We start from the raw sequence: 457585 nt of genomic DNA, 5'->3' as shown, positions 1-457585 counted from the left end.
GGAGCGCGACGCCGTCACGCGCCAAGATCTCGTCGATGGCGGTGCGAGCACTCGATTGGTAGGCCGCGACGGATGCCTCCTCGGTGACGTCGAGCACGTCGAGGAGGTGATGCGGCACGCCCCGTCGTTGGGCTTCCGTGAGTTTCGCCGTGCCGATGTCCATGCCGCGATAGAGCTGCATCGCGTCGGCGTTCACGACTTCGGCGCCGCGGCCGACCCGGCCGAACGCCTCGGCGAGGTCGAGCGCGAAGTCGGACTTGCCGGTGCCCGTGGCTCCGACGATCGCGATGAGGGTCACGTCAGCGTTCGGCGTCGGTGGGGTCGTAGATGGGCATGGTGCCGACGCCGGGAGCCACGAGCGGCTCGGTGCCACGGGCGCGCAGCGTGGGGAGGCCGAGCGAGACGCGACCGGCGACGGATGACGCGGGGCTCGCCGGCACGCCGCAGCTCTCGGCTTGCGCGCGGTCCCACGCGTCGCCGGCTCGCGTGCGGCGGATGCGAAGCGGAGCATCGTCGACGGAGTCGGCGAGGAGGTGGAACGGCGCCGCTTGCGTGACGGTGACCGAGACCACGTCGCCGGGACGCGGAAGCTCGGAACCCGGGGGCACTTCGAAGTGCACGAGCCGACTGTCTTCGGCGCGGCCGCTCAAGCGATGCGTCTCTGCGTCTTTCTTGCCCTCGCCGTTGGCGATGAGCACCTCGACGGGGCGGCCGACGACGTGCAGGTTCTCCTCCCAGGAGATGCGCTCCTGCAGCGCGATGAGCCGCTCGTAGCGCTCTTGGACGACGGCCTTCGGCACCTGGTCGGGCATCGTCGCAGCCGGGAGTGCCGGGGCGGATGGAGTACTGGAAGGTGAACGCGGAGGCGAACCGCGCGGCTTCGACGACGCGAAGCGTCTCTTGGAAGTCCTCCTCGGTCTCTCCGGGAAAGCCGACGATGATGTCGGTGGAGATGGCCGCGTTCGGGATGCGGGCGCGAACGCGGTCGAGGATGCCGAGGAACTTCTCGGAGCGGTAGGAGCGGCGCATGGCCTTGAGGATGCGGTCGGAGCCCGACTGCAGCGGCATGTGCAGCTGGGGCATGACCGCGGGCGTGTCGGCCATCGCGTCGATGACGTCGTCGGTGAACGCAGCCGGATGCGGGCTCGTGAAGCGGATGCGCTCAAGGCCGTCGATCTCGCCGGCCGCGCGGAGCAGCTTGCCGAACGCCTGACGGTCGCCGAACTCGACGCCATAGGAGTTGACGTTCTGCCCGAGCAGCGTGACCTCGATCGCGCCGTCGTCGACGAGGGCCTGGATCTCGGCGAGGATGTCGCCGGGCCGCCGGTCTTTCTCCTTGCCCCGCAGCGCCGGGACGATGCAGAACGTGCAGGTGTTGTTGCAGCCGACGGAGATGGACACCCATCCGCTGTAGCTCGAATCGCGCTTCGTCGGCAGCGTGGAGGGGAAGACCTCGAGCGAGTCGAGGATCTCGAGTTGCGCCTCGTCGTTGTGGCGTGCACGCTCGAGCAGGCTCGGGAGCGACCCCATGTTGTGCGTGCCGAAGACGACGTCGACCCATGGCGCCTTCTCGAGGATGACGTTCTTGTCCTTCTGCGCGAGGCAGCCGCCCACCGCGATCTGCATGCCGGCGTGGCGGCGCTTGACGCTCGCGAGGTGACCCAAGTTGCCGTAGAGCTTGTTGTCAGCGTTCTCGCGGACGGCGCACGTGTTGATGACCACGATGTCGGCCTCGGCGCCGTCGGCAGGCACGTAGCCCGCGGCTTCGAGTGAGCCGCTGAGCCGCTCGGAGTCGTGCACGTTCATCTGGCATCCGAACGTGCGAACCTCATAGGTTCGCGGCGCGGGTGCCGACTCGGTGGCCTCGACGCGCGAGACCTCGTGAAGGGTGCTCATGATCGCACCAGTTTACGAGCCTGGGGCTGCGAGTGCGGACGACACCGCCTCACGCACGACATCGCCGGGGTACCCCCGCCGCTGGAGGAACGCCGACAGGCGGCGCTCGGCCGTCTTGCGATCGAGTCCGGTGAGCTGGCGAGCGCGTCGCTCGGCGACCGCGTGGGCGTTCTCACGCTCCACCTCGGGATCGAGCTCATCGACGGCTGCGCGCGCGGCCGACGGATCGACGCCGCGTCGTCCGAGTTCTTGCATGATGGCGCCGCTCCCCTTGCCGCGACGCGCACCGTGGCTGTGCACGACCTGCTCGGCGAGTCGGGCATCGTCGAGATAGCCGAGTCGCTCGTAGCGCTCGATCCACTCCTCGACCTCGACTTCGTCGAGGCCGTGCTCGACGAGCACCGATCGCACTTCGGTGATCGAAAGCGCGGACCGCCGGAGCCGCGACACGACGAGCCGGTCGATGCGCTCATCGCGCTCGGCACCGGACTCGGCGGACTCGTCGTCGTCATCGACGGCGGCAAGGCGTGATCGCCGACTGAGTCGACTCTGCCCACCGAACTCCCGACGCTGGGGGCGCTCCGCCGGCGCTTCGGTGGCCGACGACTCCACGGGCTCAGCTCGGGACTCGGGCGATGCTCGCTGTGCCTCCCCTGCCGGCGTCGCCCATGGCAGGTACGAGACCGGGGCGAGGTGCTCCGATGACTCATCACTCATGTGTCGCTCCTCTCCCCGGTCTTCGTGCAGAACAGTGTCAGGCGCCCTTGCGCCCGAGCTTGGGCGCGATCGGCTCGACATTCGACGGCTTCTCGGCCGCAGCGGCGCCGGCCTCACCGATGCCGAGCTTCGTGAGGATCTTGCGCTCGATATCGAGGGCGATGTCGGGATTCTGCAGGAGGAAGTTGCGCGAGTTCTCCTTGCCCTGGCCGAGCTGGTCTCCGTCGTACGTGTACCACGCACCCGACTTCTTCACGATGCCCTGGTCGACGCCGTAGTCGATGAGGCTGCCCTCACGCGAGATGCCGATGCCGTAGAGGATGTCGAACTCGGCCTGCTTGAAGGGCGGAGCCATCTTGTTCTTCACGACCTTGACGCGCGTGCGGTTGCCGACCGCCTCGGTGCCGTCTTTCAACGTCTCGATGCGTCGGATGTCGAGGCGCACCGAGGCGTAGAACTTGAGCGCCTTACCGCCGGCCGTCGTCTCGGGGCTTCCGAAGAAGACGCCGATCTTCTCGCGGAGCTGGTTGATGAAGATCATCGTGGTGTTGGTCTGGTTGAGACCACCTGTGAGCTTACGGAGTGCTTGCGACATGAGCCGGGCCTGGAGACCGACGTGCGAGTCGCCCATCTCACCCTCGATCTCGGCTCGAGGCACGAGGGCCGCAACCGAGTCGATGACGATCAGGTCGATCGAGCCGGAACGCACGAGCATGTCGGCGATCTCGAGCGCCTGCTCGCCCGTGTCGGGCTGGGAGACCAGGAGGGCGTCGATGTCGACGCCGAGCTTCTTGGCGTAGTCGGGGTCGAGCGCGTGCTCGGCGTCGACGAACGCCGCGATGCCGCCCGCGCGCTGTGCGTTGGCGATGGCGTGGAGCGTGAGCGTGGTCTTGCCCGACGACTCCGGTCCGTAGATCTCGATGATTCGGCCGCGAGGCAGGCCGCCGACGCCGAGTGCGACGTCGAGGGCGATCGATCCCGTTGGGATGACCTCCACAGGAGCCCGGTCTTCGCTGCCGAGCCGCATGACCGACCCCTTGCCGAACTGGCGGTCGATCTGTGCGAGCGCGGTCTCGAGTGCTTTCTCGCGATCTGCTGCTGATGGCATTGCTGGCTCCTTTGATGCTCGACGTTGCTGCCTCTAGGCTGTCGTTCCACGTTGCGGGCCGTGACCCGCGGCGTCTCGCGACAAGGCGGTTGCGGTGTGTTCCGACGCTTCGACCGTATGGCCGACCACCGACATCCGACGCCGTGTTCGACGGGGATGTGGAGGGAAACGCCGATCCTCCTGCTGTTGAGGAGCCTATCGCAGCAACCGAACGCATGTTCGAAGGATCGCCCGCGTGTCGAACACGTCTTCGGGCGGTTGTCGCGGCGGAAGAGGCCACCTGCAGCGAGAGTTCAGCCGGCACCGCGGGCGTCATGCGAGCCGGGCTGGCGCCGCCGGCCCACGCCGTGCCGGCGAGCAGGCGGCACGTCGGCGGCATCGCAGAGCGCGAGCCAGACCGCGCGCGGGTCGACGCCGTCGGCGAGCGCCTGGCGGGCCGTGCGCCCGTCGAACGTCGCGAGCACCAGGTCGTTCACGAGCACGCCGGCATAGCCGGGGCCGAACTCCTCTTCGACGGCGATCTGGAACTCGCTCAGTCTCAACGGGTGCCTCCGGGCATGCAATCGGCCGGTCCGAGGACCGGCCGATGCGTTGGAACGAACTGGGTCAGCGGACCATCATGTCTGCGTCGAACTCGGCAACGAGCTCGTCGGGCAGGCTGTCAGGCACCACCGAGAGGCCTTCGAGAACCGCGATGCGGTCTCCGACCTCGTGCATGATCACGGAGATGGGCGTGTCGAGGGCGTCGGCCACCGAAGCGAGAATCTCGGAGGAGGCCTCTTTCTGGCCGCGCTCCACCTCGCTCAGGTACCCGAGCGCGACGCTTGCCTTGCTCGCCACCTGCCGAAGGGTGCGGCCCTTCTGCAGACGGAAGTCCCTCAGCACATCGCCGATCTCTTGTCGAACCAGAACCATCGGAACCTCCTTCTCTCCGCCTTGCGACTCCGCCGGTATCAGAACGGGAAGCTCGTCACTTCGGACTTCCCGTGTCTTCTAATCTAGCGTCGCACACTGGGCCTTCCGTGTGAACCTGCCACATGTAACAGGGTGTTCACGAAGACTATTCCTCACGCCGGCCGTGCCCTGTTCGGCTCAGGATTTCTCGGGTTCGCGCTCATCGAGGGCGGCGATCGCGCCCGTTGGCACCAGAGTGGGGGTTGACTCCAGGCGCGCCTTGCGCCGCTTCAACCAGACACCCAGTCCGATGATGAGCGCGAGCGTTGCGTAGGCGACGATCGCGAACGGACTGTGCACGAGGTACAGGAGGTCGCCCTGGCTGATGGCCATGGACTTGCGCAACTGCTCTTCGGCCATCGGCCCCAGGATGCCGCCGACAACCATCGGCGCCACGGGATAGCCGTACCGCCGCATGAGGAAACCGATGAGTCCGATGACGAGCAGGATGAGCGTGTCGAACACGTTGAAGTGCAGTGCGTACGCACCGAGCGCGGCGAACGAGAGGATGCCCGCGTACAGGTACGGCCGCGGAATCCGGAGCACCTTCACCCACATGCCCACGAGCGGCAGGTTCAGCACGAGCAGCATGACGTTGCCGATGTAGAGGCTGGCGATGAGCGCCCAGACCAGCCCTGCTTGCGTCTCGAAGAGCTGCGGGCCCGGTCGGATGCCATAGGTCTGGAACGCGGACAGGATGATCGCCGCGGTCGCGGTCGTCGGCAGGCCGAGGGTGAGCAGCGGCACCAGGACGCCCGCTGCGGCCGCGTTGTTCGCCGCCTCGGGTCCGGCGACACCCTCGATCGCGCCGCGACCGAACTCGGCCTTCGCGCCGCCCTTGGCGAGCTTGCGCTCGGTCGCATAGGACAGGAACGTCGCGACATCCGCACCGCCTGCAGGGATCGTGCCGATCGGGAAGCCGATCGCCGTGCCTCGCAGCCATGGGCGCCAAGAGCGGGCCCAGTCGCGACGGGACAGCCAGTTGTGTCGTCCACGAGTCACCGGGATGACGGCTACCGCCCCGTGGCGCAAACGGGATGCGACGTAGAGCGCCTCGCCGAGCGCGAAGAGGCCGACCGCAATGAGGACGACATCGATGCCGTCGGAGAGGGTCGGGATGCCCAGGGTGTATCGCTGCTGGCCGCTCAGCACCTCGGTGCCGACGAGGCCGAGCATGAGGCCCAGGCCAAGGGAGACGAGCCCGCGCGGCACGCTCGAACCCAGCAGGGCACCCACCGTGAGGAAGGCGACCACGATGAGCGCGAAGTAGTCGGCGGGGCCGAGCTGGACCGCGAGTCTCGCGATGCCGGGGGCGAGGAACGTGAGCGCGACGGTCGCGATGGTGCCCGCGACGAAGGAACCGAGCGCGGCGGTCGCGAGCGCAGCGGCTCCGCGCCCGGCCTTGGCCATGCGATTGCCCTCGAGCGCGGTGGCGATCGACGAGGACTCCCCCGGCGTGTTCAGGAGGATCGACGTCGTCGAGCCGCCGTACATGCCGCCGTAGTAGATGCCCGCGAACACGATGAGCGCGCCGGTCGGGTCGAGCGTGTAGGTGAGCGGCAGGAGGAGCGCGACCGTCATGGCCGGCCCGATGCCGGGGAGCACGCCGACGGCGGTGCCGATGAACACTCCGAAGAGTGCGTAGAGGAGGTACTGGGGCTGGAGCGCGGTGGCGAAGCCCTCGAGCAGTGCGTTGAGGCTATCCATGGAAGATCGGGATCCAGTCGAGTAGGGGGCCGGCGGGCAGTGAGAGCCCCAGCCAGCCGCCGAAGACGAGTTGCGTCACGAGGCCGAGTCCGAGCCCGATGAGCAAGGCCACCCACCACCGCTTCGCACCGAGCGACCACGCCGCCCCGCCGAAGAGCACGGTGACGGCGATCGGCCACCCCGCGAGCTCGATGAGCACCAGTTGGGAGAGGAAGAACGCGATGAGCTTCGCGACGGTGAGCCAGTCGGTGGGGGCATCCGGATCGACGTCCTCCCCTTCGTCGGGGACTCCGCGGTGCCCGCGTACGACCTGGACGATGACCACCAAGGCCGCCGCGACGAGCAGTATTCCCACGCCGTAGGGGAATACGCGAGGACCGAGCACGCTCGCCGAACCGGGCGGCACCCGGATGAATCCGGCACCCACGATCGCGTATACGCCGAGCGCGGCGCAGACTGCCGCGAACGCGTACTCGCCGATGGGCGTGCGGGCGCTGCACGGCACGCGGGCTCCCCCCGACGCCGAGGCGTCGAGGGGAGCCGGTGCCTGACCGGTCATGATTCGACCAGGCCGATCGTCTTGAGCGTCTCCGTCACTTCGGCGATGTTGCCCTCGAGGAAGGCCTGGAACTCGTCGCCGACGAGGAACGCGTCAGCCCAGCCCCGCTCCTCGAGCGTCGCCGCCCAGCCTTCGGAGTCGTGCATCTCGGTGACGAGTGTGGTCAGCGCCTCGATGTCGGCCTCGGATGCCTCGCTGGGCGCCACGACGCCACGCCAGTTGGTGAGCTCGACGTCGTAGCCCTCTTCGATGAGGGTGGGCGTGTCAGGAAGCAGCTCGACCGGCTCGGGCGAGGAGACCGCGAGGGCGCGGAGCTCCCCCGCCTCGATCTGCTCGACGAACTCGCCGACGCCCGAGATGCCGGCCTGCACCGTGTTGCCGAGCAGCATCGTGACCGCCTCGCCGCCACCCGCGTTCGGGATGTAGTTGAGGGTCGACGGGATGTCGGCCGGATCCACGCCCGCCTCGGTGAGCAGCATGCCCGCGAGGATGTGGTCGGCGCCGCCCGCTGAACCGCCAGTGACCGAGATCGCCGCGCCGTCCTCGACGATCGCGTCGACGAGGTCCTCGGTGGTCTTGTAGGGCGAGGACGCCGGCACGACGAGCACGAGCGCCTCCTCCGTGAGCTTCGCGATCGGCGTGACATCCTCGATGCGCACGTCCGAGGCGTTCGTCTCGACGGCACCCACCATCACAAGACCCATGACCATGAGCGTCGCAGGATCCCGCTCATTCGCGAGCGACGCGAGGCCGACGGTGCCACCGGCACCGGGGATGTTCTCGACGGGGGCCGAGCCGACGAGGTCCTCGGAGGTGAGCACCTCCGACATGGCGCGTGCCGTCTGGTCCCAGCCGCCGCCGGGGTCGGCCGGCGCGATGAGGTTCACGGAGTCGAGCGAGACCGCCTCGCCCTCCGCATCACTGCCGCCCCCGGCATCCGGGGCAGCGCAGGCGGCGAGGCCCAGCATCGTGACGACGCCGATCGTCGCCAGCCCGCCACGGGTGGCCCGCTTGCGCGAGTTCGAGATTTCGGCCGAGGTACGCGGCCTGCTGTGTGATCGCAAAATTCTCCTCCTTGAGCGCCCGAGTCCATCCGCGGGCAGAACGATCGATGTGCGGATGACGCTAGAAGGATGTGCCCGCCCGTGGAAGGCTGCGGACATAAGGGTCGTACTGGTCATTTTAGTTCTTTACGGTCATATTGGTCACTCGCGCCGGTGCTGACGTGCGTATCGGTGGGGCACACTTGATGAGTGGGCCGGTCGATGACGCTTGGCATGCAGCTCTTGCTGCTGCAGGTCGCCATCGTGCTTATCACCGTGATCGGCACGGGGCTCACGGCGGTGTGGCTGCAGGAGCGACAACTGCGCGAGGCCTACCAGGACCGCATGATCGCGGTCGCGCAATCGGTCGCGGGATTGCCCGCGATCACCGATGCGTTCGACGACGACGACCCGTCCTCGACCATCCAGCCCGTCGCCGAGGTCATCCGGCGCGCCTCCAAGGTCACCTATGTCGTCGTCGCGAACGACCTCGGGATCCGCTATTCGCACCCGAACCCCGACCGCATCGGCGAGAAGGTGTCGACCGACCCCGCGATCCCGCTGTCGGGCGAGATCTACGTCGGCACGCAGACGGGCACCCTCGGCGAATCCTGGCGCGTGAAGGTGCCGATCTTCGACGATGAGGGCGAGGTGATGGGGCAGGTGTCGGTCGGCATCCTCGAGTCCGACCTGCGCGAGGACTTCCTCGGAGGCCTCAGCGAGCTCCTCATCGTGCTCGTCATCGCCGCAGTCGTCGGCGTGGTGGGCTCGGCCTGGATCGGTCGCCTCATCCGCCGCCGCATCTACGGACTCGAACCCGAGGAGATCCGCGCGATGCTCGAGACCCGCGAGGCGATGCTGCACGGGATCCGCGAGGGGCTCATCGCGGTCGACGACGCCGGACGGATCGTGCTCGTGAACGACGCCGCGGCCCGGCTGCTCGACCTCGAGGATCCGGAAGCCGTGCTCGGCGAACACGTGGAGTCGGCGCTCGATCGAGAGCTCGCCCGGTTCATCGCGTCAGGCGAGGATCGTGAGACCCCGGTGCTCTCCGGAGAGCGCATCCTGCTCGTGCACGGCGACCGGGTGCGGGTCGACGGTCGCGAGGTGGGGTCGATCGCGATCCTCCGCGACCGCACCGAACTCGAGACGATGCTGCGAGAGCTCGAGGGCGCCCAGGGCCTCGCCGACGGGCTGCGCGCCCAATCGCACGAGTTCTCGAACAAGCTGCACGTCGTGAGCGGCCTGCTCGAGCTCGGCCACGTCGAAGCCGCCGTCGCGTTCATCGAACGGGTCGGCAGCGGCGGGGCGCTCTCGGCGCTCGACGAACACGACGGCATCGGCGACGTCGAGACCGCCGCGCTCGTGCTCGCCAAGCGGAGTCGGGCGCAAGAGCTGGGGCTCGGCCTCGAACTCGATCCGGAGTCGCACCTCGACGCTGCCGGCGACGTCCTGCCGCGCACCGAGCTCCTGACCGTCGTCGGCAATCTGCTCGACAACGCCATCGAGGCGTGTGCGCTCGGCGGATCCATCACCCTCTCGATCCGCGACGACCTCGAGCCCGGCATCCTCGTGGTGCGAGTCGACGACGACGGACCCGGCGTGCCCGCCGGCCTCCGGAACCACATCTTCGAACCCGATGTGAGCGATAAGGCCGCCGCGCCCGGCAAGGCACGCCGCGGCATCGGGCTCACCATCGTGAAGCGGGTCGCCGCTCGCCTCGGTGGCTCGGCGGCGGTTCACGAGTCCCCCAGCGGAGGCGCTCGGTTCATCGTCCGCCTTCCGTGGAGGCCGGCCGCCCCCACCACGACGATCGAGCAGATCGGAGCGCGGCGATGAGCGGCATCCGGGCCGTCATCGTCGACGACGACTTCGCCGTCGCGCACGTGAATCGAGCGTTCGTCGACGCCCAGCCGGGATTCGTCGTCGTCGCCGAGGCGCACACCGGCGCCGAGGCGATCGCCGCGATCGAACTGCATCGACCGCAGCTCGTGTTGCTCGACGTCTACCTCCCCGACCTCGGCGGCCTCGACGTGCTGCGCCGGGTCCGTGCCGCCGGCGACGACGTCGAGGTCATCGCCGTGACCGCCGCACGTGACCTCGACACCGTGAGGAAGGCCCGGCTCCTCGGCGTGCGCCACTATCTCGTGAAGCCGTTCTCGGGTGCGAGCCTCGCTGAACGACTCGAAGAGGTGCGTCGCGGGATCGCCGCCGACCAGGCGGCGGCACCTCTCGCGACCCTCGACCAGCGCGGGGTCGACCAGTTCCTCGGCGCGGCATCCCGCCGCCACGCCGCCCTGCCGAAGGGACTCTCGCCCGTGAGCCTCGCCCGCGTCGCCGAGGGGCTCGCCGAGTGCGATGCGGATGTCTCGGCTGCCGAGCTCGCCGAATCGCTCGGCATGTCCCGCGTCAGCGCGAGGCGCTACCTCGAGCATCTCGTCGCGACCGGGGCAGCCGAGGTCGCGCCACGGTACGGTTCGGCGGGACGGCCCGAGCACCGGTACCGGGTACCGGCGTCGAAGACCCGCTGAGTCACCAGAGCCGAATTCTCAGAGTCGTCGGCATGCCGCCGACTCAGCTGCGCTCGACTCTCAACAGCACGGCATCGATCGCGGCGCGCACCGTCGCCGCGCGGATCTCGGCGCGATCGCCCGGGAGCTCGAGCGCGATCGACTCAACCTCCTCGCCGATCGCGATGCCGAGATACACCGTGCCGGCGCCCTTCCCGTCTTGCTCGGCCGGGCCCGCGACTCCCGTCGTCGCGACGCCGATGTCGGCGGCGCGGCCTTCGACGGCGAGGGCGGTGCGTATGCCGGTCGCCATCTGCCGCGCGACATCCGGGTGCACGGCACCCTCGCGGGCGAGGAGCTGGGGCGAGACCCCGAGCAGCGAGCGCTTGATCGCGGTGTCGTACGCGACGACGCCGCCGCTCACGACGAGCGAGGCGCCGGGGATGCGAGTGAGCTCGGCGACCACGAGACCGCCCGTGAGCGATTCGGCGACGGCGATGCGCAACTGCCGTCGCGTGAGCTCGGCGATGAGGCGAGCGGTCGGGTCGACGGACTCTGGATCGGCCTGCGGCATCCGCTCGCCCGCGGTCATCGCCCTGAGCGCGTCGAACGAGCCAGCACGACGGCGTCGCGGACGTAGAGCAGGCCCGACCACACCGTCAGAATCACGGCCGCGGTCATCAGGACGCCGTTCACCCAGTGCACCCAGTCGCCGAGGATCGTCCAGAGCGGCACGAGCGCGAACGAGATCGCGACCGACTGCACGATGGTCTTGAGCTTGCCGCCCGAGGATGCGGGCACGACATTGCCGTGTCGCAGCTCCACGAGGCGCCCACACGGTGATGCCGACTTCGCGCACGACGATGATCGCGGTCACCCACCACGGCAACTCGCCCAGGATGGACAGGCACACGAGGGCGCCGCTCGTGAGGAGTTTGTCTGCGATCGGGTCGAGGATCTTGCCGAGGTCGGTCACGATGCCGCGCGATCGCGCGAGCCAGCCGTCGACCCAGTCGGTGGAGATCGCGACGATGAACAGCACCGCACTCCACCAGCGCAACGGGCCGTCGGCGCCGTCATCGGCGAACAGCATCCAGAAGACGAGCGGCGCCATCAAGATGCGCACGACCGTGATCGCATTCGGGAGGTTCCAGTTCGCCGATCGCCCGGGGGTGCCGGCGGAAGAGGTCATACGCCCAAGGATAGCGGTCGGCTGTGGGCCGCCTTCCAGCGACCACGGCCCTGTGGAGAGCCCGCGGACGGCGAGCGGTCAATCGCGACCCGTGAGCCCCCAGGCGTCATCGTCGGACTCCGCCTCGACCTCGGGCAGGCCCTCGGCCGACCGGGCCACGGCATCGTCGTAGCGATCGTCTGGGGCGCCGTACGCCTCTTCGCGATAGCCGCCCCCGGCGCCGGACCCTGCGCCCTGTGAAGACGGAGCAGGAGCCGCCGCCGGCTCCTCGCCGCGCAGACGCGCGAGCACGCCCGGCAGCTGTTCGACCGTCACGAGCACGTCTCGAGCCTTCGATCCCTCGGAAGGGCCCACGATCTCGCGCGACTCCAGCAGGTCCATGAGACGGCCGGCCTTCGCGAAGCCCACGCGGAGCTTGCGCTGCAGCATCGACGTCGACCCGAACTGCGTCGAGACCACGAGCTCAGCTGCCGCGAGGAGGAGCTCGAGGTCGTCGCCGATGTCGGAGTCGATCTCCTTGCGCGCGGCGACGGCCGCGACATCGGGTCGGTAGTCGGGCCGCGCCTGCCGGGTGACGTGCTTGACGACCTTCTCGATCTCGGCCTCGGTCACCCAGGCGCCCTGCACGCGGATGGGCTTCGACGCGCCCATCGGCAGGAACAGTCCGTCGCCCTGGCCGATGAGCTTGTCGGCGCCGGGCTGGTCGAGGATGACGCGGGAGTCGGTGACGCTCGTCACCGCGAACGCGAGTCGCGACGGCACGTTGGCCTTGATGAGCCCCGTGACGACATCGACCGACGGCCGCTGCGTCGCGAGCACGAGGTGGATGCCCGAGGCGCGCGCGAGCTGGGTGATGCGCACGATCGAGTCCTCGACGTCGCGTGGGGCGACCATCATGAGGTCGGCGAGCTCGTCGACGACCACGAGGAGGTATGGGTAGGGCTTGAGCTTCCGCTCGCTGCCGGCCGGCAGCACGATCTCGTCGTTGACGACGGCCTTGTTGAAGTCGTCGATGTGGCGGAACCCGAACGACGCGAGGTCGTCGTAGCGCATGTCCATCTCCTTCACGACCCACTGCAGCGCTTCTGCCGCCTTCTTCGGGTTCGTGATGATGGGCGTGATGAGGTGCGGCACCCCGCCATAGGGTGCGAGCTCGACGCGCTTCGGGTCGATGAGCACCATCCGCACGTCGGCGGGCGTGGCGCGCATGAGGAGGCTCGTGATCATCGAGTTGACGAAGCTCGACTTTCCGGAGCCGGTGGAGCCCGCGACGAGGAGGTGCGGCATCTTCGCGAGGTTGGCGACGACATAGCCGCCGCCGACGTCTTTGCCGACGCCGATCGTCATCGGATGCTTCGCGTTCGCCGCCGCGCCGGAGCGCAGCACGTCGCCGAGCGTGACGATCTCACGGTCGGCGTTCGGGATCTCGACGCCGATGGCGCTCTTGCCGGGGATCGGCGAGAGGATGCGCACCTCGTTCGACGCGACCGAGTACGCGAGGTTCTTCGAGAGCGCCGTGACGCGCTCGACCTTGACGCCGGGGCCGAGCTCGATCTCGTATTGCGTGACGGTTGGCCCGCGTGAGAACCCGGTGACCTTCGCGTCGACCTGGAACTGGTCGAGCACTCCCGTGATCGAACGCACGACGTCGTCGTTCGCGGCCGACCGCGACTTGGCCGGCGCACCGGCCCCGAGGGTCGAGGCGGCGGGCAGATGGTAAGGACGATCGGGCTCGGATGCCGCGACGGGCGGGACCTCGGCCAATGCGCCGCCCCCGGCGTCGGCCGAGCCCGTGCCGCCGGCTTCGGCCTCGTCGAACACGGCGAGCGCAGAGGTCGCGCCGCCGTCGTCGCCACGGAGGCCCGTGCCGCCGCGCGGAACGTCGCCGGTGAAATGCTGCAAGGCGGATTCCGCGCGCTCGAGGTCGCCGAGCACCTCTGAGCCGTAGGACGCCGGTCCGCCCTCGCCCTCGAGCGGCGACTCGAAGCTCCCGGCAGCGGATCCCGCGCCGAACACCTCGGTGAGCTCGTCGATGGCAGGGGCCGCGAACGCCGGGTCTTCTTCACGATTGGAATCGTTGCGACGCCACCACGGCAGGAGTCCAGCGGGTTCGGCCCCGTCGGTGGAGGCGTCGATGCCGTCGAGCTCGGGCTGCGCCGACTCCCTGCGCTTGCGCCGCGAGGGCCGCTCGGCGGCATCCGCCTCGCCCGGCTCGGCCACCGGGGCCCCGAAGAGCCACACGTAGAGCTCGCGGAAGCGCGAGGGAATGCGGTTCGGCGGGGTCTTCGTGATGATGAGGAGTGCGAGCACGAGCAGGACGATGACGACGATCGTCGCGCCGATCGTAGTGATGAGCAGCGTGAGCGGCGCCGCGAGCATCCAGCCGAGGATGCCGCCGGCACGCGCGAGCACGGTCATGCCGTCGCGCGGTTCGGGCGCACCGCCGAAGAGATGGCAGAGCGCCGAGACGGTGAGCAGCAGCAACCCGAGCCCGATGCCGATGCGCGTGTTGTCGTGCACGGAACTGGGGTGTCGGAACAACCAGACGGCGAACAGCAGCATGATGACGGGCAGCGCGAACGCGACCCGGCCGAAGAGCCCGCCGAAGGTCCAGGAGTCGAGCGCCTGGGCCACCGGATCGTTGATGAAGAACCACTCGACGACGGCCCCCGCGATGGCGAGCACGATGATGAAGAACGGCAGGCCGTCGCGGCGTTCCTCTTTCTGGAGCGTCTCGGGGCCGAGCGCGCGGGCTGCACCACCGGCGACGTGCGCGAGGCCCATCCAGGCGCGAACGAGGATGCTCGGGCGCTCGGGCGTCGACGCCGCCTTCGCAGTGGCCCGCGCGCGGGTCGCCGGAAGCTTCTTCGTGGGCGCGGTGCGAGAGCCCGAGCCGCGGGCAGACGTGCCCGAAGCACGACCGTTCGACTTGGTGCTCGTAGCCATTCCCCCACGTTAAGGCCGACCGCCGACTCGCGTCGACAGGATGCCGCGAGTGTCTGCGATCGGGGTTCAGAACCGGATCGCGTCGATCACCCGAACGCGCACCGCGGCGAGCGCCGGCAGGAGCCCAGCGAGGGCGCCGACGGCGGTCGCCGACACGATGCCGATCACGGCCGCCTCGATCGGGAAGCCCGGCGTGTCATCGAGCTCGACCCCGCTGAGCAGGAGCGTCATCAGCGGGCTCTGCACGAGCGCGATCGAGACCGCGACACCCACGATTCCGGCGACGAACGTGCCGACCACGCTCTCCATGAGCACCGAGAAGAACACGCGGCTGCGCGTCGCGCCGAAGCTGCGCCGGATGCCGATCTCGCGGATTCTCGCGCGCACGGTGACGAGCGCGATGTTCAGGAGGCCGAGCGCCCCGAGCAGCAGGATCACGACGGCGATCCCAACGATGAGGAGCTTCAGGATGAGGAACGGGTCTTCAGACCACGCGCCGTAGTCGTTGCGCCAGCCCTCGGCGTAGCCGCCCTCGCCGACGGCGGCCGAGAGGTCTCGCTTCACGGCTTCGGTGAGCGGGTCGGCGAGCTCGTCGGGAACCCACATCTCGTAGGTGGGCGGCTGCTGCATCCCGGGCACGGTGGCCGGGGCGATCGCCGCGTAGGCGTCGTTCAGCACGAACGCGGTCGGCTCGGTGTCCCACTCCCCCTGCGATGGGGTGACTCCAGTGATGACCCCCGTCGCCGGCGCTTCCCCGAGCAGCTCGACGGTCGGGTGCGTCGAGACCGGCGGCCGGCCGAGCCGATCCCAGAAGACCTCGTTCACGATGAGCGCGGGTGCGAGGCGATCCGCGTCGCGCGGGCCGAACCACTCGCCGTCGAGGAGGCGCACACGATGCATCTGCCCGAAGGTCTGATCGACCGCCTGCACCTGTACGGCGGCCGCTCCGCCGGCGAACTGCACGGTGAGCGAGCCATAGGTGTTCCGACTGCCGTACGCGATGTCGTAGCGCTCGAGCACGCTCGCCCACGCCGCGTCGATCGTGGCGGCGTCGACGGCCTCGCCGCCCTCGCTGCCGACGTTGAACTGGATCGTCGCCGGGCGACCCGACTGTCGCTCGCTGACCTCGCGGTTCGCCTGCTCGGCGATCGCACCGGCGCCGACGACGGTCGTCAGTGCGCACACGGCGATCGCGACGCCGATGAGCGAGAGCAGCACCCGGCCCCGGTGGATGCGCAGCTCCTCGAGCGCCTCGACCACGGTGCTCACGGCGCCCGTGACGGCGCGCATCGGGCCGTTCACACGCTCACGCCGACGTCGGTGCCGACGTCGCCCACACCCACGCCGACCTCGCCGCCCACGCCGACCCCGGCGTCGGACGGCACGAGCCGCCCCGACTCGAGGCGGAAGTGCCGGGTCGACCGGCTCGCGATCGCTGGATCGTGGGTGATCGTGACGAGCGCGGCATCCGTCTGGCCTGCCACTTCCTCGATGAGGCCCATCACGGAGCCGCCGGTCTCGAGGTCGAGCGCCCCGGTCGGCTCGTCGGCGAGGATGAGACGCGGACGGCGCACGAGGGCGCGCGCGATCGCCACGCGCTGCTGCTCGCCGCCCGAGAGGCGCTCGGGCCGCGTGTGCAGCCGGTCGCCGAGCCCGACGAGGTCGAGGATCTCGCGTGCGATCCGCTCGCGACGCCAGAACTCGCGCCCGTTCGAGTAGAGCAGCGGGGTCTGCACGTTCTCGAGCGCCGTGCGGCCGGGCAGCAGGTTGAACTGCTGGAAGACGAAGCCGATCTCGCGTCCGCGCAGCCGATCTCTCGTGCTGCCGCGAAGCGCCCGTGTGTCGTGGCCGAGGAAGCGCAGCTCGCCCGCCGTCGGCGAGTCCATGAGGCCGAGCAGGTTCAGGAGCGTCGACTTGCCGGAGCCCGACCGGCCGACGATCGAGAGCCGGTCGCCCTCATGGACCGTGAGGTCGACGCCGGAGAGGATCGTGAGCGGCGGGCCGTCGGGCAGCTCGACCGTGCGGCCGACACCGGTGGCCTCGAGAAGCGCGGTCACGGCGCGCTGCAGACCATCGCGCCGTCGGGCATCGCCATGCACTCTTCCATGCCGGGTTGCGGTGCCACCTGGCCGGGGACGAATTCGAGCACCGAGTCGCCCTCGGCGAGCCCCTCGACGACCTCGACGTTCATGCCGTCGCTGAGTCCCAGCTTCACGGGCGCCTCGACGTGCGAGCCGTCGGTCGCGACGAGCCATACGATGCCCGAATCGGCGCCGCCCTCGACCGCCGTCGTCGGCACGACGAGCACGTCGTCGGCGGCGCCCGCCGAGATGGTGACTTGCGCCGACAGTCCCGGGAAGACCCGCACGTCGCCGGGCACACGGCATTGCACGGTGGTTCCGGATGCCGCGGCGCCGCCCGGTCCTGCCTCGCCGCCGTCGCCCGTGGGTCCGGAGCCCTGCCCGCTCAGGGCGGTCGTGATCGAGAGTCCCGTGCACAGGAACGGCGCGGGGCCGCCGGCGATCGTCACGAGCGCCTCGCTCGGCTGCGTGGTCAGTCGGTACTGCTGCTCGGGAGCGAGCGTGGCGGAGATGTTGAAGGTCGGCGGCGCCACCTGGCCCGAGATCTCGCCGATCGCGACGACCTGGCCGGGGATCACCGAGAGCGACGACAGCACGCCGTCGACCGGAGCGACGACCTTCTCGAACCGGTAGGTCGGCGTCGGCATCGTCACGAAGGGCATCCCATCGGGTCCGACGCTCTCGACCGGCGGTGCCGTAGGGTTCTCCACCTTGATGTCGAACACGACGTCGCCGGCGCGGACCGTGGCGCCCTGCTGCACGAACACCTCGTCGACCGCGCCGGCGCCGGTGGCCTTGACCGCCACCGCGGCATCCGCGTTCACGGTGCCGGTGAGCACCACGTCGTTCGCGATCGAGCCGCGTGCGACCTGCACCTGCGGCTCGGTGATGTTGCCCGTGGGCCGGGCGGAATCCTCGGCTTCGGCGCGATCGGGGAAGAATGCCAGCTTCACGAGGGCGACCGCGACGACGGCGACGAGCAGCGTCTTCAGGATCGGGAACACCCATCTGCGCCACACCGTCACGGACACTCCAATCGCCGACGAGCCACCAGACTATGGACTGCAGGCATCGTTGGGAACCGCTTTCAGGGGCGATTCGGGGTTTCCCCTGAGTGTTTCGCGTGTCCGCGCGGCTCGCGCCTTCGGCAGCGGTTGCGATCAGGCCAGCGAGCGCACCATCGTGTCCCTGCCGTTGCCGGATGCCACGACGATGAACCCTTCGGAGCGATAGAGCAGGTGCGCGAAGTTGCCGTGCTCGACGCTCAGGGTGAGCCGGGCGAATCCGGCCGAGCGCGCGGCATCCGTGAGCCCGCGGATGAGTGCGCGGCCGATGCCCTGTGCCCGCCAGAGCGGGCGGACGCCGATGATGAGCTCGGGTACGCCCGAGGCGACGAAGCCGTACGCCCGATCGGGTTCCGCGAAGAGCCGGTACCAGGCGGCGCCGATCGGCCGTTCGTCGGCGTCGAGCGCGACGATGCCGGCGTCGGCCGGTCGCTGCCAGCCCGCGATGTACCCGCGGTAGACGGGATCGGCGAGCACAGTCGGCCTCGGCCGGGGATTCCCCGTCCGCCAGTTCGCCGCCTCGACCACCATGTCGGCGAGGAAGGTGCCGTCGCTCGAGCTGGCCGGGCGGATCGAGAACTCCGCCATGCGCGGAGGCTACGCCTCACGTGTTTCGGCAGCGTTTCGCGATGCCCGACCGACCGCCGCGCCGACCGGCGCGGCCCCGCCGCGCGACCCGCCGCTACGCCTCGATGACGAGCGGCACGAGCATCGGGCGACGACGCAAGCGCCGGTTCACCCAGCCGCCCAGCACTCGGCGCACGACCTGCGAGAGGGCATGCGAGTCGCGCACGCCGCTGTGTGCGGCATCGGCGAGGGCGGCGATGATCTTCGGCTTGACGTCATCGAATACGGCGTCGTCTTCGGCGAAGCCGCGCGCGTGGATCTCGGGGCCGGTGATGACCCGGCCGGTCGAGGCGTCGACGACGACGATGACCGAGATGAAGCCCTCTTCGGCGAGGATGCGGCGGTCCTTCAGGTCGGCGTCGGTGATCTCGCCGACCGTGGAGCCGTCGACGTACACGAATCCGAGGTCGAGCTGGCCGGCCACTTTCACGACACCGTCGCGGAGGTCGTAGACCGAGCCGTTCTCGCCGATGAAGGTGTTCGCCGCGGGAATGCCCGTGTCGCGAGCGAGTTTCGCGTTCGCGAAGAGGTGCCGGAACTCGCCGTGGATCGGCAGCACGTTCTTGGGCTTCAGGATGTTGTAGCAGTAGAGCAACTCGCCGGCCGCGGCGTGGCCCGAGACGTGCACCTTGGCGTTGCCCTTGTGCACGACGTTCGCGCCGAGCTTCGTGAGCCCGTCGATCACGCGGTACACGGCGTTCTCGTTTCCGGGGATGAGGCTCGAGGCGAGGATGACCGTGTCGCCCTCACCGACCTCGATCTGATGTTCGCGGTTCGCCATGCGGGAGAGCACGGCCATCGGCTCGCCCTGCGATCCGGTCGACATGTAGACGATCTCGTCGTCGGGGACGTCGCCGGCCTTCTTGTAGTCGATGAGCACTCCCGGCGGCACCTTGAGGTAGCCGAGCTCGGCGGCGATCGTCATGTTGCGCACCATGCTGCGGCCGAGGAGCGCGACGCGACGGTCGTTCTCCCATGCGGCGTCGAGCACTTGCTGCACGCGGTGCACATGGCTCGAGAAGCTCGCCACGATGACCCGGCGCGGGGCCCGCGCGAAGACCTCGTCGAGCACGGGGCCGATGGAGCGCTCGAGCGGAGTGAAGCCCGGGACATCCGCATTCGTGGAATCGACCATGAACAGGTCGACGCCTTCTTGGCCGAGCCGCGCGAACTCGCGAAGGTCGGTGAGCCGGCCGTCGAGCGGCAGCTGGTCCATCTTGAAGTCGCCCGTGGCGAGCACGGTGCCCGCGGTCGTCTTGATCGCCACGGCGAGTGCGTCGGGGATCGAGTGGTTCACCGCGATGAACTCGAGACGGAACGGGCCGATCTGCTCGTGCTGGCCCTCTTTGACGTTCAGGGTGTACGGCTGGATGCGGTGCTCCTTGAGCTTCGCCTCCACGAGCGCGAGGGTGAGCGTCGAACCGATGAGGGGGATGTCGGCGCGCGCCTTCAGCAGGTAGGGCACGGCGCCGATGTGGTCTTCGTGACCGTGCGTGAGCACGACGCCCACGACGTCGTCGAGCCGCTCCTTCATGAACCCGAAGTCGGGCAGGATCAGGTCGACGCCCGGCTGGTGCTCTTCGGGGAAGAGCACGCCGCAGTCGACGATGAGGATCTTGCCGTCGATCTCGTAGCTCGTCATGTTCCGGCCGACCTCGCCGAGGCCCCCGATGGGGATGATGCGGAGCGTGCCGGGTTCGATCGGGGCAGGTTCGATGACGACGTCGGGCATAAGCCCTCCTTACGTTGCGGTGTTCAGTTCAGTGCGGCCGTACCGGCGGATGCCTCGGCTCGCGATCAGCGTGTGGTGCCCGCGACCTTCGGCAACGCGCCGCCGGCGGCGGCATTGCGGTCGGGGCGGAAGTTGTGGAAGTCGACGCCGGGGATGTCGCGGACGAGATCGATCTCGTCTTCGATCTGCGCGGCCTCCCACTCTTCGGGGCCGACGAGCGGAAGGCGCACGCGAGGACTGCCGATGCGACCGAGTCCGTGCAGGATGTACTTGGTCGCGACCGTGCCCGGAACGTGGGTCATCACGGCGCGCACGAGCGGCTCGAGCTTGCGGTGCGCTTCGGTCGCGGCGGCCAGGTCGCCGCGGTTCACGGCGTCGACGATCGTGCGGTACGGCCGCGCCGCGATGTTGGCGGTGACGCCGATGAGCCCGGTGGCGCCGATCGCGAGCTCGGGCAGCACGTTCGCGTCGTCGCCGCAGAAGTACATGAGGTCGGTCTGGTTCAGCACGCGGCTGACCTCGGAGAAGTCGCCCTTGGCATCTTTCATGGCCACGATGTTCGGGTGCTTCGAGGCGCGCAGGATCGTCTCGTACTTGATCGGCACGCCCGTGCGGCCGGGGATGTCGTAGAGGATGACCGGGAGGTCGGTGGCGTCGGCGACCATGCGGAAGTGCGTGAGGATGCCGGCCTGCGTGGGCTTGTTGTAGTACGGCGTGACGATCATGATGCCGTCGGCGCCGGCCTGCTCGCTGTGCTTGTAGAGCTCGATCGCGTGGGCCGTCTCGTTCGAGCCGCCGCCCGTGATGATCTTCGCGCGGCCGCCGGCGACCTCTTTGCCGACCTCGACCAGCCGGATCTTCTCGGGGTCGGTGAGCGTGGAGGTCTCGCCGGTCGTGCCCGTGACGACGATGCCGTCGGCGCCGTCGTTGATCACGTCGTCGATGTGCTTCTCGACCCCGGGCCAATCGACCTCGCCGTCAGCCGTGAACGGCGTGACGAGCGCGACGAGCACTTGTCCGAAGGGGTTGTCTGAAGTCACGCACTCCAGCGTATCGGTTCGAGCGGGCCCGGCGAGGCACGCCGTCAGCGGCGCTCGAACCTGAGGAAGCGGTACGCGAGGCCCGACGCCGAGACGTGCGCCCCATCGACGGGGTCGGCGGCGGTGAGTCGCCACGAGGTGTCGACCGAAGGCGCGACGGTGTCGCCGGCGACCACGGCGTCGAGGCGCGTGACCTCGAGCCGGTCGGCGACGCCGATCGTCTGCCGGTAGAGCTCTGCGCCTCCGATGATCCACACGAACTCGTCGTCGGCGCGGCCCTGCGCGGCGAGGTCGAGCGCTGCCTCGACGGATGCCGCGGCCTCGGCTCCCTCGAACACCGCGTCGGGCTTCCGCGTGACCACGAGGTTGCGCCGGCCTGGCAGCGGACGAAATCGCGGCGGCAGGGACTCCCACGTCTTGCGACCCATGATCACGGGCGCGCCGAGCGTCACCGCCTTGAAGTGGGCGAGATCTTCGGGCAGGTGCCAGGGCATGACGCCGCCCGCGCCGATCACGCCGTCGTCGGCCTCGGCCCAGATGAGCCCGATGCGGGCCACGACTCAGACCGCCACGGCGGCGCGGATCGCCGGGTGGTGCTGGTATCCCTCGACGACGAAGTCGTCGTACTCGTAGTCGAAGATCGAGTCGGGCGTGCGCGCGAAGCGGAGCCTCGGGGCGGGGAACGGTGCTCGAGTGAGCTGCTCGGTCACCTGCTCGACGTGGTTGTCGTAGATGTGGCAGTCGCCGCCCGTCCACACGAAGTCGCCGACCTCGAGGCCCGTCTGGGCCGCGATCATGTGAGTGAGCAGCGCATAGGACGCGATGTTGAAAGGCACGCCGAGGAAGAGATCGGCGCTGCGCTGGTAGAGCTGGCACGAGAGCTTTCCATCGGCCACGTAGAACTGGAACAGCGCGTGACACGGCGCGAGCGCCATGCGGGGGATGTCGGCGGGGTTCCACGCGGAGACGATGAGGCGGCGCGAGTCGGGATTCGTGCGGATCTGGTCGATGACCTGCGAGATCTGGTCGATGGTCTCGCCCGACGGCGTCGGCCAGGAGCGCCACTGCACGCCGTAGACGGGACCGAGCTCGCCCGCAGCATCCGCCCATTCGTCCCAGATGGTGACACCGTGATCGCGGAGCCAGCCGACGTTCGACTCGCCGCGCAGGAACCAGAGGAGCTCATAGGCGATCGACTTGAAGTGCACCCGCTTCGTGGTGACGAGCGGGAACCCCTGCGAGAGGTCGAAGCGGAGCTGGCGCCCGAACACGCTGCTGGTGCCGGTGCCCGTGCGATCGGTCTTGTGCGTGCCGTGCTCGAGCACGTCGCGCAGCAGGTCTTCGTATGGGGTGGGAGTCGTCTCGGCCATCGCCTCGATGCTAACCCCGCCCGGCGACAGCGGGCGGATGCCGCGGGCGTGCCGCGCACCGCGCGGATCGTGCGCACCGCTCGTGTCATCCTCTGTCACACGCGCCCTGGCACGCGCGGCCCGACGTAGCATCGCGACATGGACTGGCTTGCGGCGCTCATCACGGGCCTCGCCCTGCCCGCGGCCGCCACGGCGCTGGGGTTCGCGTGGAAGGCGCGCACCGGGCGGTTGCACGCCGTTCGTGCTGCCGGTGCCGCCGGCGCCCCGAGCGCACACGACGAGACCGTCGAGTCGCTCGAACTCGGGCGTGCAGCCCTCGGCTCCGCTGCCACGCTCGTGCAGTTCTCGACCGAGTACTGCAGCCGCTGCCCCTCGACCGCGCGGCAGCTCACGGGGCTCGCCGCCGAGTACCGCGGCGTGCGCCACGTCGAGGTCGACCTCACCCACCGGGGCGACCTCGCCGAGCGGTTCAACGTGTTGCAGACTCCGACCACCCTCATCCTCGACGCCGACGGCGTGCCGACCGCTCGCATCGGCGGCGTACCGCGTCTCGACGCGGTGCGCGACCACCTCGACTCACTCACCGGGAGAACTCGTGTCACATCCTGAACCCACCACAGGTATCGACCCGCGCGGCCCGCGCTTCACCGCCGCCGTCACGGCGACGCTCCTGCTCATCACGGCCGTGCTCGGCTTCGGCGGCGCGACCCTCGCGGCGTGGATCCTGCTCGCGGCGATCACGCTCGTGTTCGCGTGGAGCGCCGTCGCCGGGGTCCGGCGAAACCCGTTCTCGATCGTGTTCCGGCGATTCGTGCGCCCGCGACTCGCGCCGCCCACCGAGCTCGAGGACCCCCGCCCGCCGACCTTCGCGCAGGGCGTGGGCTTCGTGGTGACGGTCGCGGGCGTCGTGCTGGGCCTCTTCGGCGCGACCTACGCCGTGCCGATCGCCGCCTCCCTCGCGTTCATCGCGGCCTTCCTCAACGCCGTGTTCGGGTACTGCCTCGGATGCCAGATCTACCTGCTGCTCGTACGCGCTCGCGTCATCCCCCGCACCTGACATCCGCGGCATCCGCCCGGCTAGGCTGGAGCCCCGGATCGAGCAGGAGGACCCACATGGCTGTCACGAGTGAATCGACCACCGTCTGGACGGGAACGCTGAACGAGGGCTCAGGCACCGTCTCCCTCGACTCGTCGAAGACGGGCGAGTTCGCCGTCAACTGGAAGGCGAGATCCGAGGGGGTCTCGAACACGACGAACCCCGAAGAGCTCCTCGGCGCCGCCCACTCGGCGTGCTTCTCGATGGCGCTCTCGGGCGCGCTCACTCGCGCCGGACATCCGCCCGAGAGCATTCAGACGACGGCGGCCGTGACCTTCGAGGCCGGCCGCGGCGTGCTCGGCAGCCACTTGCTCGTGAGCGCCCGGGTGCCCGGCCTCACCGAGGAGGAGTTCGAGGCCTTCGCCGAGGACGCGAAGCAGAACTGCCCCATCTCGCAAGCACTCACGGGCATCCCGATCACGATCGAAGCCGAACTCGCCTGATCGATGCGGGTCCTCGTCGCCGGCGCGTCCGGCTTCATCGGAACCCCCCTCGTCGAACGACTGGGCGCCGATGGCCACGAAGTCGTGCGACTCGTACGACGCCGGGCGCACGGCGCGGATGAGGTGGCGTGGTCGCCGGCCGCGGGCATCATCGACTTCACCGTCATGGACCGCGTCGACGCGGTCGTGAATCTCTCGGGCGCCTCACTCGCCCGATTGCCATGGACGAAGGCGTACCGTGGCGAGCTCCTCGAGTCCCGCATCACCGCCACGCGCACCCTCACCGACGCGATGCGCAAGGCGCGCCGGCCGCCCGCCGTGTTCCTCAGCGCGTCGGCGTCGGGTTACTACGGCGACCGGCCCGGCGAGCTGCTGACCGAGTCGTCGGGTGCGGGCACCGGGTTCCTCGCCGAACTCGCCGGCCGCTGGGAGGCGACCGCCGCACTGGCTCCCGAAGAGACCCGCACGGTGATGTTCCGCAGCGGCATCGTGGTCGGCCGCGGCGGCGCGATGCGGCCGATCGGCACACTCACGCGACTCGGGGTGTCGGGCCGGCTCGGAACGGGCGGGCAGCATTGGCCCTGGATCGCGCTCGACGACGAGGTTGGCGCGCTCCTCCACTTGCTCGACTCGCAGCTCGCCGGACCGGTGAACCTCGTCGGTCCCACGCCCGCCACCGCCGACCGCGTGATGACGGCCATGGCCGAACGGATGCACCGCCCCTACTCGTTCGTCGTGCCCGAGCGCGTGCTCGAGCTCGCGCTCGGTGTCGCCGCCGACGAGCTGCTGCTGGCGAGCCAGAAGATGAGCGCACAGCGCCTCATCGACGATGGCTACCCCTTCCGGCGCCCGACCGTCGAGTCGGCGATCGACGCGATGCTCAGCGCTCCGCGCGCTCGAGTTCGATAGCACGCCGCACGGCCTGGCGCGCACGGCGGCGATCGCCGGCCGCATCGTACGCGAGGCCGAGTCGGAGCCAGGCGTGCCACGAGCCGGGCTCGAGGGCGACGGCCTCGCGGAACCGCGGGAACGCGGCATCCGCCGACGCCCGGTCTGGTCGCCCGCTCGGCAGGGCCGCGATGCCGAGGTCGAGGCCGCCCTCGGCCTCGAGCCGCCGCACGAGCGCCTGAGAGCGGATGCCGAACGCGAGTTCGCGCCACAACGCCCATGCGCCGATGAAGGGCAGCACCGCGAGCGCGATGCCCATCGCGACCGCGACGGGCTCGCCGGTGCCGATGAACTGCACCGCCCGCCAGCCCACGAGGGCGACGTAGAGGGCGAGCAGCACGGCCATGATGACCGCGCCGGTCTTCGCGGTCATCGAGGAGCGCCGGGCAGGCCGAGCTCGAGCAGCGCGTCGAGGCCGACGGTGACCCCGGTCGCCTCGGGGGCGCGGCGCAACGCGAGCAGGATGCCGGCCTCGTACGAGCTCGGTGACAGCGTGGAGTGGGTGATCGTGAGGGTCTCGCCCTGGCCGCCGAGCACGACCCGCTGCTCGGCCAGCAGTCCCGACATCCGGAGGCTGTGCACGGGCACCCCGGAGACGAGCTGGCCTCGAGCACGCTGATCGGCGTGCGGTGCCGCGACGGGCCCGTTGAGCCGGCGAGCCTCGCCGATGAGCTCGGCGGTGCGCACGGCGGTGCCCGAGGGAGAGTCGACCTTACCGGCGTGGTGCGCCTCGACGATCTCGATCGAGTCGAAGTACTCCGCAGCCAGGGCCGCGAAGGCGGTGCCGAGCACGCTGCCGATCGAGAAGTTCGGCACGAAGAGCACTGCGCCGGCCTCGGCGTGGCCGCGTACCAACGCCGTGATGTCGGCGATGCGGTCGTTCGACCAGCCGGACGTGCCGACGACGATCGGGATGCCGGCGCCCGTGGCGAACTCGACGATCTCAGCGCTCGCACCGGGATGCGTGACATCGAGTGCGACATCGGCGCCGAGCATCTCGTCGAGGCTTGATCGCGAGTTGAGGGCGGCGTGCAACTCGAGGTCGTCGGCCTCCTCGATGAGCCGGATCGCCAAACGTCCCATGTTGCCCGTGGCACCGGCCACGGCGACCCGTATCGTCACGTCGTTCACCCTAGCAAGGCGTGGTTCGCACGGCCGAATAGGCTGATCGCATGCTGCGATTCCGTGAGGCGGACGTGACCGATGCCGACGCGCACGCGCTGCTCGAGGCGTACTTCGCTGAACGCGCGGCGGGCTTCCCGCCCGAGCAGGGCGAGTACCGGCCGACGTGGCCCGACGCGGCGCAGTTCACCCCGCCCGCGGGGGTGTTCCTCGTCGCGATCGACGACAATGGCGAGGCCGTCGGCTGCGGCGGCGTTCGGCGAATCCAGCGATCGCCGATCGACGAGGTGCGCTTCGAGGTGAAGCACGTCTGGCTTGCGCCTGCCGGGCGCGGACACGGCGAGGGCCGTCGCCTGCTCGACGAGCTCGAGCGGCGGGCCGGCGAGCTCGGTGCCGAGGAGATCGTGCTCGACACGAACGCGAACCTCGAAGCTGCGGGCGGCCTCTACCGCTCGAGCGGCTACACCGAGATCGAGCCCTACAACGCGAACCCGAACGCGACGCACTGGTTCGGCAAACGACTCCCCCGCTGATCCGGCCGCGGCGGCCGGGGGCTGTCGGCGCTCAGAGCGAGTACGGCTCGGGCAGCCCGGTGCGCAGCTCGGGTGGCAGGTGCGCGAGGTCGTTGTGCGTCACGAGGCTCCACGGCCGGCCCGACTTCTGCGTGAGCACCGTGAGACCGCAATTGGCCTGGTTGATCGAGACCCAGCGCCACGCGGGCGCACCGAGCACCTCGCGCACGAACCACGCGATCACGAAGTTGTGGGTGATGAGCAAGTCGTGCCGATCCTCGCGATGCGAACGGAGGAACTCGACGACGGCGTCGGCCATCTGGGCGCTGCCGGCCTCGATCTCGGCCTCGGTCACCGACCCGAAGAAAGGGTCGTAGACCTTCGGGGTCTCGGGAGCCGGCCCCGATGGGACGCAATCGAACAGCAGCGCCGACGGCTCGGGATTCAGTGCCGGCATCTTCGCCGCGATGATCTTCGCCGTCTCCGCGGCCCGCTGCAGCGGAGAGTGCCACGCATTGTCGAACGGAATGCCGCCGAGGCGCTCGGCGAGAAGCTCGGCCTGGCGCCGGCCGCGCGGCGAGAGGGGTCCGTCGGGCATGCCGTGCTCAGCGTCGAGCTGTTCGCCATGGCGGACCAGGTAGAGATGGTGGGGCACTGGTATCGGTTCCTGTACTGCTCGTGGGTGTCGGGTCAGGCGACGTCGGTGCTCGGCGCGGCCGCTTCGACCGCACCACGAAGGGCCGACTCCTCGGTGGCGCCGACGGCGACCAGCGAGAACGGCCGGGCGGCGAGCTCGGCGGCGAGTTCCTGCACGTCGTCGGCGGTGACGAGTGCGATGCGCCGCAGGGCTTCGTCGAGGTCGGCGAACTCGCCGAGCGTGAGCTCGGAGCGGCCGAGCCGGGACATCCGCGTGTCGGAGTCTTCGAGGGCGAGCGCCGACGCGCCCGCGAGCTGGCCGGAGGCGCGCCGCAGCTCGTCGGCGGTCACGCCGTGCTCGGCGAGCCGATCAAGCTCGGTGCGCATGAGCGCCGCGACGGTGCTCGCCTTCGAAGGTGAGCACCCCGCGTACATGCCGAATAGCCCGGCGTCGGAGTAGCCGGGGGCGAACGAGTACACCGAGTAGGCGAGGCCGCGGCGCTCGCGCACCCGCTGGAAGAGTCGCGACGACATGCCCGAGCCGAAGATCGCGTTCAAGACGCTCATCGTCGGTCGTCGTTCGTCGGTGGCGACGATCCCGGGCACGCCGAGCAGGAGGTTGACCTGCTCGGTCGGCCTTTGGACGACGGTGAGCGGCCGAGCGACCTCGAGCACGGCCGGCCCGACGGGCCGCCGCTCGACCGGCGCGGCCTCGACGGCCAGATCCCAGCCGGCACCGGTGAGCGCTCGCTCGAGCTCGGTGACGAGCGCCTCATGGTCGACCGCGCCCGCGACCGTGACGACGAGGTCGCTCGGCCGGTAGTTGGCCCGGTAGTGCTCCCACACGGCATCGCGCACGGCGGCGCGGATCGTGTCGGGGTTGCCGCCGATCGGGCGGCCGAGCGGATGCGCGCCGAGCACGGCCTCGAAGAACCGCTCGTTCGCGACATCCGCCGGATCGTCGCCCGCCATCGAGAGCTCTTCGAGGATGACGCCGCGCTCGTTCTCGAACTCCTCAGCGTCGAGACGCGACGAGGTGAACATGTCGGCGAGCACGGCGACGGCCATCGGCAGGTCGCGATCCTGCACCTTCGCGTAGTAGCACGTGTACTCCTTGGCGGTGAGCGCGTTGTGCTCGCCGCCGACCGCGTCGAAGGAGATCGCGATGTCGAGCGCCGTGCGCGTCGTCGTGCCCTTGAAGAGCAGGTGCTCGAGGAAGTGGGTCGAGCCGTAGGTGGCCGGATGCCCCGACGCCGACGGCTGCTCGTCACGCGAGCCGACGGCGACCCAGAAGCCGATCGTGACGCTGCGGCTGCCGGGCACCTGTTCGCTCAGTACGCGGACCCCCGAGGGAAGCACGCTGCGACGCACTCGAGCATCGCCGGCCGCGTCGAACGAGAGTTCGGCCAAGCCGAGAGGGAGGTCGACGGCGCCGTTCACCCGTCCACCCTATGCCACCCGCGGCGGGACCGCTCGGTTGACTCGGCCTTCGGCCGGGGCGGGCGATGCCTCAGGCGGAGACGCGATCGAGTTCCACGAGCTCCGAGCGGTGCAGTTCGACGGATGCCGCGGCGATGAGTGCATCGACCTGCTCGGGCTTGCTCGCACTCGCCACCGGCGCGACCACCGTCGGCTTCGCGAGGAGCCACGCGATCGCGATCGTCGCGGGCTGGACACCGCGGGCGAAGGCGATCTCGTCGAGGGCGGCGAGCACGCGATGCCCGCGGCGCCCGAGGTGGCCGGCCTGGCGCGCGCCGCGCGCGTCATGGCGCACGTCGGAACGGCGTCGCACGGCGCCCCCGAGGAAGCCGTTCGCCAGGGCGAAGTACGGCAGCACGGCGAGCCCCTGAGCGTGGGCGACGAGTTCGGGCGCTCCCTCGAACGACCTGCGTTCCATGAGGTTGTACCCGGTCGTGAGGGCCTGGAAGCGAGGAAGTCCGTTCGCGGCGAGCACGCGAGCCTCGATGAGCCGCTCGGGCGGGAAGTCAGACGCCCCGATCGCCCCGACCTTGCCGGCGGCGATGAGCGCGTCGACGGAACCGAGGCTCTCCTCGAGTGGAACGGCCGGGTCGTCGCCGTGGAAGAACAGCAGGTCGATGCGGTCGGTGCCGAGTCGCGTGAGCGAGTCGTCGACCGCCGCCGTGATCTCATCGGGCGCGAGGCCGCGGTGATCGGGGTGTCGCCCGATCTTCGTCATGATGCGCATGCGGTCGCGGGTGCCGCGCGAGGCCATCCACTTGCCGATGATGGACTCGCTGCGGCCTGCGGCGTAGCTGTCGGCGGTGTCGATCAGGCTTCCGCCGACGCCGGCGAACCGATCGAGCACGTCGAACGAATCGTCGACGCCGAGCGTCCATCCGAAGGTGCTGCCGCCGAGCGCGAGCGGATGCTCCGTGATGCCGGTCTCGCCGATCGTCCGCTTCTGCGGCACCGTGATCGGACCCGAGAGGGGGTTCGTGGCGACGGATTCGGAGTGGAAGCCGGGGCTCGCGTCGGCCCTCGTCGTCGAGATCGGCCCGGTGTCCGTCGCGATCGCCCCGGTGCCGAGCATGACGTCGGCGACCGCTGCCCTCGCAGCGTTCGCCGATGGTGCGCGATTCGTGTGCCGTCGTGCCACGCGCTCCTCCTCCCCAGGATTGGTCCGAGGATATGTGCTCGGGGTATTCGATCCGCGCAAGGACGGGCGACCGTTACCGAATCGTTCACTCCTCAGGTGCCGGCGCGCCGCACGAGCGCCGCGGCCTGCCTGAGCACCGGGGCATCGACCATTCCGCCCCGGAACGCGAAGACGCCGGGCTCGTCGGCCGCCGCGGCGATGACGGCACGCGCCCACTCGAGGCTCTCGGCGTCGGGACGGTAGGCGGCGCGCACGATGTGCACCTGCCCCGGGTGCACGCACGCGGTCGCGGCGAATCCGAGCGCGGCGGCGTCTTCGGCTTCGGCGCGGAGCCCCGGCGAGTCGTCGAGCTCGAGGTGCACGGCGTCGATCGCGGCGATCCCGTGCGCTCCGGCCGCGAGCAGCACCTGGGACCTGGCGTGCGTCGCGACGTCGCGATAGTGACCATCGGCATGGCGGCTCGACGAGCCACCGAGGGAGGCGACGAGGTCTTCGGCCCCCCACATGAGCGCCGAGACGTTCGGGATCGCCGCGACCTCCGCCGCCGCGAGCACGCCACGAGCCGTCTCGCAGAGCGCGATGACCTCGACCTCGACGAGGTCGACGAGATCGGCGGTGCCCTCGCACTTGGCGAGCATGACCGTGGTGTACGGCGTCTCGGCGAGCGCGGCGAGGTCGGCCGCGAAATGCGGGCTCGACGCGGGGTTCACGCGCACGATGACGCGCTCGGGGTCGAGCGGCGTGCCCACGATCGCCGCACGGGCGGCGGCCTTCGCGTCGTCGGCGACCGCGTCCTCGAGGTCGAGGATCACGGCGTCGGCGCGATCGAGGGCCTTCGCATAGCGGTCGGGGCGATCGGCCGGGCAGAAGAGCAGCGCGGGGCCGAAGCGGAACGGCGGATGCGTCCATCCGTTCGCCTTCTCTCCCTCGGTCGTCGTCACGGCTCGCGTCGCAGCGGGTTGGCCCTCCCCTGCTTCGCGGAACCAGACGAGCACCGACCGGGTCGCCCTCGCGACCTCGACTCCGTGCTGGTTTCGACCGAGGTGCAGGAGGGTGACGACACCCTGGCCCGGCCGCGAGGCCGAAGGGCGGGTGTCGACGACGAGGCTCTCGCTGTAGAGGGTGTCGCCGTGGAAGAGGGGTGCCGGGAAGGCGACCTCGGTGAAGCCGAGATTCGCGACGATCGTGCCTTGCGTGAGCTGGGCGACGGATGCCCCGACGATCGTCGCGAGCGTGAACATCGAATTGACGAGCCGCTGCCCGAACGGCTGCGTCTCCGACCACGCCGCGTCGAGGTGCAGGGCCTGCGTGTTCATCGTGAGGGTCGTGAAGAGCACGTTGTCGGCTTCGGTGACCGTGCGGCCGGGCCGGTGCAGGTAGCGGGTCCCCGGTTCGAACTCCTCGAACCAGAGGCCGCGCTGCAGCACCTCGCGGTGCACCTCGGGCACCGCATCGGTGTCGTCGCTGGCGTGCATGTCGCTCCTTCGCGTGCTGGCCGTTCGCGGCATCCGCTCGGCGCCGTCAGGCGGTGAGGCCGAGTTCCCTGGTGATGATCATGAGCTGCACTTCGGTCGTGCCCTCGCCGATCTCGAGGATCTTCGAGTCGCGGTAGTGCCGGGCGACGGGATTCTCGTTCATGAACCCGTAGCCGCCGAAGATCTGCGTGGCATCGCGCGCGTTGTCCATCGCCGCCTCTCCAGAGACCATCTTGGCAATGGACGCCTCGAGTTTGAAGGGCTTGCCGGCCACGAGCTTGCGCGCTGCGTCGTGCCACGCGAGCCGCGCTTGGTGCACGCGCGCCTGCATCTTCGCGATCTTGAACGCGATGTGCTGGTTCGAGCCGATCGGGGTGCCGAACACCACGCGCGTCTTCGCGTAGCGCAGCGCCTCTTCGAGGCACCCCTGCGCGGCGCCGGTTGCGAGTGCCGCGAAGGCGACGCGGCCCTCGTCGAGGGTCTGCAGGAAGTTCGCGTAGCCGCGACCGCGAGCGCCGAGGAGGTTCGACTCCGGCACCCGCACGTCGGTGAGCGTGAGCGGATGCGTGTCGGAGGTGTGCCAGCCCACCTTGTCGTAGCTCTCCCCCACGGTGAAGCCCGGCGTGCCGTTCGGCACGATGATGCACGACAGCTCCTTCTTCACGCTGCCGTCGGGTGCCGTCTTCTCGCCCGTGACGGCGGTGATGGTGACGAACTTCGTGATGGGGGTGCCCGAGTTCGTGATGAACTGCTTCGAGCCGTTGACGACCCACTCGTCGCCGTCGAGCACGGCCGTCGTCTGGGTGGCTCCGGCATCCGAGCCCGCCTTCGCCTCGGTGAGGCCGAAGCCCGCGAGCGCGCGGCCGGCGACGAGGTCGGGCAGCAGCTCGGCGCGCTGCTCGTCGGTGCCGTTGCGGTAGATCGGCATCATGCCGAGGCCGACGCCCGCCTCGAGGGTCACGCCGATCGACTGGTCGACGCGGCCGAGCGCCTCGACGGCGAGGCAGAGCTGGAAGTAATCCTTGCCGCCGCCGCCGAGCTCCTCGGGGAACGGCAGGCCGAACAGGCCCATCTCGCCCATCTGGGCGATGATCTCCATCGGGAGACGCCGCTTCGTGTCGTACTCGTAGGCGGCGGGGGCGACGACGGTGTCGGCGAAGTCGGCGACGCGGTCGGAGAGCTCCTGCTCCTCGGGGCTCAGGTCGTACTGCATGCTGCTGCTCCTCATTCGTGGTGGGGTGTCTCGGGGTGCGGCTCGATGCGTGCCACGGCCTGATCGCGGGCGACGAGGTCGCCCATCGCCGCGGCGAGCCGCACGGTGCCGTCGAGGGTCGCGATGACGCGGTGCTCCATCTTCATGGCCTCGATGGCCACGACGGCGTCGCCCGCCTCGACGGCGTCGCCGTCTTCGACGAACACGGCCGTCACGGTGCCGGGCATCGGCGCGCGGAGCTCGGGGTCGGCGGCGAGCGCGCCTCGCTCGACGCCCGCGCGGCGCAGTTCCGCGTGGTCGCGCCGGTCGACTCGCAGGAACGCGGCCGTCTGACCGGCGCGGTGCACCCACACCGCTCCGTCGGCATCCTCGGCCACGATCGCCCGCTGTTCGCCCTGTTCGTCGGTGTGCACTGAGTCGACGGGCCGGGGCTCCCGTGGGTGGTCGCGCGGGGCGAGGAGCACCATCGGCGCGCGAACGACGCCCGGGCGCCAGCCGGTGGCCACGTGCCAGGCGGTGGGACCGTCGGTGGCGGCCTCGGCGCGCTCGAGTTCGTCACGTCGGGCGACCCAGCTCGCGGCGGGCTCGAGGAGCGCGGGCGACGGGTCGGACACGCTCGCCTCCGGCATCCGGTCGATGAGCCCCGTGTCGAGGTGGCCCTCGCGCACGGCGGGCTCGGCGAGCAGCCGTCGGAGGAAGCCGATGTTGGTGTCGACGCCGAGCACGACGGTGTCGGCGAGCGCGTGGTCGAGCCGCTCGATCGCCTGGGCGCGATCGACGCCGTGCGCGATGACCTTGGCGAGCATCGGGTCGTAGTGGGCGGTGACCTCCTGGCCCTCTCGCACACCACTATCGACGCGGATGCCGTCGCCCTCGGGCTCGCCCCAGACGAGCACCTCGCCCGTCGACGGGAGGAAGCCGCGGTGCGGCGACTCGGCGTAGAGCCTCGCCTCGATCGCGTGGCCGGTGAGGCGCACCTCGTGTTGCGCGAGCTCGAGCGGCTCCCCCGCAGCGATGCGCAGCTGCTGCTCGACGAGGTCGACGCCGGTGACGAGCTCGGTCACGGGGTGCTCGACCTGGAGGCGCGTGTTCATCTCGATGAAGAAGAACTCGTCGGGGGCGGCATCCGAGACCAGGAACTCGACGGTGCCGGCCCCGAGGTAGCCGACGCTCCGAGCCGCGTCGCACGCCGCCGCGCCGATGCGGCTGCGGGTCGTCTCGTCGAGCAGCGCGGACGGTGCCTCCTCGATGACCTTCTGGTGGCGGCGTTGCAGTGAGCACTCGCGCTCTCCGAGGTGGATCACGGAGCCCGCGGAATCGGCGAGCACCTGCACCTCGATGTGCCGGGGGCGCTCGATGAGCCGCTCGAGCAGCAGCGTGTCGTCGCCGAATGCCGCCGTCGCGACCCGCCGGGCAGCCGGGATCGCCGCAGCGAGCTCTGCCGCGTCTCTGGCCACCTGCATGCCCTTGCCGCCGCCGCCCGCCGACGGCTTCACGAGCAGCGGAAAGCCGACCGCCTCACCTGCCGTGAGCAGGGCCGCGTCATCAAGGGCCGCGTCGGCGACACCTGGCACGATGGGGACTCCGGATGCCTCGACGTGCCGCTTCGCGCTGATCTTGTCGCCCATGATCTCGAGGGCCTCGTCGCCGGGACCCACGAAGACGATGCCGGCGTCGCGGCAGGCACGGGCGAACCCCGCATGCTCGGAGAGGAACCCGTAGCCGGGATGCACGGCCTGTGCGCCGGTTGCGATGGCGGCTGCGACGATGCGGTCGGGGTCGAGATAGCTCTGCGCGGCCGGCGCCGGGCCGATGCGCACTGCTTCGTCGGCGAGTCGTACGTGCGGCGCATCTGCGTCGGCGTCGGAGTACACGGCGATCGCGCGGATCCCAAGGCGGCGCAACGTGCGGATGACGCGCACGGCGATCTCGCCGCGGTTCGCGACGAGCACTCGTTCGAACGGACGCGACGCCTGGGCCATGCTGTGCATCCGCCTCTCTGCGGGGATCGACGTGCGCCACCACCAGTTAACGCACACTAACTGGAATCGATGTTAGTGCTCGCTAACTGGAATGACAAGGGCAGGGGTGCGTGCCTGCAGAGTGACGAGTCGATTCAGCCGGCGGCCGGGCTCGCCACCGCGTCCGCGATACGCTCGACGCCGTACTCGAAGGCGTGCTCGACGTCGCCCCCGAGCCGGAAGGCGCCGGCGAGCTCCATGCTCACGAATCCGTTCAGCCAGGCCGTGAAGGTTCGCGCGGCCTGGAGGGCATCGCGCTCCCCCGCGAGCGCGGCGGCCACTCGTAGCACCGGTGCGCTCGAGGCTGCGAGCGACGCCTCGTCGAGACGCACCTCGGCGCCGAAGATGAGGCGGAAGCCCGCCGGCCGCTCGTGCGCGAAGGCGCGAGCGACGCCGGCGAGCTGCCGGAGCTCGGTTCGAGGATCGTCGGCCGCCCCGTTCACGGCCCCTTCGAGGCGCGTCGCGAGCTCGCGGAGCGTGGCATGGGCGATCAGGCGGATGAGCTCGTCACGGTTTCGCACCCGCTTGTAGAGCGAGGGCGCGCGAACCCCGACTCGCGCTGCGACGGCCTGCATGGTGAGCCCGTCGAGCCCGTCGGACTCGAGCAGGGCGCGCCCGGCGCTCACGATTCCGTCGAGCGAGGTGCGTTCCGGTGTCGGCATGGGTGCTCCGTTCCTCGATCCACTCTAGGCTATTGACCGTAGCCATGATAGCTATGTAGCATAGCCATCACTCCACGCTGAATCGAGAACACACCTGATGAAGATCGGCCCCTCCCTCCACCGCATCGGCAACGACATCGTCGCCGTCTATCTCGTCGACACGCCCGGCGGCGTCACCGTCATCGACGCCGGGATGGCCGGTCAGTGGAAGGAGCTGACCGCCGAACTCGCCGCGATGGGCCGCTCGCTCGACGATGTGCGCGGTGTCGTGCTCACCCATGGCGACAGCGACCACATCGGCTTCGCCGAACGCCTCCGCCGCGACCACGGCGTGCCGGTGTACGTGCACGAGGCCGACGCCGCCCGTGCGCGCGGCGAGGTCTCGACGAAGCCCGGGTGGGGCCACGTGAAGCTCGGTGCCACGACGCGATTCCTCTGGTACGCCATCACGAAGAACGGGTTGCGAACCACGCCGCTCGCCGCGGTCGTCGAGGTCCACGACGGCGACGTGCTCGAGCTGCCAGGGGCTCCGCGGGTGATCTCGATGCCCGGCCACTCGCCAGGCAGCATCGCGATCCACGTTCCCGTGGCCGACGCCGTCTTCGTCGGCGATGCGCTCACCACGCTTCACGTGCTGACGGGCGCCGACGGGCCGCAGCCTGCGCCGTTCACCGACGATCCCGATACCGCGATCGCCTCGCTTCGGCGCCTCCAGGACCTCGATGTCACGTGGGTGCTGCCCGGCCACGGCACGCCATGGAACGGCGGCGTCGAGGAAGCCGTACGCCGGGTCAGGCGCGCCGCAGCGGCGTCGGGATCGTGAGCCGCGTCACATCCTGAAGAGGCCGAACGCGGGCTCGGGCAGTGGCGTGCGGCTCGCGAGCTCGAGCGCGAGGGCGAGCACTGTGCGGGTGTCGGCGGGGTCGATGATGCCGTCGTCCCAGAGCCTCGCCGTCGAATGGTACGGACTGCCCTGCGTCTCGTACTGGTCGCGGATGGGCGCCATGAACTCCTCGGCCGTGGCATCCGTCCACTCCTCGCCGCGCACCGCGAGCTGGTCGCGCTTCACGGTCGAGAGCACGGATGCCGCCTGCTCGCCGCCCATCACCGAGATGCGCGCGTTCGGCCACATCCACAGGAACCGCGGCGAGTAGGCCCGGCCGCACATCGAGTAGTTGCCGGCTCCGAACGAGCCGCCGATCACGACGGTGAGCTTGGGAACCCGCGTCGTGGCGACCGCGGTGACCATTTTCGCGCCGTGCTTGGCGATGCCGCCCGCCTCGGCATCGCGGCCGACCATGAAGCCCGAGATGTTCTGCAGGAAGAGCAACGGGATGCCGCGCTGGTCGCAGAGCTCGATGAAGTGCGCGCCCTTCATGGCCGACTCGCTGAAGAGCACGCCGTTGTTCGCGACGATGCCGACCGGGTGGCCGTCGAGGTGCGCGAACCCGGTCACGAGCGTGTCGCCGTACTCGGGCTTGAACTCGGTGAACTCGCTCGCGTCGACGAGCCTCGCGATGACCTCTCGCACGTCGTACGGCTGCTGCACGTCGACCGGGACCGCCGCAGTGAGCCCCGCCGGGTCGACCGCGGGCGGCCTGGACTCGCGCACGCTCCACGCCCGGGCCGCGGGCGCCGGGAGCGTCGCGATCATGTCGCGCACGAGTTCGAGCGCATGCTCGTCGTCGTCGGCGAGATGATCGGTGACGCCCGAGACCCGCGAGTGCAGGTCGCCGCCGCCGAGCTCCTCGGGTGTCACGACCTCGCCGATCGCGGCCTTCACGAGCGGGGGTCCACCGAGGAAGATCGTGCCCTGATTGCGCACGATGACGCTCTCGTCGCTCATCGCCGGCACGTAGGCGCCGCCCGCGGTGCACGAGCCGAGCACCGCGGCGAGTTGCGGGATGCGGAGGGAGGAGAGCTGCGCCTGGTTGAAGAAGATGCGGCCGAAGTGCTCGCGGTCGGGGAACACCTCGTCTTGCAGCGGCAGGAACGCGCCGCCCGAGTCGACGAGGTAGGCGCACGGCAAGCGGTGCTCCTTCGCCACCTCCTGCGCACGCAAGTGCTTCTTCACGGTCATCGGGTAGTACGTGCCGCCCTTGACGGTCGCGTCGTTGCACACGACCATGACGGCGCGGCCGTGCACGAGGCCGACGCCCGTGATGATGCCGGCACCCGGCGAGTCGCCGCCGTAGAGGCCGTCGGCCGCGAGCGGTGAGAGCTCGAGGAAGGGGCTGCCCTCGTCGAGGAGGCGATCGACCCGGTCGCGCGGAAGCAGCTTTCCGCGAGCGACGTGCCGTTCGCGGGAGGATTCGGGGCCGCCGAGTGCAGCGACGGCGAGCTTCTCACGCAGCTCACGCACGAGGCCGGCGTGATCGTCGGCGTTGCGCCGAGCGGACTCGCTCGTGGGCTCGATGCCCGTATTGAGAATCAAATCCGCTCCGCCTGTCTCCGTCGATGACGTGCCCCTTGTGGCCGGCACGCCATTTCGGTTAGTGTGCACTAACTCGATTCCCGATGTTAGCGAGCACTCACCGCAATGGCAAGCACCCTCGAACCGTACGACGCGGTGGCCCACGCCGAGCTGCCCCGCACCGAGCGGAGCCGCCAGAAGGCCGATCGGCGCGCGGCGATCCTCGCCGCCGCGGCGATCCTCTTCGCCGAGCGGGGCTACGCGGGCGTCACGATCGAAGACCTCGGCGCCGCCGTCGGCGTGAGCGGACCGGCCGTGTACCGGCACTTCCCCGGCAAGGCCGCGGTGCTCGCCGCGATCCTCCAGGGGGCGAGCCAGTCGCTCCTCGACGGGGCCGAGCGCGTGCTCGGCGAGGCGCCCGACGCCGCTGACGCGCTCCGCTCGCTCATTCGTTTCCACGTCGAGTTCGCGCTCCGCGAGGCCGATGTCATCGTCGTGCAGGACCGCGAGCTCGAGCAGCTCGACCGTGGCGCCCGGCACGAGGTGCGGCTCCTCCAGCGCCGCTATGTCGAGCACTGGGTCGACACCCTCTCCAGACTCCGGCCCGATCGGGCCGAGACGGAGCTCAGGTTCCGGGCACACGCCGCCTTCGGACTCCTGAACTCCACTCCGCACAGCGCCCGCATCCCTGGGCGCCGACCGGCCGACGGCACCATCCGCGGCATCCTGGAGGAGATGGCATGGGCGAGCCTCATGTCGTGACCCTGCGCGCGACCCGCGCCGGGGATCTCGATGCACTGTTCGTGTTCGGGCAGCACGAGGAGGCGGTACGCATGGCCGCGTTCACCGCTCCCGACCCGACGGATCGCGCGATGTTCGACGCGCACTGGCGACGCCTCATCGACGATCCCGGCGTCGACGCGCGCACCATTCGCGCCGACGGAGCGATCGTGGGCAGCGCCGCCCGCTGGTTCGAGGACGGCACGCCCGAGATCACCGTCTGGATCGACCCCGAACACTGGGGTGAGGGCATCGCCACGCGGGCGATCCGGCTCTTCCTCGAAGCGCTCGGCGAGCGGCCGGTGCGAGCTCGCGTCGCGGCCGACAATGCGGGTTCGATCGCCGTGCTCGAGAAGCTCGGATTCCGCCACGTCGGCAACGAGGTGGGCTTCGCGAACGCACGCGGCACCGAGGTCGAGGAACGGATCTACCGGCTCGACTGAACCGAGGGCCGACGGACTCGACGGCGCCGGCACGCAGTGCTACTCGGTCGTTGCGCCGAGCTGATCGGCGATCTCCCCGATGCGGAGCGCCAGTTCGACGTCGCGTGGAGTGACTCCGCCGACGTCGTGCGAGGTCAGTGCGAACTCGACGCGCCCCCACCCCAGCCGCACGTCGGGGTGGTGGTTCAACTCGTCGGCCACCACGGCGACCGCATCGAGCAGTCGCACCGCGCTGCGGAAGTCCGCCGTCGTGAACGCACCGACGAGGTGATTCTGGGCGTGCCGGAACGCGGTGCCGTCGAGATCTTCGGTCGTGTCCGTCGGCGAGAGGATGCTGGGTCCGTCCATGCATCCATCCTCCCGCCGATCGGCGGCTCACGCCATGGTGAGCGCGAGACCCGGCTCGCGCAGGATCGATCCGATGTCGGCGAGGAACCGGGAGCCCTGCGCCCCGTCGACGAGCCGGTGGTCGAACGAAAGGCTCAGCGTCATGATCTCGCGCAGCGCGACCTCGCCGCGGTGTTCCCACGGTTGCCGGCGCACGGCGCCCATCGCGAGGATCGCAGCCTCCCCCGGGTTCAGGATCGGCGTGCCCGCATCGATGCCGAACACCCCGATGTTCGTGATCGAGATCGTGCCGCCACTGAGGTCTGCCGGACCGGTGCGGCCCGCGCGGGCGGTCTCGGCGAGGGCGGTGACGGCGTCGGCGAGCTCGATGAGGGTCATCCGCTCGGCGCCCTTGATGTTCGGAACGACGAGTCCCCGCTCGGTCGCCGCCGCGATGCCCAGGTTGACGGCACTGAACTGCACGATCTCCTGCGCCTGCTCATCCCAGCGCGCATTGACCTCGGGCGTGCGACGAGCGGCGATGCAGAGCGCCTTCGCGACGACGGCGAGCGGCGTGACCTTGTGTCCTGCGAATGCGCGGTCGTCACGGATGCCTCGGAGCAGCTCCATCGTGCCCGTCACGTCGACCGTGAGGAATTCGGTGACGTGCGGTGCCGTGAAGGCGCTCCGCACCATCGCGGCCGCGGTGTGCTTGCGGACGCCCCGGATGGGGATCCTCGTCTCCGCCGGCCGAGCCGATGCGGCGTCCTGCGGCGCTTCGGTGGGCGGCGAGGAGGGGTGGCCGCCGGATGCCGCGAGCTCGACGTCGGCACGCGTGATCAGCCCGCGCTCCCCCGTACCCGTCACCCGCTCGAGCTCGATGCCGAGGTCGCGGGCGAGCTTGCGCACCGGCGGCGTGGACCGCGGACGCTCCGCCCGCCGCGTCTCCGACGCGATGACCTCGACCGGCGCAGCACCGATGGCGGCGTGGCCGGTGTCGGGCACCGACGGCACGAGATCGTCGACGAGCGCCGCGCGGCGGGGGCGGCGCTTGGGCCCGCCCTCATCGCGTGCCCCGTAGCCGACGAGGTTCGGCTCGGGAGCGGCATCCGACTCGCGTTCGGCCGGCGCGGCGGCGGTCGCGGCGGTCGCTGCCTCGGCCGTGCCGTCGGCCTGAGCCGCGGCGGCCTCGTCGACCGGTTCGGAGGCCGTGCCGTCGCCCGTGTCGCACGAGAACAGCGGCGCGCCGACGTTCACCGTCTCGCCCTCGGCCGCGTGCAGCGCGGTCACCGTGCCGGTGAACGGCGACGGCAGCTCGACGACCGCCTTGGCGGTCTCGATGTCGGCGATGATCTGGTTGAGCTCGACGTGGTCGCCGACGGCGACCCGCCAGGCGACGATCTCGGACTCCGTGAGTCCCTCGCCGAGGTCGGGCAGCGCGAAGTCCCGGATCATCGCGCTCACGCCTCGACGCCGCTCAGCGAGTTGGGTCGGCCGAGCGCACGATCGACCCCGTCGAGGATGCGGTCGAGGTCGGGCAGGTGGTGCCGCTCGAGCTTCGCGGGCGGATACGGGATGTCATGACCGGTGACGCGCACCGGCGCCGCCTCGAGGAACTCGAAGCACCGCTCGGTGATACTCGCCGCAAGCTCGGCGCCGACCCCGCCCTGCTGGCCCGCCTCGTGCGTGATGACGAGCCGGCCGGTGCGGCGAACGGATGCCTCGATCGTGGCGTAGTCGACGGGCGCGAGCGAGCGCAGGTCGATGACCTCGATCGACACGCCGTCCTCCTCGGCCGCGATCGCCGCGTCGCGCGCGGTCTGCACAAGCGCCCCGTACGCGACGAGGGTGACGTCATCGCCCGGCGTGACGACCGTCGCGACCCCCATGGGGCGCGCGTCGGCGAGGCTCGCCTGCTCGTCGACCTCGCCCTTCACGTGGTAGCGCCGTTTCGGCTCGAAGAACAGCACCGGGTCGTCACTCGCGATCGCCTGCCGGATCATGATGAACGCGTCGGCCGGGTTCGAGCACGCAATCACCCGGAGGCCGGCGGTGTGCGCGAAGTACGCCTCGGGCGACTCCGAGTGATGCTCGGCGGCACCGATGCCGCCACCGAACGGCACCCGGATCGTGATCGGCATCCGCACCGTGCCGCGTGAGCGATAGTGCAGCTTCGCCACTTGCGCCACGATCTGGTCGAAGGCGGGATAGATGAACCCGTCGAACTGGATCTCGATGACCGGGCGGAAGCCGCGATAGGCGAGTCCGACGGCAGTGCCGACGATCCCCGCTTCAGAGAGCGGCGAGTCGACGACGCGCGTCGGGCCGAACTCGGCCTTCAAGCCATCGGTCACGCGGAACACTCCGCCGAGCGTGCCGATGTCCTCCCCGATCAGCACGACCTTCTCGTCGTCGGCGAGGGCACGCCGGAGCCCGGCGTTCAAGGACTTGGCCAGGGTGAGTGTGGTCATCGAGCGCCGCCTTCCGTGCCGGTGCCGGCATCGCCGGCGGGCGCGGCATCCGTCTCCTCGAAGGTCGCGAGGTAGCGCACGTAATGAGCGCGCTGCCGTTCGAGATGGCTGTTCGGCTCGGCGTAGACGTGGTCGAAGACGCTGAGGGGCTCGGGATCGGCGATCGCGATGCACGCGCTGCGGAGCTCGGCAGCCGCCCGGTCGGCCTCGACCGCGACCTCGCGCTCGAGCCCGGCGGAGTCGACGCCGGAGGCCTCGAGCAGGGCGAGCACGCGCGTGAGGGGATCGCGCTCGCGCCATTCGGCGAGCTCGACCTCGGTGCGGTAGCGCGTGGGGTCGTCGGCAGTCGTGTGCGGACCGATTCGGTAGGTCACGGCCTCGATGAACGTCGGCCCCTCTCCTCGCCGGGCGCGATCGAGTGCGATCCTCGTCGCGGCGAGCACGGCGAGCACGTCGTTGCCGTCGACCCTGATGCCGGGCATGCCGAAGCCGTCGGCGCGGCGAGCGAGCGGTTGCTTCGACTGGAGCCCCACGGGCTCGGAGATCGCCCACTGGTTGTTCTGGCAGAAGAACACGACCGGCGCGTTGAAGCTCGCCGCGAAGACGAGCGCCTCGTTCACGTCGCCCTCGCTCGTGGCGCCGTCGCCGAAGTAGGCGATGGCCGCGGCATCCGACCCCTCCCAGGCGGCGCCCATCGCCCAGCCCGTGGCGTGCAGCGACTGTGCGCCGATGATGATCTGCGGAACGGCGATGCCGCGCTCGAACGGGTTCCAGCCCGACGCGGCGGTGCCTCGCCACACCGTGAGCAGTTCGGCGGGGCCGACGCCGCGACACCACGCGACGCCGTGCTCGCGATAGCTCGTGAAGGCGAAGTCGTCGTCGCGCATCGCGCGCGCCGAGCCGATCTGGGCGGCCTCCTGGCCCGCGAGGGGCGGCCAGAGACCGAGTTCGCCCTGGCGTTGGAGCGCGGTGGCCTCGGTGTCGAGGCGTCGCACGATGACCATGTCGCGGTAGAGCCGGCCGAGGGCCGCGGTGTCGATGTCGCTCACCCACGGGTCGAAGTCGGCGTCGGCCCGGCGCTCGCCGGTGGGCGTGACGAGCTGCACGAATTCGTCGGGCCGCGTGAGGAGCCCGGTTGCGTCTCGGTCGGATGGGTTCATCGTCGATCCTCGCTGTCGGCGGGCTCGCTTCGTGGGATGCCCGAACCCGGCCACTCTGCCGGTTACTTCGATGCTACGTCCGCCGATCACACAGCTCAAGCATCAGCTCGCAGATTGAGCACATTGCCAATACGGACCCCGGATGTCGGTGCTATCGTGTGGCAACATGAGCGATTACGACGCAGTCGACCGGGCGCTCCTCGCTGCGCTCTCCGCCGACCCACGGGCCACCGTCGTCGCGCTCGCCGACCGGCTCGGCCTCTCGCGCAACACGGTGCAGGCGCGGATGTCGCGGCTCGAGGCATCCGGCGCATTCCTCTCGTTCGAGCGAAGCATCGACCCCGCGCCGCTCGGCTTCCCGCTCGAGGCGTTCATCTCGGTGCACGTGCGCCAGAAGCGCCTGAGAGAAGTCGTCGACGACATCGCCCGCATTCCCGAGGTGATCCAGGCGCACGGGCTCAGCGGGTCGATCGACCTGCTCGTTCGCGTGATCTGCCGCGACGCGCACGACCTGTTCCGCATCGACGGCGAGATCCTCGCGATCGACGGCGTCGAGCGCACCGAGACCTCGCTCGCGATGGGCGAGCTGATCCCGTATCGCCTGGGCCCGTTGCTCGAGCGCGAGGTGTGAGGCGCTCGTCAGGCAAAACGCCGATGCGCGCGGCGTGCTCCAGCGAAGAGACACCCCGCGATCACCCCGCACCACAGCGGAACGCCGACGAAGAACACGAGCATGAGCACGATCCACGCGACCTCGCCGACCGCCGACTCATCGCCGAGGGGCAACGACAGCAGCGGACCGACGAGCGAGAGGATCAGGACGATCGGCACAGGTGCGAGCACGAAGACCCACCCCGGCAGCATCCGTCGCCGAACGGCGATGATCATGATGCCGGCAATCCACACGGCGATCGCGAGCCGCGCTCCCGCACCTGCACCCTGGACGCCGACGAGATGCATCACGAGGTAGCCGGTGCGCCCCCACTCGACGTTCAGCTCGGCCGAGGTGGGAGAGCGTACCGGGGCTCGATACGCGCAATGCCCCAGTGAGCGTCAGGAGTCCCGCCCCGAGGTACGCCACGACCGCGATCGAGCGGATGCCGGAGGTCGTGCCGCCCGGCGTCTGCCGGGTGAGCAGCACCTCCAATGCCGCGGCCGCGACGACGAGGGCGCCGGCGACGAAAAGCACGGCAATACCCGACAGCACGACGACGACGCCCGAGCGTTCGACGAACTCGAGGCTCCCCGCGGGATCGTCGGTGTCGGCATAACGGTCCCCTCGAGTGAACTCGAGGAGTGGCGCGGCAAACCATGCCGGGATGAGCACGAGCAGGGCGGTCGCGGCGACCAGGCTCGGGCCACGGACCGACTCCGCACCGGCGGGCATAGCCGCAATGTATCACCGGTCACGTGGCGGGCACGCGATTGGAACGACCGGGATGACCCATGAACGACGGATGCCCGCCCTGCCGAAGCAGGACGGGCATCCGTTGCGAACGATTCGACTACGCGTCGACGCCCTCAGCGGGGTCGAGCGCGTGCTCGGCCTCGGCGCCGCGGCCGTCGGTGTCGGCGTCTTCGGCCACCACCGGGGCGAGCGAGAGCTTTCCGCGGTCGTCGATCTTCGTGATCTCGACGAGGATCTTCTGGCCCACGCCGAGCACGTCTTCGACGTTCTCGACGCGCTTGCCGCCGGCGAGCTTGCGCACCTCGGAGATGTGCAGCAGTCCGTCTTTTCCGGGCAGCAGCGAGACGAACGCGCCGAAGGCGGCGATCTTCACGACGGTGCCGAGGAACTGCTCGCCGACCTCGGGGTTGGTCGGGTTGGCGATCGCATTGACCTGGGCGCGGGCGGCCTCGGCCGAGGGGCCGTCGGTCGCGCCGATGTAGACGGTGCCGTCTTCCTCGATGGAGATGTCGGCGCCGGTCTCGTCTTGGATCGCGTTGATCGTCTTGCCCTTCGGGCCGATCAGCTCGCCGATCTTGTCGACGGGGATCTGCACCGAGATCACGCGAGGCGCCGTGGCGGCCATCTCGTCGGGACCGTCGATCGCGGCGTTGAGCACGGCGAGGATCGTCGTGCGGGCGTCTTTCGCCTGCGTGAGCGCGCCGGCCAGCACGGATGCCGGGATGCCGTCGAGCTTCGTGTCGAGCTGGATCGCCGTGACGAACTCCGCAGTGCCCGCGACCTTGAAGTCCATGTCGCCGAGCGCGTCTTCGGCACCGAGGATGTCGGTGAGCGCCGCGTAGCGGGTCTCCCCGTTCACGGTGTCGGAGATGAGGCCCATCGCGATGCCCGCGACCGGGGCGCGCAGCGGCACACCGGCGTTGAGGAGCGAGAGGGTCGAGGCGCAGACCGACCCCATCGACGTGGAGCCGTTGGAGCTGAGCGCCTCTGAGACCTGGCGGATCGCGTAGGGGAACTCCTCGCGCGTGGGCAGCACGGGCATGAGCGCGCGCTCGGCGAGTGCGCCGTGCCCGATCTCACGACGTTTCGGCGAACCGACACGACCCGTCTCACCCGTCGAGTACGGCGGGAAGTTGTAGTTGTGCATGTAGCGCTTCTTCGTGACCGGGCTCAGCGAGTCGATCTGCTGCTCGAGCTTCAGCATGTTGAGCGTCGTCACGCCGAGGATCTGCGTCTCTCCACGCTGGAAGATCGCCGAACCGTGCACGCGAGGCACGACCTGCACCTCAGCGTCGAGCGGGCGGATGTCGGCGAGGCCGCGACCATCGATGCGCACGCCCTCTTCGAGGACCCGCGAGCGCACGACGTGCTTCGTTACCGACTTGTACGCGGCGGAGACCTCGTCGTTCGCGGACTCGGGCAGCTCGCCGTTCGCGACCTTGGCGGCGACCTCGGCCTTGACGCGCGACTTCAGCGCGTCGTCGGCGTCTTGACGCTCGGACTTGCCGGCGATCTGGTAGATGCCCTTGAGCTCCTCGAGGGCGATCGCCTCGACGACCTCCTTCGTGCCGGCCTGGTAGGGCGGGAACGTCGGGTAGTCGGCGGTCGGCTTGGCCGCGGTGGCCGCGACACTCTGCTGCGCTTCGACGAGCTGCTTGATGAACGGCTTCGACGCCTCGATGCCCTGGGCGATGACGCCCTCGTCGGGCTTGACCGCACCGGCCTGGATGAGGTTCCAGGCGTTGTCGGTGGCCTCGGCCTCGATCATCATGATCGCGACATCCTGCGAGCCATCGGCCTCGGTGACCACGCGACCGGCGACGACCATGCTGAACACGGCGTCTTCGATCTGCGAGTACTTCGGGAACGCGACCCACTGGCCGTCGATCAGCGCGACGCGAACGCCGCCGACCGGGCCGGAGAAGGGCAGCCCCGAGAGCTGCGTCGAGAGGGATGCCGCGTTGATGGCGAGCACGTCGTAGAACTCGTCGGGCTCGATCGCAAGCACCGTGACGACGACCTGGACCTCATTGCGGAGGCCCTCGACGAACGAGGGGCGCAGGGGGCGGTCGATCAGGCGGCAGGTGAGGATCGCCTCGGTCGAGGGGCGGCCCTCACGACGGAAGAACGAGCCCGGGATGCGACCCGCGGCGTACATGCGCTCTTCGACGTCGATCGTGAGCGGGAAGAAGTCGAAGTGCTCCTTCGGCTGCTTGGAGACCGAGGTCGCCGAGAGCAGCATGGTCTCTTCGTCGATGTAGGCAGCGGCGGAACCCTGCGCCTGCTGGGCGAGACGGCCGGTCTCGAAGCGGATCGTGCGGGTGCCGAACTTGCCATTGTCGATGACGGCTTCGGCGAACGTGATTTCAGGACCTTCCAAGAGGTCTTCTCCTTTGTTTTACGTCGCTCCCCGTGTGGGCGCGACTCATACTCGGGAGCAGGGAACAGGCAGTACGAAAAACATCAGGTCGATGCGCTCACGCTGGCCACCAGTAGAAGTCCACCATCCGCGTCGGTTGGTGATCCACCACAGGGGACCAGCTTCCTGCCGGCCTGCTCCGTCGGTGCTCGATATTCAGTTGTGCGCCTGCATCCGAGCGGATGCGGCACCGCTTCGCGGCACCTCAGACGACGGCAACCCATCGGGTGACCGCTCCAACTCTAGCAGAGGAGGGTATTCCCGCCGTCGCGAGTCGGGACGCGGATGTCCGGCGCCGCGGCATCCGTGAAGCGGCTCGTGAAGTATTTCCATGGCAGACTCGAAGGCATGACTTCCGACGAGCAGACCAACACCGGCGCCTCCGAGGAGACGAAGCGCAAGTTCCGCGAGGCCCTCGATCGCAAGAAGAAGGCGGCCGAGAAGCGGTCCGGCGAATCGCACCTCGACGGTGGCTCAGCGGTGCAGAACACCCACGGCCCCGCTGAGAAGCAGCGCGAGTTCCGTCGCAAGAGCGGCTGAGCGGCCGGCTCACCGCGACACCGGCCCGCGCCGCGAGCGCGTATTCTGCCTCGCCTGCACCGCGACGGGCGTGATCGCCTCACGCTTGGGCGATCTCCCGTCGCCCGCCGTGCGCCCGGCCAGCCGCCGGAGCGCCCATGGCACGGCATGGCGGCGCAGCCATTCGAGGTCGCCGAGCTCTTGCGCCGGTGACTCGTCGGCGTCGTGCATCGCGAGTTCGAGGGCGCCGAGCTCGACCGCGTCGGGCACTCCGAGCACGCGTGCCGCGGCATACGCGAGACCGCGATGCCCCGCGGCGTTCAAGTGCACGCGGTCCTCGGACCAACGCGGGCGCTCGACGAGCTCGGGATGAGCGTCGACGTCGAGCAGCATCGCACCGTGCTCGTGTGCGACCTCGCGAAGCCGCGTGTTGAACGCCGCGAATCGTGCCTCGAAGAGGCGGGCGGCCGGCCGCCGCGGCATAAAGGCGGTGACGACAAGCACGTCGCATCCCGTCGCACGCAGTGCCTTGATGCCGGAGCCGAGACGATCGGCGAGGCGACGGGCATCGGCACGGCGCCCGACGAGGTCGTTGCCGCCGACGAGCACCGTCACGAGATCGGCGTCGAGCGCCGCCGCGATCGGTACCTGGCGATCGACGACATCGGCGACTTTGCGGCTTCGCACCGCGAGGTTGGCATAGTCGACGCGCTCGGCCGGGCTCGAGAGCGCGAGCAGCATTGCGAGCCGGTCGGCCCAGCCGCGGAACTCCCCCTCCGGCATCCGCGACGTGTCGCACAGTCCCTCGGTGAGCGAGTCGCCGACGGCCACGTACCGGCGCCAGCGCGGCGCAGCGGTCGGTACGGATGCCGCTCCGCCATCCTGCGCCCATTCGCTCGCCGCGACCGGGGTCGCCGCCGCCTTCGGGCGGGCCGGATGTTCGACCGGCCGGACGGCCGAGCGACCGGCCGAGTGCAACCGCCTCGCCTCGCCGTAGTGGCCGATGAGCTCGTCGCCGAGCCTGTCCCAGCCCCGACCGGCGACGGCACGGCGGGCCTCCACGCCGAACGCCCGGCGCTTCGCATCGTCACCGGTCAGGTCGCGCACGCGCTCGCGGAGCTCTTCGAGGTCGCCCGGCCGGTAGAGCCATCCGTTCACGCTGTTCTGCACGAGGTCGAGCGGCCCTCCGCGCCCGGTGGCGACGACCGGGACACCGCTCGCGAGCGCCTCCTGGATCGTCTGGCAGAAGGTCTCGCTCTCCCCCGGGTGTACGAAGACGTCGATGCTCGCCATGGCCTCGGCGAGCGCATCCCCTCCGAGGAACCCCGTGAACCGCGCAGCGGGCAGCATCCGCTCGAGTGCCGGCCTCGACGGACCGTCGCCGATGATGACGAGGCGGGTGCCGTCGAGGTCGGCGATCGCGCGGAGATCCTCCACTTGCTTCTCGGCGGCCAGTCGGCCGACGTAGCCGACGACGACCTCTCCACCGGGTGCGACGTCGCGTCGCCAGGCCTCGCTTCGGCGCGACGGAGCGAATCGTTCGGTGTCGACACCGCGGCGCCACAGTCGCAAGCTGTCGACGCCGAGACCGCCGAGGCGATCGAGCGCCGACGACGACGGCGCGAGCGTGAGCGTCGCCCTGCGGTGCAGGCGCCCGAGATGCCGAGTGAGCGCAGGGGCCGCGCCCGGCACGCCGTACCGTTCGGCGTACGAGGGGATGTCGGTCTGGTACACCGCGATCGTGGGGATACCCACCGCCTCGGCAGCGGCGAGCCCGCGCCAGCCGAGCACGAACGGCGACGCGAGGTGCATGACGTCGGCGCCGAAGTCGCGGATGACCGACGCGAGCCGAGGCACGCTCGCGAGGGTGACGCGCACGTCGGGATAGCTCGGCAACGGCATCGACGGCAGGAGCACGGTGCGGGCACCGAAGAGGGGCTCGTCGATCGGGCCGGAGCGCGGCGCGATGACGAGGGCCTCGTGGCCGCGTCGCTCGAGATGGCGCAGCGCCTGCAACAGCGAGTGCGTCACCCCGTTCATGTGCGGGAGGAACGATTCTGCGAGGAGGACGACCTTCACGCTTCCAGCGTGAGCGCACGACGGGATCGCCGCTCGCCGATTCGGGCGTGAGCGCCGAGGGTTCACCGAGCCGTCGGTTGCCGTTCGTCGGCCCGTCGACGGCGCGTCAGCGGGCGACCGCCGGCGGATGCCGTGGGCAGAGGTCGCTCGCTTTCGTCGACGGTCGGGCGGATGATGGGGGACGTACGCATGCACGTTTCATTCAAGGAGGAATGCCATGTCATCCGTCGCACGTGTCACCACCATCACGGTCCGATCCGATACGAGCTTCGAAGACGCCGTCGCGGCGGGCGTCGCCCGTGCCTCGCAGACGCTGCGCCACGTCAGCGGTGCGTGGATCAAGGAGCAGAAGGTCGAAGCGAAAGAGGGGAAGATCACCGCTTGGTCGGTGACGCTCGAGGTCACCTTCGTGCTCGACGACTGAGTCAGCGCGCAGCGAGCGATATGCCGGCACGTCGCCGGTTGTTCACCCAGTTCCGCTAGAACGGCCGGGTGGATGCTGCGTGGATCATCGGTCTCGCGGCCTCGCCGTGGCTGCTTCCGGCGCTGTTCGCGCTCGTCGTGGGCGACGCGTTCCTCGTCGTGCTGCCGAGCGAGACCGCCGTCGTCGCGCTGGGCGCGCTGGCCGCGACGACCGGCGATCCGGCGGTCGGCGCCACCATCGCGGTCGCTGCCGCCGGCGCGGTCGTCGGCGACGGGCTCTGCTACCTCATGGGCCGCCGCATCGGCGTCGACCGCTGGCGCTGGCAGCGCCGGGCACGAGTGGCCGCGGCGATCGACCGTGCGATGCTCGGCGTGCATCGTCGAACCGCGGTGCTCGTGTTCACGGCCAGGTACGTGCCGTTCGCAAGGATCGCGGTGAACATCGCGGCCGGCGCGGGTCGCGTGCCGCTCCGGCGGTACCTGCCGCTCTCCTTGGCAGCCGGTGTCGCGTGGGCGGGCTACAACGTCACCATCGGGGCCGTCGTGGGAAGCGCGCTCCCCGAGAGCCCGCTCCTCGCGGTGGTGATCTCGATCCCCATCGCGATCCTGCTCGGCCTCGTCGTCGACCGCGTGGTCGCTGGGTTCGGCGCCCGGATGGCTCCGCGCCCTGACGATGATCGCGGGCCGTAGGGAGCAACGATGCGGTGAGCTGGCGCCTGCACCCGACCGGCGCGCAGCGAGAAGCGGGAAGGGCACGCCCTTCCCGCTTCTCACTCCTTTCGATCTAGAATGTGCCCGGGATGTCGCGCTTCACGTTGTTGGTCGTGTCTGTGATCGAGACGTTCGTCCATTCGACCAGGAACGTTGTCGCGGTCTGTCCGGGCGGGCAGCTCAGCACCTCGGACGCTGTAGGTGCACTGAGCGTGATCGACGCAGTGATTTGGCCGTTCTTCCCCGAGCTGAACGTGTCAGTCTCGGTAACGTCCTGTTCGATGTGGGTCTTCTTCGGATCGCTCGGCCTGTTGCCGCCCTTGTTGACGCATCCGTAGTCCGCGTTGAGCGTCGCCTTGGCTTCGTAGACGATTTCCTGATTTGCCCCGAGCCCGGCCTCCTTGAACTTGACTGTCAGCGTCGCGCCCGTCGCGGACGCAGATGCCGAGACGAAGTGCGGGCTAGCGGCCAGAGCGGGACTTGCAGCGACGAGTGTGAGTGCGGCCGCCGTGGCGAGCACGGCGAGTGTTCGACGAATGGACATGAGTGTTTCCTTCGGGTTGCCAATTGTCAGTGCGGCCGGTGACCGGCCGACGGCACCACGAACACCCCCGTCTACACGCAGGCCGAACGAGTCTTCGGGCGGCATCCGCAGGCTCCCGACCGCGTCTCCGTCGGCCACGGTACTCGCGCCGCCAAAGAGCGGGAAGACCCAATATGACGTTTCCTCACATTAGCTGCGATCGCGCCAGCCGGTTTCGAAGAAGTTTGCGACCGTGCCATACGCCTGTGTCGTCTCGGCATCCTCGCTGTGGCCGGGTTCCTGCTCGACGCCGGCTACGGCGCGTCGCAGGGCGGTTCGGCCCCGCTGTGGACGCTCGGGCTCCTCCGCTTTAGGGCGCGCGACCTCGTGCAGGACTGAAGCAGAGATGCTCCCGGCAGCCTCGTCGTGCTGCCGGGAGCACCGCGCGTTCTACGCCGCCGCTATTCCCCCGCGAGGCCGCCGATGAGGTTCCCGAACGGGCGCTCGAGGGCGAACGGATCCCGTACCTTCGACGAGCGGTCGCTCGCGGCGACAAGCGCCGCGAGCTCGCGGGCCGCGCGGTCGATGCGATCGGGCAGTGTCTTCACGCTGTCGGCCGAGTCGCCCCAGTCCCCCGTCGCGGCGAAGACGCCGGTCGGCGCCACGACCGCGTGCAGGTAGGTGAACATCGGACGCAGCGCGTAGTCGAGCGCGAGCGAGTGGCGCGGCGTGCCGGCGGTCGCCCCGATGACGACCGGGAGATCGACGAGGGTGTCGGAGCCGACGACGTCGAAGAACGACTTGAAGAGGCCCGAGTAGCTCGTCGTGAAGATCGGCGTGACGGCGATGAGACCGTCGGCCCCGGTGACCGCGTCGATGACCGCCTCGAGCCTCGGACTCGGGAAGCCCGTCAGCAGGTGGTTCGTGATGTCGGTGGCGACGTCGCGCAGCTCGAAGGTCTCGACGATCGCCTCGACGTCTTGGGCGGCGAGCTTCGAGACCGTGGCGTCGGCGAGCTTGTCGGCGAGCATGCGCGTGGAGGAAGGCTGGCTGAGGCCTGCCGAGACGACGGCGATGGTTCGCGTGGTCATGGTCAAGCCCCCTTCACGGCTGCGGCGCCGAAGGCGGCACCCTGGGGCGCGGCGGCCGTGACCGATGCGGCGGCGTTGCGCGCCGCGACGAGCGAGGCGTGGGTCGGGGCATCCGGAACCGTGGCGGGCCGATCCTTCGCGAATTCGCGGCGCAGCACCGGCACGACCTCCTCGCCGAGCAGGTCGAGCTGCTCGAGCACCGTCTTCAGTGGGAGTCCGGCGTGATCCATGAGGAAGAGCTGGCGCTGGTAGTCGCCCACGTAGTCGCGGAAGCCGAGCGTCTTGTCGATGACCTCCTGCGGGCTGCCGACCGTGAGCGGGGTCTGCGAGGTGAACTCCTCGAGGCTCGGCCCATGCCCGTACACCGGCGCGTTGTCGAAGTACGGGCGGAATTCCCGCACTGCGTCTTGCGAGTTCTTGCGCATGAACACCTGTCCGCCGAGTCCGACGATCGCCTGTTCGGCGGTGCCGTGCTCGTAGTGCTCGAAGCGCTGGCGGTAGAGGGCGATCATGCGCTGGGTGTGGGATGCCGGCCAGAAGATGTGGTTCGCGAAGAACCCATCGCCGTAATAGGCGGCCTGCTCCGCGATCTCGGGGCTGCGGATCGAGCCGTGCCAGACGAACGGCGGCACGTCGTCGAGCGGGCGCGGCGTCGACTGGAAGCCCTGGAGCGGCGTACGGAACTGGCCCTCCCAGTCGACGAAGTCCTCACGCCACAAGCGGTGCAGGAGGCTGTAGTTCTCGAGCGCGAGGTTGATGCCCTGGCGGATGTCCTTGCCGAACCACGGGTATACGGGACCGGTGTTGCCACGGCCGAGCATGAGGTCGATGCGACCGTCGGCGACATGCTGCAGCATCGCGAAGTCCTCGGCGATCTTCACCGGGTCGTTGGTCGTGATCAGGGTCGTCGCGGTCGACAGCTGCAGGGTCGAGGTCTGCGCGGCGATGTAGGCGAGCGTCGTCGTGGGCGAGGAGGACCAGAACGGCGGGTTGTGGTGCTCGCCGAGGGCGAAGACATCGAGGCCGACCTCCTCCGCGTGCTTCGCGATGGCCAGGGTCGCCTTGATGCGCTCATTCTCGGTCGGAGTTCGACCCGTCGTGGGGTCTTGGGTGATGTCGCTGACGGTGAAGATTCCGAACTGCATCTCGCCCTCCTGGGCTCTCATTTCTCTTTCATGCATTCGCATGTAATTATCCGAACGGATGTCTCGCCCGAACTATTCCCGCGTCCGTCACGCCAGTTCCAGAACCGCCTCGGCTGCCTCCGCGAGCGCGACGCCGTACCCGCGACCGTGTCCGGCCGCGTGCACCGCGAGCGGATGCAGCTGATGCAGCGGAACGCGCTCACGCCATCCCGGCCGGAGCGGCGCGGCACGGTCGTACGCCGCGAGCACGTCGCCGAGGAACGGGCAGCCGAACAGCGCGAGCATCGCGAGGTCGGTCTCGCGGTGGCCGCCGTGCGCCGCGGGATCGATGAGCACCACTCTGTCGGCCGACCACAGCACGTTGCCGTTCCAGAGGTCGCCGTGGACTCGGGCCGGCGGCTCGTCGTCGTCGAACGCACCGGCCGCGATCGCCTCGGCCGCCAGCCGGACGAGCCGGCCCTCCGCGGCGGTCGTGTTCCCGACCTCCTCGGCGATCTGGAGATAGGGCAGCACGCGGTCACGCGCGTAGAAGGCGCCCCACGTGGGCTCCTCTGCCGCGGGCAACCGGCGACGGCCGATGAAGAGCGGTCCGGTCCATCCGTCGGGCGGTGCGCCGAACGCGGCAGCCCCAGCTGCATGCGTCCGGGCGAGGGCTGCACCGAACGCCACGGCGGCCCCGCGGTTCGGAGCTGCCTGTTCGACCCGCTCGAGCTCGATCCGGCCCGGTGAGACCGCCACGACCTCGACCGTGCGTGCGCCGCCGGCCGCGGCGAGCCATCCCAAGCCGGCCGCCTCGGCTTCGAAGAAGCCTTCGGGGGCGTCGTCGCGTCGCTTGACGAGGGTCTGCATACGCCCAGAATACGGAGGGCGGGGGTACCGTCTCCGGCGCCCCCGCCCCGCTTCCGATCAGGCCGACTCAGTCGAGGTCGGTCGGCTCGTGGTCGTGGTCGTGTTCGAGACCGCCGCCACCAGCACTCCACGTCATCTCGGGTCCGGCGGGCGCCGGGAGCACGAGACCGTCGGGCACGGGCACGCCCGGCACGCCGTTGACGGATTCCGTCGAGTACGCGTACGCCAGCACGGCGAGCGCGATCGCGTCGACGTTCACGTCGAGCGCTTCGAGGTTGACGTTGGCGATAGTGTCGCACGCCTGGTGATAGCACGGGTCGAACGAAACCCCGGCCGTGCCGCCCCAGACCGCCTGCTGCTCGGCGCTCTTCACGACCTCGGCACCGGTGAACAGGCCGCCGGCTGGGATGCCGGCGTTGATGAACGCCTGGTAGTCGCTGCGGCCGCTGAACTCGGCGTCGTCGTAGGGCAGGCCCACGCTCGTGAAGTAGCTCTCGAACAGGTCCTCGATCTGCACCGAGCCCTCGGGCACGACCACCGGGGCCTCGAAGCCCGACTCGTCACCGTCGTAGATCATGTAGATGAAGTTCGGCGAGGCCACCATGTCGAAGTTCAGGTAGAGCGCGATGCGGTCGCGTTCCTCCTGGCTCAGCTCGGCGACGTACTCGCGCGATCCGATCAGGCCGCTCTCCTCGGCACCCCACCATGCGAGGCGCACCGTGTTCTGCGGCTTGACCTTCGACATCTGCTCGGCGATCTCGAGGAGGGCCCCCGAACCACTGCCGTTGTCGTTGATGCCCGGACCGGCCTGCACCGAGTCGAGGTGCGCACCGGCCATCACGACGTTCTCGTCGTTCACGCCGGGGAGCTCCGCGATGACGTTCTTCTGCGGACGCGACTCCGGCTGCGGCACCATGACGCGGGCGGTGGACCCGGCCGCGGAGAGTGCGACGCCCTGCGCGAAGCTCGCGCCGACGACGGGGATCGCGACGATGTCGTTGCCGCCGAGCGTTCCGGTGACCAGACCCTCGCGGTCGGGGCTGTTGCCCTGGTTGAAGATGACCACTGCCTCGGCGCCGGCTGCCTCTGCGTTGAGTGCCTTGACCGAGAAGTTGCAGAAGCCACGCTGGATGAGAGCGATGTCGGCCGTGCCCGAGAAGTCGAGCCCGGTGAAGTCGGCTGCCTCGCAGCCACTGGTCGTCGCCCGGTCGCCCTCGAGGTTGATGTCGACGGGAATCACCGTGCCGACGAGCTCACCGTAGCCGGTGCCCGTGAACGGGCCGGTCGCGTAGGTCTCGTTGACCGGCGTGAGCTGTTCGAGCTCCGACGGCCCCACGAAGGTGAACGGGAACTCGTCGATCGACACGTTCCACCCGGCAGCTTCGAGCGTCTCGACGATGTAGTCGACGCTCGCCTCGTAGCCGGGCAGTCCGGCCGCGCGAGTGCCATCGTGGTCGTCGGCGATCGCCTGCAGCGCGTCGAGGTGCTCGACCACTCCGTCGGCGTCGACACACTGGAGCAGCTTCGCCACGGTGTTGTTCGTGCGGTTGTCGCACTTCCCGGCCGGCGCGGCGAAGGCCGCCCCTGCGGGCACGAGTGCGATCGTGAATGCCGCAGCCGTCGCGATCGCGACGGCTCTGGCACGCTTGGAAAGTGGTGCAGATGGGTACATCGTCTTCCTTCCACTCTGGGCGCCGTCCATGTTGACGCCCGACATTGCCAGAGCCTAGGGGCAAGGTCGGCGCGAGCGACAGACCTCCCACCGTCTCGGCGCGTCACGACGCAGGATTCGTGCGTGACTGCGACCACCCGTGGCTAGACTCGCCGTGATGGGCACCATTTCGGTCATAGTTCCGAGTTACAACGACGCGGGATTCCTCGCCGAGTGCCTCGAAGCGCTCGCCCGGCAGTCCCGCCCCGCCGACGAGGTCATCGTGGTCGACAACGGATCGACGGATGCCACGGCCGCCGTCGCCAGTGCCGCCGGCGCCCGGCTCGTCCACGAGCCGTTGCGGGGCATCTGGCCCGCGACGGCTGCGGGATTCGACGCAGCATCCGGCGACCTCCTCGCCCGACTCGACGCGGACTCGCTGCCTGCGGCCGACTGGATCGCCGAGATCGAGCGGCGGATGGCGGCGGATGACCGGCCGACGGCCGTCACGGACTCGGGCCGGTTCTACGGCGGCAATATCGTCGTGCGCTGGATCGCCCGCAACATCTACCTCGGCGGCTACTTCACGGTCATCGGCGTGCTGCTCGGGCATCCACCGCTGTTCGGATCGAACGACGCGATCCGCGCGGATGCCTGGGCGGAGCTGCGCGACATCGTGCACCGCGATCGCGGCGACCTGCACGACGACCTCGACCTGTCGTGGTGGCTGCAGCCGGGCATGACCGTCGTGCGCGATCGCCGGCTCATCGTCGGCGTCTCGTCGCGGCCGTTCGACACCGTCGCGCAGCTCGCCCGGCGCCTTCGCATGGCGTTCCATACGATCGCGCTGGAGTGGCGTGAGTGGCCGCCGCTCGAGCGACGGGCCGACCGTCGGACCCATCGGACCCAGAAGAGAACGCCCAGCACCCACTGAGCGCGTGAGGCGCTACGGCGGGCTGTCGCTCGCCTCGAAGAGCGAGAGCATGTCGCGCGCCAATTGGTGCGGCGCCGTCTCGCACGGGCTGTGACCGGTGGCATAGATCGCGAGGGTCGCGTTGAGCTCGCGGGCTGAGCGCTTGTGCAGCTCGCGCGGCCACAAGTCGTGCTCGCCGACGGCGACGAGTTTCGGCACAGTTGCGAGGGCGATCCGGGCCCTGAGGTCGGGAGTGTCCATCATGAGCGCGATGATGTCGTCGACGCTGTCGCGCCGCGTGAGTGCGAAGCGCTCGCGTACGAAGGAGAGCCGGCTGGCCGGCACCCGGTTGAGGTTGTTGCGGATGCCCCACAGCATGAGGGCCGCTCCCTGTCGCGGCGACGTGAAGGCGCTGATCGGTCCGATGCGCTTGACCCCGCGGAATGCCTGGCCGGGTTCGGGTGGTGCGCTGAGCAGCGTGAGACTCGCGAAGCGGTCGGGTCGTTCGAGCAGCGCGAGCTCGGCGAGCGTGCCCGCGAAGCTGTAGCCGAGCACGTGGGCGTGCCCGATGCCGTCGTCGAGCACGGCGAGCAGGTCGTCGAGGAAGAGCCGCTCGTCGTACCTCGCCCGGGGCGGATCGAGATTCCACGGGCCGGCGTGTGCCGACTCGTACTGGCCGGCGAGGTCGAACGACTCCACCCGGAAACCGGCCGCGGCGAAGAGCGGGAACATGAGCACGAAGTCCTCTTTCGACCCCGTGGCGCCCGGCACGAGCACGACTCGTGGCGCGTCGGAAGGACCGAGGGCAACGCGGGCGAGCTGGCCGCTCGGGGCTTCGAACCGGGTGAACTCCGTGCCGGGCGGGAACGCCCGCCAGTCGACGTCGTGGATGACCGCGTCAAGGAGGAACGCCTCGTCGACGGCGACGGCTGCCGCTGTGGCGCCGTTCGCCTCGGTGGCGGCGCGGCGACGGAACGACCCGAGCACCCCTCCGAATGCGACCACGCGTTCACGATATCGAACCCGGTGACGTGACACCTGAAGCGCGCGCACGCCGTTCACAGCGAATACCGGGCGGACGGACAGATCTGGACCCTAGGCTGGAGCGATGGCTACCGTTGCACTCACTCTGGACACCTTCGAGAAGACCATCCTCCAAGAGGGCACGGTATTCGTCGACTTCTGGGCCGGGTGGTGCGGCCCGTGCATGCAGTTCGCGCCGAACTACGAGGCCGCATCCGAAGCGAATCCCGACCTCGTCTTCGCGAAGGTCGACACCGAAGACCAGCAGCAGCTCGCAGCCGCGATGAACATCACGTCGATTCCCACGATCATGGCCTTCAAAGACGGCATCGGCGTGTTCGCCCAGGCCGGTGCGCTCCCCCGGCCGATGCTCGACGAGCTCGTCTCGCAAGTGCGCGCGCTCGACATGGACGAGGTGCGCTCCGATCTCGCGCGCCGAGAGGCCGAGGCGGCCGGCGCCGAGCGCGCGGAGGCCTGAGCGCCGACGTCATGAGCTCGCGAGGTCCGACGGCGATCGGATGCCGCCGCGCTCGCGGATCCGTCAGAACGGCGCCGTGCCGTCCTCGAGGTGCGGCAGGCCGCTGAGGTCGAGCTCGACGCCGTAGGGGCGTGACGCACCCGTCACGAGCGCGGGCACGCGCACGTACTCGCCCCGGGCACGGAACCCGTCGAGCAACTCGACCCAGCGCTCCTCGGCGCCGCTGCCGAGGAACCCAGCGTGCCGTGGGCGGTTGCCGCCCACGAGCTGCACGCCGATGCGATACCGGCGAGAGAGCCAGCGGCTCGCGCGCGGCACGAGCACGGCCTGCTGCTCGGCACCGCCGTGGAGGCGGGCGAGCTCGATCGACGGCTGGTGCCGCTCGACGTCGGCAACGGGCACGACGGTGCGCACCTTCCGGTCGACGTGCGGCGCGTCGACGAGCGTGATCCCCTCGAGGCTCGTCAGGTCGCCCCATTGGTCGGGGTTCGCCGGACGGCTGCTGCGCACGAGCGACCTGACGAGCAGGGCCGCAGCGGCTGCGGTCAGCGCGACGAGTGGCCAGAAGGCCCACGGCGTGGCATCCGGCCGCACGACCGTCGTCGCGAGGAGCAGCACCAACAGCACGAGGAACGGGAACGGCTCCCACGCGAGCAACGGCTTCGAACGCGGAGCAGGAATCGACTTCGTCATCAGCGGAAATCCTCGCCGTGCGTCGCCGTCGTGCTGCCCTGCGCTGTCGTCATGCCTCAACGCTATGGCAGGCGATGCGGCTGTGACGCCCATCGACGAGCGCGCAGGTCACACCGTCTGCCCGGCGTGCTCGCCTTCGCCGATCTCCTCGATCGTCTTCGCGATGAACGCCGGCAGGTCGTCGGGCCCGCGGCTCGTCACGAGACCCTGGTCGACGACGACCTCCTCATCGCTCCAGTTCGCGCCGGCGTTGACGAGGTCGGTCTTCAGGCTCCGGTAGGAGGTGACGCTGCGACCTCGCGCCACTCCCGCCTCGGCGAGGAGCCACGGCGCGTGGCAGATCGCGGCGACGGGCTTGTGCTGCTCGAAGAAGGAGCGCACGAAGGCGACGGATGCCTCGTCCATGCGCAGGTGGTCGGCGTTCACGACTCCGCCGGGGAGCACGAGCGCGTCGAACGTCTCGGCATCGGCATCGGCGACGGTCAGGTCGACGTCGAAGGTGTCGCCCTTCTCACGGTGGTTGAACCCGAGCACCGTGCCCGCCGTCGGCGCGACGAGGCTCACGATCGCGCCGGCAGCGCGCAGCGCGTTCCAGGGCTCGGTGAACTCGACCTGCTCGACCCCGTCGGTCATGAGGAACGCGACCTTCTTGCCTGCGATCTGCTCGGCCATGGGATCTCCTTCGTTCTCAGCGGACGTTCCACGCTACGAATCAGGTGATCGGGCCGACAACGGGTTGACACGAGTGGTGGGGCACTACGGAACGTCGCCCTGCCGGGGGCTGCCGGCGGCGACAGCGCCGGGAACCCGCACGAGGTCGAGATCGGGGGCGGGCGTCGGCTGGTCGGGCGTGCGGCGCTCGAGACGCACGAGCACGATGCCCGCGAGGATGAGCAGCCCGCCGATCGCCTGCACCGGCCCGATCGCCTCGCCGATGAGCACCCAGGAGACGATCGCGGCGAACACGACCTCCGAGAGGCCGAGGAAGGACGAGAGCCGGGTGCCGAGCATGCGGATCGCCTGGATTCCGGCGGCGTAGGCGAATGCGGTCGAGATCGCGCCGACCATGAGCACCGGCAGCCACCACGGGGCGACACCGCCGAAGAACTCGATGTCGGTGAATTCGGCCTCGAAGGGCACGAGTCCCGTGAGCGCCGCGGCGCCGAGCACGAGGCATCCGATCACGCATCCGGCAGCGGCGAGGGCGATCGGTGGCACGCCGGTGTCGCTGCGCTCGCCGAGCAGATAGTAGACGGCGACGCCGATCATCGCGATGCCGGCGATCACGACGCCGAAGGGATCGAGGGCGCCACCGGCCGGACCGATCACGAGCACGAGACCGGCGATCGCGACGACCGACCCGGCGAGCACGACGAACTGGGGTACACGACGACTGGTGACCCACGCGAAGGCCACGAGTGCAACCGGGGCGAGGTACTCGATGAGCAGTGCGGTGCTCACGGGAATGCGGGCGATCGCGGTATAGAAGGCGAGCTGAACGCCGGCGATGGCGATCACGGAGTAGATCAGCACCGTCCACTTCGCGCGCCAGAGCGGCCGCAGGTCGAATCGCAGCGCGAAGAGGCCCGGCACCGCAAGCAGCGCGGCCGCGACGGTGATGCGGAAGAACACGGCCGCGCCTGGTGACCATCCCGACTCGAGCAGGGGCTTGACGATCGCGCCGCCCGCTCCGAAGGCGAGGCCGGACGCGAGCCCGAGCAGGATTCCGATCCCGATCCTGCGTGACCCGTGCATCTGGTGCCCTTCCGTCGTTGCGCGGAGCCGGGTCAAATGCTCCCGTCATGCCCGAAACCCGTTATGCTCATGACGATAGTGGAACCGCGCGTCAGGAGTCAAATGATTTTCACCCATGACACCGAGGTGGCCCTCGGCTTCGTCGCCGCCCTCACCGAGACGTCGCCCGAGGCATCCGATTCGGGCGAAGACGAGCTGGCGACACCAGGACAACTCGACGCTCTGCTCGACGCGTGGGACTACTCCGGCCGCAGGGACGGCGACGAGCGCGAGCTCGCCGAGGTGCGCGACGCCCGCACCCGACTTCGAGCGATCTGGCTGCAGGACCGCGACGATGCGGCCGTCTCGGTCAACGAACTGCTCGCCGAGGCGCGCGCACTCCCCCGCCTCGTGCGTCACGACGGTGCGGACTGGCACATCCACGCGACCGAGACCGAAGCCCCTCTCGCCCGCCGGATCCTCGTCGAGGCAGCCATGGCGCTCGTCGATGTCATCCGTGCCGACCAGATGGAACGGCTTCGCGTGTGCGACGCCGATGATTGCGAGGGCCTCTACGTGGACCTCTCGAAGAACACCTCGCGCCGGTTCTGCAGCACGCGTTGCGGCAATCGCATGGCCGTTCGCGCGTACCGGGCGCGGGCGAGCTGATCAAGGTGAAACGAAAACGGGCCGCCGCCCGAAGGCGACGACCCGTTCCGAAGAAGTTCGCGGTATCAGCGAAAGCCGCGCAGAATGCGCTTAGCGGCGCAGACCGAGACGCTCGATGAGCTTGCGGTAGCGGTTGATGTCCACATCGGCGAGGTAGCCGAGCAGACGACGACGCTGACCGACGAGGAGGAGCAGGCCACGACGCGAGTGGTGGTCGTGCTTGTGCTCCTTCAGGTGCTCGGTGAGGTCTTTGATTCGCTTCGTGAGGAGCGCGATCTGAACCTCAGGGGATCCAGTGTCACCGGGGTGCGTCGCGTACTCTTCGATGATCGCCTTCTTGACATCAGCTTCAAGTGCCATAGATGGGATCCCCTTTCTCTCGTTGCGCGCTGCCCGTGGCCTGATGCCTGGGCTCTCTTTATGCGCGGCCGTTCTGACGGCAACCTGAAGAGTCTACCAGAGCGGATGACTGAGGGCCGACCTCGTGTTCGGGTCACAGCACTTGTCCTCCACAGGTGGGCTCTGGCAGCAGTTATCCACAGGTAATTCGCCATCTGATCAGCCATTCGGTTGTCGTTGGAATGTCGGTGGGTGGTGGTTGGGTTGTCTCATGACCACCTCTTCGGCGCCCTCACCGCAGGCGGCGCTTGATGCTGAGTTGTCGCGGATCGTGGAGCTCGATCGGGTGATCCGGGCGGCGCAGGCCGAGCAGTTCCGGCGCATCGAGTCGGCGCGGACGCTTGCCGCTGAGGTCGAGGGGGTGACGGATGCCTCCCCGTTCGTCGATCGGGAGCTCGCGACGCGCGCGTTCGTCGCCGAGCTCGGAACGGCCCTGGTGGTGCACGAGGCCACGGCGGGGCGGCTGATCGCCGACGCGCGCCTGTTGACCGGCCGGTTCCCGGCGACGCTTGCTGCACTTGCGGGCGGGGTGATCTGCGTGGGCCGGGTGCGGTCGTTGCTCGAGATCGTGAGCACCATCCCCGCCGAGCGGGCCGGGCAGTTCGAGGCGGCCGCGCTCGAGCGGGCACCGCAGGAGACGCCGTCGGCGTTCCGCCGCCGGATCCGCCGACTCCGCGAGCGGATCCACCCCGAGCCGCTCGCCGACCGGCAGCGCCGTGCCCGAGACGAGCGGCGGGTGTGTTTCGAACCGGCCGAAGACGGCATGGGCTGGCTCAGCCTGTTCCTCGAGGCCGAGCGCGGCATCGCGATCATGGCCCACCTCGACGCCCTCGCCGACGCACAACAGCGCGCCGATGCCGCAGGCAGGGCACCCGCCTCTGGCCCTGGCCCCGGCTCCGCTTCCGATTCCGATCCCGGGGCATCCGATCCGCGCACCCGCGCCCAGCTCAGCCTCGACCTCGCCGCCGACCTGCTCCTGGGCCGCGCCACAACAGACGCACCGCCGCTCGGGGTGGTCACCCCGAAGATCTACGTCACCGTCCCGGCGCTCACCCTCCTCGGCCACACCGACCAGCCCGCCGAACTCGACGGACACGGCCCGATCGACGACGACACCGCCCGCCGGCTCGCCGCACACGCACCCTCATTCCACCGCATCCTCACCCACCCCGAGACCGGCGCATACCTCTCCTACGGCCGCACCACCTACCGGGTCCCCGCCGACCTCGCCGGCTACCTCCGGATCCGCGACGGCAGCTGCCGCTTCCCGGGCTGTTCCCGCCACGCCAACCGCGCCGACCTCGACCACACCACCGACTGGGCCACCGGCGGACCCACCCGCCACGACAACCTCGCCCACCTCTGCCGAAAACACCACCGCCTCAAACACCACACCAGCTGGAAAATGACCCAAATACCCGGCGGCGACATCCGCTGGACCTCACCAGCCGGCCGCGAACACCACACCACCCCCACCCACCCATTCGCGCCGATAAGCGGATCACCCTCCGGCGCGCCAGCAAGCCCACCTGCAATCGAGTCACGCGAGCGGCAGTTCGCCCGGTGACAAAGCTCGCGCACCCAGGCAGACTGGCCACCATGGGCTTCACGATGAAGCGCGTGTACGAGCCGCCCGACGCATCCGACGGCTACCGGGTGCTCGTCGACCGGCTGTGGCCGCGCGGCGTGCGCAAGGAACGCGCCGAGCTCGACGAGTGGGTCAAGGATGTCGCCCCGTCCCCCGGGCTCCGCACGGAGTGGCATCAGAACCGCGAACGGTTCGACGAGTTCGCCGAGCGGTATCGCGAAGAGCTCGATGCCAACCCCGCTGCCGAAGCGCTCCTCGCCACGGGCCGCGAGCAGAAGCGCGTGACCCTGCTGTTCGGCGCTCGCGACGAGCAGGTCAACCACGCGGCCGTGCTGCTTGCGTGGCTTGCGGCGCACGGGGCATCCGTCGAAGCCTGACTCGGCCTTGTGCGCCTCGCGGGGTCGGCGTAGCGTGCCGAATTACCCGAGGAAGCGAGATTCACCATGACAATGACCAGTCGAACTCGATCCACCGCTCTGGCGATCGCAGCCATCGCCGCCCTCGCCTTCACCGGCGCCGGAGCCGCCGCCGCCGCACCACCCGATTCTCCTCAGATCCCCCTCAACACCGGCCAGGAGGCGCCGGCACCCACCGTCGGCAGCGCACACGGCACCTTCTCCTACGAGATCGAGGGCGACCAGCTGTGCTGGGAGCTCTCCGTGACCGGGCTTTCTTCAGGCGCGGTCGCCGCGCACATCCACATCGGGGAACGCAACGCTCCTGGACCCGTGGTCGTGCCGCTGACCGTCGACGTGGGCGAGACGAGCTTTGAAACCTCCGGCTGCGCAACGCCCGATGCCGACCTGCTCGCCGCCATCGAAGAGGACCCGCGCGCCTACTACGTCAACGTGCACACGACGACGAACTCTCCCGGGGAGATCCGCGGGCAGCTGAAGTAGGCGCAGCGACCTCCACGCCCCCTGTTATCGGGCTTCTGCTGCCACTCTGATCGGGCATATGCTCAGATCGGATCGGCGGCCATGGCAGCAGACGACGACATCGATGCGCGTTCCGAGCTCGAATCGCGGGTGTACTCGCGGTCCGGCTCTGATGAGCCGCGCATCGCGCGCTACGACCACGCGTCAGACCGAGTGCTGGAGCTCACCGAGAGCGAGTGGCAGCTGCTCGAGATCGAACGCGAGCGCGCCGGCAGGAAAGAGGCACCCTCGCCCGCTCCGGAGGGCGCACTGCCCTTCGCCGAGCCGCCTGAGCTGCCCATCGGGGGTGTCCCGTCACCGCAGCGGCGTCGATTGACGCCGCTGTCGGCCGGCGTGATCGGGGTCATCGTCGGCGCCGCGTTGTGCGCCACCTGGATCGGACTCGGCGAGGCGGTCAACCGGCCACCGGGGTTCGACATCACGATCACCCCCACGCCGACGGCCGATCCCGACTCGGCACTGCCGGCCGGTGCGGCGCTCGACTTCTTCCGCGACCCTCGGCGGGGTAACGGCATGCTCCCCGGCGAAGGGTTCGTCCCGGGCTGGCTGAACTCGAGGTTCGAGAGATCAGACGTCGCTCGCATCATCGGTCCCGACGGGCCCGCGGCCGGCCTCACGGTCTACGCAGCGGTTGTGGCGAGTCCTGCGAACTCGGACAATCCCGAGCTCTCGAGAAACGGCCTCACCTGTCTCATCGTCGAACTTGAAACGACCGGCATGGTGTTGAACTGCGCCTCGCTGGAACGCGTGCTCGAGCGGGGCATGACGATGCACGCAGCAATCCCCAGGGGTGTCGGAACCCGTCTCGATCAGGATGGCGACGGCGTCATGGGAAGGGCATCGGAGACCGACGTGCTCACCGTGGAATGGCGACCGGACGGAAGCTTCGTCGTAACACGGCACGCGCAATGAGGCGCATCGCCCGCGAGGCGCATGATCCCGAGGCCGTCACGGCGGCGCGAGCAGGAAGATCGGCGGCACCCCGGTGTGCGCGTACACGATGACGAGGAACACCACGAGATCGAACAACAGGTGCACCGTGATCACGAACGAGAGCGACTTCGTGAGCGTGAACGTGTAGCCCTGCAGCAGCGCGAACGGGATCGTCAGGAGCGGTCCCCAGCTCTGGTAGCCGAGCTCCCAGAGGAATGACACGAACACGATCGACTGCAGCAGGTTCGCCTGCCACACCGGGAAGTGCCGGCGGAGCAGGGCGAACACCGTGCAGACGAAGAACAGCTCGTCCCAGATGCCCACGGCGTTCACGCCCACGAACAACCGGGCGATCTCGTCGGGCAGCGTCACCGTCGGCCAGTTCGTGTAGACGCCAGAGGTGATGAAGTAGAACGGCAGGATCAGCCAGCCGAGCACCGCGATCAGCACCAGGTACGACCATTGCACCGGCGACCAGCGATGGCCGGTGCGCCAGGGGAACCGGATGACGCGGTCGCCGAACACGAATCGCGAGATCACGAACGGCACGACGACCGCGAGGGAGAGTACGACGCCCATCAGGAGCATGTTCCAGTAGCTGATGTCGGCCGCGACCGAGATCGTGGAGACGATCACCTGGCCGAGCGCGACGAGGGCGAGGTCTGGCAGGAGCCGGCTCGTGCGCCCCGAGCTGTCGGCGAGCCATGCGCCCGCGAGGCCGAGCGCGAGCATCGCGTAGCCCACGACCGGGACTTCGACGCCGAAGAGGAACACCGCAGCGGCGCACACGATCGCGGCCGGCACGAGGCCGATCGGATGGGTTCGCACCTCGGGCTGAGCGACGACAGCGGCAACTTGCACGAGCCCAGCTTCGCAACCCGGATGCCTCGCGGCAAGTCGACACGGGCGCCGAGCGGATGTCGGGCGTGCGCCTCACGCCTCTGGCGGATGTCGGCGCGCCGAGCGAAACCGGCATCCCGCCTGTCGGCGGCGCATGCCACGATCGAATCATGACGCGGACGCACAGGCCCTACCCCTACTCGACACCGCACCAGGCGATCGTGCCGCCATACCTGCTCGCCCGCATCGCGGCGATCGACGATCCCCGCTTCGACGTCGCGGCCGACGCCGCCCGCCGGTCGCTGCTCCGAGACGCACCCATGCGCGAGTGGCGGCGCGAGGGCGAGCCCCCATCGTTCATCGCGCATGAGCGACCGGCGCGCGACGAGAGGCCCGCCGCCCTGCCGGGCATGGCGCCCTCGCCCGATCGCCGCATCTCCGACGCCGAGAACGCCGAGCGGCTGCCCGGGCGCCTCGTGCGTCGCGAGGGCCAGCCGATCGCGGGCGATCCGGCCGTCGACGCCGCGTACGACGGCCTCGGCGAGACCTTCGAGCTCTTCGCCCGCGTGTTCGGTCGCGACTCCATCGACGGCGCGGGCATTCCCCTCGAAGCCACCGTGCACTTCGGCGACCGCTACGACAACGCCTTCTGGGACGGCGAGCGCATGGTCTTCGGAGACGGCGACGGCGAGGTCTTCCGGGGATTCACGAACTCGCTCAGCGTCATCGGCCACGAACTCACCCATGGCGTCACCGAGCGCACGGCGAAGCTTCGCTACCAGGGTCAGTCGGGAGCGCTCAACGAGCACATCTCCGATGTGTTCGGTGCACTCGTGGAGCAATACGCCATGGGGCAGGATGCCGCGTCGGCGACCTGGCTCATCGGCGAGGGCGTGTTCACCGACCTCGTCGAGGGGCGCGCCATCCGTTCGATGAAAGAGCCCGGCACGGCGTACGACGACGACGTGCTCGGTCGCGACCCGCAGCCCGACCATTTCGACCGGTACATCGAGACCGACGACGACAACGGCGGCGTGCACCTGAACTCCGGCATTCCCAATCGCGCGTTCGCCCTCGCGGCAATCGAACTGGGCGGGTTCGCCTGGGAGCACGTCGGGCGCATCTGGTACGACGTGCTCACGTCGGGCAGGCTCCGCCCAGACGACGGATTCCACACGTTCGCCGCCGAGACGGTGCGCGCAGCGGATGAGCGCTTCGGCACCGACTCCCCCGAGTCGCGCGCCGTGACGAGCGGCTGGAGCGCGGTCGGCATCGAGGAGCTCCCCTCGCCGGATCCGGCTCCGGAGCGCGCCGCGAGCGACGCCGGGAGTACGATGCCGACATGGACGTCATCGTCTCGCGGAGCGGGGGCATTGCCGGACTTCGACTGACGTGGGAAGTCCACGTCGAGGAGCAGCCCGACCCCGACGAGTGGTACGTGCTCATCCGCGAGATCCCGTGGAGCAAGCCGCCGCCGGCGCCGCCCGAGCCCGACCGCTTCATCTACCGCATCCGCTGCGAGCCGCATGAGGCGACGCTCGCCGAGCGTCAGCTCACCGGACCATGGCGTGAGCTCGTCGAACGAGTGCAGGAGCGAACGGAACCCGAGCGGAGTCCGCGCAGAACCGGGCCGCGGCGTCCCGCGCGATGAGCCGTACGGCCGCGAGCGCGTCGCCATGACCGGCCGGGCATGACGAAGGCCGGCAGGCTCATACCCACCGGCCTTCGAGGTCAGGCGATCGTGCTCAGCTGACGCCGAGCAGGTCGATCACGAAGATCAGGGTCTTTCCCGAGAGCTGGTGGCCGCCGCCGGCCGGGCCGTAGGCCTGGTGCGGGGGAACCGTGAGCTTGCGTCGACCGCCGACCTTCATGCCGGGGATCCCCTCCTGCCATCCGGCGATGAGCGCCTGCAGCGGGAAGTTGATCGACTGCCCGCGGCTCCACGATGAGTCGAACTCATCGCCCGACTCGTACTCGACGCCGAGGTAGTGCACGTCGACGGTCGAGCCGGGCGTCGCCTCGGCGCCGTCGCCCACGACGATGTCCTCGACCACGAGTTCGGTGGGAGCCGGGCCCTCGGGGAAGTCGATTTCGGGCTTGCTGTTCGTATCGGTCATGCATCCAGCCAAACAGATCGAGGGGTGCGGGGCAAACGCGGACGACCGTCCATTCCCCTCTTGCGCTCCGTGCGAACACGTTGCACGCTGGTATTCGAGAACTCGTCGTCCTGTAGCGCTGTCGGCAGTGCCACACCACAGGGCGGCGAGTTTCCTCGTGTGCGAGGGGTGATCGCGACATCCGATTCAGCGCAGCAGTGCCGCCCGATCGAGTGCGACGGCGTCGAGCAGCAGACGCTCGTCGGTGACGTGCCGCACGTCGCCGCGGCCGGAGACGAGCACGTGCCGATTGAACGCGAGGTGCGTGGCATCGGCGATGAGCCGCCGTATGAGGGCGGTTCGCGGCGGCGTCAGCGAACGCGCCCACGCCCTGGCGCGCCGGCGGCCGGCCGGGGTCGCGAGCATCTCGACCTCGGCGGCGCTGAACCATCCGACGGCGGCGTATTCGCCGAGACGAGCGCGCGTCACGCGCATCTCCTGGCGGCGAAGGAAGAACGTGAGCAGCACCGCGCCGATGAAGATCGGCACCTGCACGGTGAAGTAGAGCCCGATCGCGTCGTCGGCGAAGGTGAGCGATCCGTTCCAGAGGGCGTGCAGGAGCACGGCTGCGCCGAGCCCGAGCAGGAACCAGCCCACGACCCCTGCTCCTCCGCCGCGTCGGGCGCCGATGCCGATGAGGAGCCCGGTGCACACGGTGAACAGCACGTGCGCGAACGGGGAGAAGAGTCCGCGCACCACGAACACCGCGCCGAGCTCGCCGACACCGCCCTCGGCGAGTGCCGCCCCGAAGTAGAGGATGTTCTCGGTGAAGGCGAAGCCCGCTGCGACCGTGGCCGCGTACACGAGTCCGTCGACCGGCCCGTCGAAGTGCGAGCGCGAGAACGCGTAGAGGAGAAGCACGCCGACGCCCTTCGCGGTCTCCTCGACGATCGGCGCCTGAACCACGGCGGCCATCGCCTCGTTCGGGCTGCCACCCGGCCCGGCGAATGCGAGGAGGAGCTGCACGCCGAGGTCGACGATGAGCGCGACGGCGACCGACACCGCAGCGCCCCAGAGGAATGCGAACCAGAGCGCCCATCGCGGCTCGGGTTCCCAGCGGTCGACCCATCGCACCGTGAGCAACACGATCGCGAGCGGGATGAGCGCGAGGAGCGAGGCGATCGCGAGGGCCGACACGCCGAGGGCGACCGCGAGATAGGCGAGCACGAGCAGGCCGGCGACGACGCCGAGCAGGATGCCGACGATCGCGAACGCGACACCGCCGCTGCGGGCCTGCGGCGGCGGCGTGGCCCAGAGCGGTGGCGACGGGGTCGGATTCTGCGCCGGCCTCGGATGCTGGGCCGGCTTCGGATTCTGGGCTGGCCTCGGATTCTGGGCTGGCACGGGTGCGTGGCTCACCCGGGCAGCCTATCGACCGGGCGGCGCGGATGCCTCGAACATCACACCCGGGTTCAGGATGCCCCTCGGGTCGAACAACGCCTTGATGCCCCGCTGCAGTTCGAACGAGTCCTCGCCGAGCTCGTCGGCGAGCCAGCGTCGCTTGAGGATGCCGACGCCGTGCTCACCCGTGAGCGTGCCGCCGAGCGCCACGGCGGCGCGGAACAGCTCGTCGGCCGCGGCCCACACGTGCTCGGGCACCTCGTCGCCCGTGAACACGAAGTTCGGGTGGAGATTGCCGTCGCCCGCGTGGGCGATGGTTGGAATCTCGAGGCCGTGCCGCGCCCCGATCTCCTCGATCGCGCGGAACATCTCGGGCAAGCGGGAGCGCGGCACCGCGACGTCTTCGATGAGCACCTGCCCGGTCGCCGCGAAGGCCGGATGCACCGCGCGGCGGATGTCGAGGAGCCGCTCGCCGGTTGCGGCATCCGTCGACATCGTGACCCGGCCACCGGCCTCGGCGAAGACCGCGGCGATCGCCGCCGCCTCGACGGCCGCCCCCGCTGTGTCGCTCTGGGCGAGCAGGAACGTCTCACCTTGTGCGATCGACTCGAGCGGCGTGCCGGCGAGCGCCGCCGCGCCGAGGAACGTCGCGACGCGGGCGAGGCCCGCCGCGTCGATGAGCTCGAGCACGGCCGGCCGGATGCGCGCGGCCGTGACGCCGGCCGAGGCGCGCGCTGCGGCTTCGACGTCGGGGAACGCCGCGGCGACCGTGACGACGTCGCCGTCGATGAGCGGCCGAAGCCGCACGGTGGCCTCGACGATGACGCCGAGCGTGCCCTCCGAGCCCGTGAACAGGGCCGTGAGATCGTAGCCAGTGACGCCCTTGACTGTGCGGTGGCCGGTGCGGAGCAACCGCCCGTCGGCGAGCACCACGGCGAGGCCGAGCACCGCCTCGCGCGTGACGCCGTACTTCGCGCACAGCAGCCCGCCGGCGTTCGTGGCGATGTTGCCGCCGATCGAGGAGATCGCGCGGCTCGCAGGATCTGGCGCGAACCAGAGGCCGAGCGGGGCGAGCACGTCGTTGAGGTCGCCGTTGAGCACACCCGGCTCGACGACGGCGAGCTCGTCGGCCTGGGAGACCTCGAGGATGCGATTCATGCGCGACAGGTCGAGCACGATCGCACCCGGGCTCGCGATCGCGCCGCCCGCGAGGCCCGTTCCGGCGCCGCGCGGCACGACGGGCGTTCCGGTCGAGTGGGCGATGCGCATCACGGCCTGCACCTCGGAGAGGGATGCCGCGTGCACGACGGCGATCGGCGGCGTGGCGCTGCGCCAGCCGGAGCGATCCTCGCGCGTCGCCTCGAGCGCTGCGGCGTCGGTGGAGACGGATGCCCCGAGGGCGTCGTGCAGCAGGGAGATGACGGCATGCGGCATCCCTCCACACTAGCGGCGGCGCCGATGTCCGATTTCCGCCGGTCGATGTCGTCGGGTCGTGCGAGGCTGGGGTCATGACCTCGACGATCAGCGCACCCGAGCGGCCCTCGACTGAAGCGGCCTCGAGCGCCACGCAAGCCGGCCGGAGGCGCGTCGACCCGCTCGCCGACCCGGTGTTCGCCGAGCGGTACCGCGCGATGCAGGCGCGCGATGCGCGCTTCGACGGGCAGTTCATCACGGGCGTGCACTCGACCGGCATCTACTGCCGGCCGAGCTGCCCCGCCGTGCTGCCGAAGGCCACGAACGTGAGCTTCTACCTCACGGCGGCGGCAGCCCACGAGGCGGGCCTGCGGGCGTGCAAGCGCTGCCTGCCCGACGCGGTCCCCGGCTCCCCCCAGTGGGACCTGCGCGACGACCTCGCCGCCCGGGCGATGCGCCTCATCGCCGACGGCGTCGTCGAGCGCGAGGGCGTGCCCGGCTTGGCCGCCCGGCTCGGCTATACGAGTCGTCACCTCACCCGCGTGCTCACCGCAGAGCTCGGCGCCGGCCCGCTGGCCCTCGCCCGCGCACACCGCGCGCAGACCGCTCGAGCCCTGCTCACCTCCACCGCACTGCCCGCTGCCGATGTCGCGTTCGCCTCGGGTTTCGGCAGCATTCGCCAGTTCAACGACACGATTCGAGCGGTGTACGAGCGCAGCCCGCTCGAGCTGCGGCTCGCAGCACGCGTGCGCCAGCGCCAGCGCGAGCGCGACCGCGGCTCCGAGCGGCAGCAGCTCGACACCGAGCGGCTCGACATCGAGCAGCTCGACACCGAGGCGGGAGTCGTGCACCTGCGGCTGCCGGCCCGGCCGCCGTTCGACGCCGCGGGCGTCTTCGAGTGGCTCGCCGCTCGCGCCGTCGATGGCGTCGAGGTGGCGGGCCCCGATCGGTTCGAACGCACGCTGCGCCTGCCCGGCGGGCCTGCGCTCGTGCGCTTCGCCGCGACCGGGGGCGACGCCGTGCCCGCGATCGACGTCGAGGCGAAGCTCTCGAGCCTCGCCGACCTGCCGCCGCTCGTCGCGCGAGTGCGCCGCTTGTTCGATCTCGATGCCGATGCGGTCGCGATCGACGCCGCCCTCGCGGCCGACCCGGCGCTCGCCGCATCGGTCGCCGCGACTCCCGGCATGCGAGTGCCCGGATGCCTCGACCCGCACGAGCTGGTCTTCCGTGCCCTCATCGGGCAGCAGGTCTCGGTGAAGTCCGCCCGCACCACCCTCTCGCGAGTGGCCGCCGAGCTCGGCGAGCGCGTCGCCTCGACCGCAGCGGGCGTGCTCTTCCCGACGGCGGCGGCGATCGCCGAAAGCGGTGCAGAGGTGCTCCGCGGGCCGGCCACGCGCGTGCGCACGATTCTCGACGTCGCCCGCCGGCTCGACTCGGGCGAGCTCGTCGTGGCGCCCGAGCGCGAGCGCGACGAGTTGCAGGCCGACCTCCTGGCGGTGCCGGGCATCGGCCCATGGACGGCCGGCTACCTCGCGATGCGGGTCACTCGAGCGCCCGACGTGCTGCTCACCGGCGACCTCGCGCTGCGCAACGGCGCCGCCCGGCTCGGGCTCCCGTCGACACCCTCCGCTCTCGAGGCGATCGGCGCGCCCTGGGCCCCGTGGCGCAGCTATGCGAGCATGCATCTCTGGCGCGCCGCCGGCGCAAAGATCTGATGTCTGGCCTGATGCGAGGTACTATGCCCGCATGGCGGTCACCGACGAAGCGATCCTGCGCATCAAAGAGATGATCCTCGCCGGCGAGCTCGCTCCCGGCGACCGGCTCCCTCCCGAGAAGGAGCTGAGCGAGCGCCTCGGCCTGTCGCGCTCGTCGCTCCGCGAAGCCGTCAAGGCACTCGAGGTCATCCGCGTGCTCGACGTGCGGCGCGGCGACGGCACCTATGTCACGAGCCTCGAGCCGCGACTGCTGCTCGAGGCCATGTCGTTCGTCGTCGACCTGCACGACGACCAATCGGTGCTCGAGATCTTCGCCGTGCGTCGCATCCTCGAGCCCGCGGCATCCGCCCTGGCCGCTCGCAACGCCGACGAAGACGACCTCGCTCGCCTTCGCGAGGTGATCGAGAGCGTCGACCACGCGACCGACGTCGAAGGTCTCGTCGCCCACGACCTCGAGTTCCACCGCGGCATCGCGGATGCCACCGGCAACAGTTACCTCGCGGGTCTCATCGACTCCCTGTCGAGCCACACCGTGCGAGCGCGCATCTGGCGCGGCATCACACAGGAGGACGCGGTCGGCCGCACTCTCGCAGAGCACCACGCCATCCTCGAGGCGATCACCACGGGCGACGGCGAGCTCGCCTCGGCGCTCACGGTCGCCCACGTGAGCGGTGTGGAGCAGTGGCTCCGCTCGGCGCTCTGAGCATCCGCACGGAGGGTACCGGCATGACAGAGGGGGTGCCGGCCTGAGCGTCACCCCCTCCGCGACATCCGGTCCTACTCGTAGAGCACGGCCTGGATTTCAGGGTCTTCGATGTTGGTCTCGTCGTACCAGAAGAAGCCCGTGTCGATGCTCTTCGGCAGTTCCTTGCCGTCGAGCGCCTCGACCGCGGCCTTCACGGTCTCGTAGCCGATGCCGACCGGGTTCTGCGTGATCGCGCCGGCCATCAGGCCGCTGGTGATCGCATCGATCTGCGCCTGGCCCGAGTCGAAGCCGATGACGGTGAGCTGGCCCTCGAGACCGAGCTCGGTGACGGCGTTGACGACGCCGATCGCCGAACCCTCGTTGGAGCCGTAGATGCCCTTCAGGTCGGGGTTCGCCTGCAGGATCGCCTTGGCGAGGTCGGTGGACTTCAGCTGGTCGCCGCCGCCGTACTGGATGTCGACGATCTCGATGTCGGGTGCGTTCTCCTCGATGTACTCGACGAAACCGTCACGACGATCGACGCCCGTGACCGAGGTCTGGTCGTGCACGACGAGCGCGATCTTGCCCGTGCCTCCGACGAGCTCGACCATGTGCTTGGCGGCCTCTGCCGCAGCGGCCTTGTTGTCGGTCGCGGCGGTCGTCACGGGGATGTCGCTGTCCACACCCGAGTCGAACGCGATGACGGGGATGCCGGCATCCTGTGCCTGCTGCAGGTAGGGACCGGCCGCCTGGCTGTCGAGCGCGGCGAAGCCGATCGCGTCGGGACCCTTGTCGAGTGCCGTCTGCAGCTGCTGCAACTGCTGGTCGACGTCGGCCTCGGTGTCAGGGCCCTCAAAGGTGATCTCGACGTCGAACTCCTCGGCAGCCTGCTCGGCGCCTTCCTTGACGGCCTGCCAGAACTGGTGCTGGAAGCCCTTCGAGACGAGGGCGATGTACGGCTTGTCGCCGTCGCCGCCGCCGGCACCGTCGCCGCCGTCGCCGCCACCGGCGCAGCCGCTGAGAACGAGCGCAGCGGTGACGAGCCCCGCCGCGACGCCGAATGAACGCTTTCGCATGATCGAACTCCTTTGTTGTGTGTTGGTGCAATCGTTCCGGCCCGCGAGGGCCGGACGTCTAGGCGTTCTTCCGCCGGAGGATGTCGAGGTAGACGGCGATGAGGATGACGGCGCCGACCGCGACCGACTGCCACTCCTGCGGGATCGACATGATGCGCAGGCCGTTCGTGAGCACCGCCATGATGAGCGCGCCGATGACGGTGCCGACGATCGAGCCCTTGCCGCCCTGCAACGAGGTGCCGCCGATCACGACCGCGGCGATCGCCTCGAGCTCGTAGCCCATGCCCAGTGCGGGCTGAGCCGACGACAGACGGGAGGCGAGCAGCACGCCGGCGAGTCCGGTGAAGAGGCCAGCGAAGGTGTAGATCGCGATCTTCCACTTCGTCACGTTCACGCCAGAGAGCTCCGTGGCCTCCTCGTTCGATCCGATGGAGAACGTGTAGCGCCCGAGGAGCGTCTTCTTCAAGATGACGCCCGCGACGATCGCGACGATGATGAAGATGAGCACGCCGTTCGGGAACCGGATGCCGGGAATGAGCGACCCCGTCGCGAGCCGCACGAAGTCGGGCGTCTCCTTGAAGTAGATCGGCGCCGTGCCCGAGATGACGAGCGAGAGCCCAGCGGCGACGAGCATCATCGCGAGTGTCGCGATGAACGGTGGGATCTTGAGCACCGCGACGTTGACGCCGTTGATCAAGCCGAGCAGGCCGCCGAACAGGATCGCGAGGATGACGCCGAGCCACAGCGGCATTCCCAGGTAGGTGAGGAACACGCCCGTCATCACCGCGGACAGCGTCATGCCGGTGCCGATCGACAGGTCGATGCCGCCGGTGATGATGACGAACGTCGTGCCGAGGGCCAGCAGGCCGACCACGGTCGCGGCGAGCAGGATGCCGGTCACATTCGCCCACGTGAGGAATCGGTCGTTGGCGATCGAGAAGAACACGACGATCGCGATGAGGCTCGCGAAGGCGAGGAGCTGCTGGATCTGGCCGCGGAGCCGAGCGCGCACGGCGCTCGTCGCAGCATCCTTGGTTGCTGGTTGTTGTGGGGCCGTCGTGGTCAATTCAACTCACCGTTCCTTCAGCGCTGAAGCGCGTTGCGTAGTCCATGACGATCTCCTGGGTCGCCTCGGCGTTGTCGAGCACCGCGTTGAGCCGCCCTTCGCACATGACCGCGATGCGGTGGCTCATCCGAAGCACCTCGGGAAGCTCGGAGGAGATCATGATGATCGACTTGCCCTGTCTCGCGAGCTCCTCGAGGAGCGCGTAGATCTCGTCTTTCGCGCCGACGTCGATGCCGCGAGTGGGCTCATCGAAGATGAGGATGTCGCAGTCCTTCGCGAGCCACTTGGCGATGACGACCTTCTGCTGGTTGCCGCCCGAGAGGTTCTTCACGAGCTGGTTCGCCGAGGGCGTCTTGATGCGGAGCCGCCCGATGAATTCGCGTGCAGTGCGGATGATCGCGCCGTCTCGCATGAACCCGGCCTTCGAGGTGAACGCCGGCAGGGTGCTCAGCACGATGTTCGTGGCGACATCCTGTTCGAGCACGACGCCGAGTCGCTTGCGGTCTTCGGAGAGATAGCCGATGCCGAGCCGGGCGGCCTCCGCCGGATTTCCGATCTGCACTTCGCGACCGTCGACCGTGATGCGCCCGGACTCGATGGGATCGGCGCCGACGATGGCCCTCGCGAGCTCGGTGCGGCCGGCGCCCATGAGTCCCGCGAAACCGAGGATCTCGCCGCGGTGCAACTCGAATCCGACGTTCTTCAACAGCTTCTTCGTGGAGAGCCCCGCGACGCTGAGCACGACGTCGGGCGAGCGCTGCACCTGCCCCGGGCGCTGCTCACCCGTGATCGTGCGGCCGACCATGAGGGAGATGACCTCGCCGACGGTCGAGGTCGCCGTCTCGAGGGTGTCGATGTAGCGGCCGTCTCGCAGCACGGTGATGCGGTCGGAGATGCGGGCGAGCTCGTCCATGCGGTGCGAGATGTAGATCACGCCGGTGTCGGGCGTGCGGAATCGCTGAATGAGCTCGAAGAGCACTTCGACCTCGGCGTCGTTGAGGGCCGCCGTCGGCTCATCCATGATGAGCACCTTCGCGTTGAACGACAGGGCCTTGGCGATCTCGACCATCTGCTGGCGCGCCACCGTGAGGTGCTCGACGCGCTCGGCCGGATCGATCGTGAGCCCGAGCCGGTCGAACAGCTCCTGTGCGCTGCGATTGAGCGCCCGGTCGTCGAGGAACACGCCGCCCGAGCGCGGTTCACGCCCGATGAAGATGTTCTGCGCTACCGTGAGGTCGGGCATGAGGTTGAACTCCTGGTGGATGATCGCGATGCCGAGCTCCTGCGCATGGCGGGGGCCTTCGATCGAGAACTCCTCGCCGTTCAGGCGGAACGTGCCGGCGTCGGGCGTGTAGATGCCCGCGAGCAGCTTCATGAGGGTCGACTTGCCCGCACCGTTCTCGCCGACGAGAGCGAGCACCTCGCCGCGCCGCAGCTCGAGTCGCACATCGTCGAGGGCCTGCACTCCCGGGAAGCCCTTGCTGACGCCCGAGAGGTCGAGCAGCGCCGTCGTCGTGGTGGTTGCCGGGATCATCGCGCCGCTCCTCGGGACTCGTAGGCGTTCACGACGCCCTTGCGGAGGATGAGGTTGCCGTAGGGCCGCAACTCCCCTGTGCGCACGACGAGCTGTGCGCCGATGGCCCGTTCGTAGAACTCGAAGCGCTCGAGCTCGTCGACGCGGTCGGGCGTGGCATCCGCAGCGGTCACGAGCTCGTGCTGCACCGGCAGTATCTCGCCGCCCTCTGCCTCCATCAGCAGCACGGACGCGCCTTCGTAGCCGTCGAGCGGCACGACCGTGCGGATGGCCGCGACGACCTCAGCGGCCGCGAGTGCCGGCGTTTCGACGACGACCTCGCCGACCCGGTGCGCCGGGAAGTTCGCGTCGGCGACGACGAGTTCATCGCCGTGGCCGAGTCGATCGAGCGCGGCGAGCAGCTCGCCGTGGAGGATCGGGTGGATTCCACTCAACACGTGTGCCTCTCTTCATTGAGATTCAGATACGACCAGTCAACGACCTGAAATCGATTTCGTCAAGCCGTGGATCAATCAAGCTGTGGAGCAATTGCGAGTGTACTACTCATCGGATGTTTAGTGGATAGTCAACGGCAATTGAGTCTGTTTCGTGTCTTTGCGGCCACAGAGGTCGGACTATTTGCGAGCGATAGACCGAGTCCGCCGTGCCGCCGAGCACGGCAGCTCGCTCGGTTTCGCCCAGTTCAGACAAACAATCGCGCATCACCTCCCACGTCGTCTGGTACCCGCCGTGCGGCACGGTCATCGGCCAATCACCGCCGTACATCAGACGGTCGGCTCCGAAGGCGTCGAGCCCGATCTCCCACAGCGGGCGCACGGTCTCGGGGCCGAACGGCGCACCGGGAAGGTGCAGTCCCGAGAACTTGGCGATCGTGTTGGGAACGGCCGCTGCCCGCCCCAATGCCCGACGCCACGCGTCGAAGTCTGGTCTGCCCACCGGCGGCTTGGCGAGATGGTCGATCACGACGGTCAGCTCGGGAATGGCCCGGGCGACGCGCGCAGCGGCATCGAGATGCCGTGGCCACGCATCGGGAACGTCGAGCGCGAGCCCTCTCGACGCCACTTCGCGCAGCGATGCCCGGACCTCGGGGAGGTCGAGGAAGTCGTCACGGGGGTCATCGTGCACGAGGTGACGGATGCCGCGGAGGGCCGGCTCTCCCACGAGCGCGTCGAGCGCCGCGCGCGCCGCTTCGGGGTGGTCGAGCGGAATCCATCCGACGACTCCGGCGATCCAGTCGTGTTCGCGGGCCACCCCGAGCAGGAACCACGTGTCGGCGAGCGAGTCCTCGGCTTGCACGAGGATGGCCGCGTCGATGCCGGCGACGTCGAGCTCGAGGCGCGCCTCAGCGGCGCTGAAGTCGCGATCGAGCGGGCCGCCGCGCGGAATCCACTCGTATCGGCCGGCGGCACGGCTCCAGAGGTGCACGTGCGCGTCGATCGTGCGCGTCGCCCCGCTCACGGGATCAGCCCCGCAGACCTCAAGCCGTCCCAGAAGCCGGCTGGGAGGGCGGCGTGCACGCGTGCGATGTTCTGGCGGATGTCGGCCGCTCGCGCGGAACCGGCGACGACCGAGCGCACCGCGGGGTGCTGCAGCGGATACTGCATCGCGGCCTCGGGCAGCGAGACGCCGGCCGCGCGACACGCGTCGGCGAGTCGCCGGGCATGGCCCAGCACGTCGTCGGGAACCGGGCCGTAGTTGTAGCGCGCGTTCTCGTCGGGGGTATCGGTGGCGAGGAGCCCCGAATTGAACACCGCGGCGACGACCACGCCGACGCCGCGCCGCTCGCAGAGTGGGAGGAGCTCGTCGAGCGCGGGCTGCTCGAGGAGCGTGTAGCGGCCGGCGATCATCACGAGGTCGACGTCGCCCTCGCGCACGGCCCGCGCCGCGGCATCCGCGTCGTTCGTGCCGATGCCTATGGCGCCGACGACGCCCTCGTCGCGGAGCCTCACGAGCGCCGGCAGCCCCTCGGCGATGCCGCGATCGAGGTCGTAGACGTCGGGGTCGTGGAGGTAGGCGATGTCGATGCGGTCGAGGCCGAGCCGCTCGAGCGATTCCTCGATACTGCGGCGAACACCCGATTCGCTCGGGTCGAAGCGGCGCACGGTGGTGTTCGGCACGGCGAAGTCGAACGCGAGGTCGTCGCCGCCGTTGAAGTCGGGATTCGGGTCGAGCATGCGGCCGACCTTCGTGGAGATCACGTACTCCTCACGCGGGCGCGAGCGGAGGAAGGTGCCGAGGCGGTGCTCGGAGAGGCCGAGGCCGTAGTGGGGCGCGGTGTCGAAGTACCGGATGCCGCCGTGCCACGCCGCTTCGAGCGCGGCATCCGACTGCTCATCGGTCACTTCGCGGTAGAGGTTGCCGATCGACGCGGCGCCGTAGCCGAGCGGACCGAGGCGCTCGGCGGTCACCACGCCCGCGTTCATACGGGCACTGCGCGGTGACGACCGCGCCAGGTGTAGTCGTCGACGGATGCCGCGAGCATCTCGGTGCCGGCGCCCGGAGCGGTCGGCGCGAGGTAACGGCCTCGCTCGATCACGACGGGCGTGACGAAGTGCTCGTGGAGGTGGTCGACGAACTCGATCATGCGGCCCTCCATCGTGCCCGAAAGCGCGACGTAGTCGAACATCGACAGGTGCTGCACGGCTTCGCAGAGGCCGACGCCGCCCGCGTGCGGGCACACCGGCACGCCGAACTTCGCCGCGAGCAGCAGGTTGGCGATGTTCTCGTTGACGCCTCCGACGCGAGTGGCGTCGATCTGCATGACGTCCATGCCGCCCGCTTGCAGCAGTTGCTTGAAGACGATGCGGTTCTGCACGTGCTCGCCGGTCGCGACCCGGATCGGGGCGATGCCGCGGGCGATCGCGGCGTGTCCGAGGACGTCGTCGGGACTCGTCGGCTCCTCGACCCAGGCGGGGTCGAACTCGGCGAGGGCGCGGATCCACTCGATCGCCGGGCCCACGTCCCAGCGCTGGTTGGCGTCGATCGCGATCGGGTAGTCCGGACCGACGGCGGCGCGGGCGATGCCGAGCCGGCGCACGTCGTCGGCGAGGTTCGCGCCGACCTTGAGCTTGATCTGCGGGAATCCGTCGGCCACGGCCTCGCGACAGAGCCGGTCGAGCTTCTCGTCGGAGTACCCGAGCCAACCGGGCGTGGTGGTGTACGCCGGATACCCCGTCGCGAGGAGTTCGGCGGCGCGCTCGGCGCGCCCGGGCTCGGAGGCGCGAAACAGCTCGAGCGCCTCATCGGGCGTGATCGCGTCGCTGAGGTAGCGGAAGTCGACGAGGCTCACGAGCTCTTCGGACGTGAGGCTCGCGAGCAGCTGCCAGAGCGGCAGCCCCGCGCGCTTCGCCTTCAGGTCCCAGAGCGCGTTGACGACCGCGCCGATCGCCATGTGCATGACGCCCTTCTCGGGCCCGAGCCAGCGCAACTGCGAGTCGTGGGTGAGCAGGCGCCAGGTCGCGCCCATGTCGGCGAGGGCGGCTTCGACGTCGAGTCCGCGCACGTGTTCGCGCAACGCCTCGATGGCGGCGACCTGCACGTCGTTGCCCCGGCCGATTGTGAACACGAACGCGTGGCCCTCATGCCCGTCTGCGGCATCCGTTCGAATGGTGACGTACGCGGCCGAGTAGTCGGGATCGGGGTTCATCGCATCGGAGCCGTCGAGCTCGAGGGAAGTCGGGAAGCGGATGTCTCGGGTGTCAACGCTGACGATTGTGTTCATGGCGTCCTTTCGTGGCGCACCCGAGCATAAACATCCGATGTCTAAATGTCAACTGGGCGGAAATGTGGCAGAATACCCCTGACTACCACCCCGCCCTGCGTCGAGACTTCCGATGTTCGTGTGGCGGCCCCCAATCGAGAGGACCAGTATGAGATTCGCCCGGCTCGGACCCGTCGGCATCGAGATCCCCGTCGTGTTCGATGGTGATCGCGCGCTCGACCTGCGCCCGATCACGCTCGACCTCGACGGCCCCTTCCTCTCCGGCGGCGGCATCGAGCGCACGCGCTCGGCACTCGCCACAGGCGCCCTCCCCGAACTCGCGGAGGCCGCCTCCCTGCGCATCGGCGCCCCGATCACGCGCCCGTCGGCCGTGTACTGCATCGGCATGAACTACGCGGCGCACGCTGCGGAATCGGGTTCGGCACCGCCCGAGCAGCTCGTGATGTTCATGAAGTCGCCGAACACCGTCGTCGGTCCGTTCGACGACGTGCCGATCCCCCGCGGAAGCGAGAAGACCGATTGGGAGGTCGAACTCGGCGTCGTCATCGGCCGGCGGGCGAGCTACCTCGCCGCTCCCGCCGAGGCTGCAGCGCACATCGCCGGGTACGTCATCGCGAACGATCTCTCCGAGCGCGACTGGCAGCTCACCCAGTCGGGCGGGCAGTGGAGCAAGGGGAAGAGCGCCCCCGGATTCTGCCCCACGGGCCCCTGGCTCGTCACGGGCGATGAGGTCGACGCATCCGACGTGCGACTCCAGAGCTTCGTCAATGGAGAACCGCGACAGGACTCGCGAACGAGCGATCTCATCTTCGGAATCGACACGATCGTCTGGCAGCTCAGCCAGTTCCTGGCACTCGAACCGGGCGACCTCGTGCTCACCGGGACGCCCGAGGGCGTCGCGCTCTCAGGACGATTCCGCTATCTCGCCGTCGACGACGTCGTCGAGCTCGAGATCGAGAGCCTCGGCCGCCAACGCCAGCGCTACGTCGCAGCCTGAACCGGCCGGCATCCTCCTCATCTGAAGGGACCACCAATGGGAACCGAATTCTCCGGCCTCGTCGCCGTCGTCACGGGCGGGGCGTCGGGCATCGGCGCGGCGATCGCGCGGCGCCTGCGCGACGGCGGCGCTCGCGTCGCCGTCTTCGACCTGCGCCCCGACGATGCTGAGCACGCCGACCTCGCCGTCGCGGTCGACGTCGCCGACGACGCGAGCGTTCGCGCGGGCATCGAACAGGTCGCGGCCTCGCTCGGGCGCATCGACATCGTCGTGAACAACGCGGGCATCGGCGCACAGGGCACGATCGAGGCGAACGCCGACGACGAGTGGCACCGCGTGCTCGACATCAACGTGCTCGGCATGGTGCGCGTCGCGCGCGCCGCGCTGCCGTACCTGCGCCGTTCGCCCGCCGCGGCGATCGTGAACACCTCGTCGATCGCGGCCACGGCGGGCCTGCCGGAACGGGCGCTCTACAGCGCGAGCAAGGGTGCGGTCGCGGCGCTCACCCGCGCCATGGCCGCCGACCACCTGCGCGAGGGAATCCGGGTGAATGCCGTGAACCCGGGCACCGCCGACACTCCATGGATCGGGCGCCTGCTCGCCTCCGCGGCCGATCCGGCCGCCGAACGAGCGGCGCTCGAGGCGAGGCAGCCGCACGGCCGCCTGGTCTCGGCCGACGAGGTCGCCGAGGCGGTCGCGTACCTCGCCGGGCCCGGCGCGGGTTCGACGACCGGCATCGCGCTCGCCGTCGACGGCGGCATGCAGGAGCTGCGTCTCCGGCCCGCGGCACGCTGAATCGTCGCGGATCCCCTGCGATTGTCGAAGCCAGGGCGCCTCGAGGCCCGTTCATTGTGCGTCTCGCACAACCGAGCGCCGAGGGCGGCCGATAGCCTAGACGAGTGAGATTCGCACACCTCAGAGTCGAAGGCCAGACGACCCCTCGGCTCGCGGTGGTGGTGAACGACGCGGCACTCTTCCTCGATGAGGTCATGAGCACGCCGCCGCGCGACCTCCAAGACCTCATCGAACGCGGCCACGATGGCCTCGCCGAGGTACGCGAGGTCGTCGACATCGCACTGGCCGCCGACGCCGAAGCCGGCCTCGTGCCCGTCGCCGACCTGCGTCACTCGTCGGCGGTGCTTCGGCCCGCGCAGGTCGTCGCGATCGGAGCGAACTACGCGGCGCATGCCTCGGAACTGAAGCTCCGCTCCGAAACCGCCATGACGATCTTCTCGCTCTGGCCGAACTCGCTCAGCGGCCACGGCGCCACCACCTCCTGGCCCGAAGACCTCACGACCCAGGTCGACTACGAGGCGGAGCTCGGCGTCATCATGGGCAGGCCGGCCCGCAACGTCCACGTGCACGACGCCCTCGACTACGTGTGGGGCTACACCGTCGTGAACGACATCACGGCTCGCGACCTGCAGTTCAGCGAGGCGCAATGGTCGCGGTGCAAGTCGTTCGACGGGTTCACGCCGACGGGGCCCGTCGTCGTGACCGCCGACGAGATCGCCGACCCGCAAGACCTCTGGCTCACCACGAACGTCGACGGCCGGATGCTGCAAGACGCCTCGACGAGCGAGATGGTGCGCAGCGTCGCCGACATCATCGCTTACCTCTCGCGGTCGGCGACCATTCCGCCCGGCACGCTCATCTCCACGGGCAGCCCCGGCGGCGCCGGCTATTCGCGCAACCCGCAGGTCTTCCTCCACGACGGCGCGACGGTCACCGTCTCCATCGGCGGCATCGGTTCACTGACCACCCACTGCCGCGTGGTGTAGCCGGGCGGGTGGCGCGCGATGCCACCACCCGCCGGTCGGCTACTCCGACGGCTCGCCCTGCACGTCCACCACGGGGATCGCCTGCGTGATCGTGTGCATGCCCGAGAGCCGCGACGGCGCGAGCTGCCGTTCGACGTCGGGCCGAGTCATGAGTCCGGATTCGACGACGAGATCGGCGACCGGCCGGCCCGATCGCAGCGCCTCTTTGGCGATCGACGACGCTGCCGAGTAGCCGATGAACGGGATGAGTGCGGTGATGACGCCCACGCTCGAGGCCACCATCGCGTCGAGGCGCTCGACGTTCGCCGTGATGCCGTCGACGCAATTGACGCGAAGCGTCCAGCAGGCCTGGCGCATCCAGGTGATCGACTGCAGCAGGGAGTGCGCGATGACAGGCTCGAACGCATTGAGCTGCAGCTGGCCGCTCTCGGCCGCCATGGTGACCGTGACATCCGCCCCCGCGACGGCGTAGGCGACCTGGCTGACCGCCTCGGGGATGACCGGGTTCACCTTTCCCGGCATGATGCTCGACCCCGCCTGCTTCGGAGGAAGGTTGATCTCGCCGAAGCCTGCCTGCGGGCCCGACGAGAGCAGTCGCAGATCGTTGCAGATCTTCGAGAGCTTGATCGCACTGCGCTTGAGCGCGCTCGAGAACGTCATGAACACGCCGGTGTCACTGGTCGCCTCGATGAGGTCGGGCGCGGGCTCGAGGTGGAGCCCGGTGATCGCGCGGAGATGGCGAACGACCGCTTCGGCATAGCCCGGGTCGGCGGTGATGCCGGTGCCGATGGCGGTCGCGCCGAGGTTCACCTCCAGCAGCAGCTTGATCGTCTCGCGGAGACGCTCGATGTCCTCGCCGAGCGTCGTCGCGAACCCATGGAACTCCTGGCCGAGCGTCATCGGCACCGCATCCTGCAGCTGCGTGCGGCCGACCTTCAAGATCTCGTGGAACTCGCGGCCCTTGCGCCCGAATGCGATCCGCAGCTTGTCGAGTTCCGTGAGCATCGTCGTGAGCGAGAAGGTCATGGCCAGCTTGACCGCCGTGGGGTACGTGTCGTTCGTGGACTGGCTGCGGTTCACGTCGTCGATGGGGTGCAGGATGTCGTAGCGACCCTTCGGGTATCCCGCGATCTCGAGGGCGAGGTTCACGATGACCTCGTTCGCGTTCATGTTGGTCGACGTGCCGGCGCCGCCCTGGATCACCCCGACCACGAACTGGTCGTGGTGCTCGCCGTCGATGATGCGCTGGCACGCCTCGTCGATCCAGGCGGCCTTCTGCGCGGTGAGCACGCCGACCTCGCGGTTCGCGCGGGCGGCTGCCTGCTTCACCGACGCGAGCGCGACGACGAGCTCGGGATAGACGGAGATCGGCCGCTTCGTGATCGGGAAGTTCTCGAGGGCGCGCATCGTGTGCACGCCCCAGTAGGCATCGGCCGGCACCTCGACGCTCCCGAGCGAATCGGTCTCGGTTCGCGTCGGCACGTCTCGATCGGGAAGGTGCATGCTCGCCTCCATGGCCTCGACGTTCTCCGGGGTGGACGGGTGTGCGGTCGGTGTCGACACAGGGCTCCATTGCCTCTCGTTGCGCTTCATTGCGCTCGGTCACTTCTGACATCGAGCCTATCGCCCGGGCGCACGCGACGTTCGATCGCCGGCCGCAGCCTTCCTGCGCCACGCTCTCGCTCGGCGCACGATTTGTGCCACGGATGACGCGGGCGCTGGGAACGCGTAATCGGTTTCGTGCTCTCCAGCCGCCAAAGCAACGGTCTCGGCACACAATTGCCCACACGCTTGACGAAATCGATTTCATGCCCTTTACTGGTCGCTATTCACTCGCCGACGAGAGGGAGCACGTGCCTGATGTGCGAAAGCGGATGGTTGCGACAGCGGTGCTCATGGCGAGCGCCGCATTCCTCGTCGCCTGCGCGAACGATGTCGGAGCGATGACGGGCGGCGCGGCGGATGCCGAGTTCGTGATCACTGGCGTCGCCGGCGTCGAGCGGATCAGCCAGCTCACCGGCCCCGACTCCGCGAACGACACGGGGAGCGCCATGGTCGCCGGCACCGACCTCGGATCGATGTTCGAGGCCGACGGCCGCACCTGGTTCGTCTTCGGCGACACGTTCGGCGAACGACCCGGCGATGCCTTCGGCGGCACCGGCGGAATCTGGCGTTCGAACGTGCTGGCCCACTCGACCGACGACGATCCGAGCGACGGCATCTCGCTCGACGGGTTCGTCACCGACGACCTCGGCTGGGCGACCGAGGCGTTGCCGTCGAAGAAGGTCGACGGCGACGAGATGACCGTCATCCCGACGTATGGCTTCGAGGCGAACGGCGACCTCTACCTGCACTCGATGTCGGTGCGCCGCTGGGGTGAGCCCGGCGAGTGGGAGACGAATCACGCTGGGCTCGCGCGCTCCGACGACGACGGCACGACCTGGCGGTCGCTCGACGACATGGTGTGGCCCGGTGGCGGAGGATTCCAGCAGGTGAGCGTCGCGCACGTCGGTGACGATCTCTACTTCTGGGGCATCCCAGCCGGGCGGCTCGGCAGCGTGCAACTCATGAAGGTGGCCGAGCGCGAGGTCGAGACGGCGAGCGCCTACCGGTACTTCTCGGGCACCGACGCCGCAGGTCGACCTTTCTGGTCGGATGCCGCGGAAGACGCCGCCACCGTCATCGACCGCGCCACCGGCGAGCTGTCGGTGCAGTGGAACCCGGGCCTCGAGCGGTGGGTGATGACGACGATGATCGACAACTCCGACGCCGCGCTCTACGAGGGCATCACCCCATGGGGCCCATGGAGCGAACCCACGACGCTCATCACGCAATCGGAGCTGCCCGGACTCTACGCGCCCTTCCTCTCCCCCCGGTTCATCTCCGACGACGGCCGCACGATGTACTTCACGCTCTCGCAGTGGGGCCCCTACAACGTCTTCTGGTACAAGCTCGACCTCGCCACAGCCGGCTAGGTCACCCACGAGGCCCGACAGGGTCTCCGTTCAAGGAGGAACACATGCACAAGAGTCGAAAGCGCTGGGCAGCACCGGCCGCCGTGCTCACCGCCGCTGTACTCGCCCTCACCGGGTGCGGTGCGAACAGCGCGCCGGCGACGGAGGACGGCAAGTCCGTCGTCACCTTCTGGCAGCAGAAGTTCGAGGACTACCAGCAGGCCTGGTTCAAGGAGCAGGTCGAGGAGTACAACGCCTCGCAAGACGACGTGGTCGTCAAGCTCCAGGTCGTGCCCGCCGACACGTGGGACCAGAAGCTCAAGGCCGCGCAAGCCGCGGGAAAGCAACCCGACGTACGCACGACGAGCTACGGCAACATCAAGCCGGGCGTCGCGAACGGCCACTTCGCCGAGCTCGGTGAGCTCATGGACGCCGAGGCGTTCGACGACATCCAGCCGAACGTGCAGGACTTCGTCACCTCGGAGGGCGGCTACTACGCCTACCCGCTGCTCGTGGAGCCGTCGACGGTGCTGTTCTACCGCACCGACCTCTTCGAGGCGGCCGGGCTCGACCCGGACACTCCCCCGACCTCGTGGGCCGAGCTCGTCGAGGCGTCGCGCGCGCTCACCAAGGACGGCGTCTACGGCATGAACATCGGCCAGGTCGCGCTCGACCTCGCCTGGTCGAGCTGGGGCCTCCAGTACAACGCCGCCGGCGACCTGCCGATCGCCGAGGACTGGTCGGAGGCGAACGCCACCGACCCCGCCTACCTCGAGCTCGCCGACTTCTACGGCACGCTCTACCAGGAGAAGCTCATGCCGCAGGAGGCGACGTATCCGTACGCGGATTGCTCGTTCTACGGCGAGGGCACGGTCGCGATGAGCGCGTGCGGTTCATGGGCGATCGGACAGCTCTCCGGCAACCCCGACTGGAAGGAGGTGCTCGCGAACACCGCGGTCGCCGCCTTCCCCTCGGCCGACGGCGACCAGACGACGCCCACCTCGACGCTCGGCGGCTGGACCCTCACGGTCGACGCCAAGTCGAAGGCGAAGGAGGGGGCCGCCGACTTCATCTCGTGGCTCGTCGCTGGAGAGCCGGAGCGCATGGTCGACTTCTTCAAGGCGAGCGGGTACTCGAAGTACCCCGCCCGCATCAGCGTGGGCGAGGCGCTTGCCGCCGACCCCGAGGCATCCGGCAACCCGTTCCTGACCGTCGTCTCGGAGACGATCCTCCCGTATGCCAAGGCGGAGCCCGCCTACCCGTGGGACATCAGCGTCGCCTTCGGCACCGCGCTCGAGAAGGCCATGAAGGGCGGTGATGCGGCCGCCGCGTTCGAGGAGGCGCAGGTCGCCATCGACGGCGTGATCGAGAAGCAGAAGCTCGCCGGCACCAACCCCCAGTAGTCCTCGCAGTCCGGCCGGCGGCATCCGTTCACGAGACGGATGCCGCCGCCCCGGCCCGAACGGAGCACCGATATGACCTCCCTGCAGACCCTTCGCGACACCGTCGTGACCGCCGAGGCGAGCGCCGTCGTCAACCTGACGCGGCGCCGACGCGGTTCCCACCTCCGTGACAACCGCACCGCCTACCTGATGCTCGCGCCGATGGTGGTGCTGCTCGCCATCTTCGTCTTCTGGCCGCTCGTGTACTCGATCTACCTCAGCGCCTTCGAGGTCAGCTTCTACGAGGAGCCGGTGTTCGTCGGCATGCAGTTCTACCAGTACGTGCTCGAGAGCCCGGGGTTCTGGAACGCGATCGGCGTCGGCCTCCGGTTCGCGCTCATCGTCGTTCCACTGCAGATGATCTTCGGCTTCGTCATCGCGAGCGTCATCAAGGGCCTCGGCCGGCGGCTCGCCGGATTCATGAAGACGACCGTGTACGTGCCGACCGTGGTGTCGGCGGTCATCGCATCGATCGTCTTCGTCTTCATGTACCGCGCCGACGGCGGCCTCATCAACTGGCTGCTCAGCCTCGTCGGCACGGGGCCGTTCGCCTTCATCTCGGATCCGCTCCTCGCCCTGCCCGCGATCGCGGTGCCGGCGATCTGGCTCGTCACGGGTATCACGGCACTCATCATGCTCGCCGGCATGCTCGACATCCCCGAGAGCTACTACGAGGCGGCAGAACTCGAAGGTGCTCGATTCCTCCAGAAGACCTTCTACATCACGATCCCGCTCATGAAGAACGTGCTGCTCTTCCTGCTCGTCACGGGATTCGTCGGCGCGCTCCAGCAGTTCGAGCTGCCGCTCGTCATGACCCAGGGCGGCCCCGTGAACGCGACGATGACGCCGAACCTCTTCATCTTCAACCAGTTCAAAGACCCGACCCCGTACGCAACGAGCTTCTCGATCACCGCCGCGCTCCTGCTGTTCGTCGTGCTCGGCACGATCAGCGCGCTCATCTTCCGGCTCGTGAAGTCCGACAAGGCGATCGACGGATAAGGAACCGCCATGACCTCCACTCCCCTCTTCCGCGCCGCGCGGCTCGCGCTCGTCGCGCTCATCGCGATCTCCGCCCTCCTCCCGCTGGCCTGGATGCTCATCGCCGGCTTCAAGGGCAAGAACGAGGTGCTCCGCTCGCCCTTCCAGTTCTTCCCCGAGATCTGGATCGTCGACAACTACGCGAGCATCCTGCAGGACCCGCAGTTCCTGATGGCGATGGGCGTCACGTTCCTCGGCGCCGTCATCTTCACAGTGCTGAGCCTCACCGTGAACTCGTTCGCGGCCTACGCGTTCGCGCGCCTCGACTTCCGTGGCAAGCGCTTCTGGTGGCTGTACTGCATCACGCCGATGTTCATCCCGGCGATGGCGATCCTGCTCACGTCGTTCGTCGTGGTCTCGAACCTCGGCATGCTGAACACGCTCGCCGTGCTCATCATCCCCGGAGTCGCCGCGGCCGCCCAGATGTTCTTCATCCGGCAGTTCTACCTGAACATGCCCGTCGCGATCGAGGAGGCCGCGCTCATCGACGGTGCGAGCCGCTGGAAGATCTTCACGACGATCTTCCTGCCGCAGTCGCAGGGGCCGTTCGTGGTCGTCGGCGTCGCGTCGTACCTCGCGTACTGGAACGCCTATGTCTGGCCGATCCTCACGATCCAGGACCCGAACCTGTTCCAGATCATGCAGTACCTCGGCAACTTCCGCTCCGACCGAGGCAACGAGTGGGGACTGCTCATGGCCGGCTCGACCCTCGCCGCACTGCCGACGATCGCGCTCCTGCTCGTGTTCCAGCGCTACATCGTGAACGGCGTGCGCCTCGCTGGCATGAAGTAGGAGTGGTAATGCGGATGCCCCGGGGCGGGCGCCCCGGGGCATCCGTCGTCGTCGTGCTCAGCCCTGCGGGGCCCGCGGCGGCTCGGAGCCGAGGTCGGGAACGGGCGCGCTGCCGAGGTGGATCTCCATCGCATCGGCGTCGGGCGCGGGCGGACGGTTCGCGACCGGCCGGTCGAGGTAGAAGACGGCGGTCGAGGCGATGTCGTCCTGGAGGGGCAGGTAGCGCCAGCCGCTGCGCCAGCCGAGCGCCTGCACATCGACCTTCGACATCCGCTCGTGGAAGACGATGGGGTCGGGCAGGTGCCAGCGGTACATCCCGAAGCGCTGCTGGCTCACGTAGAGTCCGTCGGGTCTGATCACCTGCGGCATGCCGAGGTAGGGCGTGGTGAATTCGGTGTACCCGCGGCCCGGTACGTCGAAGTTCCAGGCGCCGCCGAAGTAGTCCTCAGTGCCGGTGCCGCAGATGGTCGGGTACTCTTCGTCGGCGTCGAGGTAGAACTTGAGCTCGCCCTCGCCCCACCAGCCGTTGCTGTTCACACCCCAGGCGAGATAGGTGCCGACGTAGTGGCCGCGCCCTTCGATGCCCTCGAGGATCGTGTGGGTCGCCGCGTGCGCGAGCACGTTGCTGCGGCGCCACTGCGCGTGGAAGTAGCCATCGTCGGCGACGTCGCCGCCCTGCTCGTACGTCACCTGGTAGTACACGACGACGTCGACGACCGAGGTGTTCTCGATCGTGAGTCGTGCGCCGGTGCGAAACGGCATCGGCCAGTAGGAGTTGAAGCCGCCGAAGGGGTTGGCGGCGATCACCTGCGAGGAGACCTGCGCGAACTCGCCCCAGCCATGGCAGAAGAAGTCGCCATAGGGCACTTCGACGGCCGGTTCCTCTGCGCCGTCCCAGTAGGCCCGCAGCACGAGCGTGCGCCAGTTGTCCTTGTGGGTGGTGATCCAGATGTGCGTGATCCTGCCGGCGCCCCCGATGCGCGCGAGGTCGAAGGTCTGGCCCGCCTTCACGACGACACTCGGCGAGACCTTCCAGCCGACGCCGAGGTCGCGCGAGGCAGCGGCGCCGGTTCCGTCGACGGCGCGGCCGCCACCGCCGATCGCGCCGTCGAAGTTCTCAGGGCTGATCGAGCGGGTCTGCGCCCGGCGGAGGCCGGCGATGTTGGAGTGGTGCACAGTGGGTCTCTCTCCGCGCAGCGGAGGGAGGAGCTTTCGACGACACCGTCCTGCTGCACTGTTGGAATCGATTTCAGGCAAGTAGTGTTCACTGTAGGGATCGCGTCCGAGACTGTCAACAGACCGGCGTCCCGTTCGATTGGAGGAGTTGTGGCCACCATCTACGAGGTCGCAAAGCTCGCCGGCGTTTCGCCCGCGACGGTCTCGCGCGTCTTCAACAGCAACAACGTGTCGGAGGAGAAGGCCGTCCTCGTGCGCGCGGCCGCGGCCCAGCTCGCCTACACGCCGAACCGCACGGCGCGCACCCTCCGGCGTCGGCACAGCGAGATCATCGCACTCATCATCCCCGACATCGAGAACCCGTTCTTCACCTCGCTCGCCCGGGGCGTCGAGGATGCCGCCCGCTCAGCCGGGTTCTCCGTCGTGCTCTGCAACTCCGACGAGGACGTCGCGAAGGAAGCGCAGTACATCGACATCGCGGTGCTCGAGAATATGGCCGGCATCATCATCGCGGCGGCGAGCGACGACAGCGACCTGCATCCGCTGCTCTCCCGGTCCCGACCCGTCGTCGCCGTCGACCGCGGCCCGCACGGACTCGACATCGATGCGGTCATGGTCGACAACCGTGCCGGCGGCATGGCCGCCACGAGCGCCCTCGTCACGCACGGCTTCAAGCGGATCGGCTGCATCACAGGCCCGAGTGACGTCGAGACGGCGCAGCACCGAGCCGACGGATGGCGCGACGCCGTGCGCTCGGCCGGCCTCACGCCCGACGAGGCGCTCCTCGAGCACGCGAACTACCGCGTCGACGGCGGGCGCGCGGCGATGCAGCGACTCCTGGCGCTGCCCGAGCCGCCCGACGCCGTCTTCGTTGCGAACAACCTCATGAGCGTTGGCGCCCTCCAGGTGCTCTACGGCGCCGGGAGCTCGCCCGAGACGTTCGGCTTCGCCGCGTTCGGCGACCTTCCGTTCGCCGCCCTCGCTCCCGCGGGCATGACCGTCGTGCACGTGCCCGCGCGCGCCATGGGCAGAACCGCCGCAACGATGCTGCTCGACCGCATCAACGGCGACGACCGGCCGCCGCGCACGGTCGTGCTGCGCAACGAGGTGTCGACCAATCCCGAGAACGCCCTCGCGCACGTGCGGTGACGCCGCGCACGCGGAACGCGATCAGGCAACCTGCTTGCGCGTGAAATCGATTTCTGCAACGCTGTCCTCTATCCGGATCGAGGAGGATCGCGAATGGCCGTACGGGCAGTGCTGGGAGTCGACATCGCCAGATGGACCCATGAACACGACCGAGAACGAGTAGGAAGAGAACCATGATGCAGTACACCCTTCCGGCCAGGCGCCATCCGCGCACCGCCGCGCCCGGCACCGTCTACACCGTGGCATCCGGCGACCTCAGGCTGAGTGCCAACACGAAGTGCTGGCCGACGCAGGAGCACCTCGAAGCCGACTTCGCCGCGGCGGTCGAACGACTCGGCTGGTCGGTCGAACGCGGTCACGGCGTCGACGAGCTCACCGGGCACGGCTTCATCGACAGCCAGCGCGCCGGCATCGAGGTCTTCAAGACACTCCCGCCCGAAGCGCCGCTCGTCGTCGTCGAAGCGGTCTGGCAGTACAGCCACCACGTGCTCGCGGGCCTTCGCACGCACCGCGGCCCGATCCTCGTCGTCGCGAACTGGGCGGGCGACTTCCCAGGCCTCGTCGGGCTCCTGAACCTCACCGCGAGCCTCACGAAGGCAGGGGTCGAGCACTCCGCGCTCTGGAGCACGGACTTCACCGACGACTGGGCGGTCGACAAGCTCGGCGAATGGCTCGAGACCGGGCGCATCGAGCACGACCTGAGCCACGTGCGCGATCTCCCCGCGCTCGACGACGCCGCACCCGAGGTCGCGCTCGGCCGTGCACTCGCCGACGAGCTCCGCGTCGAGAAGGCCATCATCGGCGTCTTCGACGAGGGCTGCATGGGCATGTACAACGCGATCATCGACGACGAGCTGCTGAATCCGCTCGGCATCTACAAGGAGCGCCTCTCGCAGAGCGCGCTCCTCGCCGAGATGGCGCGCGTGAGCGACGCCGAGGCCGACGAGGTGATGGCCTGGCTCGAGAACGCAGGGCTCACGTTCCATTTCGGCACGGATGACGCGACCGAGCTCACTCGCGCCCAGGTGCAGAGCCAGCTGAAGATGTACATCGCCGCCGTGCGCATCTCCGACGACTTCGGTCTCGACGCCGTCGGGATCCAGTACCAGCAGGGCCTGAAGGACATGGTTCCGGCATCCGACCTCGCCGAGGGCCTGCTCAACAACGTCGAGCGGCCGCCCGTGCGCTCGCGCGGCGGCGAGCGGGAGCTCTACCCCGGCGCCGCACTCCCCCACTTCAACGAGGTCGACGAGGGCGTCGCCGTCGACGCACTCATCACGAACCGCATCTGGAACGCCATGGGCTTCGACCCCGCCACGACCCTGCACGACGTGCGCTGGGGCGAGGAGTACGACGGCGAGTTCGTCTGGGTGTTCGAGATCTCGGGATCGGTGCCCGCGAGCCACAACGGCGGCTACGACAAGTCGTACAGCATGCGCCAGCCGCCGATGTTCTTCCCGCTCGGCGGCGGCACCCTCTCGGGCGTCTCGAAGCCCGGCGAGATCGTCTGGTCGCGCGTCTTCCTGATGGACGGCCGCCTGCACGTCGACCTCGGCCGCGGCTCGGTGCGAGAGCTGCCCGAGGCCGAGACGCAGCGACGCCTCGACGCGACCGACCCGCAGTGGCCGATCATGCACGCGGTGCTGCACGGCGTGAGCCGCGACCAGTTGATGGCCAGGCACAAGGCGAATCACGTGCAAGTGGCGTATGCGCCGGATGCCGCAGCCGCCGATCGCGCGCTCCTCGCCAAGGCGGCACTCTTCGCCGAACTCGGGCTCGACGTGCACCTCTGCGGCGCCGTCGCGCTCTGACGCAGAGCGGGAGGCGGGGCGCCACTGCGCCCCGCCTCCCGCTCGAGTGACTCAGACCCGGTCGGGCTCGTCGATCACGTCGGGCTCGTCGACGCCGTCGGAGGCGAGCAGCTCGCTCTCGACCGCTCCGCCGTAGCCCTCGGCCTGCGGGTCGCCGTGCAGGCCGCCCGACACCGCGTACTCCTCTTCGGGCGAGAGGATGAGGCGGTGTCGGCCCCAGAGCGCGAAGATCGCGAGCATCACGACGTACACCACGAGGATCGCGATGATCGCCGGGAGGAACGCCGGATTGATGAGGGTGCCCACGAAGATGAGCGCGGCGATCACTCCCGCGACCACGGCACCCGGCACGCCCCACGGACTGAGGAACGGGCGCTTCGCGTTCGGGAACCTGCGCCGCAGGATGACGAAGGCGACCATCTGCATGAGGTACGCGAGCACCGCGCCCCAGACCGCGATGTTCAGCACGATCGCACCGGCCACTCCCGTCGACCCACCGGCGGCGTCGACGATGACGAGTGCCACGAACCCGATGATGCCGCCCGCGACGAGCGCGACCCACGGCGTCTGCCGCGTGCCGGTCAGCGAGAGGAACTTCGGGTAGTAGCCCGCCCGCGAGAGCGAGTACATGTTGCGTCCGTAGGCGAACATGATGCCCTGCAGCGATGCCAGCAGCCCGATGAGGGCGAAGAGCGCCAGGACCGCCGCCGCGCCGTCGCCCACGATCGCGCGGAAGCCGTCGAGCAGCGGTTCGCCGGCGACACCGGTCGCCTCGGCGCCGACGACGCCCGTGTTGAGGAACAGCACGAGCAGGCCCGTCACGATGAGCGTGCCGCGGGCCCAGAGACCGGCGCGCGGGATGTCGCGCACCGGGTCGTGCGACTCCTCGGCCGCGAGCGGCAGTTCCTCGATGCCGAGGAAGAACCACATCGCGAACGGCAGGGCGAAGAGGATCGGGAACACGCCGTGCGGCAGGAATGCGGTCTGGCCGGCGTCGGGGGCGATGTCGAAGAGGTTGTCCCACGAGAACAGGCCCGACGTGGCCGCCATGACCGAGAACACGAGGAGGATCCCGATCGAGATGATCGACACGACGATAGCGAACTTGAATGAGATGCTCGCCCCGGCGGTGTTGAGCCCGATGAACAGGAGGTAGAGGATGACCCACCACACCCACGCGGGCATCGAGAACCCGAGCAGCTCGGAGGTGATGCTGTCGGCGTAGGCGGCCGAGAAGTAGACGATGACGGCCGTCGTGGCCACGTACTCGATCGTCTCGGCGAGTCCCGTCACGAATCCGCCCCATGGGCCCATCGCAGCGCGCGAGAACGAGTAGGCGCCGCCCGTGTGCGGCATCGCCGACGCCATCTCACCGATGGAGAAGATGAGGCCGTAGTACATGACGACGAGGATCGCGAAGGCGATCAGCATGCCACCGAAGCCCGCGAAGTCGATGCCGAAGTTCCAGCCCGAGAAGTCGCCGGAGATGACCGCGGCGACCGCGAGGCCCCAGAGGCCCCAGACGCCCGCAGTACGGGTGAGCTTGCGTTTGTCGAAGTATCCGGACTCGGCGGTCGAGTACTTCACTCCCGAGACGTTCAGGGTGTCCTTGGCCATGACGGCTCCCTCGTGCTCATCGCGCAGCCGTGGGGGCGGCGCGGGTGCGATGCGTTGGGCCCGACTATAGGGTGCGCAATGGTCGCTCGTACAGACCTTTCTCGAGGCGTATCCGACGACCTCTCGTCGAAACGGGCAGGCACGCGCCTATCCAGCCCGTGCCGCCTGTGATGTAATGGTCGGCGTTACCGACCTTTCGACCACGTTCTGAGGAGTTGCGGATGACGGCACCGACCGGGTACCTCTCGCTCGACCAATTGCGCAGCGCCATCGCCGAGGGCGAGGTCGACACGGTCATCGTGGCCTTCACCGACATGCAGGGCCGACTGATCGGCAAGCGCGTTTCGGCGAGGCTCTTCCTCGAGGACGCCGCAGCGCACGGCGTCGAGGCCTGCAACTACCTGCTCGCCGTCGACGTCGAGATGAACACGGTCGACGGGTACGCGATGTCGAGCTGGGAGCGCGGCTACGGCGACATGGCCCTCATCCCCGACTTCACGACGCTGCGCGCGGCCCCGTGGCTCGAGGCGACCGCCCTCGTCACGGCCGACCTGCTCTGGCTCGACGGCACGCCCGTCGAACCCTCGCCACGGCGCATCCTGCAGCGCCAGCTCGAGCGGCTCGCCGAACGCGGCCTCACCGCGTTCGTGGGCACCGAGCTCGAGTTCATCGTCTTCGACGACTCGTTCCGCGACGCCTGGCGCAAGGGCTACCAGGGCCTCACGCCAGCGAGCGACTACAACATCGACTACGCGCTGCTCGCGTCGACGCGAATGGAGCCCCTGCTGCGCGACATCCGCAACTCCATGGACGGCGCCGGCATGTACTGCGAGGGCGTGAAGGGCGAGTGCAACCTCGGCCAGCAGGAGATCGCGTTCCGCTACACCGATGCGCTCGGCACGTGCGACAACCACTCGATCTACAAGAACGGCGCGAAGGAGATCGCCGACAAGCACGGCAAGTCGCTCACTTTCATGGCGAAGTTCAACGAGCGCGAGGGCAACAGCTGCCACATCCACATCTCCTTGCGCGGCGAGAACGGCGAGGCGGTCTTCAGCGACCCGGATGCCCCGCACGGCATGTCGAAGCTCTTCACCCACTTCCTCGCCGGCCAGCTCGCGGCGATGCGCGAGCTCACGCTCTTCTCGGCGCCGAACATCAACTCCTACAAGCGTTTCGTCGCGGGCAGCTTCGCACCGACCGCGATCGCGTGGGGACTCGACAACCGCACGTGCGCGCTCCGCGTCGTGGGGCACGGGCTCGGCATGCGCGTCGAGAACCGAGTTCCGGGCGGCGACGTCAACCAGTACCTCGCGGTCGCCGCGCTCATCGCCGCGGGCCTGCACGGCATCGACCAGGAGCTCGAGCTCGACGAGCTCTTCGCCGGCAACGCCTACGAGAGCGACATCGCGCGGGTTCCAGCCACGCTCCGGGAGTCGGCAGAGCTGTTCGCCGGCTCCGCGATCGCTATGGAGGCCTTCGGTCACGAGGTCGTCGAGCACTACCTCAACAACGCGCGCATCGAGCTCGCCGCCTATGACGCGGCCGTCACGGATTGGGAGCGGGTGCGTGGCTTCGAACGGCTCTGAGCCAACCTCGCCGCTCATCGGCGTGACCACCTACCTCGAGCAGTCGCAGACCGGCGTCTGGAACGTGCGCGCCTCGTTCCTGCCGAAGGTCTACATCGACGCCGTCACCGATGCCGGCGGCGTCGCGGTGCTGCTGCCGCCCCAGCCGGTCTCGCCTGACATCGCGCGCGCGGTGCTCGGCGCGCTCGACGGCCTCATCGTCTCGGGCGGGGCCGACGTCGACCCGTCGCGTTACGGGCAGTCGCCGCACGAGCGCACCGGCGCCCCGCGCACCGATCGCGACGACTGGGAGGACGCACTGCTCACGGCCGCCGTCGAGCTCGAACTGCCGTTCCTCGGCATCTGCCGCGGCGTGCAGCTGATGAACGTCGCACTCGGCGGCACGCTCGTGCAGCACCTGCCCGATGTCCTCGGCACCGAGGCGTACCAGCCCGCGCCCGCGGTGTTCGGCGAGCAGGAGGTCTCGATCGAGCCGGGTTCCCGGCTCGGCGCGCTGCTCGGCCAGGGCGACGCGCCGCTGCCCGTGCACGTGTACCACCACCAGGCCCTCGACCAGGTCGCCCCGGGTCTCACGGTGACGGCGCGCACCGCCGACGGCGTCGTCGAGGCTGTCGAGCTCGACTCGGTGCCGTTCGGCATCGGGGTGCAGTGGCATCCCGAGGAGAACGCCGCCGATCGACGGCTCTTCGCGGGCCTCGTCGACGCCGCGCGCACGCACCGAGAGACCCGAGCACACCCGAGGAGCCAATCGTGACCCATACGATCGTGAACCCAGCCGACGAGACCGTCGTCACCACGGTCGCCTCCGCGACGATCGAGGAGACGGATGCCGCGATCGCCCGCGCCGCGCAGGCGCAACGCGCCTGGGCGCTCGTCGCTCCGGCCGACCGTGCGCGACTGCTCCGGCGCTTCGCCGACGCGGTCGACGACGCGGTCGAGGAGCTCGCGCGCATCGAGGTGCGCAACTCGGGCCATCCGGTCGGCCAGGCCCGCTGGGAGGCGGGGCACGTGCGCGACGTGCTCGAGTACTACTCCGCCGCGCCCGAGCGGCTCTTCGGCCGGCAGATCCCGGTCGCCGGCGGCCTCGACGTCACGTTCCAGGAGCCGCTCGGCGTCGTCGGCGTGATCACGCCGTGGAACTTCCCGATGACGATCGCGGCGTGGGGCTTCGCTCCGGCACTCGCGGCGGGCAACGCCGTCGTGCTGAAGCCCGCGGAGTGGACCCCGCTCACGAGCCTACGGCTCGCCGAGCTCGGGCTCGAGGCCGGCCTCCCCGACGGGCTCTTCCAGGTCATGGCGGGCAAGGGATCGGTGGTCGGCGAGCGCCTCGTCACGAACGAGACGGTGCGCAAGATCGTCTTCACGGGCTCGACCGAGGTCGGCAAGCACATCATGGCCGGGTGCGCCGCCCAGGTGAAGCGGGTCACCCTCGAACTCGGCGGCAAGAGCGCGAACATCGTCTTCGCCGACGCCGACCTCGAGCGCGCGGCGGCCACGGCGCCCTACGGCGTGTTCGAGAACGCCGGGCAGGACTGCTGCGCCCGCAGCCGCATCCTCGTCGAGCGCAACGTCTACGAGCGGTTCATGGAGCTGCTCGAGCCCGCCGTCGCCGGTGTCGCCGTCGGCGATCCCGCCGACGAGCGCACCGAGATGGGGCCCCTCGTCGCCGGCGCGCATCTCGACCAGGTGCGCTCGTTCGTGCCCGACGACGCCGATGTCGCGTTCCGCGGCAGCGCGCCCTCCGGTCCCGGCTATTGGTTCCCGCCGACGGTGCTCACCCCCGCTCGCGACTCACGCGCGGCCCGCGAGGAGATCTTCGGACCCGTCGTCTCGGTGTTCCCGTTCGATGACGAGGCCGACCGCCGTGGCATTCGCGAACGCGGGCGACTACGGCCTCTCGGGCTCGATCTGGACGAGGGACCTCAGCCGCGGCATCCGCGTGGCCCGAGGTGTGGAGTCGGGCAACCTCTCGGTGAACTCGCACTCCTCGGTGCGCTACTCGACGCCGTTCGGCGGCTTCAAGCAATCCGGCCTGGGCCGTGAGCTCGGGCCCGACGCCCCGCTCGCCTTCACCGAGACCAAGAACGTCTTCATCGCCGTCGACCCCCTAGGAGCACCATGACCGCCATCCCGCGCATCGATCTCACCCAGCGGCTCGCCGGCCGTGTCGCCGTCATCACCGGCGGTGCGTCGGGCATCGGCCTCGCGACCGCGAAGCGGCTCGCCGCCGAGGGTGCCACGGTGGTCATCGGCGATATGGATGCCACGGCGGGCCCCGCTGCCGCCGAGCTCGTGGGCGGTCTCTTCGTGCAGGTCGACGTGACCGACGAGGCGCAGGTGAACACGCTCTTCGACCGCGCCGCCGAGACATACGGCTCGGTCGACATCGCGTTCAACAACGCCGGGATCTCGCCGCCCGACGACGACTCGATCGAGACGACCGAGCTGCCGGCGTGGCAGAAGGTGCAGGACGTCAACCTGAAGTCGGTCTACCTCTGCTCACGTGCCGCCCTGCGGCACATGGTCGCGCAGGGACGCGGATCGATCATCAACACGGCGTCGTTCGTCGCGGTGCTCGGCTCCGCCACGTCGCAGATCTCGTACACGGCGTCGAAGGGCGGCGTGCTCGCGATGAGCCGCGAGCTCGGCGTGCAGTTCGCGCGTCAGGGCATTCGCGTGAACGCCCTGTGCCCCGGCCCAGTGAACACGCCGCTGCTGCAGGAGCTCTTCGCGAGCGATCCCGAACGCGCGCAGCGCCGGCTCGTGCACGTGCCGGTCGGCCGCTTCGCCGAGCCCGAGGAGCTCGCGGCGGCGGTCGCGTTCCTCGCGAGCGACGACGCCTCGTTCATCACCGGATCGACCTTCCTGGTCGACGGCGGCATCAGCTCGGCGTACGTCACTCCGCTCTAGGCTCGAGTCATGGCCATTCGGGAGCGGGGCGACGACGCGGGCGACCCGGCCGCGGGCGTACCTGAGCCCGCGCCGCCGACGGCACCGACGGCGCCGCCCGAGGTCGTCGCCGACGTGCTGCGGCCCGGGCTCCTGCTCACCCCGGCCCGCCCGGCGAACGCCTTCGAGGAGACCGTGCAGCGACTTCTGCAGTCGATCCGGCTCGGACTCATCGGGCCGGGCGAGCAGCTGCCGCCCGAGCGAGAGCTCGCGGGAATGCTCGAGGTGAGCCGCGACACGCTTCGCGAGGCGATCGCCTCGCTCGGCGAAGCGGGCTGGATCGTCTCCCGTCGCGGCCGCTACGGCGGCACCTTCGTCTCCGACGAGCTCCCCTCCACGTCGTCTTCAGCGCCTGGTGCCGGCGGAGACCCGGCGACCCGGGCGATCCGGCTCGAGGACACCCTCGCGCTGCGCGCCGTGATCGAGGTCGGTGCGGCTCGTCGTGCGGCCGAGAGCGAGCTCGCGGCCACCGACCGCGAACGGCTCTGGCAGGCCTATGAGGAGTGCCGGGTCGCGACCTCCGCCCAGTACCGCATGGCCGACTCGAGGCTGCACCTGCTCATCGCCGAGGTGCTCGGCGCGCCGAGCGTCATCCCGCTCGTCGCCGACGTGCGGATGCGGGTCAACGAGCTGCTCGACGGCATTCCGCTCCTCGCGCCGAACATCGCGCACTCCGACGAGCAGCACCGCGCCATCGTCGGCGCGATCCTCCGAGGCAGTCCCGACGAGGCGGCGAGCGCGATGGCCGAGCACCTCGAGGGCACCGAGGCGCTGTTGCGCGGCTTCTTCGCGTGAGCGGATGCCGCGCGCGGCCGGGCATGAGAACGGGCCGCGCCCCGAAGCCGGGGACGCGGCCCGTTTCGGCCGGTGCCGTTCAGCCGAAGACGGCGAACGGCAGCATCGCGAGGCCGAAGGCCAGTGCGCCGAGGCTCACGAGCACCGCGCCGCCGAGCATCACGGCGTTCAGCACGATGCCCCAGATGGCCATGGTGCGCGCTGCGGGCTCACGCTTCAGTGCCAGGATGCCGAGCACGAGGCCGATGGCGGGCACGACGAAGGTGTAGCTCGCGACGATCGAGACGAGCCCGAGCACGAGGCTCGAGACGCTGAACCCACGCGTCTCCGCCCCAGGGGCGGCGTAGGGGTTCTGCTCGGCGAACGGCGCCTGCTGGTCGGTCGGGGTGACGGTGGTCATGTCGATCTCTCCTGTTCGTGGGGTGTGATTCCACGCTACGGACGCCGCGGGCGCGGTGACATGGGGCTATCCCCCCGATCCCGGGGCGGCGTGCCCGCGCCGGGGCTCGGCCCGCCGATCGCTCAGACGACGCCGTGGAGCGCGGGCACGATGAGGTAGACGCCCACGAGCACGGCGATGCCGCTCACGCCGAAGCAGGCCCACGCGCCGACGAGCGCCGCGCGCTTCTGGGCCTCGGTGAGCGGACTCTTCCTCGCGGCTTTCGCCGCCTTCTTCTCGGCCGCGCGGGCCTCGGCCGGAGTGACGACCGTGATCGCGTCGGTGAACTCCGCGGGGGTCACGATGGGCGTGCGGCCCGAGATGGTGATCAGCCGGATGCCGAGCGAGAAGGCGCTCACGACGATGCCGGCGCCGAGGAGCGCCGAGAAGAGCACGATGAGGAACGCGATCCAGTCGATCACAGCTTCACCTTCTTCTTCGGCTTCGGATTGCGCTTGATCTTCACGGCCCGACCGGAGTCGGCGACTTCGCTGACGACGTTGTGGTGCGAGATCTGGTTGCGGCGCGACCAGAGGAAGATGGCCGCGATGACCGCGACGCCGATGACGGCGTCGATGAGGATGCCGACCATGCCGAGGCCGGCGATGACGGCCGCGAGCGCGCCGACACCACCGGCCGCCGGCAGCGTCATGAGCCAGCCGATGCCGATGCGTCCGGCGGTACGCCACCGCACCTTCGAGCCGCGCCGCCCGAGGCCGGAGCCGATGACGGAGCCCGACGCGACCTGCGTCGTCGAGAGGGCGAAGCCGAGGTGGCTCGAGGCGAGGATCGTCGCGGCCGTGGAGGTCTCTGCCGCGAATCCCTGAGCGGGCTTCACGTCGGTCAGTCCCGTGCCGAGGGTCTTGATGATGCGCCATCCGCCCATGTAGGTTCCGAGCGCGATCGCGACCGCGCACGTCACGACGACCCAGCCCTCAGGACCCGTGCCCACGTCTTGCATGCCGACGGCGATGAGGGTGAGCGTGATCACGCCCATCGTCTTCTGCGCGTCGTTCGTGCCGTGGGCGAGCGCGACGAGTGAGCTCGAGAAGATCTGCGCGTAGCGGAAGCCGTCGCGGCCGTCGGGCTTGCCGTCGTAGCGCCGCGTGATCGCGTACGCCAGCTTCGTCGCGGCGAACGCAATGAGCCCGGCCGTGAGCGGGGCGAGCACCGCGGGGAGGATGATCTTCGAGAGCACGACGGCGAAGTCGATCGCCCCGATGCCGGCTCCGACGAGGGCGGCGCCGATGAGCCCGCCGAAGAGGGCATGGCTCGATGACGACGGCAGGCCGAGCAGCCACGTGACCATGTTCCACACGATTGCGCCGATGAGCCCCGCGAAGATGAGCTCCGGGGTGATGAGCACCCCCCCGTCACCCTCGCGGATGATGCCGCCCGAAACGGTCTTGGCCACCTCGGTCGAGAGGAACGCACCGATCAGGTTCAGGATCGCGGCGAGCCCGACCGCCACCTTCGGACGCAGGGCCCCGGTCGCGATGGGGGTGGCCATCGCGTTCGCCGTGTCGTGGAAGCCGTTCGTGAAGTCGAAGAAGAGCGCCAGTGCGATGACCAGCACGACGATGAGGGTGAGATCCACCGGCGACTTTCTCTGGAATCGGTGAGGTTGTTCACCACAAGTTCAGGGGGCGTGTATTGCGGAACCGGCGAGAGCCGTGCGACGACTCGATACTCGCACCCTGCGCCCCCGAAATCAAACCACCGGATCGACGACGGAGGCGAGATCCGCTCCGAACGTGAAAGATCGCCGCACGGCCCCGCCCGCGAGCACGCCGGGCAGCCAGAACCGTGCGTCGTCCCACATCTCGTCGAGCGGAAGCTCCCCGATCTCGAACCACTCGGGATCGAGCTCGTCGGATGGCGCCGGCTCGCCGATCCAGCGACGGCACACGAACACGTTCGACTCCTGGCTCCACGCCTCGCGGTGCGGGAACCGATAGCTGAGCAGTCCGCGCGGCTCGAGATCTGCAGCCGCGACGATGACGCCGGACTCCTCAGCCACCTCGCGCACCGCGGCCTCGACCGGGGACTCGCCCGGCTCGAGCTTGCCGCCGAGGCCGACGTAGTAGCCCTCGCCGAGGCCGTGCTTCTTGCGGCCGAGGAGCACCTCGGTGGTGCCGTCCCGCTCGCGCAGGAGGTAGCAGACGCAGACCTGTGGGAGCGGCATCCGTCAGCCGAAGAGGATCTTCGCCTCGTCGTAGCGCGCCTGCGGCACGCGATTGAGGCTGCCGACGGCCTCGGCGATCGAGACGGTCTTGATGTCGGTGCCGCGCAGCGTCACCATCGAACCCCAGGCGTTCTCGTAGACCGCGTCGACCGCATGCATGCCGAGTCGCGTCGCGAGCACCCGGTCGTACGCGCTCGGGGCGCCGCCGCGCTGGATGTGGCCCAGCACGGTGTCTCGCGACTCGATGCCGGTGCGCTCCTCGATCATGGGTGCGAGCCGCTCGGCGATGCCGCCGAGCCGCGGGCGGTTGAACGCGTCGAGGCCCTTGTGGGAGTGCGCACCCTCCATGTCTTCGAGGTGGAAGCCCTCGGCGACGACGACGAGCGGCGCCCGGCCGCGGTCGCGCACCGACTCGACCCACTCGCAGATCTGGTCGATGGTCTTGGGCTGCTCGGGGATGAGGATGGCGTGCGCGCCGCCGGCCATGCCGGAGTGCAGCGCGATCCAGCCGACGTGCCGGCCCATGACCTCGACGACGAGACAGCGCCCGTGCGACTCGGCGGTCGTGCGGAGCCGGTCGATCGCCTCGGTGGCGATCTCGACGGCGGTATCGAAGCCGAAGGAGTAATCGGTCGCCGCGAGATCGTTGTCGATCGTCTTCGGAACCCCGACGATCTTCAGGCCGGCGTCGGTGAGTCGCCTCGCCGCGGTGAGCGTGCCCTCGCCGCCGATCGCGATGATCGCGTCGATGCCGTTCTCGTCGAGCATGCGCTGGATGTTCTCCGGGCCGCCGCCCTCGCCCTCGAAGGGGTTGGTGCGGCTCGAGCCGAGGATCGTGCCGCCCTGCTTCGAGAGGCCGCGCACGTCGTGGCGCTCGATCGGCATGAGGTCGCCCTCGACGACGCCCTTCCAGCCCCAGCGGAAGCCGACGAACTCGGCATCATGCGAGATGACACCCTTCAGCACGGCGCCGCGGATCACGGCGTTCAGCCCGGGGCAGTCTCCGCCGCTCGTGAGGATACCGATCTTCATGCCTCGTGTGACTCCAGTTGCGTGAAGAGACCTGTCGCGATCTCAGAGGAACCTGTGATGGTGCCGGAGGCCGCTTCGTCGGGGCGTTTCGACTGCCGCAGTCTATAGCCTTCCCACGAAGGGCGATCCCGCGCGCCCTGCCGAGCGAGCGTCAGAGTGCCCCGTCGAGCGCCTGTCGCAGCAGGTGCACGAGCGCATCGAGCTGCACCGAGTCGGCCGAACCGGGCTCCACGTCGCTGCCGTCGAGGGCGCGGGCCGCGAGGCCCTGCTTCGAGTCGATGAGCTCCGCGATGCGCGCGTCGATCGTGCCCGCGGCGATGATGCGCCATGCCGTGACGGGCTCGTCTTGGCCGATGCGGTGCACGCGGTCGATCGCCTGCGTCTGCTCGGCTGCGGTCCAGCTGAGCTCGGCGAGCACGACGTTCGACGCGGCCTGGAGGTTCACGCCGACGCCCGCCGCCGTGAGCGAGCACACCGCGACGGCGACCTCGGGGTCGTTGTTGAACGCGTCGATCGCCGCTTGCCGCTGGAAGGCGGTCTGGTCGCCGCGGAGCGACACGGTGCGGAGCTCCCGCGCCGCGAACGCCGCTTCGGCCTGGTCCATGACGTCGATGTGCTTTGCGAAGAACACGACTTTGCCGACCGATCGGGCCAGCTGGGCGGCGTAGTCGGCGGCGAGGCCGGCCTTCGCCTGGCCGATGCGGCGCACCATCGTGAAGACGTTCTCGCCCGACTTCGACGCCTTGGACTCTTCGAGTTCGGCATGCGCGACCGCGCGGATGAACTGCTCGCGCTGATCGTCGTCGAGATCGCCGATGCGCAGATTGCGCGCTTCGACGAGTGCACGGAAGCGGCCGGTGAGGCGGTTTCCGAGCTCGCGTTCGGCGGCGCGCACCGAACGGCCGAGCTCGTCGTCGAGTTCGACGGGAAGGTCGGCGATGCGCTTCGCGGGCAGGTCGGCGGCGACGTCGACCTTGCGGCGACGCACGATGCCGAGGTCGATGACGGCGCGGCGGGCCTCGGGGTAGAAGCCGTGCTCGGCCGGAGTGAGCCCCGTCAGCTCGAGCTTGCCGAGCAACTCGGGCGACGGCCGGTCGCCCTCGATCCAGCCGAGGAACTTCCAGATGGCACGGAAGTCGTCGACATCGTTGATGAGCGGGGTGCCCGTGAGGGCGAGGAGCAGCGGGTCGCCGCCCGGTGCGCTTCGTCGGATCTGCTCGGCGAGCGTGAGCACGTTGCGCGACCGCTGCGACTGCAGGTTCTTGATGAAGTGCGCCTCGTCGACGACCATGCCCTTGAAGCCGAGGGTCGACAGCCACGCCATGTGCCGGTCGAGCACGTCGTAGTTCACGATGACGACATCGGCGAACGCGTCGAGGGTCTCGCCGTCGCCGTGGATGACGGTGGCGCGACGATGCGGGGTCCAGCGCTCAACCTCGCGAGCCCAGTTCATCTTCACGACGTTCGGCACGACGGCCAGCAGCGGGTAGGCGTCGGCGACGGATGCCGCGAGCACTGATTGCGCCGTCTTTCCGAGGCCCGGCTCATCGGCGAGCAGGAAAGTGCGGTGTCCTTCGCGCACGCTCTCGATGAATCGGATCTGGTGCATCATGAGCTCGAGACCGCGCGGCGAGAGGCGGTCGACCTTGGGCGCCTCCGGCAGCTCCATCGAGGCGGCCTGGCCGCCCGAGCCGGTCTCGAACGACTTGAACAACGGGCCGAGGAGCTCCCAGTTGGCGAGGCGACGCACCGGCACGGGCGCCGGGGCGGCCTTCGAGAAGTCGGGGGCGAGGAAGGGGTTCGCGAGCTGCCTCGAGCGCACGGATGCCGGGATCACCTGGTTCTCGGCGAGCATGGGCTTCAGCTCGGGCTCGCGCGTGATGATGAGCTCGTCGGGCGAGAGCTCGGCGCCGGACTCGAGCAGCCAGTCGCGGCGGAACCGCTGCGCGACCGTGGAGATCGAGGCGTCGGGCTCGAGCAGGGCGATGAGGCTCGTGTCGCGCCCGGCCGTCTTGGCCAGGATCTGCGCGATGCCGTCGAGTCGCTTGAGCAGCTCGGCACGTGCGGCATCGGTCACCTCGGGGTCTGCCTTCACACGGGCACGCTCTTCGCGCATGAGCAACGCGATGACCTGGTACTTCGTGCGGTTCGTAGGCCCGAGCTTGCCCTTCTGCGCCTTCGTCTCGACTTCGCGCACCTTGCGCGCGAGGATCGGGATGATGGGTGCGTCATCGTCGCGCGAGCGCGTACGCTGTCGCTGCCTCGTCTGGGCCAATGGTCCTCCAGTTTCTGGGCCGCATCCGGCATGCCCCCTCGACATCGGTCGTGATGGTCGAGGCCGGTTCGGCACATCACCCGATGTCGCCGATCGCGGTACGCCGAATCCCGAACCGAGCAGCACGCGAGCTGGGCTCACGCGGTCGGCCGAAGAACGGATTCGTCGGGCGCAGCGCCATTCTACCCGGATTTCGGCGCAGGATGCGACGAAGCGATGCCGCGGGTCGCGAGACGCATCCGCAGGCCCGTGCGGGAACTTCCTCTGCGGCCTACTCTTGGACCATGGACGATCTCGCGAGGGCGGGTGCAGGCGTCTCGCCCGATGACGACGAATTCACGGTGGCGCAAGACACGGAGTTCGACGAGCCCGACACGGCCGCCGAGCCCGCCGACGGCGATGAACGCACGATCGACGACAGTCTCGACGACGAGGTGCCAGGCCTCGACACGGAACGTCGCGTCGACCTGAGTGACGAGGCCGTCGCGGACTGACCGCGCGAATCAGACCCCGCCGCCGCCGCCTCCGCCGCCCCCGCCGCCCGACGAGCCGCCGCCGCCCGAGCCGCTGCTCGACGAGCTCGAGCTCGAACCCGACCACGAGGCGCTCGACGCCGACGAGAACGAGTGCACGGCCCCGCTGAAGACCCCGGCATTGAAGGCGCTTCGGCCGGCGTACCAGTCGGGCGCGGTACCGGTCTGCTCGTAGAGCGACGCGAGCTCGCGGCTCCATTCGCGTTCGAGACCGAACAGCACCGCGTACGGCAGCAGTCGCTCGTTGAGCTTCAGCACGACGACGGGGTCGAGCGGTGCGAGCGGGGCGGCGGGCCCAGGCGCCGGGGCCGCGCCACCCGTCGAGACCGGCACGGCCGGCACACCCGCCGCAGCCGGACGCTCGACCCGCAGTGCCCCGTGGGGACTCTGCAGCACGCGGAGCCGGTCGGCCTCGGCGAGCCGGATGTAGAGGCGGAGTCCCTCGAGGTGGTCGCGTGCCGCTCGCCCCGCTTGGGTGAGCGGGCGCACATCCATGACCACGACGAACGTCCCGAGCTCGGCGAGGATCGCCGCGACGAACCAGATCGCCGGCCAGGGCCCGCCCATCTGCGCGTCGAGCGCGATGACACCGAAGACCACGCTCAGCACCGAGCCGATCATGCCCACGACGGCGAACAGCGTGCGGCGGCCGAGGTCGGGCCTGCGCCGCAGGCCCGTCTTCGCGACGCGCTTCGTGACGGCGTGGCGCACCGCAAGGAGCCGCTTGCCGAGCGCCGTGTCGCGGGACCTCAGCTCGCGCCGCTCCCCCGGGGTCGGAACGCCGTAGAGCGCGGACACCACGGAGCGGGCGTCGGCGTCGCCCGCCTCGCCGCCGACGTACTCGACCGCGTAGCGTTTGCGACCCGTCTCGACGATGCGCAGCTCGCCCGCCACCGCGCGCTCGAGGATCGTCGCCGTGATGCCCTTGCCGGATCGGCCCACGAGGTCGGCGGCGACCATGGCGCTCACCCCGGCCGGTGGCTCGTACTCGGCGATGATGGTGCCGCGGCCGGGGTGATTGCGCCACCGCACCACGCGCGTGACGATCGCCGCGAGCATCGAGAGGATCGCCACGATGGTCGCGAGCGCGCCGGCGATCGCCGCGGGCGAGGACATGAACGCATCGTCGCGCGGCTCGAACGTGCCGGGCGCGAAGCCGACGGCGATCGTGAGGTTCTCGTAGGGACCGAGGGTCGACGCCTCGGCGACGACGACCGGCGGGAGCGAGTCTCCGACGGAGATCGTCTCGCACGGCGTGTCGGAGCCCGTCCAGCCGCGATAGCACGCGACGTCGCCCGTGAACGCCTCGGCGAGGTCGGCGCTCAGGCGCAGCTCCGCCCGCACTCGTCCGAAGGGCTGCGCCCAGCCGGTGCCGTTGACGTCCCAGTAGAACTCGTCGATCGCGGCGTCGTCGGGCGTGAACGTCACGTTGTGCTGTCGATAGCTGATGACGTAGGTCTGCTCGCCGTGCACGAAGTCGTCGGCCCGGATCGTGACGAGGAGGAACTCCCCGTTCTCGTCGCGCTCGGCCTCGAATGCGCGCGGGCTGCCGGCGGCATCCGTCACCGACTCGATCTGGATGTCGGTCGGGTGGCCGTCGTAGTGCAGCGGGATGGCCCGGCGGATGCCCCGGTTCTGGTCGAACTGGGGGAACACGGCGACGAGCGTCTCGGTCGTGTCGAGCACCGAGCGGCCGTCGGCGTCGCGGGAGAGCTCGTAGACCGCGTCGAACGACGCGAACGTGAAGTCGTCGACGCCGGCTCGAGCACGCGCGTCGACGGATGCCGCCTCCCCGGGTTGCTCCGCCGCGAACGCGACGGCCGCCGGCGACGCCGCGAGGCCGAGCGCGAGGGCGAGGACCGACGCTGCGAGCGTGCAGGCGAGGCGGAGGCGCGTCATGCCCCAACGTTAGTGCCATCCGGCCTGAATGTACCCCCGGGGGTATATCCCTCCGGGCGATAGGATGGGACCGTGATCGACGACATCAAGAAGCGCGCCCTGCACCGGACCAAGATCATCGAGGGCCAGCTCCGCGGCATCGAGAAGATGATCGAGAACGACGACTACTGCGTCGACATCATCACGCTCTCGCTCGCGGTGCAGAAGTCGCTCGCCTCGCTCAACAAGCTGCTCGTCGAGAACCACCTGCGTACGCACGTCACCGACATGTACGAGACGGGCGGCGACCAGCGCGAGGCAGCTGTCTCCGAGCTCGTGCGCATCTTCGAGCTCTCCAACAACCGCGGCTGACCGTGTCGGGTCCGAGCCTGATCGATGCCCTCGCCGATCGCGCGCTCGTCGTCGACGGCGGCCTCGGCACACGACTCGAGGAGCGCGGAGCGGATGTCTCCTCCGAGCTGTGGAGCGCGCGAGTGCTCGCCGATTCGCCCCACGAGGTCCTCGACGTGCACCGCGACTACTTCGCCGCCGGCGCCGACGTGGCGATCACCGCCTCGTACCAGGTGACGTACGAAGGATGTGCTCGCGCCGGATTCGACGCCGACGCGACGACCGGGATCCTGCGCCGCAGTGTGGAGCTGGCCCGCCGCGCGCGCGACGAGGCCGGGCACGGTTGGGTGGCGGCATCCGTCGGCCCATACGGGGCCATGCTCGCCGACGGGTCCGAGTACCGCGGCGACCTCGGGCTGGGTGTCAGAGAGCTCCGCGATTGGCATCGGCAGCGCATCGACGTGCTCGCCGGCGCCGGCGCCGACCTCATCGCGGTCGAGACCATGCCCTCGCTCGTCGAGGTGGAGGCGATCCTCGCCGAGCTCGCCGGCACCGGCACTCCCGCCTGGATCTCGGTGACTCCACTCGCCGGCCGGCTTCGCAGCGGCGAGCCGCTCGCCGAGGCGTTCGCGCTCGCCGCCGCCGTCGACGAGGTCGTCGCCGTGGGCGTGAACTGCTGCGCACCCGGTGAGGTGCTCGGCGCCATCGAGGCGGCACGCGAGGTCACGACGAAGCCGATCGTCGTCTATCCGAACAGCGGTGAGACGTGGGATGCCGCAGCGCGGCGCTGGAGCGGACGCGCCGCGTTCCCGACCGAGGCGGTGCGGTCGTGGCGGGCGGCCGGCGCCGGACTCATCGGCGGCTGCTGCCGCACCGGCCCCGGCCAGATCGCGGCCATCGACCGGGCTCTCGCGTGACCGAAGGGAAGCGATCGTGCCCCGCATCGAGCTGATCACCGGCGATCTCACCGCCGAACGCGTCGACGCGATCGTCAACGCCGCCAACTCGAGCCTCATGGGCGGCGGCGGCGTCGACGGGGCGATCCATCGCGCCGGCGGACCATCGATCCTCGAGGAGTGCCGCGCACTGCGCGCGACCACGCTGCTGCGGTCGGGCCTGCCCACCGGCGAGGCCGTCGCCACGACGGCCGGCCGCCTGCCCGCGCGCTGGGTGATCCACACCGTCGGTCCCGTCTGGCCGGGGCCCGGCCCCGACGCCGACGCGAGGCGGGAGCTGCTCGCTGCGGCGTACCGTAACTCGCTACGTGTCGCGACCGGCCTCGGAGCGGCCTCCGTCGCCTTCCCGGCGATCTCCGCAGGGGTCTACGGATGGCCCGCCGATGACGCCGCGCTCGTCGCCCTCGGCACCACGGCCGAGGCTGCCGACGCCCCTCCGCTCGTGCGCTTCGTGCTCTTCTCCGAGCGCATGTACGACGAGTTCCGTGCGGCCGCCGACCGGCTCGGGCTCAGCGTCGGCTGACGAGCCGCCTCATGTGCCGGGCGCCGTGGTGGCCAGCCATTGGTCGAGCTCGCTCGGCTGGTCGGTGATGATGCCGTCGACGCCGAGCTCGCTCACCTCCTGCCAGCTCTCGTGGGTGTTCAGGGTGTAGCAGAGCACCGCGATCTCCGCCGCGTGCAGCGCCTCGAGCGCGCCAGGTACGGCGGTGACCGATGCGGCCGTCGTGCCGAAGCCGATCACCCCGAGTCGCTCGGCGAGCGCCACGGGCTCAGCGGGCAGCTCGCGGATGAGCATGATGCGAGGGGTCGTGGGCGACACCTGCTGCACGGCGAAGAGGGTCTCGAGACTGAAGCTCTGCAACACGATTCGGCCTCGAAGGCCGTGCCGCTCGATGAGATCGACGACCGTGCGAACCTCCTCGGGAGTCCAGTCGGCCTTCAACTCGACGAGGGCACGCGCCGTCTCACGGCTCGCGAGGGCTTCGAGGAACTCGTCGAGCGTCGGGATGCGCTCCCCCGCGTATTCGGCGCCGTACCACGCACCGACGTCGAGGCGGCGGAGCTCGTCGAAGTCGAGCTCGTCGACACTGTGCCGCGACCCGGCGACGCGCTCGAGACTCGTGTCGTGGAAGAGCACGGGCACGCCATCGCGGCTCAACCGCACGTCGGTCTCGACGAAATCGAGGGCCTCCATCGCGCGTTCGAGCGAGGCCATCGTGTTCTCCGGCGCCTCAGCTCGATCGCCCCGATGCCCGACGATGAACGCCGCCGCACCGGGCACCCGGAGTGCACCGAACACGTCGACTGCCGACGCGGTGGTCGGCGTGGCGGCGAGCAGGAGCGCGGTCGCCGTCGCCGTGACCGCGATCGATGCGAGCAGGACGCGGACGGCGCGGCGTGGTGGATGCGCGAGTGGGGTCACGGGTAGGGCCTTTCCACCGGTCGCGCGCCATTGCGCGACGGTGCATTCACCCTAGCAACTTCGTTACCGTTTCGTTACCTCCCCCGTTCGCGGGACGCCGCCGCCCGGCGCCCGGCGCCGCTCACGCGAGTGAGAGGTAGGGGTACTCGGCCGATCGACGCTGGAACTCCAGGATCGCGGGATTCCGGATGCGGCCGCCGGCGATCTCCGTGGCGCGATCGATCGTGTCGGACTCGGTCCACGCCTCTGGGCCCTCCATCACCGTGCGCAGGAACGGCATGAGCGCTTCGCTGATCTCCCAGGTCGCCGAGTTCCAGAGGTAGGAGGGGCTGTGGTCGACGGCGTAGTAGTTCGTCGACTCCCCCACCGTGAAGATCGGCTCGGCGAACGAGGTGGGGCGGGCCCAGCTGAATCCCATTCCGGCGTCGACGGACACGTCGACGATGAGGCTGCCCGGACGGAAGGCACCCAGATCCTCCGTGCGCAGGTACGTGAGCGGCGCGTTGGGATCCTGGAGCGTGCAGTTGACCACGATGTCCCGTTCGGCCAGGAACGGGGCGAGCGGCACCGGGCCGTCGTCCGTGTTCACGGTGCTCAGGAACGGCGCCTCGGGATTGTGCTCGAACTGGATGATGTCGACGGAGGGGATCGGCGAGCCGACCGCAGCCGTGTCGCGGTTGGTGAGCACGCGCACGTCGTGGATGCCGTGGGCGTTCAGCGCGGTCACGGCACCACGAGCGGTAGCACCGAATCCGATGACGACCGCGCTCAGGCGACGGCCGTAGTCTCCAGTCGACCCGCACAGCTGCAGGGCGTGCAGCACGGAACAGTAGCCGGCGAGCTCGTTGTTCTTGTGGAACACGTGGAGCCCGAAGCCGCCGCTCGCCGTCCAGTGGTTCATGGCCTCCCACGCGATGAGGGTGAGCCCCTTGTCGATCGCGAGCTGGGTGATCGCGCGATCCTGTACGCAGTGGGGCCAGCCCCAGAGCACTTGGCCGTCGTGCAGGTCTTCAAGATCGGAGGCCTGCGGCTTGGGCAGCAGGACGACGTCGCTCCGGGCGATGATCTCCTCCCGGGAGCCGAGTCCGGCGACCAACGGCTCGAGTTGCCCATCCGCGATGCCGAAGCGCTCGCCGTATCCCCGCTCGAGGAGCATGTTCTCGCGAAGGTCGGGATCGATCCGCTCGAGGTGCGACGGATGCAACGGCAGTCGCTTCTCGTCGGGCTTCCTGGAGTGCGCTAGGACCCCGAGTTGCAAGAGACGAGGGCTGGTGGTGTTGGCCATAGCGTGAGGCTACGCCATGCCGCGACCGGCGCAGGACCCCCTGCTCGGATGCCCGCGCCGTGCGGTGCGACTAGAGCAGGCTCTTCGTGTGCCACACCGTCTTGGTCTCGGTGAACGCCGTGATGCGGCCGAGCGCGGGTGCCGCGGCATCGGGGCCGGACTCGGGCCGGAGCACTCGCTTGAGCGTGTCGGCGGCGTCGACCTCGAGCGAGATCCAGTCGAGCGCGCCTGCACCGACGAGGTCGATCGCGTTGACGTCGGAATGGCTCGCGAGCCACGGGGCGATCTCGGCAGGAGAACCCGTCAGCACGTTGACGACGCCCTTCGGCACGTCGCTCGTGGCGAGCACCTCGGCGAGGCTGATCGCCGAGAGCGGGAATCGCTCGCTCGCGACGACGACGACCGAGTTGCCGGCCACGAGCGCCGGGGCTATCGCCGAGACGAGACCGAGGAGCGACGAGTCCTGCGGCGCGATGATCGCGACGACTCCCGTGGCCTCGGGCACCGAGATGTTGAAGTAGGGACCCGCCACCGGGTTGGCGTTGCCGGCGACCTGCGCGAACTTGTCGGCCCAGCCCGCGTACCAGACCCAGCGGTCGATGGACTCGTCGACCTGGGCGGATGCCACGGCGCGCGACACGCCCTCGGCCTCCTCGATCTCGGCGACGAACTGGGCCCTGCGGCCTTCGAGCAGCTCGGCGATGCGGTAGAGCACCTGGCCGCGGTTGTAGGCGGTGGCACCCGACCAGCCGGCCACCGCTGCACGAGCGGCGACGATGGCGTCGCGTGCGTCTTTGCGTGAGGCCTTCGCCGCGTTCGCGAGGAACGCCCCGTCGGCGGCGACGATCTCATAGGTGCGCCCCGACTCGCTGCGCGGGAAGGCTCCGCCGATGTAGAGCTTGTACGTCTTCGGCACGGCGAGGCGGGTCATCGCTTCGATCCCTTCGTCGCGGAGCCCGTTTGTCGGCGCTGCGCGGTTCGGCGCGTGCGCTTGGGCTCGGCATCCGCAGTCTCGATCGGCTTGGCCGTGGCGGGCGCCACGAGGTTCGCCTGTGCGGCTCCCCGGCCGACGGCGCTCGGGGCGAGGTACGCCGCAAGGCCGTGGCGGCCGCCCTCGCGCCCGTAGCCGGACTCCTTGTATCCGCCGAACGGCGAGGCGGGGTCGAATCTGTTGAACGTGTTCGCCCAGATGACGCCCGCGCGCAGCTGGTCGGCGACGGCGAGGATACGGCTGCCCTTGTCGCTCCAGATGCCGGCGGAGAGGCCGTAGGGCGTGTTGTTCGCCTTCGCGATCGCCTCGGCGGGCGTGCGGAAGGTGAGCACCGAGAGCACCGGACCGAAGATCTCCTCACGAGCGATACGGCTCGACGTCTGCACGTTCGTGAAGATCGTGGGCGCGTACCAGAACCCGTTCTCGGGGATCACGCACGGCGCGCTCCAGCGGTCGGCGCCCTCGGCGACGCCGACGTCGGAGAGCTCGCGGATGCGCTCGAGCTGTTCTTTCGAGTTGATCGCGCCGACGTCGGTGTTCTTGTCGAGCGGATCGCCGAGCCGCAACGTCGAGAGCCGCAGCTTCAGCCGCTCGACGACCTCGTCGTGGATGTTCTCCTGCACGAGCAGGCGACTTCCGGCGCAGCAGACGTGACCCTGGTTGAAGAAGATGCCGTTGACGATGCCCTCGATCGCCTGGTCGATCGGGGCGTCGTCGAAGACGATGTTCGCCGCCTTGCCGCCGAGCTCGAGGGTCGCCTTCTTGTCGGTGCCGGCGATCTGCTTCGCGATCGCGCGCCCGACGGCGGTGGAGCCCGTGAACGCCACCTTGTCGACGCCGTCGTGGGCGACGAGCGTGGCTCCGGTGTCGCCCGCGCCCGTGATGATGTTCACGACGCCGGCGGGGAGGTCGGCCTGCTGCAGGATCTCGGCGAAGATGAGCGCCGTGAGCGGCGTCGTCTCGGCGGGCTTCAGCACGACCGTGTTGCCGGCGGCCAGTGCCGGGGCGATCTTCCACGCGAGCATGAGCAGCGGGAAGTTCCACGGGATGACCTGGGCGGCGACGCCGAGCGAACGGGGGTTCGCGCCGAGCCCCGCGTGGTCGAGCTTGTCGGCCCACCCCGCGTAGTAGAAGAACCACGCGGCGACGAGCGGCACATCGACGTCACGCGACTCCTTGATGGGCTTGCCGTTGTCGAGCGACTCGGCCACCGCGAGCTCGCGAGCGCGCTCCTGCACGAGACGGGCGATGCGGAACAGGTACTTGCCGCGGTCACGGCCGCTCATGCGCGACCAGACGCGGTCGTAGGCGCGACGGGCGGCGGCGACCGCGTCGGCGACATCCGCTTCGTTCGCGTTCGAGATGGTCGCGATGCGCTCTTCACTCGCGGGCGAGATGGTCTGGAACGGAGTGCCACGGCCGTCGACGAACTCGCCGTCGATGAAGAGGCCGTAGTTGTCGCGGAGCGAGAGGATCGCCCGCGACTCGGGGGCGGGTGCGTACTCGAGGAAACTCATGTCGTGCTCCAACTCAGTCGATCGTCACGTAGTCTGCGCCGGAGTAATGACCGGTCGCGAGCTTCTGGCGCTGCAGCAGCACGTCGTTCAGGAGGCTCGACGCGCCGAAGCGGAACAAGTGCGGCCGGAGCCACTCCTCACCGACGGTCTCGGCCACGGTGACGAGGTACTTGATGGCGTCTTTCGATGAGCGGATGCCGCCCGCGGGCTTCACGCCGATGCGCTGGCCGGTGGCCAGGTGCCAGTCGCGCACGACCTCGAGCATGAGCAGCGTGACCGGGAGTGTGGCTGCGGGCGACACCTTGCCCGTCGACGTCTTGATGAAGTCGCCGCCGGCGAGGATCGAGAGCCACGAGGCGCGCCGCACGTTGTCGTACGTGTTCAGCTCGCCCGTCTCGAGGATGACCTTGAGGCTCGCGGCACTGCCGTCGGGCCTGCGGCATGCCGCTTTCACCTGCACGATCTGGTCGAACACCTCGCCGTACCTGCCGGCGAGGAACGCGCCGCGATCGATCACCATGTCGATCTCGTCGGCGCCGGCGGCAACGGCGTCGGCCGTGTCAGCGAGCTTGATCGCGAGCGACGCACGGCCGCTCGGGAACGCCGTGGCGACGGCGGCGACCGACACGAGCCCGTCGTCGGGGTCGCCGTGCGCCGCGCCGAGCGCATCGACGGCGAACGGCACCATGTCGCCGTAGACGCAGACCGCGGCGACGCGCGGCGACGTCGGGTCGGCGGGGTCGGGGGTCATCGCCTTCGCGACGAGCGATCGCACCTTGCCGGGCGTGTCTGCGCCTTCGAGGGTCGTGAGGTCGATGAGCGAGATGATGCGGTCGAGCGCCCAGCGCTTCGAGGTCGTCTTGATCGAACGGGTGCCGAGGCCGGCCGCGCGCTGCTCGAGTCCGACCGCGTCGACGCCGGGGATGCCGTGCAGGTAGCGACGGAGCGTGGCGTCGTCGGGTTCGCCGCCGAGCACGGCGAGCGCGCGCTCGCGGGCGGAGACGATGGAAGTGCCTGACATGGTGATGACCTGCCGTTCAGTGAGTGCTGGTCGCGGACGTGCCGCGGAATCAGCCGTCGAGGAGGTGGAGGGCGGTGGCCTCGTCGGTGACGAGCACCGAGCAGAGGCGGCTGCGCACGACGGCGTCGGCCACGGCGTGCTTGGCGGGACCCGAGATCACGGCGATGCCGATCGGCGCGCGCCGCAATTCGTCGAGCGTGAGCCCGACCGTGCGCGCGTCGAGTGCCGGATCGACGATGTTGCCGTCGGAGTCGATGTAGCGGCCGACGACGTCGCCGACGGCGCCCTTGCGCACGAGCTCGTCGACATCGGCCTCAGCGAGGTAGCCGCTCTCGACGTGCACCGAGGTGCGGTCGGCGGCGCCGGCGCTGAAGAGGAAGACATCGGCGGAGCGCGCGAGCTCGATGACCCCGGCAACGACACGGTCGGCCTCGATCGCCTCTTTCGTGGCGAGCCGCTCGAGGATGGCGGGACTCGGCAGCAGGGTCGCACTGCCGCCGCCCTTCTGGGCGATGCCCACGGCGGTCGCCGCCGCGGTGCCGGGCCGGCGATTGAGGCTCACCCCGCCGTTGATCTGCACGACGTTCACGCCGACGGCCCAGCCGTTGCGCAACTGCTGCGAGATCTCGAAGAGGGTGCGGCCCCAGCTCACGCCGAGGGTGCGCGGCACCGGCCGCATGGCCGTGAGGTAGTCGGCCGCCGCTTGCGCGGTGCGCGCCTGCAGCTCTTCGGACGAGCCGACACCCGCCGAGGAGACGACGATCGCGTCGGCCAGACCACGCTCGTCGCGAAGACGGCGCTCGATGGGCAACCGGCGGGCTCGCGGATGCAGGATCTCGATGCGGATGAACCCGCGCTGCTTCGCTTGCGCGAGGAGACGACCGACCTTCCATCGGGTGAGGCGCAGGGCCTGGCCGATCTCGTCTTGGGTCTTGTTCTCTTCGTAATAGAGCTCGGCCGCGCGGATCGAGAGCAACTCGTCGATCTCGTCCATCAGGCCTCCTTCCGCATCCTCTCCAGCGTAGGCAGGGCGACGCGCATCGGCAACACTCGCGGGTGATCCTGCTCACATGAGCATCCGGCGAGCGGATGTCGCGCGCCTAAGCTGGTGCCATGCCACGCCCGCTCGCGCTCGCCGTCGACTTCGGCGGCACCAAGGTCGAGGCCGCGCTCGTCGATGATCGCGGCATCCTGCTGCCCGGTTCCCGGCATCGCCGCGCCACCGGCAACGCCGCCTCGAGCGACGAGCTCGACGCTGCCGTGAGCGAGGTCGTCCTCGCCGCACGCGCGGACCTGCCGGCAGGCGCCCCGCTCCTCGGCGTGGGCGTCGGCGCCGCCGGGCCGATCGACGTGGCCACCGGATCGGTCTCGCCCCTCAACGTGCCCGCCTGGCGCGATCACCCGCTCGCGGCATCCGTCGCCGCCCTCGTGCCCGACGACCCCGTCACCCTTCGCATCGACGGACTCTGCATCGCGCTCGCGGAGCACTGGGTCGGCGCGGGTCGCGGCGCGACGAACCTGCTCGGCATGATCGTCTCGACGGGCGTCGGCGGCGGCCTCGTGCTCGGCGGACGCGCTGCGCCCAACCCCACGGGCAACGGCGGGCACATCGGCCACGTCGAGGTCGGCGGGTTCGACGACGCCTGCGCGTGCGGCGGACGCGGATGCCTCGAAGCCGTCGCGTCGGGCCCCCGCACGGTCGCGTGGGCCAGAACGCAGGGATTCACCGGTTGAGACGGGCGAAGCACTCGCCGAGGCGCACGCCGCGGGAGACCCCATCGCGATCGCCGCAGTCGCCCGCGCGGGTGGGGCCATAGGGCACGCGATCGCCTCGGCCACCAACCTGCTCGACCTCGATGTCGTCGCGATCGGCGGCGGGTTCTCGCGGGTCTCCCCCGCGCTCTTCGAGCACGCACGTGAGGCGCTCACCGAACGCACGGCGTTCCCGTTCGTCTCGCGCGTTGCCGTCGTGCCCTCGGGGCTCTCCGACGAAGGTCCGCTGATCGGCGCCGCCGCCCTCGTGCACCGCCCCGAGCTACTCGCCTGAGGCCGGCCTCAGCGCGCGCGTTCGTCTTCGAAGAAGCGAGGCCGCACGACCACGGCGCCCGCGATCGCCGCCGGGAGCGCGGAACCGAGGAGCAGCACGAGCGGCCAGAACCATCCGCCCGTGGCATCGTGCAGCAAGCCGACCACGAGGGGACCGGCCGCGACGATCAGGTAGCCGACCGATTGCACGAACCCCGACAGGGCCACGGAACCCGAATGGGTGCGAGTCCGCAGGTTGATGAGCACGAGCGCGAGCGGGAAGAGGAGCGGGCCCGCGCCGATGAGGGCGACCCACAACCACGTCGCCCAGCCGGGCACGAGCAGGAGGCCGAGGTAGCCGGCCACGAATGCGACGATGGCGATCACGATGAGCAGCTGCACCTTGCCGTAGCGCGCGGCGAGCACGGGCACGATGAGCCCGGCGGGCAGCCCCATGGCCGCGTAGAGGGAGAGCAGCGCCCCGGCCTCGGCGGGTGCCACGCCCGCGATGTCGTGCAGCATCGACGGCAGCCACGCGAACGCCGCATAGGCGTTGAAGCCCGCGGCCGCGAACACGAGGGCGAGCGACCAGGCGAGCGGCGATCGAACCGCATGCCGCAGCATGCCGCGGTCGGCCTCCTCGAGCAGCGCCGCCGGAGCCTGCCGGCGCGGATGCACGAGCAACGCGATCCACGGCACGAGCGAGATCGCGGCGATCAGGCCCCACTCGCCGAGGGAGACTCGCCACCCCGCGGCCTCGGCGATCGGCACGGCGATGAGGGGCGGGATGAAGGCGCTCACCGACATCGCGGTGACGTAGACAGTGGTCAGCAGGCCGATGCGATCGGGGAAGTAGCGCTTCACGAGCGGCGGCAGCAGCACGTTGGCGACGCCCATCGCCGCGAACGTCAGCGTGCTCGTCGCGACGAGGGTGAGCGCCGAGCCGGAGAACCCCCGCCCGAGGAGGCCTGCGGAGAGCGCGAGGAGTGACCAGACGAGGGTGACCTCGAGCCCGAATCGCTTCGCGACCATCGGCGTGAGGATGCCGAACACGGCGTAGCAGATGGGCGGCAGCATGCCGAGGAAGCCGACGATCGCCGGGTTCAACGGGATCTCCGCCTCGACCTGGCCGAGGATCGGCGAGAGCGATGCCACGGCCGTGCGCAGGTTGAACGCGACGAGCACGATGCCGACGAGCGCGAGGGTTCGACCGGCCCACAATGCTCGGGGCGGGGTCGCTTCCATCACGTCGAGTCTAGGCTGGAAGGGTGGCCGACTTCGCCAGGTACCTGCCGCTCAGCCAGCACTCCGGGGCTGACGAGCGCGGCGTCACGAGCGACCGCCGCGCACCCACCGCGGTCGTGCTCCGCGGGCTCGCGACCGCACTCCGCGCGGCCGACGACGCCGCGTGGAACCGGGCAACCGAGCGTGAGGGTCGTACGGTCGCGCACGTCGTCGCCGAGCTCGTCGCCGGATTCGACCGGTCGCCTGCGCGCCGCGCGCTCGCCACGGCACGACGGGCGCTCGCCGTCGACGACGGGGCGGCCGTGATCGCCGACGATGCTCCGAAGGGGTGTGCGGATGCCGCTGCGGCTCTCGAGGCTCGCGCTGCCGTCATCACCACGCGACCGCAGCCGACCCGCATCGTCGAGCTCGACGACGCCGTGGTCGCCGCGCTCCTCATCGGCCGTGCGCTGGGGGTGGCCGTGCCGGTCCCACCACTCGCATCGGGCGCCGTCGCCCTCCGCCGCGCCGCCGCAGCGCCCACCGCGATCCGCGCCGTCATCTCGGGCCATAGCCTGCATGCCACGGATGCCGCGTGGAGCATCGGCCACGGAGCGCCGCTCGTGGGCACCGCCGACGAGCTCCTGCGGTTCCTGACCGGCATCGGCCTCACGGCACCCCGCCCGCCTCACGACGGCGACTTCCCGGCATCCGCTGACGGTCGCAGTCCTTCCCTCTGACGGCGACGGCTCCTGCCCCCTGAGGCGACGGCTCGTCGTCCAGTCAGGGGTCGAGGATGACGCGGACGCGCTCGACGTCGTCACGGATGCGGTCGATGAGGTCGTCGATGTTGGTGAACGCGACCATGCCGCGGATGCGGTCGACGAACTCCACGTCGACGACGTGGTCGTAGAGGTCGATCTCACGGTCGAGCACATAGGCCTCGACCTGCTTCTTCGGGACGCCCTCGAACGTGGGATTGTTGCCGACCGAGATCGCTGCGGGATAGCGGGTGCCAGCGTCGGTGAGCCAGCCGGCGTACACGCCGTCGGCGGGGATGAGCCCCTCGGACTCGGGCGTGAGGTTCGCCGTGGGGAATCCGAGTTCGCGGCCGCGCGCCGCGCCGTGCACGACCATTCCGGACACCGTGGGCGTGTGACCGAGCAGCTCGGCGGCATGCCGCACGTCGCCTTCGGCGAGGAGCTCTCGGATCCAGGTCGACGAGACGCGCCGCTCCCCCTCGGGCCGCACGTCGTCGACGACCTCGACGGTGAACCCGAACCGCTCGCCGAGCTCGGCGAGCAGGCGCACGTCGCCGGCGCCACGCGCGCCATAGCGGAAGTCGCTGCCGACGAGCACCGACGTGGCGTGCAGCGCGTTGACGAGCACGCGCTCGACGAACTCCTCGGCCGGCACCGCGGCGAGCGCACGGTCGAAGGCGAGCAGCACGGTCGCGTCGACGCCCGTGGTCGCGAGGAGCTCGAGCTTCTGCCGCACGCTGACGAGCGCCTCCGGGCACTTCTCAGGTGCCAGGAGGGCGAGCGGGTTGCGATCGAACGTGACGACGACCGCCTTCACGCCATCGGCATCGGCGATCGAGCGGAGCCTGCCGATGACCGCACGATGGCCCTGATGCACGCCGTCGAACTTGCCGATCGTGACCGCGGAGGGGCCGAAGCCGACGGGGACCCCGTCGACGCCCTTGAACGTCTTCACGCGGCATCCGCCTCGCCTCGAGCTGGGCGGTGCAGTGCGAGCCACCACATGCCGAGCAGCGGGAGCACGAGCGGGATGAACAGGTACCCTCGCCCGAACCACGACCAGACCGTGTCGTGCGGGAAGAGCTCGGGGAAGACGACGCTCAGGGTGCCGACGACGACCACGCCCGTGAACTCGAACGCGATCGTGGCCCACGCCACCCGGTACCAGCCGAGGCGCGGACGTACGAGCGCGATCGTCGCCAGCACGTAGACGACCGCGGCGAGCGCGGAGAGCGAATAGGCGAGAGGCGCCTCGTCGAACTTCGAGGCGATCTGGACGAACGAGCGGCCGACCGCGGCGAGTGCGAGCACACCGTAGACGGCCACGAGCACGCGCCCGATGCCGCTCATCCGCCGCCCGCGATCGGAGTCGGGCCGGGCATTCCGCACGTCAGTCATGTCGATTCGATTCTCTCAGACGCGCTCACGCCTGCTGCACGGTCCAGATCTGGAACATGCGATACACCATCACGGCGACGGCGAGCGCGGCGACGCCGAGCACCACCGTGCTCCAGCGGTTGCGCTCGAGGAGCGCCCAGAAGGCGGCAGCCGGCGGCAGCAACAGGGCGCCGACGAGGTAGGTGTAGAACTCGAGGACGCTGCCGGTCGCGTGGTTGCCGAAGGCGGGCGCGGCGATCGCCACGACCAGTTGTGCGAGGAGCAACAGCTCCACGAGCGCGAGGGCGCCGAGCGCGAGGTCGTTCGGCACCCGGCCCGCGAAGCCGAGCGCGAGGCAGAGCAGGCCCGCGGCGACCGCCACGCCGACCTGCCCCCACGTGAACCACTCGATCACTCCCCGACCTCCTCGGGAGGGAATCCCGTGACGACCTTGAGCTGGGTGCCGCGGCGCTCGACGATCGCGATGAGCCGGTCGCCCGGGGCGATGGCGGCGATCGCGGCGATCGCGGCGATCGCAGCTTCTTGATCATCGCCGGCGGATGACACGGGGTCGGTCGGGATCGCGCCGGAGGAGGCGATCGGCGGCGCCTCGATGCGCTTGCCGTGCCGGAGGTCGACGGCCTGCGCCTCGGTGACGTCGATGACGGGCAGTGCCCGCCGTGCGGCATCCGCCGGGCTCATGAGGTGCCGGCCGACGTCGAAGCCCTCGAGCGCGCCGGCTTCGTCGACGCCGAACCGGCCGACGCGCGTTCGGCGGAGGCCCGTGAGGTGGCCGCCCGTGCCGAGCGCGGCACCGAGATCGCGAGCGAGGGCGCGCACGTAGGTGCCCGAGGAGCACTCCACCCGCACGTCGAGGTCGATGAAGCCGTCACCGTCGCGCCGACCGACCGCCTCGAACGCCGAGACCGTCACTCGCCGCGGCGACAACTCGACGACCTCGCCGTCGCGAACGCGCTGGTAGGCGCGCTTGCCGTCAACCTTGATCGCGCTCACGGCGCTCGGGACCTGGTCTATCGCACCCGTGAGCGCCTCGATGCCGTGACCGATCGCCGCATCGGTGGCGGCGGCGACCGCGTCGGCGGATGCCGCGACGAGCGGCTCGCCCTCGGCGTCGTCGGTCGTGGTGTCCCACCCGAGCCGGATCGTCGCGAGGTATTCCTTGTCGAGCCCGACGAGATAGTGCAGGAGGCGCGTCGCGCTGTTCACCCCGAGCACGAGCAGGCCGGTGGCCATCGGATCGAGCGTGCCCGCGTGACCGATCTTGCGAGTGCCGGCGAGGCGGCGCATGCGCGAGACGACGTCGTGGCTCGTGATTCCCTGCGGCTTGTCGACGAGGAGGATGCCGCTGTTCACGCGGTACAGGCTAACAGTCGGCCACGCCGCGCGGCCTACGCTGGGTCGGTGAGGATCGGCATCATCGGCGCAGGTGCGCTCGGCGGGACATTCGCGGCACTGCTCGCCCGCGCAGGGCACGACGTCGAGGTGACGGCTCGCGGCTCTGGCCTCACCGCGATCCTGGCCGACGGGATCCGGCTGACCGGCGGATTCGGAACCGCCCACGCGCGAGTCGACGCCGGCGAAGTGCTCGGCACGCGTCCCGACCTCGTGCTCGTGTGCACGAAGGCGCAGGATGCCGAGGCCGCCATCTCGGCGAACGCGGCCGTCATCGACGGCGCGCCCGTCGTGGTCGTGCAGAACGGGCTCGACGGCGTCGCCATCGCCGAACGGCTCCTCCCCCGTTCCTCGTGCATGGGGGTGCTCTCGATCATCGCCGCGAACTACACGGAGCCCGGGGTGGTGCGGGTGACCACTCGAGCGACGAGCTACCTCGGCCGCGGCGACGGTCCGCCCGACGCCGAGTGCGCTCGCATCGCCGGGATCCTCTCCGACGCCGTACCGGTCGTCGCGATCGGCGGCTTCCGCGGTGCCCAGTGGTCGAAGCTCGTCGTCAACATGCTGAACGCGGTGCCCGCGATCGTCGGGCGGAGCGTGCAGGAGGTCGTCGATGATCGTCGGCTCCGCCGCGTGGTCACCGCGTCGATGCGCGAGACCGTGCGGGTCGGAATCGCCCGCGGCGTGCGATTCGGTGCGGTGCAGGGACTCGGCGACCGGCGTCTGCGCCTCTTCGCCCGCCTCCCGCTCGCAATCGGGCAAGTGCTGCCGTGGCTCATGCGCGTGCGGATGGGCGATGTGCCGAATCTCGGCTCGACGCAGCAGAGCACTCGGCGCGGGCAGCCCACCGAGATCGACTTCCTGAACGGGGCCGTCGTGCGCGAGGCATCCGTCGCCGGCATGGATGCCCCGGTGAACCGTGCGCTCACCGCGCTCGTGCACGAGGTCGAGCAACACGGGGTGATGCCCGTCAATCGGGTGCTCGAGCTCGCCCCCCGCTGAGACGAGTGCGACCCGCCGACGCCGAAGGGGCCCGGCGAACCGGACCCCTTCAGTGCGCGGACTGGGCTCAGCGACGTGCGCGTCGGACGCGCGTGATCACGAGCAGCGCGATGCCGGCCATGACGATCACTCCTGCCACGATCGCGATCGTCGTTCCGGCGAACCCGGTGCTCGCGAGCCCCGTGCCGGACGGCGCGCTGACCGCGCCACTTGCGACGACGTCGCGCGGCGGTGCCGCCACGCAATCGGGTGTGGCAACGGGATACGTGATCGCGACCTCGAGATCGGGGTTCACAACGAGCAGCACGCTCGTGACGTCGCGCGTCCATGCGAAGTTGCCCTCGGTCTCGACCCATTCGCCATCGACCTGCTCCCAGCCGGGCCATCCGATCGGGGTCACGCCGTCATCGGCGACGGATGCGCCGGGCCAGAGCACCTCGCCCTCGAGAGCGCCGCTCTCGTCGAGCTCGCCGAGCCCGATGGTCTCGATGTGCTCACCGTCGGAGAAGACGAGCGAGGCATCGCCGCTACTGGCCTGGCCGTCGGGGTCGGCGAGCACGATGTCGAAGACGATCCACGGGGCATCCGCCCGGCAGACGCCCGTCATCGTCGAGCCGGCGAGGCTCGGCTCGGCGCACTCCTGATCGTCGAGCAGGTACTCCCATTCGATCGTGGTGCCCTCGGGGAACGTGAAGCCCGAGTCGGCCGTCGCCGTGACGATCCACGTGCCGTCGACCTCCGCCTTGGTCCAGGCGATCGTGTCGGTGTCCGCGGGAAGGTCGAGCTTCTCGTTGTCGGGACCGCAGCTGTCCTCGAAGGTGGGCGTGCCGACGAGCTCGATCAGGCAGGGGGCGTCGTTGATCGTGAAGCTCCACGAGACCGAGGCGCCCTCGGGGAAGACCGAGCCGTCCTGTGCCGTCGCAGTGACGATCCACGTGCCGTCGACCTCCGCCTTGGTCCAGGCGATCGTGTCGGTGTCCGCGGGAAGCTCCACCTTCTCGTTGTCGGGACCGCAGGTGTCCGTGAAGGAGGGCGCACCCTCGACCAGGATCACGCACGGGACGTCATCGATCGGGAACTCCCAGGAGGTCTTCGCCTCGTCGGGGAAGACGTAACCCGACTTGGCCGTCGCCGTAACGACCCACTTGCCGTCGGCCTCGACCTGCTCCCAGTCGACGGTGTCGGTTTCCGCGGGAAGCTCGACCTTCTCGTTGTCGGGGCCGCAGGTGTCGGAGTAGGAGGGCGCACCGACCACCTCGATCACCTTGGGCGCGTTGACGTATCGCACCGAGTAGTGGCTGATCTGCTTACCGCTCGAGTGGGCGATGGTCGTCGTTGCGGAGGGCGTCGGAAGCGTCGTGTACTCGGGGCCGTTGCCCTGCTTCGTCGAGCCGGCCTTGACGCAGACTTCGGCGATGAGCTTGCCTTCGGGCGCCGTGATCGGGTACGACACGGCGTTGTCCGCCTTGAGGTGCCCGGTGTCGAGCGGGTCGCAGACCTTGTCGCCTCCGCCTCCACCGCCGCACAGGTCGCTAGACGGGGTGTACGAGAAGGAGTCGTTCTTCGTCTGGCCGTTCGACCACTCGGCCCAGAGTGTCAGCGTCTGAGCAATGCCGACCTTCGCGTTCTTCTGGACGAACGTCGAGGTCGCCTTCTCGCTGATCTTCGTGCCCTCGGGCACCACCTTCTCGAGCGACGACGCGGTGATCGTCTCCGTGCGGTTCTCGGAGTTCGTGACCGACCACGTGATGTCGGCCGTCTTCCCGTCGGTCGCGCACACGGCGTCGGCGGTGATCGTGTTGTGGTGCGCGCTGGCCGGCGCGGCCACACCGGCCACGGCGAGACCGGTGCCGAGCACGATCGTGGTCAGCGCCGCAGCGAAGCGGCGGAAGAAACGGGAACCCGGGCGCGGTCGCGCACCGAGGTCACCGGGGGCAGCGGGCGCCGAAGCGGCGCGGGGCGTGCTCATTCGGATGTACTCCATAGGTCGATCCGGTCGACGAACCGCTGGTGAGCGCACGAGCACATCCGTTCGGTGCGACGCGCCTCAGCGGCACGGCGCACCATGGCGTGACGACGCGCCGCAGGGCGCGTCGCACCTGGGATGCGACAGTGGTCGCGCGTGGAGCATGCGCGACCGAGAGAACTCGGGTGACTCGATGGTGCGGGTTCGCCGAGCCGGAGGCTGGCGTTCTCACCAGTATGGCGTGCCAAACGTCCCGCTGTCCCCCTTTTCGTGGACTTCGGGAAAAAATCCGTCCCCCACGTTCAGCGGCGGTCGAGGAAGCGTCGCCGCGGGTGCTCGGGATCATGGACATCGACGACGGCCGACGCGACGAGTCGGGGGTCGCTCTCCGCATACGCGAGCACATCGGCGGGGTCTACGGGTTCGCCGTCGAGGGTGATGCGGAAGTCCCAGAGCCCCGCCAACCGCTCGCGCAGCACGAACCTGCCGTCGAGCACGAGGATCGCGTCATGAGGGCCCGTCAGCCACTTCGGCTCCACCCACGCGTCGCGAGCGGGATCGTGCACGCGCGTCACGAAGGCCGTTGAACCGCCGAGGCGGAACGGCTCGACGAGCACCCGGCGCAGCGCCGACTCGTCGAAGCCGTGGGCGTAGTACCGGGCGGGCGTGTCATCGCCGAACGCGGCTTGAGCGGCGCGCGAGCGGTGGAAGCCCTCCATGCTCGCGCGGAACGCGGCGTGCTCGCGTTCCGCGAACACGGCTGCGAGGTCGTCGCCGAACGCGGTCTTGCCGCTGTGCAGCGGGCCGTCGATCGCCACGATCACTCGACCGCGCCCGTGGTGCTGGAGGATCTCGTCGGCCAGCGCCCGGAGGAACGTGACGCGAGGCGTGGTGACGAGGCGCATGAGCCGAGCCTATCCTCGCGACATCCGCGCTCGGCATAGGCTGGAGAGCATGCCGAGCGAGACCGCCACCTCGATCGCCGGCACCCTTCACGACTGGTTCGCGGATGCCGCGCGGCCGCTGCCGTGGCGTGCAGCCGACGTGTCGCCGTGGGCGGTGCTCGTGAGCGAGTTCATGCTGCAGCAGACCCAGGTCGCCAGGGTGATCCCCCGCTGGGAGGCGTGGATCGCCCGCTGGCCCACGCCCGCGAACCTCGCCGCCGAGCCGCCCGCCGAGGCAGTGCGGGCATGGGACCGACTCGGCTATCCGCGGCGTGCGCTGTGGCTGCATCGCGCAGCCGCCGAGATCGTCGAGCGGCATGGCGGCGAGGTTCCGCACGACCTCGACGCACTGCTCGCGTTGCAGGGCGTCGGCCCCTACACGGCTCGCGCCGTCGCCGCGTTCGCCTTCGGCCTGCGGCATCCGGTCGTCGACACCAACACCAGGCGGGTGATCGCGCGTGCCATCGCCGGTCAGGCGGAGGCCGCTCCCCCTTCGATCGCGCGCGACCTCGCGGCGATGGGGGCGCTGTTGCCGGCGGAGGCAGGTGAGGCCCGTGTGTTCAACGCGGCGACGATGGAACTCGGCGCCACCGTGTGCACGGCGCGAACGCCACGGTGCGACGAGTGCCCCATCAATGCGCAATGCGCGTGGCGCGCCGCCGGATACCCGGCCTACACGGGCACCCGCAAAGCCGTGCAGGCACGGTTCGAGGGCTCAGACCGCCAGGTGCGTGGCCTCGTGATGCGCGAGCTGCGAGCAGCGCACCGACCGGTGTCGCGCGCCGAGCTCGAGCACACTTGGACGGATGCCGCGCAGCTCGATCGTGCGATCGCCGGACTCCTCGCCGACGGGCTCGCGGTCCCCGACGGCGACGACGCATTCGGTCTGCCCCAGTCGTGAGCTCGCGCACGAGCCGCGCGCAGATGCCCCGGCCGTGTGGCCGGGGCATCCGCCGCCTCAGGAGGCGTTCGACTGAAGCGCGGCCATGCGTTCCCGGTCGGATGCGTCGACATCGCGCAGGTCGAGCCCGCGTGTCTCCCGGGCCGCGGCGACCGCGACGAGGGTGATGGCGCACGCGATGAGCACGTAGACGGCGACGGGCACACTCGAACCGAACTGCGACAGCAGCGTCGTCGCGATGATCGGCGCGAGCGAGCCGGCGAAGATCGACGTGACCTGGTAGCCGAGTGAGACGCCGGAGTAGCGCATCCTGGTCGGGAACATCTCGGCCATGATCGCCGGCTGGCCCGCGTACATCGCGGCGTGGAAGACGAGGCCGATCGAGATCGCCGCCCAGATGATCACCGGCTGTGCCGTGCTCATGAGCGGGAAGGCGAAGAACGCCCACGTCGCACCGAGGGCTGCGCCCGCCGCATAGACCGGCCGTCGACCGACGCGGTCGGCGAGCCGCCCGAAGACCGGGATCACGATGAAGTGCACGAAGTGCGCGCCGACGAGCAGCAGCAGGGTGTTCGTCGTGCCCTCCTTCACCACTTGCGTCAGGTAGACGATCGAGAACGTCACGACGACGTAGTAGAGGATGTTCTCGCCCACTCGCAGGCCCATCGCCGTGATGACGCCCCTCGGATAGCGGCGAAGCACCTCGAAGACGCCGTACGACACGGCCTTCGCGGCTTCACGTTCGGCTTGCATCTCGAGGAAGATGGGCGCATCCGTGATCTTCGTCCGGATGTACCAGCCGATCAGCACGATGACGGCCGAGAGCCAGAAGGCGACGCGCCAGCCCCAGCCGAGGAAGGCCTCCTGCGTGAGCGTCGCCGAGAGCACGAAGAGCACGAGGGTCGCGAGCAGGTTGCCGACGGGCACCGCGGCCTGCGGCCAGCTCGCCCAGAATCCGCGCGACCGCGCCGGGCTGTGCTCGGCGACGAGCAGTACCGCCCCGCCCCATTCGCCGCCGATGGCGAAGCCCTGCAGGAACCGCAGGAACACGAGGAGCGCGGGCGCGGCGACGCCGATCTGCGCGTAGGTCGGCAGGCAGCCCATGAGGAACGTCGCGACACCCACGAGGATGATGCTGAACTGCAGCAGGCGCTTGCGACCGTACTTGTCGCCGAAGTGGCCGAAGACGATGCCGCCGAGCGGGCGTGCGATGAAACCGACGGCGTACGTGAGGAAGGCGGCGATGATCCCGCTCAGCGGATCGTCGGACGGCGGGAAGAACGCGGTGCCGAAGACGAGCGTGGCCGCCGAGGCGTAGAGGAAGAACTCGTACCACTCGACGACGGTGCCCGCCATCGAGGCGGTGACGACTCGCCTGAGTCCTGAGGGCGGCGCGGCGGGCGTCTGCGCCTCGCCGACACGGGTCTGGGTCATCCGATGCTCCTTTGCATAGATCGACGCATTCGCGTCATCGCCTGAGTATGGCTGCATCGATCCGCACATCCAATGACGAAAGTCGCACGTGGAATGTGCAAGTATGCAGAAGTGCCAGCACTCACCCAACACGGTCCCCCGGCGAGTCCCGACGACCTGCTCGTGCTGCTCGCCGTCGCCCGCGCAGGTCGCTTCACGACGGCTGGCGCCGAGCTCGGCCTCAATCACACGACCATCGCACGGCGCATCGGCGCCCTCGAGGCCGCGCTCGGCGGCCGCGTGCTCGCTCGAGGCGTGGCGGGCTGGGTGCTCACCCCCCTCGGCGAGCATGCGGTCTCCGCGGCCGAGGGCGTCGAGCGCGCGCTCGGCTCGCTCTCGCCTGACGCGCCGAGCCTCTCCGGCGTCGTGCGGCTCTCCGCCACCGACGGCTTCAGCGGCTTCATCGCGTCGCCGGCGATCGTCGAGGTGCGCCGCGCCCATCCGGATGTCTCGCTCGAGATCGTCGCGGCAACGCGCAGAGCCGCCCAGCAGCGCGTGGGCGTCGATCTCGAGGTCGTCGTGGGCCGCCCGCACGTGCACCGCGCCGAGGCGATCCACCTCGCGGACTACGCGCTCGGGCTCTACGCGAGCCGCGAGTTCCTCGAGCGCCGCGGCATCCCCCGGTCGCTCGACGAACTGAACGGCGCCCCGCTCGTGTACTTCATCGAGTCGATGCTGCAGGTCGACGCCCTCGACGAGGCGCGACGTTCGACTCTCGGCATGCTCGATGCGGTGTCGAGCACGAACGTCTACGTGCACGTCGACGCGACTCGCGCGGGTGCGGGATTCGGCCTCCTGCCGGCGTTCCTCGCCGATCAGCACGACGACCTCGTGCGGCTGTTCACCGACGAGATCGACGAGCGGCTCCCCTACTGGCTCGTCTGCCGTCCAGAGGCGCTCCGCCAGCCGACAGTGCTGGCGTTCATCGGTGCCCTCCACGCGCGGATCGCCGCCGTCTCCGAGGAGCTCCTCGGCAACGGCCGTCGTCACTGAAGCGCGGTCAGCGGGGCCCGCCGAGCTCGGCGTGGTCGCCGAGGTCTTCGCCGTCGTCTTCAGAACCCTCGAGGTCTTCGAGGGCCTCGTCGTCGAAGTCGTCGTCATCGTCGAGATCGCGCGGCTTGACGTAGGGGTCGGGTTCGCCTGCGAACTCGGCATTGCTCGCGAGCACCGTGACCTCGGCGTCGCGCGTGCGCGCCTCGCGGAGCAACGACTCGATGTGCTCGGCGTTCTCGGGGATCGCGTCGGGGATGAACTCGAGCGACGGCGTGAGGCGCGCCGTGATGTTGCGACCAACCTCGCTGCGCAGCATCCCGGTCGCGGCCGTCAGTGCGCGCGCCGAGTCCTTGCGCTCGGCTTCCGAGCCGTAGACCGTGTAGAAGATGCTCGCGTGCTGCAGGTCGCCCGTGACGCGAACGTCGGTGATCGTCACGAACCCGAGGCGGGGGTCGCGCAGGCCCTTGTCGAGTCGCTTCGCAACGATCTCCTTGATGCGATCGGCCATTTTCCTGGCCCGTGCCGGATCCGCCATGTTCCTAGCCCTTCCTCGCCCCAGGGATGTCGCGTCCTTGGGGTCCCTGATTCTTCACTCCGGTGAATCGGGGTAGGGGCCCCCGCTCTTCACCGGAGTGAAGAATCAGGGACCCCATCCACGAGCTACACGCGGGGCTTCTCCCGCATCTCGATGGTCTCGATCTCGTCGCCGACCTGGATGTCGTTGAACTTGCCGAGGCCGATACCGGCTTCGAAGTCCGTACGCACCTCGGTGACGTCGTCTTTGAAGCGACGCAGCGACTCGATCGCCAGGCTGTCGCCGACCACGACGCCGTCGCGGATGACGCGTGCCTTGGCGTTTCGCGTGATCGTTCCCGACCGCACGATGACACCGGCGATGTTGCCGAACTTCGAGGAGCGGAACACCTCGCGGATCTCGGCGACACCCGACTGCACCTCTTCGAACTCGGGCTTCAGCATGCCCTTCAGCGAGTTCTCGATGTCGTCGATGGCGTTGTAGATGACCGAGTAGAAGCGCACGTCGACGCCCTCACGGGCGGCGCGCTCGCGCGCCTTCACGTCGGGGCGCACGTTGAACCCGATGACGATCGCGTTGTCGATCGTCGCCAGGTCGATGTCGCTCTCGGTGACGGCACCGACACCGCGGTGGAGGATGCGCAGCTGCACCGAGTCGTCGACCTCGATCTTCATGAGGGACTCCTCGAGCGCCTCGACGGCACCCGAAACGTCACCCTTGATGATGAGGTTGAGCGCCTCGACCTTGCCCTCTTCGAGCGCACGAGTGAAGTCCTCGAGCGAGATGCGCTTGCGTGCCTTCGCGAGCTGGGCGTTGCGCTGGGCGGCTTCACGCTTCTCAGCGATCTGGCGCGCAGTGCGGTCGTCTTCCGTCACGAGGAAGGTGTCACCGGCGCGCGGGACACTCGAGAGGCCCTGCACCTGCACGGGGCGTGCCGGCGTGGCCTCGAGCACGGCGTCGCCGTTCTCGTCGGCCATCGCACGCACTCGGCCATAGGCCGTGCCCGCGACGATCGCGTCGCCGACGCGCAGCGTTCCCGACTGGATGAGCACGGTCGCAACCGCACCGCGGCCCTTGTCGAGCTTCGCCTCGATGGCGACGCCTCGCGCATCCTTGTTGGGGTTCGCGCGCAGGTCGAGACCGGCGTCGGCGGTGAGGAGCACCGCGTCGAGCAGGTCTTGGATGCCGATGTTCTCGCGAGCCGACACGTCGACGAACATGACGTCGCCGCCGTACTCCTCGGCCACGAGGCCGAACTCGGTGAGCTGCTGGCGCACCTTGCCGGGGTTGGCGTCGGGCTTGTCGATCTTGTTCACCGCGACGACGATCGGCACGTTGGCCGACTGTGCGTGGTTCAGGGCCTCGACCGTCTGCGGCATGATGCCGTCGTCGGCCGCGACCACGAGGATCGCGATGTCGGTCACCTGCGCACCGCGGGCGCGCATGGCGGTGAACGCCTCGTGGCCCGGGGTGTCGATGAAGGTGATCGCACGCTCGCGGCTCTCGTGCTCGGTGCGCACCTGGTAGGCACCGATGTGCTGGGTGATGCCGCCGGCCTCGCCCGCGACGACGTTCGCATTGCGAATGGCGTCGAGGAGTCGGGTCTTACCGTGATCGACGTGACCCATGACGGTGACCACGGGGGGCCGCTGCTCGAGCTCTTCGTCGGTCTCGTCTTCGAGCTCTTGGTCGAGGTCGATGTCGAAGCCCTCGAGGAGTTCGCGGTCTTCGTCTTCGGGCGAGACGACTTGAATCTTGTAGCCGAGCTCTTCACCGAGCACCTGGAAGGTGGCCTCGTCGAGCGACTCGGTCGCCGTCGCCATCTCACCGAGGTGGAACAGCACCGTGACGAGTGAACCGGGGTTCGCGTCGATCTTGTCGGCGAAGTCGGAGATCGACGCGCCACGACGGAGTCGGATGACGGTGTTGCCATCGCCGCGGGGAACGCTCACGCCGCCGAGCGACGGGGCCTCCCGCATCTCGAACTCTTGCCGCTTCGTACGCTTCGACTTGCGAGCCTTGCTCTTGCCGCCACCGCGACCGAATGCACCGGCCGTGCCGCCGCCGGGGCCGCGACCACGACCGCCGCCTCCGCCTGCGGGACGCGGAGGACCGAAGCCCGTGCCGCCACCGGGGCGCTGGAAGCCGCCACCGGCACCGCCGGGACGTGCGCCGGCACCGGCGCCTGCGCCTGCACCGCCCGGACGCTGGAATCCGCCGCCGCCGCCGGGGCGGCCGCCTGCACCTGCCGGACGCGGAGCGCCGGGTCGCGGCGAACCGGGACGCGGAGCCTGCGGACGCGGGATGTTGCCGGGGCTGGGGCTCGGGCGCTGGCCCATGCCCTGCGAGCTCGAGAACGGGTTGTTGCCCGGTCGGGGCTGTGCCGGGCGCGAGCCCATGCCCTGCGAGCTCGAGAACGGATTGTTGCCGGGACGCGCGGATGCAGGACGCGGTGCCGGACGCGGAACCACGCCCGCAGGCTTCGGGGTCGCCGGCTTCACGGCATCGGAGGCTTCAGGGGCCTCAGGCGCGGCAGGTGCTGCCGGCGTCTCGGAGGCCTTCTCGGCTGCCGCTTGCGCGGCCTTCTGCTCGGCCTGCGCCTGGCGCTCCGCCACCGTCATGGGGACGTCGACGACCGGGGCCTCGACGACCTCTTCGGGCGCGGGCTTGGGTGCCGGCTTCGGACCGGGCTTGACCGCAGGGGCGGGCGCCGGTGCCGGTGCCGCCTTCGCGGGGGTGCCGGCCTTGCCGGCTCCTTCGAGCGCAGCCTTCAGGCGGCGCGCGACGGGAGGTTCGATCGAGGACGACGGTCCCTTGACGTACTCGCCCATCTCCTTGAGCTTCTCAAGGGCGATCTTGCTATCGACACCGAGTTCGCTTGCGATCTCGTGTACGCGTGGTTTGGCAGCCACTTCTCTCCTGTTCCGGGTCCGCCCCGAAACAGGGGGACCATCAATGACGGACGGGTCTCATTTCGAGCCGCTCATGAGTTGTCCATTAGCCGTTCAGCCTGTTCTCTACATTGCTGGTGTCCACTTCGCCGGTCATGCGGAGCGCACGCCCGAAGGCGCGTCGCCGCACGGCGAGGTGGTAGCACTCGAGTGTCGGATGCAGCCACGCACCCCTGCCCGGAAGCACGGCCGAAGCATCTGCGACGACGTGGGAATCTTGGACGACGACCCTCAACAGGGAGGACCGCGGGGAGCGCGAACGGCATCCGATGCACGTTCTGACGGGTTCCATCCTACACCTCTGCGCTGTGCGCCCGCCGACGACGGCGGGCCGCGTCAGTTCGACTCGAGGATCGAGTCCGGCTGGATGTCGATCTTCGCACCGGTGAGCTTCGCGGCGAGACGGGCGTTCTGGCCCTCCTTGCCGATCGCGAGCGAGAGCTGGTAGTCGGGCACGAGCGCACGGACGGCTCGCATCGACTCGTCGATGACGAACGCGCGGGTGACCTTCGCCGGCGACAGCGCACTCGCGACGAACGTCGCCAGGTCGTCGGAGTAGTCGACGATGTCGATCTTCTCGTTGCCGAGCTCTGCCGTGACCGCTCGCACGCGCTGGCCGAGCTCGCCGATCGCAGCGCCCTTCGCGTTGACGCCGGGCTGGTTCGCACGCACCGCGATCTTCGTGCGGTGGCCCGCCTCGCGTGCGAGCGAGACGATCTCGACGACGCCGGAGGCGATCTCGGGAACCTCGAGCGCGAACAGCTTGCGCACGAGAGCGGGGTGCGTGCGCGACACGGTGATCGACGGGCCCTTGTGGCCCTTCGACACGCTCGTCACGTAGACGCGGATGCGCTGACCGTGCGGGTACTCCTCGCCGGGCACCTGCTCCTCGGGCGGGAGGATCGCCTCGACGGTGCCGAGGTCGATGTGCACCATGCGGGGATTGGGACCCTGCTGGATGATGCCGGCGACGATGTCGCCCTCGCGGCCGCGGAACTCGCCGAGCACGGCGTCGTCGGCGAGATCGCGCAGGCGCTGGTTGATGACCTGCTTCGCAGCGAACGCGGCGATGCGACCGAAGTCGCTGGGGCTGTCTTCAGCCTCGCCGATGACGTTGCCCTCTTCGTCGTGCTCGGGAACGTACACCGAGACGTGACCCGTCTTGCGGTCGATGTGTGCACGGGCGCCGTTGGGGTTCGCGTGGCCGTGCTGGCCGGGATTCGTGTGCTTCAGGTAGGCCATCAGGATCGCCTGTTCGATGATCTCAACCAGTTCGTCGAACGGGATTTCCTTCTCGCGCTCCATCATGCGAAGCACGCTGAGGTCGATATCCATTGCCGGCCTCCTCTATTCAGCTCTTTCGCCGCTTCCCCTCGGAGCGGACACGTCTCTACGGTACCGGATGTCGCAGGGCCCGTCATCCACGTCCGAGGGCCGGCGACCGGCTGCAGCGCCGAATGACGGATGCCGCGGCGCCCGGGTTGGGTCGCCGCGGCATCCGCCACAGCTTGTCGCTCGCGCTCAGCCGCGCCAGACCTGCACGACCGACGGGCGCGGGGCGGCCACGAGGCCGGTCTCGGGGCGATGCGTCGGCACGTAGTCGGGGAAGTAGGAGTTCGGTGCGGCGACCGTGCCCTCCTCTCCCGGGTGCTGGACGGCGACGAAGACCATGCCCTCCTTGTCATGGATGACCGGGCCACAGGTCTCGCCGTCGCGCGGAACGGAGAGGAACTGCTGCACGCGGCCGCGGTCGGGTCCCTCGAGCGGCACCTTGAACAGGCCGTCGTTGAAGCCGATCTTGCTCGGAGCGCCGTCGGTCGAGATCCAGAGGTTGCCGTCGGAGTCGAACGCGACGTTGTCGGGGCAGGAGACCGGGGAGACGAGCTCCTTCGGGAAGCCCGCGAAGTAGGTGTTCGTGTCGACCGCCGGGTTGCCGCACAGGAGGAGGATGCTCCAGCCGAACGTGGTGCCGGACTGCCCTGCCGTCTCCGTCATCTCGATGACGTGGCCGTTGCGGTTGCCCGTGATGGGATTCGCCTCGTCGACCGTCGCGAGCGTGCGCGCCGAGTTGTTCGTGAGCGCGAGATAGACCTTGCCGGTCTTCGGGTTGGGCTCGACGTCTTCGGGGCGGTCCATCTTCGTCGCGCCGACGGTGTCCGCCGCGAGGCGGGCGAAGACGAGCACCTCCTCGGTCGTCATGCCGGGGATGACGCTCTCGCCGTTCTGCGTGAGCGGGATCCACTCGCCGGAGCCGTCGAACCGGCCGTCCGACGGGAGGGTTCCCGTGCCGTTGATCTCAGCGACGGGCGAGTTGCCCGTGAACTTCGCGACGTAGAGGTCGCCCTCGCTGAGCAGTCCGAGGTTGTTCCGGCGCGCGACCGGGGTGTGGCGGGGGTCGAACGTGCCCTTCGAGACGAACTTGTAGAGGTAGTCGTTCGTCTGGTCGTCCCCCATGTACGCGACCGCACGGCCGTCTTCGGCGATGATCACGTTGGCGCCCTCGTGCTTGAACCGGCCCATCGCGGTGTGCTTGCGCGGCGTCGACGTCGGGTCCTGCGGGTCGATCTCGACGATCCAGCCGAAGCGGTTGGGCTCGTTCACGAAGCCGGCGTCGTGGGCGTTGAAGCGGGGGTCGATCCGCTCGAACGTGTAGGTCGACTTCGTCGACGGCGTCGCGCGGTAGCGCTTCTGGCCGGCCGTGTCGGCCGCCCAGACGAAGTAGCCGTCGAAGTTCTCCTCGCCCGAGAGCACCGTGCCCCAGGGCGTCGTGCCGCCGGCGCAGTTGCCGAGCGTTCCCTTGATCCACCGGCCTTCGGGGTCCTCTGCGGTCTTCAGGAGGTCGCTTCCCGCAGCGGGGCCGGTCGCCTCGAACACGGTGTCGGCGGTGATGCGGCGGTTGCGGCCACCGTCGACGAGGTAGCGCCACGGCTGCCCGATCTTGCTGCGGCGGAGTTCGACGACCGAGAAGCCGTGGGCGGCCTTGTAGACCGCGGCACGGCGGTCCAGCTCTGCGGCGTCCTCAGAAGGCGGGAACATGATGCCCGGGTTCACGTACTCGTGGTTGCTCGCGAGCACGGCGGTGCGGCCGCTCTTGTCGGCGATGATGTCGATGTAGTCGCAGTTGTAGCCGAACTGGCCGGCCTGCGCCTCGGGCGTCTGGTTCTGGAAGTCGAGGGCCGGCACGCTCGAGAAGAGCGGGTCGCCCCATCGGATGATGGGCGCCCAGGTGTATCCGGCCGGAACGTTGAAGTCGTCGACGATTTTCGGCACCGGGGCGATCGCGTCGAACGCCAGGCCGCCCTGGCCGCCGGATGCTCCGACCCCGGGCACCGCGACCGCCGAGCCGCCCGGGACCGCGGCGGCGAGTGCGATGCCGAAGGCGCCCGCTGCACCGAGGCCGAGCACGGCCCGCCGTGTCAGCGCGGCCGAGGCGATGTCACGGAAGTGCGGATTGGCGGACGTGTTGCACTCTGGGCCGAGGCAGGCGTTCCCGCACTTGAAGTGGCAGGTCACGGGCGAGCGCTTGCCTCGCACGTGGTCGGCCATGGGAAACAACTGGATGTCGGTGATCGTCACGGATCGGTCCTCACGCTCGTGGTCGGGGTTCCACCTGCACAGTGCTCGGGGAATCCGTCGCGACTCATGATGAGGCGTGAACGCGGGGTGAACGCGACGCGAACGGTCGCCCTCGTCAGGCGAGCGCGGTGACGACCTCGTCGATGGGCACCTGCGTGCGCTCACCCGTGGCGCGATCCCACACCTCGACGATGCCGTCGACGACACCGCGCCCCGCGATCACGATCTTCGGGATGCCGATGAGCTCGGCGTCGCCGAACTTCACGCCGGGCGAGACCTTCGGTCGATCGTCGTAGAGCACGTCGTATCCGGATGCCTCGAGGTTGGCCACGACCGTCTCAGCCGCGTCGAACACCGCCGCATCCTTGCCTGCGGCGAGCACGTGCACGTCGAACGGGGCGACCGAGGCCGGCCAGATGAGGCCCTTGCCGTCGTTGTTGTCCTCGGCGATGATCGCGAGGATCCGAGTCACGCCGATGCCGTAGGAGCCCATGGTGACGGTGACGAGCTTGCCGTTCTCGTCGAGCACCTTGAGGCCGAGCACATCGGCGAAGAAGCGACCGAGTTGGAAGACGTGGCCGATCTCCATACCCCGGGCGAGCTCGACCGGTCCGGAGCCATCGGGCGCGAGGTCGCCCGGTCGGACGTTCGACGCCTCGACCGTGCCGTCGGCCACGAAGTCACGACCGGCGACGAGCCCGAACACGTGCTGCTCGTCGACGTTGGCCCCGGTGATCCATTCGGTGCCATCGACGACGCGAGGGTCGACGAGATAGCGGATGCCGGTGGCCGACTCCGCGCCGAGCACGACGCCATCGGCCGACCAGGGTCCGATGTAGCCCTTCACGAGGCCGGGGTGCTTCGCGAAATCCGCCTCGGTCGCGGGCCCGACCTCGCCCGGCGCGAACGCAACCTCGACGCGCTTCATCTCGACATCACGGTCGCCTGGCAGGCCGATGACGACGACCTCGCGGGTACCGTCGGGATGTGCCACGGCGAGCACGACGTTCTTCAGCGTGTCGGCCGCGGTCCAAGGGCGCCCGTCTGGGCGCGGGTACTCGGCGTTCGCGAGGTCGACGAGCGTCGCGATGGTCGGTGTGTTCGGCGAATCGAGCACGACCGGTGCGGGCAGACCGTCGAAGGGAACGGAGTGCGGCACCACGGTCTCGAACGCCTCGACGTTCGCGGCGTATCCGCCTGCCGAGCGCACGAATGTGTCTTCACCGATGGGCGTCGGGTGCAAGAACTCCTCGCTCCGCGCGCCGCCCATGAGCCCGTTGTCGGCGTTCACGATGACGTACTCGAGCCCGAGACGCGTGAAGATGCGCTCGTAGGCGTCGCGCTGCGCCTGGTAGCTCGCGTCGAGCCCCTCGTCCGAGACGTCGAAGGAGTACGCATCCTTCATCGTGAACTCGCGACCGCGCAGGAGACCGGCGCGGGGGCGCGCCTCGTCGCGATACTTGTCCTGGATCTGGTAGATCGCGAGCGGGAGGTCCTTGTACGAGTTGTAGAGGTCCTTCACGAGCAGCGTGAAGACCTCTTCGTGCGTGGGGGCAAGCAGGTAGTCGGCACCCTTGCGATCATGGAGACGGAAGATGCCGTCTCCATAGGTCTCCCACCGGCCGGAGGCCTCGTAGGGCTCGCGAGGCAGCAGCGCCGGGAAATGCACCTCGTGAGCACCGGCATTCGTCATCTCTTCACGGATGATCGCCTCGATCTTCGCCTTGACCTTCAGCCCCAACGGCAGCCACGCGAACACGCCCGGCGCCTGGCGCCGGATGTAGCCGGCGCGCACGAGCAGCCGGTGACTCGTGACCTCGGCCTCGGCCGGGTCTTCGCGGAGCGTGCGGAGGAAATAGTTCGTCAGGCGTGTGGGCACCCGACGATTCTAGTTGCGCGCTCGACGGCACTTCACAGCACGGCTGCCCGAGCGAACGGAAGCGCGTACTCGTCGCGCTTGCTCGTGCCGACCCCCATGCGCACCATGCCGGTGACGAGACCGACGGATGCCGCGACACCGTCGATCACCGGCACGCCGACGCGCTCCGAGAGCGCCGCGCAGAGGTCGGTCATGCCGGCGCAGCCGAGCACGATGGAGTCCGCGGCATCCGCTCGCACCGCTCGCTCGCACACGGCTGCGATCGTCTCGAACGCCTCGGCCGTGGAATCCTCGAGGTCGAGCACCGGGATGCCGGTCGCGTAGCTCGAGACGCAGGCCTCCGTGAACCCGTAGCGGCGCACGAGGTCGTGCGCTCGGCCGAGCGTGCGGGAGAGCGTCGTGACGATGCTGAAGGTGCGACCCGCCAGCGTCGCGACGTGCATCGCGGCCTCCGCGATGCCGACCACGGGGCCGGTCGCGAGTTCGCGTGCTGCGTCGAGGCCCGGGTCGCCGAAGCACGCGATGACGAACGCGTCGACGCCGGCCGCCTGACCCGCCTCGACCTCCCGCAGCACCGCCGCCGCGGCGGCGACCTCGTCGGTGTGGCTCTCGATCGCGGCGGGCCCGAACTCCGGGCAGACCGCCGCGATCTCCACTCCCGGCCCCGCGACCTCCCGGGCGGACCGGCCGATCTTGTCGGTCATCGCCCGGGAGGTGTTCGGGTTGATGAGGGTGACGCGCATCGCTACTTCACCGCGGTGACGGATGCCACGTCGATGGTGCCGCCGGCCACGTCGACCGTGCCGTCCGAGACGCCCTCACTCAGGTCGGCGAGGTTCGGCACGCGGGGGTTGCGCCGCTCGAGGATCACGAAGATCACGTAGCCGAGGCCGCAGCCGATGAACCACGTGAAGTTGCCGATCCACGAGATGTCGAACCCGCCCAGGTCGGCGATGAGCTTCGGCAGCACTCCGAGCGCGATGGTCGGGACGCCCGCGAGGAGCAGCGCGTTGACCGCGTTCGTGTTGTATCCCTTCGTGTACCAGTACTTGCCCTGCTCCGACATCGTGAACATGTCGTCGACGAGCACGCGCTGGCGCGCCGCGACGTAGTAGCCGGCGATCAGGATGCCGAACAGCGGGCCGATCATCGCACCGAGCACGCCGAGGGTGTAGTGGATGGCGTCGGCGTTGTTGTACCAGTTCCACGGCAGGAGGATCACCGAGCCCACCGCCGCGATCATGCCGCCCATCCGCCAGCTGATCCGGTGCGGCGCCACGTTCGAGAAGTCGAACGCGGGCGAGATGAAGTTCGCGACGATGTTGATGCCGACCGTGGCGATGACGAACGTCAGTCCGCCGAGGAGGATCGCGAACGGCGTGTCGATGCGCTCGACCGTGTGGATGGGGTCGGTGATGAGCTCGCCGAACACGGGCACGGTCGCCGACGCGGTGATCACGGTGAGCAGCGAGAAGAACAGGAAGTTGATCGGCAGGCCGAGGAAGTTGCCGCGCTTGACCGCCTCGAACGACTTGCCGTAACGCGCGAAGTCGCCGAAGTTCAGCATCGGGCCAGAGAAGTACGACACGACGATCGCGATGGCGGTGAGCATGACGGGGATCGATGCCCAGAACTCGAGCGGCGCGCCCGCCGAGAGGTCGAGGCTGATGTTCTCCCAGCCCGCCTCCGAGACGAGGTAGATCGCGAGGACGATCATCACGACGTAGACCGCCGGCCCGGCCCAGTCGATGAAGTGACGGATCGTCTCCATGCCGTTCCAGAAGAGCGCGGCCTGCGCGACCCACAGGATCGCGTAGGAGATCCAGCCGAGGGTCGAGAGCCCGAGGAAGCTCGACTCGAGCAGCGCCGCGCTGCCCGGGATGAACTTCAGGAAGACGATGTTCAGCGACGCGGCCGCGAGGTAGGTCTGCACGCCGTACCACGCGATCGCGATGAGGCCGCGGATGATGGCGGGGATGTTCGCGCCCTTGACGCCGAAGATCGCACGGTTGATGACCGGATAGGGCACGCCCGTCTTCTGGCTCGGCTTCGCGACGAGGTTGGCGAACACCTGCACGATGACGATGCCGATGACGAGCGCGAGCAGCACCTGCCAGCTCGCGATGCCGAGTGCGAAGAGGCTGCCGGCCGTGATGTACCCGCCGACCGAGTGCACGTCCGACATCCAGAACGCGAAGATGTTGTAGGAGGTCCACTTCTGCTTCCGGAGCGGAGCGAGGTCCTCGTTGGCGAGGCGGTGGTCGTACCCGGGCTTCACGAGGCCCGATCCGACGGGCATGCCCGCGGCCTCGACGACGTCGTACGGCCCGGTCGGCGGAGCCGGCGCGGCTGACACGGGTGCGACGGGCGCACCCTCGAGTTGTTCGGTCATGAGCGGAAGCCTTTCGAGTGCCGGATGGGGGATGTGAATGAAGTTATAGATTCACGTCCAGTGCGAGGTTTCCGCCGTGTAACAGCCTTGTGAAGAAGAAGTTCAGCATTCACTTCACTTCTGGTTTCGCCGATCGAATTGGACGGCGCTCTAGGATCGAGTCATGACGTCACTGGCCGCGCGACGCGACCCGATGGACTCCGCCGAGGTGCGGAGCCTCGGCGGGCGCCTCCGCGCGCTCCGCACGGCGCGAGGAATCTCGGCTCGCACCCTCGCGAAGTCCCTCGGCATCTCGGCGAGCGCCGTCTCCCAGATCGAACGCGGAGTGATGCAGCCGTCGGTCTCCCGTCTCATCGCGATCACCGACGCCCTCGGCGTGCCGCTCGCCGACGTGTTCGACGACGCGGACGACACCCAAGACGAGCGCCACGCGTCATCCGCCGAGGGACACGACGGCTACACGCTCGTCCGTGCCCACCAGGCGACGCCCGTCGCGCTCGAGAGCGGCGTCACCTTCCGCCGGCTCTCGCCGCGAAGCACGAGCGAACTCGACCTCTTCGAATCGGTCTACCCGCCCGGCAGCACGGCGACCGGCGACAACGCGCTCTTCCGGCACGAGGGCTACGAGATCGGCAGCGTGGTGTCGGGCGAGCTCACGATCGAGTTCGACGACGAGACGGTCGTGCTCGCGCCCGGCGACTCGATCAGCTACCCGTGCTCGAAGCCGCACCGCATCCGCAATACTTCGAGCCGGCCTGCCGTGGCGACCTGGCTCATCGTCCATCCCTGACGAGCGGATGTCGGCGTGCTCGAGCACGCCGACATCCGCTCGGTGCGATGGATCAGGCCTGACGCATGCGTGTGCGCGCGACGGCGATTGCCACGCCACCCAGGACGAGCGCTGCCAAGGCGATCCACGCGACGCTCGACGCGTCGACGCCCGTCGAAGCGAGCGACGGGGCGCTCCCGATCGACGCTGCCGCTCCCGCGGCGGCGGTCGTCACCACCGCTGGTGCCGGCGCGGTCGGCGGTGTCGTCGGCGTGTCCGCCGGGAAGATCGGTGCACCGCCGATCTTGCCGAAGGCGAAGATGAACGTGTTGGGCGCGCCTCCCGCCGGGTCGTCGGCCGTCTGGCCGAACGAGTAGGCCTCTGCGCCGACCGCGGCGAGCGCTGCGTTCGCCTCGGCCTCGCTCGCGGCTGCCCCGTAGAAGATGACGAAGCTGATCGAACCGCCGGGTCCGATCGGACCGAATGCGAAGTCGAACAGCGCACCGATGTCGTCAGGCCCGGCATCGGTGGCGTTGCCCGAGAACAGGATCTGGGAGGGCCCCGTCAGCGGATTCGGGCTGGCGAACCCGTCGTCGCTCGAGAAGAACAGCGCGCTCGCAGTGCCACCGTCGATCGTGACGAACTCGTCGAACGCCGTGGGCTCGATGTCCCAGTCCATGACCCGTCGGTACTGCACGGTCGCGATCGCTGCTCCCGAGAGGTTCTCGATCGTCACGTTGACCTGATAGAGGTTCGGCGTGGCCGCTGACGGCACGTACTCGTGGGTGACCCGGAAGACCGGTTCATCTGCAGCATCCTCGATGACCACGACGGATGTCGCGGTCGATCCGGTGTACTCGAAGGACTCGACGACGAGATTCGTGCCGCCCGCTCCCTCGGTGTCGAGGTTCGCTCCGCCCCAGACGCCGCTCGCCGGATCAGCGACGCCCCAGCCTTCGCAGAGGCATCCGGGCGAGGTCCCATCGTTGCCCGTCGGCACATACGTGAGCCCGGCGTCCCCCGGACCAGCGGCAGAACCGGTCGCGTCACTCGTGTTGAGCTCCCCGGTCGGATTGACCGCAAGGAGGACCGTGCCGTTCGTGATGCAGACGGCCGGGTAGCAGGGGTCTCCCGGTGCCGGGACCGCAGCGACGGCTGGATCGTCGGCCGCCGCGAAGAGGGTGACGGTTGGCTCGCCGACCGGCTCGGCGAGCGTCTCCTCGACGCTCGCGCCGGGTTCGGCGACGACGACCTCCGCCGCCACTGGGACGGGATCCGGCAGGGTGGATTCGGCCGGGACGGGTTCGGCCGGGACCGATGTCTCCTCCGGCGGTTCCGCCACGGGCTCTGCCGCCTCAGGGGCGGGTTCGGCCTCCGCCTCGGGCACGGCCGGCTCGACGACCGCAGTCTCGACCACCGGTTCGGCGGGCGATTCCTCCGCATGCGCGGTCAAGGGGACGAGCACCAGGCTCAACGTCGCAATCACGACGCCGGTGCTCAGGCCGAGCCCCAGTCGCGTGCGCGACCTTGTTCGTATGTTCATTGGATCGCTCCGTTCGTGAGTCCGACGTCGACGGATGTCGGATCGTCGATGCCCGAGGACGGGCGGCTGACGTCGCTCGGAGCGCCCCCGCGCACGGCCTCACGCTAGGGGAACGTGTGCGCGGGGCGCGTCAGTGAGTACCCCGAAATGGCCTCAGGGCTGACACGACCAAGAGCCCCGGTCTGGGGGTAGGCAGGGCCAGAGGTCGTTCTGGCGCGTCACGGCTCACGTGCCGAGAAAAGGACGAACCGGCTCTCAGACGTCCTCGTCGTCGTCTTCCTCGTCTTCCATAGCGAAGTGCTCGAGCTCGTCCTCGGTCGCCGTCGCGGCATCCTCCTCGGCGCCCTCGTGCAGCGTGCCCATGCCGTCGGGGTACCCAGCCTGGTCGGGGTACTCGAACTCGGTGCCGTTTCCGCTCATCACGGGCCCCTCTCGTGCATGGATGCGTCGTGGCATCCGATGCGGCCCACGATACTCGCGGACGAGCCGGCCGACTACGGGGTAAGGACCTCGGGCGAGCCCACCGGGGCATCCGTGCCCATCTCATCGGCGATGCGGTTCGCCTCTTCGATGAGCGTCGCGACGATCTCGGACTCGGGCACGGTCTTGATGACCTCGCCCTTCACGAAGATCTGGCCCTTGCCGTTGCCGGATGCCACGCCGAGGTCGGCCTCGCGAGCCTCGCCCGGCCCGTTGACGACGCAACCCATGACGGCGACGCGGAGCGGCACGGTCATGCCCTCGAGCCCGTCGGTGACGTCGTTGGCGAGCTTGTACACGTCGACCTGAGCGCGCCCGCACGACGGGCACGAGACGATCTCGAGCTTCCGCTCGCGGAGATTCAGCGACTGCAGGATCTGCAGGCCCACCTTCACCTCTTCGACCGGTGGCGCCGAGAGGGAGACGCGGATCGTGTCGCCGATGCCCTCGCCGAGGAGGATGCCGAACGCGGTCGCCGACTTGATCGTGCCCTGGAACGCGGGGCCGGCCTCGGTCACGCCGAGGTGCAGCGGCCAATCGCCGCGCTCGGCGAGCATGCGATACGCCTTCACCATGATGATGGGGTCGTTGTGCTTCACCGAGATCTTGAAGTCGTGGAAGTCGTGCTCCTCGAAGAGGCTCGCCTCCCAGACCGCCGACTCGACGAGCGCCTCGGGCGTCGCCTTGCCGTACTTCTGGAGCAGGCGCGGGTCGAGCGAGCCGGCGTTCACGCCGATGCGGATCGAGACGTCGGCCTCTTTCGCGCGTCGCGCGATCTCGGCGACCTGGTCGTCGAACTTGCGGATGTTGCCGGGGTTCACGCGCACCGCGGCGCATCCGGCGTCGATTGCCGCATAGACGTAGTTCGGCTGAAAGTGGATGTCGGCGATGACCGGGATCTGGCTCTTCTTCGCGATGATCGGCAGCGCCTCGGCGTCGTCGCGGCTCGGCACGGCGACGCGCACGATGTCGCAACCGGAAGCCGTGAGCTCGGCGATCTGCTGGAGGGTCGCGTTGATGTTCGTGGTCGGCGTCGTCGTCATCGACTGCACGCTCACTTGCGCGTCGCCGCCGACGAGGACCTTGCCCACCTTGATCTGGCGCGACTTGCGTCGGGGGGCCAGTACCTCAGGGACTTTGGGCATTCCGAGATTCACAGCAGGCACGGGTTCAGTCTACGGCGCACGGCCTCCGCGCAGGCCGCGAGCGATACCCCGCCCAACCGGCCCTCGGACACCGGCTGCTACGCGCAGCCGTCCGCGATCATCTCGGGCGCACCGACGGCACCGACCGTACCGTCGTCACCACTTCTGACGACCACGGTCGCCGTCCGGGTATCGCCGTCGGCTGGCTCGAGCTCAAGTGTTTCGACCGGCGTGCCGTAACAGGTCCACAGGTCGGCATCGAACACCGGATCGCCGCTCAGGCTCGACCAGTCGTCGCCCGCGCGGAAGCCCTGCTCGGAGGTGAGATCGATACCCTGCGCCGACGGCCCCTCTAAGTGCACCGCGAGGCGTGGCCAGATGTAGTCGAGACGCCCCTCAGCGCGGCGCTCCTCGTCGTAGTGACGCTCATCCAGAACGAACTCGTCCCAGACGTGGTAGATACCCGGCGGCGTGTGGTTGGTGCCTTGGTATGGCTCCTCGACCGGCGGTGCGCCGAAGACCGTCGTCAGCGCGGAGATCGCAGCAGCCGGCGACGACATGTAGTCGAGCGATGCGATCACCGTTCCATCCCCGCTCCGCAGTTCGAGTGCAGTGGGGCGCGCGACCAGCGACGTGACGGAATCGAGCGGATCGGCCACCGGCGTCGGCGTCGGCGTCGGCGTCGCGGTCGGTGCCGTGGTCTGGGGAGCCGGTGTGGCGGCCGGTGCCGCGCTCGCGCACGCCGACAATGTCACGGCGATCACAGCCGCAGCAAGGATCCGCACGGTGAACTCGACTCTGTTGGATGTGCGCATCTTCCCCCATGCCTGCCTGGGAATCTCTTTCCCGTCGGACAGATTCTGCGGCATGCATGCACGCATCGAGCTCGTGACTCGATAACGATCGGATGACGAGACGACTGACGCTCGTGGTCATCGCTCTTCGTCGCGCTCGGCATCGTCCTGGCCTGAGTGCTCCAGACGAATGCGGCGGCCGAGCTCGACGTCCTTCTTCTCCTTCGCCGCGGCCTTCTCGCTCCTGCGGGTGTCACGCGGCGGGAGCTGGATGTCCACCTCCGCCTCGATACCCGCCTGCAACTGGCGACCACGCTCGAGCTCGGCGTCGAACTCCGCACCGAAGAGCAGTGCACAGTTCGAGATCCAGAGCCAGAGCAGGAAGATGACCACCCCCGCGAACGAGCCATATGTGCGGTCGTAGTTCGAGAAGTTCACGACGTAGAGCGCGAATCCCGCCGAGGCGATGAGGAGCACCAGGATCGCCAGGACCGCGCCGATGCTGATCCAGCGGAATCTCGGCTGCTTCGCGTTCGGCGTCGCGTAGTAGAGGAGCGCGATGACGAACACCACGGCGAGCGCGAGCACGGGCCACTTGACGATCTCCCACGCGACCTGCACCGTCTCACCGAGGTTGAGGGCGTTGCCGATGGCATCGACGACCGGTCCCGACACGACGAGGATGATCGCGATCACGACGACGAGCACGAGGGTGACGATGGTGACGAACAACTGCATGGGCCGCAGCTTCCAGAACGGCCGGCCCTCGTCGATCTCGTAGATGCGGTTCATCGCCCGGCTGAAGGCGCCGACGTATCCCGACGCCGACCAGATGGCGAGCACGAGGCCCGTGACGAACCCGAATCCTGCGGCGGGCGAGGAGCTGAAGTCCTCGAGCGGCTCCCGCACGACGTCGAGCGCATCGGCGGGCGCGACCTGTTCGACGATGCCGAACAGGGCATCGATCGCCCTGTCGCCCTGCCCGGCGATCGCGAGCAGCGAGGCGAGGGCGAGCAGCCCGGGAAAGAGCGCGAGCACGCCGAAGTACGTGAGGGCACCGGCACGATCGGTGCACTCGTCGTCGAGGAACTCCCGGAAGCTCTTCCGCAGCACGTACGTCCACGAACGCTTCGTGATCTCGCGCGGCGACTCGGGCTTGCGCTCGTCATCGGGCGCCGGAGCGTCGGCCAGGTCCCGGCTGGCCCCGTCGTCGCTCATCATGCCCTCCTCGATCCACGGATGCCTCGAGGTGGATGCCACAGATCCGGCCGGTCATCGACCTCGCCCGACCTCCTCCGGTCAGGGCCACCAGTCTCCGCCTCGGACGGCCCCCGTGCAGCCCCCTCGCATTTCCGGGGATGGCGGGTTATAGTCCCCCGGTCAGCGCCGCATCAGTCGGTGAAGAGCGCCGGCTCGGTGGCGGCGACGACCTCATCGACGGTCACGCCGGGTGCGAGCTCGACGAGGCGGAGGCCCTCGGGCGTGACGTCGATGACGGCGAGGTCGGTGATGATGCGGTCGACGACGCCCCTGCCGGTGAGGGGCAGTGAGCACTCGTTCACGATCTTCGGCGATCCGTCTTTCGCGACGTGCTCCATGAGCACGATGCGACGGCGTGCGCCGTGCACGAGGTCCATGGCGCCGCCCGGACCCTTCACCATCTTGCCGGGGATCATCCAATTGGCGAGGTCGCCCGTTGCCGAGACCTGCATCGCCCCGAGGATGGCCGCGTCGATCTTGCCTCCGCGGATCATGCCGAAGCTCGTGGCCGAGTCGAAGAACGCGGCGCCGGGGAGCACCGTCACGGTCTCCTTGCCGGCGTTGATGAGGTCGGGATCGACGTCGGCCTCGGTCGGATACGGCCCGACGCCGAGGATGCCGTTCTCGGACTGCAGGAGGATCGTGATGCCCTCTGGCACGTAGTTCGGCACGAGCGTCGGCAGCCCGATGCCGAGGTTGACGTAGGAGCCGTCGGGCAGCTCGCGAGCCGCTCTCGCGGCCATCTCGAATCGCGTGAGTGCCATCTCAGTCCTCCCTGACGGTGCGGCGCTCGATGCGCTTCTCGATGTCGGCGCCGACCACGATGATGCGGTCGACGTAGATGCCGGGCAGGTGCACTGCGTCGGGGTCGAGCGCGCCCACCTCGACGATCTCCTCGACCTGCGCGATGCAGACCCGCCCCGCCATCGCCGCGAGCGGCGAGAAGTTGCGCGCCGACTTGTCGAAGACGAGGTTGCCGTAGCGATCGCCCCGCAGCGCGTGCACGAGCGCGAAGTCGGTGGTGATCGCCTCCTCGAGCACGAACTCACGAGCGGCCCCCGCGAACTCGAACGACTGCACGGGCTTGGCTGCGCTCGCGACGGCGATCGAACCGTCGCCGTTGTACCGCTGCGGCAACCCGCCCTCGGCGACCTGCGTGCCGACGCCGGTCTGCGTGAAGAACGCCGCGATGCCGCTGCCGCCCGCGCGGAGCTTCTCGGCGAGCGTGCCCTGCGGGGTGAGCTCGAGCTCGAGCTCGCCCGAGAGGTACTGCCGCTCGAACTCCTTGTTCTCACCCACGTACGACGACGTCATCTTCGCGATGCGCCGCTCGGCGAGCAGCACGCCGAGCCCCCAGTCATCGACGCCGCAGTTGTTCGAGACGATCGAGAGACCGTCGACGCCCGCGTCGAGCAGGGCCTGGATGAGCACCATCGGGATGCCGCAGAGGCCGAAGCCGCCGACGGCGAGGCTCGCGCCCGAAGGGATGTCGGCGACCGCTTCTCGAGCGGACCCGACGACTTTGTCGAGTGTCACGATGTACCTTTCTGTGATTCCGGGGCCGCGAGGCGGGAGCGGAGCACAGGCATCACGCTACTCGCGCTGCGGCTCATCTCGCGCTCCATCCGCCGTCCATGGTGTAGCTCGCCCCGGTCACCATGCGCGCGTCATCACCGGCGAGCCAGAGCGCGAGGCTCGCGACCTCATGCGGCTCCACGAGCCGTGGGATCGCCGACTCGGTGAGCATGATCTTCGGCAGCACCTCCTCCTCGGGGATGCCGTGCGCGCGCGCCTGATCGGCGATCTGGCGCTCGACGAGCGGCGTGCGCACATAACCCGGGTTGATGCAGTTCGACGTGATGCCGTGCTCGCCGCCCTCGAGCGCGGCGACCTTCGAGAGCCCCTCGAGACCGTGCTTGGCGGCCACGTACGCCGACTTGTACGGCGACGCGCGCAGGCCGTGCACGCTCGACACGTTGATGATCCGGCCGAACCCGCGCTCGGACATGCCGGGCAGTGCGGCCCGGATCAGCAGGAACGGCGACTCGAGCATGATGCGCAGCATGAGCGCGAACTGCGCCGGCTCGAACTCGACGATGGGCCGTACATGTTGCACGCCGGCGTTGTTGACGAGGATGTCGGTGTCGAGCACGAGGTCGGCGAGTGGGCTCGTGTCGCCGAGGTCGACTCGCCACGCCGTACCGCCGATGCGCTTCGCGGCAGCCTCAGCGGCGGTGCCGTCGATGTCGGCGATCGTCACCTCGGCGCCGGCCGCCGCGAGGGCCTCGGCGCACGCGAGGCCGATGCCGCTCGCACCGCCCGTGACGACGGCCCGTCGTCCGGTGAGCTTGGTCATGTTCCTCCTCGTCGAGTCATGGCCCGCCCCCGCGCGAATCAACCGGAGGGTGCCGGCAGTCCGAGTATGACTGCGCGAATTCGCATCGCAAATGGTGAGAATTGCAGCACGCATCTGCGGTTTCGCACACCCTGCTCACCGCCCTCGCACCCCGATCCGGAACATAGACTGGAGGAATCCACTCATCCTCGACGAAGGAGTCACCCGGCATGAGCACCCCCGACGTCGTCATCATCGGCGGAGCGCGCACCCCGTTCACGCGCATCAACAGCAAGCTCGCGGGGCAGACCGCGGTGGAGCTCGGCGCCACGGCCATCCGTGGGGCGCTCGGTCGCGCGGGCGTCTCCGCCGACGACATCGACGCCGTCATCATGGGCCAGGTGCTGCAGGCCGGCGCCGGCCAGAACCCCGCGAAGCAAGCGGCGGTCGCCGCCGGCATCCCGTGGCGCGTTCCGGCGACGACCCTCAACAAGGTGTGCCTGTCGGGCCTCGCCGCCATCACGGATGCCGCTCGGCTGATCCGCCTCGGCGAGGCATCCGTTGTCGTCGCCGGCGGCCAGGAGTCGATGACGAACGCACCGCACGTGCTGCCGGGCTCACGGCGCGGCTTCACCTACGGCGCCACCTCCATGCTCGACAGCGCCGCCCATGACGGCCTCACCGACGCGTTCGACCATGACTCGATGGGCGCCTCGACCGAGCGCTTCAACGGGCGCTACGGCCTCACCCGCACGGAGCAGGACGAGATCGCCGCCGAGTCTCACCGCCGCGCGGGCGCCGCCCAGTCGGGCGGGGTGTTCGACGACGAGATCGTGCCCGTCGAGGTGCCGCAGCGCAAGGGCGACCCGGTCGTCGTCGACACCGACGAGGGCGTGCGTCCCGACTCCACCGTCGAGGTGCTCGCGAAGCTCCGGCCGGCGTTCGCCGCCGAGGGATCGATCACCGCCGGCAACTCCTCGCCGCTCTCCGATGGCGCAGCCGCCGTGGTGGTCGCGAGCCGCGAGTGGGCCGAGGAGCGCGGTCTTCCCTGGCTCGCACTCGTCGGTGTCGCCGGGCAGGTCGCCGGCCCCGACAACTCCCTGCACTCGCAGCCCGCCAACGCGATCGCCGCGGCCCTCGAGAAGACGGGCGACTCCGCCGCCGACCTCGACCTCGTCGAGATCAACGAGGCGTTCGCCGCCGTGTCGCTGCAGTCCATGCGCGAGCTCGGCATCGAGCCCGACGTCGTCAACGTGCACGGTGGCGCGATCGCGCTCGGGCACCCGATCGGCGCGTCGGGCGCGCGACTCGCCCTCCACGCGGCGCTCGAGCTGTCGCGTCGCGGCAGCGGCCGAGCGGCCGTCGCACTCTGCGGCGGCGGCGGCCAGGGAGAGGCACTGCTGCTCTCGCGCTGACGGCGTCTGGTGGGCGACCCGGTGGCGGTGCAGTCGTGCGGCGGCTGTGGCAGCATGATGCCACGGTGCCGAACGCGCGCCACGGAGGGAACGCACGATGAGTGATCGGCCGACGAGCGACGTGCAGTCCGCAGCATCCGCTCGGCCTCCGCTCGATCATCGCCTGCGCCGCATGACGGGACGCGACCCTGACGAAGCGCATCGGAGCTCGACGCCGCTCGAGCTGTTGTTCGACCTGGTCTTCGTCGTCGCATTCAGCCAGGCCGGCGCGCAGACGGCGCACTTGCTCGAGCTCGGCCACTGGACGCCCGCGATCGGCGCGTTCGCCTTCGCCGTCTTCGCGATCTGGTGGGCCTGGATCAACTACTCCTGGCTCGCCTCCGCCTACGACAACGACGACATCTTCTTCCGCGTCGCCACCATGGTGGCGATGCTCGGCGTGCTCGTGCTCGCGCTCGGCCTGCCGGACCTGTTCCACTCGCTCGACGAAGGGCACCACGTCGACAACACGGTCGTCGTCGCCGGCTACGTCGTGATGCGCGTCGCGACGATCGCCCTCTGGCTGCGCGCCGCGAAGCATGACCCGGCTCGACGGGCGAGCGCACTCACGTACGTCGGCTTCGTGTCGATCGCGCAAGTCGGCTGGGTGCTGCTCGCCATCGTCGATCTTCCGCTCTCCGTGACGGTCGCGGTCATGGTGCCGCTCATCATCCTCGAGCTCGTCGGCCCGTACGTCGCCGAGCACCGGCGGCAGGGAGGCACCCCGTGGCATCCGCATCACATCGCCGAACGCTACGGATTGCTCGTCATCATCACGCTCGGTGAGATCGTGCTCGGCACGATCCTCGCGATCTCGGCCGTGATCGAGAAGCAGGACTGGTCGGTCGAGGCCGTGCTCCTCGCGTTCGGCGGCACGGCGCTCGCGTTCGGACTCTGGTGGGCGTACTTCACGATGCCGTCGGGAAAGGTGCTCGCGCGCTTCCGCGAACGCGGCTTCATGTGGGGCTACGGGCACTACTTCATCTTCTTCGCGCTCGCCGCGACCGGGGCCGGCCTGCACGTCGCGGCGTACGAGATCGAGGGCGTCGCGCACATCGACATGGTCCAGGCGTTGCTCGCGGTCGTCATTCCCGTGGCGATCTTCATGGTCGCGCTGTTCACGGTCTACTCGCTGCTGCTTCGGGAGTTCGACCCGTTCCACATCTGGCTGTTCATCGGCAGCATGATCGTGCTCGCGCTCGCGGTGCTCGCGGTGATGGCGGGAGCGAGCTTCGGCACCGGCATCCTGATCACCGCTGCGTCGCCATTCGTCGTGGTCGTCGGCTACGAGACCATCGGCTACCGGCATCAGGCCGCGGCACTCGAGCGCGCACTCGCCTGAGCCGATCGGGTTCACGGATGCCGCGGCAGCCGTGCACGCGCGAGGGGCGGATGCCGCGCGGCATCCGCCCCTCGCACGTCGTCGTCAGGCGTTCGGCCGGTTCGTGCGCAGCACCTCGAGCCGGGCACGGTACTCGGTCTCGTCGATGTCGCCCTTGGCGAACCGCTCGGCGAGCGTGGACTCGGCGCTCGCGCCCCGCATCCACGGCGGACCGTAGCCGCCGTTCGGGCCGGCGTGGGCCCACTCGCGGCGCCGGCGGCTCACGAGGAAGACGATGAGGCCGATGACGAGGATCCAGAAGATCGGGATGAGGAGAAAGGCCCATCCGAAGCCGGCGCCCCAGGCGCCGGTGTGGGTGACCACCGCGGTGGTCGCGAGGGTGGCGAGCATGTGAGTTTCCCTTGATCGGTTGCGGCCCCGGATCGGGCCGTCGATGAGAGTCTCGCCGGGTCGCGGCATCCGCGAATCCCACCCGCGGAGTCACTTGGCCTGCTCCCCCGGGAGCATGCTGCCGACCGGCGCGTCGGCTACTGCCAGCCCGGCGCCACGAGCCCCGACTCGTAGGCGACGACGACGAGGTGCACCCGGTCGCGCGCGTGCAACTTGGCCATGATGCGCGACACGTGCGTCTTCGATGTCAGCGGGCTCAGCACGAGCCGGGTCGCGATCTCGTCGTTCGTGAGTCCGAGGCCAACGAGCCGGAGCACCTCGCGCTCCCGGTCGGTGAGTGCGGAGAGGCGCTGCTCGTCGGGTGCGTCGCGCAGGCCCACCGCCATCCGCTCGAGCAGGCGCTTCGTCACGCCCGGAGAGAGCAGGGCATCGCCGGCCGCGACGACGCGAACCGCACGGATGAGGTCGACCGGCTCGGTGTCCTTCACGAGGAACCCCGCCGCGCCCGCACGCACCGCGCGGGCGACGTACTCGTCGAGCTCGAACGTCGTGACGATCACGACGTGCACGCCCGCGAGCGCCGGGTCGGCCGCGATCTGCTCCGTCGCCCAGAGGCCATCGCCGCCCGGCATCCGGATGTCCATGAGCACGACGTCGACGGACTCACGGCGAACGAGGGCGAGCAGCTCTTCCCCGCCGGATGCCTCGCCGACGACGATGACATCGTCTTCGGCCTCGAGGAGCGCGCGGAATCCCGCCCGCACGAGGTGCTGGTCGTCGGCGAGCGCGACGCGGATCATTCGACGCCTCCCCACGGCAGGCGCGCGGTGACTCTCGTGCCGCCGATCGGCGACGCGCCGATCTCGACGGAGCCGCCGAGGAGCGCGGCGCGCTCGCGCATGCCGAGGATGCCGCTGCCCTCGTGGTCGTCGAAGCCCGCGCCGTCGTCGTCGACCGTGAGCACGAGGTCGTCGCCCGCCCGGTCGAGGGTCACGATCGCCCGCGCGGCGCCGGCATGCCGCACGACGTTCGTGAGCGCCTCCTGCGCAATGCGGTAGGCGGCGAACTGCACCGCTCGTCGCGGCGGCGACTCGAGGCGGTCGAGGAGCTCGGGCTGGAGCGCGGGCGAGCGCACGCCCGCGATGAGTCGAGGCAGCTCGGCGAGCTCCGCTTGCGGGGCCAGCGGGGCCTCCCCGTCGCGGATGACGCCGAGCACGCTACGCACCTCGTCGAGGGCGGTCTTCGAGGTCTCCTTGATGCTGCCGAGCGCGGTGCGCGCCTGCTCGGGATCGCGGTCCATGAGGTGCAGGCCCACGCTCGCCTGCACGTTGATCTGCGACAGCGCATGCCCGATGACGTCGTGGAGCTCGCGGGCGATGCGCACGCGCTCGCGTTGCTCGGCGGCCTTCCGGCGGCGCTGGGCTTCGGCACGGAACTCCGCGAATCGCGCCCGGCGCGTGCGGACGAACGAGCCGATGCCGAAGCTCGCGGCGAGTGCGAGCGTCGCCAGGGCGATGCGGAACGGATGCCACGTCTCACCGAGCACTGCGCCGATCGAGAGCGCGGCGGCCCACGCGATCACGACCGACGCGGTGGCCCAGACGACGGCACCGCGGGCGACGGCGAGGACGATCGCGAACACGAGCGCCACGTACGGCGGACCGAGGTCGGGCCCGATCAACAGGTCGGCGAGCGCCGCGGCCGCGACCACGACGACGGTCGGCCCCGGGAAGCGGACCGATGCGAGGAGCGCGATCGGTCCGAGTGCAGCGAGGGCGACGTGCAGTGCGCCCGCGAGCCAGCCCGCGTGGGTCCAGGCCGCGATGACGATGGCCGCCGGCACCTGCACGAGGAGGCTGATGATGACGGGCGCGAACAGCACGAAGCCGGGCGGCGGCCGGAATCGCTCGGGGCGTCCGTCCCACTGGGGCACGGGCATTCCTCGATCGTAGTCCTGCGCCCGCTTGCGCGGATCGGCCCGCCGGATGATCCTGGCCTACTCCCTCGGGAGTAACGCATCAGGAGCACATCCTCAGCGCATCAGGAACGCATCAGCAGCGCATCAGAACAGTGCGACCGGCTTCACGATGTCGGCGTAGATGAGGAGCGCGCTCATGCCGCCGAGGATCACGACGACCGCGAGCGTGAGCGGCATGAGCTTGGCCATGTCGACGGGCCCGGGGTCGGGTCGGTGGAAGAGCTTGGCGAACGTGCGACGGATGCCCTCCCACAGGGCGCCGGCGATGTGCCCGCCGTCGAGTGGCAGCAGCGGGATGAGGTTGAAGACGAAGAGCGCGATGTTCAGCGAGCCGACGATGCCCACGAGGCCGGCGGCTTTCGACGCGAGCGGGATCTCGTCGAGGCTCGCGATCTCGCCGGCGACCCGGCCGACGCCGACGACGCTCATCGGCCCGTTCGGATCGCGCTCGTCGGGCCCGAACGCCGCATTCGCGACGTCGACCATGCGTTGCGGCAGGTTCAGGATGATGCCGGCAACGCCCGCCACGTTCTCGCCGACGGCCGGGAGCACGGCGGTCACCGGCTGCTGCACGGTCTCGGTCGCCGCCCCGATGCCGACGAAGCCCGCTTGCACGGTGACCGGATCGCCTGCGGCATCCGTCACGACACGGCCCTGCTCGTCGGTGGCGTAGCGCTCGCTCAGCATCGGCGTGACGGTGAGGGTGACCTCGGAGCCGTCGCGTTCGACGACGAGGTCGATGGGCTCGTCGGGGTGGTCGCGGATGATGGCGGTCGACTGCACCCAGCTGTCGATGGGCGTGCCGTCGACCGAGACGATGCGGTCGCCCGGTTCGATGCCGGCTGCAGCACCTGGAGCCGCCGGGTCGCCGGGCTCGCAGGTCTGCCGCTCGCTCGTGGCGGGCAGTGCGCACGCCGAGACGGACCCGACGGTGGTCGATGCCTGGGCGACGCCGAAGCCCATGAGCAGCACCGCGAAGAGCAGTACGGCGAGCACGAGGTTCATGAACGGACCGCCGAACATGACGATGATGCGCTTCCACACGGGAAGCAGGTAGAAGGCGCGATGCTCGTCGCCGGCCGTGATCGACTCGCTGCTCGAGTCACGGGCGTCTTGGACGAGTCCGCGGAAGAAGCTCGTGCTGTCGGCGCCCGCGCGCTCGCCCTTCGCGGGCGGGAACATGCCGATCATCGAGATGTACCCGCCGAGCGGGATGGCCTTCACGCCGTACTCGGTCTCGCCCTTGCGCTTGGACCAGAGCGTCGGCCCGAAGCCGATCATGTACTGCGTCACCTTCACCCCGAAGAGCTTGGCGGGCACGAGGTGCCCGATCTCATGCAGGCCGATCGACACGGCGAGGCCGATCACGATGATGACGACGCCGATCACGAACGCGAGTACGGAATCCACCCAGCCAGCGTAGTGCCGGAGCCTCCGCGCGCGCTGTCCGCCGGCTGTGAACGACGGATGCCGCGATCAGCGCGTGACGCGGCCGATCCGCTCGTTCGCCACCCGGCGGGCGTGCAGCTCGGCGTCGGCGAGCGAGGCGACCGAGAGCTCCGATCCGGATGCCTCGTGCGACTCGACGACCGCACGCACCGTGTCGACGATGTCGAGGAACCCGATGCGATCGGCGTGGAACGCCGTGACCGCCTCCTCGTTCGCCGCGTTGAACACCGCGGGGTACTCGCCGCCGGCGCGGCCGACCTGCTTGGCGAGCGCCACCGCCGGGAAGGCGTCGACGTCGAGCGGCTCGAACGTCCAGCTCGTCGCGGTCGTCCAGTCGAGCGGCCTGCCGGCGGCCGCGACGCGGTGCGGCCAGTCGAGCCCGAGCGAGATGGGCAGGCGCATGTCGGGCGGCGACGCCTGCGCGATCGTCGACCCGTCGACGAACTCGACCATCGAATGCACGATCGACTGCGGGTGCACCACGACGTCGATGCGGTCGTACTCGACGTCGAAGAGCAAGTGCGCCTCGATCACCTCGAGTCCCTTGTTCACGAGCGTCGCCGAGTTCGTCGTGACGACGAGGCCCATGTCCCACGTCGGATGGGCGAGCGCCTCGGCAGGCGTGACGTCGGCGAGCTCGGCGCGGGTCCGGCCGCGGAACGGGCCGCCGGAGGCGGTGAGCACGAGCCGGCGGACCTCGTCGTCGGTTCCCGACCGCAGGGCCTGCGCGATCGCGGAGTGCTCGGAGTCGACGGGCACGATCTGCCCCGGCTGCGCGAGTCGGGTCACGAGGTCGCCGCCGACGATGAGCGACTCCTTGTTGGCGAGGGCGAGCGTCGCGCCGCGCTCGAGGGCCGCGATCGTGGGGGCGAGCCCCACCGACCCCGTGATGCCGTTCAGCACCACGTCGGCGTGCACGTCGCGCACGAGCTGCACGGCCTCGTCGACGCCGACCGCGGTGTGCTCGACGTGGAACTCCGCGGCCTGCGCCTCGAGCAATGCCCGATTCGAGCCGACCGCGAGTCCGACGACATCGAATCGGCGCGGGTTCGCCCTGATGACCTCGAGAGCCTGGGTGCCGATCGAGCCTGACGAGCCGAGGATGATGACGCTGCGCACGCCTCCACTGTAGGCCGGTGGTCGAATAGGCGTCAGCCGAGGGTCGCGACAGATGCCGCGCGGTTGCCGGGCACCGCCACATCGTGGAACCGCACCTCGCGCCATCCCCCGCCGAACTCGGGCACGCTCCGCACGATGCGCCCGACGCCGCCGTCGGCGCCGGGGATCGAGAGCTCGAGCCGCGACGGCTCGATGAACTCGGTGTGGCCGACCGCGCGGAGCAAGGCGGTCTTGCGGGCCCACAGCGCGGCCCGCACGAGCGGTCGGCGCGCGGGATCGAGCTCGTCGAGCGCCTCGCGCTCATTCGCGTGGAATGCCGCCTCGTCGATCACGGCACCGGCGTCGAGCGCCGCCGTCTCGATGCCGACGCCGAGCGGATGCCTCGTGGCCGCCGCTGCGACGACCGCGTCGCCCGCGATCGCGACATCGGCGAACCACTGCGCGCCCGACGGTGTCGCCGGATACGCCACGTGAGGGCGGCCGTGACGCGCCCCGCACTCCGCGCACGCGTGCACGAGTTCGACGTCGTCGGCGGGAACACCCGCCGATCTCGCGAGGAGACCGCGAAGCACTGCGTCGGCGCCTGGCGTGCGGCGGCCCCCGGCGAGCACGAGTACGTGCGCACCCGAGCCCTCGAGCTCGAGGAGCTCGCCGTCGGCCGTGGCATCCATGGTCCTATCCTCGCGTACTCGCGCATTCGCGGGGGCGAAGTGCTCATGTGAGCAGCACTCGGGCCTGCCACGCGAGCGCGCGGCGAACGGCATATTCCGTTCGGCGCATCCCTTCGCCCCTAGGGTCGGAAGGTGACTGAGATCGAAGCCGAGGCCGTCCCCGCCGCGCCGGCGGTCCAGCAGGGACCGCTCTATCGCGTCGTGCGCGGAGTGCTCCGGCCTGTCGTCCGCACCGTCTACCGGCCCACGATCACCGGGGCCGAGCACGTGCCGATGCGCGGGCCCGTCATCCTCGCGAGCAACCACCTCTCATTCGTCGACAGCATCGTGATCCCCCTGGCATCGCCCCGGCCGGTGCAGTTCCTCGCGAAGTCGCACTACTTCACCGGCACCGGAGTGAAGGGAGCGATCTCGCGCACCTTCTTCGGAGCCATCGGTGCCGTGAGCGTCGAGCGCGGCGCCGGCGCCCAGGCGCAGGAGGCGCTCGACCAGGGGCGGCGCATCCTCGACGCCGGCAACGCGTTCGCCATCTACCCCGAAGGCACCCGCTCGCTCGACGGCCGCCTTTACCGGGGTCGCACGGGCGTGGCCTGGCTCGCGCTCACGACCGGCGCGATCGTCGTGCCCGTCGGCCTCATCGGCACCGAGGAGATCCAGCCCGTCGGCTCCAAGCTGCCGCGAGTGCGTCCGGTCACCGTGCGCTTCGGTGAATCGCTCGACCTGAGTCGGCACGGCACCGCGACCTCCGGTCGTGCCCGCCGCGCCGCCACCGACGAGGTGATGGGCGCCATCCACGCCCTCAGCGGGCAGGAGCTCGCCGGACGCTACAACGAGACGCCGCCGCAGGGGACGTTCGCGAAGATCGCCGATCGCGTGGTGCCGCGCGAGCGCATCTGACGTGATTCCCAGCCTCGACTCGGAGTGGGCGGGTATCGTCGCTTCGATGAGCATCGCGAAGGCCGCAGCCCGCGTCGCCGCCGCATCGCTCGTGGTGGTCACGCTGGCTGCGTGCACCTCGCCGGCAGAGGCACCACGGGTCGCGACCTCGTCGCCGAACGCGAGCGTGGTCGACCTGCCGGTGCCGCCGGCATCACGGTTCGACCCCGGCTACATCGTGAGCGACGACGCGTTCTACGACAGCGGCGCGCTGAGTGAACGCGAGATCCAGTCGTTCCTCGAGGGGGTCTCCTGCCGGCCGGAGCCCGGGGTGAAATGCCTCGCCGACTTCTCGCAGAGCACGGAGACGAAGCCCCCTGCCGGACCCGGACACTGCACCGAGTACCGCGGCGGCATCCGTGAACGCGCGAGCCGCATCATCTCGAAGGTCGCCGAAGCGTGCGGCGTGAGCCCGCGCACGCTGCTCGTGCTGCTGCAGAAGGAACAGTCGCTGCTCACACGGCCGACCGCCTCGGGGTACCTGAGGGCCACCGGGTACGGCTGCCCCGACACCGCCGATTGCGACACGAAGTACTTCGGCTTCTTCAACCAGGTGTACAACGCAGCCTGGCAGTTCCGGCAGTACACCGAGGAGCCCGACCGCAAGTTCCACGTCGGCACGGTCGACGTGCAGTTCCATCCCGATGCCGCATGCGGTGCATCATCGGTGACCATCCGCAACCAGGCCACCGCGAACCTCTACAACTACACGCCGTATCAGCCCAACGACGCGACGATCGACGACTCGCGAGCCGACGACGCATGCTCGGCGTTCGGCAACCTCAACTTCTGGCGCATCTGGCATCGGTGGTTCGGCGATCCCGAAGCCGAGCGCTTCCCGGCGTTCTTCCCGCCCTGCACGAGGCTCGTGGGTGGCGACGTGTGTCCTGGGCCGGTGCCCACACTGCCGGCGGTCGATAGCCGTCCCGCAGTGGAGAGCCGCTGAATCGCCTGCTCAGGCGATCACGGGCGTGACGACCGCGACTGGCTCGTGGTGCACCGGGAATGCCACGGAAGCCGCGATGAAGCATTTCTCGGCGGCCTCGGCGTGAATCCGCTGGGCCGCCTCGACCATCGACTCGTCGGCCACGATGACACGCGGGTGCAGGGTCACCTCGGTGAACACCCCGCCGCCGAATCCGTCTTCGACCATCGTGCCGCTCGCGGCATCCGTGTATCCGTGCACGATCACGCCGTGCTGGGTCGCGACGTGCAGGTACGAGAGCATGTGGCACTGGCTGAGCGCCGCGATCAGCAGTTCCTCGGGATTCCAGCGCTCCCGGTCGCCGTGGAACACCCGGTCGCTCGATCCGTCGATGTCGTGCGACTTGCCGGCCGCCCGCACGACGTGCTGGCGGCCGTAGGCGCGGTATCCCGAGGTTCCCTCGCCGCGATCGCCCTGCCATTCGACCTCGATCGAGTAGTGGTGTTCGCCGAGCATGTGGCCTCCGATCGATGGCGAGTGAGCTGCATCCGATTCTGCCCCTTGGACGGCCGCGGCGCAGCACGAGCGGCGGCGATAGGGTGGGAGAACCATGACTGACACCCAGATTTCCGCGCAGACCGCGCCCGCGCCGGTGTACTCCGTGCCGCAGGAGCGCAAGGTCGTGACCGCGATTCCCGGTCCCAAGTCCGAACAGCTGCACGCGAGGCGCGCCAAGGTCGTCTCGGCCGGCGTCTCCTCTGCCCTGCCCGTCTACATCGAACGCGCGAACGGCGCGATCCTCGTCGATGTCGACGGCAACCGGTTCGTCGACTTCGGCGCCGGCATCGGCGTGACCACCGTCGGACACACCGAGCAACGTGTCGTGGCGGCGGCGGCGAGCCAGCTCCAAGATGTGATCCACACCCTCTTCACGATCACCCCCTACGAGGAGTACGTGCGCGTCGCCGAGCTCCTCGCCGAGCACACGCCCGGCGCCTGGGAGAAGAAGTCGGTGCTCGTCAACTCCGGCGCCGAGGCGGTCGAGAACGGCGTGAAGATCGCCCGCAAGTTCACCGGACGGCGAGCCGTTGCCGTGCTCGACCACGCGTACCACGGTCGCACGAACCTCACGATGGCGATGAACTACAAGGCGCACCCGTACGCGACCGGGTACGGCCCGCTCGCCGGCGACGTGTACCACGCGCCGAGTTCCTATCCCTATCGCGACGGATTGAGCGGTGCGGATGCCGCGGCGCACACGATCGCCTACCTCGAGAAGGTCGTCGGCGCGGCCGACCTCGCCTGCCTCGTGGTCGAGCCGATCCAGGGCGAGGGCGGCTTCATGGTGCCGGCCGACGGCTACCTTCCGATCCTGCAGCGGTGGTGCACCGAGCACGGCGTCGTGATGATCGCCGATGAGATCCAGAGCGGCATGGCGCGCACCGGTCACTACTACGCGAGCGAGCACTTCGGCTGGGAGCCCGACCTCGTGCTCTCCGCGAAGGGCATCGCCGGCGGCCTTCCGCTCGCGGCGGTCACCGGCCGCGCCGAGATCATGGACGCCTCCCAGCCCGGCGGGCTCGGCGGCACCTTCGGCGGCAACCCCGTCGCGTGCGCAGCGGCGATCGCGGTGTTCGAGGCGATCGAGGAGAACCACCTCCTCGAGGCGGCGACGCGCATCGAAGCCCGCTTGAAGGCCGAACTCGAGCGACTGCAGCAGCGCTACGACATCATCGGCGACATCCGTGGCAAGGGCGCGATGGTGGCCATCGAGCTCGTGCAACCCGGCACCGCCGCGACCACGAAGACGCCGAACCCCGAAGCCGTCACCGCCATCGTCGCCTATGCGGCGCAGCACGGCGTACTGTTCCTGAACGCGGGCACGTGGGGCAATGTGCTGCGCTTCCTGCCGAGCCTCGCCGTGAGCGATGCCCTGATCGAAGACGGGCTCAGCGTGCTCGACGACGCCCTCGCCTCGCTCGGGTAGCGCGGTGACCGGCACGTTCAGCATCACTGACTCCGTCGAACTCGCTGTAGTCGAACGAGGTGGTTTCATCGAGTCCCGTCATGCCGGCTCGGCCGTCGTGCTCTCGCCCGACGGCGAGGTCGTGCGCGCGCTCGGAGACGTGCAATCGCCGATCTTCCCGCGTTCTTGCCTGAAGCCGTTCCAGGCCGTGGCGGTGATGACCTCCGGAGTCAACCTTCGGGGTGAAGACGCGGCCATCTCGACGGCGAGCCACTCGGGAACGGCGGCGCATGTCGCCCTCGTGCGCGGGCTCCTCGACCGCGCATCGCTGCCGGTCTCGGCGCTCGGCTGCCCGCCGGCAGCGCCATCCGACCAGGCCGCTCGCGATCAGCTCGTGCGTTCGGGCGGCGCACGTGAGCGCGTCTACATGAACTGCTCCGGCAAGCACGCCGCCATGCTCCTCGCGTGCGTCGCGAACGAGTGGCCGCTGGAGGGCTACCTCGACCCCGGGCATTCGCTCCAGAAGCGCGTCCTCGACGTCATCGAACGGTTCACGGGCGAGCGGCCCGCCGCTACCGCGGTCGACGGTTGCGGCGCACCCGTGCACGCCATCAGCCTGAACGCGCTGGCACGCGGCATCCAGAAGATCACCACCGCAGCCACGGCATCCCCCTTCGCGCTCTATCGCGAGGCGGCCGCGCTCACCGAGGCGGCTCGAGCGAATCCGTGGGCGGTCGGCGGCCCGGGCCAGCCCGACACCATCGCGATGGAACGCCTCGGCGTGTTCGCGAAGGTCGGGGCCGAGGGCATCATGGTGATGACGGCGCCGAACGGCACGACCACGGCGCTCAAGGTGCTCGACGGCTCGTCACGCGCGTCGACGATCATCGCGCTCCGTCTTCTCGCCGACGCCGGCGCGGTCGAGCATGACGCGGTCGACGCGGTGCAGACCGAGCTCGACCTGTGGGTCATGGGTGGCGAGCGCCGGGTCGGACAGATCCGCGCCAACTTCTGACGCCGACTCGCGGACGCCGCCGCCCACCTGGATGCGGCGGCATCCGTCGTGTCAACCGAGCTGTGCGAGCCGTTTCGCGCGAGCCGTGCGCGAGACCTGCGCCGCGACCACGAGCACGAGGGCGAACAGGAACACCGCCGACGCGATGACGTTGGCCTCGGCGGGGATGCCCCGCGACGCCGAGATGTACACGTACTTCGGGAACGTCGACACCGATCCGGAGTTGAAGTTCGTGATGATGAAGTCGTCGAAGCTCAACGCGAACGAGAGCAGCGCCGCGGCGAGGATGCCAGGGGTCAGGAGCGGGAACGTGACCCGCCAGAACACCTGGGCCGGCGAGCCGTAGAGGTCGCGGCCCGCTTCCTCGAGCGCCGGATCGAGACTCGAGATGCGCGCCTTGACCGTGACCACGACGAAGCTGATGCAGAACATCGTGTGCGCCAGGATGATCGTCGTCATGTCCTTCGGCACGCCGACGGCGAGGAACTGCGCGGCGAGCCCGGCGCCCAGCACGACCTCGGGCGTCGCCATCGGGAGGAACAGCAGCAGGCTGATCGCCGACCGCGCGCGGAAGCGATAGCGGACGAGCGCGAGGGCGATCATCGTGCCGAGCGTGGTCGCGATGACCGTGGCGGCGATGCCGATCACGATGCTGTTGCCGAACGCCTGGCAGACCGCGCCGCCCTCGACGTTGCAGACGTTCAGCCACTTGTCGAAGGTGAACCCTCGCCACGAGATGTTGGACTTGAGCGAGTCGTTGAACGAGAACACGAACGTGTACACGATCGGGATCAGCAGGAACACGAACGCGATGATCGTGTAGGCCGGGAGCAGCCAGTCGCCGAGTCCGATGCGCCGCCGGCGCGGGGTGCGCCGCCCGGGGTCGCGGGCCTCGCTCTCGGCCAGCTCGCCGAGGACCGCCGCCGCCTGGACTTCGCCGCTCACAGGAGCTCCTCCGTTCCGGATCGCTTCACGTACACCCCGACGAGCACGAGGATCACCGCCATGAGGATGATCGAGAGCGCCGCGGCCGCCGGATAGTTCAGCAGCACGAGGAAGTTCGCCTCGATCACATTGCCCATCATCTGCGTCTCGGTGCCGCCGAGGAAGTCGCGGCTCGCATTGATGTAGTCGCCGGCGGCCGGGATGAAGGTGAGCAGGGTGCCGGCGACGATGCCGGGCATCGACAACGGGATCGTCACCTTGCGGAAGACCGTGAACGGACTCGCGTAGAGGTCGCTGCCGGCCTCGAGGTAGCGCGTGTCGAGCCGCTCGAGCGTCGTGTACAGCGGCAGCGTCATGAACGGGATGAAGTTGTAGGTCAGGCCGAAGATCACGGCGAACGGTGTGCCCGTGAAGTGCGCGTCGGGCGCCATGAGCGACAGTGCCTTCAGCGAGGTGATGACGAACGACTCATCTGACAGGAGCTGCTTCCACGCAAGGGTGCGCAGCAGGAAGCTGATGAAGAACGGGGCGATCACGAGCACGAGCATGAGCCCTTGGAGCATCGGCCAGCGCCTTGCTTTCACGCCGATGAAGTACGCGAGCGGATAGCTGATGGCGAGCGCGAGCAGCGTGGCCGCGAGGGCGTACCCGAAGGAACGCAGGATGTGCGGCAGGTAGCTCTCGACGACGGCCGTGTAGTTCTGCCAGTTGAACGCGTAGTCGAACTGGCCGATGTCGCCGAACTCTCGCGGCGCCTGCAGCGAGGTCAGCAGCAGCGAGATGAGCGGGGCGAGGAAGAAGAGCACGAGGTAGGCGATGCCGGGCAGGAGCAGGAAGAGCGCGATGCGGCTCTTCCGCTTCGGTGCCTGCGTCTGTGCCTCCGCGGTCGTGAATGCTGCGAAGGCCATGGTCAGTGCTCCTCGAGCTCCGCGACGAGCGCCTCACGACGGTGCACGGCGATCGACTCGGTGTCGTCGTCGGCAGCGAATCGCGGCGCCGATTCGGCGTCGTCGTCGAGGCCGAATCCGTGCGCGACGTCCCAGCTCACCCACACCTCGGCGCCCTCGGCCGCGACGGGACCCGAGCCGATGTTCTGGGCGAACACCGTGAGCGTTCCGACGCCCGGAACGGTCACCAGGTATTGCGTGCTCACCCCCGAGAACGAGACGTCGATCACATGACCTGGGCCGAGCACGTTGCGCTCGGCGGACTCGACTGGCGCCTCACGATGCAGGGCCACCTTCTCGGGTCGAACGCCGATCGTGACGCTGCCCTGGTGACGCCTCGCACGCGCGGTCGGCACCACGAGGCGTGCTCCGGCTGCATCGACCGTGATCGCCGTGCCCGTGGAGCCGACGATGTCGCCGGAGAACAGGTTGGACTGGCCGAGGAAGTTCGCCACGAACACCGTGCGCGGCGACTCGTAGAGCTCCGCCGGCGGGCCCATCTGCTCGATCGCGCCCTTGTTCATGACCGCGACGGTGTCGGCCATGGTCATGGCCTCCTCCTGGTCGTGCGTCACGTGCAGGAAGGTGAGGCCCACCTCTTCTTGAATGGTCTTCAGCTCGAGCTGCATCTGGCGGCGCAGCTTCAGGTCGAGCGCGCCGAGCGGCTCGTCGAGGAGCAGGAGAGCCGGGCGGTTCACGATCGCGCGAGCGAGCGCGACGCGCTGCTGCTGACCGCCCGACAGTTGCTGGGGCCTGCGTTGCGCGAGGTGGTCGAGTTCGACGAGCCGGAGCGCCTCGTGGGCCCGCCCGGCGGCATCCGCGATACGTCGCCGCTTGAGCCCGAACGAGACGTTCTCGATGATCGACATGTGCGGGAAGAGCGCATAGCTCTGGAACACCGTGTTGACCGGTCGCTCGTGCGCCTTCGTGTCGGTGACGTCGACACCGCCGACGAGGATGCGGCCTCGGGTGGGCTCCTCGAGGCCGGCGACGAGCCGGAGCGTCGTCGTCTTGCCGCAGCCGGATGGTCCGAGCAACGCGAAGAACGATCCGGCGGGGATCGTGAGGTCGAGCTCGTCGATCGCCGTGAAGCCCGGGAACCGCTTCTGGATGCCCACGAGCTCGAGGTCGGCGCCCCGTTCGGCGAACGCTCCTGCCGGCATGCTCACGAACCCAGCAGGATGCTCTGGAACTCGGCCTGGTACTTCTGCTCCTCTGCGCCGTCGAGCGCGCGGAACACGTAGGCGTTCGAGAGCGTCTCCTCGTTCGGGAAGATGAGCTGGTTCTCGGCCAGTTCGGGATCGATTGCGGCTGCGGCCTCCTGGGCGCCGACGACCGGCGTGATGAAGTTCACCCACGCGGCGACCTCTGCGGCGACCTCGGGCTCGTAGTAGTAGTTGATGAGCGCCTCGGCGTTGGCCTTGCGCGGCGAGCCGATCGGCACGAGGAAGTTGTCGTTCCAGAGCGTGCCGCCCGCGGTGGGGATGGCGAACTCCCACTTGTCGCCCGCCTCGGCGTTGATGACGGTGATGTCACCCGACCAGCAGATCGCCGCGAGGGTGTCTTCGCTCTTCAGGTCTTCGAGGTAGGAGTTGCCCTTGATGTTGCGGACCTGGCCGTCGGCGACCTGCTGGCGCAGGAGGTCGATCGCCTGGGAGTATTCATCGTCGCCCCACGTGCCCGAGATGTCGACGCCGTTCTCGAGCATGAGGAGCCCCATGGTGTCACGCATCTCGGAGAGCACGCCGACGCGGCCCTTGAGGTCGGCGTGCCACAGGTCGGACACCGAGGCGAGACCGCCGGGCACGGCCTCCTTGTTCCAGCAGATGCCGGCGAAGCCGCCCTGCCACGGGAGCGACATCGTGCGGCCGGGATCGAAGTCGACGTCGCGAAGCGAAGGCGTGAGGTTCGCGATGTTCAGCATGTTGCCGTGGTCGAGCTCCTGGGCGTAGCCGAACCGGATCCACCGGGCGATCATCCAGTCGGTGAGGCAGACCAGGTCGGCGCCGATGTCCTGGCCGAGCGCGAGCTGGTCTTTGACCTTGCCGTAGTAGGTGTTGTTGTCGTCGACGGCGACCTCGTAGTTGACCGCGATGCCGGTCTCCTCCTGGAAGGCCTCGAGCGTGGGGTACTTGCCGTCGTCATCTTCGTCGATGTACGCAGCCCAGTTCGCCCAGTTGAGGGACTTGTCGGAGGCCGATTCGTCGGCCGCGGGCGTGGGCTTGGCCTGTGAGCCGCCCGTCGAGCACGCTGCGAGGGCGAGCGCCGACGCACCTGCACCGGCGCCGGTGAGGAGCGTGCGACGATTCAGTTGCGCCTGGCGCGCCTGGGTGATGATGGCGCGGATCATCGGGTCCTGGGGAAGGGGCCGTGTGGTCACGGATACTCCTATCGGGTCGCAAGCTCATGCGTGGTGGGAAGATACTGCCACACTGCAGGACCAATTTCATCGGATCATGTCCGAATCGTTAAGAATTTCGAACATTCGGCACGGAATCAGTGCTCGCTGGAGGGTTTGAGCATCGGTTTCAGTTGCCAAGCGCAATCGGCCACGTCGCCCTGACCGCCGGGCCTGCGCCCGCCGCACCCGCCGCGCCCGCCCCGCCGATGACCCAGCACTGCGGCGCGCCATCGTCGAGCAGCGGCGGCAGGGTGCGGTCACGCACGAGCGCCCGGTACTCGGCGGAACCGCCCTGTGCGACGATGACGGCGTCCTCGCGAATCGCCGACGCGAGGCTCCAGTTCATCGCCCACGCGTCGGCGTCGCCGATGAACACGGGTCGCCCGCCGTGAGGCGCCGCTGTGAGTGCGGCGTGGATCGCCGCTTCGGCACCCGGCGACAGCACGATCACCGTGCTCGCGTGTGCGGCGAGCACCTCGGCAGCGGCCCGAGGCGTCGGCGTCACGACGGCATGCACGCGGGCGGGGTCGATCGTCAGCGGCCGAACGGGCTGCGGCACGGCCGGAGGTAGCCCGACGTCGTCGACGAGTTGGACGCGCCGGCCACGCCATTGGCCCGAGCCGGGCGGGTCGCCGGCGCGCCAGAGTTCCCCGGCTCCCCCGGCCTGCACCAGGTCGGAACGGCTCGGGTACCGGAGCCGCACCACCTCGCCGAAGCTCTCGCGCACACCTGGACCGAGCGAATGCTGCTGCGCAGCGCTCGCGACGACCGCAAGTCCTCGCGAACGGCCCTCGCGGAGCAGAGCGGCGACAGCTTCCGAAGCCGCTTGCCGGTACTCGTCGGGCCACCCGCGGAATCGCGAGTCGAGATCGTCGATGACGAGGAGCCGGGGAGGTTCACCGCCTCGTCGCACGGCGACGAGCAGCGTCTGGATCGTGTCCCACACGACGCTGCGCGGACCCTCGAGCCTCACCACCGCCGCCGGGCCGTGCTGCTCGGCGATCGCGCGCGCCACCAGCGACAGCGCCGTGCTGCGCCCGCTTCCCGGAGCGCCGAGCACGAGCAGGTGGCCGTGGTCGTCGGGCGTCCAGGTCGCGATGGCGCGTCGCTGGAGCTCGGGTTCGTCGACGAGGCCGAGCGCGACGCAGCCCGACGAGCCGGCGTGCGGCTCGCCGAGCGGCCTGCCGAGCAACTGATCCTGCGCCGAGGCGGGCATGGGCCTCGAGGGCGTCACGAGCCGATCGAGCTCATCCGGTGCGATGCGGTGCGGCAGCGGATCGAGCCACGGTCGTCGAGCGCGCGGCATGGTTGCGGTCATGGCGCGAGTGGCCGCGAGCAGCGCGGGGTCGGCGACGGCCGAATGGAACGGCACGGGGCATCCGTCGCCCGGATCGATCACGCCGTGGCCCGGAGCATCCGGCGGGATCGAAGCGGCCGTGTCGGTGCCGACGACCGCGACGCTGTCGGAACGCTGCATGACGCGAAGTGAGACGCGGATCGCACAATTCGCCGTCACCTGCTCGCGCACCACCCCGTTCGGACGCTGGGAGGCGAGCACGAGGTGCACGCCGAGCGACCGGCCGCGAGCGGCGATGTCGCCGATCACCGCGCCGAGGCCGGGGAACCGCTCGATCATCGCCTGGAACTCGTCGACCACGATCACGAGGCGCGCGAGGGACACCACGGGTGCGAGGTCGGCGATATCGCGTGCACTCGCCGCGGCGAGCACCGACTCGCGGTGCCGGAGCTCGGCGCGGAGGCTCAGCACGGCGCGCTCGGCTTCGGCTTCATCGAGATCGGTGACGATGCCCGCGACGTGCGGAAGGCTGCGAATCGGTTCGAATGCGGCGCCGCCCTTGAAGTCGATGAGGAGGAACGACACGCGGTCGGGCCGGTGGGCTCGTGCCAACGCCGTGAGCCATGCGAGCAGGAACTCGCTCTTGCCGCTGCCCGTCGTGCCGGCGACGAGCGCATGCGGTCCGCCGCGCACGAGGTCGAGCTCGAGCGTTCCGGAGGACGTGACGCCGACCGCGACGGCGAGTGTCGCACGGCTGCCGGCCGGGGCGGCCGGGGGCCCGAGGCTGTCGAGCGGCACGCGCTTCGGCAGCCCGTGCGCACCGCCGATACCCGCCCGCTTCGCCGCTGCCGCGAGCTTGCCGGCCCACGCGAGCGCTTCGGAGCCGCCGATGAGTCCCGGCACGATCGGGCGATCGGCGGCCGCGCCCGTGCGCCGGTGCACGATCGCGAGGCCCGGCCCCTCGATCTCGACGACCGTCTCGATGCCGGGAGGCAGGCTCGCGGCATCGGCACCCACGGCGATGATCGACACGGGCACGGATGCGCCCACGCCGACGCGCTCGGCCGTGACCTGTCGCGCGTGCGGTGACGCCCCGTCGACGACCCGGACCCGCCACTGGCTCCCACCGCCGTGGTGCGGGAGTCGTCGCGCCCAGGCCCAGTGCTCGCCGGCGGGCACCTCGATCGCGAGCCCGCCGGGCACACCGTGATGGGCGACCTGGAGGAGCGCCGCCCGGGCCGCCGCGCTGACCAGGTGCTGCGTGCCGACGAACCCGATGCCCGCCTCGGGATCGGCCGTCACGGGCGCATCGGCGAGGAGTGCCGCGTGCTCGAGGACGGCACGATCGGCGTCGTCTGCCGGCGACCCGTCGATGCGCAGCGTGCTCGAGGAACTCCCCCGCCCCAGCACCACCGGCCCGGGCCTGCCGTCGTTCCAGCTCGGCGCCGCGTCGCCGTCGACGAGGTGTCGCGGGTGAGATGACCGCCGCCACGCCGCGTGGCGCTCGTACTCGTGGCGCTCGTCGATCGCGGCGTGGAGCGCGTCGAGACGACGGGCGCGCTCGGCCTCGGCTCGCCGCCGCTGCCGCCGTGCCTGTCGACGGGAGTCGAAGAGCGAGGCGATCGCGACGACCGGACCGAGGGCCGCGAACACGAGTGCGAACGTCGATCCGGTGACGGCCCACAGCCCGAGTGCCCCGACGACGGGCGCGAGCGTGGCGAGGAGTGGGAACCCGGCTCGAGTCGCCTCTGGCGGCACGGGCGGGAGGGCGAGCGGAAGGTCGAGCGGATGCGGCGAGGCGAGGTCGAGACGGTCCACTCAGCCATCCGAGCAGCATCGGAGCCGCGCGGACGAGACGCCCGCGAGGACGCCCGTCATCCACGCGCCCGCGCGCCTGTCGAGGACGAGTCGAAGCGCGTAGCCGGGCACAGCGTGCCACCCGGGTGGTCCCGGCGCCGCGCCGACCGGATCAGTCGATCACGAAGAAGTGCTCGGCGAGCTCGACGCGGCTTCCGCGCGGAACGAGATAGCGACGCCCGGGCTCGCAGCGCAGCGCCCCGTCGTCGGGGCGTCGCACGATCGTGCCGTTGCCCGAGAAGCGATCGGCGATCCAGAGCACGCCGTCGTGCTCGCCGAACTCGAGGTGGGTCTTGGAGACCGAGAGGCCGGGGTCGGTGATCTGCACGAGCTGGTCGAACACCTCGCCCGGTTGCGGCAGCGGGCGCCGACCGATGAGCCCGGTGCCGAACACCGTGCGGGTCTCACCGGTGCTGAACCGCAAGACGAACCGCGTGGCCGTCGGCGGTGCCACGGGGGCCGAGACGGGAGCCTCCACGAAGGACGGGATCGCCGTTGCCGCACGGAAGCCGTCGAGCGGGATGCTGATCACTCCGCTATTGCGGCGTGCCGGTCGCTCGATCGCCGTCGTGTCGCCCGGTCGAGGGTCGGGCTTTCGTCTCGACTCGGGTGTCGCGCTCGTCGAGCTGCCGCACTCGCCGCAGAACATCGCCCCTGGGGGAAGGTCGGCCCCGCAGATCCGACACGTCACGACCGCGCTCCTCTCCGGGTGACAGCGTACCCGCCGAGCGAGGTGAGGGAGACCGCAGCCCGCCACCGCTCGCGGCGAGTGCGCGGGGCCCCGAGGCGCTCTTGGAGCTCGTCGACCGACTCCCAGACCCGCCGGTCGACGTCGTCGGATGGTCCGTCGGGAGCGAACACTGCGCGGTCTACCACGGATGCGAGCACGAGCGGCGCGAGTCCGCCCACCGTCGCGGCTTGCTCAGCACGGGTCGCGTTCGGGCTGATCGGATAGCCGAAGTCGGCTGCGGAGTCGGCGAACTCCTGCCACCCTCCCTCGATCCGCTCGACCACCGTCGCTGCGCCGCGGCGCAGTCGGCGCCGTCGGAGCTTCGCCGCGATGATCGCGAGGAACGGGCTCGCGATGAGGACGAGCACGAGGACCACGATGCCGGTCACCCCGAGCACGCCCAGCAGCACCTGCAACCAGGCGGCGGCGTCGTCGTCCTGATCGTCGGGCGAGAGGTCGGGCTCGGGGTCGAGGTCGTCGACCGGTGTGCGCTCCGCGGGCGGCGGCAGGGCCGTTTGCGGCCTCGACACGACCGTCGGCTCATCGGGCTGGGGCTTGGGGATCTCACGTGGATCCGGGTTCGGATCGACCGACAGCCAGTCGCCTTCGGCCGTCTGCACCTCGATCCACGCCTGCAGGTCGGCGCTCTCGAACACCGTGATGTCATCGGATTCCGCCGGAGCCGTGGCATCCGTCTCGGACGGCTCTGCACCGGGCAGGTAGCCCACGACGACCCGCGCCGGGAAGCCGATCTGCCGCGCCATCAGGGCCGCTGCAACGGCGTACTGCTCGCCGTCGCCGACCATCGGGATCTCGGTGGCGAGTTCGGCGAGCCGGTCGAGCGAATGCCCCGAGCGACTCCGCCGCTGCTCGCCGAGGCCGTGACTGACATACCCCTGATCGTGGAATCCCTCGATGAGCTGGGCGAGTCGTTGGCCGGGATCACCGGTTGCCGGCGCCCATTCGTCGAGCAGCTGCGCGAGCTCGGCCGGCAGGTCGGGCGACGGCGGAAGCACGCTCGTTCCCGGGCGCAACCCCACGAGTGAACCAGGATCGGCCGGAGTCACCGAGAACGCGGTGTAGAAATCGCCCGAGTCGAGTCCCTCCTGCACGGCGCCCGTGCCCGTCACGTCGTTGTAGACGAATCCCTCGGCGAGCTGCTCCGCACGCGGACCTTCGAACGCGATGCGCTCGAGGCGACCGAGCCCTGGCACCCACACGTCGGCGTACCCGAGCACCGAGACCTCGATGCGCACGTCGACCGCGCCCGATTGGTCGAGTCGATACGGCAAGCGCGTGAACCGGCCAGAGAGCGCCGTGCCGTCGACGCCTCCGACCGAGTAGATGATGCCGTCGTACGTGTCGAGCGTCGCGATCCGGATGCCGGCGCCTTCCGGCAGGCCACGAACGCTGAGCATGGCCCGCTCACTCGATTCGGGGTCGAACGCCGCCCGGAAGCCTGCCAACGGGCTCTCATGCTCGCGTGGCTCGAACGGGGGCTGCAGCTCGGCGCGCAACACGTTCCGCTGCGGCACCGGCAGGGCGACGGATGCCGCGGTGGCGCCGACGAGCGCGATCGCCACGAGCGCCGACGCACCGAACACACGGCGCGCGTCGGCGAGCGCCGCCTCGACCGGCCGGCCGCTCGTGATCGCCCGTCGCTTCGAGATCGCGATCCGCACGAGCCAGGCCACCGCGGCGACGAGAAAAGCGAGGCCCGCCTCGACCGCGAAGGCGGTGTGGACGACGCCGAACGTGATGCCGCCGACGAGGAGGAAGGCCGGAGGCACCGCGGCTGCTGCGGGCCGGCGGCTGCGCAGCGCGATCGTCACTGCAGCGGTCGCCGCGACGAGCGCCGAGAGGAAGGGGGGCACGAGCAGCGCCTGGTACGAGCCGACCGGCACCGCGATCGTGACGAGCTGCTTCCACGAGAGCGCCGCCGCGGCGAGCAGGTCGGCGACCCCGACGGGAGTCGGCAGGATCCCGGCGAGCGCTCGCCCGGGCACCGCGGCCGGAACGCCGAGCACGAGGTATGCCGCGAACACGGCGACGACGACCATCCACGCGGGCCAGCGCCGGCGTGCGCCGACGACGCCGATGCCCGCACCGGCGACGATCGCGACGGCGCCTGCGACGATGAACGCCGTGCTCTCGTAGATCGGCCACCACGGAATCAAGGCCGCGGCGAGCATCGCGACGATGAGCAGCGTGCTGACCGCGGTCGCCCAGAACCGGTCGGCACCTGCCTGCGAGCGGGTCGGCGTCATGCCACCGACGCCGATCTCGCGAGCATCGCGCGCAAGTCGTCGAGATACCCGATCCGGAACACGGTGAGCCCCGCGATGGAGCGCACCGATGGCTCCCCCTCGGGTGCGCACTGCACCGCGACGGCTTCGACCCCGACGGGGAACCGGGTCGCGGCGGACCGCAGCGGGGCGATCCCGCGCGCCGTGCCGGTGACGAGGAAGGCGAGGGAGATTCCCGTGAGCGCCTCGGCGGCGGCGTGCGCGACATCGGGAAGCATCGCCGCGCGCTCCTCGGTCTCCACGACGCAGAGGGCATCGAGCAGCCGATCGCGCGAGACGGTCGGCAGCTCGCGCATCGAGCCGCGAGCGGCGCCGTTGCCCCCGGCCGGCCCCGACACGACGAACGACACGGTACGGGCGTCGCGGATGGCTCGAGCACCCACGGACGCCGCCGCGCCGACGGCGAGCTCGAACTCCGCGGCATCCGTGTAGGCGGTCGCGTCGAGGTCGAGCACGATCATGAGCCGGCTGCGCCTGGTCTCCTCGAACTGGCGCACCATGAAGGTGCCGGTCTTCGCGGAGCTGCGCCAGTGGATGTGGCGCCGATCGTCACCAGGGAGGTACTCGCGCAGGGCGTGGAAGGCGATGTCGCTCGCGGTGAGATCACGCGTCGGCGCCCCTTCGAGGTCGCGGATGAATCCCGTGCTGAGCGCGGTGATCGGCACGGTGCGCGGATGCACGTGCAGGTCGACGACCTGCGACCAGACGATCTCGCGGCGCATGAGGCCGATCGGGTCGGCGCGAACCGTGCGGGCGGGCCCGACCGGCACGACCCCGCGTCGCTCGGTCGGAATGGGGAACTGCTCGTCGAAGGCGCCGCCGCGCGGAAGCCCGGGCAGCACGCGCTCGACGACGCGCCTGCCGACGGGCACCTCGAGCTGCACGCCGCCGAATCGCCGGCGACCGGGGTTGGCCGCGATGAGCCGCGCCTCGGCCGCCTCGCCCACGACGACGCGCGGCGTCGGGAGCACGAGTTCGATCGTCGAGGCGCCGCGACCGATGAGCCACACGGATGCCGCCGCCACGAGCAGCCCGAACCCCCACCCGAGCACGATGACCTCGAGCCATCCCCAGGCGTAGCCCGCCGCGAGTGCCGCGATCGCCGCGACGATCACGGCCCAGCCGAGCGACGTGACGACGCCGCGCACGGCGCGCGCCCATTCGGCCACGACGGCGCCGGCGGCGGCCCCGATTCCCACGGCACGCCCGATGACGACGGCGAGCAGGCCGGTCTTCCTGGCCTCCTCGGGAATCGTCGAGCGAGTCTGGACGAGGGTCACACGGCCTGCCTGGAGGACGGCGGCGGGGTCTCGATGAGCACCTGGGCGATGATGTTCGACGCGGTCGCGCCGTCGAACTCCGCCTCGGGATCGAGAATCAGACGGTGCGCGAGCACGGGATCGGCGAGCGCCTTCACATCGTCGGGCACGACGTAGTGCCGGCCACGCCCTGCGGCGTGGGTCTTCGCAGCGCGGATGAGCGCGAGGGCTCCGCGCACGCTCACGCCCAGTCGCACCTCGCGAGCGGTGCGCGTGGCGTCGACGAGCCGCGAGACGTAGTCGTGGATCGTCGGATCGACATACACGGTCCGCGCGAGCGCGGCGAGCTCGACGACCTCGTCGGCGCGAAGCTGCGGTTCGATGCGATGACCGTGGGCGCGCTGGTCGGCGCCCTCGAGGATGCGAATCGTCGAGGCGTGATCGGGGTAGCCGATCGACGTGCGCATGAGGAACCGGTCGAGCTGCGCCTCGGGCAGGCGGTAGGTGCCGGCCTGCTCGACGGGGTTCTGGGTGGCGATGACCATGAACGGATGTCCCACGGCGTGAGTCACCCCGTCGACGGTGATCTGTCCCTCCTCCATGACCTCGAGGAGCGCCGACTGCGTCTTGGGGCTCGCCCGGTTGATCTCGTCGGCGAGCACGATGTTCGCGAAGACCGGCCCGGGATGGAACTCGAACAGCCCTGAGCGCTGGTCGTAGACGGTGACTCCGGTGATGTCGCCGGGAAGCAGGTCGGGGGTGAACTGCACGCGGTTGCTCGTGCCCGCCACAGATTGCGCCATGGCACGCGCGAGGGAGGTCTTGCCGGTCCCCGGCACGTCGTCGAGCAGGAGGTGGCCTTCACTCAGGAGCGCCGTGAACGCCAGTCGCACGACCCGGTTCTTGCCGAGCAGCACCTCTTCGACCGCGCCGACGAGTCGGTCGAGGTTCGCGGAGAACCGCGTGGCCTCCTCGGGGGTCATGGTCATCGTTGCTCCTTCGATCAGAAGTTCTGGTAGCGGGCCTTCACGCCGGCGACTTCAACATCCAACCAGACCCGTTCCCCTGGTTTCGCGTCGGGGATCTCGCACGTCGTCGCCGACTGTGACAAGCGCCCGTCCTTCTCGCCGTCCACACCGCACCAGAAGACCGCCGGCAGGCCGGAGTTCTCCGGGGCAGCGGTCCACGACCACGTCTTCGTCGTCTCGTTCCACACGCGGCTCGGCAGGGCGAAGGTGAGCGAGGGCTCGGCATCGGTCGGCTGGGTCTGCGACCACGGCCCGCAACTTCCCCACAAGGTGCACGCCCGCACCTGGAACCGCGCCGCCTCGCCGAACGGACGGTTGAGGAGCTGGCGGAGCCATCCCGATCCGCTGAAGTCCCTCACCGTTCCCGGGATGTGGGCGCCGTTGGCGTCGACCGCGACGATCTCGTATCGCCACGCGTTCCCCTCGACCTTCTCGATGTATCGGTCCCAGGTCTCGATGTTCATCCAGGCCATCGCGCTCTGCACGGGGCCCGCGCCGCCCGGCGCGGGGCGCACGACCGTGCTCCCGACCTCGGTGTTGACGCAGGCGGCTCGGTTGAATCCCCACACGAGGAACGAGTACGTGGCGGCCTCGGTGGCCGTTCCGGCGAACTGCACGCTCGTGGCTTCGGGGCCAACGTGCACGACCTCGGCGACGCTGCCGCCGGTAGCCGGTGCGACGACTGTTCCCGGCGCCGGGCTCGTCACTCCGCACGCCTGCGGCCCTGTCGGCACGCTCGACTCGCCCTCGACGAGCCGCTGCACGAAGTACCCGCCGATCGCGTCGCCGTTGCCCGAGAAGGGCGACCACGACACCGTCACCGAGCCGGCGAGCGCGTCGCCGTTCACCGCGATGCCACCCGCGACAGGCGCCCCGAACGGAGTGCCGGAGCCGCCTGCCTCGTTCCATACGGTGAGCGCGGCGTAGGCCTGGTTGCGTGCGCTCACGGTGAACGGCACCTGGCTGCCGTTCTCGAGGAACTGCGACTCCACGCCGCAGACGGTCGCCGTGCAGGCGCTCGCCACCGACACCTCGGTCGAGACGCCGGCGACGGTCACGACGTAGGAGCCGACGCTGCTGCCCGCCCCGGTCGACACGGGCGTCCACTCGATGCGGAGTTGACGGTTGAGCGGCAACGCGCGGAGGTCTGTCGGCGGCGGCGGCACGACGTCGGACCAGATCGGGCCGGGTGCTTCGACGGGGTCGGAGAGTCCGATGCCGTTGCGTGCCTGGATCTGCACGATGACGGCGTTCGCCTCGCCGTTGCCCGGCGTCGCGATCGTGCAGGTCGTCGCTGCGCAGGTGGAGGTCTGCACGACGTCGCGTCCGCTCGGGGCGAGCAGCGCGATCTCGTATCCGCTGATCGGTGAGTTGTTGAATCCGCCGGCGCCGAAGGTCACGTCGAGGGTGCCGTCGCCGTATCCGGTCACCAGTGGGCCGGTGACGGGATCGGGCCGGTCCTGCACCGAGATCGTGACCGTTCCCCACGCGTACCGGCTGGGGTCGTCGGTGGCGTCGGCGACCTGGTACTGCAGGGTCGTGTTCACGGGCGCGGCCGCCGGGTCGACCGACACCGCGAGGGTGGAGCGGTCGGAGCTGGGTTCGATCGTGACCCCCGCGGGGAGGCTCTCGTCGTCGAGGCCACGCACGCCGACCACCCGCACCGGGGTCTGCGGGAACGGGTTCGTGGCGCGATCGTTCGCGAGCACATCGATCGACGTCGTCTGGCCACGAGCTGCGATCGCGCTGTCGGCCGCCGGTTGCGCGATCGGCCTGGTCGACGGCACGACGCGCAGGTCGATCCGGCCTGCCCGCCCGGCGCCTGCCGGATCGGTGACGCCGACCGCCACCGATGCGCTCGTTCCCTTCACCGTCGATTCCGAGGCCTCGATCGTGAGCTCGTCGCCCGACAATGCGACGTCGAAGCCGTCGGCGAACGGCGGAAGCACCTCGAACTCGAGCTTGTCGACCTCGTCGGGATAGGGGTAGTTCGTGAGCTTCACGAGCTCGATCGTCTTCGACTGTCCCGGCTCGAAGTCGATGACCCCGCCGGTGAACACCGGAGGCTGGTTCTCGGTCGGCAACACGTTGATCGGGATCACGATCGTGCCGGTGCGGCCGGTCGGGTCCGCGGCGGACTCGCCGTCGGTCACGGTGAACGAGAGCGACGCCGGGCCGAAGTAGCCGTTCTCGCTCTGATAGCGGAGCGAGTCGTGGTCGACCACAAGGTCGGTGCCGTCATCATGCGAGGCGCGCACGGTCGCGGCATCCGTCAACCGAACCGGACGACCGGATGCCGCGATCACGAACTCATCGAGCTCGATCCGCACCTCTTCGCCGCTCACGACCTGCACCCGTGGTGCATCGCGGCGCAACTGCGGCAGTGCGTCGTCTCGGCCGGGCATCCAGATGAAGGCATACGCCGTGAGGTCTGGGTCTTCGGGATGGCCGACCGAGAAGGGGATGATGCGTCGATGATCCTGGATCTCGACGCGGATGCTGCCGTCTCGGCGCACCTCCACGCCGCGCGTGTAGCCATCGACGAGACCGACGGTGAGGTCGGCGGCGGCACCGTCGGCGAGGAACACGTTGCGGAGCACCGGGACGTCGATCCGCTCCTTGTCGAGGATGTCGCTGAGGCTCAGCACCATGTCGGACGCCTCAGGTCGTGCAAGCGGGGCGTCGTGCCGGGCCTCGACGGTGAGGTAGCTCGACGCCTCGCCGAGATGCTCGTTCTCGACGGTGTAGATGAATCCGTGCACCTGCTCGCCGTCGGGCAAGGTGACCTCGATGCGGTCGCCGTCGACGATCGCGGTGGCTCGCCCCGTCGTGGGCTCGACCGAGCGGAGGGTGAGCGCTCCCCCGTCGGGATCCGAGTCGTTCTCGAGCACTCGCACGGAGATGGTCCGCCCTGGGCGCACGGTGACCTTGTCCTCGACGGCGATCGGAGCTCGGGCGCCATCGAGCCTCGGCGCGATGCCGACGCGCACGGTGCCGGTGGCGCGAGCGCCGAGCGCGTCGACGACGGCGTACTGGAACGTGTCCGTTCCTGCGGAGTACTCGCCCGCCTGGTACTCGAGCCAATCGCCGCCCCGGTCGACCACCGTGCCGCGCTCGGGATTCGATTCCTGGCCGAGCAGTTGCACCGAGTCGCCGTCGGGGTCCGCGCCGCCGAGCGGGATGGGGATGCGCACCGTCTCGCCGGTGAGCACCCGCGCGGTGACCGTCGCCGGCACGGGCGGGGTGTTCGTCTCGGGGTCGGCGACCCGCACCGAGATCGCCACGCTCGCGGTGGCGTATTGCCCGTCTGGGGCGAGCACCCGGTAGACGGCCTCGAATTCGCCCGGCTCCTCGGGCGCGAAGTACCGGAGGCGGTCGCCGTCGACGAACAGCAGACCGGCGGCGGGCTTCTGGTCGAGGTCGGCGGCGAGTGTGAGCGGGAGCGCATCGGGATGTTCGTCGTTGTCGAGCACGGCGATGTCGATGACATCGCCGGTGCGCGAGGAGATCGTGTCGGCGGCGGCGACGGGCGGTTGGGTTCGCTCGGGTTCCGGGACCTCGACGAGCGTCACCTCGCCCTCGGCGTCGGCGAGCCCGTTGCTCACGCGATAGCCGAACGTCGTCGATCCGGTGTCGAGGGGTCGTGAGAGCGTGACCCGCAGGATGCGGTGATCGATGACCTCGACTCGCACGCCCTCGTCCTCGGCGGTGTCGGTGAGGCCCGTCACGATGAGCACACCGCCCGTCGGGTCGATGTCGGTCGCGAGCACGTCGACGTCGACGGGCTGGTTCGCGCGGACGAACGCGGTGTGCGGCACGGTGATCGGCGTCGTGTCGCGCTGGGGCGGCGCCGAGACCTCGACGCGCACGAGACCGGTCGCCATCTGGGACCCGTCGGTCGCCGTGTACTCGAGATAGTGGGTGCCCTCCACCGCGCTCGTGAAGCGGAAGGTACCCCCGTCGAAGTCGGGCGTGAGCTGCACATCGGGCTTCGCGGGCACCGCACTCAGCCGCACCTGGCCCGAGCCGCCGCGAACGTAGCGCAACGGTTCGACGCGGATCTCCTGCCCGGCGGTCGCGAGCGCCACGAAGGGGTCGGCGACGAGCTCGACGTCGCCCGGCGCCCGCACCGAGATCTCGAGGGTGCCGGCGGCCTCGGCGGGGCCGTCGGACACGACGAGCGAGACCGTGCGCATCGCAGCGGGAGCGCCCTTCTCGTCGAACACGACGATGCCGTCGGCCGTCGACGAGATCGCGTCGGGCGCCTCCACCGCTGCCTGAAGGAGGAAGAACGGATCGCCGTCGGGGTCGACCCAGTCGCCGAGCACCGGCGTGGTCACCCGCCCCTGCGACGCGACCGATGCGCGCGACTGGCGCTTCTGCTCGGGCGGCGCGTTCTCATCGGGCTCGCGTACGGCGATCTGCACGGTGGCATGCGCGGCGCCGCCCCGGCCGTCGCCGACGGTGTAGCCGAAGGCGAGGGTGCCGGATGCCGCGTCGTCGAGCGTGAGCTGCAGCTGCTGGTTGTTCGCGATGAGATCGAGCCGGGCGCCGGGCGGCAGCTCGCCGTCGATCGAGTCCACGACGAGCACGTCGCCGTTCGCGTCGTAGTCGTTCAGGAGTATCGGCAGCACGGTCGATCGGCCCGGCCGTGCTCCGAACTCGTCGGCCTCCGCCACGGGCGGAACCTGACTCTTCTCGATCGTGGGCTTCTTGTCGGGGTCGTTCTGCTCGACGGTCTCCTCGTCTCGCTCCGCGGCGAGCAGCAGGTCCCAGTTGTCGATGAGTCCGTAGTCGGCCGATGCGGCCCACGTCTTGCCGGAGTCCCGGTCGTTCAGCACGAGCGCGCCCCCGTTGGCGAGGTATGAGAGCTCGGCGCCGGCCGCGCCGTCGAGGTCGATGAGCCGTTCGTTGCTCGGAGCGCACGATCGCCATGCCGAGCCGAGCGCCCACGCGGCGTGCAGGCATCCCTCGTGGACGAAGGGCGCCGCCGGCGTGCCCGAGCGGCCGCCGACGAGCTCGCGCGGCTCCGCGCCGTCGAGACCCACGGCGATGAGGCCGCGGCGGGACGCGATCGCCACTTCGTCGCCCGTGAGCGAAGCCGCTTGCAGCTTGGGGGCGTCGTTGGGTGAGAGCATCCCGGAGAGGTCGAGCGGGGAGCGGCCCTCGAGGTGCAGCATGCGCCCGCTGACATCGAGCACCGCCCAACGTCCTCCGACGGATGTGATCTGCACCTCGGGGCTTCCGGAGATCGGCTCCAACTGCCAGCGCGTGGCCACCGTCTCCGCCTCGGCTGCGTCGACGCGGGCGACGACGCCCGTCGACGGCGTGTACGCGAAGAGCGTTCCCGCCTCGTCGACCGAGGTGACAGATCCGGCGCCGAAGGTGAGCACGGGCTCTGCGTCGCTGTCGAACTCGGCGAGCTCGGCCACGGGCACCGACCAGACGTCGCCCGCGGCGGCGATCACGACGCGTGAGCCGGCGATGGCGAGCGACGTCTCGCCGGGCGGCACCGCGACGGTGTCGATCATCGTCGACGTCGTGGGGTCGACGATGCCGACGCTCGCCCGCTCGTGGTCGAGCACGAGCACCGTCGAGTCGGCCTGCACGACGTCGAGATCCGAACCGCCCGCGTCGACGACCGAATTGAGCTCGAGCACCGCGGTGTTCGCCCGGCCGACCGACTGCCGGTTCTCGCTCGCGACCCAGACCGACGCGTCGCCCAGGTCGACGCGCTGTGCAGCGTATCCCCCGGATGCCACCGCCACTCCGGCGACGAGCGCGACGATCGCCGTCACGGCACCGGCCGTCGCGAGTGCAGACCGGTGGGCGCTGAGACGGGGCAGGCGCATCAACCCGCCGCCCCGTCGAGATCGATGCAGCGTTCGGCGCTCGGCTGTCCGGATTTGCCGTCGCGAGTGACCGTGACGCTCGCGCAGACCCGATTCTGGCCATCGATCTCGACGAGGAAGCGGGGTTCCCGTTGCATCGGCGAGGCCTCGCCGTCGACCGTGACGATATACGCGTCGCCGGGCTCGATCCCCGGGTCGTCCCATGAGAAGATGACCGCGGCTTCCTCGACGACCGCTTCCACGTCGCTGACGACGGGGATCGATCGTGTGCCCTGCACGATGGCGAGCACGCCGGCACCCACGATCGCGACGAGCAACGCCGCGACGATCGAGACGCCCCAGGCGAGACGCCCCGTGCTGGGGGGCGTCCTGCGACGGCTTCGGCCGGAACTGGATTCGGGAGAGCGGGACTCGAGGCCCTGCACCGTGCCCGAGACCTGGGCAGCGCGGCGCCGTTTCCGGCGGGAATCCACGGCACCGGCGGCATTCCCACCCGTGATCCGTGTGCGGTCGTCGAGGTCGACGGCGGTTGCGAGCGCCCAATCGTCCATTGCGACCTCGAGCGGTGTCTGCGGAAGGCCGAGCTCCTCCTCCACCGATTGGAGGTCGCGGATGAACTCGAGTGCGCTCGCCTGCCGCATCGCGGGACGTCGCGACATCGAGCGAGCGAGCACCGCCTCGAGCGACCTCGGCACATCCACTCGACCGGTCGGGGATGGTTTCGCCTTGTCGATGCGTGCCATCAGCGCGCTCGACCCGTTGTCGCCGCCAAGGACCTCGAAGGGACTCCGCCCCGCGAGCAACGAGTACACCGTGGCACCGAGCGACCAGACCTCGCTCGCGACGGAGCCGGAGACCTCGTCATGGAGCACCTCGGGTGCCGACCACGGGATCGAGAGGCCGATCGCCTCGACCGACTCGGCCTCGCCGAGGGTCGCCGCGATGCCGAAGTCGGACAGCACCGGATGCCCGTAGGCCGTCGTCAGGATGTTCGAGGGCTTGATGTCGCGATGCAGCACCCCCTGCCGATGCGCCGTCTCGACGGCGCTCGCGATGCGCACGCCGATCGAGAGCACTTCGGCGATCGGCAACTGGACCGCGCGGTAGCGCTGGCCGAGCGTCGCCGAGCAGTACTCCATCACGAGGTACGGGCGGCCGTCGGCGGCGACGCTCGCCTGGTACACGGTGAGGATCGACGGATGCGAGCTCAGTTGGGCCATGAGATTGGCCTCGGCCTGGAACATCTGGCGGAGCCCGTCGTTCACGACCTCCGCGAGGAGCACCTTGACGGCCACGAGGCGCCTCGGCATGTTCTGCTCATACAGGAACACGTCGGCGAAGCCGCCGGAGCCGAGCACGCGGATGAATGCGAAGCCGGGGAGGCTGGGCGGAGTGGACGGCAGTCGCCTCGACAACGGTCCTCCCAGTGGTCTTCGGGCCGATCCACGCCGACCGGAGCCGGCGGCGCCGGGTGTCCATCATTGTAGATGCGCGACACTCGGCGTCGCGAAAATACCGAGGCGGTCAGTCAGCTCTGCGCGGTCTCCGGGCGAACGACGCTCAGCACGTCGACGACGATGACGGTCACGTTGTCGCGCCCGCCGTTGCCGAGTGCCGCATCGAGCAACTGTCGACCCGCCTTCTCCGCTTTCGAGTTGGCGACGAGGAAATGCCGGATGCCATAGGAGGTGAGCTCCTTCGTGAGCCCGTCGGAGCAGATGAGGAGCCGCATCCCCTCCTCGACCGCGATCGCGCGGTAGTCGGGAATCGGCGCCTCATGGAAGCCGACGGCACGCGTGATGACGTTCGAGTGCGGATGCGTGTCGGCCTCTTCGCGCGTGATCTGGCCGGCGTCGACGAGCTCCTGCACGATCGAGTGGTCGACCGTCAACTGCTCGAGCGTTCCGCTCACGAGCCGGTACACACGCGAGTCGCCGATGTTGAAGACGATCCAGGCGGGCTCGTCGGCGATCGCCCCCAGGGCCGCTCCCGTGACCGTCGTGCCGCTGCCCTCGTCGGTGACGCCTGCGCCCCGGCCCATGTCCTGCACGGCCAGACGCAGCGCTGCGTCGACCTCTGGAGTTCCGATCAGGATCTTGCCACCGTGCTCGGCGAGTCTCGTGACGACGGCCGCACTCGCGAAGTCGCCCGCGGCATGGCCGCCCATTCCATCGGCGACGGCGAAGATCGGAGCCTGGGCGATGTAGCTGTCTTCGTTGACCTCACGACGAAGACCGGTGTCGGTCATCGCCGCCCACGCGAGGGTGATCTCGGTGCCGTCTGGCAGGGTGACCCGATGGCGGGCGTTGCCATTGCCTATCTGCGTCACCGGTGCGGCCTGCTGTCTGTTCGGTTCACTGGGGGAACGGAGCTCCGTGGGCGGGGAGGATCTCGACGATCGTATCGTCTCCGAGGTCGAGGGTGGTGCCGGGAGTCACGACGATGGACTCGCCGGCCCGCATCCGACGAGATCCTCTCGCCGTTCGGACGATCGTGCCGTTCGTCGAGCGGAGGTCGGTCGCGACGAGGCGCTCCCCTTCGAGCCGCAATTCGAGGTGGGTTCCGGACACGGTTGCAGTGGGCGAGTCGACCGCCACGAGCTCGGGAGCCGCGCCGGCCCTGCCGATCGGCGGCGGAAGGGGGCGCCGCCCGATGAGCACCGGTCCCGTGAGGGTGCGCGGCGGCTCACCCGCGATGCGAAATCGCGGGCCGGTCGGCACTGGATCCGTTTCCTTCGGCGGAGCGGATGAGGCGGATGAAGCGGATGGCGCGTCCGCCGGCTGGCGCGACGGTACCGGGTGCGCCGTGGGCGCCCTCGGCACGGCGGGCCGGAGACCGTCGAGCTGGACATCGATCGGCACCGTCGGGGTGGGTATCGGCTCGGGCTTCGCGGCCGGTCTCGGCGTGAGCGCGGTGTCGGCATCGATCGCGGACGGGCGCGGGCGCAGCACCGTGTCGGCGGCGAATTCATCGAAGGAGTGGGGTTTCAGGGCGGGCGCCACGACAGCGCTTGCGACATCCGTGGCAGATCGCCTCCTCGGCACCGACGACCACTCGACGGCGGAGGCGCGGAGGCTCGCCCGCGCGTGCTCGACATCATGCGCCGCCACGCCGAGCGGCCCGAGTGGGGTGTCCGAGCCGGTGAGCCGCAACGCCACGACGTCACGGAAGTCGGCGAGGTGCCATGGCCGGATGCCTCGCGAGTCGAAGCGCCGGCTTCCGCCCGGCGAGTCGAGGTCGACGACGGCTTCACCGCGCACCACCGCGGTGACGGTCGTCACGTCGTCGTCGGCCCACCAGACGAGCGCGAACGACTCGACCGCATGCTCGCGACCGATCGGGATCAGCCCGACGAGCGCTTCGATGCTCGGCGAGGGGTCGCTCGCGCGCTCCGCGAGCGCTGAGAGAACCGCATCGGGCGCGGGCGCGGCGAGCGCTGCGATGAAGCGGTCGCCCACGATCACGTCCCACGCCGGCGCGCCGGTCGTCGCGGAACTGGAGAACGTGCCGGCGACCATGCCGTCCAGTCTGGCACCTTCCGATCGCGTCATGAGATCGCAACTGCTTCAGTGTGAGACCATGGAATCAGTTGCTGAAACGCTCGATATCAACGGAATCGCTTGCCTGCGGCATCCGTCACTGTCACAATCGACCCATGACGAACCCGGCTCGCCCTACAGCGCATCGCCCGGTGCAACTCGACGACGTGTCGAAGGCGATCATCGAGCAGCTCCAGGTCGACGGTCGGCGCTCGTATGCCGACATCGGCAAGGCGGTCGGCCTCTCGGAGGCCGCCGTGCGCCAGCGCGTGCAGCGGCTCACCGAGTCGGGCGTGATGCAGATCGTCGCCGTGACCGACCCGATGCAACTCGGCTTCACCAGGCAGGCCATGATCGGCATCCGCGTCGCGGGCGACACCCGGGTGGTCGCCGAGCAGCTCGCCGAGATCCCCGAGATCGACTACGTCGTGCTCACCGCGGGCAGCTTCGACCTGCTCGCCGAGGTCGTGTGCGAGAACGACGAGGAGCTCATCTCCCTGCTCAATTCGCGCATCCGCATTCTCGAGGGCGTGCAGACGACCGAGACGTTCGTGTACTTGAAGCTCCAGAAGCAGTTCTACAACTGGGGCACTCGCTGAGAAGGGAACACCATGACCGACACGGTCGCTGACACCGCCGCGCTGACCGACACGGGCTACGACAATGCCGCGCTGCAGCAAAAGGCGAAAGACCACCTCTGGATGCACTTCGCGCGGCAATCGACCATGGAGACGTCGGGCGTGCCGATCATCACCCGCGGCGAGGGCCACCACATCTTCGACATCGAGGGGCGCAAGTACTTCGACGGCCTGTCCGGCCTCTTCGTCGTCAACGCCGGCCACGGCCGCGCTCGTCTCGCCGAGGTCGCCGCGAAGCAAGCGGAGCAGCTCGCGTTCTTCCCGATCTGGTCGTACGCACATCCCGCTGCCATCGAGCTCGCCGACCGACTCGCCGGCTATGCGCCCGGCGACCTCAACCGGGTGTTCTTCTCCACCGGCGGAGGTGAGGCCGTGGAGACGGCCTTCAAGCTCGCGAAGCACTACTGGAAGCTGAAGGGCCGTCCGACCAAGCACAAGGTCATCTCGCGCTCGGTCGCCTATCACGGCACGCCCCAGGGTGCGCTCGCGATCACGGGCATCCCGGCGATGAAGGAGATGTTCGAACCGATCACGCCGGGCGGGTTCCGCGTGCCGAACACCAACTTCTATCGCGCGGCCGAGGTCGGAGCGCCCACCGACGACCTCGAGGCGTTCGGCCTCTGGGCCGCGAACCGCATCGAGGAGATGATCCTCTTCGAAGGACCCGAGACGGTGGCCGCGGTCTTCCTCGAGCCGGTGCAGAACTCGGGCGGATGCTTCCCGCCGCCGCCCGGCTACTTCGCGCGTGTTCGCGAGATCTGCGACCAGTACGACGTGCTGCTCGTCTCCGACGAGGTCATCTGCGCATTCGGCCGCATCGGACACATGTTCGCGTGCGACGCCTACGGCTACGTTCCCGACATGATCACGTGCGCGAAGGCCATGACGTCGGGCTACTCCCCCATCGGCGCGACGATCATCTCCGAGAAGCTCTACGAGCCGTTCTCGAAGGGCACGACGTCGTTCTACCACGGGTACACGTTCGGCGGGCATCCCGTCTCGGCCGCGGTCGCGCTCGAGAACCTCGACATCTTCGAGGAGGAGGGCCTCAACGAACGAGTGCGCGAGAACTCGCCGCTCTTCCGCGCCGAGCTCGAGAAGCTGCTCGACCTGCCCATCGTCGGCGACGTTCGCGGCGACGGCTACTTCTTCGGAATCGAGCTCGTGAAGGACACGGCCACCCGCGAGACCTTCGACGACGACGAGTCCGAGCGCCTGCTGCGCGGGTTCCTGTCGAAGGCACTCTTCGACGCCGGCCTGTACTGCCGTGCCGACGATCGCGGCGACCCCGTCATCCAGCTCGCGCCGCCGCTCACGATCGGCGTGCCCGAATTCCAGGAGATCGAGCAGATCCTCCGCAGCGTGCTCACCGAAGCCTCGAACCGGCTCTGATGCACCGGCCGGGCGATGCGGTGTCGGATGCCTCACCCGACGCCTACCGTCAGGTGAGCTTCTGGCTCGACGATCTCGCCGCCTCGGGCATCGACGACCTGCGTCCGCGCGCGCCGCTCACGGCAAGCGCGCGATTCGACGTCTGCCTCATCGGCGGCGGCCTCACGGCGCTCTGGACCGCGTACTCGCTCGCGAAGGCCGACCCCGACCTGCGGATCGCCGTGCTCGAGCGCGACATCGCCGGATTCGGGGCATCCGGCCGCAACGGCGGGTGGTGCTCGGCGCTCTTCCCACGTTCTGCCTCCTCGCTCGAACGCGAGCACGGCTACGATGCCGCGATCGCGATGCGCAGGGCGATGATCGACACGGTCGGCGAGGTCGGCCGGGTGACCGAGCTCGAGGGGATCGAGTGCGACTTCGCCCAGGGCGGCACGCTCGTGTTCGCGCGCAGCGACGCCCAGCGTGAACTCGCTCGGGCGGAGGTCGACGAGGGCATGCGCTTCGGCGTCGACCGGCTCGAGTACTGGGACGAGCGCACGATCACGTCGCGCTTCGGCGTGCCGGGATCCGGCGATCGCGGCACGTCGGCGATGTTCGACCCCTCGTGTGCGCGAGTGCATCCGGGCAAGCTCGTGCGCGGGCTCGCCCGAGTCGTGGAGTCGCTCGGGGTGGCGGTCTTCGAGCGCACCGAGGTCATCGACTGGTCCGCAGGGCGAGTGCGCTTCCGCGCGCTCGACGGCGGAGGTGAGGGCTCGGTCGCTGCACGCCATGTCATCGTGGCCACCGAGGGATACGGCGCCCGACTGCCACGCGTGCGCCGCCGCATCCTTCCTCTCTACTCGCTCATGATCGCAACCGAGCCGCTGCCCGAGGCGACGTGGGACGAGATCGGTCTCGAACACGGCCAGACCTTCAGCGACTACCGGCACCTCCTCGTCTACGGGCAGCGCACCGCCGACAACCGGTTCGCGTTCGGGGGCCGCGGCGCCCGCTACCACTGGGGCAGCGCCGTCGATCCGGCGTTCGAACGGGTCGACGAGGTGTTCGGTCGCTTGCACGAGACGCTGCGGGAGTTCTTCCCGGCGATGGGCGACGCTCCGGTCACCCACCGATGGGGCGGCCCGCTCGGCGTCGCCCGCGACTGGCACCCGACCGCGAGCTACAACCCGAAGACCGGCGTCGGCCTCGCCGGCGGGTTCGTCGGCGACGGGCTCTCCACGACGAACCTGGCCGGCCGCACGCTCGCCGACCTCGTGCTCGGGCGCGACACGGAGCTCACGCACCTGCCATGGGTGAACCACCGCTCGCCGCTCTGGGAGCCCGAGCCCTTGCGATTCGTCGGCGCCAACCTCGGGATCCTCGGCATGCGGCTCGCCGACGCCGAGGAGCGCTACACCGGCCGGCCGTCGCTCGCGGCACGGATGCTCGCGCCGCTCACGGGCCACTGAGCCTGCGGCGTGCAGATCGTGATCCGCCACGGCGATCCGCGCTGCCATCGGAGCGATCGGGGGCACTGAACGCCCAATCGGGCAGCGCACCGCTGCCGATGAACGAATGGAGCAAGCTCGCCATCGAGTGCTCGGGTTCCGCCTCGAGCGCGAGGTCGATGAACGCGCCCGCGGCGGATCCGCGACCGAGTGACCAGGCGAGCCACGCGGCGATGCACAACGGCCCCGTGCGCAGCTCCGGCGGCGCATTCGCGATCAGGGGACGGAGCAGCGCGAGCGCCCGCTCGACTCGGCGACGATCGGGGCGGAGCGTCGACTGCCCGAGCATGAGTCGCATCAACAGCTCGGAGACCTCGTCGGTCTCGCCCTCGGCGATCTCACGTCGAACGAGCTCGTCCATGGTCTCGCCGCTCCGATCGGCACGCTCGGCGCTCGACATCGCGTCGTCGTAGGCCGCCTCGCCGACCACGACGCCGAACGCGAACTGCAGCATCATGACGTCGCGCAGGGGTGGCCGCGACGCCAGGTGGAGGAACCACGCGAGTCGGAGCGCCGGGTGCTTCACCCCGGCGCGCGCGACGAGCGTCTCGACGAGTTCGACGGGGTCGGCGTTGTTCCCGAGCCGTTCGATCGCCGCCTCGGCGCGCTCGTCCGCCTCGAACGCCGTGATCGCCGCGGCGATCGCCGCGACCATCTCGGGGTCGGCTTCCGGCAGTTCACCGGTCGCTCCGGGCGAAGCCAGCACCTCGACCTCGTGCGGCGCCAGTCGCGTGACCGGACTCTCGTCGATGAGAGCGAGCGGATGCCCCGCCGCGGGAGCGTTCGGATCGAGAACCGACGCCCACGCATCGGCCGCTCGGCACAGCGCATCCCGCACGAGGAATCCGGCCTCCTCGGCCCGCTTCACGAGGAGACCGAGGAGCGCGCGTTCGGGAACGCCGCGAGAACCCTCGAACGTCGCGTCGGTATAGACGACCGGCACGACCGCATCGACGCCCGGCATCCGGCACAGCGTGCCGACGATCGCGGCCACGAGGGCCGAGCGGTCGCGGGCCCGCCTCGGCAGGTCATGGCGAAGCACGCCGATCGTGCGATTGCCGCGGAACGCGACGCAGACGATCGAGCGCTCAGGGCGGAAGCCCGCGAGCGTGGGAACGAGGGCCAGGAAGTCGTGCGCCGCTTCGGCGCGGATGATCGTCGTCATGGCCACAGCGTGGCGGTGCGGCATCCGCCCGGTGCCGACGTTCCGTTCAGACGGCGACGGATACGGCGGCAGGCGGCATGTAGAGGAGGAGTCAGCGAACCGCGAAGAGCTCCGACACCTCGGCCACGTCGCGTTCGCTCGGCTGCCATGCCCCGCCGGCCGCGGCGTTCTGCCGCACCTGCTCCGGAGCGGTCGCGCCGGCGATCACGCTCGACAGCGCGGGCTGGGCGAGCAGCCAGCCGAACGTGGCCTCCAGCATGGAGAGCCCACGCTCGTCGGCGAAGGCGCGGTATCGGTCGAGCACGTCCCACGGCGCCTGCTCGACGAGGTGCGGTCGCTGGCGCATGATGCGCGTGTCGGCGGGGCGGTCGTCTCGGCGGAACTTGCCGGTGAGCAGCCCGTTCTGCAGCGGGAAGTACGGGAGGAATCCGACGCCGAACCGTTCGGAGGCCGGCAGGATCTCGGCCTCCGCGCCCCTGGAGAGGAGGTTGTACTCGTTCTGCGCCGAGACGAAGCGCGTCGTGCCGAGCTCGCGCGCCACGAACTCGGCCTCCGCGAGCTGCCAGGCAGCGAGATTCGAGTGTCCGATATAGCGCACCTTTCCGTCGCGCACGAGGTCATCGAGAGCTGCGAGTGTCTCGTCGATCGGCGTCAGCGGGTCAGGGGTGTGCAATTGGTAGAGATCGATCCAGTCGGTGCCGAGTCGGCGCAGCGAGCCCTCGATCGCGAGACGCACGTACCGCCGCGACCCGCGCGCGCCCCACGATGGCAGCGGCGACCCGATCGAGGAGTGCCCGAACTTCGTCGCGATCACGACCTCGTCGCGACGCCCGCGCAGGGCATTGCCGAGGAGCGTCTCGCTGAGCCCGTACTCCTTGCCGTAGACATCGGCGGTGTCGATGAAGTTCACGCCTGCGTCGAGCGCAGCGTGCACGACGGCGTCGGTGCCGCTCTGCGATTCGGTCGCCGTGCCTGTTCGACCGAAGTTGTTGCCGCCGAGCCCCACGGCCGAGACGCGGAGGCCGGAGCGGCCGAGGGAACGGTAGGCGAGGTCGGTCATCCCTCCACACTAGGCCGCGAGAGCCGCGCGTTCTCACTCGCGGAAGCCTGGTCGGGGCACTCGACTCGTCCTCCCCAATCGGCCTTTCGTGGCGGCTCACGCGATGTCTGATTTCCGCGAGCTGGTGTCGGATGCCGCGGCTACGCTCGAATCATGACCAACGTGTTCCTCATCCGCCTCGACAGCCCGATCGGCCGCATCGAGCTCGTCGCCGACGCCGACACCGTGATCGGGCTCTCGATCGAACGCGCCGGCGTGCTTCCCCACGAAGACGAGCCCGAACGCTCCAATTCCGTGCTCGAGTCCGCTCGTGCGCAGCTGCTGGAGTACTTCGCCGGCCAGCGCACCGACTTCGACATCCCGATCCGACTCAGCGGCACCCCGTTCCAAGAGGCCGTCTGGGCCGAGCTCGAGCGGCTTGGCTGGGGCGAGGCGATCTCATACGGCGCGCTCGCGGCCGCGGTCGGCAGGCCCGGCGCCGCTCGCGCCATCGGCGGCGCGGTCGGCGCGAATCCCGTGCCGATCATCGTCGGGTGCCACCGTGTGCTCGCCTCCGACGGCCGCATCACCGGCTACTCGGGCGGCAACGGCGTGCCCACCAAGCTCTGGCTGCTCGGGCATGAGCGCATCGGCTTCGCGGCGTGAGCGTCATTCCACGCCCTGAGCTCGTGCTCGGCGACGACGGGCTCACCCGATGCGGCTGGGGTGCGTTCGACTCCGAGTACCGCAGGTATCACGATGAGGAGTGGGGTACACCGCAGCACGACGACGTGCGGCTCTTCGAGAAGGTGTGCCTCGAGGGCTTCCAGGCCGGTCTCTCCTGGATCACGATCCTTCGCCGGCGCCCGGCCTTCCGCGAGGTGTTCCACGGCTTCGATGTCGAACGGATCGCCGCGATGGATGAATCCGATGTCGAGCGCCTCCTCGGCGACGCCCGCATCATCCGGCACCGCGGCAAGATCGAAGCAACGATCCAGAATGCGCGAGCCACCCTCGCCCTCGACCAGCCGCTCGACGAGTTGCTCTGGAGCTTCGCGCCTCCCCCGCGTGCGACGCCGCCCACGACGTTCGCCGAGGTGCCGGCAACCACACCCGAGTCCGTGGCGCTCAGCAAAGAGCTGCGCAAGCGCGGCTATCGGTTCGTGGGCCCCACCACGATGTATGCGCTCATGCAGGCCACCGGCATCGTCGACGACCACCTCGGCGGGTGCTTCCGCGCGTCGGTGCCGCTCGAAGTCGGGCGGTGAACCGCGCCCGGTTGGTGAGGTTCGCCGCCCGCGACAGCACGGGTCAGGCGACGAGCTCGAGCTCGAGCGGCGCTCCGAGCCGGTCCGACCCGAGGTCGAGGCGGAACCCCGCGCCACGCGCCCATTCGAGCAAACCGTCGACCGAGCGGAGCCGAGGCCGCTGCTCGAGGTAGGCCCTCGTGAAACGGCCCTTGGCGTGCTTGTTGAAATGGTTGAGGGCGCGTCGTCGCCCACCGTCATCGACCGAGACGACGCGCACGTACACGCTGCCGGAGCGCACCGGCGCGGGCCCGAGCTCGGTGTACCCCTCGGAGCGGAGGTCGACGATAAGTCCCGGTCTCGCGGCCAGCACCTCGCCGAGGCACTCGCTCCACACGTGCTTCAACCGGATGCCCGGCAGCCGGGAATCGTGCGAGAGGCGATACGCCGGAATCCGGTCGAGGGCACCTACGAGGCCGAACATCGCCGAATGCACCGCGAGGTGCGACGCGGCGAACCTGCGCGCTCGAGCATCGAGGCTGGCAGCGTCGAGCGCGTCGAAGAGCACCCCGGTGTAACGGTCGATCGCGGGCATCGTGGGCGCCGACCACAGCGCTCGATTCCGCTCGACCTCCGCCGCTTGGCGTGGCCCGAGCTTGAGAGCGCGCATCGTCGCCTCGACATCGGACGCGAGAGCGACTGCGGCGTCGACGAGGTGAGCGCGCGCGGGCGTGAGCTCAGCGAACGACAGGGCCGCCAGATCGAGCGGCCGAACGGTCCCACCGTCGCGTTTGGACTCCGACGGGGGCAGGATCAGCAGCACTACGACCCGATGAAGGCGAGTGCGGCGTCGACGTTCGATCCGAGCGATTCGATGCTGTCGATCGTGACGCGCGGCAGGGCCGAAGACGGTCCGGTCCATGCCGCGTAGCCCTCGAGGCTCTGCTCGACCGCGCGCCAGGTGGTCTCTTCGAGGTGCGGCAGACCACGTTCCCGCTTCTCGAGTCGCGCGCGATGCAGCGACTCGTCGGAACACACCACTTCGATGACACGCAACCGCACCTCGGCACGTTCGGCCAGGTCACGCCACTGCAGGCGTGCCGCCTCGGCGGCGTTCACGGCATCGACGATCACCGTGCGGCCGGAGTCGAGCTCCTTCTCGGCGATCTCCTCGGCTACGAGGTAGGCAGCGAGCCCGGTCGGCTGGTCGGCGTCGATGCCAGCTCGCAGGATTGCCGACTCGATCGGGTCGACGGACACGACCGTGGCGCCGAGCCGGGCTCCGACGATCTCAGCGATCGTCGACTTCCCGGCGCCCGGCAACCCGGCCATGACGATGAGTTGGGTGACGCTCAGGTCACCGAACTGGCGGTCGATCGGCTGCTCGCCCTGCATCCGTCACCTCTCAGGCGAGCTCGGCGCGCGATGCGACAACTTGCACGGCATTCGAATGCACCGAGAGGAAGCCGTCTTCGGCGTTCGCGGTGATCTTCTCGCCTCCGGGCAGGGTGACCCGCACCTCGCCGCCGGCAAGGATCGCGAGCATCGGCTCGTGACCCGGCAGAATGCCGATCTCACCTTCGACGGTGCGTGCCACCACCATGGTCGCCTCGCCCGACCAGACTTCCTGGTCGGCCGAGACGACACTCACGTTGAGGGCGGCCATGCTCAGCCGTTCTCCTTCTGGATCGTCGCCCACTTCTCTTCGACGTCGGAGATCGATCCGACGTTGAAGAAGGCCTGCTCGGCGACGTGGTCGTACTCACCCTTGGCAATCGCGTCGAACGACTCGATCGTGTCCTTCAGCGGCACGGTCGAGCCCTCGACACCGGTGAACTTCTTCGCCATGTAGGTGTTCTGCGACAGGAACTGCTGGATGCGGCGCGCACGCGACACCGTGATCTTGTCTTCCTCGGAGAGCTCGTCGACACCGAGGATGGCGATGATCTCCTGCAGTTCCTTGTTCTTCTGGAGGATCTGCTTGACCGTCGTCGCAACGCGGTAGTGGTCTTCACCCAGGTAACGGGGGTCGAGGATTCGCGACGTGGAGGTCAGCGGATCGACGGCCGGGTAGAGGCCCTTCGACGCGATCTCACGGGAGAGCTCGGTCGTGGCGTCGAGGTGGGCGAACGTGGTCGCCGGTGCCGGGTCGGTGTAGTCGTCGGCCGGCACGTAGATCGCCTGCAGCGAGGTGATCGAGTGACCACGCGTTGAGGTGATGCGCTCCTGGAGCACACCCATCTCGTCGGCGAGGTTCGGCTGGTAGCCCACCGCGGAGGGCATGCGGCCGAGGAGCGTCGACACCTCGGAGCCCGCCTGCGTGAAGCGGAAGATGTTGTCGATGAAGAGCAGCACGTCCTGCTTCTGCACGTCGCGGAAGTACTCCGCCATCGTGAGCGCGGAGAGCGCGACGCGAAGACGCGTTCCCGGCGGCTCGTCCATCTGGCCGAAGACGAGGGCGGTCTTGTCGAAAACGCCCGCCTCTTCCATCTCGTGGATGAGGTCGTTGCCCTCACGGGTGCGCTCGCCGACACCCGCGAACACCGACACACCACCGTGGTCCTGCGCGACACGCTGGATCATCTCCTGGATGAGCACGGTCTTGCCGACGCCGGCACCGCCGAAGAGACCGATCTTGCCACCCTGCACGTACGGCGTGAGCAGGTCGATGACCTTGATGCCGGTCTCGAAGAGCTGCGTCTTCGACTCGAGCTGGTCGAAGCGCGGGGGCTTGCGGTGGATCGGCCAGCGCTCGGTGATCTCGATGGTCTCACCGGGCTCGGCGTTGAGCACCTCGCCGATGACGTTGAAGACCTTGCCCTTGGTGACGTCGCCGACGGGCACGGAGATGGCCTCGCCGGTGTCGGTGACCTCCTGGCCGCGGACGAGGCCGTCGGTCGGCTTCAACGCGATGGCGCGCACGAGGTCGTCACCGAGGTGCTGCGCGACCTCGAGCGTGATCTCGTTGCTCTGGTCGCCGATCGTGATCGTCGTCTTCAGCGCGTTGTAGATCTCGGGGATCGAGTCGTGCGGGAACTCGATGTCGACGACGGGGCCCGTGACCCGGGCGACGCGGCCGACGGCGCCGGCCACGGGCGTTACCGCGGCCGGGGCGGTAGCGGTGTCAGTCATGTGTTCTCTCTCTTCTGAATGGCTACTTGGCGGACGACAGTGCGTCGGCGCCGCCCACGATCTCGGAAATCTGCTGGGTGATCTCGGACTGGCGCGCGTTGTTGGCAAGGCGCGTGTAGTCGGTGATGAGCTTGTCGGCATTGTCGCTGGCCGACTTCATGGCCTTCTGCGTCGCGGCGTGCTTCGCCGCGGACGACTGCAGCATGGCGTTGTAGATACGGCTCTCGATGTAGACCGGGAGCAGTCCGTCGAGGACGGTCTCCGCATCGGGCTCGAACTCGTAGAGCGGGAACACCTCGTGCTTGTCGCTCGGCGCCTCGTCGCTCTCGACGACCTCGAGCGGGAGCAGTCGCGTGACGACCGGCACCTGGGTCATGCGGCTCACCATGCGGTTGTAGACGATGTGGATCTCGTCGACGCCGCCGTCGGCTGCATCGCGGAGGAACGCCTCGAGCACCGCGTCGCTGATCTCCTTGGCGGTCTCGAAGACGGGGCTGTCGGTGCCGCCGATCCAGCTGCGCTCGTAGTCACGACGACGGAACGAGAAGTACCCGACCGACTTGCGCCCGACCAGGAAGTAGTCGACCGACTTGCCCTGGCTCTTCAGCAGCTCGGTGAGCTCCTCGGCTTCGCGAAGCACCTGCGAGTTGAACGCACCGGCGAGGCCGCGGTCGGAGGTGAAGATCACGATCGCTGCGCGGTCGACGCGCTCGGGCTCGGTGGTGAGCACGTGCGCGACGTTCGAGTAGCTCGCGACGGCCGAGACCGCTCGGGTGATCGCGTTGGAGTACGGCGTCGATGCGGCGACCCGCGCCTGCGCCCTCTGGATCCGCGACGCGGAGATCAGCTCCATGGCTCGGGTGATCTTCTTGGTCGTCTGGGCAGTCTTGATCTTCTGCCGGTAGACCCGAAGTTGCGCTCCCATGTTTCTCCTGTGTCCTGTGTTCCGGTACCTGCGGTTCTCGAGTCGACCCCGAGGGGTTCGTTCCCGAGAACCCCAGGGAACGAGGCATCCGACTAGCGGCGGCCCTTCACGATCTTCTCCTGGACGACCTCTTCTTCAGCGATCGCTTCGAACTGCTCCGACCCGACGGAGGCGAGGGGTTTGCCCTCACCCGTCTGGAACTCGAGCTTGAACTTGTCGATCTCCGCCTCGAGCGTCGCGGCGGTCTCGTCGCTCAGCACGTTCGTGTCGCGCAGCGTCGAGAGCACCTCGGTGTTGCGGCCGAGGTAGTCGAGCAGCTCGCGCTCGAAGCGGAGGATGTCTTCGACCGGCACCTCGTCGAGCTTGCCGTTCGTGCCGGCCCAGATCGAGACGACCTGCTCCTCGACGGGGTACGGCGAGTACTGCGGCTGCTTGAGCAGCTCGGTGAGGCGCGCGCCGCGGGCGAGCTGGCGACGGCTCGCGGCGTCGAGGTCGCTCGCGAACATCGCGAACGCCTCGAGCGAGCGGTACTGCGCGAGCTCGAGCTTCAGCGTGCCCGAGACCTTCTTGATCGACTTGACCTGCGCGTCGCCGCCGACTCGCGACACCGAGATGCCGACGTCGACCGCGGGGCGCTGGTTCGAGTTGAAGAGGTCGGACTGCAGGAAGATCTGGCCGTCGGTGATCGAGATCACGTTGGTCGGGATGTACGCCGACACGTCGTTGGCCTTGGTCTCGATGATCGGCAGGCCGGTCATCGAGCCGGCGCCGAGCTCGTCGGAGAGCTTCGCGCAACGCTCGAGCAGTCGCGAGTGCAGGTAGAAGACGTCGCCCGGGTAGGCTTCGCGTCCGGGCGGGCGACGCAGGAGGAGCGACACGGCACGGTAGGCCTCGGCCTGCTTCGACAGGTCGTCGAAGATGATCAGCACGTGCTTCGAGTCGTACATCCAGTGCTGGCCGATGGCCGAGCCCGTGTACGGCGCGAGGTACTTGAAGCCGGCCGGGTCGGAAGCGGGGGCCGCGACGATCGTCGTGTACTCCATGGCTCCGGCGTCTTCGAGCGCGCCCTTCACGCCCGCGATCGTCGAGCCCTTCTGGCCGATCGCGACGTAGATGCAGCGAACCTGCTTCGACGGGTCGCCGGACTGCCAGTTGGCCTTCTGGTTGATGATCGTGTCGATCGCGATGGCCGTCTTGCCGGTCTGGCGGTCGCCGATGATGAGCTGGCGCTGGCCGCGGCCGACGGGGATCATCGCGTCGATCGCCTTGATGCCGGTCTGCAGCGGCTCGTGCACCGACTTGCGCTGCATGACGCCCGGAGCCTGGAGCTCGAGCGCACGGCGGCCGTCGGTCGCGATGTCGCCGAGTCCGTCGATCGGGTTGCCGAGCGGGTCGACGACGCGGCCGAGGTAGCCCTCACCGACGGGAACCGAGAGGACCTCGCCCGTGCGGGTCACCTCCATGCCCTCTTCGATGCCGGTGAACTCGCCGAGCACGACGACGCCGATCTCGTCTTCGTCGAGGTTCAGCGCGAGGCCGAGCGTGCCGTCGGCGAAGCGTACGAGCTCGTTCGCCATGACCGAGGGCAGGCCCTCGACGTGCGCGATGCCGTCACCGGCGTCGGTGACGTGTCCGACCTCGGTCTTCTGCGCCTGGCCCGGCTCGTACGACGAGACGAACTCCGAGAGAGCCGAACGGATCTCGTCGGGGCTGATGGTGAGTTCTGCCATTGTCTTTCCCTTTTCTGTACCGGTTGTACAGCTACTGGTCTGTCACGGCGCGGACGCCGGTCGTTTCTCCGGCGTCAGCCGGCAAGTTTCTGCCTCAGCGAGCTGAGGCGTGCGGCGACGCTGCCGTCGATGACGTCGTCGCCGATCTGCACGCGAACCCCGCCGACCACGGCCGGGTCGACGATGGTGTCGAACCGCACCCGACGGCCGGCGCGGGCCGTGAGGCCCTGCTCGAGTCGCGAGAGCTGCGCGGGCGTGAGCGGTACGGCGGTCGTGACGGTCGCGATGTCGAATCCGCGCTGGTCGGCGACGATGGATGCCGCGTGCCGCAGCAGTTCGCCGATGCGTCGGCCGCGGGGCTGCTGCACGAGGTGGCGCACGATCACGACGGTCTGCGGGGTCGCCTTGCCGGCGAGCAACCGGTCGACGATCTTCGTCTTCTCGTCGCGCGGGCTCAGCTTGCTGCCGAGTGCGAGCTCGAGCTCGTCGTCGGAAGTGACCGCGCGTTCGAACGTGAAGAGCTCGGCCGCGAGGTCGACGTCGTCTGGCGCGGAATCCGCGGCGACGCGGATGCCGATCTCTTCGATGCCGGCCAGGAAGTCATCACCTGACGACCACGGGCGAGCCGCGGCGCTCAGCAGGAGCGAGACGGCGCCGGCGGAGAGGCGGGAACCGAAGACCGCCTCGACGAGCGCGCGCCGCTGAGCGGCATCCGCTTCGATGTCGGTGAGCGCCGAGCGCAATTGCGACGACGAGCCGATGACTCGCCCCGCGGAGAGCAGGTCTTCGGCGACCGACAGGTCGGCCCGGCCGAGTTCGGCGAGCGCGGCTCGCGAATCGGCCAGAGCACCTCTGGTAGCGCTACCCATGGGCTAGCTCTTCCCCCCGGCGGCGGCCTGCTCGGACGCCTCGAGTTCGGCGAGGAAACGGTCGACGACGCTCTGCGCCTTCGCGTCGTCGGCGAGGCTCTCACCGATGACGCCCGACGCGAGGTCGATCGCGAGGGTGCCGACATCGGAGCGAAGCGATACGAGCGCCGCCTGGCGCTCCGCCTCGATCTGCGCCTGTGCGCTCGCGGCGATGCGTGCGGCTTCGCTGAGAGCCTGCTCGCGCGCCTCGGCGACGATCGTCTTGCTGTCGTCGCGGGCGGACTCGCGGATGCGGCCCGCCTCGATGCGCGCGTCGGCGAGCTGGGCGGTGTACTGCTCGAGCGCCGCCTCGGCCTTGCGCTGCGCCTCGTCGGCTTTCGCGATATTGCCTTCGATCGCCTCGCCGCGCTCATCGAGCAGCTTCTGCACGCGCGGCAGCACGTACTTCCAGAAGAAGGCGAGGATGATGACGAAGCAGACCGCCGACCAGAGGATGTCGTAGACCTCGGGAAGTACCGGGTTGGGGGTCGCCTCGTGGCCCTCCTCTGCAGCCCTGAGTACTGCGTGAAGCACGGTGGCCTCCTAAATCGCTGCGGAATGCGGACTAAGCGGTGAAGATGAAGTACGTGGCGATGCCGATGAAGGCGAGCGCCTCGGTGAAGGCGATGCCGATCCACATCAGCACCTGCAGGCGGCCGGCGAGCTCAGGCTGACGGGCAACGCCCTCGATCGTCTTGCCGACGACGATGCCGACGCCGATTGCCGGGCCGATCGCCGCGAGGCCGTAACCGACCGTCGCGATGTTGCCGTTGATCTCAGCGAGAACGGTAGTTGCGTCCACGTTGGGTTTTCCTTTCCTAGGGATGTGCTGGGCGGGTGCCCGAGCTCAGTGCTCTTCTGCGACCGCGAGCTGGATGTAGACCGCGGTGAGGAGGGCGAAGACGTAGGCCTGCAGTACGGCGACGAGGATCTCGAAGAGCGTGAAGACGAACCCGAAGGCCAGGCTCCCGACACCGAGCGCAGCCCAGCCGCCGCCTGCCGTGAAGAAGAAGAACTGCGTCGCCGCGAAGAAGAGCACGAGCAGCAGGTGCCCGACGATCATGTTCATCATGAGTCGCAGGGTGAGCGTGATCGGCCGGATGATGAAGGTCGAGATGAACTCGATCGGCGTGACGATGATGTAGACCGGCCACGGCACGCCCGAGGGGAAGAGCGAGTTCTTGAAGAAGTTCTTGGGGTTCTTCCTGATGCCCGCGTAGATGAACGAGACGTAGGCGACGATCGCGAGCACCAGCGGCACGCCGATGACCGACGTGCCGGCGATGTTCAGGAACGGGATGACACCCGTGAGGTTCATGAACAGCACCATGAAGAAGATCGTGGTGAGCAGCGGCAGGAACCGCTTGCCGTCTTTCTTGCCGAGGAGGTCGTCGGCGATGTTCACGCGAACGAGGTCGAGCCCCATCTCGACGAGGCTCTGGAACCGGCCGGGAACGACCTGCATGCGGCGGGTGCCGAGCCAGAACACGAGAATGAGCGCAGCGACGGCGACGAAGCGGACGAGGATGATGCGGTTGATCTCGAAGCCGGTGCCCTCGAAGAGCAGCGCGCCGGGGAAGAACTCGAGAATCGACGGCCCGTGAAACTCACCATCATCGGTAGACATCGGAACCAGAAGGTTCAGGGCGTTAGCTAGCAGCGCTATCTCCTGTTTCGGGGCGTGGAGCTCGGCTCTCGCGACGACGAACATCGGAACGGAATTCCGCACAGGCCGAAGCCGCGCAGAAACCGTGGGGGATCGTCAATACTCTAGCAATACTTCGCGCGGCGGACGAATCGCCCGAGGCCGCTCAGTCGTCGGCAGGAGGCTTCGGCAGCTGCACGTCGCTCGCATACGGCATGCGCGACTTCGCGACCACCAGCACGTCGACGACGAGCGAAGCGATGACCCCCGCGACGAGGCTGAGGAACAGCACCGTGGGATTCAGCCACGCGGCGTCGCGCAACAGCACGACGAGCACGATGAAGGCGATGAACTTCAGGAGCCAGCCGCCCAGCACGATGCCGAAGAACGCGCCGACGAACAGGTCGCTGCCGGCGAACCGGTTGGCGACGAGGATGCTCGCGGCGGTGATGCCCATGAAGACCACCGCCATGAGCGTGCCGATGAGGCCGCTCACGAGGCCCGATGTGCCGTCGACGACGAACCCGAGTGAGGCGCTCACGATCGCGATGACGCCGGCGAGCACGCCGCCCCATGTGAGTGCCTTGCGGAGCACCGGGTTCGAGGTGGGCGTGCGGTCGGCGGGTTCAGGACGCGGGTCGGTCATCATGCTCCAGTTCGGGATTGCCGGATGCCGCCGGCTGGATGTGCGTGACAGGTGCGTCGGGCGTGGTGGCCGGCGTCTCGAGCGCATCGGGCGTCGTCGGCGGCGCCTCGAGCTCGTCAGGCGCCGGCGGCGGCGCCCTCGAGCTCGTCGAGCGCCGCGGCCGGCCCCTCGGGCCCATCCGCCTCGGCGGCGACGGTAAGGCGCTTGCGACGGCCGAGCGGCGCGAGCGTGAACGCAGCGCAGACGATGAATCCGATGCCGAGGAGGAGGAACGCCCAGATCGACGAGATGCGGTAGTAAACCGGGAAGACGAAGCTCAGGAGGCATCCGATCGATGCGACCGCCGTCCAGGCGTAGAAGATGAGCACCGCGTGCAGGTGCGAGTGGCCCATGTCGAGGAGGCGGTGGTGCAAGTGCTTGCGATCCGCAGCGAACGGCGACTTGCCGGCCCTGAGGCGCCGGATCACCGCGAGCCCGAAGTCGAGGAGCGGGATGAGCAGCACCGCGAACGGCAGGATGATCGGGATGAACGCCGGGAAGAGCTCGCCGCCGCCGATCGAGAACGGGTCGATCTGGCCCGTGACGGCGATCGCAGAAGTGGCCATCAGGAGGCCGATGAGGAGGGCCCCTGCATCGCCCATGAAGAGCTTCGCGGGGTGCCAGTTGAGCGGCAGGAACCCGATGCAGGCCCCGACGAGCACGACCGCGAGCAGTGACGCGATGTTGAAGTAGTTCTGCGGCGACGTCTTCTGCACGAGGAGGTACGTGTAGAGGAAGAAGGTGCCGCTCGCGATGAGCGCGACGCCGGCGACGAGCCCGTCGAGCCCGTCGATGAAGTTGATGGCGTTCATGACGAGCACGATCGCGAACACCGTGATCGCCGCGCTCATCCACGACGATCCCACCGTGATGCCGCCGATCGGGAGCGACACGATCGTCACGCCCTGCCACGCGATGAGGCCCGCGGCGATGAACTGGCCGGCGAGCTTGGTGGTCCAGTCGAGGTCCCAGATGTCGTCGGCGACGCCGATGAGCACGATGAGCAGCGCGGCACCCAGGATCGCGAGCATCTGGCCCGGATTCTGGAAGACGATCGAGAGGATCGAGAAGCGCGAGGAGCCGAGCGTCGACATGAACGCGGCCGCAGCGATCGCGATCACGATGCCGACGAACATCGCGATGCCGCCGAGTCGCGGCGTCGGGCGCGTGTGCACGTCTCGGTCGCGGATCTTCGGGTACAGCCGGTACTTGAGGCTGAGCTTCCAGACGAGGATCGACCCGCCGAAGGTCACGAGCGCGGCCACGAGGGCGAGCGCGAGGTAGAGGGTCATGAGATGGCGGCATCCGCTCCGTCGTCGCCGGGGGCAGGAGTGGGCGATTCGGATGCCGCGTCATCGGCACGCGGCCCGCCGGGGGCGGGGGCGAGCAGCTCCTCGCCGACGACCGCGGCGATCTGCTCACGTGAGATCACGCCGGCGCGCACGATGCGGAGGGTTCCGCCGTCTTCCGCGAGGCCGGTCGCGTCGATGATGGTCGACGAGGTGTCGCCCGGCCGTTCGCCGATCGGCGCATAGGCCTCGCCCGCCGCTCCCCCGTCGAGGTAGACGGTGACCGAATCGCCGAGCATTTCGGCGGCGGCCGCTGCCGTCGTGGCCGACGGCATGCCCGACAGGTTGGCGGACGACACGGCGAGCGGTCCAGTCTCGGAAAGGAGCTCGAGGGCGATCGGGTTCGCCGGCATGCGCAGCGCCACGGTGCCGCGCGTCTCGCCGAGGTCCCACTGCAGGGACGGCTGCGCGTGCAGGATCACCGTGAGACCGCCGGGCCAGAACTCGGCCACCAGTTCGCGCACCGGGCCGGGCACCTCGCTCGCGAGCGCGTCGAGCGTGGGGATCCCGGGGATCAGCACAGGCGGCGGCGAGGTGCGGTCGCGGCCCTTCGCGTCGAGGAGCCTCGCGACCGCTTCGGCGTTGAAGGCATCGGCGGCGACGCCGTAGACGGTGTCGGTCGGTATCACGACGAGCTCGCCCCTCGCGATGGCGCCGCGCGCGAGTCGCATTCCGGCGAGCAGCTGGGAATCGACCGAACAGTCGTAGGTGGCAGTCATGACCGCTCGATTCTAGACCAGCGCCCGATGAGGCCGATGGCAGCTGAAAGCGCGACGGATGCCGCGACACATGCGCGCCGCGGCATCCGCCGGTCTCATCCCGTCGTCAGCGGCGCCCGGCCTTGCGACGGAACAACCACGCGCCCCACACGACCGACACGGTGGTGATGCCGACGCACCAGACGACGGCCAGCCACGCCGAGTCGCCGAGGGGCGTGTGCATGAGGAGCCCGCGGATGGTCTCGATCACGGGCGTGATCGGCTGGTTGTCAGCCACCCACTGCAACCACTCGGGCATCGTGTCGACCGGCACGAACGCGCTCGAGATGTACGGCAGGAACAACAGGATGAACCCGTAGCCGCTCGCCGCGTCGGGCGTCGAGGCGGCGATGCCGATGGCCGCGAACAGGTAGGTGATCGCGAGGATGTAGAGCCCCACGATGGCGACCACGCCGAGCCACTCGAGCGGCGAGGCCACCGGACGGAATCCGACGAGCAGCGCGACCGCGATCACGACGCCCGTCGCGAGGAGGTTGCGTGCGAGGCTCGCGACGACGTGTCCGGTGAGCACGGCTCCGCTGCGCAGCGGCATCGTGCGGAAGCGGTCGATGATGCCCGTCGTCATGTCGCGCGAGACCGCGATCGCCGTCGAGGACGCCCCGAATCCGGCGCAGAGCAGGATGATGCCGGGCACGACGTAGTCGACGTAGCCTCCCGACGGGTCGATCGCGTTGCCGAAGATGAACGTGAACATCAGCATGAGCATGACCGGCAGCACGACGGCCATGAGGAGCGCCTCGACGTCGCGCACCGAGTGGATGAGGCTGCGGTTGATGAAGGTCGCCTCGGCGGTGAAGGGGCTGAGGCGGGGGCGGGTCTGCGTGAGCGTGGTCATGGTCGTCACTTCGATTCGATGAGTTCGGGGCGGGCGAGCCCGTGGGCGGCTGGATCGGCAGGCGATCCGCCCGCCGTGATCGCGAGGAACACGTCGTCGAGGCTCGGGCGGCGGATCGCGACACTGACGCCCGGTGCGCCGGATGCCGCGCGCCGATCGAGCTCGTCGATCGCTGCGCGCAGCCCGTGCACGGTGCCGTCGGTGGGCAGCTCGACGAGGAGTTCCCCGTCGATGTCACGGAGCTCGACGACGTCGCCGCCGATCCGCGCCTTGAGCTCGTCGGCGGTGCCCTCGGCAGCGATGCGGCCGTGGTCGAGCACGGCGATCCGGTCAGCGAGCCGATCGGCCTCCTCGAGGTACTGCGTCGTGAGGAAGACCGTCGTGCCGGCTTCGGCAAGCGAGCGGATGACGCCCCAGAGCTCCTGGCGGCTGCGGGTGTCGAGCCCCGTGGTCGGCTCGTCGAGGAACACGACCGGCAGGGCGAGGATCAGGCTGAGCGCGAGGTCGAGTCGGCGGCGCATGCCGCCGGAGTACGTGCCCACGCGGCGGGTTGCGGCATCCGTGAGCCCGAATCGTTCGAGCAGTTCGGCCGCCCGCGAGCGCGCCTCCGTTCGGCCGAGGCCGGAGAGGCGGCCCATCATCACGAGATTCTCCGTGCCGTTCAGCACCTCGTCGACGGCGGCCGACTGACCCGTGAGGCTGATGCGCCGCTTGACCTCCCCGGGTTCGGCGGAGACGTCGAAACCTGCCACGCGGACAGTGCCCGCGTCGGCTTGGACGAGAGTTGTGAGGATGTTGATGGTCGTCGTCTTGCCCGCGCCGTTCGGCCCGAGCAGGGCGAAGACGGTGCCGGTCGGCACGGCGAGGTCGAGGCCTGCAAGCACGTCGGTGCGTCCGAATCGCTTGCGGAGGCCTCGCACGTCGATGGCGAGAGTCATGTCCCGGTCCTTTCGAGGTGAATCGTCTGCGTATGTCGCAAACTGTTTATGTGGTGCACTGTTGTTTAACTAATACACAGTTCTAGACTGTGGGTCAACAGGAAATCGAGAACGGGAGCCGATGTGAGCCGAGTGCGACCCGACCCCGAGCTCCCCCGCGGTGTCGCGCTCGCGTGGGGCGTCGCGACGCATCCGCAACGCGGCCCGAAACGCGAGCTCTCCATCGAACGCATCGTCGACGCGGCGATCGAGATCGCCGACGCCGAGGGGCTCTCGGCGGTGTCGATGAGCCGGGTCGCCGCCTCCCTCGGCTTCACGACGATGTCGCTCTACCGCTACGTGACGAGCAAGGACGACCTGATCCTGCTCATGCAGGAGGGCGCGATCGACGTGTCGGTGCCCGACGACGCGCTCGAGCGCACGTGGCGCGAGGGGGTGACGGCGTGGGTGCTCGCGATCCGGGATGCGTACCGCACGCACCCTTGGATCGTCGACATCCCGATCTCAGGGGCCCCGATCACGCCGAAGAACCTCATGCTCGTCGACTGGTTCCTGCGTGAGGTGCGGTCTCTCCCCCTGAGCGACGGCGAGAAGATGTCGGCGCTCCTGCTCGTCACGAGCTACGCACGTGCCACGAGCGCGCAGGAACGCGACCTCGTCGCCGCCGCGGCCGCCGCGCGCGACGCCGGTGACGTCACGGGCGAGAACTTCCTCGAGGCGCTCATCGAGCTCGTGACCCCCGAGCGATTCCCCTACCTGAGTCCGTTGATGACCACGGGCGGATACACCGGGGGCCCCGAAGCGGCCGACGACGAGGCCGACGCGGACTTCTCGTTCGGCCTCGAGCGCATCCTCGACGGCATCGAGTACCACGTCGGCCGACTCGAATCGGGAGCGCCCACGACGGCGAGGGGGCCCGAGCCCGAGCCGGCGCTGCTCCTCCCCCGCGACAAGGCCGTGCGCGAGGCCGCGAAGGCTCGCCGCGAGGCGGAGAAGGCCCTGCGCGAGGCGCAGAAGCGCGAACGCGAGGCCGTCAAGCACGCGCTCGAGCGCGAGAAGCACGAACGGGAGAAGATCGCGCGACGCGAGCGGGAACAGCTCGAGCGCAACAGCCGACCGTGATTCAGCGCAGCGCGGTCGTCGCCCGGTCGCGGGTGGTCAGGTCGCGGTGATGGGCGATGGCCCGCCAGCCGTCGGATGCCAGCAGCGCGGCGATGCCCGCCGACTGCCGCTCCCCGTGCTCGATCACGAGCACTCCGCCGGGCCGGAGCAGCCCTAGCGCGCGCTTCGAGAGCGCCCGCACCACGTCGAGCCCGTCGGCGCCGCCGTAGAGCGCGTGCACGGGATCGTAGAGTCGCACCTCGGGGTCGCGCGGAATCTCGGCGAGCGGCACGTACGGCGGATTCGACACGACCACGGCGACTCGGCCGTCGAGCTCCGGCAGCGCGAGCGCGAGATCGCCGAACACGAGGTCGAGGTTCGGCGCGCCGATCGCCTCGACGTTGCGGCGCGTCCACGGGAACGCCTCGGGCGAGTTCTCGACCGCCCAGACGCGCGCGTGCGGCACCTCGGTCGCGAGGGCGAGCGCGATCGCACCCGTGCCCGAACCGAGATCGACCGCGATCGGCTCGGGCTCGGCCACCGCCCGCAGGGCATCGATCGCGAGCTGGGCGACCTCCTCGGTCTCGGGCCGCGGCACGAAGACTCCAGGACCGACGAAGAGGTCGAGCGAACGGAAGGCGGCCCGGCCGGTGAGGTGCTGCAGGGGCTCACGGCGGACACGACGGGCGACGAGCGCGTCGAGCGACGCGGCATCCGACTCCTCCAGCTCGCCGTCCATGACGAGCTTCGCCTGCACTCCGCCGCGCGAGAGGCCGAGCACGTGGCCGATGAGCAGCTCGGCGTCGACCTCGGGATCGGGCACGCCCGCAGCGGCCAGACGGGCGACGACGCCGTCGCGAATCGCCCGAAGGGGGTGCGCGCCGGGCCCCGGCATCCGTTGATCCACGCAATGGAATGTAACGCACGAGCCGGTGAGTGCACCCCGACCATAGGCTGAGCGCGGCACACGCCGTCACGAGAGGGATCATCATGGCACAGGTCTTCGACAACATCACCGAGGTATTCGGGCGCACCCCGCTCGTGCGTCTCAACCGAGTGACCGACGGCGCAGACGCCACGGTGCTCGCAAAGCTCGAGTTCTACAACCCGTCGGCGAGCGTGAAAGACCGCCTGGGCGTCGCGATCGTCGACGCCGCAGAGGCCTCGGGCGAGCTCGCACCCGGCGGCACGATCGTCGAGGGCACGAGCGGCAACACCGGCATCGCACTCGCGATGGTCGGCGCAGCACGCGGCTACCGCGTCATCATCGCGATGCCCGAGACGATGAGCAAGGAGCGCCGCGGCCTCCTCCGAGCCTATGGCGCTGAGCTCGTGCTGACTCCCGGCAGCGAGGGCATGAAGGGCGCCGTCGCCCGCGCCGAGCAGCTCGTCGCGGAGACCCCCGGAGCAGTGCTCGCGAAGCAGTTCGAGAACGAGGCGAACGTCGAGATCCACCGCCGTACGACGGCCGAGGAGGTCTGGAACGACACCGACGGCGAAGTCGACATCTTCGTGTCGGGCATCGGCACCGGCGGCACGATCTCGGGCGTCGGCCAGGTGCTCAAGGAGCGCAAGCCCGACGTGAAGATCGTGGGCGTCGAGCCCGCCGAGTCGCCGATCCTCAACGGCGGCGCGCCCGGCCCCCACAAGATCCAGGGCATCGGAGCGAACTTCGTGCCGGCGATCCTCGACCGCGACATCTACGACGAGATCATCGACGTGAACATCGACCAGGCCATCGCGACCGCTCGCCGCCTCGGCGTCGAGGAGGGCATCCTCGGCGGCATCTCCTCGGGCGCAACGATCTACGCGGCGGCGCAGCTTGCGAATCGACCCGAGAACGCCGGCAAGACCATCGTGGTGATCGCAGCGAGCTACGGCGAGCGGTACCTGTCGACGGTGCTGTACGAAGGTCTGCTTGACTGAGCGGGTGGGACTCCTCGCCAAGCTTCGTGAAGACATCTCGACCGCACGCGCCCACGATCCCGCCTCACGCGGATCGCTCGAGGTGTTCCTCGCCTACTCGGGGTTGCATGCGATCTGGGGTCATCGCGTCGCGCACCGGCTCTGGGTGAGCGGACTCTTCCTGCCCGCTCGGATCCTGTCGCAACTGGTGCGATTCCTCACGGGCGTCGAGATCCACCCGGGCGCGACCATCGGCCGGCGCTTCTTCATCGACCACGGCATGGGTGTCGTGATCGGCGAGACGGCAGTGCTCGGCGACGACGTCATGCTCTACCACGGGGTCACTCTCGGCGGGAAGGCGCGGCGCGGCGCCGGGCGCGGCGCCAAGCGGCATCCGACGCTCGAAGACGGCGTCACCGTCGGGGCGGGCGCGAAGGTGCTCGGCCCCGTCACGATCGGAGCGTGGAGTGCGATCGGTGCGAACGCCGTCGTGACGAAGGACGCTCCCTCGCACTCGCTCATCGTCGGCATTCCCGCGACGGTCAAGCCGCTCTCGCACGAGACGGCCGACGCCGCCCGCGGCGTGCACGACTGGCACATCTGAGATGAAGGCGCGAGCGGATGCCGCGGCATCCGCTCGCGGCTACTCGTCGCCGAGGTTGGCGAGCTGCGCCTCTTCGTCGGCCTGGATGGCCGACTCGACGATCGGATCGAGCGCGCCGTTCATGACGGCGTCGAGGTTGTAGGCCTTGTAGCCGGTGCGGTGGTCGGCGACGCGATTCTCGGGGAAGTTGTAGGTGCGGATGCGCTCGGAGCGGTCCATCGAGCGGATCTGCGACTTGCGGGCATCGGATGCCGCAGCCGCGAGCTCCTCCTGCTGGCGGGCGAGGATGCGGGCGCGAAGCACTCGCATCGCCGCCTCACGGTTCTGCAGCTGAGACTTCTCGTTCTGCATCGACACGACGATGCCGGTCGGGAGGTGGGTGATGCGCACCGCGGAGTCGGTGGTGTTCACCGACTGACCGCCGGGACCCGACGAACGATAGACGTCGATCTTCAGGTCGTTCTGGCTGATGGCGACCTCTTCGGGCTCGTCGACCTCGGGGAAGACGAGCACGCCCGTCGTGGAGGTGTGGATGCGGCCCTGCGTCTCGGTGACGGGCACGCGTTGCACGCGGTGCACGCCGCCCTCGTACTTGAGGTGCGCCCACACGCCCTGCGACGGGTCGGTCGCGTTCGACTTGATCGCGACCTGCACGTCTTTGTAGCCCCCGAGGTCGGACTCGTTCTGGTCGAGGAGCTCGACCTTCCAGCCCTTGGCCTGCGCGTACTGCATGTACATGCGCAGGAGATCGCCCGCGAAGAGGGCGCTCTCCGCGCCCCCCTCGCCGCCCTTGATCTCCATGATCACGTCGCGTCCGTCGTCGGGGTCGCGCGGAATGAGCAGCCGCCGCAGGCGCTCCTGCGCCGTGGCGAGCGCCTCCTCGAGCGCGGGCACCTCCTCGGCGAAGGCGGTGTCGTCTTTGGCGAGCTCACGCGCGGCGGCGAGGTCGTCTTGCGCCTCGAGCCACGTCGTGTGCGCGTGGACGATCCGGCTCAGCTCGGCATAACGCCGATTGACCTTCTTCGCGCGCGCTGCGTCGGCATGGAGCGCAGGGTCGGCGAGCTCCTCCTGGAGCTGCGCATGCTCGGCGAGGAGGTTGCTGACGGACTCGAACACAGCCTTACCGGTGGTCGATCTCGTGCCCGTGCGAGGCCGCCGTGCCGCCCGCGACGGGCATCGACTTCTGCATGAGCATCAGGAACTCGACGTTCGACTGGGTCTCCTTCAGGCGACCCAGCACGGCCTCGAGCGCCGGCTGCGGGTCGAGGCCCGCGAGGGCGCGTCGGAGCTTCCAGGTGATCTTCACCTCGTCGGGCGAGAGCAGCATCTCCTCACGACGCGTCGACGAGGCGTTCACGTCGACGGCCGGGAAGATGCGCTTGTCGGCGAGCTGGCGCGAGAGCCGGAGCTCGGAGTTGCCGGTGCCCTTGAACTCCTCGAAGATCACCTCGTCCATCTTCGAACCGGTCTCGACGAGCGCGGTGGCGAGGATGGTGAGCGATCCGCCGTTCTCGATGTTGCGCGCCGCCCCGAAGAACCGCTTCGGCGGGTAGAGCGCCGAGGCGTCGACGCCGCCGGAGAGGATGCGACCGGATGCCGGCGCGGCGAGGTTGTACGCACGCCCGAGCCGGGTGATCGAGTCGAGCAGCACGACGACGTCGTGACCGAGCTCGACGAGCCGCTTCGCGCGCTCGATGGCGAGCTCGGCGACCGTCGTGTGGTCTTCGGCGGGACGGTCGAAGGTCGAGGCGATGACCTCGCCCTTCACCGTGCGCTGCATGTCGGTGACCTCTTCGGGGCGCTCGTCGACGAGCACGACCATGAGGTGGACCTCGGGGTTGTTCGTCGAGATGGCGTTGGCGATCTGCTGCAGCACGATCGTCTTGCCGGCCTTGGGCGGCGCGACGATGAGGCCGCGCTGGCCCTTGCCGATCGGGGCGACGAGGTCGATGATGCGCTGCGTGAGCTTCGTGGGCTCGGTCTCGAGCCGCAGGCGCTCCTGCGGGTAGAGCGGCGTGAGCTTCTGGAAGTCGACGCGCGCCGCCGACTCCTCGGGCGTCTGCCCGTTCACGGAGTCGACCTTGACCAGGGCGTTGTACTTCTGGCGGCTGTTCGACTCGCCGTCACGCGGCTGCTTGATGGAGCCGACGACGGCGTCGCCCTTGCGCAGGTTGTACTTCTTCACCTGGCCGAGCGAGACGTAGACGTCGCTCGGTCCCGGGAGGTAGCCGGTCGTGCGCACGAACGCGTAGTTGTCGAGCACATCGAGGATGCCGGCGATCGGGATCAGCACGTCGTCGTCGAGGATCTCGGGCTCGAGCTCGTCGCCGCCGCCCTGGCCGCGACGCTTGCGGTCGCGGTAGCGATTGCGACGACCGCCCTCGCCCTCCTGCAGCTGGTCCTGCTGGCCGCGCTCGCGCTCCTGCTGGCCACGCTCCTGCTGGCCACGGCCCTGCTGGCCGCGTGCGCCGTCGTTCTGCTGCTTGCCGTTGTCGACGTCGACCTGGCGGGCGGTATCGGCCTTGGCGCCCTCGTCGGCCCTGCGGCCCTGCTCGGCCTGGCCGGCGTTCTGGCGGTCGCCACGGTCGCCGCGCTCGCCGTTCTGGCGCTCGCCGCGCTCGTCACGGTCGCCGTTCTGGCGGGGCTGCTGGCGGCTCTCGGTCTTCTGTGCGTCGTCGCCGCGCTCGGTGCGCTCGGTGCGCTCAGCACGGTCGCCACGCTCGCCGCCTCGGCGGCCACGGTTGCGGTTGCGGCCCTGGCGCGGCTCTTCGGCGGATGCCGCCTCGTCGTCGCCCTCGGCGGGCTGAGGGCTGCGTGCGCCCTCGCCGGTTGCCGCGGCGAGCTCCTCTCGCACGGCCGCGCGGGCCGCCTCGCGGGCGTCGACATCAGCCGGCACGAGGCCGAGTCCGGTGTCGCCGCCGTTCACGTGCTGCGTCGCGGCCGTGGCCGTGGTCGCGCTCGTGGCGCGTCGCGGCTGCCGACGTGCAGGACGGGTGACGGTGACTGCGGCGGCGAGCGCTTCGCTCGCGCCCTCGGTCGTGTCGGCGCCATCGGTCGACGGGTCTTCGGCCTGCTCGCTCGGAGCCTCGCCTCGGAAGGACTCGACGATGGTCGAGGACTCGACCGCCGCGGCGGTCTCCGCCTCGGCAGGCGTCTCAAAAGGCGTTTCGATGGACGACTCGGCGTCGGCGGCGGGAGCCGCGGTCTCGTCAGGCTCGACGACCGGAGCTTCGCCGGTCGACCCCTCCTGGTGGGCGGAGATCAACTCCACGAGTTCTCCTTTTCGGCGCTTCGAAGCACCCGCGATGCCGAGCGTGAGGGCGAGCTCCTGGAGCTCGGGGACCTTGAGGGTGCTCAGGCGGGTGCGGTTGGCCACGCTCTCGGCGTGGTGGGTTCCGTTGGTCACTGGGTATGTTCCTTTCCCCTGTCGCAGAGTTGCGACCCAGGAGAGCTGATCGCTGGCACGAGCGATGTCGAAGCGCGGTGGCGCAGACGTGCGCGAGAGCGAAAGCAATAGATTGCCGGGAATTGCACGATGCGGCCGGGAACGCGAACAGTGCGTTGCCTGCCGGGTGCGGATTCAGTCTAGCATCACCGAATCCTTGGTCCGGACAGCCGACACGCCTCTCGGGAACGGATGCCCCAGGGCGGTCGCCGCGCGCGACGGCACGCTAGGCGGGCTGGACCGTCGCGCCCATGAAGTCGACCGCGAGCGGCAGGGCCTGCCACACGGTGTCGGCCGACGCCTCGACGAGCCTGATCGCCTCGGCGCGCGCGCTCGGGTCGCTCGCGAGCACGAGGATCGAGGGGCCCGCTCCCGAGACGACCGCAGGATGCCCCGCCGCGCGGAGCGCCCGGATGAGCCGGTCGGTCTCGGGCATCGCCTGTGCGCGGTAGTGCTGGTGCAGCTTGTCTTCCGTGGCCTGCAGGAGCAGCTCGGGGCTCTGGATGAGGGCCGCGATGAGCAGGGCGGAGCGCGAGACGTTGAACACCGCGTCTTCGTGCGGCACCGACTCAGGCTGCAGCGACCGCGCGAGGGCCGTCGACATCTCGTGCTCGGGCACGAGCACGAGCGGCGAGACGCCGCGGTGCACGATGAGCTTCTTGTGTCGTGGCCCCTCGGGAGTGACCCACGCAATCGTGAGCCCGCCGAAGAGCGCCGGCGCGACGTTGTCGGGGTGCCCCTCGAGCTCGGTCGCGAGGGCGAGCAACTCGTCGGGATCGAACTCCACGATTCCCTCGAGGAGCCCCTTCGCGGCGATCACGCCCGCTACGATCGCGGCGCCCGACGAACCGAGTCCGCGGCCATGGGGGATGCTGTTGTGCGCCACGAGCTTGAGCGGCGGCAGCTCGACGCCGGCGCGGGCGAACGTGTGCGCGATCGCGCGCACCACGAGGTGCGACGCGTCGAGCGGCACCTCGCCGGCACCCACGCCGTGCACCTCGATGTCGAGCCCCGGGCCATCCTGCCCAGTCGATGCCGTCGGAACCGACACCTCGAGGTCGTCGTAACGAGCGAGTGCGAGGCCCAGCGTGTCGAAGCCCGGCCCGAGGTTGGCCGAGGTGGCCGGCACCTTCACGTGCACGCGACGACCCGTGAGGTCTGGGCGCACGTCCGCGGCGGGCGCAGCGGCCGCGCTGGTCATGACGCGAGTCCGAGCACTGCGGCGACGGCCGCGGTGTCGACGGGCACGATCGTCGGCTGCACATCGGAGCCATCGGCCGTGCGAAGCGCCCACTGCGGGTCTTTCAGGCCGTGGCCGGTCACGGTGAGCACGACGCGCGCACCCGCGGGGACGACGCCGGCGGCCGAGCGCTCGAGCAGCCCTGCGACGCTGATGGCCGACGCGGGCTCGACGAAGATGCCGACCTCGGCCGAGAGGATGCGCTGCGCCTCGAGGATCTTGTCATCGTCGATGGCGCCGAAGTAACCGTCGGACTCGTCGCGTGCCTCGAGGGCGAGCTCCCACGACGCCGGATTGCCGATGCGGATCGCGCTCGCGATCGTGTCGGGATCGCGAACGACCTCGCCGCGCACGATCGGCGCGGAGCCGGATGCCTGGAAGCCGAACATTCGCGGCAGCCGCGTGGCGTTGCCGGCGGCGATGTCCTCACGGTAGCCGCGCGTGTACGCCGTGTAGTTGCCCGCGTTGCCGACGGGGATGAAGTGGAAGTCGGGCGCGTCGCCGAGCACCTCGACGACCTCGAACGCGGCCGTCTTCTGGCCCTCGATGCGGTCGTTGTTGACCGAGTTGACGAGGTGCACGGGGTAGTTCTCGGCGAGGTCGCGTGCAATGTCGAGGCAGTCGTCGAAGTTGCCCTGCACCTGGATGAGGTTCGCGTTGTGCGCGATCGCCTGGCTGAGTTTGCCGAGGGCGATCTTGCCCTCGGGCACGAGCACGGCGGCGGAGATGCCCGCGTGCGTCGCGTACGCCGCGGCCGAGGCCGAGGTGTTGCCGGTCGACGCGCAGATGACGACCTTGGCGCCGCGCTCGACGGCCTTCGTCACGGCCATGGTCATGCCGCGGTCCTTGAAGGAGCCCGTGGGGTTCATTCCCTCGAACTTCACCCACACGTCGGCGCCCGTGCGGTGCGAGAGCGCCGGGGCGGGCAGGAGCGGAGTTCCGCCTTCACCGAGGGTGACGACGGGCGTGGCATCCGTCACGTCGAGGCGATCGGCGTACTCGCGGATCACGCCGCGCCATTGACGCGAATCAGCCTTGGGGGCGATGGGGTTGTTCACTTACGTTCCTTCGACTCGGAGAACGGATGCCACGGATGCGACGACGGGACTCTGGGCGAGGGCGGCGACGGTCTCGGCGAGCGCGGACTCCTTCGCCTCATGCGTCCCGATGACCAGCGTAGCCCGCTGGGAGTCGTCGCTCACCGTCTGCTGGAGCTGCTCGACCGACACTCCGTGGTCGGCGAAGACGTGCGCGATCGTCGCGAGCACGCCCGGCTCGTCGACGACCTCGAGGGTGATCGCGTAGCGCGTCGTGATGCGCCCGATGTCGAGCACGGGCATCTCGGCGTGGGTTGACTCGGCCGTGCCGGGGCCGCCGATGACGTGGCGCCGCGCGATCGCCACGAGGTCGCCGAGCACCGCGGAGGCGGTCTGCACTCCCCCGGCGCCGGCGCCGTAGAACATCAGCGGGCCGGCTGCGGCGGCTTCGACGAACACGGCGTTGTTCGCCCCGTGCACGGCGGCGAGCGGATGGATCCGGGGCACGAGTGCCGGATAGACGCGCGCCGACACGCCCTCCTCACCCGTCTCGGGGTCGACGAGCCGCTCGCAGATCGCGAGGAGCTTCACGACGAAGCCAGCGCGCTTGGCTGACTCGACCTGCTCGGCGGTGACGCCCGTGATGCCCTCGCGGTGCACGGCCTCGACCGGAACGCTCGTGTGGAAGGCGAGGCTCGCGAGGATCGCGGCCTTCTGCGCGGCATCGTAGCCGCCGATGTCGGCGGTGGGGTCGGCCTCGGCATAGCCGAGCTCGGTGGCGGTCGCGAGGGCGTCTTCGAGGCTCGCGCCGGTCGTGTCCATGCGATCGAGGATGAAGTTCGTCGTGCCGTTGACGATGCCGAGGATGCGCTCGACCCGATCGCCCGCGAGGCTGTCGCGCAGCGGCCGGATGATCGGGATCGCGCCTGCGACGGCGGCCTCGTAGGAGAGCTGCGCGCCGACCTGCTCGGCCGCCGCGAAGAGCTCGGGCCCGTGCAGGGCGAGGAGCGCCTTGTTGCCCGTGACGACGTCGGCGCCCGACGAGATGGCGCTCAGCACGAGCGTGCGCGCCGGCTCGATGCCGCCCATGAGCTCGATGACGATGTCGGAGCCGAGGATGAGGCTCTCGGCATCGGTCGTGAAGAGTTCGCGCGGCAGCGGGCTGTCTCGCTTCGCCTCGAGGTCGCGCACGGCGATGCCCACGAGCTCGATTCGCGCACCGCTGCGCTGCGCGAGCTCGTCGGAGTGCTCGAGCAGCAGTCGGGCGACCTGCGAGCCCACCGATCCCGCCCCGAGCAGGCCGACGCGGATGGAGCGGTACTCGATCATGCAGGATTCCCTTCGGAGCCGGCTTGGCTCTCGTGTCCGGATGCCGCGAGGCCCGCGTCTCGGGCGAGCAGGTCGGCCTCGGTCTCGCCGCGCACGATCACGCGGGCGACCCCGTCGCGGACGGCGATCACGGGGGGCCGCGGCACGTGGTTGTAGTTCGACGCGAGCGACCAGCAGTACGCGCCGGTCGCGGCGACGGCGAGCAGGTCGCCCGGTGCGACATCCGCCGGCAGGTACTCGGCGTCGACGATGATGTCGCCGGACTCGCAGTGCTTGCCGGCGACACGTGCGAGCGCGGGCTCTGCAGCCGAAGTGCGGGAGGCGATGCGGGCGGAGTAGTCGGCACCATACAGGGCCGTGCGGGCGTTGTCGCTCATGCCGCCGTCGACCGAGACGTAGTGGCGCGTGCCGCCGTCGATCGGCACGGGCTTCACGGTGCCGACCGAGTAGAGGGTGATGCCCGCGGGGCCGATGATGGAGCGACCGGGCTCGAAGGCGAGCTTCGGCACGGGCACGCCCGCGGCGCGGCATCCGTCGGCGACGGCGTTCGCGATGCCCCGGGCGATCTCCTCGATCGGCGTCGGCTCGTCGGCCGAGGTGTAGGCGATGCCGAAGCCGCCGCCGAGGTTCAGCTCGGGCACGGGAGCGATCCGCGCGAGCTCGGCGTGCGCCGCGAGCAGCCGTTCGGCCGACTCGGCGAACCCCGCGGAGTCGAAGATCTGGGAGCCGATGTGGCAGTGCAGGCCGAGGAGGTCGAGCGAGGGGTGCGAACGGATGCGCGTGCCGAGCTCGACGGCCCGCTCGAGCGAGACGCCGAACTTCTGGTCTTCGTGCGCGGTCGCGAGGAACTCGTGGGTCGAGGCGTGCACGCCGCTGTTCACCCGGAGCCGCACGGGCTGGACCCGGCCGGCGCGCGCCGCGGCATCCGCCACCCGCTCGATCTCGATCTCACTGTCGATGATGATCGCGCCGACGCCGGCGACGACCGCCCGGTCGATCTCGACGAGCGACTTGTTGTTGCCGTGGAAGCCCAGCTGCGCGGGATCGGCGCCGGCCGCGAGCGCGACGGCGAGCTCGCCCCCGGTGCACACGTCGACCGCGAGCCCCTCGTCGGTCACCCAGCGCACGATCGCGCCCGAGAGGAACGCCTTGCCCGCGTAATAGATCGTCACAGTCGTGCCGACGGATGCCGCGGCGGCCTCGAACGCCGCGCGGATGCGCGCCGCGCGAGCCCGGGCATCGGCCTCGTCGACGACGTAGAGCGGCGTGCCGTACTCGGCCGCGAGGGACTCCGCGTCGCGGCCCGCGATCACGATGCGCCCGGCGTCGTCGCGCACCGCACTCGACGGCCACACGAGCGGCGCGAGCGCGTTGGCATCGGCGGGCACGCGGAGCCATCCGGGGACAGGGGCGGTGGTAGCCACGGTGGAAACCTCACGGGACGGGCGTATCGACGGGTCGCTCGCGGCGAGCGAACCCGGATTGGTTCCTGAAGCCTGCTGCGATTCCGCTCGCGCGGAACACGGGTGAGTCTATCGAGGGCGCGTTGAGCGGCCGAATCGGGTTGTCGCCGCGCTCGTCGCGTCAGTCGCAGCGGCCGGTCTGCTCGAGGCTCGCCCGGTCGAGCGTGATCCGCTGCGCGTCGAGTTCGATGTGCGCGGTGCCGGGCGCGACCGTGATGCTCGACACGTCGACTCCCTCGGGCAGGTACTGCGCGACGCAGACGTCGAGCGGGTCGTCGCCGACGAGCCTGGTGACCAGCTCCGAGACATCGATCGCGGCGCCACCGGTTCCGACCGTGACGTCGACCGGCTCGAGCAGCACCGAGTCGCCCGCGGCGGTCGGCTTCGCGGCGACCGAGTAGTCGACGGTGACGCCGAGCAGGTCGGTCGTGCCCTCGTAGCCGATCGTGCCCTCGCCGAACGTGAGGCCCCCGTCGACCCCGGGCACCGTGACGAGCCGGTTGACGGCGTCCTGGCCGATCTCGATCGTGGCGTCGACCTTCGCGACGGGCGCCGCGAGGTCGATGGGGACGCCTTCGGCGACGACGTCGACGTCGAGCGGCACCCCCTCGACGAGGAGCTGCGGGGCGCTGAGCTCGACGTGGTCGATGGTGCCCGCGAGGAGCTGCGCGATCATCGAGAAGCCTCCTATCGACACGTCGACCTCGCCTTCGACGCCGGCGGGAAGGCTTGCCTGGATCTGCTCGCGCGTGCGCTGCTCGGTGATGTTGCGCGTGATCACGTCGGCGACCACGAGGAGGGCGACGACCACGATCAGGAACACGACGATCGCGATTCCGCACCCGGCACGCCTGCGCGGGCGGCGGCGCCTGGCGGCGGGCGCTGCCGCCGGTGCGAACACCTCGGCCGGCCGGCCGTCGTCGCGTTCCGACATGGTGGCTCCCGTGTTCGAGGTGCGTTACATCCGCTCGGGCGCCGAGACGCCGAGCAGCTCGAGGCCGTTGCGGATCACCTGGCCCGTCGCGTCGTTCAGCCAGAGCCGGGTGCGGTGCAGGTCGCCGATCGGCTCGTCGCCGAGGGGCAGCACGCGGCAGTTGTCGTACCAGCGGTGGTAGAGGCCGGCGAGCTCCTCGATGTACCGCGCGACGCGATGGGGTTCGCGCAGCTCAGCCGCCTGGGCGACGATGCGCGGGAACTCCTGCAGCGCGCCGAGCAACGCCGACTCGGTCTCGTGGGTGAGCAGCTCTGGGGCGAACGACGAGCGGTCGAGGCCGACGGATGCCGCATTCCGGTCGACCGCGCACGTGCGGGCGTGCGCGTACTGCACGTAGAAGACGGGATTGTCGTTCGTGCGGCGGCGGAGGATCTCGGGATCGATCGTGAGCGGCGAGTCGGCCGGATAGCGCGCGAGCGTGTAGCGCAGCGCGTCGGTGCCGAGCCACGCCTGCAGGTCGTCGAGTTCGATGATGTTGCCCGCGCGCTTGGAGAGCTTCGCGCCGTTGATGCTCACGAGCTGGCCGATGAGCACCTCGATGTCGCGCTGCGGGTCGTCGCCGGCGGCCCCCGCGAGCGCCTTCAGGCGGTGCACGTATCCGTGGTGGTCGGCGCCGAGCAGGTAGATCTTGTGCGCGAAGCCGCGATCGCCCTTGTCGAGGTAGTACGCGGCATCCGCGGCGAAGTAGGTGTAGATGCCGTTGCCGCGGCGTATGACGCGATCTTTGTCGTCGCCGAAGTCGGTCGTGCGCACCCACACCGCATCATCGTCGTCGAAGACGTGTCCTTGGGCGCGAAGTCGCTCGACGGCGGTGTCGACATCGGAGAGCCCGTCGTCGCTCTTCGCGTGCAGTCGGCGTTCGCTCGTCCACACGTCGAAGTGCACGTTGAATCGTGCGAGGGAGTCGCGGATCTCGCCGAGCTGCAGCTCGTAGGCGATCTCGGTGGCCGTGTGCAGGGCGACGTCATCGGCGAGCGAGAGCAGGTTCGGCTCTCGCTCGAGCACGCGCGTGGCGAGGTCGGCGATGTAGCTGCCCGGGTAGCCGCCCTCGGGAGTGGGCTCACCCTTGGCGGCGGCGAGCACCGACAGGCCGAACGTGTCCATCTGGTTGCCCGCGTCGTTGATGTAGTACTCGTTCGCCACCTCGGCGCCCGCGGCGCGGAGGACTCGACCGATCGAGTCGCCGAGCGCGGCCCAGCGGGTGTGGCCGATGTGCAGCGGCCCGGTGGGGTTCGCCGAGACGAACTCGAGGTTGATGCGGCTGCCCGCGAGCGTGTCGCTGTGCCCGTATGCCGCGCCGGCTTCGACGATCCTCTTCGCGAGGGCGCCGGCCGCGGCCGCGTCGAGGCGGATGTTGATGAACCCGGGGCCGGCCACCTCGGTGCTCGCGACGCCGTCGACGTCGGCGAGTCCCGCCGCGAGCACGGTGGCGATCTCGCGCGGGTTCGCTCCGAGCGGCTTGGCCACCCGGAGTGCGATGCTCGACGCCCAGTCGCCGTGCTCGCGGAGCTTCGGTCGCTCGAGCGTGACCGCCTCGGGTGCGAGCTCGAGCGCGACCTCGGCACCGGCCGCGCGACGACGCTCGATGAGCGCGGTCACGAGGTCGAAGAGGGCACGCGAGAGTTCGGCGGGAGTCACCCGCAAATCCTACCCGCGCGATTGATAGGGTTCGTGACATGCCGCCGTCGATCCGCCTCCACCGCACCCGCCCTGCCGGCCTCGCGATCATCGCGGCGGCATCCGTCGTCTTCCTCGGCGGATGCACCGGGGAGGCACCAGAGCCCACCGCCACGGCAGCGCCCACGGCATCCGAGACCCCTGCAGCCACCGAGCCCGTGCCCACCGAGACGGCCGAGCCGCCGGTTCCCTTCGCGATCGAGTGCGACGCGTTGCTCACGCCGCAGAACGTCTACGACTTCAATCCCAACTTCGGCGTCGACCCCGAGTACGCGCCGTCGGCCGAGGGCGTCAGGGGAGTCGTCGACGAGGCCGGCACCGCGTGCGGATGGCTGAACCAGACGAGCGGGGAGGTCATCGAGGTGGGCGTCGCCACTCCCCCGCCGTCGGCCCTCGACGCTCGCAAGAATGCCGCGGCGCTCGCCAGCAAGCCCGTGCCCACCTATGGCACGCCGCCCGACGTCGAAGGCTACTTCCTCCAGTCCGGCGGCAGCGGCGCGGCCCAGGTCTTCCACGGTCCGTACTGGATCGTCATCGACTCGCCCTCGCTCTTCGAGCCCGGCGACGCGCAACTGCTCGTGACCGCGGTGCTCGGCAACCTGCCCGACGCCTGAGGCGGTTCGACACCATGCCGTCGAACTCCGCAACGGGCACCCCGTCGTGGCTCGGGGCGGTCAACGACCGTGCCGGCCTGTCGGTGCTGCTCGACCACGGACCGCTCACGCGGAACCGCATCTGCGAACTCGTGGGGGTCTCGAAGCCGACCGCCTCGCAGATGATGTCGAGGCTCCTCGCTGCCGGGGTCATCGAGGAGCACGGCCGCACCTCGGGTTCGGCCGGTCGCACGGCCGTGCTGTACGCGCCGCGCACCGACCGGCCGCTCGGCGTCGCGCTCGACCTCGACGCCTTCGAGTTGCGAGCCACGGTGGTCGACGCGGCGGGCGGAGACCGGCCGATCGTGCGCCTGCCGCTGCCTCGCGACGCCACCGAGCGGTCGGCCGTCGATGAGGTCTCCTGGGCGATCGCCGAAGCCAGCGCCGCCGCCGGCACCGACCCCGACGCCGTGCACTCGGTGTGCATCGGCATTCCGGGCTACGTCGACCCCGGACCGTCGGGCGAGCTGTTCAGCGAGACATTGCCCGGCTGGCCCGCCCGTCGCCTGCGGCCCATCCTCGAGGCCGAGCTCGGCCGCGCCGTGGCCATCGAGAACGACGTGAACCTCGCCGCGCTCGCCGAGCGCGAGTACGGCGCGGGGGCCGACAACGACGTGTTCGTGCTGCTCTGGCTCGGCAACGGCATCGGGGCGTCGTTCGACGTCGCCGGCGACCTGCACCGCGGCAGCTTCGGCGGCGCAGGCGAGATCGGGTTCCTGCCGCTCTCGGCCGAGGCGAACGCGGCCGATCCCTCGGCGCGGAGCATGCAGGATCTCGTCGGCGGCCGGGCGGTGGCACACCTCGCCAAGTCTCACGGTCTCGACGTCGGCGGATACCACGCGACGCGCGCCGCGCTCGCAGCGCCCGAGGCGAGCGCCGTGCGCGATCTCGTCTTCGCCGACCTCGCCGAGCGCGTCGCGCACGTTGCCCTTCCGCTGCTCGCCACGCTCGACCCCGGTCGAGTGGTGCTCGCGGGCCCCACGGCGAGCATCGGCGGCGAGGCGTTCGCGAACGACGTCGCGCGCGCCATCCGCCGGCTGAGCCGATGGTCGCCAGAGGTCGTGGCGACGGGCGTCGGCAGTGACCCCGTGCTGCACGGCGCGAAACTGCTGCTCACCGGAAAGGTGAGGGAAGAGCTGCTCGACACGGTCGCCCGCCTCGACCTCGCGACCTGAGCCGGGCGTCGTCGCGGCGCGGTCGCGGCGTCGTCGCGGCGTCCGGCGCGATCTGGCACCCCGCCGCGAAGTGGTAGTCTTTTCAGCTGTGCGCCTCCGTAGCTCAGGGGATAGAGCGCCGGTTTCCGGTACCGTAGGTCGGGGGTTCGAATCCCTCCGGGGGCACAACTGACAACGCGAGATCAGCTCGGCTGATCGAGCGGAGTCACCATCGCGGCACGAGAGCCCTGGCCACAAGCCGGGGCTTTTTCGCGTCGGTCGTGCCGGGTACGCCGCCGCTTCCTCACCCCGCGACGACGGCGGCGCTACGCTGACGGCGACGACGATCCGTGCGCTCCCCCAACGAAACGGGCCGCTCGTTCGTCTCAAGAGGTGACGGGGGAATCCGCCGCCGTCGGGAGGAGTCGGGGTGGCCCGGTCGTGGGATGCGGTGGCGACGAAGCTCGTCGTCGAGCGCGGCGATGCGCTCAGCCGCTACGCCTACCTGCTCACGGGCAGCGTCGACGACGCCGCCGACCTCGTGCAGGACGCGCTTGTGCGCACCTTCGGCACGCCGAGGTTCGGCCTCACGCTGCCCAGGGCCGAGGCCTACGTGCGCCGCGCCATCCTGAACGCGGTGATCGATCGCTCGAGACGCGACGGCACCTGGCGAAAGGTGCGGCATCTCACGCTGGCTCCCACCTCGGTGGAGCCGGCGGATGCCGCGAGCGATGAGCGACTCGACCTGCTCGAGCGCATTCGCGGGCTGGCACCTCGCCAGGCCGCCTGCATCGTGCTGCGCTACTACGACGACCTCACCGTCGACCGGGTCGCCCAGTCGCTCGGCATCAGCTCGGGTGCGGTGAAGCGCTACCTGAGCGACGGACTGCGCGCGCTCTCCTCGGCAATCGATCCGGCGGGCGAACGCTCGACGCGAACGGGAGGCGATCATGTCAGCAGATGACCCGAACGGCATCCGAGGCGGGCTCAAGCGAGCGGCGGATGGCGCGGCGCCCCGTGCGATCGACCTCGACGCGGTGCTCACGGCGAGCCGGGCCCGCCGTCGGGCGGGACGCACGGCCGTCGTCGGTGCCAGCAGCGCGGCGGCGACGCTCCTCGCGGTGGGCGGCCTCGTGATGGGACTCCAGGGCACCGGTCTGCTCACGACAACCGCCGACTCCGACCCCGACTCGGCGAGCATCGCCGAATCCCCGATGGAAGCGCGTGAGGAGTCGGCAGACGGGTTCGCGTCAGACGCCTCGCTCGCACCGCCCGAGGAGGTGAATCCCTGCGGTGCCCCGGTCGCCGAGGCGACGGATGCCGCGGGCGGCAGCCTCTCCGTCGCGGTCGAGCCCATTGCGGCGGTACCGACCGGCGGCGTCGGCAGCGCCCGGGTCACGGTGACGAACCCCGGTCCGGCGACCGTCGCGGGTGAGGTGCGGGTCGCTCCGGCCATGACGATCGCGGACGACGGCGTCACCGTCTGGCACTCGAACGGCGCGGTGTCGCCCGAGACGACTCCAGTCGCGCTCGCACCCGGCGAATCGATCCAGCTCGAAGGACTCGTCGACGCGGTCTCGTGCACGGCCACTGAGGAAACCGCTGAGGAGTTCCCGCCGGGCCTGCCCCCACTCACTCCGGGAACGTACGGCGTGACGGCCGTCGTGGTGTTCGTCGCGGACGGCACTGGCGCCCCCGAGTACCTCATCGCGCCGCTCGCGCCGCTCACCGTGGAGTGAGGACTCCGATCGGGTCGTGGACGACCTGATGCTCTCCCCCATAGACTCGGAATCGTCCGTCTCGGACGGGGGAAAGGCTCTGGTGCATGCGGTCCGTACGCAAGGCTTCCGTTCTCCTGGCCGTCATCGCAGGGGCGGCGATCGCCACCGGCATCCCCGGCACCGCGTGGGCTGAGGATCCGGTCTCGTTCGGCTCGGCATCGCCGATCGTCGACTCGGTGGGCGCACTCGGCGGCGAGGCCGACGAGGTCGTCGCCGCGATCGACGAGACCGCCGATGCCAACGGCAGGCAGCTCTTCGTGGCCTACGTCGACGAGTTCACGAACCCCGCTGCCGCCGACGCCTGGGCCGACGAGACGGCGCTCGCCAACAACATGGGAGCCGAAGACTACCTGCTCGCGGTCGCGATCGATGGACGTGCCTACTACCTGTCCGCGGCGAGCGACGCGTCGCTCTCGGCCGAGGAGCTCGACCGCATCAGCCTCGAGGTCATCGAACCGGAGCTCCGCGATGAGGACTGGGCCGGCGCTGCCATTGCGGCGGCCGAGGCGCTGCGCGGCGGATCCGGCGGGGCGGGCGGGGGCTGGGGATTCCTCTGGTTCATCGTGATCGCCGCGGCCGTCGTCGTGGTCATCGCCATCGTGCTCTCGCGGCGGAAGAAGCGGCAGTCTTCACAGGAGGGCGCGGAGCAGGCCCCGCAGCTCTCCGTCGAGGAGTTGCGCCGGCAGGCCGGCACCGCCCTCGTCCAGGCCGACGACGCCGTGAAGACGAGCGAGGAGGAGCTCGGCTTCGCGATCGCCTCCTACGGCGAGGATGCAACCGACGGCTTCCGCTCCGCGCTCGACGGGGCGAAGGAGAAGCTCGCCGAGGCCTTCACGCTGCAGCAGCGACTCGACGATGCGGAGCGCGACACCGACGACGAACGTCGCGAGTGGTACGGCGCCATCATCCGCCTGGCCGGCGAGGCCGACGTGCTCCTCGACGAGCAGGCCGAGCGCTTCGACGAATTGCGCGACCTCGAGCGCAACGCCCCCGCCGAGCTCGAGAGGGTCGCGGCCGCCGCCTCGGTCACCGAGTCGGCGATCGCCCCGGCGGCGGAGCGACTCGCAGCACTGCAGACGCAGTATGCAGCATCCGCTCTCACCGCCATCGCCGACAACACCGCCCAGGCCGAGTCGCGCATGGGCTTCGCCCGAGAGACGCTCGCCGCCGCCAGCTCCGCGATCACCGAGGGTGATCCGGCACGAGCCGCGGTCGGCATCCGCGCGGCGGAGGAGGCCGTCGACCAGGCGAAGCTCCTCACCGACGCCGTCGAGCGGCTCGCCAACGACCTCGTCGCGGCCGACCAGGCCGTCGCGGCCGGCGTCGCCGAACTCGACCGCGACGTGCAGGCTGCACGCGCCCTCGGCGACCCGGCGGCCGCGGCGCTCGCAGATCGCATCGCCGCCGAGGGGGCCGCGCTGCGAGCAGGTGTCACGCAGCCGGGTCGCGACCCGATCGCCCTGCAGGCTCGCCTCGAACAGGCCGACGCCGAGATCGACTCCGCCATCCAGGGGGTACGCGACGCCGCCGAGCAGGCGGCCCGCGCCCTGGCGCAGCTCGGCCGCTCGCTCGGGAGCGCTCGCGCGCGCGTGCAAGCCGCCGAGGACTACCTCGTCGCGAGGCGTGGCGCCGTCGGGGCGGAAGCGCGCACCCGGCTCGCGGAGGCCGGACGACTCATCGTCGAGGCCGAGGACGCCGCGCAGGCGCACCCTGAAGCGGCCCTCGTCGCAGCGCAGCGCGCCGAGCGGCTCGCGAGCGAGGCGATGTCGCTCGCGCAGCGCGACGTGGGCGGCTTCGGCGGCGGCATGGGCGGCTTGGGAGACCTCGGCGGATTCGGAGGACTCGGCGGCGGCGGCGCGGGACGCAGCTCGAGCGGCGGCGACCTCTTCGGCGCAGTGCTCGGCGGCATCCTCATCGACTCGGTGCTCGGCGGCGGCGGCCGCGGCCGCGGCGGCGGCTTCGGCGGGGGCGGTTTCGGCGGAGGTGGTTTCGGCGGCGGCGGGCGCAGTTCCGGCCGGTCGCCAGGCAGCTTCGGGGGCTCGGGCACGCGCTCCCGTCGCGGGAGTGGAGGCCGATTCTGACCTCCACCGCCCGCCGACCGGGCCCGCGATCGGCGCGCGAGGGCTGACGCCGGCAACACCGACACGACGAGACGACGATCACGACGAGACGACGACCACCACGAAAGGAACGACCATGGCAAAGCACTCCATCTTCGGACGGATCTCGCAGCTCCTGCGAGCCAACATCAACGCCCTCATCGATCAGGCGGAAGACCCGCAGCTCATGCTGGACCAGATCGTGCGCGACTTCACCAACAGCATCGCCGATGCCGAGGCCGCGATCGCCGAGACCATCGGAAACCTGCGTCTCCTCGAAGACGACCATCGTGAAGACGTCGAGGCAGCACGTGAGTGGGGCGACAAGGCCATCGCCGCGAGCCGCAAGGGCGATGAGCTGCGCAGCTCCGGCGACGCCGCCGGCGCCGACAAGTTCGACAACCTCGCGAAGGTCGCACTGAGCCGCCAGATCTCCGCCGAGAACGAGGCGAGGGCAGCCGAGCCGCAGATCGCCGCGCAGACCGAGGTCGTCGACAAGCTCAAGAGCGGCCTGAACGGCATGAAGGAGAAGCTCGTCCAGCTGCAGAACAAGCGCTCCGAGCTCGTCGCCCGTGCGAAGACCGCCCAAGCGCAGCGCCAGGTTCAGGACGCGGTGAAGTCGATCGACATCCTTGACCCCACGAGCGAGATCGGCCGCTTCGAGGACAAGATCCGTCGTGAGGAGGCGGTCGTGCGCGGACAGGCCGAGCTCACCGCCTCGAGCCTCGACGCGCAGTTCAACGAGCTCGACGACCTCGGCGAGCTCACCGAGGTCGACGCCCGACTGGCCGCGCTCAAGGCCGGCGGCCCCCCGCAGGGCGCCATCTCGCACTGAGCGGATGCCACGACGGCCGCGCCGTGCGATCGAATCGCGCGGCGCGGCCGTCGTCTGCCGGAGCGCCGCGGAATCGGCGGATCAGAACGGGCGCTGCTTCGAGAGCGTGAACTCGGGGCTCGCGAGCGACCCGCCCATGGGCCCGCTCGTGACGGGCGGAGGCCGGCCCGGAATCTCGTCGCGGTGCCGAGCTGCATCGTCTTCGGGCTCGAAGCCCAGGCGCCGTGCGGACTCGAGGTCGAACCAGCCGTCGCGATTGTCGGAGGTGGCGAACGCGGTCTCGAACCCGACCGGCTCGTGGCGCATCGCGGCGAGGAAGGCACGAGCGGCGTCGGCCGGACTCAGCCAGATGCTGAGATCGCGAGCACCGTCGGGCAGCTCCTTGAATCCGCCGATGCGAAGCGCGACGACCTCCATGCCGAACTTCTCCGCGTAGAGGCGGCCGATCTGCTCGGCGGCGACCTTCGTCACGGCATAGAGTCCGTCGGGCCTCGGCGGCATCGTCACGTCGACCTGCTGCCCCGCCTCGTACATGCCGACGACGCGCGCGGTGCTCGCGAGCACGACGCGCCGCACGCCCGCCTGCCGGGCGGCCTCGAACAGGTGCCACGTGCCGATGACGTTCGCCTCGACGAGGTCGTGGAAGTCGGCCTCGTCGGGAACCGCCGCGAGGTGCACGACGCCGTGGACTCCCGTGAGCGCCGACCGCAGTGCCGCCGGATCGGCGAGGTCGACCGTGAGTGCGCTCTCGCGCGGGGCGACGCCCTCGGGCGGCACCACGTCGATGAGCACGAGCCGGGACACCTCTGGCAGGAGGGCCGCGCGCAGGGTCGTGCCGATTCGCCCGGATGCCCCGGTGATGGCCCAGACCTCATCGCCGAGCCGCCTCGCGTTCGTCTCCATGCGGCAACGCTAGCGCCGACTCCCGACGGCCGCCCTCCCGAATCCGCGCGCACTGGCCGACGGGCTCCGCGCGGCGCGATACTTGGAGTCATGCCCGCTACTTTCGTCGTCGTGCCCATGTGGCAAGGTTCCGTCTCCGTCCGTGCCATGAGCCACGCCGACGGGGCCATCGCCATCCTGGGCGACCTTCCCTCTTCTGCCACGGAGCTCGTCGAGGTGCCGGTCGAAGCCGGTGAGGCGCTCGGCACGGGCGTGCTCAGGTACAGCACCGTCCTCCGGGTGCGCGAGCTCACGGCGAGGGCGCTCGGTCACGTGAGCGACCTGGCGATCACGATCGGCGGCGACTGCGGGTCATCCGTCGCGGCAGTGGCACATGCCTCGGCCCGCACCGGCGGCGATCTCGCGGTGCTCTGGCTCGACGCGCACCCCGATCTCAACACCCCCGAGTCGTCGCCCTCGGGTGGCTTCGGCGGCATGACCCTGCGCGCGATCACCGGTGAGGGCGCCGAAGGGCTCACCCTCGACGAGTCGACGCGCATCCCACCCGATCGGCTCGTGCTCGGCGGCATCCGCGCCATCGACGACGAGGAGCGCCGCTTCATCGACGAGCACGGCGTGAGCGTGCTCACCGTGGAAGACCTCTCCGACCCGACCGTCGTGATCGCCGCCCTCGAGGCGACCGGCGCGTCACGCGTCTTCGTCCACGTCGATCTCGACGTGCTCGACCCCTCCGCGCTCGCGGGCCTCTCGTACCCGATGCCGTTCGGCATCGCCTCCCCCGAGCTCACCGCGCTCCTGCGCGCGGTGGTGGCGCGATTCCCGCTCGCGGGCGGCGCGATCGCCGGGTTCGCACCCGGTTCACTCGAGGCTGCGACCGACGACCTGCCCACGATCCTCCGCCTCGTCGCCGCGCTCACGTCGGGGGTCAGCGCCGACGTCGACTGAATCGCGGATGCCCCGAGTCGTCCGGTCTGCCTAGGCTTGAGCCCAGGCGTGCTCGGCAGGTGCCGGGGGCCGGAAGGAGTCGGGATGGAGCGCGAGGTGGATGTCGTCGTCATCGGCGGCGGACCGGTCGGAGAGAACGTCGCTGATCGGGCGAGGGCGGCGGGGCTCGAGGTCGTGCTCGTCGAGCATGAGCTGCTCGGCGGTGAGTGCACGAACTGGGCGTGCGTGCCGTCGAAGACGCTACTGCGCAGCTCCGCTGTGCTCCGCGCCGCGAAGCGCGTTCCCGGGGCCGCGGAGGCGATCACCGGGGAGCTCGACGTGGCCGCCGTCCTACGCCGGCGCGACTACTGGGTCTCGGATTGGAAGGATGACGGCGACGTCGAGTGGCTGGCGGGCATCGGCGCCGAGCTCGAGCGCGGCCACGGTCGCCTCGACGGGCCGCGCCGCGTCACCGTTGAGCGGCCCGACGGCACCGAGCTCACGCTCGTCGCCCGCCGCGCGGTCGCGGTCGCGCCCGGCTCCGACCCGGTCGTGCCGCCGATCGACGGGCTCGCCGACGCCCGGCCATGGACGAGCCGCGACGCGACCAGCGTGAAGCACGTGCCCGCGCGACTCGCGATCATCGGCGGCGGCGTCGTCGCCGTCGAGATGGCGACCGCGTACGCGGGGCTCGGCGCCGACGTCACCTTGCTCGCCCGCAGCGGCCTGCTCGGCGCGATGGAGCCGTTCGCCGGCGAGGCCGTGGCGCGCGGACTCGAGGGGCTCGGGGCATCCGTTCGCCTCGGCGTCGAAACGGTGAAGGTCGAACGCAACGACGCCGACGAGGTCGTCGTGACGCTCGGCGACGGCTCCACGGTGACGGCCGACGAGGTGCTCGTCGCAACCGGGCGGAAGCCGCGCACCGAGTCGCTCGGCATCGAGACGGTGGGCCTCGAGCCCGGTGCCTGGCTCGAGGTCGACGACACGCTGCTGGTGCAGGGCCTCCCCGACAGCGAGGGGGCTGGCTGGCTCTACGCCGTGGGCGACGTCAACCACCGCGCGCTCCTCACCCACCAGGGCAAGTACCAGGCGCGCGCGGCCGGCGATGTGATCGCGGCGCGAGCGCTCGGCCGGCCGGTCGACGCGGCGCCGTGGGGCGCGCACGTCGCGACGGCCGATCACTCCGCGGTGCCGAGCGTCGTGTTCTCGGAGCCGGAGTGCGTCTCGGTCGGGCTCACCGCGAAGGGCGCCGAGCGAGCGGGCCGATCGGTGCGCGTCGCCGACGTCGATCTCGGCGCCGTGAGCGGTGCCGGCATTCTCGCCGACGGATACGACGGGCACGCGCGTCTCGTCGTCGACACCGACCTCGGCACGGTGGTCGGCGCGACCTTCGTCGGCCAAGACGTCGCCGAGCTGTTGCAGGCGGCGACCATCGCGATCGTCGGCGAGGTGTCGGTCGACCGGCTCTGGCACGCGGTCCCCGCCTTCCCCACCATGAGCGAGGTGTGGCTGCGACTGCTCGAGGCGCTCGGCCGGCCGGGTGCCGTCGAGGTGGAGTCGGCTGAAGAACCTGCCGAGACCGAAGAGACCGCGGCGTGAGCGGCCGGGTGCTGCGAGTGCGGCTCACCGACTCCCCCATCAGCCGCGCCGGCTACTGGTACGCGACGCTCGTGGGCTTCACCTGGGGGTTCCTCTGGAGCACGGGACCCATCGAGGTGAAGGACGGCCTCATCATCTTCACGGGCATGCCGAAGTGGACGTTCGGCCGGGGCGGTTCGTGCGTCGGCGGCTGCTACCTCACCGACCGCAACACGGGCGTGCACGTGCTCGGGCATGAGGCCGTGCACAAGGAGCAGTGGCAGCGCTACGGCATGCTCTTCCCGTTTCTCTACCTCATCGCGGGCCGCAACCCGCTGAAGAACCGGTTCGAGATCGAGGCCGGGCTCGAAGCGGGCGGCTACCTGCCGAGGCGACGCGCGGCGCGGTGAACCGCGAACGGCCCGGACCACCTGGGCGACCTGGCCGCGTGCCACGGCGGGCATCGCCTGGCGCTCGCGACATCCGTTCGGCCACCGGCTCAGTCGAGCTCGGCGCGGCCGTGCCGCCAATAGCCCATGAACGCCACCTGGCGGCGATCGAGGCCGGCCTCGCGCACGAGGAACCGGCGGAGGGTCGTGATGGCGGATGCCTCACCGGCGAGCCATGCGTAGCAGTCGCCGTCGAGGCTGTGCCCCTCGGGCACGTCCCACAGCGGCGCGTCGTCGGCGTCGGCGCGTTCGGCGGCCTCGAGTGCCGCTGCGGCATCCTCGCTCGGCACGAGGGCCGCACGGCTCACGAGGTGGCGCACGACCCAGTCGCGCACGGCGGGGATGAGCTCGCCGCCGTGGCCGGCGTCGGCGACGGCACGGGGCAGCCAGCGCACCTCGATCCCCGCCGGGTGGCGCAGTTCGAGCACATCGTCGGCGCTCGGCACCTCGATGAGCGCGACACCGGATGCGTCGGCGGGCAGCGCCTCGAGGATCGACGCGATCGCCGGGGCCGCCGTCTCGTCGCCGGCGAGCAGCACGGTGTCGACGACGCCGGGGCGCCAGTCGATGCCGGTGGCACGGCCCTCGCTCAGCTCGTCGGGGCCGATGAGCACGATCTCGTCGCCGGGCGCGGCGTTCATCGCCCACGCCGAGGCCGGGCCGCCGTCGCCGTGGCCGACGAAGTCGACGTCGACCTCGCGAAGCGCGGGGCGCACCGCTCGCGCCGTGTACGTGCGGAACGGGTTGCGCGACTCGGCCGGCAGCTCCCGCCAGGCGCCGTACCAGTCGTCGACGTCGGGGAACGCGGCGAAGCCCACCTCGGACAGGGGCAGCACGATCTTGATCCGCTGGTCGAGCCCGGCGGTGCCGAAGCCCCCGAGCTCCTCGCCCGCGAACGTCACTCGCGTGAAGTGCGGCGTCAGGCGTTCGACCCGCGACACGCTCGCCCGGTAGGTGCGGTAGGCGGGACGAGGGCGCGACTCGACGCCGGTAAGTGAGGTAAGCATTACCTAAGTCTGGCACAAGCGCCGCGCGCGCGTGAACCACCACGAGCACCCCGGAATCGGATGCCGCGGCTCGCGCCCAGGGACATCCGACCCCCTCGCTGCATCACGCCGCGCGCCGCGAACGCCAGAGCAGCCACACGAAGTACGGCGCGCCGACCACCGCGGTGAGCAGTCCGGCTGGCAATTGCGCCGGGGCGATGAACGTGCGGCCGAGCGTGTCGGCGACGCACACGAGCAGCGCGCCGAGGAGCGCCGCGAGCGGCAGCACGCGAGCGTGCTGCGACCCGACGAGCGCGCGTGCTGCGTGCGGCGCGACGAGTCCGACGAATCCGATCACGCCGACGGCGGCGACGGCCGTGGCGGTGAGCGCGACGCTCACGGCCAGGAGGCCGAATCGCGACCGCCCGATCGCGACGCCGAGCACGCGCGGAGTGTCGTCGTCGAACGCGAGCAGGTCGAGCTCGCGACGCGCCGAGAGCAGCACCGGGAGCGCGAGCAGCACGACGATGAGCAGCGGCACGAGCTGCGGCACGGTGCGACCGTAGGTCGAGCCCGACATCCAGGTGAGCGCCTTGGCGGCGTTGTACGGGTCGGTCGCGATGATCAGCATCGCCGTCGAGGCGGCGGTCGCCGCAGAGACGCCGAGGCCGATGAGGATGAGTCGGGTGCTCGCGAGCCCACCGGCCGCGGAGAGCCCGAAGACGATCGCCGCGGCGAACACCGCGCCCACGAGTCCGCCCGCTGTGACCCCCAGGAACGTCGCGAGCGGCCACACCGTGATGACGAGTACGGCGCCCACGCCCGCTCCCCCGGTGACGCCGAGGATCGCCGGCTCCGCGAGCGGGTTGCGGGCGACCGCCTGTACGACGGTGCCCGCGAGCGCGAGCGCAGCCCCGGCGAGGATCGCGGCCGCGACCCGCGGGGCACGCGTGTTCATGACGAACTCGACGAGCGGGCCCGCGCGGCCCGTGATCCAGTTGACGATGTCGCCGCCGAGCAGCTTGGCGTCGCCGAGGAGGAGCGAGGCGAACGCGACCGCGACGAGGAGCGCGGCCGCCCCGACGATGACGAGCAGCCGGGCACGCGGCGAGAGGGTCGCGCCGATGACGAAGCCGCTCGCGGCGCCGTCGGACGACGCCTTCGCGCGCAACGCGAGGGCGATCAGGAACACCGCACCGAAGATCGTCGTGACGACGCCGGTCGGCACCGCGACGGCGGCCTGACCGCCGAAGACGAGCCGCAACAGCACGTCGGCCCCGAGCACGACGACGACGCCCGTGACGGCCGCGGCAGGGATGAGCAGCACATGCCGCTGCATGCCCGGCACGCGCACGGCGACGAGCCGCACGATGGCGGGGGCCGCGAGCCCGACGAACCCGATCGGGCCGGCGATCGTCACGGCCGCCGCCGAGAGGAGCACAGCGATCAGGATGCCGCCGAGCCGCGTGCGGCGCACGCGCACGCCGAGCGTCGTCGCGGTGTCGTCGCCGAGCGAGACGATGTCGAGCGGCCGTGCGATCACGAACAGGGCGCCGACCGCGACGAGCACGACGGGGCCGAGCTGGAGCATCGGGTCCATGCCGGTCTGTGCGAGGGTGCCGTTGCCCCACGCGTAGAGGCCGGTCGTGCGCTCGGGGAAGAGCAGCAGCAGCATCGTCGTGAGCGCCGCGAGCGCCAGCGCGATCGCCGAACCGGCGAGCACGAGGCGCACCGTGCCGCCGCCGCGCGCACCGACCGACAGTGCGAGCACGAGGGTCGCCGCCGCGAGGCCGCCGACGAACGCGACCACGCCGCCGCCCACGACGGGCAGCACGACACCGAACGCCGTGACCGCCACGACCGCGAGGTACGCACCGGCGTTCACCGCGAGCGTGTCGGGCGAGGCGAGGATGTTGCGCGAGACCGTCTGCATGACGAGGCCCGCCACGCCGAGGGCGACCCCCACGAGCACGCCCGCGACGAGCCGCGGCATCCGCGAGGCGACGAGCACGGCGGCGGCCTGGTCGTCGGAGCCGCCGACGAGAAGGCCGAGCAATTCGGGCAGCCCGACGCTCGACGCACCCTGCGTCACGTGCGCGGCGGCGAGCAGGGCCGCCAGCACCGCACCCAGGGCGATGAGCGCGACGGCGCCGACGCGCCCGAAGCCGCCGGCGCCGGGCGCCGACGACGACACCGCGCCGGTCGCCGCCTCGTGCGGAGGCGCCGGCTCAGCCCGCGAGGGTGTCGACGACCGCGTCAATGTAGTCGTTCATCGACGAGGGGCCGCCGAACATCCAGATGCCGTCGGGAAGTCGGTGCACCTTGCCGGACTGCACGAACGGCAACGACTGCCAGACGGCGTTGCCGGCGAGCTCGTTGGTGTACGGATCCTGCTCGACCGAGGCGATGTAGAGGAACTCGACGTCGCCGAGCACGGTCAGGCCTTCGACGTCGGTCGACGCGAGGCCGTAGACGGCATCGCCCTCGCCGGTCCAGGCGTTCACGAGGCCGAGCTGCTCCGTGACATCCGACAGCAGCGAGCCCTTCGCGAACGGCCGGATCGACACCTCGCCGCCGCTCGCCCACGCGTCGCTCATGGCGAAATCGGCACCGGCGAGGCCGGCCGCCTCGAGTGCAGCGGCGCCGTCGGCGACCTTCTGCTCGAACTCGGTGATGAGCTCGGCCGCCTCGGCTTCGCGGCCCGTCGCCGTCGCGATGTTCTCGAGGTTCTTCTCCATCTGGCCGATGCCGTTCGAGGCGTCGGCGCCGTGCACGACGAGCACGGGCGCGAACTCCTCGATCTGCGAGATGGCGGACTCTGGGAGGTCGGTCGTCGTGACGACGAGGTCGGGCGCGAGACCGGCGATCGCGTCGATCGAGGGCTCCCCGCGCGTTCCGACGTCGGTCACGCTGTCGTCGAGCGGCTCCGACTTGACCCAGGTCGTGTAGCCCTCGACGTCGGCGACGCCCACGGGCGTCACCCCGAGCGCGACGAGGTTCTCCGCCGCGTTCCACTCGAGCGCCACGACGTCCTCAGCGGCAGCGGCGAGCTCGATCGTCTCGCCGCGGTCGTCGACGATCGAGATCGCGGCGCCGTCGGCGGCCTCTGCGCCGGCGTTCTCGGTCGTGCCGCATCCGGTGAGCAGCAGCACGGATGCCGCAGCGACCGCGGTCAGGGCGATGGCGGGTGTTCTCATGGTGTCCTTCGATCGGCGCGCAGGCATGGTCGTCTCGCGCGATGGGGGTGGTGGAGGGAGCCGCCGCCTAGGCGAGGGCGAGTCGTCCGGACGGGCGCCGGGTGTTGTATCGGCCGATGGGGCAGGTCGTGATGCATCCGCGTTCATCGATGTCGACCTCGACGCGGATGCCGTACGCCGAGCTCAGAACGTCGGTCACGAGCACCTCGGCGGGCGTGCCGACGGCCCGCACGCGCCCGGCCTCGAGCAGCACGATGCGATCGGCGATCGCGGCGGCCTGGTCGAGGTCGTGCAGCACGACGCCGATCGTCACGCCGTGCTCGTCGGCGAGTTCGCGGATGAGGTCGAGCAGCTCCACCTGGTAGCGGAGGTCGAGGTAGGTGGTCGGCTCGTCGAGGAGCAGCACCCCGGTGTCCTGCGCGAGGCACGCGGCGAGCCACACCCGCTGCAACTGGCCGCCCGAGAGCCGGTCGAGCGGGCTGTCGGCGAAGGCGTGGACGCCTGTCAGGTGCATGGCGCGCTCGACGATCGCGCGGCCTCCGGCGTCGCCGGCGATCCAGCGGCCGCGGTGCGGGTGGCGGCCGAACTCCACGAGCTCGCGCACCGAGAGTCCGCCCGGCGTCGGCCGGCTCTGGGCGAGCAGCGTGACCCGGCGGGCGAAGTCGCGGGCGCTGAGCGACGCGGCGTCGAGCCCTCCCGCGACGAGGTCAGCCGGCTCGCTGCCGACCGAGCCGGCGCTCATGGTGTGCGCGCGGCCCTCGGCGTCGGCGGCGAGCAGCACTCGGCCTGCGTCGGGCTGGTGCAGGCGGGCGAGCGCGCGGAGCAGCGTGGACTTGCCGCTGCCGTTCGGGCCGACGAGCGCGGTGACCCGGCCCGGTTCGAGGTGGATCTCGGCTTCGTGGACGACGGTCGTGCCGTTGTACGAGAGCGTGAGGTCGTGACCGAGCATGCCCACCACTATAGGTGAGGCTTACCTAATTTCGTCAACTCACCAGGTCGGCGGATGACGCCGCGAGCGCCGTGCCCTGCGCTCGAGCTGCGCGGCGAGGGCGAACAGCGTCGCCTCGCCGCCCGGCCGCCCGATGAGCTGCACTCCCATGGGCACGCCCGCCTCGGTCTCGTCGACGGGAACGGTGATGGCCGGAAGCCCTGCGACGTTCACGAACGACGTGAACGGCGTGAACTGCACCTGCTGGGCGAAGTTGCGCTCCCCGTCGCTCGCGTCGTACCAGCCGACCGGACGGGGCGTCAGCGCGAGCGCCGGCGTCAGCACGACGTCGAACGGCGCGAAGCGGCGGATCACGCGCTCCTCGAAGGCCGTGAGCCACGAGAGCGCCTCGGCGAGCTGCCTCGCGGGCACGGCACGCCCTCGCTCGAGCAGCCACCGCGTGAGCGGCTCGAGCAGTGCTTCGGCCTCGCCGTCGACGGGGATGGTGGCGGCGGCGGTCTGCCAGATCGTGCGGAACGCCTCGGGGTAGCCGGGTTCGGGAGCGGCCGGCATCGCCTCGATGCCGTGCCCGAGCCCTTCGGCGAGTTCGATCGCCCGCTCGAGCGCCGCGCGCGACGGCGCATCGATGGCGATCTCGTAGGCCTCGTCCCACGGCGAGTCCGTCATCACCCCGAGCTGGAATCGGCCCTCGCCGCGGATGGCCGCCCCGAGGAAGGGCCCGTCGTCACCGGGGGCGCGCACCGCGAAGCGATGGGCCGGCGGGTATCCGACGGGCGCGATGAGGCCGTCGAGCAGGAGCGCCGCGTCGGCGACATTGCGGGCGATCGGACCCGCAACGCCGAGGCCCGCGAGGCCCGCGAGCCCGGAGCCGGCCGGCACCCGGCCCCGCGAGGGCTTCACGCCGACGAGACCGCACGACGCCGCCGGGATGCGGATCGAGCCGCCGCCGTCGGAACCGGGCGCGAACGGAAGCATGCCGGCCGCCACCGCCGACGCCGCTCCCCCGCTCGACCCGCCGGCACCGAGCGAGAGATCCCACGGATTGCGCGCGGGAGGCGCGCTGAGCGCCTCGGTGTACGAGGGCAACCCGAACTCGGGTGTCGCGGACTTGCCGAGGCTCACGGCGCCCGCCTGGTCGACGGCCAGAACGAGCTCGTCGGAGTCATCGGGAACGAAGTCGGTGAACGCGCGAGAGCCGAACCGCGCCGGAACGCCGGCGCGCCGGTGCAGGTCTTTATCGGCGAGCGGGAGGCCCCAGAGCGGCGCCGCGGTCGGCACGTGATCGGTGACGAACCGGGCGCGCTCGAGCGCGAGCTCGGGAGTCACCGTCGCGAGGGCCCCGAGCAAGGGGTTCAGCCGCTCGATGCGGGCGAGGTAGTGCTCGGTGAGCTCGACGGGCGAGACGTCACGCCGTTGCAGCAACTGGTGGAGTTCGAGGGCGGTGTGCTCGTGGAGCTCCGTCATGACGCCGCGGCATCCGTCATTTCAGGGTCTTCTGCATGAGCACGGTGCCGAGCCAGCGCTCGAACTTGAAGCCGACGCGGCCCATGCGCCCGATCTCCACGAACCCGAACTTCTCGTGCAGGGCGATCGATGCCTCGGCGCCCTGGTCGGCGATCACGGCGATGATCTCCTTGAGGCCGGCCGCCTTCGATCGCTCGATGAGCTCGGCGAGCAGTGCCCGTCCGAGGCCCTTGCCGGCGGCGGCCGGGCCGAGGTAGATCGAGTTCTCGACCGTGTACCGGTAGGCGCGCTTCTGCTTCCACGGCGAGACGAGCGCGTAGCCGAGCAACTGCCCCGACGGCGACTCGGCGACGACGAACGGCATGCCGAGCTTGGAGAGGTAGGCGAACTTCGACTTCCACTCCTTCAGCGTCATTGCGTCTTCGTCGAACGTGACGGTGGAGTTCGCGACGTAGTAGTTGTAGATCTCCCGCACCGCGGGCAGGTCGCTCGGGCGGGCGGCGCGCAGGGAGTACTCGAAGGGTGTCTCTTCTGGTGCGGGCTTGCGCAGGTGCGGTGGCAGCACGCGGCGCTGCTGGTATTCCTCCTCGAGCATGACTCAAGGGTACCTCTGCGGCATCGCCGTCGGATGTCGCGAACCGTCGGGGCGGGCGCCGTCGCCGGCCCCGCGGTTCAGTCGGGCAACCGCCAGTCGACGGGCGCTGCGCCCTGCTCGACGAGCAGCGCGTTCGCCCGGCTGAACGGCTTCGAACCGAAGAAGCCCCGGTTCGCCGACAACGGGCTCGGGTGCACCGACTCGATCACCGGCGTCGAGCCGAGCAGCGGCCGCAGGTTCTGGGCGTCGCGCCCCCAGAGGATCGCCACGAGCGGCGTCCCGCGGGCGACGAGCGAGCGAATGGCATGGTCGGTCACCTCTTCCCAGCCCTTGCCGCGATGCGAGGCGGGCGCTCCGGGGCGCACGGTGAGCACTCGATTCAGCAGCATGATGCCGGCCCGGCTCCAGGCGCTCAGGTCGCCGTGCGCCGGCGGTTCGATGCCGAGGTCGTCGCGGAGCTCGCGGTAGATGTTCTGGAGGCTTCGCGGCACCGGCCGCACGTGCGGGTCGACCGCGAACGAGAGCCCGATCGGATGGCCGGGAGTGGGATACGGATCCTGCCCGACGACGAGCACGCGCACGTCGTCGAGCGGCATGCCGAAGGCGCGCAGCACACGGTCGCCGGCCGGCAGGTATCCGTGGCCGGCGGCCGTCTCGGCACGGAGGAAGTCGCCGAGATCGGCGATCCGCGGCGCCGTGGGCGCGAGGGCACTCGCCCACCCGGCGTCGATCAGCCCGTCGGCGGCGAGCTCGTGGAGGGTCTTCGGCACGTCAGGCGCCGATCGTGCTGACGAGCACGCCCTGCTCGGCGGGGAGCACCCGCCAGACGCTTCCCCGCCCGACGACCCGCAGGCCGCCCTCCCCCACGATCAGCGCCGTGCGCTCGTCGATGCCGAGCCCGCCGCCGATGAGCCCCGACTCGACGGCAGCGACCAGGCGGGAGAGCATGCCGCGCTCGGCCACGTGCACCTCGATGGCCACGTCGACCAGACCGATGCCGGCCTCGATCTCGAGTTCGGCCGCTGGCTCGTCGGGGTCCTCCGGTGCAACGAGCACGCCGCCGATGCGCGAGCCGCTCCCGAACGAGCCCTCCGCAGCGATCATCGCGCCGGCCGAGACGCCGAGGTACGGCACCCCGCCGGCGACCAGCCGACGCAGCTCGCCGAACACCGGCTCGAGTCCAGCGCGCACCTCTTCGACGAGGCCGCCGCCCACGGCGATGCCGTCGACGTCGGCGATCGCGGTGAGCCCGATCGGCTCGCCGGGTCGCCCTGCGGTCAGCTGCACCTCGAACTCGTCGCCGCTGCCTGCCGCGATCAGGAGATCGGCGAGTGCCGCGGCCTTCTCCTGAGCCTCGGGGTGCAGTGAGATCACGGCGATGCGCGGCCGCGTGCGACCTGCGGCGCCGCCCCGCAGGACGGCCTCGGCGACGAACGGCGCGTACAGCGCGGCATCCGTGCTGGTGGTCGCGCCGCCGCCCACGAGGTGCACGCTCACGCGGCGCCCTCGGCGAGTGCGACGGGAGGGAGCGCCGACCAGGGGAAGACGATCCAGTCATCGGTGCGGCGGTAGCTGAAGTCGGGCTCGAGCACGGTGTGCGACTTCGTGTAGAGCGTGGCCGACTGCACCTCGGCGCCTTCATCGGTGAGGAGCGCGAGCACCTTCGCGAGCGTGCGGCCGGAGTCCGAGACGTCGTCGACGAGGAGCACGCGCTTGCCGATGAGCGCCGGCGCGTCGAGCATGGGCGGGTGGAGCACGGGTTCGGGCAGCCGCTCGTCGATTCCCGAGTAGAACTCGACGTTGATCGAGCCGCACGCCTTCGTGCCGAGGGCGTACGCGATCGCGCCGGCGAGAAGGAGCCCGCCGCGTGCGATGGCGATCACGACATCGGGGGTGAACCCCGCCCGGAGCACGTCGCTTGCGAGGGACCGCGCGGCATCGCCGAACTCGTCCCAGGTGAGGATCTCGCGACGCGCTGCGTCGCTTCCGGTCGCGGCGTCATTCGCATCGAAGGTCATCCACTCAGGGTAGCCCGGGCAGGCGCGTGGCCGACCGCGGACCTCGTCAGTCGCCGCTCCCGGATCGCACCTCGAGCGCCCCCTTCGCCACGCGGTACGGCGCGGCCTGCGCCACGGGCTTGACGACGATGAGGTCGAGGTCGACGTGCCGCGGCTTCAGGACCGCGTCGACGATGACCGCCGCGATGTCGTCGGCGACGAGCGGGTCGGGCACGTCGTCGTAGACCGCGTCAGCCCGCTCGCGATCGCCGCCGAAGCGCACGAGGGCGAACTCCTCGGTCTTCACCATGCCGGGTGCCACCTCGATCACGCGGAGGGGCTCGCCGTTCAGCTCGAGGCGCAGCACCTCGGTGAGCGCGTGCGCCGCGAACTTCGCCGCGTTGTAGCCGCCACCGCCGACGTAGGCGACGTGCCCGGCGATCGAGGTGACGTTCACGATGTCGGCGACGCCTCGCCCCGCGACGCCGCGACGCAGAAGCGGCAGGAGCGCGCTCGTCACGCGCTTGAGCGCGAGCACGTTGACCTCGAACATCCACGCCCAATCGTCGAGGTCGGAGTCCTCGACGGAATCGAGGCCCTTCGCGCCGCCGGCGTTGTTCACGAGGGCGTGCACAGGCCCGGTCCGCTCGAGGTGGTCGCGCAGGGCGTCGACGTCGGCCTGCTGTGTCAGGTCGGCCACGAAGACGGATGCCCCGGTCTGCTCGGCGAGCGCACGCAATCGCTCCTCACGGCGGGCGACCCCGACGACGTCCCATCCGGCAGCGCGGAACGCTCGCACCGTCGCCTCCCCGATTCCGGAACTCGCACCCGTCACGACCGCCCGCAGCACACTCATGCGCCCATTCTGCCGTGCCGAGTGCGGTCGGGTTGTGCCGGGCCGCGGCATCCGAGGTCCTCGTGCGCTTGAATGGAGTGATGCATCCGAGGCCGCCGACGATCCAGACGAAGCGCCGCCGCGTTCCGCTGTGGGACAACGCACGCTGGATCGCGATCACCCTCGTGGTGGTGGGGCACGGCATCCTGCCGCTCATCGGCGAATCGAACTCCGCCTACAGCGTCTACCTGTTCATCTACTCGTTCCACGTCGCGGTCTTCGTCACGGTGAGCGGGTACTTCGCGAAGTCGAGTCCGCCGAACGCGCGAGCGATGCGGCAGATCCTCACCGACATCGTCTTCCCGTACTTCATCTTCGAGACGATCTGGAGCGTCATCCGCTGGGCGCTCGGCGGCGGGTTCGAGCTCGACTTCACGACCGCGTCGTGGACCCTCTGGTTCCTGATCGCGCTCGCCGTGTGGCGCATCGTGCTGCCGTTCCTCGTGATGCTGCGCTTCCCGTTGCTCATCGCGATCGCGATCTCGATCGGCGCCGGCTACACCGAGACGATCGACTCGACACTCGCCCTCTCGCGCACGCTCGGGATGCTCCCGTTCTTCGTGTTCGGCTGGAAGCTGCGCCAGTGGCAGCTCACGGGCGACTGGCTCGCACTGCCGGCGGCGGTCGCCTGGCGCTGGCGCGCGGGAGCGATCGCGCTCTTCCTCACGGTGCTCGCGGTCATGCCCGTCGCGATCGAGACCTGGCGCGATCTGAAGCTGCGCCGGTTCATGCTCTACGACGAGTCGTACGAGGCGATCGGCTACGACGAGCCATGGTCGGGTGCCATCCGGCTCACGCTGCTCCTGCTCGGGATGGTGCTCGCGGTCGCGTTCCTCGTGCTCATGCCGCGCAGGGCGCACTGGTTCACGTCGTTCGGCGCCGCGACGATGTACATCTACCTGCTGCACTCCTTCGTGCTGTTCCCGTTCCGCGAGACGAACGTGCTCGCCGGCGACCAGCCGTTCTGGGTGCTTCCCGCGATGATGGCGTTCTGCGTGGGCATCTCCGTCGTGCTGTCGCTGAAGCCCGTGCGGCGAGTGTTCCGCCCGCTCGTGCAGCCGCGCGCGCGGTGGCTGTTCCGGCCCGAGCCGTCCACTGCGACGGGCACCCTCGTGCTGCCGCCCGAGGCCGCGATCGTGCCGTTGCCGCCCGAGCCGGTCCTGCCGCCGGCACCCGGCGACGAACCGCCTGCCGACGACGCGGGTGCCCCGCCCCCGCCCTCGCGCCCGCCCCGCGCCTGAAGCCGGCCCTCCGAGGGGCGCCTGCCAGGGGTTACGTCGTGTGTCGGGTGCCGTTGCCGCCCCCTCGACGCGCTCGTAACGTGGCTCCCGGTTGCGGCGGGTCCGCACACCCGACCCCGAGAAGGAGATCTCCATGAGCGAGAACGCAGCCGACTGGCGCTTCGAGACCAAGCAGGTGCACTCCGGCGCAGCTCCCGACCCCACGACCAAGGCACGCGCCACGCCGATCTACCAGACGACGTCGTACGTGTTCGACAGCGCCCAGCACGCGCAGAACCTGTTCGCGCTCGCCGAGTTCGGCAACATCTACACGCGCATCATGAACCCGACGCAAGCCGTCGTCGAGGAGCGCCTCGCCGCGCTCGAGGGCGGCACCGGTGCCCTCCTCGTCTCGTCGGGCCAGGCGGCCGAGACCATCGCAGTGCTGAACATCGCCCAGGCCGGCGACCACATCGTCTCGTCGTCGTCGATCTACGGCGGCACGTACAACCTGTTCAAGTACACGCTCGCGAAGCTCGGCATCGAGACCACCTTCGTCGAGAACCAGGACGACGCCGACGAATGGCGCCGCGCGGTGCGCCCGAACACGAAGCTCTTCTTCGCCGAGACGATCGGCAACCCGAAGATCAACATCCTCGACATCGAGCTCGCCGCCGGCGTTGCACACGCCGCCGGCATCCCGCTCATCGTCGACAACACCATCGCAACGCCCTACCTCATCCGCCCGTTCGAGCACGGCGCCGACATCGTCGTCCACTCGGCCACGAAGTTCCTCGGCGGCCACGGCACGGTCATCGGCGGCATCATCGTCGACGGCGGCACGTTCGAGTGGTCGAAGAACGTCGAGAAGTTCCCCGGCCTGACCGAACCCGACCCGTCCTACCACGGCGCGAGCTACACGGCCGCGGTCGGCGACGGCATCGCCTACATCATCAAGGCGCGGGTGCAGCTGTTGCGCGACCTCGGCGCCTCGATCGCTCCGGCGAGCGCATGGCAGCTCATCCAGGGCATCGAGACGCTCTCCCTCCGCATCGAGCGGCACGTGCAGAACGCGCAGGAGATCGCGGAATGGCTCGACAACCACCCCGACGTCGCGAGCGTGAACTACTCGGGCCTGCCCTCGAGCCCGTGGTACGCCGCCGCCAACAAGTACGCGCCCAAGGGCGTCGGCGCGGTGCTGTCGTTCGAGCTCAAGGGCGGCGTCGACGCCGGCCGCGCGCTCGTCGACAACCTCGCGCTGTTCTCGCACCTCGCGAACATCGGCGACGTGCGCTCGCTCGTCATCCACCCGGCATCGACGACGCACTCGCAGCTCACCCCCGAGCAGCAGCTCACGACGGGCGTCACGCCCGGCCTCGTGCGCCTCTCGCTGGGAATCGAGAACATCGACGACCTGAAGGCCGACCTCGAAGCCGGCCTGGCCGCCGCGCGAGCGGCCACCGAGGCGGCACGGGCGGCCTGATCGCCCTGAACGACGACGGATGCCGCGACCCCACGGGCTCGCGGCATCCGTCGTTCACGACCCGCGGGGCGTAACAAACGCGTGCAGGGCGCTCGGGTTGGGGAGAATCGACAGATGGACTGGCAGACGACCGCCGACGCGGTGCCCGCGAGCGTGGTGTCCGAGACGCGCGCGCTCGCGCTGCTCGGCCGCGCGCCGGCGACGGGCGCCTGGCGCGAAGGCGACGCGGTCGGCGATCGGCGCTTCGTGCGCATCGGCGACGTGCCGCTCGAGTCCCAACGCGTCCTGCCCGAAGCGCGCATCGCCTACGAGCAGTGGGGCACGTTGTCGCCCGCGCGCGACAACGCGATCCTCGTGCTGCACGCCCTCACGGGCGACAGCCACGTCGTCGGGTCGGCCGGCCCCGCGCACCCGAGCGCCGGTTGGTGGCCGGGCGTCGTCGGCCCCGGCCTCGCGATCGACACCGATCGCTGGTTCGTGCTCGCGCCGAACGTACTGGGCGGATGCCAGGGCTCCACCGGCCCGGCCTCGCTGGCACCCGATCGCGCCGAGTGGGGAGCGCGGTTCCCGTTCCTCACCATCCGCGACCAGGTGCGCGCGCAGCTCGCCTTCGCCCGCGAGCTCGGGATCGAACGCTTTGCGGCGGTCGTCGGCGGCTCGATGGGCGCCATGCACGTGCTCGAGTGGGCGATCGAGGCCCCCGACGCCGTCGAGCGCATCGCCGTGCTCGCCGCGCCCGCTGCCACCACCGCCGACCAGATCGCGCTCAACTCGGTGCAGATCGAGGCCATCCGCGCCGATCCTGCCTTCCATGGCGGCGATTACTACGACTCCCCCGACGGCGAGGGCCCGACGAGGGGGCTCGCGCTCGCCCGGCGCATGGCCATGCTGAACTACCGCACCGCTGCCGAGCTCAACCTGCGATTCGAGCGTTCGTGGCAGAGCGACCTCGACCCGCTCGGGGGCGACGGCCGCTTCGCGGTCGAGTCCTACCTCGACTTCCACGGCAACAAGTTCACCCGGCGGTTCGACGCCAACAGCTACCTCGTGCTCACCGAGGCCATGAACTCCCACGACGTCGGCCGCGGTCGCGGCGGTGCCGCGGCGGCGCTCGCTCGAATCGAGGCGAAGAGCCTCGTGCTCGGCATCGACAGCGACCGCTATTTCCCGCTCGCCGACCAGGTCGAGATCGCCGCCTCGCTCCGGCACAGCGTGCACGGCGACGAGCCGGTGCTGCTCCACTCGGAGTACGGCCACGACGCGTTCCTCATCGAAGACGACGCCGTCGGCGACGCCCTCGCACGCCTGCTCGCAGCCTGACCACGGCCGCAACCCGCGGCGTTCCGGCGAGCATCCGCTATGTTCGTGAATGACGGGACCCGCGAGTCGGGTCGTCGACATTGCCGAGGGGGTGTATGAAACGCATCCACAAAGAGCGTGATCGGCTTCTGCGCCGGCTCGGGCGTATCGCCGGTCTGACCGGCGCGGGCGGCGCACTCGCCTGCCTCGTCATGCCGGTCCCGGCCGGGAGCCTCGAATTCGCCGTCGCCGCGGTGCTCAGCCTCGCGGTCGGTGCGCTCGTCGGCGTGCACACTGCGCGCGGAGCGTTGGCACCTGCCGTCGGCGTCGTCGCCGGGTCCATCGCGCTGCTCCTCTGGCTCGGCTCGGGCTCGGTGCCCGACCCGGCCACCACCACGGCACTCGAGATCACGGGCGGGCTCACCGCGGCATCCGTCGCCCTCTCGCTCGTCGTGCGACCCGGCGGCAGGCTCGTCGTCGCGGGATTGGCCACGGCAACCCTCCTCGCCGTCGGCTTCGTCGACCTCGCCGGGCCCGAGAAGGGCTCGCTCGCGATCATCACCGCGGCCGGCTGGGCCGCGGCGGCGGCGCTCGGACTCTGGCTCGACAAGGCGGTCGGCCGGGCATCGGAACGCATCGACGAGGTCGGGCGGGCCCACCGCGCCGAACGTCTCGCGAGCGAGTTCGAGGCGCAGCAGCGGCAGGATGCGCGAGTGCTGCACGACACGGTGCTCGCCACCCTCAGCCTGCTCGCCCATTCCGGCGTGGGTGTCGGTGCGTCGGCGTTGCGGCAGCAGGCGGGCGATGACGCACGGCTGCTCAAGCAGCTTCGCCTCGGTGCGCCGCTCGACAACGGATCGAATGCCATCTTCTCCCCCGAGTCCGACTCCGACGTGCTCAGCACGACGTTCGAGTCGGTTCGGCGGCGCTTCGCCCGCATGGGGCTCGATGTCAACTGGCACGGGGCAGGTCAGCTCGCCCTTCCGCGCGAGACGCTCGACGCGCTCGTCGGCGCGCTCGGCGAATGCCTCGAGAACGTGCGCCGGCATTCCGGTGTCAGTGAAGCGGATGTCACGGTCACCGACGACGATCGAACCGTGCGCGCCATGGTGACCGACGCGGGCAGCGGCTTCGAGACCGAGGCCGTCGACCGGGCTCGCCTCGGGTACGCCGAGTCGGTCGTCGGCCGGCTCAGCACCGTAGGCGGGCGGGCCCGGATCTTCTCCTCGCCCGGGTCGGGGACGACCGTGATGCTCGAGGTGCCGAAGCCATGATCGGCCCCGACCCGCAGCCTCCCACCGAGCGCAGGGAACACGCATTTCGGCGTCCCACGCGCTCAGCGCGGGCTGCGGGCGATGTACGGGAGAGCCACGGCGGCCGCAGGCTCGCGACCGGAATCACCATCGGGGCCGGCCTCATCATCCTCGCCCATCTCGCGCTCGCGTTCTCGTTCGCGCCGTACTACTTGAAGGGGTGGCCGGGTCCATGGGGCGCGTGGATCGCACTCGCCATGGTCGTCGCGGTCGGCGCCGTATCACGGGCGTTCTGGCGGAACCTGCCCGACTGGCTCTACGTCGCGCTCCTCGCCGGTCTCATCGCGCCGCTGTGGCTTGACGTCGTCGCGACGGCCGGGCTGCTCCAGTACGGTGTGACGCCGACCGCAGGCGCTGCAGCCGGAGCCGTGCTCATGCCGGTCGCGGCGATCCGGGGCACGCGGATCCCACTCGCCGCCGCAGCCGGCATCAGCCTCGTCCTTGCCATCTCGGCGCTCGTCCAGCTCGACTCGGCCGGCGCCTCGGTCGTCGCAGGCCTGTCCGTCGCCGCCTCGGCGCTGTTCCCCGTCGTGCTCGTGACCCTCGCCGTCAGCGGGTTCCGCCGGCTCGTCGGGCGCGAACTCGACCTCTCCCTCGTGCAGAGCACGGTCGGCACGCCGCACTCGGCCGTGGGAATGCGGGCATCTGAAGAGCTCGCACAACTCGACTTCGACGCGGAGGCCCTGCTCGACGACGTCGGCGCCGGACGCATCGCGATCCCGGTGCCTGCCGAGATCGCCGAGCGCGCCGGGTCGCTCGCCGCCCGGTTGCGTGTTCGGCTCATCGAGGGCCGCACCGACACTTGGCTGCGCCACGCCGTGACCGAATCCGCGTATTTGAGCAACCGCGTCACCGTCGACGATCCGAGCGGGGCAGCTGGGCTCCTCTCGCAATCGCAACGCGACGGGCTCCTGCTGGCACTCTGGCTCCTGGTCGGCGAGCGTCCGAGGAGCTCGGCGTCTCCCTTCGCGGTGCTCGTCGCGTGCCGCGAATCGGTGATCGGAACCGAGGCAGGAGCCCCCCGACTCACCATCGCCATCGACGTGAAAGGAGTCGCGCGGCGACGCGTCGATCCCGCGACATGGGAAGCACTCGGTAGTCTCGGAAGATACGAGGTGATCGTGGGAGCTGAGGGGTTCCGCATCGACATCGACTGCGGCGTCGAGAAGATCGACATCACACGTTCACCGGCGGCTCGCGCCGCCGTCCGATCTACGGGGGAGCTGAATGGCTGACACCGAGAGGGAGCCCCATGGCTGACACCGACACACCTATCCGACTCGCCATCGTCGATGATCACCGAATGCTGCTCGGTGCGCTCTCCGAATGGCTTCGGGGTGCAGCGCCCGACATAGATCTCGTCGCCGCGGTGCCAGCGTGGTCGGAACTGCTCGCCCACCGCGACTTCCCCGTCGACGTCGTGCTCCTCGACCTCGACCTGCGCGACAACATCCCGATCTCGCTGAAGCTCTCGATGCTGAAGTCCGCGGGCGTGCAGACGATGCTCATGAGCACGTACTCCGAGCCGGCCGTCGTGCGCGAGGCACTCAGCTCGGGGGCGCTCGGCTATCTCGTGAAATCGGAGCCCGTCGAGACGATCGTCGAGGCCATCCGCGCGGCGCATGACGGCAATTCGTACCTCACGCCCGAGCTCGAGGCCGCACTCATCGACGACGGCACGGTGCCGCGGCTGAGCGCGCAGGAGCGGCGGGTGATGGCGCTCTACGGCGCCGGCCAGCCGGTGAAGGCCGTCGCCTTCCAGCTCGGGATCTCCGAGGAGACCGCGAAGAGCTACCTCAAGCGCATCCGCGAGAAGTACCGTGTCGCGGGCTTCGACGTCGGCACGAAGGTGGCGTTGCGCAAGCGCGCGATCCTCGACGGCATCCTGCTCCAGTCCGACTGAGCGCTAGTACCCCTCGCCGACCACCTCGACGGCACCCGTCGCGTACGGCACGGCGATGCCGCGACGCCCGCGCGCCCGGTCGAGCGCGAACGAGGCGAGGGCGAGCAGGATGCCGGCGATCGTGAGCACGAGGCCGATCCAGACGGGCGCGACGTATCCGAGTCCGCCGGCGATCGCGAGCCCGCCGAGCACCGCGCCGAGGCTGTTGCCGATGTTCAGCGCGGAGTGGTTGAGGGCTGCGGCGATCGATTGGCTGTCGCGGGCGACATCCATGAGCCGCGCCTGGATCGTCGGCGACAGCGCCGCGGCCGACCCGCCGACGAGGAACAACCCGATGCAGAGGCCCACGGGGTTCGAGGCCGTCAACCCGAGCAGCACGAGCGACGCGGCGAGCAACACGAAGAAGCCGTACATCGAGCGCCGCACACTGCGATCGGCGAGTGCGCCGCCGACGAGATTGCCGACGGTCATGCCGAGTCCGATGACGATGAGCACGACGGGAACGAACGAGGGCGCAAGGCCGGTGACGTCGGTCGCGAGCGGCGCGACGTAGCTGTAGACGGCGAACAGGCCGCCGAAGCCGATGGCGCCGATCCCGAGGGCGAACCACACCTGCGCCCTGGCGAACGCGCGGAGCTCGCGTTTCATCGTGGCGTTCGGGTCGCCCGCCTGCCACGGCACCGCGAGGAGCACCGCCGCGAACGTCAGGGCGAAGATGGCGGCGACGGCGAGGTAGGCGATGCGCCAGCCGGCCGCCTGGCCGAGCCAGGTGATCGCCGGCACCCCGATGACGTTCGCGATGGTGAGCCCAGAGAGCACGAGCGCGACGCCGCGAGCGCGCTTGCCGGGGCCCATGAGGCTCGCAGCGACGAGCGAGGCGATGCCGAAGTAGGCACCGTGCGGCAGGGCGGCGATGAAGCGTGCGACGAGCACGAGCTCGAAGGTCGGGAGCAGGGCCGAGGCGATGGTGCCGAGCGTGAACGCCGTGAGCAACGCGAGCAGCAGGCGCCGTCGGGGCCAGCGCGCGGCAGCCGCGGCGATCGTGGGCGCCCCCACGACCACGCCGAGCGCATACGCCGAGATGATCCAGCCGGCCGAGGCGTTCGCGTCTTCGGGCGAGCGGGCATAGATGCCGGGAAGGAGGTCGCGCGCGATGTCCGGGAGCAGGCCCATCGCGACGAACTCGGTCGCGCCGATGCCGAAGCCGCCGAGCGCGAGCGCCAGGAGCGCAAAACGAATACGGGCCGGCGACAACGTCGTCGGCCCGTCTGAAGAGAGGGTCACCCGACGATTCTCGCATGGATCGAATCGATTCGACACCCGCGGCCATCGATCCGGCACGTGGATCTTCGAGTCGTGCTCAGAGTCCTGATCTGCGCGACGTACGGAGAACGCCCTGGACTAGGGGTTGTCCTGCCGATCGAGGGCTGCTTCGAGTCGATCCACCTTCGCATCGATCTCGCCAGTGCGGCCCGGCCGGATGTCTGCCTTCAGGACGAGGGACACCCGTGGGCCATACTCGCCGACGGCCTCCGTCGCCCGCCGGATCACGTCGAAGACTTCGTCCCACTCGCCTTCGATCTCGGTGAACATGGACGTCGTCCGGTTCGGAAGCCCGGACTCCCGCACGATCCGCACGGCTGCCGCCACGGCGTCATGGACGGACCCCTCTGGGCCCTCCAAGCCACTCGGTGCGACCGAGAATGCGACCAGCATGGTTCCTCCTCAGGGGCGCGAGACGGGCGGCGTCACGCGGCTGCGGGTGCTCGTTCACGCCTGCCTCCAGCCTGCCACATCGCCCTGATGCCCCACGCGAGCAACGCGATCAGGAGCCCCGCCTTCACGGTGAGCAGGAACACGAACGCCGGGTTCGCCACGAGGAGCCAGCCGTACCAGTACGGGTAGATGATGTGCGTGAAGAGCGCGACAGCCGCCACGAGGATCGCGGGCACCGAAAAGCGCGCCGGCCGGTAGACGAGTCCGAGCACGACGGGCGCCGCCAGCCACGTGACGAACTGCGGCGAGCCCACCTTGTTGACGAGCATGAGCACGACCACGAAGGAGAGCGCGAGCGAGGGCATGAGGACGCCGAACGCGGCTCCGCGGCGCGCCGCGCGAATTCCGATGAGCACGACGGCGAGCACTCCGATCGCCATGAGCGGTGTCGTGAGCGCCGCCGCGGCATCCGCCCCCGGTCCCGCGATCTGGAACGTCAGGATCTCACGGTCGTACTCGATCGTGACCGACGTCACGCCGCCGACGATCTGCCAGAGCCACCCGACGGCGAGCGGCGCCTCGATCTGCAGTCCCCGGTCGGCCTGCTCGGCGATGAAGCCGACGGCGTTGAGGCCCGATCCCGCGACGAGACTCACCCCGAGGATGCCCACGCTGAGCGCCGCCGCGACGTTGACCACGTCGCCGCGCTTGCGAGATGCGATGACGAGTGCGGCGACGAGTGCGGCCGGCCAGACCTTCACCCACGCGCCGATCGTGAGCAGCACGGCGGCCACGCGCGGCCGGCCTGCGGCCCAGAGCAGCCCGGCGATCGCGATCGGCACGGTGATCGCGTCGATGCGGCCGAGGGCGATGGGCCCGAGGAGGGCGAGGAACCCGAGCCACCACCACGCCGCGAGACGCCGGGGCCGCGAGAGCCGGGCGCGCCCGATGAGGATCGCGAAGACGATCGCATCGAGCACGGTGACGATCGCGAGCCACGTCTCGCCGTAGAGGGCCGAGCCGAATGCGAGCGCGGCCGACATGGGCGCGAACGCGAGGATCGGATAGACCCACGGCATGTCGATGCCCATGCGCAGCCAGCCGTTCGCAGCGTTCTCGGCCCACACGCGGTAGACGCCGGTCACGTCGCCGAGCGGATACCCGGGCGCAGCGAGATTGAGCCACACGAGCGCAAGGTGCACGACGGCGAAGCCCGTCCAGAGGGCGGCGCGGCCGGCGAGTGCGTGCGCGATGCCGGCGACGGATGCCGCACGCACGTCCGCCTCCGCCATCCCTGCAGCCTACCGGGGCGTCACATTCCGCCACGTGCTGACCGTGCAGCGGCGGCATCCGGAATGCTGGGGACACACCTGTCACCGGAGGCCACCCATGACCCGACGTTCACTCGCCGCGCTCCTCGCCGCGGCATCCGCGACCCTCGTGCTCGCCGCGTGCTCGGCCGGCGATGCCGGCGCCGCCTCGGGCTCCGGCGACGGCGGCGACGGCTACATCACGGCCGGCAAGCTCACGATCGGCACGGGTGAGCCCGCCTACTCGCCGTGGGTGCTCGATGACGCACCCGAGTCGGGCGAGGGGTTCGAGGCGGCCGTCGCCTACGCGGTCGCCGAAGAGCTCGGCTTGGCTGAAGACGACGTGGTGTGGGTGCGCACGACCTTCGACCAGGCGATCGCACCGGGTCCGAAGGACTTCGACTTCAACCTGCAGCAGTTCTCGATCACCGACGAGCGCAAGCAAGCGGTCGACTTCTCGTCGCCGTACTACGAGACGACGCAGGTCGTCATCACGGTCGACGGCTCCCCCGCGGCATCTGCGAGCTCGATCGCCGATCTCCAGGGCCTGCTCATCGGCGCCCAGACCGGCACCACCAGCTTCGACGCGATCGAGTCGATCATCGCGCCGACGGCCGGCGCGCAGGTGTTCAACACGAACGACGACGCGAAGCTCGCTCTCGAGAACGGCATCGTCGACGCGATCGTGGTCGACCTGCCGACGGCGTTCTACCTCACCGCGGCCGAACTCGACGGCGGCAAGATCATCGGCCAACTGCCCGCGACCAGCGGTGGCGACGCGTTCGGCCTCGTGCTCGCGAAGGACTCGGCACTCACTCCCGACGTCACGGCGGCGGTCGATGCGCTCCGCGAGAACGGCACGCTCGACGCACTCGCCACCGAATGGCTCGCCGGCGACGGCGCGGCACCAGTGCTCGAGTGACGGATGCCGCACCGGCTCGCCGGCGGGGCGTGCACCGCATGCTGGGCTAGCGTGGGCTCGTGACGGGCATCGGAGTGTCGACGGGCGCGAGCGGCGCGGGACCGGGCGGTGCCGTGCGCGAGCCGGCCTGGATGCCGAGCGACGTGGAGCTCGGGCGGCGGGCGTACCGTCGCCGGCAGACGCGCCGGTCCATCCTCGTCAGCGCACTCAGCACGCTCGTGTTCGCGGCGCTCCTCGCGGTGGCGCTCATCGGCTCACCAGGCTGGGCCAAGGTGCAGCAGTCGTTCTTCGACCCCGAGGTCGCGATCGCGGCGCTGCCGCGCGTGCTCCAGGGTCTCTGGCTGAACGTCCAGGTGCTCGTCTTCGCGAGCGTCGGCGTGCTCCTCTTCGCGTTGCTGCTCGCCACGATCCGCACGCTCCGCGGTCCGGTGTTCTTCCCGCTCCGCGCGCTCGCTGCGGGCTACACCGACCTCTTCCGCGGCATCCCGCTCATCATCGTGCTCTACCTCGTCGGGTTCGGCGTCCCCGGCCTCGACTTCTTCGGCCGCATGCCGGTCGCGTTCTGGGGCACGATCGCCCTCATCCTGACCTACTCCGCCTACGTGTCGGAGGTGTTCCGCGCGGGCATCGAGGCGGTGCATCCGTCGCAGCGGCTCGCCGCCCGTTCGCTCGGATTGAGCCACGGCCAGGCGATGCGCCGCGTCGTGCTGCCGCAGGCGATACGCAAGGTGACGCCGGCGCTCATGAATGACTTCGTCGCCATGCAGAAGGACGTCGGGCTCATCTCGGTGCTCGGCGCCATGGATGCCGTGCGTGCGGCGCAGATCGAGACGGCGCACTTCTTCAACTTCACGCCCTATGTCGTCGCGGGGCTCCTGTTCGTACTGCTCGCGTGGCCCATGATCCGGCTGACCGACTGGCTTTCGGCGCGCACGCGGGCGCGCGAGCAGGCCGGGAGCCTCGTATGAATGCGTCGCCGGCCGGACTCGAGGCGCCGCCGGTGCTCCGCCTCCGCGGCGTCCGGCGCGCATTCGGCGACCACGTGGTGCTCCGCGGCATCGACCTCGACGTCGCGGCACACGAGGTCGTCGCGCTCGTCGGGGCGAGCGGGTCGGGCAAGTCGACGCTCCTGCGCACCGTGAACCTGCTCGAACGCATCGATGACGGCGTGATCCTCCTCGCCGGTGAAGACGTGAGCGACCCGCGCACCGACGCCGACCGGGTGCGCGGTCGCATCGGCGTCGTCTTCCAGGCCTACAACCTGTTCCCCCACCTCAGCGTGCTCGACAACGTGACGCTCGCTTCGCGGCTCGTGCACCGCATCCCGCGTGCCGAGGCCGAGCGGCGCGCGCTCGAGCTCCTCGGTTCGATCGGTCTCGGCGACTTCGCGCGGTCGTTTCCCGACCGGCTCTCGGGCGGGCAGCAGCAGCGTGCCGCGATCGTGCGCGCGATCGCGACCGATCCTGAGCTGCTCCTGCTCGACGAGGTGACGAGCGCGCTCGACCCCGAGCTCGTCGGCGAGGTGCTCGAACTCGTGCGGGCACTCGCCGCCGGCGGCACCACGATCGTCATGGCGACGCACGAGATGGCATTCGCTCGCGACGTCGCCCATCGCGTGGTGTTCCTCGATGCCGGGCGCATCATCGAGGACGCCCCGGCTCGCGAGTTCTTCGCCGCGCCGCGCGAGGCCCGCTCGCGGGAGTTCCTCGCCCGCTTCCTGCCCGAGGCGTGAGTCCGAGGCGAGCCCACGGTGACCCCGCGGCTCCTGCCGCGTCAGTGCGCGAGCAATGAGCCGATGACGCCCGGCACGGCTTCTGCGATGTCGAGCGCGGTCACGGGTCCGCCGCTGACGTAGGCGCTGGCCAGTCTCGCGGCCTCGCCCTGCACGTACGCGGCCGTCGCGGCGAGTGACGTGAGCGCTTCGGCATCCGTCGCGAGCCGTTCATGGTGCGTGGCGACGAGCGCGCCGAGGATGCCGCCGAGCACGTCACCGGTGCCCGCGGTGGCGAGCCAGTGCGTCGGCGCGGTGATCGTGTAGCGGTCGCCGTCGGGGTCGCACACGTGCGTGACCGCACCCTTCAGCAGCACGGCGACGCCGAGTTCGCGGGCAGCGCGCTCGGCCCAGCCCGCGGGATCCTCGCGCACCTCCTGCTCGCTCGCGTCGATCTCGCGCTCGGTGAGCAGCGCGGCGAGTTCTCGGGCATGCGGCGTGATGATCGTGGGTGCGGTGTGCGTGCCCACGAGGTCGAGCCCGCCGGCGTCGAGCACGACCGGCACGCGAGAGGCGAGGGCGAGCTGCAGGTCGCCCTGGAGCAGGAACGAGCGGTGTTCGGGGTCGATGCCCGAGCCGACGAGCCACGCCTGCACACGACCGACCATGGTCACCGTCTCTGGGCGACGCGCCAGCACCGCCGCGCGAACCGCTCGCGGACCGGTGAACCGAACCATGCCCACGCCGGCGCGATGCGCCGCCTCGACGCCGAGCACGGCGGCTCCAGGATAATCTGGCGATCCCGTGATGACGCCGAGCACGCCGCGGCGGTACTTGTCGTCGCCGGCCACGGGCTCCATGATCCACCCGGCCGCATCCTCGGCGGTCCATTCCTGCCACGATGCATCCATGGTCCAACGATAGGTTGATGGAGATGCCTTCGACACTCGCCGCACCGATCAGCCTCTCCCCTCGCGTCGTCGTCTTCGACTACGGCGAGGTCATCTCCCGCGAGCCGACCTCGTCCGACCGCAGCGCGCTCCTCGCACGCGCGGGCGTCGCGCACGAGTCGTTCTGGGTCGCCTACTGGGCGCACCGAGACGGACTCGACCGCGGCACGACGTCGATCGCCGAGTACTGGGGAGCGATTGCGCGCGACACCGGCGCCGACTGGGGCCCGGTCGACATCCACGAACTCTGGGCGATCGACCACCGCGGCTGGCTGAGCGTCGATGCCGGCACGCTCGGCGTGCTGCACGCCCTCGCGGCCGGCGGAACCCGCCTCGCGCTGCTCTCGAACGCGGGCCGCGACTATGGCGGCTGGTTGCGCCACGGCTCCTTCGGGCCGCTCTTCGAGCGGGTCTTCGTGAGCGGGGAACTCGGCCTCGTGAAGCCCGACGCAGCGATCTACGAGCACGTGATCGGAGAGCTCGGCATCGAGGCATCCGAGTTCCTGTTCGTCGACAACAAGTCGGAGAACGTCGAGGGTGCCCGCGCCGTCGGCGGTGACGGACACGTGTTCACGGATGCCGTGGGCCTCGACTCGTGGCTGCGGGCCCTCGCATGAGCGACGACCTCAAGACCGCCCCGAGGCCGCGTCCCGCAACGCTCGACGCCCCCGGCGCCGGGGCTCTTCACCCCGATCACGATCCGCGGCCTGACGATCCGCAACCGGATCTGGGTGCCGCCGCTCTGCCAGTACTCGGTGACGGCGCGCGACGGCGTGCCGCACGACTGGCACCTCGTGCACCTCGGTGCGATGGCCGCGGGAGGTGCAGGGCTCGTCATCGCCGAGGCGACGGCGGTGAGCCCCGGGGGCCGGATCTCCGATCACGACACCGGGATCTGGAACGACGAGCAGGCCGCGGCGTGGGCCCGCATCACGCGATTCCTCCGGTCGCAGGGCGCCGCGTCGGGCCTCCAGCTCGCGCATGCCGGACGCAAGGCGTCGATCTGGCCCGAACCGATGCGGCGGCCCGGCTCGCAGCCACTCGACGAGGGCGGCTGGCCCACCGTCTCGGCTTCGGCGATCGCGTTCGACGGCTATCGCGAGCCGGTCGCACTCGACGAAGACGGCATCCTCGGCGTCGTCGAGGACTTCCGGCTCGCAGCGCGTCGAGCCGTCGCCGCCGGATTCGACGTCGTCGAGGTGCATGCCGCGCACGGCTACCTCGTGCACCAGTTCCTCTCGCCCCTCTCGAACGTGCGCACCGACCGGTGGGGCGGCAGCCTCGAGAACCGGGCGAGGCTCCTGCTCGAGATCGTGCGTGCAGTGCGTGCCGAGATCGGCGAGCGGATGCCGCTCTTCGTCCGGTTCTCGGCGACCGACTGGACCGCGGGCGGCTGGGACGAGGTGCAGACGGCGACCGTGGCCGGCTGGACCGAAGACGCCGGCGCCGACTTCTTCGACGTGTCGACCGGTGGGCTCGTCGCCTCGGCCGACATCCCCATCGGTCCGGGCTACCAGGCGCACTTCGCCGAGTACGTCGGCGAGCGGTCGGATGTCCCGGTGTCGGCCGTCGGCCGCATCACCAACGCGAGGCATGCCGACGACCTCGTCTCGTCGGGTCGCGCCGACGCGATCATGTTCGGCAAGGCCATGATGCGCGACCCGCATTTCGCCATGCGGGCCGCGCATGAGCTCGGCGCCGACACCTCGATGTGGCCGCGCCAGTACTTGCGGGCCCGGCCCGAGGTCAACGACGGCGAGTGGTGAGGGTGGTCAGCCGCCCGCCGCTGCAGACCTTCCCCTCATCACCACATCGCGCATCTCGGGCGACAATTCGCCGATCGCGATGATGTTGCCCTCACTGTCACTGAACCAGGCGCCTCGAGTGCCGGCGAACTCCGCGACGCCGTCGACCGTCTTCAACCCCGGCATGTCGTAGTCGTGGAACGTCACGCCGTGCGTGCGCAGCGCCGTCATGTCGCGGTCGAGGTTCTCGGTGACGAGGTTGAGCGCCGTGTTCTTCGCCGTGCCGGCGAACTGGGACTCGTAGACCATCACGATGGTGCCGCCGAAGTCGTAGAGGTCTCCGCCCTCGTCTGACGCGATCGGCTCGTGGCCGAGGACCTCTCGCCAGTAGTTGCGTGCGCGGACGAGGTCGGAGGCGGGCAGCACGGCCGTCGCCATGAGCTTTTCGAACATGATGTATCCTCGAATTCTTTGGGGTCGGCGTCAGTTTACGCGCGTGCCTGCCGGAGGTCATCACCCCTTTTCGGTCGCGTCAGGCGCGCTCGGTGATCGCGATGATGTTGCCCACCTCGATTTCAGACGGGGCCGCAGTCTACGCGGCACGAGCCGATGCGGACACCGCCCAATGCGGGGCACTCAGGATCGCCTGGTCGCGTCCTGTACCTCCCCCACGAGCTCCTCGATGATGTCTTCGAGGAAGAGCACGCCGGTCGTGCCGCCGTCGCCGTCGAACGCGCGCGCGACATGGATTCCGAGGCGCCGCATCGTGGCGAGCGCGTCTTCGAGGTCGGCACCGTCGTAGATCGACACCAGCCGGCGCACTCGCTTCGCAGGGATCGGGTCGTCGAACTCGTCGTCGTCGAGGTCGATCACGTCTTTCAGGTGCACGTAACCGACCGGCTCGCCCTGGACGTCGAGGATCGGATAGCGCGAGAAGCCGTGCCGTGCCACGCAGCGCTCCACGTCGCCCGGCGTCGCCGCGGGCGGCAGGCTCACGAGCCCGTCGAGCGGCAGCGCGACATCCTTCACCCGCTTGGTGGTGAACTCGAACGCGGCGGTGAGCGTTCCGCTCGCATCGAGGAGCACGCCCTCACGACGCGACTGGTTGACGATCGTCTGCACCTCCTCGAGCGTGAACGTGCTCGTCGCCTCGGTCTTCGGCTCGACGCCGAAGAGCCGGAGCACCCCGTTCGCCGTCGCGTTCAGCGCGACGATGATCGGGCGGAAGATGCGCGCGACCAGCACGAGCGGCGGGGCGAGCACGAGCACGGCGCGATCGGGCACCGAGAACGACAGGTTCTTCGGCACCATCTCACCGAGGACGACGTGCAGGTACGAGACGAGCACCAGGGCGACGATGAACGCGACCGTCGAGATGACCTCCTCCGACCAGCCCGTCAGGTGCAACGGCACCTCGAGCAGGTGATGGATCGCGGGCTCGGAGACGTTCAGGATGAGCAACGAGCAGACCGTGATCCCGAGCTGGCTCATCGCGAGCATCAGCGTGGCGTGCTCCATCGCCCAGAGGGCCGTCTTCGCGCTCCGGCTGCCGGCCTCGGCGAGCGGCTCGATCTGCGAGCGCCGCGCGGAGATCACCGCGAACTCGGCACCGACGAAGAAGGCATTGGCCGCGAGCAGCACGAACAGCCAGGCGATTCCGACCCAGTCGCTCATCGCACGCCCTTCCTGTTGATGTCGTCGACCGCGGGCGCAGGATCCGGCACGAAGCGCAACCGATCGATCCTGCGGCCGTCGAGGCGCTGCACGATAAGCATTCCCTCGTCGATCGGCACCTCGTCGCCGGCGACGGGCAAGCGGCCGAGCCGGCTCATGACGAAGCCGGCGACGGTCTCGTAGTCGCCGTTCTCGGGAACACGGATGCCGGTGCGCTCGATCAGCTCGTCGGGCCGCAGGATGCCGGGGAAGCTCACGACATCCCCGCGGCGGACGACGCCTGCACGCGTACGGTCGTGCTCGTCGGCGACCTCGCCCACGAGCTCCTCGACGAGGTCCTCGAGCGTGGCGACGCCCGCGGTGCCGCCGTACTCGTCGACGACGACCGCCATCTGGAACCCGCGGGCCCTGAGCTCGCCGAGGAGCGTGCCGAGCTTCATCGTCTCGGGCACTCGGAGCGCCTCGGACTGGAGCGCAGAGGTCGGGACATCCGACCGCTTCTCCCGCGGAACCGCGACCGCTTGCTTGACGTGCACGAGGCCGACGACGTCGTCGAGGTTCTCGTCGTACACGGGGAAGCGCGAGAACCCCGTCTGCCGGGCGAGCTCGAGCACGGCCTCGGCCGGCTCGAGCCGCTGCACCGCCGCGACGGCCGGACGCGCGGTCATGACATCGGATGCGTCATGGTCGGCGAACCGGAGTGTGCGGCCGAGCAGGGTCGCCGTGTCCTGCTCGAGGAGCCCGGCGCTCGCGGAACGCCGGACGAGCGACGAGAGCTCCTCGGCGGAGCGAGCGCCCGAGAGCTCCTCCTTCGGCTCGATGCCCACCGCGCGCAGCAGCGCGTTCGCACTGCCGTTCAGGAGCGAGACCGCTGGGCGGAACACCCACGTGAACGCCGCTTGGAACGGCAGCACGATGATCGCGGTCTGCCGCGGCAGCGCGAGCGCGAAGTTCTTCGGCACGAGCTCGCCGAGCACCATCGAGAGCAGCGTCGCGACGGTGACCGCGACGATCGTGCCGAACGGGCGGATGAGCCCCTCCGGCAGGCCGACCGCCGCGAGCGGCCCTGCGAGGAGCGAACTGATCGCCGGCTCCATCGTGTAGCCCGTGAGGAGCGTCGTGAGCGTGATGCCGAGCTGGGCGCTCGACAGGTGCGTCGACGTGATCTTGAGTGCGGCGATCGTGAGGCCGAGCCTCGTCTCGCCCTTCGCGCGCCTCGCCTCGAGTTCCGCACGGTCGAGGTTCACGAGCGCGAACTCGCTGGCGACGAACAAGCCCGTGCCGATCGTGAGGAGGAGTCCGATGCCGAGCAGGATCCACTCAGACATCCGCACCTCCCCTGACGGTCACGGGCGAGGGTCTATGGCCGGGTTCGGTCGCAGAGGGGGGGTCATCCATGGTCTCGCCAGTATATCGGCGGGGTCCGCGACCCTTCCGAGCTGTAACCCGGCCGTCACACGCGCGCTACCAGCTCACCGGCAGCGCCTTGCCCTCTTCGTAGCCTGCGGCCGATTGCACGCCGACGAGCGCACGCTCGCGGAACTCCTCGATCGACCGGGCGCCGGCGTAGGTGAACGAGCTGCGCACCCCAGAGGTGATCATGTCGAGCAGGTCTTCCACCGACGGGCGCAGCGGGTCGAGGTAGATCGACGACGACGAGATGCCCTCGGCGAAGAGCTCCTTGCGGGCGAGCTCGTACGGCGAGAGCCGGTCGAAGCGCTCGCGCACGGCCTTCGTCGACGCCATGCCCCAGCTCTCCTTGAAGAGGCGACCGGATGCGTCGCGCCGCAGCGTGCCCGGAGCCTCGATCGTGCCCGCGAACCACGAGCCGATCATGACGGATGCCGCACCGGCGGCGAGCGCGAGCGCCACGTCGCGCGGATACCGTACGCCGCCATCGGCCCACACAGCCGCGCCGTGCTCGCGCGCCGCCTCGGCGGTCTCGAGCACGGCGGAGAACTGCGGACGGCCGACGGCCGTCATCATGCGCGTCGTGCACATCGCGCCGGGGCCCACGCCGACCTTCAGCACGTCGGCACCGGCCTCGACGAGGTCGGCGACCGCATCGGCGGTCACGACGTTGCCGGCCACGATCGGCACGCCGAGGCCGAGGTCGCGCACGATGCGCACCGCGCGGATCATGCCGTCCTGGTGCCCGTGCGCGGTGTCGATGACGAGCATGTCGACGCCCGCGGCGGCGAGCGCCGTCGCCTTCGCGGCGACATCCCCGTTGATGCCGACCGCGGCGGCGACGCGAAGGCGGCCGTGGGCATCGACGTTGGGTTCGTAGATCGTGCCGCGCAACGCGCTCTTGCGGCTGAGGGTACCGACGACGCGGCCGTGCTCGAGCACCGGTGCGAAGTCGAGGTCGGCTTCGACCATCAGGTCGAACGCGCGCCGGGGCGAGTCGACGTCGTCGGCATCGAGCGAGGCGAGCCCGCCGTGCACCAGGTCGCCCAGTCGTGCGTCGGGCAGGGCGGTCGCGAGCCTCGTCGCGGCGATGCATCCGACGTACTCACCTCGCGAGTCGTGGAGCACGATGCCGTGACCCTCGACGGGAGGCAGGGAGGCGAGCGCGTCGGCGACCGTCGCGTCGGGCGCGAAATCGTGGGGGATGTCGAATCGCGGCGATTGCGCCTTCACCCAGCGGATCGCCTCATCGAGGTCTTGCAGGTGCAGGTCTTGGGGCAGCACCCCGAGACCGCCGCGACGGGCGAGGGTCGCTGCGAGACGCGGCCCGGTGATGGAGTTCATGTTCGCCGAGACGATGGGAACGGATGCCCCTGACCCGTCTTCTGGCGCGAGCGAGACGTCGAGTCGGCTCGTGACGGCGGAACGGCTCGGCACGAGGAACACGTCGGAATACGTGAGGTCGTGTCGCGGCGTGGTCCGGTAGAACTGCATGCCATCCACGCTACCGCCGCAATGGGGAACCCGAGTCCGGCAGAGGGGTTTAGGCTTGTGTGGGTGATCGCGCACGATGCGCCGGGCGTGCATCGTGAACGCCGCCAGCAGGTTATCCAGCATCAATGGAGAGAGTGGGCGAGAGGCTGTGTCGAGCCAATTGACCGGGTCAGGTTCCGACGAGACCACGTCGGCCGAGTACGGAGCCAACGAGTGGCTCGTCGACGAGATGTACGAGAAGTTCCTCGCAGACCCTGAATCGGTCGACAAGACGTGGTGGCCGGTGCTCGAGCACTACCGCCAGGTCCGCACCGGCGCCGGCGACGGCAACGGCAACGGCGACGGCACTGCGACGGCTGCGGCCCCGCCGCCCGAGCCGGCCGCGCCGGATTCCGCCGGGCCCGCTCCGCAAGCCCCCACACCCGTCGACGCCGCGCCCGCTGAGGCTGCGACATCCGAGGCGCCGCCGGCAGCCGCTGCACCGGCACCCGCGCCCGCCGCGCCGGCACCGACGCCCGCCGCGCCGGCCGCACCGGCACTCGCAGAGCCCGCACCCGCTGCAGGGGCTGCTGCACCGGCCGAGCCCGCACCGATCACCTCCGCCATACCCGTCATCACGCAAACCCCCGAGGCGCGCACCACCTCGGTCGCCCCTCGCACCCAGCCGGTCCCGGCAGACGTGCCGATCACGAGCCCGCAGCCCGTCGTCGAGTCGGAGCGCGAAGACGAGATCGTCCCGCTGAAGGGCCTGCCGAAGACCCTCGCGGCGAACATGGACCAGAGCCTCTCGGTGCCCACCGCGACGAGCGTGCGCACCATCCCGGCGAAGCTCATGATCGACAACCGCATCGTGATCAACAACCACCTCCGTCGCTCACGCGGCGGCAAGGTCTCGTTCACCCACCTCATCGGCTGGGCGATCATCCAGGCACTGAAGGAATTCCCGACCCAGAACGTCTACTACGCCGAACCCGACGGAAAGCCGAGCGTCGTCAAGCCGGCCCACATCGGCCTCGGCATCGCGATCGACCTCCCGAAACCCGACGGCAGCCGGGCCCTGCTCGTGCCCGCCGTCAAGCGCGCCGAGACGATGTCGTTCAACGAGTACCTCGCCGCCTACGAAGACCTCGTGCAGCGCGCACGCCAGAACAAGCTGAAGGCCGACGACTTCTCGGGCGGCACGATCTCGCTCACGAATCCCGGCGGCATCGGCACCGTGCACTCGGTGCCGCGCCTCATGAAGGGCCAGGGCTGCATCATCGGCGCCGGCGCGCTCGAGTACCCGGCCGAGTTCCAGGGCTCGTCCGAGAAGACCCTCGCGAACCTCGCGATCGGCAAGACGATCACGCTCACGTCCACGTACGACCACCGCGTCATCCAGGGCGCGGGCTCGGGCGAGTTCCTCAAGAAGGTGCACGAGCTCCTCATCGGGCAGCGCGGCTTCTACGAGAACATCTTCGCCGCGCTCCGCCTCCCCTACGAGCCGATCCGCTGGGCGCCCGACATCTCGGTCGACATCGCGAGCGCGATCGACAAGACGGCTCGCGTGCAGGAGCTCATCAACTCGTTCCGGGTGCGCGGCCACCTCATGGCCGACACCGACCCGCTCGAGTACGTGCAGCGCTCGCACCCCGACCTCGACATCGCGAGCCACGGGCTCACCTTCTGGGACCTCGACCGCGAGTTCGTCACGGGCGGGTTCGGCGAGAAGCGCACGGCGCTCCTGCGCGACATCCTCGGCGTGCTCCGCGACTCCTACTGCCGCACCATCGGCATCGAGTACATGCACATCCAAGACCCAGTGCAGCGCAAGTGGATCCAGGGCGAGGTCGAGCGCAGTTACGAGAAGCCCACCCACGATGAGCAGATGCGCATCCTCGGCAAGCTCAACGAGGCAGAGGCGTTCGAGACCTTCCTGCAGACGAAGTACGTCGGCCAGAAGCGCTTCAGCCTCGAGGGCGGCGAGTCCGTCATCCCGCTCCTCGATGAGATCCTCCAGGGCGCTGCCAAGGAGGGCCTCGACGAGGTCGCCATCGGCATGGCCCACCGCGGCCGCCTCAACGTGCTCACGAACATCGCCGGCAAGACCTACGGCCAGGTGTTCCGCGAGTTCGAGGGCACGCAAGAGCAGAAGTCGTTCTCGGGCTCGGGCGACGTGAAGTACCACCTCGGCACGTCGGGCACCTTCACGGCCGACGACGGCCACCAGATTCCGGTCTCACTCGCCGCGAACCCGTCACACCTCGAAGCCGTCGACGGCGTGCTCGAGGGAATCGTGCGCGCGAAGCAGGACCGCAAGCCCATCGGCACCTTCTCCACGCTGCCGATCCTCATCCACGGCGACGCCGCGATGGCCGCGCAGGGCGTCGTGTTCGAGACGATGCAGATGTCGCAGTTGCGGGGCTACCGCACCGGCGGCACGATCCACGTCGTCGTGAACAACCAGGTGGGCTTCACCACTGTGCCGGGCGACGCCCGCTCGTCGATCTACTCGACCGACGTCGCGAAGACCATCCAGGCGCCGATCTTCCACGTGAACGGCGACGATCCCGAGTCCGTCGTCCGCGTCGCCGAGCTCGCGTTCCGCTACCGCCAGGAGTTCAAGCGCGACGTCGTCGTCGACCTCGTCTGCTTCCGCCGTCGCGGCCACAACGAGGGCGACGACCCCTCGATGACGCAGCCGCTCATGTACAACCTGATCGAGGCGAAGCGCTCGGTGCGAAAGCTCTACACCGAGGCGCTCGTCGGCCGCGGCGACATCACTGAGGAGGAGTACGAGGAGGCGCACCGCGACTTCCAGGACCGCCTCGAACGCGCCTTCGCCGAGACGCATGCCGCCCAGACGGGTTCGATCCCGATCGTCGGCGCCACCGACTCCCGCCGCGAACCCGAGGTCGCGCCCACGGGCGAGCTCGAGACCACCGGCGTCTCCACCGATGTCGTGTACGCCGTCGGCGACGCGTTCAACAACAAGCCCGCGGGCTTCACGGTGCATCCGAAGATCCAGCAGTTGCTCACGAAGCGACTCGACATGAGCCGCAACGGCAACATCGACTGGAGCTTCGGCGAGCTCCTGGCGCTCGGCTCGCTCCTGCTCGAGGGCACGCCGGTGCGCTTCGCCGGCCAAGATGCACGACGCGGCACGTTCGTGCAGCGCCACGCGGTGCTCCACGACCGTGTCAACGGCCAGGAATGGCTGCCGCTGCAGAATCTCTCCGACAATCAGGCCAAGTTCTGGATCTACGACTCGCTGCTCAGCGAGTATGCCGCGATGGGCTTCGAATACGGCTACTCCGTCGAACGCGCCGATGCGCTCGTTCTCTGGGAGGCGCAGTTCGGCGACTTCGCCAACGGCGCGCAGACCATCATCGACGAGTTCATCTCTTCGGCCGAACAGAAGTGGGGCCAGCGCTCGAGCGTCGTGCTCCTGCTCCCCCACGGCTACGAGGGCCAGGGTCCCGACCACTCGAGCGCCCGCATCGAGCGGTACCTCCAGCTCTGCGCCGAGAACAACATGACGGTCGCACGCCCCTCGACTCCCGCGTCGTACTTCCACCTGTTGCGCCGCCAGGCCTACCAGCGTCCGCGGCGTCCGCTCGTGGTCTTCACGCCGAAGGCCATGCTCCGCCTCCGTGGTGCGACGAGCGAGGTCGCCGACTTCACGAGCGGCCGGTTCGAGCCCGTGATCGACGACGCTCGGATCACCGACAAGGCCGCGGTCAAGCGCGTCGTGTTCCTCTCGGGCAAGATCTACTACGACATCGTGGCCGAGCTCGAGAAGAAGCCGAACCCCGAGATCGCCGTCGTGCGCCTCGAGCAGCTCTACCCGCTTCCCGCGGTCGAGTTGAAGGCCGTCGCGAACGCCTACCCGAACGCCGAGCTCATGTGGGCGCAAGACGAGCCCGAGAACCAGGGTGCCTGGCCGTACTTCGTCATCGAGACGAACAAGCTCGGCGCGCGTCGGGTCTCGGTCGTCGCCCGCACCGCCGCCGCGTCACCCGCCACGGGATCCGCCAAGCGCCACGCGATCGAGCAGGCCGAGCTCGTGCGCCGCGCAACGACCCTCTAGCCCCGAAACGACGAACGAAGGCGAGCGGATGCCACGCGGCATCCGCTCGCCTTCGTCGTTCGTCGAAGCCTGCGTGAACGCGGCCCGTCAGTCGACGAGTACGCCGTGACCCGACTGGATGTCTCGGATACGGGTCAGCACGATGGTGCGCAGCTCTTCAGGCGCGCTCTCGCGGCACGCCCGCTGCACCACTTCGGTGATCGCGACGCCGACGCGAAGCTCTGCCCGGCAATCGAGGCAGTTCTCCACGTGCTCACGAATGTCGGCCGCATCCTCGCGGCGCAGTTCGTGGTGCAGGTACTCTTCGAGTTCGGCTCTCGCCTTCTCGCAACCGCAGTCGGTCATCGTTTGCTCCTGGTCGGTTGGGGCGCCGGCTGGTCGGCCGCGAATCCCTGTTCGCGGGCGTAGTCGGCGAGGGACTCGCGAAGCAGCCGGCGGCCACGGTGCAGGCGGCTCATCACGGTCCCGATGGGTGTGTTCATCATGTCGGCGATCTCCTGGTAGGAGAAGCCCTCGACGTCAGCGAAGTACACGGCGAGCCTGAAGTCCTCGGGAAGCGCCTGGAGGGCGTCTTTCACGGCGCTGTCGGGCAGGTGGTCGATCGCCTCGGCCTCGGCCGAACGGCTGGCCCGTGCCGTCGTCGACTCGGCGCCGCCGAGCTGCCAGTCCTCGAGCTCGTCGATCGTGCCCTGGTAGGGCTCGCGCTGCTTCTTGCGGTAGCTGTTGATGAAGGTGTTGGTGAGGATGCGGTACAGCCACGCCTTCAGGTTCGTGCCCTGCCGGAACTGCGCGAACGCGGCGAAGGCCTTCACGAAGGTCTCCTGCACGAGGTCCTGCGCGTCGGCGGGGTTCTTCGTCATGCGCAGCGCCGCGGCGTAGAGCTGGTCGATGAACGGCAGCGCCTGCTCTTCGAAGAGCTCGCCGAGCGGCCGGGTCTCGTCAGTCGGTGTGGGATCGGTCTCGTCGGCAGTCATCACCGGCAATCCTAGATCGTCGAACAGGGCGATCGTCGGGCGTTCGAGTACAGCAGGCGACACGCGCACCATCTCCTTCCGCGTCAGCTGACGCTACTGTTGATAACCGATGCAGATTTCGAGGTATTCCGCACCCGAGTTCGATCCGTACGGCGAAGCGAGGCAGACCGAGACGGATGACGGGTGGCGGGCGCCGGTCGCCGTGCGCCCGGTCTCCGCCGTGCTCGACCTTCCCGGGTCGAAGTCGCTCACGAATCGCGAGCTCGTGCTCGCCGCGCTCGCCGACGGGCCGTCGGTGCTGCGTGCTCCGCTCTGGTCCCGCGACAGCGAGCTCATGATCGAGGCGCTGCGGTCGCTCGGCACCGGGTTCGAGCGCCAGCCCGGATCCGGCGGGTTCGGCGACGACCTCCGGGTCATCCCCGCCGAAGAGCTCCTCGGCTCGACGACGATCGACTGCGGACTCGCCGGCACCGTCATGCGGTTCATGCCCCCCGTTGCGGCACTCGCGCTCGGGCCGACGACCTTCGATGGCGACGAGGGCGCGAGGCGCCGTCCGATGGCCGCCTCGATCCAGGCCCTTCGCGCGCTCGGCGTCGATCTCGACGACGACCGTCGCGGCACCCTGCCGTTCACCGTGCACGGCACCGGCCGCGTCGAGGGCGGCGCGCTCGAGATCGACGCCTCGGCGTCGAGCCAGTTCGTGTCGGGCCTCCTGCTCTCGGCCGCTCGGTTCGAGAAGGGACTCGACCTGCGGCACACGGGCGAGCGCCTGCCGAGCCTGCCGCACATCGAGATGACCATCGAGACGCTGCGCGTCCGCGGCGTCGAGGTGTCGAGCCCCGAGACCGGTCGCTGGGTCGTCGCGCCCGGCCCGATCGCGGCCGTCGACGTCGACATCGAACCCGATCTCTCGAACGCCGCACCGTTCCTCGTCGCTGCGCTCGTCGCCGGCGGTTCCGTCACGATCACGGGCTGGCCGTCCGAGACGACCCAGGTGGGCGCGCAACTCGTCGACCTCCTGCCTCGCTTCGGCGCACGCGTCGAGCGGGAGCCCGGCCGCGTCACGGTGCACGCGCCCGAGCGCACGGCAGACGGGGGCCGTGGCATCCGTGGGGTGGAGCTCGATCTCAGTGAGGCCGGGGAGCTCGCACCGAACCTCGTCGCCCTTGCGGCACTGGCCGACGAGCCGAGCACGATCACCGGCATCGGCCACATCCGCCATCACGAGACCGACCGCCTCGCCGCGCTCGCCGCCGAGCTGAACGGCCTCGGCGGCCGGGTCACCGAGCTCGACGATGGGTTGCGCATCGAGCCGGCACCGCTCCATGCGGGGCCGTGGCGGGCGTACGCCGATCACCGCATGGCCACGAGCGGGGCGATCATCGGCCTCGCCGTGCCGGGTGTCGTCGTCGACGACATCGCCTCCACCGGCAAGACCCTCCCCCAGTTCACGGAGCTCTGGGAGCGGATGCTCGCATGAGCTGGTGGAGCTCCGACGACGAGGAGGACGAGCCCGAGTACGACGAGTCCGACATCCGGGTGCGGCCGAGCCGGCGCGGGAGCCGGCCGCGCAGCAAGATCCGTCCCGAGCATGCCGACGCGATCACCGGATCGGTGCTCGGCGTCGATCGCGGTCGGTACGCGGTGCTCCTGAACGAGGATGAGCCCGACGAGCGCGAGATCACGGCAGCCCGGGCGAGCGAACTGCGTCGCAAATCGGTCGTCACCGGCGACCATGTGGATCTCGTCGGGGACACCACGGGTGAAGCCGGCACGCTCGCCCGGATCGTGCGCATCGGCGAGCGATCGACGCTCCTCCGCCGCAGCGCCGACGACACCGACGAGGTTGAGCGCGTCATCGTCGCGAACGCCGACCAGATGCTCATCGTCGTGGCCGCCGCGAATCCCGAGCCGCGCATCAGGCTCGTCGACCGCTACCTCGTCGCGGCATTCGACGCCCGCATCCAGCCCCTCCTCTGCATCACGAAGACCGACCTGGCCGACCCCGCCGTCTTCCTCGAGAACTTCGCCGGCCTCGACCTGCCGGTGTTCCTCAGCAGCACCGAGCGAATGCCGCTCGACGAGATCACCGAAGCACTCATCGGCCATCGCACGGTCTTCGTGGGGCACTCGGGCGTGGGCAAGTCGACCCTCGTCAACGCCCTCGTGCCGAGCGCCGAACGCGCCATCGGCCGGGTCAACGAGGTGACCGGCCGAGGCCGGCACACCTCGTCGTCGACGATCTCGTTCCGCGTCGTCACCGATCACGGTTCGGGCTGGGTCATCGACACCCCCGGCGTGCGATCGTTCGGGCTCGGCCACGTGAATCCCGAGAACATCCTCGGCGCCTTCACCGACCTCGCTCGCATCGCCGAGCAGTGCCCGCGAGGGTGCACGCATCTCCCCGACGCCCCCGACTGTGCGATGAACGAGGCCGTCGAGGCCGGCGGGCTCGGCGAGACCGGGCGGGCCCGTCTCGACTCGCTGCAGCGCCTGCTCGGCACCTTCGCCGCGGCGTGAGCCCCCGAGAAGGACCGGCAGCGTCATCCGGAGCCGACTGTCAGGCGGCCGTGCCTAGCATGGACGGATGACCGATGCTCGACTGACCACCGGGGACCTCGCGCCCGATTTCACACTCGACGACCAGGACGGCCGGCCGGTGACGCTCTCGTCGCTGCGTGGCTCGAAGGTCGTGCTCTACTTCTATCCCGAGGCGATGACCCCCGGGTGCACCACCGAGGCGTGCGACTTCCGCGACAGTCTGAACTCGTTCTCGAGTGCCGGAATCCGCGTGCTCGGCGTCTCGAAAGACGACGTCCCGAAGCTCAAGCGCTTCGCCGAGCGCGACCGGCTGAACTTCACGGTGCTCTCCGACGATGACCTCGCCGTGCAGCAGAGGTACGGCGTCTGGGGCCAGAAGGCGCTCTACGGCAAGATCGTGATCGGATCCATCCGCTCGACCTTCGTCATCGGCGAAGACGGCCGCATCGAGCGAGCGCTCTACAACGTGAAGGCCACCGGGCACGTCGCACGGTTGCGCCGCGAGCTCGGCCTCGACGCCTGAGCCTCACGAAGCGGGCAGGTCCTCGGGGCGCGTGTACGCGAGGCGTACGGGCGTCCACAACAGCAGCCCGATGACGGTGATCGCGGGCACGAGCAGCGGCCATCCGATATCAGGTCGTGCGAAGAGGCCCTGGAACGCGCCCACGGCGATCGAGAGCTGCAGGATCTGCCAGACGATGGCGGATGCGCGCGACCACGGTGCGCGCCGGAGTGAGGCGACGGCGACCGCACCGACCCAGATCGCACCGATCACGACGATCACGAGCAGCGCGATCGCCGTCGCGTACGACGACGGCCGCGCGACGACGAGATCGACGAGCAGCCACACGACGACGGCCACGAGTGCTGCCGCCTCGAGCAGCAGCAGCGTGCTGACGACGACCAGAGCTGCGCGCACCCCTCCGTCGGCAGGTGCCCCGCTTTCAGGTGTTGCTCCGGATGCCGCGGCGGCGGCGTCGTGTCCGTCGTCGTGATGCCCGTCAGCGCGTTGATTCACAGCGTTATCCCATACACGGCTATTGATTCGATCTCTCCGCTATGCGACCATTTATGAGGCCGAGTTGATGCTCACAGGGACGTGAGCTGATCAGTCCTGATCCTACTTCCCGTGATTCGGCCTTTCCCCCCTGCAGCACAGCCGGAGCCCCGGCAGCGCACGCATGCGCGTCTGCAATCGAAGTACGCAAGGAGCATCTCCATGGATTGGCGCGACAAAGCCGCCTGCCTCACGGCTGACCCGGAACTCTTCTTTCCGGTCGGCAACACTGGTCCCGCAGTCGACCAGATCGAGAAGGCGAAGGCTGTCTGCGCGCGGTGCACGGTCACGGAGATCTGCCTGCAATACGCACTCGAGACCGGCCAGGACTCCGGTGTGTGGGGTGGCCTGAGCGAAGACGAGCGTCGCGCGCTGAAGCGCCGCGCCGCTCGCGCCCGCAGGGCTTCCTGAGGCGCGATCGCGGTGTCGGCTACGCCGGCGTGATCCACCGCAGCGGCACGTCGATCGTCACCTCGGTGCCGCGTCCGACGACCGTATGCCAGTCGATCGTGCCGCCGAGCTCGCCCTGGATGAGGGTGCGCACGATCTGAGTGCCGAGCCCCTCGCCGACCTTGCCCTCCGGCAGGCCGGAGCCGGTGTCGCGCACCTGGACGGTGAGCGTCGTCGGTGAACGGTCGGCGGTGATCTCGACATCGCCCTCCTGCCCGGCCAGGCCGTGCTCGACCGCGTTGGTGACGAGCTCCGTGAGCGCGAGCGCGAGCGGAGTGGCGTACTCGCTCGGCAGGACGCCGAACGAGCCTGAACGCTTCGGGTGGGCCGTCGTGTTGTGCGCCGAGGCGACCTCGGCGACGAGGAGCAGCGCCCGGTCGAAGACCGCATCGAAGTCGACGTTCTGGTTGAGCCCCTCGGAGAGGGTGTCGTGCACCACTGCGATCGCTCCGACTCGCCGCATCGCCTGGGTCAGGGCTTCGCGAGCCTCATCCGAGTGGGTGCGGCGTGCCTGGATGCGCAAGAGCGAGGCGACCGTCTGCAGGTTGTTCTTGACGCGGTGGTGGATCTCCCGGATCGTCGCGTCCTTCGTGATGAGCTCCTGCTCCTGGTGGCGCAGCTCGGTGACGTCGCGGCTCAGGACGATGGCACCGATGCGCTCGCCCCGGTGTCGGATCGGGATCGCCCGCAACGAGACGGTGACGCCGCGGGACTCCACATCGGTGCGCCAGGGTGCGCGACCCGTGACGACGAGCGGCAACGACTCGTCGATCACGAGCTTGCCGCTCAGGATCTTCGTGCTGACCTCGGCGAGCGACTCGCCCTCGAGCTCGTCGTCGAAGCCCATGCGGTTGAACGCCGACAGTGCGTTCGGGCTCGCGAAGGTCGTGGTGCCGTCGACGTCGAGCCGGATGAGCCCGTCGGACGCTCGCGGCGCACCGCGTCGCGGGCCGGTCGGGGCGCCGAGGTCGGGGAAGTCGCCCGACGCGATCATCTGGAAGAGCTCCTCGGCGCACTCGTTGAACGTGAGCTCCTGACGGCTCGGCGTGCGCGTCGCCCCCAGGTTCGTATGCCTCGTGATCACGGCCACCGGCTCATCGGCGAGCTTCGTGCCGGTCGAGGTGAGCCGTCGCATGACCGGCACGGCCCGCACTCGAGTGGGCATCTCCTCGTACCAGTCGGGCGCCGACGAGTCGACGATCCGGGCGCTCCCGAACGCCTGGGTGGCGAGATCGTGCCACTGCGGCTTGATCTCCTGCCCGACGAAGTCGCGGTAGAACAACGTCGCCGCACTCGAAGGTCGCGCATGCGCGACGGCGACGAACCCGTCGGGTCCGGACGGCACCCATAGCACGATGTCGGCGAAGGCGAGGTCGGCGAGCAGCTGCAGGTCGCCGACGAGCATGTGCAGCCAATCGACATCGGCCTGACTGCTGCGGCCCTGGGCGAGAACGAGGTCACTGAGGGTCGACACAGATCCAGCGTAGTCGTGCTCGGGCGCCCGCCTGCTCAGCCCGTGGCGGGCCGCCTGACGGGTGGGAATGCGAACCCGCGGCGCCGTGCCGGCTCGGGGACCGGGAGCAGCGCGTCGAACGCGTAGTCGCGGATCGCTGCGCGCAGTGGCGAGCGAGGAGCAGCATCACGGAGGGTGCGAGCGGTGAGGATCGCTGCATCCGCTCCCTTGCCGTCGTGCGGGAGCAGCGTCGCGTCGTCGAGGCCGGCGAACCGGCGGAGCGTCTGCCGCACCTGGCTGTGCGCGTCGATACCGAGCGCACTCGTGCGCACCCGGTTGACGATGACGTCGACCCGCTCGGGCTCGACGAGGTCGATGAGCTCTCCGTGGCCGCGCAACAGGCGCGACAGTCCAACGGGGTCGGCGAGCCCCACCGCGACGACTCGATCGGCGGCGGCAAGCGTGGCGAAGGTGGCCGCATTGCGCCTCGGCGCGAACTGGTCGCTCGTGAGTTCCTCGTCGTGCTCGAGGCTGAATCCCGTGTCGACGACGACGTACTCGACCCACGCTCGAATGGCACCGAGCGCGGCCGTCACCCGGTCACGCGAGAGTTCGGGCCACCGGCTCGGCCCGACGAGGCCCGTGAAGACGTTGAATGACGCTCGCGGCGCCGAGTACCGCTGCACGATTCGTTCGAGCTCGGCGCGATCGAGCGCATCGGCCCCCGCGAGCCGGCAGGCGGATGCGAACCCCGGCGCCTCGTCGAGCAATCCGAGCGAGGGCGCCACCGCACCGCTGTACGGATCGGCGTCGACGAGGGCGACGGTGTGCCCCGCCGCCGCGATCTCCGCGGCGAGGTTCACGGCGACGGTCGTACGGCCGGGCGCGCCGGCGGGCCCCCAGACGGCGATGACGGATGCCGCCCGCGAGGGGCGCGCGCTCGTCTCGCCGAGCCGCGACGGCACCGGCACTCCCCCGCTCACGAGCACCTCGACCTCGGGCCAGGTGACCGAGCGGTCGAGCACCTCGTGCAAGCCGAGCTGCGCCGCGTGCGCCCGTTCGGCGTCGCCGGAAGCGAGCCCGATGATGCGGATGCCACGTTCGTCGCATGCCTGGAGCAGCTTGGCGCTCAGGGTGCCGCGGCCGGCGCCGACGATGACGACCTCGGGCGCGAGCACGTCGAGGCTCTCGAGGAGGTCTCGCCAGCCGACGAGGCGCGCGACGACGGTGTGGTCGTGCTCGACAAGGTCGGCCAGGAGCCGGTCTTCAGTGGTGGCGTCGAGCGCGAGGGCGAGCCGTGCCATCTCAGCGCCCGTTCGCGCGCGCCGGAACGAGATCGATCGCGTCGCCGGCGGCGAGCGCCTAGAGGAGGGCCGCCACCTTCTCGCGAGGGATGAGCAGCTCGACCGAGACGCCCTCGTCTGCCACCATGCCCTCGCTCTCGACGAGCCCCGCGATCTCGGCGCCCGACACGAGGACCGCCGGTGGCTCGAAAGCGCCGCGCTCGAGCTGCCGCGCCGTCCACACGTCGACGCTCGAGCCTGCTGCCAGCTCGGTGGGCAATGGCCCGCTGCTCGGTACGACGATCGTCGCCAGGCCGGTGCGATCCGCGTCGTCGACAGCGGAGCCGGGCACGAGCTCACCCGCCTGCACGGTGCGGGTCACGACGAGGCCGCCCTCGGGCACGTCGCCGAGCGCGAGGTACTGCGAGGCACTCGCCCCGAGTCGGACCGATTCGGAGGTGAGGTCGCCGGCGTCGATCCGGGTGCCCGGGGTGAGGGTCTCGCGTGCGACGTAGACCTCTGCCGCGTCGTCGAGCCCCGAGATGAGCGCCCACACGCCGAGCGTGGAGCCGGCGATGAGCACCATGCCGATGATGAGACGCGGATCGAGGCGGAGGGACCCCCGTTCACCGCGTTCCTGTCGACGTGCCATCGGCCTGCTCCCTTCACCGTGGCGCGCTCGCGCCGCACCCATCGTCACCCGAAGCAGGGAGGACGCCCAGAAGTTATCCACATTCGCTCCGCACCCGTGGCGACAGGTCGATAATCGAGACATGACCTCTCCAGGTTCGGGCGACGAGATCGGCCGGTTCCTCACCATCGCCGACGCGGCCGAGATCCTCGCCGTCGACGTCGCGACGGTCGACGAGCTGATCCGCTCGGGCGAATTGCCCGCGATCCGCGTGGGCACCTCGGGTCCGTGGCGCATCGAGCGCGTGCAGCTCGAGTTGTGGATCGAGGGGCAATACGAGGAGACGCGTCGGTACTCGCTCTGGAACCAGGGCGAGTTCGCGAACGTCGTCGAGTTGTCGGGCGCTCGCTCCGGCCGAATGCGCCCCGTCGACTGAGCACGCTCGTTCGCGGTCAGCGGAAGGCGACGAGCAGCACTCGCGCGAGCGGCACGACACGGTAGCCCTGCACCTCCCGCTCCCGCCGGGGTGAGCCCGCGTCGTGGAGGGCGAGGTCGATGTGGTCTCGTGCGACGCGGTCGATGGTGCCGTGCGATTCGCCGTCGACGGTCGTGAGCTGCACGTGCGTGCGCCGCCGGCACAGGTCACGCAGCACGAACGGGAGCCCGATGCGTTCGGCGAGCCTCGCAGCCGACTCGGGCAGCGGCTCGAGGCTCGGGTCGAGCTGCGCGCGTGTGGGCAGCAGCGCGGCGATCGCACCGAGGGGAACGATGCACTGTGCTCCGCCGCGCCTGGGCTCCTGGAGTTCGGCACTCATCCAGTCGCGCCCGAATGCGAGCGGGCGCAGTGCCAGGACGCGGCCGCCCTGCAGTTCCACCCGCACGCTCGCCGTGTGGTCGGAGCGGTCGCCGCCGTCGGCGCTGACGATCGCCGACAGCCGATCTCGCAGCGTGAGCCGCCCGAGACGCAAGCGCTCCTCTTCGATGGCGAGCGCGCGTTCCTCGTCGCGCTGCTCCTGGTCGAGCTGCGACTCGAGATCGTCGAACAGCAGGTCCCAGCGCATGCAGCGACGCTACCGCGCGACCGGAGATCGCCGGTTCGTTTTCCACAGGCGCCGAATTCCCTTGACAGTGCTCGGCGCCGTCAATACGGTTCAGTCAAGGATTTCCGAACGCCCCCCGATCGGGGGGCATTCTTTCCCCTTGGCCGAATGCCCCTTCCCCGCTGGAGCAACGATGACCGCACGCCATGCCGCCGCCGCTCGAACGGTGGTGGTTCGAGGATCCGCCGCGCGATTCCTCGACGACGAAGACGAATATTTCGGCCGCCAACCGGCCCGTCGCGAAGAGCTCCCCGACCCCGAGCCGGTGCTCCGGAATCTCACGCATTGCGTGATCGAGGCGCTCGCGGGCGCTCGCGACCTCGAGCAGCTCGCGCGGTGGGTGAACGACGACGTCTATCGCAACCTCTCGAAGCGCGTCGTGCTCGCCGCGCGCGCCCGCCGCGTGAAGGGTCAGGCGCCGCAGCGTCCGGCGTTCTCACTCGGCCGGCTCATCGTGTGCGAGCCCGCCGACGGCGTGGTCGAAGCGGTCGTCATGGTGCACCAGCGCGCGAGGTCCCGAGCGGTGGCCATCCGCCTCGAGGGCTTCGACCAGCGCTGGCGCGCGAGCGTCATCAGCGTGCTCTGAGTCGCGTGAGCTGAGTCGCACAGCGACGCAACGCACGGCCCCGTGAGCTGCGTCGGTCGGCGACGCAACGCACGGCCCCGCGTGTCAGCGTCCCTTGCGCTCCTGAGCGCGGCGCTCGGCGCGGTTCTGCGGCGCTTGTCCGTTGCCGCCGCCCTCGCCCGTGCGCTGGCCGAACGCGCCGCGAGCCGGCTCGACCTCTGGCGCCTGGCTCTCGGCCACGGCGCGACGCGCACGCTGCGTTGCCGCTTGCTGCACCTGGCCGCGCTGGTTGCGCACCTCGACGCCACCCGCGTCGCTCGGCGCGGAGTAGCTGAGCTTGTCGTCTGGTGCCCCTTGCCGACCGAGGCCCTTGGCTTCGATCCTGGCACCGCCGGCGCCCGCTTGGGGCGCCACCTCGACCTCGAGGTTGAACAGGAAGCCGACGGTCTCCTCGCGGATCGACCCCATCATCTGCTGGAACATCGCGAAGCCCTCGCGCTGGTACTCGACGAGCGGGTCGCGCTGTGCCATCGCCCGCAGGCCGATGCCGTCCTTCAGGTAGTCCATCTCGTAGAGGTGATCACGCCAGCGACGGTCGATGACCGAGAGCACGACACGACGTTCGAGCTCGCGCATCGCGGGCGAGCCGAGCTGCTCCTCGCGTCGCTGGTAGGCGAGCTTCGCGTCGGAGAGGATCTCGCGGCGAACGAAGTCCCGATTGACGCGACCCTTCTCGCCGGCCTCGGCCACGACCTCGTCGATCGTGATGCCGATCGGGTAGAGGGTCTTCAGCTCGGTCCAGAGCGCATCGAAGTCCCACTCGTCGGGGTTGCCCTCGGCGGTGTGCACGTCGAGCACCTCGTCGATGACGTCTTCGAGGAAGCGCTGGGTGCGCTCGTGCAGGTCGTCGCCCTCGAGGATATGACGGCGGTCGCTGTAGATCGCTTCGCGCTGACGGTTCAGCACGTCGTCGTACTTCAGCACGTTCTTGCGGATCTCGGCGTTGCGCGCCTCGACCTGGGACTGCGCGGAGCGGATGGCGCGAGTGACGACCTTCGACTCGATCGCGACGTCGTCGGGAACTCCTCGTGCCATCAGGCTCTCGGCCGCACCGGCGTTGAAGAGCCGCATGAGATCGTCGGTGAGCGAGAGGTAGAAGCGGCTCTCGCCAGGGTCGCCCTGTCGTCCGGAGCGGCCGCGAAGCTGGTTGTCGATGCGCCGCGACTCGTGGCGCTCGGTGCCGAGCACGTAGAGTCCGCCGGCCGCGAGCACCTTCTCGGCCTCGAGGGCAACGTCGGCCTTGACCTTCTCGAAGACCTCGTCCCACGCGGCCTCGTACTCTTCGGGCGTATCGACCGGGCTCAGTCCGCGTTCGTGCATGAGCTGCACCGCGAGGAACTCGGCGTTGCCGCCGAGCATGACGTCGGTGCCGCGACCCGCCATGTTCGTGGCGACCGTCACGGCGCCGTGGCGACCTGCCTGGGCGACGATCGCCGCCTCACGAGCGTGGTTCTTCGCGTTCAGCACCTCGTGCCGCACGCCCTTCTTCGCGAGCAGCCGCGAGAGATACTCGCTCTTCTCGACGCTCGTCGTTCCGACGAGCACGGGCTGCCCCATCTTGTGTCGCTCCACGATGTCCTCGACGACCTGCGCGAACTTCGACTCCTCGTTCTTGTAGACGAGGTCGGGCTGGTCCTTGCGCACCATCGGGCGGTTCGTGGGGATGGCCACGACGCCGAGCTTGTACGTCGCCATGAACTCGGCGGCCTCGGTCTCGGCCGTGCCGGTCATGCCCGAGAGCTTCGAGTAGAGGCGGAAGTAGTTCTGCAGCGTGACCGTGGCGAGCGTCTGGTTCTCGGCCTTGACCTGCACGCCCTCCTTGGCCTCGATCGCCTGGTGGATGCCCTCGTTGTAGCGCCGGCCGACGAGGATGCGGCCCGTGTGCTCGTCGACGATGAGCACCTCGCCGTTCATGACGACGTAGTCCTTGTCGCGCTTGAACAGGGCCTTCGCCTTGATCGAGTTGTTGAGGAAGGAGATGAGCGGGGTGTTCGCCGACTCGTAGAGGTTCTCGATGCCGAGGTAGTCCTCGACCTTCTCGATGCCGGACTCGAGCACGCCCACGGTGCGCTTCTTCTCGTCGACCTCGTAGTCCTCGCCGGAAACGAGCCGCTTCGCGAGGTTCGCGAACTCCGTGAACCAGCGGTTCGCCTCGCCGGATGCCGGCCCGGAGATGATGAGCGGCGTGCGCGCCTCGTCGATGAGGATCGAGTCGACCTCGTCGACGATCGCGAAGAAGTGCCCGCGCTGCACCATGTCGGACGATTGCCACGCCATGTTGTCGCGCAGGTAGTCGAAGCCGAACTCGTTGTTCGTGCCATACGTGATGTCGGCGGTGTACTGCTCGCGGCGCACGGTGGGGGTCTGGCCGGCCACGATGCATCCGGTCGTCATGCCGAGGGCGCGGAAGACGCGCCCCATGAGCTCGGACTGGTAGCTCGCGAGGAAGTCGTTGACGGTGACGATGTGCACCCCGCGGCTCGTGAGCGCGTTCAGGTAGGCGGCGGTGGTCGCCACGAGGGTCTTGCCCTCACCGGTCTTCATCTCGGCGATGTTGCCCAGGTGGAGCGCAGCGCCGCCCATGAGCTGCACGTCGAAGTGCCGGAGGCCGAGGGTGCGCCGGCTCGCCTCGCGCACTGCGGCGAAGGCCTCGGGCAACAGGTCGTCGAGCGACTCGCCGTTGGAATAGCGTTCGCGCAGCTCGACGGTCTCATGCTTCAGTTCCTCGTCGCTGAGGGCCTGGAAGTCGTCTTCGAGCGCATTGATCGCTGCAGCGTAGTTCTCCAGCCGCTTGAGTGTGCGACCCTCGCCGACGCGGAGGACCTTTTCCAGAATCGAAGCCACGAATGTTCTCCTGTAGTCGTCGGGCGCCGGGTTCGTCGGGTGGATCACCCGGGCACGCCCGATGCCGCCGTTCAGACGGTCATCATAGCCATGCTAGCGGGCAGTCGGCTGGGCGTCGCCCGAGCCTGCGCTTGCACGCAGCGGGCTGTCCGCATGAGTGAGCCCGTCGGTGGTTCGCCGGGTCGGCGGCCCTCCGACGGGCTCGAGCGGAGCGAACGGTCAGGCGCTGGCGCGCTGCAGTTCGGCAGGTAATTCCGCGGTCTCGTCATCGCTTCGGTCGTCGAGGCCGATGAGGCCGTAGTCCCAGCCCTTGCGGCGGTACACCACGCTCGGGCGCCCGCTTTCGGCGTCGACGAACAGGTAGAAGTCATGACCCACGAGCTCCATGAAGTAGAGCGCGTCGTCGACGGTCATCGGGGTCGAGGCGAACACCTTCCTGCGGATGACCACGGGCGAATACACATCGTCTTCTTCGATCGCCTGCGTCTCGTTCTCGGCGATCACGGGAATGCTCCCGGTGCGCACCCGCTCGAGCACCTCTGGCGCTGCAGCCTGGACACCGACTCCGGCGAAGCCCACGTCGGTCGCCTCGCGCAGCGACGTCGGGCGGCGCTGGCCGCGATGCACTTTCCGCCGATCCTTCGATCGGCGGACCCGCTCGAGCAACCTTCCGAGTGCGACGTCGAACGCCGCGTACTTGTCGGAGCCGTCTGCCTCAGCTCGCACGACCGGACCCTTGCCCACGAGCGTGAGCTCGATACGGTCGGGACCAGTGTTGCCGTTCTTCTCGTTGTGGCGCGTGAGCTTCACGTTGAGCGAAATGGCTCGTTCGGCGAGATGGGTGACTTTCTCGGACTTCTCGGCGGCATATGCCCGGAAGCGATCAGTGATTTCCAGGTTTCGTCCGACGATGTTCAGTTCCATGACGACCTCCATCTACCGGCGTGTCACCCGGGTCTGAAGGGTGGATCGACCACGCCTGTCCTGCCACCGTAGCCCCGATGTCAGGCAAAGTCACGGAGTGTTTCCGGTGACTTCGCTGCATGCCCGCCGTGTCGCAGTGGGGTCTCGGCGAGCACCGCGAACGCGCCCGCGGAACCGCCCGCCGCGATGATCGCACGGGCCGCTTCGGCGAGCGTCGACCCCGTCGTGAGCACGTCGTCGACGAGCAGGAAGCGGCGGCCGGTGAGCAGCCGCACGGCCACGAGACCCCCCGCGGAGTTGGCTCGCCTCGCCTCGGCACCGAGCCCCGCCTGGTCGACGCGGCCGCGGGCGAGCGCGAGCACCTTCGACGAGCGGATGCCGCACCGGGCGAGCAGCACCTCGACCGGTGCGTACCCGCGCGCACGGTGCGCGCTCGGCGCCGACGGGATCGTGCAGACCTCGAGCGCGCGCCCGGGCGGGGCCGCCTCGACCGCGCGGGCGATCGCGGATCGGAGGGCGAGCGCGAGCGCCGGCGAGGCATCCGTGCGCCCGCCGTCCTTGAACTCGCCGATGGCCGACGCGACGGGACCCGCGTACTCGAGCGCCGCCCACGCGCTGAGACCGGGCCGCTCGACGAGGTGCGGCGCCGCGGCGAGCGCGACGCGACACGCGTCGCAGACCGCGCGGTCGGGCTCACCGCAGCCTGCGCACCTGACGGGCAGCACCACGGCGAGCGCGTCGAGCACCGCTCGCTCGAGGCGGCCCGCGACGGCGCTGCGGGCGAGCGGTGGAAGTGACGGTCGCGACGGAAGAGGTGGCGGATGCTGCGGCATCCGCTCAGCCTGCGCCGCATCCGCCCCCTCGACGGCATGCCGCGGCATCGCCGATGACGGCGGCTGCGCCGGGCCGCATGTCGAGGAGAGGTCGCAGCTCAGTTCGGCTGTTGGACCGCCGTGAAGCGAATGTTGAGATTCGGCGCGCGCACCTGCCAGCCGACGCCGATCCGCACGTTCAGGGCACCGGCCGACGTGAGCACCCGGACGTCGTTGATGCTGTTGCCGCCGTCGAGCAGGACGCCGCCGTCGGGGCCCTGCCGATCGCTCGCGAAGCCGCCGATCTCCTGGGTGACGAGCCGCGTGGTTCCGTCGGGCAACGCCGTGAGCGAGGCGACATTGCTCGCGTCGAGCCACGCGACGTCGAGCGGCTTGCCGGGAGTGTCGTCGAGCTGGAGCGCCACCGGGCCGAGCGCGACGGGGCGACCCTCGGCGTCGCGCTCGATCGACGCGACGACGAATTGCGTGCGTGCGCCGTCGCCGAGCAGTGCGATCAGGCGCGTCGAGTCGCGCGACACCTCGATCGCGGCGATCGAGGACCCGCCCCAGGGCACGTCGAGCGGCAGGTCGGTTCCGTCAGGGGCGAACGCGACGAGCTGGTCGGGCGACCCCCGCGGCACCGACCAGACGTAGCCCGCGCCGTCCATCGCGGGCACGACGAGGTCGGCGCGCGGATCGAGGGGCACCGCTGCCTCCCCGGCGACGACGAGCGAGACTCCCCCTGCGGAACGCACGGCCGCCGACTCCGCATCGGGTCCGAGCGCCGCGCCGGTGGGTGCAAGCTCCTCGACCTCCGCCGAAAGGCCGGGAATCGGGTCGATGCTCTCGCCCGACGTGGCGAGGTAGCCGAACGAGGCCCCGTCGAAGACCACGGGCCGCTGGGCGACGCGAGGGTTCACCACCACCTGTCCAGGCAGGTCGGGCACGTCCTGCTCGAGGCCGTTGAGCGAGAGCGTGACCCTGGAGACGTTGCGCACCTTGCCGACGAGGCTCGCGTCGAGTTGCTCCCTGCATGCGCTGCACCGTGAGCAGGTCGTCGAAGGCGGCTCCCGAGAGGTCGACGCTCGCGACGGTGCCGTCGACCGGCACGGCGTCGGGGTCGAGGCGTACACCGTCGGGGAACGCCGAGACGACGCCGGGATCGAGCCACTCCGCCGGGCCCGTGAGCAGGGCCTTCACGATGCTCGTCTGCACCGAGTCGCGACCGGCGAACCATCGTAGGTCGGGAACGAGGTAGCGGTACTCGGGGTCGAAGAAGTAGAGGGCATGCTTGCGGAACACGCTCGCGAAGTTCGCCTCGTCGATCACCACGCCCGGCGGAGCCTCCGAGATGCGCCATTGCCCGTCGACCTGCTCGAGACGGTACGGCAGCGGGATGGCGGCACGCGACTCGCTCACGGCGTACTGGCCGCCGGCCGTGAGCGAGGCCACAGGTGTGACCTCGACGATCATCGACGACTCGTCGATCGCGATGGGCCTGCGGGCGCCGGCGTCGATCGTCGCGGCGGCGTCGGCCTGCCATTCGTCGGCGAAGGCCGGGGTGAGGAACTGACGCGCCACCCGGTAGTTGTTGCCAGGGCTGACCGCGGCGTCCATGAAGCCCTGCACGATCTGCTCTGGCGTGCCGTCGACCCTCGGGCCCGGCGCGATGATGTCGAACTCGGGGTTCTCGTCGACGACCGCCGAGTTCCCGGCGTTCACCGCACCGGAGTTCGGGATCGACACGCAGCCTGCAAGCATCACGGCAGACATCACGGCGACGGATGCCGCGAACAGGCGCCTACGCATCGTGCACCTCCTGCGCCACGCCGTCGGCGGGCTCGACCGCAGGGACCACGCCCGTCGGCGCCGGCCCGGTCGCCTCGATGTCGTCGGGCACGAGCGGAAGCGGCGACTCGACCGCGTCGGCATCCCTCGTTCGCGGCAACGTCAGCCGGAAGACCGTGCCGTGTCCGGGCTGCGACCACACGTCGAGTGCGCCGCCATGCGCCACCGCGTCTTCGAGCGCGATCGCGAGGCCGAGACCCGTGCCGCCGATCGTGCGCATGCGACTGGGGTCGGCACGCCAGAACCGGTCGAAGACGCGAGCCTGTGCCTCTTCGGTCATGCCCATGCCGTAGTCGCGCACCGAGAGGGCGATCGCTGACGCGTTGCTGTCGACGGCCACGACGATCGGACGGCCCTCTCCATGCTCGATGGCATTGCCGAGGAGGTTGCGCACGATGCGCCGGATGCGCCGCGGGTCGACGTCGGCATCGAGGTGTCCGCCGGGCGCGTCGAGCCGCAGCTCACTCCCCCGTTCGCGGGCGAGTTCGTGCATCGACTGGATCGCATCGCCCGCGAGGTGCACGAGGTTCGTGGGCTCGGTCGCGAGCTCCACTGAGCCGGCGTCGTACCGGCTGATCTCGAGCAGGTCGGCGAGCAGCGTCTCGAACCGATCAGTCTGCGTGTGCAGGAGCTCGACGGTGCGAGCCGTGGGACCGGGGAAGTCGTCGCGCTGGCCGTAGAGCACATCACCGGCGAGCCGGATCGTCGTGAGCGGAGTTCGGAGCTCGTGCGAGACATCCGAGACGAACCGCTGCTGCATCACCGAGAGCTCGGCGAGCTCCCGGATGCGCGCCTGCAGGCTGTCGGCCATGCCGTTGAACGACCCTGCGAGGGTCGCGAGCTCGTCTTCACCCTTGGACGGCATGCGCACGCCGAGGTCTCCGGCCGCCAGCCTGCGGCTCGTGGCCGCGACCGTGCGGATCGGCTCGATCACCCAGCGCACCACGAGGAAGGTCACCGAGCTGAGCAGGGCGAGCAGCGCGGCGGCGCCGACGATGCCGGTGAGCTGCATGAAGGCGAGGGTCTCTTGGGCATTCTCGAAGTTGTAGCCGATGTACAACTCGTATCGGCCGGCGCCGGGGACGACGAGATCTGAGCCCACGACCACGCCGGGGTCGCTGCTGCCGTCGTCTTCCGTGATGGCGACCGACTGCCAGAACTGCTGGTCGGGGTTCTGCTCGACCCGCTCGCGCAGCTCGCGGGTGATGACGCCGCCGAGGCTCGGTGCCACGATGTCGGGCGGGGCGTTCTGGCTGAACGCCTCGCTCGGTTCCCGGTACACGGCGACGGCCGGGCTTCCCGACACTCGGATGACCTGCTCGAGCGCGGAGCTCATCACGCTCTGCAGCGAGGCGCGGTCGGCCGCGTCGGATGAGTCGAGGATCCGCTGCGCGGCGGTCGTCGCCTGGTTCGAGCCGCCGAGCACCTGGTCGAGCTGCTGCCTGAACAGGTTGGAGGCGACGCTGAAGGAGATGTAGAGGCCGATCACGAAGATCGCGAGCGACGAGAGCGAGAGCGTGATGATGACGGTGCGGAACTGCAGCGAGCGCCGCCAGAGCGCCGCGAGCTGCCGCGGCAGCGCGCGCCACCTCGCCGCGGAGAAGATCGCCGGGGACTGGCCCGCACCCATCCGGTCTCCTAGGTGGTCGCGCCGGCCCGGTAGCCGACGCCGCGCACGGTCATGACGATGCGCGGGTTGTCGGGATCGTGCTCGACCTTCGCGCGGAGCCGCTGCACGTGCACGTTCACGAGCCGGGTGTCGGCCTTGTAGTGGTAGCCCCACACCTGCTCGAGGAGCATCTCGCGGGTGAACACCTGCTGCGGCTTCGACGCGAGCGTGTGGAGCAGGTCGAACTCGAGCGGCGTGAGGTTGATCTGCTCGTCGCCGCGTCGCACCTCGTGGCCGGCCGCGTCGATGATGAGGTCGCCGATGCCGAGGGTGTCGGTGGCGGGATCTGGTGCCGGCCGCAGGCGCGTGCGGATGCGGGCGACGAGCTCCTTCGGGTTGAACGGCTTCACCATGTAGTCGTCGGCGCCCGACTCGAGCCCCTTCACGACGTCGGTCGTGTCGGACTTCGCGGTGAGCATGATGATCGGCGTGCCGGACTCGGCGCGGATGCGACCGCACACCTCGATGCCGTCGATGCCCGGAAGCATGAGGTCGAGCAGCACGAGGTCGGGCTTCGTCTCCCGGAACGCGGCGAGCGCACCCGTGCCGTCGGCGCAGAACGCCGGCTCGAAGCCCTCGGTGCGCAGCACGATGCCGATCATCTCCGCGAGGGCCGTGTCGTCATCGACGACGAGTACGCGTGGGTTCATACGTTCGGTTTCCTTCGGGGCCGTGGTATTGCCCGGCCGACTGCAGTGGCTCAAGCGTAGTCGTTCGAGGCCGGAAGACGGCCGAACGTCCCGGTTGCGCGCGAATCCCGCCGGGCAGGCGAAATGTGACAGCATTGGGAGCATCCGCCGGAAGGAGCGCACGCACGTGTCAGATCAGGACTGGCAGGCACCCGGTGGGCCGCCCACCGGGGGTTCGGCACCGGATGCCGCGGGCACGCCGTATGGCGCTCCGGCGAACGTGCCTCCGGCACCCGGCACGCCCCCGCCGCTGCCACCGCAGCCGCCGACCGGAGCGTATGCCCCGCAGCCCGGCACCCCAGGGGGCTGGACGCCGCCCCCGAAGCCCGGCTTGCTCCCATTGCGTCCGCTGAGCTTCGGAACCCTGCTGTGGGCGCCGTTCCGCACCCTCCGGCGCAACCCGGCTGCGACGTTCGGCAGCGGCCTCGTCGTACAACTCGTCTCGGTGATCGCGACCGCGGCGGTCGTCGTACCGTTCCTGATGTTCGCGATCGGGCGCGTCGAGAGCGCGTCGGACGCGGATTTCGACACGGTCCTCGCCGGCACCGTCGGCGGATTCATCCTGCTCATGCTCGTCCCCGTCGCGATCACGCTCGTCGCGGGCGCGTTCCTCCAGGGCGTGATGGTGCTCGAGGTCGCGAGCGGCACCCTCGGCGAGCGGCTCGGATTCGGGGCGCTGTGGCGCCGCACGGCCAAGCGCATCTGGCCGCTCATCGGGTGGACCGCGCTCGTCGCCGCGGCGGTCCTCGCCGCCATCGCCGCGCTCGTCGGGATCATCGTGGTGGCCGCTGGGATCTCGCCGACGGCGCTCGGGGTCTCGATCCTCGTCGCCGTGCTGCTGGGCCTCGGCCTCGCCGTGCTCGGTGCGTGGATCGGCGTGAAACTCTCGCTCGTGCCGAGCGTCATCGTGCTCGAGCACGCCGGCCTCGGCGCCGCCATCCGTCGCTCGTGGCAACTCACCGACGGATACTACTGGCGCACCTTCGGCATCCTGCTGCTCGTCAGCGTCATCCTCAACGTCGCAGCCCAGGTCGTCGTGCAGCCGATCTCGCTCGTCGGCACGATCCTCGCCGTGATCATCGATCCCACCGGCGCCGGCACGGCGGTCACCATCACGATCATCACGACCGTCGTGACGATGATCCTCTCGATCCTCATCGGCGCGATCACGGCGGTCGTGCAGGCGGCGCTCGTCGCGGTCCTCTACATCGACCTGCGGATGCGCAAGGAGGGGCTCGACCTCGAGCTCGAACGCCACGTCGAGCTGCGTGACTCCGGCCAGCCGGTCACCGACCCCTACCTGGCTCCCTCGCCATCCGCGCCCGCCGGAAGCGAACCTGCCGCGACGTGGTCCTGACCTCGCTCGGCGCCACCCCACTCGATCCCGACGCGCCCGAGGCGCGCCGGTGGCTCCTCGACGAACTCTCGAAGACCGAGTACCTCAATGCCGAGCCGAACGCGTTCGACCTCGCGATGGAAGCCATTCGCGACTGGATCGCGAGCCTGTTCGAGGGAGCCGGCGGCCTGCCCGCTCCGATCCTGACGCTGCTGGCCGTGCTTCTCGTCATCGTGCTGGTCGTCGTCGGACTGCTCGTCTTCGGAGTTCCTCGACTGCGCCGCCGGCGTCGCACGCTCGCACCGCTGTTCGACGACCACGACCGCCGCGACCTCGCGACGCTGCGCCGATCCGCGCTCGCTGCCGCAGCGGCGGGCGATTGGCCGCTCGCGATCGAGGAACGGTTCCGCGCCATTGTGCGCGGCATCGTCGAGCGCGATCTCGTGCGCGTGCACCCGGGCACCACGGCACGCGGGTTCACGGATGCCGCGGCACTGCCCTTCCCCGAACACGCCGCGGCGCTCCACGCCGCGGCCGCCGAGTTCGACGGGGTTCGCTACCTCGGCCGTGACGGATCTCAAGGCGCCTACGAGCGCCTCACCGCGCTCGAGCGCGATCTCAGCGCGTCCGCCCCCGCCGACGAGTGGGCCGAGGCCGAGGAGGCGTCGCGGTGAGCGGCGGCCCATCGGCCGCGGCGGTCGCCGATCGCCCGGGCAGCGCCGGCAGCGCCGGAGCGCCCGCCGAACAGGCGACGGATGCCGCGACCGCCACGACGCCGACGTTCCGCGCGTTCGTACGACGTCGCCGCATCTGGATCGTCTTCGCCGCAGTGCTCGTGCTCGGCGCGGTCGTCGTGCTCGCAATCCAGGGCGGCGTGCGCCCTCCCGGAGTGGCGCTCGGCACCGACAACCCCGCCCCACTCGGAGCGATGGCGCTCGTCGAGGTGCTCCGCGACCACGGCGTCTCGGTCACCGAGTCTCGATCGCTGGACTCCGCCGTCGACGCCGCCGACCGGGGCGCCACCGTGGTGCTCTACGACGAGTTCGCCCTCCTCGACGAGTCGCGGCTCGATCGCCTCTCGCGCGCCGCGGAACGGCTCGTGGTCGTCGAGCCGGGCTTCTCGGCTCTCGAGGTGCTCGCCCCCGGCGTTCGCCTCGCGGGCGTCGCGAGCGGTCCGATCGACGACGTGGCGTGCGACCTACCCGCGGCCGAGCGCGCGCGCGGCCTGGGCGATGGCCAGCGCCTGCTCACGGTCGACGACGACGCTCGAGCGGCCGGCTGGCAGGGCTGCTTCCGAGACGAGGAGTTCGGGTTCGCCCTCGTGTCGGGCGAGGGCGACGACGGCGGGCAGGTCACGCTCGTCGCCGCGACGACGGTGTTCGCGAACGAGTCGATCGACGAAGCCGGCAATGCCGCGCTCGCGATCGGGCTCACCGGGGCATCCGACGAACTCGTCTGGTACCTGCCGGGGCCGGGCGACGCCGATGCAACCGAGGCGCCGACCATCGCCGAGCTCACTCCCGGCTGGGTGAGCCCCGTCATGGTGCTGCTCATCGCGGTCGTCATCGCCGCGGGCATCTCGCGCGGGCGCCGCTTCGGCCCGCTCGTCACCGAGAACCTGCCCGTGCATGTGCCGGCCGGCGAGACGAGCGAAGGCCGGGCGAGGCTGTACGCACGCAGCGCCGCCCGCGTCCGCGCCCTCGACCAGTTGCGCATCGGCGCCATCGGTCGCATCATCGAGGCGCTCAAGCTGCCGCGCTCGGCAGAGCTCGGCGCCGTGACGGATGCCGCGGCGCGGGCGACCGGCCGTGACGAGGCATCCGTGCGCCGACTGCTCGTCGACGCCGAGCCGGGCGATGATCGCGGCCTCGTGGAGCTCGCGGCCGAGCTCGACGTGCTCGAGCATGAGGTGCGCGACACGCTTCGGCCCCCCTCCGCAGGCCGGGCGGGCCACACAGACCCGGCAGACCCCGCAGACTCGACAGACCCCGCAGGAAGGCGACCATGACCGATACCACCGCGCTCACCGACGAGGAGCTCCGCGCCGCGCTGAATCGCGTGCGCACCGAGGTCGGCAAGGCCGTCGTCGGGCAGGACGGCGCCGTGACCGGCCTCATCATCGCCCTGCTCACCCGTGGCCACGTGCTGCTCGAGGGCGTGCCTGGCGTCGCCAAGACGCTGCTCGTGCGCACGCTCAGCCGAACGCTGCGGCTCGACACGCGCCGTTTGCAGTTCACCCCCGACCTCATGCCGGGAGACGTCACCGGATCGCTCGCCTACGACCCACGTTCGGGCGAGTTCGCGTTCCGAGAGGGGCCGGTGTTCACGAACATCCTGCTCGCCGACGAGATCAACCGCACGCCGCCGAAGACGCAGTCCGCGCTGCTCGAGGCGATGGAGGAGCGTCAGGTCTCCGCCGACGGCGTCACCCGGCCGCTCCCCGACACGTTCCTCGTCGCGGCCACGCAGAACCCGATCGAGTACGAGGGCACCTACACGCTCCCCGAGGCGCAGCTCGACCGCTTCCTGCTGAAGCTCGTGCTCGACGTGCCCGAGCGCGACGCCGAGGTGTCGCTCCTGCGCCGTCACGCCGACGGGTTCGATCCGCACGACCTCGCCGCGGCGGGGGTCCAGCCGGTGCTGGGAGCGGCCGAGCTCGCTGCGGCACGGGCTGCGGCATCCGCGGTGCGCGTCTCCGACGATGTGCTGGCCTACGTCGTCGACCTCGCGCGGGCGACCCGCCGGAGCCCGTCGATGCGGCTCGGCGTGAGCCCGCGCGGCGCGACGGGCCTGCTCGCTGCCGCGAAGGCGTGGGCCTGGCTCACCGGATACGACTCCGTCACCCCAGACCACGTGCAGGCGATGCTGCTGCCCGTGTGGCGGCACCGGGTGCAGTTGCGCCCCGAGGCGGAGCTCGAGGGCGTCTCGGTCGATGCCGTGCTCCGCAGCATCGTGCAGCAGGTGCAGGTGCCGCTCTGACATGACGATCTCCGGTCGGTTCGCGCTCCTCCTCGCGCTCGGCGTCGTACCTGTCGTCGCCGCGGGCGTCTCCGGCGCGGCCGAAGCATGGGTCGCACTCGCCGGATGGCTCACCCTCGCGCTCGGCGCAGGGGTGCTCGACGTCTCGCTCGCGGCGTCGCCCCGGCGCGTCGCGCTCGGCCGGGACCTGCCCGACCGGGTGCGGCTGGGCGAGACGGTCACCGCGGAACTCACGGTCCGCAATCTCGGGAGTCGGATGCTGCGTGCCACCGTGCGCGACGGGTGGGAACCTTCGGCGGGCCTCGCCGGGCCGAATCGCACCGTGCTGCAGGTGCCTCCGGGCGAACGTCGACGGATGGCGCTGCAGCTCACTCCGTGGCGCCGCGGGGACCGTCGCGTGGGGCAGGTGACCGTGCGCTCGGCGGGTCCCCTCGGCCTGTGGTCGCGGCAGGCGACGCTCGCGGCCCCCGGACGCATCCGCGTGCTGCCGCCGTTCCACTCCCGCGTGCACCTGCCGTCGCGGCTCACGCGGCTGCGCGAGCTCGAGGGGCGCACGCCCCTGCTGATCCGCGGCCAGGGCACGGAGTTCGACTCGATCCGCGAGTACGTGCGCGGCGACGACGTGCGATCGATCGACTGGCGTGCGACGGCGCGCCATGCCGACCCCGAGGTGCCCGGCGGCATGCGGCTCATGGTGCGCACCTGGCGGCCCGAACGCGACCGCCGCATCGTGATCGTCGCCGACACCTCGCGCACGGCGGCCGCCCGCATCGCCGACGAACCCCGTCTCGACACGGCGTTCGAGGCATCCCTCCTGCTCGCCGCCCTCGCCTCGCACGCCGGCGACCGGGTCGACTTCCTCGCGTGGGACCGCCGCCTCCGCGGACGCGTGCACGGCGCGAGCGGCCCAGAACTGCTCGCGCGCATGGTCGACACGATGGCCGGCATCGACGCCGAGCTCATCGAGGCCGACTGGTCGTCGGTACCCGGCCAGGTGCGGCGGGTGACGAGCCGACGTGCCCTCGTCGTGCTGCTCACCGCGGCCGACTCCCCCGGCAGCTCCCGCGGGCTGCTCTCGATGCTGCCGCAGCTCACCGCCCGGCACACGGTGATCGTCGCGTCCGTGACCGACCCTGCGCTCGTCGAGGCCGGTGGCGCTCGCGGCGATCTCGAGGAGGTCTACCGCGCGGCCGCCGCCGAGCGCGGCCTCATTGACACCGCGCGCGTGGCCGCCGCGATCCGGCGCCTCGGCGCCCTCACGGTCAGCGCCCCTCCGCACGAGCTGCCGCCGGCGCTCGCGGATCGCTACCTCGACCTGAAGGCCTCAGGACAGCTCTGACGCCTGTTCGGCTCTGGCGGCCGCTCGGCCCTGAGATCGCTCAGCCCGAGACGATGCGCGTCGCCCCGGAGTCGAACTCGACGAGGTCGCCGGTCTCACCGGCTCGCCACGCGCGGCGGCCGAGCACGAGCATGTAGGCGAGGAACCCGCCGAGGGCGAGCACGCCGATGCCGATCTTCACGGGCCATGGCCACCGCGCCGGCGTGACGAAGCCCTCGATGATGCCGGAGACGAAGAGGAAGAACACGAGCCCGATCGCGACGCTGAAGAGCGAGCGCGCGTCTTCGGCGAGTGCGACGCCGCGCGACCTCGGCCCGGGCGCGACCCACGCCCAGAAGATGCGGAGCCCGGCGGCCGCTGCGACGAAGACGCACGTGAGCTCGAGGAGCCCGTGCGGCGCGATGTAGAGGAAGAACGTGTCGGCCTCGTCGTAGGCGAACATGATGGCCGCTGTGATGCCGAGGCTCTGCGCGTTCTGCAGGATGATCCACGGGACCCACACGCCGAGGATGCCGAACGCGACGCATTGCGCGGCGATCCAGGCGTTGTTCGTCCAGACGGCGCCGGCGAACGACGCCGCGGGGTTCTCCGAGTAGTAGGCGACGAAGCCCTCCTCGGCGATGTGGCGGAATTCCTCTTCGGTGCCGAGCGTCGAGAGCACCCGCGGGTCGCCGCCGATCCACCATGCATAGAGCGCGGCGACGGCGAAGGTCGCGAGAGCGACGGCGAGGGTCAGCCACCGCAAGCGATAGAGGGCGGCAGGAAGGCTCATGAGGGCAAAACGCGTGAGCTGCCGCAGCGGGTTCTCGGGAACCCCGGTGAACTTCAGGCGCGCCCGCGCGAGCGAGATCGACAACCGGTCGCCGAGCGCGGTCGAGCCCGCCGTCGTCTGCACGAGCGAGAGATCGGATGCCGCGGCCTGATACCGCTCGATGAGCTCGTCGGCCTCGGCCCCGCCGAGCCGGCGCGACTTCGCGAGCGCGTCGAGCCGCTCCCAGTCGTCGTGACGGGCGGAGGCGAGCGCATCGAGGTCCATCTGCTTGAATACTACCCATGGCCGAAGCGACCGTCGCCGACCGCAGGGTCGCCCGATTCGACGACGAGGGCGTGCTCACGGGCGAGGCCGTCACGCTCGACGTGCGACCGGCGAGCGCCCTCATGCGAGCGGGGGGCACCGCAATCGACGTGCTCGTGTCGATGCTGCTCATCGTGGGCCTGCTGCTCGCGCTCGGGGAGCTCTCGGTCGACGAGGCGGCGTTCCGCGCGATCATGATCGCCGGCATCGTGACGTGCATCGTCGTGATTCCCACCGCCGTCGAGACGGCGACGCACGGGCGCTCGCTCGGCAAGCTCGCGCTCGGCCTCCGGGTCGTGCGAGACGACGGCGGCGCGGCGGGATTCCGGCACGCGTTCATCCGCGCACTCACGGGGGTCATCGAGATCTACATGACGGTCGGTGGACTCGCCGTGCTCATCGGCTTCCTGAACCCGTCGTCGAAGCGCCTCGGCGACCTGCTCGCGGGCACGCACGCGCAAGTCGAGCGAGTGCCCCACCTGCCGTCGACGGCGTTCGGGGTTCCCTCCGAGCTCGCGTCGTGGTCGACGATCGCCGATGTCGCTCGCCTGCCCGACCCGCTCGCTCGTCGCGTCGCCGCGTTCTTCCAGAACGCGGAGCACCTCGTGCCCGAGAGTCGTGCGCGCATCGCCGCCGCCCTCGCCGCCGAGGTCATGCCCTTCGTGTCGCCGGTGCCGAATGCCCCGGCCGAGCGCTTCCTCGCGGGTGTCGCTGCACTCCGTCGCGAACGCGACCTCACCGCGCTCGAGCTCGAGCGCGCGCGCATGTCGACGCTCGCGCCCGTGCTCGACGCGACGCCGAACGGGTTCCCGGAGCGCTGACGCTAGGGCGGCCCCTGGCTCAGTACCGGTAGTGGTCGACCTTGTACGGGCCCTCGACCGGCACGCCGATGTACGACGCCTGCTCGGGCGAGAGCTCGGTGAGCTCGACGCCGAGCGCGTCGAGATGCAGGCGCGCGACCTTCTCGTCGAGGTGCTTCGGCAGCACGTAGACGCCGATCGGGTACGCCTCGGGCCGCGTGTACAGCTCGATCTGCGCGAGCACCTGGTTCGTGAAGGAGTTCGACATCACGAACGACGGATGCCCAGTGGCGTTGCCGAGGTTCATGAGCCGCCCCTCGGAGAGCACGAGCACGCTGCGCCCTGTGGGCAGGCGCCACTCGTGCACCTGCGGCTTGATCTCGATGCGCTCGGCGCCCGGCAGCGACTCGAGAGCGGCCATGTCGATCTCGTTGTCGAAGTGGCCCACATTCGCCACGACGGCGAGGTGCTTGAGGCCGAGGAGGTGCTCGACACGCACGACGTCTTTGTTGCCGGTGCCCGTGACGAGGATGTCGATCTCGCCGATGACCGACTCGAGCCGGGAGACCTGGTAGCCGTCCATCGCGGCCTGCAGCGCGCAGATGGGGTCGACCTCGCTGACGATGACCCGGGCACCCTGGCCGCGGAGTGCCTCCGCCGCGCCCTTGCCGACGTCGCCGTACCCGGCGACGAATGCCACCTTGCCGCCGATGAGCACGTCGGTCGCGCGGTTGAGCCCATCGGGCAGCGAGTGGCGGATGCCGTACTTGTTGTCGAACTTCGACTTCGTGACCGAGTCGTTGACGTTGATGGCCGGGAAGAGGAGCGCGCCGTTCGCGTGCAGCTCGTAGAGGCGGTGGACGCCCGTCGTGGTCTCTTCAGTGACGCCCTTCAGCTCGGCGGCGATGCGGGTCCAGCGATCGGGGGTGAGTTCGAGCGAGCGGCGCAGGGCATCGAGCACGACGCGGTACTCGGCGCTCGCGTCATCCGTTGTCGCGGGCACGGCGCCGGCCGCCTCGAACTCGCGCCCATGGTGCACGAGCATGGTGGCGTCGCCGCCGTCGTCGAGGATCATGTTGGGGCCGATCCAGTCGGCTCCGGATGCCCCGGCCTCGGCGCTCCAGTCGAAGATGCGATCGGTGCACCACCAGTACTCCTCGAGCGACTCGCCCTTCCAGGCGAACACCGGAACTCCTGCAGGAGCGTCGACCGTTCCGGTCGGTCCGACGACGACCGCCGCCGCCGCCTCGTCTTGCGTCGAGAAGATGTTGCAGCTCGCCCAGCGCACCTGTGCGCCCAGCGCGACGAGGGTCTCGATGAGCACCGCCGTCTGCACCGTCATGTGCAGGCTGCCGGCGATGCGCGCTCCCGAGAGCGGCCTCGATGCGCCGAACTGCTCGCGCAGGGCCATCAGGCCGGGCATCTCGTTCTCTGCGAGGCGGAGCTGGTGGCGTCCGGCCTCGGCGAGCGAGAGGTCGGCGACCTTGAACGGGAGGGCGGTGGTGACGGCGGCATCCATGCGCCTATTCTCGCAGGCTCGCGCGGCCGTAGGTCACGGGCAAGCGTCACGTCCTCGAGTCTGCCGTCTACGCTTCGCGGCGCAGGCGCCGCGAGCGCTTCTACTGCCGCCTTTCGGGGTCTCGCGCGTCGCTACGCGCCGCGCGGGACCCCGCGGATGAGTTCCAACACCTCATCGCGGATGGCGGCCATCGTCGCGGCATCCGCCCCCTCGACGTTCAGCCGGAGCAGCGGCTCGGTGTTCGACGGCCGCACGTTGAACCACCAGAACGGTTCGCTCTCGTCGGTGAGGCCCTCGACGGTGAGCCCGTCGAACTCGTCGAAGTCGGCCCGGCCGGTGAACGCCTCGACGATGCGGGTGTATGCCGCGGGGACATCGGTGACGGTCGAGTTGATCTCGCCCGAGAGGGCATAGGGCGTGAAGCGGGCCGCGAGCGTGGAGAGCCGGCCGCCCTCTGCACCGAACTCCGCGAGCACGTGCATCGCGGCGAGCATGCCGTTGTCGGCGCCCCAGAAGTCGCGGAAGTAGTAGTGCGCCGAATGCTCGCCGCCGAAGACCGCCCCGGTGAGCCGCATCTGGTCTTTGATGAGCGAGTGGCCGACTCGGGTGCGCACGGGCGTCGCACCGGCCTCCTCGATCGTCTCGGGCACGAATCGCGAGGTGATCAGGTTGTGGATGACGCTCACGTCGTCTTCGCCGGCCGCGCGCACGCGATCGATCTCGCGAAGCGCGACGATGGCGGCGATGGCCGACGGGTCGACGGCGCCGCCGCGCTCGTCGATGACGAAGCACCGGTCGGCGTCGCCGTCGAAGGCGAGCCCGAGATTGGCACCGTGCTCGACGACCGCACGCTGCAGGTCGACGAGGTTCGCCGGGTCGAGCGGGTTCGCCTCGTGGTTCGGGAACGTGCCGTCGAGCTCGAAGTAGAGGGGAACGATCTCAAACGGCAGCACCGGAAGACCTGCGGCGTCGCCGAGGACGGCCGGCACCGTGAGGCCGCCCATGCCGTTACCCGCATCGACGACGATCTTCATCGGCCGCACGGAGCTCAGGTCGACGAGCGAGCGGAGGTAGGCGGCGTAATCGGCGAGCACGTCGGCGTGGACGACCGAGCCGCTCACCGAGGCATCCGCGATTCCCTGCTCGAGGTAGTCGCCGGCGCGGTCGCGGATCGCGGCGAGCCCGGTGTCGAGCGAGATGCCCTGGGCGCCGGCACGGGAGAACTTGATGCCGTTGTAGGCCGCCGGGTTGTGGCTCGCCGTGAACATGGCCGCGGGAGCGTTCATCGACCCCGATGCGAAGTAGGTCTCGTCGGTCGAGCACAGGCCGATCGCCACGACATCGGCGCCGCGCCGCGTGGCGCCGCGCGCGAAGGCCTCGGCGAAGGCGGGCGACGAGTCGCGCATGTCGTGGCCGACGACGACCCGGTCGCCGTCGGCTTCGACCTCGTCGACGAATGCCGCGCCGAGCGCCTCGACGGATGCCTCGGTGAGGCCCTCCCCCACGATTCCCCGCACGTCGTAGGCCTTCACGATGGCATTGAGGCGCGCTCGTGCCTCGGAGGGTGCAGCCGGACTCATGCCTTGAAACCTACCTCACCGAGCGAAACGTGCCGCACGACCTGCCAGCCCTTGGGGGCCGAGGTGCGGTCGGCATGGCGGGCGCAGAGGTCGTAGCCGTGCGGTTCGCGGGTGAGCGCCAACGGGCCGAGCACCGCCATCGAGTCGGCGTAGTCGAAGGTGAGTGTCGCCACCGCGTCTGCGGTGCATGCGGTGCGCGAACAACGTCTCATGGCACCACCAGAGTAGCGAGCGACGCGGACATTACGATGGAGGGTATGCCCCGACCCCGCCGTGTCGCCTCAGTGCCGCGTTCGCCGAGACGACTCGCCCGTGATCGACACGGGCGCGGCATGCGTTCCGCCGTGACGGGTCCGCACCTCGAGCCGATCCGCACCCGGCTCGACGAGTTCGATTTCACGATCGCCACGACGGCCGCCTACCTTCGCGGGCTGTGGCCCGAGCTCGAGGGCGTCGTGTTCGAGGTCGCACAGGGCCCCGCCGACGCGATCCACGGCGATCACGTCGATCGGTGGAAGGTCTTCCACGACGAGCGGCGCATCGTCTTCTTCCGGCTGCCGATCGTGCGATTCCTGCGGCTCCAAGAGGGCGAGGAACGGGAGGAGAAGCTCCTCATCGAGAGCTGCGTGTTCCGTGCGATCGCCGAACTGCTCGGTAAAGACCCCTGGGAGCTTGCGCCGGGGCGCTACCGGCACCTCTGAGGCTCAGCGCGGGTAGACGCGGATCGGCGCATCCTGCGCGCCCGGCGGTTGCACACCGAATGAGGCGAGCGCGGCAGCGCCCGCGAACGACACCGACGCGTGCAGGCCCTCGACGCCGGCGAGTCGCACCACCGCGCCGGGCGCGAGCGCGACGCTCGCCGCGCCGCCCGCCGGCACCGTCACCGCGCGCTCGGTGCCGTCGATGGTGACCGTCGTCTCCGTGGCGTCCGTGCCGGTGCTCGCGAAATGCAAGACGGGTGACGGGCCCTGCGGCACGACGACCACGCCGTCGTCGAGCAGGGGCGCCGTCGCGACGGTCCAGGCGAGGTCGACGGATGCCGCGGCATCCGCACCCCCGGATTCGGCCGGCACGCCCGTCGTCGCCCGCGCCGCCGCCACGATCGGGGCGTCGGCCTCGATCCGGAGCGTGTAGCTGCCGGCGGCGAGCACACCGAGCGGCACGTCGCTGACCCGTCCGGGCTGGAGCGTCACGTCGATCGTCGATCCGCCCGCACCCGTCTCGGAGACGATGCCGATCGACGCCTCCACGGCGTCGTCGCCCGGAGCGAAGAGTCGCACTGCAGGGAAGTCGTCGCCGAGGGCGTGGTCGTCGGCGGGGTCGACTCCGCCTGCTTTCGCCACGACGAAGCCTGGGATCACCTGGCGGGTCGACGGCATCGCCGTGGCGCCCGAGAGCTCGACGCCCGCGGGGGCGAGGCCTTGCACGACGGAGTGCTCCAGGCTCGCGACGATTGCGCCACCGGTGCTCTCGACGTGCACGACCGGCGATTCCAGGTTCGGTGCGAGCCCGGCGAGCGAGAGCACGCGCTGGTTGCCCGGCGGCACGATGATGCCGAGCGCCGACGCCGCCTCGACCGGGCCGGACTCACCCGACACACGCACGTCGACGGTTGCGGCGACCTCGGTCGGGTTCGACAGCAGCATGAGGCTCGTGCGGCCGAGGTTCGTGGCGCCCGCGACGAGCCAGGCGTCGGCGAGCGCCTCTGAGCACGCGGCCGCCGCGAAGCCCGCGACCGTCTCGGTCGCGGCCGTCTGCGATTGCGCCCCCGCGAGCAGTCCCACCGCGACGTCGCCGGGTTCCGCCGCGATCACGGTCGGCGTGCCGTCGCTATCGGCGCGGGGATTGTCGGGTGCCGTGACGGGTGACTGCTCGACGACCGCCCCCGCCGGTTCGGCGTCGGCGACGATCGCCGCCGACCCGATGGATGAGGCGGTGGTGGCCGCCGCCGCGTCGTCGGCGAGCGTCATCAGCGGACCGGGGCAGACGCGTTGCTGCCGACTCTCGGCCGGCTGCACGACGAGGGACGGCGCACTCGTGCGGTGTTCGGGCCAAGGGACGATCGCCGCGGCGGTGAGCGCGGCGGCGGCGAGCGCGGCCGCCACGAGGAAGGCGGCGGCGCGGCCGCCGATGCGGGCGATCGTGCGTCTAGCGAGCATCGTCGTCTCCCTCCGGGTCGGCGGGTTCCGTGGGCGGCGCGGAGGCGTTGGGATCGTCGGGAACCGCTTCGCCGCCCGGGGTCACGGGCACGGGCGCGGGCGCGTCGCCGTCGATGGGCGCGGCGTCGCCGGAGATGGGAGCCTCACGGGTGCCGAGCTCGTCGGCTCCGTCGACCTCGTCGGCCGCCGCACCGGCCTCTCCGTCGGCGGCCGCCTCGGTCGTCGTCTCGTCTGCCGTCGCGTCACCCGCAGCGGTTTCGTCTGCCGTCGCGTCGCCCGGAGCCGTCTCGTCTGCCCTCGAGTCATCCGCGGCCGCCTCAGCGGCAGTCGCGTCATCCGGACCCGCAGCCGCAGTCGCAGCCGCCGGAGGCGATCCGCGCCGACGACGAACCGGGCGGCGATCGGTCTCGCGACCGGCGCCGGTGGGGATCGAGAGCAGCAGCGCGGCGCCGATGACGACGAGCTGCACGAGCGTGATCACGCCGGTGAGCCAGCCGCCTGCACCCGACGGGATGCGTGCCGCCTCGGCGTCGGGTTCGGCCGCGGCGAACCGCCACAGGGTGCCGAAGTCGGTCTCGCCGACCGCCACGAGCGCGGCGTTGCCGTCGAGCGCCGTGCGGGCACGCTCCCCAGTGGCCAGGGCCTCTCGGTTCTCGTCGTCGGCAGGAGCGGCGAGGAGCACGAACGCGACGCCGAACTCACGGGTCGCGGCCGTCGGGTCGAAGCCGCTCCGGGAGGCCAGGTTGCCCGCGATGGTCGCGAGCTCCTCGTCGTCGGCGCTGAGTTCCTCACTCGTCTGGACCAGTGTCGACTGCTCGTCGAGGGTGGTTCCGGAGCCGTGCTCGATGGTCGCGCGGAGGCCGCCGTCGGCCTCGGGTTCGATGCGCAGCGTCGCGACGCGTGGATCGGCGTCGGCCTCTGCCGCCACGAAGGCCGGAAGCGTGCGCTCGGCAGCAGGAGAGATCGCGGCGCCGCCGGTGGCGATCGCGAATGCGGTCGGAAGCACCGCCGCGGCGGCGCACACCGTGACGAATCCGCCGGCGAGGGCACTGCCACGATGGAGGGCGCCGAGCGCGACGACGGCGGCGAGCGTGAGTCCGAGCCACTCGAGGCTGAGGCCGGCGCCGGCCCAGACGGGCACGGCCGCCGGGCCGACGACCGCGACCGCCAGCTGCGCGGCGGCGACGGCGGTGGCCAGGCCGAGCAGGGCGGTGCCGAGCGCGAGCAGTGAGGCGCGCGCTCCGGGGGCGAGCACGGCAGCGAGCGCTGCGAGGGCGAGCGGTGCGAGCAGTGCAGCCACGACGAGCCGCGGATCGACGGATGCGACGGCGCCGACGAGCTCGTTCCATGCGGCCGGCGGCGCACTCGGGAACCCGAGGGCGAGCTGCCACGCCGACGGCACGGCGCTCACGACGGGCGTGCCGGGATCGGCGAGGACCGCGAGCGGGGTGCCCCGTGCGAACTGCTCGAAGACCAGGGGCGCGGCGAGCATAACTGCTGGGATCGGGAGGCCGGCCAGTCGTGCGGCGGCGCGGCCGCTGACGGCGAGCCCCACGAGCCACGCGATGAGGAGCGCGGGTGCGAGGCTCGGTGCCGCGGCGACGACCGCGGCGAAGAGCAGTGACGCGGCACCCGCGGCGGCCCACGACGTCGCCGCGCCGAACACCGCGAACGCGAGCCAGCCGAGCAGCACGTGGGCGATGACGGCACCCGGCCGTCCATCGCCGAGTGCGGTGAGGAAGGTGGGCGAGATCGCCCAGATCAGGGCCGCCGCCGCGCGGACGGCTGCACGCTCCGTGAGCCGTGAGGCCGCGAACCAGGCGCCGATCGCGGCCGCCGGCAGGGCCACGATCCAGAGCAGCACGAGTCCGAACGAGGGTGCCCAGAACGTGAGGGATCCGATGACCGCGAGCAGTCCGGCGAACGGGTCGGGCGCGCCGACCAACCCGGCGCCGAGGTCGCGCCAACCGTAGGCGGCATTGCGCCAGAGCTCGCCGACCCCGCTCGAGAGCGGGAGCAAGGCGCCGCCGCCGATGCCGTTCGCGCCCATGAGCCACGAGAGGAGGGCGACGGATGCCACGGCCGACGTGAGCAGGACCCATCCGCCACCCGTGCTGAGGAACTGCAGTTCGTGCTTGCGGCCGCGTGCCCTCGCCCGGCGCGCTTCGGCGGCGAGCTGCGATCGCCGGCGCATCTCGTCGTGCTGCATGCGCAACGGGGAGACGACCGCCCAGCCGCTCGTGCGCCCCGACTTCAGCGTGCGCCGGGCGCGTGCGACGCGCATGCCGGAGAACATCGTGCGGATCGCGGCGGTGAGCTCACCGGGAATCGCGCCCGGGGTCTTCACGAGCAGCAGCCGGATGGAGCGCAGCAGGGCGAGCGGCAGCAGGGTGAGCCAGTGCAGCGGCACCGCGAGGGCCGGCGCGTACACGAGTCGGCGGTGCAGCTCCGCCGCGCGGGCCGCGCGCTCGCGTCGCCGAACGGTGCGCGGCCGGCGCGCGACCGGGGGTCCGGCCACCCCCGCACCCGCGAACGCGACGCGCGCATCGGGCACGACGGTGACGCGATGGCCGGCGAGCCGGGCACGGATCGAGAAGTCGAGCGCGTCGTCGGCGCTCGGGAGCCCGGGATCGAACCCGTCGAGGGCACGCCAGACGGTGTGCCGCACGAGGATCGCGGCGGGATCGAGTCCGAGCACGTCGCTCAGCCCGTCGTGCTGGCCCTGGTCGAGCTCGTCGGCGACGAGTGGCACGCTTCGCCCGAGGCGCGTGATCGAGCGGCCGAAGACGGCGATGCGGTCGGGGGCGTCCCAGTGCATGAGCTTCGGCCCGGCGATGCCGACGGATTTCGCGGTCTCGAGCGTCGCGAGCAGCTTCGCGAGCGCCTCGGGCTCTGGCGCGCTGTCCTCGGAGAGGAGCCACAGTGCGTCGGCATCCGTCGACGGCGGCCCGATCACTCGCTCGCCCGCTCGCACCGCATCGCCGAACGACAGATGCTGCGAGTGCTCGACGATATGGGTCGCCCCGGCCCCCTCGATGATCTCGCGCGCCCCGGCGTCGGCCTCCGTCAGCACGATGACGAGCGCGTCGGGGGTGCGACGCTGGGCCTGCAGCGCTTCGAGCGTGCGCCGCAAGTGGTCGCCGCCGTGCTGCACGACGAGGATGGCGGTGACTCTGGGGAACATCGGAATCAGCCTAGGCGGCTCTCCGCGCGGCATCCGGGATCAGGCAGGGCGTGCCACGAAACCGATCGGATCAGGCGACCCGCGCGCCGGCCGAAGTCGGTGCACGGGTCCCCGGATCAGACCGCTCGTTTGCGGAGTTTGCGACGCTCGCGTTCCGACAGCCCGCCCCAGATGCCGAAGCGCTCGTCGTTCGAGAGTGCGTATTCGAGACACTCGGATCGCACCTCGCAGCCCGTGCAGATCTTCTTCGCGTCGCGGGTCGATCCACCCTTCTCAGGGAAGAATGCCTCGGGGTCGGTCTGCGCACACAGCGCATCACTCTGCCAAGCCAGCGGATTCTCGTCATCGGCTCCCGGACGAACCCCTGGAACCCCGAGCCTTACCGGATCGATGAACCAATCGTCAGGTACTCCAGAACGATATTCAGGATTGCCCATATCGTCTCCCACCCAGTTGTACCGACCACCCAGAGGGTGTGTCACGACTAATTACACCGGTGTAGTTCGTGAGAGTCAAGTCGCGGATCGTAAACCCTCAATCGGCCGTCGAGGCTTCAGCCACGCCGCGACACGCCGGGGGTGTTCCGCAGACGTTACTTTTCGCACCGTCGAGGTGCGATTCACTCGGCGGATGCCGCGCGCCGGGCCTCCCAGGCGCTCTCGACCATCTCGGCGAGCGAGTGCCGCATACGCCATTCGAGGTCGCGAGCGGCGAGGTCGCCCGACGCCACGATTCGCGCGGGATCGCCCGCGCGGCGAGGCGCGATCTCGGGAGTGAACTCAATGCCCGTGACGTCGGCGACCGCGCGCATGATCTCGGCGACCGAGACGCCGGTGCCGGAGCCGAGGTTGTAGACGGGCTCGATCGGCTTGCCCGAGTCGAGTCGTTCCGCCGCAACGACATGCGCCTCGGCGAGGTCGGCGACGTGCAGGTAGTCGCGCACGTTCGTGCCGTCGGGCGTCGGGTAGTCGTCGCCGTTGATGCGGGGGGTGCGTCCGTCGAGCAGTGCGTCGAAGACGAGTGGGAAGAGATTGTGCGGGCTCACGTCGAAGACCTGCGGCGTGCCGGAGCCGACGACGTTGAAGTAGCGCAGCGACGTGTGACGGAGGCCGGTGGCGACGCCCTGGTCGGCGATGAGCCATTCGCCGACGAGCTTCGACTCCCCGTAGGGCGACTGCGGACGCTTCGGCGTGTCCTCGGTGACGAGGTCGACGTCGGGCGTGCCGTACACGGCCGCACTGGAGGAGAACACCATGCGGTCGACGCCGCGGGCCTCCATCGCGGCGAGGAGCGTGATCGTTCCCGTCACGTTCTGCCGGTAGGTGTGCAGCGGACGCTGCACCGAGACGCCCGCGTACTTGAAGCCGGCCAGGTGCACGACCCCCTGCACGTCGAAGCGCTCGAAGGTCATCTCGAGCTGTGATCCGTCGAGGATCGTGCCCTGCACGAACGCCGTGCCCTCGGGCAGGAAGCTCCGCCGTCCCGACGAGAGATCGTCGACGACGACGACGTCGATGCCTCGGGAGGCGAACGCGCGTACGACGTGCGACCCGATGTATCCGGCTCCCCCGGTGACCAGCCAGCTCATGATCCTGCCTTCCGGCCGCGGACCGTCCGCGCCCCGACCGATCGTATCGGCCCCGGGTGGGAACGGTCCGCGGCGTGAAGCGCGCAGGAACTGCCATCGGACCCGGCCGAGCGTGCCGGGAGCCGACGGTTCGTCAGATGCGGGTCGCGGTCAGGTTTTCGACGTGCCGGTTGCGGTCGCGGATCTCGGGGCGACCATAGCCGTCGTTGTCGAGCCGCAGCAGCGTGGCGAGCATGCCCCAGATGGCGAGCCCGAGGAGGACGAGGAAGATGATCGTGGTCATGGCAGAAAATCTACTGCTTGCCACATCCTGCCGACAGTGGCAGAGTAGCCACAGAACGATTCTTTTCTGCCATTCGGAGGCTCCCGTTGCTCCAGTCCATCGCCTGCATCGCCATCCCGCAGATGGCCCCGTTCGAATTCGGTGTGATCTGCGAGGTGTTCGGCATCGACCGCGCCGACACGGGCGGCCCCACCTTCGACTTCAAGGTCGTCGCCGCCGAGCCCGGGCCTGTCTCCACGAAGCTCGGCTTCGACATCGTCGTGCACGAGGGCCTCGAGTTCGCGCGGCACGCCGACCTCGTCGCGGTGCCGGCCGCGCTCATCGACGAGCCGGTCGATGAGCGCGTCTCCGCCGTGATCCGCGAGGCGGTCGAGCGCGGAGCCTGGGTGCTCTCCGTCTGCTCGGGCGCCTTCACGCTCGGTCACGCGGGCGTGCTCGAGGGCCGCCGCGCCACCACCCACTGGATGTACACCGACCGCATGGCCAAGATGTTCCCCGGCACCGACGTCGACCCCGACGTGCTCTTCGTGCAGGATGGCAAGGTCGTGACGGGGGCCGGCACCGCGGCGGGCATCGATGCCGCGCTGCACATCGTGCGCATGGAACTCGGAGCGGGCGCGGCCAACAACATCGCCCGGCGCATGGTCGTGCCGCCGCAGCGCGACGGCGGCCAGTCGCAGTTCATCCAGTCGCCCGTCGCGGAGTGCCGAAGCGACTCGTTCGCCAAGATCACCGAGTGGATGATCGAGCACCTCGACGAAGACCTCACCGTCGACCTGCTCGCCCGCAAGGCGCTCATGTCGCCGCGCACGTTCGCCCGCCGCTTCCGCGCCGAGACCGGCACGACGCCGAACGCCTGGCTCAACCGTCAGCGATTGCTGCGCGCCCAGCAGCTGCTCGAAGAGACCTCCGACACGCTCGAGGAGATCGCGCGCGAGACGGGCTTCGGCGCCGCCGCGGTCATGCGGCACCACTTCATCAAGGTGCTGCAGACGACCCCGACCGCGTATCGCCGCCTGTTCGGGGTCCGGGTGGCCAGCTGAGGCTCAGGATGCCGCGGCGGCACCCGTCGTCGCGACCCACGCGATCCCGTCGCCGGTGATCTCGAGCTCGCGCTCCTCAGGCGTGACGTAGAGCGTCTCGCCGAGCGCGAGCTCTGCTTCGCCGAGCGCCCCCGCGAGGTGCAGCGAGCCGCCCTCGGCGAGCACGATCGCGGGTCCGTCGATCGCGACGCGCGCGGCATCCGCACCGGCATGGGCACGGTAGAGCACGAAGTCGGGCACATCGGGCCGGAATGCCGTGACGCCGGGCGCCACGTCGAGCGGTGCGAGGCGCGGGGGCGCGATCGGCGTGAAGTCGAGCACGTCGAGCAGCTCCGTCACGTCGATGTGCTTGGGCGTGAGGCCGCCCCGCAGCACGTTGTCGCTCGCCGCCATGAGCTCGATGCCGAGCCCGTCGAGGTAGGCGTGGATGTTCCCGCGCCGCGAGGTAGAGGGCTTCGCCGCGCTGCAGTCGCACCCGGTTGAGCAGCAGCGAGATGACGACGCCGGGGTCGCCCGGGTACACGGCGGCGAGCGCGCCGACCGTCTCGAACGAACGCGCGAACGGCGACCGCCGGGCGATCTCGGAACCCGCGAGGGCCGTCACCCGTTCGATCAGCCACGTCGCCTCCCCCGTGTCGCCGCCGCGGCCGTCGCGGAGCAACCACTCGACCGAGTCGCGGAGCGGGTCGTCGCCGGCGAGCCGGTCGCCGAGGAGGTCGAGCGCGCCGGGCTCTGGCGTGCCGGACGCGGCATCCGCCTCGCGCAGCACCTCGAGCACGCCGTGCACCTCGTCGAGCGGGCGGAAGCCCGAGAGCGCGTCGAACGTCTCGCTCAGGGCGACGATGAGCTCGGGCTTGTGGAAGGGGTCGCGATAGTTGCGGTCGTACGCGCCGACCGGGATCCCCTCTGCCTCTTCACGGGCGAAGCCGGCTCGGGCCTGCTCGGGAGTCGGATGCGCCTGCAATGACAGCGGCTCGGCCGCCGCGAGCAGCTTCAGGAGGAACGGCAGGCGTGCGCCCTCGGCGGCGAGCCTCGGCCCGAGGGCCCGCTCGGGGTCCGCCTCGATCCACGCGGCGAGGTCGTCATGGCCGACGGATGCCGCGTCGACGATGCGTGCCGGGGAGCCCGCGTGCGCGCCGAGCCACAGCTCCGCTTGCGGTCCGCCCGACGGAGGCCTGCCCAGGAACTCGGCGATCGCCCGATGCGAACCCCATGCGTAGTCCCGGGGTGTGTTGCCGATCGCCACAAACATCCTCGATGGTTCCTCTCCGCCGTTGGGTCAAAACTACCAACGCCTTCGAGGGCGATTGCGCCCGCCATAGGCTTCACGGGTCCGACCACGCATTGGAGCACGCATGACCTTCGAGCCGCTCGCGAGCGACTTCTACGCCTACGAGTCCCTCCTCACCGAGCAGGAGAAGGAGGCGCTCGGCAACCTCCGGGCATGGCTCGAACGCGACGTCAGGCCGATCGTCGGCGACTACTGGGACCGCGCGGAGTTCCCCGTGCAGATCGTGAAGCCGCTCGCCGACCTCGGCGCCTTCTCGTTCGGCTGGGACGAGACCCGGCCGTTCGAGAACTCCGCCGTGTTCCGGGGCTTCGTCGCCCTCGAATGCGCTCGCGTCGACGCGGGCGTCGCGACCTTCGTCGGCGTGCAGAACGGGCTCGCGGCCGGCAGCATCAGCGTCTGCGGCTCCGCCGAGCAGCGAGCGGAGTGGATCCCGAGGCTCGCGAGCGGCGAGGTCGTCGGCGCGTTCGGCCTCACCGAGCCGGATTCGGGCTCGGACTCCGCGCAGGGCCTGCGCACCACCGCCGAGCGCGTCGGCGACAACTGGGTGATGAACGGTTCGAAGCGCTGGATCGGCAACGCCACCTTCTCCGACATCACCGTCATCTGGGCGAAGGACGTCGCAGACAGCCAGGTCAAGGGCTTCATCGTGCCGACTTCGACGCCGGGCTACACGGCCACGAAGATCGAGGGCAAGATCAGCCTCCGCTCCGTGCAGAACGCCGACATCACGCTCGAGAACGTGGTCGTGCCAGAGTCGCTCCGGCTCCAGAACGCGAACTCGTTCAAGGACACCGCGAGCGTGCTCCGCCTCACTCGCGCCGAAGTGGCGTGGGCTGCCGTGGGCACGTCGATCGGCGCGTACGAGGCCGCCGTGAAGTACGCGGGCGAGCGCGTGCAGTTCGGCAAGACGATCGGCTCGCACCAGCTGATCCAGGACCTGCTCGTCAAGTGCCTCGGCAACATCACCGCCTCGCTCGGCATGGTCGTGCGCGTCTCCGAGATGCTCGACCGCGGCGAGCAGCGCGACGAGCACTCGGCCCTCGCGAAGGCGTATACGACGTCGCGCATGCGCGAGACCGTCGCGTGGGCACGCGAGTCGGTCGGAGGCAACGGCATCGTGCTCGAGTACGACGTGGCCCGCTTCTTCGCCGACGCCGAGGCGCTCTACTCCTACGAGGGCACGCGCGAGATGAACACGCTCATCGTGGGCCGGAAGATCACCGGCAAGGCCGCGTTCGTCTGAGCGCGCGCGATAGCCTAGTTCGCATGACCACGCGCCGGCACCGCACGCTCACCGGCGCGTTCGCGACCTTCGCGCTCTTCACGGTGCTCGCGGGCCAGTTCTGGCGCAACCTGCTGGGCTGGTGGGGCTCCGGCATCGTCGACCTCCTCGTCGTCGCCGGTGCCGTCGCCCTCGTCGTCGCCGTGCGACCCCGATGGAACTGGCGCCGCATCCCGAAGTCGACCCTCGTCTTCGTGCTCATCGCCGTGCTCTCGGTCGGGTGGTCGTACTACCCGGGCGCGTCGGCCCTCGGCGTGCTCATCACGCTCGTCACGACGTTGGTCGCCGTCGCGCTCGCCCTCTGCCTCTCCTGGACCCAGCTCGTACGCGCCCTCGGCGGCGCGATCAAGTGGGTCCTGGGCCTCTCACTCGCCTTCGAACTCTGGATCGCCGTGTTCGTGCGCGAACCGGTGCTGCCGATTTTCCCTGACTTCGACCCGGGGGCAGAGCAGGTGCCCATGGCCTTCTACTGGTCGCGCGGACTGCTGTTCGACGGCGGACCGATTGAGGGCATCGTCGCCAATCGCAACCTGCTCGGCATGATCGCCCTCCTCGGACTCATCGTCTTCACCGCGCTCCTCGCCGCCGGCAGCATGCGCCGGGCGCAGGGCATCGGCTGGCTCGTCGTCGCGGGGCTCACCGTGCTGCTCACGCGCTCCGCCACCGTCGCGCTCGTCGCGGTCGTCGTGCTCGCGGCATTGGGCTTCGCGATCTGGGCGAGGCGGGTCGGGCCCGATCGGCGGCGACGCGTGTATGCGACCGCCGCAGGCGCCGTCGTTGCATCCGTCGTGCTGCTCGTTGCATTCTGGACGCGGTTGACCGACCTCTTCGGCAAAAGCGAAGACCTCACCGGCCGCTTCGACATCTGGAACGCCGTGGCCGGGCTCGCCGCCGAGCGGCCGTGGTTCGGGTGGGGATGGGTAAGTTACTGGGTGCCCTGGGTCGAGCCGTTCGACGGGCTCGCCGTGCGCAAGGGCGTCACGTACCTGCAGGCGCACAACGCCTGGCTCGACGTCTGGATGCAGCTCGGGGTGATCGGCATCATCGCGTTCGCCTCGATCGTCATCGGCGCGCTCTGGCGGTCGTGGTTCCTCGCGGTCGACCAGCCGATGGAGGTCACCGGGCGGCCGCTGCCGCATTCCGCCGCCGCACTCGTGCCGCTGCTCGTGCTCGTCGCCCTCATCGGCCAGAGCCTCGCCGAGAGCCGCATCCTCATCGAGGGCGGCTGGGTGCTGCTCATCGCGATCGCCTGGTCGACGAAGCAGCGCCAATGGGCGCCAGAGCCGTTGCCGGCCGAGCCGCCACCGGTCCGAGCATCGCGGATGCCGCCGGCAGAGGCGGCCCAATGAAGGTGCCCCGGCGAGCGGCGGGCCCGCGCCGATGAGCTCAGCCGCCGGCGGTGCCGCCGCTCGCTTCTGGCACGCCACGCGCGACTTCGCCGGGTCCGCGCGCTTCGCGCAGGCCGTCACCCTCACCGCCGTGGGGCTCGCCTTCAGCAGCCATGCCATCCGCAGTCTCATCGGCTGGCCGGGTCTTCTCGCCTCGCTCGCGGGCCTGCTCGTTTTGTGCGGAGCGTCGCTGGTCGCGCGGTGGCGCGCCGTCGAGTGGTACGGGATCCTGCCGCTGACGATCCTCGTGTTCGTCGGCTGGTGCGCGGCATCCGTGCTCTGGAGCAGTGCGCCCGGCTCGAACGCCCCAGCCTGGAGCGCCGTGCGAGCCGGCTACCTCATCGCCTTCGCGTTCGCCGGCGTCTACGTCGCACTCATGCGCGACACGATCCAGATCGTGCGCGCCTTCGGCGACGTGATGCGCCTTCTCCTCGGCGTCTCGATCGCGCTCGAGGTGCTCTCCGGCATCCTGCTGGACCTGCCGATCGCCTTCCTCGGCATCCAGGGCGACCTCACGAGATTCGGCCCGATCCAGGGGGTCTTCGGCTCGCGGAACATGCTCGGCTTCGTCGCACTCATCGCCCTGCTCACGTTCATCGTCGAATGGCGCACGCGCAGCGTGCAGCGCGTGCGGGCGATCGCCTCGATGTCGCTCGCCGCCGTGTGCCTCGTGTTCTCGGGCTCGCCGACGACGTGGGCGTCACTCGGCGCGGCGCTCGTGGCGCTCGTGGCGCTCTACGGGCTCCGCCGCACCGCCGCGGCGACCCGATGGCGCTGGCAGATCGGCCTGCTCGTCGGGGCCATCGCCGTGATCGTGACCGCGTGGATCTTCCGCGTGCGCATCATCGAACTGCTCGACGCTCGCGCTGAGTTCGACGTGCGGCTCGAGGTCTGGCGTGAGCTCTCCCGATACTTGAACCGAAACCCGCTCCAGGGCTGGGGCTGGGTCGGGAGCTGGCCCGATGCGGCGCCCTACCGGTGGATCGAGCTCGCCACCGGGAGACCGCACGCGTCAGCGCTCAGCGCCTACATCGACGTCTACTTCCAGGTGGGCGTCATCGGCGCGCTCCTCTTCGTGGCGCTCGTCGGCGTCGCCTTCGTGCGCGCGTGGCTGCTCGCGTCGGCGCGGCGCAGCGTCGTCTACCTCTGGCCGGCGCTCATGCTCGTCATCATCGCGACGACCTCGTTCGCCGAGAGCTTCGCACTCGTCGAAGGCGGGTGGATGCTGCTCGTGGTGTGCGCCGTGAAGGCCGCACGCGACATGAGCTGGCGCGACGCCCTCGCAGCAGGGCGACCTCCGGTGCCGGCGATCGAGCGGCTCGGCTGACGATCGCAACCCGCGCTCGAGTGCGGCCGGTCAGACCGGCTGGACGAGGTCGCGCAGCACGTCTTGCGCCCCGAGACCGAACCGGCCGTACCGCCCGGTGCGCCATTCGCGCACGACCGGGCCGAGTCGCGCGGCGCGGTGCGGCGGCAGGCTGCTGCGCACGCGCTCATGCGCGAGCTTGTCGAGCACGAGCTCCGCGACCATCGGATTCCGGGTCGCAATCTCGGGCAGTCGCTCACTGAGTGCACTCGCGCGCGCCAGCAGTCGCGCGTTGCGCTCGGTGCGCGGCGCGCGCAAGCGACCGAAGCGGCCCCCGAGCCCGAGCCGCGTGACGCCGATCTGGTTGGCGTCGTGCTGCCGATAGTCGATGAGCGGTTCGTCGACCACCGCGAGCCCGCCTCCCACGGCGGCGACGATGGCGAGCCATTCGTCGTGCACCCACGATCGCGGAAACGGCGCCGCGCGCAGCACGAGCTCGCGACGGACCATCATCGTCGCGCCCGTCAGCACGTTGCGCTTCAGGAGCTCGTCGAACGCGACGTCCGACGAGAGTCGCTCGCGCAGCGATGCACCGACGCCGAGCGTTTCCAGCAGGCCCCTCCGGAGGGGTGCACCCGCCTCGTCGACGAGCCGTGCCTCCGACGCCACGAGCTCCACCGACGGGCGCCCAGTGAACTCCTGGACGGCGCGGGCGATCCGATCGGATCGCCAGACGTCGTCCTGGTCGGAGAGGGCGATGAGATCGCCGGATGCTCCGCGCAGGGCCTGCTCGAAGTTCGCGGTCACGCCGAGCGGCGCGGTGTTCTGCAGCACGATGAGTGCCGGCGTCGCGGCATCCGTCTTCCGATGCCGCTCGAGGATCCGCTCGGCCAGTTGCACCGTGCCGTCGCTCGACGCGTCGTCGGAGAGCACGATCTCATCGACCGGATGCGACTGCGCGAGGATGCTTTCGAGCTGGGCTCCGAGATAGGCGGCGCCGTTGTGGGTGCCGAGGGCTACGGACACCGTCGCCGCCGAACGAGGCATCAGCGGTCCCGTTTGAGACCCACGTTGAGCACGCCGAGGAACATCCCGGCCATCACCGTCTGTGCGCCGAGCATCATCAGGAGCGCTGCCGGGATCGCGAGCCGCAGGGTCGCCCGCGTCTCGAGGTCACCGAAACCTGCACTCGCCCAGCCCACGAACTGCGCGATGGCGATGCCGAGCCCGACGAGGAACAGCACCACCCCGAGGAGCGCTCCGCTCTCAAGGCTGATGCGCCGCTCGAGCCGATCGAAGTTCCGGGATCTCGGGATGCGGAATCCCTCGTGCTGGGCATAGATCTTCGTGAGTATCGCGAAGAGCACCGATTGGTACCCGACGACGGTGAGCGCGGCGAGGTACACCTGGCTGGAGGTGTCGAAGCCGATATCGCCGAGGATGATCGGGCCGAAGCCGATGAAGAGGGTGCCGAGCAGGCCGAGGAAGAAGGCGGCGGCACCCGGGATCAGGAACAACCAGCGGGGGCTGAAGATCAGCAGGAAGCGCAAGTGCCGCCAGCCATCACGCCAGCTGCGGAGATGCGGCGGACGGCTGCGGCCGTCTTTGTCGAGCGTGGTCGGCACCTCGGAGACGCGAAGACCACCGAGCGTCGACTTCACCACCACCTCGCTCGCGAATTCCATGCCCGTGGTCTGCAGGTGCAGGTTCAGGATCGACCGCCGGTTGAACCCGCGCAGGCCGCAATGGAAGTCGCCGACCGGCGAACGGAACAGGACGCGCCCGACCCAGGTGAGGACGGGGTTGCCGAGATACTTGTGCAGCGGCGGCATGGCGCCATCGGCGATGCCACCCTTGAACCGATTGCCCATGACCAGTTCGTCGCCCGCCCTCAGCCGCTCGACGAACGGGTCGAGCTTCGAGAAGTCGTAACTGTCGTCGGCGTCGCCCATGATCACATAGTCGCCTCGGGCGGCGTCGATGCCGCCCATCAGCGCGCTGCCGTAGCCCTTGGCCGCGACGTCGACGACGCGCGCGCCGTGCGCCCGTGCGATGTCTTGAGACCCGTCGGTCGAGCCGTTGTCGGCGATGATCACCTCGCCGACCACGCCGCTGCGCTCGAGGTATCCCTGGGCCTTGTCGATGCAGACCGCCAGGGTTTCCGCCTCATTGAGGCAGGGCATGACGATCGAGAGCTCGATCGATTGTGTCGGAGCTGGCATCGCGAGGGGTCCTGTCATTACGGGGAGGGCTTCCTCATCGTACAGAATGAGGCATTGTGAAACTCGCGTTCGTGGTGTCGACACTCGGAAGGCCGGATCGGCTCAGGCGACTCCTCGATTCGCTCGAGGGGCGGCTGGTCCCCGGCGACGCGCTGATGATCGTCGCGCAGCGCAATCGCGCCGAGGTCGAGGAGCTCGTGGCGGCATTCGATGACAGTGGTTCCACGGTCATCGTCACGGACTCGGCACCGGGTGCCGCGCGCGGCCGCAACGCCGGCGTCGCAGAATTGCCGACCGGCGACCCCCTGCTCGTCTTCCCCAACGACTCGACATGGTTTCCCGACGGATCGGTCGAACGGCTGCGCGCGTTGCCCGACGACTTCCAGGCGGGCGCGATGACCGTCGTCGATGAGTACGGCCCGAAGTTCGTGCTGCCCCCGGCAGGCACGGCGCTCGACCGTTGGAACGTCTGGAGCGTCATCGAGATGGGCATCCTCATTCGCCGGAGCATCTTCGACGGCATCGGCGGTTTCGACGCCGAGCTCGGCACGGGGGCCGCCACTCCGTGGCAGGCCGGCGAGGCCACCGACCTGCTGCTCCGGCTCGCCGACCAGCGACCGCACCTCGCCGAGACGTTCGCATGGCAGCCCCCTGACGTCGCCGTCGGCGGCATCGCCGACCCCCACGGCCTCACGCGTGCGGCACGTCGGCACAAGGCCCGCGCCTACGGTCGCGGGATGGCCCTCGTCGTGACCCGCTGGCGGTATCCGCTGTGGTGGCGGATCGCATTCATCGGCGGCGGACTCGCATTCGGGGTGCGGCATCGCGCGACCAACGAGCTCCTCGACGGCTGGTGGGTGTTCCTCGGGCGCCTCGAGGGTGCGCTCGGGCGCACCCTCGGAAGAGCCATCCGGCCGACGGCGGTGACCCGATGACGAGCGACACCCCTGCGCCGATGCGCCTGCGTCGCGCCACGATGAGCGCCATCACCCTCCTCGGCGGCATCTCACTCGCCGTCATCCCGGCCGCGACCGTCTCGATCGCCTCGCGACTGTTCACTGAGACGGAGCAGGGTCTCATCGCCGTCGTAGTCCTCGTGGCGACGTTCGCGGGGCAGCTCACGTTCGCGGTGATCGTCGAATCCCGGTTGAGCTCGGCCGGAACCGAGCGTCGCGTCGTGTTCCCGCTGTGGCTCGCCGCGGCATCCGTCATCGCCGGCACGGTACTCCTGGTCGCCGGACCGAACGTCGTCGCGCTCTGCATCTGCCTGCCGGTGCTCGTCGCCGCGCTCGAAGTGGGCCGCGGCGTCTCGGTGGCGGAGCGACTCGACCGGCGGGAGATCTGGGCGTCCGCTCTCGTCGGCGTCGGCGCCCTCGCGGGCGTGCTCGCCGGATTCGCCGAGCAACCCTGGGCGCTCACTCCGCTCGTGGCGGGAATCGTCGCGGCGACGATCGTGCGGTGCCTGCCGGTCGAGCACCGAGCGAGCCGGCCCGAACCCCGCGTGATGGGCTGGGTCGTGGCTGACACCGCGATCACCGGTGCGGTCTACCCGCTGCTCAACACGATGATCCTCGCCTTCATCGGCCCCACCGACGCGGTGCTGTTCGCCGCGATCGCGACGGTCTCCGGACTGCTCGCCATTCCGCTCAACTTCCTCCGACTGCGACTCCTCAAGGAGCACTCGACCCTCGATGTCGTCGTCTCGGCCTCGGCCGTGCTCGCGGCCGTCGCCGCGCTGCTCGTGATGGAGACGACGGGCCTGTTCGGCTTCATCTTCGGCTCGGCCTGGACCGGGTCGGCGACGCTGTTCCCCCTCCTCGTCGCCTGCGCCTGGCGGGCCGCCTCGCTCGCCACGACGATCCCCTTTGCGGCGCTCCGCCGGCGCGGCGAGGTTCGCCTGCTCACCGGCCTCCGAGCGGTCGTCTCGGCACTGACCTTCGCGTTCGCGGCGATCGGGCTGCTCACCGAGAGCCTGACGGCCGTGTTCGTCGGCCTCCTCGTCGCCGAGCTCGTCTCAGCCGTCGTCTACGAGGCGGCACGCCGGCGACGCGTCGCCCGGACGGAAGCCGGCGCCACCGCCCTCTCCGAAGCCGACCTCACATGACCCGCCTCCTCGTCGACCTGCTCTTCTACACGGGCAAGAAGGGCGGCATGGAGTCGTCCGTGCGACAGGTGTACCCCCAGATCGCCGAACTCAGGCCCGGGCTCGAGATCATCGGCTTTGCCTCGCGCGAACTCGTCGAGCGCGGGGCACCATGGTTCCCCGGCGAGCTCGTGGCATCCGGGATCTCAGGCGACGATCGCGTCGCCTGGGCTCGTGGCGAGCTGCTCTCGGTCTCGCGCGCCGCGCGGCGGCTCGGTGCCGACCTCGTGCATGCGCCGGCGAATCTCGGGCCCGTGCACGCCCCCGTCCCCATGGTCGTCACGATCCACGACCTGCTCCCGTTCCGCCACCCCGAGTATCTGCCGGGCCCGTACGCCCCCGTGCTGCGATGGATGAATCGACGCGCCGCGCTCGCGGCCAGCCGCGTCCTCACCGTGAGCGAGGCGACTCGCGATGACATCGAACGGCTCCTCCACCTCGACCGCGACCACATCGACGTCGTCCCGCTCGCGGGCGGCGAGGTCGAGGCATCCGCCACTCGGGTCGCTCGACGAGACAACCTCCTGCTCTCGGTCGGGAACCGGATGCCGCACAAGAACTTCACCGGCCTGCTCGAGGCGATCGCGCTCATCGAGCCGGCCGGCCGGCCACGACTCGTGATCACCGGCAGCCACGGCGACGACCCGCTACGCGCGGACGTCGCACGCCTCGATCTCGGTCGCTCCGTCGAGCTCCGCGGCTGGCTCGATTCGAACGAGCTCGAGCAGCTGTACGCCTCGGCGACGGCATTCGTGTTCCCGACCCGGTTCGAGGGCTTCGGCCTGCCGCCGCTCGAGGCGATGGCGCGCGGATGTCCGGTGATCGCCTCGGATCTCCCGGTCATCCACGAGGTTGCCGGCGACGCGGCGCGGTACGTCGACTCGCGGTCCCCTGCTGCCATCGCGAATGCCATCGTCGAGGTGCTCGCCGATTCGATCGAACGGGAGCGGATGTCGCGGCGCGGCCTCGCTCGTGCGGCCGAGTTCTCGTGGCGCAGTACCGCCGCGGGAACGCTGCGCTCCTTCGATCGCGCGCTCGAGGGCTCGTAGCGATCGCCCCGGCCGGGGCAGCCTACCTACGACCTCTCAGCACCAAGACTCGCTCGAGGAGGACATCGACGCTGCGTCGCAGGCTCCGCTCCACCCGTTCGCGCTCGAACCAGTCGAGTGTTGACCGGCGCATGGCGTCACCCGCGAAAACGACGTCGACGATGGCGGAACCGAGTTCCTCGGCGCCGGCATCGGCGGCAAGGCGGCCGTTCACCCCGTCGTCGATGAGCTCAGCCGCAGCGTTGTCGGGCCCCGCCACGACGACGCTCGGAGTACCGGCCGCGGCGGCCTCGGCGACCACGAGGCCGAACCCCTCGCGAGCGGACGGATTGACGAGTACCGAGGACTCGATGAAGAGCCGCCTCAGCGTCTTCTCGTCGACCCTGCCGAGGATCTCGACGGCGTCGACCACGCCTGCGTCACGCGCCGCCGACCGCAGGCGATCCGTCTCCGGCCCCGAACCGGCGACCCGGAGCACGAGTCCGGGGGCCCTCTGCCGTGCGACGGCGAGCGCGGCCGGGAGCGTCTCCAGCCGCTTGTCGGCAATGTGCCGGCCGACGAAGAGTGCCGTCGGACTGGCGGGCGCACGGGTGGATGCCTCGGGTTCCTCGCCGACGAGGTCGATGAGGCCGAGCACGATCGGATCCGCTCGCCGGCGATACCGAACCAGCCGCTCCCCGGTGAACTCACTGTTGACGGTCACGATGTCGCCGATGCGCACGGCGATCGACTGCAGCACCCACGCGACTGAGCTGACGAGCGGGCCCGCATAGGAGCGCCACTTCCGGGCGTTCCACACCTCGAGCCAATCGACGATCAGCGTCGTGGGTCTCCCGAGCAGTGCGAGCCGCACGGCGAACACGTTGAGCACGGGCAGCGCCGAGACGAAGACGACATCGTAGTCGCGGCGGTGACGGAGGAAATGCCGGAAGAGCGCGAACCCGAACGCGAGGGCACTCCGAGAGGTGCGGGTGCCGCGGTCGTCGTAGATGTCTCCGCGCCAGACTCCGGCGATGTCGAAGGACGCGCGAGGAGCGGCATCGGGTGCCCAGTCGGCGCGGGTGACGTACGTCACCCGCGTGGCACGTTCGACGAGGAGTTCGGCCAGTCGTCGATAGACGCGCTCGCCTCCACCGTGGTGGACCGGGAAGAAGCAGTCGTATGCTATCGCGATGCGCGGCTCAGGCATCGGATCTCGACCTTTCGGGGGCGGCACTCATTCTTCGGTCGGCATGGAGCTCTTGCTGATTGATGTGCCGCGCGGTCAGGCCGAGGGCGACCACTCCGGCGACCGAGACGGCCACGTAGGCGAAGACGAGCGCCGGCCATCCGAGCGGTGGCTGCCACTGCGGCGCGGAGAGCATCTCGCCGAATGGCGCCCGACCGATGACGTACCGCACCATGACAAGACCGAACGCGATGATTCCGTAGACCCCGAGCAATGATGCGACCACCCACGTCAGCCTCGGCGCAAGGAAGGAGATCCGGGGGGCATCGCGGCTCAGCAACCAGGTTGCGGCGATGACGACGCCGAGATAGAGGAACAGGCCGTACCGGCCCTGCCAGATGAAGCCGGTCTGATGCACGCTGTAGGCCTGCACGAACGCCGGGACCAGGATCGCGGCAGCGAGCAGCAGCAGCATGACCATGACGCTTCGACGTCGGGTCGCCGCGGTCGCGAGCACGACGACCAGGGCGACGGCCGCCACGAAGAACCAGTAGACCCACAGAGGGAGCGGAGTATCGAACCATCCGAAGAAGCCGATGGCCTGCTGCACGATGTCCGGCGTCATGCGGATCATGTACGTGAAGCCCTGCAGGAAGGTGCCGTTCACGAGCGGGGCGTCCGATGCCTCGGCCTGGCTCGACAGGCTCCCACGCGAGAGCGTCCACCCGATCGAGAACAGACCGCCGAGCGCGACCCCGCCGATCCACCAGTAGCTCGCCGGAGTCGTGAAGAGTCGCTTCGTTCGTTCCCAACCGGCGGCGAGCAGGCAGGCTGCCAGGACGACCACGAGCCAGAGCGGGCCGGTCGCCCGGGCATTCACGAGCACGATCGCCGAAGCGGTCACGATCGCCCACAGCCACGGTCGTGGAATCGCCGGCCGCTCCGAACTCTCATCGAAGGACTCGAGCAGCCGCAGGAGGCTCGCCCACAGCGCCACCGCCGACGCGATCTCGGCACCGTTCGGATTCACCGAGCCGATCAGGTACAGGCTCATCGGGGCGGCCGCGAACGCGACGCCGAGCGGCATCCACCGCGACCGGGCACCTGACGTGGCCGCCTGGAATGCGAAAGCGAGCAGGACGGCACCGAGGAAGGCGCTTGCAATGCGCATGCCGTACACACTCGCATTTCCGTCGAGGATCAGGCTCGGCCATCCCACGAGGTAGTAATAGACCGGGTTGTACGCCCCGACCCAGGTATTGAACCAGAGCTGGCCCTTCGGGTCGCCGAGTTCGTTCCCGCAGTTCGCGGTGACGTCGGGATGCGTGACGAAGCACATGATGTTGCCGTGATAGGCGTCTTCAGGCCCGAGATCGACGACGATGTGCTTGACGTCGGGCAACGTGTAGCCGACCACCTGCCCCTGCAACTGGGCGATCGCCTTCAAGGCGTGCGCGTTCTCGTCTGGAACCGAGAAGATCGGGCTCGCGAGAGCCCACGTCGTCGAGAGGGCGAACGTCACGAGGAACGCGATCACCCATCCCCCCCAGCGACGGCCTGAAGCCCCTCCGCTCACTGCCGGCGCTCCGCGCGCTCGAACCACTCCGCCAAAATGGCTCTCAGGGGAGACGCCGCGACGGCGTCGAGGGCGTCGCCCGGGTCGAACTCGCCTCGATACACCGCGTCGAGGGAGCGTGCCGCCTCGTCTCCGTAACCGCTGCGATCCATGCCGACCGTGTTGGCTCCCTGGACGCGAGCCGGGTTCCCGTACGCCTTCGCGAACGGCGGAACGTCCCGAGTCACGACCGAGCCCATGCCGATCATCGCCCCCGCACCGATCCGCGAGCGCTGATGGACCACGGTGCCGAGACCGAGGTTGGCCCTCGCTTCGACGAGCACGTGACCGGCCAGGAGCACACTCGAAGCCAGCGTCACGCCGTCTCCGAGCTCGACGTCGTGTGCGAGGTAGGACTGGTTCATGATGAACGTGTCATCGGAGATCCGAGTCGGGTGTTCCCAACCCTGGTGGATCTGCGCGTACTCCCGCACGACGTTCCGGTCGCCGATGCGCACCCCGGCAGCGTCAACCGACCCATCGAGGTGGGTCGGATGAGCGAATCCGCGCACCTCGGGAGGCGCACCGATGACCACTCCGGAGCCGAACCAGTTGTCATCGCCGATCTCGACGGGCCCGGTGATCACGGCGAAGGCACCGATCGTGTTGCCGGAACCGAACCGGACGTCTCCGGTGAGCTGGGCAGTGGGGTGTATCGCGTTCACGTCGACCTTCCTGAGTCGATCGGCGCGCCTCTCGCGCGAGAAGGTAGGGTATCGGGGGCGGGATCCGCAGACAATCGCATCCTGCACATTGCAATCTAACCCACGAGGAACAATGATCCCCATCACACGCGTCCAGTTCGGAATCGAAGAAGAGGAACTGGTTCTCGAAGTGCTGCGGTCGGGTTCGATCGCGCAGGGCCCCAAGGTGAAGCAGCTCGAGGACGAGTTCGCGGCAACCTTCGGCCTCGACCACGTGATCGCCGTGAACAACGGCACCACGGCACTGGTCGGCGCACTCGAGGTGCTCGACCTCCAGCCAGGCGACGAAGTGCTGACGACTCCATTCACCTTCGTCGCGACCCTCAACGCGATTCTCGAGGCCGGCGCCACGGCGACCTTCGCAGACATCCGCGATGAGGACTTCAACCTCGATCCCGCCTCCGTACGGGAGCGCATCACGACCCGCACGAAGGTGCTCGCCCCCGTGCATCTCTACGGCCAGATGGCCGACATGCAGCCCATCGAGGCGCTGGCGCACGATCACGGATTGCGCATCCTCGAAGACGCGGCCCAGTCCCACGGCGCGACGTACCACGGGCGAGCGGCCGGCAGCTACGGCCTGGGCACGTTCTCGCTGTACGCCACGAAGAACCTCACCACAGGTGAAGGCGGCCTCATCGTGACTGATGATGCGGACCTCGCCGATCGACTCAGGGTCCTCCGAAACCAGGGGATGCGGGCTCGGTACGAGTACGAGGTGGCAGGCCACAACTACCGCCTCACCGATCTCCAGGCCGCGGTCGGCATCCCCCAACTCGCCCGATACGCATCGATCGTCGAGACGCGGCGGCGCAATGCCGCGCGACTGACCGAGGGGCTCGCGGATGCGCCCGGCATCGTGGTGCCCCGAGAGCTTGCCGGGCGCGAGCACGTCTGGCACCAGTACACGATCCGGGTCACCGAGGAGGCTCGCGTCGACAGGGCGGAGTTCGTGGAACAGCTGACCGAGCACGGCATCGGCAGCGGGGCGTACTACCCGCGACTCGTCACCGACTACGACGCATACCGCCGCCATCCTCGCGTCTCCATCGCCGACACTCCCGTGGCGGCCCGCGTCGCCCGCGAAGTGGTGTCACTCCCGGTTCATCACCATCTCGCCGATGACGAGGTCGACGCCGTCATCGCCGCCGTGCGCAAGATCTCAGGAGCCTCCCGATGAGCCACCGTCTGCGGATCGCGCTCATCGGCGCCGGAACCATGGGATCGCACCACGCCCGGGTCATCTCACAGTCGCAACGCGCGGATCTCGCCGTCCTCGTCGATCCGCGGAAGTCGGTCGGCGCCATGGTCGCGGAGCGATTCGGCACCGAATGGGCACCCGAGCTCCCCGATCTCAGCGACTTCGACGGCGTCGTGATCGCGGCGGCGACGGAAGCCCATCACGAGCTCGCGATGCAGGTGCTGAGCCAGGACACCGCGGTGCTCATCGAGAAGCCGGTCGCAGACAGCCTCCTCAAGACGCGTGAGATCATCGCACTGGCCGAGCAACGCGACCTGCCCCTGGTCTGCGGCCTGCTCGAACGGTACAACCCGGCCGTCATGACGGCGCGAGCGCTCGTCGACCGTCCATTGCACATCACCGCGACGAGGCACTCGCCGTACGCCCCGCGAATCCGAACCGGTGTCGCGTGGGATCTCCTCGTTCACGACGTCGATCTCGCCATCAATCTCATCGGCACGGAGCCGACCACGGTCGACGCTCGACTGGGCTTCTTCCATCCCGATTCCGCCGATGGTGCCGAGGATGTCGCCGAAACACTGCTCGGCTTCGGCGACGGTGCCATCGCGCACGTGTCGGCGAGTCGCATCGGCCAACGCAAGATCCGCCAGCTTTCGATCCACGAGGCGGATCGCCTGATCGAGGTCGACCTGCTGCGGCGGGATGTCACGGTCTACCACCACGTCTCCGAGAACGCGGTCGATGAGGGGCGCGGATATCGCCAGCAGACCGTCATCGAGATTCCCGAGCTCGTGAGCTCGCAGGAGCCGCTCACCACGCAGTTCTCGCACTTCGTCGATCTGGTCGAGGGCACCGGCGACGCCGCGGCCGAGCGTGCCACGATCCTCCCCTCCCACGAGGTCATCGACGCTGCGACCTCGAGCAGGGGTCGCAGCTGACGTGATCAGACGTGTGTTCGGCCACAGCGCCGTGCGGTACCTGATCGCGGGCGGCGCGGCGTTCCTCGTCGATCTCGGGCTTCTCGCGCTGTTCAAGAATGTGCTGGGCTGGCCGCTCTGGCTGGCGACCGCTGCAGCGTTCCTGTTGAGTTTCTTCTTCACCTACACGGTGCAGAAGATGTTCGCCTTCACCTCGATGGCGCCGCACGGGATCGCCATCTTGAAGTATGCGGTGCTCGTGGCGTTCAACACCGCCGCGAGCGTGGTGATCGTCGCTTCCGTCGATTGGACCGGCGCCGGCTGGGTGGCCGGGAAGGTCATCGCCACCGTCGTGATGACCGTATGGAACTATTTCGCGTACCGGTATTGGGTGTTCGCGGAGAATCCAAGAGAGAGCCGAGCATAGATGTACAAGGGTGCAGTAATCGCAGCGGTCGTCCCCGCCTACAAGGAGGAGGCGATGATCGGCACGGTCATCGAGACCATGCCCGACTTCGTCGATCACATCGTGATCGTCGATGATTGCAGTCCCGACGCGACGAGCGAGGTCGTCCGCTCGATCGATTCCTCGCGGGTGACACTGCTCCGGCACGAGGTGAACCAGGGCGTCGGTGGCGCCATCATCACCGGACACAAGGCGGCGATGGAGCTCGGCGCCGACGTCAATGTCGTCATGGCCGGCGACGCCCAGATGGATCCGGCCTACCTGCCCGATCTGCTCGACAAGGTCACGGCTTCCGGTTTCGGGTTCTCGAAGGCGAATCGATTCTTCGCGCCGGAGTCATTCGAGGGGATGCCGCGGCACCGCGTGTACGGCAACATCGTGCTCTCGTTCATGACGAAGCTCGCCTCGGGCTACTGGCACCTGTTCGATCCGCAGAACGGCTATACGGCCGTGCGGACGGAGGTGCTCAAGCGTGTACCGCTTGATTCCGTCGCACGCAGGTACAGCTTCGAGAACGACTTGCTCATCCACCTGAATATCCAGCAGGTTCCCGCCGTCGACGTGCCGATTCCGGCCGTCTACGGCAACGAGATCTCGAGCATCCGCCTGAGCAAGGTCGTCCCCGAGCTTCTCAATCTCCTCTTCGCGGGCTTCTGGCGCCGCATCTGGTACCGGTATGTGCTCTGGTCGTTCTCGCCGATCGCGCTCTTGCTCTTCGCGGGCCTGCTGTTGTTCACCGTGGGCATCGGCATCTCGATCTGGGTTGCGTTTCAAGTCCTCGGTTCGGTCGTCGCGACCGCGGCCACCGTGATGCTCGCGGCCCTGCCACTGATGATCGGCAGCCAGATGCTCATCTCAGCCCTCCAACTCGACATCCAGGCGAGCCCGGCGACTCCGTCCTTCAAACCCTTCGATACGACGGGACACTGACGCCGACGAAGGGCTGATGCCGCCGTTAGCGGTCGCTCGTCGCGAGCGACGGTGTCGTGGTCGACGATCTCGTGGTCGACGATGTCGTGCTCGAGGCGGCAACCGGGTCCGAGGACTCCGTCCGCAGGCCCCGCGATGCCACCCAGCCGACGATACCGAGGATCGCGAGGATCGCGACGACCGCGATCACCACCCAGGGCACGATGCCGAGCGGCGGAGCCCACACGGGATTGCGATACATCGCCAGCAGGTCCTCCTGCCCGACGCCCACCGCATATCGCGAGAGCGCGCCGGAGAACGTCAAATATTGACCGATCGCCACGAAGACCGCGACGACGACGTAAAGGCGCACGACTGGGACGCGCGCGCCGAGCCTATCGGCGATCGCCACGGCCGAGAACACCACGACGCTCACAAGTGGGACCAAGGCGTATCTGCCCTGCCAGATGTAGCCCGTCGACGTGATCGACATCGCCTGCACGACGGCCGGCACGAGGTACACGCCGAGGATCCCCACGACGATACCGGCGATCTTCCGTCCCCTGGCGACCCCCAACCCGAGGATGACCGTGCCGAAGAGGAGAGCCCACCACAATGCGTAGACGTACGGCGGCGCAAAGGTGTCGAGCCACCCGAACACGCCGATGAGCCCGGGATCGAATGCCCGGTCCGTCAGCATGGTGGCGAAAGCCGTCCCGGGAGACGTGTCGGCTCCGGGGAAATTGCCCATGGATCCGAGGGTTCCGGTCCAGAGGATCCAAGCGGCCGCGGCCGCGACCCCGGCGAAGATGACGCCCACGGTCGCGAGCACGCGCGGCATCCGGATCAGCTCCTGAAGACGAGCGGGCTTCGCATAGATGAGGGCCATCACCCCGATCATCGCAACCCACAACGGTGACATGGAGCGGCTGCTCGCGAGCACGATCCCGCTCAAGGCGAGAACGACGAGATCGGGGATCCTCGGCACGAGCGCGGCCCGCTCCTTCAGCACCGCAAGGAAGACGACGAGCAAGGCGAGCCCCGAAGCCACCTCGAGCGCGTTCGGGTTCACGGCGCCGGCGAGGAAGTACCACATCGGCGTGATCGCGGCGATGAAGCCGATGCCGACGATGAAGCGTCCGGACCAGCGCATGAGCGCCGTGAACGCCACTGCCAGGAATGCCGAGCAGATGAGTGCGCTCACGGTTCGCATCGCGAGCACGGCGACCTCGGTGTTCTCGATGAACAGCGATGGCCAGCCGACGAGGGCGTAGTACAACGGCTGGTAGAGCCCGGCCGACGTCGTCGACGGCTCGAGCCCTGAACTCTCCTCGGTGAAGTCCAGGCACGAGGCCGGAACGGTCGGGTTGAAGGCATAACACGTCCATCCCTTGGACTCCGCGATGCCTTCCGGAACGTCGACCCGGGTCACCGCGGGCTTGTCCGTGGCGTCCCCGATGAGCTCCCCGCGCACGACCGCGGATGCCTTGATCAGGTGCGACGGCTCATCGGGGCTCGCACCGAGCGGCGTCGCCACCGCCCAGGCCACCGTCAAGGCGGCGAACGAGAGCCAAGTGAAGAGGAAGACCCGCCACTCGGGCATGGAGCCATGGTTCGATTGCACGTGAGACCTGTTCGGAAGACGATCGGGAAGAGCGCCGGGGAGGCGACTCCGCACCCGCTGACGCATACTCCGATCGAGTTTAGTCGACGGCATGGTGCCGGAATGTCGCACGGCCGAGGGTGACGCCCGTGGCGGACGACGCTACGACGCGACCGCTCGGCATCCCAGCAGGGTGTGCGGGCCCGGACCCGTGTTGATTCCATAGACGCAGACGGTGTGCCGCCCGGGCGATGCGGCGAACGACTCCACGAAACCATGCGCGTCGCCGAGACCCGGATAGGCGCGGCCGACGTCGGCGCGCGGCGTGTCTGCGGCGTACGCGGCGCCCACTCCATCGACGTAGACGTGCACCTGAATCGATGACGCCGTGTCGGGGTCCAGCGCCCATCCGGATATCGAGATCGATCCGCCGGCAGCCGTCGCCGCCTCGAAGTTACCCAACGGGCTCCTGCCCGCCTCCACCGGAGCCGACTGCCCGACGGTGACATCCCAGCAACTGAGCAGCGTGTGGGGCCCGGGACCGGTATTGATCGCGAACACGCAGACCCTGTGCCTCCCGGCTGTGGCACTGAGCGTCTCGGCGAAGCCGTGCGCGTCGCCATAACCCGGATACGCCCTGCCGACATCGGGACGTGACTCGTCCGCCGTGAGTGCCACGCCGACACCGTCGACGTAGACGTGGATCGGAATGGAGTTCACGGTGTCCTGGTCGAGAGCCCATCCGGAGACGGTGATGCCGGACCCGGAGGCGGACACCGATTCGACGCGACCGATGGGCGACCTCCCCTGTTCGCGGATCGCGTTGGGTACGACGACGCTGCGGCATCCGAGGAGCGTGTGCGGCCCCGGGCCGCTGTTGATCGCAAAGGCACAGACGTTGCGAGCCCCCGACGCCGCGGGGATCGATGCGGCGAAACCATGCTGGTTGCCGTGAACGGGGTAGACCCGGCCGACGTCGGTGCGCGTCTGGTCGGCGCGGATCGCGTAGCCCACACCGTCGACGTAGACGTGCACCGCGATGGGCGGGACCGTGTCCGGGTCGAGCGCCCAGCCACCGACGCTGACTCCTTGCGCATCGCCGACGGCGGTCTCGAAGTTGCCGAACGGGGAACGGCCCTTCTCGCCGACGATGCTGACCGTGCGACAAGCCAGCTCCACGTGGGCTCCCGGGCCCGTATTGATCCCGTACACGCAGATCCGGTGATCTCCTGGGGCGACTGGGATCGTCTCTGAGAACCCGTGATTGTCCCCGTAGCCCGGATACGTCGCCGCCAGCCCGGCTCTCGCCTTGTTGGCCTGATACGCGACTCCGACGCCGTCGACGTAGATATGCACCGGGATCGGACCCGTGATATCCGGGTCGAGCGTCCACCCGGTCACCTTCACTGAGCCGACCCCGGCGACCATGGTGTCGACGGCACCGAGCGGCGAGCCGCCCATCAGCAGCATCCGCTTGCATCCGATGAGCGCATTGACGCCCTGCCCGACGTTGATGCCGTAGACGCAGACATCCTGTGTCCCCGAGGTCGGCACCTTGATGGTGGCATCGAACCCGTGGGCCCCTCCGTTGGCCGGGTACGCGGCTCCGACGTCAGGCCGGTTGCCGGCGGCCGTGAATGCGAACCCGGCCGTCCCCACGTACACGTGCACCGCGATCGACGCGGTCGTATTCGGGTCGAGAGCCCATCCGGCGACCCGGACGGTGCCGGGTTTCGCCTCGTACAGCTCGACGTTCCCGAAGGGGTTACCCGCACCCGTCGGGGATCCGAACCAATTATGGAAGAACACCCAGAAATTGCGGTTGCCATATGAGCTGCAGGAATTACCCGAACCGTTGAGATTCGCCAGCGCCGCTGCATTGGGCTGATAGGGCGTGTAGTTGTAGAGGTTCGCGGTCGCCTGGTTGCGGATGCTGACCGTGGTCGCCCCGCACGCCGTGTTGGGATGGAATCCGATGCTGACGGGACCGATCTTGAACCGACGGTCGGGGAAGTTCGTGTACTGGCGGAACTGCCACGCTGCTTTGTACACCTGGTTGTAGAAGCCGTAGAACTCGGCGTTGCACGGCGCGGTGTCGGGGCATCCGTAGCCCATCGAGACCTGATAATCGCCGGCGGTCGGCGACGTATCCGTGATGAGGCTGCGTTCCTTCTGCAGGGTGACGAGCAGGACCTGGGGATTGATCCCGCACGCTTGCGCGACCTTGACGATGATCCGGGCCGCCGGCTCGTTCTCGGCACCGGTGTATGCCGCGCAATGTCCCGGCCCTGCAGACGGTCTGGACCACGTGCTCACCGAATAGTTCTTCAGGCACGGATACCCGTTCGCTGCGACGCAATTCGGAACCTGCGCATTCAGAAATGCCTGGACTTGCGATTCGTTCATCGTCGAGGCGTTGAAGAACACCGAATCCGAGATGATGTGACCGGGATCCCAGTCGGCGGCACTCAGGGCCTTCGCGCTTCGATCGGCGCCGAACACCGCCAACACCGTCGCGACCAAGACCGTCACGACGACCACGACGACAGCTCGAAGTGCGCGTGTGGTCGAGCGCGATATTTGATCCCCAGCTGTACCGCTCACGCGAATCGACCCCCATGTCTACCTCCGTAGCACCGTACCGGAGGTCAACGGAGGTAGTCAGAGCCGCGCCGAATGAATCGACGATCAGTGCTGATTCACGCGATGGCGGGCGCCGCGTCTTCGGGATCGCACATATAGCCGTAGATGCCGCTCAGCGCGGCATCCCAGTCACTGTGGTTCGCGTCGATGCGCTCGAGTGCGCCCTTCGACAATCGCGCCCGCAGCTCCGAGTCCCGGACGAGTCGATCGAGCCGATCGACGATGTCGTCGTACGTGCGCATCGCCAGCAGCGAATTGTCGCCGTCCTGGAACAGCCAGCTGAACCAGGAACTGTCGGGTGCGACCATCGGAACTCCGCAGGCCATGAGTTCGAGCGGCAGGTAGGACGGGTGTCGCGAGATCTGGAGTGTGAGGCCGATGTCGGTCTCGCGGTAGATCGCACCCGTCGCACGGTAATCCAGCAGTCCGAGGTCGATGAAGTCGGCGGTCTGAGGCAGGTAGCGCGCACCGGCTGCCACAATACGGACGTTGTCGCCGTGGATGCGCTTGATCTCGCGCAACGCGGCGTACGCCAGCTCCCAGCAGTTGCGGAAGTGATCGCGTGCGTACACGAAGATCGTGACCGGCTCGTCGTCGCCCTTCTCCCGCCGACCCTCGGCGTGGTAGATCGTGCGATCCACCGCCGGATCGAAGTACATGGCCTTCCCACCGTAGAGACCCGAGTAGATCTCGTACATGCTCCTGGTGTTGCAGATCGCATACAGACCGAGGCGGTAGGTCTCCTCTGCCATCGCGTACAGCGTGCTCGCGGGGTAGAACCCCGGCTCGTAGTCCTGCATGAGGTAGAACTTGCGACGAACGCCGGGTGCCTTCGCGACATGGTCGGCGGTGAGCCACAGGGTCGCCACGGCCGCGTCCGCCTGCGGGAGAGCCGCGATGCTGTCGTCGGTGCCGTTGTAGAAGTGGATCTCGGCGTCGGCGAGGCCGGGGAACGCCGCGACGAGCGCGGAACGGAAGAACTGCTCGTTCGGCTCCGCCAGGAACACGAAGCGATTCTGCACGCCGTTCTGGAGCGCCAGCTTCTCCGCGATGCGGAACGCGGTGTTGAGCCCGCCGAAGAACGGCATGTCGATGTCGGGGATGAACCAGTTGATCGTCTCCACATGGTGGAATCCGTCGGCGGCGGTGTGGTCGGCGTGCACACGATCGACATCGGAGCGCGAGACGGACGCCTGGTGAATGAGCCCCGTCGCCTCCTCTGAGATCGACGAGCCCTGCTTCACCTGGATGTAGGCGCGGCCCATGACCTGCAGGGCGAGCTTCACCGGGCGCTCGTCGCGAGAACTCCGGAACCGCGGCACGGCCGACAGCTGGGAGACGTTCGGCGAGAGATACGGGTCACCTGCCGCCAGCCAGGGGTGGTAGCGCCAGTAGCTCGCGTAGAAGTCCTCGAGGGGAACCGACGTGCCGCGGGTGAGCGACTCGTAGTGTCTCACCGTGTCGAACGGGATCACTGCGTTCCGGCGGCCGCGCAGGATCTGGTCGAGTCCGAGGACGACATCGCTGCCGCAGAGGATGAAACGCTCATCGAGTCCGCCGACCGACTCGAAGTCCGACCGCCGGATCGCGACGCACGCTCCGGTGACCGCGAGGGTGTTGCGATACCAGCCGGTCGGCCCCACGAGCGAGTCGGATCCGGGTGTCATCCCCGTGAAGAGGTTGTCGGCGAACCCGCCGGGCCCCAGCATCACACCACCGTGCTGAATGAGGCCTTCGCCCTGGCGGAGCTGCAGCCCGACCGTCCCGATGCCATCGCGGAGGAGGAGTCCGACCATCTCCCGAAGCCAGTTCGGATCGACGATCTCCGTGTCGTCGTTCAGCATCACGAGGATCTCGCCCGTGCTGGCCCGTGCGGCCACGTTGTTCACCCGACTGTAGTTGAAGGGCTCCTCCGTCCACCAGAGGATGCGGAGGTCGAGGCCGCCCTTCGCGGTGACATACCACTCGTCGCGCTCGTCGCTCTGTCCTCCGTTGTCGATGACGACGACGTCGAACCCGGAATACTCCGTGCGCTCGAGCGATGGGAGGAGCCGGGAGAGGTTCGCACGGCCATGACGAGTGGGGATCACGATGGACACCGTCGGCCAGGTCTCGGGGATGAACCGGACCCGGACGACGCCGTGCTCGAGGCTCGTCTCAGCCCGCTCGCCCCGCTCCGAGAGCACCTCGCGAACCATCTCGGCATCCCGCGCCGTCGCGATGGCCCGGGTGCGACGCGGCTCTGACATGAGCACCTTCGGCACGCGGCCGACGGTGCGCTCGTTGAGCTCTGCAGAAAGCAGGAGCCGCCAGATTCCGTGGTCATCGAGCCCGATGCCGGCGATGCGGCGGGCCAGATCGACCCTGATCGCGAACGCGCGACCGAAGTAGTTGGCACCGAGGAGCATCTCGGGCGACCATTCCGGGCGGAAGTGCGGGTCGGTTCGACGCCCGTGGTCGAGCGTGTCGGTATCGAAGCCGATGGCCTCGAGCGAGGGATCGATGCGATGTGCGCGTGAGATCTCTTCGAGGGCCCCGGGTTCGAGCTGCGAACCCGCGGTGAGAAAGAGCACGAAGTCCGCATCGATCGGCTCGAGGAGCTCCGCCAGGTCGGTGCCCGAGTTCGCACGGAGCACGATGGGCGTCGCTCCGTCGAGCTCACCGATGGAGCGACGCGTGGCCTCGAACTCTTCGGGCTCCGCACCCGGCCGGGTCTCGACCACGACCGCGAACGTCGTCGTGGCGTCGGAGCGGACGGTCGTGGGCGTGTGCTCCTGATCGAGTTGCGCGCGCCATTCCTCATACGTGTCGAGGCCAGGACCGGGCGCGACCGGCGCGGAAAGCTCTATCACCGCAGAGAACTGCCGCCGTCCGGCACGGACGCCTTGCCTCGCCGCCGAGAGGACGCGTCGTGGAGGGGAGCCGATCGGGAAGATCCGTCGGGCGAGGCGTCCTAGGGTCGACTTCACGGATGTCACTCGCCCGAGTGTAGCCGAGCGGCCACGCCCCGCGGCCCGCGGCTCCCACTCAGGACGGGTGCGGTATTCTCGTGGGCGGATCACTCGGTCCGCCTGTTCGTATCTTCCGGAGGAGCCCCTGCATGTCTGACCCCGGGGCGCCAATGCATGAGCGCCGCACACGGTTGGCCGGGCTCGCCTGGCAGGATGCCGGCTCACCACCGAGCACATTGTCGGGAATCGTCTCCTCGCTGAAAGACATCTGGGATCGCCGAGAACTGCTCGGCATGCTCACCCGCAGGGAGCTGAAGTCCCGTTACAAAGACAGCGCACTCGGGTTCCTGTGGAGCCTTGCCAGGCCGCTGACGCAGCTCCTCATCTATTACGTCGTCGTCGGCCAGTTCCTCGGCGCGGCCCGTGCCATCGACAATTTCGCGATCTACGTCTTCGGCGGCCTCACGATCTACACGCTCTTCAGCGAGATCGTCGCGGGCGGAACCGGATCGATCATCGTCAACGCCGGCCTCGTGAAGAAGGTGTATCTCCCGCGCGAGGTGTTCCCGCTTGCGACCATCGGATCGTCGCTGTTCAACTTCCTCATCCAGCTCGGGATCCTGCTCGCTGCCGCACTGCTCGTGGGCACCATGCGTTGGGATGCCTCGCTGTTCTTCGCCTTCGGGTCGGTCGCGCTGATCCTCGTCTACGCCGCGGCCCTGGCACTCGTCCTCTCCGCCGTGAACGTGTACCTGCGGGATGTCCAGTACCTCGTCGAGGTCGTGCTGCTTCTCCTCATGTGGGCCTCGCCCATCGTCTACTCGATCGCACAGGTGGCGGGTGTGATGCCGAGTTGGGCATTGCAGATCTTCGTCGACAACCCCATCACGCTCGCCGTCCTCGGGTTCCACATGACATTCTGGTCGGCAGCGGATCTGGGCATCGCCGCTGCGGACCTCGCGGCACGCATGGTCGTCGCCGGTGTCATCGGACTCATTCTGCTGTTCCTGGCGCAGCGTGTCTTCGCGAAGCTTCAGGGTGACTTCGCTCAGGAGCTTTGACCATGACCACGACTGCATCCGTCCCCATCATCCGCGTCCAGAACGTCTCGAAGCGCTTCGTCATCCGCAAGGACAAGAGCATCAAGGAACGGATCACGAACTTCCGCCGCGGAGCACGTCACCGCGAGGATTTCTGGGCGCTCCGCGACATCGATCTCGAGATCGAGGCCGGCACCACGATCGGTCTGATCGGCCCGAACGGCTCCGGCAAGAGCACGCTGCTGAAGACCATCGGAGGCATCCTTCAGCCAACGCACGGCCGTGTGCAGCGCCGCGGTCAGCTGGCTGCGCTTCTCGAACTCGGCGCGGGATTCCATCCCGACCTGACGGGTCGAGAGAACGTCTATCTGAATGCGTCGATCCTCGGCCTGACGAAGGAGCAGACCGATCACCACTTCGACGCGATCGTCGAGTTCTCGGGAATCGGCGAGTTCATCGACACGCAGGTGAAGTTCTACTCGAGTGGCATGTACGTGCGACTCGCCTTCGCTGTGGCCATCCACGTCGACCCCGACATCCTGCTCGTCGACGAAGTCCTGGCTGTCGGCGATGAGGCATTCCAGAAGAAGTGCCTCGACAAGATCCGTTCCTTCCAGGAGGAGGGCCGCACGATCGTTCTCGTCACGCACACGCTCAGCCAGATCACGGCGCTGTGCAACCGAGCCATCGTGCTGGCCAAAGGCAGCGTCGTATTCGACGGCGATCCCGAGGATGCCGTGAGCATCCTCCGTTCGGGATTCGCCGCGACCACGCCGAAGGAAGCGGCGAAGATCGTCGAAGCCGGTGAGCGCGCCGAGGTCCGCTCCGTGCGCACGCTCGACGCCGACGGCAATCCATGCGAAGCGTTCGAGACGGGCGACGACATCACGATCGAGGTCGAGGTCGAGGCGGTACGACCGGTCGCCTCATGGGGCGTTGGCCTGCACGTGGACAACCCCTTCGGGCAGCTCGTCACCGGCGCGACCACCGGCAGCCTCCGCCAAGACCCGCTCGGCCCGCTCGAGGGCCGGCGACGGGTGCGATTCACGCTCCCCCAGGTGCCGATCGGATCCGGTGAGTACAACGTGACGATCGCGGTGATGGGCTCCGAGCGCCAGGAGATTGCACGCGCAAATCAGGCTGCCCAGTTCCGCGTTCGGAAGAACGCCCGATCCTGGGGGCCCGTCTTCACCGACGTGTCCTTCGACGCGGACCCCGCCCACCAGTGAGCCCTTCTCCTGCCCTTGCCGTCGTCACCGTGAGTTACCGCTCCGGATCGGTGCTTCCCGGCCTGATCTCCTCCTTGCGGGAGGCGACGAGCCGGCCGTACGAAGTGGTCATCGCCGACAACGCCCCCGACGACGGCGAGAAGAGGGTCGCCGTGGAGTCCGGCGCCCGTTACCTCCCGATGGATCGCAATGCCGGCTACGGCGGCGCCGTCAACGCCGCGATTCGGGTACTCGCCCCTGAGATCCAGTGGGTCCTGATCTGCAATCCCGACGTGCGCCTCCTCCCCGGCTCGCTCGACGTCCTCGTCGATCGCCTCGAAGCCGACCCCACCATCGGCGCCGTCGGGCCGCGAGTGCTCAACGAAGACGGGTCCACGTACCCGTCCGCACGCGCGGTCCCATCGCTGCGCACCGGCATCGGGCATGCACTCTTCGCGAACATCTGGAAGGGAAACCCCTGGACCCGCACCTATCGCACCCCGTCCGATCTCTCGGGTGAGGCTCGGATCGCAGGCTGGCTGTCGGGTTCATGCCTGCTCGTACGCCGAGCGGCATTCGATGCGATCGGCGGGTTCGACGAGGGGTACTTCATGTACTTCGAGGATGTCGATCTCGGAGTACGAATGGCTGAAGCGGGTCACCTCAATCTCTACGAGCCGTCCGCACGAGTCGTTCACACGGGCGCGCACTCTACTTCGGCCGAAGCGCCACGCATGGTCGCGGCCCATCACGCGAGCGCGCGCCGATTCGTGGGCCGCCGATATGCTGGACCGCTGCTCCTGCCAATACGATGGGCGATCTATGGCGCGCTCGGCGTCCGATCGCTCACCCTGCAACTGCAGGCGCGGGCACGGAAACCCGACAGCGGCCGGACGTCCGCATGACGCTCGCCCGCCCTACCTGAAGGTGATGCAATGAAGTTGGTCATGACCATGATGGTCCGCGACGAGGCGGACATCATCCGGGCGACGCTTGAACATCACCGCGCCCAAGGGGTCGACCGGATCATCGTCACCGACAACGGCTCGGTCGACGGTACGACAGAGATCCTCGAGGAGTACGCGAGCGACGGGCTCGTGGATCTTCACTTCGATCCCGTGCACCAGAAGCAGCAGAGCGAGGTCGTCACGGCCATGGCTCGCGATGCGTACACCGAATACGGGGCCGATTGGGTGATCAACGCCGATGCGGACGAGTTCTGGGTGGCACGGAACCCCGCGCGGACGATTCGAGACGTCTTGGAGAACACCCCACGTGTGTTCCAGACCTTCCTCGTGCCCGTGATCGACATGACGGGCATGCCCGCCCTCGAAGGCGCCGGACTCGATCGCCTGGTGTACCGCGACACTCGGACGGTCGACGAACTCCGCAGTCTCGGCCTGTTGGCTCACTCGACGCCCGATGCGGTTCACGTCGGCTCGCCCGAGATCGAGGTGGCGCAGGGCAACCACGCCGTGTCGCTCCCGAGCCGCGGCACACCGGCCCGCGACGACTCCCTCGAGGTGCTGCACCTGCCGTGGCGCTCGTGGGGACAGTATTCGCGGAAGGTCGAAGCGGCCGGTCGCGCCTACACGTCAGCGGGCGCAAAACGCCCCAGCCCGAACCACCACGGAATGATCGACTATGCCCGGATGCAAGCTGGGATGCTCGAGGGCTTCTACCTGATCCGGCACCCGGATGCCACACGGCTCGAGAGCGGACTCGCCGACGGCACGTTCGTCCTCGACGACCGGTTGACCTCACTCGCCCGCTACGGCCTGCCCGATGTGCCCTACGACGCGGATCGTCGCACCCGCGAGATCGCACGTGTCGCTCCGCTCGCCAGGGCCGAGGGACTGCTGTTCGAACGAGCACGACAGATCGAACAGCTCACGGAAGAGCTCACGGTACGGGCAGAGAAGGCCGAAGACCGCATCCGATCGCTAGAGGACGCCCTCGCGGATGCCCTGCGCGATCTCCACGAGGTCCGGTCGCGACGAGCCGTCCGGTTCCTCGATCGACTCGCGAACACCGCGCATGAGCTCACGTCTCCGATGCGCAGGGCAACGCACGCAGCCCGGAGCCGAGCCGGCACCGGGCGCGAAGGCGATTGAGCGATGGGCTACGAACTCGCCGCCGCGACCAGCGACCGCAGGTAGCGCCCGTATCCGCTCTTGATCAGGGGCTCAGCGAGCATATCGAGCTGTGAGAGGTCGATCCACCCAGCTCGCCAGGCGATCTCCTCGATGCAGCCGATCTTGAAGCCTTGGCGGTCCTCGATGACGCGCACGTACTCGGATGCCTGCATCATCGACTCGAAGGTGCCGGTGTCGAGCCAGGCCGTTCCCCGGTCGAGCACCTGGACCTTCAGCGATCCGTCCTGAAGGTACCGGTCGTTCACCGAGCTGATCTCGAGCTCGCCACGAGCGCTCGGCTCGATGGTCCTTGCGATCTCGATGACCCGATTGTCGTAGAAATAGAGTCCGGGGACTGCGAAGTCGCTCTTCGGCTTCACCGGCTTCTCCTCGATGGACACCGCCCGGAATTCGTCGTCGAACTCGACGACGCCGTAGGCGCTGGGATCGCTGACCTGGTAGGCGAAGATGAGCGCACCATCGACCTCTGTGTGCTGCCGGAGCGCGGAGCCGAGGCCCGAGCCATGGAAGATGTTGTCGCCGAGAACCAGCGCGACCGACTCGTCGCCGATGAATTCCTCGCCGATGATGAAGGCCTGGGCGAGTCCATCGGGCGACGGCTGAACTGCGTACTCGAGATGAATCCCGAGCTGCGACCCGTCGCCGAGAAGTGCCTTGAACTGCTCGTTGTACTCCGGCGTCGTGATGATGAGGATCTCGTTGATCCCGGCCATCATCAGCGTCGACAGCGGGTAGTAGATCATGGGCTTGTCGTAGATGGGCATGAGCTGCTTCGAGATGCCCTTGGTGATCGGCCACAGCCGAGTGCCGGATCCACCGGCCAAGATGATGCCGCGCATGCTCATCGCCCTTCGTTCAGCGAGTCGTAGAACGCTCGAGCGTTCTCCCACGTCGGCAGCAGGCCGGTGGCCTCGGCCTCGGCGAGCGTCGGTGCGTCGGTGTCTTTCGGCGAAAGCAGGAGGGCGTCGGATGCGATCGGGAAGTCGAGACCGACGGCGGGGTCCAATGGGTTGATCCCATGCTCTCGCTCCGCGTTGTACGGGGCGGAGACCAGGTAGCTGACGTTGGCGTCTTCGGTGAGCGCCACGAAGCAGTGGCCGAGTCCCTCCGCGATGTAGATGGCACGGTGATCGACATCATCGAGGAGCACGGAGTCCCATTGCCCGAAGGCCGGCGATCCGACGCGGAGGTCGATCACGAAGTCGAGCACGGCACCGCGCGGGGCGGTGACGTACTTCGCCTGGCTCGGCGGCACGTCGGCGAAGTGGATGCCTCGCACGACACCGCGACGTGAGACCGATTGGTTCCCCTGTGCGAGCGAGAGCGAATGTCCGATCACGGCCTCGAGCCGATCCGAGCGGTACCACTCGAAGAACACTCCGCGATCGTCGCCGAACGGCTTCGGGGTGATCTCGTAGCTGTCGGGGATCTTCAATTCGCGGATCTGCACCGGCCGAGTCTAACAAGTACGCGACCGGTTGCTGAGCTTGAAGCCGACGCTGCGCCCGGCGCCCTACGCTTCCTGAAGGCGGCGGATCGCAGATTCGGTATACGTCGCCGCGATGTGCGCGTCATTGGCGCCACCGAGGACGTTTAGATCCTGCAGCGCTTGTCCCTGCGTCTGTGGCACGGTCGGGAAGTTCTTCGCCTCCGCCTCGATCTGCCGCACGGTGTTGCCGGTGGTCACCGCGATCCAGTGAAGCCAGACGTCATCCTGCCTCGGGCACGTCGCAAGGAAACCGTCGCCGAACGACTTGACCTGTGCGAGGAACCGGGGCGGGTAGAGCGCCCCTGACACGCCGGTCGCAAAGTTCAGGTATGAGGGCTCCGTCGTACCGACCAGCGGCCACGTCAGATACGGCTCGAGTCGACCGTCGCGGAGCTACACGCGACGTGCGCGATAGCAGAGCACCTCGTCAGGGTGAACCTTGCTCGCGTCAGCAAGGCCGGCGAGCCACGTGAACGGATACAGCATGTCGTCGTCGGCGGTGACGAGTGGTCGATCGAACGAATCGTGGGCGAGCAGGTAGGGGTAGTACTTGGTGTGCGGGCCGAAGTTCTTCGACAGCCGCAAGGAGAGCCCGCGGCGCTGAAGCCGTTTGATGGTGCGAGGTGGCCGAGCGACGACCTCGGGCTCGTCCAGCCAGAGGAAGATCTCGGAAGGCTTGACGGTGCCGCGGCCGATCGTTTCGATCGTCAGATGCACCCGTCGCACGCGATCGCCGTGCGTGGTCAGGCTCACCACCGGACCGTCGCCAGTCAACGGCGCCCGACTGACCCGATTGAGGAGAGCCATCCGGCGGGAGCGTGCGTTCTCATCGTCGCCCCGGATGAACCCCCGTACTGCGTCGATGACCGTCAGCAGGCGTGTGAACGGCACATGTGCTCCGTAGGATCGGCGGACCCCCGAACCGGGCCCGCGTGGATGCGCTCAGCATAACAACGGCCGAGCAGCACGATCTCACGGGGAGAACGAGCGGACGGCGAAGCGCTTCCGAGCCGGCGGACCGAGGCACAGTCGCCCGAACCGGAAACGCTGAGAGAACCCACGCAATTCCAACTGGGTAGGATATCCGGGTGTCAAGACTTCTCGTGACCGGCGGAGCCGGTTTCATCGGATCCAACTTCGTCCACTACGTGCTCGCGAACACCGACCACTCGGTGACCGTGCTCGACAAGCTCACCTACGCGGGCAATCTCGCCTCGCTCGAGGGCCTCCCCGCCGACCGGTTCCGCTTCGTGCAGGGCGACATCTGCGATGCGGCGCTCGTCGATGAGCTCTTCGGCGAGCACGACGCGGTCGTGCACTACGCCGCCGAGAGCCACAACGACAACTCGCTCGAGAATCCCCGCCCGTTCCTCGACACCAACATCATCGGCACCTACACGCTGCTCGAGGCGGCACGCAAGCACGACATCCGCTTCCACCACATCTCGACCGACGAGGTCTATGGCGACCTCGAGCTCGACGACCCGGCGAAGTTCACCGAGCAGACGCCCTACAACCCCTCGAGTCCCTACTCGTCGACCAAGGCCGGCAGCGACCTGCTCGTGCGCGCGTGGGTGCGATCCTTCGGCGTCAAGGCGACGATCTCGAACTGCTCGAACAACTACGGTCCCTACCAGCACGTCGAGAAGTTCATCCCCCGGCAGATCACGAACGTGCTCCGCGGCGAACGCCCCAAGCTCTACGGCAAGGGAGAGAACGTCCGCGACTGGATTCACGCGAACGACCACTCCTCGGCCGTGCTCACGATCCTCGACAAGGGTGAGATCGGCGAGACGTATCTCATCGGTGCCGACGGCGAGAAGAACAACAAGGAGGTCGTCGAGCTGATCCTCACGGCGCTCGGCCAGCCCGCCGATGCGTACGACCACGTGACCGACCGCCCCGGACACGACCTCCGCTACGCGATCGACTCGACGCGGCTGCGCACGGAACTCGGCTGGGAGCCGAGGTTCTCCGACTTCGAGGCAGGCCTCGCCGACACGATCGCCTGGTACCGCGACAACGAGGCATGGTGGGCGCCGCAGAAGGACGCCACCGAGGCCCGGTACACCGCGCAGGGTCAGGGGTAGCGGCGAGGTGCGATATCTCATCACCGGCGCGAGCGGCATGCTCGGGCGCGATCTCCAGTCAACGCTCGAGGGTCGGGAGGTCACGGCTCTCGGCCGTGCCGATCTCGACGTGACGGATGCCGCGGCGGTTCTGGCCGCGGTGCGCGGCCACGATGTCGTCATCAACTGCGCCGCCTATACGAAGGTCGACGACGCCGAGACCCACGAGGCCGACGCCTACGCCGTGAACGCCACCGGAGCCGGCAACCTCGCCGAGGCGGCGGCCGCCGTCGGCGCGAAGATCGTGCAGGTCTCGACGGACTACGTGTTCGACGGCCATGCCACCGTTCCCTACGCCGAGGTCACGCCTCGCGCGCCGATCTCGGCCTACGGCCGCACCAAGGCCGCTGGCGAGGAACTCGTGCTCGAGCGCAACCCCGACGGCGCGTATGTCGTGCGCACCGCGTGGTTGTATGGCGCACACGGACCGAACTTCGCGAAGACGATGCTCGCCATCGCGGCGTCCCGCGACACGTGGTCAGTCGTCGACGACCAGCTCGGGCAGCCGACGTGGACGGCCGACCTCGCGGCGCACATCGTCGCACTGCTCGACGCCGACGCCCCTGCCGGCATCTATCACGGCACGAACTCAGGAGCGGCCACGTGGTTCGAGTTCGCGCGAGCCGTGCTCGAGGAGTCGGGTCTCGACCCCGAACGGATCACCCCGACCGACAGCTCCGCGTTCGTCCGTCCGGCACCGCGCCCCTCGTACTCGGTGCTCGGCCACGAAGCCTGGGCCGCGGCAGGCCTCTCCGAGATGCGACCGTGGCGCGAGGCACTCGCGGACGCTGTCCGGCACGGAGCGCTCACCACCGTGTGACCCCCACCGCGTTCGCGGCATCTGCTTCGTCGCGGCATCCATGCGTGTCGCGGCATCCGTGCGCCCGTCGCGGCATCCGATGGGATCAGAGGCTGTGCTCCTGCTCACGCGAGTATCGATCGCGCTCCACAAGCGCGCCCCATCGCGCCTGCAGGTGGTCGAGTTCGCTCTCGAGCACTCGAGCGTCGCGTGTCTTGGACTCGAAGTGGTAAAAGGCCGCGTCGCCCGTGCACAGGATCGTGTGTCCGCGCGTGCGCACCTTCATGCTCAGGTCGACGTCGTTGTAGTTGCCGGGGAATGAGAGCGAGAAGCCGCCGACCTCCCGGAACAGATCACGGGAGATGATCGCGCAGGCCGCGGTCACACCTGAGACCTCGCGAGTGATCGCAAGCGTCTCGATGGGTGCGCGCGCACCAGGGGTGATTCCGAATCCGACGTGGCCGGCGCCCCCGCCGTGGTAAAGATGACCGAGATGCTGGATAGAGCCGTCTTCGAAGTAGAGGAGCGCGCCGACGAGCCCGACGCCGGGCTGCTGCGCGATCGACAGCATCCGCTCGATCGACGCAGGCTCGACGAGCTCGATGTCGTCGTTCAGCAACAGCAGGTACTCGCCGCTCGCCGCCGCGGCACCGCGGTTCATCTTGGCGCTGAAGTCGAATGCGCCGCTCCAGCGCACGAGCTTCAGCCGGTCTCCGGCGACCGCCTCCAATTCGTCGATCACGCGCTGGGGCGTCGCATCATCGGCGACGACGACGATCTCGAGGTCGCGCGTCGTGCCGCGTTCCAGCAGTCCGCGGACCGCCTCGACCACGAAGGTTCGCTCGGACCCGGCAATGGATCCGGAGCCGCCACGGGTCGGGATGACGACCGAGATCGTCGACGCTTGCAGCGGCTCGTACGACACTCGCCGGCGGCCGAACCGCGTTGCTTCCACCTGCGCGGCCACCCCTTCGTCGGCAAGCGCCCTTCGCACGACGGCGACGGCCAGTTCTGCGGGTTCGCCCTCTCGCGTGTCGACGGCGGGTCCCCATCCGAGCACCGCTCGCAGACGGCGAGCCTCCCGCTCGGGCGTGCGGAGCGCGAAGTCCAGGATCTGGGCTCCGTCGGCATTCGGCGAGAAGCCGCCCCGCTCCCTAAGCGCGCGCACTGACACGGCGACGATCGGACCGAGGTAGTCCTCGGATCGCAATCGGAAGGGAGAGAAGGCCGGGGCCCTGACGCGCAGGCCGGAGGGCACACGACTGTCGCCGAAGATCAGCTGGGCCGAGGCATCACCATCGAGGGCGTCGTCGAGCGCGGCGGCCCCCGCCGGGGAGAGCACTCCCCCATTGCGGAGGAAGACGAGATATGGGGTCGTCGCGTCGGCCAGCAGTGCGTTGCCGGAGTGCGCGTCCGCCGGCTCGTCCACGACCTCGTAAAGGCGCCGCCTCGAACCCGGTCGAGCCAACACGACGTGCTCGAGCCGAGATCGCACGCGAATGGCTTCGCGCCCGGCGCGACGCTCCAGGCGCCGCAGGAACCGTCCGGGTCTGGAGGCGAGGATGCGGTGCGACGCGGAGCGAACGACCGAACGCGCCCGAGAGGGCACGGCGCCGGCCGTCGCGCGACCATACCGCTCGGCCGCCTCAGCGCCCACGCGTTCATCGTCACGACGGAATGCCGCCTCACTCGCACGCTCGTGCGGCGACAGGATGTACTCGCGCTGCGAGGCCCACGAAAGGCCGTCGGCAGTTTCCACGTCTACGTCCTCTCATTCGGCAACAGTGAACTACTCTAATGTGCGCAGGACGCCGCAGAGCGGCCTCGCGGAAGGACCCCCGTGCCACGTGTGATCGCCGTCGTGCCCACCTATCGACCCGATGAGGAAGCCCTCGGCCACCTACGGCAGATCGCCCCGCAGGTCGCAGCGGTCGTCGTCGTGGATGACGGAAGCGGCGAGGCCGCTTCAGTGATCCTGGATGCGGCGGAGGCCGAGGGCGCCCACGTCATCCGCCTCAGCTCGAACTCGGGGATCGCCGCAGCATTGAACGCCGGCATCACCTGGGCGCTCGACGATGGGGCCGACTTCGTCCTCACCGTCGACCAGGACACGCGCCTTCCCGACGAATACGTCACGACGGCTCTCGACGTCTTCCGCCGGGCCAATCCCGTCACCAGAGTGGGGATCGTGGTCGTCGACGCGGTGAACGGCGCGCCTGCCCTGCCGACCTGGGTGTCGCCCGAGGGTCTCGGGCTCGTGCCCGAAGCGATTCAGACCGGGTTCGTCATCAGCCGCGAGTGCCTCGAGTCGGCGGGGCTCTTCGACGAACGACTCGTCATCGACTGCGTCGACACCGAGTACTGCCTGCGCGTTCGTGACAGCGGGTTCAGGATCGCCGTCGCGAAGGGCACCGACATCCGCCACTCGATCGGGCGTCGCGCCGAGCTCCGGCCGTTCGGAGTCCCACTCCGACACGCGAGCGGCCACATCGCGACCTATCAGTACCACTCCCCATTCCGCCGCTACTACATCGCGCGAAACAACATCGACCTGATGCTGCGCAACGTGCGGAAGCGACCACGCTGGGTGCTCACCGTCCTGAAGCGCGAGATGGGCGGGATGATCATCTCGATGGTGAGCGGACCGCAGCGGATCGCACAGGTGCTCGCGATCGGCACCGGAACACTGCACGGCCTGGCACGCCGTCGCGGGATGATCCCCGACTGGCTCAAGCGCCTGGTGACGTGAGACTGCGCTGCTGACGCCGCTCCCATGAGCGGCGTGCGATCGCGTCCTCGTCACCCGGGTCCGCCCCCGCCTACGGTGGTACAGGCCGTTCCAGCGGGCGAGATGATAGGACGGATTCACCACGAGCCATCCCACCCGTTCACGATCGAGTAGTCTCCGCCGGGGAACCCCACTGCGGTTGTCGTGGAGCGAACCCGGCTAGGGTTGGCTGGGGGATCCGATGCCCGTCAGACCGCGAAAGGAAGCAGTGTGGCGACCACCACCCTCCGCGTCATCCTCGATCAGATCGTGGCACCCGTGCCCGGGCCGATCGGGCGATACACGCGTGATCTCGGTCGCGCCCTCGTCGCCGCCGCGCCGCGCGGCTGCGAGGTCGAGGCGATCGTCTCGTCGTCGCTTCCCGAGGACTACGATCGGGTGCTCCGCGAGGTTCCCGGGCTGTCGGGGCTGTACAAGACCACCCTCGCGCGGCGCGAGCTCGCCGCGGCGTGGCAGCTCGGCATCACGACGTCGCCCGGGGGCGGCATGATCCACGGCATGAGCCTGTTCGCGCCCCTGCGCAAGCACGATCGCGCCGACGGCAACCAGGTCGTGGCCACGGTGCACGACGTGCTCGCGTGGACCAACCCCGAAGCGCTGAGCGCGGCATCGGTCGCCTGGCAGAAGGGCACGCTGAAGCGCGCGCTCAAGCATGCCGACGCGATCGTCGTGCCGACGCACGCGCTCGCGGAGCGGCTCGGCATGATCGCCGACTTCGGAGATCGCGTGCGCGTCATCGGCACGGCGCCGCGCTCGGGCCTCACGATCGGGCCCGACGCCGACGAGCGCGCGGCACGCCTCGGGTTGCCGCGCGAGTACCTCGCCGTGCCGGGAACCCTCGAGCCCCGCAAGGGCGTCGTCGACGTGCTCGCGGCGCTGGGGCGCTCCGGCGTGCCGGAGGTGCCGGTGGTGGTCATCGGCCCCGAGAACTGGGGCGACCAGCACCTGGCCACCGTCGGCGAGGAGTACGGCGTCGATCCCGCCCGCATCCACCACCTCGACGATCTCGAGCCGGCCGACCTCGCAGTCGTGATCGGCCGGTCGCTCGCGTTCGTCGACCCGAGCCACGACGCGGGCTCCGGCACCTCGCTGATCGAAGCGTTCAGCCTCGGCGTTCCGGTCATCCACTCGGATGCCCCGGCGTTCCTCGAGGTCTCGGCCGGCGCCGGCCTCGCCGTTCCGGTGGGGGTCGGCGACGGCTACACCGACCGGCTGGCCGCCGCGATCACCTCGGTCATCGGCGACCGATCGTTCGCCGACCGGATGGCGCTCACGGGCAGCGATCGAAGCCGCGCCTTCAGCTGGCGGGATTCCGCCGAACGCGTCTGGCAGTTGCACGCCGACCTCTGAACCGGCAGCGCACGCCGGCCGGCAGATGCCGGACGGCCATCGACCGCTGCGGGCGTCGGCTACCCCTCGGCCGGCTCCTCCGTCGGCGGGAAGACCGCCTGCTGCACGAGCTGGCGTGCGTAGTCGTAGTCGGGATCCTCCGGGTCGATCCCGTTGTCGGGCACGAGCTCGACGTCGGTGATCGGCAGCGCCTTCGTCTTCGACGCGAGATCGACGAAGTAACCGAGCATCGACTGCGGGATGTCGGTCTTGACGACCTGCGAACCGGCAGCGGCGATCTCCTGGAACTTCGAGAGCACGTTCGCGGGGTTGAACTGCTCGAGCACCGCCTCCTGGATCTGGCGCTGCCGCGCCATCCGGTCGTAGTCGCTCGTGCCGTGGCGCGAACGGGCGTACCAGAGCGCGTGGTAGCCGTCGAGGTGCTGCTCGCCGGCCGGGATCCACTCGGCGACGGTCGTGAACGTCTCGTCGGCGTGGATCGGCACATCCTCGGGCACCGTCACGGTGACGCCGCCGAGTGCGTCGATGAGCTCGAGGAAGCCCTGCATGTCGATGAGCACGTAGTACTGGATCTGCAGTCCGGTGATCGCCTCGGCGGCGTCGCGCATCGCCTCGATGCCGGGCTCGCTGCCTTCGTTGACGGCGTTCGGGTACATCTCGGGGCTCATGAGCTCGACCTCGGTGTAGATCGAGTTCAGCATGCAGACGTCGACCTCGCAGCCGTCGATCGAGCCGTAGCCCTCGGGGTACACGGCGGCGAGCGGCGAGTCCTCGTTGAAGGGCACGTCCTCCATGTTGCGCGGCAGGCCGATCGTGACCGCCTGCCCCGTCTCGGCATCGACGCTCACGACCGTGATGCTGTCGGGCCGGAGGCCGTCGCGGTCGGGACCGGCGTCGCCGCCGAGCAGGAGGAAGTTGTACTTGCCGTCGATCGGTGGCTCAGTCGGGCCGGCCACGAAGACCGACGACAGGAAGCCGCTCGCGGTGGTGGCGACATAGGCGCCGTACGCGGCCGTGCCGGAGAGGCCGATCATGACGAGCGTCGTGAATCCGGCGAGCCAGGCACGAGCGGAGGGCGCGGTCTTCACGAGGCGCACGAGGCGCAGCGTGTCGAGCGTCAGAATGACCCACAGCACCGCGTAGAACGCCAGCACGAGCGCGACCACCCACAACGTGATGGTCGTCGAGAACACCGTGTAGAGCACCGCCGGCCAGAGGAACCACACCACGAGCGCAACGATCGCGACCAGCCAGAGCGTGATGGTGGCGCCGAGTCCGAACCGGCCGAGCTTTCGGTCTCCCGCGAGCACTTGCGACGAGCCGGGGATGAGGAAGTTGAGCACGACGAGCCACCAGGCGCGCCGGGTCATGACCGTGCGCGACGCGAGGTCGGGGTAGCGTATGGGGCTTGCTGCGAGACTCATCGGGTGGACTTGAGCCGTTCGTTCTTCTCCTCGACGAGGGCGGCGAGGGCGGTGGCGTAGTCGGCGAGCGCGGCGCTGAGCGCGGCATCCGACGTCGCGAGGATCTTCACAGCGAGCAGGCCCGCGTTCTTCGCGCCGCCGATCGAGACGGTCGCGACGGGAACCCCGGCGGGCATCTGCACGATGGAGAGCAGGGAGTCGAGCCCGTCGAGCCGGCCGAGCGGCACCGGCACGCCGACGACGGGAAGCGTGGTGACCGACGCGAGCATGCCGGGCAGGTGGGCCGCTCCGCCGGCGCCCGCGATGATCACCTTGAGGCCGCGCACGGCGGCCTGCTTGCCGTAGGCGATCATCTTCTCGGGAGTGCGGTGCGCGGAGACGACTTCCACCTCATGGGCGACGCCGAATTCGTCGAGGAGCTCGGATGCCTCGCGCATCACGTTCCAGTCGGAGTCGGATCCCATCACGACGCCGACGAGCGGGGTGGTGTTGCCTGCAGTCACCCGACGATCCTAAAGCCGCGGACTGTGAGAAGCCCGCAGGGCGCGCAGTGCGATCAGTCCTGGAAGACGGCGGCCGCCGCGCGGGCCTCGTAGACGGCGTCGTCGAGGTTGGATCCGATCGCCGTCACGTGGCCGACCTTGCGGCCGGGTCGCGGCACCTTGCCATAGTTGTGGATCTTCACGGTGGGGTGGCCCTCGAACGCCTCGGCGTAACGATCGGCGAGCGTGCCCTCGACCGGGCCGCCGAGCACGTTGACCATCACGGCCCATTCCTCGTGGCAGCCGGTGCCGCCGAGCGGCAGGTCGAGCACCGCTCGCAGGTGCTGCTCGAACTGGCTCGTGGTGGAGCCGTCCATCGACCAGTGCCCGCTGTTGTGCGGCCGCATCGCCAGCTCGTTGACGAGCACGCGGTCGTCGGTCGTCTCGAAGAGCTCGACGGCGAGCACTCCCGTGACGCCGAGCCCCTCGGCGATCGCGATCGCGACGTCAGCGGCGACATCCGCGAGCTTTCCGGCCGAGCGCGGAGCCGGGGCGATGACCTCGCTGCAGACGCCGCCGACCTGGACCGTCTCGACGAGCGGCCATGCGGCGATCTCGCCGCTCGGGCGGCGCGCGACGAGCTGGGCGAGCTCACGGCGGAACTCGACGAGCTCCTCGACGAGGAGCGCACCGGCGCGGCCGTCTTCGGCGATCGTCGCGAACCACTCGGCCACCTCTGCGGCACTGTGCACGACGCGCACGCCCTTGCCGTCGTAGCCGCCCCTCGGGGTCTTCACGACGGCAGCACCGCCGTGGTCGGCGATGAACACGTCGAGTTCGGCCGGCGTCTCGACGCGCGCCCAATCGGGCACGGGCAGGCCGAGCCGCGACAGCCCTTCGCGCATGAGCAGCTTGTCCTGCGCGTAACGCAGGGCATCGGGACCCGGATGCACCGGCACTCCTGCGTCGACGAGGGCGTGCAGCACGTCCTGTGGCACGTGCTCGTGGTCGAAGGTGACGACGTCGACCTCGCGCGCGAAGGCGAGCACGGTGTCGGCATCGGTGTAGTCGCCGACCCGCTCGGCGGCGATCGCCGCCGACATGCCCTCGGCCTCGGCGAGCACGCGCAGCTCGACGCCCAGTTCGATCGCCGCGGGGATCATCATCCTCGCCAGCTGGCCGCCGCCGATCACTCCGACTCGCACTCCGTGCACTCCATTCACCGCCGCCGTAGGGCCCCTACGGGGCGCCTCGTCCAGTCTAGGCGGAGCCTCACGGCATAGGATGTGGCGGTGTCCAACCAGGTCGTGACCGTCGCCCAGCGACTCTGGCACGGCCTCCTCGCCTACGCCGTGAAGTTCGGTGTCGTCGGCCTCATCGGCCTCGTCATCGACGTGACGCTCTTCAACCTCCTGCGGCTCGGCGTCTTCGGCGACGACCACTGGGCGCAGTCGGCGATCGGCGCGAAGACGATCTCGACGAGCGTCGCGATCGTCTTCAACTGGCTCGGCAACCGCTATTGGACCTTCCGGAGGCACCGCCGCCGCAACTACCTGCGCGAGTTCGCCGAGTACCTCGTGGTCTCGCTGGGCGGCATGGCGATCGCCCTCATCTGCCTCTGGGTGAGTCACCACGTGCTCGGCTTCACGAGCCTCGTCGCCGACAACATCGCGACGAACGTGGTCGGGCTCGCGCTCGGCACGGCGTTCCGGTTCCTGCTGTACCGCTTCTGGGTCTACGGGCACCACCGCGCCGACGGGCTCTCGAACCTCGAGCGCGTCGAGGAGGCCCAGCGCACCCTCTTCGAGGAGCCCGCGACGAGCACCCCCGAAACGCCCACCACGCCCCGGGAACGCACCTAGCGCGGCGAGCTGTTACTCGGCGTCGTCAGGGGTCGGCTGGAACCACGGCGGGTACACCGCAACCCGGGTGCGCAGGCCCGCTGCGGCGAGCGCGGATCGCACCCGATCGCGCACGGGGTCGTTGGCCACGGCGATGAGTGCGACGTTGTCGAGCGGCAGGCACTCGCGCACGAGCAACTCGGCCGTGTGCAGGCGCGCGCCCTCGTCGTCGCGGTGCAGGCGCTGCAGGGCTCGCTGGGTCTCGGGCCAGGCGGATGCCTCGAGCGTGCCGCCGGCCGCGGCATCCGCGTCGGTCACGACGATCGCGCCGGGCAGCTCGGCGTCGTCGCCGAGCGCTCCGGCGACCGAGCTCACGAGGATCACGAAGTCGGCAGGAGCGCGCTTCGTCGTCTCCGGCGCGAGTCGCGGGTCGGGCGTCGCGGTGCGCACGGCGTTCCAGACGTGGGCGTCGGTCGTCAGCAGGAACGGCACGTAGTCGGCCACGACCGCGTCGGTGCCGTCGATCGTCGCCGTACGGCGGAACTCACGGGCATCGGGGGCCGAGACGTCGACGACCGGCTTCGCGCCCGCGGCATCCGCGAGCAGGGCCCCCGCGTCGAGGATGGGGGCGAGGTTGTCGAAGTGCGTGACGTGGTAGATGCGCAGCGCCTTCGCGTCGATCTGCGGGGCATCGGCGAGGAGCGTGGGCCGCGAGGCACCGGGCACGCGGGCGGGTGGACGGCGCGGCCTGGTTCCCGTGACGCGGCCGCTCCGCGGCAGCGGCGCGGCCTTCGGGGCCGGCTCGAACTCCGGCGGTGGGAAGCAGATGGCGCACAGGCCGTCGTCGAAACCATGGATGCATTCGTCGGCCAAGTGGAACCCTTCATCGCGCGGCTCGCGCTCGGGGGGCGCACGAGACCACTTATCTACGTTACGTCCTCCGGAGGCCTCGTGGGGCACATCGGCGATTCAAGCTCAGCGCCCGCCCCATGCGACGGTGTCACCGTCGATGGTCGACTGGTCGGCGCGGCGGCGATCGCCGATGATCGTGTGCGCGTCCTCCATGAGCTCCTGGAGCGCCGCCTGCACGACCTGTGGCCGCGGCACGTCTTTCAACACGACCGGGCGATCGTGCCCGGTGTTAATGCGCACATCGCCAGAGCCGAAGGCGCTCTGCGCCCAGGTGCGGCGCACGCTCACGTCGTAGCCACGGCTGTGCAGCAGCTCCTGCCGTACGCGCACGAAGACACCGCTGCGAAGGATGATGCGCCTCGTCGTGACGGTGGTACGCCGGGTGAGCCAGGCGAGGAACGGCAGGAACGAGAAGACGAGCACCGCGAGCGTCGCGATTCCCGCGATGGCGAGCTGCTGCCAGGGTTCCCGCAGGGTTGCCGCGGCGTAGGTCGCAACCCCCGTCACGGCGATGAAGAGCACCGTCGGCAGCACGAGGATGCGCCCGTGCCGTCGGAGCCGTGCGACGACACGCTCGACCGGCAGTGCGGGCGGCGCGGCCGGCTCGTGGCTCGCGGCGGGGCTCATATGCCCATTAATACCGCAGGTGCGTCACGTCGCCGGCGGCGACAGACTGCGGCTCACCATTCTCACGGTCTCGCACCACGAGGCGGCCGTCGCGGTCGATCCGCTCGGCGACGCCGAGGAGCTCGCGGCCGCCCGGCAGCTCCACTCGCACCTCGGAGCCGATCGTGCCGCAGAGCGAGCTGACCCGATCGGCGATGCCGCTCGCCGCGGCATCCGCCCCGTGCTCGGCGAAGGCCCGGAACAGCGAGAGGAATCCGCTGAGGTAGTCGGCGAGCACGGCGTCGGCGTCGGGCTGCGTGCCCGTGACGAGCAGGAGCGACGTGGAGGTGAGGGTGGGCAGGTCGTGCTCGTCGAGCGTGAGGTTGAGGCCGGCGCCGACGACGACCGCGCCGGACTCGGGCAGCAGCTCGGAGAGGATGCCGCACACCTTGAAGCCCGAGATGAGCACGTCGTTCGGCCACTTGAGCTCGACCACGACCCCGCCGGTGCCGTCGGCATCGAGCGATTCATCGGCGCCCGCCGGCGGAGTGGATACCCCGTTCGCGGCCTCGTCGCCGGAGGCGGCTGCCGATCGTCCGGCCTCGACGGCCCGTTGCACGGCCTCGGTCATCGCCGCTCCCGCGATGAGCGGGATCCACCCGTAGCCGTCGGGCGGGAACGGTGCGCCGCCCGGCAGTTCGGGCCGCAGCAGCACCGAGATCGCGAGCGTCTTCCCCGTGGGCGCGAGCCAGGTGCGGCCGAGGCGCCCGCGGCCGCGGGTCTGGTTGTCGGTGACGATGACGGCGCCCGCCGGCCAGGCCGCGGCATCCGGTCCGATCGCCGCGGTGCGCAGCTCGTCATTCGTCGAGCCGGCTTCGGCGAGGAACTCGAAGCGCGGCACCGCCTTTCGGCTCCGCTCCCAATCCATCGGCACCTCCGGTTGCTCGTGTCGAGTTCAGGCTAGTGTCCGAACGGATGCCGGGCATGGCGATAGCCACGAGCGCCGTGAGGAGATTTGTAGGATTCCCTCAAGTAATGCGGCCGGATGGGCGCCGGTAGAGTGAACGGCGTGACCGAAGCGACTGACGGCCCCGACCTCTCCACGACTGCGGGCAAGCTCGCCGACCTCAAACTCCGCTACCACGAAGCCGTCACGGCGAGCGGCGAGGCGGCCATCGAGAAGCAGCACGCCAAGGGCAAGATGACGGCGCGCGAGCGCATCGCCGAACTGCTCGACGCGGGCTCGTTCGTCGAGCTCGACGAGTTCGTGCGCCACCGCACGCACGCGTTCGGCATGGACGTGAAGCGCCCCTACGGTGACGCGGTCGTCACGGGTACGGGCACGATCCACGGCCGACAGGTCGCTGTCTACTCGCAGGACTTCACGATCTTCGGCGGCTCGCTCGGCGAGGTCGCCGGCGAGAAGATCATCAAGGTCATGGAGCTCGCGTTGAAGACCGGCGTGCCGATCATCGGCATCCTCGACTCGGGCGGCGCCCGCATCCAGGAGGGCGTCGTCGCGCTCGGCAAGTACGGCGAGATCTTCCGTCGCAACACGGCGGCATCCGGGGTCATCCCGCAGATCTCGATCGTGTGCGGCCCGGCCGCCGGTGGCGCCGTCTACTCTCCCGCGCTCACCGACTTCGTGATCATGGTCGACAAGACGAGCCAGATGTTCGTCACCGGCCCCGACGTCATCAAGACCGTGACCGGTGAGGACGTCGGCATGGAGGAGCTCGGCGGCGCGCTCACCCACAACACCGTCTCGGGTGTCGCGCACTACCTCGCGAGCGACGAGTCCGACGCGCTCGACTATGCCCGCACGCTCATCTCGTTCCTGCCCGACAACAACATGTCGGATGCCCCGGTGTACGACGCCGAGCCCGAGCTCGAGATCACCGACGAGGACCGCCGACTGAACACGGTCATCCCCGACTCCCCCAACCAGCCCTACGACATGCACTCGGTCATCGAGGGCATCGTCGACCACGGCGACTTCCTCGAGGTGCAGCCGCTGTTCGCGCCGAACATCGTCGTCGGCTTCGCGCGCGTCGAAGGGCGCTCGGTCGGCATCATCGCGAACCAGCCGAACCAGATGGCGGGCACCCTCAACATCGCGGCCGGCGAGAAGGCCTCACGCTTCGTGCGGTTCTGCGACGCGTTCTCGATCCCCATCCTCACGCTCGTCGACGTGCCCGGCTATCTGCCCGGCACCGAACAGGAGTGGACCGGCGTCATCCGGCGTGGGGCGAAGCTGCTGTACGCCTACGCCGAGGCCACCGTGCCGCTCGTCACGATCATCACGCGCAAGGCCTACGGCGGCGCCTACATCGTCATGGGCTCCAAGCAGCTCGGCGCCGACATCAACCTCGCGTGGCCGACCGCCGAGATCGCGGTGATGGGCGGGCAGGGCGCGGTCAACATCCTCTACCGCGCCGAGATCAAGGCCGCCGAGATCGCCGGTGAGGATGTCGCGGCCGTGCGCACGAAGCTCGCCAACGAGTACACCTACAACGTGGCCAGCCCGTTCCTCGCCGCCGAGCGCGGCGAGCTCGACGGCATCATCGAGCCGGCCGCCACCCGTGTCTCGGTGGTCAAGGCGCTCCGCGCGCTCCGCACCAAGCGGGCGAGCCTGCCGCCGAAGAAGCACGGGAACATCCCGCTCTAGGGGGCACCATGGCCGACAACACTGCACACTCCGACGCCGAATCGGCAGCCGACATCCGATTCGTGACGCCCGACGTGAGCGCCGAGGAGGCTGCCGCGGTCACCGCGGTGCTGCTCGCGGCGATCGACGAACGCGAGGTCGAGGCATCCGCGCCCGAGCCCCTTCATGACCACTGGGTTCGCAGCGGCGGCGCGCTTCGGGCTCCATTCCAGACCGGCCACGGTCGCTGGCAGCGCGCGGGGCGATGACGCACGTCGTGTCCCCCGAACTGCCGTGAGCCGCGGGTGCGCTCCCGCCGATCGGCGGGCGATGGTCCCCGCCGTCGCACGAGGGGGACAACTCCTGTCCCCCGAAATGACGACTTTGCAGACGCCTGGCCGTGTACCACGATGGATATCGCAGGCTCCTCAGGAGTCGCCACGGACATCGGTCGGGTAACCGATGACCGTTTGGGGCGAGTCAGGGCGATATTCGGGTTGTCGCCGTGTCTCGGGCTTGATGGGGGGGTCGATCTCAGATCGGCCCCCCACTCTCTTGTCCGGCATCCACTCGCTTGTCCGGCGTCGACCGGCATGCCGGAGGTAGGTCCTCGCGCGGTCACAGTGCGCGCGGAATCTCCAGCCAGAGCTCGACCTCGAGATCGTCGGTGTCGACTCCGGATGACTCGACTCCCGAATCGCGCAGGCCCACGACGGTGACCGCCACGGGCGAGCCCTCTGCAGCGGTACGCGCGATGATGCGATCGGCGTTCGAGCCGGCGACGGCTTCGGCGAGCCGCGAGAGCACCCGATCGCGCGCCGCTTCGTCGAGATCGTCGATTCCACCCTCGTCGAGCAGGTTGACGGTGATGCCGCGCTCCCGGGCGCGCTGCACCTCGGCACGGACGCCGTCGGTCAGCAGCATCCGTCCGCGGATCTCGTCGCGGATCGCCGCCTCGAGCATGCGGCACTCGCGCCGCTGTTCCTCGGTGAGCGCGCCGTTGCGATCGGCGATACGGCGCAGCATCGGCGCGGCGATCCGGTTGGTCTGCGCGAGGCGCATCCGGCCCTCGAAGAGGTGCGCGTCCTGCGCCGCCTGCCAGGCCGCCGCCTCACGCTCGGCCTGCGCGTACCGCCGGGTCTCCCGCGCGGCGTTCGTGAGGGCCGTCGTGAGCATGTGCGCGGTCGCGACCCAGACGATGCTGCCGATGACACCCAGGCCGCCGAGCGAGAGCGGGCCGGCCCACACCACGCTCTGCATCGCGAGAGCGACCACCCCGATCCAGGCCACGATGAGCTGGCGCCTCGCAGCGGCGATGGTCATGAGCGTGCCCACAGCGGCGACGTACCACGTCGCATACCCGTTCTCGCCGCGAGGGTCCAGCTGGCTCGTCGCGAGGAGTGGCAGCACGATGCAGATGGCGAGGTCGAAGGCGGCGAGCCAGTCGGGCATCCGAAGCCGCTGGGCGGGCCAGAGGCTCAGCACGGTCGCGATCGAGTAGAGCATGAGCGCCGCCACCGCCGGCCACGGCGACTTCGGGGTGCCGAGCGAGTAGGCGCCGAGCACCACGTGGTACGTCGAGAACATGGCCCCGAGCACGAGGAGCAGCCAGCGAGGGACGGAGATCATGCGCGGTCCCCCTCGATACCCGCGGGCCAGGCGAGGGTCACGGTCGTGCCATGCCCGATGCGGGAGACGATCTCGGCCGTGCCGCCCGCGTTCGCGATGCGCTCCTCGATGGAGACGCGAAGTCCGAGCCGTTCGCCGGTCACGTGGGCGGGATCGAAGCCGCTTCCGTTGTCGGAGATCTCGATGACGCATCCGCTCGCCCGGACTCCGCGGATGCGGACCTCTCGACGAGTCGAGCGCCCCGGCTCATCGGCGTGCTGGAGGCTGTTGACCATGGCCTGCACCGAGGCGGTATAGAGGGCCTCGACGGCTTCGACCGGCAGCTCGACGCCGCCGGCGTTCACGACACGCACGGTGAACGGCGTCGAGAGCGTCGTGAGCGCCGCGCGAAGGCGCCGAACCAGGACCGGCAGCCCGATGCGGTCGAGTACCCGTGGTCGTGTGGCCCCCGCCTCGTCGAGGCGCTGCACGGCGTCGCGGGCCATTCGCGCGGCAAGCGCCTGCTCCTGGCTGGAATCGGCCGCCGCCGCGGAGAGCAGCGTCGTGAGCACGCTGTCGTGCACGAGCGCGTCGATCTTCACCCGCTCGCTCTCCGTCGCGTGCTGGCGCGCCGCGAGGTCGTAGCGCTGCAGCGCCGCCTCCTGCGCCGAGTCGACGGCCTCGGCGGCCTGCCGGAGCATCGTGACGATGATGAGCACCACGACGCCGAGGATCACGGCGTACATCGCGTCGAGCACGGCGAGCAGCGGGCCGGCCTCGCCGCCGGCGGGCAGGAGCCGGATGCCGCCGTAGATCGCCGGCACGAGGACGGTGTACACCGTGGCCCACACCGCGGGGACGGCGACGACGGCCGCGGTCGTCGCCACGGTGCACACGTAGTAGAGCCAGGGCGCGCTCTCCTCGATTACCCGGGGATCCGCGACGAGGAACGGCCACGCGAACAGCGCCGCCACGTAGAGGCCGGCGAAGGCCAGGCACGCGGTGCGCACCGCGACCTTCGTGACGGTCGCCACGGCGAGCGCCACGATGGCGCCGTACAGCACGGCCATGAGGGCGGGGCCGGCGCCCTCGACGAGCGCCGACGACTGCTGGATCGCGAGCGGCAGCGTCTGCGCTCCGAAGACGAGGCCCAACAGGCCGAGCGCACGCGACGAGATCGTCTCGACCTGCGCCCTCGTGACGGCGGCTCTGCGGCGCGGCGCGAGGCGCGTCACGCGCCAGTCAGCGGCGGGCATCCCCGCCTTCGATGTCGAGCCCTGGCAGGATGCCGTCTTCGACCGCGCGGCGCAGGAGGTCGACCTTCGTCGGCGCGGGCCGCCCGACCTCCACGTACTTCGCGCGGATCCGATCGAGGTATTCGCGCGCCGTGGAGTGCGCGATGCCGAGCTGCATGGCGACGAGCTTGAGCGGGAGCCCGGAGGCATAGAGATGCAGCACGTCGCGCTCACGGCGACCGAGCTGCGCCTTCGCGAAGTCACGGTCGGCCTCGATGGCGCTCGCCCACTCGACGTTGTTCAACACCTCGCCGCGGGCGACGACGGCGATCGAGGCGATGACCGACGACATCGGCGATGCCTTGGGGATGACCCCGGCCGCACCGGCCGCGAGCGACTCACGCACGGCGGCGACCCGGTCGGCGATGCTGTGCACGAGAACGCCGCTGCCGGTGGCGAGCACCGCGCGAACGTTCTCGGTGACTGACGAACCATCGCCGAGCGACAGGTCGAGCACCACGACATCGCAAGCGCTGCCGTCGAGTGCCTCGAGCAGTTCGGGCACGTTCGCCGTGTCGGCCACGACGTCGTAGCCCGCGGCCTGGCAGGCTGCACGGAGCCCGAGCCGCACCGCCTCATGATCGTCGACGATCGCGACCGTAGCCGTTTCCCCCGGTGCTCGCCCCACTCCGCCCGTCACGCGGCCCCCTTGTCCATGAGTCACACGATAGCGCCCAGTCGCGCGACCGACTCCACGTGGTGCGTATTCGGGAAAAGATCGAAGGCGCGAAGGGCCTGGAGCTCGTATCCGCGTTCACGGAGCAGTCCGACGTCACGCGCGAGCGCGACGGGGTCGCACGCGACGTAGACGAGCTGACGCGGCCGCAGGGCGGCGAGCCGGTCGACGACCGCTCGCCCCGCTCCCGATCGCGGCGGGTCGAGCACGATCGTCGCGTCGCGGAGCCGCGCGCGTTCCGCGGCGGACGCCTTCTCGTCGAGCTCGTCGAGGTAGCGGTCGACCCGAGCCGTGACCGCGCGGGCGCCGACCCAGTCGGCGAGGTTCGCGCCGGCGTGCTCGGTGGCACGCGCATCGGACTCGACCGTCGTGATGCGCACGGTCTCGCCGAACCGATCGCCGACCGCCGCGGCGAGCAGTCCCACGCCGCCGTAGAGGTCGTGGTTGGCCGCGCGGGGGTCGAACAGGTCGCCATCGATGAGCTCCTGCACCGCACGGGAGAGGGTCGCCGCGGCGCCCGTGTGCACCTGCCAGAAGCCGTCGCGGTCGAGGCGGAAGGCCCGGTCGCCGACACGTTCCTCGATGGTCGGGCGGTCGCCGCGCGGCATCCGCTCGTCGCCGACGACCACGAGGGACGGATCACCCACGCTCGGTGCGATGAGGTCGATCGCCCGCGCGCCTGGGAACCGCTCGCCGAGCGGCGCGAGGGCGGCGAACGCGGGCACGGCGAGCGGCAGTGACGCCACGGGCACCACGGTGTGGCTGCGCGCCGCGTAGGGGCCGACAGTGCCGTCTGGGGCCACATGCAGTCGCACGCGGGTGCGCCATCCCGTGCCCTCGTCGATCGAGACGACGGGCGCGAGCGCCGGGTCGACCGGCTCGACCTCGACCGCATGCTCGACGCCGCCCATGCGGGCGAGCGCGTCGCGCAGCACCTCGGCCTTGAGCGCGCGCTGCCGCGGCATCCGGATGTGCCCGAACTCGCCGCCGCCGGCGCGCTTCTCGGGAGCGCGGTCGACGGATGCCTCGGGCCACACGTGCTCGCGCCGATCGTCCGATGCCGTCAGCACCTCGACCGTCTCGGCGCGCCAGTACCGGTCGCGCCCCTGGTCGACGACGCGCGCCACGACCCGCTCGCCGGGGATCGCATCGGCGACGAACACCACGCGGCCCTCGTGGTGCGCCACGAACACTCCGCCGTGCGCGACCCGCTCGATCTCGAGCTCGATGACGGGTCCGTCGGTCACCGGCGCCTTCGGGGCAGGACGGGCGGACGTGGGCCGGCGGGCGCCGGGGCGTCGGGGGCGACGAGACTGAGCCATGCCTCGAGCATTTCACAGGGCGGCGGAGACCGGCAGGATGGGAGCATGCGCCTGTACCTCGCCTCGACGTCCCCCGCCCGGCTCCAGACGCTCCGATCGGCCGGCATCGAGCCGGTCGCGGTGCCGCCCGGTGTCGACGAGGAGGCGCTCGTCGAAGCCCACGAGGCGGCATCCGGCCCGCTCGACGCGCCCGAGATGGTGCAGCTCCTCGCGAGGGCGAAGGCCGAGGCGCTCATCGGAGCCGAGCCGGGTGGCGAGCCCCTCGACGGGCTCATCCTCGGCGGGGACTCGGCGTTCCTGACGGGCGGTCGAATCCACGGGAAGCCGCATCGTCCCGACGTCGCACGGGAGCGCTGGCACGCCCAGAACGGCGGGCACGGCCAGCTCTGGTCGGGGCATTGGCTCATCGACCACCGGGGCGGCGAGGTCCACGGCGCGGTCGGGAGAGCGGATGTCGCGACGGTGCGATTCGCCGCGCTCGACGACAGCGAGATCGACGCGTACGTCGACACGGGCGAGCCGCTCCTCGTCGCCGGCGCGTTCACGATCGACAGTCTCGGCGGGCCGTTCATCCGCTCGGTCGAGGGCGACCCGTCGACCGTCGTGGGACTCTCGCTCTCGACGCTCCGCGACCTCGTGCGAGAGCTGGGCTTCGCGTGGCCTGACCTGTGGAACCGCGGCTGACCCGGACCGCACTCGCGCAGCGGTGAGGCGGGGCTTGTCGACGCCCGCAAGGGTCGATGCTGTTTGTTGTGGAAGACATCCAAGATGCGCCATCTCCCCGAGCAATAGGCTTGGGCATTATGCCGCGCATCACCAAGGTCCTCATCGCCAACCGTGGCGAGATCGCCGTCCGCGTCATCCGAGCCGCCCGTGACGCCGGCATCGGATCGGTCGCCGTCTATGCCGACCAGGATCGCGACGCGCGGCACTCGAAGCTCGCCGACGAGGCGTACGCCCTCGACGGCACGACGAGTGCCGACACCTACCTCGTCATCGACAAGCTGCTCTCGATCGCCCGGCGGTCGGGCGCCGACGCCGTGCACCCGGGCTACGGCTTCCTCGCCGAGAACTCCGAGTTCGCTCGCGCCGTCATCGACGCCGGCCTCATCTGGATCGGCCCGTCGCCCGAGGCGATCGAGCGCCTCGGCGACAAGGTGTCGGCACGGCACGTCGCCGAGAAGGTTGGCGCGCCCCTCGCGCCGGGCACGCTGAACCCCGTGGCGGATGCCTCGGAGGTGCTCGACTTCGTCGACGTGCACGGCCTGCCCGTGGCCATCAAGGCGGCGTTCGGCGGCGGCGGCCGCGGCCTCAAGGTCGCCCGTACTCGCGAGGAGGTGCCCGAGCTCTTCGATTCGGCCACTCGCGAGGCCGTCGCGGCCTTCGGTCGCGGCGAGTGCTTCGTCGAGAAGTACCTCGACAAGCCCCGCCACGTCGAGACCCAGTGCCTCGCCGACGTGAACGGCAACGTCGTCGTCGTCTCCACTCGCGACTGCTCGCTGCAGCGCCGTCACCAGAAGCTCGTCGAGGAGGCCCCGGCGCCGTTCCTCACCGAGGAGCAGAACCGCGCCCTCTACGAATCGTCGAAGGCGATCCTCCGCGAGGTCGGATACGTCGGCGCCGGCACGTGCGAGTTCCTCATCGGGCAAGACGGAACGGTCTCCTTCCTCGAGGTCAACACGCGGCTGCAGGTGGAGCACCCGGTCTCCGAGGAGGTCACGGGCATCGACCTCGTTCGCGAGCAGTTCCGTCTCGCCGAGGGCGGCACGATCGACTACAGCGACCCGGTCCCGTCGGGGCACTCGATCGAGTTCCGCATCAATGGTGAAGACCCGGGGCGCAACTTCCTCCCCTCCCCCGGCCCCGTGCACGTGCTGCGCTTCCCCGGCGGCCCCGGCGTGCGCGTCGACTCCGGCGTCACGACCGGCGACGAGATCTCCGGCGCATTCGACTCGCTGCTCGCCAAGCTCATCGTCACGGGCTCGAGCCGCAGGGACGCGATCGAGCGCGCCCGCCGCGCCCTCGACGAGTTCGAGGTCGCCGGACTGCCGACCGTGCTGCCCTTCCACCGCGACATCGTGCGGAACCCGGCGTTCGCGCCCGAGGGCGACGAGCCGTTCACGGTGTACACGCGCTGGATCGAGACCGAGTACGACAACCGCATCGAGCCGTGGTCGGGTGAGCTCCACGAGTCGACCGGACCCGCGGCGCGCACGAGCGTCGTCGTCGAGGTCGGCGGTCGGCGCATCGAGGTCAGCCTGCCGAAGCGGCTCTCGGGCGGGGCATCCGTCACCCAGGCCGCCGGGCCCGCTCCCCGTCGACACACCGCCTCGCACGGGGTCGCCACGGCGACGGGCAACGCCGTGAAGGCGCCGATGCAGGCGACCATCGTGAAGGTCGCCGTCGCCGAGGGCGACAAGGTCGTCAAGGGCGACCTCGTGCTCGTACTCGAGGCGATGAAGATGGAACAGCCGATCCTCGCCCACAAAGACGGCGTCATCGGCGTCGTGAACGCCGAACCCGGTGCCACCGTCTCGAGTGGCCACCTGCTGCTCGCGATCAACGACGCCTGACCGAGCGCTGTTCCGACCACGCCGGACGGCAGGGAAGACGCACGGGCGTCCTAGACGTGCCCGATGCCGAAGTTCCAGGGGGCGAGGATGACACTCGTCACGGATGGGTCGGGGTCGCCGCCCCATTCGTGTACCGCGACGGCGTTCGCGTTGGCGTACTTCCAGTAGGTGTCGTCCCACTCGGAGTACATGCGTTCTCCGATCTCTGGCCCGGTCTCGGCGGGAAAACTGTTGTACCCGGTCTCGTGCCAGTCCTCGCCGAGCTCTTCGGCGAATGCCTGAAGGTCATCGCCGGGACGGAACCCCTGGACCGTGGAAACGCTGATCCCGTTCGCGATGACCGGGTGCGTGAAGCTGACGGTCACGTTCATGTCCGACGAGTACTCCTCGGGCTCATGGTCGTCCGCGACGGCGAGTCCTGGCCACGTGTATCTCGTCGAAGGAAACCATTCGTGACCGCCTGGCCGTTCCTCGACAGCGGGATCGCCACCGAGCACCTGACTCAGCGTGTCGACGAAGACCTCGGCGTCCGCATCGTAGGAAAGTGTCGCCACCACGTCGCCACGTGCGTTCTCGAGATCGAGCTGCTCGGGCCGCACCGTGAGGTGGACGACCGCGACGTCCACCGGCGCGGGGTCGGGCGCTGCGATCGGAGCGGCCGTTGCAGGCGGCGGGGTTGCGGGGCCGGCCGACACGGTCGGCCCGGGCGACTGAGTCGGCGGCGGCGTCGGGTCAGGTGCGGCCACGCACCCCGCAAGGAGCAGTGTTGCGACCGCGGTGACGACCGCAGTCAAGGTAGTGCGACCTCGCATGTTTGCCTTCTCGTCTTCGTCGCCCGGATACGGGTGAGACGACGGTAGCCCATGGAACGCCCTGGGACGGGCGCCTTCGCGCTCGGTATCACGTGTCGGCATGTACAGCCGCCCGGACGCCATCGAGAACGGCCCTTTCGAACGGTGGAGGAACCTCAGCGCACCACGTGCATCGCGCGCGCAGCATCGGTGAGCGAGCCGCTCAGCGACGGGTACACCGGGAACGCCTCGGCGAACTGGTCGACCGTGAGCCGGTGCTCGACGGCGAGGGCGAGCGGGAAGATGAGCTCGGAGGCCTTCGGGGCGACGATGACGCCGCCGATGATCGCACCCGAGCCGTTCGACGCGAAGAGCTTCACGAAGCCGTCACGGATGCCCATCATCTTCGCGCGCGGGTTCGACGAGAGCGGCAGCTTGTAGACGACACCGGGAACCACGCCCTCCTCGATGTCGTTCTGGGTCCAGCCGACCGTCGCGATCTCGGGCTGCGTGAAGATGTTCGAGGTGATGTTGCGCTCCTCGGGAGGGTCGACGATGTCGCCCATCGCGTGGAAGACCGCGGTGCGCCCCTGCATCGACGCCACCGAGGCGAGCGGAAGGAATGTCGTGCAGTCGCCCGCCGCGTAGATGTTGGGGATCGACGTGCGGGCGACGCGGTTCACCCGGATGTGACCGCTGTCGGACAGCTGCACGCCCGCCGCCTCGAGCCCGATGTCGGTCGTGTTCGGCACCGACCCGACGGCCATGAGGCAATGGCTGCCACGCACCTCGCGACCGTCGGAGAGCGTCGCGAGGACCCCGTCGCCATCGCGCACGACGGATGCCGCGCGCGTCTTGTTGAGCACCTTCATGCCGTTGCGCTTGAAGACCTTCTCGATGACGGTCGCTGCATCGGCATCCGAACCGGGCAGCACCTGATCGCGACTCGAGATGAGCGTGACCTTCGCGCCGAGCGCGCGGTAGGCGGAGGCGAACTCTGCGCCCGTGACGCCCGACCCCACGACGATGAGGTGCTCGGGAATCCGCTCCAGGTCGTAGAGCTGGGTCCAGGTCAGGATGCGCTCCCCGTCGGGCACCGCCGTCGGCAGGATGCGCGGCGTCGCGCCCACCGAGAGCACGAGCGTGTCGGCCTCGATGCGGTCGAAGTCGGTGCCGCCCTTCGCCGTCGAGACGATGATCGCATTCGTGCCGTCGAGCCGGCCCTCGCCCTGCACGAGGCGCACGCCCGCATCGATGAGGTTCGAACGCATGTCTTCGGACTGCTGGGCGGCGAGCCCGAGCAGGCGCTTGTTGACGGCCGCGAGGTTGATCGCGACCTCGGGTCGCACGGGCTTGTCGGCCGTGCCCTTGGCGTAGAACTGCACGCCGAGGTCGCCGGCCTCCTTCACCGCGTTCGAGGCCTCGGCGGTCGCGATGAGCGACTTCGAGGGCACGACGTCGGTGAGCACCGCAGAGCCGCCGACCCCCGCCCGTTCGACCAGGGTGACCTCCGCCCCGAGCTGGGCGGCCGCGAGGGCGGCCTCGTATCCGCCGGGTCCTCCACCGAGGACGGCGATTCGTTGGGTGCGCTCGAACTCGTAGGCCATGGTCACATTCTGTCGTGGGCGCGAAGGCCCGGCAAAACGAGCAGCGACGCGTTGCGGCATCCGTGCCTCATTAGAGTGGTGTGATGCACGATGCCAACCCGCTCGACGACCCGACCGCAGACCCCTTCGCCATCGCCGCCGAGGCGGCCGCGATGATCGCCGAACTGACCGGCGTCGAACGCCACGACGTCGCCCTCACGCTCGGCAGCGGCTGGGGCCGTGCGGCCGAGCTCATCGGCGAGACGACGCACACGATCGCGGCATCCGAGGTACCGGGCTTCTCGAAGCCAGCGCTCGAGGGCCACGTCGGCACCCTGCGTTCGGTACTGCTGCCGAATGGGAAGCGCGCCCTCGTCATCGGGGCACGCACGCACTACTACGAGGGCCACGGGGTGCGACGGGTCGTGCATTCGGTGCGCACCGCCGCGGCGACCGGCGCGTCGACGATGATCCTCACGAACGGCGCCGGCGGCATCAAGCCGCACTGGAAGCCCGGCACGCCCGTGCTCATCAGCGACCACATCAACCTCACGGGCGACTCTCCGCTCGAGGGCGCGACCTTCATCGACCTCACCGACCTGTACTCGACGCGGCTGCGCGACCTCGCGCGCACGATCGATCCGAGCCTCGACGAGGGCGTGTACTGCCAGTTCCGCGGGCCGCACTACGAGACGCCCGCCGAGGTGCAGATGGCGAAGGTGATCGGCGGCCACATCGTCGGCATGTCGACTGCGCTCGAGGCGATCGCAGCGAGACAGACTGGCATGGAGGTGCTCGGCATGTCGCTCATCACCAACCTCGCGGCCGGCATCCAGCTGACCCCGCTGAGCCATGAAGAGGTGCTCGAGGCGGGTCGCGACGCCGAGCCCGTGATCAGCCGGCTGCTCGCACAGATCGTTGCGGCACTGTAGGGCGAGCGGATGTCGCAGATGAACGCCGCCGACACGACACGCCTCGCCCTCGCCGAAGCGTGGATCGCCCAAGACCCCGACCCCGAGACCCGGGTCGAGCTCGCCGCACTCGTCGAGGGTGCCCGCGCGGGCGACGCCGAGGCATCCGCAGAGCTCGCGGACCGCTTCGACTCGAGGCTCGCGTTCGGCACCGCCGGCCTCCGCGGCGCGATCGCGGCCGGACCCAACCGCATGAACCGGGTGCTCGTGTCGCAAGCCGCCGCCGGGCTCGCCGCGTACCTCGTCGAGCACGCCGAACCGGGCACCTCGCCCTCGGTCGTCATCGGATACGACGGCCGCAAGAACTCCGACGTCTTCGCGCGCGACTCGGCGGAGATCATGGCGGGCGCGGGCGTGCGCGCGATCCTCCTGCCGAGGCTCCTGCCGACTCCCGTGCTCGCCTTCGCGGTGCGCCACCTGGGCGTCTCGGCGGGCGTCATGGTGACGGCATCGCACAACCCGCCGAACGACAACGGCTACAAGGTGTACCTCGGCGGCGAGCACCACGGTTCGCAGATCGTCGCACCGGCCGACGCCGAGATCGCCGCGCACATCCTGCAGGTCGCGGCGACGTCGCCCGTCGACACGCTGCCGCGCGCTGCATTCGCGACCGCCCCCGAGTCGATCGTCGACGAGTACGTCCGGCAGACGGCCGCCGTGGCTGTACGCCCCACGACGCAACCGCGCGTCGTGTACACGGCGCTGCACGGCGTCGGCTGGGAGACGATGTCGCGAGTGCTCGAGGTCGCCGGATTCGATGGCCCTGCACTCGTCGAGGCGCAGATCGACCCCGACGAGACGTTCCCCACCGTCTCGTTCCCGAACCCCGAAGAGCCCGGGGCGATGGACCTCAGCTTCGAGCGCGCGCGCGAGGTCGGCGCCGATCTCATCATCGCGAACGACCCCGACGCGGATCGCCTCGCGATCGCGATCCCCGATGCCGCAGAATCCCACGGCTATCGACGGCTCACCGGAAACGAGGTCGGCCTCATCCTAGGCTGGCAGGCCGCGGAGCGCGCTGCGGCGGTGGCGGGCGACTCCGGCCCGAACGGCGCGCTCGCGTGCTCGATCGTGTCCTCCCCCGGACTCGAGGCGATCGCCCGTGCGTTCGACCTCGACTTCGAGTCGACGCTCACCGGCTTCAAGTGGATCTCCCGCGCACCCGGCCTCGTCTTCGGGTTCGAGGAGGCACTCGGCTATCTCGTGAACCCAGAGACCGTGCGCGACAAAGACGGCATCTCCGCTGCCCTCGCGTTCCTCTCGCTCACCGCCGAGTTGCAAGCGGCCGGCCGCACGGTCGCCGACCACCTCGATGAGTTCATCGAGCGGTTCGGATGCTTCGCCTCATCGCAGCTCTCGCTGCGCGTCACCGACCTCGCTCGCATCGGGGAGATCATGGCTCGCCTCCGCGCAGCTCCGCCGGCATCGGTGGGGGGCATCCGCGTCGAGCGCATCGAGGACCTGAGCGACGGCTTCGGCGACCTCCCGCCCTCCGACGTGCTGCGCCTCGTGCTCGAGGGCGGAGCCCGGGTGATGGTGCGACCCAGCGGCACCGAGCCGAAGCTCAAGGTGTACATCGACGCCGTCTCCGATGTGGGGTCGGTCGGGGATCGCCGCGCCGCGGCATCCGCTGCCGTCGACCGTCTCGAGCACGGCATGCGGGAGCTCACGGCCTGACGGTCGCCGGGCTCAGCTGAGCTCGACTGCTCGGCCGAGCTCCACGGGCGAGAACGGGCTCAGCCGAGCGACTCCTCGAGCTTCGTGCCGATCTCGTCGACGTCGAAGTAGTTCTGCACCTCGATGATCTCGGCGAAGCTCCGGCCGATCGCCTTGCGCACCGCTGCGGCGAGCTCGGTCGACGTCAGGATGACCTGCGCGTCGGCAGCGGCATCGGCGACCCCCGCGAGGTCGCTCGCGCTGACGTCGGCCGTGAGCCCGAGCCGGGAGAGGGCGCGCTCGGCATTCACCTTGAGGATGGCCGACGTGCCGATGCCGACCCCGCAGACCGCGACGATCCTCACGAGCCGGCTCCTGCCTCGTCGTCGATGCCGAGGATCGAGCGCACCTCGGCCGCGGACGACGCCGCTGCCACGCGGGCGACGATTCCGCTGTCGTTGAAAGCGTTCGCGAGCTTGGCGACGGATGCCACGTGCTCGTCGGCGTTCGACACCGCAAGACCCACGACGACCGCGACGGGGTCGTTGTGCGGATGCCCGAACGGCACCGCCTCGGCGAGCGTCACGATGGCGAGTCCTTCCCGGCGCACGTCGGGGCCGGGACGTGCGTGCGCGAGGGCGAGCCCTGGCGCGATCACGACGTAGGCGCCGAACTCCTCGATGACCGCGATCATGCGGTCGGCGTACTCCTCCCGCGTGGCACCCGAGCGGGTGAGGGCTCGGCCCGCCTCGCGGACGGCCGCGCGCCAATCGTCGACACGCGCGCCGAGCACGACGGCCGTGTCGGGAAGCGACGGGATGGTCATGGTGGATCCGTTCGGAGGCGGAGGAGGAGGCACGTGCCGTGCCTCGGCGGGTCAGGCTTCGTCGAACCCGTCTTCGATGAGCTCGACGAGCTCTTCGCGGTCGTCGAGCGGCAGGAACGCGGATGCCGCGGCATTCAGCTGGAACGTCTCGAGGTCGTCGAGGTCGTACCCGAACGCGTCGCTGAGGAGCGCGAGCTCGCGGCTGAGCGAGGTGCCGCTCTGCAGCCGGTTGTCGGTGTTGACCGTGACGCGGAACCCGAGCTGGTAGAGCAGGTCGAACGGGTGGTCGACGAGTTCGTCGCCCCACGCGGCGATCGCGCCGGTCTGCAGGTTCGAGGACGGGCTCGTCTCGAGCGCGATCTCGCGATCACGCACCCATCGCGCGGTCGCGCCGAGCGAGACGTAGGTGTTGTCGTCGTCTTGCCGCTCGATCGTGAGGTCTTCGGCGATGCGAACGCCGTGACCGAGGCGGAGCGCTCGACCGTCGAAGAGCGCGCTGCGGATCGACTCGAGGCCGTCTGCCTCGCCTGCATGCACGGTGACCGGGAAGAACTGCGTCGCGAGGTAGTCGAAGGCAGTGCGGTGCCGGCTCGGCAGGAAGCCCGCTTCGGCGCCCGCGATGTCGAACCCGACCACGCCACGCTCGCGGTGGCGCACCGCGAGCTCGGCGATCTCGAGGCTGCGGTCGGCATGCCGCATGGCGGTGACGAGCTGGCCGGCCCGGATGACGTGGCCCTGGTGCAGCGCGTCGTCGATGCCCTGCTCGATGCCCGCCTGCACCGCCTCGACGACCTCGTCGAGGCTCAGGCCGCGCGTGAGGTGCTGCTCGGGCGCCCAGCGGATCTCGCCGTAGATCACGCCGTCGGCGGCAAGGTCTTGCACGAACTCGCGCGCCACGCGACTGAGACCGGCGCGCGTCTGCATCACGGCGGTCGTGAGGTCGAAGGTCTTCAGGTACTCGACGAGCGAGCCGGAGTTCGACTGTTCGGCGAACCACGCTCCGAGCGACTCGGCGTCGGTGGCCGGCACCTCGAGGCCGAGCTCGTCGGCGAGCTCGAGGAGGGTCTGCGGACGCAGTCCGCCATCGAGGTGGTCGTGCAGCGAGATCTTCGGCAGTGCCTGGATGCTCGTGCCATCGCCTTCGAGGCGGTACTCGGTCGGAATCGTGTTCACGAGTCAACGATAGCGGCGCGCTCGCCGCGAAGTCTCGGCAATCTCGAAGCTCGTCGGCCCCGATCGGCGCACATTCCGGCGCGGTTTCGACTATACGATCGGGGCCGCACGGCGACCATGCTCATCGGCCGATGCGGTCGGCGATGAGGGGTCCGCCATCGTCGATCGGGTCGCCGGCATCGCCGATCCGCCACGCGCCCTCGACCGCTTCGAGCGCCCGTGCAAACCGAGCGGGCTCGTCGGCGTACAGCGTGAACAGCGGCGCGCCGGCACGCACCTCGTCGCCGGGTTTGGCGTGCAGGTCGATGCCGGCGGCGTGATGCACCGGATCTTCCTTGCGGGCGCGGCCCGCGCCGAGGCGCCATGCGGCGATGCCGAACGGCAGGGCCACCTGGGCGACGAGCACGCCGTCGCGGTCGGCCGTCACGACGTGCTGTTCCCGAGCGACGGGAAGCGTTGCGCCGGGATCGCCGCCCTGCGCCTCGATCGCCCGGCGCCACGTGTCCATCGCCCGGCCGTCGTCGAGCGCTGCTTCGACGTCGGCGTCGGGCTGGCCGGCGAGCGCGAGCATCTCGCGCGCGAGCGCGACCGTGAGCTCGCGGACATCCGACGGTCCGCCGCCGGCGAGCACCTCGACCGATTCGCGCACCTCGTTGGCGTTGCCGATCGTGAGCCCGAGCGGCACGTTCATGTTCGTGATGAGCGCGGAGGTCGCGACGCCGGCGTCTTCGCCGAGCTCGACCATCGTGCGCGCCAGTTCGCGCGAACGCTCGATGTCTTGCAGGAAGGCACCCGAGCCGAACTTGACGTCGAGCACGAGCGCGCCCGTGCCCTCGGCGATCTTCTTCGACATGATCGACGACGCGATGAGCGGGATGGCCTCGACGGTGCCCGTGATGTCGCGCAGTGCGTAGAGCTTCTTGTCGGCGGGCGCGAGCCCGGGGCCCGCGGCGCAGATGACGCCGCCCACGTCGCGCAGCTGCGCGAACATCTCGTCGTTCGTGAGGTCGGCGCGCCAGCCGGGGATCGACTCGAGCTTGTCGAGTGTGCCGCCCGTGTGCCCGAGCCCTCGCCCGGACAGCTGCGGCACGGCGACGCCGAACGATGCCACGAGGGGCATGAGCGGCAGCGTGATCTTGTCGCCGACCCCGCCCGTGGAGTGCTTGTCGCTCGTCGGCTTGCCGAGGCCGGAGAAGTCCATGCGCTCGCCCGAGGCGATCATCGCCATGGTCATGTCCTTGATCTCGCGTCGGGACATGCCGTTCAGGAAGATCGCCATGGTCATCGCCGACATCTGCTCGTCGGCGACGTAGCCGCGGGTGTACGCGTCGATCAGCCAGTCGATCTCGACGGTGTCGAGCTCACGACCGTCGCGCTTCGCCCGAATGAGGTCGACGGCGTCGAACGCCTCGATCGCGCTCACGCGCCCGCTCCGCGGAACTCGGCGAGCTGGCGCGGCCCGAAGGCGTCGGGCAGCACCTCGTCGATCGTCTTGATGCCGGAGACGGTCTCGAGGAGCATCCCCTCGGCCGAGTGCTCGTAGAGCAGCTGGCGGCAGCGGCCGCACGGCATGAGCACCGAGCCGTGGCCGTCGACGCAGGTGAACGCCACGAGCTTGCCGCCGCCCGACATGACGAGCGCGGAGACGAGCGAGCACTCGGCGCACAGGGTCACGCCGTAGGAGGCGTTCTCGACATTGCATCCGCTCACGACCCGGCCGTCGTCGGCGATCGCCGCCGCACCGACGGGGAACTCCGAGTAGGGCACGTAGGCCTTCGCCATCGCTTCTCGGGCACGCGCGCGCAGCGCCTGCCAATCGATCGAATCCGTAGCGGTCATGGTGCTCCCCCGTTCAGGACTTGATATACGGTTTGCCGGCCGCAGCGGGGCCGCGCACCTTGCCGACGAGTCCGGCGACCGCGAAGATCGTGACGACGTACGGCAGCATGAGCATGAACTCGCTCGGCACCGGTGAGCCGATGACCGAGAGCGTGTTCTGCAGGTTGGAGGCGAACCCGAACAGCAACGCGGCGAGGGTGGCCTTGATCGGGTCCCATTGCCCGAAGATCACGGCCGCGAGCGCGATGAAGCCGGCGCCGGCGGTCATCTCCTTGTTGAAGGCGATGCCCGACCCGATCGTGAAGAAGGTGCCGCCGAGGCCGGCGATCGAACCGGCGAGGGCGACGTTCCAGAAGCGCGTGCGGTTGACCTTGATCCCGACGGTGTCGGCCGCCTGCGGGTGCTCGCCCACCGCGCGAAGCCGGAGGCCCCATCTCGTGTAGAAGAGCCCGAAGAAGACCAGGGCGACGGCGATGTACATGAGGTACACGACGAGCGTCTGGCGGAAGAGCACCGGCCCGATGATCGGGATCTCACTGAGCACCGGGATCGGGAGCCGATCGAAGCGCTGGGCGGTGCTGTTGAGCACGGCAGCGTTCGGCGTGAGCACTTGCGAATAGAAGAAGCTCGTGAGACCGATGATGAGCACGTTGAGCACGACACCGACGATGACCTGGTCGACGAAGTACTTGATCGCGAATACCGCGAGCACCATTCCGACGAGCATTCCGGCGATCATCGCGGCGACGAGCCCCAGCAGCACCTGGCCGGTCAGCGACGCGACGACCGCTGCGGTGAAGGCGCCGGCGAGCAACTGACCCTCGATCGCGATGTTGATGACGCCGACTCGTTCTCCGATCACGCCCGAGAGCGAGCCGAAGATGAGCGGAACCGCGAGGCTGAGGGTGCCGAAGAGGAGACCGATGACGGGGATGGTCGACCCGGCCGCCGCCCAGGTCAGGAACCCGACCATGAACAGGATGGCGAACACCACGATGAGCCAGAGCGGCACCCGGCGCTTCGTCGCCACGAGGCTGATCGAGTAGGCGGTCGCGAGCACGAGCAACGCGACGATGACCCACAGGGTCGCGAGCGAGGGCGCGGAGAGCTCGGGCAGTTGGATGACGTCGGACGGGGTCGAGAGCCGGAATGTCGTCACTCCCTCGCGAGGCGCGAAGACGGCGAGGGCGAGGGCGCCGAGGGTGAAGGCGGCGAAGGCGATCGGCGCCTTCCAGCTGGTGACGACCGTGGTCGGCAGGATGACGACCTCTGACGCCGGGGCGGGCTGCTGCACGGTCTGGCTCATTTCGCCTCCACCTCCTTCGAGACGAGCGGTCGCGGTCTGCGCGGACCACCCGGAGCCGGGAGGCGGAAGATCGTTCGCACGAGCGGCGGCGCCGCGATGAAGAGCACGATGAGCGACTGCACGACGAGCACGATCTCGATCGGCACGCCCTCGGCGGCCTGCATCGAGAACCCGCCGGCCTTGAACGCTCCGAACAGGATGCCGGCGATGAAGATGCCCCATGGCCGCGAACGGCCGAGCAGCGCCACGGTGATGGCATCGAAGCCGATTCCGGCGTCAATGCCCGCCGTGAATCCGGTGGTGACGGTGCCGAGCACCTGGCTCACGCCCGCGAGGCCGAGGAGCGCGCCGGCGATGAGCATCGCATAGACGTACATCGCCTTCACGTTGATGCCGGCGGCTCGCGCTGCATTCGGGTTCTCGCCGACGGCGCGGAACCGGAAGCCGAGGCTCGAGCGCGTGAGGATCCACCAGACGACGACCGTGGCGATGATGACGAGGATGAAGCCGAAGTGCAGGTTGTACTGCGGCCCCAGCAGCTCGGGGAAGATCGCCGTCTCCTTCATGGCCGGCGTCTTCGGATTGCTCGACCCCGGAGCCTGGAGCAGGCCGGGGGTACGCAGCATCCACGAGACGAGGTAGAAGGCGACGTAGTTGAGCATGATCGTGACGATCACCTCGTGTGCGCCGGTTCGCGCCTTCAGAAGCCCGGCGACGCCCGCCCAGAGCGCGCCCCCCACGAGGCCGCCGATGAGGGCGACGATCATGTGCAGGCCCCACGGCAGATCGAAGCCGAAGCCGATCCAGCCGGCCACGGATGCCGCGATGAGCATCTGGCCGCGCCCGCCGATGTTGAACATGCCCACGCGGAACGCGAGCCCCACGCCGAGACCACCGGCGATGAGCGGCGTCGCGAAGGTGAGGGTCTCGGTGAGCGGACGAATGCCCGCGATGAAGTCATCGCGGCGGAAGTTGTAGATCGAGCCCTGGAAGAGCGCCGCGTACGCTCCTGACACTGAGTCCCAGATCGCGAGCAGCATGTCGGACGGACGCGAGAAGAAGTACGCACTCGCCTCCTGCACCCGCTCGTCGGTGAAGGCGATCATGATCGCGCCGACGATGAGGGCCAGCACGACGGCGAGCACCGAGATGATCGCGTTGCCCGTGACGATCTGCTGGAACGTCGTGTGCCAGCGCGACGGCGGCTCGACGTCGGTCGGGCCGGCGGCCGGAGGGGCTGTGCCGCCCGGTCCCATCGCGGCGGCGCGTGCGCTCTCGCGCGCGGTTCCCGCCGTGGGCGACGACGCAGCCGGCTCTTCGATCGCGACATCGGCGTCGGTGTCGTGAGCGCCGGTCGCATCGCCGCGGGGCTCCTGGGGGTCGCTCATGCGGCGGCTCCTTCTGCGGGGACTTCCCCCGCCATCATGAGGCCGAGCACATCGCGGGGAGTGTTGCCCGGGACGATGCCGACGATGCTGCCGCGATACATGACCATGATCCGGTCGGCGAGCGCGGTGACCTCATCGAGCTCTGTGGAGACGACGACCACCGGCACCCCGGAGTCGCGCGCCTCGACGATGCGCTTGTGGATGAACTCGATGGAGCCGACGTCGACGCCGCGAGTCGGCTGGGCGGCGACGAGCAGGCGGAGCTCACGGCTGAGCTCACGCGCGAGCACCACCTTCTGCTGGTTGCCGCCGGAGAGCTGGCGCACCTTCTCGTCGATGCCCTGCGTGCGCACGTCGAACTCCGCGACCTTCTCGCGAGCGAAGTCGTCGAGCACGCCGCGCTGGATGCTGCCGGCCCTGATGAACGGTGCACCCTCGCTGCGATCGAGCATGAGGTTCTCGGCGATCGTGAACTCGCCGATGAGGCCGTCTTCGGTGCGGTCTTCGGGAACGAACCCGACACCCGCATCGAGGATCTTGCGGACGCTCGCGCTGCTGAGCTCGATGCCGTCGAGGTTGATCGAGCCGCGGACCCGCGGCTGGAGGCCGACGAGCGCCTCGGTGAGCTCGGTCTGGCCGTTGCCCTGCACGCCGGCGACGGCGAGGATCTCGCCACGGCGCACGGTGAAGCTCACGTCGTTCACGACGAGGTGCCCGACGGGGTCGATGACCGTGAGGCCTTCCACCACGAGCGCCGGATCGCCGAGCTTCGGCTCCTCTTTGTGCACCGTGAGCTCGACCGCGCGGCCGACCATGAGTGAGGCGAGCTCGGCGTTCGTCGCGGTGGGCGCGGCTTCGCCGACGACCTTGCCGAGCCGGATCACGGTGATGCGATCGGCGACCTCTCGCACCTCGCGGAGCTTGTGGGTGATGAAGACGATCGACGTGCCCGACTGCTTGAGCTGGCGCATGATGCCCATGAGCTCGTCGGTCTCCTGCGGTGTGAGCACCGCGGTCGGCTCGTCGAAGACGAGCACGCGCGCGTCTCGAGACAGCGCCTTGATGATCTCGACCCGCTGCTGCACGCCGACCGGCAGGTTGTCGACGAGCGCGTCGGGGTCGACGTGGAAGCCGAAGCGCTCGGAGATCTCGCGCACCTTGGCGCGTGCAGTGGGGAGGTCGAGCACGCCCCCGGCCTTGGTCGACTCGTTGCCGAGCATGACGTTCTCGGCGACGGTGAAGACCGGGATGAGCATGAAGTGCTGGTGCACCATGCCGATGCCGGCGGCCATGGCATCGCCGGGACCGGCGAAGTGCTGCACCTCGCCATCGAGGAGCACCTCGCCGGAGTCGGCCTGGTAGAGGCCGTAGAGCACGTTCATGAGCGTCGACTTGCCTGCGCCGTTCTCACCGAGGAGGGCGTGGATCTCTCCGGCCTCGACGGTGAGATCGATGTGGTCGTTGGCGACCAAGCTGCCGAATCGCTTCGTGATGCCGCGAAGTTCGAGCTTCATGTCACCGATCCTACTGAGGTGGCTGCATCCGCTGGAGATGCTGCGCGAATGTTGGTGGGCCACGGCTGCCGCATGCTCAGATGTTGTCGAGCCTGCAGGGATGCGCACCCGCGGGAGATGCAGTCGGGGAGGCCGGCGTGCGCCGACCTCCCCGACTCAGTGCGCCTGGCCGTTACTCGGCGAGGTAGGACGTGACCTCGATGTCGCCCGCGATGATCGCGGCCTTGAGGTCGTCGAGCTCGCCCTGGAGCTCGGCGGGGACCTTCGACTCGAAGTCGTGGAACGGCGCGATGCCGACGCCCTCGTTCTCGAGCGTTCCCACGAACGGCGTCGTGTCGAACTCGTCGTTGCCCGCGGCGAGCACGGCGTCGTAGGTGCCGACGTCGATGCCCTTGAGGATCGACGTGAGCATCAGGTCGGCGACCGAGGGATCGGTCTCGGTGAAGTCGGCGTCGACACCGATCATCGCGATCTCGCGACCGGCCTCACGAATCGCAGCGGCGGCCGATTGGTAGATCGGGCCACCGACGGGGAGCAACACGTCGACGTTCTGGTCGATGAGGCCCTGCGCCGTGTTGCGTGCGGTGTCGTTCGCCTCGAAGCCGCCCGTGAAGACGCCGTCCTGCGCAGCCGGGTCCCATCCGAGGACCTTGACGGCCGTGCCCTTCTCGGTGTTGTGGTACTCGACGCCCTGGGCGAAGCCGTCCATGAAGATCGAGACCGTCGGGAAGTTCATACCGCCGAAGGTGCCGACGACGCCGGTCTTCGAGTAGGCCGCCGCTGCGTAGCCGGCGAGGAATGCCGCCTGGGCGGTGTCGAAGATGATCGGCTTGATGTTCGGGGCGTCGATCTCACCGTCGAAGTCGTTGTCGGCGGCGTCGTCGATGATGACGAAGTTGATGTCGGGGTTGGCCGTCGCCGCCTCGACCGTCGCAGCGGAGAGCGCGAAGCCGACCGTGACGATGACGTTGCAGCCCTGGTCGACGAGGCTCGTGATGTTCGGCGCATAGTCGGTCTCGGACTCGGACTGCACTTCGGTGAGCTCGACGCCGAGTTCGTCGGCGGCCCTCGTCGCGCCCTCGAATCCGAGCTGGTTGAAGGACTTGTCGTCGAAGCCGCCGGCATCGGAGACCATGCAGGGCAGGAAGTCGAGCGCCTCACCCTCGTCGCCGCCATTCTCCTCAGGAGCGGCTGCGCATCCGGCGAGCAGCACGGCTGCGCCGAACATCGCGAGACCGCCGAGTGCGGCCTTCTTGATCGTGACCTTCACTGTGTCCTCCAAAGACTGCGCCCCGACCGTTGCGAGGCTCGTGCAGTCACGTTACCGAATGTTGCAACGGTCTCAGGGGGCGTTTGGCACCACGACATCCAATGGTTATGAAGACGCGATGTTCTGCTCATATGAGCAGTCGAGGCGACCCCCGAGCGGGGGTGACGCGACCATTCCGTGCCGTTTCGGAGCGATCCGAGGGTGGGAAGTCACGGAGCGCTCGGCGAATCGACGACGATGTCGCCCGCGATGATCGCCTGCCGCAGCCCCTCGATCTCGGCGTCGAGCGCGGTCGTGACGAGCGGAGCGAGATCGTGGTACGGCGCGATTTCCACGCCGCCGTTCTCGAGGGTTCCGATGTAGGGCTCGTTCGAGAACGTGCCATCCTGCACCTCGCCCACGATCTGCACCATGGCGTCCTGCGTGTTCTTCAGCACGCTCGTGAGGAGCACTGGTCGGAACTCGGGCGTGAGCGTGTCGTAGCCGTCGCTGTCGACCCAGATGATCGAGACGCCTCCGCGCTCGAGCGCGGCAGAGGCAGCCCCCTCGCCCACTTGCCCGGCGACGGGCAGGATGACGTCGGCGCCTTGGTCGATGAAGCCCTCGGAGAGCGCCTTGCCCTTGTTGATGTCCTCGAAGTCGCCAGTGAAGGCGCCGTCCTGCTTTTCCTTGTCCCAGCCGAGCGTGCGCACCGCCGCGCCGTGCACCGCGTTGTACTTGGCGACGCCGTCGACGAATCCGTCCATGAAGAGCGTGACGGGAGGCTGGTTGCCGCCGCCGAAGGTCGCGACGACGCCGGTCTTCGAGGCGCCGGCGGCGAGGTAGCCGGCGAGGAACGAGGCTTGCGCGGTGTCGAAGACGACCGGCTTCACGTTCTCGGCCTCGACCGTCTCGTCGACGATGGCGAATGCGAGGTCGGGGTTGTCCTCGGCCTGGGCGAGCGTCGCCTCGGCCAGCTCGAAGCCGACCGTGACGATGAGCCCGCACCCGGAGTCGACGGCCTGCTGCACGTTGGGGGCGAGGTCGGTCTCACCGGTCGAGACGATCGCCTCGGCCTGGACGCCGTGCTCCGCCTCGGCCAGCTGGAGACCCTGCCAGCTCGACTGGTTGAAGGAACGGTCCTCGAGGCCGCCGGAGTTCGTGACCATCCGCACGCACGTCTCGCTCTGCTCGGCGCCGTCGTCGGTCTCGGGCGCCGGCGCGCAGGCTGCCAGGGCGACGGATGCCACGGCGAACGCCGCTCCGAGCCCGATCCATCGACGAACCGACATCCTGAAACCCGCTCTCTCGTGCCCTAGAGCACGTCGTTCGACCCGCCGAGCCGGAGGGCGTCGACGACCGCTTTCACCCGCTGCGCGTGTTCGCTCGTGGTGACGAGCAACGCGTCGGGAGTGTCGACCACGACGATATCGTGCACGCCGATGAGGCTGATGACCCGCTTCGACCGACTCACGACGATCCCGCTCGACGCGTCGGAGAGCACGCGGGCGTTCTCGCCGAGGATGGCGAGCTCACCCGATCGCCCTGCGGTGTTGAGCTTCGCGAGCGAGGCGAAGTCGCCGACGTCGTCCCACGAGAAGTGCCCGCGGATGACGGCGAGGCGCCCGGCCGCGGCGGCCGGCTCGGCGATCGAGTAGTCGATCGCGATCTTCTCGAGCTTCGGCCAGATGCGGTCGACCGCCGGCCCTCGGGTGGCGGGGTCGTCCCACGCGGCGGCGAGCTCGATGAGGCCCGCGTGCAGTTCGGGCTTCGTGCGCGCGAGCTCCTCGAGCAGGCGATCGGCCCGGGCGATGTACATGCCCGCGTTCCAGAGGTGCACGCCGCCGGCGAGGTAGCGCTTGGCGGTCTCGAGGTCGGGCTTCTCGACGAAGCTCGACACGGCGGTCACCCGTTCGGCGCCCGGCACGTCGAGTACATCGCCGCACTCGATGTAGCCGAATCCGACGGCCGGCTCGGTTGGGGTGATGCCGATCGTGGCGATGTAGCCGGCGTCGGCGGCGGTCATCGCATCGGTGACCGCGGCCCGGAAGAGCGCCTCGCCCGAGATGACATGGTCGGCGGCGAACGAACCGATGATGACGCCGGGCTCGCGGCGCTCGAGGATCGCGGCGGCGAGACCGACCGCCGCCGTCGAGTCGCGCGGCTCGCTCTCGAGCACGATGTTCGCATCGGCGAGCGCCGGCAGCTGCGACTCGACCGCCGCGCGATGCGCCCGCCCGGTGACGACCATGATCCGCTGCTCGCCCGCGATCGGCACGAGCCGATCCCACGTGTCCTTCAGGAGGGTCTGGCCCGAGCCCGTGAGGTCGTGCAGGAACTTCGGCGCGTCGGCACGCGAGAGCGGCCACAAGCGGGAGCCGACGCCGCCGGCCGGGATGACCGCATAGAAGCGGTCGATGGGGAGCGAAGGTCCTGGCATGATTTCGAGAATAGCGCTCGACCTGTGGACCGGGCTGGGCCCGGCGCGGTCGCGGAGCAAGCACATGAGGACGACGGATGCCGCTGCGGCATCCGATCTCTCGACGTCGAGAGAGTTAGGCAGTCCTAAGCGGCACCGTCCCCAGACCCGGGGCTAGACTCGATTTCGGGCGCCTGCGCCCTCGAATGCCGCCTCGTTCGGGGCGACACCACCGCCAGGGAGGGTTGTTCATGCCAGAGACCTCGGCAGGAACCCTGACCGCACCCACGAAGCCCGAGAAGCAGCGGCCCGGAGGCACGCTGTACCGCGGCCGCGAGGGAATGTGGTCGTGGGTGCTGCACCGCATCACGGGTGTCGCGATCTTCTTCTTCCTCCTCGTGCACATCCTCGACACGGCGCTCGTGCGCGTGAGTCCCGAGGCGTACAACGCGGTCATCGGCACCTACCAGACGCCCATCATGGGCCTCGGCGAGGTCGCGCTCGTGGGCGCGATCGTGTTCCACGCCTTCAACGGCCTGCGCATCATCCTCGTCGACTTCTGGGCGTGGGCGACGAGACACCAGAAGGTGCTGTTCTACATCGTGGTGGGCCTCTGGGTCGTCACCATGATCGCCTTCGTGCCGCGCCACCTCATCAACGTCTTCAGCCACTAGAACGGGGAGCGACATGACCACCATCGAATCCCCCCGTGCTCCTGTGCGACTCGCCCCGAGGCGGGGTGTCAACCTGGAGAAGTGGGGCTGGATCTACATGCGGGCGTCGGGCGTCGTGCTCATCGTGCTGATCTTCGGCCACCTCTTCATGAACCTCATGGTCGGCGAGGGCGTGAAGGCGATCGACTTCGGCTTCGTCGGCGGCAAGTGGGCCGACCCGTTCTGGCAGTGGTGGGACGTGCTGATGCTCTGGCTCGCACTCATCCACGGCGCCAACGGCATGCGCACCCTCGTGAACGACTACACGAACCCCGGCACCATCCAGAAAGTGCTGAAGGGCGCCCTGTTCGCCTCGGCGGCGGTGCTCATCATCCTCGGCACCCTCGTCGTCTTCACCTTCGAGCCGTGCCCTGCCGGTGCCCCGGCCGACCTGCTTCCCTCGTTCTGCGCCGCCTAGGAGACCCGTGAATTCCGAGATCGCCGACGCCCCGACCATCGTCGACGGCGTGCATTACCACCAGTTCGACATCGTCATCGTGGGCGCGGGCGGCGCCGGCATGCGAGCGGCCATCGAGGCCGGTCCGGGTGCGAAGACCGCGGTCATCTCGAAGCTCTACCCCACCCGCTCTCACACGGGAGCGGCGCAGGGCGGCATGGCCGCGGCGCTCGCGAACGTCGAGGAAGACAGTTGGGAGTGGCACACCTTCGACACCGTCAAGGGCGGCGACTACCTCGTCGACCAAGACGCGGCCGAGATCCTCGCGCGGGAGGCCATCGACGCGGTCATCGACCTCGAGAACATGGGCCTGCCGTTCAACCGCACGCCCGAGGGCAAGATCGACCAGCGCCGCTTCGGCGGCCACACGCGCGACCACGGCAAGGCGCCCGTTCGGCGGGCGTGCTACGCCGCCGACCGCACGGGCCACATGATCCTCCAGACGCTGTTCCAGAACTGCGTGCGGCTCGGCATCAACTTCTTCAACGAGTACTACGTGCTCGACCTCGTGATGACCGAGGTCGACGGCGTCGAGCAACCGTCGGGCGTCGTGGCCTACGACCTCGCCTCGGGTGAGCTGCATGTCTTCCAGGCGAAGGCGGTCATCTTCGCCACCGGCGGGTTCGGCAAGATCTACAAGACCACGTCGAATGCGCACACCCTCACCGGCGACGGCGTCGGCATCATCTGGCGTAAGGGCCTGCCTCTTGAAGACATGGAGTTCTTCCAGTTCCACCCCACCGGCCTGGCCGGGCTCGGCATCCTCCTCACCGAGGGCGCCCGTGGCGAGGGCGCGATCCTCCGCAACGCGAGCGGCGAGCGCTTCATGGAGCGCTACGCGCCCACGATCAAAGACCTCGCGCCGCGTGACATCGTCTCGCGGTGCATGGTGCAGGAGGTCGCCGAGGGCCGGGGCGCCGGTCCGCACAAGGACTACGTGCTGCTCGACTGCACCCACCTCGGCGCCGAGGTGCTCGAGACGAAGCTCCCCGACATCACCGAGTTCGCGCGCACCTATCTGGGCGTCGATCCCGTGTACGAGCCCGTGCCCGTGATGCCGACCGCGCACTACGCGATGGGCGGCATCCCCACGAACGTCGCCGCCGAGGTGCTGAGCGACAACGCCACCGTCGTCCCCGGCCTCTACGCCGCAGGCGAGTGCGCGTGCGTCTCGGTGCACGGCTCCAACCGCCTCGGCACCAACTCGCTCCTCGACATCAACGTCTTCGGCAAGCGTGCGGGCCGCAACGCGGTCGAGTACGTCAAGACGGTCGACTTCACGCCGCTGCCCGACGACCCGGCCGCGGCGGTGCGCAGCATGCTCGAGCAGTTGCGCGACTCCAACGGCACCGAGCGCATCGCGGCCATCCGCAAGGAGCTGCAAGACGAGATGGACAGGAACGCCCAGGTGTTCCGCACCGACGAGTCGCTCGAGCACGTCACCGACGTCATCGCGGGACTGCGCGACCGCTACCGCAACGTCGCCGTGCAAGACAAGGGCAAGCGATTCAACACCGACCTGCTCGAGGCCGTCGAGCTCGGCTTCCTCCTCGACCTCGCCGAGGTCGTCGTCTACTCCGCGCGCAATCGCAAGGAGAGCCGCGGCGGCCACATGCGCGACGACTACCCGAAGCGCGACGACGCGAAGTACATGCAGCACACGATGGCCTACCTGTCGGGCGATCCGCATTCCTCGAAGGCCGATGACCACATCCGGCTCGATTGGAAACCGGTCACGATCACCCGTTACCAGCCGATGGAGAGGAAGTACTGACGTGAGCACAGCCACACTCGAGGCCAAGCAGGCGGATGCCACGATCCAGTCGTTCACCGTCACCTTCCTGATCCGGCGCTTCGATCCCGACATCGACACCGAGCCGCGCTGGCAGGACTTCGACGTCGAGATGTACGCGACCGATCGCGTGCTCGACGCGCTGCACAAGATCAAGTGGGAGCAGGACGGCTCGCTCACGTTCCGCCGTTCGTGCGCCCACGGCATCTGCGGATCCGACGCCATGCGCATCAACGGCCGCAACCGCCTCGCGTGCAAGACCCTCATCAAAGACCTCGACATCTCGAAGCCCATCTACGTCGAGGCCATCAAGGGTCTGCCGCTCGAAAAAGACCTCATCGTCGACATGGAGCCGTTCTTCGCGAGCTTCCGCGAAGTGCAGCCGTTCCTCATCGCGAACTCGAAGGCGGAGCCCGGCAAGGAGCGCGTGCAGTCGGTCGCCGAGCGCGAGCGTTTCGACGACACCACCAAGTGCATCCTCTGCGCGGCATGCACCTCGTCGTGCCCGGTGTTCTGGACCGACGGACAGTACTTCGGGCCTGCGGCGATCGTGAACGCGCACCGGTTCATCTTCGACTCGCGCGACGACGCGGCATCCGTGCGCCTCGACATCCTCAACGACAAGGAAGGCGTGTGGCGCTGCCGAACGACCTTCAACTGCACCGAGGCATGCCCCCGTGGCATCGAGGTGACGAAGGCGATCGCCGACGTCAAGCAGGCGATCATGCGGGGCAAGCCGTAACGAGCCCGAGATCGGCGTGAAGCCCGCATGGAGTCGAACTCCATGCGGGCTTCACCCGTCACTGCCCAGGGGCGAGCACCGGGCTGTTGTGATAGGCGGCGATCAGCCACCGGCCGTCGCGCTTCTCGAAGACCCAGGTGGCGTTCACCTTCGCCGCGTCGGGAATCTCGCTCTGGCCGGGGAACAGGATGCCGGATTCGCTCACGACGATCGCGCCGTCGCTCCCGACGAAGCGGAGGCTGAGCTGCTTGTTGTAGGTGGAGGTTCCCTTGAGCGGCCCCTCGAAGGCGAGGGCCATGTTCTCGCGGACCGCGTCACGGCTGTCGCGGAACGAGCCGGTCATGATGGCGGTCGCGTCCGCGGTGTAGTTGGCGACCATACCCTCGGCGTCGCCGGCCTCCCATGCTGTGTACGAGTCGACCAGTACGGCCTGGATGGCGGTCTCGTCTTCCGAACGAATGTCTGACATCGGCTTCTCTCCTCTGTGATCGGTTCGCCCGGGGTGTTCCGGCGAACTCGTCAGTACATACCGGCGACGGGGTCGAAACTCATCGCGGCAACGGAGAAAAGGTGCTACCCGACGTTGACGAGACCCTCATCGTCGAGTTCGGTCGCCAGGCCGAACGACGCGAAGACCTCGGATTCCTGGAACACCGAATTCCGGCTGATGCCCTCGGTGGTGACGGTGAAGAGCTGGAGCGTGTGCAGCTCGAATCCGCCGCCGACCCTCCGATAGGCGGCGAACCCGGGCTGGCCATTGGCCGCGACCGCCTTCAGGCGCCAGTCGGTTCCGGCCTTCTCGAAGACCCACTCCATGAACAGCCCGTAGTTGCCGCGGCCGACGAACCAGTTGGTCATCGGCGGCATCTCCATGAGCACGTCCTCGGTGAGCAGTCGCTTGAGCGCCTCGACGTCGGCGCGCTCGAATGCCCTCATGTAGCGATCGACCCAGGCCCGCTGCTCGGCTGCAGACGGCTCGCTGACACGTTCCTGCCGAACCCCGACGTCTTTCAGACGGGTCCGCGCCCGCTGCAGGGAACTGTTCACCGACCCGACAGTCGTGCCGAGGATCTCCCCGGCCTCGGACGCGGAGAAGCCGAGCACGTCACTCAGGATCAGCGCACCACGCTGACCAGCCGACAGGAGTTGCAGGGCGGCGACCAACGCCAGGCGCAGGCTGCTGCGGTCGATGGCGGCTCTCGCCGGATCGCCCGCGTCGAGCAACGAGTCGGGCAGCGGCTGCAGCCAGGCGACGTGCTCTCCTTGAACGAGCGGCCCCAGTGGATCGGACTCGGCCACCAGCCCCGACGGCAGCGGGCGGCGGGCGCGAGCCTTCAAGGCGGTCAGGCAGGCGTTGGTCGCGATGCGGTAGAGCCAGGTGCGCAGTGAGCTGCGAGTCGCGTCGTACTGGTCGCGCGCCCGCCACGCCCTGAGGTAGGTGTCCTGGACGAGGTCTTCGGCGTCGTGAGCCGAGCCGAGCATCCGGTAGCAATACGCCAACAGCTCCGCACGGAACGGTTCGACCAGTTGATCGAAGCCTTCCCCCTTCGTCGCCACGCCACGCCCCTCTCTCTACCGGAATCACCATACGCGGGACGCGACATTCGTGGGGGGGAGTCCCAGCAGGCGAGGGCACTCCGAGCGGCCGACGGGCGGCGATTCGACGTCGGAGGGCTCCCGTAGGATTTGAGGCATGCCCTCCGCCAAGCCGCTCCGGATCGCCACTGTCAACGTCAACGGGGTGCGCGCCGCGTTCCGCAAGGGCATGGGCGACTGGCTCGCCGGTCGCAACGTCGACATCCTCGCGCTGCAAGAGGTGCGCGCTTCCACCGAAGACCTGGAGGCGCTGCTCGGCGACGAGTGGGACCTGCTCCACGACCCCGCCACCTCCAAGGGGCGCGCAGGAGTCGCAATCGCGAGTCGCAACCGCGCGAGCATCCACCGCGTCGAGCTCGGCGCCCCCGACTTCGACAGCGCGGGCCGTTGGCTCGAGGCCGACTATGAGGTCGGCGACCGCGTGGTCACCGTCGTGAGCGCCTACGTGCACTCGGGCGTGGCAGACGAGAGCCCCAAGATGGTCGAGAAGTACCGCTTCCTCGACGCGATGGAGGCCCGGCTGCCCGAGCTTGCGGCCCACTCCGAACTCGCCCTCGTCGTCGGCGACCTCAACGTCGGCCATCGCACCCTCGACATCCGCAACTGGAAGGGCAACGTGAAGCGTGCCGGCTTCCTGCCCGAGGAGCGCGCCTACTTCGATCGCTTCGTGGGCGCCGAGGGCGACGAGCACTACAACGCGGGCGCTGGCTTCGGCTGGATCGACGTCGGCCGCCGCGTGGCCGGCGAGGTGCCCGGTCCGTACACGTGGTGGTCGCAGCGGGGCAAGGCGTTCGACACCGACACCGGGTGGCGCATCGACTACCACCTCGCCACCACGGCACTCGCCGACACGGTCGTCGACTACCAGATCGACCGCGCCGCAGCGTGGGACGCGCGATGGTCCGACCACGCACCCGTGGTCGTCGACTACGCCATCTGACGTTCCCGACCGACAGCAAGGATCCGCAGCACATGAGCACGTCCCGTCCGATCATCTTCTCCGGCATGCAGCCGTCGAGCGACTCCCTCCATCTCGGCAACTACCTGGGTGCGCTCGTCAACTGGGTCGCCCTGCAGGATGCGTACGATCCCATCTACTGCGTCGTCGACCTGCACGCCATCACGGTGCAGCAAGACCCCGAGGCCCTCAGGCAGAACGTGCGGCGCACCGCAGCGCAGTACCTCGCCGCCGGCATCGACCTCGACCGGTCGACGCTCTTCGTGCAATCGCACGTGCCCGCGCACTCCGAGCTCGCGTGGGTGCTCGGCAGCATGACGGGCTTCGGCGAGGCGAGCCGCATGACGCAGTTCAAAGACAAATCGGCCCGGCAGGGCTCGGATGCCACGACGGTGGGCCTCTTCACGTACCCGGTGCTCATGGCGGCCGACATCCTGCTCTACGGCACCCATCTCGTGCCCGTCGGCGACGACCAGCGCCAGCACCTCGAGCTCACCCGCGACCTCGCCACTCGCTTCAACGCGCGGTACGGCGAGACGTTCGTCGTGCCCGAGGCGCTCATCGGCAAGGAGTCGGCGCGCATCTACGACCTGCAGGAGCCGACTGCGAAGATGTCGAAGTCGGCCGGCTCAGAGGCGGGCCTCGTCAAGCTGCTCGACGAGCCTTCCGTCACTGCGAAGAAGTTCCGCAGCGCTGTCACCGACACCGAACGCGAGATCCGGTTCGACCCGGCGTCGAAGCCCGGCATCTCGAACCTGCTCGGCATCTTTGCGGCCATCACCGGAAAGTCGATCGACGCCCTCGAGCGCGAGTACGCCGGCCGCGGCTACGGCGACCTCAAGAAGGAGCTCGCCGAGATCGTGGTCGACACGATCACGCCGATCCGCGCCCGCACCCTCGAGCTCATGCAAGACCCCGCCGAGCTCGACCGGTTGCTCGCGATCGGCGCCGAGAAGGCGACTGATCGGGCCGAGCGGATGCTGCGCGAGGTGTACGACCGCATCGGCTTCGTTCGCCGAGGCTGAGCATGCGTCCCGCCACGCTCACGACGCCGAGACTCGTGCTCGACCTGCCGACGATCGACGACGCCGACGCCGTGACCCGCTATTGTCAAGACCCGCTCTTCGAGCGGTATCTCACGACGCCCTGGCCGTACACCCGGGCCGACGCCGAGTCGTTCCTCGCGGCGCATGTGCCGCAGGCGTGGGCGAGCGGCTATGTGGCCACCTGGGCGGTCCGGCTCGCCGCGGGCGGCCCCTTGGCCGGCATGATCTCGGTGCGCGCCGAGACCACCGAGATGGGGTTCTGGCTGGGCTCCGACCACCGGGGCGCGGGCCTCATGAGCGAGGCGGCCATCGCCGTCGTCGAATGGACGCTCGCCGGCGGCCTGCCCTGTGCCGACACGGTGTTGTGGCGCGCAGTGCAGGGCAACGTCGGTTCGGCCAAGGTGGCGCGAGCTGCGGGGTTCCGGCGCATCGAGCCGCCGCACGCGACGGTTCCCACCCGCGACGGGTCGACACTGCCCGCGTGGCACGCGGTGCGCGAGGCATCCGTCTCCCCCGACGCCACCACGAGCTGGGCGACGATCCTGGGGCCGCTCCCGTGACGTCGCGCGCCGCATCGCCCGTCGTGCTGTTCGATCTCGACGACACGCTCATGGCACACCGCGAAGCGGTGGCGGCGGGCATCGTGCTCCAGATGCAGGAGCGCGCATACGACGGCGATCATGCCGCTGCGCAGCAACTGTGGCACGAGCTCGAGGAACACCACTACCACGCCTATCTCGCCGGCGAGGTGAGTTTCGTGGGGCAGCGCCTGGCACGGGTGACGGCCTTCGCGCTCGCCCACGGCGAGGAACTCGACGAACCCGCCGCCGGTGTGTGGTTCGAGCACTACTTCGAGCGGTACCGCGAATCGTGGACCCTGCACGACGACGCGCTCGAAGCGCTCGACGCGGTCGCGACGGCGCTCCCCGGCGTGCGCTTCGGCGTCATCACGAACGGGGAGCTCGACCAGCAGTCGATGAAGCTCGAGCGACTGGAACTCCTCCCGCGCATGGCCCATGTGATCGCCTCGAGCGAGGTCGGCGTCGTCAAACCGGGTGCCGAGATCTTCCGGGCGGCGCGAGATCGCTTCGCGACCGACGCACCGGTCTCCGCGTGCGCCTACGTCGGCGATCGCTTGCGCACCGACGCCATCGGCGCTGCCTCAGCGGGACTGCTCGGGGTCTGGCTCAACCGGCGAGGCGAGTCGCTCGGCGCCGACGATGGCGCAGCCGCCGCAGCATCCGGCGTCGTCGAGATCCGCTCCCTGCGCGAGCTCGCCGGTGCGCTCACCGACCGCTTCGCCTGACCCGCGTCGAATTTGCGCCCTCCCGAAATGGGAGTCGTCATTCCCTCGATCAGCCAGCTAGCGTGATCTGTCAGCGCGCGGCAGTCGCGCCCCAGTGAACAGGACGTCGATGACCGCACCGTACGATGCACCTCGCGATGATGCACCACGCGAGGACGCACCACGCGACGATGCACCGCCCAACGACGCTCCGGTGCAGCGGGTTGAGCGATCGTTGCTTCGGGGCACGATCATCGCCGCTGCGACCGCGGCGGCGATCTTCGGTGCCTACGTCGCGCACGACGCCGCTGCGACCGCGCTCTACGAGAGCGCGTATGAGCGGTTCGCCGATGCCGACGAACTCGCGACGACTGCGGCCGATGAGCTCTGGCTCCTCACCGGTCGGGCCGAGCACGCGATCGCGCAATCCGACGTGCTCGAGGCGGTGCTCGTCGAGGGCCACGTGCGACCCGAGGACGTCACGACGCTCGTGGAGGCATCCGATGGGCTTGCAGCTGCTCTTGCCGACGCCGACGACGACCCGCTCTCGCACCTGCTGGCCTTCCCGGCCCCCGACGCGCTCGACTCTCCCGCGTGGATCCGCTATGCCGACGCAGTGCGAATGCTCGAGCAGGCCCAGATGCGCAGTGCCGAGACCCTGGCGATCGAGGCTGCACTCGACGAGATCGCCGATGCGCGCGAGCCGGTCGTCGGTGCTGTCGAGGCGGTGTTCGAGGGCGCCGGCGCACTCGCCAGCCAGGCGCTCACCGACCACCCCTCGGCGACGTACGAGACGCGCATCGGCGTGCAGCACGCGATCGACCAGAAGGGGCCCGGTTGGACGCACCCGCACGATTCCGCCTCGGCATTCACGGGCCTCGTGCTCGCCGTCGACGAGCTCCGCGCCTCGCACGCCGCCGAGGAGGCGCGCAAGCTCGAGCCCTCGTACCCGGTGCGCGCCGAGATCGAGGCGTTCGCCCGTTCGATCTCACATGGGGTGAACCTCGACTTCGTATGGGCGTACGAGGTCTCGGGCCTCACGAGCGACGAATGGTACTCGGGCACCGCCGAGTTCTGGGCGGAGGACGGCGGGTGGGGTCGCATCACGCTCACCCACAGCGTCTCCAATCGCTGGAGCGAAGACCCGGATGCGAAGGCGATCGTCGTGCACGAGGTGGGGCACACCCAGGCGATCCGGCCCGAATGCGAGCCGTTGTTCACCGGGCCCGAGTTCGCGGGCGACCACGAGATGTGGGCCACCGCGTGGGCGATCTCCATGGGCCACGACGTGCCGGGATCCGGCATCTCCGCGTACGGCCGCCCGAGCGACGCGCAGATCGCCACCGCGGGCCAGTGCCGCTGAATGGGGCCAGTGCCGCTGCCACTGCCGCTGAATGACGGGAATAGCCCGCGGCCGTGCGCGTTGACCTAGAATCGACACGACAAACGTGCTCCGGGGTCGGTGTAATTCCGAACCGGCGGTGATAGTCCGCGAACTGCGAGCGTGAGGCCGAGAGGCGGAACGCGAGTGGTTGAACCGGTGGAACTCCGGTACCGACGGTGAAAGTCCGGATGGGAGGCGGCACGTGTCGGCTGCGCAGTGCGCAGTCGACCCATGGTGATCGACACCGTGGCGACGCCGAGCATTCCCCGGAGCCCTGACGACAGGACGAGGAATGACGAGCAAGCAATCTGCAGCGGATGCCGCGCAGATGCGTCGCGCACTCGAACTCGCCGAGCGCGGTCCTGCCCGCGGCATCAACCCGCGCGTCGGATGCGTCATCGTCGCTCCCGACGGGGCCGTGATCGCCGAGGGCTGGCACCGCGGTGCCGGCACCGCACACGCCGAGGTCGACGCCCTGTCGAGGCTCGAGCCGGGCGCGGCACGCGGCGCGACCGCGATCGTCACCCTCGAGCCGTGCAACCACGTCGGCCGCACCGGGCCGTGCGCCATCGCGTTGATCGACGCAGGCATCGCGCGAGTCGTCTATGCGGTCGCCGACCCCGGCGACCACTCCGCGGGCGGCGCCGAGCGTCTCCGCGAGGCGGGCATCGTCGTCGAGGGCGGCATGCTCGCCGACGAGGTCGAGGCGTTCCTCGGCGACTGGCTGTTCGCGGCGCGACACCGGCGTCCCCACGTGACCGTGAAGTGGGCCTCGAGCCTCGACGGCCGCATCGCGGCGGCCGACGGATCGAGCCGATGGATCACCGGCCACGCCGCTCGCTCCGACGTGCACCGCCGCCGCACCACCGCCGATGCGATCGCCGTCGGCACCGGCACCGTGCTCGCCGACGACCCGTCGCTCACGGCGCGCGACGACACGGGCGCACTCCTGCCCGAGCAACCGGTTCCGGTCGTATTCGGCTCGCGCGCGATTCCCCCGCACGCCGCACTGCTCCGCCACCCGCACGAGCCCGTGCTGCTCGCCGGCGCCGACCTCGCCGCCGATCTCGCGGAACTGCAGCGCCGCGGCATCCGCTCGCTCTTCATCGAAGGCGGCCCCACGCTCGCCAGCGCGTTCGTGGCCGCCGGCCTCGCCGACGAGCTCCTCGTCTACCTCGCTCCCGTGCTGCTCGGCGGCCCGATGCTCGCCCTCGGCGAGCTCGGCGTCGCGTCGATCGACGGGGCTCATCGCTTCGAGCTCGCCGACGTGGAGCGGCTCGGCGACGACGTGTTGCTCGTCGCGTACCCCAGACCGACCGAAGGGAACTGACATGTTCACCGGAATCATCGAGGAGCGCGGCATGATCACGCGCATCGAGCGCACCTCGGATGCCGCTCGCCTGACCGTGCGCGGCCCGATCGCCGTCGAGGGCGCGAAGCACGGCGACTCGATCGCCGTCTCGGGCGTGTGCCTCACGGTCGTCGACTTCGACCCCGAGCAGTTCACCGCCGACGTCATGGCGCAGACCCTCGCCATGTCGACGCTCGACGGCGCGCGCGAGGGCCTCACGGTGAACCTCGAGCGCGCGGCTCGCGTCGGCGACCGCATCGGCGGCCACATCGTGCAGGGGCACATCGACGGCACCGCCCGTGTGCTCGCGATCCGGCCCGGCGACGCGTGGCGCGTCATCCGGTTCAGCCTCGACCCGGCGCACGCGCCGCTCGTCGTCGACAAGGGATCGATCGCCGTCGACGGCGTCTCGCTCACGGTGAGCGCCGTGGGCGACGAGCCTGACGGTTCCTGGTTCGAGGTGTCGCTGATCCCCGAGACGCTCCAGGCGACGACCCTCGGCGAGCGCGAGGTCGGCGATGCCGTGAACATCGAGACCGACATCCTCGCGAGGCAGGTCGAGCGGATGCTGCGCTTCGACGCGGCCCGTACCCTGCCGTCGTCGCTCAGCGCGCCCGCCGCGGCATCCGCTCCCACTCCCGCAACCGAGCCCGCGACGACCGGAGGTCACGCATGAGTCTCGCCTCGATCCCTGAAGTGCTCGACGCGCTTCGCGCCGGCAAGCCCGTCATCGTCGCCGATGACGAGGCCCGTGAGAACGAGGGCGACGCGATCATGGCCGCCGAGTTCGCGACCCAGGAGTGGATCGCGTGGATGGTGCGCAACACGAGCGGATTCCTCTGTGCGCCCATGCCGAACACGATCGCCGACCGCCTCGAGCTGCCGCCGATGACCGACCGCAATGAAGACGTGCGCGGCACGGCCTACACGATCTCGGTCGACGCGGCGGATCGCAACTCCACGGGCATCAGCGCCGCCGAGCGGGCGCACACCCTGCGCGTGCTCGCCGACCCCGCTTCGACGCCCGAACGGCTCATCCGCCCCGGCCATGTGCTCCCGCTGCGCGCAGTCGACGGCGGCGTTCGCGAGCGGGCCGGTCACACCGAGGCGGCCGTCGACCTCTTGCGGCTCGCCGGGCTCTCCCCCGTCGCCGTGATCGCGGAGATCGTGGAAGACGACGGCGAGATGATGAGGCTTCCGGGGCTCATCGAGCTCGGCGAGCGTGAGGGACTCCCCGTCACGACGGTCGCCGCACTCATCGACTGGCTGCGCGAGTGGCACGCGGGCCACGACCTCGACCTCGACGGCTCGGTGCCCTCTGCGGTCGCCGAATCCTCGCGAGTCGCGTTCGAGGTCGAGACGACGCTCCCGACCGACCACGGCGTCTTCCGGGTGCGCGCGTACCGCGATCGCAGCACGGGCGCCGATCACGTCGCCATCATCGCCGGTGAACCGCAGGCGCACGGCACGATCGCGCGCGTGCACTCCGAGTGCCTGACCGGCGAGGCGTTCGGCTCATTGAAGTGCGAGTGCGGACCGCAGCTCGACGCCGCGCTCGAGCGGATCCAGGAGGACGGCGGCGTCGTCGTGTACCTCCGTGGCCATGAGGGTCGCGGCATCGGCCTCATAAACAAGCTGCGGGCCTACCGCCTCCAGGAAGACGGCCTCGACACGCTCGACGCGAACCTCGCGCTCGGGCTGCCGATCGACTCCCGCGACTACGGCGCGGCCACGGCGATCCTCGAAGACCTCGGAATCCGCTCGGTGCGCCTGCTCACGAACAACCCCGAGAAGGTGCGCCAGCTCGAGGCGCACGGCGTCGCCGTCAGCGAGCAGCTGCCACTCGTCGTGGGCGTGGGCGCCGGCAACACGGGATACCTCGAGACGAAGCGCGATCGCATGGGCCACCACATCGACGACACGCAGCTGGCGGATGCCGCAGCGGAGACCCTCCTGGAAGGACACGCATCATGAGCGGAGCAGGATCCCCCGAGCTCGACGTCGACGGCACGGGCCTGCGGATCGTCATCGTCGCCGGACTCTGGCACGACGAGATCACGAACGGCCTGATCGCCGGGGCGACGCGCACGCTCGAGGCTTCCGGAGCCGAGTTCTCGCTCGTGCGGGTGCCCGGCAGCTTCGAGCTGCCCGTTGTGGCCAAGGCGGCCCTCGACGCCGGCGCCGACGCGGTCGTCGCGCTCGGGGTGATCATCCGCGGCGGCACCCCGCACTTCGAGTACGTCTCCGCGGCGGCGACCGACGGACTCACGCGCGTCGCCCTCGACACGGGCAGACCGGTGGGCTTCGGCGTGCTGACCCTCGACGACGAGCAGCAGGGCCTCGACCGCGCCGGGCTTGCCGGTTCGAAGGAGGACAAGGGGCGCGAGGCCGCTGAGGCGGCACTCGCCACGGCGCGCGTGCTGCGACGTGTCTGGGGCGGCCGGAACGCCTAGGCTCTGGGCATGGAAATCCTCCGCACCATCCTGCTCATCCTCCACTTCGTCGGGCTCGCCTCGCTGCTCGGCGGCTTCCTCGTGCAAGTGAAGGCGATCGGCGCGGGCAGGGGAACGGTCGTGCCGGCGATGGTGCACGGTGCCCTCACCCAGCTCGTGACGGGCCTGCTGCTCGTCGCCACGATCCAGATCGGCGACCTCGACGAGCTGAACAACGCGAAGATCGCGGTGAAGCTCGTCATTGCGGCCGTCATCACGGTGCTCGTGTTCGTGTACCGCAAGAAGGCGCCGGCGCCGTCGTGGGCGCTGTGGTCGATCGGGGCGCTCACCGTCGCGAACATCGCCGTCGCGGTGGCTTGGCGCTGAGCCGGTCGGCGCTGAGCCGGTCGGCGCCGTGCCGATCGGCGCCGTTCGTCGCATTTTCACCACCGCTCGTCTCGCGGGAGTCGACCCTCGAATGGGGTACGCCGTAGGGTGTTTCGGTTGCCACAAGCGACGATTCCCTCCCTTCGCGGTGATTCCCGTCTGATCGACGCGTCCCGCGGGGGCCTCCTTCCCACCTTCGGAGTCCTCGCAGCGATGTCCTCAACCACTTCCGCGTCCACGTCGGCCGCGCCGTCCGCCCCCGCCAATCCGCGCAACCGAGTGGTGCTCGCGAGCCTCATCGGCACGACGATCGAGTTCTACGACTTCTACGTCTACGCCACGGCCGCCGTGCTCGTCTTCCCGCACCTCTTCTTCCCCGCCGGCGACCCCACGACTGCGCTGTTGCAGTCATTTGCCATCTTCGGCGCGGCAATGGTCGCCCGCCCGGTCGGCGCCGTCATCTTCGGCCACCTCGGCGACAAGCACGGTCGCAAGGCGACCCTCGTCGGGGCGCTCCTCACGATGGGCGTCGCGACCTTCCTCATCGGACTCCTCCCGACGTACCTCATGGTCGGCTGGTTCGCCCCGCTGCTGCTCGTGATCCTGCGCATCGCCCAGGGCTTTGCGCTCGGCGGCGAGTGGTCGGGGGCTGCGCTCGTCGCGACCGAGAACGCGCCAGAGGGCAAGCGCGCCTGGTACGGCACCTTCCCCCAGCTCGGCGCGCCGATCGGGTTCATCATCGCGAACGGCCTGTTCCTCATCATCGCGGCCCTGCTCCCGTCGGATGACCCGAACTCCTCGCTGCCCTCGGCCGCCTTCCTCGACTGGGGATGGCGCATCCCGTTCCTGTTCTCGGTCGTCATGGTCGTCGTCGGTCTCTGGGTTCGACTGCGCCTCGTCGAGTCGACGGCGTTCTCCAACGCCTCGAAGGAGGGCAAGCTCACGAAGCTGCCCCTCGCGAGCGTCTTCAAGAACCACTGGAAGCAGCTCATCCTCGGCACGTTCTTCATGCTGGCCACGTACGTGCTCTTCTACCTCATGACGACCTTCTCGCTCGGGTACGGCACGAAGCCCTCCGATGTTCCCGTTCCCGGACTCGGGTACTCGTACGCGACGTTCGTGCTCATGCTCATCGGCGGCGTCGTGTTCTTCGGCATCTTCACCCTGCTCTCCGGACCGTGGGCCGACCGCTGGGGCCGGCGCAAGACCCTCATCTGGGTCACGCTCGGCATCATCGTGTTCGGCTTGCTCTGGGTGCCGTTCCTCAGCGCAGGATTCCCAGGCGTCATGGCATGGCTCATCGTCGGGTTCGCGCTCATGGGCATGACGTTCGGGCCGATGGGCGCGCTCCTTCCCGAGCTCTTCCCCACCAACGTGCGCTACACCGGTTCTGGCATCTCCTACAACGTGTCGTCGATCCTCGGCGCGGCCGTCGCGCCGTTCATCGGCACCGCGCTCTGGGCCGCCGGCGGCGGCAGCCCGTTCTGGGTCGGCATCTACCTCTCGGTCATGGCCGTGCTCACGCTCATCGCGCTCATCGTCTCGAAGGAGACGAAGGACGTCGACTACGAGTCCGCGGGCCTCGAGTCGTCGGCGGTGCTGTAGAGCCATCGAAGGGAGGGCGGATGCTGCGGCATCCGCCCTCCGTCGTTCACAAGAACGTCACATGACCCTCTTCTGCCCCCGGGACGCCCGGCGTAGCATGGCCTGCGAACAGGGCCGCCGAGTCATCCGCCGGCATCGTCGACGCTCGGCCGCCCGGGATGGCTGGCCGCTGTGATGAACATGACGATGGACATGATGAAGGGCGCCATGTCGTCGTCGGAGATGCCGATGAAGGGCATGGATCCGGCGATGATGCAGGAGTGTATGGAGGCCCTCTCCGCGTGCAGTCAAGCGTGCGTGATGTGCGCCGATGCCGACGCGGGCGAGGGTATGGGGCGGTGCGGGTCGCTCTGCGCGAACTGCGCCGACATGTGCGACACGATGATGAAGATGTTGCTGCGCGTGGGCGGCTGGGACATGCAGGTGATGTCGTCGATGATGCAATCGACCATGATGATGGCTCGCGCGTGCTCCGCGGAGTGCATGATGCACGCCGAGATGGCCGAGCACTGCCGCATGTGCGCGATGGCGTGCGATCAGGCCGTCGTGGCAATGGAGAAGATGATGGGCTCGATGAGCGAGGCGATGCCGATGGGGTCGTGAGCCCCGAAGTCAGGCGGGCGCGACGCTGAACTGCTGCTCGCCGATCGCAAGCACCCCGTAGACGGCGTGCAGGGCGACGGGATCGCCCGCCGAGAGCACGTCGCCGAGCGACTCGTGGTGCCAGACGCGAGTGAGGTCGCCGCTCGTGAATTCGGCGAGCGTGATGAACCCGTCGGCGTCGTTCGCGAGCACGATCGCGTCGATCCACTTGCTCGCCGTGACCGCCGCGAGCTGGTGCTGCATGCGGTGCAGCCCGTGACCGGGCCGCTCGCTCGAGCACTCGGCCGCCGCCTCGCAACCGCGCATGCCCATGACCGCGCCCTGGTGGGGCTCGGCGGCGGCGTGCGGTTCGCGGTACGACATGAGTGCTCCTCGGTGTTCGATTCCGCAACGGTACGCCGACCGTCGACGGATGTCTCGTGGCGGCGTAATGCGCGGAAACACTCGCGCAACGGTCGATGCCCCGCTCGGGCATGCGATCGGATGCCGTCGACGCGGCTAGTCGAGGAAGAGCGTGCGGAGCCGCCTCGTCGTGAAGACGATGCCGACGGCCGCCATGACGACGTAGTAGAGCACGTGCCAGAGCATGCCCCAGCTGACGTCGCCCGTCGTGAGCCCACGCACGAGCTCCACGCCGTGCCAGAGCGGGAGCGCCTGGATCACGCCCTGCAACCACTCGGGATACACCGTGAGCGGATAGAACGTGGCCGAGAAGAGGAACATCGGCAGCAGGATGAAGTTGACCCAGTCCATTTGCTGGAACGTCTTCATGTAGCTCGTGACCGCCATGCCGAGGCTCGCGAACCCGAGGGCGATGAGGAGCACCGCGGGCAGCGCGAGGATCGCCCACCACGAGAGATTGAGGCCGAGCGCCTGCATCACGAGCTGGAATCCGACCGCGTAGAGCGCGCCGCGGAGGAGCGCGAGGAGGATCTCGCCGAGCGCCACGTCGAGCGGCCCGAGCGAGGTCGAGAGCATCCCCTCGTAGAGCTTCGTGAACTGCATCTTGAAGAAGACGTTCCACGTCGAGTCGTAGATCGCCCCGTTCATCGCGGCGACCGCGAGCAGCGCCGGTGCGATGAACGCGGGGTAGGCCACCTCCTGCCCGCTCGCGGTCGTGACGCTGCCGACGAGCGTGCCGAGCCCGATGCCCATGGCGAGCAGGTAGAAGATCGGCTCGAAGAAGCCGCTGACGACGACGAGCCAGTTCGTGCTGCGGGTGGCGCGCCAGCCACGCAGCATCACGGCACGGGCATTGCCGGCGTAGAGGGAACGGACGGGCCGCGGCAGTGCCGCCGACGACTGTACGGAATCGCGCTCGGTCACTCCGCTCATCGTCCGAGCCTCCGGATGGCGATGCGGCGGGCCCAGACCCAGCCGACGACGGTGAGGGCGACGAGGTAGGCCACGTGCACGATCGTGAGCCAGATCGGCTCGCCGTAGCCGTAGGAGAACACCCGGGCGAGCTCGGTGCTGTGCCACAGCGGCGAGATCCAGCCGATCCACTGCAGCCAGATCGGGAAGATCGAGAGCGGGAAGAACGTGCCGGAGAACAGGGTCATGGGCAGCACGATGAAGCGCATGACCATGGCGAGCTGCCCGGTGTCCTCTTCGAGCGTGGAGGTGTACGCCATCAGCACGGCGCCGAATGCCAGGCCGCCGAGGAGCCCGCCGAAGATCATGAGGAACGCCGCGGGCGAGGGTGCCGCCCCGAAGACGACGATGAGCAGGAAGAACAGCACCAGGTTCACAAGCATCCGGATCGAGACGGAGATGACCACGCCGTCGACGATCTGGGTGGGGCGCAGCGGCGAGGCGCTCATGCCGGTGAACGTGGGGTTCCACTTGTAGCCGAGCATGATCGGGTACGTGAACTCCTCGCTCGAGACCGTGATCGCCGCACTCGCGAGCAGGGCGGGCGCCACGAACACGAGGTAGCTCACGCCGCCGACGGCCTGGTCACCGACATTCGCGTCGACGATGGTCGCGAGCCCGACGCCGAGGGCGTACAGGTAGATGAGCGGATTGCCGATGCCCGCGACGACGACCGTGCCGGTGTAGCTCTTCATCACGCGGAAGCGATGGAGGGCGACGTACCAGGCGCCCCATCGACGCGGCATGCGTGCTGCGGCGAGGGCGCGCGCGGTGCCGCCCGCTGCGGCATCCGTCGGCCCGGCCTGGAGTCGACCCTTCGCGCCTCCTCCACCTGCGGGTGCGGTCTGGCTCATTCGATGAGGCTCCTGCCGGTGAGGCGGAGGAACACGTCTTCGAGGCTCGAGCGTCGCACGAGGCTCGTGACGGGGTGCAGCCCTGCATCGGTGATGCGCTCGAGCTCGGCCTCGCCGTTGCCGCTGTAGATGAGGATGCGGTCGGGAAGCACCTCGGTGCGCTCGCCGATGCCCGAGAGGCGCTCAGCGACCTCGACGTTGCGATCGGAGCCGAAGCGCACCTCGAGCACCTCGCGAGACGAGTAGCGGCGGATGAGCTCGGCCGGCGTGCCCTCGGCCATGATGGCGCCCTTGTCGACAACCACGAGCCGGTCGCAGAGCTGCTCGGCCTCGTCCATGTAATGGGTCGTGAGCAGGAGCGTGGTGCCGTGCTCCTTCAAACGGAACAAGCGGTCCCAGAGGATGTGCCGAGCCTGCGGATCGAGGCCCGTCGTCGGCTCGTCGAGGAGCAGCACGCTCGGGTCGTTGATAAGCGCGCGAGCGATGGTGAGCCGCCGCTTCATGCCGCCCGAGAGCGCGTCGACCTTCGCCTTGCCCTTCTCCTCGAGCTGCGCGAATGCGAGCAGCTCGTCGGCCCGCTTCGCGACGACCCTGGCGGGCAGGCCGAAGTAGCGACCGTAGACGAGGAGGTTCTCGCGTACGCGGAGCTCGGTATCGAGGTTGTCGGATTGCGGCACGACGCCGAGCTGCGAACGGATCTCGGGGCCGAAGGCATCGGGATCGAGGCCGAGGATCGAGAGCTCGCCCGCAGTGCGAGTGGACACCGCGCCGACCATGCGCATAGTCGTGGACTTGCCCGCGCCGTTGGGGCCGAGGAGCCCGAATGACTCCCCCGGCGCCACCTCGAAGGAGATGCCGTCGACGGCGGCGAACTCGCCGTAGCGCTTGACGAGATCGCGGGCGACGATGACTGGTGCTGGCACAGTCCTTCACGATAGCCCCGGCCGCCGACATCCGTCAGGGAGGGCGAGTGGGACCCCTGATCCGGCCGTCGTGGCTAGGCGCGGGCTCGCGCGGCGATCGCGTCGAGGAGCGCCGCCAGCCCGAACTCGAAGGCGGCATCGACGCGTGCGACGGCGTCGGTCCAGGCGCCGGATGCTGCAACGAGAGCCGTTTCGGCGCCGTCGACGTGCCAGACGTCCGAAGGCGCCGACTGCTCGAGGCCGACACCGAGCGCGAAGCTGTCGAGCACCTCGAGGTACACGGCGATCTCACGCGGTTCGAAGCCCGCCTCTGCGAACGCTCGGGCGAGGCGCTCGTAGAGTTCGAGCACGGGTTCCGAAGTGATCGGCGTGCCGACGAGCAACGTGACCAGATGCGGATGGGCAGCATAGCTGCGGCGCTGCGTTCGCACGATCGACTCGATCTCCTCACGCCAGTCGCCCTCGATCCGCGCCGGCGGAGGGTCATCGGCGATCAACCGGTCGCGGATGAGGTTCACGAGGTGATCGCGATCGCCGACGTGGTAGTACAGCGACGGCGCCGCCACGCCGAGCCGCTTTGCGAGCGCGCGCATCGCGAATTCGTCCCCGCTGTCGATGAGCGCGAGCGCCTCGCTGACGATGCGATCGATCGAGAGCAGGTTCTTCGACGGCCGGCCCATGCACCACCTCTGGTTCTCGTTCGTTGCCACGTGGGTCTTGCGGACGATCTCACTCCGGTACACAATATCTGACACCGTTAGATTTAGCCCGATCGACTGGAGTCAAGTATGTCAACGCAGACACGCACGTCAGCCCCGTCCGACGGTCGGACCGTCGTCGGTGCACTCAAGAAGAATTCGCTCGGGACCGGGGGAATCACGTTCCTCGTCGTCTCGGCAGCCGCTCCCCTCACCGTCATCGCGGGCACCGTACCGCTGGCGATCCTGATCGGCGGCCCCGCGGCCCCGCTCGCCTACCTCGTGGTCGGGCTCGCGCTCGCCGTGTTCGCGGTCGGGTTCATGGCGATGACGAGGCATGTCACCAAGACGGGCGGGTTCTACACCTACATCACCGAGGCCCTCGGCAGGCATGTCGGCCTCGGCGCGGGGATCCTCGCCCTCGTCTCCTACAATGCGATGCAGATCGGCATCTACGGCCTCTTCGCGGTGAGTGCCCGGGCGATGCTCGCGACACTCTTCGGCATCGACGTTCCCTGGGCCGCGCTCGCGTTCATCGCCATCGTGCTCGTGTGGGCGATGGGATTCGCCGGGATCGATCTCGGGGCGAAGGTACTGGGTGTGCTCCTCATCGTCGAGACGCTCGTGCTCGTCGTGCTGGGCATCGCGATCCTCGCGAGCGGTGGCGGGCCGGAGGGCTTCGGCGCGGGCACGTTCGCCCCCGGGAACGTGTTCACCCCGCAATTCGCGGTGACCCTCGGCCTGGCATTCGGCGCGTTCATCGGATTCGAGTCGACCGCGCTCTACCGTGCGGAAGCACGCTCGGCCGATCGCACCATCCCCCGCGCCACGTACCTGGCCGTGTTCGCCTTGACGTTCTTCTACTTCGCGATGGCATGGCTCCTCATCCAGGCGCATGGCGAGTCCCTGGTGCAGGCCTTCATCGGGCAGAACGGGGTCGAGACCTTCATCTTCGCCACGGTCGAGACCCAACTCGGCCACTGGGCGACCGTGACTCTGCTCCTCCTCATCCTCACGAGCGTCTATGCAGCGCTCCTCGCCTTCCATAATTCCATCAACCGGTACGGCTATGCGCTCGCCCGCGACGGCGTGCTCCCGGCGATGATCGGTCGCACCAGGCCGCTCAACGGCTCGCCGTGGGTGGCCGGCTTGGTGCAGACCGGGCTCGCCGCCATGATCGTGGGCGGGTTCGCCATCGCGGGGGCCGATCCCTACCTGCAGCTGCTCATCTGGGTCAACACCCCCGGGGTGATCGGAGTCGTGTGCCTGCAGATCCTGGCGTCGCTCGCCGTCGTGGTCTTCTTCGCGAGGAAACCGGGGAGCCGAGCGTCACCGCTTCGCGGTGCCCGCCGCCATCGCCGGCGGGATTCTCATGGCGCTGTTCACGTGGCTCATCGTCGCGAACCTCGAGGTGTTGACCGGCGCCCCCGCCGGCACGAACATCGTGATCGTCAGCGTTGTTCCGATCAGCTTCGCGGTCGGCGTCGTTCTCGCGGCCGTCCTCAAGCGCCGCCGGCCGGCCGCCTATGAGCGCATCGGGGGCCAGGGGCAGTGACGGTCGACCTCATCGTCCTCGCAGCCCGGCTGCACGGCGCATCCGGTGGAGCCGTGGCGGTGCAGGGCGGGCGCATCGTGGCGATCGGAGACCGCCGAGACGCCAGGGCATGGACGGGACCATCGACGCGCGTACTCGACCTCGGGGACGCAACCGTGCTACCGGGGCTCACGGACGCGCATTCCCACCCGATGCTCGGCGCGAGCGTCGCGCGCGGCCTCGACCTGCGCGGTGCCGACTCGCTCGACGACGTGCGCGCGGCCGTCGCGGCCGGGCGCGCGCGGCTGGGTCGCGGCGACTGGCTGATCGGCTGGGGGCTCGACCACAACGTCTGGGATGGGCGAGAGGTGAGTGCAGCGGCGTTCGAAGCGGCATCCGGTGACGTGCCCACCTTCCTGCGCATGTTCGACGCGCACTCGGCCGTCGTCAATCGGGCGGCGCTCGAGCGAGCAGCCGTACGCGGGGGGCGTCGCTTCGACACCGGTTCCGAGATCGTGGTCGACGCCTCGGGAACTCCGACCGGTCTCCTGCTCGAGAGCGAGGCGCTCGCCGTCGTGGAGCGCGTCGTCCCGCCGGACAGCCGCGCCGACCTGCGCCGCCGCCTCGCCTCCTCGCTCCGGGCGATGGCCGCGAGCGGCCTCACCGGGGCGCACGTGCTCGACTTCGAGGATGACCCCGCCGACCTCTACCGCGCGCTCGACGACAGCGGCGAGCTTCCGCTCCGGCTGAAGATCCACCCGTGGGTGTCTCCGTCATCCGGCCCTGAGGACTGGGACGCACTGTGTGCGCAGATCGGGGAAGGCGGCCGGCTCTGGCGGATGCACGGAGTCAAGCTCTTCCTCGACGGAACCATCGACAACGGCACCGCTTGGCTCCGCAGCCCCGACAGCCACGGACTGTCGGTCCGAAGCACCTGGGACGACCCGGAACGCTATCGATCGGCGATCGCGCATTTCGGCGCCGCAGGGGTCGGCACCGCAACGCACGCCATCGGGGATCGGGCCGTGATGTACGCGGCGGAGAGCATCCGTCTCGCGCTCCGACGTCACCTGGGCGCGCGACACCGCATCGAGCACCTGGAGCTCACGGGCGACGACATCGTGAACGCCGTCGCTGACAGTGGCGCGATCGCGAGCATGCAACCGACCCATTGCACCCGCTTCATCACGGATGCCGGGACCGACAACTGGAGCGGCCGGGTGGGAGCCCGCCGGGCCCGACATGCCTGGCGCACGCGTTCCCTCGTCGACGCCGGGACCACGCTCGCGCTCGGCTCGGACTGGCCGATCGCCCCGTTCGAACCACTCCGGATCATGGCGGATGCCCGGTTGCGACGCCGCGTCGAACGGCCGGATCTTCCACCCATCCTGCGCGCGGAGGGGTTGACGGCGGCGCAGGCCATCGACGGGTACACGATGGCGGCCGCAATCGCGGCCGGGGTCGAGCACGAGGAGGGGGCCATCCGGCCAGGCACACTCGCCGACCTCACAGTGCTCGCGGGCGACCCCATCGCGGTCTCGCCCGAGGAGTTCGCAGAGCTTCCTGTTCTGGCGACCATCGTCGGCGGCGAGGTACGACATTCCCTCTGATCGACGGCACCAGGACGATCGTTCTCGCCGATCGGGCCGTCGTCCGAGGCAGACGTCGTCGGTCGCTCCTACGATGGCGGAATGCAGATTCCCCCATTCGGCTTCCGCGTCGGCGACGAGGTGCAGCGCGCGCTCGACGCCGGCGCCCCCGTACTCGCGCTCGAGTCCACGATCCTGAGCCACGGCCTGCCGAGCCCGCGCAACCTCGTGGTCGGGCTGGAGTCTGAAGCGCAAGTACGCGCAGCAGGCGTGGTGCCCGCGACGATCGGCGTGATCGACGGTGTCGCCGTCGTCGGCCTGTCCGAAGCCGAGATCGAGCGGCTCTGCACCGCCGGCGACGTGATCAAGGTGAGCGTGCGCGACCTGCCGATCGCGCAGGTCCAGCGGCGCGACGGCGGAACGACCGTGGCCGCGACGGCGTTTCTCGCACACGCGACGGGCATTCGCGTCATGTCGACGGGCGGCCTCGGCGGCGTGCATCGCCGGGCGAGCGAGACCTTCGACGAGTCCGCCGACCTCGGCACGCTCGCCCGCACGCCGATCACGCTCGTGAGCGCCGGTGTGAAATCGATCCTCGACATCGGGGCGACGCTCGAGCGCCTCGAGACCCTGAACATCCCGGTCGTCGGCTACCGCACGAACCGCTACCCGGGCTTCTACATCGCCGACTCGGGGTTCCCGATCGACTACCGCATCGAGAGCCCGGCGGATGCCGCGGCGCTCGCCGCCGCCCGCGACGCCCTCGGCCTCGAGTCGGCCGTGCTCATCGCCAACCCGGTCGACGCGGCGAAGCAGCTCGACCCCGAGTTCCATGATCGGGTGCTCGCCGAAGCTCTCCACGCAGCGGATGCCGCGGGCATCACGGGCCACGACACGACACCGTTCCTCCTCGACTTCGTGCAGCGCGCGACCGGCGGGCAGAGCCTCGAGGTGAACCTCGAGGTGTATCGCGGCAACGTCGCGCTCGGAGCGGAGATCGCTCGTGCCGTCGCCGGCTGAGCTGCCGGCCGGCGTGCTCGCCGTGGTCGGCGATCTCGTCGAGGACATCGTCGTGTGGGTCGGCGAGCCGGTGCGCACGGCGACCGACACTGCCGCAGAGATCTTCCGCGCCCGCGGCGGCAGCGGGGCGAACGTCGCGGCCCTCGCCGCCGCGCAGGTTCCCACGCGGTTCATCGGCCAGGTCGGCACGGATGCCGCAGGCGAGGCACTCGTCGCCGAACTCACGGCGAGCGGGGTCGACGTGCGCGTGCAGCGAGCGGGTCGCACCGGAACGGTGGTGCTCCTCATCGACGCCGACGGCGAGCGCACGATGTTCCCCGATCGCGGCGCCTCGGCGCTCCTCGAGGGCGTCGACACGTCGTGGCTCGACGGCGTCGCCTGGCTGCACGTGCCGGCCTACGGGCTCGAGCGCGAGCCGATGCGCGGCGAGGTCGTGCGGCTCGCAGCCGCAGCGCGTGCCCGCGGCGCGACGGTATCGGTCGATGCCTCGTCGACCGGGTTGCTCGCCGGGATCGGCGTCGACGTCGCGCTCGACCTCATCCGCGCGGCCGCGCCCGACGTGCTCTTCGCGAACGAGTCCGAAGCCGAGCTGCTCGGGCTCGCGGGCGGCGGAGCGGTGGCGGCATCCGTCGCGCACACCGTCATCGTGAAACACGGCCCGTTGCCGACCGACGTGATCGAGGCGGGCCGGCTCGTGGCGCGCGTCGACGTGGCCCCGGTCTCGGGCATCCGCGACCTCACGGGTGCGGGCGATGCCTTCGCCGCCGGATTCCTCGCCGCAACACTGCAGGGCGCGGATGCCGCGGCGGGGTGCCTCGCGGGGCATGCCGCCGCGGCGTCCGTGCTCGCGAACCCGGGCGCGCACGCCACCCACTCGTCAACCTGAATTGACACATCGGGTCGCGTCAATTACGGTTGACGCCATGGACGACCGCACCCTCCGCACCGCCATCGCCGCGGCCGACGGCGACGACCCCTACCGCGCCCTGCGCAAACTGCACCATGCCCGCGTCGAGCTCAACCGCGCGCTCGACCGCGCCGAGGCGCTCGCGGTGCGTCGCGCACGGTCTGCGGGCACGAGCTGGCAGGTCATCGCGCTCGCCCTCGAGGTGAGCAAGCAAGCGGTGCACAAGAAGTACGGACGCAGCTAGGCCACATAGGCTCCATTGGCGCGGTGGCGGCATCCGCTCACCGCGCGGACCAGGAAGAGAACATGAGCGACACCCAGACCCGACGCCCCGCATTCGGCCGACGCGCGACCCCCAGCGGCCCGCGCGCGACCTTCAGGCAATTGCTGCCGTTCATCTTCGAGCACCGCCCGGTGCTCGTCGTCGTCGCCGTGCTGAGTGTCATCGGTGCGCTCGCGAGCCTCGTGCAACCGCTGCTCGTGAGCCAGGTCATCACGATCGTCGAGGCCGGCGATCCGCTCGGCTGGCTCGTCTGGGCACTCATCGCGCTCGTCGTCGTGAGCGGCATCATCACCGGCTACCAGCACTACCTGCTGCAGCGCACCGGCGAGGGCGTCGTGCTGTCGAGCCGCAAGCGCCTCGTCGGCAAGCTCCTGCGGCTGCCCGTCGCGGAGTTCGACACGCGCCGCACGGGCGACCTCGTCTCGCGGGTCGGCAGCGACACGACGATGCTGCGGGCGGTGCTCACGCAAGGGCTCGTCGAGGCCGTCGGCGGCGTCGTCACGTTCGTGGGCGCGCTCATCGCGATGCTCATCATCGACCCCGTGCTGCTCGGCCTCACCGTGCTCGTGATCGCCGTGGCCATCACGACCGTGACGCTGCTCTCGTCGCGCGTGCGCGAGGCGTCACACCAGGCACAGGAGAAGATCGGCGACGTCGCGGCATCCGTCGAACGAGCCATCGGAGCCGTGCGCACCATCCGCGCCTCTGGGGCGACCGAACGCGAGATCCGCGACGTCGAGGGCGAGGCCGAGGGCGCATGGAAGATGGGCGTCAAGGTCGCGAAGATCTCGGCGCTCATCGTGCCCGTCGCGGGCATCGCCATGCAGGTGTCGTTTCTCGTCGTGCTCGGCGTCGGCGGCTTCCGCGTCGCGAGCGGGGCGATCACCGTGGCGAATCTCGTCGCGTTCATCCTCTTCCTCTTCATGATGATCCTGCCGCTCGGCCAGGCCTTCGGCGCCATCACGTCGGTCAACCAGGCGCTCGGCGCGCTCGGCCGCATCCAGGAGATCCTCGACCTGCCAGACGAAGACGCGCACGACCGCGAGATCGCTCCCCTCGCGATCATGGTCGGGCACGCGAATGCGGGTCTCCTGCCGCATGCCCCGGCCATCGAGTTCGATTCCGTGCACTTCGCCTACGCGGCCACGCGCTCCGATTCGGCCGATCCCGGCAACGAGTCGCCCGACGAGCACCTTCCCGAACCCGACGTGACGCAGCGGCAGCCCGTGCTGCGCGGCGTCTCATTTGAGGTCCCGCGCGGGCAGCGCATCGCCCTTGTCGGTCCGTCGGGCGCCGGCAAGTCGACGATCCTCGCGCTGATCGAGCGCTTCTACGACCCGAGCGTCGGCACCGTGCGGATGGGCGGGCTCGACGTGCGTTCGATCGACCGCACCGACCTGCGCGCGCAGATCGGCTACGTCGAGCAGGACGCCCCGGTGCTGGCCGGCAGCATCCGTGACAACCTGAAGCTCGGCAGCCCCGACGCGACCGACGCCGACTGCGAGGCGGTGCTCCGCGCCGTGAACCTCGGCGGCGTGCTCGATCGCGATCCCGCCGGGCTCGACGCAGCGGTCGGCGACGACGGCATCATGCTCTCGGGCGGCGAACGCCAGCGCCTCGCGATCGCCCGCGCTCTGCTCGCCGCGCCGCCGATCCTGCTGCTCGACGAGTCGACGTCCTCGCTCGACGGCGTGAACGAGCGGCTCATGCGCGAGGCGATCGACGCCGTCGCCACCGGACGCACGCTCGTCGTCATCGCGCACCGGTTGTCGACCGTGATCGACTCCGATCGCATCGTCGTGCTCGACGGCGGCCGCGTGATCGGCGAGGGCACGCACTCTGAGCTGGTCGAGTCAGTTCCGCTCTACCGCGAGCTTGCAGAACACCAGTTGCTCGTCTGACTCAATAGGGGTAAACCTGAGACAGACTCAGTGCTGACTCGGATGGGGCGGTACGGCGGTCTCCATATCGTGGGCGGTGCATCCCCGACGACGGATGCCGCAACCGCCACGCCCGACCGAAGGACCATCATGACCATCGCGACCGTTCCCCGCGAGCAGCAGCTCTCTCCCGCCCCTCCCGGCGAGCTGCCGCTCGACCTCATCGAGAACCTCCCGGGCGGCGACGCCGCCGGACCCGACGCCACGGACGCCGACCTCCTCGGCCCCGGCTTCGCCGAGATCCAGGCGAACCTCCAGGCGTGGCTCCGCCATTGGGCGCCGCAGCGCATCCCCGCATTCACCTCGGTGCGCGACGTCATACCCGCGGGCTCGCGCGGTCGCAGCGCCCTGCAGTCCGCTCCGACCCAGCCCGACGGCGCCGTGCGGATCACCGCGAGCGTCTACGACCCGCCGAACCGCGACGGCGCACCGCTCAGCTGGTCGCGCAACTGGGCGAGTCTCGTCGAGCTGCCGTCGGCTCCCGAGACCGGTCGCCTCTACTACCGCTTCCGAGTCTCGAGCCGGCTCGTGCTCGACGGCGCTGCCGCACTCAGCCTCGTCTCGACGAGCCTCAACTTCGGGATCGTCGCCGACTCGTCCACCTCGAGCCCGTTCGTGGTGCCGGGCTTCGCGACTCCGCTCGTGCGCCCGCTCGTCGGCGTGCAGTGCCGGCCCGACACCGAGACGGATGCCTCCCAGGTCATCGAGGGCTCGATCGCCGTGCGCAAGGGCGAGACCCCGGCGATGGCGTTCGTGATCGGCACCGACGTGCTCTTCAGCAACGGCTGGATCCGCGTACATGAGGGAAGCAGCACCTGGATCGGCCCCGCCGACCCGGGCGGGAGCGGCATCGTCGAGTACCGCTTCGCTCCGGCCGCGATGCTCCGGCTCTTCGACGGCGTCCGCAGCTGAGCCTGCCGCAGCAGCACCGCGTGCCGCCGCAGCACCGTCAGGCGTCGACCTGATCGACCGAGCGCGCCCCCGATAGACTCACGGGATGGCGCGCTTCGTCGTCGTACTGCCGCTCGTGCCGCTCACCGCGGGTGCCGAGTTCACCGTGGCCGAGTGGCCCCTGCACGTCACCCTCGTCGAGCCGTTCTCGACCGATCTTCCCGAGCCGGCCGTCGCAGCGATCATCGGCCGCATCGCCGAGCAGGCGGCGGCCGTCCGCGCGAGCGGCGGCGAAGATGCGGCATTCGGCCGGCGACACGACGTGCCGGTCACGCTCGTGCGCGACGGCGGTGAGCTCGCGGCGCTCCGATCGCGTGCCATCGATGCGCTCCGCGAGGCGGGCGTCGACGTCGACCACGTGCGCGAGGACTACCGGCCGCACGTGAGCCACAAGCAGGACCGGCGCCTCCGATGGGGCGAGCGCGTCGAGCTCGGAACGATCGCCCTCATCGACATGCGCCCGAACGCCGGTTCCCACCACCGGAGCGTCGTCGCGGCCTGGCAGCTCGGCGCCGCGGCATCCGTCGCCCCCGAATGACGACGAGACGACCCGCGCTGCGCTTCAGGCCACGTCGGCGGTCGCCGGCTCCTCGATCGGCTCCTCGCGCTTGTGCCACGGCCAGCGCCCCGAGATCTCGAGCTCGAGCGACCAGCTGAGGAATGTTCGGATCAGCACGATGACCGCGAGCACCGCCACGGAGTCGAGGGTCGGCGTGACGGCGACGGTCTTGATGATGTCGGCCGCGACGAGCAGCTCGAGACCGAGGAGGATCGCGCGCCCGAGCACGCGGCGGAACCGCGTGTAGACGGGGCTCACCCGCCGGAGCCCGCGCACAGCGGCATCGACGATCGCGTACAGCACGCCGATGACGATCGCGACGACGCCGAGCACGTCGACAGCTTCGCCGACCATTTCGATGATCGAACCGAGCTCCATGCCGCCTCCTCACTCTGCGGCACACGCTAGCGCCGGCGCGGCGATCGGTGGGCGCGACGTGCCGAGGGTGCGACAGGCGAAGAGTGAGGGCGGATGCCGCAGCATCCGCCCTCACTCGTGCAATCGTCGGTCTACGCCGCCTGGTCACCCAGGTGGTAGCGCAGGCTCGCGAGCTCGGCCCGGAGCGCGGCGGGCACCCGATCGCCGAACTGCGCGAAGTACTCCTCGGTGAGGTCGCACTCGGCGAGCCACGAGTCACGATCGACGTCGAAGAGCTGCTCCACCGCGTCATCCGCGATGTCGAGGCCGTCGAGGTCGAGGGACCCGGATCCCGGGAGGAGGCCGATCGGCGTCTCGGTGACGTCGGCCGTGCCTTCGATGCGGCCGACGATCCACTCGAGCACGCGCGAGTTCTCGCCGAAGCCCGGCCACAGGAACGACCCGTCGGCTCCCTTGCGGAACCAGTTGACCTGGAAGATCTTCGGCGCCTTCGTGCCGAGGATGCGACCCATCTTCACCCAGTGGCCCCAGTAGTCGGCCATGTTGTAGCCGCAGAAGGGAAGCATCGCGAACGGGTCGCGACGAAGCTCGCCGACGGTGCCCTCGGCGGCCGCGGTCTGCTCGGACGAGATCGTCGCGCCCATGAACACGCCGTGCTTCCACGAGCGCGCCTCGGCCACGAGCGGGACGTTCGTGGCCCGGCGCCCGCCGAACAGGATCGCGTCGATCGGCACGCCGTCGTGGGCGTCCCAGTCGTCGGAGATCTGCGGGCACTGGGCGGCCCCGACCGTGAAGCGCGAGTTCGGGTGCGCGGCCGGCTTGTCGGATGCCGGGGTCCAGTCGTTGCCCTCCCAGTCGATGAGGTGCGCGGGCGGCGTGTCGGTGAGGCCTTCCCACCACACGTCGCCGTCGTCGCGGAGCGCCACGTTCGTGAAGATCGTGTTGCCCCAGAGCGTCTGCACGGCCGTGGGATTCGTGGACTCGCCGGTGCCCGGCGCGACGCCGAAGAAGCCGAACTCGGGGTTGATCGCGTAGAGGCGACCGTCGTCACCCGGACGCATCCAGGCGATGTCGTCGCCGATCGTCTCGACCTTCCAGCCGGGGATCGTCGGCCGCAGCATCGCGAGGTTGGTCTTGCCGCACGCCGACGGGAACGCCGCGGCGACGTGGTAGGCCTTGCCCTGGGGCGAGGTGATCTTGATGAGCAGCATGTGCTCGGCGAGCCAGCCCTCGTCGCGCGCCATCACCGAGGCGATGCGCAGCGCGAAGCACTTCTTCGCGAGCAGGGCGTTGCCGCCGTAGCCCGACCCGTACGACCAGATCTCGCGGGAGTCGGGGAACTGCACGATGTACTTGGTGTCGTTGCACGGCCAGTCGACCTCGTCGCGACGGTGCCCGACGCCGTCGACGAGCGGGTAGCCCACGGAGTGCACCGTGCGCACCCAGGGCTCGCCCGCCTCGATGAGCCGGTAGACCGCGTTGCCCATCCGCGTCATGATCCCCATGGAGAGCACGACGTAGGGCGAGTCCGTGATCTCGACGCCGAGCTGCGAGATGGGGCCGCCGAGCGGGCCCATCGAGAACGGCACGACGTACATCGTGCGCCCCTTCATCGAACCGTCGAAGACGTGCGTGAGCTCCTCGCGCATCTCACGCGGGTCGCGCCAGTTGTTGGTGGGGCCGGCATCCTCCTCGTAAGTGGAGCAAATGAAGGTGCGGTCCTCGACTCGGGCGACATCACCCGGGGCGGTGCGCGCAAGGTAGCTGTTGGGGCGCCATTCGGGGTTCAGCTTGATGAGCTTGCCCTCGGCGACGAGTTGCTTGGTGAGCTGGTCGGCCTCGTGGAGCGAGCCGTCGCACCAGACGATCTCGTCGGGTTTCGTGAGCGCGGCGATCTCATCGACCCATGCGCGGAGGGCCGTGTCGCTCGTGCCGCCCTGGGCGCGGCCGGTGGTCTCGGTGCCGACCGAGAACTCGGAGATCGTCATCGTCGTCCCTTTCAGTGGTGCCCGGCCGTGACGCCGGAAAGCAGTTCGTACTTCAAGAATGCGCCCACTTCCCGCATCTCAACCGGCGAATGTGTGCTTAAGAACTGCAGATCTTTCGCTATTCTTAAGCGATGAAGGCAGGCTCTCCAGACCTCGCAACGCTCGGCCACCGCATCCGCCATTTCCGGGGCGAGCGTGGCATGACCCTCGACCAGCTCGGCGCGGCGGTCGGGCTCGCCGGCAGCCAGCTCTCGCTCATCGAGAACGGCAAACGCGAACCGAAGCTCTCCACACTCGACGCCCTCGCCGCGGCGCTCGAGGTCGACCTGGCCGCCCTCCTCGCCCGCGAGGCACCGAGCCGGCGGGCCGCCCTCGAGCTCGAACTCGGCCGTGCGCAATCGAGCCCGCTCTACGCGAGCCTCGGAATTCCCTCGATCAAGCCGGGCCGCGGCATCACCGACGAGGCACTCGAGGCGATCGTCGGGCTCCACCGCGAACTGCAGCGCCGTGCGAGCGAGGCGATCGCCACGCCCGAGGAGGCCCGCCGAGCCAACACCGAACTGCGCGAGCTGATGCGCGAACGCGACAACTCGCTGCCCGAGATCGAGCAGCTCGCCGAGGAGCGCGTGCGCGCCTCCGGCCATCGCACCGGAGCGCTCACGCACCGCGAGGTGAGCGTCATGGCCGAGCAGCTCGGCTTCCAGCTCATCTACGTGAACGACCTGCCCGATTCCACCCGATCGATCACCGACATCGCGAACGGGCGAATCTATCTGCCGCCGGCGTCGATCCCAGGTGGCCACGGCCTGCGCTCGATGGCGCTCCAGGCGATGGCGCACCGGCTGCTCGGGCACGAGCGGCCGAACAGCTATGCCGAGTTCCTGTGGCAGCGGCTCGAGATCAACTACTTCGCGGCCGCGTGCCTGATGCCGCGCGAGGCATCCGTCACCTTCCTCTCCGCCGCGAAGAAGGAGAAGCGACTCGCGATCGAGGACTTCCGCGACGCGTTCGGCGTGACCCACGAGGCCGCGGCGCTGCGCTTCACGAACCTCGCGACCACGCATCTCGACATGACGCTGCACTTCTTGCGCGTCGCCGGCGACGGAGCGCTGCTGAAGGGCTACGAGAACGACGGCCTGCCGTTGCCGACCGACGTCACCGGGTCGATCGAGGGCCAGTGGGTGTGCAAGAAGTGGAGTGCGCGAACCTCGTTCGAGCACACCAACCGCACGACCGAGAACTACCAGTACACCGACACGCCGGCCGGCACCTTCTGGTGTGCCACGCAGACCGGGCGGACGGATGCCGCGGAGTTCTCGATCACGGTCGGCGTGCCGTTCAACCAGGCCAAGTGGTTCCGCGGGCGCGAGACCACGGTGCGTGCGACGTCGACGTGCCCCGACGACGCGTGCTGCCGGCGCGCGCCCGACGGGCTCGCCGAACGCTGGGTGGGCCGCGCCTGGCCGAGCGCCCGGTTGCACGCGCACGTACTCTCGCCGCTCCCGTCGGGCACGTTCCCCGGCGTCGACGACGCCGAGGTCTACGAGTTCCTCGAGACGCACGCCGAGCAGTAGCGGGCAGCGTCAGCCGCATCCGCCGCGCCCCGTTCAGAATTCAGGAGCGCGCGGCGCGGCGGCTCGGTCAGCGCGGCGTTTTGCCGCCGCGCGCCCCCTCGCGCGCGACCTGTTCCTGAATTCTGCAGAGACAACCGCCGGGCATCTGCTACTTCGGCTGCATCCGGATGCCGCCGTCGAGCCGAATCGTCTCGCCGTTCAGCATCGGGTTCGCGATGATCGACAGCACGAGGGCCGCGTACTCGCTCGGGTGCCCGAGCCGCGACGGATGCGGCACCTGGGCTTCGAGCGACTCGCGCACCTCGGCGGGCATGCCGGCCATCATTGGCGTCTCGAAGATGCCGGGAGCGATCGTCATGACCCGGATGAGAAGCTTCGACAGGTCACGGGCGAGCGGCAGCGTCATTGCGGCGACGCCGCCCTTCGAAGCGGAGTAGGCGGCCTGGCCGATCTGCCCGTCGAACGCCGCGACCGAGGCCGTGTTCACGATGACGCCTCGCTCGGGCGTCTCGGGACCGCCGGTCGCCTGCCCAATCGAGGGCTCGTTCGCGGACATCGCCGCGGCGGCGAGACGCGTCACGTTGAATGTGCCGATGAGGTTCACCCGGATGGTCCGCTCGAAGACGTCGAGCGGCGCTGGCCCTTCGCGTCCGACGGTTCGGTTCGCGCTGACGATGCCGGCGCAGTTCACGGCGACGCGCAGCGGGGCGAGGCCTGCGGCCACCTCGATCGCCGCCTGCACCTCGGCTTCGCTCGTGACATCCGCCGCGACGAAGCGGGCACGATCGCCGAGCTCTCCCGCGACCTCGTCGCCGCGCGGGCCCGGAAGATCGACGAGCACGACGGATGCCCCGCCGTCGACGAGCGCTTGCGCCGTCGCTCGCCCGAGCCCGGATGCGCCGCCCGTGACGATCGCCGATGCGCCCTCGAGTTCCATGTGGTGTCCTTTCGTCGCGTGCAGCGGAAGGCCGGATGAAGTTCAGGAACCCGTCAGACGCGTTCGATGATCGTGGCGTTCGCCATGCCGCCGCCCTCGCACATCGTCTGGAGGCCGTAGCGTCCGCCGCTCGCCTCGAGCTGGTTGACGAGGGTCGTGAGCAGTCGCGTTCCCGACGAGCCGAGCGCGTGGCCGAGGGCGATCGCGCCGCCGCGCGGATTGAGCTTTGCGGCATCCGCACCGGTCTCGCGCAGCCAGGCGAGCGGCACCGAGGCGAACGCCTCGTTCACCTCGTAGACGTCGATGTCGTCGTGCGTGAGGCCGGCCCGTTCGAGCACGCGAGCCGTCGCGGGGATCACGCCCGTGAGCATGAGCAGGGGATCGCTGCCGACCACGGAGAACGAGCGGAACCTGGCTCGCGGCGTGAACCCGAGCTGCTCGGCGCGCTCGGCGCTCATGATGAGGGCGCCCGAGGCGCCGTCGGTGAGCGGCGAGGAGTTGCCCGCGGTGATGCGCCACTCGACGTCGGGGAACCGCTCGGCGAGCTCGTCGGTGCGGAACGCGGGCTTGAGTCCGGCGAGCGAGTCGACGGAGGTGTCGGGCCGCACGGTCTCATCGGTGAGGGTGTCGACTCCGGCGACCGGCACGACTTCGCTCGCGAACGCACCTGTGGACTGCGCGACGGCGGCGAGCGTGTGCGAATGTGCCGCGAAATCATCGAGCTCGGCGCGCGAAAGCTCCCACTTCGCCGCGATGAGCTCGGCCGAGACGCCCTGGTTCACAAGGCCGTCGGGATAGCGGGAGCGAACGCGGTCGCTGTAGGGATCGGCGCCGGCGGTGCTCGAGCCGAGGCGCACGCGACTCATCGACTCGACGCCGCACGCGATGACGATGTCGGCCTGGCCGGCGAGCACGGCCTGCGCGGCGAACGCGGCGGCCTGCTGGCTCGACCCGCACTGCCGGTCGATCGTCGTGCCCGGCACCGTGTCGGGGAAGCCCGCGGCGAGCAGCGCGTTGCGGGTGACGTTGTAACTCTGCTCGCCGATCTGGCTGACGCATCCGCCGATCACGTCGTCGACGAGGGCTGGGTCGAGATCGTTGCGCGAGATGAGGGCGTCGAGCACGTCGGCGAGGAGGTCGACGGGGTGGATGCCGGAGAGGATGCCTCCGGGCTTGCCCCGCCCCACTGGCGTGCGAACGACGTCGACGATGACGGCTTCGGTGCTCATGGGTCAAGACTACGTCGGGGGTGGCGATGACGGGATGCACCGGCCCGACGCCCGCTTGAAAGCGGGCTCAGGCTGCGATGCCGGGCGCGTCGTCGACGAAGCTGATGTCATAGACCGCGACGCGCTGCGGCAGGCCGGCGAACACCGCGGCGCGCGGCTCCGATGCCATGTACTCCGCCTCGACGCGCAGGAACTCGTCGCGATCGCCCGGAGTGCTGACCGCCCAGACGAATTCGTTCGACTCGCGGATGCCGTAGGCGAACTCGATCGTGAACCCGGCGGCCGGCCTCACGACGGGCATGGCCCCCTGCCACCACTCGACGAAGTCGTCGTACTCTCCGTCGACGAGCGTGTACCGGCGCAATTGGATCGTCTTCACCCGGCCCATTCTGCCGTGCGTCAGCGGCGGTCGTCGACGATGGGGTCGAGCTCGACGTCGACGACGACGGCGAAGTGGTCGGACGCCCACACGCCATCGACCGGCCGGTCGAGCACGGTCGCCGTGTGAGGGCGCAGTCGGTCACCGCCCCGGCCCCGCCCCGCCACCACGTGATCGATGCGGCGGTCGATCTGCCGCACGGCCTCGAGCGGGGCGAAGGGCACGGCCCGACTGAGGGTCACGGCGTCGGCCGCTCCGCCCGCCGCGGCGAACAGGTCGGTGCACCCCGAGAGTCCGGCGAGCTCCTCGCTCCCCCATTCGGCGTTGAGGTCGGCGAGCAGGATCGCGGGCCGCACGTCGCCGGGCCCGGGCTCGAGCAGTGCGGCCAGGGCGACGGCCTGGGCCTCGTGGTCGTCGCGGAACGCCGGCTCCCACTCGGTGGTCGCCACCACGACGCGCAGCGGTCCGAGCGGATGCGCGACCTCGGCCATGAGGGCGACCGGTGGCACGTGGTGCGCTGCGGGGAGCGGGCGCACGCTGCTCGAGGTGATGGGCCAGCGGCTGAGGAGCCCGACGCCCACGTCGACGCCGAGCTGATCCGGATCCTCCACCGGCTCGGGGGGCGGCGGGTACGAGCCCCTGCCGAATGCCGAGTGCATTCCGAGGCGGCTCGCGAGCTCAGCGGCCTGGTCGGTGTCGGCAGTCGCCCACGCCTCCTGCAATCCGACGAGGTCGGGCTCGCTCGCAGCGAGCGTCGCCTCGATCGCTTCGGCACGGAGTTGCCACTCGCCGCCGAAGCGCCACCAGACGTTCCACGTCATGAGTCGCACGATCCGACACGATACGACGGAGTGGCGAGAAGCGCACCCCCTTGCCCAGATATGGTCGGGGGGCGTAATTGTTGGTCATGAAGGAGCCGATGAGTTGGGCGGAGTATCGCGAGTCGCACTGGGTCACCGATGCTGACGAGCCGGCCGCGTTCGCGGCATACATGAATTCCCTCTCCGGCGGCGCCCAGGACGGCGCTGCCCCGTCCCGAATCGGCGGGGATGAATCCCCCGCGCATGACTCGGAAAGCGGACCCGATGCGTGATGCTGATCGCTCGTGAGGTGGCCACGGTTCACCAAGATGACGGCCGTTGATTGAGACCGCCCCCCGCCGCGTCGGCGCGCGTGCTCAGCTGAAGGTCGTCCCCACCGCGAGCACGACGAGGACCGTTGTCAGAAAGGCCAACAGCAGTCCGCCGGCCGCTCGATCGCTGAGTTCCTCTGTGAAATCCACCGGGTGCGATTCAGTCCGTTCGTTCATGGTCATCCCCTCCGGCGCCATCATCGACGCGTGTCGTCACGAACGCTTGGTGTCACGCACACGGTACGCGGCAATCGGCCGAACGGCGGCGGGGTTGACGTTCCGGGAGTCATTTCGTTAAAGGGGAAGTAGACGCTGCGGCTGAGGTTCCCACGCACTGCTCGCAAGCGCTGGGACGTATCGTATACGATGTCGAATACTCAGGCTCACCTCGGTTCCCGCACATCGCCCTGAGTCTCGACAACGAAGTGGAGCATCCGTGCTTGACCCCTCGCAGATCGCGGCGATCGCCGACGAGCTCCTCGCCGCCGATCGGGATCGCACGACCGTGCCGCTCCTGACGGCTCGCAACCCCGGCATGACGGTCGACGACGCGTATGCCGTACAGCATCTCTGGGCGGAGCGCCGAGCGGCCGCCGGGCGACGCATCGTGGGCCGGAAGATCGGCTTGACGTCGAAGGTCATGCAAGTGGCGACCGGCATCACCGAACCCGACTACGGCGTGATCTTCGATGACATGGTGATCGAGTCCGGGGCATCCGTCGAGTTCGACCGGTTCTCGAACGTGCGCATCGAGGTCGAGCTCGCGTTCGTGCTCTCGAAGTCGCTCGTAGGGCCGAACACGACGCTCGCCGACGTACTCGATGCCACGGCCTACGTGGTGCCGGCGCTCGAGATCCTCAACTCGCACATCGAGATGCAGGGCCGCACGATCGTCGACACGATCTCCGACAACGCCGCGATGGGCGCGATGGTCGTCGGTGATGGTCGCGCGAAGGTCGACGAGGTCGACTTGCGTTGGGTCTCGGCGCTGCTCTCCCGCAACGAGACGATCGAGGAGTCGGGCGTGGCAGCAGCGGTGCTCGGGCACCCGGCGATGGGCGTCGCGTGGCTCGCGAACAAGCTCGCGCAGCACGGGCAGTCGCTCGGCGAGGGCGAGATCATCCTCGCGGGCTCCTTCACCCGGCCGATGTGGGTCGAGCGAGGCGACACGGTGCACGCCGACTACCGCGAGTTGGGAGCAGTGACATGCCGGTTCGAATGACACTTCCGCCGACGCTCGCCGCGCGGATCGCGGCATCCGATCGCCCGCAGTTCGGCGTGTGGGTGTGCTCGGCGAGCGCGGTGAACGCCGAGATCGCCGCAGGCAGCGGACTCGACGTCGTACTCATCGATGCCGAGCACTCGCCGAACAGCCTCGAGTCGATCCTCGCGCAGCTGCAGGCGGTCGCCGCCTACCCGGTGACCCCGCTCGTGCGCCCGCCGTTCGGCGACCCGGTCGCCATCAAGCAGTACCTCGACCTCGGCGTGCAGAACCTGCTCATCCCCATGGTCGACTCGGCCGAGCAGGCTGAGGCCATGGTGCGCGCCGTGCGGTATCCCCCGCACGGGATCAGGGGTGTCGGCAGCGCGCTCGCTCGCGCCTCGCGGTGGAATCGCGTCGACGGCTACCTCGCGGATGCCGCGTCGACGATCTCGCTCTTCGTGCAGATCGAGTCGGCGGCGGCGGTCGAGCACGTCGAGGAGATCGCGGCCGTCGAGGGGGTCGACGGCATCCTGGTCGGCCCGGCCGACCTCGCGGCGTCGATGGGACTCATCGGGCAGCAGGAGCACCCCGACGTCGTGGCGGGCGTCATGCGATCGATCGCGGCGGCCCGGGCGGCCGGTAAGCCGGCTGGCGTCAACGCCTTCGCGCCGGCGGTCGCCGACCGATACGCCGAGGCGGGCGCCGCGCTCGTGCTGGTCGGCGCCGACGTGTCGCTGCTCGCCCGCTCGACGGAAGCGCTCGCCGACCGCTTCATCGGTGCGGCCGGCTCCTCCGATCGTATATGATTTCAGATATCGACAGACGAGGACGTCCATGACCATCGATGGCATCGCCACCCCCGGCAAGATCATCGCCGTGCACCTCAACTACCCGTCGAGGGCGGCCCAGCGCGGTCGCACGCCCTCCGCGCCGAGTTACTTCCTGAAGCCCGCCTCCTCCCTCGCTCCCTCGGGCGGCACCCTCGAGCGTCCCTCCGGCACCGAGCTCCTCGCCTTCGAGGGCGAGATCGCGCTCGTGATCGGCGAGCCCGCACGCCGGGTCTCCCCCGCCGACGGGTGGAGCCACGTCGCATCCGTCACCGCGGCGAACGACTTCGGCCTCTACGACCTGCGCGCCGCAGACAAGGGATCGAACGTGCGCTCGAAGGGCGGCGACGGCTTCACGCCGCTCGGCCCCGAACTCATCCCCGCGGCATCCGTCGATCCCGCAGGTCTTCGCGTGCGCACGTGGGTGAACGGCGCCCTCGTGCAGGAGGACTCGAGCGACACGCTGCTGTTCCCGTTCGGGCAGCTCGTCGCCGACCTCTCTCAGCTGATGACCCTCGAGACCGGTGACGTCATCCTCACGGGCACGCCCGCCGGCTCGTCGGTCGTCGTGCCGGGCGACGTCGTCGAGGTCGAGGTCGATGCCCCGGATGCCGCGGGCGCCCCCACCTCGGGCCACCTCGTCACGACGATCACCGCGGGCACGGCGCCCTTCGGCGACTTCGGCACGAAGCCGACGACCGACGACCTGCAGCGCATCGAGGCGTGGGGCGATCGCGAGCGCGCGGGCCTGCCTGAACTCGAGCCCGAACCCGAACCCGAATCCGCGCCCGAGCCAGGCCCCGCCTTCGAACTGACCCTGGCCCTCCGCGAGCGCCTCTCGAGCGTCGGCGTCGCGACCCTCTCGGTGGCGCTCCGCAACTGCGGCTACCACGACGTCTTCATCGAGGGCGTGCACTCGAACCAGCCCGGCCGCCGCCTCGTCGGGCGCGCGAAGACCGTGCGCTTCGTCGCGTTCCGTCCCGACCTCTTCGAACGCCACGGCAGCGGGTTCAACGCGCAGAAGCGGGCGTTCGACACGGTCGAGCCCGGCGAAGTGCTCGTGATCGAGGCCCGCGGCGAGCGCGGCACGGGCACCGTGGGGGACGTGCTGGCCCTGCGTGCCCAGGTGCGCGGCGCGGCCGGCATCGTCACCGACGGCGGCGTGCGCGACGCCGAGGCCGTCGCTGGATTCGAGATCCCGGTGTTCTCGCAGGGCCCGCACCCGTCGGTGCTCGGACGCAAGCACGTGCCATGGGAGACGGATGTCACGATCACGTGCGGCGGCGCGGCCGTGCAGCCCGGCGACGTCATCGTGGGCGACGGCGACGGGGTCATCGTGATCCCGCCGCACCTCGTCGAGGAGGTCGTGGCCGAGGCGGTCGCGCAGGAGCAGGAGGACGCGTACGTCGCCGAGCAGGTGGCGGCCGGGGCATCCGTCGACGGGCTCTTCCCCATGAACGCCGAGTGGAAGGCGCGCTACCGCGCCGAGGTGGAGGGCCGATGAGCGCCGAGCGGCTGCGTCCCATCGAGAGCAAGGCCCAGCAGGCCTACCGCTTCATCCGCGCGCGCATCGACGACGGCCGGTACGTGCCGGGCTTCCGGCTCGTGCTCGGCCAGATCGCGCGCGAGCTCGACGTGAGCGTCGTTCCGGTGCGCGAGGCGATCCGGCTGCTCGAGGCCGAGGGGCTCGTCACGTTCGAGCGCAACGTCGGCGCGCAGGTCGCCCTCATCAAGGAGGCCGAGTACCTGCACACGATGCAGACGCTCTCGATCGTGGAGGGCGCCGCCACCTCGATGTCGGCGCCGTATCTCACCCCAGAGCATCTGCGGCGAGCGCGCGAGATCAATGAGCGGATGCGGCGGACGCTTGCCGACTTCGACCCGCACCGCTTCACCGCGCTGAACCTCGAGTTCCACGCCGTGCTCTTCGAGGAGTGCCCGAACCCGCACATCCTCGACCTCGTGCACCGCGGCTGGAATCGCATGAAGATGCTGCGCGACTCCTCGTTCAGCTTCGTGCCGGGGCGCGCACACGACTCGGTCGACGAGCACGAACGCCTCGTCGAACTCATCGAGTCGGGGGCCGATCCGCTCGAGATCGAGCTCGCAGCCCGGCAGCATCGCGCCGCGACCCTCGACGCGGTGCTCGCCTACCAGGCCGCACACAAGCTCGCGACCGGGCAAGCCGTCGCATCCGCAGCCGCAGACGCTGCAGCCGCAGCCGCAGCCGCCGACCCAGATCACGCACTCACCGCGTCGAACGACTAGGACCAGACATGACCCACCACATCCCCGAGGGACTGCCCGACCGCATCCGCCACTACATCGACGGCGAGTTCGTCGACTCGGTCGGCGGCGAGACCTTCGACGTGCTCGACCCGGTCTCGAACGAGACCTACGTGCAGGCCGCCGCCGGCCAGCGGGCCGACATCGACCTCGCCGTCGCCGCCGCTCGCCGCGCGTTCACCGACGGACCGTGGCCCCGGATGCTGCCGCGCCAGCGCGCCCGCGTGCTGCACCGCATCGCCGACCTCGTCGAGGCGAGCGACGCGCGGCTCGCCGAGCTCGAGACCTTCGACACCGGACTGCCGATCACCCAGGCCCTCGGCCAGGCGCAGCGCGCCGCCGAGAACTTCCGCTTCTTCGCCGACCTCATCGTCGCCCAGCGCGACGACACCTACAAGGTGCCCGGTCGCCAGGTGAACTACGTGAATCGCAAGCCCATCGGCGTCGCCGGGCTCATCACGCCGTGGAACACGCCGTTCATGCTCGAGTCGTGGAAGCTCGCCCCCGCTCTCGCCACGGGCAACACGGTCGTGTTGAAGCCCGCCGAGTTCACGCCGCTCTCGGCGAGCCTCTGGGCCGACATCTTCCGCGAGGCGGGAGTTCCCGACGGCGTGTTCAACCTCGTCAACGGGCTCGGTGAAGAGGCGGGCGACGCGCTCGTGAAGCATCCGGATGTCCCGCTCATCTCCTTCACCGGCGAGAGCCGCACCGGGCAGCTGATCTTCGCGAACGCCGCGCCGTTCCTGAAGGGCCTCTCGATGGAGCTCGGCGGCAAGTCGCCCGCCGTGGTCTTCGCCGACGCCGACCTCGAGGCAGCGCTCGACGCGACCGTCTTCGGCGTGTTCTCGCTCAACGGCGAACGCTGCACGGCGGGCTCGCGAATTCTCGTCGAGCGCTCGATCTACGACGACTTCGTGTCGCGGTACGCCGAACGGGCCGAGAACATCGTCGTCGGCGATCCGCACGATCCGGCGACCGAGGTGGGGGCGCTCGTGCACCCCGAGCACTACGAGAAGGTCATGTCCTACGTCGAGATCGGCAAGGGCGAGGGGCGGCTCGTCGCGGGCGGCGGTCGCCCAGAGGGGTTGCCGACGGGCAACTACGTCGCGCCGACGGTGTTCGCGGATGTCGCGCCCGACGCGCGCATCTTCCAGGAGGAGATCTTCGGCCCGGTCGTCGCGATCACGCCGTTCGACTCCGACGAGGAGGCCCTCGCCCTCGCGAACGGCGTGAAATACGGCCTCGCCGCCTACATCTGGACCAACAACCTGCAGCGGGCCCACAACTTCTCGCAGTCCGTCGAGGCGGGCATGGTGTGGCTCAACTCCAACAACGTGCGCGACCTCCGCACCCCGTTCGGCGGCGTGAAGGCCTCGGGGCTCGGCCACGAGGGCGGTTACCGCTCGATCGACTTCTACACCGACCAACAGGCCGTGCACATCACGCTCAACGAAGCGCACTCGCCGCGCTTCGGCACGCGACAGGGCACCGCGCCCGTCGCCACCGCGAACCCCTGAGCGGATGCCGCAGCACGCGGCATCCGACCCCATTCCGACTCCCTCCCGACCACTCCCGACCACTCCCAGCAAGGACGCTGACATGGAACTCCCCGAACCGATCGTGACCGCCGGCGACCCGATCCCGGCACCGGCCGACCGCATCCCCACTCCGACCGCGCCGGCGCCCGACGTCGTTCGCGCCGCCTACATGGAACTCGTCGTCACCGACCTCGCCGCCTCGCGCGCCTTCTACGTCGACGTGCTCGGGCTCGTCGTGACCGAGGAGGACGACGACACGGTGTACCTGCGCTCGCTCGAGGAGTTCATCCACCACAACCTCGTGCTGCGCGAGGGCCCGGTGGCCGCGGCCGCGGCCCTCGCCTACCGGGTGCGCACCCCCGAAGACCTCGACCGTGCCGTCGCGTTCTACACGGAGCTCGGATGCCGCGTCGAGCGCCGGCCCGACGGCTTCACGAAGGGCATCGGCGATTCGGTGCGCGTCGAGGACCCGCTCGGCTTCCCCTATGAGTTCTTCCACGACGTGCAGCACGTCGAGCGGCTTGCATGGCGCTTCGACCTCCACACGCCGGGCGCGATCGTGCGGCTCGACCACTTCAACCAGGTCACGCCCGACGTCCCACGCGCCGTCAAGTACATGGAGGACCTCGGCTTCCGCGTCACGGAGGACATCCAAGACGAGGCCGGCACGACCTACGCGGCGTGGATGCGCCGCAAGCCGACCGTGCACGACACCGCGATGACGGGCGGCGACGGCCCGCGCATGCACCACATCGCGTTCTCGACGCACGAGAAGCACAACATCATCGCGATCTGCGACAAGCTCGGCGCACTGCGGATGTCGGACGTCATCGAGCGCGGACCCGGCCGTCACGGCGTCTCGAACGCGTTCTACCTGTACCTGCGCGACCCCGACGGGCATCGCGTCGAGATCTACACGCAGGACTACTACACAGGCGACCCCGACAACCCCGTCGTCACGTGGGACGTGCACGACAACCAGCGCCGCGACTGGTGGGGCAACCCCGTCGTGCCGAGCTGGTACACGGATGCCTCGCTCGTGCTCGACCTCGACGGCGAGCCGCAGCCCGTGGTGGCGCGCACCGACGAGTCCGAGATGGAGGTCACGATCGGCGCCGACGGCTTCTCGTACACCCGCAAAGACGACGAGCAGCGCGGCTTCAAGCTCGGCAACACCCTGTAGCGCTCACGGCGCGCTGCCGTCGCATCCGCCGCCCCACCCGCGACTGCCTCTGTCACCGGATTCGGGGATTTGCGACAACACGCCGCCCGCGCAGCCGCCGCACCGGCGTGTCGTCGCAAATCCCCGAATCCGGTGACAGTATGCGCGCTGGTCGTGGCGAACGCTCCGATCAGGCGGCCAGGTGCGCGCCGCGGCGCATCACGAGGAGCACCGTGCTGAGAACACTCGGCCAGTCCTCCACGATCTGCTTGTGACTGAAGTTCAGCACGAGGTATCCGCATGCCCGGAGCCATGCCATCCGTTCGCGATCCGCGTGGAATGCGTCAGAACCCGAATGCGCGTCCATGCCCTCGCATTCGAAGATCAGGCGATCGCCGATGAGGAGGTCAGCGCGATAGCCACCGGGCAGTACAACCTGGGGTCGAGCGTGGATACCTGCCTCCCTGAAGCGCTCGCGAGCAATAGTCTCCCCGATCGCTTGGCTGAGCGACGATGACCTGACCGCGAGCGTCCGTTGCCCGGGTGGGAGACATTCAAGCAACTCGGAGAATCCGGCATCGTTCAAAGCCGGCGGCTTCCACGCCGACGGTATGCACTCCCGGGCGGAGTCCAGAATGCAGAGCGCGTCGAGTGCGGGCAGGCATCCGACGACCTCGACGAGCACATCGAGGAGCGGCGGCATCGCGTCGCCGGAATGGCAGACGCCTCGCCAATGGAATCGGACTTGCGGATGCTCCGAGATACGCTGCAGCTTCGGACGCAAGCGCTTGGTCGGGTCGCCCGGGCGCCGAAACCGCGAATCGTGTTCTGCGACCTCGATGTGCAGGCAGTGTGGCTCCTTGAGCACGCGGAGGCCCATCGCCTGCGCTGCGCTCACACACGTGAGCCTTCCACCGACACGTATCGCGCGCTTCACGGTGGCCGGGAGCTCGGGAGCGACGAAATGCCCGATGCGAGCACGCTCGATGCATCCGGATGCCACCGCTGCGGCGACCGCGCGCGCGTCGAACCCCGCCGCGCGCAGGTCCCTGGTGCGACACGCGCCGCCGTGTTCGCGGACCACGCTGATCGCCGACCTCATGTAACCAGAATCAAACGGAAAGAGAGCAGCAGACCGCGGCATCCGGGACTCTGTGGTGGCATTCCCCGCCGAAGGCGCGGTGGAGGACGACTCGCCTGCTACCGGATTCGGGGATTCTTCCCGGCACGCGGCAGCAGGGTGCCGGCCGCCCGGCGCGTCGCGAGAATCCCCGAATCCGGTAACAGGACAGCGCGCGGGCGGGACGGGTGCCGCGGCAGCTCAGGCGAGGAACTCGATCGCGGCGTCCTTGAACGCCCGCGCCGTGAGGGTCGACACGTGGTCGCGCCCGGGGATCGACACATAATCGGCGTCCCAGTCGAGCGCGAGCTCGCGTGCGCCTTCGGGCACCGGATCGTTCTCACCGGCGACGAACAGCGTCGGGATGTCGCCCGGGATCGAGAGCGGCGCTCCCTGCACGCCTTCGATGCAGGCGAGGAGCGCCTCGCGGTCGGCGCCCGCGGCGATCGCGGGCCGGAGCAGCTGGTCGATGAGGGGATTCCTCGACGGCTCGTCGCGCAGCAGCACGGCGCGCGCCTCCTCGAGATCCCATGAGGCGAAGAGCTCGTGCGGCCCCGCTCCGCCGATGACGACCCGACGAATGCGCTCGGGGGCGACGGAGGCGAAGGCCGACACCACCCGATTGCCCATCGAGTAGCCGATCAGGTCCACCTGGTCGGCGCCGACGGAATCGACCACGGCGAGCAGGTCGGCGCCGAGCAGCTCGGGCGAATAGGAGTCGCCGTCGACCGGCTTGTCGCTCTCGCCGTGTCCGCGCAGGTCGAGCGTGATCACGGCGCGCCCCGCCGCACGAAGCGCCTGCACCCACCCCGTGCCATCCCAGGTCACGGCCGAGTTCGATGCGAACCCGTGCACGAGGAGCACGGGCGGCAGCGCGGCATCCGCTTCACCGGACCCATGCATGCGATATGCGATGAGCACGCCGTCGGATGACTCGGCGTAGAGGCTGGGCACCGGTGCCGTGTCGGCTCGCCTCACGAGGCGGCCTTGTTGAGCGCGGTCGACTCGGTGATGTCGGCGCCCGCATGGCCCAGTTCGGCGAGTGCGAGCTCGGAGGTCGAGGCGGCGACGCCGGCGATGAGGTCGGTGAAGACGCGTACGTGCTGGCCGTGCTCGAGTGCGTCGAGCACGCTCGCCCGCACGCAATAGTCGGTCGCGATGCCGACGACGTCGACGTCGGTGACACCTCGGCTGGTGAGCACGTCGCTCATCGAGGCGCCGTCGTCATCGGTGCCCTCGAAGATCGAGTAGGCCGGCACTCCCTGACCCTTGCGGATGTGCACATCGACCTGATCGATCGAGAGCGCCGGGTGGTATTCGGCACCCTCTGTTTCCGCGACGCAGTGCACGGGCCAGGTCTCGACGAAGTCGGGCTCGCTCTCGACGGCGAAATGACCGCCGTTGTCTCCCTCGGCGGAATGCCAGTCGCGGGATGCCACGACCACGTCGTATTCGCCGCGGTGCCGTTCGAGCAGCTCGGTCACGCCGGCGGCGACGGCGGCGCCGCCCTCGACTCCGAGCGCGCCCCCCTCGGTGAAGTCATTCTGCACGTCGATGATGAACAGGGCCCGGGTCATCGGCTCGCTCCTTCGCTCGTCCTGCATGCGACCGATCCGGCCGCACCTCCATTCTTCCAGTCAGCGCGGCCGGCTGGACGGTGGCGGCACTACTGGTTGGAGAGGTTGTCGCCGCAGAGGTAGAAGCCGGTGGTGAGGGTGTCGATCGCCTGCTTCGCCTCATCGGTCACGTCACCGAGGGCGTAGATCGCGAACGTGAGCGTCGAGCCGTCTTGCGCACGGATGACGCCCGAGAGCGTGTACCCGCTCTCGATCCATCCCGTCTTGGCCGAGACTGCCCCGGCGGCCACCGCGTTCTCCCCCTGGAACCGGTCGCTGTAGGAGAGCGACCCGCGCTGTCCCGCGACGGGCAACCCGTCCATGAGGATGCCGAGGTTGCCCTCTCGCGCGTTGATCTTCACGAAGAGCTGGGTGAGGTAGGCGGGAGGCACGGCGTTGTCGTCGCTGAGTCCGGAGCCGTCGACGACGTTGATGCCCGTCGTGTCGAGCCCGTAGTCCGCGAGCCCCTCGAGCACCCCGGCGTTGATCGCGCTGAAATCGTTGCCGGCGCCCGTCTCGATCGCGACGAGGCGAGCGAGCATCTCGGCGACGGAGTTGTCGGAGACGACGAGCGCCTTGTCGACGAGTTCGGCGACGGTCGGCGAGAGCACCTGGCCGAGTTGCGCGGCGCCGGCCGGGGCCGTGCCGCGCTCGATGACCGAGATGCCGCCGAGCTCCGATGCGAAGGCGTCGCCTGCGCGTGCGATCGGGTCGGGGCTGCGCCACGAGGTGTTGCTCGACGGGGTGTCGCGGTCGCCGTCCACCTGCAGCGCCGTGATGTTCGACATGTAGCCGTCTTCGCGCTCGATGAGGTCCCAGGTCGAATGCCACTCGTCGCCGCCGAAGAAGCTCGCGTCGAGCACGAGCTTCGTGAGCGGCGGGTTCGAGGGGTCGGCCGACCAGGCGCTTCGGACCTGCTGCGCGAGCTCGTCGAGGTGCGCCGCGCCCGGGTACACCGTGGTCGTGCCACTCGGGGTGCGCGAGAGGGTCACGTCTCCGCCGCCGACGAGCACGACAGAACCGGGCTCGGCGCCCTTCACGACGGTCGTGGCCGCGCGGTGGTCTGGGCCGAGTACCGACAGCGCCGCCGCCGCCGTGAGCACCTTCATGACGCTCGCCGTTCGTGAGGGCGTCGCGGCGCCCCGGTCATAGAGCGACTCGCCCGTGGCGGCGTTCCTGACGTGCGCCTGCAGGTTCGCGAGTCGGCCGTCGGCTGCGCGGTCGGCGACGGAGCAGGTGCGGATGCGGCTCGCGGGTGCCGCTGCCGCGGGCACCGGCCGGGCGGCATCCGGCGTCGGGGTGGGGGTCGACGTCGTTGCGACGGCGACCTCCTCGCTCGCATCCATGGCGGCGCCGGCGAACACGGCTCCAGTGCCGAGCAGCGCGAATGCGAGCACTCCGCCGGTGATCGAGAGGGTGAGCCGGTGCTTGCGCACGAAGGCGCCGAACCGTGCCGACGCCGCGCCCGCGGTCACTGCCGTCTCCGTCTGGGCGGGTTCGGGCGTCGGGTCATCCTTCCGGTCATCCACCCCGGCATTGTACGTGCCGGTTTCGGCAAGGTGCTCCGAAGGTCACTCCCCCGGGTAGCGCAAACCGATCTGCTCGCGGATCACGTCGAGCGTTCCCAGGATCGCGACCGTTTCATCGATGGGCAGCACGTCGCCGCCCAGGGTGCCGGCTGCGACGAGCCGTTCGACGGCTTCGGCCTGGCAGTGCATGCCTCGCCCGTTGACCTCGATCGGGCGGAACTCCTCGATGACCGTGCCATCGGGGGCGACCACGCGGAAGCTCGCCGGCGTGTACCAGACCCGGTCGATGTCGATACGAGCCTCGGTACCGAGCACCACAGCGGTGTTCGGCCCGCTCGAGTCACTCGCCGAGAGTGTCGTGGCGACTCGCCCGCCCTCGTAGCCGAAGATCGTGGCGATCTGGGCATCGGCGCCCGTGCTCTTGAACGTCGCCGTGGACTGGATCGTGAGGGGCGCACCGAAGAGGTCCCATGCGAAGGAGATCGGGTAGATCCCGAGGTCGAGGAGGGCGCCGCCGCCCAGCTCGAGCGCGTTGATGCGGTGCGCCGGGTCGTCGGAGAGCTTCTGCGTGTGATCGGCCATGAGCGCGCGCACCTCGCCGAGTGTTCCCTCGGCGATGATCTCGCGGATGCGTGCCATGTGGGGCAGGTAGCGGGTCCACATCGCCTCGAGGGCGAGGAGCCCCTTCGCCGCCGCGAGGTCGGCGATCGCCTGGGCCTCACGGGCGTTGACCGCGAACGGCTTCTCGACGAGCACGTGCTTGCCGGCCTCGAGTGCGAGCATCGCATTCGAGGCGTGCAGCGGATGCGGCGTGGAGACGTAGATCACGTCGACCTCGGGGTCGGCGACGAGCGCCTCGTAGCTCCCGTGCGCATTCGGGATCTCGAACTCGGCAGCGAAGGCCTCGGCGGCCGCACTCGACCTCGAGCCCACGGCCTGCACGGTGAAGCCGTTGATCTTCAGGTCGCTCGTGAAGGCGCGGGCGATGCCGCCCGTCGCGAGGATGCCCCAGCGCAGTCGTTCAGTCATGGCGACAGCCTAACGGCGGGCGGCCACCCTCCCGAGTCGGGAAGCTGCACCGGTACGAGGCGCAGACTGTCCCGAATCGGAGGTCGCGGCGAGCTCCGATCTGCTCTACCCTCCCGCCATGACAATGTCGTCTCGAACCCGCCGCCCGATGAGCATCCTCGGCGCCACCCTCCTCACGCTCGCGATCGCTCTCGTCGGCGCCGTTCCCGCGCAAGCGGTGCCCGGTGGACCGACGCAGACTGCCGCGACATCGAAAGTCGCCTACGCGGCCCTCGGCGACTCGTATGCCGCTGGTGTCGGCGGCGGCGGCTATCTCGACACGTGCTTGACGAGCCCGGCCGGGTATCCGAGCCTGCTCAGCGCCGATCCCGGCGTGAACCATGAGGCGCTCCTCGCTTGCACGGGCGCGACCACGGCCGACGTCACGACCCAGCTCTCGGCCCTCACCCGGCAGACGAAGCTCGTCACCGTGACGGTCGGGGCGAACGACCTCGGACTCGACGTGCTCGCCACGGCGTGCCTGACGCGGACGATCGAGGAGTGCCTTGCGGCCGTTGCCGTGGCACAGGCGAGATTCCCGCAGCTCGCGGTCGACCTCGCTACGACGTTTGCGTCGATCCGGGCCGCGGCACCGAAGGCGACCGTCGTCGTCACTGGTTATCCGCTGCTGTTCGAGTCGCCGACTGATCCGAGGAAGCTCGCGGTGAACCAGGGTATCGCGCTGCTCAACGATCTCATCGAGGCGAGTGCCGCCGCCGCAGGATTCCTCTTCGTCGATGTCGAGTCGGCGTTCGCCGGCCACGGGCTTGACAGCGCGGATCCGTGGATCCACGACATCTTCTCCGCCGAGGCGTTCCACCCTACGATCGCCGGCTACCAGGCGTATGCCGAAGCGATTCGTGCGGCGATCGGCTGAGTCGACGTCCTCGTCCAAGTGGGACTGCTCCACGAGCCGAGCGCAAGGGATTGTCGGCAGGCTTGCATTCCGATAATCGTGGAGTATGGACCGCATTCACTATGCAGGTGGAGAACTGCTGACCGGAAGCAACATCGCTCGGTCGCTGCTCGCATATGCGGAAGCGCTGGCGCAACGTGACTCGGCGGCATCCGTCGAGATCCCCGTGCGCCACAGCGATGGCACGGTCGGGCGGGCGAGTATCCTGATCGGTCCCGCGAGCCAACTCGTCTCGGAGTCCGAGACGCTCGGCGGGGAGGAGCTCGTCGACGATGCCCTCGTGGCCGAGCTGGATCGGCGCACGGCCGGTCTCGCGACGATGCGCCCGGTGACCGGCATTCCCGCGAACGCGAACGTCACCGACGATCCGATCGACTTCGACTGGGACGCGAACGAGGACGACTGATATGGCCCGATCACGCGAAGGCCCTGTGCGACCGTCTCCGCATGCCAACTCCGCCGACATGCGGAGCGGCCGTGTCTTGGGCCGGACGCACGAACGGCCCGGATTCATCCGGGCCGTTCGAGTGATGGAGCCGCCTGTGGGAATCGAACCCACGACCTTCTCATTACGAGTGAGACGCTCTGCCGACTGAGCTAAGGCGGCATGGCATCCGCTGCGCCGAGGCGCACCGGTTGGCACGAGAATCTATGTTAGCGGGTTTCGAAGGCGCCGTTGAACACCCTTGCGTGCCACGCACGTCGGCCTGTCGGCCGATCAGCATTGCGGATCGCTCGCGGGAACCGTGCCGTCGATGAAGAAGGACTCGACGGCGTCGTTCACGCACGAGTTCGACTTGTTGTACGCCGTGTGCCCCTCGCCCTCGTAGCTGACGAGCGCGCCGCTCTCGAGCTGCTCGGCGAGCGCGACCGCCCACTCGTACGGCGTCGCCGGGTCGCCCGTGGTGCCGATCACGAGGATCGGCTCCGCGCCTTCGGCGTGGATCTCTTCGCGATCGCGGTCGCTCGTGTGCGGCCAGTTCACGCACGTGAGGTCGCCGAAGCCGAAGTAGCGACCGATCGTCGGCGCGATCGCGGCGATCTCCGCGGCCTTGTCACGCATCACCGAGACATCGGACTGATACGAGTAGTCGAGGCAGTTGATCGCTCGGAACGCCTCGGTCGAGTTGTCGAGGTAGGTGCCGTCGGCGTTGCGCCCGTTGTAGCCGTCGGCGAAGCTCAAGGCGGTGTCGGCGTCGCCGAGCATCACCGATTCGAGCATCTGGCTGAGGTACGGCCACGAGTCGGCGCTGTAGAGCGGGTAGATGATGGCGGTGAGCAGGGTGTCGGCGCCGACGAGGCGGCCGTCGGTCCCGCGAAGCGGGCTCTGTTCGACGGATGCCAGGAGCCGGCCGATCTCGGCTATCGCCTCGTCGGCTGAGCCGCGGAACGGGCATTCGCTGCCGGCGAGGCAGTTCTCGACGTAGGCGCGGAGCGCCTTCTCGAAGCCCACCGCTTGCGCCTTCGTGACCTCGAAGTCGCTCGCCGAGGGGTCGATCGCGCCGTCGAGCACGAGCCGGCCCACCTTGTCGGGGTAGAGCTCGGCGAACGTCGCGCCGAGGAAGGTGCCGTACGAGTAGCCGAGATAGTTCAGCTGCTCGTCGCCGAGCACCGCGCGCAGCAGGTCGAGGTCGCGAGCAGCGCTCACCGTGTCGACGTTTGCGAGCAGGTCGCCCGACTTCTCGGCGCACGCTGTGCCGAAGTCCTTCGCCGATGTCTCGACCGCGGCGACCCATTCATCGCTGCCGCGCTCGGCGGGGATGATTCCGTAGAGGTACTCGTCCATCTGGGCAGGGTCGTAGCAGGCGACCGCACTCGAGCGGCCGACCCCACGCGGGTCGAATCCGACGATGTCGAAGCGCTCGCGCAGCGGCTCGCCGACGGCGTAGCTCAGGGAGTCGGCCACGAAGTCGTAGCCGGAGCCACCGGGGCCGCCGGGGTTCACGAGCAGCGAGCCGATGCGGTCGCCGGTGGCGACGTGACGCACGAGGGCGAGCTCGATCTCGCCCGACCCGGGGTCGTCCCAGTCGAGGGGTGCCTTGGCCGTGCTGCAGCCGAGCTCCTCTCCGCATCGCTCCCACTCGAGCACCTGCTCGTAGAACGGCTGCAGGTCGGCCTCGACCTCCTCGCCCGTCGGCGTCGACTGGGGCTTCGGCGGGTTCAGGAAGGTGGGCATGCAAGCGCTGAGCGCGAGCGCCGACACGAGCGCGACCGCCGCCAATGCCATGCGCCGCGCGCGCGGCATCCGTCGTTCGCGGTTCGGTTCGCGTGTGCCGTTCATGCGGCCCCCCGTTCGGTGGTCGGTCTGCGGATCGCCGAGACGAGCATCGCCTCCAGCGCGAGCGCCGGTTGCACGTTGCCGTCGATGCGATCGCGAGCCGCCTGGATGGCATCGAGCGTCGCGAGGGTGCGCGCAGGCGAAGCGGATGCCGCGGCGTGCTCCAGGCGCTCGAGCAGCTCTCGGTTCACGAGCTCGACGTCGGCGCCGAGCTGGATCAGCAGGATGTCGCGGTAGAGCGACGCGAGATCGACGAGGATGCGGTCGATGCCGTCGCGAAGGCTCCGCGTCGCGCGGCGCTTCTGGTCGTCTTCGAGCGCCTTGAGCTGCGGGCGGAGCGCATTGGGCACCGCCTGGCCGGGCGCGACGCCGAGCGAGTGCAGCGCGTGCGCCCGCTCTTCGGCATCGCGCAGCTCGGTGATCGCCTTCGCGTCGTCGCCCGCGATCTCGAGGAAGCGCGCCGCCGTCGCGACGGCGGTCGCCGCCGAGCGCACCTCGAGGGCGAGCCTGAGCGTCTCGGCGCGACGACTCCGCGCCTCGTCGCTCGTCGCGAGCCGATGCGCCATGCCGATGTGGCTCTGCGCCTCACGCGCCGCGCGCTCGGCGAGCACGGGGTCGACGCCATCGCGGCGAACGAGGAGCGCCGCGACATCAGCGATGCTCGGAACCTGGAGGCGCACGGAGCGAACACGGGAGCGGATGGTCGGGATGAGGTCGGCCTCGCTCGGCGCGCACAGGATCCACACGGTGCGCTCGGGCGGCTCCTCGAGCTCTTTCAGCAGGAAGTTCGACGTCTGCTCGGTCATGCGGTCGGCGTCTTCGACGATGATCACGCGGTGACGCCCGACGGAGGGCGAGTAGTGCGAGCGGCGCACGATCTCGCGCACGTCGTCGCGCTTGATGATGACGCCCTCGGTGGCGAGCACGTGCAGGTCGGGATGGCTGCGCGCCTCGACCTGGATGCGGGTCGGCTCGTCGCCGTCGGGGTCGCCCGAGATGAGCGCGGTGGCGAAGGCGTAGGCGAGGTTCGAGCGGCCCGACCCGGGAGGGCCGGTGATGAGCCACGAGTGGGTCATCTGCTGGGCGCTGCTGGCGATGCCGGCGGTGCTCGCGGCGCCGCGGAACACGGCGATCGCCTGATCCTGCCCGGTCAGCTCGCTCCACACGCTCACGGTTCCACGCTACCTTCCGCCGCCGACCGTGGCCCGCTCGATCTCAGAGGAGTTCGGCGACGCGCGGGCGGATGGATGCGGCGATCTCGTCGGCGGCCAGCGCCGCGTCGACCACGAGGAAGCGGTCGGGCTCGGCTGCGGCGATCGCGAGGTAGGCGTTGCGTACGCGGTCGTGGAACTCGGATGCCTCGGCCTCGAGCCGGTCGTACCTTGTGCGCGCCTCGTCGAGACGTCCTCGCGCTGCACCGGCGTCGAGGTCGAGCAGGATCGTGAGGTCGGGTCGGAGCCCTTCGGTGGCCCATTCGGAGAGGCCGCGGATCGCGTCGGGGTCGAGCACCCGGCCGACGCCCTGGTAGGCAACCGACGAGTCGATGTAGCGATCCTGGATGACCACATCGCCGCGTTCGAGCGCCGGACGCACGACGGTGGCGACGTGATGGGCGCGGTCGGCCGCGTAGAGCAGCGCCTCGGCCCGGGGCGTGATGTCGCCGCGGTGGTGCAGCACGATCTCGCGAACCTCGACGCCGACCTCGGTGCCGCCGGGTTCGCGAGTGCGCAGCACTGTGCGACCCTGCTCGGAGAGCCAGCGGTCGAGCAGTTCTGCCTGCGTGGTCTTGCCGGAGCCGTCGCCGCCCTCGAGGGTGATGAAGACGCCCGAGCTCACGACGTGCTCTTCTTGGCCGGCGCCTTCTTCGCGGGTGCCTTCTTGGCGGTGGTCGTGCGCGCGGTGGTCGTTCGCTTCGCACGCGGCGCGGCGGGGCCCTTGTCGCGCTTGATCTGCAGCAGCTCGACGGCTCGCTCGAAGGTGATCTCCTCGACCGACTCGGCCCGCGGGATCGTGGCGTTGGTCGTGCCGTCCGTGACGTAGGGACCGAATCGGCCGTCTTTCACCTTGATCGGCTTGCCGCTCACCGGGTCGTTCTCGAACTCCTTGAGTGCGCTCGACGCGCTGCGGGCACCGTACTTCGGCTGTGCATAGAGCGCGAGTGCACCGTCGAGGTCGATCTCGAAGATCGCGTCCTCGCTCGGCAGGGTGCGCGTGTCGGCGCCCTTCTTCAGATACGGACCGTAGCGGCCGTTCTGCGCGGTGATCTCGTCGCCCGACTCGGGGTCGGCGCCGACGACGCGCGGCAGGTCGAGCAGTTTCAGCGCCGTCTCGAGGTCGAGTTCCGCCGGCTCCATGCTCTTGAACAGCGAGGCCGTGCGCGGCTTGGCCGCTGCGACCTTCTTCGCGGCGCGTTTCGGCTTTGCCGGCTCGATGACCTCGCCGGTCGCTGCATCGACGGATGCCTCAGGCGCGGCCTCGGGCTCGGGCTCGACTTCGGTCACATACGGGCCGAACCGCCCGTCTTTCAAGACGACCTGCTTGCCGTTCTCGGGGTTCTCGCCGAGCACCCGGTCGCCCTGCACCGGCGCCTCGATGAGCTCGCGGGCCTTGGCCTCGGTGAGCTCGTCGGGGGCGAGTTCGGTGGGGAGGTTGACGCGGCGCGGCGGTGCGTCGGCCTCGGCATCCGGATCCACCGTCTCGAGGTAGGGGCCGTACTTGCCGATGCGCAGGGTGATGTCGGGGGCGATCACGACCGAGTTGATCTCGCGCGCGTCGATGTCGCCGAGGTTGTCGACGACCTGGCGGAGCCCGCGGTGCGTCTCTGAGCCGAAGTAGAAGCCGTTCAGCCAGTCGACCCGGTCGGCCTCGCCCGAGGCGATCCGGTCGAGGTCGTCTTCCATCTCGGCGGTGAAGTCGTATTCGACGAGGTCGCCGAAATGCTCCTCGAGCAGGCGCACGACCGAGAAGGCGATCCAGCTCGGCACGAGTGCCTGGCCGCGCTGCGTGACGTAGCCGCGGTCGAGGATCGTCGAGATGATCGACGCGAAGGTGGAGGGACGGCCGATGCCGAGCTCCTCGAGCCGCTTCACGAGGCTCGCCTCGGTGTAGCGCGGGGGCGGGCTGGTCTCGTGGCCCTTCGCCTCGAGCTCGGCGAGCGCGAGCGCCTGGCCCTCGGTGAGCGGCGGCAGCTTCGCCTCGCCCGGCGTCTCGTCGGCGTTGCGCTCCTCGTCGCGGCTCTCCTCATAGGCCGCGAGGAAGCCGCGGAAGGTGATGACGGTGCCGCTCGCGGTGAACTCGGCGATGGCGCCGGCGATGGGCACGGATGCCTCGGCGGGGGCTGAAGCATCCGTCGCCGTGGGACCGACCTCGATCGTGACGGTCGCGGTCTGACCCTTCGCATCGGCCATCTGCGATGCGACGGTGCGCTTCCAGATGAGGTCGTAGAGCTTGAACTCGCTGCCGCGCAGCACGCTCTGCAGCTCGGACGGCGTGCGGAAAACCTCGCCCGAGGGGCGGATCGCCTCGTGCGCCTCTTGGGCGTTCTTGCTCTTGCCGGAGTAGACGCGCGGCTTGTCGGGAATCGAATCGGCTCCGTAGAGCGCGGTCGCCTGCGCGCGAGCCGCCGTGATCGCCTGCTGCGAGAGCGACACCGAGTCGGTTCGCATATAGGTGATGTAGCCGTTCTCGTAGAGCGACTGCGCGACGCGCATCGTGTCGCGCGCCGAGAGGCGGAGCTTGCGCGCCGACTCCTGCTGCAGCGTCGAGGTCGTGAACGGGGCAGCGGGCCGCCTGGAGTAGGGCTTCGATTCGACCTTCGAGACGGTGCGATTCACGCCCTCGGCACGCAGCGCGGTGACGAGCGCGTGCGCTGCCGGCTCGTTGAGCACGACGGCCGAGCTCTTGAGGCGGCCGGAGTCGTCGAAATCGCGGCCGGTGGCGACGCGCTGCCCGCCGAGGCGCACGAGCCGTGCTTCGAAGGCGGACGCCGCCTCACCGCTCGCGAAGCGTCCGATGAGATCCCAGTAGCCTGCGGCGACGAACGCGAGCCGTTCGCGTTCGCGATCGACGACAAGCCGGGTCGCAGCCGACTGCACGCGGCCGGCCGACAGGCCGGGGCCGACCTTGCGCCACAGCACCGGCGACACCTCGTAGCCGTAGAGACGGTCGAGGATGCGGCGGGTCTCCTGCGCGTCGACGAGGGCGGTGTCGAGCTCGCGGGTGTTGTCCTTCGCCTTCTCGATCGCGTCTTTCGTGATCTCGTGGAAGACCATTCGGCGAACCGGAACCTTGGGCTTCAGCTCCTGCAGGAGGTGCCACGCGATGGCTTCGCCCTCGCGGTCCTCATCAGTCGCGAGCAGGAGCTCGTCGGCGTTCTTCAGCGCGCGCTTCAAGTCGGCGACGGTCTTCTTCTTCGAGTCGGAGACGACGTAGTACGGCTCGAACCCGTGCTCGACGTCGACCGAGAACTTGCCGAGCGAGCCCTTCTTGAGCTCGGCGGGCAGGTTCTTCGGCTCGATCAGGTCGCGGATGTGCCCGACCGACGACAGCACTTCGTAGCCCTCACCCAGATACTGGGCGATCGACTTCATCTTGGTCGGCGACTCTACGATGACCAATTTCTTCGCGCCTGACACCAGACTCCTCTTATTCCAACATTTGAGACGGGAACGCACATGAATGCCGCGCCCCCGAGCGGTGTGTGCCATCGACCGGCGACTCGCTGCGCCGACAGCCACACCATACACACCCTCACCGTGAGTGCACCGATGCCCGTCGCCAAATGGCACACACCGTCGTCGCGCGTCGAGCCCTTGCGGATCGTGGCGGTCGGAGGAGAATTGCCCGCATGGATACGTCAACCACCGGCTCGTACACCGCAAAGCTGATCGACGGACCACTCGAGGGCAAGACGGTCGCAACGCCCTTCCTCGAATCGGGCGATCCACGTCCGCGGTTGGAGCTGGGCGCCGAGCACGGCAAGCACTACGTGTACTCGCGCGCCGCCGGCCTCGAGTTCAGCGCAGACGACGACGACAGGCCGACCGCGGTCGAGTACCGCTTCGTCGAGACCGTCTTCGTCTGAGCTCAGCCCGACCATTGCGGGGGCCCTGCCCTCGCTGAGGCGTCGAGCTCGAAGCCGAGCACGGAAACCGTCACGGTGACGGATGCCGCTGGCCCCCGAGCCTCGCACGCGCCTAGGGTGGCGCCGTTGCGCGCCGCCACGTGCCCCGCGAGCTGACAGGGCACGCCGGGCACGGCACCGGAGGTCGCGTCGGCAGCGGCGAGCGCCGCGGCATCCGCTGCGTTGGCGGCCCGCTGCGACGCCACGAACACCGTGAGCATGGGCACGACGGCGATGGTGAGCGCGACGATCGCGCCGACGATGCCGAGGGCGAGCACGGATGCCGCGCCGCCCTCGTCGCCGATCGATCGCCGCATCATCGCCCGCCCGTCACCGCGCACGATTCCGCGCGCAACTCGATCGCGGCGAGGAGCCCGTCGCCCGGCGTGCTGAGCGTTGCGCAGACGAACATCCCGTCGACGGCGACGCCGAGCGCGGCGCCTCCAGAGACCCGGTCGGCGATCGCGCCCGCCTCGGCGGCCGACTCCCCACGGCCGAGCGCACGGGCGGCGTCGGCCGCGGCATCCGTCAGCCGCACCTGCTGGGCGATGAGCTGGACCGACGCGAGGCACGCCGCGAGCACGAGTGCGATCGCAGGCAGCGCGACCGCGAACTCCGCGGTCACGCTGCCCCGGTCGCGGTCAGCCGACGGTGAGCGCATTCCGCACGAGGTCGGTGAGGATGCCGCGTACCTCGTCTCCGCGCAGGATGAGCACGAGGAGACCGGCGAAGCCGACCGCGGCCATCGTGGCCACCGCATATTCGGCCGTCGCTGCACCTCGTTCTCCGGCGAGGCGCCGTGCGACGGTGCGGAGCCCGGCGCGGATGCAGCGCCTCGGCGAGCGATGACCCGGTATCGCCGACGAGCTGTCGCGCTCGACGGCCTCGATCGGTGTGGCGAGTTCGTGCATGAGGTGTTCCTTCCTGTAGTGCCGAGGTTTCGGTGTGCCGAGGTCTCAGCGGGTGGCGGCACGAGCGTTGGCCGTCACCCGGCACCGCCGAGGGTGCCGGTGATGACGGAGATCATGAGGGGCGCGACGCCGAGCAGCACGAACGCCGGCAGCACGCACAGCCCGAGCGGGAGCATGAGCCGAACGCCGAGGGTCGCAGCGCGCGCCTCACCCGCTGCACGCGCCGAGCGCCGCAGACGGAAGGCTTCGGCGCGCAGCAGCTCGGCGACCGGCGCGCCGGCCCTCGCCGCGAGGCCGAGGACCGCTTCGACCTCCCGGCCATCGCCCGCGACCGGCACGTGCTCGGCCATCGCGTCGCGAGCGATGGCTCGAGCGCGCTCGATCGACGTGCCGCCCGACATCGCGATCGCGAGGAGTTCGAGTTCGAGTCCGGCATCGGCGCGCCCGCGCGAGGCACGCGACGCGAGGGCCGTGTTCCAGCGCCGACCCGTCCAGAGGAATCCGGCGCCGAGTGCCAGGCACGCGAGACCGAGCGGATTGCCGAAGAGCACTGCCAGCGTGTCGAATCCGAGTGCCGTGCCGAAGACGATCGCAATGAGCGGCAGCGCGGTGACGAGTCGGGCGCTGGCCGCAGGCCCGGCCAGCGCCACTCGCACCTCACGGCGCAACTGCGCCTCGTCGCGAAGGGAGCCCGCGAGACTCCGCAGGCTCGACGCGAGCGGCGCACCCGACTCGGCGGCCACCGACCACGCTGCCGCCAGTACCGACCAGGCTCCGGATGCCGCGGAGTGGGCCGCGCGCGCTTCGGCGATCGCCAGCGCCACCGGGTCGCCGCCCGACGCCGCCCTCGCCGCGGCCGCGAGCACCGCGGCGTCGGCGAGGGATGCCGCGGCGGGCACCGCACGGGCGTCGCCGCTCGTCTGCGCCGGCTCCCCCACATGGCTCCACGCCGTCGATGCCGAGACGCCCGCGGCGAGCAGCACGGCCAACCTCTCGGTGATCGCGGCGATCGCGTCGACCTCCGCGGCGGGATCGGGCCGGCGCCGGAGGGCGATCATGGCTGTGACGGCGCGAGCAGCGAGCCCGCGCATGCTCACAACGGCTCGACGGCGAGCCGGTCGCCGTCTTGCCGGAACCGGCCGAGCTGGGCGAGCCGGCGCTTGCCGCCTGCCCGCTCGAGGTGGAGCACGAGGTCGAAGGCGCTCACGGTCTGCCTCGCGACCGCGTCGGGCGAGAGCCCGGCGATGGAACCGAGTGCCTCGAGCCGTGCCGGAACGTCGGCGAGCGAGTTCGCGTGCAGCGTGCCGGCGCCGCCGTCGTGGCCCGTGTTGAGCGCGGCGAGCAGCTCGCGGAGCTCCGCACCACGACACTCGCCGACGACGAGCCGGTCGGGGCGCATGCGCAATGCCTCGCGAAGCAGGGCGTCGAGTCCGACTCGGCCACTGCCCTCGAGGTTCGCCTGACGCGCTTCGAGGGCGACGACGTGCGGGTGGCCGACCTGCAGCTCGGCGACGTCTTCGATCACGACGATGCGCTCACGCGCAGGCGCCTCGCCGAGCAGTGCCGAGAGCAGCGTGGTCTTCCCGGTGCCGCCGGCCCCCGTGACGAGCAGGTTCTCGCGCGCCGCGACCGCCTCGCGGAGCCTGGCCTCTTGCGCGACGTCGAGCATGCCCGCCCGGGCGAGCGCGGCGAGTGAGAAGCCGGCGGCCCGGGGCACGCGCACCGAGATGAGGGTTCCGCCGCTCGACACCGGCGGGAGCACGGCGTGAACGCGGATGCCATGCCCGAGGCGCACGTCGACGGCCGGGGTGGCCTCGTCGATGTGCCGGCCCCCACGAGCGATGAGCCGCACGGCGAGCGAGCGCACCTCGGCCTCGTCGGCCGACCACGCCGACGCCCGCTCAGCGCCCGCGCCGCGATCGATCCACAGGCCGAACGCGCCGTTGACGAAGAGGTCGGTGACCGGACCGGTCGCCGCGAACGGCTCGAGCGGTCCGAGCACCGAGAGGTCGGTCGCCGCGGCGCCCGGCGCTCCGTTGCGAGGGGTCGACGAGGCGGCATCGGATGCCGCGGCGGCGGCCCCCGGCCCGGTCTCCGCCGGCACTGCAGTGCGCACGGAGACACTCGGCGCGGACTCGGCCGGCTCGGGTTGCCACGACGGGGTGGCGACGAAGGGAATGCTCATGCGGCGAGCGTAGGCACGCGCATCGGCGCTGATGCATCCGTCGCCGGGCAGATACGGAAAGAGCCTCCCCCACACCGTTGTGGAGGAGGACTCGATCCGCCGGGACCACCGAAGCAGTGCCCGTTAACGAAAGGGGGCGGCACCCATTGGGGGGAACAGGTGCCGCCTCGGCAGCGCAAGGATTGGGGGGAATCACAAGCGCTGCAGGCCACGAAACGAGTGTTCGGGCGGTACTCAGCATACGGCCTGAGAACCAATGCGCAAGCATTTTTTGTCCCCATTTGTGCCGACACACAGAATTCTGTGAGCAAAGGCACAGGTAGCCCCCGTTCGGGTGGCATTGCTACAGCCTACGACGTCGGTGGAACGAGCGGTTACTGAACCCGCCGAAGCGGCGGGTAAGGTGCTGATTGGGGCAGGCGACCCAACCATGAATTCATTCGCGAAGGAGCGACCGGACAATCATGACCGTTCAGATCGATCACGCGCTCGAAGAGATCAGGCGATTCCGCCCGAGTCCCGAGTTCGCCGCCCAAGCCGTCGCCGACGAGCACCTCGCCGAAGCCGCCCGCGCCGACCGCCTCGGCTTCTGGGCCGACCAGGCCCGTGAGCTGCTCGAGTGGGAGAAGCCCTTCACCCGCACCCTCGACTGGTCGAACCCGCCCTTCGCGAAGTGGTTCGACGACGGCGAGCTCAACGTCGCGGTGAACTGCCTCGACCGGCATGTCGCGGCCGGCCTCGGCGACCGCGTCGCCATCCACTGGGAGGGCGAGCCCGGCGACAGCCGCGACATCACCTATGCCGAGCTCACCGCCGAGGTGAAGCAAGCAGCGAACGTGCTCACCCAGCTCGGCGTCGGAGAAGGCGACCGCGTCGCGATCTACCTGCCGATGATCCCAGAGGCGATCGTCTCGATGCTCGCCGTCGCGCGCATCGGCGCCATCCACTCGGTCGTGTTCGGCGGATTCAGCGCAGACAGCCTCGCGTCCCGCATCGACGACGCCGAGGCATCCCTCGTGATCACCGCCGACGGCGGCTACCGCAAGGGCAAGGTCTTCCCCCTGAAGCCCACCGTCGACGAGGCGATCGCGAAGACCGCCGGGAGCGTGCAGCACGTGCTCGTCGTGCGCCGCGGCGAGAACGAGGTGCCGTGGACCGACGGTCGCGACCTCTGGTGGCACGAGACGGTGGCGGATGCCTCACCCGAGCATGAGGCGCGGGGCTTCACGGCGGAGCATCCGTTGTTCATCCTCTACACGAGCGGCACCACCGGCAAGCCCAAGGGCATTCTGCACACGAGCGGCGGATACCTCACCCAGGTCGCGTTCACGCACAAGAACGTCTTCGACCTGCACCCCGAGACCGACGTCTACTGGTGCACCGCCGACGTCGGCTGGATCACCGGACACTCCTACGTCGTCTATGGTCCTCTCGCGAACGGCGCGACCCAGGTGGTCTACGAGGGAACGCCCGACACGCCGCATCCGGGCCGCTGGTGGGAGATCGTCGAGAAGTACAAGGTCTCGATCCTCTACACCGCGCCCACCGCCATCCGCTCGTTCATGAAGCTCGGGCGGCAGATCCCGCAGGCGTTCAACCTGCGCTCGCTCCGCCTCCTGGGCTCGGTCGGTGAGCCGATCAACCCCGAGGCCTGGATCTGGTACCGCCACGTCATCGGCGGCGGCTCCATTCCCGTGGTCGACACGTGGTGGCAGACCGAGACCGGCGCGATCATGATCTCGGCACTGCCCGGCATCACCGACCTGAAACCCGGCAGCGCGCAAGTGCCGATCCCCGGCATCTCGGTCGACATCCTGAGTGACGACGGCACTCCCGTCGAGGGCGAGGGCGGCGGGCTCCTCGTCGTCACCGAGCCGTGGCCGTCGATGCTCCGGGGCATCTGGGGCGATCCCGAGCGGTTCAAGGAGACCTACTGGGAGAAGTTCGGCACTGAGCCCGCAAAGGCGATGTACTTCGCCGGCGACGGAGCCCGCCGCGACGAGGACGGCGACATCTGGTTGCTCGGCCGCGTCGACGACGTCATGAACGTGTCGGGCCACCGGCTCTCGACCGCCGAGATCGAGTCGTCGCTGGTTGCACACCCGTGGACCGCCGAGGCCGCCGTCGTCGGCGCCTCAGACGAGACCACTGGGCAAGCGGTCGTCGCGTTCGTGATCCTGAAGGCGAGCCAGGCCGAGCGCATCAACGATCCCGCCGAGGCGAGCGAAGAGCTGCGCAGGCACGTCTCGGCCCAGATCGGCGCGATCGCCCGTCCGCGCCAGGTGTTCATCGTCAACGAGCTGCCGAAGACGCGCTCGGGCAAGATCATGCGCCGGCTCCTCCGCGACCTCGCCGAGGGCCGCGAGATCGGCGACACGACGACGCTCGCCGACACCTCGATCATGCAGGTCATCAGCGCGCAGGTCAGATAGCGCCAGGCCCTGAACGAACGGATGCCGCGGCCGGGAGTGATCCCGCCGCGGCATCCGCCGTCTGGCTGGTGCGGCTACGCGAACTCGACCACGAGGTCGAGCTCGACGGGCGAGTCGAGCGGGAGCACCGCGACACCCACGGCCGAGCGGGCATGGCGCCCGGCCTCGCCGAAGATCTCACCGAGCAGCTCGGAGGCGCCGTTGATGACGCCGGGCTGTCCGGTGAAGGCGGGATCGGATGCCACGAAGCCGACGAGCTTCACGATGCGCGTCACGCGATCGAGCGAGCCGATCTCGGCGCGCACCGCGGCGAGCGCGTTGAGCGCGCACGTGCGGGCGTAGCCCTTCGCGGCGGCGGCGGGCACGAGCCCCTCGCTGTCGCCGACCTTGCCGGTCGCGGGCAGGCCGCCGGCCGTGAACGGCAGCTGTCCGGAGGTGTACACGTAGCTGCCGGAGATGACGGCCGGGACGTAGGCGGCCACAGGCGGGGCGACCTCTGGCAGTTCGATGCCGAGCTGCGCGATGCGGGCTTCGTATGCCGCCACGCTCACTCCCCCTCGAACTGCTTGGCGGCCTGAGCGGCGGCGGCGGCGCCGGCGGATGCCGCGGACGACGACTCCCCGCCCACAGGGCGCTTCAGGTAGGCGACGAGGCCGCCCTCGGGGCCGGACACGATCTGCACGAGCTCCCACCCCTCGGAGCCCCAGTTGTTCAGGATCGCGGCGGTGTTGTGGATCAGCAGCGGTGTGGTGATGTACTCCCAGGCCGGCATGGGGATTCCTCGTCTCTGGTGTGGGGATGCGGGCGGAAACGGCGGGTCGCGCGGGATTCCGGCAGGCGCCGTGCATAGCGCGATTTGCCAGCCTTCTCCGTTAAGCTCCACTATATGTCTGCCCAAAAACGCACGATGAGCGACGTCGGCACCGGAATCCTCGGTTTTGTCGGCATGAGTGCGCTCGCTGGTGTACTCGTCACGGCAGCCGTGACGCCCGCGCTCGCCGTTACCGGCATGGCCGCGAACAACAGCATCTCGATGTTCGAGAACCTCCCCGGGTACCTCGAGATCGGCGAGCTGTCGGAGAAGACCGACATCTACGCGACCCAGCCCGACGGCTCGCCGGCGCACCTCGCCTCGTTCTTCGACGAGAACCGCGAGGAGGTCCCGTGGGAGGCGATCTCGCAGTACGTGAAAGACGCCGCGATCGCCGGTGAAGACCCCCGGTTCTACGAGCACGGCGGCATCGACATCCAGGGCACGATCCGTGCCGCGCTCAACGAGTACGTGATCGGCGGCGCCACGCAGGGTGGCTCCTCGATCACCCAGCAGTACGTGAAGAACGTGCTCATCAACAACGGCGTGCGCGAGGCGACGACCGAGGAGGAAAAGGAGGCCGCGTACGAGGCGGCCACCGAGACCTCGCCCGATCGCAAGCTCAAGGAGATGCGTTATGCGATCGCGCTCGAGAAGGAGTTCTCGAAAGACGAGATCCTCCGCGGCTACCTGAACATCGCGGCCTTCGGCGGCCGGGTCTACGGCATCGAGGCAGCGTCGAAGTACTACTTCGGCAACAAGCACGCTGCCGACCTCACACTCGCTGAGGCCGCGAGCCTCATCGCGATCGTGAACCACCCCGAGAAGTTCCGCCTCGACTACCCTGAGAGCGAGTCGAACGGCGTCAACTCCGTCAACGACAAGGGCGAGCCGACACCGTACGCCGCGAACAAGGAGCGGCGCGACTACATCCTCGAGCAGATGCTCAAGGAGCAGAAGATCACGCAAGAGGAGCACGACGCCGCCGTCGCAACTCCGGTAGCTCCCGTGATCACCGAGCCGAGCACGGGGTGCCAGACGGCTCAGGGCAGCGCGTACTTCTGCGACTACGTCACCTGGGTGATCAAGAACCAGTTCGATGACCCCGCGACCGAGGAAGACGAGGGCACCTTCCTGCTGCAGCAGGGCGGACTGCAGATCTACACCACGCTCGACCTCGAACTGCAGAACAAGGCCGAGACGGCGATCGCCGAGAACGTGCCGATGAGCGACCCCCGCTTCGACGTGGGCTCGGTCGCCGTGACGGTTCAGCCGGGAACCGGCAAGATCCTCGCGATGGCGCAGAACAAGAAGTACACGAACGACTCCGAGCTGGCCGCGTCCAGCGCTGAATACACCTCGGTCAACTACAGCACGGACTTCGACTACGGCGGCTCGAGCGGACTCCAGCCGGGATCGACGTTCAAGGTGTTCACTCTCGCCGAATGGCTGAACGAAGGCCATTCGCTGCGCGAGACCTTCAACGGCGCTCGCCGCACGTTCACCTCGTTCCCTGCAGAGTGCTACGGCGGATGGAGCGGGAGCTTCAATCCGAGGAACGACGACTCCATGTCGGCCAACAACGCGGTCGACGCGACGAAGTACTCGGTGAACTCCTCGTTCATGGCGATGGCCCAGCAACTCGACCTCTGCAAGATCCGTGACACTGCCCAGGCCTTCGGCGTGAAGCGCGCGAACGGGCTCGACCTCGGTGGGCGCTACAACGACGACGGCACTGTCGACGAGTCAGCGGTCTTCGGCCCGAGCGCCGTGCTCGGCACCGAGGAGGTCTCGCCGCTCGCCATGGCGACGGCATTCGCCGGCATCGCCAACAACGGCCTCACGTGCTCGCCGATCGCGATCGACCGGATCGTGAAGGCCGATGGCACCGAGGTGACGCCGCCCGCGTCGAACTGCGTGCAGTCGGTCCAGCCGAACGTTGCACACGCCATGGCCTACGCCATGCAGCAGACGTTCTCGGGAACCGCGAGCGCTTCGGACCCCGGCACCGGGATTCCGCACATCGGCAAGACCGGAACGACCGACGGTGCGAAAGACACGTGGATGATCGGTTCGAGCACCACGGCCGCCACCGCGGTATGGGTGGGCAACGTGGTCGGCGAAGCGAACCTCCGCGACATGAGCTTCGACAGCGGCCGGGCTGCTACGGCGCGCCACCGAATCTGGCCCATGATCATGGAGCTCGCCGACAACAAGTACGGCGGCGACGAGTTCCCCGAGCCCGACGCGTCGGCGTTCCGGCAGGTGCTCATCGACATTCCGCAGGTCTCCGGGCTCTCGCTCGACGCCGCGAAGCAGGCGATCGAGGCGGCCGGCTTCGTCTTCGAAGACGGCGGACAGCAGGACTCGAACCTCCCAGCAGGCACGGTCTCCGGCACCGACCCCACGGGTCAGGCGGGCCGCGGCAGCACGATCCGGGTCTTCACGAGCAACGGCCAGGGCACGACGGTCCCTGATCTCACCGGCATGAATGCGCAGCAGGCCAAGGCGGCACTCGACCAGGCCGGACTCAAGATGAAGTCATCGGGCAAACCCGGGGCCACCGACGTCGTCGCGAGTCAGGACCCGGCGCCCAACACCGCCCTCAAGCGCGGCAGCGAGGTCACCGTCACCTTCAGCAGCAGCGGGCCGGGCAACGGCATCGTGCCGCCGGGTGACGATTGAGTCGCTCCTCCCTTCCGCCGGCTGCGCGGATCGCCCTGGCGATCGGCGCAGCCGGCGCTGCCGCATTCGCGTGGGGCAGCCTCGTCGAGCGCACGAGGTGGACCCTTCGTCGAGCGGATGTCGCGGTGCTGCCGCCCGGCGCTGCGCCCATCAGGGTGCTGCACCTCTCCGACCTGCATATGGCGCCGTGGCAGCGTGACAAGCAGGAGTGGGTGCGCTCCCTCGCCGCACTCGAACCCGATCTCATCGTCGACACCGGCGACAACCTCGGGCACGAGCGCGGGCTCGAAGGCATCCGCCGGGCGTTCGAGCCGTTCCGGGGCATTCCTGGCGTCTTCGTGAACGGCTCGAACGACTACTTCGGGCCCACCGTCAAGAACCCGTTCGCGTACTTCGGCGGACCCTCCGGATACGTTCCGCGTGCGAAGCCGCTCGACATCGACGCCCTGCATTCGTACCTTGCCGACCTCGGTTGGAACGACCTCGACAACACCGCCGCGAGGCTCGACCTGCGCGGCACGCACTTCGAATTCTTCGGCGTCGACGACCCGCACAAGGGCTTCGACCGTCTCGACCTCATCACGGGCGCGATCGACGAGCTCCGAGCAGAAGACCCGCTCGGCGATGAGACGTGGCCCGACGCGGCATCCGTCTCCACTCGACGCCCCACCATCACGATCGGCGTGACCCACGCGCCCTACCAGCGGGTACTGAACTCGTTCGTGAACCACGGCGCCGAGCTGATCCTCGCCGGCCACACCCACGGCGGCCAGGTCTGTGTGCCCGGCTTCGGGGCGCTCGTCACGAACTGCGACATCCCCCGCTCACAGGTGAAGGGACTGAGCGTGTGGCGGCACGGGCTGCGCTCCGCGTTCCTCAACGTGTCGGCCGGGCTCGGCACGTCCATCTATGCTCCGGTGCGCTTCGCGTGCCCGCCCGAGGCGACCCTGCTCACGCTCCTGCCGACGGAGTAGCGATCGCCCGATCGGATGCCGCGACATCCGTTCGCCGTCGGTCGCGGAAACGGCCGGCGGTGGTCTGCCGGGCCTGAAATATCGGCTATCCTTGTGGAGGCCCGTGAGGGTCACCGGGGTGTGGCGCAGCTTGGTAGCGCGCGTCGTTCGGGACGACGAGGTCGCAGGTTCAAATCCTGTCACCCCGACCATGTGATGTGTCGGATATCCTTCCGGGATGTGTCGAGAGATCGTTCACGATTCCCCCTCCTTCGGGAGGGGGTTTTGTGGTTTCTGGCGTTGGAAGCCTCTCGGCCCGTTCCCCGCCAAGTCGTAGATCACGAGAGTGTTCTCACCGGCGACAGCCCCGAAGGTCCCGCCTGTACGAAGTTCACGTCAGACCACGCGTTGTTCGTAAGATCCTTCACCACGCCATTGAGCGTGACTTTGTCGATCTGTCCCTCGTCATGAACCTTGAAACTCGCCAGCGAGTAGGTGCCCATCGCCACCGACCGTGTAGGACGTGCCCTCCCCTGCGGACGCACCCGGCGGCGTGGCGTCGACAATGACAGCAAGGAACCGACTTGAGAGATGTGCCCGGAACATCTTCCACGGTGTACCTGATGGTGTAACTACCGTCGGAGTGGATGGCTGCGGTATGAAATGCGCTCGTCAGACCGTTGGCAGCCGACTCCGTGCTCTCGACGAGAGTGTCCCCTCGGTAGATGTCGGCCACGATCTTGCTCAGTCCGAGGTCATCCGTCGCATGGATGTTCAGGGAGAGGGCTTGAACACGGCCCAACGGTGGTCGGTGACACGGCGACTCCAACGACGAAAAAGCCCCCGGTCAGCATCCGAAGATGCAAGCCGGGGGCGTTGTCGTTGGAGCGTGAAGGCGACGCTCCAACTGAACTTTCTGTAGGGATTGCTGGGGCCGGGGTGGGCATCAGAGGCGCACGAATGGTGCAGTCAGCGTGACGCCGACGAAACGTGCGTCCGATAGAGTCTGGGGAGACATTCGACCAGCGATACAGGGGGTAACGTCTTGGCTCGGAAGCAAGTGGCGTTCACGCCCTCATGGGGTCGTCGAATCAACGGCATGGAAGGCCTCCGGGCCGTCGCCGCGGTGTCGGTGGTTGTTGGGCACGTGAAGGCCCACCTCTCCTTAGGTGTGGAATGGGGGCCGCTGACCTGGCCCATGTACTTCGCCCTCAACGGGCTCACGCTCTTCTTCGCGTTGTCCGGATTCCTCCTCTTCCGCCCGTTCGCGTCGGCTCTACTCACCGGTGAGCGGTTCCCAATCCTCGGCCGCTACGCCGTGAACCGGGTGCTGCGTATCTTCCCCGTCTACATCGTGATCGTGCTTCTCGTCTCGCTGGTGCTCGGCCTGGCATACACCGCACCGCAGGGCGCTGGGCAGGCCGAGAGCGGCGACATGGTCGGGTACATGACCGACCCGCTGCTTCTGCTGACGAACGTCACGATGCTGCAGACGCTGTTCCCATTCAGCATCAAGACCGGCCTCGGCGTGGCATGGAGCCTCACCGTCGAGCTGATCTTCTACATCGTCATGCCGCTGCTGGCGCTGCTCGCGATGTCGATCCGCCGGCGCGTGCAAGGCCGTCACTCCCCGATCCTCGCCCTTTCGCCGGCGATCGGGATCTTCCTGATCGGCATGGTCGGCAAGGTCGTGAAGTGGCGCATCTTCGAGGACATCGCCCCCGAGGATTGGTTCAACAGCAACTGGGGCGGGAACTGGATCGCGGTGTTCGCGCGCAGCTTCTTCGCGCACGCCGACCTGTTCGCGTTCGGAATGGTCGCCGCCGTGCTCGTCGCAGCATTCGAGACCGGCCGCATTCGCCACGAGCTCGCGTACCGGTTCCGCGTCATCGCCGCTGTCGTTGGCATTGGCGCGGCCGTTGGGTCGATCGTCGTGCCGAACTTCGTAGTGGCCTCCGCTTTCGCCGTGGCGTGCGGAGCGCTCATCTTCTTCGTCGCGATCCCCACACGATCGGCGCGGCCAGGCATCCTGGCCCGAGGGCTCGAGTTGCGCCCAGTGGTCTACATCGGTGTCATCTCGTACAGCCTCTACCTCTGGCATGTGCCCGTGATCTGGCTCGTCGAACGCGTCGGATGGGTTGGCCCACAGACGCCGCTCGGTCTGGTCATCAACATCGTGGTCGTCCTCGCCATCACGATCGCCTTCGCCAGCGTCACCTACTACGCCGTCGAGAAGCCGGCACTGTCGCTGAAGAAGCGCACCGACCGCCGAAATGCCGACAGCGCCCCCTCCCGCCCGGTCGGAGCAGAAGAGGGCGCTGAGGGTGCGAACAGGGTGGGCTAGGTAGCCCAGCCCCTTGAAGTCCTCGACTCGGCCGGTGGCGTTGGTGGAGAAGTCCCCGTGCCACCCGGCGAGCGTGGCCGTGTTCAGTGCGGCGTTGGTGACCATCTCGACCAGCACGTCGTTCACGAACCATGCGATGTCGTTGCCGATGAACTCGGCCCGCACAACGTCGCCGGAGATGGCCTGCTGCGCGTGGGTGCTCACGGTGGTCGTGGTGCCTGCGACGGTCTTCGTGAGGCCCATCGTGAGGTCGCCCGAACTGTGCCACGATTCGCCAGTAGTTGTTGGTGTCGACGTAGGGGAACAACAGCGACTGGTGCCGGTTTGCGACACTCGAGTTGAGGGTATGGAACATTATCTGCACCGCGCCGTCCGCGCCGAGCGTGAGACGGGCGAACGCGGCCCCCGCGCGAGATCGTTTTCGCGACCGTGCCCGACGAAATCCCCAGCACACCGGATGCGGTGGTTGTAGTCGGTGACGGTGTCGCCGCCGATGGGAGGTTCCCGGTCGAGTACGTGCGAGGTTGACAGTGTCAGCCCATACGGTGCCCCCAGCGCGAACCTGCACAGTGGCGGAGCGGCGATGAAGTCTCCCGCGAGCGTCTGCCCGATGAGGATGCTGTGGGCGCGCACGTCGGTGTTTGCGATGGTGAGGTCTGTGGCGGTCGATGAGGCGCCGCTCAGTGCGATGCCGTGGCCACCATTGCTTCGTTCGCGGACGTTCAGCGTCAGGTCGTGGCTGGACCTGTCGAGTGCGACGTCGTCCGTCCCGCAGCCGCTGACATCGAGGTCGAGGGTGAGGCGCTCGGGGATCGTTGCACCGGCCTTGTCGGGAGACGCCCGCACCGGCCATGCCCCGCACGAACCCTCGGATCGTGTACGCACCCCGGTTGGAGGCGTTGCCGATAACAACACCGTCGCCGAGGCCGTCTGAGGCGTCGAGCCGAATGGTGCCGTTGATGCCCATGACGTCGCCGCGAAGGCGATCACGCCCGAGGACATCCACGCGCTCCGCCGGCTTCTCCGGCTACTACGAGACGCACACCTCCGGCGGACATCCCGCCCTCGATCACGGCGTGGACGATGACCCGGCTCCGATTCGTAGCGGCATCCCCCATCGTCCGGCCTGTCAACGATGTCTCGACACATCCGGCCTGTCAACGATGTCCCGACACACCTGTCAACGATGTCCTGAAACCAAACACTGTCACCCCGACCATCGCCGCAAGGCACCAGAGCCCCGCCCTCGGGCGGGGTTCTTCTCGATCAGCAGTCCCGCGGCTCAATGCGCCGGCGCCATCCGTCGCGAACTGCGTGCGATGCTCGCTCGGGCGTGCTCGGCCACGATGCCGCGGGCATGTGCGATGGCGTCGGCCGCCCGCACGAGCGCGAGGTGCGAGAGCGCCTGCGGCGTGTTGCCCGCGTGCCGCCGATGCCGCACGTCGAACTCCTCGGAGAGCAGGCCGAGCTCGTTGCGGAAGCCGAGGAGGCGCTCCATGAGCGACTCGGCCTCGGGAAGGCGCCCGCTGTGCGCGTACTGCTCCACGAGCCAGAACGAGCATGCGAGGAACGCGTTCTCATCGCCGGGCACGCCGTCGACGTCGCCCTCAGTGCGATAGCGACGCACGAGTCCGTCGCGCAGCAGGGTCTGCTCGATGCGGGCGACCGTGCCGAGCATGCGCGGGTCGTCGTAGGCGACGTAGCCGATCTGCGCGAGCTGCAGCAGCGCTGCGTCGACTTCGCGAGTGCCGGCGAACTGCACGTAGCTGCCGAGCTCGGCGTCGAACCCGGTCTGCTCGATCTCCGTGGCGAGCCGATCTCGCAGCTTCCGCCAGCGCTCGGCCGGACCGGGCCGGCCCTCGTACTCGACGGCGCAGACGCCGCGGTCGAACGCGGCCCACAGCATGGCCCGCGAGTGCGTGAAGTGCCGCTCGTCGCCGCGGATCTCCCAGATGCCGCTGTCGGGCCGGTCGAGGCTGTGCTCGACCTCTCCGAGCAGCGCCACCTGCAACGACCACGAGAAGTCGTCGTCGTCGAGCCCGACGTGACGAGCCGCGTCGAGCGCGATCATCACCTCGCCGAACACGTCGGCCTGGTACTGCTCGGATGCCGCGTTGCCGGCCCGCACCGGCGAGCTGCCGCCATACCCGGGAAGCGACGGCACCTCCCACTCGGGCAGGCGCCGCTCCCCCGCGAGGCCGTACATGATCTGCACGTCGGCGGGGTCGCCCGCGATGGCCCGCAGCAGCCACTGGCGCCACGCCTGCGCCTCTCGCGTGTAGCCATGGTGCATGAGCGCCTCGAGGGTGAGCGCCGCGTCACGGAGCCACACGTAGCGGTAGTCCCAGTTGCGTGAGCCGCCGAACTCCTCGGGCAGGCTCGTCGTCGCGGCGGCGACGATTCCGCCGGTATCCTCGTGGGTGAGCAAGCGCAGCACAAGCAGCGAGCGGCGCACGGCGTCGTCGTAGGCGCCGGGCTCCAGGCATCCGCTCACCCAGGAACGCCACCAGCGCTCGGTGCCGGCGATCGCCCCGTCGACGTCGAGCGGCGCCGGCATCTGCTCGTGCGGGGCGAACCACGAGAGCTGGAGGTCGAGGGTCTCGCCGGCATCGAGTGTGAAATCGGCGATGTGGCTGTGCCCGTGCGCCTCGAGCTCGGCCCCGCGCACGACGAGGGCATCGGGGCCGGCCACGGCGAGCAGGGCGGGCGCGTCGGCGGTGCCGACCTGCCGCATCCACGGCAGCGACGCCGCGTAGTCGAAGCGCACCCGAAGGGTCTGCCGCATCGGCACGCGACCCTGGATGCCGCGGATACGGCGGATCACGTCGCTTCGCCCGTCGGTGCGCGGCATGAGGTCGGTGACCTCCACCTCGCCGTCGGGTGTCGTCCAGCGGGTCACGAGCGTGAACGTGTCAGGTGCATACGCCCGCGTCATCGTGGCTGCGGCATCCGTGGGCCTCAGGATCCAGCCGCCCTGGTCTGCTCCGCCGAGGATCGCGCCGAAGACCGAAGCCGAGTCGAAGCGAGGCAGGCACAGCCAATCGATGCCGCCTTCGACGCCCACGAGCGCGGCCGTGCGGCAGTCGCCGATGACGGCGTACCCCTCGATCGGCTGTGGCATCGGCTGGGGCATCGACTCAGGGACGCCCGAGACCCCGGTAGGTCCAGCCGGCCGCTCGCCATGCGGCAGGATCGAGCACGTTCCGGCCGTCGATGATGTGCGGGTTGCCGGCGAGCCGGGCAGTCTCGACGGGATCGAGCGAGCGGTACTCGCGCCACTCGGTCGCGAGCACGACGAGGTCGGCGCCGCGCAGCGCCTCGCGGGTCGACTCGACGTACGTGAGCTGCGGATGCCGCGCGCGGGCGTTCTCGATTCCCTCGGGATCGGTTGCGACCACCTCTGCCCCGAGGCCCTTGAGCTGCACGGCGACATCGAGCGCAGGCGAGTCGCGCACATCGTCGGACTCGGGCTTGAACGTGACGCCGAGCACGACGATCTTCGAGCGATGCACCGATCCCCCGAGCGCGGCGACGGCCAGGTCGACCACTCGCCGTCGCTGCCTGAGGTTGATCGTGTCGACCTCCTTCAGGAACTCGAGCGAATCGCCGCGACCGAGCTCTTCGGCGCGGGCCGTGAACGCCCGGATGTCCTTGGGCAGGCAGCCGCCCCCGAACCCGATGCCCGCGTTGAGGAAGCGCCGGCCGATGCGCGCATCGTGCCCGATCCCGTCGGCGAGGGCCGTGACATCCGCTCCGGTGGCGTCGGCGATCTCGGACATGGCGTTGATGAAGCTGATCTTGGTAGCGAGGAAGGCGTTCGCCGCGACCTTCACGAGCTCCGCGGTCGCGTAGTCGGTGACGAGACGCGGGGTGCCGGCCTCGATGGCGGCCCGGTAGACCTGGTCGAGCACGGATGTCACGTGATCGTGCGCGACGCCGTAGACGAGTCGATCGGGCTCGAGCGTGTCTTTCACCGCGAACCCCTCGCGCAGGAACTCGGGGTTCCATGCCAGGCTCGCGTGCGGCGCCGCCTCAGCGAGCCGGCCGGCGAGGCGCGCGGCGGTGCCGACCGGCACGGTGCTCTTGCCGACGACGAGAGCGCCCTCGGCGAGATGCGGGAGCAGCCCCTCGAACGCGGCGTCGACGTACGAGACGTCGGCGCCATTGGTGCCGGCGGTCTGCGGGGTGCCGACCGCGAGGAAGTGCACCTCGGCGCCCGCGGCATCCGCGATGTCGGTGCTGAACCGCAGCCTGCCGGTCGCGGTGGCCGAGGTGAGTATCTCGGGGAGGCCGGGCTCGAAGAACGGCGGGCGCCCCGCGGCGAGCGCGGCGATCTTGCGCTCGTCGACGTCGATGCCGATCACCTCGTGGCCGAGTTCGGCCATCGCCGAGGCGTGCACGGCACCGAGATAGCCGCAACCGATCACCGAGATTCGCATAGTGCTCCTTTGAGAAGTCGTGCCCGCGCGTGCACACAGGCGTGTCAATTGTCCACTACGAGCCTTCGAATGGGCCCGCTATGCCGCCTTCGCCTCGACGAGCTCGTCGATGACGTCGACGGTGGCCTCCCACCCCTCGACCGCGACACAGGCTACTCCGAGCACCTTGACCGGGTAGTCGTTGCCTGCCGGGTCGAGCCGATCGCCGACGAACAGCATGTCGGAGAGCGGCACCCCGGTGGCTTCGGCGAGCTTTCGCATGCCATACGCCTTGTCGACTCCGAGTCTCGTGATGTCGATCGAGGTCGAGCCGCCCGAGCGCACCTCGAGGTCGGGAAGGTCGACCGCTACGGCGTCGCGGAGCACCGACTTCTTCTCGCCGCTCGGGTCCCAAGCCGCCTTGGCGACGACGGGCGCCGCCTGGCCGAGGGCCGAGAACGTCACCTGTGATCCTCGGTCCTCGAGAACGGGGCCCCAAGTCTGCGTCTCCCAGTACCCGAGTGCGCGTGCGTGGCCCTCGACCGAGGTGAGCGCCCTGCTCTTCTCATCGTCGGTCAGCGTCTCGGCATACTGTTCGCGCCACTCACCACCCACGAATCGCAGGTACTGCGTGCCGCACGTCGGCATGAGGTGGAGGCGCTCGAAGCGAGCGGATGCCCCGTCGCCGAGCCGATCGAGCACTTGGGCACTGAACTGCCCGAAGTGGCCACCCGAGATGATGCACACGTCGACGACGTCGAGCAATCTGATGAGGGCGTCGACCATGGCGGGTTCGAGCGGTGATTTCGACGGCGCGAGGGTGTCGTCGAGGTCGAAGGCGATGAGTCGAGGGCTCACGGGTCTCCATTCAATCTGGGGAGGCGGGTGGGTTGGCTCGCAGGCGGGGCGTCAGAGCTCTCGCGACTCGCGCGACTCTCGGCCGTGGCTCGGCTGTCGGCCGTGGCGCGGCTCCGGCCGCTCGCCCAGCGTAGTATGCGCTCGAGCGGGCCGCGTCCGAGGTAGCGGCGCCACAGCCACGCGAACAGCATCGAACCCACGATGAGCCCGATGAGGAGCGGCCACGAGTCGTCGGTGATGACACCGTCTTCCTCGCGCACGGCCAGCCCGATGATGACGAGGTGGATCGTGTAGATGCTGAGCGGCATCGACCCCATCGCGGTGATCGGCGACAGCAGCGTGCCGGCCACCCGGCGCACGACCGGCCTGGCGAGGGCGGTCAGCGTGAGCATCGCAGCAACGGTGAGCACGCCCACGCCGACATTGCCGAGCGTCTCGAGCGAGGCGCGCAGCGGCACCGACCAGGCCATCTCGGCGACGATCTCGGGTGCGGGCAGCAGTCTCGAGATCGGCAGGAACACGGATGCCGCTGCGGTGCCGGCGAGCGCGGCGACGCCGATCACTCGACCCGACGTGAGGTCGTAACGGGCGAGCGCGAGGCCGATGAGCATCACGGAGACCCACACGATCACGGGGTAGGCACCACCGACCGCCCAGTCGGCGAGGAACTTCAGCGGAGTCCGTCGCACCGCGTTCACGAACTCGCTGTGTGCGCCGATCGAGGCGACTGCCGGGGTCACGGCGAGCAGCACGATGCCCGCGCCGAGCGTGACGCGCCGCGAGACGAAGAGGAGGGGCAGCATCACGAGGAAGGCGACGCCGTAGACGTCGAGGATGATGAACACGAGCGGGTTCAGCGTTGACCAGATGAGCATGCCGAGCGCGATGAGGATGACGGCACGCACGGCGATCTGCCTGCGTAGATCGCCGCGGCCGTCGCTGATGGGCCGCATGCCACCCGACATGAATCCGAGGCCGATGCCAGCGGTGAGGGCGAAGAGCAGACGGGGGCGTTCATCGGCGAGGGCGAGGAACTCCGCGGCGGTGAGCGCATCGACGTCGGGTGCCACGTGTGCGATGAACATGCCGATGAGCGCGAGGCCGCGGGCCGCGTCGACACCGTCGATGCGCCGCGGCATTCGTGCCGTCGAAACGAGTCCAGACGCGTCAGCGCTCATGTTGCCACTCTCGCATGGCTGCGGTCGCGTCGCAGGATCTTCACAAGGTCGTCACACACTGCTCGTAGGCTGTGGCGATGACCATCGATGCGAGCATGCGCCGCCCGGCCGCCGTCGCGCTCGTGATCTACGGCGCGCTCACCGCGGTCGTCGGATTCTTCCCGACGCCGGTCGACCGGGGCGCAGCGCCGTTGATCTGGCGGGCCTTGGCGGCCTTGCACCGGCGTGGCGTGCCCGACTGGTTCAATTACGACTTCATCGAGTTCGGGGCCAACATCGCGCTGTTCGTGCCGTTCGGGGCGCTCGCGGTCTTCGCCACAGGACGGCGGCGAGTCTGGCTCGCCGTGCTCGCGGGGGCCGGTGCGAGCGTCGTGATCGAACTCGGGCAGTCGCTGCTGCTCCCTGCGCGCTTCCCGAGCGCGCTCGACGTGCTGGCGAACACGATCGGCACGGTCATCGGCGCCGCGATCGGCTACAGCGCCCTCGCACTCCGAACGCCCCGGCACTCCCACTACGGGCGCCCGAGCCCCTGATACCGCCATCCCGCGGCGCGCCAAGCCCGCGAGGTCGCGGTATTTGGGCGCGCACTCTGCGATGCGGGCGGCGAGGCGCGCCGCCGTGCCGACAGGCACGGTGCTCTTGCCACGACCAGCGCACCGGGCGCGAGGTGCGGGAGCAGCGACTCGATCGCCGCGTCGACGTAGCGCAGGTCGGCCGCGTCCGTTCCGCGTGTCTGCGGCGTGCCGACGGCGACGAAGTGCACCCCGGCGCCCGCGGCATCCGCCAGGTCAGTGCTGAAGCGCAGCAGGCCCGTCGCGGTCGCGGAGGTGAGGATCTCGGGAAGGCCCGGCTCGAAGAACGGCGGGCCAGCCTGCGCGAGTTCGCCGATCTTGTGGTCGTCGACGTCGATGCCGATCACGTCATGCCCGAGCGCGGCCATCGCCGAAGCGTGGACGGTGCCGAGATACCCGCAACCGATGACCGAGATGCGCATTGCACTCCTTGTGCGCTCGAGATGAATCGTTGATGTCTGGGACAGGCAGAAGGCCCGGACTCTGTCGTCCGGGCCTTCTGGGGCGGCGGTGCCCCTCGGTCAGACTGCAGCGCGGCTCCGACGCACACTGATCATGACGGCGACGAAGGCAACGGAAAGCACGAGCGCGCCCGCGCCGACCCACACTGCGAGCATCGGCCCCTGGGAGAAGAGCACCAAGGAGTCTGTGCGTGTGACAGCGCTGCCTGCCTCGTCGTCGCCGGCGGCGTTGGCGATGGTCGGAAGCGCGATGACGGCCGTCAGCGCCAACAGTAGAGCGGCAAGAAATTTGCGAGTCATTTGACTTCCCCCGGTTTGCAGAAGTGATTCACGTTGATTCGCGTCCCCCGAGCTTGAAGAAGGCGGACTTTCACGTCGGCGTACTTCGACCTTACGGCAGACTCACAGGTGAACGTTAGTCGCCGTGTTTCCATTGCGTGAACGGGTCGTCTTCGTCGAAGGCAAGATGCGCGAGGATTGCCAACTGACTCAGTAGTGTCCCCCGAACTGAGTGTGCCCACCCCGGTGCCGAGCGATCGGCAGCCCGGTTACGACGAGACCACTGCGACGCCGTCGCCGCCGAGCATTGGAACCGCTCCGCGGCTCGACGGACAGCCCGCCCGTCATCGACGATGAGAACGGGAAGACGACGACGCCACGCCGCACGCGCTCCATGTCGATTACTGGCATGCGTGGCTGCTAGCCAACACCGGCCGTTGCCATGCGCGAGACCAAGTGCGGCCCGACCGTTCGCGCATAGGTCGCTGAAATGTGGTGCTCATCTCGATAGACCACGACGTTGCCGATCACCATGGGGCATCCACCCTCCGCGCAATAGAGGTCGGTCGTGCTTATGTAGTGCGCGCGCGGTTCGAGCTCGACGGCGAGACGGAGTGAGTCTGGAGGCGTGGTCGCTCGATCTTCTGGGAGTACACACGCCTCACCGCGTACGGCGTCGACAGGCCGTTCTATGACGCAGTCCGCCATGCCAGCAGGGACGAGTGGGTTGTCACCGATCGCGACGACGTCGGTGCCTATAGCGATGACCGGCGCCCACACGACGGCGCGCGCCTCAGCGAACTCTCGAGCATCGGCATCGGTGGTGTCGCGTCCTCGCGACGCGGTCGTGATGATGATGTCGTATTCGCCTGACTCGAATCGCTCCTGCATGGCCGTCGCGTAGTCGCGGCAGCGCGCGTCAAGTGTGGCGATGCCCCAAGTGCAGCCACGCGAGACGTACGTATCGACGTTCCAGTTCAAATCCTCGAACAGTGGAAGGAGGGCTGGGAGGAGCAGGGCACCGTGAGAGTCGCCCGTGATCGCGACCCGCGTCGCATCAGGATGTTCGGAGCCATAGGTACACGACTTGAGCTTGCCGTTCTGCGGGTTGTTCGAGTAGCAGCGGTACGCGTTGCCATTGTCGGTCTTGAGTGCTGCGAGGTTCGGAACGAATTCCTCGCCGAGTGGCGCAACACAGTCGGTCGCCGCCATCACGTCAGCCCCAAGGCATGCGGGCGGGGCTTCAAGGAGCGCGGCGACCTGTTCTGTGCCTTGAATCCTCTCGGCCCGGGCGTAGGCGAAGCCTCCTGCGGGAACGGCCAGCGCAACGACCATGCTGGCCGCCACGAGAGAGAATGTGAACGCCGGACGGCGGCTCGTGAGGAGCTCTGCTGAGCGGCCCGGATCCTCGACGAAACGTTTCGTGATTGCCGCCAGCGCGAAGGACACGAAGAACAGCAGCCACGAGTCGATGGGGCTGAGAGCGCGGCCGAGCGCGAACGGGACGAGAACGATGAGCGGCCAGTGCCAGAGGTACAGCGAGTAGGAGATATCGCCGACGTATTGGATTGGGCGGAATCGGGAAAGCTGCGCGAGCGACCAACGCTCCGGGGTCACTCCGGCCCAGATGACTGCGGCGGTCGCGAGGACCGGGAGCAGGGCAGCGTACCCGGGGAACGGTGTCGCTGATGTGTACAGCAGGCCCGTCGCGAGTAGCCCCGCGAATCCTGCCCACGCGACGACGGAACGAGCTGCGGTCGACGCGAGGGCGGGCAGGAAGGCCAAAAGCCCGCCGAGCCCGAACTCCCAGGCACGGGTTGGCGTCACGAAGTACGCCTCAGCGGGATTCCACACGGTCAACACCACCGAGGCAACGAACGACGCGATGGTGACGCCAGCGAGGATCACTGCCAGCACCTTGTGACGCGCGAGGCCCTTCCGCGCCAGCCAGACGCCGAGGATGATCAGGAGCGGCCACACCAAGTAGAACTGTTCCTCGACGGACAACGACCAGTAGTGCTGAACGAGGGACGCTTTGTTCTCGGCGGCCAGGTAGTCGACAGAGTCCACGGCGAGGAGCCAGTTCAGAACGTAACCGACCGCGGCACCGATCTGCTTGAACCATTCCTGCCAGAACGTTATCGGCGCAACGAGGATCGTCCCGACCGCTGACACCACGATCACGAGGAGCGAGGCGGGTAGCAGTCGACGAGCACGCCGAGCCCAGAACTGTCCCAGCTTCACCGTCCCAGTCCGGGTCACCTCGCGCAGCAGATGAGAGGTGATCAGGAACCCGCTGATCACAAAAAAGACGTCGACGCCCGCGTACCCACCCGGCAGGGACGTCGGCCAGAAGTGGTAGATCAGGACGAGCAGGACCGCGATGGCCCGTAGCGCTTGGATCTCAGGTCGCACTCCCTGAGTGATCGCCGTCGTCAGCTTCATCGGTTTCCCCCTCGTGGTCCGATTGGAATCCTAGAGGGCCATCGAGCACGACGGCGGTTCGGGGTCGGGGATATGCCTAGATTGCCATCGAGCAACATGGCGTCAGCACGCCAATTGCGCGGAACCCTTTCGAGAAGGCGAACGCTTCGCTACAGCCAGGGCAATTCACGATCGGCTCGGCCATCGACGGCCGAGGATTCGTGCGAGCCACTAGGGCATGACGCTGATAGTTGTCCCCGCACCGAAACACCGAGGCCACTTTCGCGGCAGACCCGCGTCAGGCATGCCTTCCGGGCATCCCTAATCTGACATGATGCCGCGCGCACGCAATTCAGATGGTGAAGGAAGAACGATCGACTTCACCACTGACGATACGTCAATGGGGCTCTGCGGGAGGGACTCACGCAGGGCCTCGTCGATTGAGCGAGCCGGTCGGAACGTGGCGCCTATCGACGCGAAATAGTCGTTGTACTTGAATGCAGCCTCGCCTGCCAGAGAGACGACGCTTCGTGCTGGTCGGCCGATCGCGTGCGCCCAAACAAGCCCATGGAGCGAAGATGAGTATACGACCTCAGCTTCAGCAATTCTTCGCGCTACTTCCTTCGCCGGGGCATCAATGTTCACGACACGATAGTGCCGGTTGGAGTGGTACCTGTGCCGCTCTCGATAGTGCGGGATGAATATCACACGGTTTCGAACCGGCGTGATCCCACGCAGTTCGGGGAACACCTCAGCCACAAGCAAGCCTGGGTCCGCCATGAATATAACGTTGTCATCGCGCATTCCCGCGCGCTTTAACACTTCGAGACTCAACGGGCCGCGCACCCCCTGCAGTTCAGCACCATCGGCGCGAACTTGACCGATCTCGGACGACTTCACTCCTACACCGCTGAGCACGTCTCCTGGCTGCACACGATGGCCGATCGATCCGACAAGAAGGAGCCGGTTCCCGCCGTCCTCGACATTCTCGACCGGTCCCGGATAGCGCGAGCCAATGAGATCGACATTATATGAATCTCCAGCATTGCCGTATCGGAATCCACCGCGGCGACCGAACACCATCCTCTTCACGGGAGGTTGCCAATAGTAGGTGCGGATCACCAGAGCCTCTTCTCTTCGGTGCGGGCAAATGCCGCCCGGGCGTCGCTTACGCCGTAGCCGATAATGACGTGCCCCGCTTCGCGGCGCAGCCCAGAAAAGTACGTCGCCGACAACAAGTTGGGGTTCAGCCGTTGCCGCGACGGAATAAGCGCAGCGTAAGAGTCAATTAGGATCACACGGCTCTTAGAAACCGGTTGCCCGGTTCCAGAAAGATCAAGGGAGATCGCACGTCCTACATATGCGCGTTTCCGTCCGAGATGAACCTTGGTATGTGCAATCAGGAAGCCGCTGTCGTTCCCATCGACTATCATCTGGGTGCCAATCGTCAAGTGTCCGGTCTGAGGGACGATATGAGGCGACGAGTGCTCAAAGATCAGATCGCCCCCGAGCCCGAGTTCGCCGTCAGTCTGATGGAGGAGAGCGATCGGTTCAAGCCCATACACCGCTCGAAGATGTCCGGCCTGGTCGACGTAGAACGCCCAGTTCTTCTCCACGCGCTGGCGATGCCTCAGTACGCAGAACTGTGGCTCGCCAATCTCCGGCGTGACCCGCTGGAGAAAAATGCTGTTGTCATGCACTGGCGAAAAGCCGGTATTGAATGTGACGTAGAGCTGACCTCGGAGTTCCACCAGTTTCGGATCCGCAATGAATGCAATCCCGTGTTCTCGTGCTGTGGCAGTCAAGTCAACAAGTTCATGAGATCCGTCTTCGCTCCAAGAAGCGAGATATGCGCGCACCCGACCACCGGCGGCTGGTATCGCTCGAAAGGCAATGTAGGTTTTTCCCGCTATTCGCGCATCACTCGGATTGAATACATTCCTTAGCTCAAATCTGGCTGTCAATCCATCCAACCGCGACTCGAGAGCAGCGTACCGTTCACCGTTCAGACGGACGATCCTCTTCATCACTCGGTGCCGTTGCCTTTCGGTCGCCGCAGGATCGCAAGGATTTGCCTGATCTGCCGTCGAGCGATCAAGGCGACGATGGCAATGTACAAACCGGACACGATCACGCCTGCCGGGAGAACAAAGGAAAGCATCGGTAGCGGCGCGTCGGCCCACGGCGTCAACTGAAGTAGAAGGCCGCCACCTACGAGCGCCACTATACCGACCGTTGGGGCAACGAAGCGCTGCAGGTATTCGCGCGGAACCACGCCGGAGTGTCTCTTCAAGGCGAGTATCCGAACGGGCCAATACAGGAACTGTCTGATGCTTCTGCCCGCGGCGACCGAATACAGACCGAAGGGCACCGACGCGAACAAGACTGCAGTCCCGAAGACGAACTGTCCAGCCGCGACGCCCAGCGAGACATCGCCGCGGCCTTTCGCGAGGAGTGCACTCTTGTCGAAGAAGGTCACGGAGGCGAGAACCGCGGATGGCGCCAGTAGCGCCATGATCGGCACCGCATCCTCCCAGCCTGGCCCGAAAACAAAGGCTGTCAGGGGATAACCGAACACGGTGACCAGCCCGAATATCGGGAACGCCGCTGCCGCACTCGCGAACGTGAACGTATAGAAGTACTGAAGGAAGCGCTGGTGATCGGTCTGCACTCGAGAAAGCGCGGAGAGCGAAACCTTAGACATAACTGACGCAACAATCTCCATGAGGATCGTGAGGACCCGTTGGCCAAGGAAGTAATAGCCGAGTTGTGCTGGAGTGAAGAAGAATCCCACGATGAATTTGTCGACGTTGGATTGCAAAGCATTCAGGAGCTCGATCATGACGACTTGGACGCTAAACGCCCAGGAAGCTCTAAGAGACGCGAACGAGAACTCAAGCCTCGGCACCCATCGTGCGGCAATCCATAACGTCACTGTTCCAGCAAGTGCCATCGCAACTGGCTGGATCACAAGAGCCCACACGCCAGCGCCGAGAAGGGCCAGAATCAGGGCAACGGCCGAACCAACGATTGCACCCGTCAGTTGACGCGCGGCGAGTGGTCTGAAGCTGAGCTCGCGCTGGAGCACGGCGGCCGGTACGGACGATAGTCCGGAAAAAATCAATACCAATCCCGCGACGGGAATAAGTTCGGTGAGAGCCGGCTCGCGGTATATGAGGACTATGAGCGGCGTAGCTGCCCAGACCAACCCGTACATGACGAGCCCAAGCACGAGCGACGTCCAAAAGGATGTCCATATGTCGATCGAACGAACGGTCTCACGCTGCACGAGAGACTGCGCGAAACCGTATTCGACGAACACCGCGAACACAGCCATAAACGCCGTCACAATTGCGACTAGGCCGAAGGCTTCCGGGGCGAGAAGGCGGCCCAGGACTGAGAACACCACCAACGCGAGAGTCCGACTCCCCCACCGCTCCACCGCCGTCCACAGCACGCCCGAAGCTGTGCGCCGTGAGAGCGAGTCATCCGTCACGCTCGGTGACCCTCGGAGTCGAGCCAGGGTTCTACAGCAGGTTGAAGCACGCCGCTCAGACGGCGCATCGTGATGTCACTTCGGACTCTAACCATCGGCGCTGCCCTTTCGCGTCGGGCAAGGAATTCTTGCCATCGATGCGAGCGGCGCGCCGATGCGATCTGTGACTCACGATCATGTGCGCCACTCGATCACAAACACTATCGGACCGGACGAACGGACCTGCAACGAGATTCGTGGCACCCAGCGTTGGCACAGAACTGACGACGGTAATGTGAGTCTGTGATTAGTCGACCGGGACACAGGGAGCACGAGTTTGATTCAGCCGCCCTCGGACCAGCCTCCGCGACTTCCGGAGATCACCGCGTTGCATGCCACCCGCGCGCCCGCGGCAAAGTACGACATGCGCCACTCATATGCAGATCGGCGCTGCGAAGGGTGTTGAGCAGGAGGCGCGAGTCACGCACGAGTACGCGGGAATGCGCCTGATGCAGAGCGACCGCCTGCAGGGGCTCATCATCGCGGCCGCTGAGGGCGCAATGCCGCTCGGCTCGTGCGAAGGGACGACTGAGAAGATGAGCGGGCACCTCGACTCAATTGGTCTCAAGTGGTCGACAAAGCCTCGTGAGTCTGTCATCGACGCGGTCAAGGCACTCGCCACCGAGCAGCTTGATCAGACCGCTGCGGAGACAGTCACCGTGCTGGAAGCCGAAGCCGCTACTGCGAACCTTGGCGAGCTTCGCGCGCTCGTCGTTGCCACCCAGAGCGTCTCAGCAGAACTGACCAGACAGGCGATGGCCTGATCGTGGCAGTTGAAGTCATTCATTGGAATCCGCGCCGCCCTGCATTCCCCGGTCTGCTAGGACGTGCTTTACCCGTCCGCCGCCCCGTCAACAACTTCGGCGATATACTTGGCCCGCTCATCGTCCAGCGGATTACGGAACGTCTGGGGCTTAAGGAACCCACCGATCGACGTCGCCTCGTCGCAGTCGGCTCGATCCTCCGTTTAGCCCGCGACGGGGACGTGGTCTGGGGCACAGGTGCCAACGGAAAATCCGTCGCCGAGCCGCTGCCGTATGCGTCTCTCGATGTCAGAGCGGTGAGAGGACCGCTGACGCGTAGTTATCTTGCGCAAGAGGGCATCACGGCACCCGAAGTCTACGGTGATCCTGGTCTTCTCATCGGTTACCTGTGGTCGCGTGAAGAACTTGCTCATGGCCACGCACCAAGCGACCTTGCCGTTGTACCCAACCTTCACGACTACGTGGCGAGCAGGCATCATCCAGACGTCGTAAACCCTCAAGCAAACGTCTGGCACGTACTCGGGAGAATCGCAGCGTCGCGGATGGTCGTGGGCAGTTCGCTCCACGGAGTGGTGATCGCTGAGAGTCTCGGGATACCTGCGCGCTTGGTGACCTCGAGCACCGAGCCCAGATTCAAGTACGACGACTACTATCTAGGGACCGGACGCGAGCCTGGAGCGTTTGCGCCGAACGTCGAT

General features: G+C 69.5%; 426 protein-coding genes, 3 tRNA genes, 7 pseudogenes and 1 riboswitch (2 of these 437 running past the window's edge). Of the genes and pseudogenes, 168 read left to right on the top strand and 268 right to left on the bottom strand.

Translation table 11 applies throughout. From position 1 onward, the window contains the following. The 9 genes and pseudogenes from miaA to QFZ29_RS06060 form a co-directional block, all read right to left on the bottom strand. Positions 1-298 carry the start of a tRNA (adenosine(37)-N6)-dimethylallyltransferase MiaA gene (miaA, locus tag QFZ29_RS06100; protein WP_306893316.1) on the bottom strand. The gene continues 623 nt to the left of window position 1, outside the view, so the window shows 298 of its 921 coding nt (coding positions 1-298); it begins with the start codon at positions 296-298; its stop codon lies off the left edge, out of view. A gap of 1 nt (position 299) precedes the next feature. Next, positions 300-1896, bottom strand: a pseudogene (gene miaB, locus QFZ29_RS06095) (tRNA (N6-isopentenyl adenosine(37)-C2)-methylthiotransferase MiaB). A gap of 12 nt (positions 1897-1908) precedes the next feature. Continuing rightward, on the bottom strand, positions 1909-2613 hold the full coding sequence (locus QFZ29_RS06090; RefSeq protein WP_306893315.1) for a regulatory protein RecX: 705 nt from the start codon (positions 2611-2613) through the stop codon (positions 1909-1911). A 37-nt stretch (positions 2614-2650) separates the two neighbouring features. Next, positions 2651-3721: a recombinase RecA gene (recA, locus tag QFZ29_RS06085; RefSeq protein ID WP_129522141.1), complete on the bottom strand. Its 1071-nt coding sequence runs from the start codon at positions 3719-3721 to the stop codon at positions 2651-2653. A 293-nt stretch (positions 3722-4014) separates the two neighbouring features. After that, positions 4015-4263 (bottom strand): DUF3046 domain-containing protein, encoded by a 249-nt coding sequence (locus tag QFZ29_RS06080; protein WP_306893314.1) that lies wholly within the window; start codon positions 4261-4263, stop codon positions 4015-4017. A gap of 64 nt (positions 4264-4327) precedes the next feature. Further along, complete coding sequence (locus QFZ29_RS06075) at positions 4328-4636, bottom strand: helix-turn-helix domain-containing protein (protein ID WP_022893434.1); 309 nt, start codon at positions 4634-4636, stop codon at positions 4328-4330. A gap of 177 nt (positions 4637-4813) precedes the next feature. Then, complete coding sequence (locus QFZ29_RS06070; RefSeq protein WP_306893313.1) at positions 4814-6382, bottom strand: tripartite tricarboxylate transporter permease; 1569 nt, start codon at positions 6380-6382, stop codon at positions 4814-4816. Further along, positions 6375-6941, bottom strand: coding sequence for a tripartite tricarboxylate transporter TctB family protein (locus tag QFZ29_RS06065; protein ID WP_306893312.1), 567 nt, complete (start codon positions 6939-6941; stop codon positions 6375-6377). Before QFZ29_RS06065 ends, QFZ29_RS06070 begins: the two co-directional genes overlap by 8 nt. Then, positions 6938-8005 carry a Bug family tripartite tricarboxylate transporter substrate binding protein gene (locus tag QFZ29_RS06060; protein ID WP_306893311.1) on the bottom strand — a complete coding sequence of 356 codons (1068 nt, stop codon included), beginning with the start codon at positions 8003-8005 and terminating at the stop codon, positions 6938-6940. Before QFZ29_RS06060 ends, QFZ29_RS06065 begins: the two co-directional genes overlap by 4 nt. Before the next feature lie 213 nt (positions 8006-8218). Here QFZ29_RS06060 and QFZ29_RS06055 point away from each other — a divergent pair, with 213 nt between their 5' ends. Together QFZ29_RS06055 and QFZ29_RS06050 are read left to right on the top strand one after the other, a co-directional pair. Continuing rightward, entirely contained in the window at positions 8219-9823 is a 1605-nt protein-coding gene (locus QFZ29_RS06055; protein WP_306893310.1) for an ATP-binding protein, read from the top strand. Next, complete coding sequence (locus QFZ29_RS06050; RefSeq protein ID WP_306893309.1) at positions 9820-10515, top strand: response regulator; 696 nt, start codon at positions 9820-9822, stop codon at positions 10513-10515. Before QFZ29_RS06055 ends, QFZ29_RS06050 begins: the two co-directional genes overlap by 4 nt. A 43-nt stretch (positions 10516-10558) precedes the next feature. Here QFZ29_RS06050 and QFZ29_RS06045 read toward each other — a convergent pair. The 11 genes and pseudogenes from QFZ29_RS06045 to QFZ29_RS05995 all read right to left on the bottom strand — a co-directional run. Continuing rightward, positions 10559-11017, bottom strand: a pseudogene (locus tag QFZ29_RS06045) (CinA family protein); the annotation flags it as partial. A gap of 65 nt (positions 11018-11082) precedes the next feature. Next, a pseudogene (pgsA, locus tag QFZ29_RS06040) lies at positions 11083-11686 on the bottom strand (CDP-diacylglycerol--glycerol-3-phosphate 3-phosphatidyltransferase). A 78-nt stretch (positions 11687-11764) separates the two neighbouring features. Next, positions 11765-14632, bottom strand: coding sequence for a DNA translocase FtsK (locus QFZ29_RS06035; protein ID WP_306893308.1), 2868 nt, complete (start codon positions 14630-14632; stop codon positions 11765-11767). 66 nt (positions 14633-14698) lie between these two features. Next, positions 14699-15934: an ABC transporter permease gene (locus tag QFZ29_RS06030; protein ID WP_306893307.1), complete on the bottom strand. Its 1236-nt coding sequence runs from the start codon at positions 15932-15934 to the stop codon at positions 14699-14701. Then, positions 15931-16689 (bottom strand): ABC transporter ATP-binding protein, encoded by a 759-nt coding sequence (locus QFZ29_RS06025; RefSeq protein WP_306893306.1) that lies wholly within the window; start codon positions 16687-16689, stop codon positions 15931-15933. The genes QFZ29_RS06030 and QFZ29_RS06025 overlap by 4 nt, the downstream gene beginning before the upstream one ends. Next, complete coding sequence (locus QFZ29_RS06020; protein WP_306893305.1) at positions 16686-17738, bottom strand: efflux RND transporter periplasmic adaptor subunit; 1053 nt, start codon at positions 17736-17738, stop codon at positions 16686-16688. Before QFZ29_RS06020 ends, QFZ29_RS06025 begins: the two co-directional genes overlap by 4 nt. Before the next feature lie 135 nt (positions 17739-17873). Further along, positions 17874-18365 carry a GNAT family N-acetyltransferase gene (locus QFZ29_RS06015; RefSeq protein ID WP_306893304.1) on the bottom strand — a complete coding sequence of 164 codons (492 nt, stop codon included), beginning with the start codon at positions 18363-18365 and terminating at the stop codon, positions 17874-17876. A 94-nt stretch (positions 18366-18459) separates the two neighbouring features. Continuing rightward, positions 18460-20136: a ribonuclease J gene (locus QFZ29_RS06010; RefSeq protein WP_306893303.1), complete on the bottom strand. Its 1677-nt coding sequence runs from the start codon at positions 20134-20136 to the stop codon at positions 18460-18462. A gap of 65 nt (positions 20137-20201) precedes the next feature. Continuing rightward, complete coding sequence (gene dapA / locus QFZ29_RS06005; protein ID WP_306893302.1) at positions 20202-21176, bottom strand: 4-hydroxy-tetrahydrodipicolinate synthase; 975 nt, start codon at positions 21174-21176, stop codon at positions 20202-20204. 44 nt (positions 21177-21220) lie between these two features. After that, complete coding sequence (locus QFZ29_RS06000; RefSeq protein WP_306893301.1) at positions 21221-21733, bottom strand: dihydrofolate reductase; 513 nt, start codon at positions 21731-21733, stop codon at positions 21221-21223. Positions 21734-21736: 3 nt separating this feature from the next. Continuing rightward, the gene (locus QFZ29_RS05995) at positions 21737-22546 is read right to left on the bottom strand and encodes a thymidylate synthase (RefSeq protein WP_306893300.1); all 810 of its coding nucleotides are present in this window, start codon (positions 22544-22546) and stop codon (positions 21737-21739) included. A gap of 138 nt (positions 22547-22684) precedes the next feature. Between QFZ29_RS05995 and QFZ29_RS05990 the strand changes: the two genes are divergently transcribed. Genes QFZ29_RS05990 through QFZ29_RS05975 form a run of 4 tightly spaced genes read left to right on the top strand, consistent with a single transcriptional unit; the run spans position 22685 to position 24994 of the window. After that, positions 22685-23155 carry a TlpA family protein disulfide reductase gene (locus QFZ29_RS05990; protein ID WP_306893299.1) on the top strand — a complete coding sequence of 157 codons (471 nt, stop codon included), beginning with the start codon at positions 22685-22687 and terminating at the stop codon, positions 23153-23155. Next, on the top strand, positions 23142-23603 hold the full coding sequence (locus QFZ29_RS05985) for a DUF4395 domain-containing protein (RefSeq protein WP_306893298.1): 462 nt from the start codon (positions 23142-23144) through the stop codon (positions 23601-23603). Before QFZ29_RS05990 ends, QFZ29_RS05985 begins: the two co-directional genes overlap by 14 nt. A 56-nt stretch (positions 23604-23659) precedes the next feature. After that, a complete protein-coding gene (locus QFZ29_RS05980) occupies positions 23660-24085 on the top strand; it encodes an OsmC family peroxiredoxin (RefSeq protein WP_129522170.1) in 426 nt (141 codons plus the stop codon). 3 nt (positions 24086-24088) lie between these two features. Continuing rightward, on the top strand, positions 24089-24994 hold the full coding sequence (locus tag QFZ29_RS05975; RefSeq protein WP_306893297.1) for a TIGR01777 family oxidoreductase: 906 nt from the start codon (positions 24089-24091) through the stop codon (positions 24992-24994). Here QFZ29_RS05975 and QFZ29_RS05970 read toward each other — a convergent pair. Together QFZ29_RS05970 and dapB are read right to left on the bottom strand one after the other, a co-directional pair. Next, positions 24966-25406: a tetratricopeptide repeat protein gene (locus QFZ29_RS05970; RefSeq protein ID WP_306893296.1), complete on the bottom strand. Its 441-nt coding sequence runs from the start codon at positions 25404-25406 to the stop codon at positions 24966-24968. The genes QFZ29_RS05975 and QFZ29_RS05970 overlap by 29 nt on opposite strands. Next, complete coding sequence (dapB, locus tag QFZ29_RS05965; RefSeq protein WP_306893295.1) at positions 25403-26155, bottom strand: 4-hydroxy-tetrahydrodipicolinate reductase; 753 nt, start codon at positions 26153-26155, stop codon at positions 25403-25405. The genes QFZ29_RS05970 and dapB overlap by 4 nt, the downstream gene beginning before the upstream one ends. Positions 26156-26205: 50 nt before the next feature. Between dapB and QFZ29_RS05960 the strand changes: the two genes are divergently transcribed. Next, the gene (locus tag QFZ29_RS05960; protein ID WP_306893294.1) at positions 26206-26688 is read left to right on the top strand and encodes a GNAT family N-acetyltransferase; all 483 of its coding nucleotides are present in this window, start codon (positions 26206-26208) and stop codon (positions 26686-26688) included. Between the two features lie 31 nt (positions 26689-26719). On the opposite strand, the gene QFZ29_RS05955 is transcribed toward QFZ29_RS05960, so the two are convergent. The 7 genes from QFZ29_RS05955 to QFZ29_RS05920 all read right to left on the bottom strand — a co-directional run bounded on the left by QFZ29_RS05955 (position 26720) and on the right by QFZ29_RS05920 (position 35291). After that, a complete protein-coding gene (locus tag QFZ29_RS05955) occupies positions 26720-27322 on the bottom strand; it encodes a histidine phosphatase family protein (protein WP_129522165.1) in 603 nt (200 codons plus the stop codon). Positions 27323-27357: 35 nt separating this feature from the next. Further along, positions 27358-28743, bottom strand: a complete 1386-nt coding sequence (locus QFZ29_RS05950) for a M16 family metallopeptidase (protein WP_306893293.1) — start codon at positions 28741-28743, stop codon at positions 27358-27360. Between the two features lie 70 nt (positions 28744-28813). Beyond that, positions 28814-29920: an aldo/keto reductase gene (locus QFZ29_RS05945; RefSeq protein WP_306893292.1), complete on the bottom strand. Its 1107-nt coding sequence runs from the start codon at positions 29918-29920 to the stop codon at positions 28814-28816. Positions 29921-30012: 92 nt separating this feature from the next. After that, a complete protein-coding gene (locus QFZ29_RS20390) occupies positions 30013-31395 on the bottom strand; it encodes an aldolase/citrate lyase family protein (protein WP_373426184.1) in 1383 nt (460 codons plus the stop codon). 46 nt (positions 31396-31441) lie between these two features. After that, positions 31442-32608: an acyl-CoA dehydrogenase family protein gene (locus tag QFZ29_RS05930; RefSeq protein ID WP_306893291.1), complete on the bottom strand. Its 1167-nt coding sequence runs from the start codon at positions 32606-32608 to the stop codon at positions 31442-31444. An 11-nt stretch (positions 32609-32619) separates the two neighbouring features. Then, positions 32620-34590 (bottom strand): acetyl/propionyl/methylcrotonyl-CoA carboxylase subunit alpha, encoded by a 1971-nt coding sequence (locus tag QFZ29_RS05925; RefSeq protein WP_306893290.1) that lies wholly within the window; start codon positions 34588-34590, stop codon positions 32620-32622. Between the two features lie 134 nt (positions 34591-34724). Then, positions 34725-35291 (bottom strand): TetR/AcrR family transcriptional regulator, encoded by a 567-nt coding sequence (locus QFZ29_RS05920; RefSeq protein WP_306893289.1) that lies wholly within the window; start codon positions 35289-35291, stop codon positions 34725-34727. Between the two features lie 97 nt (positions 35292-35388). Between QFZ29_RS05920 and QFZ29_RS05915 the strand changes: the two genes are divergently transcribed. Next, complete coding sequence (locus QFZ29_RS05915) at positions 35389-36114, top strand: MBL fold metallo-hydrolase (protein WP_306893288.1); 726 nt, start codon at positions 35389-35391, stop codon at positions 36112-36114. 6 nt (positions 36115-36120) lie between these two features. Here the strand turns inward: QFZ29_RS05915 and QFZ29_RS05910 are convergent, their stop codons facing one another. Beyond that, positions 36121-37707, bottom strand: a complete 1587-nt coding sequence (locus QFZ29_RS05910; protein ID WP_306896622.1) for a carboxyl transferase domain-containing protein — start codon at positions 37705-37707, stop codon at positions 36121-36123. 123 nt (positions 37708-37830) lie between these two features. Here QFZ29_RS05910 and QFZ29_RS05905 point away from each other — a divergent pair, with 123 nt between their 5' ends. After that, complete coding sequence (locus QFZ29_RS05905) at positions 37831-38466, top strand: TetR/AcrR family transcriptional regulator (protein ID WP_306893287.1); 636 nt, start codon at positions 37831-37833, stop codon at positions 38464-38466. Next, the gene (locus QFZ29_RS05900) at positions 38445-38927 is read left to right on the top strand and encodes a GNAT family N-acetyltransferase (RefSeq protein WP_306893286.1); all 483 of its coding nucleotides are present in this window, start codon (positions 38445-38447) and stop codon (positions 38925-38927) included. Before QFZ29_RS05905 ends, QFZ29_RS05900 begins: the two co-directional genes overlap by 22 nt. A 39-nt stretch (positions 38928-38966) precedes the next feature. On the opposite strand, the gene QFZ29_RS05895 is transcribed toward QFZ29_RS05900, so the two are convergent. Genes QFZ29_RS05895 through pdhA form a run of 4 tightly spaced genes read right to left on the bottom strand, consistent with a single transcriptional unit; the run spans position 38967 to position 42885 of the window. Then, complete coding sequence (locus QFZ29_RS05895) at positions 38967-39275, bottom strand: 4a-hydroxytetrahydrobiopterin dehydratase (protein ID WP_306893285.1); 309 nt, start codon at positions 39273-39275, stop codon at positions 38967-38969. Between the two features lie 27 nt (positions 39276-39302). Further along, on the bottom strand, positions 39303-40709 hold the full coding sequence (locus QFZ29_RS05890; protein WP_306893284.1) for a dihydrolipoamide acetyltransferase family protein: 1407 nt from the start codon (positions 40707-40709) through the stop codon (positions 39303-39305). 5 nt (positions 40710-40714) lie between these two features. After that, on the bottom strand, positions 40715-41725 hold the full coding sequence (locus QFZ29_RS05885; protein WP_306893283.1) for an alpha-ketoacid dehydrogenase subunit beta: 1011 nt from the start codon (positions 41723-41725) through the stop codon (positions 40715-40717). Then, the gene (gene pdhA / locus QFZ29_RS05880) at positions 41722-42885 is read right to left on the bottom strand and encodes a pyruvate dehydrogenase (acetyl-transferring) E1 component subunit alpha (protein WP_306893282.1); all 1164 of its coding nucleotides are present in this window, start codon (positions 42883-42885) and stop codon (positions 41722-41724) included. Before pdhA ends, QFZ29_RS05885 begins: the two co-directional genes overlap by 4 nt. A gap of 166 nt (positions 42886-43051) precedes the next feature. On the opposite strand from pdhA, the gene QFZ29_RS05875 reads away from it, so the two are divergent. Then, positions 43052-43516, top strand: coding sequence for an Lrp/AsnC family transcriptional regulator (locus tag QFZ29_RS05875; protein WP_306893281.1), 465 nt, complete (start codon positions 43052-43054; stop codon positions 43514-43516). 8 nt (positions 43517-43524) lie between these two features. On the opposite strand, the gene QFZ29_RS05870 is transcribed toward QFZ29_RS05875, so the two are convergent. Together QFZ29_RS05870 and QFZ29_RS05865 are read right to left on the bottom strand one after the other, a co-directional pair. Further along, positions 43525-43848, bottom strand: coding sequence for a hypothetical protein (locus QFZ29_RS05870; RefSeq protein WP_306893280.1), 324 nt, complete (start codon positions 43846-43848; stop codon positions 43525-43527). Positions 43849-44390: 542 nt separating this feature from the next. Further along, positions 44391-46673, bottom strand: a complete 2283-nt coding sequence (locus QFZ29_RS05865; protein ID WP_306893279.1) for a polyribonucleotide nucleotidyltransferase — start codon at positions 46671-46673, stop codon at positions 44391-44393. A 387-nt stretch (positions 46674-47060) separates the two neighbouring features. On the opposite strand from QFZ29_RS05865, the gene QFZ29_RS05860 reads away from it, so the two are divergent. Further along, positions 47061-47252 carry a DUF5302 domain-containing protein gene (locus tag QFZ29_RS05860; protein WP_129522215.1) on the top strand — a complete coding sequence of 64 codons (192 nt, stop codon included), beginning with the start codon at positions 47061-47063 and terminating at the stop codon, positions 47250-47252. 9 nt (positions 47253-47261) lie between these two features. On the opposite strand, the gene QFZ29_RS05855 is transcribed toward QFZ29_RS05860, so the two are convergent. Continuing rightward, on the bottom strand, positions 47262-49310 hold the full coding sequence (locus QFZ29_RS05855) for a GDSL-type esterase/lipase family protein (protein ID WP_306893278.1): 2049 nt from the start codon (positions 49308-49310) through the stop codon (positions 47262-47264). Between the two features lie 217 nt (positions 49311-49527). Between QFZ29_RS05855 and QFZ29_RS05850 the strand changes: the two genes are divergently transcribed. Together QFZ29_RS05850 and QFZ29_RS05845 are read left to right on the top strand one after the other, a co-directional pair. Next, positions 49528-49734, top strand: coding sequence for a dodecin family protein (locus QFZ29_RS05850; protein WP_306893277.1), 207 nt, complete (start codon positions 49528-49530; stop codon positions 49732-49734). Positions 49735-49802: 68 nt separating this feature from the next. Further along, complete coding sequence (locus QFZ29_RS05845; RefSeq protein WP_306893276.1) at positions 49803-50423, top strand: DedA family protein; 621 nt, start codon at positions 49803-49805, stop codon at positions 50421-50423. Between the two features lie 94 nt (positions 50424-50517). Here QFZ29_RS05845 and QFZ29_RS05840 read toward each other — a convergent pair whose 3' ends face one another. The 5 genes from QFZ29_RS05840 to QFZ29_RS05820 form a co-directional block, all read right to left on the bottom strand. After that, complete coding sequence (locus QFZ29_RS05840) at positions 50518-51126, bottom strand: hypothetical protein (protein WP_306893275.1); 609 nt, start codon at positions 51124-51126, stop codon at positions 50518-50520. Positions 51127-51428: 302 nt separating this feature from the next. Continuing rightward, a complete protein-coding gene (locus QFZ29_RS05835; RefSeq protein ID WP_306893274.1) occupies positions 51429-52058 on the bottom strand; it encodes an FMN reductase in 630 nt (209 codons plus the stop codon). 2 nt (positions 52059-52060) lie between these two features. Further along, positions 52061-53203, bottom strand: a complete 1143-nt coding sequence (locus QFZ29_RS05830) for an LLM class flavin-dependent oxidoreductase (protein ID WP_306893273.1) — start codon at positions 53201-53203, stop codon at positions 52061-52063. Positions 53204-53290: 87 nt separating this feature from the next. Continuing rightward, entirely contained in the window at positions 53291-54052 is a 762-nt protein-coding gene (locus QFZ29_RS05825; RefSeq protein WP_306893272.1) for a fructosamine kinase family protein, read from the bottom strand. 67 nt (positions 54053-54119) lie between these two features. Continuing rightward, positions 54120-55769 (bottom strand): M28 family metallopeptidase, encoded by a 1650-nt coding sequence (locus QFZ29_RS05820; protein ID WP_306893271.1) that lies wholly within the window; start codon positions 55767-55769, stop codon positions 54120-54122. 112 nt (positions 55770-55881) lie between these two features. On the opposite strand from QFZ29_RS05820, the gene QFZ29_RS05815 reads away from it, so the two are divergent. Beyond that, the gene (locus QFZ29_RS05815; protein ID WP_306893270.1) at positions 55882-56637 is read left to right on the top strand and encodes a glycosyltransferase family 2 protein; all 756 of its coding nucleotides are present in this window, start codon (positions 55882-55884) and stop codon (positions 56635-56637) included. A gap of 12 nt (positions 56638-56649) precedes the next feature. Here QFZ29_RS05815 and QFZ29_RS05810 read toward each other — a convergent pair whose 3' ends face one another. Next, on the bottom strand, positions 56650-57507 hold the full coding sequence (locus QFZ29_RS05810; RefSeq protein WP_306896620.1) for an alpha/beta fold hydrolase: 858 nt from the start codon (positions 57505-57507) through the stop codon (positions 56650-56652). Between the two features lie 217 nt (positions 57508-57724). Here QFZ29_RS05810 and QFZ29_RS05805 point away from each other — a divergent pair, with 217 nt between their 5' ends. Next, a complete protein-coding gene (locus QFZ29_RS05805) occupies positions 57725-58117 on the top strand; it encodes a thioredoxin family protein (protein WP_306893269.1) in 393 nt (130 codons plus the stop codon). 63 nt (positions 58118-58180) lie between these two features. Here the strand turns inward: QFZ29_RS05805 and QFZ29_RS05800 are convergent, their stop codons facing one another. The 3 genes from QFZ29_RS05800 to QFZ29_RS05790 form a co-directional block, all read right to left on the bottom strand. Continuing rightward, positions 58181-58810, bottom strand: a complete 630-nt coding sequence (locus QFZ29_RS05800; protein WP_306893268.1) for a hypothetical protein — start codon at positions 58808-58810, stop codon at positions 58181-58183. A gap of 108 nt (positions 58811-58918) precedes the next feature. Further along, positions 58919-59482 carry a type 1 glutamine amidotransferase domain-containing protein gene (locus QFZ29_RS05795; RefSeq protein WP_306893267.1) on the bottom strand — a complete coding sequence of 188 codons (564 nt, stop codon included), beginning with the start codon at positions 59480-59482 and terminating at the stop codon, positions 58919-58921. Positions 59483-59566: 84 nt separating this feature from the next. Further along, positions 59567-60565, bottom strand: coding sequence for an EamA family transporter (locus QFZ29_RS05790; protein ID WP_306893266.1), 999 nt, complete (start codon positions 60563-60565; stop codon positions 59567-59569). A gap of 102 nt (positions 60566-60667) precedes the next feature. Between QFZ29_RS05790 and QFZ29_RS05785 the strand changes: the two genes are divergently transcribed. Then, positions 60668-61213, top strand: coding sequence for a CGNR zinc finger domain-containing protein (locus QFZ29_RS05785; protein ID WP_306893265.1), 546 nt, complete (start codon positions 60668-60670; stop codon positions 61211-61213). Between the two features lie 90 nt (positions 61214-61303). Here the strand turns inward: QFZ29_RS05785 and rpsO are convergent, their stop codons facing one another. Beyond that, on the bottom strand, positions 61304-61573 hold the full coding sequence (gene rpsO, locus QFZ29_RS05780) for a 30S ribosomal protein S15 (protein WP_056658110.1): 270 nt from the start codon (positions 61571-61573) through the stop codon (positions 61304-61306). Positions 61574-61823: 250 nt separating this feature from the next. Here rpsO and QFZ29_RS05775 point away from each other — a divergent pair, with 250 nt between their 5' ends. From QFZ29_RS05775 to QFZ29_RS05760, 4 genes are all read left to right on the top strand, one after another. Next, on the top strand, positions 61824-63179 hold the full coding sequence (locus tag QFZ29_RS05775) for an HNH endonuclease signature motif containing protein (RefSeq protein WP_306893264.1): 1356 nt from the start codon (positions 61824-61826) through the stop codon (positions 63177-63179). A gap of 32 nt (positions 63180-63211) precedes the next feature. Beyond that, positions 63212-63577 carry a DUF488 domain-containing protein gene (locus QFZ29_RS05770; protein WP_306893263.1) on the top strand — a complete coding sequence of 122 codons (366 nt, stop codon included), beginning with the start codon at positions 63212-63214 and terminating at the stop codon, positions 63575-63577. A gap of 72 nt (positions 63578-63649) precedes the next feature. Continuing rightward, positions 63650-64099, top strand: a complete 450-nt coding sequence (locus tag QFZ29_RS05765) for a CHRD domain-containing protein (RefSeq protein WP_306893262.1) — start codon at positions 63650-63652, stop codon at positions 64097-64099. An 81-nt stretch (positions 64100-64180) separates the two neighbouring features. Next, positions 64181-65050 (top strand): hypothetical protein, encoded by an 870-nt coding sequence (locus QFZ29_RS05760; protein ID WP_306893261.1) that lies wholly within the window; start codon positions 64181-64183, stop codon positions 65048-65050. 36 nt (positions 65051-65086) lie between these two features. Here the strand turns inward: QFZ29_RS05760 and QFZ29_RS05755 are convergent, their stop codons facing one another. Further along, positions 65087-65932 carry a CPBP family intramembrane glutamic endopeptidase gene (locus QFZ29_RS05755; protein ID WP_306893260.1) on the bottom strand — a complete coding sequence of 282 codons (846 nt, stop codon included), beginning with the start codon at positions 65930-65932 and terminating at the stop codon, positions 65087-65089. A gap of 149 nt (positions 65933-66081) precedes the next feature. Here QFZ29_RS05755 and QFZ29_RS05750 point away from each other — a divergent pair, with 149 nt between their 5' ends. Together QFZ29_RS05750 and QFZ29_RS05745 are read left to right on the top strand one after the other, a co-directional pair. Then, positions 66082-67302: a M4 family metallopeptidase gene (locus QFZ29_RS05750; protein ID WP_306893259.1), complete on the top strand. Its 1221-nt coding sequence runs from the start codon at positions 66082-66084 to the stop codon at positions 67300-67302. After that, entirely contained in the window at positions 67254-67562 is a 309-nt protein-coding gene (locus QFZ29_RS05745) for a protealysin inhibitor emfourin (RefSeq protein WP_306893258.1), read from the top strand. Before QFZ29_RS05750 ends, QFZ29_RS05745 begins: the two co-directional genes overlap by 49 nt. Before the next feature lie 94 nt (positions 67563-67656). Here the strand turns inward: QFZ29_RS05745 and QFZ29_RS05740 are convergent, their stop codons facing one another. From QFZ29_RS05740 to QFZ29_RS05730, 3 genes are all read right to left on the bottom strand, one after another. After that, positions 67657-68028, bottom strand: a complete 372-nt coding sequence (locus tag QFZ29_RS05740; protein ID WP_306893257.1) for an FKBP-type peptidyl-prolyl cis-trans isomerase — start codon at positions 68026-68028, stop codon at positions 67657-67659. A gap of 186 nt (positions 68029-68214) precedes the next feature. Then, the gene (locus tag QFZ29_RS05735; protein ID WP_306893256.1) at positions 68215-69426 is read right to left on the bottom strand and encodes a PrsW family glutamic-type intramembrane protease; all 1212 of its coding nucleotides are present in this window, start codon (positions 69424-69426) and stop codon (positions 68215-68217) included. 9 nt (positions 69427-69435) lie between these two features. Then, positions 69436-70842 (bottom strand): FAD-binding oxidoreductase, encoded by a 1407-nt coding sequence (locus tag QFZ29_RS05730; protein WP_306893255.1) that lies wholly within the window; start codon positions 70840-70842, stop codon positions 69436-69438. A gap of 197 nt (positions 70843-71039) precedes the next feature. On the opposite strand from QFZ29_RS05730, the gene QFZ29_RS05725 reads away from it, so the two are divergent. Together QFZ29_RS05725 and QFZ29_RS05720 are read left to right on the top strand one after the other, a co-directional pair. Continuing rightward, a complete protein-coding gene (locus QFZ29_RS05725) occupies positions 71040-72536 on the top strand; it encodes a DNA-3-methyladenine glycosylase 2 family protein (RefSeq protein ID WP_373426261.1) in 1497 nt (498 codons plus the stop codon). A gap of 31 nt (positions 72537-72567) precedes the next feature. Continuing rightward, a complete protein-coding gene (locus QFZ29_RS05720; RefSeq protein WP_129521298.1) occupies positions 72568-73239 on the top strand; it encodes a FadR/GntR family transcriptional regulator in 672 nt (223 codons plus the stop codon). 74 nt (positions 73240-73313) lie between these two features. Here the strand turns inward: QFZ29_RS05720 and QFZ29_RS05715 are convergent, their stop codons facing one another. From QFZ29_RS05715 to QFZ29_RS05685, 7 genes are all read right to left on the bottom strand, one after another. After that, the gene (locus tag QFZ29_RS05715; RefSeq protein WP_306893253.1) at positions 73314-74297 is read right to left on the bottom strand and encodes an ABC transporter substrate-binding protein; all 984 of its coding nucleotides are present in this window, start codon (positions 74295-74297) and stop codon (positions 73314-73316) included. A 58-nt stretch (positions 74298-74355) separates the two neighbouring features. Continuing rightward, the gene (locus QFZ29_RS05710) at positions 74356-75363 is read right to left on the bottom strand and encodes an ABC transporter permease (RefSeq protein ID WP_129521300.1); all 1008 of its coding nucleotides are present in this window, start codon (positions 75361-75363) and stop codon (positions 74356-74358) included. Between the two features lies 1 nt (position 75364). Further along, positions 75365-76897 carry a sugar ABC transporter ATP-binding protein gene (locus QFZ29_RS05705; protein WP_306893252.1) on the bottom strand — a complete coding sequence of 511 codons (1533 nt, stop codon included), beginning with the start codon at positions 76895-76897 and terminating at the stop codon, positions 75365-75367. After that, a complete protein-coding gene (locus QFZ29_RS05700; RefSeq protein ID WP_306893251.1) occupies positions 76894-77334 on the bottom strand; it encodes an RbsD/FucU family protein in 441 nt (146 codons plus the stop codon). The genes QFZ29_RS05705 and QFZ29_RS05700 overlap by 4 nt, the downstream gene beginning before the upstream one ends. 106 nt (positions 77335-77440) lie before the next feature. Further along, a complete protein-coding gene (locus tag QFZ29_RS05695) occupies positions 77441-78355 on the bottom strand; it encodes an amidohydrolase family protein (RefSeq protein ID WP_306893250.1) in 915 nt (304 codons plus the stop codon). Beyond that, entirely contained in the window at positions 78352-79305 is a 954-nt protein-coding gene (locus QFZ29_RS05690) for an aldo/keto reductase (protein WP_306893249.1), read from the bottom strand. The genes QFZ29_RS05695 and QFZ29_RS05690 overlap by 4 nt, the downstream gene beginning before the upstream one ends. Positions 79306-79316: 11 nt before the next feature. Continuing rightward, a complete protein-coding gene (locus QFZ29_RS05685) occupies positions 79317-80618 on the bottom strand; it encodes an L-fuconate dehydratase (protein WP_306893248.1) in 1302 nt (433 codons plus the stop codon). Positions 80619-80766: 148 nt separating this feature from the next. On the opposite strand from QFZ29_RS05685, the gene QFZ29_RS05680 reads away from it, so the two are divergent. The 3 genes from QFZ29_RS05680 (at position 80767) to QFZ29_RS05670 (ending at position 83396) form a co-directional block, all read left to right on the top strand. Then, a complete protein-coding gene (locus QFZ29_RS05680; protein WP_306893247.1) occupies positions 80767-81615 on the top strand; it encodes a fumarylacetoacetate hydrolase family protein in 849 nt (282 codons plus the stop codon). 36 nt (positions 81616-81651) lie between these two features. Next, the gene (locus tag QFZ29_RS05675) at positions 81652-82410 is read left to right on the top strand and encodes an SDR family NAD(P)-dependent oxidoreductase (RefSeq protein ID WP_306893246.1); all 759 of its coding nucleotides are present in this window, start codon (positions 81652-81654) and stop codon (positions 82408-82410) included. Positions 82411-82514: 104 nt separating this feature from the next. Continuing rightward, entirely contained in the window at positions 82515-83396 is an 882-nt protein-coding gene (locus QFZ29_RS05670) for a fumarylacetoacetate hydrolase family protein (RefSeq protein WP_306893245.1), read from the top strand. Between the two features lie 39 nt (positions 83397-83435). On the opposite strand, the gene QFZ29_RS05665 is transcribed toward QFZ29_RS05670, so the two are convergent. After that, the gene (locus QFZ29_RS05665; RefSeq protein WP_306893244.1) at positions 83436-84899 is read right to left on the bottom strand and encodes an aspartate ammonia-lyase; all 1464 of its coding nucleotides are present in this window, start codon (positions 84897-84899) and stop codon (positions 83436-83438) included. A 350-nt stretch (positions 84900-85249) separates the two neighbouring features. On the opposite strand from QFZ29_RS05665, the gene QFZ29_RS05660 reads away from it, so the two are divergent. The 4 genes from QFZ29_RS05660 to QFZ29_RS05645 all read left to right on the top strand — a co-directional run bounded on the left by QFZ29_RS05660 (position 85250) and on the right by QFZ29_RS05645 (position 89622). Continuing rightward, positions 85250-86371 carry a DUF4185 domain-containing protein gene (locus tag QFZ29_RS05660; RefSeq protein WP_306893243.1) on the top strand — a complete coding sequence of 374 codons (1122 nt, stop codon included), beginning with the start codon at positions 85250-85252 and terminating at the stop codon, positions 86369-86371. Between the two features lie 44 nt (positions 86372-86415). Beyond that, positions 86416-87753, top strand: coding sequence for an extracellular solute-binding protein (locus tag QFZ29_RS05655; RefSeq protein WP_306893242.1), 1338 nt, complete (start codon positions 86416-86418; stop codon positions 87751-87753). 72 nt (positions 87754-87825) lie between these two features. Further along, the gene (locus QFZ29_RS05650) at positions 87826-88791 is read left to right on the top strand and encodes a carbohydrate ABC transporter permease (protein ID WP_306893241.1); all 966 of its coding nucleotides are present in this window, start codon (positions 87826-87828) and stop codon (positions 88789-88791) included. Positions 88792-88800: 9 nt separating this feature from the next. Then, the gene (locus QFZ29_RS05645; RefSeq protein WP_306893240.1) at positions 88801-89622 is read left to right on the top strand and encodes a carbohydrate ABC transporter permease; all 822 of its coding nucleotides are present in this window, start codon (positions 88801-88803) and stop codon (positions 89620-89622) included. Between the two features lie 57 nt (positions 89623-89679). Here QFZ29_RS05645 and QFZ29_RS05640 read toward each other — a convergent pair whose 3' ends face one another. Further along, entirely contained in the window at positions 89680-90798 is a 1119-nt protein-coding gene (locus tag QFZ29_RS05640; protein ID WP_306893239.1) for a glycoside hydrolase family 172 protein, read from the bottom strand. A gap of 150 nt (positions 90799-90948) precedes the next feature. Here QFZ29_RS05640 and QFZ29_RS05635 point away from each other — a divergent pair, with 150 nt between their 5' ends. After that, the gene (locus QFZ29_RS05635; protein ID WP_306893238.1) at positions 90949-91947 is read left to right on the top strand and encodes a LacI family DNA-binding transcriptional regulator; all 999 of its coding nucleotides are present in this window, start codon (positions 90949-90951) and stop codon (positions 91945-91947) included. 173 nt (positions 91948-92120) lie between these two features. After that, positions 92121-93758, top strand: a complete 1638-nt coding sequence (locus tag QFZ29_RS05630) for a fucose isomerase (protein ID WP_306893237.1) — start codon at positions 92121-92123, stop codon at positions 93756-93758. Positions 93759-93809: 51 nt separating this feature from the next. Here QFZ29_RS05630 and QFZ29_RS05625 read toward each other — a convergent pair whose 3' ends face one another. After that, entirely contained in the window at positions 93810-95375 is a 1566-nt protein-coding gene (locus QFZ29_RS05625; protein WP_306893236.1) for an amino acid permease, read from the bottom strand. A gap of 221 nt (positions 95376-95596) precedes the next feature. Here QFZ29_RS05625 and QFZ29_RS05620 point away from each other — a divergent pair, with 221 nt between their 5' ends. From QFZ29_RS05620 to QFZ29_RS05600, 5 genes and pseudogenes are all read left to right on the top strand, one after another. Beyond that, positions 95597-96964 carry a glutamine synthetase family protein gene (locus tag QFZ29_RS05620; protein ID WP_306893235.1) on the top strand — a complete coding sequence of 456 codons (1368 nt, stop codon included), beginning with the start codon at positions 95597-95599 and terminating at the stop codon, positions 96962-96964. Between the two features lie 22 nt (positions 96965-96986). Continuing rightward, positions 96987-97718: a gamma-glutamyl-gamma-aminobutyrate hydrolase family protein gene (locus tag QFZ29_RS05615; RefSeq protein ID WP_306893234.1), complete on the top strand. Its 732-nt coding sequence runs from the start codon at positions 96987-96989 to the stop codon at positions 97716-97718. After that, a pseudogene (locus tag QFZ29_RS05610) lies at positions 97715-99086 on the top strand (aldehyde dehydrogenase family protein). Before QFZ29_RS05615 ends, QFZ29_RS05610 begins: the two are co-directional and overlap by 4 nt. Beyond that, positions 99083-99874, top strand: a complete 792-nt coding sequence (locus tag QFZ29_RS05605; RefSeq protein ID WP_306893233.1) for a 3-oxoacyl-ACP reductase — start codon at positions 99083-99085, stop codon at positions 99872-99874. Before QFZ29_RS05610 ends, QFZ29_RS05605 begins: the two are co-directional and overlap by 4 nt. Before the next feature lie 9 nt (positions 99875-99883). Continuing rightward, positions 99884-100708 carry a FadR/GntR family transcriptional regulator gene (locus QFZ29_RS05600; RefSeq protein WP_306893232.1) on the top strand — a complete coding sequence of 275 codons (825 nt, stop codon included), beginning with the start codon at positions 99884-99886 and terminating at the stop codon, positions 100706-100708. Positions 100709-100787: 79 nt separating this feature from the next. Here the strand turns inward: QFZ29_RS05600 and QFZ29_RS05595 are convergent, their stop codons facing one another. The 6 genes from QFZ29_RS05595 to QFZ29_RS05570 form a co-directional block, all read right to left on the bottom strand. Next, entirely contained in the window at positions 100788-101108 is a 321-nt protein-coding gene (locus tag QFZ29_RS05595) for a hypothetical protein (RefSeq protein ID WP_306893231.1), read from the bottom strand. Between the two features lie 122 nt (positions 101109-101230). Beyond that, positions 101231-101569 (bottom strand): peptidase, encoded by a 339-nt coding sequence (locus QFZ29_RS05590; protein ID WP_306893230.1) that lies wholly within the window; start codon positions 101567-101569, stop codon positions 101231-101233. Further along, positions 101566-102744 carry an inorganic phosphate transporter gene (locus QFZ29_RS05585; protein ID WP_306893229.1) on the bottom strand — a complete coding sequence of 393 codons (1179 nt, stop codon included), beginning with the start codon at positions 102742-102744 and terminating at the stop codon, positions 101566-101568. The genes QFZ29_RS05590 and QFZ29_RS05585 overlap by 4 nt, the downstream gene beginning before the upstream one ends. 114 nt (positions 102745-102858) lie before the next feature. Continuing rightward, positions 102859-103332, bottom strand: coding sequence for an 8-oxo-dGTP diphosphatase (locus QFZ29_RS05580; RefSeq protein WP_306893228.1), 474 nt, complete (start codon positions 103330-103332; stop codon positions 102859-102861). Between the two features lie 3 nt (positions 103333-103335). Beyond that, entirely contained in the window at positions 103336-104364 is a 1029-nt protein-coding gene (locus tag QFZ29_RS05575; protein ID WP_306893227.1) for a 6-phosphofructokinase, read from the bottom strand. Between the two features lie 151 nt (positions 104365-104515). Continuing rightward, complete coding sequence (locus QFZ29_RS05570; protein WP_306893226.1) at positions 104516-106684, bottom strand: DEAD/DEAH box helicase; 2169 nt, start codon at positions 106682-106684, stop codon at positions 104516-104518. Between the two features lie 239 nt (positions 106685-106923). Here QFZ29_RS05570 and QFZ29_RS05565 point away from each other — a divergent pair, with 239 nt between their 5' ends. After that, on the top strand, positions 106924-107133 hold the full coding sequence (locus QFZ29_RS05565) for a hypothetical protein (protein WP_129521317.1): 210 nt from the start codon (positions 106924-106926) through the stop codon (positions 107131-107133). A 9-nt stretch (positions 107134-107142) separates the two neighbouring features. Here the strand turns inward: QFZ29_RS05565 and QFZ29_RS05560 are convergent, their stop codons facing one another. Then, on the bottom strand, positions 107143-109071 hold the full coding sequence (locus QFZ29_RS05560) for a DUF2207 domain-containing protein (protein WP_306893225.1): 1929 nt from the start codon (positions 109069-109071) through the stop codon (positions 107143-107145). A 72-nt stretch (positions 109072-109143) separates the two neighbouring features. Between QFZ29_RS05560 and QFZ29_RS05555 the strand changes: the two genes are divergently transcribed. From QFZ29_RS05555 to QFZ29_RS05545, 3 genes are read left to right on the top strand one after another with little or no spacing between them, the layout of a single operon-like run. Further along, complete coding sequence (locus tag QFZ29_RS05555; RefSeq protein WP_306893224.1) at positions 109144-109422, top strand: metal-sensitive transcriptional regulator; 279 nt, start codon at positions 109144-109146, stop codon at positions 109420-109422. Between the two features lie 2 nt (positions 109423-109424). After that, positions 109425-110318: a homocysteine S-methyltransferase gene (gene mmuM, locus QFZ29_RS05550; protein ID WP_306893223.1), complete on the top strand. Its 894-nt coding sequence runs from the start codon at positions 109425-109427 to the stop codon at positions 110316-110318. 16 nt (positions 110319-110334) lie between these two features. Next, positions 110335-110880 (top strand): O-acetyl-ADP-ribose deacetylase, encoded by a 546-nt coding sequence (locus QFZ29_RS05545; RefSeq protein ID WP_306893222.1) that lies wholly within the window; start codon positions 110335-110337, stop codon positions 110878-110880. A 9-nt stretch (positions 110881-110889) separates the two neighbouring features. Here QFZ29_RS05545 and QFZ29_RS05540 read toward each other — a convergent pair whose 3' ends face one another. From QFZ29_RS05540 to QFZ29_RS05515, 6 genes are all read right to left on the bottom strand, one after another. Further along, complete coding sequence (locus QFZ29_RS05540; RefSeq protein WP_306893221.1) at positions 110890-111780, bottom strand: glycerophosphodiester phosphodiesterase; 891 nt, start codon at positions 111778-111780, stop codon at positions 110890-110892. Between the two features lie 121 nt (positions 111781-111901). Continuing rightward, entirely contained in the window at positions 111902-113065 is a 1164-nt protein-coding gene (locus QFZ29_RS05535; protein WP_306893220.1) for a N(5)-(carboxyethyl)ornithine synthase, read from the bottom strand. A gap of 70 nt (positions 113066-113135) precedes the next feature. Next, positions 113136-113996, bottom strand: coding sequence for an aldehyde dehydrogenase family protein (locus QFZ29_RS05530; protein ID WP_306893218.1), 861 nt, complete (start codon positions 113994-113996; stop codon positions 113136-113138). Beyond that, positions 113993-115573: an aldehyde dehydrogenase family protein gene (locus QFZ29_RS05525; protein ID WP_306893217.1), complete on the bottom strand. Its 1581-nt coding sequence runs from the start codon at positions 115571-115573 to the stop codon at positions 113993-113995. Before QFZ29_RS05525 ends, QFZ29_RS05530 begins: the two co-directional genes overlap by 4 nt. 13 nt (positions 115574-115586) lie before the next feature. After that, positions 115587-116594 (bottom strand): deoxyribose-phosphate aldolase, encoded by a 1008-nt coding sequence (deoC, locus tag QFZ29_RS05520; RefSeq protein ID WP_306893216.1) that lies wholly within the window; start codon positions 116592-116594, stop codon positions 115587-115589. Between the two features lie 49 nt (positions 116595-116643). After that, the gene (locus QFZ29_RS05515) at positions 116644-117588 is read right to left on the bottom strand and encodes a sugar-binding transcriptional regulator (RefSeq protein ID WP_306893215.1); all 945 of its coding nucleotides are present in this window, start codon (positions 117586-117588) and stop codon (positions 116644-116646) included. A gap of 119 nt (positions 117589-117707) precedes the next feature. On the opposite strand from QFZ29_RS05515, the gene QFZ29_RS05510 reads away from it, so the two are divergent. Continuing rightward, positions 117708-118328 carry an ROK family protein gene (locus tag QFZ29_RS05510; RefSeq protein ID WP_306893214.1) on the top strand — a complete coding sequence of 207 codons (621 nt, stop codon included), beginning with the start codon at positions 117708-117710 and terminating at the stop codon, positions 118326-118328. 43 nt (positions 118329-118371) lie between these two features. Continuing rightward, positions 118372-118641 carry an ROK family protein gene (locus tag QFZ29_RS05505; RefSeq protein ID WP_306896618.1) on the top strand — a complete coding sequence of 90 codons (270 nt, stop codon included), beginning with the start codon at positions 118372-118374 and terminating at the stop codon, positions 118639-118641. Between the two features lie 8 nt (positions 118642-118649). Here QFZ29_RS05505 and QFZ29_RS05500 read toward each other — a convergent pair whose 3' ends face one another. Then, a complete protein-coding gene (locus QFZ29_RS05500) occupies positions 118650-119864 on the bottom strand; it encodes an MFS transporter (protein ID WP_306893213.1) in 1215 nt (404 codons plus the stop codon). Positions 119865-119887: 23 nt separating this feature from the next. Here QFZ29_RS05500 and QFZ29_RS05495 point away from each other — a divergent pair, with 23 nt between their 5' ends. Continuing rightward, positions 119888-120583 (top strand): hypothetical protein, encoded by a 696-nt coding sequence (locus QFZ29_RS05495; RefSeq protein ID WP_306893212.1) that lies wholly within the window; start codon positions 119888-119890, stop codon positions 120581-120583. 43 nt (positions 120584-120626) lie between these two features. Here QFZ29_RS05495 and QFZ29_RS05490 read toward each other — a convergent pair whose 3' ends face one another. The 4 genes from QFZ29_RS05490 to truB are packed head-to-tail and all read right to left on the bottom strand — an operon-like array spanning position 120627 to position 123364. Further along, complete coding sequence (locus QFZ29_RS05490) at positions 120627-121559, bottom strand: bifunctional riboflavin kinase/FAD synthetase (RefSeq protein WP_306893211.1); 933 nt, start codon at positions 121557-121559, stop codon at positions 120627-120629. Beyond that, positions 121556-122002 (bottom strand): hypothetical protein, encoded by a 447-nt coding sequence (locus QFZ29_RS05485; RefSeq protein WP_306893210.1) that lies wholly within the window; start codon positions 122000-122002, stop codon positions 121556-121558. Before QFZ29_RS05485 ends, QFZ29_RS05490 begins: the two co-directional genes overlap by 4 nt. Positions 122003-122027: 25 nt before the next feature. Further along, entirely contained in the window at positions 122028-122396 is a 369-nt protein-coding gene (locus tag QFZ29_RS05480; RefSeq protein WP_306893209.1) for a hypothetical protein, read from the bottom strand. Continuing rightward, the gene (gene truB / locus QFZ29_RS05475; RefSeq protein ID WP_306896615.1) at positions 122393-123364 is read right to left on the bottom strand and encodes a tRNA pseudouridine(55) synthase TruB; all 972 of its coding nucleotides are present in this window, start codon (positions 123362-123364) and stop codon (positions 122393-122395) included. Before truB ends, QFZ29_RS05480 begins: the two co-directional genes overlap by 4 nt. A gap of 39 nt (positions 123365-123403) precedes the next feature. On the opposite strand from truB, the gene QFZ29_RS05470 reads away from it, so the two are divergent. Then, on the top strand, positions 123404-124396 hold the full coding sequence (locus QFZ29_RS05470) for a ketopantoate reductase family protein (RefSeq protein WP_306893208.1): 993 nt from the start codon (positions 123404-123406) through the stop codon (positions 124394-124396). Between the two features lie 67 nt (positions 124397-124463). Here the strand turns inward: QFZ29_RS05470 and QFZ29_RS05465 are convergent, their stop codons facing one another. Both QFZ29_RS05465 and QFZ29_RS05460 read right to left on the bottom strand, forming a co-directional pair. Next, a complete protein-coding gene (locus QFZ29_RS05465; protein ID WP_306893207.1) occupies positions 124464-126365 on the bottom strand; it encodes a hypothetical protein in 1902 nt (633 codons plus the stop codon). A 299-nt stretch (positions 126366-126664) separates the two neighbouring features. After that, positions 126665-127267: a hypothetical protein gene (locus QFZ29_RS05460; RefSeq protein WP_306893206.1), complete on the bottom strand. Its 603-nt coding sequence runs from the start codon at positions 127265-127267 to the stop codon at positions 126665-126667. A gap of 49 nt (positions 127268-127316) precedes the next feature. On the opposite strand from QFZ29_RS05460, the gene QFZ29_RS05455 reads away from it, so the two are divergent. Beyond that, on the top strand, positions 127317-128207 hold the full coding sequence (locus QFZ29_RS05455; RefSeq protein ID WP_306893205.1) for an A/G-specific adenine glycosylase: 891 nt from the start codon (positions 127317-127319) through the stop codon (positions 128205-128207). Between the two features lie 57 nt (positions 128208-128264). Here the strand turns inward: QFZ29_RS05455 and QFZ29_RS05450 are convergent, their stop codons facing one another. After that, positions 128265-129641: an MFS transporter gene (locus QFZ29_RS05450; protein ID WP_306893204.1), complete on the bottom strand. Its 1377-nt coding sequence runs from the start codon at positions 129639-129641 to the stop codon at positions 128265-128267. Positions 129642-129734: 93 nt separating this feature from the next. Between QFZ29_RS05450 and QFZ29_RS05445 the strand changes: the two genes are divergently transcribed. Continuing rightward, complete coding sequence (locus QFZ29_RS05445) at positions 129735-130673, top strand: LysR family transcriptional regulator (RefSeq protein WP_306893203.1); 939 nt, start codon at positions 129735-129737, stop codon at positions 130671-130673. Between the two features lie 7 nt (positions 130674-130680). Here QFZ29_RS05445 and rbfA read toward each other — a convergent pair whose 3' ends face one another. The 8 genes from rbfA to QFZ29_RS05405 all read right to left on the bottom strand — a co-directional run bounded on the left by rbfA (position 130681) and on the right by QFZ29_RS05405 (position 142006). Beyond that, positions 130681-131208 carry a 30S ribosome-binding factor RbfA gene (gene rbfA / locus QFZ29_RS05440; RefSeq protein ID WP_129521338.1) on the bottom strand — a complete coding sequence of 176 codons (528 nt, stop codon included), beginning with the start codon at positions 131206-131208 and terminating at the stop codon, positions 130681-130683. Between the two features lie 125 nt (positions 131209-131333). Continuing rightward, entirely contained in the window at positions 131334-134120 is a 2787-nt protein-coding gene (gene infB / locus QFZ29_RS05435; RefSeq protein ID WP_306893202.1) for a translation initiation factor IF-2, read from the bottom strand. Positions 134121-134205: 85 nt separating this feature from the next. After that, the gene (locus QFZ29_RS05430) at positions 134206-134451 is read right to left on the bottom strand and encodes a YlxR family protein (protein WP_129520911.1); all 246 of its coding nucleotides are present in this window, start codon (positions 134449-134451) and stop codon (positions 134206-134208) included. Positions 134452-134495: 44 nt separating this feature from the next. Further along, positions 134496-135494, bottom strand: a complete 999-nt coding sequence (nusA, locus tag QFZ29_RS05425) for a transcription termination factor NusA (RefSeq protein ID WP_306893201.1) — start codon at positions 135492-135494, stop codon at positions 134496-134498. Positions 135495-135680: 186 nt separating this feature from the next. Further along, a complete protein-coding gene (locus QFZ29_RS05420) occupies positions 135681-137705 on the bottom strand; it encodes a PhoX family protein (protein WP_306896614.1) in 2025 nt (674 codons plus the stop codon). Between the two features lie 145 nt (positions 137706-137850). Then, positions 137851-139614, bottom strand: a complete 1764-nt coding sequence (locus tag QFZ29_RS05415) for a proline--tRNA ligase (protein ID WP_306893200.1) — start codon at positions 139612-139614, stop codon at positions 137851-137853. 32 nt (positions 139615-139646) lie between these two features. Beyond that, positions 139647-140357: an aspartate/glutamate racemase family protein gene (locus QFZ29_RS05410; protein WP_306893199.1), complete on the bottom strand. Its 711-nt coding sequence runs from the start codon at positions 140355-140357 to the stop codon at positions 139647-139649. Between the two features lie 2 nt (positions 140358-140359). Beyond that, entirely contained in the window at positions 140360-142006 is a 1647-nt protein-coding gene (locus QFZ29_RS05405; protein ID WP_306893198.1) for an NCS1 family nucleobase:cation symporter-1, read from the bottom strand. A gap of 163 nt (positions 142007-142169) precedes the next feature. Between QFZ29_RS05405 and QFZ29_RS05400 the strand changes: the two genes are divergently transcribed. Then, entirely contained in the window at positions 142170-142796 is a 627-nt protein-coding gene (locus tag QFZ29_RS05400; RefSeq protein WP_306893197.1) for a helix-turn-helix domain-containing protein, read from the top strand. A gap of 52 nt (positions 142797-142848) precedes the next feature. On the opposite strand, the gene QFZ29_RS05395 is transcribed toward QFZ29_RS05400, so the two are convergent. From QFZ29_RS05395 to QFZ29_RS05360, 8 genes are all read right to left on the bottom strand, one after another. Then, entirely contained in the window at positions 142849-144318 is a 1470-nt protein-coding gene (locus tag QFZ29_RS05395; RefSeq protein ID WP_306893196.1) for a hypothetical protein, read from the bottom strand. A 255-nt stretch (positions 144319-144573) separates the two neighbouring features. Next, positions 144574-144738, bottom strand: coding sequence for a hypothetical protein (locus QFZ29_RS05390; RefSeq protein WP_306893195.1), 165 nt, complete (start codon positions 144736-144738; stop codon positions 144574-144576). Positions 144739-144812: 74 nt separating this feature from the next. Next, on the bottom strand, positions 144813-145943 hold the full coding sequence (ispG, locus tag QFZ29_RS05385) for a flavodoxin-dependent (E)-4-hydroxy-3-methylbut-2-enyl-diphosphate synthase (RefSeq protein ID WP_306893194.1): 1131 nt from the start codon (positions 145941-145943) through the stop codon (positions 144813-144815). Positions 145944-146041: 98 nt separating this feature from the next. Further along, positions 146042-146812 (bottom strand): hypothetical protein, encoded by a 771-nt coding sequence (locus tag QFZ29_RS05380; RefSeq protein ID WP_306893193.1) that lies wholly within the window; start codon positions 146810-146812, stop codon positions 146042-146044. Between the two features lie 63 nt (positions 146813-146875). Then, positions 146876-147955 (bottom strand): YihY/virulence factor BrkB family protein, encoded by a 1080-nt coding sequence (locus QFZ29_RS05375; protein ID WP_306893192.1) that lies wholly within the window; start codon positions 147953-147955, stop codon positions 146876-146878. Positions 147956-148128: 173 nt separating this feature from the next. Next, the gene (locus QFZ29_RS05370; protein ID WP_306893191.1) at positions 148129-148761 is read right to left on the bottom strand and encodes a CoA transferase subunit B; all 633 of its coding nucleotides are present in this window, start codon (positions 148759-148761) and stop codon (positions 148129-148131) included. Position 148762: 1 nt separating this feature from the next. After that, entirely contained in the window at positions 148763-149533 is a 771-nt protein-coding gene (locus tag QFZ29_RS05365; protein ID WP_306893190.1) for a CoA transferase subunit A, read from the bottom strand. 73 nt (positions 149534-149606) lie between these two features. After that, on the bottom strand, positions 149607-150353 hold the full coding sequence (locus tag QFZ29_RS05360) for a 3-hydroxybutyrate dehydrogenase (protein WP_306893189.1): 747 nt from the start codon (positions 150351-150353) through the stop codon (positions 149607-149609). A gap of 209 nt (positions 150354-150562) precedes the next feature. On the opposite strand from QFZ29_RS05360, the gene QFZ29_RS05355 reads away from it, so the two are divergent. Both QFZ29_RS05355 and QFZ29_RS05350 read left to right on the top strand, forming a co-directional pair. Further along, positions 150563-151747 carry an acetyl-CoA C-acetyltransferase gene (locus QFZ29_RS05355; RefSeq protein ID WP_306893188.1) on the top strand — a complete coding sequence of 395 codons (1185 nt, stop codon included), beginning with the start codon at positions 150563-150565 and terminating at the stop codon, positions 151745-151747. Positions 151748-151844: 97 nt separating this feature from the next. Continuing rightward, entirely contained in the window at positions 151845-153128 is a 1284-nt protein-coding gene (locus tag QFZ29_RS05350; RefSeq protein WP_306893187.1) for a low temperature requirement protein A, read from the top strand. 84 nt (positions 153129-153212) lie between these two features. Here the strand turns inward: QFZ29_RS05350 and QFZ29_RS05345 are convergent, their stop codons facing one another. The 6 genes from QFZ29_RS05345 to QFZ29_RS05320 form a co-directional block, all read right to left on the bottom strand. After that, entirely contained in the window at positions 153213-153518 is a 306-nt protein-coding gene (locus QFZ29_RS05345) for an SHOCT domain-containing protein (RefSeq protein WP_306893186.1), read from the bottom strand. 137 nt (positions 153519-153655) lie between these two features. Beyond that, the gene (locus QFZ29_RS05340) at positions 153656-154318 is read right to left on the bottom strand and encodes a response regulator transcription factor (RefSeq protein ID WP_306893185.1); all 663 of its coding nucleotides are present in this window, start codon (positions 154316-154318) and stop codon (positions 153656-153658) included. Next, positions 154315-155457, bottom strand: a complete 1143-nt coding sequence (locus QFZ29_RS05335) for a sensor histidine kinase (RefSeq protein WP_306893184.1) — start codon at positions 155455-155457, stop codon at positions 154315-154317. The genes QFZ29_RS05340 and QFZ29_RS05335 overlap by 4 nt, the downstream gene beginning before the upstream one ends. Before the next feature lie 123 nt (positions 155458-155580). Continuing rightward, positions 155581-156906: a M50 family metallopeptidase gene (locus QFZ29_RS05330; protein ID WP_306893183.1), complete on the bottom strand. Its 1326-nt coding sequence runs from the start codon at positions 156904-156906 to the stop codon at positions 155581-155583. A gap of 66 nt (positions 156907-156972) precedes the next feature. After that, a complete protein-coding gene (dxr, locus tag QFZ29_RS05325) occupies positions 156973-158064 on the bottom strand; it encodes a 1-deoxy-D-xylulose-5-phosphate reductoisomerase (RefSeq protein ID WP_306893182.1) in 1092 nt (363 codons plus the stop codon). Between the two features lie 32 nt (positions 158065-158096). Next, complete coding sequence (locus tag QFZ29_RS05320) at positions 158097-158735, bottom strand: hypothetical protein (protein WP_306893181.1); 639 nt, start codon at positions 158733-158735, stop codon at positions 158097-158099. A gap of 132 nt (positions 158736-158867) precedes the next feature. On the opposite strand from QFZ29_RS05320, the gene QFZ29_RS05315 reads away from it, so the two are divergent. Then, on the top strand, positions 158868-159632 hold the full coding sequence (locus QFZ29_RS05315; protein WP_306893180.1) for a lysophospholipid acyltransferase family protein: 765 nt from the start codon (positions 158868-158870) through the stop codon (positions 159630-159632). Positions 159633-159678: 46 nt separating this feature from the next. Next, positions 159679-160617, top strand: coding sequence for a hypothetical protein (locus QFZ29_RS05310; protein WP_306893179.1), 939 nt, complete (start codon positions 159679-159681; stop codon positions 160615-160617). 9 nt (positions 160618-160626) lie between these two features. Here the strand turns inward: QFZ29_RS05310 and QFZ29_RS05305 are convergent, their stop codons facing one another. Further along, positions 160627-161112, bottom strand: coding sequence for an OsmC family protein (locus tag QFZ29_RS05305; protein ID WP_306893178.1), 486 nt, complete (start codon positions 161110-161112; stop codon positions 160627-160629). Between the two features lie 94 nt (positions 161113-161206). Between QFZ29_RS05305 and gabT the strand changes: the two genes are divergently transcribed. After that, complete coding sequence (gene gabT, locus QFZ29_RS05300; protein WP_306893177.1) at positions 161207-162583, top strand: 4-aminobutyrate--2-oxoglutarate transaminase; 1377 nt, start codon at positions 161207-161209, stop codon at positions 162581-162583. Between the two features lie 4 nt (positions 162584-162587). Next, positions 162588-163577, top strand: coding sequence for an asparaginase (locus tag QFZ29_RS05295; RefSeq protein ID WP_306893176.1), 990 nt, complete (start codon positions 162588-162590; stop codon positions 163575-163577). Positions 163578-163628: 51 nt separating this feature from the next. Here the strand turns inward: QFZ29_RS05295 and QFZ29_RS05290 are convergent, their stop codons facing one another. The 13 genes from QFZ29_RS05290 to QFZ29_RS05230 all read right to left on the bottom strand — a co-directional run bounded on the left by QFZ29_RS05290 (position 163629) and on the right by QFZ29_RS05230 (position 185717). Next, positions 163629-164429, bottom strand: a complete 801-nt coding sequence (locus QFZ29_RS05290) for an ABC transporter permease (protein ID WP_306896611.1) — start codon at positions 164427-164429, stop codon at positions 163629-163631. A gap of 89 nt (positions 164430-164518) precedes the next feature. After that, positions 164519-165430 carry an ABC transporter permease gene (locus QFZ29_RS05285; protein WP_306893175.1) on the bottom strand — a complete coding sequence of 304 codons (912 nt, stop codon included), beginning with the start codon at positions 165428-165430 and terminating at the stop codon, positions 164519-164521. A gap of 2 nt (positions 165431-165432) precedes the next feature. Then, positions 165433-166632, bottom strand: coding sequence for an ABC transporter ATP-binding protein (locus tag QFZ29_RS05280; protein ID WP_306893174.1), 1200 nt, complete (start codon positions 166630-166632; stop codon positions 165433-165435). 2 nt (positions 166633-166634) lie between these two features. Then, positions 166635-167819 carry an ABC transporter substrate-binding protein gene (locus QFZ29_RS05275; protein ID WP_373426260.1) on the bottom strand — a complete coding sequence of 395 codons (1185 nt, stop codon included), beginning with the start codon at positions 167817-167819 and terminating at the stop codon, positions 166635-166637. 178 nt (positions 167820-167997) lie between these two features. Beyond that, positions 167998-170985 carry an FtsK/SpoIIIE domain-containing protein gene (locus QFZ29_RS05270; protein WP_306893172.1) on the bottom strand — a complete coding sequence of 996 codons (2988 nt, stop codon included), beginning with the start codon at positions 170983-170985 and terminating at the stop codon, positions 167998-168000. 151 nt (positions 170986-171136) lie between these two features. Beyond that, a complete protein-coding gene (locus tag QFZ29_RS05265; protein ID WP_306893171.1) occupies positions 171137-171715 on the bottom strand; it encodes a zinc-ribbon domain-containing protein in 579 nt (192 codons plus the stop codon). Next, positions 171712-174021: a transglutaminase-like domain-containing protein gene (locus tag QFZ29_RS05260; RefSeq protein WP_306893170.1), complete on the bottom strand. Its 2310-nt coding sequence runs from the start codon at positions 174019-174021 to the stop codon at positions 171712-171714. The genes QFZ29_RS05265 and QFZ29_RS05260 overlap by 4 nt, the downstream gene beginning before the upstream one ends. Then, positions 174018-175340, bottom strand: a complete 1323-nt coding sequence (locus tag QFZ29_RS05255) for a DUF58 domain-containing protein (protein ID WP_306893169.1) — start codon at positions 175338-175340, stop codon at positions 174018-174020. Before QFZ29_RS05255 ends, QFZ29_RS05260 begins: the two co-directional genes overlap by 4 nt. Next, positions 175337-176308 carry an AAA family ATPase gene (locus QFZ29_RS05250; protein WP_129520886.1) on the bottom strand — a complete coding sequence of 324 codons (972 nt, stop codon included), beginning with the start codon at positions 176306-176308 and terminating at the stop codon, positions 175337-175339. The genes QFZ29_RS05255 and QFZ29_RS05250 overlap by 4 nt, the downstream gene beginning before the upstream one ends. Before the next feature lie 14 nt (positions 176309-176322). Then, complete coding sequence (locus QFZ29_RS05245) at positions 176323-182199, bottom strand: Ig-like domain-containing protein (protein WP_306893168.1); 5877 nt, start codon at positions 182197-182199, stop codon at positions 176323-176325. After that, entirely contained in the window at positions 182199-183614 is a 1416-nt protein-coding gene (locus tag QFZ29_RS05240; RefSeq protein ID WP_306893167.1) for a serine/threonine-protein kinase, read from the bottom strand. The genes QFZ29_RS05245 and QFZ29_RS05240 overlap by 1 nt, the downstream gene beginning before the upstream one ends. 113 nt (positions 183615-183727) lie before the next feature. Next, positions 183728-184528 carry a PP2C family protein-serine/threonine phosphatase gene (locus QFZ29_RS05235; protein WP_306893166.1) on the bottom strand — a complete coding sequence of 267 codons (801 nt, stop codon included), beginning with the start codon at positions 184526-184528 and terminating at the stop codon, positions 183728-183730. A gap of 25 nt (positions 184529-184553) precedes the next feature. Beyond that, positions 184554-185717, bottom strand: a complete 1164-nt coding sequence (locus QFZ29_RS05230) for an FHA domain-containing protein (RefSeq protein ID WP_306893165.1) — start codon at positions 185715-185717, stop codon at positions 184554-184556. Between the two features lie 137 nt (positions 185718-185854). Here QFZ29_RS05230 and QFZ29_RS05225 point away from each other — a divergent pair, with 137 nt between their 5' ends. The 3 genes from QFZ29_RS05225 to QFZ29_RS05215 are packed head-to-tail and all read left to right on the top strand — an operon-like array spanning position 185855 to position 189216. Continuing rightward, on the top strand, positions 185855-186337 hold the full coding sequence (locus QFZ29_RS05225) for an Lrp/AsnC family transcriptional regulator (RefSeq protein WP_306893164.1): 483 nt from the start codon (positions 185855-185857) through the stop codon (positions 186335-186337). A gap of 12 nt (positions 186338-186349) precedes the next feature. Continuing rightward, positions 186350-187768 (top strand): aspartate aminotransferase family protein, encoded by a 1419-nt coding sequence (locus tag QFZ29_RS05220; protein WP_306893163.1) that lies wholly within the window; start codon positions 186350-186352, stop codon positions 187766-187768. Next, the gene (locus QFZ29_RS05215) at positions 187768-189216 is read left to right on the top strand and encodes an NAD(P)/FAD-dependent oxidoreductase (RefSeq protein WP_306893162.1); all 1449 of its coding nucleotides are present in this window, start codon (positions 187768-187770) and stop codon (positions 189214-189216) included. The genes QFZ29_RS05220 and QFZ29_RS05215 overlap by 1 nt, the downstream gene beginning before the upstream one ends. Here the strand turns inward: QFZ29_RS05215 and QFZ29_RS05210 are convergent. Continuing rightward, on the bottom strand, positions 189203-190420 hold the full coding sequence (locus QFZ29_RS05210) for a DUF4192 family protein (protein ID WP_306893161.1): 1218 nt from the start codon (positions 190418-190420) through the stop codon (positions 189203-189205). The genes QFZ29_RS05215 and QFZ29_RS05210 overlap by 14 nt on opposite strands. 91 nt (positions 190421-190511) lie before the next feature. After that, on the bottom strand, positions 190512-191480 hold the full coding sequence (locus QFZ29_RS05205; protein ID WP_306893160.1) for an aldo/keto reductase: 969 nt from the start codon (positions 191478-191480) through the stop codon (positions 190512-190514). A gap of 153 nt (positions 191481-191633) precedes the next feature. Between QFZ29_RS05205 and QFZ29_RS05200 the strand changes: the two genes are divergently transcribed. Together QFZ29_RS05200 and QFZ29_RS05195 are read left to right on the top strand one after the other, a co-directional pair. Then, a complete protein-coding gene (locus QFZ29_RS05200) occupies positions 191634-192125 on the top strand; it encodes a methylated-DNA--[protein]-cysteine S-methyltransferase (protein ID WP_306893159.1) in 492 nt (163 codons plus the stop codon). Positions 192126-192130: 5 nt separating this feature from the next. Continuing rightward, the gene (locus tag QFZ29_RS05195) at positions 192131-192727 is read left to right on the top strand and encodes a DNA-3-methyladenine glycosylase I (protein WP_306896610.1); all 597 of its coding nucleotides are present in this window, start codon (positions 192131-192133) and stop codon (positions 192725-192727) included. A 43-nt stretch (positions 192728-192770) separates the two neighbouring features. Here the strand turns inward: QFZ29_RS05195 and QFZ29_RS05190 are convergent, their stop codons facing one another. The 15 genes from QFZ29_RS05190 to QFZ29_RS05120 form a co-directional block, all read right to left on the bottom strand. Further along, positions 192771-193529, bottom strand: a complete 759-nt coding sequence (locus tag QFZ29_RS05190; RefSeq protein WP_306893158.1) for a YaaA family protein — start codon at positions 193527-193529, stop codon at positions 192771-192773. Continuing rightward, positions 193529-194101 carry an AAA family ATPase gene (locus QFZ29_RS05185; RefSeq protein ID WP_306893157.1) on the bottom strand — a complete coding sequence of 191 codons (573 nt, stop codon included), beginning with the start codon at positions 194099-194101 and terminating at the stop codon, positions 193529-193531. Before QFZ29_RS05185 ends, QFZ29_RS05190 begins: the two co-directional genes overlap by 1 nt. A gap of 10 nt (positions 194102-194111) precedes the next feature. Then, positions 194112-194372, bottom strand: a complete 261-nt coding sequence (locus QFZ29_RS05180) for a F0F1 ATP synthase subunit epsilon (RefSeq protein WP_129520873.1) — start codon at positions 194370-194372, stop codon at positions 194112-194114. 2 nt (positions 194373-194374) lie between these two features. Next, the gene (atpD, locus tag QFZ29_RS05175) at positions 194375-195838 is read right to left on the bottom strand and encodes a F0F1 ATP synthase subunit beta (RefSeq protein WP_306893156.1); all 1464 of its coding nucleotides are present in this window, start codon (positions 195836-195838) and stop codon (positions 194375-194377) included. A 22-nt stretch (positions 195839-195860) separates the two neighbouring features. Beyond that, on the bottom strand, positions 195861-196763 hold the full coding sequence (locus QFZ29_RS05170; protein WP_214868276.1) for a F0F1 ATP synthase subunit gamma: 903 nt from the start codon (positions 196761-196763) through the stop codon (positions 195861-195863). Positions 196764-196855: 92 nt separating this feature from the next. Further along, entirely contained in the window at positions 196856-198493 is a 1638-nt protein-coding gene (atpA, locus tag QFZ29_RS05165) for a F0F1 ATP synthase subunit alpha (RefSeq protein WP_129520870.1), read from the bottom strand. 74 nt (positions 198494-198567) lie between these two features. Then, positions 198568-199362, bottom strand: coding sequence for a F0F1 ATP synthase subunit delta (locus QFZ29_RS05160; RefSeq protein ID WP_306893155.1), 795 nt, complete (start codon positions 199360-199362; stop codon positions 198568-198570). 3 nt (positions 199363-199365) lie between these two features. Continuing rightward, positions 199366-199935 (bottom strand): F0F1 ATP synthase subunit B, encoded by a 570-nt coding sequence (locus QFZ29_RS05155; protein ID WP_306893154.1) that lies wholly within the window; start codon positions 199933-199935, stop codon positions 199366-199368. A 31-nt stretch (positions 199936-199966) separates the two neighbouring features. Next, on the bottom strand, positions 199967-200203 hold the full coding sequence (gene atpE / locus QFZ29_RS05150) for an ATP synthase F0 subunit C (RefSeq protein ID WP_090711036.1): 237 nt from the start codon (positions 200201-200203) through the stop codon (positions 199967-199969). 45 nt (positions 200204-200248) lie between these two features. Further along, positions 200249-201028, bottom strand: a complete 780-nt coding sequence (gene atpB / locus QFZ29_RS05145; RefSeq protein WP_306893153.1) for a F0F1 ATP synthase subunit A — start codon at positions 201026-201028, stop codon at positions 200249-200251. 184 nt (positions 201029-201212) lie between these two features. After that, positions 201213-201695, bottom strand: a complete 483-nt coding sequence (locus QFZ29_RS05140; RefSeq protein ID WP_306893152.1) for a hypothetical protein — start codon at positions 201693-201695, stop codon at positions 201213-201215. A 113-nt stretch (positions 201696-201808) separates the two neighbouring features. Further along, a complete protein-coding gene (locus QFZ29_RS05135) occupies positions 201809-203023 on the bottom strand; it encodes an MraY family glycosyltransferase (protein ID WP_306893151.1) in 1215 nt (404 codons plus the stop codon). Beyond that, on the bottom strand, positions 203020-203799 hold the full coding sequence (locus QFZ29_RS05130) for an L-threonylcarbamoyladenylate synthase (RefSeq protein ID WP_306893150.1): 780 nt from the start codon (positions 203797-203799) through the stop codon (positions 203020-203022). The genes QFZ29_RS05135 and QFZ29_RS05130 overlap by 4 nt, the downstream gene beginning before the upstream one ends. 106 nt (positions 203800-203905) lie before the next feature. After that, on the bottom strand, positions 203906-204694 hold the full coding sequence (locus tag QFZ29_RS05125) for an ABC transporter permease (protein ID WP_306893149.1): 789 nt from the start codon (positions 204692-204694) through the stop codon (positions 203906-203908). Between the two features lie 5 nt (positions 204695-204699). Continuing rightward, positions 204700-205632: an ATP-binding cassette domain-containing protein gene (locus tag QFZ29_RS05120; RefSeq protein WP_306893148.1), complete on the bottom strand. Its 933-nt coding sequence runs from the start codon at positions 205630-205632 to the stop codon at positions 204700-204702. Between the two features lie 123 nt (positions 205633-205755). Here QFZ29_RS05120 and QFZ29_RS05115 point away from each other — a divergent pair, with 123 nt between their 5' ends. After that, on the top strand, positions 205756-206754 hold the full coding sequence (locus QFZ29_RS05115; RefSeq protein ID WP_306893147.1) for a TetR/AcrR family transcriptional regulator: 999 nt from the start codon (positions 205756-205758) through the stop codon (positions 206752-206754). A 1-nt stretch (position 206755) separates the two neighbouring features. On the opposite strand, the gene prmC is transcribed toward QFZ29_RS05115, so the two are convergent. Beyond that, positions 206756-207628: a peptide chain release factor N(5)-glutamine methyltransferase gene (prmC, locus tag QFZ29_RS05110; protein ID WP_306896608.1), complete on the bottom strand. Its 873-nt coding sequence runs from the start codon at positions 207626-207628 to the stop codon at positions 206756-206758. Between the two features lie 95 nt (positions 207629-207723). Between prmC and cysK the strand changes: the two genes are divergently transcribed. Further along, positions 207724-208659, top strand: a complete 936-nt coding sequence (gene cysK, locus QFZ29_RS05105) for a cysteine synthase A (protein WP_306893146.1) — start codon at positions 207724-207726, stop codon at positions 208657-208659. Positions 208660-208663: 4 nt separating this feature from the next. After that, positions 208664-209242 (top strand): serine O-acetyltransferase EpsC, encoded by a 579-nt coding sequence (gene epsC, locus QFZ29_RS05100; protein ID WP_306896605.1) that lies wholly within the window; start codon positions 208664-208666, stop codon positions 209240-209242. Positions 209243-209281: 39 nt separating this feature from the next. Here the strand turns inward: epsC and prfA are convergent, their stop codons facing one another. The 8 genes from prfA to QFZ29_RS05060 all read right to left on the bottom strand — a co-directional run bounded on the left by prfA (position 209282) and on the right by QFZ29_RS05060 (position 220388). After that, positions 209282-210358 carry a peptide chain release factor 1 gene (prfA, locus tag QFZ29_RS05095; RefSeq protein ID WP_306893145.1) on the bottom strand — a complete coding sequence of 359 codons (1077 nt, stop codon included), beginning with the start codon at positions 210356-210358 and terminating at the stop codon, positions 209282-209284. A gap of 4 nt (positions 210359-210362) precedes the next feature. Continuing rightward, entirely contained in the window at positions 210363-212648 is a 2286-nt protein-coding gene (rho, locus tag QFZ29_RS05090; protein ID WP_306893144.1) for a transcription termination factor Rho, read from the bottom strand. A 265-nt stretch (positions 212649-212913) separates the two neighbouring features. Beyond that, positions 212914-213888 (bottom strand): homoserine kinase, encoded by a 975-nt coding sequence (gene thrB / locus QFZ29_RS05085; protein ID WP_306893143.1) that lies wholly within the window; start codon positions 213886-213888, stop codon positions 212914-212916. Then, the gene (thrC, locus tag QFZ29_RS05080; protein WP_306893142.1) at positions 213885-214985 is read right to left on the bottom strand and encodes a threonine synthase; all 1101 of its coding nucleotides are present in this window, start codon (positions 214983-214985) and stop codon (positions 213885-213887) included. Before thrC ends, thrB begins: the two co-directional genes overlap by 4 nt. Then, the gene (locus QFZ29_RS05075) at positions 214986-216293 is read right to left on the bottom strand and encodes a homoserine dehydrogenase (protein WP_306893141.1); all 1308 of its coding nucleotides are present in this window, start codon (positions 216291-216293) and stop codon (positions 214986-214988) included. After that, a complete protein-coding gene (gene lysA, locus QFZ29_RS05070) occupies positions 216290-217717 on the bottom strand; it encodes a diaminopimelate decarboxylase (RefSeq protein WP_306893140.1) in 1428 nt (475 codons plus the stop codon). Before lysA ends, QFZ29_RS05075 begins: the two co-directional genes overlap by 4 nt. A 160-nt stretch (positions 217718-217877) precedes the next feature. Beyond that, positions 217878-218690, bottom strand: coding sequence for an LmeA family phospholipid-binding protein (locus QFZ29_RS05065; RefSeq protein WP_306893139.1), 813 nt, complete (start codon positions 218688-218690; stop codon positions 217878-217880). Positions 218691-218714: 24 nt separating this feature from the next. Next, positions 218715-220388 (bottom strand): arginine--tRNA ligase, encoded by a 1674-nt coding sequence (locus tag QFZ29_RS05060; protein WP_306893138.1) that lies wholly within the window; start codon positions 220386-220388, stop codon positions 218715-218717. Positions 220389-220426: 38 nt separating this feature from the next. Between QFZ29_RS05060 and QFZ29_RS05055 the strand changes: the two genes are divergently transcribed. The 7 genes from QFZ29_RS05055 (at position 220427) to QFZ29_RS05025 (ending at position 226949) form a co-directional block, all read left to right on the top strand. Next, positions 220427-221041: an iron ABC transporter ATP-binding protein gene (locus tag QFZ29_RS05055; RefSeq protein ID WP_306893137.1), complete on the top strand. Its 615-nt coding sequence runs from the start codon at positions 220427-220429 to the stop codon at positions 221039-221041. Positions 221042-221055: 14 nt separating this feature from the next. After that, positions 221056-222255, top strand: coding sequence for an ROK family transcriptional regulator (locus QFZ29_RS05050; protein ID WP_306893136.1), 1200 nt, complete (start codon positions 221056-221058; stop codon positions 222253-222255). 92 nt (positions 222256-222347) lie between these two features. Further along, positions 222348-222420: transfer RNA gene (locus tag QFZ29_RS05045), tRNA-Arg, on the top strand. Between the two features lie 244 nt (positions 222421-222664). Next, positions 222665-223198 (top strand): sigma-70 family RNA polymerase sigma factor, encoded by a 534-nt coding sequence (locus QFZ29_RS05040; RefSeq protein WP_306893135.1) that lies wholly within the window; start codon positions 222665-222667, stop codon positions 223196-223198. Beyond that, entirely contained in the window at positions 223185-223973 is a 789-nt protein-coding gene (locus QFZ29_RS05035) for a hypothetical protein (RefSeq protein WP_306893134.1), read from the top strand. The genes QFZ29_RS05040 and QFZ29_RS05035 overlap by 14 nt, the downstream gene beginning before the upstream one ends. 86 nt (positions 223974-224059) lie before the next feature. Then, on the top strand, positions 224060-226096 hold the full coding sequence (locus QFZ29_RS05030) for a TPM domain-containing protein (RefSeq protein WP_306893133.1): 2037 nt from the start codon (positions 224060-224062) through the stop codon (positions 226094-226096). A gap of 115 nt (positions 226097-226211) precedes the next feature. Then, positions 226212-226949 (top strand): PspA/IM30 family protein, encoded by a 738-nt coding sequence (locus QFZ29_RS05025; protein WP_306893132.1) that lies wholly within the window; start codon positions 226212-226214, stop codon positions 226947-226949. An 81-nt stretch (positions 226950-227030) separates the two neighbouring features. Here the strand turns inward: QFZ29_RS05025 and QFZ29_RS05020 are convergent, their stop codons facing one another. After that, positions 227031-227852 carry an NAD-dependent epimerase/dehydratase family protein gene (locus QFZ29_RS05020; RefSeq protein ID WP_306893131.1) on the bottom strand — a complete coding sequence of 274 codons (822 nt, stop codon included), beginning with the start codon at positions 227850-227852 and terminating at the stop codon, positions 227031-227033. A gap of 90 nt (positions 227853-227942) precedes the next feature. Here QFZ29_RS05020 and QFZ29_RS05015 point away from each other — a divergent pair, with 90 nt between their 5' ends. The 3 genes from QFZ29_RS05015 (at position 227943) to QFZ29_RS05005 (ending at position 230764) form a co-directional block, all read left to right on the top strand. Further along, on the top strand, positions 227943-228797 hold the full coding sequence (locus QFZ29_RS05015; RefSeq protein WP_306893130.1) for an arginase family protein: 855 nt from the start codon (positions 227943-227945) through the stop codon (positions 228795-228797). 84 nt (positions 228798-228881) lie between these two features. Further along, entirely contained in the window at positions 228882-230375 is a 1494-nt protein-coding gene (locus tag QFZ29_RS05010) for a dihydrolipoyl dehydrogenase family protein (protein WP_306893129.1), read from the top strand. Then, complete coding sequence (locus QFZ29_RS05005) at positions 230372-230764, top strand: Fe-S oxidoreductase (protein WP_306893128.1); 393 nt, start codon at positions 230372-230374, stop codon at positions 230762-230764. The genes QFZ29_RS05010 and QFZ29_RS05005 overlap by 4 nt, the downstream gene beginning before the upstream one ends. 89 nt (positions 230765-230853) lie before the next feature. Here the strand turns inward: QFZ29_RS05005 and QFZ29_RS05000 are convergent, their stop codons facing one another. The 10 genes from QFZ29_RS05000 to QFZ29_RS04955 form a co-directional block, all read right to left on the bottom strand. Next, positions 230854-231810, bottom strand: a complete 957-nt coding sequence (locus tag QFZ29_RS05000; RefSeq protein ID WP_306893127.1) for a siderophore-interacting protein — start codon at positions 231808-231810, stop codon at positions 230854-230856. Positions 231811-231913: 103 nt separating this feature from the next. Next, positions 231914-233983: an iron ABC transporter permease gene (locus QFZ29_RS04995; RefSeq protein WP_306893126.1), complete on the bottom strand. Its 2070-nt coding sequence runs from the start codon at positions 233981-233983 to the stop codon at positions 231914-231916. Positions 233984-234017: 34 nt separating this feature from the next. After that, on the bottom strand, positions 234018-234986 hold the full coding sequence (locus QFZ29_RS04990; RefSeq protein WP_306893125.1) for an ABC transporter substrate-binding protein: 969 nt from the start codon (positions 234984-234986) through the stop codon (positions 234018-234020). A 67-nt stretch (positions 234987-235053) separates the two neighbouring features. Continuing rightward, positions 235054-235935 (bottom strand): ABC transporter ATP-binding protein, encoded by an 882-nt coding sequence (locus tag QFZ29_RS04985; protein ID WP_306893124.1) that lies wholly within the window; start codon positions 235933-235935, stop codon positions 235054-235056. Positions 235936-235974: 39 nt separating this feature from the next. After that, positions 235975-237399, bottom strand: a complete 1425-nt coding sequence (locus QFZ29_RS04980; protein WP_306893123.1) for an amidase — start codon at positions 237397-237399, stop codon at positions 235975-235977. Positions 237400-237415: 16 nt separating this feature from the next. Next, positions 237416-237994, bottom strand: a complete 579-nt coding sequence (locus QFZ29_RS04975; RefSeq protein ID WP_164990614.1) for a GNAT family N-acetyltransferase — start codon at positions 237992-237994, stop codon at positions 237416-237418. Between the two features lie 77 nt (positions 237995-238071). Next, positions 238072-238764, bottom strand: coding sequence for a uracil-DNA glycosylase (locus QFZ29_RS04970; protein WP_306893122.1), 693 nt, complete (start codon positions 238762-238764; stop codon positions 238072-238074). A 1-nt stretch (position 238765) separates the two neighbouring features. Further along, positions 238766-239491, bottom strand: a complete 726-nt coding sequence (locus QFZ29_RS04965) for a Type 1 glutamine amidotransferase-like domain-containing protein (RefSeq protein WP_306893121.1) — start codon at positions 239489-239491, stop codon at positions 238766-238768. Beyond that, a complete protein-coding gene (locus QFZ29_RS04960) occupies positions 239488-240012 on the bottom strand; it encodes a phosphoribosyltransferase (protein WP_306893120.1) in 525 nt (174 codons plus the stop codon). The genes QFZ29_RS04965 and QFZ29_RS04960 overlap by 4 nt, the downstream gene beginning before the upstream one ends. Before the next feature lie 46 nt (positions 240013-240058). After that, positions 240059-240847 (bottom strand): SDR family NAD(P)-dependent oxidoreductase, encoded by a 789-nt coding sequence (locus QFZ29_RS04955; protein ID WP_306893119.1) that lies wholly within the window; start codon positions 240845-240847, stop codon positions 240059-240061. Between the two features lie 14 nt (positions 240848-240861). Between QFZ29_RS04955 and QFZ29_RS04950 the strand changes: the two genes are divergently transcribed. From QFZ29_RS04950 to QFZ29_RS04925, 6 genes are all read left to right on the top strand, one after another. After that, a complete protein-coding gene (locus QFZ29_RS04950) occupies positions 240862-242127 on the top strand; it encodes an acyltransferase family protein (protein ID WP_306893118.1) in 1266 nt (421 codons plus the stop codon). A 127-nt stretch (positions 242128-242254) separates the two neighbouring features. Continuing rightward, positions 242255-243589 carry a bifunctional o-acetylhomoserine/o-acetylserine sulfhydrylase gene (locus QFZ29_RS04945; protein ID WP_373426259.1) on the top strand — a complete coding sequence of 445 codons (1335 nt, stop codon included), beginning with the start codon at positions 242255-242257 and terminating at the stop codon, positions 243587-243589. Positions 243590-243703: 114 nt separating this feature from the next. After that, complete coding sequence (gene metX / locus QFZ29_RS04940; RefSeq protein ID WP_306893116.1) at positions 243704-244909, top strand: homoserine O-acetyltransferase MetX; 1206 nt, start codon at positions 243704-243706, stop codon at positions 244907-244909. A gap of 95 nt (positions 244910-245004) precedes the next feature. Beyond that, positions 245005-246162, top strand: a complete 1158-nt coding sequence (locus QFZ29_RS04935) for a sensor histidine kinase (RefSeq protein WP_306893115.1) — start codon at positions 245005-245007, stop codon at positions 246160-246162. After that, on the top strand, positions 246159-247436 hold the full coding sequence (locus tag QFZ29_RS04930; RefSeq protein ID WP_306893114.1) for a hypothetical protein: 1278 nt from the start codon (positions 246159-246161) through the stop codon (positions 247434-247436). Before QFZ29_RS04935 ends, QFZ29_RS04930 begins: the two co-directional genes overlap by 4 nt. Before the next feature lie 17 nt (positions 247437-247453). Continuing rightward, complete coding sequence (locus QFZ29_RS04925; RefSeq protein ID WP_306893113.1) at positions 247454-248104, top strand: response regulator transcription factor; 651 nt, start codon at positions 247454-247456, stop codon at positions 248102-248104. Between the two features lie 3 nt (positions 248105-248107). Here the strand turns inward: QFZ29_RS04925 and QFZ29_RS04920 are convergent, their stop codons facing one another. From QFZ29_RS04920 to QFZ29_RS04910, 3 genes are all read right to left on the bottom strand, one after another. Next, positions 248108-249388 carry an MFS transporter gene (locus QFZ29_RS04920; RefSeq protein ID WP_306893112.1) on the bottom strand — a complete coding sequence of 427 codons (1281 nt, stop codon included), beginning with the start codon at positions 249386-249388 and terminating at the stop codon, positions 248108-248110. A 117-nt stretch (positions 249389-249505) separates the two neighbouring features. Further along, a complete protein-coding gene (locus QFZ29_RS04915; protein WP_306893111.1) occupies positions 249506-249820 on the bottom strand; it encodes a thiamine-binding protein in 315 nt (104 codons plus the stop codon). A gap of 32 nt (positions 249821-249852) precedes the next feature. Next, positions 249853-251112 carry a hypothetical protein gene (locus QFZ29_RS04910; protein WP_306893110.1) on the bottom strand — a complete coding sequence of 420 codons (1260 nt, stop codon included), beginning with the start codon at positions 251110-251112 and terminating at the stop codon, positions 249853-249855. A gap of 97 nt (positions 251113-251209) precedes the next feature. Between QFZ29_RS04910 and QFZ29_RS04905 the strand changes: the two genes are divergently transcribed. The 3 genes from QFZ29_RS04905 to QFZ29_RS04895 all read left to right on the top strand — a co-directional run bounded on the left by QFZ29_RS04905 (position 251210) and on the right by QFZ29_RS04895 (position 253784). After that, positions 251210-252052 (top strand): ABC transporter substrate-binding protein, encoded by an 843-nt coding sequence (locus QFZ29_RS04905; protein ID WP_306893109.1) that lies wholly within the window; start codon positions 251210-251212, stop codon positions 252050-252052. Between the two features lie 131 nt (positions 252053-252183). After that, positions 252184-253020 carry an amino acid ABC transporter permease gene (locus tag QFZ29_RS04900; RefSeq protein ID WP_306896603.1) on the top strand — a complete coding sequence of 279 codons (837 nt, stop codon included), beginning with the start codon at positions 252184-252186 and terminating at the stop codon, positions 253018-253020. Continuing rightward, positions 253017-253784, top strand: coding sequence for an amino acid ABC transporter ATP-binding protein (locus tag QFZ29_RS04895; protein WP_306893108.1), 768 nt, complete (start codon positions 253017-253019; stop codon positions 253782-253784). The genes QFZ29_RS04900 and QFZ29_RS04895 overlap by 4 nt, the downstream gene beginning before the upstream one ends. Positions 253785-253825: 41 nt before the next feature. Here the strand turns inward: QFZ29_RS04895 and QFZ29_RS04890 are convergent, their stop codons facing one another. Then, a complete protein-coding gene (locus QFZ29_RS04890; RefSeq protein WP_306893107.1) occupies positions 253826-254674 on the bottom strand; it encodes an ADP-dependent NAD(P)H-hydrate dehydratase in 849 nt (282 codons plus the stop codon). A 23-nt stretch (positions 254675-254697) separates the two neighbouring features. Between QFZ29_RS04890 and QFZ29_RS04885 the strand changes: the two genes are divergently transcribed. Both QFZ29_RS04885 and QFZ29_RS04880 read left to right on the top strand, forming a co-directional pair. Then, complete coding sequence (locus QFZ29_RS04885; RefSeq protein WP_306893106.1) at positions 254698-255330, top strand: HAD family hydrolase; 633 nt, start codon at positions 254698-254700, stop codon at positions 255328-255330. A gap of 75 nt (positions 255331-255405) precedes the next feature. After that, on the top strand, positions 255406-256479 hold the full coding sequence (locus QFZ29_RS04880) for an NADH:flavin oxidoreductase/NADH oxidase (protein ID WP_306896601.1): 1074 nt from the start codon (positions 255406-255408) through the stop codon (positions 256477-256479). Between the two features lie 6 nt (positions 256480-256485). On the opposite strand, the gene QFZ29_RS04875 is transcribed toward QFZ29_RS04880, so the two are convergent. The 4 genes from QFZ29_RS04875 to QFZ29_RS04860 all read right to left on the bottom strand — a co-directional run bounded on the left by QFZ29_RS04875 (position 256486) and on the right by QFZ29_RS04860 (position 261036). Further along, positions 256486-256911 (bottom strand): VOC family protein, encoded by a 426-nt coding sequence (locus QFZ29_RS04875; protein WP_306893105.1) that lies wholly within the window; start codon positions 256909-256911, stop codon positions 256486-256488. Positions 256912-257094: 183 nt separating this feature from the next. Next, on the bottom strand, positions 257095-258132 hold the full coding sequence (locus QFZ29_RS04870) for a hemolysin family protein (RefSeq protein ID WP_306893104.1): 1038 nt from the start codon (positions 258130-258132) through the stop codon (positions 257095-257097). Beyond that, entirely contained in the window at positions 258129-259460 is a 1332-nt protein-coding gene (locus tag QFZ29_RS04865; protein ID WP_306893103.1) for a hemolysin family protein, read from the bottom strand. Before QFZ29_RS04865 ends, QFZ29_RS04870 begins: the two co-directional genes overlap by 4 nt. A 136-nt stretch (positions 259461-259596) precedes the next feature. Beyond that, the gene (locus QFZ29_RS04860; protein WP_306893102.1) at positions 259597-261036 is read right to left on the bottom strand and encodes a GuaB1 family IMP dehydrogenase-related protein; all 1440 of its coding nucleotides are present in this window, start codon (positions 261034-261036) and stop codon (positions 259597-259599) included. A 148-nt stretch (positions 261037-261184) separates the two neighbouring features. On the opposite strand from QFZ29_RS04860, the gene QFZ29_RS04855 reads away from it, so the two are divergent. After that, on the top strand, positions 261185-265105 hold the full coding sequence (locus QFZ29_RS04855; RefSeq protein ID WP_306893101.1) for a multifunctional oxoglutarate decarboxylase/oxoglutarate dehydrogenase thiamine pyrophosphate-binding subunit/dihydrolipoyllysine-residue succinyltransferase subunit: 3921 nt from the start codon (positions 261185-261187) through the stop codon (positions 265103-265105). 87 nt (positions 265106-265192) lie between these two features. Here QFZ29_RS04855 and QFZ29_RS04850 read toward each other — a convergent pair whose 3' ends face one another. Together QFZ29_RS04850 and QFZ29_RS04845 are read right to left on the bottom strand one after the other, a co-directional pair. Then, the gene (locus QFZ29_RS04850; RefSeq protein ID WP_129522445.1) at positions 265193-265450 is read right to left on the bottom strand and encodes a zf-HC2 domain-containing protein; all 258 of its coding nucleotides are present in this window, start codon (positions 265448-265450) and stop codon (positions 265193-265195) included. After that, positions 265447-266079 carry a sigma-70 family RNA polymerase sigma factor gene (locus tag QFZ29_RS04845; RefSeq protein WP_206737360.1) on the bottom strand — a complete coding sequence of 211 codons (633 nt, stop codon included), beginning with the start codon at positions 266077-266079 and terminating at the stop codon, positions 265447-265449. The genes QFZ29_RS04850 and QFZ29_RS04845 overlap by 4 nt, the downstream gene beginning before the upstream one ends. Positions 266080-266188: 109 nt before the next feature. On the opposite strand from QFZ29_RS04845, the gene aroA reads away from it, so the two are divergent. The 3 genes from aroA to bcp all read left to right on the top strand — a co-directional run bounded on the left by aroA (position 266189) and on the right by bcp (position 269143). Continuing rightward, positions 266189-267559 carry a 3-phosphoshikimate 1-carboxyvinyltransferase gene (aroA, locus tag QFZ29_RS04840; protein WP_306893100.1) on the top strand — a complete coding sequence of 457 codons (1371 nt, stop codon included), beginning with the start codon at positions 266189-266191 and terminating at the stop codon, positions 267557-267559. Beyond that, the gene (rsgA, locus tag QFZ29_RS04835) at positions 267556-268599 is read left to right on the top strand and encodes a ribosome small subunit-dependent GTPase A (protein ID WP_306893099.1); all 1044 of its coding nucleotides are present in this window, start codon (positions 267556-267558) and stop codon (positions 268597-268599) included. Before aroA ends, rsgA begins: the two co-directional genes overlap by 4 nt. Positions 268600-268666: 67 nt before the next feature. Beyond that, a complete protein-coding gene (bcp, locus tag QFZ29_RS04830; protein ID WP_306893098.1) occupies positions 268667-269143 on the top strand; it encodes a thioredoxin-dependent thiol peroxidase in 477 nt (158 codons plus the stop codon). Positions 269144-269146: 3 nt separating this feature from the next. Here the strand turns inward: bcp and QFZ29_RS04825 are convergent, their stop codons facing one another. Then, positions 269147-269638: a hypothetical protein gene (locus QFZ29_RS04825; protein WP_306893097.1), complete on the bottom strand. Its 492-nt coding sequence runs from the start codon at positions 269636-269638 to the stop codon at positions 269147-269149. Positions 269639-269839: 201 nt separating this feature from the next. Here QFZ29_RS04825 and QFZ29_RS04820 point away from each other — a divergent pair, with 201 nt between their 5' ends. Then, on the top strand, positions 269840-270088 hold the full coding sequence (locus QFZ29_RS04820) for a WhiB family transcriptional regulator (protein WP_056730333.1): 249 nt from the start codon (positions 269840-269842) through the stop codon (positions 270086-270088). 19 nt (positions 270089-270107) lie between these two features. Here QFZ29_RS04820 and QFZ29_RS04815 read toward each other — a convergent pair whose 3' ends face one another. From QFZ29_RS04815 to QFZ29_RS04805, 3 genes are read right to left on the bottom strand one after another with little or no spacing between them, the layout of a single operon-like run. Then, positions 270108-271601 (bottom strand): sensor histidine kinase, encoded by a 1494-nt coding sequence (locus tag QFZ29_RS04815; protein WP_214870827.1) that lies wholly within the window; start codon positions 271599-271601, stop codon positions 270108-270110. A gap of 35 nt (positions 271602-271636) precedes the next feature. Beyond that, complete coding sequence (locus QFZ29_RS04810; protein ID WP_306893096.1) at positions 271637-272884, bottom strand: AAA family ATPase; 1248 nt, start codon at positions 272882-272884, stop codon at positions 271637-271639. A 58-nt stretch (positions 272885-272942) separates the two neighbouring features. Beyond that, on the bottom strand, positions 272943-273515 hold the full coding sequence (locus QFZ29_RS04805; RefSeq protein WP_306893095.1) for an SAF domain-containing protein: 573 nt from the start codon (positions 273513-273515) through the stop codon (positions 272943-272945). 121 nt (positions 273516-273636) lie between these two features. Between QFZ29_RS04805 and QFZ29_RS04800 the strand changes: the two genes are divergently transcribed. Continuing rightward, positions 273637-273930, top strand: coding sequence for a helix-turn-helix domain-containing protein (locus tag QFZ29_RS04800; protein WP_306893094.1), 294 nt, complete (start codon positions 273637-273639; stop codon positions 273928-273930). A 16-nt stretch (positions 273931-273946) separates the two neighbouring features. On the opposite strand, the gene QFZ29_RS04795 is transcribed toward QFZ29_RS04800, so the two are convergent. Then, on the bottom strand, positions 273947-274555 hold the full coding sequence (locus QFZ29_RS04795) for a hypothetical protein (protein WP_306893093.1): 609 nt from the start codon (positions 274553-274555) through the stop codon (positions 273947-273949). 172 nt (positions 274556-274727) lie between these two features. Between QFZ29_RS04795 and QFZ29_RS04790 the strand changes: the two genes are divergently transcribed. Beyond that, positions 274728-275180: an Rv3235 family protein gene (locus QFZ29_RS04790; RefSeq protein WP_306893092.1), complete on the top strand. Its 453-nt coding sequence runs from the start codon at positions 274728-274730 to the stop codon at positions 275178-275180. Positions 275181-275264: 84 nt separating this feature from the next. Here the strand turns inward: QFZ29_RS04790 and secA are convergent, their stop codons facing one another. The 5 genes and pseudogenes from secA to QFZ29_RS20385 all read right to left on the bottom strand — a co-directional run. Then, entirely contained in the window at positions 275265-278063 is a 2799-nt protein-coding gene (secA, locus tag QFZ29_RS04785; RefSeq protein WP_306893091.1) for a preprotein translocase subunit SecA, read from the bottom strand. 219 nt (positions 278064-278282) lie between these two features. Then, the gene (hpf, locus tag QFZ29_RS04780) at positions 278283-278987 is read right to left on the bottom strand and encodes a ribosome hibernation-promoting factor, HPF/YfiA family (protein WP_306893090.1); all 705 of its coding nucleotides are present in this window, start codon (positions 278985-278987) and stop codon (positions 278283-278285) included. An 80-nt stretch (positions 278988-279067) separates the two neighbouring features. Beyond that, positions 279068-279820, bottom strand: coding sequence for a ComF family protein (locus QFZ29_RS04775; protein ID WP_306893089.1), 753 nt, complete (start codon positions 279818-279820; stop codon positions 279068-279070). A gap of 98 nt (positions 279821-279918) precedes the next feature. Further along, positions 279919-280797, bottom strand: coding sequence for an LpqB family beta-propeller domain-containing protein (locus tag QFZ29_RS04770; RefSeq protein WP_306893088.1), 879 nt, complete (start codon positions 280795-280797; stop codon positions 279919-279921). A gap of 79 nt (positions 280798-280876) precedes the next feature. Next, positions 280877-281272: pseudogene (locus QFZ29_RS20385) on the bottom strand (GerMN domain-containing protein); the annotation flags it as partial. On the opposite strand from QFZ29_RS20385, the gene QFZ29_RS04765 reads away from it, so the two are divergent. Then, positions 281196-281372 (top strand): hypothetical protein, encoded by a 177-nt coding sequence (locus QFZ29_RS04765; RefSeq protein WP_306893087.1) that lies wholly within the window; start codon positions 281196-281198, stop codon positions 281370-281372. The pseudogene QFZ29_RS20385 and the gene QFZ29_RS04765 sit on opposite strands and share 77 nt — an antisense overlap. 228 nt (positions 281373-281600) lie before the next feature. Here QFZ29_RS04765 and mtrB read toward each other — a convergent pair whose 3' ends face one another. Both mtrB and mtrA read right to left on the bottom strand, forming a co-directional pair. After that, on the bottom strand, positions 281601-283277 hold the full coding sequence (mtrB, locus tag QFZ29_RS04760) for an MtrAB system histidine kinase MtrB (RefSeq protein WP_306893086.1): 1677 nt from the start codon (positions 283275-283277) through the stop codon (positions 281601-281603). A gap of 8 nt (positions 283278-283285) precedes the next feature. Continuing rightward, positions 283286-283966, bottom strand: a complete 681-nt coding sequence (gene mtrA, locus QFZ29_RS04755; RefSeq protein ID WP_129522413.1) for an MtrAB system response regulator MtrA — start codon at positions 283964-283966, stop codon at positions 283286-283288. Positions 283967-284132: 166 nt separating this feature from the next. On the opposite strand from mtrA, the gene QFZ29_RS04750 reads away from it, so the two are divergent. From QFZ29_RS04750 to QFZ29_RS04730, 5 genes are read left to right on the top strand one after another with little or no spacing between them, the layout of a single operon-like run. Then, positions 284133-285362, top strand: coding sequence for a hypothetical protein (locus QFZ29_RS04750; RefSeq protein WP_306893085.1), 1230 nt, complete (start codon positions 284133-284135; stop codon positions 285360-285362). After that, a complete protein-coding gene (locus tag QFZ29_RS04745) occupies positions 285353-286015 on the top strand; it encodes a DUF4129 domain-containing protein (RefSeq protein ID WP_306893084.1) in 663 nt (220 codons plus the stop codon). Before QFZ29_RS04750 ends, QFZ29_RS04745 begins: the two co-directional genes overlap by 10 nt. After that, entirely contained in the window at positions 286012-287349 is a 1338-nt protein-coding gene (locus QFZ29_RS04740) for a DUF4350 domain-containing protein (protein ID WP_306893083.1), read from the top strand. The genes QFZ29_RS04745 and QFZ29_RS04740 overlap by 4 nt, the downstream gene beginning before the upstream one ends. Next, positions 287346-288320: an AAA family ATPase gene (locus tag QFZ29_RS04735; protein ID WP_129522417.1), complete on the top strand. Its 975-nt coding sequence runs from the start codon at positions 287346-287348 to the stop codon at positions 288318-288320. Before QFZ29_RS04740 ends, QFZ29_RS04735 begins: the two co-directional genes overlap by 4 nt. Before the next feature lies 1 nt (position 288321). Further along, a complete protein-coding gene (locus QFZ29_RS04730; RefSeq protein ID WP_306893082.1) occupies positions 288322-289659 on the top strand; it encodes a DUF58 domain-containing protein in 1338 nt (445 codons plus the stop codon). A gap of 40 nt (positions 289660-289699) precedes the next feature. Here the strand turns inward: QFZ29_RS04730 and QFZ29_RS04725 are convergent, their stop codons facing one another. Continuing rightward, complete coding sequence (locus QFZ29_RS04725; RefSeq protein WP_306893081.1) at positions 289700-290695, bottom strand: stage II sporulation protein M; 996 nt, start codon at positions 290693-290695, stop codon at positions 289700-289702. A 17-nt stretch (positions 290696-290712) separates the two neighbouring features. Here QFZ29_RS04725 and QFZ29_RS04720 point away from each other — a divergent pair, with 17 nt between their 5' ends. Beyond that, a complete protein-coding gene (locus tag QFZ29_RS04720) occupies positions 290713-291555 on the top strand; it encodes an RDD family protein (protein WP_306893080.1) in 843 nt (280 codons plus the stop codon). 19 nt (positions 291556-291574) lie between these two features. Here QFZ29_RS04720 and ahcY read toward each other — a convergent pair whose 3' ends face one another. The 3 genes from ahcY to QFZ29_RS04705 form a co-directional block, all read right to left on the bottom strand. Continuing rightward, complete coding sequence (gene ahcY / locus QFZ29_RS04715; RefSeq protein ID WP_306893079.1) at positions 291575-293053, bottom strand: adenosylhomocysteinase; 1479 nt, start codon at positions 293051-293053, stop codon at positions 291575-291577. A 131-nt stretch (positions 293054-293184) separates the two neighbouring features. Further along, positions 293185-294633: a phosphomannomutase/phosphoglucomutase gene (locus QFZ29_RS04710; RefSeq protein ID WP_306893078.1), complete on the bottom strand. Its 1449-nt coding sequence runs from the start codon at positions 294631-294633 to the stop codon at positions 293185-293187. After that, positions 294630-294845, bottom strand: a complete 216-nt coding sequence (locus QFZ29_RS04705) for a DUF3499 family protein (protein WP_306893077.1) — start codon at positions 294843-294845, stop codon at positions 294630-294632. The genes QFZ29_RS04710 and QFZ29_RS04705 overlap by 4 nt, the downstream gene beginning before the upstream one ends. 120 nt (positions 294846-294965) lie before the next feature. Here QFZ29_RS04705 and QFZ29_RS04700 point away from each other — a divergent pair, with 120 nt between their 5' ends. Beyond that, positions 294966-295334: a hypothetical protein gene (locus QFZ29_RS04700; protein ID WP_306893076.1), complete on the top strand. Its 369-nt coding sequence runs from the start codon at positions 294966-294968 to the stop codon at positions 295332-295334. Positions 295335-295337: 3 nt separating this feature from the next. Here the strand turns inward: QFZ29_RS04700 and QFZ29_RS04695 are convergent, their stop codons facing one another. From QFZ29_RS04695 to QFZ29_RS04675, 5 genes are all read right to left on the bottom strand, one after another. Further along, the gene (locus tag QFZ29_RS04695; RefSeq protein ID WP_306893075.1) at positions 295338-296792 is read right to left on the bottom strand and encodes a DUF5719 family protein; all 1455 of its coding nucleotides are present in this window, start codon (positions 296790-296792) and stop codon (positions 295338-295340) included. Further along, positions 296782-299976, bottom strand: coding sequence for a glycosyltransferase family 2 protein (locus QFZ29_RS04690; RefSeq protein ID WP_306893074.1), 3195 nt, complete (start codon positions 299974-299976; stop codon positions 296782-296784). The genes QFZ29_RS04695 and QFZ29_RS04690 overlap by 11 nt, the downstream gene beginning before the upstream one ends. Positions 299977-300092: 116 nt before the next feature. Then, positions 300093-300413: a WhiB family transcriptional regulator gene (locus QFZ29_RS04685; RefSeq protein WP_129519978.1), complete on the bottom strand. Its 321-nt coding sequence runs from the start codon at positions 300411-300413 to the stop codon at positions 300093-300095. Between the two features lie 182 nt (positions 300414-300595). After that, positions 300596-301564: a UDP-glucose 4-epimerase GalE gene (gene galE, locus QFZ29_RS04680; RefSeq protein ID WP_306893073.1), complete on the bottom strand. Its 969-nt coding sequence runs from the start codon at positions 301562-301564 to the stop codon at positions 300596-300598. Positions 301565-301697: 133 nt separating this feature from the next. Beyond that, positions 301698-301847, bottom strand: a complete 150-nt coding sequence (locus tag QFZ29_RS04675) for a hypothetical protein (RefSeq protein WP_164990414.1) — start codon at positions 301845-301847, stop codon at positions 301698-301700. An 86-nt stretch (positions 301848-301933) separates the two neighbouring features. On the opposite strand from QFZ29_RS04675, the gene QFZ29_RS04670 reads away from it, so the two are divergent. Next, positions 301934-302890, top strand: a complete 957-nt coding sequence (locus tag QFZ29_RS04670; protein WP_129519867.1) for a GlxA family transcriptional regulator — start codon at positions 301934-301936, stop codon at positions 302888-302890. Between the two features lie 3 nt (positions 302891-302893). On the opposite strand, the gene QFZ29_RS04665 is transcribed toward QFZ29_RS04670, so the two are convergent. Together QFZ29_RS04665 and QFZ29_RS04660 are read right to left on the bottom strand one after the other, a co-directional pair. Next, positions 302894-303283, bottom strand: coding sequence for a hypothetical protein (locus QFZ29_RS04665; protein WP_306896833.1), 390 nt, complete (start codon positions 303281-303283; stop codon positions 302894-302896). A gap of 97 nt (positions 303284-303380) precedes the next feature. Next, positions 303381-304142, bottom strand: a pseudogene (locus QFZ29_RS04660) (type I phosphomannose isomerase catalytic subunit); the annotation flags it as partial. A gap of 103 nt (positions 304143-304245) precedes the next feature. On the opposite strand from QFZ29_RS04660, the gene QFZ29_RS04655 reads away from it, so the two are divergent. Genes QFZ29_RS04655 through QFZ29_RS04645 form a run of 3 tightly spaced genes read left to right on the top strand, consistent with a single transcriptional unit; the run spans position 304246 to position 308178 of the window. After that, positions 304246-305424 carry an acyl-CoA dehydrogenase family protein gene (locus QFZ29_RS04655; protein ID WP_306893072.1) on the top strand — a complete coding sequence of 393 codons (1179 nt, stop codon included), beginning with the start codon at positions 304246-304248 and terminating at the stop codon, positions 305422-305424. A 23-nt stretch (positions 305425-305447) separates the two neighbouring features. Next, complete coding sequence (locus tag QFZ29_RS04650; protein ID WP_306893071.1) at positions 305448-306812, top strand: O-antigen ligase family protein; 1365 nt, start codon at positions 305448-305450, stop codon at positions 306810-306812. A 31-nt stretch (positions 306813-306843) separates the two neighbouring features. After that, the gene (locus tag QFZ29_RS04645; protein ID WP_306893070.1) at positions 306844-308178 is read left to right on the top strand and encodes an O-antigen ligase family protein; all 1335 of its coding nucleotides are present in this window, start codon (positions 306844-306846) and stop codon (positions 308176-308178) included. A gap of 30 nt (positions 308179-308208) precedes the next feature. Here the strand turns inward: QFZ29_RS04645 and QFZ29_RS04640 are convergent, their stop codons facing one another. Continuing rightward, positions 308209-309183, bottom strand: coding sequence for a glycosyltransferase family 2 protein (locus tag QFZ29_RS04640; RefSeq protein ID WP_306893069.1), 975 nt, complete (start codon positions 309181-309183; stop codon positions 308209-308211). Positions 309184-309203: 20 nt separating this feature from the next. Further along, positions 309204-310379 (bottom strand): glycosyltransferase family 2 protein, encoded by a 1176-nt coding sequence (locus tag QFZ29_RS04635; RefSeq protein ID WP_306893068.1) that lies wholly within the window; start codon positions 310377-310379, stop codon positions 309204-309206. Between the two features lie 71 nt (positions 310380-310450). On the opposite strand from QFZ29_RS04635, the gene QFZ29_RS04630 reads away from it, so the two are divergent. Genes QFZ29_RS04630 through QFZ29_RS04620 form a run of 3 tightly spaced genes read left to right on the top strand, consistent with a single transcriptional unit; the run spans position 310451 to position 313571 of the window. Beyond that, entirely contained in the window at positions 310451-311314 is an 864-nt protein-coding gene (locus QFZ29_RS04630; protein ID WP_306893067.1) for a glycosyltransferase family 2 protein, read from the top strand. Then, positions 311311-312483: a hypothetical protein gene (locus QFZ29_RS04625; protein WP_306893066.1), complete on the top strand. Its 1173-nt coding sequence runs from the start codon at positions 311311-311313 to the stop codon at positions 312481-312483. The genes QFZ29_RS04630 and QFZ29_RS04625 overlap by 4 nt, the downstream gene beginning before the upstream one ends. Next, positions 312480-313571 carry a glycosyltransferase family 4 protein gene (locus QFZ29_RS04620; RefSeq protein WP_306893065.1) on the top strand — a complete coding sequence of 364 codons (1092 nt, stop codon included), beginning with the start codon at positions 312480-312482 and terminating at the stop codon, positions 313569-313571. Before QFZ29_RS04625 ends, QFZ29_RS04620 begins: the two co-directional genes overlap by 4 nt. Before the next feature lie 22 nt (positions 313572-313593). Here QFZ29_RS04620 and QFZ29_RS04615 read toward each other — a convergent pair whose 3' ends face one another. The 3 genes from QFZ29_RS04615 to QFZ29_RS04605 are packed head-to-tail and all read right to left on the bottom strand — an operon-like array spanning position 313594 to position 317019. Further along, positions 313594-314760 (bottom strand): glycosyltransferase family 4 protein, encoded by a 1167-nt coding sequence (locus QFZ29_RS04615; protein ID WP_306893064.1) that lies wholly within the window; start codon positions 314758-314760, stop codon positions 313594-313596. Next, complete coding sequence (locus QFZ29_RS04610; protein WP_306893063.1) at positions 314753-316276, bottom strand: DUF2142 domain-containing protein; 1524 nt, start codon at positions 316274-316276, stop codon at positions 314753-314755. The genes QFZ29_RS04615 and QFZ29_RS04610 overlap by 8 nt, the downstream gene beginning before the upstream one ends. 35 nt (positions 316277-316311) lie before the next feature. Beyond that, positions 316312-317019 (bottom strand): UDP-N-acetylglucosamine acyltransferase, encoded by a 708-nt coding sequence (locus QFZ29_RS04605; RefSeq protein WP_306893062.1) that lies wholly within the window; start codon positions 317017-317019, stop codon positions 316312-316314. A 112-nt stretch (positions 317020-317131) separates the two neighbouring features. Between QFZ29_RS04605 and QFZ29_RS04600 the strand changes: the two genes are divergently transcribed. From QFZ29_RS04600 to QFZ29_RS04585, 4 genes are read left to right on the top strand one after another with little or no spacing between them, the layout of a single operon-like run. Continuing rightward, a complete protein-coding gene (locus QFZ29_RS04600; protein WP_306893061.1) occupies positions 317132-318238 on the top strand; it encodes a DegT/DnrJ/EryC1/StrS family aminotransferase in 1107 nt (368 codons plus the stop codon). Next, positions 318235-319197, top strand: a complete 963-nt coding sequence (locus QFZ29_RS04595; protein WP_306893060.1) for a Gfo/Idh/MocA family oxidoreductase — start codon at positions 318235-318237, stop codon at positions 319195-319197. The genes QFZ29_RS04600 and QFZ29_RS04595 overlap by 4 nt, the downstream gene beginning before the upstream one ends. Positions 319198-319210: 13 nt before the next feature. Next, positions 319211-319603 carry a GtrA family protein gene (locus tag QFZ29_RS04590; protein WP_306893059.1) on the top strand — a complete coding sequence of 131 codons (393 nt, stop codon included), beginning with the start codon at positions 319211-319213 and terminating at the stop codon, positions 319601-319603. Beyond that, entirely contained in the window at positions 319604-320572 is a 969-nt protein-coding gene (locus QFZ29_RS04585) for a glycosyltransferase family 2 protein (RefSeq protein ID WP_306893058.1), read from the top strand. It abuts the gene before it with no gap. Positions 320573-320597: 25 nt separating this feature from the next. On the opposite strand, the gene QFZ29_RS04580 is transcribed toward QFZ29_RS04585, so the two are convergent. The 3 genes from QFZ29_RS04580 to QFZ29_RS04570 form a co-directional block, all read right to left on the bottom strand. Beyond that, positions 320598-322154, bottom strand: coding sequence for a DUF2142 domain-containing protein (locus QFZ29_RS04580; RefSeq protein WP_306893057.1), 1557 nt, complete (start codon positions 322152-322154; stop codon positions 320598-320600). A gap of 162 nt (positions 322155-322316) precedes the next feature. Next, positions 322317-324695 (bottom strand): hypothetical protein, encoded by a 2379-nt coding sequence (locus QFZ29_RS04575; RefSeq protein WP_306893056.1) that lies wholly within the window; start codon positions 324693-324695, stop codon positions 322317-322319. A gap of 158 nt (positions 324696-324853) precedes the next feature. Then, positions 324854-327649, bottom strand: a complete 2796-nt coding sequence (locus QFZ29_RS04570; protein ID WP_306893055.1) for a rhamnosyltransferase WsaF family glycosyltransferase — start codon at positions 327647-327649, stop codon at positions 324854-324856. Positions 327650-327897: 248 nt separating this feature from the next. On the opposite strand from QFZ29_RS04570, the gene QFZ29_RS04565 reads away from it, so the two are divergent. The 4 genes from QFZ29_RS04565 to QFZ29_RS04550 are packed head-to-tail and all read left to right on the top strand — an operon-like array spanning position 327898 to position 332110. Beyond that, entirely contained in the window at positions 327898-328809 is a 912-nt protein-coding gene (locus tag QFZ29_RS04565; protein WP_306893054.1) for an ABC transporter permease, read from the top strand. 2 nt (positions 328810-328811) lie between these two features. Next, positions 328812-330017, top strand: coding sequence for an ABC transporter ATP-binding protein (locus QFZ29_RS04560; protein WP_306893053.1), 1206 nt, complete (start codon positions 328812-328814; stop codon positions 330015-330017). Continuing rightward, on the top strand, positions 330014-330901 hold the full coding sequence (locus tag QFZ29_RS04555; protein ID WP_306893052.1) for a glycosyltransferase family 2 protein: 888 nt from the start codon (positions 330014-330016) through the stop codon (positions 330899-330901). The genes QFZ29_RS04560 and QFZ29_RS04555 overlap by 4 nt, the downstream gene beginning before the upstream one ends. 42 nt (positions 330902-330943) lie before the next feature. Next, entirely contained in the window at positions 330944-332110 is a 1167-nt protein-coding gene (locus QFZ29_RS04550) for a glycosyltransferase family 2 protein (protein WP_306893051.1), read from the top strand. An 8-nt stretch (positions 332111-332118) separates the two neighbouring features. On the opposite strand, the gene rfbA is transcribed toward QFZ29_RS04550, so the two are convergent. The 4 genes from rfbA to QFZ29_RS04530 all read right to left on the bottom strand — a co-directional run bounded on the left by rfbA (position 332119) and on the right by QFZ29_RS04530 (position 334394). Further along, positions 332119-332991 (bottom strand): glucose-1-phosphate thymidylyltransferase RfbA, encoded by an 873-nt coding sequence (gene rfbA, locus QFZ29_RS04545; RefSeq protein ID WP_306893050.1) that lies wholly within the window; start codon positions 332989-332991, stop codon positions 332119-332121. Between the two features lie 2 nt (positions 332992-332993). Next, positions 332994-333602 (bottom strand): dTDP-4-dehydrorhamnose 3,5-epimerase family protein, encoded by a 609-nt coding sequence (locus tag QFZ29_RS04540; protein ID WP_306893049.1) that lies wholly within the window; start codon positions 333600-333602, stop codon positions 332994-332996. Between the two features lie 63 nt (positions 333603-333665). Beyond that, on the bottom strand, positions 333666-333839 hold the full coding sequence (locus tag QFZ29_RS04535; RefSeq protein ID WP_306893048.1) for a hypothetical protein: 174 nt from the start codon (positions 333837-333839) through the stop codon (positions 333666-333668). Positions 333840-334034: 195 nt separating this feature from the next. Further along, on the bottom strand, positions 334035-334394 hold the full coding sequence (locus tag QFZ29_RS04530) for a hypothetical protein (RefSeq protein ID WP_306893047.1): 360 nt from the start codon (positions 334392-334394) through the stop codon (positions 334035-334037). A 335-nt stretch (positions 334395-334729) separates the two neighbouring features. Here QFZ29_RS04530 and rfbB point away from each other — a divergent pair, with 335 nt between their 5' ends. Beyond that, positions 334730-335731 (top strand): dTDP-glucose 4,6-dehydratase, encoded by a 1002-nt coding sequence (gene rfbB / locus QFZ29_RS04525; protein WP_306893046.1) that lies wholly within the window; start codon positions 334730-334732, stop codon positions 335729-335731. 7 nt (positions 335732-335738) lie between these two features. Continuing rightward, positions 335739-336590, top strand: a complete 852-nt coding sequence (gene rfbD, locus QFZ29_RS04520; RefSeq protein ID WP_306893045.1) for a dTDP-4-dehydrorhamnose reductase — start codon at positions 335739-335741, stop codon at positions 336588-336590. An 85-nt stretch (positions 336591-336675) separates the two neighbouring features. Here rfbD and QFZ29_RS04515 read toward each other — a convergent pair whose 3' ends face one another. Then, on the bottom strand, positions 336676-338328 hold the full coding sequence (locus tag QFZ29_RS04515) for a glycosyltransferase family 2 protein (RefSeq protein ID WP_306893044.1): 1653 nt from the start codon (positions 338326-338328) through the stop codon (positions 336676-336678). Between the two features lie 81 nt (positions 338329-338409). Between QFZ29_RS04515 and QFZ29_RS04510 the strand changes: the two genes are divergently transcribed. Beyond that, positions 338410-339318, top strand: coding sequence for a glycosyltransferase (locus QFZ29_RS04510; RefSeq protein WP_306893043.1), 909 nt, complete (start codon positions 338410-338412; stop codon positions 339316-339318). A gap of 249 nt (positions 339319-339567) precedes the next feature. Further along, entirely contained in the window at positions 339568-340707 is a 1140-nt protein-coding gene (locus QFZ29_RS04505) for a glycosyltransferase (RefSeq protein ID WP_306893042.1), read from the top strand. A gap of 59 nt (positions 340708-340766) precedes the next feature. Here QFZ29_RS04505 and QFZ29_RS04500 read toward each other — a convergent pair whose 3' ends face one another. The 3 genes from QFZ29_RS04500 to QFZ29_RS04490 all read right to left on the bottom strand — a co-directional run bounded on the left by QFZ29_RS04500 (position 340767) and on the right by QFZ29_RS04490 (position 343818). Further along, positions 340767-342131: an LCP family protein gene (locus QFZ29_RS04500; RefSeq protein WP_306893041.1), complete on the bottom strand. Its 1365-nt coding sequence runs from the start codon at positions 342129-342131 to the stop codon at positions 340767-340769. Continuing rightward, on the bottom strand, positions 342128-342595 hold the full coding sequence (gene purE, locus QFZ29_RS04495; RefSeq protein WP_306896598.1) for a 5-(carboxyamino)imidazole ribonucleotide mutase: 468 nt from the start codon (positions 342593-342595) through the stop codon (positions 342128-342130). The genes QFZ29_RS04500 and purE overlap by 4 nt, the downstream gene beginning before the upstream one ends. 92 nt (positions 342596-342687) lie before the next feature. Beyond that, the gene (locus QFZ29_RS04490) at positions 342688-343818 is read right to left on the bottom strand and encodes a 5-(carboxyamino)imidazole ribonucleotide synthase (protein ID WP_306893040.1); all 1131 of its coding nucleotides are present in this window, start codon (positions 343816-343818) and stop codon (positions 342688-342690) included. 87 nt (positions 343819-343905) lie between these two features. On the opposite strand from QFZ29_RS04490, the gene QFZ29_RS04485 reads away from it, so the two are divergent. Beyond that, the gene (locus QFZ29_RS04485) at positions 343906-344475 is read left to right on the top strand and encodes a GtrA family protein (RefSeq protein ID WP_306893039.1); all 570 of its coding nucleotides are present in this window, start codon (positions 343906-343908) and stop codon (positions 344473-344475) included. Between the two features lie 12 nt (positions 344476-344487). Here the strand turns inward: QFZ29_RS04485 and QFZ29_RS04480 are convergent, their stop codons facing one another. The 3 genes from QFZ29_RS04480 to QFZ29_RS04470 form a co-directional block, all read right to left on the bottom strand. Then, on the bottom strand, positions 344488-345327 hold the full coding sequence (locus QFZ29_RS04480) for a DarT ssDNA thymidine ADP-ribosyltransferase family protein (RefSeq protein ID WP_306893038.1): 840 nt from the start codon (positions 345325-345327) through the stop codon (positions 344488-344490). 102 nt (positions 345328-345429) lie between these two features. Then, entirely contained in the window at positions 345430-345993 is a 564-nt protein-coding gene (locus QFZ29_RS04475) for a PH domain-containing protein (protein ID WP_306893037.1), read from the bottom strand. Positions 345994-346000: 7 nt separating this feature from the next. After that, complete coding sequence (locus tag QFZ29_RS04470) at positions 346001-346900, bottom strand: biotin--[acetyl-CoA-carboxylase] ligase (protein WP_306893036.1); 900 nt, start codon at positions 346898-346900, stop codon at positions 346001-346003. 141 nt (positions 346901-347041) lie between these two features. Between QFZ29_RS04470 and QFZ29_RS04465 the strand changes: the two genes are divergently transcribed. Together QFZ29_RS04465 and QFZ29_RS04460 are read left to right on the top strand one after the other, a co-directional pair. Beyond that, a complete protein-coding gene (locus QFZ29_RS04465; protein ID WP_306893035.1) occupies positions 347042-348640 on the top strand; it encodes an acyl-CoA carboxylase subunit beta in 1599 nt (532 codons plus the stop codon). Positions 348641-348648: 8 nt separating this feature from the next. Next, a complete protein-coding gene (locus QFZ29_RS04460) occupies positions 348649-348888 on the top strand; it encodes an acyl-CoA carboxylase epsilon subunit (RefSeq protein ID WP_306893034.1) in 240 nt (79 codons plus the stop codon). A 349-nt stretch (positions 348889-349237) separates the two neighbouring features. On the opposite strand, the gene QFZ29_RS04455 is transcribed toward QFZ29_RS04460, so the two are convergent. From QFZ29_RS04455 to QFZ29_RS04440, 4 genes are read right to left on the bottom strand one after another with little or no spacing between them, the layout of a single operon-like run. After that, positions 349238-350248 (bottom strand): hypothetical protein, encoded by a 1011-nt coding sequence (locus QFZ29_RS04455; protein ID WP_306893033.1) that lies wholly within the window; start codon positions 350246-350248, stop codon positions 349238-349240. Further along, a complete protein-coding gene (locus tag QFZ29_RS04450) occupies positions 350245-351483 on the bottom strand; it encodes a sensor histidine kinase (RefSeq protein ID WP_306893032.1) in 1239 nt (412 codons plus the stop codon). Before QFZ29_RS04450 ends, QFZ29_RS04455 begins: the two co-directional genes overlap by 4 nt. Further along, complete coding sequence (locus tag QFZ29_RS04445) at positions 351470-352162, bottom strand: response regulator transcription factor (RefSeq protein WP_306893031.1); 693 nt, start codon at positions 352160-352162, stop codon at positions 351470-351472. Before QFZ29_RS04445 ends, QFZ29_RS04450 begins: the two co-directional genes overlap by 14 nt. 20 nt (positions 352163-352182) lie before the next feature. After that, a complete protein-coding gene (locus tag QFZ29_RS04440) occupies positions 352183-353445 on the bottom strand; it encodes a class I SAM-dependent RNA methyltransferase (RefSeq protein ID WP_306893030.1) in 1263 nt (420 codons plus the stop codon). Positions 353446-353565: 120 nt separating this feature from the next. On the opposite strand from QFZ29_RS04440, the gene QFZ29_RS04435 reads away from it, so the two are divergent. Both QFZ29_RS04435 and QFZ29_RS04430 read left to right on the top strand, forming a co-directional pair. After that, entirely contained in the window at positions 353566-354204 is a 639-nt protein-coding gene (locus QFZ29_RS04435) for a Maf family protein (RefSeq protein ID WP_306893029.1), read from the top strand. Between the two features lie 119 nt (positions 354205-354323). After that, positions 354324-356093, top strand: coding sequence for an acetyl/propionyl/methylcrotonyl-CoA carboxylase subunit alpha (locus QFZ29_RS04430; RefSeq protein ID WP_306893028.1), 1770 nt, complete (start codon positions 354324-354326; stop codon positions 356091-356093). A gap of 50 nt (positions 356094-356143) precedes the next feature. Here QFZ29_RS04430 and QFZ29_RS04425 read toward each other — a convergent pair whose 3' ends face one another. Together QFZ29_RS04425 and QFZ29_RS04420 are read right to left on the bottom strand one after the other, a co-directional pair. After that, the gene (locus QFZ29_RS04425; RefSeq protein WP_306893027.1) at positions 356144-356905 is read right to left on the bottom strand and encodes a hypothetical protein; all 762 of its coding nucleotides are present in this window, start codon (positions 356903-356905) and stop codon (positions 356144-356146) included. 155 nt (positions 356906-357060) lie between these two features. Then, positions 357061-358491, bottom strand: coding sequence for an NAD(P)H-quinone dehydrogenase (locus tag QFZ29_RS04420; RefSeq protein WP_306893026.1), 1431 nt, complete (start codon positions 358489-358491; stop codon positions 357061-357063). Positions 358492-358574: 83 nt separating this feature from the next. Here QFZ29_RS04420 and QFZ29_RS04415 point away from each other — a divergent pair, with 83 nt between their 5' ends. Then, complete coding sequence (locus tag QFZ29_RS04415) at positions 358575-359402, top strand: purine-nucleoside phosphorylase (RefSeq protein WP_306893025.1); 828 nt, start codon at positions 358575-358577, stop codon at positions 359400-359402. Between the two features lie 18 nt (positions 359403-359420). After that, a complete protein-coding gene (locus QFZ29_RS04410) occupies positions 359421-361118 on the top strand; it encodes a phospho-sugar mutase (RefSeq protein ID WP_306896596.1) in 1698 nt (565 codons plus the stop codon). Between the two features lie 59 nt (positions 361119-361177). On the opposite strand, the gene QFZ29_RS04405 is transcribed toward QFZ29_RS04410, so the two are convergent. The 11 genes from QFZ29_RS04405 to QFZ29_RS04355 all read right to left on the bottom strand — a co-directional run bounded on the left by QFZ29_RS04405 (position 361178) and on the right by QFZ29_RS04355 (position 372832). Continuing rightward, positions 361178-361462 carry a PTS sugar transporter subunit IIB gene (locus QFZ29_RS04405; protein WP_306893024.1) on the bottom strand — a complete coding sequence of 95 codons (285 nt, stop codon included), beginning with the start codon at positions 361460-361462 and terminating at the stop codon, positions 361178-361180. Next, positions 361459-361923 (bottom strand): PTS sugar transporter subunit IIA, encoded by a 465-nt coding sequence (locus tag QFZ29_RS04400; protein ID WP_306893023.1) that lies wholly within the window; start codon positions 361921-361923, stop codon positions 361459-361461. The genes QFZ29_RS04405 and QFZ29_RS04400 overlap by 4 nt, the downstream gene beginning before the upstream one ends. 51 nt (positions 361924-361974) lie before the next feature. Further along, on the bottom strand, positions 361975-363096 hold the full coding sequence (locus QFZ29_RS04395; RefSeq protein WP_306893022.1) for an adenosine deaminase: 1122 nt from the start codon (positions 363094-363096) through the stop codon (positions 361975-361977). 121 nt (positions 363097-363217) lie between these two features. Beyond that, a complete protein-coding gene (locus tag QFZ29_RS04390; RefSeq protein ID WP_306893021.1) occupies positions 363218-364519 on the bottom strand; it encodes a thymidine phosphorylase in 1302 nt (433 codons plus the stop codon). Next, a complete protein-coding gene (locus QFZ29_RS04385) occupies positions 364516-364935 on the bottom strand; it encodes a cytidine deaminase (RefSeq protein WP_129519923.1) in 420 nt (139 codons plus the stop codon). Before QFZ29_RS04385 ends, QFZ29_RS04390 begins: the two co-directional genes overlap by 4 nt. A gap of 13 nt (positions 364936-364948) precedes the next feature. Then, the gene (locus tag QFZ29_RS04380; protein WP_306893020.1) at positions 364949-366241 is read right to left on the bottom strand and encodes an ABC transporter permease; all 1293 of its coding nucleotides are present in this window, start codon (positions 366239-366241) and stop codon (positions 364949-364951) included. Further along, the gene (locus QFZ29_RS04375) at positions 366238-367629 is read right to left on the bottom strand and encodes an ABC transporter permease (RefSeq protein WP_373426182.1); all 1392 of its coding nucleotides are present in this window, start codon (positions 367627-367629) and stop codon (positions 366238-366240) included. The genes QFZ29_RS04380 and QFZ29_RS04375 overlap by 4 nt, the downstream gene beginning before the upstream one ends. Continuing rightward, the gene (locus tag QFZ29_RS04370) at positions 367626-369143 is read right to left on the bottom strand and encodes an ABC transporter ATP-binding protein (RefSeq protein ID WP_306893019.1); all 1518 of its coding nucleotides are present in this window, start codon (positions 369141-369143) and stop codon (positions 367626-367628) included. The genes QFZ29_RS04375 and QFZ29_RS04370 overlap by 4 nt, the downstream gene beginning before the upstream one ends. Positions 369144-369315: 172 nt before the next feature. Then, on the bottom strand, positions 369316-370413 hold the full coding sequence (locus tag QFZ29_RS04365) for a BMP family lipoprotein (RefSeq protein ID WP_306893018.1): 1098 nt from the start codon (positions 370411-370413) through the stop codon (positions 369316-369318). Between the two features lie 209 nt (positions 370414-370622). Then, positions 370623-371684, bottom strand: a complete 1062-nt coding sequence (locus QFZ29_RS04360) for a BMP family lipoprotein (RefSeq protein WP_306893017.1) — start codon at positions 371682-371684, stop codon at positions 370623-370625. A gap of 23 nt (positions 371685-371707) precedes the next feature. Then, positions 371708-372832: a mannose-1-phosphate guanylyltransferase gene (locus tag QFZ29_RS04355; RefSeq protein WP_306893016.1), complete on the bottom strand. Its 1125-nt coding sequence runs from the start codon at positions 372830-372832 to the stop codon at positions 371708-371710. A gap of 230 nt (positions 372833-373062) precedes the next feature. Between QFZ29_RS04355 and sdhC the strand changes: the two genes are divergently transcribed. From sdhC to QFZ29_RS04335, 4 genes are read left to right on the top strand one after another with little or no spacing between them, the layout of a single operon-like run. After that, positions 373063-373485, top strand: a complete 423-nt coding sequence (gene sdhC / locus QFZ29_RS04350; RefSeq protein ID WP_129519930.1) for a succinate dehydrogenase, cytochrome b556 subunit — start codon at positions 373063-373065, stop codon at positions 373483-373485. Between the two features lie 13 nt (positions 373486-373498). Further along, complete coding sequence (locus QFZ29_RS04345; RefSeq protein ID WP_306893015.1) at positions 373499-373942, top strand: succinate dehydrogenase hydrophobic membrane anchor subunit; 444 nt, start codon at positions 373499-373501, stop codon at positions 373940-373942. Between the two features lie 7 nt (positions 373943-373949). Continuing rightward, positions 373950-375755, top strand: coding sequence for a succinate dehydrogenase flavoprotein subunit (sdhA, locus tag QFZ29_RS04340; RefSeq protein ID WP_306893014.1), 1806 nt, complete (start codon positions 373950-373952; stop codon positions 375753-375755). Position 375756: 1 nt separating this feature from the next. After that, on the top strand, positions 375757-376515 hold the full coding sequence (locus tag QFZ29_RS04335) for a succinate dehydrogenase iron-sulfur subunit (RefSeq protein ID WP_306893013.1): 759 nt from the start codon (positions 375757-375759) through the stop codon (positions 376513-376515). Positions 376516-376573: 58 nt separating this feature from the next. On the opposite strand, the gene QFZ29_RS04330 is transcribed toward QFZ29_RS04335, so the two are convergent. Further along, positions 376574-376984: an SgcJ/EcaC family oxidoreductase gene (locus QFZ29_RS04330; RefSeq protein ID WP_306893012.1), complete on the bottom strand. Its 411-nt coding sequence runs from the start codon at positions 376982-376984 to the stop codon at positions 376574-376576. Between the two features lie 104 nt (positions 376985-377088). Then, positions 377089-378072 carry an RNA polymerase subunit sigma-70 gene (locus tag QFZ29_RS04325; protein ID WP_306893011.1) on the bottom strand — a complete coding sequence of 328 codons (984 nt, stop codon included), beginning with the start codon at positions 378070-378072 and terminating at the stop codon, positions 377089-377091. Positions 378073-378208: 136 nt separating this feature from the next. On the opposite strand from QFZ29_RS04325, the gene QFZ29_RS04320 reads away from it, so the two are divergent. The 12 genes from QFZ29_RS04320 (at position 378209) to QFZ29_RS04265 (ending at position 389162) form a co-directional block, all read left to right on the top strand. Next, positions 378209-379051 (top strand): exodeoxyribonuclease III, encoded by an 843-nt coding sequence (locus QFZ29_RS04320; protein ID WP_306893010.1) that lies wholly within the window; start codon positions 378209-378211, stop codon positions 379049-379051. A 32-nt stretch (positions 379052-379083) separates the two neighbouring features. Further along, positions 379084-380094 (top strand): tryptophan--tRNA ligase, encoded by a 1011-nt coding sequence (gene trpS, locus QFZ29_RS04315; RefSeq protein ID WP_306893009.1) that lies wholly within the window; start codon positions 379084-379086, stop codon positions 380092-380094. Positions 380095-380096: 2 nt separating this feature from the next. After that, positions 380097-380675 carry a GNAT family N-acetyltransferase gene (locus QFZ29_RS04310; protein WP_306893008.1) on the top strand — a complete coding sequence of 193 codons (579 nt, stop codon included), beginning with the start codon at positions 380097-380099 and terminating at the stop codon, positions 380673-380675. Next, complete coding sequence (locus QFZ29_RS04305; protein WP_306893007.1) at positions 380672-381421, top strand: HAD family hydrolase; 750 nt, start codon at positions 380672-380674, stop codon at positions 381419-381421. The genes QFZ29_RS04310 and QFZ29_RS04305 overlap by 4 nt, the downstream gene beginning before the upstream one ends. 193 nt (positions 381422-381614) lie before the next feature. After that, positions 381615-382763 carry a hypothetical protein gene (locus QFZ29_RS04300; protein ID WP_306893006.1) on the top strand — a complete coding sequence of 383 codons (1149 nt, stop codon included), beginning with the start codon at positions 381615-381617 and terminating at the stop codon, positions 382761-382763. An 81-nt stretch (positions 382764-382844) separates the two neighbouring features. Next, positions 382845-382990, top strand: a riboswitch (FMN riboswitch). Positions 382991-383076: 86 nt separating this feature from the next. After that, a complete protein-coding gene (gene ribD, locus QFZ29_RS04295; RefSeq protein WP_306893005.1) occupies positions 383077-384114 on the top strand; it encodes a bifunctional diaminohydroxyphosphoribosylaminopyrimidine deaminase/5-amino-6-(5-phosphoribosylamino)uracil reductase RibD in 1038 nt (345 codons plus the stop codon). A 1-nt stretch (position 384115) separates the two neighbouring features. Next, positions 384116-384811, top strand: coding sequence for a riboflavin synthase (locus QFZ29_RS04290; RefSeq protein ID WP_306893004.1), 696 nt, complete (start codon positions 384116-384118; stop codon positions 384809-384811). Next, entirely contained in the window at positions 384808-386109 is a 1302-nt protein-coding gene (ribA, locus tag QFZ29_RS04285) for a GTP cyclohydrolase II (protein ID WP_306893003.1), read from the top strand. Before QFZ29_RS04290 ends, ribA begins: the two co-directional genes overlap by 4 nt. Beyond that, positions 386106-386588 (top strand): 6,7-dimethyl-8-ribityllumazine synthase, encoded by a 483-nt coding sequence (gene ribH, locus QFZ29_RS04280; protein WP_306893002.1) that lies wholly within the window; start codon positions 386106-386108, stop codon positions 386586-386588. The genes ribA and ribH overlap by 4 nt, the downstream gene beginning before the upstream one ends. 9 nt (positions 386589-386597) lie before the next feature. Next, complete coding sequence (locus QFZ29_RS04275; protein WP_306893001.1) at positions 386598-386954, top strand: hypothetical protein; 357 nt, start codon at positions 386598-386600, stop codon at positions 386952-386954. A 213-nt stretch (positions 386955-387167) separates the two neighbouring features. Continuing rightward, on the top strand, positions 387168-388559 hold the full coding sequence (locus tag QFZ29_RS04270; RefSeq protein ID WP_306893000.1) for an MFS transporter: 1392 nt from the start codon (positions 387168-387170) through the stop codon (positions 388557-388559). 171 nt (positions 388560-388730) lie between these two features. After that, entirely contained in the window at positions 388731-389162 is a 432-nt protein-coding gene (locus tag QFZ29_RS04265; protein WP_306892999.1) for an aldehyde dehydrogenase, read from the top strand. A gap of 9 nt (positions 389163-389171) precedes the next feature. On the opposite strand, the gene QFZ29_RS04260 is transcribed toward QFZ29_RS04265, so the two are convergent. The 5 genes from QFZ29_RS04260 to QFZ29_RS04240 form a co-directional block, all read right to left on the bottom strand. Next, the gene (locus tag QFZ29_RS04260; RefSeq protein WP_306892998.1) at positions 389172-389525 is read right to left on the bottom strand and encodes a hypothetical protein; all 354 of its coding nucleotides are present in this window, start codon (positions 389523-389525) and stop codon (positions 389172-389174) included. A gap of 135 nt (positions 389526-389660) precedes the next feature. Continuing rightward, complete coding sequence (locus QFZ29_RS04255) at positions 389661-390497, bottom strand: ABC transporter permease (RefSeq protein ID WP_306892997.1); 837 nt, start codon at positions 390495-390497, stop codon at positions 389661-389663. Next, the gene (locus QFZ29_RS04250) at positions 390494-391390 is read right to left on the bottom strand and encodes an ABC transporter permease (RefSeq protein ID WP_306892996.1); all 897 of its coding nucleotides are present in this window, start codon (positions 391388-391390) and stop codon (positions 390494-390496) included. Before QFZ29_RS04250 ends, QFZ29_RS04255 begins: the two co-directional genes overlap by 4 nt. Then, the gene (locus QFZ29_RS04245) at positions 391387-392313 is read right to left on the bottom strand and encodes an ABC transporter ATP-binding protein (RefSeq protein ID WP_306892995.1); all 927 of its coding nucleotides are present in this window, start codon (positions 392311-392313) and stop codon (positions 391387-391389) included. The genes QFZ29_RS04250 and QFZ29_RS04245 overlap by 4 nt, the downstream gene beginning before the upstream one ends. A gap of 74 nt (positions 392314-392387) precedes the next feature. Further along, on the bottom strand, positions 392388-392993 hold the full coding sequence (locus QFZ29_RS04240; protein WP_306892994.1) for a TetR/AcrR family transcriptional regulator C-terminal domain-containing protein: 606 nt from the start codon (positions 392991-392993) through the stop codon (positions 392388-392390). Positions 392994-393101: 108 nt separating this feature from the next. Here QFZ29_RS04240 and QFZ29_RS04235 point away from each other — a divergent pair, with 108 nt between their 5' ends. The 8 genes from QFZ29_RS04235 to QFZ29_RS04200 all read left to right on the top strand — a co-directional run bounded on the left by QFZ29_RS04235 (position 393102) and on the right by QFZ29_RS04200 (position 401773). Continuing rightward, on the top strand, positions 393102-394541 hold the full coding sequence (locus QFZ29_RS04235; RefSeq protein ID WP_306892993.1) for an APC family permease: 1440 nt from the start codon (positions 393102-393104) through the stop codon (positions 394539-394541). 21 nt (positions 394542-394562) lie between these two features. Beyond that, positions 394563-396155, top strand: a complete 1593-nt coding sequence (locus QFZ29_RS04230) for an amidohydrolase (protein WP_306892992.1) — start codon at positions 394563-394565, stop codon at positions 396153-396155. 81 nt (positions 396156-396236) lie between these two features. Further along, positions 396237-397154: a pseudouridine-5'-phosphate glycosidase gene (locus tag QFZ29_RS04225; protein WP_306892991.1), complete on the top strand. Its 918-nt coding sequence runs from the start codon at positions 396237-396239 to the stop codon at positions 397152-397154. Beyond that, entirely contained in the window at positions 397138-398040 is a 903-nt protein-coding gene (locus tag QFZ29_RS04220) for a carbohydrate kinase family protein (protein ID WP_306892990.1), read from the top strand. Before QFZ29_RS04225 ends, QFZ29_RS04220 begins: the two co-directional genes overlap by 17 nt. Before the next feature lie 37 nt (positions 398041-398077). Next, the gene (locus QFZ29_RS04215; protein ID WP_129519948.1) at positions 398078-398305 is read left to right on the top strand and encodes a hypothetical protein; all 228 of its coding nucleotides are present in this window, start codon (positions 398078-398080) and stop codon (positions 398303-398305) included. Between the two features lie 62 nt (positions 398306-398367). Beyond that, positions 398368-400245, top strand: coding sequence for an ABC transporter ATP-binding protein (locus QFZ29_RS04210; protein ID WP_306892989.1), 1878 nt, complete (start codon positions 398368-398370; stop codon positions 400243-400245). A 129-nt stretch (positions 400246-400374) separates the two neighbouring features. Further along, positions 400375-401196: a hypothetical protein gene (locus QFZ29_RS04205; RefSeq protein WP_306892988.1), complete on the top strand. Its 822-nt coding sequence runs from the start codon at positions 400375-400377 to the stop codon at positions 401194-401196. 85 nt (positions 401197-401281) lie between these two features. After that, positions 401282-401773: a 2'-5' RNA ligase family protein gene (locus tag QFZ29_RS04200; protein WP_306892987.1), complete on the top strand. Its 492-nt coding sequence runs from the start codon at positions 401282-401284 to the stop codon at positions 401771-401773. Between the two features lie 24 nt (positions 401774-401797). Here QFZ29_RS04200 and QFZ29_RS04195 read toward each other — a convergent pair whose 3' ends face one another. Together QFZ29_RS04195 and QFZ29_RS04190 are read right to left on the bottom strand one after the other, a co-directional pair. Further along, positions 401798-402172, bottom strand: coding sequence for a DUF1622 domain-containing protein (locus QFZ29_RS04195; protein ID WP_306892986.1), 375 nt, complete (start codon positions 402170-402172; stop codon positions 401798-401800). A 131-nt stretch (positions 402173-402303) separates the two neighbouring features. Continuing rightward, positions 402304-404160, bottom strand: coding sequence for a phosphoenolpyruvate carboxykinase (GTP) (locus tag QFZ29_RS04190; protein ID WP_306892985.1), 1857 nt, complete (start codon positions 404158-404160; stop codon positions 402304-402306). A 131-nt stretch (positions 404161-404291) separates the two neighbouring features. Between QFZ29_RS04190 and QFZ29_RS04185 the strand changes: the two genes are divergently transcribed. Beyond that, the gene (locus QFZ29_RS04185) at positions 404292-405734 is read left to right on the top strand and encodes a helix-turn-helix domain-containing protein (RefSeq protein WP_306892984.1); all 1443 of its coding nucleotides are present in this window, start codon (positions 404292-404294) and stop codon (positions 405732-405734) included. 148 nt (positions 405735-405882) lie between these two features. Here the strand turns inward: QFZ29_RS04185 and QFZ29_RS04180 are convergent, their stop codons facing one another. From QFZ29_RS04180 to QFZ29_RS04160, 5 genes are all read right to left on the bottom strand, one after another. Then, on the bottom strand, positions 405883-406671 hold the full coding sequence (locus QFZ29_RS04180; protein WP_306892983.1) for a 3-hydroxyacyl-CoA dehydrogenase: 789 nt from the start codon (positions 406669-406671) through the stop codon (positions 405883-405885). A gap of 53 nt (positions 406672-406724) precedes the next feature. Then, complete coding sequence (locus tag QFZ29_RS04175) at positions 406725-407900, bottom strand: thiolase family protein (protein WP_306892982.1); 1176 nt, start codon at positions 407898-407900, stop codon at positions 406725-406727. Between the two features lie 67 nt (positions 407901-407967). Beyond that, positions 407968-408279: a hypothetical protein gene (locus QFZ29_RS04170; protein WP_306892981.1), complete on the bottom strand. Its 312-nt coding sequence runs from the start codon at positions 408277-408279 to the stop codon at positions 407968-407970. Between the two features lie 20 nt (positions 408280-408299). Next, a complete protein-coding gene (locus QFZ29_RS04165) occupies positions 408300-409100 on the bottom strand; it encodes an endonuclease/exonuclease/phosphatase family protein (protein WP_306892980.1) in 801 nt (266 codons plus the stop codon). A 356-nt stretch (positions 409101-409456) separates the two neighbouring features. Then, positions 409457-409588 carry a hypothetical protein gene (locus tag QFZ29_RS04160; RefSeq protein ID WP_306892979.1) on the bottom strand — a complete coding sequence of 44 codons (132 nt, stop codon included), beginning with the start codon at positions 409586-409588 and terminating at the stop codon, positions 409457-409459. A gap of 259 nt (positions 409589-409847) precedes the next feature. Here QFZ29_RS04160 and QFZ29_RS04155 point away from each other — a divergent pair, with 259 nt between their 5' ends. The 6 genes from QFZ29_RS04155 to hpaD all read left to right on the top strand — a co-directional run bounded on the left by QFZ29_RS04155 (position 409848) and on the right by hpaD (position 416449). Continuing rightward, positions 409848-410633: a 2-keto-4-pentenoate hydratase gene (locus tag QFZ29_RS04155; protein WP_306892978.1), complete on the top strand. Its 786-nt coding sequence runs from the start codon at positions 409848-409850 to the stop codon at positions 410631-410633. Continuing rightward, the gene (locus QFZ29_RS04150; RefSeq protein ID WP_306892977.1) at positions 410618-411421 is read left to right on the top strand and encodes an HpcH/HpaI aldolase family protein; all 804 of its coding nucleotides are present in this window, start codon (positions 410618-410620) and stop codon (positions 411419-411421) included. The genes QFZ29_RS04155 and QFZ29_RS04150 overlap by 16 nt, the downstream gene beginning before the upstream one ends. Positions 411422-411449: 28 nt before the next feature. After that, positions 411450-412946 (top strand): fumarylacetoacetate hydrolase family protein, encoded by a 1497-nt coding sequence (locus QFZ29_RS04145; protein WP_306892976.1) that lies wholly within the window; start codon positions 411450-411452, stop codon positions 412944-412946. Then, on the top strand, positions 412943-413710 hold the full coding sequence (locus tag QFZ29_RS04140) for a GntR family transcriptional regulator (RefSeq protein ID WP_306892975.1): 768 nt from the start codon (positions 412943-412945) through the stop codon (positions 413708-413710). Before QFZ29_RS04145 ends, QFZ29_RS04140 begins: the two co-directional genes overlap by 4 nt. A gap of 8 nt (positions 413711-413718) precedes the next feature. Continuing rightward, entirely contained in the window at positions 413719-415245 is a 1527-nt protein-coding gene (gene hpaE, locus QFZ29_RS04135; protein WP_306892974.1) for a 5-carboxymethyl-2-hydroxymuconate semialdehyde dehydrogenase, read from the top strand. An 82-nt stretch (positions 415246-415327) separates the two neighbouring features. Next, the gene (hpaD, locus tag QFZ29_RS04130) at positions 415328-416449 is read left to right on the top strand and encodes a 3,4-dihydroxyphenylacetate 2,3-dioxygenase (RefSeq protein ID WP_306892973.1); all 1122 of its coding nucleotides are present in this window, start codon (positions 415328-415330) and stop codon (positions 416447-416449) included. Between the two features lie 169 nt (positions 416450-416618). On the opposite strand, the gene QFZ29_RS04125 is transcribed toward hpaD, so the two are convergent. The 5 genes from QFZ29_RS04125 to QFZ29_RS04105 form a co-directional block, all read right to left on the bottom strand. Continuing rightward, the gene (locus QFZ29_RS04125) at positions 416619-417326 is read right to left on the bottom strand and encodes an endonuclease domain-containing protein (RefSeq protein ID WP_306892972.1); all 708 of its coding nucleotides are present in this window, start codon (positions 417324-417326) and stop codon (positions 416619-416621) included. A 423-nt stretch (positions 417327-417749) separates the two neighbouring features. After that, positions 417750-418526, bottom strand: a complete 777-nt coding sequence (locus QFZ29_RS04120) for an alpha/beta fold hydrolase (RefSeq protein WP_306892971.1) — start codon at positions 418524-418526, stop codon at positions 417750-417752. Then, complete coding sequence (locus tag QFZ29_RS04115) at positions 418523-419125, bottom strand: isochorismatase family protein (RefSeq protein WP_306892970.1); 603 nt, start codon at positions 419123-419125, stop codon at positions 418523-418525. Before QFZ29_RS04115 ends, QFZ29_RS04120 begins: the two co-directional genes overlap by 4 nt. An 89-nt stretch (positions 419126-419214) precedes the next feature. Then, positions 419215-420693, bottom strand: coding sequence for a D-alanyl-D-alanine carboxypeptidase/D-alanyl-D-alanine-endopeptidase (locus QFZ29_RS04110; protein WP_306892969.1), 1479 nt, complete (start codon positions 420691-420693; stop codon positions 419215-419217). Positions 420694-420735: 42 nt separating this feature from the next. Next, on the bottom strand, positions 420736-421722 hold the full coding sequence (locus tag QFZ29_RS04105) for a Gfo/Idh/MocA family protein (protein ID WP_306892968.1): 987 nt from the start codon (positions 421720-421722) through the stop codon (positions 420736-420738). Positions 421723-421840: 118 nt separating this feature from the next. Between QFZ29_RS04105 and QFZ29_RS04100 the strand changes: the two genes are divergently transcribed. Together QFZ29_RS04100 and QFZ29_RS04095 are read left to right on the top strand one after the other, a co-directional pair. Beyond that, positions 421841-422638: an SGNH/GDSL hydrolase family protein gene (locus QFZ29_RS04100; protein WP_306892967.1), complete on the top strand. Its 798-nt coding sequence runs from the start codon at positions 421841-421843 to the stop codon at positions 422636-422638. 85 nt (positions 422639-422723) lie between these two features. Continuing rightward, positions 422724-423083 carry a hypothetical protein gene (locus QFZ29_RS04095; protein WP_306892966.1) on the top strand — a complete coding sequence of 120 codons (360 nt, stop codon included), beginning with the start codon at positions 422724-422726 and terminating at the stop codon, positions 423081-423083. A 125-nt stretch (positions 423084-423208) separates the two neighbouring features. Here the strand turns inward: QFZ29_RS04095 and QFZ29_RS04090 are convergent. The 5 genes from QFZ29_RS04090 to topA all read right to left on the bottom strand — a co-directional run bounded on the left by QFZ29_RS04090 (position 423209) and on the right by topA (position 429589). Beyond that, a tRNA-Thr gene (locus QFZ29_RS04090) sits at positions 423209-423284 on the bottom strand. Between the two features lie 111 nt (positions 423285-423395). Then, positions 423396-424958 (bottom strand): alpha/beta hydrolase, encoded by a 1563-nt coding sequence (locus tag QFZ29_RS04085; protein WP_306892965.1) that lies wholly within the window; start codon positions 424956-424958, stop codon positions 423396-423398. Then, positions 424955-426127 (bottom strand): DNA polymerase III subunit delta', encoded by a 1173-nt coding sequence (locus QFZ29_RS04080; RefSeq protein ID WP_306892964.1) that lies wholly within the window; start codon positions 426125-426127, stop codon positions 424955-424957. The genes QFZ29_RS04085 and QFZ29_RS04080 overlap by 4 nt, the downstream gene beginning before the upstream one ends. Before the next feature lie 43 nt (positions 426128-426170). Beyond that, the gene (gene tmk, locus QFZ29_RS04075; protein ID WP_306892963.1) at positions 426171-426791 is read right to left on the bottom strand and encodes a dTMP kinase; all 621 of its coding nucleotides are present in this window, start codon (positions 426789-426791) and stop codon (positions 426171-426173) included. Then, the gene (gene topA / locus QFZ29_RS04070; protein WP_306892962.1) at positions 426788-429589 is read right to left on the bottom strand and encodes a type I DNA topoisomerase; all 2802 of its coding nucleotides are present in this window, start codon (positions 429587-429589) and stop codon (positions 426788-426790) included. Before topA ends, tmk begins: the two co-directional genes overlap by 4 nt. 212 nt (positions 429590-429801) lie before the next feature. Between topA and QFZ29_RS04065 the strand changes: the two genes are divergently transcribed. Continuing rightward, positions 429802-430038, top strand: coding sequence for a hypothetical protein (locus tag QFZ29_RS04065; protein ID WP_129519974.1), 237 nt, complete (start codon positions 429802-429804; stop codon positions 430036-430038). Between the two features lie 2 nt (positions 430039-430040). Here QFZ29_RS04065 and QFZ29_RS04060 read toward each other — a convergent pair whose 3' ends face one another. The 5 genes from QFZ29_RS04060 to QFZ29_RS04040 form a co-directional block, all read right to left on the bottom strand. Further along, positions 430041-430397 (bottom strand): Rv3654c family TadE-like protein, encoded by a 357-nt coding sequence (locus QFZ29_RS04060; protein WP_306892961.1) that lies wholly within the window; start codon positions 430395-430397, stop codon positions 430041-430043. Beyond that, a complete protein-coding gene (locus QFZ29_RS04055) occupies positions 430394-430702 on the bottom strand; it encodes a TadE family type IV pilus minor pilin (RefSeq protein ID WP_241843005.1) in 309 nt (102 codons plus the stop codon). The genes QFZ29_RS04060 and QFZ29_RS04055 overlap by 4 nt, the downstream gene beginning before the upstream one ends. A gap of 16 nt (positions 430703-430718) precedes the next feature. Next, positions 430719-430988 (bottom strand): DUF4244 domain-containing protein, encoded by a 270-nt coding sequence (locus tag QFZ29_RS04050; protein WP_306892960.1) that lies wholly within the window; start codon positions 430986-430988, stop codon positions 430719-430721. Positions 430989-431062: 74 nt separating this feature from the next. Beyond that, complete coding sequence (locus tag QFZ29_RS04045) at positions 431063-432079, bottom strand: type II secretion system F family protein (protein ID WP_306892959.1); 1017 nt, start codon at positions 432077-432079, stop codon at positions 431063-431065. 2 nt (positions 432080-432081) lie between these two features. Beyond that, positions 432082-433173 (bottom strand): TadA family conjugal transfer-associated ATPase, encoded by a 1092-nt coding sequence (locus QFZ29_RS04040; protein ID WP_306892958.1) that lies wholly within the window; start codon positions 433171-433173, stop codon positions 432082-432084. Positions 433174-433637: 464 nt separating this feature from the next. Between QFZ29_RS04040 and acs the strand changes: the two genes are divergently transcribed. Beyond that, positions 433638-435605: an acetate--CoA ligase gene (gene acs, locus QFZ29_RS04035; protein ID WP_306892957.1), complete on the top strand. Its 1968-nt coding sequence runs from the start codon at positions 433638-433640 to the stop codon at positions 435603-435605. 74 nt (positions 435606-435679) lie between these two features. On the opposite strand, the gene QFZ29_RS04030 is transcribed toward acs, so the two are convergent. Together QFZ29_RS04030 and QFZ29_RS04025 are read right to left on the bottom strand one after the other, a co-directional pair. Next, positions 435680-436150, bottom strand: a complete 471-nt coding sequence (locus tag QFZ29_RS04030) for a RidA family protein (protein ID WP_306892956.1) — start codon at positions 436148-436150, stop codon at positions 435680-435682. Positions 436151-436152: 2 nt separating this feature from the next. Then, a complete protein-coding gene (locus QFZ29_RS04025) occupies positions 436153-436377 on the bottom strand; it encodes a hypothetical protein (protein ID WP_129519747.1) in 225 nt (74 codons plus the stop codon). 114 nt (positions 436378-436491) lie between these two features. On the opposite strand from QFZ29_RS04025, the gene QFZ29_RS04020 reads away from it, so the two are divergent. The 3 genes from QFZ29_RS04020 (at position 436492) to QFZ29_RS04010 (ending at position 440266) form a co-directional block, all read left to right on the top strand. Beyond that, a complete protein-coding gene (locus QFZ29_RS04020) occupies positions 436492-439101 on the top strand; it encodes a transglycosylase domain-containing protein (RefSeq protein ID WP_306892955.1) in 2610 nt (869 codons plus the stop codon). After that, complete coding sequence (locus QFZ29_RS04015; RefSeq protein WP_306892954.1) at positions 439098-440075, top strand: metallophosphoesterase; 978 nt, start codon at positions 439098-439100, stop codon at positions 440073-440075. The genes QFZ29_RS04020 and QFZ29_RS04015 overlap by 4 nt, the downstream gene beginning before the upstream one ends. 114 nt (positions 440076-440189) lie before the next feature. Next, positions 440190-440266: transfer RNA gene (locus QFZ29_RS04010), tRNA-Pro, on the top strand. Between the two features lie 126 nt (positions 440267-440392). Here QFZ29_RS04010 and QFZ29_RS04005 read toward each other — a convergent pair. Further along, positions 440393-440557, bottom strand: coding sequence for a hypothetical protein (locus QFZ29_RS04005; protein ID WP_306892953.1), 165 nt, complete (start codon positions 440555-440557; stop codon positions 440393-440395). A gap of 596 nt (positions 440558-441153) precedes the next feature. Here QFZ29_RS04005 and QFZ29_RS04000 point away from each other — a divergent pair. Then, entirely contained in the window at positions 441154-442398 is a 1245-nt protein-coding gene (locus QFZ29_RS04000; protein WP_306892952.1) for an acyltransferase family protein, read from the top strand. A 354-nt stretch (positions 442399-442752) separates the two neighbouring features. Here the strand turns inward: QFZ29_RS04000 and QFZ29_RS03995 are convergent, their stop codons facing one another. The 5 genes from QFZ29_RS03995 to QFZ29_RS03975 all read right to left on the bottom strand — a co-directional run bounded on the left by QFZ29_RS03995 (position 442753) and on the right by QFZ29_RS03975 (position 448852). Beyond that, the gene (locus QFZ29_RS03995) at positions 442753-443400 is read right to left on the bottom strand and encodes a hypothetical protein (protein ID WP_306892951.1); all 648 of its coding nucleotides are present in this window, start codon (positions 443398-443400) and stop codon (positions 442753-442755) included. Positions 443401-443680: 280 nt separating this feature from the next. Continuing rightward, positions 443681-445519, bottom strand: a complete 1839-nt coding sequence (locus tag QFZ29_RS03990) for a glycoside hydrolase family 15 protein (RefSeq protein ID WP_306892950.1) — start codon at positions 445517-445519, stop codon at positions 443681-443683. 16 nt (positions 445520-445535) lie between these two features. Beyond that, a complete protein-coding gene (locus QFZ29_RS03985) occupies positions 445536-446837 on the bottom strand; it encodes a UDP-glucose dehydrogenase family protein (protein ID WP_306892949.1) in 1302 nt (433 codons plus the stop codon). A gap of 78 nt (positions 446838-446915) precedes the next feature. Then, on the bottom strand, positions 446916-447674 hold the full coding sequence (locus QFZ29_RS03980) for an HAD-IIB family hydrolase (RefSeq protein WP_306892948.1): 759 nt from the start codon (positions 447672-447674) through the stop codon (positions 446916-446918). Continuing rightward, positions 447671-448852 (bottom strand): heparan-alpha-glucosaminide N-acetyltransferase domain-containing protein, encoded by a 1182-nt coding sequence (locus QFZ29_RS03975; protein ID WP_306892947.1) that lies wholly within the window; start codon positions 448850-448852, stop codon positions 447671-447673. The genes QFZ29_RS03980 and QFZ29_RS03975 overlap by 4 nt, the downstream gene beginning before the upstream one ends. Before the next feature lie 77 nt (positions 448853-448929). Between QFZ29_RS03975 and QFZ29_RS03970 the strand changes: the two genes are divergently transcribed. Then, positions 448930-449385 carry a VanZ family protein gene (locus QFZ29_RS03970; protein WP_306892946.1) on the top strand — a complete coding sequence of 152 codons (456 nt, stop codon included), beginning with the start codon at positions 448930-448932 and terminating at the stop codon, positions 449383-449385. Here QFZ29_RS03970 and QFZ29_RS03965 read toward each other — a convergent pair. The 7 genes and pseudogenes from QFZ29_RS03965 to QFZ29_RS03940 all read right to left on the bottom strand — a co-directional run bounded on the left by QFZ29_RS03965 (position 449364) and on the right by QFZ29_RS03940 (position 456045). After that, positions 449364-449846, bottom strand: coding sequence for a hypothetical protein (locus tag QFZ29_RS03965; RefSeq protein ID WP_373426181.1), 483 nt, complete (start codon positions 449844-449846; stop codon positions 449364-449366). The two genes, QFZ29_RS03970 and QFZ29_RS03965, sit on opposite strands and share 22 nt — an antisense overlap. 99 nt (positions 449847-449945) lie before the next feature. Continuing rightward, complete coding sequence (locus QFZ29_RS03960) at positions 449946-450155, bottom strand: hypothetical protein (RefSeq protein ID WP_306892945.1); 210 nt, start codon at positions 450153-450155, stop codon at positions 449946-449948. Positions 450156-450411: 256 nt separating this feature from the next. Next, a pseudogene (locus tag QFZ29_RS20380) lies at positions 450412-450519 on the bottom strand (IS481 family transposase); the annotation flags it as partial. Positions 450520-450584: 65 nt separating this feature from the next. Further along, entirely contained in the window at positions 450585-452609 is a 2025-nt protein-coding gene (locus QFZ29_RS03955; protein WP_306892944.1) for an acyltransferase family protein, read from the bottom strand. A gap of 300 nt (positions 452610-452909) precedes the next feature. Beyond that, on the bottom strand, positions 452910-453710 hold the full coding sequence (locus tag QFZ29_RS03950) for a polysaccharide pyruvyl transferase family protein (RefSeq protein ID WP_306892943.1): 801 nt from the start codon (positions 453708-453710) through the stop codon (positions 452910-452912). Beyond that, on the bottom strand, positions 453707-454615 hold the full coding sequence (locus tag QFZ29_RS03945) for a hypothetical protein (protein WP_306892942.1): 909 nt from the start codon (positions 454613-454615) through the stop codon (positions 453707-453709). The genes QFZ29_RS03950 and QFZ29_RS03945 overlap by 4 nt, the downstream gene beginning before the upstream one ends. Next, positions 454615-456045: a lipopolysaccharide biosynthesis protein gene (locus tag QFZ29_RS03940; protein ID WP_306896591.1), complete on the bottom strand. Its 1431-nt coding sequence runs from the start codon at positions 456043-456045 to the stop codon at positions 454615-454617. The genes QFZ29_RS03945 and QFZ29_RS03940 overlap by 1 nt, the downstream gene beginning before the upstream one ends. Positions 456046-456500: 455 nt before the next feature. Here QFZ29_RS03940 and QFZ29_RS03935 point away from each other — a divergent pair, with 455 nt between their 5' ends. Together QFZ29_RS03935 and QFZ29_RS20375 are read left to right on the top strand one after the other, a co-directional pair. Further along, a complete protein-coding gene (locus QFZ29_RS03935; protein WP_306892941.1) occupies positions 456501-456887 on the top strand; it encodes a hypothetical protein in 387 nt (128 codons plus the stop codon). A 2-nt stretch (positions 456888-456889) separates the two neighbouring features. Further along, positions 456890-457585, top strand: partial view of a polysaccharide pyruvyl transferase family protein gene (locus QFZ29_RS20375; RefSeq protein WP_373426180.1) — the 5' portion only. It continues 102 nt past the right edge of the window; the window shows 696 of its 798 coding nt (coding positions 1-696); the start codon lies at positions 456890-456892; the stop codon falls past the right edge of the window.

Source organism: Agromyces albus, from assembly GCF_030815405.1.
GTDB lineage: Bacteria > Actinomycetota > Actinomycetes > Actinomycetales > Microbacteriaceae > Agromyces > Agromyces albus_A.
This window is presented reverse-complemented; position numbering and strand designations above follow the sequence as displayed.

Coding starts and splice junctions, on each gene's coding strand:
- QFZ29_RS04400 (WP_306893023.1), bottom strand. CDS start 361,923: ATGACCATCCCGTCGCTTCCCGACACGGCCGTCGTGCTCGGCGCGCGT.
- QFZ29_RS05825 (WP_306893272.1), bottom strand. CDS start 54,052: ATGCAGACCCTCGTCAAGCGACGCGACGACGCCCCCGAAGGCTTCTTC.
- ispG (WP_306893194.1), bottom strand. CDS start 145,943: ATGCCCAAAGTCCCTGAGGTACTGGCCCCCCGACGCAAGTCGCGCCAG.
- QFZ29_RS04425 (WP_306893027.1), bottom strand. CDS start 356,905: ATGCGAGGTCGCACTACCTTGACTGCGGTCGTCACCGCGGTCGCAACA.
- prmC (WP_306896608.1), bottom strand. CDS start 207,628: ATGCCGGGGCCCGGCGCGCACCCCCTTCGGGCGATTCGCGACGGCGTC.
- QFZ29_RS04705 (WP_306893077.1), bottom strand. CDS start 294,845: ATGAGACGTTGTTCGCGCACCGCATGCACCGCAGACGCGGTGGCGACA.
- QFZ29_RS04235 (WP_306892993.1), top strand. CDS start 393,102: ATGTCAACGCAGACACGCACGTCAGCCCCGTCCGACGGTCGGACCGTC.
- cysK (WP_306893146.1), top strand. CDS start 207,724: ATGGCACAGGTCTTCGACAACATCACCGAGGTATTCGGGCGCACCCCG.
- QFZ29_RS06015 (WP_306893304.1), bottom strand. CDS start 18,365: ATGGCGGAGTTCTCGATCCGCCCGGCCAGCTCGAGCGACGGCACCTTC.
- QFZ29_RS04800 (WP_306893094.1), top strand. CDS start 273,637: ATGACCTCTCCAGGTTCGGGCGACGAGATCGGCCGGTTCCTCACCATC.
- QFZ29_RS05875 (WP_306893281.1), top strand. CDS start 43,052: ATGAGCGATTACGACGCAGTCGACCGGGCGCTCCTCGCTGCGCTCTCC.
- QFZ29_RS04955 (WP_306893119.1), bottom strand. CDS start 240,847: ATGAGTGTGCTGCGGGCGGTCGTGACGGGTGCGAGTTCCGGAATCGGG.
- QFZ29_RS04765 (WP_306893087.1), top strand. CDS start 281,196: ATGGCGGCACGCGACTCGCTCACGGCGTACTGGCCGCCGGCCGTGAGC.
- QFZ29_RS04685 (WP_129519978.1), bottom strand. CDS start 300,413: ATGGGCAATCCTGAATATCGTTCTGGAGTACCTGACGATTGGTTCATC.
- QFZ29_RS06070 (WP_306893313.1), bottom strand. CDS start 6,382: ATGGATAGCCTCAACGCACTGCTCGAGGGCTTCGCCACCGCGCTCCAG.
- QFZ29_RS04260 (WP_306892998.1), bottom strand. CDS start 389,525: ATGTCGTACCGCGAACCGCACGCCGCCGCCGAGCCCCACCAGGGCGCG.
- QFZ29_RS04100 (WP_306892967.1), top strand. CDS start 421,841: ATGACAATGTCGTCTCGAACCCGCCGCCCGATGAGCATCCTCGGCGCC.
- QFZ29_RS05035 (WP_306893134.1), top strand. CDS start 223,185: ATGTCAGCAGATGACCCGAACGGCATCCGAGGCGGGCTCAAGCGAGCG.
- QFZ29_RS04675 (WP_164990414.1), bottom strand. CDS start 301,847: ATGACCACGATCATCTTCCTCGTCCTCCTCGGGCTCGCCATCTGGGGC.
- QFZ29_RS05180 (WP_129520873.1), bottom strand. CDS start 194,372: ATGGCCGCCCTCAACGTGAGTGTCGTCTCGGCCGACCAGGAAGTCTGG.
- QFZ29_RS05310 (WP_306893179.1), top strand. CDS start 159,679: ATGAGCATCGCGAAGGCCGCAGCCCGCGTCGCCGCCGCATCGCTCGTG.
- QFZ29_RS04225 (WP_306892991.1), top strand. CDS start 396,237: ATGCAGATTCCCCCATTCGGCTTCCGCGTCGGCGACGAGGTGCAGCGC.
- QFZ29_RS04580 (WP_306893057.1), bottom strand. CDS start 322,154: ATGCCCGAGTGGCGGGTCTTCCTCTTCACTTGGCTCTCGTTCGCCGCC.
- QFZ29_RS04020 (WP_306892955.1), top strand. CDS start 436,492: ATGTCTGCCCAAAAACGCACGATGAGCGACGTCGGCACCGGAATCCTC.
- QFZ29_RS05680 (WP_306893247.1), top strand. CDS start 80,767: ATGAGATTCGCCCGGCTCGGACCCGTCGGCATCGAGATCCCCGTCGTG.
- QFZ29_RS05170 (WP_214868276.1), bottom strand. CDS start 196,763: ATGGGAGCGCAACTTCGGGTCTACCGGCAGAAGATCAAGACTGCCCAG.
- QFZ29_RS04805 (WP_306893095.1), bottom strand. CDS start 273,515: ATGGCACGTCGACAGGAACGCGGTGAACGGGGGTCCCTCCGCCTCGAT.
- QFZ29_RS04475 (WP_306893037.1), bottom strand. CDS start 345,993: ATGAGCCCCGCCGCGAGCCACGAGCCGGCCGCGCCGCCCGCACTGCCG.
- QFZ29_RS05560 (WP_306893225.1), bottom strand. CDS start 109,071: ATGACGCGCCTCCGCCTCGCCTGCACGCTCGCAGCGTCGGTCCTCGCC.
- QFZ29_RS05970 (WP_306893296.1), bottom strand. CDS start 25,406: ATGACCGCGAAGACCGGCGCGGTCATCATGGCCGTGCTGCTCGCCCTC.
- recA (WP_129522141.1), bottom strand. CDS start 3,721: ATGCCATCAGCAGCAGATCGCGAGAAAGCACTCGAGACCGCGCTCGCA.
- QFZ29_RS05795 (WP_306893267.1), bottom strand. CDS start 59,482: ATGGCCGAGCAGATCGCAGGCAAGAAGGTCGCGTTCCTCATGACCGAC.
- QFZ29_RS05370 (WP_306893191.1), bottom strand. CDS start 148,761: ATGGCACTCACGCGATTCGAGATGGCCGCGAGAGCGGCTCGCGAGCTG.
- QFZ29_RS04145 (WP_306892976.1), top strand. CDS start 411,450: ATGACCATCGATGGCATCGCCACCCCCGGCAAGATCATCGCCGTGCAC.
- QFZ29_RS04635 (WP_306893068.1), bottom strand. CDS start 310,379: ATGCCAGCTCCGACACAATCGATCGAGCTCTCGATCGTCATGCCCTGC.
- QFZ29_RS06050 (WP_306893309.1), top strand. CDS start 9,820: ATGAGCGGCATCCGGGCCGTCATCGTCGACGACGACTTCGCCGTCGCG.
- QFZ29_RS04980 (WP_306893123.1), bottom strand. CDS start 237,399: ATGACGGAGCTCCACGAGCACACCGCCCTCGAACTCCACCAGTTGCTG.
- trpS (WP_306893009.1), top strand. CDS start 379,084: ATGAGCACGTCCCGTCCGATCATCTTCTCCGGCATGCAGCCGTCGAGC.
- QFZ29_RS05860 (WP_129522215.1), top strand. CDS start 47,061: ATGACTTCCGACGAGCAGACCAACACCGGCGCCTCCGAGGAGACGAAG.
- QFZ29_RS04085 (WP_306892965.1), bottom strand. CDS start 424,958: ATGAACGGCACACGCGAACCGAACCGCGAACGACGGATGCCGCGCGCG.
- QFZ29_RS04560 (WP_306893053.1), top strand. CDS start 328,812: ATGACCACGACTGCATCCGTCCCCATCATCCGCGTCCAGAACGTCTCG.
- ribH (WP_306893002.1), top strand. CDS start 386,106: ATGAGCGGAGCAGGATCCCCCGAGCTCGACGTCGACGGCACGGGCCTG.
- QFZ29_RS04900 (WP_306896603.1), top strand. CDS start 252,184: ATGCCGAGCGACGTGGAGCTCGGGCGGCGGGCGTACCGTCGCCGGCAG.
- QFZ29_RS04310 (WP_306893008.1), top strand. CDS start 380,097: ATGCGTCCCGCCACGCTCACGACGCCGAGACTCGTGCTCGACCTGCCG.
- QFZ29_RS05740 (WP_306893257.1), bottom strand. CDS start 68,028: ATGACCGATACGAACAGCAAGCCCGAAATCGACTTCCCCGAGGGCCCG.
- QFZ29_RS05360 (WP_306893189.1), bottom strand. CDS start 150,353: ATGACCAAGCTCACCGGACGACGGGCCGTCGTCACGGGCGGTGCGAGC.
- QFZ29_RS03975 (WP_306892947.1), bottom strand. CDS start 448,852: ATGAGCGCTGACGCGTCTGGACTCGTTTCGACGGCACGAATGCCGCGG.
- QFZ29_RS05510 (WP_306893214.1), top strand. CDS start 117,708: ATGCCACGCCCGCTCGCGCTCGCCGTCGACTTCGGCGGCACCAAGGTC.
- QFZ29_RS05815 (WP_306893270.1), top strand. CDS start 55,882: ATGGGCACCATTTCGGTCATAGTTCCGAGTTACAACGACGCGGGATTC.
- QFZ29_RS05345 (WP_306893186.1), bottom strand. CDS start 153,518: ATGCTCGCCACCCTCGCGACCACCGCGGTGGTCACCCACACCGGCGCC.
- QFZ29_RS05020 (WP_306893131.1), bottom strand. CDS start 227,852: ATGGAGACGAACGCGAGGCGGCTCGGCGATGAGGTCTGGGCCATCACC.
- QFZ29_RS05015 (WP_306893130.1), top strand. CDS start 227,943: ATGCCCGCTACTTTCGTCGTCGTGCCCATGTGGCAAGGTTCCGTCTCC.
- QFZ29_RS04910 (WP_306893110.1), bottom strand. CDS start 251,112: ATGGCGGAGGCGGACGTGCGTGCGGCATCCGTCGCCGGCATCGCGCAC.
- metX (WP_306893116.1), top strand. CDS start 243,704: ATGGACTGGCAGACGACCGCCGACGCGGTGCCCGCGAGCGTGGTGTCC.
- QFZ29_RS04870 (WP_306893104.1), bottom strand. CDS start 258,132: ATGAGCGACTGGGTCGGAATCGCCTGGCTGTTCGTGCTGCTCGCGGCC.
- ahcY (WP_306893079.1), bottom strand. CDS start 293,053: ATGGATGCCGCCGTCACCACCGCCCTCCCGTTCAAGGTCGCCGACCTC.
- QFZ29_RS05355 (WP_306893188.1), top strand. CDS start 150,563: ATGAGCACCCCCGACGTCGTCATCATCGGCGGAGCGCGCACCCCGTTC.
- QFZ29_RS04960 (WP_306893120.1), bottom strand. CDS start 240,012: ATGACCTTCGATGCGAATGACGCCGCGACCGGAAGCGACGCAGCGCGT.
- QFZ29_RS04665 (WP_306896833.1), bottom strand. CDS start 303,283: ATGGCGGCGAGCGACAACGTGCTGCGGGGCGGCCTCACGCCCAAGCAC.
- QFZ29_RS05915 (WP_306893288.1), top strand. CDS start 35,389: ATGAAGATCGGCCCCTCCCTCCACCGCATCGGCAACGACATCGTCGCC.
- QFZ29_RS05375 (WP_306893192.1), bottom strand. CDS start 147,955: ATGAGCGACGACGGGGCCAGCCGGGACCTGGCCGACGCTCCGGCGCCC.
- purE (WP_306896598.1), bottom strand. CDS start 342,595: ATGGGATCCGACTCCGACTGGAACGTGATGCGCGAGGCATCCGAGCTC.
- QFZ29_RS04915 (WP_306893111.1), bottom strand. CDS start 249,820: ATGCTGGTCGCATTCTCGGTCGCACCGAGTGGCTTGGAGGGCCCAGAG.
- QFZ29_RS04215 (WP_129519948.1), top strand. CDS start 398,078: ATGGACGACCGCACCCTCCGCACCGCCATCGCCGCGGCCGACGGCGAC.
- QFZ29_RS04720 (WP_306893080.1), top strand. CDS start 290,713: ATGGCCGAAGCGACCGTCGCCGACCGCAGGGTCGCCCGATTCGACGAC.
- QFZ29_RS04180 (WP_306892983.1), bottom strand. CDS start 406,671: ATGGAACTCGAGGGCGCATCGGCGATCGTCACGGGCGGCGCATCCGGG.
- QFZ29_RS05500 (WP_306893213.1), bottom strand. CDS start 119,864: ATGGAAGCGACCCCGCCCCGAGCATTGTGGGCCGGTCGAACCCTCGCG.
- bcp (WP_306893098.1), top strand. CDS start 268,667: ATGACCGATGCTCGACTGACCACCGGGGACCTCGCGCCCGATTTCACA.
- QFZ29_RS04450 (WP_306893032.1), bottom strand. CDS start 351,483: ATGCCCGCCGCTGACTGGCGCGTGACGCGCCTCGCGCCGCGCCGCAGA.
- QFZ29_RS05395 (WP_306893196.1), bottom strand. CDS start 144,318: ATGAACATACGAACAAGGTCGCGCACGCGACTGGGGCTCGGCCTGAGC.
- QFZ29_RS04185 (WP_306892984.1), top strand. CDS start 404,292: ATGAAGGCAGGCTCTCCAGACCTCGCAACGCTCGGCCACCGCATCCGC.
- QFZ29_RS05260 (WP_306893170.1), bottom strand. CDS start 174,021: ATGACGCCGACCCGCTCGCAGGCAGGTGCCGACCGGTTCTGGGCGACC.
- QFZ29_RS05790 (WP_306893266.1), bottom strand. CDS start 60,565: ATGCACGGGTCACGCAGGATCGGGATCGGAATCCTGCTCGGGCTCGCG.
- QFZ29_RS05625 (WP_306893236.1), bottom strand. CDS start 95,375: ATGGCCAAGGACACCCTGAACGTCTCGGGAGTGAAGTACTCGACCGCC.
- QFZ29_RS05720 (WP_129521298.1), top strand. CDS start 72,568: ATGGCGGTCACCGACGAAGCGATCCTGCGCATCAAAGAGATGATCCTC.
- QFZ29_RS05665 (WP_306893244.1), bottom strand. CDS start 84,899: ATGCACCTTCCCGATCGAGACGTGCCGACGCGAACCGAGACCGATTCG.
- QFZ29_RS04435 (WP_306893029.1), top strand. CDS start 353,566: ATGCGCCTGTACCTCGCCTCGACGTCCCCCGCCCGGCTCCAGACGCTC.
- QFZ29_RS05215 (WP_306893162.1), top strand. CDS start 187,768: ATGCACCGGCCGGGCGATGCGGTGTCGGATGCCTCACCCGACGCCTAC.
- QFZ29_RS05410 (WP_306893199.1), bottom strand. CDS start 140,357: ATGCGCGTCACCCTCATCAACCCGAACACCTCCCGGGCGATGACCGAC.
- QFZ29_RS06075 (WP_022893434.1), bottom strand. CDS start 4,636: ATGGTTCTGGTTCGACAAGAGATCGGCGATGTGCTGAGGGACTTCCGT.
- hpaE (WP_306892974.1), top strand. CDS start 413,719: ATGACCCACCACATCCCCGAGGGACTGCCCGACCGCATCCGCCACTAC.
- QFZ29_RS04925 (WP_306893113.1), top strand. CDS start 247,454: ATGGCTGACACCGACACACCTATCCGACTCGCCATCGTCGATGATCAC.
- QFZ29_RS05600 (WP_306893232.1), top strand. CDS start 99,884: ATGGCCATTCGGGAGCGGGGCGACGACGCGGGCGACCCGGCCGCGGGC.
- QFZ29_RS05760 (WP_306893261.1), top strand. CDS start 64,181: ATGGCAGCAGACGACGACATCGATGCGCGTTCCGAGCTCGAATCGCGG.
- QFZ29_RS04500 (WP_306893041.1), bottom strand. CDS start 342,131: ATGAGTCTCGCAGCAAGCCCCATACGCTACCCCGACCTCGCGTCGCGC.
- QFZ29_RS03970 (WP_306892946.1), top strand. CDS start 448,930: ATGACCATCGATGCGAGCATGCGCCGCCCGGCCGCCGTCGCGCTCGTG.
- QFZ29_RS04460 (WP_306893034.1), top strand. CDS start 348,649: ATGGCCGACAACACTGCACACTCCGACGCCGAATCGGCAGCCGACATC.
- QFZ29_RS05650 (WP_306893241.1), top strand. CDS start 87,826: ATGACCTCCCTGCAGACCCTTCGCGACACCGTCGTGACCGCCGAGGCG.
- QFZ29_RS05595 (WP_306893231.1), bottom strand. CDS start 101,108: ATGACCACCGTCACCCCGACCGACCAGCAGGCGCCGTTCGCCGAGCAG.
- QFZ29_RS05185 (WP_306893157.1), bottom strand. CDS start 194,101: ATGCAGGGCGAGCAGCCGATCGACCGCCAGTTCGGTGACCTGAGCGTC.
- QFZ29_RS05225 (WP_306893164.1), top strand. CDS start 185,855: ATGACGAACCCGGCTCGCCCTACAGCGCATCGCCCGGTGCAACTCGAC.
- QFZ29_RS05050 (WP_306893136.1), top strand. CDS start 221,056: ATGCCGTCGAACTCCGCAACGGGCACCCCGTCGTGGCTCGGGGCGGTC.
- QFZ29_RS05850 (WP_306893277.1), top strand. CDS start 49,528: ATGTCATCCGTCGCACGTGTCACCACCATCACGGTCCGATCCGATACG.
- QFZ29_RS04990 (WP_306893125.1), bottom strand. CDS start 234,986: ATGAGAACACCCGCCATCGCCCTGACCGCGGTCGCTGCGGCATCCGTG.
- QFZ29_RS05000 (WP_306893127.1), bottom strand. CDS start 231,810: ATGCTTACCTCACTTACCGGCGTCGAGTCGCGCCCTCGTCCCGCCTAC.
- QFZ29_RS05460 (WP_306893206.1), bottom strand. CDS start 127,267: ATGCGCCTCGTCACCACGCCTCGCGTCACGTTCCTCCGGGCGCTGGCC.
- QFZ29_RS05730 (WP_306893255.1), bottom strand. CDS start 70,842: ATGCCGCATGCCGTCATCTCCCTGCTGCACGACGCCCTCGGGGCATCC.
- QFZ29_RS05230 (WP_306893165.1), bottom strand. CDS start 185,717: ATGGTCGCCGGCACGTTCTCCAGTTCCGCGACGACCGGCGCGCCGGCG.
- QFZ29_RS04385 (WP_129519923.1), bottom strand. CDS start 364,935: ATGACCGCTACGGATTCGATCGATTGGCAGGCGCTGCGCGCGCGTGCC.
- QFZ29_RS04165 (WP_306892980.1), bottom strand. CDS start 409,100: ATGACGTGGAACGTCTGGTGGCGCTTCGGCGGCGAGTGGCAACTCCGT.
- QFZ29_RS05205 (WP_306893160.1), bottom strand. CDS start 191,480: ATGACCGACCTCGCCTACCGTTCCCTCGGCCGCTCCGGCCTCCGCGTC.
- QFZ29_RS04050 (WP_306892960.1), bottom strand. CDS start 430,988: ATGCACGAACTCGCCACACCGATCGAGGCCGTCGAGCGCGACAGCTCG.
- QFZ29_RS04455 (WP_306893033.1), bottom strand. CDS start 350,248: ATGATCTCCGTCCCTCGCTGGCTGCTCCTCGTGCTCGGGGCCATGTTC.
- rsgA (WP_306893099.1), top strand. CDS start 267,556: ATGAGCTGGTGGAGCTCCGACGACGAGGAGGACGAGCCCGAGTACGAC.
- sdhC (WP_129519930.1), top strand. CDS start 373,063: ATGCCAGAGACCTCGGCAGGAACCCTGACCGCACCCACGAAGCCCGAG.
- QFZ29_RS04595 (WP_306893060.1), top strand. CDS start 318,235: ATGAGCCACCGTCTGCGGATCGCGCTCATCGGCGCCGGAACCATGGGA.
- QFZ29_RS04905 (WP_306893109.1), top strand. CDS start 251,210: ATGACCCGACGTTCACTCGCCGCGCTCCTCGCCGCGGCATCCGCGACC.
- QFZ29_RS05775 (WP_306893264.1), top strand. CDS start 61,824: ATGACCACCTCTTCGGCGCCCTCACCGCAGGCGGCGCTTGATGCTGAG.
- QFZ29_RS05220 (WP_306893163.1), top strand. CDS start 186,350: ATGACCGACACGGTCGCTGACACCGCCGCGCTGACCGACACGGGCTAC.
- aroA (WP_306893100.1), top strand. CDS start 266,189: ATGCAGATTTCGAGGTATTCCGCACCCGAGTTCGATCCGTACGGCGAA.
- QFZ29_RS04790 (WP_306893092.1), top strand. CDS start 274,728: ATGACCGCACGCCATGCCGCCGCCGCTCGAACGGTGGTGGTTCGAGGA.
- QFZ29_RS05900 (WP_306893286.1), top strand. CDS start 38,445: ATGGGCGAGCCTCATGTCGTGACCCTGCGCGCGACCCGCGCCGGGGAT.
- QFZ29_RS05995 (WP_306893300.1), bottom strand. CDS start 22,546: ATGGCCGAGACGACTCCCACCCCATACGAAGACCTGCTGCGCGACGTG.
- QFZ29_RS05530 (WP_306893218.1), bottom strand. CDS start 113,996: ATGACCCGCCTCGCCGTGCCGAAGACGTACAAGCTCTACATCGGCGGA.
- QFZ29_RS05515 (WP_306893215.1), bottom strand. CDS start 117,588: ATGGACGAGATCGACGAGTTGCTCTCGATCCGCGCGGCCGAGCTCTAT.
- QFZ29_RS05645 (WP_306893240.1), top strand. CDS start 88,801: ATGACCTCCACTCCCCTCTTCCGCGCCGCGCGGCTCGCGCTCGTCGCG.
- QFZ29_RS04160 (WP_306892979.1), bottom strand. CDS start 409,588: ATGAACGAACGGACTGAATCGCACCCGGTGGATTTCACAGAGGAACTC.
- QFZ29_RS04290 (WP_306893004.1), top strand. CDS start 384,116: ATGTTCACCGGAATCATCGAGGAGCGCGGCATGATCACGCGCATCGAG.
- atpB (WP_306893153.1), bottom strand. CDS start 201,028: ATGTCTACCGATGATGGTGAGTTTCACGGGCCGTCGATTCTCGAGTTC.
- atpA (WP_129520870.1), bottom strand. CDS start 198,493: ATGGCAGAACTCACCATCAGCCCCGACGAGATCCGTTCGGCTCTCTCG.
- QFZ29_RS04360 (WP_306893017.1), bottom strand. CDS start 371,684: ATGTCGGTTCGTCGATGGATCGGGCTCGGAGCGGCGTTCGCCGTGGCA.
- QFZ29_RS05025 (WP_306893132.1), top strand. CDS start 226,212: ATGGCAAAGCACTCCATCTTCGGACGGATCTCGCAGCTCCTGCGAGCC.
- QFZ29_RS03990 (WP_306892950.1), bottom strand. CDS start 445,519: ATGCCACAGCCGATCGAGGGGTACGCCGTCATCGGCGACTGCCGCACG.
- rfbA (WP_306893050.1), bottom strand. CDS start 332,991: ATGCGCGGCATCATCTTGGCCGGTGGATCCGGCACTCGGCTGTGGCCG.
- QFZ29_RS04150 (WP_306892977.1), top strand. CDS start 410,618: ATGCCGGTTCGAATGACACTTCCGCCGACGCTCGCCGCGCGGATCGCG.
- QFZ29_RS04240 (WP_306892994.1), bottom strand. CDS start 392,993: ATGGGCCGGCCGTCGAAGAACCTGCTCTCGATCGATCGCATCGTCAGC.
- hpaD (WP_306892973.1), top strand. CDS start 415,328: ATGGAACTCCCCGAACCGATCGTGACCGCCGGCGACCCGATCCCGGCA.
- QFZ29_RS05770 (WP_306893263.1), top strand. CDS start 63,212: ATGGGCTTCACGATGAAGCGCGTGTACGAGCCGCCCGACGCATCCGAC.
- QFZ29_RS04585 (WP_306893058.1), top strand. CDS start 319,604: ATGTACAAGGGTGCAGTAATCGCAGCGGTCGTCCCCGCCTACAAGGAG.
- QFZ29_RS05990 (WP_306893299.1), top strand. CDS start 22,685: ATGGACTGGCTTGCGGCGCTCATCACGGGCCTCGCCCTGCCCGCGGCC.
- pdhA (WP_306893282.1), bottom strand. CDS start 42,885: ATGAACCCATCCGACCGAGACGCAACCGGGCTCCTCACGCGGCCCGAC.
- QFZ29_RS05575 (WP_306893227.1), bottom strand. CDS start 104,364: ATGAAGATCGGTATCCTCACGAGCGGCGGAGACTGCCCCGGGCTGAAC.
- QFZ29_RS05245 (WP_306893168.1), bottom strand. CDS start 182,199: ATGCGCCTGCCCCGTCTCAGCGCCCACCGGTCTGCACTCGCGACGGCC.
- QFZ29_RS04890 (WP_306893107.1), bottom strand. CDS start 254,674: ATGGATGCATCGTGGCAGGAATGGACCGCCGAGGATGCGGCCGGGTGG.
- QFZ29_RS05745 (WP_306893258.1), top strand. CDS start 67,254: ATGGACGTCATCGTCTCGCGGAGCGGGGGCATTGCCGGACTTCGACTG.
- QFZ29_RS05305 (WP_306893178.1), bottom strand. CDS start 161,112: ATGCTCGGCGAACACCACTACTCGATCGAGGTCGAATGGCAGGGCGAT.
- QFZ29_RS04000 (WP_306892952.1), top strand. CDS start 441,154: ATGGAAGGCCTCCGGGCCGTCGCCGCGGTGTCGGTGGTTGTTGGGCAC.
- QFZ29_RS05450 (WP_306893204.1), bottom strand. CDS start 129,641: ATGACCCAGACCCGTGTCGGCGAGGCGCAGACGCCCGCCGCGCCGCCC.
- QFZ29_RS05065 (WP_306893139.1), bottom strand. CDS start 218,690: ATGTCGGAACGCGACGACGGCCGGCCGGCCGAGGTGTTCGCACCGGCG.
- QFZ29_RS05465 (WP_306893207.1), bottom strand. CDS start 126,365: ATGAGCACGCCCCGCGCCGCTTCGGCGCCCGCTGCCCCCGGTGACCTC.
- QFZ29_RS04710 (WP_306893078.1), bottom strand. CDS start 294,633: ATGAGTCCGGCTGCACCCTCCGAGGCACGAGCGCGCCTCAATGCCATC.
- QFZ29_RS04930 (WP_306893114.1), top strand. CDS start 246,159: ATGATCGGCCCCGACCCGCAGCCTCCCACCGAGCGCAGGGAACACGCA.
- QFZ29_RS04060 (WP_306892961.1), bottom strand. CDS start 430,397: ATGATGCGGCGATCGATCGGCGACGAGGGCGGCGCGGCATCCGTGCTC.
- QFZ29_RS05350 (WP_306893187.1), top strand. CDS start 151,845: ATGAGTGATCGGCCGACGAGCGACGTGCAGTCCGCAGCATCCGCTCGG.
- QFZ29_RS05920 (WP_306893289.1), bottom strand. CDS start 35,291: ATGCCGACACCGGAACGCACCTCGCTCGACGGAATCGTGAGCGCCGGG.
- QFZ29_RS03995 (WP_306892951.1), bottom strand. CDS start 443,400: ATGTCCTCGGGCGTGATCGCCTTCGCGGCGACGTCATGGGCATCAACG.
- QFZ29_RS04725 (WP_306893081.1), bottom strand. CDS start 290,695: ATGGACCTCGATGCGCTCGCCTCCGCCCGTCACGACGACTGGGAGCGG.
- QFZ29_RS04885 (WP_306893106.1), top strand. CDS start 254,698: ATGCCTTCGACACTCGCCGCACCGATCAGCCTCTCCCCTCGCGTCGTC.
- rbfA (WP_129521338.1), bottom strand. CDS start 131,208: ATGGCGGATCCGGCACGGGCCAGGAAAATGGCCGATCGCATCAAGGAG.
- QFZ29_RS04600 (WP_306893061.1), top strand. CDS start 317,132: ATGATCCCCATCACACGCGTCCAGTTCGGAATCGAAGAAGAGGAACTG.
- QFZ29_RS04650 (WP_306893071.1), top strand. CDS start 305,448: ATGACCACGCGCCGGCACCGCACGCTCACCGGCGCGTTCGCGACCTTC.
- QFZ29_RS04810 (WP_306893096.1), bottom strand. CDS start 272,884: ATGGCACGGCTCGCCCTCGCGCTCGACGCCACCACTGAAGACCGGCTC.
- QFZ29_RS05905 (WP_306893287.1), top strand. CDS start 37,831: ATGGCAAGCACCCTCGAACCGTACGACGCGGTGGCCCACGCCGAGCTG.
- QFZ29_RS04975 (WP_164990614.1), bottom strand. CDS start 237,994: ATGCTCGAGGAGGAATACCAGCAGCGCCGCGTGCTGCCACCGCACCTG.
- QFZ29_RS05455 (WP_306893205.1), top strand. CDS start 127,317: ATGCCGAGCGAGACCGCCACCTCGATCGCCGGCACCCTTCACGACTGG.
- QFZ29_RS05405 (WP_306893198.1), bottom strand. CDS start 142,006: ATGACCGAACAACTCGAGGGTGCGCCCGTCGCACCCGTGTCAGCCGCG.
- QFZ29_RS04410 (WP_306896596.1), top strand. CDS start 359,421: ATGAACGCCGCCGACACGACACGCCTCGCCCTCGCCGAAGCGTGGATC.
- QFZ29_RS04275 (WP_306893001.1), top strand. CDS start 386,598: ATGGAAATCCTCCGCACCATCCTGCTCATCCTCCACTTCGTCGGGCTC.
- QFZ29_RS04345 (WP_306893015.1), top strand. CDS start 373,499: ATGACCACCATCGAATCCCCCCGTGCTCCTGTGCGACTCGCCCCGAGG.
- QFZ29_RS05580 (WP_306893228.1), bottom strand. CDS start 103,332: ATGCCGCTCCCACAGGTCTGCGTCTGCTACCTCCTGCGCGAGCGGGAC.
- rpsO (WP_056658110.1), bottom strand. CDS start 61,573: ATGGCACTTGAAGCTGATGTCAAGAAGGCGATCATCGAAGAGTACGCG.
- QFZ29_RS04370 (WP_306893019.1), bottom strand. CDS start 369,143: ATGAAGCTCGAACTTCGCGGCATCACGAAGCGATTCGGCAGCTTGGTC.
- QFZ29_RS04470 (WP_306893036.1), bottom strand. CDS start 346,900: ATGGATTGGGAGCGGAGCCGAAAGGCGGTGCCGCGCTTCGAGTTCCTC.
- QFZ29_RS05030 (WP_306893133.1), top strand. CDS start 224,060: ATGCGGTCCGTACGCAAGGCTTCCGTTCTCCTGGCCGTCATCGCAGGG.
- QFZ29_RS05565 (WP_129521317.1), top strand. CDS start 106,924: ATGGACGATCTCGCGAGGGCGGGTGCAGGCGTCTCGCCCGATGACGAC.
- QFZ29_RS05655 (WP_306893242.1), top strand. CDS start 86,416: ATGCACAAGAGTCGAAAGCGCTGGGCAGCACCGGCCGCCGTGCTCACC.
- QFZ29_RS04615 (WP_306893064.1), bottom strand. CDS start 314,760: ATGCCTGAGCCGCGCATCGCGATAGCATACGACTGCTTCTTCCCGGTC.
- QFZ29_RS04195 (WP_306892986.1), bottom strand. CDS start 402,172: ATGGAGCTCGGTTCGATCATCGAAATGGTCGGCGAAGCTGTCGACGTG.
- deoC (WP_306893216.1), bottom strand. CDS start 116,594: ATGTCAGGCACTTCCATCGTCTCCGCCCGCGAGCGCGCGCTCGCCGTG.
- QFZ29_RS05320 (WP_306893181.1), bottom strand. CDS start 158,735: ATGGATGCCACGGCCGACGGCGAGCTCCTCGAGCTCGAGGGCTCGGGT.
- galE (WP_306893073.1), bottom strand. CDS start 301,564: ATGAGCTGGCTGGTCACCGGGGGAGCCGGATACATCGGGTCGCACGTC.
- QFZ29_RS04795 (WP_306893093.1), bottom strand. CDS start 274,555: ATGCGCTGGGACCTGCTGTTCGACGATCTCGAGTCGCAGCTCGACCAG.
- QFZ29_RS04625 (WP_306893066.1), top strand. CDS start 311,311: ATGACGAGCGACACCCCTGCGCCGATGCGCCTGCGTCGCGCCACGATG.
- thrB (WP_306893143.1), bottom strand. CDS start 213,888: ATGACCAGCGCGGCCGCTGCGCCCGCCGCGGACGTGCGCCCAGACCTC.
- QFZ29_RS04695 (WP_306893075.1), bottom strand. CDS start 296,792: ATGCTCGCTAGACGCACGATCGCCCGCATCGGCGGCCGCGCCGCCGCC.
- ribA (WP_306893003.1), top strand. CDS start 384,808: ATGAGTCTCGCCTCGATCCCTGAAGTGCTCGACGCGCTTCGCGCCGGC.
- QFZ29_RS05675 (WP_306893246.1), top strand. CDS start 81,652: ATGGGAACCGAATTCTCCGGCCTCGTCGCCGTCGTCACGGGCGGGGCG.
- QFZ29_RS04690 (WP_306893074.1), bottom strand. CDS start 299,976: ATGTTCCCCAGAGTCACCGCCATCCTCGTCGTGCAGCACGGCGGCGAC.
- QFZ29_RS05785 (WP_306893265.1), top strand. CDS start 60,668: ATGATTTTCACCCATGACACCGAGGTGGCCCTCGGCTTCGTCGCCGCC.
- QFZ29_RS05120 (WP_306893148.1), bottom strand. CDS start 205,632: ATGACTCTCGCCATCGACGTGCGAGGCCTCCGCAAGCGATTCGGACGC.
- QFZ29_RS05765 (WP_306893262.1), top strand. CDS start 63,650: ATGACCAGTCGAACTCGATCCACCGCTCTGGCGATCGCAGCCATCGCC.
- QFZ29_RS03945 (WP_306892942.1), bottom strand. CDS start 454,615: ATGAAGAGGATCGTCCGTCTGAACGGTGAACGGTACGCTGCTCTCGAG.
- QFZ29_RS04860 (WP_306893102.1), bottom strand. CDS start 261,036: ATGCAGTTCTACCGGACCACGCCGCGACACGACCTCACGTATTCCGAC.
- QFZ29_RS05685 (WP_306893248.1), bottom strand. CDS start 80,618: ATGAACACAATCGTCAGCGTTGACACCCGAGACATCCGCTTCCCGACT.
- QFZ29_RS06065 (WP_306893312.1), bottom strand. CDS start 6,941: ATGACCGGTCAGGCACCGGCTCCCCTCGACGCCTCGGCGTCGGGGGGA.
- QFZ29_RS05010 (WP_306893129.1), top strand. CDS start 228,882: ATGGAGCGCGAGGTGGATGTCGTCGTCATCGGCGGCGGACCGGTCGGA.
- QFZ29_RS04820 (WP_056730333.1), top strand. CDS start 269,840: ATGGATTGGCGCGACAAAGCCGCCTGCCTCACGGCTGACCCGGAACTC.
- QFZ29_RS05805 (WP_306893269.1), top strand. CDS start 57,725: ATGGCTACCGTTGCACTCACTCTGGACACCTTCGAGAAGACCATCCTC.
- QFZ29_RS04380 (WP_306893020.1), bottom strand. CDS start 366,241: ATGAGCCAGACCGTGCAGCAGCCCGCCCCGGCGTCAGAGGTCGTCATC.
- QFZ29_RS04775 (WP_306893089.1), bottom strand. CDS start 279,820: ATGCCGCAGCATCCGCCACCTCTTCCGTCGCGACCGTCACTTCCACCG.
- QFZ29_RS06055 (WP_306893310.1), top strand. CDS start 8,219: ATGCAGCTCTTGCTGCTGCAGGTCGCCATCGTGCTTATCACCGTGATC.
- QFZ29_RS05630 (WP_306893237.1), top strand. CDS start 92,121: ATGATGCAGTACACCCTTCCGGCCAGGCGCCATCCGCGCACCGCCGCG.
- QFZ29_RS05525 (WP_306893217.1), bottom strand. CDS start 115,573: ATGAGTTTCCTCGAGTACGCACCCGCCCCCGAGTCGCGGGCGATCCTC.
- QFZ29_RS05390 (WP_306893195.1), bottom strand. CDS start 144,738: ATGAGCGGAAACGGCACCGAGTTCGAGTACCCCGACCAGGCTGGGTAC.
- QFZ29_RS04730 (WP_306893082.1), top strand. CDS start 288,322: ATGACGATCTCCGGTCGGTTCGCGCTCCTCCTCGCGCTCGGCGTCGTA.
- mtrA (WP_129522413.1), bottom strand. CDS start 283,966: ATGAACCCACGCGTACTCGTCGTCGATGACGACACGGCCCTCGCGGAG.
- QFZ29_RS04645 (WP_306893070.1), top strand. CDS start 306,844: ATGAGCTCAGCCGCCGGCGGTGCCGCCGCTCGCTTCTGGCACGCCACG.
- QFZ29_RS05535 (WP_306893220.1), bottom strand. CDS start 113,065: ATGGCCAACACCACCAGCCCTCGTCTCTTGCAACTCGGGGTCCTAGCG.
- QFZ29_RS05135 (WP_306893151.1), bottom strand. CDS start 203,023: ATGACCCTCTACCTCGCGCTCGCCCTCGTGGCCGCGCTCGTGACCTTC.
- QFZ29_RS04115 (WP_306892970.1), bottom strand. CDS start 419,125: ATGACCCGGGCCCTGTTCATCATCGACGTGCAGAATGACTTCACCGAG.
- QFZ29_RS04105 (WP_306892968.1), bottom strand. CDS start 421,722: ATGACTGAACGACTGCGCTGGGGCATCCTCGCGACGGGCGGCATCGCC.
- QFZ29_RS05485 (WP_306893210.1), bottom strand. CDS start 122,002: ATGACTGACGTGCGGAATGCCCGGCCCGACTCCGATCGCGGGCGGCGG.
- QFZ29_RS04550 (WP_306893051.1), top strand. CDS start 330,944: ATGACCATGATGGTCCGCGACGAGGCGGACATCATCCGGGCGACGCTT.
- QFZ29_RS05830 (WP_306893273.1), bottom strand. CDS start 53,203: ATGCAGTTCGGAATCTTCACCGTCAGCGACATCACCCAAGACCCCACG.
- QFZ29_RS05930 (WP_306893291.1), bottom strand. CDS start 32,608: ATGCAGTACGACCTGAGCCCCGAGGAGCAGGAGCTCTCCGACCGCGTC.
- QFZ29_RS04270 (WP_306893000.1), top strand. CDS start 387,168: ATGTCCTCAACCACTTCCGCGTCCACGTCGGCCGCGCCGTCCGCCCCC.
- QFZ29_RS05605 (WP_306893233.1), top strand. CDS start 99,083: ATGACCGCCATCCCGCGCATCGATCTCACCCAGCGGCTCGCCGGCCGT.
- QFZ29_RS05335 (WP_306893184.1), bottom strand. CDS start 155,457: ATGCCCGTGCCCCAGTGGGACGGACGCCCCGAGCGATTCCGGCCGCCG.
- QFZ29_RS05570 (WP_306893226.1), bottom strand. CDS start 106,684: ATGTCGAGGGGGCATGCCGGATGCGGCCCAGAAACTGGAGGACCATTG.
- QFZ29_RS06090 (WP_306893315.1), bottom strand. CDS start 2,613: ATGAGTGATGAGTCATCGGAGCACCTCGCCCCGGTCTCGTACCTGCCA.
- QFZ29_RS03985 (WP_306892949.1), bottom strand. CDS start 446,837: ATGCGAATCTCGGTGATCGGTTGCGGCTATCTCGGTGCCGTGCACGCC.
- QFZ29_RS05055 (WP_306893137.1), top strand. CDS start 220,427: ATGCCGCCGTCGATCCGCCTCCACCGCACCCGCCCTGCCGGCCTCGCG.
- QFZ29_RS04700 (WP_306893076.1), top strand. CDS start 294,966: ATGCGTTCCGCCGTGACGGGTCCGCACCTCGAGCCGATCCGCACCCGG.
- QFZ29_RS05445 (WP_306893203.1), top strand. CDS start 129,735: ATGTGCAAGTATGCAGAAGTGCCAGCACTCACCCAACACGGTCCCCCG.
- QFZ29_RS05890 (WP_306893284.1), bottom strand. CDS start 40,709: ATGATCCGGGACTTCGCGCTGCCCGACCTCGGCGAGGGACTCACGGAG.
- QFZ29_RS05925 (WP_306893290.1), bottom strand. CDS start 34,590: ATGGCCCAGGCGTCGCGTCCGTTCGAACGAGTGCTCGTCGCGAACCGC.
- QFZ29_RS04985 (WP_306893124.1), bottom strand. CDS start 235,935: ATGCTCGGTCACGACCTCACGCTCTCGTACAACGGCACGACCGTCGTC.
- QFZ29_RS05075 (WP_306893141.1), bottom strand. CDS start 216,293: ATGATCGAGTACCGCTCCATCCGCGTCGGCCTGCTCGGGGCGGGATCG.
- QFZ29_RS04140 (WP_306892975.1), top strand. CDS start 412,943: ATGAGCGCCGAGCGGCTGCGTCCCATCGAGAGCAAGGCCCAGCAGGCC.
- QFZ29_RS20390 (WP_373426184.1), bottom strand. CDS start 31,395: ATGCACGCCAGCGACGACACCGATGCGGTGCCCGAGGTGCACCGCGAG.
- QFZ29_RS05980 (WP_129522170.1), top strand. CDS start 23,660: ATGGCTGTCACGAGTGAATCGACCACCGTCTGGACGGGAACGCTGAAC.
- QFZ29_RS04565 (WP_306893054.1), top strand. CDS start 327,898: ATGTCTGACCCCGGGGCGCCAATGCATGAGCGCCGCACACGGTTGGCC.
- QFZ29_RS05285 (WP_306893175.1), bottom strand. CDS start 165,430: ATGGCCTTCGCAGCATTCACGACCGCGGAGGCACAGACGCAGGCACCG.
- QFZ29_RS04200 (WP_306892987.1), top strand. CDS start 401,282: ATGGCGCGCTTCGTCGTCGTACTGCCGCTCGTGCCGCTCACCGCGGGT.
- QFZ29_RS04330 (WP_306893012.1), bottom strand. CDS start 376,984: ATGTCAGACATTCGTTCGGAAGACGAGACCGCCATCCAGGCCGTACTG.
- QFZ29_RS06035 (WP_306893308.1), bottom strand. CDS start 14,632: ATGGCTACGAGCACCAAGTCGAACGGTCGTGCTTCGGGCACGTCTGCC.
- QFZ29_RS05130 (WP_306893150.1), bottom strand. CDS start 203,799: ATGACTGCCACCTACGACTGTTCGGTCGATTCCCAGCTGCTCGCCGGA.
- QFZ29_RS04850 (WP_129522445.1), bottom strand. CDS start 265,450: ATGACCGACTGCGGTTGCGAGAAGGCGAGAGCCGAACTCGAAGAGTAC.
- QFZ29_RS05715 (WP_306893253.1), bottom strand. CDS start 74,297: ATGCGAAAGCGTTCATTCGGCGTCGCGGCGGGGCTCGTCACCGCTGCG.
- QFZ29_RS05210 (WP_306893161.1), bottom strand. CDS start 190,420: ATGACGACGATCATCCGCGCCGAAGCGGCGCACGACTTCCTGGCCCTC.
- QFZ29_RS04420 (WP_306893026.1), bottom strand. CDS start 358,491: ATGGCCTACGAGTTCGAGCGCACCCAACGAATCGCCGTCCTCGGTGGA.
- QFZ29_RS05960 (WP_306893294.1), top strand. CDS start 26,206: ATGCTGCGATTCCGTGAGGCGGACGTGACCGATGCCGACGCGCACGCG.
- QFZ29_RS05430 (WP_129520911.1), bottom strand. CDS start 134,451: ATGGAACCCGTCAGAACGTGCATCGGATGCCGTTCGCGCTCCCCGCGG.
- QFZ29_RS03965 (WP_373426181.1), bottom strand. CDS start 449,846: ATGCGCATCTCGGTCATCGGTTGCGGGTATCTCGGCACCGTCCACGCT.
- QFZ29_RS04620 (WP_306893065.1), top strand. CDS start 312,480: ATGACCCGCCTCCTCGTCGACCTGCTCTTCTACACGGGCAAGAAGGGC.
- QFZ29_RS05400 (WP_306893197.1), top strand. CDS start 142,170: ATGACGTCACTGGCCGCGCGACGCGACCCGATGGACTCCGCCGAGGTG.
- QFZ29_RS05705 (WP_306893252.1), bottom strand. CDS start 76,897: ATGATCCCGGCAACCACCACGACGACGGCGCTGCTCGACCTCTCGGGC.
- QFZ29_RS05895 (WP_306893285.1), bottom strand. CDS start 39,275: ATGGACGGACCCAGCATCCTCTCGCCGACGGACACGACCGAAGATCTC.
- QFZ29_RS05380 (WP_306893193.1), bottom strand. CDS start 146,812: ATGCCGCAGAATCTGTCCGACGGGAAAGAGATTCCCAGGCAGGCATGG.
- QFZ29_RS05835 (WP_306893274.1), bottom strand. CDS start 52,058: ATGACCACGCGAACCATCGCCGTCGTCTCGGCAGGCCTCAGCCAGCCT.
- QFZ29_RS04320 (WP_306893010.1), top strand. CDS start 378,209: ATGCCCTCCGCCAAGCCGCTCCGGATCGCCACTGTCAACGTCAACGGG.
- ribD (WP_306893005.1), top strand. CDS start 383,077: ATGACGAGCAAGCAATCTGCAGCGGATGCCGCGCAGATGCGTCGCGCA.
- QFZ29_RS05820 (WP_306893271.1), bottom strand. CDS start 55,769: ATGTCGGGCGTCAACATGGACGGCGCCCAGAGTGGAAGGAAGACGATG.
- QFZ29_RS05420 (WP_306896614.1), bottom strand. CDS start 137,705: ATGGCCGACCACGTGCGAGGCAAGCGCTCGCCCGTGACCTGCCACTTC.
- acs (WP_306892957.1), top strand. CDS start 433,638: ATGACCGTTCAGATCGATCACGCGCTCGAAGAGATCAGGCGATTCCGC.
- QFZ29_RS04065 (WP_129519974.1), top strand. CDS start 429,802: ATGGATACGTCAACCACCGGCTCGTACACCGCAAAGCTGATCGACGGA.
- nusA (WP_306893201.1), bottom strand. CDS start 135,494: ATGGATATCGACCTCAGCGTGCTTCGCATGATGGAGCGCGAGAAGGAA.
- QFZ29_RS05125 (WP_306893149.1), bottom strand. CDS start 204,694: ATGACCACGCTCACGCAGACCCGCCCCCGCCTCAGCCCCTTCACCGCC.
- QFZ29_RS04895 (WP_306893108.1), top strand. CDS start 253,017: ATGAATGCGTCGCCGGCCGGACTCGAGGCGCCGCCGGTGCTCCGCCTC.
- QFZ29_RS04005 (WP_306892953.1), bottom strand. CDS start 440,557: ATGGGCACCTACTCGCTGGCGAGTTTCAAGGTTCATGACGAGGGACAG.
- QFZ29_RS04175 (WP_306892982.1), bottom strand. CDS start 407,900: ATGAGCACCGAAGCCGTCATCGTCGACGTCGTTCGCACGCCAGTGGGG.
- QFZ29_RS05885 (WP_306893283.1), bottom strand. CDS start 41,725: ATGACCACACTCACCCTGGCCAAGTCCTTGAACGCCGGGCTCCGGCGT.
- QFZ29_RS05200 (WP_306893159.1), top strand. CDS start 191,634: ATGACCAACGTGTTCCTCATCCGCCTCGACAGCCCGATCGGCCGCATC.
- QFZ29_RS04210 (WP_306892989.1), top strand. CDS start 398,368: ATGAGCGACACCCAGACCCGACGCCCCGCATTCGGCCGACGCGCGACC.
- atpD (WP_306893156.1), bottom strand. CDS start 195,838: ATGACTGACACCGCTACCGCCCCGGCCGCGGTAACGCCCGTGGCCGGC.
- QFZ29_RS05160 (WP_306893155.1), bottom strand. CDS start 199,362: ATGGGTAGCGCTACCAGAGGTGCTCTGGCCGATTCGCGAGCCGCGCTC.
- QFZ29_RS05340 (WP_306893185.1), bottom strand. CDS start 154,318: ATGATCCGCGTCGCGCTCGCCGACGACCAGCACCTCGTGCGGGCGGGA.
- QFZ29_RS05280 (WP_306893174.1), bottom strand. CDS start 166,632: ATGCCGGCAGGAGCGTTCGCCGAACGGGGCGCCGACCTCGAGCTCGTG.
- QFZ29_RS04190 (WP_306892985.1), bottom strand. CDS start 404,160: ATGACGATCTCCGAGTTCTCGGTCGGCACCGAGACCACCGGCCGCGCC.
- QFZ29_RS05250 (WP_129520886.1), bottom strand. CDS start 176,308: ATGACCATGACCCCCGAGGAGGCCACGCGGTTCTCCGCGAACCTCGAC.
- QFZ29_RS04375 (WP_373426182.1), bottom strand. CDS start 367,629: ATGAGCGACCCCCAGGAGCCCCGCGGCGATGCGACCGGCGCTCACGAC.
- QFZ29_RS04415 (WP_306893025.1), top strand. CDS start 358,575: ATGCACGATGCCAACCCGCTCGACGACCCGACCGCAGACCCCTTCGCC.
- QFZ29_RS04040 (WP_306892958.1), bottom strand. CDS start 433,173: ATGAGCATTCCCTTCGTCGCCACCCCGTCGTGGCAACCCGAGCCGGCC.
- QFZ29_RS05140 (WP_306893152.1), bottom strand. CDS start 201,695: ATGATGACCGACCCGCGTCCTGAACCCGCCGACCGCACGCCCACCTCG.
- QFZ29_RS04735 (WP_129522417.1), top strand. CDS start 287,346: ATGACCGATACCACCGCGCTCACCGACGAGGAGCTCCGCGCCGCGCTG.
- QFZ29_RS04430 (WP_306893028.1), top strand. CDS start 354,324: ATGCCGCGCATCACCAAGGTCCTCATCGCCAACCGTGGCGAGATCGCC.
- gabT (WP_306893177.1), top strand. CDS start 161,207: ATGACTGACACCCAGATTTCCGCGCAGACCGCGCCCGCGCCGGTGTAC.
- QFZ29_RS05975 (WP_306893297.1), top strand. CDS start 24,089: ATGCGGGTCCTCGTCGCCGGCGCGTCCGGCTTCATCGGAACCCCCCTC.
- QFZ29_RS05620 (WP_306893235.1), top strand. CDS start 95,597: ATGACGGCACCGACCGGGTACCTCTCGCTCGACCAATTGCGCAGCGCC.
- mtrB (WP_306893086.1), bottom strand. CDS start 283,277: ATGGGTGCGGGCCAGTCCCCGGCGATCTTCTCCGCGGCGAGGTGGCGC.
- QFZ29_RS04250 (WP_306892996.1), bottom strand. CDS start 391,390: ATGAGCCAGACCGCACCCGCAGGTGGAGGAGGCGCGAAGGGTCGACTC.
- QFZ29_RS04255 (WP_306892997.1), bottom strand. CDS start 390,497: ATGAGCGGAGTGACCGAGCGCGATTCCGTACAGTCGTCGGCGGCACTG.
- QFZ29_RS04095 (WP_306892966.1), top strand. CDS start 422,724: ATGGACCGCATTCACTATGCAGGTGGAGAACTGCTGACCGGAAGCAAC.
- QFZ29_RS04935 (WP_306893115.1), top strand. CDS start 245,005: ATGAAACGCATCCACAAAGAGCGTGATCGGCTTCTGCGCCGGCTCGGG.
- QFZ29_RS03935 (WP_306892941.1), top strand. CDS start 456,501: ATGCAGATCGGCGCTGCGAAGGGTGTTGAGCAGGAGGCGCGAGTCACG.
- QFZ29_RS05725 (WP_373426261.1), top strand. CDS start 71,040: ATGCAGGCGCGCGATGCGCGCTTCGACGGGCAGTTCATCACGGGCGTG.
- QFZ29_RS05275 (WP_373426260.1), bottom strand. CDS start 167,819: ATGATCCGCGCCATCATCACCCAGGCGCGCCAGGCGCAACTGAATCGT.
- hpf (WP_306893090.1), bottom strand. CDS start 278,987: ATGGAACTGAACATCGTCGGACGAAACCTGGAAATCACTGATCGCTTC.
- QFZ29_RS04875 (WP_306893105.1), bottom strand. CDS start 256,911: ATGTTCGAAAAGCTCATGGCGACGGCCGTGCTGCCCGCCTCCGACCTC.
- QFZ29_RS04865 (WP_306893103.1), bottom strand. CDS start 259,460: ATGTCTGAGTGGATCCTGCTCGGCATCGGACTCCTCCTCACGATCGGC.
- QFZ29_RS04205 (WP_306892988.1), top strand. CDS start 400,375: ATGACCATCGCGACCGTTCCCCGCGAGCAGCAGCTCTCTCCCGCCCCT.
- QFZ29_RS05800 (WP_306893268.1), bottom strand. CDS start 58,810: ATGACGAAGTCGATTCCTGCTCCGCGTTCGAAGCCGTTGCTCGCGTGG.
- QFZ29_RS05750 (WP_306893259.1), top strand. CDS start 66,082: ATGACGCGGACGCACAGGCCCTACCCCTACTCGACACCGCACCAGGCG.
- QFZ29_RS04045 (WP_306892959.1), bottom strand. CDS start 432,079: ATGCGCGGGCTCGCTGCTCGCGCCGTCACAGCCATGATCGCCCTCCGG.
- QFZ29_RS04845 (WP_206737360.1), bottom strand. CDS start 266,079: ATGACTGCCGACGAGACCGATCCCACACCGACTGACGAGACCCGGCCG.
- QFZ29_RS04655 (WP_306893072.1), top strand. CDS start 304,246: ATGACCTTCGAGCCGCTCGCGAGCGACTTCTACGCCTACGAGTCCCTC.
- QFZ29_RS06010 (WP_306893303.1), bottom strand. CDS start 20,136: ATGCCCGACGTCGTCATCGAACCTGCCCCGATCGAACCCGGCACGCTC.
- QFZ29_RS04025 (WP_129519747.1), bottom strand. CDS start 436,377: ATGCCGGCCTGGGAGTACATCACCACACCGCTGCTGATCCACAACACC.
- QFZ29_RS04355 (WP_306893016.1), bottom strand. CDS start 372,832: ATGCCAGGACCTTCGCTCCCCATCGACCGCTTCTATGCGGTCATCCCG.
- QFZ29_RS03955 (WP_306892944.1), bottom strand. CDS start 452,609: ATGAAGCTGACGACGGCGATCACTCAGGGAGTGCGACCTGAGATCCAA.